This is a genomic window from Nitrospira sp., from assembly GCA_005116745.1.
Lineage (GTDB): Bacteria > Nitrospirota > Nitrospiria > Nitrospirales > Nitrospiraceae > Nitrospira_D.
In genome coordinates, this window is record SWDS01000009.1 from 1509 (window position 1) to 330898 (window position 329390).

303 protein-coding genes, 6 tRNA genes, 1 other RNA gene, 6 pseudogenes and 1 CRISPR repeat array are annotated in these 329390 nt (G+C 54.9%); of the genes and pseudogenes, 213 read left to right on the plus strand and 103 right to left on the minus strand.

The features are described 5' to 3' along the window. Window positions 1–109 precede the first annotated feature (109 nt). Window positions 110–334 (plus strand): hypothetical protein, encoded by a 225-nt coding sequence (locus E8D52_13225; GenBank protein TKB66654.1) that lies wholly within the window; start codon window positions 110–112, stop codon window positions 332–334. A 3-nt stretch (window positions 335–337) separates the two neighbouring features. Here E8D52_13225 and E8D52_13230 read toward each other — a convergent pair whose 3' ends face one another. The 3 genes from E8D52_13230 to E8D52_13240 all read right to left on the minus strand — a co-directional run bounded on the left by E8D52_13230 (window position 338) and on the right by E8D52_13240 (window position 1755). Further along, the gene (locus tag E8D52_13230) at window positions 338–754 is read right to left on the minus strand and encodes a type II toxin-antitoxin system VapC family toxin (protein ID TKB66655.1); all 417 of its coding nucleotides are present in this window, start codon (window positions 752–754) and stop codon (window positions 338–340) included. Further along, on the minus strand, window positions 754–1020 hold the full coding sequence (locus E8D52_13235) for a hypothetical protein (protein ID TKB66656.1): 267 nt from the start codon (window positions 1018–1020) through the stop codon (window positions 754–756). Before E8D52_13235 ends, E8D52_13230 begins: the two co-directional genes overlap by 1 nt. A 153-nt stretch (window positions 1021–1173) precedes the next feature. Beyond that, window positions 1174–1755 carry a hypothetical protein gene (locus tag E8D52_13240; GenBank protein ID TKB66657.1) on the minus strand — a complete coding sequence of 194 codons (582 nt, stop codon included), beginning with the start codon at window positions 1753–1755 and terminating at the stop codon, window positions 1174–1176. A gap of 80 nt (window positions 1756–1835) precedes the next feature. Here E8D52_13240 and E8D52_13245 point away from each other — a divergent pair, with 80 nt between their 5' ends. The 13 genes from E8D52_13245 (at window position 1836) to E8D52_13305 (ending at window position 21391) form a co-directional block, all read left to right on the plus strand. Beyond that, entirely contained in the window at window positions 1836–2153 is a 318-nt protein-coding gene (locus E8D52_13245) for a hypothetical protein (GenBank protein ID TKB66658.1), read from the plus strand. 192 nt (window positions 2154–2345) lie between these two features. After that, window positions 2346–3500, plus strand: coding sequence for a DUF1016 domain-containing protein (locus E8D52_13250; protein TKB66659.1), 1155 nt, complete (start codon window positions 2346–2348; stop codon window positions 3498–3500). Further along, window positions 3409–3807 (plus strand): HD domain-containing protein, encoded by a 399-nt coding sequence (locus tag E8D52_13255; GenBank protein TKB66660.1) that lies wholly within the window; start codon window positions 3409–3411, stop codon window positions 3805–3807. Before E8D52_13250 ends, E8D52_13255 begins: the two co-directional genes overlap by 92 nt. After that, window positions 3804–6302 carry a CRISPR-associated helicase Cas3' gene (gene cas3 / locus E8D52_13260; GenBank protein ID TKB66661.1) on the plus strand — a complete coding sequence of 833 codons (2499 nt, stop codon included), beginning with the start codon at window positions 3804–3806 and terminating at the stop codon, window positions 6300–6302. Before E8D52_13255 ends, cas3 begins: the two co-directional genes overlap by 4 nt. Next, window positions 6295–7017: a type I-C CRISPR-associated protein Cas5 gene (gene cas5c, locus E8D52_13265; protein ID TKB66662.1), complete on the plus strand. Its 723-nt coding sequence runs from the start codon at window positions 6295–6297 to the stop codon at window positions 7015–7017. Before cas3 ends, cas5c begins: the two co-directional genes overlap by 8 nt. A gap of 1 nt (window position 7018) precedes the next feature. Next, complete coding sequence (cas8c, locus tag E8D52_13270; protein ID TKB66663.1) at window positions 7019–8995, plus strand: type I-C CRISPR-associated protein Cas8c/Csd1; 1977 nt, start codon at window positions 7019–7021, stop codon at window positions 8993–8995. Between the two features lie 2 nt (window positions 8996–8997). Next, window positions 8998–9882 carry a type I-C CRISPR-associated protein Cas7/Csd2 gene (gene cas7c, locus E8D52_13275; GenBank protein TKB66664.1) on the plus strand — a complete coding sequence of 295 codons (885 nt, stop codon included), beginning with the start codon at window positions 8998–9000 and terminating at the stop codon, window positions 9880–9882. A gap of 31 nt (window positions 9883–9913) precedes the next feature. Further along, on the plus strand, window positions 9914–10528 hold the full coding sequence (gene cas4 / locus E8D52_13280) for a CRISPR-associated protein Cas4 (protein TKB66945.1): 615 nt from the start codon (window positions 9914–9916) through the stop codon (window positions 10526–10528). Between the two features lie 7 nt (window positions 10529–10535). Next, window positions 10536–11567 carry a type I-C CRISPR-associated endonuclease Cas1 gene (cas1c, locus tag E8D52_13285; GenBank protein TKB66665.1) on the plus strand — a complete coding sequence of 344 codons (1032 nt, stop codon included), beginning with the start codon at window positions 10536–10538 and terminating at the stop codon, window positions 11565–11567. Between the two features lie 7 nt (window positions 11568–11574). Continuing rightward, window positions 11575–11865, plus strand: coding sequence for a CRISPR-associated endonuclease Cas2 (gene cas2, locus E8D52_13290; GenBank protein TKB66666.1), 291 nt, complete (start codon window positions 11575–11577; stop codon window positions 11863–11865). Window positions 11866–12044: 179 nt separating this feature from the next. After that, window positions 12045–12369: a CRISPR direct-repeat array (repeat unit 38 nt; unit sequence CGTAGCGCCCGTCCTTCGGGGCGGGCGAGGATTGAAAC). Between the two features lie 254 nt (window positions 12370–12623). Then, window positions 12624–12899: a hypothetical protein gene (locus tag E8D52_13295; GenBank protein TKB66667.1), complete on the plus strand. Its 276-nt coding sequence runs from the start codon at window positions 12624–12626 to the stop codon at window positions 12897–12899. 84 nt (window positions 12900–12983) lie between these two features. Then, on the plus strand, window positions 12984–13955 hold the full coding sequence (locus E8D52_13300; GenBank protein TKB66668.1) for a hypothetical protein: 972 nt from the start codon (window positions 12984–12986) through the stop codon (window positions 13953–13955). Next, window positions 13952–21391, plus strand: coding sequence for a hypothetical protein (locus E8D52_13305; GenBank protein ID TKB66669.1), 7440 nt, complete (start codon window positions 13952–13954; stop codon window positions 21389–21391). Before E8D52_13300 ends, E8D52_13305 begins: the two co-directional genes overlap by 4 nt. A 37-nt stretch (window positions 21392–21428) precedes the next feature. Here E8D52_13305 and E8D52_13310 read toward each other — a convergent pair whose 3' ends face one another. Next, window positions 21429–21890, minus strand: a complete 462-nt coding sequence (locus E8D52_13310) for a helix-turn-helix transcriptional regulator (GenBank protein ID TKB66670.1) — start codon at window positions 21888–21890, stop codon at window positions 21429–21431. A 160-nt stretch (window positions 21891–22050) separates the two neighbouring features. Here E8D52_13310 and E8D52_13315 point away from each other — a divergent pair, with 160 nt between their 5' ends. From E8D52_13315 to E8D52_13340, 6 genes are all read left to right on the plus strand, one after another. After that, window positions 22051–22392, plus strand: coding sequence for a hypothetical protein (locus E8D52_13315; GenBank protein TKB66671.1), 342 nt, complete (start codon window positions 22051–22053; stop codon window positions 22390–22392). A gap of 65 nt (window positions 22393–22457) precedes the next feature. Continuing rightward, window positions 22458–23294: an RNA methyltransferase gene (locus tag E8D52_13320; protein TKB66672.1), complete on the plus strand. Its 837-nt coding sequence runs from the start codon at window positions 22458–22460 to the stop codon at window positions 23292–23294. Window positions 23295–23339: 45 nt separating this feature from the next. Further along, the gene (locus tag E8D52_13325) at window positions 23340–24629 is read left to right on the plus strand and encodes a TolC family protein (protein TKB66673.1); all 1290 of its coding nucleotides are present in this window, start codon (window positions 23340–23342) and stop codon (window positions 24627–24629) included. 50 nt (window positions 24630–24679) lie between these two features. Further along, on the plus strand, window positions 24680–25840 hold the full coding sequence (locus E8D52_13330; protein TKB66674.1) for an efflux RND transporter periplasmic adaptor subunit: 1161 nt from the start codon (window positions 24680–24682) through the stop codon (window positions 25838–25840). After that, window positions 25840–29067: an efflux RND transporter permease subunit gene (locus E8D52_13335; protein ID TKB66675.1), complete on the plus strand. Its 3228-nt coding sequence runs from the start codon at window positions 25840–25842 to the stop codon at window positions 29065–29067. The genes E8D52_13330 and E8D52_13335 overlap by 1 nt, the downstream gene beginning before the upstream one ends. 36 nt (window positions 29068–29103) lie before the next feature. Beyond that, window positions 29104–29460, plus strand: coding sequence for a cytochrome c (locus tag E8D52_13340; protein ID TKB66676.1), 357 nt, complete (start codon window positions 29104–29106; stop codon window positions 29458–29460). A 151-nt stretch (window positions 29461–29611) separates the two neighbouring features. Here E8D52_13340 and E8D52_13345 read toward each other — a convergent pair. Continuing rightward, window positions 29612–29687: transfer RNA gene (locus E8D52_13345), tRNA-Phe, on the minus strand. Window positions 29688–30162: 475 nt separating this feature from the next. Next, entirely contained in the window at window positions 30163–30846 is a 684-nt protein-coding gene (locus E8D52_13350; protein TKB66677.1) for a response regulator transcription factor, read from the minus strand. A gap of 891 nt (window positions 30847–31737) precedes the next feature. On the opposite strand from E8D52_13350, the gene E8D52_13355 reads away from it, so the two are divergent. The 33 genes from E8D52_13355 (at window position 31738) to E8D52_13515 (ending at window position 72146) form a co-directional block, all read left to right on the plus strand. After that, the gene (locus E8D52_13355) at window positions 31738–32376 is read left to right on the plus strand and encodes a hypothetical protein (GenBank protein TKB66678.1); all 639 of its coding nucleotides are present in this window, start codon (window positions 31738–31740) and stop codon (window positions 32374–32376) included. A gap of 27 nt (window positions 32377–32403) precedes the next feature. Beyond that, the gene (locus E8D52_13360) at window positions 32404–33732 is read left to right on the plus strand and encodes a hypothetical protein (GenBank protein TKB66679.1); all 1329 of its coding nucleotides are present in this window, start codon (window positions 32404–32406) and stop codon (window positions 33730–33732) included. 20 nt (window positions 33733–33752) lie between these two features. After that, the gene (locus tag E8D52_13365; GenBank protein ID TKB66680.1) at window positions 33753–36101 is read left to right on the plus strand and encodes a hypothetical protein; all 2349 of its coding nucleotides are present in this window, start codon (window positions 33753–33755) and stop codon (window positions 36099–36101) included. Next, window positions 36070–37152, plus strand: coding sequence for a TIGR03013 family PEP-CTERM/XrtA system glycosyltransferase (locus E8D52_13370; protein TKB66681.1), 1083 nt, complete (start codon window positions 36070–36072; stop codon window positions 37150–37152). The genes E8D52_13365 and E8D52_13370 overlap by 32 nt, the downstream gene beginning before the upstream one ends. Further along, window positions 37152–38066, plus strand: coding sequence for a DUF3473 domain-containing protein (locus tag E8D52_13375; protein TKB66682.1), 915 nt, complete (start codon window positions 37152–37154; stop codon window positions 38064–38066). The genes E8D52_13370 and E8D52_13375 overlap by 1 nt, the downstream gene beginning before the upstream one ends. 13 nt (window positions 38067–38079) lie before the next feature. After that, window positions 38080–38577, plus strand: a complete 498-nt coding sequence (locus E8D52_13380) for a hypothetical protein (protein ID TKB66683.1) — start codon at window positions 38080–38082, stop codon at window positions 38575–38577. Between the two features lie 306 nt (window positions 38578–38883). Continuing rightward, window positions 38884–40728 (plus strand): hypothetical protein, encoded by a 1845-nt coding sequence (locus tag E8D52_13385; GenBank protein TKB66684.1) that lies wholly within the window; start codon window positions 38884–38886, stop codon window positions 40726–40728. 25 nt (window positions 40729–40753) lie between these two features. Continuing rightward, window positions 40754–41140: a hypothetical protein gene (locus E8D52_13390; protein ID TKB66685.1), complete on the plus strand. Its 387-nt coding sequence runs from the start codon at window positions 40754–40756 to the stop codon at window positions 41138–41140. A 682-nt stretch (window positions 41141–41822) separates the two neighbouring features. Next, window positions 41823–43058 (plus strand): class I SAM-dependent methyltransferase, encoded by a 1236-nt coding sequence (locus E8D52_13395; GenBank protein TKB66946.1) that lies wholly within the window; start codon window positions 41823–41825, stop codon window positions 43056–43058. Between the two features lie 19 nt (window positions 43059–43077). Continuing rightward, window positions 43078–44406 (plus strand): DUF4910 domain-containing protein, encoded by a 1329-nt coding sequence (locus E8D52_13400; protein ID TKB66686.1) that lies wholly within the window; start codon window positions 43078–43080, stop codon window positions 44404–44406. 19 nt (window positions 44407–44425) lie between these two features. After that, window positions 44426–44689, plus strand: a complete 264-nt coding sequence (locus E8D52_13405) for a hypothetical protein (protein TKB66687.1) — start codon at window positions 44426–44428, stop codon at window positions 44687–44689. 45 nt (window positions 44690–44734) lie between these two features. Continuing rightward, window positions 44735–45703 carry a hypothetical protein gene (locus tag E8D52_13410; protein TKB66688.1) on the plus strand — a complete coding sequence of 323 codons (969 nt, stop codon included), beginning with the start codon at window positions 44735–44737 and terminating at the stop codon, window positions 45701–45703. A 28-nt stretch (window positions 45704–45731) separates the two neighbouring features. Next, a complete protein-coding gene (locus tag E8D52_13415; protein TKB66689.1) occupies window positions 45732–46523 on the plus strand; it encodes a glucose-1-phosphate cytidylyltransferase in 792 nt (263 codons plus the stop codon). 16 nt (window positions 46524–46539) lie between these two features. Then, window positions 46540–47196 carry a PIG-L family deacetylase gene (locus E8D52_13420; protein ID TKB66690.1) on the plus strand — a complete coding sequence of 219 codons (657 nt, stop codon included), beginning with the start codon at window positions 46540–46542 and terminating at the stop codon, window positions 47194–47196. A 27-nt stretch (window positions 47197–47223) separates the two neighbouring features. Beyond that, the gene (locus E8D52_13425) at window positions 47224–48138 is read left to right on the plus strand and encodes a glycosyltransferase family 2 protein (protein ID TKB66691.1); all 915 of its coding nucleotides are present in this window, start codon (window positions 47224–47226) and stop codon (window positions 48136–48138) included. A gap of 52 nt (window positions 48139–48190) precedes the next feature. Then, the gene (locus E8D52_13430) at window positions 48191–48379 is read left to right on the plus strand and encodes a hypothetical protein (protein ID TKB66692.1); all 189 of its coding nucleotides are present in this window, start codon (window positions 48191–48193) and stop codon (window positions 48377–48379) included. A gap of 22 nt (window positions 48380–48401) precedes the next feature. Further along, complete coding sequence (locus tag E8D52_13435; GenBank protein TKB66693.1) at window positions 48402–48650, plus strand: hypothetical protein; 249 nt, start codon at window positions 48402–48404, stop codon at window positions 48648–48650. A gap of 252 nt (window positions 48651–48902) precedes the next feature. Next, a complete protein-coding gene (locus E8D52_13440; protein ID TKB66694.1) occupies window positions 48903–50411 on the plus strand; it encodes a lipopolysaccharide biosynthesis protein in 1509 nt (502 codons plus the stop codon). Between the two features lie 889 nt (window positions 50412–51300). Then, window positions 51301–53151: a hypothetical protein gene (locus E8D52_13445; GenBank protein TKB66695.1), complete on the plus strand. Its 1851-nt coding sequence runs from the start codon at window positions 51301–51303 to the stop codon at window positions 53149–53151. A 64-nt stretch (window positions 53152–53215) separates the two neighbouring features. Further along, the gene (locus E8D52_13450; GenBank protein ID TKB66696.1) at window positions 53216–54283 is read left to right on the plus strand and encodes a sterol desaturase family protein; all 1068 of its coding nucleotides are present in this window, start codon (window positions 53216–53218) and stop codon (window positions 54281–54283) included. A gap of 577 nt (window positions 54284–54860) precedes the next feature. Continuing rightward, entirely contained in the window at window positions 54861–56234 is a 1374-nt protein-coding gene (locus E8D52_13455) for a glycosyltransferase family 4 protein (GenBank protein TKB66697.1), read from the plus strand. A gap of 35 nt (window positions 56235–56269) precedes the next feature. Then, window positions 56270–57310 (plus strand): FemAB family PEP-CTERM system-associated protein, encoded by a 1041-nt coding sequence (locus tag E8D52_13460; protein TKB66698.1) that lies wholly within the window; start codon window positions 56270–56272, stop codon window positions 57308–57310. Continuing rightward, complete coding sequence (locus E8D52_13465; protein ID TKB66699.1) at window positions 57307–58575, plus strand: aminotransferase DegT; 1269 nt, start codon at window positions 57307–57309, stop codon at window positions 58573–58575. Before E8D52_13460 ends, E8D52_13465 begins: the two co-directional genes overlap by 4 nt. Beyond that, on the plus strand, window positions 58575–59717 hold the full coding sequence (locus E8D52_13470; GenBank protein ID TKB66947.1) for a glycosyltransferase family 2 protein: 1143 nt from the start codon (window positions 58575–58577) through the stop codon (window positions 59715–59717). The genes E8D52_13465 and E8D52_13470 overlap by 1 nt, the downstream gene beginning before the upstream one ends. Beyond that, window positions 59570–60748 carry a hypothetical protein gene (locus tag E8D52_13475; GenBank protein TKB66700.1) on the plus strand — a complete coding sequence of 393 codons (1179 nt, stop codon included), beginning with the start codon at window positions 59570–59572 and terminating at the stop codon, window positions 60746–60748. Before E8D52_13470 ends, E8D52_13475 begins: the two co-directional genes overlap by 148 nt. Next, the gene (locus E8D52_13480) at window positions 60735–61937 is read left to right on the plus strand and encodes a glycosyltransferase family 4 protein (protein ID TKB66701.1); all 1203 of its coding nucleotides are present in this window, start codon (window positions 60735–60737) and stop codon (window positions 61935–61937) included. The genes E8D52_13475 and E8D52_13480 overlap by 14 nt, the downstream gene beginning before the upstream one ends. A gap of 49 nt (window positions 61938–61986) precedes the next feature. Continuing rightward, window positions 61987–63762, plus strand: a complete 1776-nt coding sequence (locus tag E8D52_13485; GenBank protein ID TKB66702.1) for a hypothetical protein — start codon at window positions 61987–61989, stop codon at window positions 63760–63762. Between the two features lie 40 nt (window positions 63763–63802). Further along, entirely contained in the window at window positions 63803–65215 is a 1413-nt protein-coding gene (locus tag E8D52_13490; protein TKB66703.1) for a hypothetical protein, read from the plus strand. 113 nt (window positions 65216–65328) lie between these two features. Then, a complete protein-coding gene (locus E8D52_13495; protein ID TKB66704.1) occupies window positions 65329–66468 on the plus strand; it encodes a glycosyltransferase in 1140 nt (379 codons plus the stop codon). Continuing rightward, window positions 66465–67670: a glycosyltransferase family 4 protein gene (locus E8D52_13500; GenBank protein TKB66705.1), complete on the plus strand. Its 1206-nt coding sequence runs from the start codon at window positions 66465–66467 to the stop codon at window positions 67668–67670. Before E8D52_13495 ends, E8D52_13500 begins: the two co-directional genes overlap by 4 nt. Then, window positions 67667–68896 carry a glycosyltransferase family 4 protein gene (locus E8D52_13505; protein TKB66706.1) on the plus strand — a complete coding sequence of 410 codons (1230 nt, stop codon included), beginning with the start codon at window positions 67667–67669 and terminating at the stop codon, window positions 68894–68896. The genes E8D52_13500 and E8D52_13505 overlap by 4 nt, the downstream gene beginning before the upstream one ends. 221 nt (window positions 68897–69117) lie before the next feature. Continuing rightward, entirely contained in the window at window positions 69118–71004 is a 1887-nt protein-coding gene (asnB, locus tag E8D52_13510) for an asparagine synthase (glutamine-hydrolyzing) (GenBank protein ID TKB66707.1), read from the plus strand. A gap of 29 nt (window positions 71005–71033) precedes the next feature. After that, window positions 71034–72146 (plus strand): SGNH/GDSL hydrolase family protein, encoded by a 1113-nt coding sequence (locus tag E8D52_13515; protein ID TKB66708.1) that lies wholly within the window; start codon window positions 71034–71036, stop codon window positions 72144–72146. Between the two features lie 91 nt (window positions 72147–72237). On the opposite strand, the gene E8D52_13520 is transcribed toward E8D52_13515, so the two are convergent. Both E8D52_13520 and E8D52_13525 read right to left on the minus strand, forming a co-directional pair. After that, entirely contained in the window at window positions 72238–72654 is a 417-nt protein-coding gene (locus tag E8D52_13520) for an IS1595 family transposase (GenBank protein ID TKB66709.1), read from the minus strand. Beyond that, complete coding sequence (locus E8D52_13525; GenBank protein ID TKB66710.1) at window positions 72615–73031, minus strand: transposase; 417 nt, start codon at window positions 73029–73031, stop codon at window positions 72615–72617. The genes E8D52_13520 and E8D52_13525 overlap by 40 nt, the downstream gene beginning before the upstream one ends. Before the next feature lie 179 nt (window positions 73032–73210). Between E8D52_13525 and E8D52_13530 the strand changes: the two genes are divergently transcribed. Next, window positions 73211–74593 (plus strand): IS4 family transposase, encoded by a 1383-nt coding sequence (locus E8D52_13530; GenBank protein TKB66711.1) that lies wholly within the window; start codon window positions 73211–73213, stop codon window positions 74591–74593. A 291-nt stretch (window positions 74594–74884) separates the two neighbouring features. Beyond that, window positions 74885–75979 (plus strand): hypothetical protein, encoded by a 1095-nt coding sequence (locus E8D52_13535; GenBank protein ID TKB66712.1) that lies wholly within the window; start codon window positions 74885–74887, stop codon window positions 75977–75979. Between the two features lie 254 nt (window positions 75980–76233). Here the strand turns inward: E8D52_13535 and E8D52_13540 are convergent. Then, window positions 76234–77246 (minus strand): annotated as a pseudogene (locus E8D52_13540) (IS30 family transposase). A gap of 337 nt (window positions 77247–77583) precedes the next feature. Here E8D52_13540 and E8D52_13545 point away from each other — a divergent pair. The 3 genes from E8D52_13545 (at window position 77584) to E8D52_13555 (ending at window position 80910) form a co-directional block, all read left to right on the plus strand. Then, window positions 77584–77913, plus strand: a complete 330-nt coding sequence (locus tag E8D52_13545; GenBank protein TKB66713.1) for a divalent-cation tolerance protein CutA — start codon at window positions 77584–77586, stop codon at window positions 77911–77913. Window positions 77914–78041: 128 nt separating this feature from the next. Continuing rightward, window positions 78042–79061: a M23 family metallopeptidase gene (locus E8D52_13550; protein TKB66714.1), complete on the plus strand. Its 1020-nt coding sequence runs from the start codon at window positions 78042–78044 to the stop codon at window positions 79059–79061. Between the two features lie 166 nt (window positions 79062–79227). Then, window positions 79228–80910 carry a formate--tetrahydrofolate ligase gene (locus E8D52_13555; protein TKB66715.1) on the plus strand — a complete coding sequence of 561 codons (1683 nt, stop codon included), beginning with the start codon at window positions 79228–79230 and terminating at the stop codon, window positions 80908–80910. Window positions 80911–80914: 4 nt separating this feature from the next. Here E8D52_13555 and E8D52_13560 read toward each other — a convergent pair whose 3' ends face one another. From E8D52_13560 to E8D52_13585, 6 genes are all read right to left on the minus strand, one after another. Further along, complete coding sequence (locus E8D52_13560; GenBank protein ID TKB66716.1) at window positions 80915–81775, minus strand: protease modulator HflC; 861 nt, start codon at window positions 81773–81775, stop codon at window positions 80915–80917. Continuing rightward, window positions 81772–82899 (minus strand): FtsH protease activity modulator HflK, encoded by a 1128-nt coding sequence (gene hflK / locus E8D52_13565; protein ID TKB66717.1) that lies wholly within the window; start codon window positions 82897–82899, stop codon window positions 81772–81774. The genes E8D52_13560 and hflK overlap by 4 nt, the downstream gene beginning before the upstream one ends. Before the next feature lie 77 nt (window positions 82900–82976). After that, entirely contained in the window at window positions 82977–84110 is a 1134-nt protein-coding gene (locus E8D52_13570) for an inorganic phosphate transporter (protein TKB66718.1), read from the minus strand. 9 nt (window positions 84111–84119) lie between these two features. Further along, on the minus strand, window positions 84120–85157 hold the full coding sequence (locus tag E8D52_13575; GenBank protein ID TKB66719.1) for a radical SAM/Cys-rich domain protein: 1038 nt from the start codon (window positions 85155–85157) through the stop codon (window positions 84120–84122). Beyond that, window positions 85158–86345 carry a methyltransferase domain-containing protein gene (locus E8D52_13580; protein TKB66720.1) on the minus strand — a complete coding sequence of 396 codons (1188 nt, stop codon included), beginning with the start codon at window positions 86343–86345 and terminating at the stop codon, window positions 85158–85160. It lies immediately after the preceding gene. Window positions 86346–86793: 448 nt separating this feature from the next. After that, window positions 86794–87108 carry a hypothetical protein gene (locus E8D52_13585; protein TKB66721.1) on the minus strand — a complete coding sequence of 105 codons (315 nt, stop codon included), beginning with the start codon at window positions 87106–87108 and terminating at the stop codon, window positions 86794–86796. Window positions 87109–87510: 402 nt separating this feature from the next. Here E8D52_13585 and E8D52_13590 point away from each other — a divergent pair, with 402 nt between their 5' ends. After that, the gene (locus E8D52_13590; protein ID TKB66722.1) at window positions 87511–88032 is read left to right on the plus strand and encodes a hypothetical protein; all 522 of its coding nucleotides are present in this window, start codon (window positions 87511–87513) and stop codon (window positions 88030–88032) included. Window positions 88033–88202: 170 nt separating this feature from the next. Here E8D52_13590 and E8D52_13595 read toward each other — a convergent pair whose 3' ends face one another. Both E8D52_13595 and E8D52_13600 read right to left on the minus strand, forming a co-directional pair. Beyond that, window positions 88203–88682: a 4-oxalocrotonate tautomerase gene (locus E8D52_13595; protein TKB66723.1), complete on the minus strand. Its 480-nt coding sequence runs from the start codon at window positions 88680–88682 to the stop codon at window positions 88203–88205. Window positions 88683–88766: 84 nt separating this feature from the next. After that, complete coding sequence (locus E8D52_13600; protein TKB66724.1) at window positions 88767–89156, minus strand: helix-turn-helix transcriptional regulator; 390 nt, start codon at window positions 89154–89156, stop codon at window positions 88767–88769. A gap of 261 nt (window positions 89157–89417) precedes the next feature. Here E8D52_13600 and E8D52_13605 point away from each other — a divergent pair, with 261 nt between their 5' ends. The 5 genes from E8D52_13605 (at window position 89418) to ssrA (ending at window position 96961) form a co-directional block, all read left to right on the plus strand. Further along, complete coding sequence (locus tag E8D52_13605; GenBank protein TKB66725.1) at window positions 89418–91280, plus strand: ATP-dependent DNA helicase RecQ; 1863 nt, start codon at window positions 89418–89420, stop codon at window positions 91278–91280. Window positions 91281–92114: 834 nt separating this feature from the next. Continuing rightward, window positions 92115–93611 carry a DUF2868 domain-containing protein gene (locus E8D52_13610; GenBank protein ID TKB66726.1) on the plus strand — a complete coding sequence of 499 codons (1497 nt, stop codon included), beginning with the start codon at window positions 92115–92117 and terminating at the stop codon, window positions 93609–93611. After that, the gene (locus E8D52_13615) at window positions 93608–95080 is read left to right on the plus strand and encodes a DUF3482 domain-containing protein (protein ID TKB66727.1); all 1473 of its coding nucleotides are present in this window, start codon (window positions 93608–93610) and stop codon (window positions 95078–95080) included. The genes E8D52_13610 and E8D52_13615 overlap by 4 nt, the downstream gene beginning before the upstream one ends. A 72-nt stretch (window positions 95081–95152) precedes the next feature. Further along, complete coding sequence (locus tag E8D52_13620; GenBank protein TKB66728.1) at window positions 95153–96409, plus strand: NnrS family protein; 1257 nt, start codon at window positions 95153–95155, stop codon at window positions 96407–96409. A gap of 204 nt (window positions 96410–96613) precedes the next feature. Then, window positions 96614–96961, plus strand: a transfer-messenger RNA (tmRNA) gene (gene ssrA / locus E8D52_13625). A gap of 170 nt (window positions 96962–97131) precedes the next feature. Here the strand turns inward: ssrA and E8D52_13630 are convergent. The 3 genes from E8D52_13630 to E8D52_13640 form a co-directional block, all read right to left on the minus strand. After that, window positions 97132–97452: an XRE family transcriptional regulator gene (locus tag E8D52_13630; protein ID TKB66729.1), complete on the minus strand. Its 321-nt coding sequence runs from the start codon at window positions 97450–97452 to the stop codon at window positions 97132–97134. Beyond that, window positions 97445–97774: a type II toxin-antitoxin system RelE/ParE family toxin gene (locus E8D52_13635; protein ID TKB66730.1), complete on the minus strand. Its 330-nt coding sequence runs from the start codon at window positions 97772–97774 to the stop codon at window positions 97445–97447. The genes E8D52_13630 and E8D52_13635 overlap by 8 nt, the downstream gene beginning before the upstream one ends. Window positions 97775–98244: 470 nt before the next feature. After that, window positions 98245–100029, minus strand: coding sequence for a glycoside hydrolase family 15 protein (locus tag E8D52_13640; protein TKB66731.1), 1785 nt, complete (start codon window positions 100027–100029; stop codon window positions 98245–98247). Between the two features lie 48 nt (window positions 100030–100077). On the opposite strand from E8D52_13640, the gene E8D52_13645 reads away from it, so the two are divergent. Together E8D52_13645 and otsB are read left to right on the plus strand one after the other, a co-directional pair. Then, a complete protein-coding gene (locus E8D52_13645) occupies window positions 100078–102318 on the plus strand; it encodes a trehalose-6-phosphate synthase (protein TKB66732.1) in 2241 nt (746 codons plus the stop codon). Between the two features lie 10 nt (window positions 102319–102328). Continuing rightward, complete coding sequence (otsB, locus tag E8D52_13650) at window positions 102329–103156, plus strand: trehalose-phosphatase (protein ID TKB66733.1); 828 nt, start codon at window positions 102329–102331, stop codon at window positions 103154–103156. Window positions 103157–103174: 18 nt separating this feature from the next. Here otsB and E8D52_13655 read toward each other — a convergent pair whose 3' ends face one another. Beyond that, window positions 103175–104722, minus strand: coding sequence for a hypothetical protein (locus E8D52_13655; GenBank protein ID TKB66734.1), 1548 nt, complete (start codon window positions 104720–104722; stop codon window positions 103175–103177). A 195-nt stretch (window positions 104723–104917) separates the two neighbouring features. Between E8D52_13655 and E8D52_13660 the strand changes: the two genes are divergently transcribed. Beyond that, window positions 104918–106243 carry a UDP-glucose/GDP-mannose dehydrogenase family protein gene (locus E8D52_13660; GenBank protein TKB66735.1) on the plus strand — a complete coding sequence of 442 codons (1326 nt, stop codon included), beginning with the start codon at window positions 104918–104920 and terminating at the stop codon, window positions 106241–106243. 161 nt (window positions 106244–106404) lie between these two features. Here the strand turns inward: E8D52_13660 and E8D52_13665 are convergent, their stop codons facing one another. The 4 genes from E8D52_13665 to E8D52_13680 form a co-directional block, all read right to left on the minus strand. Continuing rightward, complete coding sequence (locus tag E8D52_13665; GenBank protein ID TKB66736.1) at window positions 106405–107115, minus strand: HEAT repeat domain-containing protein; 711 nt, start codon at window positions 107113–107115, stop codon at window positions 106405–106407. A gap of 24 nt (window positions 107116–107139) precedes the next feature. Then, complete coding sequence (locus E8D52_13670; GenBank protein TKB66737.1) at window positions 107140–107982, minus strand: HEAT repeat domain-containing protein; 843 nt, start codon at window positions 107980–107982, stop codon at window positions 107140–107142. Continuing rightward, window positions 107900–109000: a HEAT repeat domain-containing protein gene (locus tag E8D52_13675; GenBank protein TKB66738.1), complete on the minus strand. Its 1101-nt coding sequence runs from the start codon at window positions 108998–109000 to the stop codon at window positions 107900–107902. The genes E8D52_13670 and E8D52_13675 overlap by 83 nt, the downstream gene beginning before the upstream one ends. Window positions 109001–109210: 210 nt before the next feature. Further along, window positions 109211–110305 carry a HEAT repeat domain-containing protein gene (locus E8D52_13680; GenBank protein ID TKB66739.1) on the minus strand — a complete coding sequence of 365 codons (1095 nt, stop codon included), beginning with the start codon at window positions 110303–110305 and terminating at the stop codon, window positions 109211–109213. Window positions 110306–110447: 142 nt separating this feature from the next. On the opposite strand from E8D52_13680, the gene E8D52_13685 reads away from it, so the two are divergent. Further along, entirely contained in the window at window positions 110448–111683 is a 1236-nt protein-coding gene (locus E8D52_13685) for a hypothetical protein (GenBank protein TKB66740.1), read from the plus strand. Between the two features lie 33 nt (window positions 111684–111716). Here E8D52_13685 and E8D52_13690 read toward each other — a convergent pair whose 3' ends face one another. The 3 genes from E8D52_13690 to E8D52_13700 all read right to left on the minus strand — a co-directional run bounded on the left by E8D52_13690 (window position 111717) and on the right by E8D52_13700 (window position 114561). After that, entirely contained in the window at window positions 111717–113072 is a 1356-nt protein-coding gene (locus E8D52_13690) for a HEAT repeat domain-containing protein (GenBank protein ID TKB66741.1), read from the minus strand. Then, window positions 113065–113463: a hypothetical protein gene (locus E8D52_13695; GenBank protein TKB66742.1), complete on the minus strand. Its 399-nt coding sequence runs from the start codon at window positions 113461–113463 to the stop codon at window positions 113065–113067. The genes E8D52_13690 and E8D52_13695 overlap by 8 nt, the downstream gene beginning before the upstream one ends. A 78-nt stretch (window positions 113464–113541) precedes the next feature. Continuing rightward, on the minus strand, window positions 113542–114561 hold the full coding sequence (locus tag E8D52_13700) for a hypothetical protein (protein TKB66743.1): 1020 nt from the start codon (window positions 114559–114561) through the stop codon (window positions 113542–113544). Between the two features lie 375 nt (window positions 114562–114936). Between E8D52_13700 and E8D52_13705 the strand changes: the two genes are divergently transcribed. From E8D52_13705 to E8D52_13715, 3 genes are all read left to right on the plus strand, one after another. Next, entirely contained in the window at window positions 114937–115968 is a 1032-nt protein-coding gene (locus E8D52_13705; GenBank protein TKB66744.1) for a hypothetical protein, read from the plus strand. Between the two features lie 11 nt (window positions 115969–115979). Next, window positions 115980–116429 carry a hypothetical protein gene (locus tag E8D52_13710; GenBank protein ID TKB66745.1) on the plus strand — a complete coding sequence of 150 codons (450 nt, stop codon included), beginning with the start codon at window positions 115980–115982 and terminating at the stop codon, window positions 116427–116429. Between the two features lie 63 nt (window positions 116430–116492). Further along, entirely contained in the window at window positions 116493–117761 is a 1269-nt protein-coding gene (locus E8D52_13715) for a hypothetical protein (protein ID TKB66746.1), read from the plus strand. Here the strand turns inward: E8D52_13715 and lon are convergent. Continuing rightward, a complete protein-coding gene (gene lon, locus E8D52_13720; protein TKB66747.1) occupies window positions 117758–120160 on the minus strand; it encodes an endopeptidase La in 2403 nt (800 codons plus the stop codon). The genes E8D52_13715 and lon overlap by 4 nt on opposite strands. Window positions 120161–120287: 127 nt before the next feature. Further along, the gene (locus E8D52_13725; protein TKB66748.1) at window positions 120288–121463 is read right to left on the minus strand and encodes a class I SAM-dependent RNA methyltransferase; all 1176 of its coding nucleotides are present in this window, start codon (window positions 121461–121463) and stop codon (window positions 120288–120290) included. Window positions 121464–121500: 37 nt separating this feature from the next. Here E8D52_13725 and E8D52_13730 point away from each other — a divergent pair, with 37 nt between their 5' ends. After that, window positions 121501–122040, plus strand: coding sequence for an NUDIX hydrolase (locus tag E8D52_13730; protein ID TKB66749.1), 540 nt, complete (start codon window positions 121501–121503; stop codon window positions 122038–122040). Window positions 122041–122050: 10 nt separating this feature from the next. On the opposite strand, the gene E8D52_13735 is transcribed toward E8D52_13730, so the two are convergent. From E8D52_13735 to E8D52_13750, 4 genes are all read right to left on the minus strand, one after another. Further along, window positions 122051–122314, minus strand: coding sequence for a type II toxin-antitoxin system mRNA interferase toxin, RelE/StbE family (locus tag E8D52_13735; GenBank protein ID TKB66750.1), 264 nt, complete (start codon window positions 122312–122314; stop codon window positions 122051–122053). 6 nt (window positions 122315–122320) lie between these two features. Then, on the minus strand, window positions 122321–122503 hold the full coding sequence (locus E8D52_13740; protein TKB66751.1) for a hypothetical protein: 183 nt from the start codon (window positions 122501–122503) through the stop codon (window positions 122321–122323). A 255-nt stretch (window positions 122504–122758) separates the two neighbouring features. Next, on the minus strand, window positions 122759–123118 hold the full coding sequence (locus E8D52_13745) for a PilZ domain-containing protein (protein TKB66752.1): 360 nt from the start codon (window positions 123116–123118) through the stop codon (window positions 122759–122761). Between the two features lie 226 nt (window positions 123119–123344). Beyond that, on the minus strand, window positions 123345–123815 hold the full coding sequence (locus E8D52_13750; GenBank protein ID TKB66753.1) for a hypothetical protein: 471 nt from the start codon (window positions 123813–123815) through the stop codon (window positions 123345–123347). Between the two features lie 261 nt (window positions 123816–124076). Between E8D52_13750 and E8D52_13755 the strand changes: the two genes are divergently transcribed. From E8D52_13755 to E8D52_13765, 3 genes are read left to right on the plus strand one after another with little or no spacing between them, the layout of a single operon-like run. Next, window positions 124077–124709, plus strand: a complete 633-nt coding sequence (locus E8D52_13755) for an A/G-specific adenine glycosylase (protein TKB66948.1) — start codon at window positions 124077–124079, stop codon at window positions 124707–124709. 7 nt (window positions 124710–124716) lie between these two features. Next, complete coding sequence (locus E8D52_13760) at window positions 124717–125124, plus strand: (deoxy)nucleoside triphosphate pyrophosphohydrolase (protein TKB66949.1); 408 nt, start codon at window positions 124717–124719, stop codon at window positions 125122–125124. Continuing rightward, a complete protein-coding gene (locus E8D52_13765; GenBank protein TKB66754.1) occupies window positions 125121–125837 on the plus strand; it encodes a hypothetical protein in 717 nt (238 codons plus the stop codon). The genes E8D52_13760 and E8D52_13765 overlap by 4 nt, the downstream gene beginning before the upstream one ends. A 13-nt stretch (window positions 125838–125850) precedes the next feature. Here the strand turns inward: E8D52_13765 and E8D52_13770 are convergent, their stop codons facing one another. The 3 genes from E8D52_13770 to mtaB all read right to left on the minus strand — a co-directional run bounded on the left by E8D52_13770 (window position 125851) and on the right by mtaB (window position 130187). Next, window positions 125851–126864, minus strand: a complete 1014-nt coding sequence (locus tag E8D52_13770; GenBank protein TKB66755.1) for a hypothetical protein — start codon at window positions 126862–126864, stop codon at window positions 125851–125853. Window positions 126865–127518: 654 nt separating this feature from the next. Beyond that, window positions 127519–128850 (minus strand): tRNA (N6-isopentenyl adenosine(37)-C2)-methylthiotransferase MiaB, encoded by a 1332-nt coding sequence (gene miaB / locus E8D52_13775; GenBank protein ID TKB66756.1) that lies wholly within the window; start codon window positions 128848–128850, stop codon window positions 127519–127521. Further along, the gene (mtaB, locus tag E8D52_13780; GenBank protein TKB66757.1) at window positions 128847–130187 is read right to left on the minus strand and encodes a tRNA (N(6)-L-threonylcarbamoyladenosine(37)-C(2))-methylthiotransferase MtaB; all 1341 of its coding nucleotides are present in this window, start codon (window positions 130185–130187) and stop codon (window positions 128847–128849) included. The genes miaB and mtaB overlap by 4 nt, the downstream gene beginning before the upstream one ends. A gap of 198 nt (window positions 130188–130385) precedes the next feature. Between mtaB and E8D52_13785 the strand changes: the two are divergent. Both E8D52_13785 and E8D52_13790 read left to right on the plus strand, forming a co-directional pair. Further along, window positions 130386–130730, plus strand: a pseudogene (locus E8D52_13785) (hypothetical protein). A gap of 155 nt (window positions 130731–130885) precedes the next feature. Beyond that, window positions 130886–132145: an MFS transporter gene (locus E8D52_13790; protein ID TKB66758.1), complete on the plus strand. Its 1260-nt coding sequence runs from the start codon at window positions 130886–130888 to the stop codon at window positions 132143–132145. Between the two features lie 27 nt (window positions 132146–132172). Here E8D52_13790 and E8D52_13795 read toward each other — a convergent pair whose 3' ends face one another. Then, entirely contained in the window at window positions 132173–132466 is a 294-nt protein-coding gene (locus E8D52_13795; GenBank protein ID TKB66759.1) for a hypothetical protein, read from the minus strand. A gap of 132 nt (window positions 132467–132598) precedes the next feature. On the opposite strand from E8D52_13795, the gene E8D52_13800 reads away from it, so the two are divergent. The 5 genes from E8D52_13800 (at window position 132599) to E8D52_13820 (ending at window position 139649) form a co-directional block, all read left to right on the plus strand. Then, on the plus strand, window positions 132599–132970 hold the full coding sequence (locus E8D52_13800) for a DUF4359 domain-containing protein (GenBank protein ID TKB66760.1): 372 nt from the start codon (window positions 132599–132601) through the stop codon (window positions 132968–132970). Between the two features lie 281 nt (window positions 132971–133251). Then, window positions 133252–136788: a vitamin B12-dependent ribonucleotide reductase gene (locus E8D52_13805; protein TKB66761.1), complete on the plus strand. Its 3537-nt coding sequence runs from the start codon at window positions 133252–133254 to the stop codon at window positions 136786–136788. A gap of 248 nt (window positions 136789–137036) precedes the next feature. Beyond that, the gene (locus E8D52_13810) at window positions 137037–137447 is read left to right on the plus strand and encodes a hypothetical protein (GenBank protein ID TKB66762.1); all 411 of its coding nucleotides are present in this window, start codon (window positions 137037–137039) and stop codon (window positions 137445–137447) included. A gap of 3 nt (window positions 137448–137450) precedes the next feature. Further along, window positions 137451–138128: a septal ring lytic transglycosylase RlpA family protein gene (locus E8D52_13815; GenBank protein TKB66763.1), complete on the plus strand. Its 678-nt coding sequence runs from the start codon at window positions 137451–137453 to the stop codon at window positions 138126–138128. 255 nt (window positions 138129–138383) lie between these two features. Then, window positions 138384–139649 carry an HlyC/CorC family transporter gene (locus E8D52_13820; GenBank protein TKB66764.1) on the plus strand — a complete coding sequence of 422 codons (1266 nt, stop codon included), beginning with the start codon at window positions 138384–138386 and terminating at the stop codon, window positions 139647–139649. Here the strand turns inward: E8D52_13820 and ligA are convergent, their stop codons facing one another. Further along, the gene (gene ligA, locus E8D52_13825) at window positions 139650–141710 is read right to left on the minus strand and encodes an NAD-dependent DNA ligase LigA (GenBank protein ID TKB66765.1); all 2061 of its coding nucleotides are present in this window, start codon (window positions 141708–141710) and stop codon (window positions 139650–139652) included. Window positions 141711–141942: 232 nt separating this feature from the next. On the opposite strand from ligA, the gene E8D52_13830 reads away from it, so the two are divergent. The 14 genes from E8D52_13830 (at window position 141943) to trpA (ending at window position 151689) form a co-directional block, all read left to right on the plus strand. Then, window positions 141943–142587: a LysM peptidoglycan-binding domain-containing protein gene (locus E8D52_13830; protein ID TKB66766.1), complete on the plus strand. Its 645-nt coding sequence runs from the start codon at window positions 141943–141945 to the stop codon at window positions 142585–142587. A 9-nt stretch (window positions 142588–142596) separates the two neighbouring features. Further along, a complete protein-coding gene (gene trpE / locus E8D52_13835) occupies window positions 142597–144093 on the plus strand; it encodes an anthranilate synthase component I (protein ID TKB66767.1) in 1497 nt (498 codons plus the stop codon). Window positions 144094–144175: 82 nt separating this feature from the next. Next, on the plus strand, window positions 144176–144739 hold the full coding sequence (locus tag E8D52_13840; protein TKB66768.1) for an aminodeoxychorismate/anthranilate synthase component II: 564 nt from the start codon (window positions 144176–144178) through the stop codon (window positions 144737–144739). Between the two features lie 21 nt (window positions 144740–144760). Further along, entirely contained in the window at window positions 144761–145774 is a 1014-nt protein-coding gene (gene trpD / locus E8D52_13845) for an anthranilate phosphoribosyltransferase (GenBank protein ID TKB66769.1), read from the plus strand. Between the two features lie 7 nt (window positions 145775–145781). Continuing rightward, entirely contained in the window at window positions 145782–146609 is an 828-nt protein-coding gene (gene trpC / locus E8D52_13850) for an indole-3-glycerol phosphate synthase TrpC (GenBank protein ID TKB66770.1), read from the plus strand. 10 nt (window positions 146610–146619) lie between these two features. Beyond that, window positions 146620–147249, plus strand: a complete 630-nt coding sequence (locus E8D52_13855) for a phosphoribosylanthranilate isomerase (protein TKB66771.1) — start codon at window positions 146620–146622, stop codon at window positions 147247–147249. A 44-nt stretch (window positions 147250–147293) separates the two neighbouring features. Next, window positions 147294–148487, plus strand: a complete 1194-nt coding sequence (trpB, locus tag E8D52_13860) for a tryptophan synthase subunit beta (GenBank protein TKB66772.1) — start codon at window positions 147294–147296, stop codon at window positions 148485–148487. Continuing rightward, a complete protein-coding gene (locus E8D52_13865) occupies window positions 148484–149287 on the plus strand; it encodes a tryptophan synthase subunit alpha (protein ID TKB66773.1) in 804 nt (267 codons plus the stop codon). The genes trpB and E8D52_13865 overlap by 4 nt, the downstream gene beginning before the upstream one ends. Window positions 149288–149496: 209 nt before the next feature. Then, window positions 149497–149898, plus strand: coding sequence for a type II toxin-antitoxin system RelE/ParE family toxin (locus E8D52_13870; protein ID TKB66774.1), 402 nt, complete (start codon window positions 149497–149499; stop codon window positions 149896–149898). After that, on the plus strand, window positions 149888–150205 hold the full coding sequence (locus E8D52_13875) for a helix-turn-helix transcriptional regulator (GenBank protein ID TKB66775.1): 318 nt from the start codon (window positions 149888–149890) through the stop codon (window positions 150203–150205). Before E8D52_13870 ends, E8D52_13875 begins: the two co-directional genes overlap by 11 nt. Window positions 150206–150269: 64 nt before the next feature. Then, entirely contained in the window at window positions 150270–150506 is a 237-nt protein-coding gene (locus E8D52_13880) for a CopG family transcriptional regulator (protein TKB66776.1), read from the plus strand. Window positions 150507–150669: 163 nt separating this feature from the next. Further along, a complete protein-coding gene (locus E8D52_13885; protein TKB66777.1) occupies window positions 150670–150900 on the plus strand; it encodes a type II toxin-antitoxin system Phd/YefM family antitoxin in 231 nt (76 codons plus the stop codon). Then, entirely contained in the window at window positions 150897–151298 is a 402-nt protein-coding gene (locus tag E8D52_13890) for a type II toxin-antitoxin system VapC family toxin (protein TKB66778.1), read from the plus strand. The genes E8D52_13885 and E8D52_13890 overlap by 4 nt, the downstream gene beginning before the upstream one ends. 28 nt (window positions 151299–151326) lie before the next feature. Then, on the plus strand, window positions 151327–151689 hold the full coding sequence (gene trpA / locus E8D52_13895; GenBank protein ID TKB66779.1) for a tryptophan synthase subunit alpha: 363 nt from the start codon (window positions 151327–151329) through the stop codon (window positions 151687–151689). A gap of 281 nt (window positions 151690–151970) precedes the next feature. On the opposite strand, the gene E8D52_13900 is transcribed toward trpA, so the two are convergent. Next, complete coding sequence (locus tag E8D52_13900; protein ID TKB66780.1) at window positions 151971–152501, minus strand: hypothetical protein; 531 nt, start codon at window positions 152499–152501, stop codon at window positions 151971–151973. Window positions 152502–152817: 316 nt separating this feature from the next. Here E8D52_13900 and E8D52_13905 point away from each other — a divergent pair, with 316 nt between their 5' ends. From E8D52_13905 to cydB, 3 genes are all read left to right on the plus strand, one after another. Beyond that, window positions 152818–153675 (plus strand): addiction module toxin RelE, encoded by an 858-nt coding sequence (locus tag E8D52_13905; GenBank protein ID TKB66781.1) that lies wholly within the window; start codon window positions 152818–152820, stop codon window positions 153673–153675. A gap of 293 nt (window positions 153676–153968) precedes the next feature. After that, window positions 153969–155327 (plus strand): cytochrome ubiquinol oxidase subunit I, encoded by a 1359-nt coding sequence (locus E8D52_13910; protein ID TKB66782.1) that lies wholly within the window; start codon window positions 153969–153971, stop codon window positions 155325–155327. Further along, window positions 155327–156364 (plus strand): cytochrome d ubiquinol oxidase subunit II, encoded by a 1038-nt coding sequence (cydB, locus tag E8D52_13915; protein ID TKB66783.1) that lies wholly within the window; start codon window positions 155327–155329, stop codon window positions 156362–156364. The genes E8D52_13910 and cydB overlap by 1 nt, the downstream gene beginning before the upstream one ends. A 287-nt stretch (window positions 156365–156651) precedes the next feature. Here cydB and E8D52_13920 read toward each other — a convergent pair whose 3' ends face one another. From E8D52_13920 to lnt, 8 genes are all read right to left on the minus strand, one after another. Continuing rightward, entirely contained in the window at window positions 156652–157185 is a 534-nt protein-coding gene (locus E8D52_13920) for a hypothetical protein (GenBank protein TKB66784.1), read from the minus strand. A 182-nt stretch (window positions 157186–157367) separates the two neighbouring features. Next, window positions 157368–157940 carry a hypothetical protein gene (locus tag E8D52_13925; protein ID TKB66785.1) on the minus strand — a complete coding sequence of 191 codons (573 nt, stop codon included), beginning with the start codon at window positions 157938–157940 and terminating at the stop codon, window positions 157368–157370. A 48-nt stretch (window positions 157941–157988) separates the two neighbouring features. Continuing rightward, a complete protein-coding gene (locus E8D52_13930) occupies window positions 157989–159134 on the minus strand; it encodes a hypothetical protein (GenBank protein ID TKB66786.1) in 1146 nt (381 codons plus the stop codon). A gap of 117 nt (window positions 159135–159251) precedes the next feature. Further along, on the minus strand, window positions 159252–159917 hold the full coding sequence (locus tag E8D52_13935; protein ID TKB66787.1) for an ABC transporter ATP-binding protein: 666 nt from the start codon (window positions 159915–159917) through the stop codon (window positions 159252–159254). Between the two features lie 99 nt (window positions 159918–160016). Next, on the minus strand, window positions 160017–161294 hold the full coding sequence (locus E8D52_13940; GenBank protein TKB66788.1) for a lipoprotein-releasing ABC transporter permease subunit: 1278 nt from the start codon (window positions 161292–161294) through the stop codon (window positions 160017–160019). Beyond that, window positions 161291–162778, minus strand: coding sequence for a lysine--tRNA ligase (lysS, locus tag E8D52_13945; protein ID TKB66789.1), 1488 nt, complete (start codon window positions 162776–162778; stop codon window positions 161291–161293). Before lysS ends, E8D52_13940 begins: the two co-directional genes overlap by 4 nt. A 21-nt stretch (window positions 162779–162799) precedes the next feature. Then, window positions 162800–163864: a peptide chain release factor 2 gene (locus tag E8D52_13950; GenBank protein ID TKB66950.1), complete on the minus strand. Its 1065-nt coding sequence runs from the start codon at window positions 163862–163864 to the stop codon at window positions 162800–162802. A 103-nt stretch (window positions 163865–163967) separates the two neighbouring features. After that, window positions 163968–165584 (minus strand): apolipoprotein N-acyltransferase, encoded by a 1617-nt coding sequence (gene lnt / locus E8D52_13955; GenBank protein TKB66790.1) that lies wholly within the window; start codon window positions 165582–165584, stop codon window positions 163968–163970. Between the two features lie 115 nt (window positions 165585–165699). Here lnt and E8D52_13960 point away from each other — a divergent pair, with 115 nt between their 5' ends. From E8D52_13960 to E8D52_13970, 3 genes are all read left to right on the plus strand, one after another. Further along, window positions 165700–166029 carry a PilZ domain-containing protein gene (locus E8D52_13960; protein TKB66791.1) on the plus strand — a complete coding sequence of 110 codons (330 nt, stop codon included), beginning with the start codon at window positions 165700–165702 and terminating at the stop codon, window positions 166027–166029. Continuing rightward, window positions 166026–166241, plus strand: coding sequence for a hypothetical protein (locus E8D52_13965; GenBank protein TKB66792.1), 216 nt, complete (start codon window positions 166026–166028; stop codon window positions 166239–166241). The genes E8D52_13960 and E8D52_13965 overlap by 4 nt, the downstream gene beginning before the upstream one ends. Before the next feature lie 311 nt (window positions 166242–166552). Next, window positions 166553–166909: a hypothetical protein gene (locus tag E8D52_13970; protein TKB66793.1), complete on the plus strand. Its 357-nt coding sequence runs from the start codon at window positions 166553–166555 to the stop codon at window positions 166907–166909. A gap of 421 nt (window positions 166910–167330) precedes the next feature. On the opposite strand, the gene E8D52_13975 is transcribed toward E8D52_13970, so the two are convergent. Further along, on the minus strand, window positions 167331–167849 hold the full coding sequence (locus E8D52_13975; protein ID TKB66794.1) for a hypothetical protein: 519 nt from the start codon (window positions 167847–167849) through the stop codon (window positions 167331–167333). Between the two features lie 468 nt (window positions 167850–168317). Here E8D52_13975 and E8D52_13980 point away from each other — a divergent pair, with 468 nt between their 5' ends. The 5 genes from E8D52_13980 to E8D52_14000 all read left to right on the plus strand — a co-directional run bounded on the left by E8D52_13980 (window position 168318) and on the right by E8D52_14000 (window position 176058). Then, on the plus strand, window positions 168318–168872 hold the full coding sequence (locus E8D52_13980) for a DUF4124 domain-containing protein (GenBank protein ID TKB66795.1): 555 nt from the start codon (window positions 168318–168320) through the stop codon (window positions 168870–168872). Beyond that, on the plus strand, window positions 168739–171114 hold the full coding sequence (locus tag E8D52_13985; protein ID TKB66796.1) for a WD40 repeat domain-containing protein: 2376 nt from the start codon (window positions 168739–168741) through the stop codon (window positions 171112–171114). The genes E8D52_13980 and E8D52_13985 overlap by 134 nt, the downstream gene beginning before the upstream one ends. 242 nt (window positions 171115–171356) lie before the next feature. After that, window positions 171357–173327, plus strand: a complete 1971-nt coding sequence (locus E8D52_13990) for a DNA topoisomerase VI subunit B (GenBank protein ID TKB66951.1) — start codon at window positions 171357–171359, stop codon at window positions 173325–173327. 6 nt (window positions 173328–173333) lie between these two features. Next, complete coding sequence (locus tag E8D52_13995; GenBank protein TKB66797.1) at window positions 173334–174440, plus strand: DNA topoisomerase IV subunit A; 1107 nt, start codon at window positions 173334–173336, stop codon at window positions 174438–174440. Window positions 174441–174498: 58 nt separating this feature from the next. Further along, window positions 174499–176058, plus strand: a complete 1560-nt coding sequence (locus E8D52_14000; GenBank protein ID TKB66798.1) for a DEAD/DEAH box helicase — start codon at window positions 174499–174501, stop codon at window positions 176056–176058. On the opposite strand, the gene E8D52_14005 is transcribed toward E8D52_14000, so the two are convergent. From E8D52_14005 to E8D52_14035, 7 genes are all read right to left on the minus strand, one after another. Continuing rightward, entirely contained in the window at window positions 176040–176357 is a 318-nt protein-coding gene (locus tag E8D52_14005; protein ID TKB66799.1) for a DUF3817 domain-containing protein, read from the minus strand. The two genes, E8D52_14000 and E8D52_14005, sit on opposite strands and share 19 nt — an antisense overlap. A gap of 199 nt (window positions 176358–176556) precedes the next feature. Next, window positions 176557–176781 carry a hypothetical protein gene (locus E8D52_14010; GenBank protein TKB66800.1) on the minus strand — a complete coding sequence of 75 codons (225 nt, stop codon included), beginning with the start codon at window positions 176779–176781 and terminating at the stop codon, window positions 176557–176559. A 564-nt stretch (window positions 176782–177345) separates the two neighbouring features. After that, window positions 177346–179085: a hypothetical protein gene (locus E8D52_14015; protein ID TKB66801.1), complete on the minus strand. Its 1740-nt coding sequence runs from the start codon at window positions 179083–179085 to the stop codon at window positions 177346–177348. 636 nt (window positions 179086–179721) lie between these two features. Next, window positions 179722–179874: a hypothetical protein gene (locus tag E8D52_14020; GenBank protein TKB66802.1), complete on the minus strand. Its 153-nt coding sequence runs from the start codon at window positions 179872–179874 to the stop codon at window positions 179722–179724. After that, window positions 179874–180947 carry a hypothetical protein gene (locus tag E8D52_14025; GenBank protein TKB66803.1) on the minus strand — a complete coding sequence of 358 codons (1074 nt, stop codon included), beginning with the start codon at window positions 180945–180947 and terminating at the stop codon, window positions 179874–179876. The genes E8D52_14020 and E8D52_14025 overlap by 1 nt, the downstream gene beginning before the upstream one ends. 196 nt (window positions 180948–181143) lie before the next feature. Continuing rightward, complete coding sequence (locus E8D52_14030; GenBank protein ID TKB66804.1) at window positions 181144–181908, minus strand: restriction endonuclease; 765 nt, start codon at window positions 181906–181908, stop codon at window positions 181144–181146. Further along, entirely contained in the window at window positions 181898–183607 is a 1710-nt protein-coding gene (locus E8D52_14035) for an SAM-dependent methyltransferase (protein ID TKB66805.1), read from the minus strand. The genes E8D52_14030 and E8D52_14035 overlap by 11 nt, the downstream gene beginning before the upstream one ends. A gap of 228 nt (window positions 183608–183835) precedes the next feature. Here E8D52_14035 and E8D52_14040 point away from each other — a divergent pair, with 228 nt between their 5' ends. The 4 genes from E8D52_14040 to E8D52_14055 all read left to right on the plus strand — a co-directional run bounded on the left by E8D52_14040 (window position 183836) and on the right by E8D52_14055 (window position 191190). Further along, complete coding sequence (locus E8D52_14040; protein ID TKB66806.1) at window positions 183836–184102, plus strand: thioredoxin family protein; 267 nt, start codon at window positions 183836–183838, stop codon at window positions 184100–184102. A 179-nt stretch (window positions 184103–184281) separates the two neighbouring features. Then, entirely contained in the window at window positions 184282–187452 is a 3171-nt protein-coding gene (locus tag E8D52_14045) for a hypothetical protein (protein TKB66807.1), read from the plus strand. Further along, a complete protein-coding gene (locus E8D52_14050) occupies window positions 187445–190795 on the plus strand; it encodes a hypothetical protein (protein TKB66808.1) in 3351 nt (1116 codons plus the stop codon). The genes E8D52_14045 and E8D52_14050 overlap by 8 nt, the downstream gene beginning before the upstream one ends. Window positions 190796–190812: 17 nt before the next feature. Further along, window positions 190813–191190: a metallopeptidase family protein gene (locus E8D52_14055; protein ID TKB66809.1), complete on the plus strand. Its 378-nt coding sequence runs from the start codon at window positions 190813–190815 to the stop codon at window positions 191188–191190. A 159-nt stretch (window positions 191191–191349) separates the two neighbouring features. Here the strand turns inward: E8D52_14055 and E8D52_14060 are convergent, their stop codons facing one another. Continuing rightward, window positions 191350–192144: a prolipoprotein diacylglyceryl transferase gene (locus E8D52_14060; GenBank protein TKB66952.1), complete on the minus strand. Its 795-nt coding sequence runs from the start codon at window positions 192142–192144 to the stop codon at window positions 191350–191352. 467 nt (window positions 192145–192611) lie between these two features. Here E8D52_14060 and E8D52_14065 point away from each other — a divergent pair, with 467 nt between their 5' ends. Further along, window positions 192612–192881 carry a YtxH domain-containing protein gene (locus tag E8D52_14065; GenBank protein TKB66810.1) on the plus strand — a complete coding sequence of 90 codons (270 nt, stop codon included), beginning with the start codon at window positions 192612–192614 and terminating at the stop codon, window positions 192879–192881. A gap of 64 nt (window positions 192882–192945) precedes the next feature. Here the strand turns inward: E8D52_14065 and E8D52_14070 are convergent, their stop codons facing one another. From E8D52_14070 to E8D52_14080, 3 genes are read right to left on the minus strand one after another with little or no spacing between them, the layout of a single operon-like run. Continuing rightward, window positions 192946–193689 (minus strand): DUF3365 domain-containing protein, encoded by a 744-nt coding sequence (locus tag E8D52_14070; GenBank protein ID TKB66811.1) that lies wholly within the window; start codon window positions 193687–193689, stop codon window positions 192946–192948. Between the two features lie 21 nt (window positions 193690–193710). Beyond that, window positions 193711–194742 carry a transporter substrate-binding domain-containing protein gene (locus E8D52_14075; protein ID TKB66812.1) on the minus strand — a complete coding sequence of 344 codons (1032 nt, stop codon included), beginning with the start codon at window positions 194740–194742 and terminating at the stop codon, window positions 193711–193713. A gap of 41 nt (window positions 194743–194783) precedes the next feature. Beyond that, a complete protein-coding gene (locus E8D52_14080; GenBank protein TKB66813.1) occupies window positions 194784–195428 on the minus strand; it encodes a hypothetical protein in 645 nt (214 codons plus the stop codon). 194 nt (window positions 195429–195622) lie between these two features. Between E8D52_14080 and E8D52_14085 the strand changes: the two genes are divergently transcribed. The 3 genes from E8D52_14085 (at window position 195623) to E8D52_14095 (ending at window position 196678) form a co-directional block, all read left to right on the plus strand. Further along, window positions 195623–195712, plus strand: a tRNA-Leu gene (locus tag E8D52_14085). Window positions 195713–195786: 74 nt separating this feature from the next. Then, window positions 195787–196035, plus strand: coding sequence for a hypothetical protein (locus E8D52_14090; protein TKB66814.1), 249 nt, complete (start codon window positions 195787–195789; stop codon window positions 196033–196035). Between the two features lie 220 nt (window positions 196036–196255). After that, window positions 196256–196678, plus strand: coding sequence for a hypothetical protein (locus E8D52_14095; protein ID TKB66815.1), 423 nt, complete (start codon window positions 196256–196258; stop codon window positions 196676–196678). Between the two features lie 24 nt (window positions 196679–196702). Here the strand turns inward: E8D52_14095 and E8D52_14100 are convergent, their stop codons facing one another. Beyond that, window positions 196703–197020, minus strand: coding sequence for a DUF2007 domain-containing protein (locus E8D52_14100; GenBank protein TKB66816.1), 318 nt, complete (start codon window positions 197018–197020; stop codon window positions 196703–196705). Between the two features lie 100 nt (window positions 197021–197120). Between E8D52_14100 and E8D52_14105 the strand changes: the two genes are divergently transcribed. Further along, a complete protein-coding gene (locus tag E8D52_14105) occupies window positions 197121–197477 on the plus strand; it encodes a hypothetical protein (protein ID TKB66817.1) in 357 nt (118 codons plus the stop codon). Window positions 197478–197569: 92 nt separating this feature from the next. Here the strand turns inward: E8D52_14105 and E8D52_14110 are convergent, their stop codons facing one another. The 8 genes from E8D52_14110 to E8D52_14145 form a co-directional block, all read right to left on the minus strand. Next, window positions 197570–197896, minus strand: a complete 327-nt coding sequence (locus tag E8D52_14110) for a type II toxin-antitoxin system RelE/ParE family toxin (protein TKB66818.1) — start codon at window positions 197894–197896, stop codon at window positions 197570–197572. After that, the gene (locus E8D52_14115) at window positions 197893–198072 is read right to left on the minus strand and encodes a hypothetical protein (GenBank protein ID TKB66819.1); all 180 of its coding nucleotides are present in this window, start codon (window positions 198070–198072) and stop codon (window positions 197893–197895) included. Before E8D52_14115 ends, E8D52_14110 begins: the two co-directional genes overlap by 4 nt. A 389-nt stretch (window positions 198073–198461) precedes the next feature. Continuing rightward, the gene (locus E8D52_14120) at window positions 198462–198866 is read right to left on the minus strand and encodes a hypothetical protein (protein TKB66820.1); all 405 of its coding nucleotides are present in this window, start codon (window positions 198864–198866) and stop codon (window positions 198462–198464) included. Between the two features lie 292 nt (window positions 198867–199158). Further along, window positions 199159–199416, minus strand: a complete 258-nt coding sequence (locus E8D52_14125) for a hypothetical protein (protein TKB66821.1) — start codon at window positions 199414–199416, stop codon at window positions 199159–199161. Window positions 199417–199792: 376 nt separating this feature from the next. Continuing rightward, on the minus strand, window positions 199793–200002 hold the full coding sequence (locus E8D52_14130) for a type II toxin-antitoxin system HicB family antitoxin (GenBank protein ID TKB66822.1): 210 nt from the start codon (window positions 200000–200002) through the stop codon (window positions 199793–199795). Then, complete coding sequence (locus tag E8D52_14135) at window positions 199995–200255, minus strand: type II toxin-antitoxin system HicA family toxin (GenBank protein ID TKB66823.1); 261 nt, start codon at window positions 200253–200255, stop codon at window positions 199995–199997. Before E8D52_14135 ends, E8D52_14130 begins: the two co-directional genes overlap by 8 nt. A 94-nt stretch (window positions 200256–200349) precedes the next feature. Continuing rightward, complete coding sequence (polA, locus tag E8D52_14140; protein ID TKB66824.1) at window positions 200350–203010, minus strand: DNA polymerase I; 2661 nt, start codon at window positions 203008–203010, stop codon at window positions 200350–200352. A gap of 118 nt (window positions 203011–203128) precedes the next feature. Next, on the minus strand, window positions 203129–203560 hold the full coding sequence (locus E8D52_14145) for a hypothetical protein (GenBank protein ID TKB66825.1): 432 nt from the start codon (window positions 203558–203560) through the stop codon (window positions 203129–203131). A 214-nt stretch (window positions 203561–203774) separates the two neighbouring features. Between E8D52_14145 and E8D52_14150 the strand changes: the two genes are divergently transcribed. Next, entirely contained in the window at window positions 203775–204194 is a 420-nt protein-coding gene (locus E8D52_14150; protein TKB66826.1) for a hypothetical protein, read from the plus strand. Between the two features lie 28 nt (window positions 204195–204222). On the opposite strand, the gene E8D52_14155 is transcribed toward E8D52_14150, so the two are convergent. From E8D52_14155 to E8D52_14175, 5 genes are all read right to left on the minus strand, one after another. Further along, entirely contained in the window at window positions 204223–204882 is a 660-nt protein-coding gene (locus E8D52_14155; GenBank protein ID TKB66827.1) for an endonuclease III, read from the minus strand. Window positions 204883–204933: 51 nt separating this feature from the next. After that, entirely contained in the window at window positions 204934–205128 is a 195-nt protein-coding gene (rpsU, locus tag E8D52_14160) for a 30S ribosomal protein S21 (protein ID TKB66828.1), read from the minus strand. A gap of 72 nt (window positions 205129–205200) precedes the next feature. Continuing rightward, window positions 205201–206667 carry a glutamate formimidoyltransferase gene (gene ftcD / locus E8D52_14165; protein TKB66829.1) on the minus strand — a complete coding sequence of 489 codons (1467 nt, stop codon included), beginning with the start codon at window positions 206665–206667 and terminating at the stop codon, window positions 205201–205203. Window positions 206668–206757: 90 nt separating this feature from the next. Continuing rightward, entirely contained in the window at window positions 206758–207003 is a 246-nt protein-coding gene (locus E8D52_14170) for a sulfurtransferase TusA family protein (GenBank protein ID TKB66830.1), read from the minus strand. Between the two features lie 27 nt (window positions 207004–207030). Continuing rightward, window positions 207031–207561 carry a hypothetical protein gene (locus E8D52_14175; protein ID TKB66831.1) on the minus strand — a complete coding sequence of 177 codons (531 nt, stop codon included), beginning with the start codon at window positions 207559–207561 and terminating at the stop codon, window positions 207031–207033. Between the two features lie 191 nt (window positions 207562–207752). Here E8D52_14175 and E8D52_14180 point away from each other — a divergent pair, with 191 nt between their 5' ends. Together E8D52_14180 and E8D52_14185 are read left to right on the plus strand one after the other, a co-directional pair. Further along, on the plus strand, window positions 207753–208835 hold the full coding sequence (locus tag E8D52_14180; GenBank protein ID TKB66832.1) for an aromatic ring-hydroxylating dioxygenase subunit alpha: 1083 nt from the start codon (window positions 207753–207755) through the stop codon (window positions 208833–208835). Continuing rightward, on the plus strand, window positions 208823–209482 hold the full coding sequence (locus tag E8D52_14185; protein ID TKB66833.1) for a hypothetical protein: 660 nt from the start codon (window positions 208823–208825) through the stop codon (window positions 209480–209482). Before E8D52_14180 ends, E8D52_14185 begins: the two co-directional genes overlap by 13 nt. Here E8D52_14185 and E8D52_14190 read toward each other — a convergent pair. Then, window positions 209479–211488: a sodium:proton exchanger gene (locus E8D52_14190; GenBank protein TKB66834.1), complete on the minus strand. Its 2010-nt coding sequence runs from the start codon at window positions 211486–211488 to the stop codon at window positions 209479–209481. The two genes, E8D52_14185 and E8D52_14190, sit on opposite strands and share 4 nt — an antisense overlap. Before the next feature lie 458 nt (window positions 211489–211946). Between E8D52_14190 and E8D52_14195 the strand changes: the two genes are divergently transcribed. Then, window positions 211947–212510, plus strand: a complete 564-nt coding sequence (locus E8D52_14195; protein TKB66835.1) for a hypothetical protein — start codon at window positions 211947–211949, stop codon at window positions 212508–212510. A 19-nt stretch (window positions 212511–212529) separates the two neighbouring features. Here E8D52_14195 and E8D52_14200 read toward each other — a convergent pair whose 3' ends face one another. The 3 genes from E8D52_14200 to E8D52_14210 are packed head-to-tail and all read right to left on the minus strand — an operon-like array spanning window position 212530 to window position 215684. Beyond that, a complete protein-coding gene (locus E8D52_14200; protein ID TKB66836.1) occupies window positions 212530–213552 on the minus strand; it encodes an NAD-dependent epimerase in 1023 nt (340 codons plus the stop codon). A gap of 27 nt (window positions 213553–213579) precedes the next feature. Beyond that, entirely contained in the window at window positions 213580–215202 is a 1623-nt protein-coding gene (locus E8D52_14205) for an MBL fold metallo-hydrolase (GenBank protein ID TKB66837.1), read from the minus strand. 5 nt (window positions 215203–215207) lie between these two features. Beyond that, a complete protein-coding gene (locus tag E8D52_14210) occupies window positions 215208–215684 on the minus strand; it encodes a VOC family protein (GenBank protein ID TKB66838.1) in 477 nt (158 codons plus the stop codon). A gap of 82 nt (window positions 215685–215766) precedes the next feature. Between E8D52_14210 and E8D52_14215 the strand changes: the two genes are divergently transcribed. After that, window positions 215767–216594, plus strand: a complete 828-nt coding sequence (locus E8D52_14215; GenBank protein TKB66839.1) for a uroporphyrinogen-III synthase — start codon at window positions 215767–215769, stop codon at window positions 216592–216594. A gap of 43 nt (window positions 216595–216637) precedes the next feature. Here the strand turns inward: E8D52_14215 and E8D52_14220 are convergent, their stop codons facing one another. Further along, window positions 216638–216838 carry a hypothetical protein gene (locus tag E8D52_14220; GenBank protein TKB66840.1) on the minus strand — a complete coding sequence of 67 codons (201 nt, stop codon included), beginning with the start codon at window positions 216836–216838 and terminating at the stop codon, window positions 216638–216640. Between the two features lie 60 nt (window positions 216839–216898). Here E8D52_14220 and E8D52_14225 point away from each other — a divergent pair. The 3 genes and pseudogenes from E8D52_14225 to E8D52_14235 all read left to right on the plus strand — a co-directional run bounded on the left by E8D52_14225 (window position 216899) and on the right by E8D52_14235 (window position 219128). Next, window positions 216899–217912, plus strand: a pseudogene (locus E8D52_14225) (IS30 family transposase). A gap of 490 nt (window positions 217913–218402) precedes the next feature. Then, on the plus strand, window positions 218403–218741 hold the full coding sequence (locus E8D52_14230; protein TKB66841.1) for a nucleotidyltransferase domain-containing protein: 339 nt from the start codon (window positions 218403–218405) through the stop codon (window positions 218739–218741). Beyond that, a pseudogene (locus tag E8D52_14235) lies at window positions 218731–219128 on the plus strand (HEPN domain-containing protein). The gene E8D52_14230 and the pseudogene E8D52_14235 overlap by 11 nt, the downstream one beginning before the upstream one ends. Before the next feature lie 148 nt (window positions 219129–219276). On the opposite strand, the gene E8D52_14240 reads toward E8D52_14235, so the two are convergent. Both E8D52_14240 and E8D52_14245 read right to left on the minus strand, forming a co-directional pair. Next, window positions 219277–220266, minus strand: a complete 990-nt coding sequence (locus tag E8D52_14240) for a zinc-binding alcohol dehydrogenase family protein (protein ID TKB66842.1) — start codon at window positions 220264–220266, stop codon at window positions 219277–219279. A 22-nt stretch (window positions 220267–220288) separates the two neighbouring features. Continuing rightward, window positions 220289–220903: a polyisoprenoid-binding protein gene (locus tag E8D52_14245; protein ID TKB66843.1), complete on the minus strand. Its 615-nt coding sequence runs from the start codon at window positions 220901–220903 to the stop codon at window positions 220289–220291. 168 nt (window positions 220904–221071) lie between these two features. Between E8D52_14245 and E8D52_14250 the strand changes: the two genes are divergently transcribed. The 7 genes from E8D52_14250 (at window position 221072) to E8D52_14280 (ending at window position 227608) form a co-directional block, all read left to right on the plus strand. After that, window positions 221072–222106: an L-threonine 3-dehydrogenase gene (locus E8D52_14250; GenBank protein TKB66844.1), complete on the plus strand. Its 1035-nt coding sequence runs from the start codon at window positions 221072–221074 to the stop codon at window positions 222104–222106. 98 nt (window positions 222107–222204) lie between these two features. Then, window positions 222205–223395, plus strand: coding sequence for a glycine C-acetyltransferase (locus E8D52_14255; GenBank protein TKB66845.1), 1191 nt, complete (start codon window positions 222205–222207; stop codon window positions 223393–223395). A gap of 85 nt (window positions 223396–223480) precedes the next feature. After that, complete coding sequence (locus tag E8D52_14260; protein ID TKB66846.1) at window positions 223481–223951, plus strand: 50S ribosomal protein L9; 471 nt, start codon at window positions 223481–223483, stop codon at window positions 223949–223951. Window positions 223952–223972: 21 nt separating this feature from the next. Beyond that, window positions 223973–225235: a serine hydroxymethyltransferase gene (locus tag E8D52_14265; GenBank protein TKB66953.1), complete on the plus strand. Its 1263-nt coding sequence runs from the start codon at window positions 223973–223975 to the stop codon at window positions 225233–225235. A gap of 33 nt (window positions 225236–225268) precedes the next feature. Beyond that, window positions 225269–225733, plus strand: a complete 465-nt coding sequence (gene nrdR / locus E8D52_14270; protein TKB66847.1) for a transcriptional repressor NrdR — start codon at window positions 225269–225271, stop codon at window positions 225731–225733. 109 nt (window positions 225734–225842) lie between these two features. Continuing rightward, entirely contained in the window at window positions 225843–226937 is a 1095-nt protein-coding gene (locus E8D52_14275) for a hypothetical protein (protein ID TKB66848.1), read from the plus strand. Further along, window positions 226937–227608 (plus strand): response regulator transcription factor, encoded by a 672-nt coding sequence (locus E8D52_14280; protein ID TKB66849.1) that lies wholly within the window; start codon window positions 226937–226939, stop codon window positions 227606–227608. The genes E8D52_14275 and E8D52_14280 overlap by 1 nt, the downstream gene beginning before the upstream one ends. A gap of 93 nt (window positions 227609–227701) precedes the next feature. On the opposite strand, the gene E8D52_14285 is transcribed toward E8D52_14280, so the two are convergent. The 9 genes from E8D52_14285 to E8D52_14325 all read right to left on the minus strand — a co-directional run bounded on the left by E8D52_14285 (window position 227702) and on the right by E8D52_14325 (window position 241670). After that, window positions 227702–228703, minus strand: a complete 1002-nt coding sequence (locus tag E8D52_14285; protein ID TKB66850.1) for a cadherin-like beta sandwich domain-containing protein — start codon at window positions 228701–228703, stop codon at window positions 227702–227704. A gap of 325 nt (window positions 228704–229028) precedes the next feature. Next, complete coding sequence (locus tag E8D52_14290) at window positions 229029–230039, minus strand: cadherin-like beta sandwich domain-containing protein (GenBank protein TKB66851.1); 1011 nt, start codon at window positions 230037–230039, stop codon at window positions 229029–229031. 333 nt (window positions 230040–230372) lie between these two features. Then, entirely contained in the window at window positions 230373–231998 is a 1626-nt protein-coding gene (locus E8D52_14295; GenBank protein TKB66852.1) for a cadherin-like beta sandwich domain-containing protein, read from the minus strand. Window positions 231999–232240: 242 nt separating this feature from the next. Next, window positions 232241–234835: a cadherin-like beta sandwich domain-containing protein gene (locus E8D52_14300; protein ID TKB66853.1), complete on the minus strand. Its 2595-nt coding sequence runs from the start codon at window positions 234833–234835 to the stop codon at window positions 232241–232243. A gap of 146 nt (window positions 234836–234981) precedes the next feature. Continuing rightward, window positions 234982–236667, minus strand: coding sequence for a cadherin-like beta sandwich domain-containing protein (locus tag E8D52_14305; GenBank protein TKB66854.1), 1686 nt, complete (start codon window positions 236665–236667; stop codon window positions 234982–234984). A 186-nt stretch (window positions 236668–236853) separates the two neighbouring features. Beyond that, on the minus strand, window positions 236854–238233 hold the full coding sequence (locus E8D52_14310) for a DUF4340 domain-containing protein (GenBank protein TKB66855.1): 1380 nt from the start codon (window positions 238231–238233) through the stop codon (window positions 236854–236856). 150 nt (window positions 238234–238383) lie between these two features. Further along, window positions 238384–239907, minus strand: coding sequence for a hypothetical protein (locus E8D52_14315; protein ID TKB66856.1), 1524 nt, complete (start codon window positions 239905–239907; stop codon window positions 238384–238386). After that, complete coding sequence (locus tag E8D52_14320; GenBank protein TKB66857.1) at window positions 239904–240677, minus strand: hypothetical protein; 774 nt, start codon at window positions 240675–240677, stop codon at window positions 239904–239906. The genes E8D52_14315 and E8D52_14320 overlap by 4 nt, the downstream gene beginning before the upstream one ends. A gap of 6 nt (window positions 240678–240683) precedes the next feature. Beyond that, window positions 240684–241670, minus strand: a complete 987-nt coding sequence (locus E8D52_14325; GenBank protein ID TKB66858.1) for an ATP-binding cassette domain-containing protein — start codon at window positions 241668–241670, stop codon at window positions 240684–240686. Between the two features lie 180 nt (window positions 241671–241850). Between E8D52_14325 and E8D52_14330 the strand changes: the two genes are divergently transcribed. The 3 genes from E8D52_14330 to E8D52_14340 all read left to right on the plus strand — a co-directional run bounded on the left by E8D52_14330 (window position 241851) and on the right by E8D52_14340 (window position 244005). Further along, window positions 241851–242735 (plus strand): septal ring lytic transglycosylase RlpA family protein, encoded by an 885-nt coding sequence (locus E8D52_14330; protein ID TKB66859.1) that lies wholly within the window; start codon window positions 241851–241853, stop codon window positions 242733–242735. 198 nt (window positions 242736–242933) lie between these two features. Next, window positions 242934–243143 carry a hypothetical protein gene (locus tag E8D52_14335; GenBank protein TKB66860.1) on the plus strand — a complete coding sequence of 70 codons (210 nt, stop codon included), beginning with the start codon at window positions 242934–242936 and terminating at the stop codon, window positions 243141–243143. A 25-nt stretch (window positions 243144–243168) separates the two neighbouring features. After that, window positions 243169–244005, plus strand: a complete 837-nt coding sequence (locus tag E8D52_14340; GenBank protein TKB66861.1) for a HEAT repeat domain-containing protein — start codon at window positions 243169–243171, stop codon at window positions 244003–244005. Between the two features lies 1 nt (window position 244006). Here E8D52_14340 and E8D52_14345 read toward each other — a convergent pair whose 3' ends face one another. The 4 genes from E8D52_14345 to E8D52_14360 are packed head-to-tail and all read right to left on the minus strand — an operon-like array spanning window position 244007 to window position 248930. Continuing rightward, the gene (locus tag E8D52_14345; protein TKB66862.1) at window positions 244007–244462 is read right to left on the minus strand and encodes a hypothetical protein; all 456 of its coding nucleotides are present in this window, start codon (window positions 244460–244462) and stop codon (window positions 244007–244009) included. A gap of 12 nt (window positions 244463–244474) precedes the next feature. Further along, complete coding sequence (locus tag E8D52_14350; GenBank protein ID TKB66863.1) at window positions 244475–245983, minus strand: HEAT repeat domain-containing protein; 1509 nt, start codon at window positions 245981–245983, stop codon at window positions 244475–244477. Continuing rightward, on the minus strand, window positions 245878–248034 hold the full coding sequence (locus tag E8D52_14355; protein TKB66954.1) for a glycosyltransferase family 1 protein: 2157 nt from the start codon (window positions 248032–248034) through the stop codon (window positions 245878–245880). Before E8D52_14355 ends, E8D52_14350 begins: the two co-directional genes overlap by 106 nt. Before the next feature lie 59 nt (window positions 248035–248093). Further along, a complete protein-coding gene (locus tag E8D52_14360) occupies window positions 248094–248930 on the minus strand; it encodes a hypothetical protein (protein ID TKB66864.1) in 837 nt (278 codons plus the stop codon). Window positions 248931–249143: 213 nt separating this feature from the next. Here E8D52_14360 and E8D52_14365 point away from each other — a divergent pair, with 213 nt between their 5' ends. The 65 genes and pseudogenes from E8D52_14365 (at window position 249144) to E8D52_14685 (ending at window position 300404) form a co-directional block, all read left to right on the plus strand. After that, window positions 249144–249671 carry a DUF4112 domain-containing protein gene (locus E8D52_14365; protein TKB66865.1) on the plus strand — a complete coding sequence of 176 codons (528 nt, stop codon included), beginning with the start codon at window positions 249144–249146 and terminating at the stop codon, window positions 249669–249671. Window positions 249672–249749: 78 nt separating this feature from the next. Further along, entirely contained in the window at window positions 249750–251777 is a 2028-nt protein-coding gene (locus E8D52_14370) for an ATP-dependent helicase (GenBank protein ID TKB66866.1), read from the plus strand. A 167-nt stretch (window positions 251778–251944) separates the two neighbouring features. Then, window positions 251945–252712 carry a hypothetical protein gene (locus E8D52_14375; GenBank protein ID TKB66867.1) on the plus strand — a complete coding sequence of 256 codons (768 nt, stop codon included), beginning with the start codon at window positions 251945–251947 and terminating at the stop codon, window positions 252710–252712. Between the two features lie 247 nt (window positions 252713–252959). Continuing rightward, window positions 252960–253045: transfer RNA gene (locus tag E8D52_14380), tRNA-Tyr, on the plus strand. A 107-nt stretch (window positions 253046–253152) separates the two neighbouring features. After that, window positions 253153–253227 (plus strand) — tRNA-Gly (locus E8D52_14385). A gap of 106 nt (window positions 253228–253333) precedes the next feature. Further along, window positions 253334–253409: transfer RNA gene (locus E8D52_14390), tRNA-Thr, on the plus strand. Between the two features lie 83 nt (window positions 253410–253492). Further along, the gene (gene tuf / locus E8D52_14395; protein ID TKB66868.1) at window positions 253493–254698 is read left to right on the plus strand and encodes an elongation factor Tu; all 1206 of its coding nucleotides are present in this window, start codon (window positions 253493–253495) and stop codon (window positions 254696–254698) included. 81 nt (window positions 254699–254779) lie between these two features. Then, window positions 254780–254929: a 50S ribosomal protein L33 gene (gene rpmG, locus E8D52_14400; protein ID TKB66869.1), complete on the plus strand. Its 150-nt coding sequence runs from the start codon at window positions 254780–254782 to the stop codon at window positions 254927–254929. Window positions 254930–255012: 83 nt separating this feature from the next. Beyond that, window positions 255013–255087 (plus strand) — tRNA-Trp (locus E8D52_14405). Between the two features lie 205 nt (window positions 255088–255292). Further along, window positions 255293–255487: a preprotein translocase subunit SecE gene (gene secE / locus E8D52_14410; GenBank protein TKB66870.1), complete on the plus strand. Its 195-nt coding sequence runs from the start codon at window positions 255293–255295 to the stop codon at window positions 255485–255487. Between the two features lie 62 nt (window positions 255488–255549). Then, window positions 255550–256086, plus strand: coding sequence for a transcription termination/antitermination protein NusG (gene nusG, locus E8D52_14415; protein ID TKB66871.1), 537 nt, complete (start codon window positions 255550–255552; stop codon window positions 256084–256086). Window positions 256087–256165: 79 nt separating this feature from the next. Beyond that, window positions 256166–256591 (plus strand): 50S ribosomal protein L11, encoded by a 426-nt coding sequence (gene rplK, locus E8D52_14420; protein TKB66872.1) that lies wholly within the window; start codon window positions 256166–256168, stop codon window positions 256589–256591. Window positions 256592–256617: 26 nt separating this feature from the next. Then, window positions 256618–257310 (plus strand): 50S ribosomal protein L1, encoded by a 693-nt coding sequence (locus E8D52_14425; protein ID TKB66873.1) that lies wholly within the window; start codon window positions 256618–256620, stop codon window positions 257308–257310. A gap of 86 nt (window positions 257311–257396) precedes the next feature. Then, the gene (locus E8D52_14430; GenBank protein ID TKB66874.1) at window positions 257397–258332 is read left to right on the plus strand and encodes a 50S ribosomal protein L7/L12; all 936 of its coding nucleotides are present in this window, start codon (window positions 257397–257399) and stop codon (window positions 258330–258332) included. A gap of 125 nt (window positions 258333–258457) precedes the next feature. Continuing rightward, a complete protein-coding gene (rpoB, locus tag E8D52_14435; protein TKB66875.1) occupies window positions 258458–262414 on the plus strand; it encodes a DNA-directed RNA polymerase subunit beta in 3957 nt (1318 codons plus the stop codon). A 46-nt stretch (window positions 262415–262460) separates the two neighbouring features. After that, window positions 262461–266540: pseudogene (gene rpoC, locus E8D52_14440) on the plus strand (DNA-directed RNA polymerase subunit beta'). A gap of 206 nt (window positions 266541–266746) precedes the next feature. Further along, window positions 266747–267118, plus strand: coding sequence for a 30S ribosomal protein S12 (locus tag E8D52_14445; protein TKB66876.1), 372 nt, complete (start codon window positions 266747–266749; stop codon window positions 267116–267118). 45 nt (window positions 267119–267163) lie between these two features. After that, window positions 267164–267634, plus strand: coding sequence for a 30S ribosomal protein S7 (gene rpsG, locus E8D52_14450; protein ID TKB66877.1), 471 nt, complete (start codon window positions 267164–267166; stop codon window positions 267632–267634). Between the two features lie 125 nt (window positions 267635–267759). Beyond that, a complete protein-coding gene (fusA, locus tag E8D52_14455; protein TKB66878.1) occupies window positions 267760–269829 on the plus strand; it encodes an elongation factor G in 2070 nt (689 codons plus the stop codon). A 27-nt stretch (window positions 269830–269856) separates the two neighbouring features. Continuing rightward, window positions 269857–271062: an elongation factor Tu gene (gene tuf, locus E8D52_14460; GenBank protein TKB66879.1), complete on the plus strand. Its 1206-nt coding sequence runs from the start codon at window positions 269857–269859 to the stop codon at window positions 271060–271062. A gap of 38 nt (window positions 271063–271100) precedes the next feature. Continuing rightward, window positions 271101–271412, plus strand: a complete 312-nt coding sequence (gene rpsJ / locus E8D52_14465; GenBank protein ID TKB66880.1) for a 30S ribosomal protein S10 — start codon at window positions 271101–271103, stop codon at window positions 271410–271412. A gap of 61 nt (window positions 271413–271473) precedes the next feature. Beyond that, window positions 271474–272094, plus strand: a complete 621-nt coding sequence (locus E8D52_14470; GenBank protein TKB66881.1) for a 50S ribosomal protein L3 — start codon at window positions 271474–271476, stop codon at window positions 272092–272094. Between the two features lies 1 nt (window position 272095). After that, a complete protein-coding gene (rplD, locus tag E8D52_14475; protein ID TKB66882.1) occupies window positions 272096–272719 on the plus strand; it encodes a 50S ribosomal protein L4 in 624 nt (207 codons plus the stop codon). Continuing rightward, window positions 272716–273009 (plus strand): 50S ribosomal protein L23, encoded by a 294-nt coding sequence (locus E8D52_14480; protein TKB66883.1) that lies wholly within the window; start codon window positions 272716–272718, stop codon window positions 273007–273009. Before rplD ends, E8D52_14480 begins: the two co-directional genes overlap by 4 nt. A gap of 52 nt (window positions 273010–273061) precedes the next feature. After that, on the plus strand, window positions 273062–273904 hold the full coding sequence (gene rplB / locus E8D52_14485) for a 50S ribosomal protein L2 (GenBank protein ID TKB66884.1): 843 nt from the start codon (window positions 273062–273064) through the stop codon (window positions 273902–273904). Next, window positions 273897–274184, plus strand: a complete 288-nt coding sequence (gene rpsS, locus E8D52_14490) for a 30S ribosomal protein S19 (GenBank protein TKB66885.1) — start codon at window positions 273897–273899, stop codon at window positions 274182–274184. The genes rplB and rpsS overlap by 8 nt, the downstream gene beginning before the upstream one ends. A 90-nt stretch (window positions 274185–274274) precedes the next feature. Then, window positions 274275–274631 carry a 50S ribosomal protein L22 gene (locus E8D52_14495; protein ID TKB66886.1) on the plus strand — a complete coding sequence of 119 codons (357 nt, stop codon included), beginning with the start codon at window positions 274275–274277 and terminating at the stop codon, window positions 274629–274631. A 30-nt stretch (window positions 274632–274661) separates the two neighbouring features. Then, complete coding sequence (gene rpsC / locus E8D52_14500; protein TKB66887.1) at window positions 274662–275333, plus strand: 30S ribosomal protein S3; 672 nt, start codon at window positions 274662–274664, stop codon at window positions 275331–275333. Window positions 275334–275345: 12 nt separating this feature from the next. Next, window positions 275346–275771, plus strand: coding sequence for a 50S ribosomal protein L16 (gene rplP / locus E8D52_14505; protein ID TKB66888.1), 426 nt, complete (start codon window positions 275346–275348; stop codon window positions 275769–275771). A gap of 28 nt (window positions 275772–275799) precedes the next feature. Then, complete coding sequence (locus tag E8D52_14510; GenBank protein ID TKB66955.1) at window positions 275800–276009, plus strand: 50S ribosomal protein L29; 210 nt, start codon at window positions 275800–275802, stop codon at window positions 276007–276009. Window positions 276010–276017: 8 nt separating this feature from the next. Beyond that, the gene (rpsQ, locus tag E8D52_14515) at window positions 276018–276284 is read left to right on the plus strand and encodes a 30S ribosomal protein S17 (GenBank protein TKB66889.1); all 267 of its coding nucleotides are present in this window, start codon (window positions 276018–276020) and stop codon (window positions 276282–276284) included. Between the two features lie 53 nt (window positions 276285–276337). Then, window positions 276338–276706, plus strand: coding sequence for a 50S ribosomal protein L14 (rplN, locus tag E8D52_14520; GenBank protein TKB66890.1), 369 nt, complete (start codon window positions 276338–276340; stop codon window positions 276704–276706). A 22-nt stretch (window positions 276707–276728) separates the two neighbouring features. Then, window positions 276729–277058 carry a 50S ribosomal protein L24 gene (locus E8D52_14525; GenBank protein TKB66891.1) on the plus strand — a complete coding sequence of 110 codons (330 nt, stop codon included), beginning with the start codon at window positions 276729–276731 and terminating at the stop codon, window positions 277056–277058. A gap of 8 nt (window positions 277059–277066) precedes the next feature. After that, complete coding sequence (gene rplE / locus E8D52_14530; protein TKB66892.1) at window positions 277067–277717, plus strand: 50S ribosomal protein L5; 651 nt, start codon at window positions 277067–277069, stop codon at window positions 277715–277717. 45 nt (window positions 277718–277762) lie between these two features. Then, on the plus strand, window positions 277763–277948 hold the full coding sequence (locus tag E8D52_14535) for a type Z 30S ribosomal protein S14 (GenBank protein TKB66893.1): 186 nt from the start codon (window positions 277763–277765) through the stop codon (window positions 277946–277948). Window positions 277949–277997: 49 nt separating this feature from the next. Further along, window positions 277998–278393, plus strand: a complete 396-nt coding sequence (gene rpsH / locus E8D52_14540) for a 30S ribosomal protein S8 (GenBank protein TKB66894.1) — start codon at window positions 277998–278000, stop codon at window positions 278391–278393. A gap of 44 nt (window positions 278394–278437) precedes the next feature. Next, entirely contained in the window at window positions 278438–278974 is a 537-nt protein-coding gene (locus E8D52_14545) for a 50S ribosomal protein L6 (protein TKB66895.1), read from the plus strand. A 9-nt stretch (window positions 278975–278983) separates the two neighbouring features. Beyond that, on the plus strand, window positions 278984–279349 hold the full coding sequence (locus tag E8D52_14550) for a 50S ribosomal protein L18 (GenBank protein TKB66896.1): 366 nt from the start codon (window positions 278984–278986) through the stop codon (window positions 279347–279349). An 84-nt stretch (window positions 279350–279433) separates the two neighbouring features. Continuing rightward, entirely contained in the window at window positions 279434–279943 is a 510-nt protein-coding gene (locus E8D52_14555) for a 30S ribosomal protein S5 (protein ID TKB66897.1), read from the plus strand. Continuing rightward, window positions 279943–280161: a 50S ribosomal protein L30 gene (gene rpmD, locus E8D52_14560; GenBank protein ID TKB66898.1), complete on the plus strand. Its 219-nt coding sequence runs from the start codon at window positions 279943–279945 to the stop codon at window positions 280159–280161. The genes E8D52_14555 and rpmD overlap by 1 nt, the downstream gene beginning before the upstream one ends. Continuing rightward, window positions 280158–280607 (plus strand): 50S ribosomal protein L15, encoded by a 450-nt coding sequence (locus tag E8D52_14565; GenBank protein TKB66899.1) that lies wholly within the window; start codon window positions 280158–280160, stop codon window positions 280605–280607. Before rpmD ends, E8D52_14565 begins: the two co-directional genes overlap by 4 nt. After that, complete coding sequence (secY, locus tag E8D52_14570; protein ID TKB66900.1) at window positions 280600–281919, plus strand: preprotein translocase subunit SecY; 1320 nt, start codon at window positions 280600–280602, stop codon at window positions 281917–281919. The genes E8D52_14565 and secY overlap by 8 nt, the downstream gene beginning before the upstream one ends. 4 nt (window positions 281920–281923) lie before the next feature. Next, window positions 281924–282580, plus strand: a complete 657-nt coding sequence (locus E8D52_14575; protein TKB66901.1) for an adenylate kinase — start codon at window positions 281924–281926, stop codon at window positions 282578–282580. Then, window positions 282577–283335 carry a type I methionyl aminopeptidase gene (gene map, locus E8D52_14580; protein ID TKB66902.1) on the plus strand — a complete coding sequence of 253 codons (759 nt, stop codon included), beginning with the start codon at window positions 282577–282579 and terminating at the stop codon, window positions 283333–283335. The genes E8D52_14575 and map overlap by 4 nt, the downstream gene beginning before the upstream one ends. Window positions 283336–283367: 32 nt before the next feature. Next, a complete protein-coding gene (gene infA / locus E8D52_14585) occupies window positions 283368–283586 on the plus strand; it encodes a translation initiation factor IF-1 (protein TKB66903.1) in 219 nt (72 codons plus the stop codon). Between the two features lie 18 nt (window positions 283587–283604). Further along, the gene (gene rpmJ / locus E8D52_14590; protein ID TKB66904.1) at window positions 283605–283718 is read left to right on the plus strand and encodes a 50S ribosomal protein L36; all 114 of its coding nucleotides are present in this window, start codon (window positions 283605–283607) and stop codon (window positions 283716–283718) included. A 115-nt stretch (window positions 283719–283833) separates the two neighbouring features. After that, window positions 283834–284232 (plus strand): 30S ribosomal protein S13, encoded by a 399-nt coding sequence (rpsM, locus tag E8D52_14595; GenBank protein ID TKB66905.1) that lies wholly within the window; start codon window positions 283834–283836, stop codon window positions 284230–284232. A 27-nt stretch (window positions 284233–284259) separates the two neighbouring features. Continuing rightward, window positions 284260–284643 (plus strand): 30S ribosomal protein S11, encoded by a 384-nt coding sequence (gene rpsK / locus E8D52_14600; protein ID TKB66906.1) that lies wholly within the window; start codon window positions 284260–284262, stop codon window positions 284641–284643. Window positions 284644–284730: 87 nt separating this feature from the next. Further along, window positions 284731–285357: a 30S ribosomal protein S4 gene (gene rpsD, locus E8D52_14605; GenBank protein TKB66907.1), complete on the plus strand. Its 627-nt coding sequence runs from the start codon at window positions 284731–284733 to the stop codon at window positions 285355–285357. 81 nt (window positions 285358–285438) lie between these two features. Further along, a complete protein-coding gene (locus E8D52_14610; protein ID TKB66908.1) occupies window positions 285439–286437 on the plus strand; it encodes a DNA-directed RNA polymerase subunit alpha in 999 nt (332 codons plus the stop codon). A 24-nt stretch (window positions 286438–286461) separates the two neighbouring features. Further along, on the plus strand, window positions 286462–286893 hold the full coding sequence (locus tag E8D52_14615; GenBank protein ID TKB66909.1) for a 50S ribosomal protein L17: 432 nt from the start codon (window positions 286462–286464) through the stop codon (window positions 286891–286893). Between the two features lie 163 nt (window positions 286894–287056). Continuing rightward, on the plus strand, window positions 287057–287629 hold the full coding sequence (gene lptC, locus E8D52_14620) for an LPS export ABC transporter periplasmic protein LptC (protein TKB66910.1): 573 nt from the start codon (window positions 287057–287059) through the stop codon (window positions 287627–287629). Beyond that, window positions 287598–288209: a hypothetical protein gene (locus tag E8D52_14625; GenBank protein ID TKB66911.1), complete on the plus strand. Its 612-nt coding sequence runs from the start codon at window positions 287598–287600 to the stop codon at window positions 288207–288209. The genes lptC and E8D52_14625 overlap by 32 nt, the downstream gene beginning before the upstream one ends. Beyond that, a complete protein-coding gene (lptB, locus tag E8D52_14630; GenBank protein TKB66912.1) occupies window positions 288206–288988 on the plus strand; it encodes an LPS export ABC transporter ATP-binding protein in 783 nt (260 codons plus the stop codon). The genes E8D52_14625 and lptB overlap by 4 nt, the downstream gene beginning before the upstream one ends. Before the next feature lie 19 nt (window positions 288989–289007). Next, a complete protein-coding gene (gene rpoN / locus E8D52_14635; protein ID TKB66913.1) occupies window positions 289008–290516 on the plus strand; it encodes an RNA polymerase factor sigma-54 in 1509 nt (502 codons plus the stop codon). A gap of 44 nt (window positions 290517–290560) precedes the next feature. Continuing rightward, on the plus strand, window positions 290561–290872 hold the full coding sequence (gene raiA, locus E8D52_14640; GenBank protein ID TKB66914.1) for a ribosome-associated translation inhibitor RaiA: 312 nt from the start codon (window positions 290561–290563) through the stop codon (window positions 290870–290872). Window positions 290873–291041: 169 nt separating this feature from the next. Beyond that, window positions 291042–291908 carry an RNase adapter RapZ gene (gene rapZ / locus E8D52_14645; protein TKB66915.1) on the plus strand — a complete coding sequence of 289 codons (867 nt, stop codon included), beginning with the start codon at window positions 291042–291044 and terminating at the stop codon, window positions 291906–291908. A gap of 103 nt (window positions 291909–292011) precedes the next feature. Beyond that, the gene (locus tag E8D52_14650; protein TKB66916.1) at window positions 292012–292257 is read left to right on the plus strand and encodes a MerR family transcriptional regulator; all 246 of its coding nucleotides are present in this window, start codon (window positions 292012–292014) and stop codon (window positions 292255–292257) included. 15 nt (window positions 292258–292272) lie between these two features. Then, window positions 292273–293379: a type IV pilus assembly protein PilM gene (pilM, locus tag E8D52_14655; protein TKB66917.1), complete on the plus strand. Its 1107-nt coding sequence runs from the start codon at window positions 292273–292275 to the stop codon at window positions 293377–293379. After that, window positions 293376–293933, plus strand: coding sequence for a hypothetical protein (locus tag E8D52_14660; protein TKB66918.1), 558 nt, complete (start codon window positions 293376–293378; stop codon window positions 293931–293933). Before pilM ends, E8D52_14660 begins: the two co-directional genes overlap by 4 nt. Next, on the plus strand, window positions 293930–294577 hold the full coding sequence (locus E8D52_14665) for a hypothetical protein (GenBank protein ID TKB66919.1): 648 nt from the start codon (window positions 293930–293932) through the stop codon (window positions 294575–294577). The genes E8D52_14660 and E8D52_14665 overlap by 4 nt, the downstream gene beginning before the upstream one ends. Window positions 294578–294580: 3 nt before the next feature. After that, the gene (locus E8D52_14670; GenBank protein TKB66920.1) at window positions 294581–295189 is read left to right on the plus strand and encodes a hypothetical protein; all 609 of its coding nucleotides are present in this window, start codon (window positions 294581–294583) and stop codon (window positions 295187–295189) included. Further along, complete coding sequence (gene pilQ / locus E8D52_14675) at window positions 295186–297162, plus strand: type IV pilus secretin PilQ (GenBank protein ID TKB66921.1); 1977 nt, start codon at window positions 295186–295188, stop codon at window positions 297160–297162. Before E8D52_14670 ends, pilQ begins: the two co-directional genes overlap by 4 nt. 255 nt (window positions 297163–297417) lie before the next feature. Further along, window positions 297418–298518 carry a 3-dehydroquinate synthase gene (locus E8D52_14680; protein ID TKB66956.1) on the plus strand — a complete coding sequence of 367 codons (1101 nt, stop codon included), beginning with the start codon at window positions 297418–297420 and terminating at the stop codon, window positions 298516–298518. Window positions 298519–298616: 98 nt separating this feature from the next. Continuing rightward, window positions 298617–300404: an NAD+ synthase gene (locus tag E8D52_14685; GenBank protein ID TKB66922.1), complete on the plus strand. Its 1788-nt coding sequence runs from the start codon at window positions 298617–298619 to the stop codon at window positions 300402–300404. A gap of 362 nt (window positions 300405–300766) precedes the next feature. Here the strand turns inward: E8D52_14685 and E8D52_14690 are convergent. Further along, window positions 300767–301879: pseudogene (locus tag E8D52_14690) on the minus strand (ISNCY family transposase). Window positions 301880–302134: 255 nt separating this feature from the next. On the opposite strand from E8D52_14690, the gene E8D52_14695 reads away from it, so the two are divergent. The 5 genes from E8D52_14695 to E8D52_14715 all read left to right on the plus strand — a co-directional run bounded on the left by E8D52_14695 (window position 302135) and on the right by E8D52_14715 (window position 308093). Beyond that, on the plus strand, window positions 302135–302473 hold the full coding sequence (locus E8D52_14695) for a P-II family nitrogen regulator (GenBank protein TKB66923.1): 339 nt from the start codon (window positions 302135–302137) through the stop codon (window positions 302471–302473). 57 nt (window positions 302474–302530) lie between these two features. Next, window positions 302531–303940 carry a type I glutamate--ammonia ligase gene (glnA, locus tag E8D52_14700; protein ID TKB66924.1) on the plus strand — a complete coding sequence of 470 codons (1410 nt, stop codon included), beginning with the start codon at window positions 302531–302533 and terminating at the stop codon, window positions 303938–303940. Window positions 303941–304366: 426 nt separating this feature from the next. Next, window positions 304367–305128, plus strand: coding sequence for a CBS domain-containing protein (locus E8D52_14705; protein ID TKB66925.1), 762 nt, complete (start codon window positions 304367–304369; stop codon window positions 305126–305128). A 305-nt stretch (window positions 305129–305433) separates the two neighbouring features. Then, window positions 305434–306054, plus strand: coding sequence for a tetratricopeptide repeat protein (locus E8D52_14710; protein ID TKB66926.1), 621 nt, complete (start codon window positions 305434–305436; stop codon window positions 306052–306054). A gap of 203 nt (window positions 306055–306257) precedes the next feature. Then, window positions 306258–308093: an ABC-F family ATP-binding cassette domain-containing protein gene (locus E8D52_14715; GenBank protein TKB66927.1), complete on the plus strand. Its 1836-nt coding sequence runs from the start codon at window positions 306258–306260 to the stop codon at window positions 308091–308093. A gap of 157 nt (window positions 308094–308250) precedes the next feature. On the opposite strand, the gene E8D52_14720 is transcribed toward E8D52_14715, so the two are convergent. Further along, window positions 308251–308658 carry a hypothetical protein gene (locus E8D52_14720; GenBank protein TKB66928.1) on the minus strand — a complete coding sequence of 136 codons (408 nt, stop codon included), beginning with the start codon at window positions 308656–308658 and terminating at the stop codon, window positions 308251–308253. 104 nt (window positions 308659–308762) lie between these two features. On the opposite strand from E8D52_14720, the gene E8D52_14725 reads away from it, so the two are divergent. After that, a protein-coding gene (locus E8D52_14725) for an IS3 family transposase (GenBank protein ID TKB66929.1) occupies window positions 308763–309969 on the plus strand; the annotation gives its coding sequence in 2 pieces (ribosomal slippage) (window positions 308763–309031 and window positions 309030–309969; 1209 coding nt in all). 59 nt (window positions 309970–310028) lie between these two features. Here the strand turns inward: E8D52_14725 and E8D52_14730 are convergent. The 4 genes from E8D52_14730 to E8D52_14745 are packed head-to-tail and all read right to left on the minus strand — an operon-like array spanning window position 310029 to window position 316029. Continuing rightward, on the minus strand, window positions 310029–311483 hold the full coding sequence (locus tag E8D52_14730; GenBank protein TKB66930.1) for a hypothetical protein: 1455 nt from the start codon (window positions 311481–311483) through the stop codon (window positions 310029–310031). A gap of 3 nt (window positions 311484–311486) precedes the next feature. Next, window positions 311487–312587 carry a HEAT repeat domain-containing protein gene (locus E8D52_14735; protein ID TKB66931.1) on the minus strand — a complete coding sequence of 367 codons (1101 nt, stop codon included), beginning with the start codon at window positions 312585–312587 and terminating at the stop codon, window positions 311487–311489. Window positions 312588–312644: 57 nt separating this feature from the next. Next, window positions 312645–314474, minus strand: coding sequence for a tetratricopeptide repeat protein (locus E8D52_14740; GenBank protein TKB66932.1), 1830 nt, complete (start codon window positions 314472–314474; stop codon window positions 312645–312647). 1 nt (window position 314475) lies between these two features. After that, window positions 314476–316029, minus strand: a complete 1554-nt coding sequence (locus tag E8D52_14745) for a hypothetical protein (GenBank protein ID TKB66933.1) — start codon at window positions 316027–316029, stop codon at window positions 314476–314478. An 82-nt stretch (window positions 316030–316111) separates the two neighbouring features. Here E8D52_14745 and E8D52_14750 point away from each other — a divergent pair, with 82 nt between their 5' ends. Further along, the gene (locus tag E8D52_14750; GenBank protein ID TKB66957.1) at window positions 316112–317539 is read left to right on the plus strand and encodes a glycosyltransferase family 2 protein; all 1428 of its coding nucleotides are present in this window, start codon (window positions 316112–316114) and stop codon (window positions 317537–317539) included. An 87-nt stretch (window positions 317540–317626) separates the two neighbouring features. Next, window positions 317627–318484 (plus strand): HDOD domain-containing protein, encoded by an 858-nt coding sequence (locus E8D52_14755; GenBank protein TKB66934.1) that lies wholly within the window; start codon window positions 317627–317629, stop codon window positions 318482–318484. A 171-nt stretch (window positions 318485–318655) separates the two neighbouring features. On the opposite strand, the gene E8D52_14760 is transcribed toward E8D52_14755, so the two are convergent. Then, window positions 318656–320200: an HDOD domain-containing protein gene (locus E8D52_14760; protein TKB66935.1), complete on the minus strand. Its 1545-nt coding sequence runs from the start codon at window positions 320198–320200 to the stop codon at window positions 318656–318658. A gap of 536 nt (window positions 320201–320736) precedes the next feature. Between E8D52_14760 and E8D52_14765 the strand changes: the two genes are divergently transcribed. Beyond that, complete coding sequence (locus E8D52_14765) at window positions 320737–321261, plus strand: hypothetical protein (GenBank protein ID TKB66936.1); 525 nt, start codon at window positions 320737–320739, stop codon at window positions 321259–321261. An 87-nt stretch (window positions 321262–321348) separates the two neighbouring features. Next, entirely contained in the window at window positions 321349–322518 is a 1170-nt protein-coding gene (locus E8D52_14770) for a trypsin-like serine protease (protein ID TKB66937.1), read from the plus strand. A gap of 130 nt (window positions 322519–322648) precedes the next feature. Here the strand turns inward: E8D52_14770 and E8D52_14775 are convergent, their stop codons facing one another. Together E8D52_14775 and E8D52_14780 are read right to left on the minus strand one after the other, a co-directional pair. Further along, complete coding sequence (locus E8D52_14775; protein TKB66938.1) at window positions 322649–323230, minus strand: hypothetical protein; 582 nt, start codon at window positions 323228–323230, stop codon at window positions 322649–322651. Window positions 323231–323526: 296 nt separating this feature from the next. Continuing rightward, window positions 323527–325806, minus strand: coding sequence for a hypothetical protein (locus E8D52_14780; GenBank protein TKB66939.1), 2280 nt, complete (start codon window positions 325804–325806; stop codon window positions 323527–323529). A gap of 64 nt (window positions 325807–325870) precedes the next feature. Between E8D52_14780 and E8D52_14785 the strand changes: the two genes are divergently transcribed. From E8D52_14785 to E8D52_14800, 4 genes are all read left to right on the plus strand, one after another. Beyond that, on the plus strand, window positions 325871–327595 hold the full coding sequence (locus E8D52_14785; protein ID TKB66940.1) for a hypothetical protein: 1725 nt from the start codon (window positions 325871–325873) through the stop codon (window positions 327593–327595). Window positions 327596–327848: 253 nt separating this feature from the next. Beyond that, a complete protein-coding gene (locus tag E8D52_14790; protein TKB66941.1) occupies window positions 327849–328118 on the plus strand; it encodes a putative addiction module antidote protein in 270 nt (89 codons plus the stop codon). Window positions 328119–328670: 552 nt separating this feature from the next. Continuing rightward, the gene (locus tag E8D52_14795) at window positions 328671–328928 is read left to right on the plus strand and encodes a type II toxin-antitoxin system Phd/YefM family antitoxin (GenBank protein TKB66942.1); all 258 of its coding nucleotides are present in this window, start codon (window positions 328671–328673) and stop codon (window positions 328926–328928) included. Continuing rightward, entirely contained in the window at window positions 328916–329236 is a 321-nt protein-coding gene (locus E8D52_14800; protein TKB66943.1) for a type II toxin-antitoxin system RelE/ParE family toxin, read from the plus strand. Before E8D52_14795 ends, E8D52_14800 begins: the two co-directional genes overlap by 13 nt. Window positions 329237–329390: the final 154 nt, after the last annotated feature.

Genomic DNA, 329390 nt, shown 5'->3' on the forward strand with positions numbered 1-329390 from the left:
TATGGCCGTTCTCGCTTTCCTCGTCCTACTCCTCAAAAGATTTTGAACAGGCTCTGAGCGGGACTACAACATCTTTACTCCCACCAACCGATCCGCGTCGGACAATCCGTTGAATCCGGTCAACGCCTATGATCCAACGAACCCGTTTAACCCCATCAATCGGTACGATTCCGGCAATCCGGCTAACCCCATCAACCACTACAGTCCGAGCAACCCGTTCAATCCGGTGAATCAGTATCATCTGGACAATCCATTGAACCTGATTAATAAGTATAACTCCGACGTGCCGTTTGCACCGTTGGATGGGCCGTCAGGAAGCCGTACGAGACCATGATTGTCAGGGCAACACGGTTAGGCCGAGGGCGCGGAAATCTTCATCGAAGGTGAAACAGGGAAGATGATCGAGGAGCGAGGTGACCACCACGAACGAGATCGCATCGCAGAACGACAAGCGATGATCCCGAGCGTATGTACGAAATATCTGTTCGGCTTCGTCTCTCACGCGGTCGCCATAGGTGACGATGCGAAGCCCGGGCTTCACATCGGTGAGAAAGGCGAGAGCAGCCCGATAATTGCGCCGGTACCGCAGCAACGTCACCGTTTCGCTGATGATGTCCCACGTCGTGCAGAACGTCGCGCCGATGGAGGCCGATTCTGTCACAAGCGCTTGGGCGCGTGCATGGTTGGTATCTCTCGGATCAAGACAGGCATAGAAGAATGACGTGTCACAAAACACTAGGTTGGGGAGGGCCATCAGCGGATCGCGCCACCTTTCCCATAGAGGTGGGTCTTCACATGGGAGGAGATCGGGCGCTTCCGACTGCGCGGCTTCGGCAGCCCTGTCATCAGTCGCAGGAGCGTCTTTGCGGCCGCTCCCGGCTCAGGTTGAGGTTGCACGGCGCGAAGCTCGGCCACGACCTCGTCGTGGACGGTGATTTCCACACGGGCGCCCGCATCTCGCTGGACCCGGCGTACCAGAGCCGGCAACTGTTTCCGCGCTTCGCTGATCGAGAGTTTCATGGGGTCTCCATATGAATATGCTCAAAATGTACAGCCACGTACAATTCGTGTCAACATCAAGGCAATCCCAACGCGCCGTTTGGATCGTTGGATAACAGGGGGAGCCGGGGGACAACAACATGGTACTGGCCGAAACGAGGCAGTCGAGCGTCTCTACCTTCCGGTGTCGGCTGCGTGGAGCACGTAGGACAGTTCGCCTTGAAGGCCAAGCTGGTCCGCCCAGTCCCAGAGGTAGGGAAGATCAAGCTGCAGCCGCGGGTTCTTGACGATGCTGATCACATCGTCAAAGTCTCGTGGCCGGCTCGCCCGCAATTTCATGAGAACGAGGTCTTCCGGTGAAGTCATCCAAATCGTCAAACCATGAAAATCGACGGCCCGGCGCCGAGCGAGCACAGCGCGATCGAAAGGGCTCAGTGAAAAGACGAGGTCCACAGGAAAATATGGGGCAGTGGGATGCGCGATCCGCAGAACCACTTCACGAGCCATCGGATTGGCATCGTGCCATGTCTCGTTGATCGCGAATCCAGCTGCGCGCAAGAGACCAAGGAACGGCTGGGGATCGGTGCATTGGGCGAGAACAAGAACGTCCACATCGTAGGTGGCACGTGGAGTTCCCCAGACACCGAGTGCCAACGCTCCGATGACACAGTAGGGGGCTTGCGTCGAAGACAGGGCGCGATGGGCTAACTCCACCACCGCCAGGTAGTCGTTCTGAAACACATCCGGTTGGGTCATGATACGAACTAGGCGTGCGGGACGGTCGAACGAGTGCTATCGGATTCCTCTACGGCGCCACGTAGAGCTAATATCCATCGGTGTTGGGCCGTCGACAGACGACAGACGGCGAGGATGCCCTCGACAGCGGAAGCCGGGTAATCCGTCGGATTGATCTGCGCCGCGCTCACATGCAGCTTGCGCAGCCAAATCGGCGGATGATCGGGATCGAACGCCATGAGGCGATTGTACAGGATGCGCATGGAAAGGCAAAGCCGACAGGGGGGCTGCCATCCGGACAATCCACTGAACCCTGCCAATCAGTACAACTTCACTGTACCGTTCGAGCCGTTGGATGGGAGGACCAGGAGAATGGGCAAGTGAAAGGTAGCTTTGGCCTGGAGCAAAACGGCAAATGACGAACTCGAAGAGATACCTTGCCCATGTGCTGCGGAACGACGACGGGTTACGATTCATGATCTGGAGGAGCATGTGCGCACGGGGGCCAGTGTGTGATGGCAAGACCAGACCTCATTGATGTGGGCGAATTGACGGGAGGGCAATCGGTATGTGGTCTGAACTGTGCTCCTCGAACTGGAAGGAACTGAGAGATGGCGGGTAAGAAAAAGGTGACACGGCAATCGCATGGCGGAGCCGTCCAGATCCAAAGACTGCTGGCCGATATCCGCGACCTCATCCTCTCGGCGCGACAGACGGTCGTTCGCAGCGTGGATACCCTCCAAGTCTTGACCAGCTTCGAGATCGGTCGCCGTATCGTGGAACATGAACAGCATGGGATGAGCAGGGCAGCATACGGAAAATTAGTCGTAGAGGAACTGGCCACACGCCTCACGACCGAATTCGGCAAGGGGTTTTCAAAGAGTAATATCGAGTATATGCGTCGGTTCTATACATTGTATCGTGATCGGTACCCCTCAATTGCCCAGACACCGTCTGGGCAATTGGCGTTACGCGGGAAAGCCCAGACGACGTCTGGGAAATCTCCTGCTGTGCAGCTGCCGGCTCCTCGCTCCGCTTCGCTGAAACCGCCATTCGCGCTAGGGTGGTCGCACTATGTGCTGCTCATGGGAATCGGCGATTCGGATGAACGCGCCTTCTACGAAATTGAGGCGGTGGAAAACGGCTGGTCCATTCGCGAGCTGAAGCGGCAAGTGAACTCCGGCCTCTATGAGCGTCTGGCGCTGAGCCGGGACAAGCGCGGAATCCGAAAGCTGGCGCAGCACGGCCAGATCGTCGGAAGACCGCAAGACCTGCTGAAAGAACCGTACGTCCTGGAGTTTCTTGGACTCGATGAAAAGGCCGCCTATTCCGAAACCGATCTGGAATCGGCCATCATCGACAAGCTCGAGCACTTCTTACTGGAACTCGGCAAGGGGTTTCTCTTCGAAGCCCGCCAGAAGCGTTTCACCTTCGAGGCGGATCACTTCTTCGTCGATCTGGTCTTCTACAATAGACTGCTTCGGTGTTACGTCCTGATCGATCTGAAGATCGGCAAAGTGACCCACCAAGACCTCGGGCAGATGCAGATGTACGTCAATTACTTCGATCGATACGTGAAGAGGGAAGACGAACAGCCGACCATCGGCATCATCCTCTGTAAGAAAAAGCACGACGCGTTGGTCACCATCACCCTGCCCAAGGGCGCCAACATTCATGCCAGGGAATATCGGTTGTATCTGCCGTCGAAGGAAGAATTACGGCGCAAGCTCGTCGAGTGGGCCGAGGACCAGGAGGGGAAGCCGTGAAATCGGATGGACACCGCGTAGGTCGCGGGAGCCTGAAATGATGAGCCGTGTTCTGGAAGAATGTCGCAAGCCCGCTCTGGCCCATGTGCGGCGGAACGACGACGGGTCGTTTGTCATTCATGAGCTTGAAGAACATTTGCGTGCGGTAGCCGATCTTGCCGGCGAGTTTGCTACGGAGTTCGGGCATGCTGAATGGGGGCAACTCGCAGGGCTCTGGCATGACATCGGGAAGTATGTCGCTGTCTTCAATAATCTTCCCGTTTGTGGGGACGGGATCGCTATCTGGATGCAGAGGGTCGAAGTATGAGTAAGGAGTTGCCTCCATATATTGCTCATGTCCGGAAAGCGGGGGGCAATCCACAGAGCCTTGAAGAGCATCTATTGGGAGTTGCTGAGATAGCCAAGGGGCTTGCTTCAAAGGTAGCACTAGGACCTCAAGGCGAATTGATTGGGCTAGTCCATGATTTGGGAAAGTACAGCAATGAGTTTCAGGCCTATCTCAAGTCGGCTGTCGGTTTGATCAATCAAGATGAAGATGAGTTTGTCGATGCGCAGGGACTCAAGGGCAAGGTGGACCATTCCACCGCTGGGGCACAGCTTGTTTGGGAGAAACTGTCTAAGCATGGGCAATTAGGTCAAGTAGTTGGCCAGATGCTGTCGCTGTGCATCGCCTCACATCATTCGGGCTTGATTGACTGCCTGTCTTCAAACGCCAATAAACCTGTTGAAGATATTTTCACGAGGCGGGCTGGCAAGCAGGATGATCGATCCCATCTTCGTGAAGCTATGAGCAAGATGGACATGCTGATCGACAAGCGGTTTCGGGAGTTGTCTTCCATGCCAAGCTTGATTAGTGGTATTGAGGAAGCTATCCGAAAGGTCGCACGCGGCGAAAAGGTTGAGGCTATTATTCGGTTCAAGGTTGGCCTGCTCGTCCGTCTTCTGTTCAGCTGCCTGATAGACGCAGACCGTATCGATACGGCTGATTTTGAAAGGCCAAGGGCCGCAAAACATCGCCTCAAGGGGCAATACACCGAATGGCCCCTGCTGATCGAGCGCCTGGAGAAGCACTTGGAAGGATTCACCATCCGGAATCCAATTGATGAAATCAGGCGGAGTATTTCCGATCACTGCTTCAATAGCGCCATTCGTGATAAAGGCATTTATACTCTGACCGTACCCACGGGAGGCGGGAAGACTCTTGCCAGCCTGCGCTTTGCTCTACATCACGCGGAACGTCATAAGATGGATCGAGTGATTTACGTTATTCCCTTCACGTCCATTATTGACCAGAACGCCAAGGTGGTTCGCGACATCCTAGAGCCGACGAAGGACGACCGTGGTCGCGTGGTGCTCGAACATCACTCCAACCTCACCCCAGAACAGCAGGGATGGCGGGAAAAGATGCTGACAGAGAACTGGGACGCCCCGGTTGTCTTCACCACTAGTGTACAGCTGCTAGAGGCCATCTTTGGCGGAGGTACGCGCGGTGCTCGGCGGATGCACCAGTTGGCCAATGCGGTGCTGATCTTTGACGAAATCCAGACCTTGCCCGTCAACTGTGTGCATCTCTTCTGCAATGCCATGAATTTCCTAGTAGAGCACTGCGGCAGTACGGTGGTGCTATGCACGGCCACACAACCCTTGCTGAACCGTGTAGACCAAAGCAAAGGTGCGCTGAAGTTCACAAAGAACGATGACCTTATGCCCGACGTAAAGGGACTGTTCGACGACCTGAAGCGTGTGGAGGTGCTCAATCAGCGCAAACCTGGTGGATGGACCGACGAGGAAATCGCTCGACTTGCTCTGGATGAGGTCGTGCAAAGTGGAAGCTGCCTCGTGATCGTCAACACGAAGAAATCCGCGCAGACACTTTTTCGTCTATGCCGGGAAGCTGCGGGGATACAGACCTTTCACCTGAGCACCAGCATGTGCCCTGCGCACCGTAAGGAAATACTCGAAAAAATAAGGGAGCTGCTAGAGGACGAGTCTCCCGTGCTCTGTATCAGCACCCAGTTGATTGAAGCTGGTGTGGATGTGGATTTTTGCGCGGTCATTCGCTACACGGCTGGTCTGGATTCCATTGCCCAGGCTGCTGGCCGATGTAATCGCAATGGAAAGCAAAAAGATGCTGATGGAAATCCTAAGGTAGGGCGGGTTCACGTGGTCAATCCAGCGGTGGAAAATATAGACAGGCTCAAGGATATTCTGTGCGGCAAAGGCATCACCGAGCGATTGCTTGACGATGTTGAGGCAGGTAGCGAGGACTTCGGCGGCAACTTGATTGGGCCGAAAGCCATTGAGCGGTATTTCGAATACTTCTTCTTTGCCCGCCACCAGGAAATGGATTACCCCGTATCCGCCCAGACTGTCGGTCGTGACGACACACTATTGAATCTTCTCTCCGTCAACTCGCTGGCTGTGGACGAATATGGACGCAATTATGGCACCGCGCTCAACATCTACCTTCGGCAATCCTTCATGTCCGCTGCCCGTGCCTTCAAAGTCATTGACGCACCGGCGCGAGGCATCATCGTGCCCTACGGAGAAGCTGGGCGTGATTTGATTAACGATCTTTGCTCGGCCTTCGAGGTGGAAAAGCAGTTCGAGCTGCTGCGCCGGGCACAGCAATACACAGTCAATGTTTTCCCCCAAGACTTGGAGAGGTTTCAGAAGGCTGGGGCGGTGCATGAAATCCAGAAGGGTGTGGACATCCTCTATCTGTCCGATACCCGGTATTACAATCAGTCGTTCGGCCTGAGTCAGACGCCAGAAGGAACAATGGAGGTGCTAAATGCCTGATTCGCACAACAGTAGTATCGAATTCAAGGTGTGGGGCCGATACGCTCTGTTCACGGACCCCCTGACCCGCATCGGCGGCGAAAAGTGTTCCTATCACCTACCGACCTACGAGGCGCTGAAGGGTATCGCCAAGTCTATCTACTGGAAGCCCACCTTCATTTGGGTCATCGATGAGGTGCGTGTGATGAAGCGCATCCGCACCCAGACCAAGGGCACTAAACCCCTGGAGTTTGGCGGCGGCAACACCTTGGCCATCTATACCTTCCTGGCGGATGTGGAATATCAGGTTAGGGCGCACTTCGTATGGAACCAACATCGGCCGGAATTAGTGGATGACCGGAGCGAGCCAAAACATCACTTGATTGCCAAGCGCATGCTTGAACGGGGTGGCCGTCAAGATATCTTTTTGGGCACACGGGATTGCCAAGGCTACGTCGAACCTTGTGAATTCGGCGCCGAGCCTGGGCATTACGACAGCGCTGGAGAGCTGGGATTCGGCTTGACCTTCCATGGGTTCGACTACCCGGACGAAACCGGCGAAGGCAAACTTCAAGCTCGATTTTGGCAGCCAACGATGGTTGACGGAGTTATCCGTTTTGACCCACCTGAGCAGTGCACCACTCGGAAATTTATCCGAGAGATGCAGCCCAAGCAGTTTACGCCTGTGCGGAATCTCCTCGGCGTGGAAGCGGAAGTCGCCGGACTGGAGTGTTGACATGAGCTGGATTCAAAAACTCCACGAGACCTACGAGCAATGCTACGACGCACCTCAGTTTTCCAATCATCCACTGCTGCCGATTAGTCATGCACTCCAGCAGGCCCACATTGAAGTCACCCTGGATCACCAAGGTAATTTTCGGCGCGCCAAAATTGTCCAGAAAGTGGAAACGATATTGCCTGCTACGGAGAAATCCGCAGCACGGACAAGCGGTGAGGCGCCGCATCCTTTGTGTGACAAGGTTCAATACTGTGCCTCTGATTATCCAAAGCATGGGGGCATGAAAAAATCCTACTATCCAGGATATGCCAAGCAACTCACGACTTGGTGCGAATCCCGTTTCTCTCACCCCAAAGCCAGAGCCGTTCTTGAATATGTCCGAAAGGGAACCGTTATCGCCGACCTCGTTCGCGAGAAAGTTCTGCATGTAGGCAATGACAAAGCTCTCCTGACCGTATGGAAATCCGATTTGCCGACGCCGGATATATTCAAGTACCTGACGGCAAAAGAAGGGGCACGCGATCAAGGGGACGCACTGATTCGCTGGCGCGTGGAAATGCCAGAAGACCCTATTCCTGAAACTTGGGAAGACAAAAGCCTGAGGGAAGCTTGGGTCGTATTCGACGCGTACCAGAGCCAGCACCATGACGATGACACAGTTTTAAGGAATACAGTATCTCGGCTTAAGAAAGGCAAAGACCATAAATCGCAGCAAGGTCTTTGCATGGTCATCGGGAAAACTATGCTGCTGGCGACCAATCACCCGAAGAGATTGCGGCACGGTGGCGACGGAGCCAAGTTGATCTCTTCAAATGACACCGATGGATATACGTTCCGTGGCCGTTTCCTTGGTGCCGAAGAAGCTTGCAGCGTTGGTTTCGAGGTGACGCAAAAAGCCCACAGCGCCTTGCGCTGGCTGATCGCTAGGCAAGCCTTTCGCTCTGGCGATCAGGTTGTCGTGGCCTGGTCGGTATCCGGCAAGTCCTTGCCTGACCCGTTTGCCAACTCCGCCCAGATGTTTGGCTTGGAATCCAGAGAGGAGGATGCCAAGCCCGTGTATCAAGGGGATGCAGGTCAGGCCTTTGCCGTCAGGCTGAAAAAATATATCGCCGGCTATCGAACACGCCTCGGCTCGACGGATGCAATTGTGGTCATGGCGCTGGACTCAGCGACGCCCGGACGCATGGCTATCACCTATTACCGGGAACTAACCGGCTCGGAATTCCTTGAACGTATTCAGCTATGGCACGAGTCCTGTGCCTGGCATCAGAGCTTTGGCAAGAACTTGAGGTTTGTAGGCGTTCCCTCGCCGAGAGATATCACTGAGGCCGCCTACGGTCGTCAAGTGGAAGGCAAGTCAGGCGAGAAGCTTCGCAAGGCTACGGTGGAACGGCTCCTTCCCTGCATCATCGATGGGCGACCTATACCGCGAGACCTTGTGGAATCCACGGTACGCAGAGCAGTCAATCGGCCGGGGCTTGAGAAATGGGAGTGGGAGAAAAACTTGGGTATCGCCTGCGCTCTGTTTAGAGGACATCACAAGCAAAGGAGTTACGAAATGGCATTGGAGTTAGACAGAACATCCCGGGATTATCTCTTCGGGCGCCTCCTGGCCGTAGCGGAACGCATCGAAGATATGGCGCTGTATTTAGCCAAGGAAAATCGAGGCACCAGCGCAGCTAAGCTCATGCAGCGCTTCGCCGACCATCCTTATTCTACATGGCGGACCATCGAGCTCTCTCTGGCACCTTACAAGGCTCGACTCCGCACAAGGTTACCAGGCTTTCTTGTCAATATGGAAAAACTCCTCGACGGAATCATCTGCACATTCAGGGGACAGGATTTCATGAGTGAAGCAAGGCTTTCAGGCGAATTCCTCCTGGGATACCACTGTCAGAGACAGGCCCTATGGCCAAAGTCTGAATCGACCAACGCTGAAGAACCCACCGAGACCCAAACCGATCAAGGAGAGTAAAGATGACGATACTTCAAAACAAGATCGACTTTGCAGTAGTGCTTCGTGTTAAACGGGCCAATCCAAATGGCGACCCGCTTAATGGAAATCGTCCCCGCACCGACTATGACAACTACGGAGAAATGACCGATGTTTGCAACAAGCGGAAGATCAGGGATCGGTTGTTGGAAAGATGGGTTGCTGCTGGCAAAAAAGAAGATGACGGGAACGAGATCTTTGTACAGTCGGATGACCGCAAAGAAGATGAATGCAAAAGTCTTCGGGCACGTGCCGAAGCTGGCTTGGGCAACAAGCTTGGCTCGCCCCAGACTGTCGAATTGGCATGCAAGAAGTGGTTGGATGTACGAGCGTTCGGTCAACTGTTCGCACTGAAAGGTGGCAAGAAGACCAAGAAAGGCGAGGAAAATGAAGGCGACGGCGATACCGGTATCTCCATCGGAATTCGTGGCCCGGTCACTGTGCAATCCGGATTCAGTGTAGCGCCTGTCGACATTGCGAGCACCCAGATAACCAAGAGTGCGAGCGGCGAAGACACCAAAGACGGCAAAAGAAGTTCCGACACAATGGGTACAAAGCACCGTGTGGAAAACGGAGTATATGTTTTCTTTGGAAGCATGAATCCGCAACTGGCCGAAAGGACAAAGTTCAGTGATGCTGATGCCGAGGCAATCAAACAAGTGTTGCCCAGACTATTTGAAAACGACGAATCATCAGCGCGTCCAGCAGGCAGCATGGAGATTCTCAAAGTTATCTGGTGGAAGCACAGCTGCAAAACTGGGCAGTACTCCTCCGCCAAAGTTCATCGCACTCTGACCGTGAAACCTGATGGGAATATTGAGCTGGCTTTGCTCAATGAACTCACTCCTGAGGTCATTGATGGGTTTTAATTTTGGTGCGTACTAGAAAATGCTGGATGACATGGAAGACGACCCCATCATGATCTCCGCTCTGGAGCATTGGAGCTATTGTCCTCGCCAGTGTGCCTTGATTCATGTTGAACAGACGTTCGACGAGAATCTCTACACGCTGCGTGGGCGAGCAGTGCATAAGCGGGTGGATGAGCCGGTAGTGGAGGAGCAGGCTGGGGTACGCATTGAGCGGGCGCTGCCATTGTGGTCCAAGAGTTTGGGCTTGGTCGGAAAAGGCGACGTGGTGGAGTTTCATGGAGAGATGCCTTATCCCGTCGAGTATAAGCACGGGCCGCATCGCGAGCAGGAGCATGATGATCTACAGCTGTGTGCCCAGGCCCTGTGCCTGGAAGAGATGACGGGCCGTCCTGTGCCGCGCGGCGCGATCTATCACCACAGTTCACGCAAGCGCCGTGAGGTGGAATGCACACCAGAGTTGAGGGCGCAGGTTGTTCAATCAATCCAGGCGATTCGTCGCATGCTGGCGGATAAGAAGCTCCCTCCGCCGGTGAATGATCGGCGTTGTACCAAGTGCTCCCTTCAGGAGTCGTGCATGCCGTCCGTCATTGACGAAGGCCGGCGAGCATCCGCCGTTGTGCGCGATCTTTTTACGATTCACCCGTGAGGTTGGTATGCATCAATTGCTGAACACGCTCTATGTCACAACGGAAGGCGCCTACTTGCGGGCCGATCACGAGACGCTGCGAGTGGAGGTGGACAAGGAGACGAAATTACAGGTGCCGTTTCATCACCTCGGCGGGGTCGTGTGTTTCGGCGACATCATGCTGAGCCCGGCTGCGATGCAACGCTGCGCGGAAGATGGAAGGTTCGTTGTGTTACTCGATCGCAATGGTCGCTTCAAAGCCCGAGTGGAAGGACCTGTGAGCGGGAATGTGTTACTCCGGTGCGCACAGCATGAGGCCATGCGCGACCCCGTCCGGACGTTAGCCATTGCCCGCAATATCGTCGGTGGAAAAATTCAGAACTCCCGCCAGATCGTCCTGCGCGGAGCGCGGGAGGCCGACGATCCAGCGGATGCCGATGCCCTGAGGAAAACGGCGGACGCGCTCGGCAACGCCGTGACCAGACTTCCCCAATGCGAAGACGTAGATACGGTGCGCGGCATTGAAGGCGAGTCGGCTCGAAACTATTTCTCTACCTTCGATCGCATGGTCAAAGAAGATCGTGAGACTTTCAAGCTGGATGGCCGCAACCGGCGTCCGCCGACTGATCCGGTCAACGCTCTCATGTCGTTCCTGTATGCGCTGGTGATGAACGATTGTGTCGCGGCGGCAGAAGGAGTCGGACTCGATCCGCAGATGGGGTTTCTCCATGCGCTGAGACCGGGCCGGGCGGCGTTGGCGCTGGATCTCATGGAAGAGTTGCGCAGTGTGCTGGCCGACCGGCTCGTGCTCACGCTGATCAACCGTCGTCAGGTCAGCGCGAAGGATTTCACGAAGCGTTCGGGCGGCGCGGTTCAGATGGACGATGCCGCCCGCAAAGAAGTGATTGTGGCCTATCAAAAACGCAAGCAGGAAGAGATCACGCACCCGGTGCTGGATCAGAAGATGCCGTTGGGTCTGGTGCCGCATGTGCAGGCGAGACTGCTCGCGCGGGTGCTGCGCGGCGATCTGGAGAGTTATCCGCCCTTTCTCTACCGGTAGGTGTTGCATGAATGTGTTGATTAGCTACGATGTCTCGACTGAAACTGCCGCTGGGCGGAGACGGCTGAGGAAAGTCGCCCAAGCGTGTCAGGACTTTGGACAACGGGTGCAGAAATCGGTGTTTGAATGTTCGATCAACGAGTCTCAATTCGAGGAGGTGATCAGAAGGCTGCTGGACATTATCGAGAAGACCGAAGACAGTCTCCGGGTGTATCGATTGACTGAGCCGAGGGACAAGCATGTGCAGGTGTATGGATTAGATGGAAAGGTGGATTTCGAGGAGCCCCTGGTGTTGTGATGCGCGAACCTCAGGCGATGTTCTATTCCTGAGAGGATCGCGTTGGCCATACCTGGTTTATTTTTCAATGACTTGGATGAATCGAATTATGTCGTTGCGGATCAGTTGGAATGAATTGCCAATAGGTTCGCGAAAACTGAGGCTGAAACAGTTGTTTTCAGGCCTTGGTGAGGTAGTGGAGTAGCGCCCGTCCTTCGGGGCGGGCGAGGATTGAAACCCGTACTCTTGCGCGGCTGCGAAGCTCAGGACGCGTAGCGCCCGTCCTTCGGGGCGGGCGAGGATTGAAACTGTCCGTCCCGCGTGAGGCCCCCTTCCGGACTCGCGTAGCGCCCGTCCTTCGGGGCGGGCGAGGATTGAAACCCGAGTGCAGAGGATACGCTCATGCCCGATCGTCGTAGCGCCCGTCCTTCGGGGCGGGCGAGGATTGAAACGGCCAGTGGGCCTGCGCCTCCGTCAAGCCCTGCCGCGTAGCGCCCGTCCTTCGGGGCGGGCGAGGATTGAAACATCGAGCTGGCCTGGCAGAATATCGGTTTTCTTCTATCCCCCTCTTTCGGCTAGTGACAATCCCTAGGCACGTTCTGGCAGATTCCCTCAGGTCGGTTTTGGAAGTCGGCACCGGGGCGAACGGGTTCTTGACAGCCACCCGACGGATTCTTAGACTCACGTTCCAACTCATTAGGAACCCACATGCATAGGGGCTTATCCCATGCAGTTGTCATCCTCGCGGTCCTCAATCCACGACACAGGAGCGTGAGTTTATGAGTGAATTGAACGCCACCACCTGTGCACTAAACGTCAGGTTGAAGCCATTCGATTCCTCAGCGCACCCGCGTGCGGTGAACTACACGAATGTTGGTGTGGCGCAGGGCATGGCCTATCTGGACTTCAGGTTCATCGAGCCGGCCACGCTGGCTGCCATTGCGAAGACGACGAAGGACGGGCAGGTGGCCCCGAAAGGATTGGATGGCCATTTTGTTTCCCGCGTGGCGATGGATGTCAGCGCCCTGGTTCGGCTGCATCAGCAGATTCAGTAAGTGTTGGTGGGATTGCGTGAGGCACGGCAGCTGAAACCGAAAGGATAAGGTTTGGGGAGGCGAAGTCGAACACCTGATGGAGGCATGGTGAAGATGATTTCAAGGCGGATTGGGAAGATTAGTCCTACGCTAATGATGCTGATTATTGCAGGCTGCGCCTCGGGTGTATTGTCGAGTGAAGAGACGCCAGGTCGGTATTTTGACCGAGCAATGAAGACGTTTACAGAGAACTGCGCGAAGACGAAGCTCAAGCCGAATGATACGGCCTGTAACATTTTGAAACTGAAGCCAGCCGATCCGATGGCCACGGAAGAAGGACGGTTTGCACATAGCATCAAGATTCCAAATCCGGTGCCGGAGGATAGCGGGTATAGACCCGGAATGACGCCGGAACAGTACTTTGATCATCTCTGCAAGACGGAAGCGGGGGAGTTTGTCTACAAGACGGTGGAGAGCGTAGAAGGACTCTACCAAATGCGCCCCCGGGAATCGGCCAAGAATGACTATCTGTTGGAGCATCTCTATGCAATGGAGGATCCGTACGGGTTGGCAGTAGGGGTAAGAGACTCTCCTCAGGACTATTTTGTCCAGCCAGCAATAGGGAAATACCAACATCTTGAAATTTCAATACCACAGGCCACCAAAACAGAGAAGAGCGAAAAATATCGGCGCTATTACCGCAACGAAAAAGCTTATCCAGAGAGCCAGTTTCCGACTGCAATCAATGGTCAGTTTGTTCAGGTTCCCTATGTAGTAGCCATGGCCGATGTTCCTACGCTCCAAAGCCGGTACGGGTATACATGGCGAGGCATCACACGCCCGCATGATCGTGAACTAGGAATTGCGGGTGGGGAACTCATTATCCTGGATTTACAAACCAATGAAGTGCTCGCGGTCAGGCGCAGTTTTGTTCGAAGCGGTTCTGTTCGGAATAACTTAACTGGAATTTGGTGGCTCACAGCCGGGAAATGCTCGAAGGAGTCTTTGAAGATGGACGCACAGTTTATTAATGAAGTGCTGAAACCATCATCTCGAAAGCCAGGAGAAACAAAATGAGTCAAGGTGCTATTTCGACATGGTTACAGTTCGCTCTTCAGCAGATGGTTGCGGAATCCTATCTTGATCAGCTTGTCTCTGGCAGACAGTTGAAGGATATATTGACGGATGGCAACAATGACACCCGCGTCATTCTTCCTGAGCAGTTTTCTGGGAAAACGCGATTCACAGACCAGTTGGCTGCGTATTTTGTTCCGGCACCTGGCTCGATTACCAGATATCAAATCCGTGACCATCACGCCAATGATGCAACGGGTTTCTCGGCAACACTGATGTTCGATACTCAGACCAACAGTTACACCCTATCTTTCCGGAGTACGGAATCGGCCCCGGCAATGGAGGGTGGCGATCGAGAGCGGGATTTGTTCGGTGCGGATGCCGAGGTTGGGGCGTCTGGATTTGCTTTTGGGCAATTGGCTGCGATGGAAGAGTATTACCAGTCTCTTAAGGCAGGGGGGAAACTGCCAACTGGGGCCGTGCTCAATGTGACCGGCTTCTCGCTAGGCGGACACCTGGCCACGATATTTACCGAGCTCCATGCCAGCGAAGTGAATCATACCTACATCTTCAATGGTGCGGGCCGAGGACACGTGCCAGGAACTCTACCTGGACTCTCTGCGGAGGAAAATCGCATTCAGGATATGCTGACATATTTCAGGTCAGTTTTGGACAATCCGGATAGCGCCATAGCGTCCTTCCCACGCACGAGTGTCTACGACCAAGCCAAGGCTCTCCATGATGCGCAAGGCACAAGCTGGCATCCGTTCGACCAAGGGACGACTAGTCTCTACACTGATGTGCGCTATCAGTGGGCGAAGGCTGCTACCCAGTCGCTTTTTGGTCCAACGGGTCTCACATTTCTTCAATCACCCGGTGAAGTGCAGGATCAAGGGCCGTTTGCGAAGATTACCCAGCTCTATGGGCAGGCGACGACCGATGATCTGCAGTTTGTTGCCAACTCAGGTGTGCATGCACCGGCCATTCCAGTCTTTATCGAGGGACAACCCTTAATCGCCGGTCTGCCGTTCCCGAGCGTTACCGAAAGCGCTAACACGCATTCAATTACGCTCATCGTGGATTCGCTCGCGGTTCAGGAGCTAATCCAGACGATCGATTTCCGATACGGGCCAGCAGGTGCTGAACTGATCATCAAAGCCTCGTCCAACTCAAAGGCGGATACCGTCGCGCTACTGAACACGCCGGGCGTTGTGGAAGGAGATTCACTCGAAAGAACGATTGATGCCTTCCGCAAACTCTTTCGCGACCCTGCCGTGGCTCCTGCGGACCCACTACCCATCAATTCCCATGTGGGTGGCTTTGGGGATCTGGCCAGTCGGAACATGATGTACGCCGCCATTCAAGAGATCACGGATCGCGTAGTAGCCATGCAGGCCCAAGGTCTTGTATCGACAATCACCGATCTCACCGACCCAGCGCTTGATCGTGCCACAGTTCTTGCTCGTGCAGATGCTGATACTTCTGAAGGTCTGGCCTATCGGTATGCCTTAAAAGAACTTAATCCTTTTGTTCTGACGACCAATTCCGAGTCCGGAACGAACGCGCTCTACTCCCAGTTCAATACCAATGGCGATCTAGATCTCTATGATCCATTCACAGGTGAGGGAACACTCACCGCCTCTTATCTCGATGATCGTGCCGCCTTTCTGAAGGAGAAAATCGCGCTGAACCAGGCGGACTTGACCACGTCACCAGGATCGATCTATTTTTTTGATGCCACACAGACCTATGAAATCGCCACAGCGGACGATTCTGCGAACACGCGGCAATTCCTGTTTGGCTCGGCTTTCGAAGATCGTTTCGAATCAGGAGACAAGGACGACCATCTCTACGGGGGCGATGGCGTTGATTTGCTCATTGGCAATGGGGGGAATGATTATTTGCAAGGGGATGGCGGTGGGGATCAGCTCGACGGAGGAGCAGGATTCGATAGGCTGCTCGGAGGAGTGGGAAACGACATTCTGGAAGGCGGGGCCGATAACGATGTGTTGGATGGTGGCCTGGATAACGACATCCTTAGAGGCGGTGCCGGTCTTGATACCTACATCATCCGCGCGATTGACGGCGCCGACACGATTGAAGATTCGGATGGGCGAGGGGCCGTGGAGTTCGATGGAAACGTGCTGGTCGGCGGGCTTCGACTTGCCGATGGTCCTCAGAACACCTTTCAGAGTGCCGATGGAACCATCACGCTCACGAAACAGGGCACTGATCTAGTCGTGACCGGATCGGGGCCGCTGACGATTAAGGGGTATGACAGCGGGCGATTCGGCATTCGCCTGTTTGAAGTTGCCCCCATTACGTATGACAATGGGCTTCCCACCCGGACGCAGTTTTTCCGAATCAATCCAGATCAGAGCACCAGCCCCATCTTTACTGCCCTGAGGGATGTGTATCGCAGTGACGGGTTGACGAACGATGTGATCCATGCGCTGGCGGGCGACGACGTGGTGATCGGCCATCAGGGCAACGACGAAATTTACGGAGAGGAAGGCTATGACGACCTGAGTGGAGGGGATGGAAACGATCGACTATTTGGCGGGATCGAAGGGGATCGGCTGTACGGGTCCGGTGAGTTTGCCGATGCGCAAGGTGGTGATGATGTATTGGATGGCGGAGAGGGCAACGATTTTCTGTTCGGCCAAGGAGGGGCCGACCACTTGTTCGGTGAGGGTGGTCACGACTATCTCGAGGGAGATGATGTGCAATTGCAGGTCGGACAGGTATGGACCGGGTTGTACGATGATTTCTTGGATGGTGGCGAGGGAGATGACACCTTGATCGGCAACCTCGGCGAGGATGTGCTTCTTGGCGGCGCGGGGCGCGATTATCTTCAGGGCGACAATGGCGACGATGAGGGGCACGGATTTAGTGCCAATGACTATTTGGATGGTGGGGATGATGCGGACGAGCTTCGCGGCGGGGCTGGCAGCGACGTGCTCATCGGAGGGAAGGGCAGCGACACGCTGATTGGAGACACGCCCGCTGCAGTCGGTGGAGATCCAGCGGACGGCGGGGCCGACTCGCTTGATGGCGGTGAGGGCGACGATCTGCTCTATGGAGGCGTTGGCGACGATGTGCTGGCGGGCGGAACCAACAATGACCAACTCTATGGTCAGGACGGCCATGACGCACTCTATGGGGGAGAAGGAAACGACACGCTCTCGGGGGATTTGCGGATCAGCGCACAGACTGGCACCTACGATACCACCGAATATCGTGGGGCTGGCGGGAATGATGTGTTGTATGCGGGAGCTGGGAGCGATACGCTTTTCGGTGGAGAAGGGGAAGATATTCTGATCGGGGGATCCGGGGATGATCAGTTATATGGCAGCTACAGTCCTGGTTTATTCCTGGGGGGGGATCTGGCGTTCCTGGGGGTGATGGCCGCAGATGGGAGCGACTGGATTGAAGGGGGCGTGGGGAATGATTGGCTTTATGGCGGAGCGGGCGATGATGAATTGATAGGCGGGGACGGGGCCGATGTTCTGTATGGGGACAATGGAGCCGACCATCTTGAGGGTGGGATTGGGAACGATCGGTTAGAGGGCGGCGCCGGCGATGACCTCCTTGAGGCGGGAGAGGGAGCCGACCAACTTGTTGGTGGTGAGGGGAATGATGTCCTCCTGAGTGGGGTGGGGGACGACATGCTCGATGGTGGTGCCGGGCTGGATACTCTCATGGGGGGAGCGGGCAACGATACCTATGTGGTGGATGCCATTGGCGATCGATTAGTCGAACAGGCGGATACCGGGGTCGATCTGGTGGAAAGTTTTGTCAGCTATACGCTCCCCGACTATTTCGAAAACCTGACGATGTTAGGGGGAAGCATAGGAGTCGGGAATGTGCTGAGTAATACGATGTCCGGGACCTTCAACGTCGAGCTCCATGGAATGGGAGGCGATGATGTCTTGACGGGTTGGGCAAGGATGGAAGGCGGTACGGGGAATGATGTGCTGTATGGGCGAGAGTCCAGCAATACGTATGTCTTCACGGTGGGGGACGGGCGTGACACGATCAGCGAAGCGAGCGTGGACCCGTTTATTTCCCAGGACCAGGCGGATGTCATTGAGATGGGAGCCGGTGTGAGACCGGAAGACGTCTCCTGGTTTCGAAGCGGGGACGATTTGGTGTTGCAACGACAGGGGGCGAACGACCAACTGACGATTCAGGGGTACTACAGGTTGGCCTTCAGTACCGGGAGTTGGCGGTTTTTTAGCGGGCTGTTGGCTCCATCCGGCGGTATCACCACCCAAGGCTCTTCGAATCCCTATTACTATGCGCCCGGTGCTGTTGAAGTGGTGCGATTTGCTGATGGGACGACCTGGGGGCCTGGTCAATTCGGTGGAGTCGTCACAGGATCAGCGGATACCGATACGTATCAATTTTGGCTGGGCAGCGGACAATTGACCATTGTGGAATTCGATCACTTGAATGGGGCGCTCGACACGGTGCAACTGGGAGCGGGAATCACGGCGAATGACGTGGTGCTTGAAAAGAATGGACTCGACTTGAAGGTGCTGCTGGGGCACGCGACTGACGTGCTGACCATGGCATCCTATTTCAGCGTCGTGAGCGGGAATTACCGGTTTTCCTCATCCCTTCGAGTTCATCCGACTCCCTATAAGATCGATCAGGTGACCTTTGCCGATGGAACTGTCTGGGATACCGCGACCCTGGAAAGCCGGATCAATAATTTTACTGGGACGGACTTCTATGATCCCATCCTCGCCAATGATCTAGACAATGTCATTCGCGGTCTGGACGGTGGCGATTGGCTGGTTGGCCGAGGAGGCAATGACACCGTGTATGGTGGAGCCGATGACGACGAAGTTTATGGAGATCAGGGTGACGATGTCCTGATCGGTGAAACGGGAGACGATCTTCTTTTTGGCGGGATCGGCCATGATACCTATCTCTTTAATCTCGGCGACGGCATCGACACGATTGAGGATGCTGCAGTAGTCGGTGAAGGAAACCGGATTCAGTTCGGAGTGGGCATCAGCCGGAACGATCTCACGGTCACACATGATGCAGTCGCACGGACGCTCATCATTCAAGTGGGCAGCAGCGGGACGGATAAACTGGTGTTGCCCAGCTTCGATCCTACCGGGGCAAACGGCTCATTAGTGGTGGAGACGCTTAGTTTCGTCGACGGCAGTACGGTGAACCTCTTGGATCTGTTCGCTCCTTCCAACCAGGCACCGACGATGGTTACGCCGCTCGCAGACCAGACGGTAGCTGAGGGTGTGCCGTTCACCATTCAGGTGCCGGCCACGGTCTTTACCGACCAGGACCCTGGCGATGTGCTGACGTACAGCGCCAGCTTGGCTGACGGTACTGCCTTACCATCGTGGCTCAGCTTCGATGCCACAGCCGGGACTTTTACAGGCATGCCCGATGATCCGCAGGTGGGGAGTCTTGATGTACGGGTGACGGTTACGGATACGGGCAATCTCAGTGCTTCTGATGTCTTCACCCTGACCGTGCAGAACATGAACGACGCCCCGACAGTGGCAGCGCCACTGGCCGGTCACACGGTGCTGGAAGATGTGCCGTTCAGCTTTGTGGTGCCTGTCGGGACCTTCGCGGACGTCGATGAGGCGCATGGCGATATGCTGACGTACAGTGCCACGCGCGCCGATGGAACGGCGCTTCCTGCGTGGCTCAATTTTGATGCGACCACTCGGACGTTGAGCGGTGTGCCGCTGAATGATGATGTTGGAACTCTTGAGATTGCCATGAAGGTAACAGACCAGGGCGGTTTGGCTGCAACTGAGACGTTTGCCCTCACAGTGCAGAACGTCAACGACGCGCCGATCGTGGTCAACGCGTTGGTGGATCAGAGTGCGGCGGAAGATTCCCCGTTCACCTTCATGATGCCTAGCGGCACCTTTGCTGATGTCGACGCGGTGCACGGCGATCACCTGACGTACCGCGCGATATTGGCTGATGGCAGTCTCTTGCCGAGCTGGCTGAGCTTCAATCCGACGACCCAGACGTTTGCGGGAACTCCTAGCCCTGGCGCAGCTGGTGTGCTGCACGTCACGGTGACCGCGACGGATGCAGAGGCCGCGAGTACGACGGATCAGTTTGCGCTGACGGTATCGGGACCGCTTCCTCAAATCCTGACCGGTACAGCGGAGAACGACATCCTGACCGGTGGCCGAGGCGACGATACGTTGAACGGGCTGGCCGGAAACGATCTCTTACATGGTGGGCAAGGGAACGACGTGCTCGATGGAGGGATGGGAGTTGATACGATGCAGGGCGGAACGGGCAATGACACCTATATGGTTGATAGGCCTGGCGACGTCGTCATCGAACTCGTCAATGAAGGGATCGACACCGTGCACAGCAGCATGACCTATACCCTTGGCGCCAATATCGAGCATCTCACCTTGACCGGCACGGCAGCGATCAACGGGACCGGAAACGCCTTGAACAACGTGCTTCTGGGCAACAGTGCCAACAATGCATTGAATGGCGGAGCCGGCCATGATCGGCTCGATGGTGGTCTCGGGAGCGATGTGATGATCGGTGGGGGAGGCGATGATACCTATGTCGTGGATCGAGCGGGCGATGTGGTGACTGAGCTAGCTGCACAAGGGAGCGATACGGTGGAAAGCAGCAGCACCTACATTCTCGGACCGAACCTGGAACATCTGATCCTCACCGGCTTGGCTAGTAGCAACGGTACGGGGAACTCAGCCCATAACGTGTTGGTGGGCAACAGTGGCAACAATATTTTAGACGCCGGTTCCGGTGATGACACGTTGGACGGTGGGATGGGGAGTGACGCACTCTTTGGAGGGAGCGGTCACGATAGGCTTTTGGGTGGACTGGGGGACGACAGCCTCCATGCAGGGAGTGGACACGATTTCCTGAACGGTGGAACCGGTCATGATTGGCTCGACGGTGGGTCGGGTGACGATCGATTGTTGGGCGGTGCCCACAACGATCAGCTCATAGGCGGCAGCGGGGCCGATCAACTCATTGGTGGGCTCGGCAATGACACGTTGGTCGGCAATTCAGGGAACGACACCTACCAGTTCGCACGAGGGGATGGTCAGGACACCATTCAGGATGTCGATGTGTTCGCAGGTAACCAAGACCGTGCTCTATTTGAGACGACTATCAATCCTCTTGATCTTGTCCTTAGCCGCCAGGCGAATGACCTCCGGCTTGCTATTCACGGCTCGGCAGATCAGGTCACGGTAAAAGATTGGTATCTCGGAAGGACGAATCACATTGAGACGATTCAAGCAGGCAATGGAGAGATCCTGCTCAGCACACAAGTCAACCAACTGATTCAGGCCATGGCAGCGTTCTCCCAGCAATCCGGTCTTACGTGGGATCAAGCCATCGATCAGCGGCCGCAGGATGTGCAGACGGTACTCGCAGCGAGTTGGCAGTAAATGATGAGGAGGCCTGGCTCAGAGCTCAGCGGCTGTGCTAATCGCTTGGCGGCTCGAAATGTCCGGAGGGGCGCTGTTGCCACGGCACAGTCGCTTGGCGAGACTGTTTGACTAAGCTCCGCAGGCTCATCTCAGCGGCCCGCAAGAGTTTGGGTTCACCGGCTTGCATGAGCGTGGTCAAGAGGACATAGAGTGATCGATCGGCGTGAGATCCGGTCAAGATTCGATCGGTGACCGGATCAATCTGAGCGGTGTCCGGCTCCTCATCCTCTGCTGAATCTGTGAAGAGCCATTTGAAGGATTGGGGGTTGTCGAATAGCCAAGAAGGCGGAATGCAAAACGCGGAGGCAAGAGCTTCAAGTGTACTGGTCGTGGGATCGGCCTGATTCGCTTCGATGTGTTCAAGGAGCGTCGTCGAAATTCCTGTCGCGTCTGATAACGACTCGATTGATTGGTTTCTGGAAAGTCTCCAGCCCTGGATAAATAGCCCTATCGACATAAGGCTATGATACACAATGAAAGGTTGAGCTTCAATTAAATCATCCTATAAATTGACATTTATTTATTAAAATCAATGTGTTATGATCTATTCACAGTGCGGGTGTGAAATCGGTATAATACCGACACAAGTTTCATCGTGTTGAAGGAGGTGGGGGCGTATGTTAGGAACCGATATTCGTGGCATCATGGCTGAGGAAGAAGAGGTCCAGCGCCGACAAGAGGCGCTCAAGTCGCTCATGACGATGCGGTCCAAGCAGCTTCGAGAGTCCTTGGATGATCGAATCAAGCGCGCCAGGAGCAGCGGGGATTGGACACAGTTGTCCAAGGCAGAATGCGCGACTTTGCATAAGCAGGAAAGGGCTCACCTGCAGTCTCAGCTTGAACAGTTACAGTTTGAGCAGACTCGGACTCGGGGAAAGCTGACAGCCTTGAAACGTGCCAAGGCGAGGGCGCAACGTATCCGCGCTGCTGAAGCGGCCTCTGAACGAAGGCGTCGTTGATTACCCACTCCAGCTGTCTTGCCCGTATGTGTTTCAGTGCGATGACGGGTCTCTAGGTGGCTGTCGTGCTGCAGCCACCGGTTCTCACTCGTGCAGAGGCCTCGCGGATCCGGCAACTGCTTCGCGATACGAAGGCCAGATCCAGAGAAGCTGCCTTCGTCTTTGAAGGAGCCAAATCCTGTCGTGATCTGATTCACCATTCTCCTCAGGCCATTCTCAGTCTGATCGTCTCGCCGCGCTTTCTCTCTGTGGAGACCGAGGTAGATCGAAGGGCGCGCACGAAACTGCCTGCGTCCCAGTTCCTGTGTCCAGACGCCGACTTTGACAAGCTGACTGATGTTGAGATGCCGCAAGGGATATTAGCCGTCGTCCGACAACCTCGGTGGGATGAAGCCCATGTGCTCAAACAGTCGCACGTACTTGGCCTGTATGGGGATCGACTGCAAGATCCAGCGAACGTGGGTGCGATCATTCGGACAGCTGCGGCGCTGAATTTGTCCGGAGTGTGGTTGAGCGCCGATTCTGCCGATCATTTTGGTCCCAAGGTGGTTCGTGCCACGGCTGGCACCATCCTGAGCCTTCCGGTCTTTCCTGTGCGGGACTTCCAGTCATTCTTCTCCTATGGTTGTGACATCTATGCGGCGATCCTGACTTCGGCTGATCGAGTCCCCATCAGGAAGATTCGAACAAGACCCAGCCGTCTCATGATTGCGGTCGGCAACGAGGGAGCAGGGTTGGCCCCAGACATCGTGAAGGCGTCTCGCGTGAGGTTTTCCATTCCACTGGCCGAGGGAGTGGAGTCGTTGAATGTCGCGGCGACCGCGGCGATTTCGGCATTCTACTTCAGCGGATTGAGGCTCGACTCCGATGACAAATCTAGGGGATTGGGCCATTCAGCGTAGACGTTTGAAATTAAACTACGTTCGGCCTACTATGAGGTGCAGTTCATGCGATTCAGGCTGGAGATGAGAATGGGGGTCAGGTTCGTGTTGGTGTGTGCAATCAGTCTCGGATGTGGCGTGGTCACGGCCTCTGCTCAATCTGATGGGCAGCCGTATAGCCTCGACATGATTGTGGATCTGGCCTTGGCAAGAAATCCCCTGGTCTCGCTCGCCGAAGGAACTATCGAACAGCAGAAGGGACAGCAGACGGCGGCCGGCGCTTACCCGAATCCCACTATTGCCGGTTTCGGGGGGCATGGAAATTTACGGGATATTGGTCGAGTGACCATTGGACCGGTTCTTGATCGACAGGGGGTCACGGAATACAACGTGACGGTCGGACAACCGGTCGAATGGCCGTCGTTACGAGCCGCGCGGCAACGAGTGGCGGATCTTGGATTGGCGACGGCCAACGTGGGCATGTTGGAGACGCGATTGAACTTGGCGTCACAGGTCAAGGTGGCATTCTACGATCTGCTGTTGGCTCAACATGATGCCGATTTGGCGCGCCAGAATCTTGATACCGTCGAAGGTGTGGCCAGGATCGTGAGGGCAAGGGTCAAGTCGGGCGAAGCGCCTCAATTTGAGTCCATCAAGGCAGAGGTGGAAGTTCTGAAGGCTCGGCAGCAACTTGCGCGGGCGGATAATCTGATTCGGATCAACCGCGTTGTCGTGGATACCTTGACCGGTGGTGCGCTGGGGCCGTCCTATCTGGTCTATGGCGAATTCAGGACCTTGCCGCGTGACCTGCAGATCGAAGGACTCATGACTCGCATGATGGAGCAGCATCCAACCATCCAGCGCTTGCTCAAGTCTGTCGAACAATCGGATTGGAAGATTGAATTTGAACGGCAGGCGAGAGTGCCGACGCTCACCGTCAACGGTGGATACTGGCGTGATCTTGGGCGAGAGGCATTTCAAGGAGGTCTCTCTGTCCCTGTACCGCTCTGGTACCGGCGTCAGGGAGAAATTGCCTCCTCGTTAGGGGTGAAACGCCGAGAAGAAGCGGAGTTGCTTCGGACACGTAATGAACTCGGACGAGCCGTGTACCAACATTTTCAGGATGTGCGCACTACCGCGGAGCTGCTCGAGGTGTTTGAGAAGGGATTGCTGAAGCAGGCTCAGGAGGCACTGAGGCTGGCGCAGTTCAGTTTTCAACAGGGGGCGTCAAGTCTGCTGGAAGTGCTCGATGCGCAGCGAGTGCAGCGACAGATTTTACTAGACTATGCGCAGGCGCGTCGTGACCTCTCCGCCTCGCTGGCCCGACTGGAGCAAGCCGTAGGGGTGGCGCTGTGAAGGCCCTGTTTGGTTCACGACGAGCTGCATCGAAGTGTCTCAGCCGAGGCATGTCCGGTCTTCTGTTCGGTTTGATGGTGCTGGAATCAGGCTGCGATGGAACGCCGAGCGATGTGGTGGCAAGTAAGTCGCCTGTTGCCGTGTCAGCTCCTGGCCGCATCACGCTATCGGCGGAGGAGTCGTCGCGGGTGGGCGTGGTTGTCCAGCCGGTCGCACGCAGCGATTTTCGAACGCACCGGGACTTCCCCGCCATCGTGCAACCGAATCAACGGAACATGGCGGAGATCACTGCGTTGGTGCGAGGGCGAGTGGTTGAGGTGTACGGTGAGCTAGGCCAGGAGGTCAAAGGCAATGCCCCGCTGGCGATTCTGTATAGCAGCGATCTGGGGCTTGCTCAATCGGCTTATCTCAAAGCCAAGGCCAAGCTTCACGTGGCCGAGCAGGCCTTCGAGCGTGCGCAGTTCCTCCTCCAAGAGCAGGTGATTGGCGAGGCAGAATTGCAGCGCCGCCAGGCAGAGTTGCTAAGCAATCAGGCCGAAGCCAATGAATCGCACGACCGGCTCAAGCTGCTTGGCATGAATGATGAAGAATTCAGGCGTCTCGAGAGCAGCCGGAAGATCCGTTCGGTCGTGCCGATTGTGGCTCCCTTTGCCGGCCGGATCATCGTGCGTAAGTTGACACGAGGCGAGGTCGTCGAGACGACTGATAATCTATTCGTGATCGCTGATCTTTCGGAAGTCTGGGTGCAAGCGAATATTCCCGAGAAGGACATTCCCTTCGCGCATGCCATCCATGCATCCGGAGACAGGCAAGTTGAGGTGCGGATCAACGCCTATCCCAAGGAGGTCTTTCGAGGGACGATCACCTATGTCGGTGATGTGCTCGATCCCGTGACACGCACCATGCAACTCAGGATTGAGTTGCCGAATCGAGATGGGCGGCTCAAACCGGAAATGTTCGCGACGATTCGACTCTTTTCCGAAGCCCAGCCTGAGCAACTGGCTGTGCCGGAGGCCGCGTTGCAACGCGATCAAGGACGCACCTTCGTCTTCGTGCAACGCAGCCCGAACGAGTATGAGTTGCGGGAAGTGCACGTCGGCGAATCCAATGGGACCGTGACGGCTATCCTCGGCGGCCTGAACGAAGGCGAACCGGTCGTGACCCATGGTGCCTTTGTCTTGAAGTCCGAGTTATTGAAGAAACCCGTCTGATGGTTTCCCGTCTTCTGGACATCTCCCTCCGCCAGCGGCTCCTTATCATTATCTGTTCGATCATGATCGGCGCCGGCGGGATCTATGCCTTTCGGACCATTCCGATCGACGCCTTTCCAGACGTGACCAGCGTGCTGGTCCAGGTTGTTACGAAGGCGCCGGGGCTCTCTCCCGCTGAAGTTGAGCGCTTGGTGACCTATCCGGTCGAGCTACAGCTCACGGGTGTGCCGTCCCTCACGGAAATGCGTTCCCTCACGAAAGTCGGTCTCTCGCTGATCACCATCGTGTTTGATGACTCCATGGATGTGAACCTGGCCCGCCAACTGGTGCTTGAGCGATTGCTTGAAGTGGAGGAACAGCTTCCTCCAGGGGCCAAGCCGATGCTGGTGCCGAACAGTACAGGATTGGGAGAGGTCTTTCAGTATTACTTGGAGGCTCCTCACGGAGCTGCCGCTGATAGCGAAGCCGAACACCAAAGCCTGATTGTACAGCGGACGATTCAAGATTGGATCATTCGCCCCCTTCTGAAGAGCACGCCAGAGGTCATCGATATCAATTCAATGGGCGGGTACGTCAAACAGTATCAGGTGTTAGTCGAACCAGGTCTGCTGCGGAAATACGGTCTGACGCTTCGTGAGGTGTTCGATGCGGTGGCGAGAAACAACGCCAACGCCGGCGGGAATATCCTCGAAAAACATGATGAGAAATACATCGTGCGAGGAATTGGACTGATCCGCTCGCTTCAGGATATCGAGCGGATCGTGGTGAAGGAAACCGGTGGCACGCCGGTCTATATCTCCGACGTGGCTCAAGTGGTGATCGACCATGCGGTGCGGCATGGCGCCACGGTGTTGAACGGGGATCGCGAGGTGGTCAGTGGCATCGTGCTGATGTTGCGTGGAGGCAACGCTCGGGATGTCGTCGAGGGGATCAAGACTCGTATTGAGGACATCCATGCGAAACATCTGTTGCCGGATGGATTGCGCATTGTGCCGTTTTACGACCGTATCGAACTGATCACCGAAGCATTGAATACGGTCTACAAATCGTTGGCTGAAGGTGTGGTGCTCGTGGTCGTGGTGCTGTTCCTGTTTCTTGGGAATATTCGCAGTGCGCTGATCGTCGTCGGCACGCTGGTATTGGCGCCGCTGGCCACATTCATCGTGATGGGACAAATCGGGCTGACCGCAAATCTGATGTCGCTGGGAGGGCTGGCGATCGCGGTCGGGATGATCGTGGACGGGTCGGTCGTCGTCGTCGAAAACGTGTATCGCCATCTGTCGCATCATTCTGCTGCCGCAATACCGAGGCTTCAGCTGGTGACGCAAGCGGTGAAGGAAGTCGGACAGCCGGTCGTCTTTGGGATTCTGATTATTATCTTGGTGTTTTTCCCTCTCTTGTCCCTTCAAGGGATGGAAGGGAAGATGTTCAAACCGCTTGCCTATACCATCATGATCGCGCTGATGGTGTCTCTGGTCCTGTCGCTCACCTTGTCGCCGGTCCTCTGTTCGTTAGCTCTGAAGCAGGGGAGCGAGGAGGATCCGTGGATTGTGCGGCAAGCCAAGCGTCTCTATGCGCCAACTCTCCACTGGGCCCTCGGGCATCGGACTACCGTGGTGGTGATGGCCGTCGGCGCGCTCATCGGGGCGCTGGCGTTGGTGCCAACATTAGGCTCAGAATTTATCCCTATTCTGAACGAGGGATCAGTTGCCCCTCAGACTATTCGGCTTCCCAGCGTGTCGCTTCCTGCCTCAATCGAAATCGAAAAGCGGATGCAGCAGGCGATCATGGAGTTTCCGGAAGTGGAGATGGTCGTCTCGAAAATCGGTCGTACGGAATTGGGGAACGATCCACAGGAGCCGAATGAAAGTGATCCGGTGGTTCGCTTGAAGCCGCTGGATCAGTGGACCACGGCCAAGACGATGCCGGAGTTGATGCAGAAGTTTCGCGAGCGGTTGACGACTGTCTCGGGCGCGACATTCCTCATCAGCCAGCCGATTCAGCAGCGCGTCGATGAATTGATTTCCGGCGTGCGCACGGAAGCCACGGTCAAGCTGTTCGGTGATGATCTGGAAGTGCTCCGGAATAAAGCCCAAGAAATCGCCGAAGTCCTCGAAGCGGTCCGAGGGGTCCGAGATATCAAAGTCGAGCAAGTATTCGGCCAGCCCTATCTCACAATTGATATCGATCGCGGCAAGATTGCGCGGCATGGGATCAATGTCGCTGATGTACGGGAGATTATCACCACCGCCATTGGTGGGGAGGTAGCCACTCGGATCTTCGAAAGCCAGCAACGCTTCGAGCTGGTGGTGCGGTTTCCGGAACAGTACAGGAATAGTGTCGAAACCATCAGTAATATTCGGGTCAGTGATCATGCGGGTGCACTGATTCCATTGGCGGATCTCGCCACCGTGCAGTTGGAAGAGGGACCTGGCCGGATCAGCCGCGATCAGCTGCAACGGTACGTATCGATCGGGTTCAATACGCTGGGGCGAGACATCGGCGGGTTGGTTGCGGAGGCGCAGCAGAAAATTACTGACCGCGTCATGCTTCCGCCCGGTTACCGGGTCACTTGGGGCGGGTCATTTGAAAACATGCAACGTGCCATGGCCAAGCTACAGGTCATCGTTCCGATCACAATCGGCCTGATCTTTTTCTTGCTGTATTCAACCTTCAATTCACTCCGTCAGGCAACCCTCATTATCTTGAATCTGCCCTTTGCGTTGATCGGAGGGGTCGTGGCGCTGTGGCTCACCAAGGAATATCTCAGCGTGCCCGCGTCAGTGGGATTCATCAATCTCTTTGGCGTGGCGGTGTTGAACGGGATTGTGCTCGTCTCCTATATGAATAAATTGCGAGAGGACGGCCATAGTTTGGAGGAAGCGGTGACCTCAGGCGCTCTCCTTCGGTTACGCCCCGTCTTGATGACGGCGTTGGTCGCACTCTTGGGGTTGGTTCCCCTGGCGTTTGCCAACGGGATTGGCTCGGAGGTGCAGCGTCCGTTGGCGATCGTCGTCATCGGTGGCCTCGTGAGTTCGACGCTGCTGACCTTGATCATGCTGCCGGTCCTCTATCAGTGGTTGGAAGGCCGCTCGACAGAGGGGGGTGCTCATGGCGAATTGCGAGGAGGATCAGTTCCTGCCATCCATTCGGCAGCCGGTGACACTCCTCATGGCAATGTTGAGCTGATGCCGGCTCGCCGGCCTGACGGGATGCCATCGACGTGATGAGGATGGTGAGGCCAGAGAAAGGATGAGGTGAGGATGCCTACGCTCGCTGGTACCGTATGCATGGGGCTGGTTGCCATGATTGTGGGGGTACAGGTATCGATCGCCGCGCCGAACGAGTTGGCATCAAAGCGCGCCGATGTTGCAAAAGGGGAAAAGGTATTTGTTCGGTATTGTGCCGGCTGTCATGGCTCGGAGGGGAAGGGGGATGGCTATTTGCTTCTAGGGCCAGAGCCTGCCAACCTCACGAGACCGACCACGAAGAAAAGGTCTGATGCGATGCTGCTTCAGACCATTCACGAGGGAAAGCCGAATATGCCGTCATGGAACACTCGTTTGTCCAAAGAGGATAGTCGAGCCGTACTGGCGTATATTCGGACGCTGAAGAAGTAGAAGGATTCAGCCAAATCCGCTACGCGATCCACGTGTCAGTCTCTCAGGCATACCTCACCCGCCGTTCATAACAATGTTTTTTCGAAGTGAATAGGTGAATACCACCGATATTGCTGACATCATCGGTGTAGCTGTGGAGGCTGTATTGTGATGGTGCCGAGGGACAGAATCGAACTGTCGACACCAGCCTTTTCAGGGCTGTGCTCTACCAACTGAGCTACCTCGGCACGGAAGGGTTTCGATCGTTCAGCGCTGGATTGTTCTCATGCTCGCGAAACCAATCAACACCGTGCGCATCTTACCAAGGTCTCATATCTGACTTCCACATCTTTCGCGTGTACGCGGCATTTCTTCTAGGCCCGCGACTCGGTATGAGTTTCCACCGCATGCCGCACCCACCGTAATCAGTACGCCGGAGAGAAGGTTCACGGACTGGAGTGATGAATCGGCAGTCGAGACATAGAGGCGTGTGCCAACAGTGATGAATAGTCTGTTGGTGAGCGAGATGGCAACATCCGCAATGACGCTGAGTTTGAGATGACTGGCGGATGCTGAAGTGGCCGATAGGCTATTCAGAAAGACCCTCGTTTTCACTGCACACCCCAGCGCGACAAGACGCGCATTCCACTGAGTGCGGTCGCAGTGATCGAAGTGGTGAGAAATGCGCTGGGCTCTATACCAAGTCTCTGAATGCAGGTGTCTTCACCGGCTGGAGCGGAACTGGTAGGTGTGGATCAAGAGGCTCTGCCGATTGGGTACGCCGACCTTGTCGAAAATGTTTGTCATGTGATGCCGGACCGTACTGTCGCTAATCGACAACTTGTAGGCAATGTCTTTGTTTGAGAGGCCCTGCCCTACCAACCGGATAATCTCCTGTTGTCGCTCCGTCAATGTCTTGGGCCACGTCAGCGGTGATGCGTCGGCGTCACTCTTTGTCTTGACGGCTTGGGGGGCGAGGTCCAGCCCTACGGTACCATCTCGTTCTCCATAGGCCTTGGGCTGGGCGGAGGTATATAGCGCCTCAATCACTGCCAGTATAACGGTGGGTGGTTGAACCGTAAGGATGATGCCGTCGACTCCGGCGGCAAACGCCTCACGCGTACGGGACTGATCCTCAAGCCCGCATAACAATACGATCTTACTGGTCGGGGCGGATGCCCGAATCTGGGTGATGGTGCCGATGGCGTCGTGTTCGGTCTCCAGATCTAGGATGACCACGTCTGGCCTGGTTCCGGTGGGGCATCCGTCTGGGATCTTCCACTGGTGCGGAGACACGACTATCTGGACCGTCGCGCGGCCCTCAAGCACTTTCTGCAAGCCCAACCACAGGATCCATTGACGGCTCAGGACGGCGATCATGAGGGATGGATTCGTTGCACTAAGCATAGTGGCCTCTGGTTCAAGACGCAGGATGACCTAGCGTATTTCTAGGGGATTCCAGTCGCGTGTGTTCAGGTGGAAAGGATTTCGATTTCTTGACCGTCTGTTCCTTGATCTTCTTTGATCTAGTTTGCTAGCTGGGTGAGTGTGTTGTGTCGCTTACAGCTAGGCGCGAATGATACTAGTCATTAGTAGGGTATGCACAGATCAATCGAACGCATGTATCTAATTTGTTGAATTGATTGCCTTATTTTCATTCCTCTCTCCGGTCATGTAACTCTCACTCGACGCGTCAGTAAGGCACACGTATTGATAGGCTCAAGTACGTCCAGGAAATAGCCGAACTTGTAGTGGTAGGGAGAGAGGAGCAGTCGACTAGAAACAATCGTGTTCTATGGCTTGAAGGGGCGTAACGATTCCGGCAGCCAATTGCCCGGACAAATGTGCCTGATCTGCTACACTAAAACTAGACATTCATCTTATGGTTTAAGGACGAGAGTGCCGTATATTGGTTAGGGCAAATAGTATCTTTAGATAGGGTCAATTATATCTATCGTGAAAGCCGAACAGCCCTATTTTCATGATGAATGGATTGGGTTCATGAGCTGAAGATTACCTGTCATGAAGAGTTTGTTGCACCGTAGGGCTAAGTAAGGATACTGGAGTTGGGACAGTGTAATGATATCGAACACTGATTGCAGAAGATATGTCCTTGTAGCCTCATTTTCGTAGCGCCATTTTTCCCACGAGAGATAGGCTTGGGACCGACTGCTGGCAATATGGGGAGGAAATCCTTGCTTCTCGTTGGGATGACAAGGCCGCCAATGCCACGATTACAGAGTATGGGTGGTGCTTTCGCTTGTTAAACGGACAAATATTGAATACCAGAGAAAATCAATGATGGCTATTGCCGGGAGTAGACATAGGATGCGTACCTCGCTCAGCCGGATTCTCATCGTCACCATAGTGCTTGGGGTGGTGGGGTGTGCGGAAAAGAGAGTGAATTACGAAGTCGACCTGACGGCGCCATCTGATTTTTTCCTCGGGCCGGAGGATGTGCTGAAGGTGATGGTCTGGAAAAGTCCAGACCTGTCTGGTGAGGTGACGATTCGTCCGGATGGCACAATCACTATGCCTCTGATCGGGGACGTGCCAGCTGCCGGGCTTACTGCGAATGTTTTGGCGAAGCGTATCGGCGATCGGCTCACTGAATACGTCTCAGCACCAGTTGTCACAATTCAAGTGAAGGAGGTCAACAGCTATTTCATCTATGTCTTGGGAGAAGTCGTGAAGCCGGGGAAGTATCCGCTCAAGTCCTATGCCAATGTGGTGCAAGGTATTTCGCTGGCCGGCGGGTTTGGACCCTTCGCGAACAAGAACAAGATTAAGGTATTGCGTAATGTAAGTACTGGCCCAGAAGGGCATGAAAAGAAACGCCAGATCGAGATTCCGGTGCACTATAACAATATTCTAACGGGTACTGCCGTGCCGGGAAATTTCATTCTGCGGAGCGGTGATGTCATCGTGGTGCCATAGGTGAGTAGAAGATGGCTAGTTACGCACATGGCAAGCATTATTCTTGGGATGGGCGCTGGATTGTGTTCGTTGAGTCAGGCACAGATGGGTGGAGTAGGCGGCGGTGGGATGGGCGGAGAAATGCCGAATGCTCCAGGAACAGCATTCGGCGGGGTGACTGATCCCAGTTCGATTCAAATTGTAGAAGGGATACGCATTATTCCCTCAGTCCGGATTGCAGAGCAATATGACAGCAATGTGTTTTTTGCACCGAAGAGCCAGCTTCAAGGACTGTCCCCGGGTGACATTGTCACGACCATCGCACCCCAAGTCAGAGGGTTGTTTGCAGATCATAAACAACTGGTGAAGATGAATGCGGTCGTAGGGGCGGTCGGCAATTATTATGTGAATAATACTGGTCTAAGTTATGTGGGTGCAAATGTGGGTGTGGGTCTAGACCTGAGCAATCTGGTGAGTCAATGGAGGCCGGGGGCGAGGTGGATGGTATCCGATACATATTTGTACAGCCCTCAGCCCCCTGCGTTTCTGATAGGAGACCAATCTGGGGAACAGACAAATCCGTTGGTAGCAGGTTTTCAAGCCGTTCGTACGAAGACGAGCTCTAACAGTGTCAATACCCTCTTCGAGTTTCCACTCTACAACACTGTTCGCTTGACCGGGAGCTATACGAACAGTTTTATCCGCTATGGGGGAGCACAGGTTCCGCAAGTCACGACTCTGATTAGTCAAGATATTCAAGCATACACCGCTGGTTTCTCAATGCAAACCTCCTTTCAGGACACTGTGAGGATAGACTTTATAGGTAACGACTTTGATCAAGGTGGAGTAGGGGAGTTTAAGACAAGAGGCGGTGCACTAGGTTGGGCGCACAAGTTCTCGACCGTAGTCAGTTTTAACGCTAACGGTGGTGTGCAGGAGCTGTCGGGGCAATTAAATGGGGTGCGGTTATCTTCGGTGATTGCACCATTCGGCAGTCTTGCCATCCTCTGGAAGGATCCGGCAACTTCGATTGCTCTCGCCTACCGGTCCGGTATTGTTCCGTCATTTCAGTTCCAAAGCGCATCGTTGCTCAGTCACTCGGTGTCGTTCAACCTAACTCAGAATACTCCGGTCCGTGACCTCGCCGGTTTACTGGGAGCGAACTATACCACTGCTAACGAGTATGGGTCGAACTCAGGAGGTGCCCTCTCCTGGGCCACGGTGGGAGGAACAGTGGGGTTACTGTATCGGCCCACCCAGAAGGTGTTTCTCACGCTGATCTATACCTATCTAAATGTGGATAATGTATTTGGTGGAAATCATTTCGCTTACGACAAGCACCTGATTCAACTAAGTCTTACTCAGGCCGTCTACTGAAAAATGGCGAGTTTGCTCATATGAAATCACTGACCCAAGAAGATCTGATTAGGGTGCTGTTGAAGAAATGGTGGTGGACTGCTGTCAGTATCGTCGCCTGTCTGTCTCTAGCCTACGGAGGTTGGAAGATCTTTCCTAAGACCTATAAGTCCACGGTCATTGTGACAATCGATAGTCCGAAAGTGTCGAAGGATTATGTGAAAGGTCTAGGGGGGGCTGAGGGAAGAGGGGGTGAAGACCCTGCGACTGTTGCCATGCAGCAGGTATTGCTCGCACTTACGAATAAATCCGTGTTGGTGCCTATTATCGAGAATATGAAGCCGTATCGAGATAAGGAAGAGGCAACAGAAGAATCCTTGATGAAACGCCTTCGACAGGCCGTTGCCGTGGAAAAACCAAAAGACGGCGTCGGCATTGCGATTTCTTATAAACACTTTGATCCCTATGTGGCTCAAGCCGTCACGGCCCTTCTTGCCGTCAAGCTGCAGGAAGACAATGCGAAGAGACGAGAAGGACTTATAGAGACTACAACCGAGTTTCTGTCTGTTGAGCTGAATCGAATGAAGGCGGAACTTGAAGCCAAGGAACAGGCGATATCTGATTTCAAAAAGGATCATATCGGAGAATTGCCGGGCCAGATGGAGGCCAACCTGCGCACGCTCGATCGATTGCAGGCTGATCTTACGACTTCCAGTGAATCTTTGAACAAGGGAGGGGAACGGCTTACGGCCTTGGAAAAAGCGATCAGGGAATTCTCTGAGCTCGGGTCAACCGACGTGGTTCCAGTGGTTCCAGTTGAGAGGGGCGGGCGAATGATTGAATCTCGGTCTCCCGACCCTCGTGGTGCCAAGTTAGAGGAATTAAAGCAAAAGCTAAATGAACTCTTGGGGGTCTATAAGGAGAACTATCCGGATGTGGTGCATCTTCGACAGGAAATCCGCCGGTTAGAGTTGGAGCCACGAGTGGCTGGTAGCGATCAACTGGGTGTGGGTGAGACGACAGGTGGACGGGTTGAAAACAGTGCCAAGGTTGCCCGTAAGCCCATTGACCCATTCTTGAGAGAACTGATGAAGGAGCGCAATGAACTAAAAAGTGAGATGGCCTTCCTTAAGGAAAAACAGGCCAAGACAGTTCGTCAGATCAAGGAGCTTGAAGCGCATGTACAACGTATACCCGCGGCAGAACAGCGCCTCACAATCCTAGTCCGAGACTATGAGAATCTCCAGAAGGGGTATCAATCTCTTCTTGATAAGCGGACCAATGCCAGGATTTTGGGGAATTATGAGAGTCGTCAGTTTGGAGAGCAGTATCGCATTATTGAGCCGGCAAGTTTTCCCTATGACGAAGAACCACCGACACTTCTCCATTTTCTACTCGGCGGGTTTGTGCTGGGCTGCGCCATCGGGTTGGGAGGAGCCATTGGCGTAGAGTTTATGAAGCCCGGCTGTCGCCGCCCCGAAGAAGTCGAAAGCTATCTTGGTCTTTCGGTCATCGCCTCGATCCCTCCTTTTGACAACATGACAGTCGGAATGGGTTCGATGGGGTCGCGGGCGCTTCTTACTGGGCCTACAACCAGTGTCGGTATTTTTGGACGTGCTCCATCACATTATGGATATGGACGCAACCGGACGGGTGCCGGATCCAGTACCAAGCGTGCATCGTTTACGAGTCTGCCCCAAGCGTTTCATTTGATTGCAAAGTGGGGGGAGCATTCCATTGTCGCTGAGCAATACCGAGTGGCGTCGACGCGTTTGCTGTTGATGACGGCTGGAAAGAAACATGTAGTCACTCTGGTGGCGAGCAGTATTATGGGGGAAGGTAAAACAACCACGGCTGTCAATCTTGCTTATGTTCTAGCTCATGATCTGAAGAAATCTACGCTCCTGATTGATTGCGATTTCAAGCGCCCGATGGTGCATGAATACATGGACATTTCGGTCGAGCCCGGCCTCAGCGAAGCGATGCTGGGGCAAGACATCCTTGACAATTGCATTCATCACTATGAGGGGATTCCACTCTCGATTCTGCCGTGCGGGGATCCGACGGTCAGGCCTGCCAGTATTTCCGGGATTCAGTATGTGAAACAGATTTTGCCAGAGCTAAGGACTCGCTATGACCATGTGATTTTAGATGGGCCGCCTATATTGACACTTGCTGATGTCAATGTCCTTGGTAGTCTGGCGGATCAAGTGATTCTTGTGGTGCGAGCCGGCTTGACCAGCCTCGATATGGTACGCAAAGCGGTCAAGCAGCTCAACGTCAATAGCGACGAGATTGGAGTTGTCTTGACGAAGGTTGAAATGGAGTTCGCGCCTTATTTCATGTACGAGACGCCCTATGTTGGTAAAAGCGGACGAAGTGGTGAATAAAGAGGCTGCAGTGGAGCCGGAGCTGCAGTTGTGCCGCTTCACGGAGGGCGTGTATTCGAGGTGGGACGGACTGAGTCCTAAAAAGCGGATACTCATCTTGGGAAGCGGAAAGTTTGCCGGGGAACTCTGTCGAGTCGTACGTTCGCAACGCTTTGGTATGGTGGAAATCATTGGGGCTCTTGTAGGGGGAAATGAGCGACTAGAGAAGAATCAAGATGTGCCCGGAATCCTTGGCACTTATGGACAGGTGGCACGAGTAGTAGAAGAACAGAAGGTGACTACTGTCGTTGTTTGTCTTGAAGATCGTCGCTCGGCACTGCCGGTTGAACAGCTGCTCGATTTGAAGGCGATGGGAATAGATGTTCGTGATGGGCATCAATTGTTCGAAGAAGTCTCGGGCCGCCTCTCAATTGATTCGCTTCGCCCAAGCGCCCTCGTTTTTTCAAATGGTTTCAAGCAACGCATGGTCACCCGTATCATGAAGCGGTTCGGTGACATGATGGTTGCAATCGGGGGATTACTAGTGCTGTTTCCACTATTCTTACTCGTCGCGTTTTTGATTAAGGTTGATTCATCAGGGCCCGTGTTTTATCGCCAGGTCCGTGTCGGATTGCGCGGGCGGCCCTTTTCGATCTGGAAGTTTCGATCAATGGTGCAAGATGCTGAAAATGCAGGGGCTCAATGGGCGCAAGCGGATGATCCGCGCATCTCCCGCGTCGGGTGGTGGCTGCGAAAGACTCGTGTCGATGAGTTTCCGCAGCTGATTAATGTGTTAGGAGGGGAGATGAGTCTTGTTGGGCCTCGCCCGGAGCGGTCGGTGTTCGTGCAGGACTTGCGAAAAACCATTCCCTATTATGATTTGCGCCACACGGTCAGGCCCGGCATCACCGGATGGGCACAGGTGAAGTTTCGCTATGGCGCCTCTGCAGAAGATGCCCATATGAAGTTGCAATATGACCTCTACTACGTCAAGCGGTTGTCCTTCGGGATCGATATGAGCATTCTGGTGCAGACGGTGCGAGTGATGTTGCTCGGGGAAGGGGCGCAGTAATGGCTTCCAACCAGCAGAGCCAAGAGGCGCGGGTACGCCATGTCCTCTCATTTGATGTGGAAGAGCATTTTCAGGTATCGGCCTTTTGGTCCGATGCCAGAAGACAACAGTGGGATCGGCTGGAAAGTCGCGTTGAGCAGAATACGCTTCGGCTCGCGGAGCTCTTGGCGTCTGCTGAGACAAAGGCCACATTTTTCGTTTTAGGATGGGTGGCGGAGCGACATCCGGGGTTGGTCAAAGCGTTGGCGAAACAGGGGCATGAAATTGCATCGCATGGTTACGGACATGAGTTAGTTACCAATCAGACTGAAAGCGAGTTTCGGGACGACGTCAGGCGGTCCAAATGCATTTTGGAAGAGTTGACGGGAAAGATGGTATTCGGCTATCGGGCGCCCAGCTTCTCGATCACTGATCGAACCCCGTGGGCGTTACCGATTTTGGTTGAAGAAGGCTATCTCTATGACTCCAGTATCTATAGTCGATTCCAACCTTCGGAGAAAGTTGAGATGCAGAGCTGTGTGCAGGAGATCGTGACGACCGCCGGCCCCATTTTTGAATTGGCTCTACCTACAGCGGACCTATGCGGTATTCAGCTCCCTACTCCCGGGGGGGGGTACTTTCGCCTCTTGCCCTATTCAGCTTCTAGAATGATTTTAAGGAAGTTTGAAAAAACTGGAACTCAGTTCGTCATGTATCTGCACCCTTGGGAGATTGATCCAGATCAACCTCGAATGGAGGGGCCCGTGATTTCAAAATTTCGCCATTATCTAAATCTCGAGAGAACCGAGCAACGGTTGAAAAATCTGTTGCGTGATTTCGCGTTTGCTCCTGTAATCGATGCAATTCAGCCAATCCGTGACATATGCCAAGGCCGGGTACAGGGTGGTGCGGCTGCATGTGCTGTGTTTGGATAAACAGTTACGGTGAATGATGAAGTATTGGTATGCAGTAAGGACGAAGCCTCGTTGTGAAGCGTTTGCAGAGACTAATCTTCAGCGGCTTGGGGTGGAGGTGTTTCTTCCAATGCTGATGGAAGGCACGCCCATGTCCGTGGTGAATCGAAAATTAGCCACGCCTTTGTTTCCAGGGTATCTCTTTGTACGGTGTGCGATGCCGGCTCAGTATCGCGCAGTTAGTTATGCCACAGGGGTCAAGGATGTTGTCTCATTCGGTGCCGGCCCCTCGATTGTGGACGATTCAATCATCGATTCGATTAAGGGGCAAGCTGTGAACAGTATCATCGAAATTGCTGATTGCGCACTTGTGCCAGGCAAAGCTGTGCGAATTCACGAAGGACCGTTGTGCGGATTGGATACGGTCTTTGAGAAAAAGCTGAACGGGACGTCTCGCGTGGTGTTGTTGCTGAAGGCTCTTTCCTATCAGGCGCGAGTTGTTATTGACATTCGAGGAGTGGTCAATGCCTGAAGAATCAAAGCTTGAATGTTCTGCTCTGCATAGGGGTGGAAGCTTCCAGAGTTTCTTGATGGGACTTTGATCTGGCCCCTTTTCCGATCAAGGATCCGCAGCGAGAGCTAGAAGCTTGGGCGATCGTCCTCTATTTTCAAGACCCGGTGGCTGACATCGGATGGGCGGTAGCACGAGTTGAGCCTATCCAAACCCATTTCAAAAATGCAATAGTATTTTTGGCCGTGGGACTGCAGCAGAGAGTACAAAGCTAAAATATCCCATTGAAGGGACCCTTGTTAGCTAGATTTTGGAGCAAAAAAGGCAATGTATATACTAGGTATTTCGGCGTTCTATCATGATAGTGCAGCTTGTCTAGTACATGAGGGAGAGATTATTGCAGCCGCGCAGGAAGAACGGTTCACACGCAAGAAGCATGATTCAAGTTTTCCACATCATGCAGTGCGATTCTGCCTCGCCCAAGCTGGCATTAAGATCTCGGATGTCAAATACTTAGTCTTCTATGACAAACCCCTTGTTAAGTTTGAGCGGCTTCTTGAAACATACGTAGGATTCTCACCCAAAGGCATTCAGTCATTTCTCGCCGCCATGCCCGTGTGGCTTAAAGAGAAGCTGTTTCTGAGGAAGTTGCTTCAGAAGGAGGTTCTGACGTGCGTGGAGGGTGTGGATCAGGCGCAGTTGCCTGAATTGTTGTTCGGCGAGCACCATGAGTCTCACGCCGCCTCCGCATTCTTCGCTTCCCCCTATCAGAAAGCTGGCGTGCTCTGCATGGACGGGGTTGGAGAATGGGCGACAACCTCTGCCTGGCTTGGTGAAGGGAACACGCTGACGCCGTTGTGGGAAATTCCCTTTCCCCACTCGTTGGGGCTTTTGTACTCGGCGTTCACCTACTACACTGGCTTTAAGGTCAACTCGGGTGAATATAAGGTGATGGGTCTGGCTCCCTATGGAGAGCCGAAGTATGTGAAAGCTATCTATGAACACCTTCTGGATCTGAAGCCAGATGGGACGTTTCGTATGAACATGGAGTACTTCAACTACTGCACCGGACTCACAATGACTAGCCGGAAGTTTGACGAAGTATTTGGCGGCCCGCCTCGCCAACCAGAATCGAAATTGTCCCAACGGGAAATGGACTTGGCTCGCTCAATTCAAGAAGTCACAGAAGAGGTGATGTTACGACTTTCTCGGACCATGCACCGCGAGACGGGCGTCGACTATCTCTGCATGGCTGGAGGGGTAGCACTGAACTGTGTGGGCAATGGAAGGGTTTTACGCGAGGGGCCATTCAAGGGCATATGGATTCAGCCAGCAGCGGGTGACGCTGGTGGTGCCTTGGGCGCAGCGCTGAGCGCGTGGCATCTGTACGAGAATAAGCCAAGAACTGCGAATAACATCAGTGACCAGATGAAAGGCAGTTATCTGGGGCCAGCCTTTAGCAACGACGAGGTTGAACTGAGACTCAAACAACTCGACGCTGCCTATGTACGACTGGGTGAGAAGGATCTATTTACTCGAGTAGCGGAGGAGCTTGCTGCGGGCAAAGTTGTGGGCTGGTTCCAAGGTCGCATGGAGTTTGGGCCGAGGTCATTAGGTGGGCGGAGTATTCTGGGAGATGCACGCAATACGAAGATGCAGTCCGTCATGAACCTCAAGATCAAGTACCGGGAATCGTTCAGGCCCTTCGCGCCGTCAGTCCTACGTGAACGGGTGAATAGTTATTTCCAAATGGATTGCGATAGTCCCTATATGCTTTTGGTGGCACCTGTGCAAGAGAAGCGCAGGCTGCCATTTAAGTCGAGTGAAAAGGGACTGTGGGGAATCGAACTCCTCAACGTTCTCCGGTCGGATATCCCAGCTGTCACACATATTGACTACTCGGCAAGAATTCAGACGGTCCACGAAGATACGAATCCTAGCTATTATTACTTGCTGAAGGCCTTCGAGGAGCGGACCGGATATGCCACATTGGTTAACACCTCTTTCAATGTGCGCGGAGAGCCGATTGTTTGTACGCCGGAAGATGCCTTCCGCTGTTTCATGCGAACCGAAATGGATATCTTGGTGTTAGAAAATTGTGTACTGAAGAAGGAAGACCAGAAGCCTTTGGAAAGAGATACGGATTGGAAGCAGGAGTTTGCTCTCGACTAATCTGAGTGAGGATCACGTGAATCAGATGGCAACAACAAAAGACCTTCGGAGTTTTGGATTATTGGTTGGGGCGGTGTTCTGCATTATTGGCCTATGGCCCTTGGTGTTTCGGGGCGAGCCCATGCGGGACTGGGTTATTGGTGGGGGCGGGCTCCTGGTTCTACTGGGAGCGATTGTTCCTCAGCTGCTCCGCCCTCTTCATACGGGCTGGATGTGGATCGGCCATGTGTTGGGGTGGGTCAATACCAGAATTTTGCTGAGCATCGTGTTTTATGGATTGATTACCCCTATTGGCTTGATCTTCCGGCTAATGGGGAAGAATACAGTGCGACAAGCATTTTCTGAATCAAGCGCCACGTATCGCGTAATTCGGACACCACGAGCAAGAAATCATATGAAAGCTCAGTTCTAATTCATCGATTGTGTGCCAAGGAGGTGGGGTATGGGTGAGTTCGTAGGAGAGCTGTGGGCCTTCATGAAAGAACGCAAGAAGTTTTGGCTGTTGCCCATTGTATTGGTGTTGGTGCTGCTGGGAAGTCTCATTGTATTAACGCAGGGGTCGGCAGTTGCACCGTTCATCTACACGTTGTTTTGAGCTGCCTACAGCGTTGGCTCCTGTGAATGTCCTCTGTATTAATTATGTCGATGCCAGTCAGGGTCAATTAAGCTGGCGTTTTGTCACGGTGAGAGCCGAATGAAGGTGCTGATTGTAGGGAATATGGGCTACATCGGTCCGATGGTGCTGCGTCATCTCTGCAAGAGTTATCTGCCTGCAATATTGATTGTTTTTGACACCGAGTTCTTCACCCAATATCCATAGCGCGCGTACCGTTTCCCGAGCATCTCCTCGACTGGCGATGTTTTGTGATGTGCGCTCGCACCACGATCTTGGAATTCAAGGATGGATTGGAGCAGGCTGGATTTGCCGATCAGGCGTATCGCGAATCGAGTTTTATGCGCTTGAATGTCTTTAGAAAGTTCTAGGAGGATGGGTGGTTGACCGATAAACTTGCATGGTTGCCGGTCACGAAGCACAGCACGCCAGCATAGTTGTCCGGTTGAGTGGATCCATAACGATGAAAGGGAAGGTAGTCATGGAAAGCAATGCTTGTTTATTTTGCCAGACGCCGCTACACCGGACCTTCATCGATCTCGGAATGCATCCACTCTGTGAAAGCTATGTGAGCCAAGATCGATTGGACCACATGGAACCATTCTACCCTTTGCACGTATACGTCTGTGAGCATTGCTGGCTTGTGCAGCTCCACGAGTATGTTAGTCCGTCGGATATCTTTACCGAGTATGCCTACTTTTCCTCTTACGCAGATAGCTGGGTGCAGCATGCAAAGCGCTATACCGATATGATCGCGCAACGACTTGCGCTCACTACAAAGAGTTTCGTGGTGGAACTTGCGAGTAATGACGGCTATTTGCTGCAGCATTTTGTCGCCAAGGGGATTCCGGTCCTTGGGGTCGAACCAGCAGCCAATGTGGCTGAAGTGGCACGAAAAAGGAATGTGCCAACACTGGTAAAGTTTTTCGGGAAACAGACTGCGGTCGAATTAGTTGAGCAGGGTACAAAAGCCGATCTTATCGCCGGAAACAATGTTTTGGCTCAGGTGCCGGATTTGAACGACTTCGTCGGCGGCATCAAACTATTGTTGACGCCGCAGGGTGTCGTCACCATCGAGTTTCCACATTTGATGAAGCTGATGGAGGAGAATCAGTTTGATACCATTTACCACGAGCATTTCTTCTACTTTTCGCTCCTGTCCGCGGAGCGCGTCTTTGCGGCACATGGCCTGGAAGTGTTTGATGTGGAAGAATTATCTACGCATGGAGGATCACTCCGGATCTATGCCCATCACGTCGATGATACGACTCATCGCATGACGGAGCGATATAGTGAGTTAAAGCAGCGGGAGCAAACGGCTGGTTTTGAACAAGTCGAAACGTATGCGTTGTTTGGGGAGCGAGTCAAGGAGACCAAGCGAAAGTTGCTGGAGTTCTTGATTGAGGCGAAGCGAAAAGGAAAAGTTATCGTCGGATATGGGGCACCTGGCAAAGGCAATACGCTCCTTAATTATTGCGGAATACGCTCGGATTTCATCGAATACACCGTGGACCGCAATCCGTATAAGCAAGGGAAGTTTTTGCCTGGTACGCATATACCGATTTATGCTCCGGAAAAGATTTCTGAAACCAAGCCGGACTATGTATTCATCCTGCCATGGAACTTTCGAGACGAGATCATGCAGCAAATGGGCTTCATACGCGAATGGGGTGGGAAATTTGTTGTGCCGATTCCTGAAGCGCGAGTGTGTACCTAGTGATCATGCGGGGTAGACGATGATCGAACGAGATGCTTTTCAGGTGGCTGAACAAGACCAAATGGGCGCAAAGATGCATCGGCTCATGGCTGATCTCTATCCGATATGCCGTAGCCTGACAGGTAACGGAGTTCGTCAGACCTTGCACATGCTCAATGACGTGATTCCGCTTGTCATTCATGAAGTGCCCACAGGGACGACCGTCTTTGACTGGACTGTTCCGCAAGAGTGGAATATCAGAGATGCCTATATCAAAAACTCAAAAGGCGACCGCGTCGTTGATTTTCAGAAATCTAATTTACATGTCATGGGCTACAGCGTGCCCGTGTCAGAGACCATGAGTCTGGCTGAATTGCTGCCGCGACTCTATTCACTCCCGGAACATCCTGAGTGGATCCCGCAACGAGCCTCGTATTACAAACCGAATTGGGGATTTTCGATCGCCCATAACGACCTGGTCAGGCTAGCCGAAGATCAGTATGAGGTCCGCATTGATTCTACATTGTCTAATGGTGCGATGACGTATGGAGAATGTGTGATTCCCGGAGAGCAGGCCGACGAGATTTTGTTTTCCACGCATATATGCCATCCGTCCTTATGCAACGACAATTTGTCGGGGATTGTTATCGCTGCCTATCTGGCCAAAGCCATCGCTGCTATGCCGAAGCGGCGCTATACCTATCGGTTTCTCTTTGTCCCGACTCAGTTAGGGTCTCTGGCCTGGCTGGCTCGAAACCAGCAAGCTTGCCGAAGAATCCGGCACGGCGTTGTGTTGGTTGCGCTTGGGGATGTCGGGTGCTCTACGTACAAGTGCAGCCGCCAGGAAGCAGCGGAGATCGATCGCGCCGTTACACATGTCCTGAGGTACAGCGGTCAGCCCTATGAAATCTTCAAGTTTGTTCCTTACGGATATGACGAACGTCAATATTGTTCTCCCGGCTTTAACCTACCGGTCGGATGTTTCATGCGTTCAACTGGGGCACGTTTCCCGGAATATCATACGTCCGCAGACAACCTTGAGTGTGTCAAGCCCAGCTCCTTGGCGGATTCTTATCGCAAATGCATAGAGATTTGTTACGTGCTGGAAGGCAACAGAACCTTTCGGAATCTATTGCCGAATGGCGAGCCACAACTAGGCAAACGAGGATTGTATGGCGCTATGGGAGGATTAGCTGGGGGAGGGCGAGAGAAGGAGCTTCTACTTCTCTGGGCGCTTAATCTTTCCGATGGCTCACACACACTCTTAGATATCGCAGAGAGGTCTGGCCTGCCATTTCGGCAGGTGCGGCATGCCGCTGATCTGTTGCTTGAACATGGATTGCTCGAAGAGGTAGAGGGGGCTACGTAGAAGCAGAGGGAAACCATTTATGAAGCAGTATCGACACAGTTATGCAAAGACGGCTGTAATGGCCGCAGTGGCTGGAACAGGAGTGTTGCTTGTTGGCGTCATCCTACTGTGCGCTCCTGCAGTGGATTTACCCGTGATGCAAGCGGTGCTGATCCTGCCGATCCCGATTCGTGCCATGGGGGGTATCCTGTGTTTGGCTGGTGCGCTAGTAGGATACAGCATCGCAGCCGGCGGGGTGTTGGCCCTGCATTATGATGCAAAGGGACGCGCGGTTTTCGAGTGAGTTTCGTGACTGCAATGCAGAAGGTGTTGTGGAGGAGGCGCTCAGATGGCAGGTAGTCTGATCGTTGGAGATTGGGTTGAAATTCGGAGCGCCGAAGAAATTCTTGGGACGCTGGACGAGCGAGGAACCCTTGAGTCGCTACCCTTCATGCCAGAAATGTTGCCGTTTATTGGGCGGCGGTTTCAAGTGTTCAAGCGAGCCACGAAGACCTGCGACACGATCAGCAAACAGGGCTTTCGGCGTGTGAGAGACACGGTGATGCTTGAGGGGCTTCGCTGTGACGGGTCCTCACATGGTGGGTGTCAGGCCGGTTGCCTGTTGTTTTGGAAGGAATCCTGGCTAAGAAGAGTTCCCGCAGGAACCAATGTTGAATTCGCATCGGCTCACGCCAAGGGAGCAGGCAATCAGCTTGACTTGGTGTACCACGAGTTGGCGGCACGTGTTAAGCGTGTCGTTCAGGCTGAGTCAGGTGATGAGCCGACCTATATGTGCTTGATCACAGAGATGAAGAAAGCCAGTCTTCCCATGGCCTGGTGGGATATCCGCCACTATGCGGCGGACGTGACTTGCGGAAATCGAACCCTCAAAGAAGTTGTGCGCACACTTCTTCTTGATATCTTTAATTGGGCGCAGAAGAAACGAGGCGGTGTAGGATTTCCCTATATGGAGCCAGGCCTGCTTAAGAAAACACCAGTCGCCAATCTTAATCTGCAGCCAGGTGATCTCGTTCGCATAAAGAAGCCAGACGATATCATGAAGACGCTAGATGGCGATGGGAAAACCAGAGGATTGCGTTTCGATGTTGGAATGTTTCGATATTGTGAGGGAGAGTATCGCGTCGTGACGCGTGCCTACCGTCTCATTGACCAGAAAACCGGCAAGATGATTCATATGACGGAACAGGCGCCTTGCATCATGCTCGACGGAGTGCTGTGCCACGCGGATTATCAAAAGCTTTGCCCCAGAACAGAGTACCTATTCTGGCGCGAAGCCTGGCTCGAGAAGGTCTCTTGAGTAATCCATCTGAACGAGAGGTCGGTTCATGAAAGTCGTATTGTTTTGCGGAGGGTTCGGAATGCGGATTCGGGAGTATTCCGAAAACATTCCCAAGCCGATGGTACCCGTCGGGTATCGTCCCGTCTTATGGCATGTCATGAAGTATTATGCCTATTACGGGCATACAGAGTTCATCCTTTGTCTCGGCCACGGCACGGACGTCGTGAAGGATTACTTTCTTAACTACAGTGAATGTGCATCGAATGACTTTGTTATGTCGCAAGGCGGCAAGAAACTCGATTTAATTAATATGGATATTCAGGATTGGCGCATCACGTTCGCTGATACAGGGACCAATGCGAATATCGCTCAGCGTCTGATTGCAGTGAGAAAGTATCTAGGAAACGATCAAGAGTTCATCGCCAATTATAGCGATGGCCTGACTGATCTTCCGTTACCGGATCAGCTAGCACACTTCCGTCAGATGAAGGCTGTGGGAAGTTTTGTGAGCGTCGCTCCGCGGTTGAGTTATCACATGGTGACAGCCGGCGAAAATGGGCTGGTATCAGGCTTGGAAGAGATGAGTCGATCCAGTCTGCGCATCAACGGGGGCTATATGCTGTTCTCCACAGCCATTTTCGATTATATACAGCCTGGTGAGGAGCTCGTGCAAGAACCGTTTCAGCGGCTCATCAAGGAGCAGAAGTTAGTGGCCTATCGGTACGACGGGTTCTGGGCCAGTATGGATACGTTCAAGGACAAGCAGGTGCTCGACGAAATGTACGCTAAAGGACGGGCTCCCTGGCTCATTTGGAAACAATCCGGCGGGTCCCGATAGCGAAACGAAGAAAACTATGATTCCGCTATTGCAGAAAAGTACACCAGGATCTAAGTGCACCGTGCTATGTCTAGGAGCTCACTCTGATGATATAGAGATCGGTTGCGGCGGAACTCTCTTGCATCTGCTGAACACGTATCCTGATGCGGAGGTTGTCTGGGTGGTCTTTAGTGCCAACCGAGTCAGGAAGAAAGAGGCACTCATGAGTGCCTCTCGATTTCTGGCGGGCGCCGCAAAGAAGACGATCATCGTCAAGACATTCCGCGAGAGCGTTTTTCCCTACTGCGGCCAGTCGATAAAACGATATTTTGAGCAACTGAAACAGAAGGTTTCACCGGATTTGGTTTTTACTCATTACCGAGATGACCTGCATCAGGATCACCGTGTTATTAATGAACTCACGTGGAATACCTTCCGCCGGCAATGCATTCTCGAGTACGAAATTCCAAAATATGACGGCGATATGGGCATTCCGAATTTTTTCGTGTCGCTCCCTGACCTTCTGGCGAAACGGAAGGCGGCGTACATCATTCAAGGGTTTCCCAGTCAGCACGGCAAGCAATGGTTCAGCAGCGATACATTTTTGGCTCTGCTCCGGTTGCGAGGGATTGAGGCAAACGGCAGTGGGCGGTATGCGGAAGCGTTCTACAGCCGGAAGTGGGTGGTCGGGTGATGGAGTGAAGCGGAGGAACCTTGCAGCATGACCAAACCTATGCCTCTTGTCAGTATTGGATTGCCGGTTTACAACGGAGAAGGCTTTCTTTCTCAGACGGTGGATTCCATTCTGAGCCAGACGTTTACCGATTTTGAATTGATTATTTCTGATAATGCGTCTGTCGATGGATCGAACGCAATCGCTGAATTGTACGCCCGGCGAGACGATCGCATTCGAGTCGTTCGGAGCGAATGTAACCAGGGTGCGGCGTGGAATTACAAGCACGTTCTTGATCTCGCACGGGGGCGGTATTTTCGGTGGGCTCCCGCTGACGACCTATTCGCTCCTGAATCCCTTGCATGCTGCGTCCACGTGCTCGATCAACATCCTGAAGCCGTCCTGTGCTATCCGAAGACGACGCTCATCGATGGGCAAGGGCAAGCCCTTCAGCCGTATGAAGACAACCTCGACCTCAGGCAAGCCAGTCCGGTGGAACGATATAAGGCCGCGGTCAAACAGATAGGCTTGACCAATGTCATCTATGGCTTAATGAGGACCAGCGTGCTCCGGCAGACGCGCCTGATTGGGAGCTTCCCCGGAGCCGATGTCCTATTTGTGACTGAACTGGCGCTATTCGGGCAGTTTCACGAAATCGACCAGCGATTGTTTTTCAGGCGGATGCACCCAGGGGCTTCTAGCAGCATCCAATCGCTGGATGGTATCCAGGCCTTCATGGATCCGAAGATCGTACGCAAGAAAGCCTTTGCGCGGATGTGGCGGCATCTGTTTGAAAGTATGCGCTCACTAGTGCATGCCCCGCTTGCTGTGCGAGAACGCGTCAGGCTGTTTGGGTTCCTGATGCGAGAGATGATTGCGTCGCGTGACCAATACGTGCAGGAAGTGGTTCTTTTGATGAATCCCCGAGGACGCGGTGCCGCTAGTGTAGTGGATCATAAGTAGCTTGATCGATTACCTGGCATGAGTGTTCTCTGTGCCCCAGAAGGATCACCCTATGCGCATCGCCCCCGCCGTTGAGCTGATGGCCCCTGAACGCCAGCAACTCACGCAGTGGGCGCGTGGTCGCCGGGCGCTTGCACGATTGGTGCTTCGAGCCAAGATTGTGTTGTTGGCGGCTGCAGGCCACGACAACCACCAGATTGCTGCCGCCGTGGCTACAAGTCGGCAAACCGTGGGCCTCTGACGGCACGCTGACACACGACTCTATGCGCCATGGCACCACCACGCTCTTTGCCGCTCTGCATGTGGCCAAAGGCGCGATTATCTCCACCTGTCAGCCCCGCCATTGGCACCAGGAATGGCTGCGGTTTTTACGGCTGATTGATCGGCAGATTCCTCAGGCCAACGCCCTGCATCTGATCGTCGACAACTATGCCACCCACAAACACCCCACGGTCCAATGGTGGCTGATACGGCACCCACGCGTCCATAGGACACGTCACCCCGACCAGTAGCTCGTGGCTCAATCTGGTAGAGCGGGTCTTTGGCGACCTGACGGCCAAACTGCTTCGGCGCGGCGTGTTCCGTAGTGGCTCGGAACTGATTGTGGCGATTGATGCGTACATCCCTCAGCGTAATGCCCATCAGAAACAGATTCCCAAGTGCAAACGTGAATTCATCAGACCTTCTCTAGATAGTAAGTTCGATCTTACGCGTAAGCCTATCTCGCTCAGTCCTGAGCACTTCATTCACCATTCTCCCAAAAGATGATGCAACCGATCGTATCCGACTCCACCTCCACCTCCGAATCGTCCTCCACTACTGTCGTGGGGTCGTCACTTGATCGCGTATTAGTTCGCGGACTGGCCTGGACCGGCGCCGTTAAGTGGTTGAGCCAGCTTCTTTCCTGGGTGTCCACCATCGTTGTGGCACGACTTCTCAATCCTGAAGATTATGGAATTGTTGCCATGGCGGGCGTCTTTATTGGGCTCATTGGGCTCTTGAATGAATTCGGATTGGGTGCGGCGGTGGTGGCGTTGCGGCATCTCACTAAGACCCAGATTGCACAGATCCATAGTCTAGCAAGCCTCTTCGGTATCAGCGGATTCCTGTTGACCTGCGCGGTGGCTATACCAACCGGGAAATTCTTCGGAGCCCAGGAAGTACCGCTTATCATGATCACGATGGGAGCCGGGTTCGTCATTCTCTCCATGCGATCTGTACCCAGCGCCTTGTTAGAGAAGGATCTGCGTTTCAAGTTTCTGGCCTTCTTGGAAGGAGGACAATCCCTCGTTGCGACCTTTACAACACTGATAGTGGCTTGGTTGGGGGGAGGATATTGGGCGCTTGTATTGGGCGGGTTGGCGGGGCAGTTGGCGGCAACAACAGTGATCTGGTTGTCCAGGCCACTTTCTTATGCCTGGCCGACGGTTGACTCCATGAAGGAAACTATCCGGCTCAGCTCCCACGTATTGACCAGTCGCGTGTCCTGGTATGTGGCTGCGAGCTCCGACGTATTTATCGGTGGGCGGGTGCTGGGGCAGGTGGCCGTGGGTGTGTATTCGATGGTTGGCACTCTTGCGTATATGCCGATTGAAAAAATCACGGCGCTGTTGAGTCGTGTGATGCCGGCCATCTATTCGACGGTGCAAAATGATCCTCAGGCCATGCGGCGCTATCTGTTGTTGCTTACGGAAGCACTCTCATTAATCGTGTGGCCCATAGCCATGGGAATGTCGCTTGTCGCCCATGAGTTTGTGCTAGTCGTGCTGGGGGATAAATGGAATGGCGTGATTGCCCCATTAGAGATTCTCGCTTGCTGGGCGGGTGTAAGATCAGTTTTCAGCTTGGTACCGCCGCTTCTCTATGTGACGAGCAATTCAAGAGTTGCGATGCTGAATGGTCTTTTGTGTGTTGCAACGTATCCGATCGCATTCTGGGTGGGCAGTAGTTGGGGCGTTGTGGGGTTGGCTTGGGCATGGGTCGTTGTTCAGCCATTTGGCTTTATTCAACCGTATGTGCATGTGTTGAGGGCTATAGAACTCTCATTCTGGCGCTATATTCATGCGCTCTGGCCAGCATGCACAGGTGTTGTCTTCATGGTGGCCGCCATCAAGGGGATTCAACAGATAGTCCAGTCGGATTGGCCGTTGACGGTCAGGCTTGGAGTAGAGATATGTGTCGGTGCAGTGGCCTATATCTGTGCAGTACTCATGTTTCATCATCGGCGGCTTTGGCAACTACTCGCTGTCGTTCGCTCAAAAGGTAGTAAGTGACTAATTCAGTCAAAGTGAATGGCAGGAGCTTCCGCAAGGACGGACTTGAAGTGCTCTGTTCGGCCGTATGGGAATGGAGTTCGTACCTATGACTCTTCAGCCTTTCGTGGGGAGTAGTTAGAGAGCCAGTCTTCCGCAAGGGAATTGATGGCGGCTTTGAATTGCTTGACGCTTTGGTAGCCAGGGGCAGTCTTCTTCGCCTGCTGGATCGTCACGTTCGAGGCCTCCACGCCGCATTGGTGATGTCACGCCAAAGATAGCCGAGCATGCTGGGGAGGTGGTGCCGAATGAGCGTTGCATCCTCTGCCACCAGAGCCAGTCAACTATAGGGGTGGCTCGCTAGGACCAGTGGGCGAAGAACTGGAAGAAATCGAAGCTGCGTGCACAGTCGAGCATGTGTTCATGGTGATCAAGCGGAGATCTTTAGGTGGGCCAAAGTCTGCTACAGCAGGTCGGTGAAGAACATCCATTGGCGGTGAGGCAGCTGTAGCCTGGCGAATCTGTACGTAGCTCGACGTCATCTGTTGGTGGGAGCCAAGAGGGCATGAGGAGGGCGAGTGGGTGGTCTGATGGCGAGCGACCTTGATCAGATGCTCTCAAGCGATCCCATTCTGGTAGGGGTTGCTTTCATGGACTAACCCATGGATCGATTCCGTAGTGCAATCACAAATTAATTAGACGTTCCTTAATGGAGATCGCGCTGGGAGTCGATGTGGAATATAGAAAGCCTCCGCACATTTTCTTGCGGCGCGTCAAGCATTGGCCTCAGACTATGAGGATGTGAAGAGCAGGTACGTCAGAATGCTTTCTGGCTGATGCACGATGTTTTCAATATGAATGATTGGCCGGCTTGTCCAATCATAGCGCATGGAACTAAGGGGATGATCAGATGGGGTTCGTTAAAACAGGGTTGATGGTTGGACTATGTATTGCAGTTGGACTGCTGGCGTTCAAACTTTATCCGGTGGTGAAAAACAAGATAGACAGTTCCAAGAAAGTCGATCTGATTAACTATCGGTACCCCGTTAGCCAGCACATCATTGACCAGCAAAGTCCGGCTAATCCCTGGGCGAAGGCCATTGGCGACTTTGATGGAGATGGTGTCGGTGATCTCATTGTGGCTGGAAGCCATGGCCCATTAGTCATGTACAGGAGCGGAGGGAAGGTCAAGACGGTCATTGGTTCACGCAATGCATACTATACGCAGAGTGGAATCGCTCTCGGTGACATCGACAATGATGGAGATGTCGATATTGTCTTTGGTGATGTATGGCTGGAAAATCCTCGTCCAAAGGGAAATGTCTCGGCACTATGGTCTCTTCATTCGATTGGCGCCGCAGCGACGAATCATAATGTCGAGCTGGCTGATCTCAATATGGACGGCAATCTCGACATCATCATGCGCGGCGAGACGAGTTCTCTGGTGACGATCCTGGTCCATGACCCATCCGGATTTTGGTCTATGAAGACGCTGGAGCCAGGAGTCGGGCGCAATGGACTTGCGGTGAAAGATCTCAACGGGGATACCTTTCCGGACATCATTGTGCCGGGTGTCTGGTTGGAAAATCCCCATGGAAACGTGTTGACGAAGGAATGGAAAACACACTCGTTCGGAAGTTGGAACGAATATGCCGCGATCGACACCGGAGATATAGACGGCGACGGGAGACCAGATATTGTGATGTCCGTTTCAGAACAAGCCGGAAAGATCTCGTGGTTTAAGAATTCCGGAGATAGAACCAGTCATTGGGAAGAACATGTCGTGGATGAGGGGCCCGTCGACTCAGCTCATGCTCTTCACTTGGTGGATATGGATGGCGACGGTCTGCTTGATGTAGTGACTTCGGAGTTTAGGGTGGGGGGCAGATTGCTGGTGTACCATCAAAGAGACCAGAGGAGGTCATGGGTCAGGCACGTGGTAGGCATTCCCTTTCTTCACAATGTCGTTGTCGGTGATCTTGATGGCGATGGGGATCAAGATATCGCTGGGACCATTACCTTCGACCAGGGCAATGTCGAAGTATGGGAAAATCGGTTAACCACATTGGACCAGCCTCGCTCAGCGGCTCCCAGGCTGCTCGTGTTTTGGAAAACGGATATTGCGTTTCATGAAAGTATTCCAGATGCGATTAGGGTCATCAGGGAGATGGCGCGGAAGAAGGGGATTGAGGTCGATGATACCAGCGATGCTCATATGCTTGAGGATGCCGTATTGGCTCGATATCAGGCCGTGATCTTTTTGTCGACCCAGGGAGAAATCCTAAACTCCGATCAGCGAGCTGCGTTTGAAAGGTACATCAAAGCCGGTGGTGGATTCGTAGGCATCCACTCAGCCGCAGATACGGAATCAAATTGGTCGTGGTATGGGAAACTGGTTGGTTCCCGGTATGGCGGAAGTCATTCGGCCACTGTGAGAGGGATGATACAAGTTGAAGAGAGTACCCATGTTTCAACGAAGGAGCTGCCGAAGGCTTGGGGCCGTCTTGATGAGTGGTACAATTTCTCTCCAAATCCTCGCGAAAATGGAGTGACCGTTCTGCTCACTCTCGATGAGAATACGTATGAAGGTGGAAACATGAGAGCAGATCACCCGGTCGCATGGTATCACGAGTATGACGGCGGGCGATCCTGGTATACAGCCGGAGGGGCTAGTCCTGAGAGCTGGGCCGATCATCACTTCAAGAGTCATGTGTGGGGTGGAATACAGTATGCTGCCCGGTTCCCAAAGAAGCATTCGTAGTTCGCTGAGGTTGGGTGATCCAGGATTCCTGATTACGTACTAGTTATAAAAGGCATAGGTCAACATGATCGCTGACGGCATTACATGGTTTGTTGGGAAGGTCGTAGAGTACATGAGTGAGCCGTACCAATCATGGGATGCGTTCGTGAATGCCGCCACGCTTGGGATTCGGATGTTCTTCCAATTGGAAAGCAGGTTCAGTTGGATATATTTCGTAGCAAGCTTCCTCATCGGCATAGGAGTCTATGCCTTCGAAAGGCGTAAGAGAAACCTCGGTGACGGTGTTTCGTTAGCGAGGTTCATATTTCCTCGTGAAGTGTGGGGGCATCCGTCTGCAATCGTCGACTACAAGTTTGTAGCCATTGATATGACCATCAAATCCCTGACCTATGGACCCATGTTTTCAGGGATGACGCTTTTGTTTTATAAGGCGGCTTTTTATGTCAGCCAATCGACATGGTTGGGATTTGTATCGCCGATCCATCCTGACCCGATCATGGTTGCATTTGTGGCCCTGCTTGTGGGCGACTTTGGAGTGTTCTTCGGACACTACCTCGCTCATAAAGTTCCGCTGTTTTGGATATTTCACCAGATCCACCACTCGGCCGAAGTCTTGACACCGGTGACGGTTTATCGAGCGCATCCAATCGATGGGCTGTTGTCAAGCGTTGTCATATCCATAGTGACGGCACTGGCTGCCGTAAGCTATACGACAATGAGCGGTTTTCCGGTGGGGGATTTAACGATACTTGGAGTGAATGCGTTTACGTTCTTATTTTACATGGCAGGGGCTCATTTACGGCACTCTCATATCTGGCTTTCTTATGGCCCCATAGCCAGCTGGATATTCCAGAGCCCGGCTCAGCATCAGATTCATCACAGCAAGGACCCGAAACATTGGGACAAGAACTTCGGCTTTATGTTCTCCATATGGGACGCCTTATTCGGGTCGCTCTATATTCCTCGGGAAAAGGAATCACTTCAGCTCGGAATCGCTCATGCCAACTCCGAAGACTTTTCCACGGTGCCGAAACTCTATGCTCTTCCCGTTGTGAAGGCGGCGAGATATATCTTAGGGAAACAGGAAGTCACGACGGTAACGATCGGTGAGGTGTCAGCCAAGCGTGATTGAGCAGCCGGCCAATGGGTTGCCCCCCTTCCCGCCGAAGGCCATCGCCTTTACCATGATGGTCATCTCTACCTCCTGCGTGACTATCCGGTAATGGTTCACAAGAAAGGGTAATCATCTTCGGCGCGCAGGGCATACCTTGGCAGCTTGTATGCGGGAGATTTCAGCAGACTGCTAAGGAGTCAATAAGACTGGAGCCTATGGCATCTATCCGCTAGGCTTACTCAATTTCATGGTGGCAGTTGCCTGGGCACGTCTGATCCTAACCGACTTCGGATGGATTCAGGAGAAAGGCACGATTCTAAAAATGCTCCACATGAACTTATCATCATTGGACATGGAACGAACTGTTTGGTGGAGTGCTCGATTCTGCGTGAAGCCTGATCAGCCATGAGTGCGGTGCCCCCAGAGGGAAGGTGCCGCCATTGTGGGGCAAGAAAGCGTCTGAACGGATCGTGTGAAACACTGAGAGGAAGAAACGGCGTCGCTCCTAAAGGGATTTCCTCTGATTACATGCCGAAGCGAACTTGTCCAAGGCATCCGTTGTCATCCAAGGAGAAGGTGTGAAAAGGCTGTAAGAATGAGAAAGGTTTTCATGATTGCGTATTATTTCCCTCCCATCGCGGCAACCGGAGCGATGAGGCCGCTCAATTTCTGCCGACACCTTCCGGCTTATGGGTGGATGCCGAGTGTGCTGGCTACGGACCAGCCATCGGCTTTGCCGCCTCAAGCATCCGACGCGGACCTACTTCAGCGCGTTCCTGCTGAGATTGAAGTCATTCGAGTGCAACATGGTAATCCTCTTGGGCGGTTGCTGGGCTATCGTGATTGGCTCAAACGGATGCTCAACCGAAAGGCCAGTGCAATTTCGTCCCAAGCTGCCAGAGCGAGTAATGCTGGTTCGAGTTACGGTGCAGACCGGTGGGAGTCGGTGTTCGTCACGGCGCGGAGGTTCGTATTTGATGCCTGGTTGAGTTTCCCCGACCCTCAGAGTCGGTGGTATCAACCAGCTGTGCGGGCAATGGTGGGGAGGAGTGCGGCCAAACGTCCGGACGTGATCTTGGCAACCGGAGGTCCCTGGACAAGCCTGCTGGTGGGAAAGCGGCTTGCGCAGCAATGGGAGGTGCCTTTCGTGGCCGATTTTCGAGATCCTTGGGTTGGCAGCCATGAGTTGTTTTCATCCACGCTCTTGCATCGGCGAGCCGCGCGGCTCGAATGGTCAGTGTGTGAGGCAGCGAGCCGTGTGATCCTGAACACTGAGGAACTCAGAGTTCGTTTTTGTGAGCAATACCCTCAATGGCAGACTAAATTCGTGGTCATCACGAATGGATATCCTCAGGAGATGGCACTTCATCCTGCAATTGACGATGCCAGCGCGAATCCACCGAGCGTACTGGAGTTCTCCCATTTTGGTACGGTGTATGGCCATCGGAGTCCTCTTGCGTTGTTTCAAGCAGTGCACGCGTTGATGAGCGAGGGCGCACTGGATCATACCCGCCTGACCCTTCGGTTCGTTGGCGTGTGGGATGTGGACGATCTGACTTGCAATCAGCTCGCCAAGTCGTTGGAAGAGCGTGGAGTGCTGCAGCGAGTTCCCCCCATCCCGCATCAGGCTTGTCTGAAGGAAATGGCGAAGTCCGATGTGTTGTTGATCCTGCAGCCTGACTATCCGCTTCAGGTACCTGCAAAGATCTATGAATATATGACTGCAGGCCGCCCATTGTTTGTGCTCGGCGGGGAAGGCGCCACCGCTAATCTTGTCCATCGGCATCGCCTTGGTCGATGCTGTCCAAACCGCATGTCTGAGGCCAAGCGAACTTTGATGGAATTAATGAATGACCGGACAAGCCTGACGCCTCCGAGTCCTGCCGATACGGAACAGTTCAATTACGCCGTTCTTTCAAAACGTTTGGCTGATCTATTGGACAATACTGTTCAGGGGAAAATCAGGTGAATCATGCTGGATTCGGACAAGATGGAGCGGAGAATATGGAGTTGACGATATCTCGCATTCAGCAAACTGAGACGCATGGGGCATGGGATCGGTATGTGTGCGATCATTCGGAGGGGGCTGGTTATCATTTAATGGCGTGGCGCCAGGTCATTGAACGTACGTTTGGGCATTGCACCGTGTATCTCATGGCGCAGGACGATCGGGGGGAGATCAGAGGGGTTCTGCCGCTGGTATTTTTAAAAAGTCCCCTGTTTGGCCAATTTCTGGTATCGGTGCCGTATTTTAACTATGGTGGCGTATTGGCGGACGGAGAGCAATCCAGAAGCGCATTAGTGGAGGCGGCAGTTGTCGCGGCCAAGGAATTGGGAGCGACACATATTGAACTACGACATGCGGATGGAGTGAAATTGCCGTGGCTCTGCAAAGATCACAAAGTCTCCATGCGACTCGACTTACCCTCGCACTTTGATGAGCTGATGAAGGCGTTTCCTCCAAAATTGCGGAGCCAGGTTCGGCGTGGAGAAAAAGAGGGCATGACGGTGCAGATGGGTGGGTTGGATCTGCTGGATGATTTCTATGCGGTGTTTGCCAGAAATATGCGAGATCTCGGGACACCGGTGTACGGGAAATATTTCTTTGCAGATATTCTCCGGACTTTTCCCAAGGACGCGAAGATTTGTGCGGTTCGACTGGGAGCCGATACGGTGGCTGCCGGGCTGGTTTATGGGTTTCGGCAGACGTTGGAGATCCCGTGGGCCTCATCCGACCGTCGGTATGCACGCATAGCACCGAATATGATGCTGTACGGATCGGTGCTCCGATACGCCTGCGAACAGGGTTATCGAGTCTTTGACTTCGGTCGTTCCACCAAGGACAGCGGGACGTATCGTTTTAAAGAACAGTGGGGAGCCAAGCCGGTTCAGCTGCATTGGTATTATTGGCTGCGCGATGGCGGCCCGCTGCCTGAACTGAATCCGCAGAATCCCAAGTACGCGTTGGCTATTCGAGTCTGGCAACAACTTCCTGTGCCTGTGACAACCACCATCGGACCCTGGATTACCCCGTATCTTCCATGAAGATCCAGCGATATCTGACTCCCACTGCCGCGCCAGTCTCATGGATCGATTTGATGCGAGGAGGGTGGGGGCTATTTCAGGGAAGGGGTGCGCGGGCGCGCCGGGAAAGGGAGTTTGCTCGCTACTTCGGGGTGAAGTATGTGTTTGCGCTGTCGTCAGGGAAAGCTGCGCTGACAACGATCCTCCAGGTGTTGGCTGCAGCTTCGCCTCGACGAAAGGTGATCGTGCCCGCCTATACCTGTTTCTCTGTACCGTCGGCAATTCTTCGGGCTGGATGTGATGTGGTGCCTTGTGATGTTGATCCTGAGACACTGGACTACCGGTTTTCTGATCTTGAGGCGCTGGTGAGCGGTGACATCCTCTGCATCGTGAGTCCGCATTTGCTCGGTCATGCGGCAGACATTCTTCGAACTAAGGGGATTGCCTGCCGCTTCGAGATCCCGGTGGTGGAAGATGCGGCTCAAGCCATGGGTGGGGCACAGGAAAACCGTTGGCTGGGCACCCAGGCCGATGTCGGGTTTTTCAGCTTAGGGCGTGGGAAAAATGTGACAGCAGGATCGGGCGGGGTGATTCTCACTAATTCGGACTCGTTAGGCTCAGCGCTGGCGCAGCAATGCAAACAGATTCCAGAGACATCCTGGATCAGTCAGGTACAGGCGTTTATTGAAACGGTGGCAACGGCTATTCTCATTCGACCTTCTCTCTATTGGCTGCCAGCTGGGCTGCCATTTCTTGGACTGGGTGAAACGAAGTTTGAGCCGGATTTTTCGTTGTGCCGTCTGGATGGCATGCGAGCGAGTCTTCTCGCGTCGTGGCAGTCGCGGTTAGAACAGTCCAATGTCGAGCGGGTGCGCCATAGCCAAGACATGTGTGCTGCCCTGCAGACTTCGCTCGGAAGGCTTGGACCAACGTGTCGTGAGGCAACTCCCTATCTTCGCGTCCCCGTGATCTTTCCTTCAGCCAAAATGAAAGTGAAGGTATGCCAGGTGAGTGCTGCCTTGGGCCTGGGAGTGAGCGGTCTCTATCCGTCGCCGATATCTGAAATCCCGGCTTTGCGATCGACCTGTGGGACCAGCCGATTTCCAGGGGCGCAGGTCCTGGCTGATCGAATGGTGACGTGTCCGGTGCATCACTACGTGACGCATCAAGATATCTTGAATATTACGGGTGCTCTTCAAGGGGTAGTTGATGCTAAGGACCGATTCGCTGGAAATCCATCGGCCTTGCCCGCTGATTCGGCGCCGGCTTCGAAAATGAAAGTATGATGCGGACCATGGAAATTGTGTTCTGGTTGTCCATTGGATTGATGGGTTATGCCTATGTGGGTTATCCGCTGATATTGCGTGTATTGTCGATGATCCGGAGTCGGCCGGTCAAGAAAGGTGAAGATCCCTTCTCCGTCTCGTTCGTTATTACGGCCTACAACGAGGATAATCGGATCACGGAGAAACTGGATAACACGCTCAAGTTGGCCTATCCAAAAGAAAAGCTTGAAATCCTGGTCGCATCGGACTGTTCATCTGATAGGACGGATGCGATTGTCCAGTCGTACGGACCTCGGGGGGTTCGATTGGTGCGCGCTCCACAGCGAAAAGGCAAAGAAGCAGCACAGAAATTGGCTGTCTATGAAGCGGCAGGAGAGATTCTGGTGTTCTCGGACGTCGCTACGATCCTGCCCGAAGAAGCGGTCAGAAATATCGTCAGAAACTTTCACGATGCGTCGGTGGGCTGCGTTAGCAGTGTGGACCGCTTTATTGATCAGAATGGCTCTCCCAGCGGGGAAGGCGCGTATGTGAAGTATGAAATGTTTCTTCGCTCGCTTGAGTCTCGCGTCAATTCGCTTGTTGGTCTCAGCGGATCATTCTTTGCCGCAAGAAGCGCGGTATGTAAACAGGCTTGGTCAGAAGATCTACAAAGTGATTTCAATACCGTGTTGAACAGCATGCGCATGGGCCTGCGCGGTGTGGCCGACCCTGATAGCATCGGATACTACAGGAATATTGCGGATGAACGAAAAGAGTTTGATCGGAAGGTGCGGACGGTTTTGCGCGGCATTTCTGTGTTTATGAAAAGCTTGAGTTTGGTAAACCCCTTTGCGCATGCGACGTTTGCTTGGCAGCTCGTCAGCCATAAGCTATGCCGATGGTTGGTGCCGTTCGGGATGCTGACGGCCTTCGTTGCCAATGTGATCTTAGCTTCCACTAACGCGTTCTATGAGGGGATGTTTTACGTGCATGTGCTTTTCTATGGAGCGGCGTTGTGCGGGCTCCTCATTCGTCCGCTTCAACAATGGTCCGTTATCCGTTTGCCGGCATTCTTCCTGCTCGTAAATGCATCAATTCTCAAGGCGTGGCTGCGGTATTGGTCCGGGGAGCGGCTGGTGGTATGGGAACCGTCCAAGCGATAAATCAGATCAAAGCCTCAACCCGACGCATGGTGGCTTCACTGTATGCCCATACGCCTGGATTTCTGAGTCACCTGAAGGGCAAGGTCGTTATTTTGACGTATCACCGAGTGGTCACGGATCGTGAAATCGCCACGCAGTCGATTCAGCCAGGTATGTATGTCACGCGAGAGGTGTTTGCCGCTCATATGAATTATCTTGCCAAACATTTCACCGTGCTGTCCCTTGCCGAATTACTGACGTTATGGGATGAGGGACCATGGGATGCCGGCACGCGTTATTGTGTCGTGACGTTCGATGACGGATGGTTAGATAACTACATCTACGCATTTCCCATTCTGTCAACTGTTCGTATCCCTGCCACAGTGTTCTTGCCCACGGGGTTTATCGGTACGTCAGACTGGTTTTGGCCGGAAAAGATTTCTTGGCTAGCCCGGCAGACTTTGCGACGCCCGTATGTCGAGCGTGCTCGCCTGCAGAGCGAGCTGAAACAGCGAATGGGAGGGATTGGGGTCGAAGGTGTTCCGGAGGGCCAAGATGATATCGATGCGCTGATTGAATTCGGAAAAGTGCAATCGCAGGAGTGGGTCACAGCATTCACGGAGAGTTGGGTTGGTCTGTTGGGGGAGGGGTGGCCGACTGATCGCCAGGTCGTGACGTGGAATGAAGTGCGAGATATGTCAGCAGCAGGCATCTCATTTGGCTCACACTCCGTCTCGCATCGTCTTCTGCCCGCGCTGTCCAACGAAGAGATCAGGCAGGAAGCCGTCGAGTCCTGGGAAGCGTTGTCCCGGCAATCCGTTCGAGCGGTTCCGGTCTTCTGTTATCCGAACGGTGACTGGTCCGACAGAGTGGAACGTTGTGTGCAAGCGGCGGGATATCGCGCCGCGACGACGACCCAGTTCGGCTATGAATCAGCCAAGCCCGTGAATCGATTTGGACTGAAACGTATCAATATTCATCACGATGTGACTTGTACCGATAGTCTCTTTGCTTTTCATCTTGCGGGATTCAACCACCGTGGCCGGGGCTAATCATACAGCGCAACGGATAGGCTTGGACTCTGGGCGGTTGCGAGTTTTGCATGTGTTTTCAGGTGATCTCTGGGCCGGTGCAGAGCGGATGATATGGACATTGTTGCGGCAATTGTCCAAGCAGTCGGATCTCGAAGTGCTTGCGCTGTCGCTGAATGAGGGGGAACTTACAGCCGCTCTTCGCGCATCAGGCATTGAAACCCTCGTAGTGTCGGAATCCGATCAGACGTTTTTCAACTTAGTCAGGCAGGCGGGAACGGCCTTCCAGGGGCGAGGGATCGACATCATCCATGCGCATCGGAATAAGGAAAATCTCCTCACCTGCTGCATTCGCAGGCGGCTTGGTGCCAAGTCTCTCGTGACCACACTGCACGGGCTTTCCGAAGCCGGCGACGGATGGAGTCTGGCACGGTTGCGCCGCTATGTTGTTGAACAGGTCGACGATAGGTTGTTACGCCAGGCGTTCCATTCGGTTGTGGCGGTGTCGGAGAATATTCGCCGGATGCTGGTGGGGGCAAAAAGGTTGTGCGCCGCGCAGGTCTCCGTGATTCATAACGGGATCGATCTGCCTCCCTTGGATCCAGCGGCGAGGCGGCCTGGTGCACCGTTTCGAATCGGAAGTGTTGGACGGTTTGTGCCGGTGAAAGACTTCCCGCTGTTTATTGCCACAGGAAAGGTGTTAGTCCAGGCAGGAGAAGATGTCCAGCTGGTGCTGCTGGGGGAGGGACCGCAGAAAGACGAGTTACAGGCTCTTGTCAGACGGGAAGGGCTTGATGCGGTTGTCTCGTTTGCCGATCCGTGCCCTGACCCGACTGAATTTTACCGCTCACTCGATTTGTATCTGAACACATCGAGGCATGAAGGCATCCCGCTGAGTCTTCTAGAGGCAATGGCTTGCGGAACGCCGGTTGTCGCTCCTACCGTCGGGGGGATTCCTGAAATTGTTCGGGATCAGGAAGAGGGAGTCTTGGTGACGGCGAGAACTGCCGCCGCATTTGCCGAGGCCTGCCAGAGGGTGATGCATGATCGTGATGCCTACCATTCTATGGGGAGGTGTGCGCGGAAACGAGTCGAGTCGGAGTTTTGCAGTGAGAAGATGGCAGCATCCTACCTGGCACTGTATAGACAGTTGCGCGATAGACACGCTGCTGAACTCATCGAAACTATCGGGGCCTGTGCGGCGAGCTGAAGATCTCGAGTCTGGGATGGCCGTGCGGAAGGTGTGAGCGGATGCAACGATGAAGGTGTTGGTCACAGACGGAGATGAGCGGGCCGCCCTGGCCGTGACGCGCTCACTCGGCCAGCAGGGAATCGAGGTGGTGGTGGGAGCGATGCAGATCCCCTCGCTGGCCGGAGTCTCTTGCTATTGTACTGAGTCATTTGTCTCGCCATCGCCCGTGACGAATCCAGACGGCTATGTCGCTAGTCTTCTGAATGTTGTGCGCGGTAAGAATATCGGCATGATATTTCCAATCACTGATCTAGCGACGACGCTGGTTGGGGCAGCTCGGGCCCAGTTTGAGCCGGCGGTGAAGTTGCCGATCCCGTCTATGACATCCTACAAGCGGTTGTCGGATAAATATACGCTGATGCAGTTGGCGACCCAGCTGCAGGTGCCGATTCCCGACACGGTATTCGTTCCTGCCGGCGGATTGACGGATGCGTTGCTGGGGCAAGTGTCTGCCTATCCTGTGGTAGTCAAGCCGGCATGTTCAATGATCCATGTCGGGGGCGTTTGGATCAAGACTGCTGTCCATCACGCCAGGACACGGGAAGAGTTGCAGCGGTTGTATCGGGACATCACCTATCTGGCTGAACCATCTATGATCCAGCGTCGGGTGCACGGTGAAGGGCAGGGCGTATTTGCATTGATGGATCGGGGCGCCCCTATTGCGATCTTTGCACATCGGAGACTTCGTGAAAAGCCGCCCTCCGGGGGAGTCAGCGTATTGAGAGAAAGTATGGCAGTCCCCAAGCCTCTGGCTGATGACGCATTGCGTCTGTTGGAAGCTGTGGACTGGCATGGGGTGGCGATGGTGGAATTCAAGATGGATGGAGAGAGGGATCGGCCCGTACTTATGGAGGTGAACGGGCGCTGGTGGGGGTCATTGCAATTAGCCGTTGACGCGGGGATCAATTTTCCATTTTTGCTGTATCAACTCGCGATGGACCATCCGAGGCAGAGTTTACCAACCGGCTATCGTGTGGGGACTCGTTCACGGTGGTTCCTGGGTGATCTGGACCATCTCTTGCTTCGTCTTACCCGTTCCGATGCTCAATTGAATATGCCGGTCAATAGCCCAAGCCGGTGGCGCTGTGTGATCGACTTTCTGTCCCCGGGTGGACGAGATCAGTATTGGGAAGTCGAGCGCTGGGTGGATCTGAATCCTGCGAGATACGAGTGGGGGCGCTATATCCGTGCGTTGCTGCCGTTTAGCGATCGACTGTGGAGGACCATGGCACTGCCGTTTCACGCTGGCTCGATGGCGCTTGAATGGCTGGAGAGGCTACCGGATCGACTGGCAGCAGGGAGGGAATTTGTCGCACGTCCCAGACCGGAGGCAGTGCGATCCATTCTTGTGGCCTGTACTGGCAATGTGTGTCGCAGTCCGCTTGTCGAGGCCTATTTAAAAGTGCAATGTCTCCAGCGTGGACTTTCCCTCGACATTCGATCGGTCGGGCTGGATACAAGTCCTGGACATCCTGCGAATCCATCTGCGCAGAAGGTGGGAAGCCGGCATGGGTTGTCATTGGATAGTCACCGAACCACGATGTTTACGCCGGCTTTGGGAGCCGCATCCGATCTCATTCTCGTGATGGATCTTGGACATCGGGATATGCTGTTGAAACAGTATGCAGTAGGGGCCTCGAAGGTAGTAATGCTAGGATACTTTGATCGGGTATTCTACGAAATCAGCGATCCATTCGGGAAGTCCGATGAGCGATTCGAGCACTGCTTTGAACAGATCAAGCGATCATGCGACCAGTTGTTGGATTCGCTGTCAGGTCGATAGCGGAGCGGAGCCTGTGTGGAAAGAGTAGCCTAGGTTACGAGTGGAACAACAACGCGATATGAGCGAAACAGCGGGAGTTTCAAAAAAAGTAGTACAGAAGTGGATGGCCCCTCAGGCATCGGATGCCGTGACCTTCAGTTTTCCCATGGTGATGTATCTCGTCTACCTGGGGATGGAGTATATGCGGCCGCCTAACCCCATGGGCATTCCGCTCGTGATTTCCATTGCGTTGGTGTTTGTCTGGCTTTCGCAACCAAAGAAAATATGGGCACCTCAATTCTATTGCTTCTTCGCGTTGGAAGCAGTGATTGCAGTGATGGGGCCGTTTGCTGAGAATAATTACAATGTCTTCATGTGGTTCAGAAACCTGGGGGTGCTCCTCATTTGTATTGTGATCCCCTTGGTCCATGTCGTGAATACTGAGCGGCGCTTCTCTGTTTTCATAGGGGGGATTACTGTAGTGATGGTGTATTTGGGGCTATATGCCATCACGCATGGTGGTCGTGGACCAGGCGGCCACGTAGGGGATGAAAATGATACGTCGCTCGCGCTGAATAGTTTCATTCCCCTGGTATTCCTCTCCATGTTTCTCGCGAAGACTGTACTGCAACGGATCTTATACGGCCTCGCGGTTGGTATCATGGTTCTTGGGGTTGCCGCGACCATGTCGCGGGGGGGATTTCTTGGTTTGGTTGCGGCGCTGGGCTACTGTTTTTTCCTGACCCCGAATAAGTCCAAGACTTTGGCCCTGGGGTTTGTCATGGTGCTGATTCTGATTCCGCTCGCTCCGGAGAAATACTGGGATGAGATTGCTTCGATTGGAACGGAGGCAGGCAATGAAGATCCTCGGAAAGGAACAGGGGCTCTCAGGAGGGAATATTGGCAAACAGCGCGTGAGATGTTTAAGGCTAATCCCATTTTTGGAGTGGGAGCAGGTAATTTCCAATGGGAAGTCGGTAACTATCAGACGCCGGATCAATTTGAACGATTGGGCAGGTCGCTCGATGGTCAGGAATGCCATTCTGTATATTTTGCTACGCTTGCGGAGATTGGAGGAGCAGGGTTTGGCCTTTTTCTCGCCATTCTCTGGTACAACGTTCGCGATCTCGGCGGAATGATTACAGCGAAGCAGCCGCTCACTTCAGATCATAAATGGATAGGATCTTTCGATCGATTGGCCCCTGTGAAGGCTCTCTCCGTCGATTCAGCTGTTAGGTTGCACCAGTCTCAATCTGTACCGGTAGAGGAACCTGCCAGGATTGGGTCCATTGAGCAAAGCCGTCTGACGCTGTATGCCCATGGGTTGCGTGGCGGGATCTTGGGGTTTCTCGTGTCGGGAATCTTTCTTTCCGCATTCGGCTATCCGCCATTCTGGTTGCTGACTGGGCTCGTCGTTGCGCTGAAGGTGATCAGCGCGCCCCAGCCAGCGACTCGTCCAGTCGAGTCGACCTAAGTAGATTTCATCATTCTGATGTACAGCAGTCGATCCTTCTCATAAGCTACCTGTGACTGTGTGTATGGAGTGTGGGAGATAAGGCAAGGATCTCGGTATCTTTGGATTTCAACATGATGCGAAGCGCAAGCGAGGTCATGCAGGTGCTGCATCTGATCGAGACCGGCGGGCCGGGCGGGGCTGAACGCATGTTGTTGGGGATGACACGCCACCTCGACGCGTCATTCCATTCAACGGTCGGCCTCCTGAAGCCGGGCTGGTTGGAGACCCAGGTACAAGAGAGAGGGCTTGCACATGTGCGGATTCAGGGGGGAGCGTGGGGAGACTTCGGACGTATCCGCCATCTGGTAAAGGTTGTTCGCATCTCGTCGATTCAGGTGATCCATGCCCACGAGTTTTACATGAATGTGCTCGGTGCGGTGGTCTCGCGGCTGACCGGAGTGCCGCTCATCGCGACCGTTCACGGTAAGAACTATTATCCTGAAAAGCGCCGCCGCCGACTGTTGTATCGGTGGGTGGCAGCGACGGCGGCATCGGTCGTTACGGTATCTGAGGATTTGAAGTCGTTTTTTTGCCGGGCCACCGGAGTAGCCGCTTCTCGTGTGACCATGGTACCCAACGGGATAGATACAGGCGCATGGTCGCCGGTCGTGCCTGACGCGGTGCTGCGGGCGGATTGCGGCATCCCGGTCGATGCAATGGTCGCTGGAGCGATTGGGAATTTGTATCCGGTCAAGCGGCATATCGATCTGGTCCGCGCACTTCCGCTTATGAAGGCTGCCTGCCCGAATATCCATGTGGTGATTCTTGGTCGTGGCGATCAAAAGGCCATTCTGGAGCGAGAAGCTGATTCGCTGGGCGTGGCCGACCGTTTGCACTTGCCTGGCTTTCAGGAGGATGCCCGCCGGTGGCTGAATATCATGGACTGCTTTGTGATGCCGTCGGAAAGCGAAGGGATGCCGCTGTCACTATTGGAAGCGATGTCGGCGCAGTTACCGGTGGTAGTGACGGCCGTCGGCGGGATTCCCGAGGTTGTGATGCATGAGGAATCCGGTTGGCTAGTTCCTGCCCATCATCCCGATATTCTGGCGAAGACGTTGATCCATGTGTTGACCAATCCGTCGCAGGCGAGGGTGGTGGCAAAACGCGCGCGCGCCCGCATTGAAAGCAGGTTTTCGGCTGATGCAATGGGTCATGCCTACGGTGTGCTGTATCGGCAGGGACTCGAACAGGCACGAAGGGTTGCGCGATGAGGATTTGCAAGATCTGGGATGCAGACTATCCCTGGGACATCCGGGTCGAGAAAGTGGCGGATTCGCTGGCCGATGCCGGGCACGAAGTGCATCTCGTCTGCCGGAATGGAGGTCGCCTTCAGCGGACGGAATCGACAGGGAAGTTTCAGATCCATCGCTTGCCGGCATTTCCAATGTTCCTGGGTCCGCTCCACGAGATCTGCAACTTCCCTCATCCGGGCAATCCGTTCTGGTGGGGAGAAATCGCCAGGGTCATGCGCCGATATCGCATCGAGTTAATTCTCGTGAGGGATCTGCCACTGGCCATTCCCGCCGGCCTGCTTGGAAAGCTGTTCGGGATTCCGGTGGTCTTGGATATGGCGGAGAACTACCCGGCAATGCTGGAGGATCGGCGATTGTACACGCCGACCAGCGCATTGGGGCGGATGCTTCGGCATCCGAGTCTGGCTAGGCTGATCGAATGCCTGTCCTTTCCGCTCATGGAGCATATCGTCGTGGTCGTCGGTCAATCTCGCGACCGGCTGAAGGCCGCTGGAGTATCAGCCCAGCGGCTCACCGTTGTGACGAATACTCCACGGGTTGATCAGTGGGATGCCGCGCAAGCCACCCGGACGAATCCAGCGCCTCAACGGGGCTTGCACGTCGTCTATTTGGGCAATCTGGATGGCAGTCGGGGCGTCGATATTGCTATCAGGGGGATGGTGCAGCTCAAGCGACATGGTATGCCCGCCCGCTTGACGATCATTGGGCAAGGTCCATCACGATCAGTGCTAGAGGAGTTGCTCACGACCGAAGGAGTGGCCGACCGTGTCACAATCTGCGGCCGATTACCGTTCCGCGAGGTACAGGCAGTGATGGCCGAATCGGATGTGGGGATTATTCCTCATTACGGGACGGAAGCGTGGAATACCACGATGCCTAACAAGCTCTTTGATTATATGTTGTGGGGAATTCCGGTCTTGGTATCCGACATCAAAGCTGTGGCGGATATTGTACGGGATGTTGGTTGCGGGGCCGTATTCCGCGATCGCGATCCAGAGGACTTTGCGCGCTGCTTAATAGAGATGCAGCCCGTCGAGGTTCGTGAGCGCATGGGGTGTAACGGGCGGCAGGCGATTCAGCAACGGTACAACTGGAAGGTCGAAGGGGCTGATCTGGTGCGGTGCATCGAACAGGTCAAAGCGAGGCATCAGAGCGCATGAATATGCCAGGAACAGGGGAACGACCTGAGCGAGATGCGCAGGAGAAATTGTCGGTGGCGGTGCGGGAGTGTCCGTTGCGTATTCTTTTCATCTTTCCTCAGGTCTGGGATCCCTGCAAGACTAACTTTTCCGGTCAGTTTACGATGCTTCCAGAGTCTGTCTCAGGGCATATTTTCACGTTGAGTAGTCGGCAGCAGCCCGTGGTGAAGTTAGGGCGGTTTCTCTTGCGGTGGAAAGAGATCGGCGCGTCGACTTGGCAGGGACTTTGGAACGGGTTGGTGGCTCGTTGGTGGTTGCCGATTTGGTATCTCAAGCGCGGAGAAGTCGATGTCGTAATTGCATACGATCCATATGCATGCGGATTGGCGGGGGTGTTTTTGAAGTGGGTCCTGGGTGCCAGACTCATTGTCCAAATGAATGGGGACTTCCATGAATATCCCCCGTCGTCCAGCGTTATCAAGAATGCCATCATGAAGATGGTGTTCTCCTTATCGATGCGGTGGGCCGATGCGGCAAAGGTGCTCAATTCCAGCCAGGCGGCCTATGTGCGCCGGCTCTATCCTGCCTTGCCTGTCTACCAGTTTCACGACTACGTGGCCTGCGAGTTTTTTGAAGCGACGCCGACGACCCAGGGAACGCATGTGTTGTTTATCGGACATCCCTTTCACTTGAAGGGAGTTGATATTTTGGTCAAGGCGTTCCTGTTGATCGCCGACCGACATCCGTTGGTATCGTTGCGCATTATGGGGTATTCCCCTGAGCCTGAGTTGTCGGTGTATCAGGCCTTAGCCGGGCACCATCCACGGATCGAGTTTCTCAAGCCTGGCTGGATGGAAGCAGTGAGAGACCAATTGAAGGATTGTTATGCGCTGGTGAATGTCACAAGAACGGAAGCTTTAGGCCGGGTGTTTATCGAGGCGATGTCTTGTGGAAAACCGATAGTGGCATCCGATACCAATGGTGCCAGGATCTGTGTGGAGGACGGCCGAACCGGATTTATTGTCCGGCAGGAGGATCCCGACGATTGTGCGCGACAACTGGATCGTCTCTTGTCCGATCCAGCGTTGGCTGCACGTATGGGACAGGCGGCGCGGGCGCGGGCGCGGGCTTTATTTTCTGAAGCCTCCTACGAGCGGTGTTTCATGCAGATGACACGAGAGGTCATGGCCGGGCGTACAGGTCGTGCGGCTGCCTCCCCAAGTGCACCGACGTTACCGACAGCCTAGCAGGTTGCGGGAAAACTCATGGTGACCGGTGCCGTCATCACAGAGATTGCGGTGTGAGACGACGCTGAATAGCCATGCAGGGTGCGCAACAAGGCCGTCCAACAAGGCCGCAGCGAGCAAAGAGTCGAATCGTGCTCTGGGCTGTACGGTGATCGTCTGAACGAGGCGAGAACGCCGCTGGCGGTCTTTTCCCGTATTCTGCTAGAGAGGAACGTGATGCAATGTGTGGAATAGCCGGTATGGTTCATAGCGATCCCGCGCATCCGGTTTCCTACGAGACCGTTCAGCGTATGTGTGACCGAATTGTGCATCGTGGTCCAGACGATTACGGGAGCTATGTCGAAGGTCCTGTCGGTATCGGCATGCGACGGCTGAGCATCATTGATCTGGATGGTGGCAAACAGCCGATTCCCAATGAAGATCGCACGGTGTGGGTCATCCTCAACGGAGAAATCTACAACTACAAAGAATTGAAGCGGCAATTGGAGGCTCTAGGCCATCGACTTGCCACGGCAAGCGACACCGAGGTGATCGTTCATCTGTACGAGGAATATGGCCCTGATTGTGTCCTGAAGCTCCGCGGCATGTTTGGATTTGCTGTGTGGGATCTCCGTCGGCAGACCTTGATGCTGGCTCGAGATCGGGTGGGAATCAAGCCGCTCTATTATGCCGAACTTCCCACGGGATTAGCCTTTGCCTCGGAGCTCAAGTCACTGCTGACTCTTCCGGACTTGCCTCGCGCGGTTTCTTCGCAAGCTGTGGCAGAGTATGTGGCGCATCTCTGTGTGCCTGGGCGGTTGTCGATTTTTGATGCGGTACAGAAGCTTCTTCCGGCCCATCGGCTACTCTATCGGCATGGCCGGGCCTCCGTGGATTGCTATTGGCAGGTCGAGCCGCAGCCCGACTTTGCGAAGTCAGAAAACGAGTGGATTGAGGAGGTCCGTGAGCAGCTGCGTGATGCCGTCGAGAGCCATATGGTGGCCGATGTCCCGGTAGGTGCCTTTCTTAGCGGAGGGCTCGATTCCGGGTCTTTGGTGGCGTTGATGGCTAAGGCTTCGGCGGAGCCGGTGCGGACATTTACGGTAGGGTTGACCACGGAGGTCGGTGATTTTGATGAGCGAGACGCAGCGCGAGTCATTGCCACTCAGTATCGAACTAAGCATGAAGAGTGTCTCTTGGCTGCCGAGGTTGGATCTCTGTTGCCGTCGATCGTGGCGTCATTCGACGAGCCGTTTGCCGATTCGTCTGCTATTCCGAATTGGCTGGTCTGCCGTGAGACAGTGCGCCATGTGAAAGTGGCGTTATCCGGGCTCGGAGGCGATGAGTTGTTTGGGGGCTACGAACGATATGTCGGCCTCCAAATGGGGGAATGGTTCCGGTGGATTCCCGGCCCGATTCGATCTTCGTTGGCGGCGCTGGCTGGATCACTGGCGTCGGGAGACGGCTCTTCACCCATGATTGACCGGGTCAAGCGCTTCATGGCGGCAGGAGAATTACCGCTTGCACAGCGCTACTTTTCCTTCATCGCAGCCTTCGCGAATGCGTCTGACATTTTGCACTCCGATGTGATCAAGCAGGTCGGCAGCGGAGCCCCCCGGTATGAGGAGATTATTCGTGGCTTGACGGTGAGGGAACCGTTGGACGTCGCCCTCACTTCGGATCTTCATTTGTATCTGCCGGATGACCTGTTGACGCTAAGTGATCGAATCAGCATGGCCCATTCACTAGAGGTCCGCGTACCGTTTGTCGACCACCAGTTGATTGAATGCCTCTCCAAAATGCCCGCCCGGTATAAAGTACGGGGGTTCCAGAAAAAGGTCCTCTTTAGGAAAGTCATTAGAGATCTGCTGCCGTCTGAACACTTCGCCAGGCCGAAGCAAGGCTTCTCTATTCCGCTGGCCTATTGGTTGCGTGGCAGTTTGAAGACGATGTTGTTGGATGTGACCGGTAGTCGAGCGGCCAAGGAATCTCCCTGGTTTGACTGGCCTAAAGTCAAGAAGTTGGTAGACGAACATCTATCGGGCCAGCATAATCATGAAATACGACTTTGGGGAATTCTTTGCTTTCAAGAGTGGAGTCGGCAATATCTAGGGAAGGGCTCTCACTGAGTGTGCAGGAGTAAGGAGCGTGTAGCCATATGAGTGTCCTGGGTAATGCGAGTAACAGGGCAGCTGTTGATGAAAAACAGCGAATAGGCGGTCAAGGTGGTGCTGGGTCGATCACCTGGCCCAAGGCGGTTGCTTTTTCCTTGCTTCCTGTATTGATTCTGCTTCTTCTTGCCGAAGGGGGATTGCGTGTCTACTCCTGGTATTTTCGTACGGCGTATGAGCACTACAACGCGTCAACAGGACGTCTTGAGTTAGTGCCGGGCCTGCAGACCACCTTGTCCGACGGGCGGAAGATCCGTATTAACTCCAAAGGTTTCATTGGCCCAGAATTTGAGGACAAGAAGGCGGAGGGGGTCTACCGGATTTTCACGCTAGGTGACTCTTGTACATTCGGCGGCGACTGGGATGTGAGTTATGCTGCATTTCTCGGAAAACGGTTGAACGCCGTGGCTCAGAAGTTTGAAGTCATCAATGCCGGCATAGAGGGCTATAACTCTGAGTATGCGTTGGGACGTCTTAAGGATGATATCCTCAAATATTCGCCCGATCTCGTGACTATCTATATCGGCTGGAATGATCTGATGAAGCAAAGCCCGAAGAATATGTCCGGCACCGGCCAGGTCACGTGGCTCGGGCGAGTTCTGAACAATAGCTATATCTACAAAGGGCTGAGCAAGGTAATGTTTTTCTACGTGAGGCCTGCGCTATCGAAGCCACAAGTGACGGGGGAGGAAGCTGAGTATCATGTGTTCGATGCCTTTGTGCCTGCGACGTATGAGGAGAATGTGTCGGCAATGGTTGAGGTACTACGTGAGCGGAACATTCGTGTACTATTGATGACGCGGCCGACGGCGCTTATCCGGTCCATGACGCTGGATGATTTACGCGCGCAGAATATTTTCTTCCCGTTTTTTCCCGAGGCATATAGCGTCCCTCGATTGCTCAGTTTACATGGGGCCTATAATAATTCGATTCGTCGATTAGCAGAACGTTTGCAGGTGCCCTTGGTGGATCTGGATGAAGAATTTAATCGACAGGATAAGAAAACTTTGTTTTGGGATACGATGCACCCAAGCAAGTTGGGTCATGAATTAATTGGAAGAATATTAGATGAGACCATTCGCCAGATTGTATCGCTGTAATGGAGGACACGGTCACGGGCATCTCTTAGCCAGCCTAGTGCCGAGCTCGTGAAACCTTCATGCAGTAAAACTGACTAATTGAATTCGGTAATTAGGGCGAAACGTAACCAAAGAAGGTCTGCAGGAACAGTTTAAAGAGATTGTCCCTGCGATAATTAAAACGGAACTCGATTTCCTGCAGATACATCGGGAAGTGATATTGGGACACACCTCGGTAATTATAGAGGATATGCTTGCCGAATGACCAGAAGCCTTCGATCCCGTTGAGATGGTTCTTCGTGCGACGATCAACGAGGTGCTTGCTATGGTTGACGGTGTGATGCTTGCCGTACCGTTTGAGCGACTGATAGCCCTTGAAGGCGTCAGTATAATAGACGGATCCCTTGCGGGTCTTGGCGCGGATGTGGGTCATAAGGGTGTCGGCAGACACGTTCTCCACGACCTCGGTATACACGCGCCCCTCACGCTCTAAGAGGCCGAACACCACGCTTTTCCCGGCTGCGCCCAGACCGCGCGCGGGCCTTTGCGCCGTCCGCCGAAATAGGCCTCATCCACCTCAATCTCGCCGGAGAGTTTGCTGGCCATCGCCTCCAGTTCGGCGACATGGAAGCTGGCAGCGCGCAGTTTCTGGTACACCCGGCTGATGACTTTTGCATCGACAGCCAGGTCATGTGCCAACCGGTAGGCCGGTACTTGCTGATAGAACCCTTGGAGGATCGTGATTTCACGCCGCAGTTTGGCACAGCTCTTTTGCTTGCCACATCTCCGACACTTCACATAGCCGCGTCTCGTCCGGTTGACCTTAAATGAACCGCAAAACACGCACTTCTTGCCTCGCAATAAGTTGGCCGCGCACCCAAATACTCGGTTTTGCCCTGCAACCATCAGGCCTCCAGCTTACCTCATGGTTACGAAACGCCCTAATTACCATAAAATAATGGCTCAATAGACGAATGGCACTTACTTAACAGCTACAGCATCGCTGTGACGCACAACAGGCTGATTCCGGTGATACGGTAGGGGCCTCAACGCCTACCGATCTTTCATCCGAGGAGTGAGCCGGCATGTATCCGAAACGGAACCCCTGTGCACAGCAACAACAGCAGATTCGTTGTCACGCCCACAACAGTGATGCGTCCACGTTCTTCAATCTATTGACCCGCCCTGAGTTGGTGAGCGAGATCGAGTCACTGATCCCGCCGCATCGGAGCCGGGTATTCCCCCCAACTCAGACCCTGTCGATGTTTCTCGCCCAGGCGCTCAGTGCAGATGGCTCGTGCCAGAACGTCGTCAACGACACGGCCGTCAATCGCATAACCCGAGGCCTTCCGCGTTGCAGTATGCATACCGGAGCCTATTGTCGGGCGCGACAACGGTTACCGCTGGAGCTCCTGTCGACACTGGTGAGACAGACCGGGCGACGGATCAGCACACAGGCTCTCGAGCGTTGGCGAGGGCGTCCAGTCCGGCTGGTCGATGGCACGACCGTGGTGCTGCCGGACACACCAGCCAATCAGGCGGCCTATCCCCAACCGCGAAGTCAGAAGCCTGGGCTGGGGTTCCCCTTGTGCCGGGTCGTGGGCCTGCTGTGTCTTGAAAGTGGCGCCGTGCTCAATGCGGCGATTGGACGCTATCAGGGAAAGGGCGGTGATGAACAGACTCTCCTCCGGTCGATACTCCATACATTGGAGCAGGGAGACCTGCTGGTCGGCGACGCCTTTTACGCCTCGTATTTCCTGCTGTGCACCTTGCGCACGCTGGGCATTGATGCGGTCTTTGAGCAATACGGGGCCCGCCAGCGCCGGACCGACTTTCGGTGTGGACAGCGGGTAGGTCCACGCGATCACCTGATCGTGCTCCAGAAACCCATTCATAAACCAGACTGGATGACTCAGACGGACTACGATCAGGCGCCCAGCACGCTGATGGTACGGGAGTTGCGCACCGGTGGGAAAATCCTGGTGACGACGCTGCTATGTCCCAAGACCACGCACAAGTCAGCCTTGAAGGCCCTGTTTCGAAGCCGATGGCATGTCGAACTGGATTTGCGTCACATCAAGAGTACCTTGGGTATGGAGCAATTGAGCTGTCAGACGACGACCATGGCTCGCAAGGAGATGTGGGTCTATCTGCTGGCTTACAATCTCATTCGGCTGCTCATGGCTCAGGCGGCGCTCCACTCTGGCTCATGGCCACGCCAGCTGAGTTTCAAACACACCCTGCAGCTCTGGATCGCCTGGGAGCAGCATGGCCAGGGTCTTACCTGCGACACGACGCGGGATGGCCTGTGGGGCCTGATCGCTCAACAACGGGTCGGTAACCGGCCCGGACGTCTTGAACCCAGAGCCATCAAGCGACGGCCCAAACCCTACCCATTACTCATCAAACCCCGTGCGATCGCCAGAGAGGACATCCGGAACTATGGCCATCCCAAGAAGCTTAAGTAAGTGCCATTCGCTCAATAGACCGAATTGCACAGTGAAGCGACATGTAGGGACGTGCCTACAGCTAGCACACTAGACACTAGTCAAGAGCGTTTGTAAACACTAAGATTTTCTGTTGGTCTAGCGTGGTCCGACAATTGCTTGGTACATCATGGCCTACGCAGAACGGCCACAGCAACTGATGCATGATTTACACCGAATATATAGAGGTAATGGTGAAGGATGGAACGGATAGAGCGATGAACGATCGTGGCGATATATAAAGACCTAAATATTGACGACGAGGAGGACACAATGTTTCGATTAAGAATGATTCCTCGACTAGCATTCCATTGTCTCGCGATGGGAGTTCTGGGGCTGGTCTGGGTAGCTAGTACCGAGGCTGCTGAGCAGCGCTGTGATGAGCTGGGTTCCAATTGCGTGTGTTCAGAACCATTCCTCATGACCAGCTTCACGAAGAACATTGATCAGGCTTTTTGGAATCCCACTGATACGACGATAAAAGAGTGCGGTTATGAAGTGGCTGGGCATCCTATCTCACGGCCCGCGCAAGACATCCAGGCACGAACTGATGCTACGGCGCTGGCGAGACTGGGTAATAAGATTCCACGGTTTGTGTCCTCTGGAGCTGGCGCAGATGGAATATTCTTTATTGGCGGTGATATTAACTCGTCGGCACTAGGGAGTACCTACAATGCGCGTATGGCAGTAAGGTTTTACACGTACTATAGCCCTGATTATAATTTTCGAGACGATACCCCTGCATGCCATTCCAAATTCCTACAAGGATCTGTCGGAAGTTGGCACTTCGAGAACTTCGTGGGGAATATCCATATGTACAATTTTACTGGAGCTAACTGGCGAACCACAAGCGGTAGCTACTTCCCTCGTGACTGTTGCTGGGCTACCCCAGGTGCCGCACTCGCGTTGAATAACAATGATTGGAAGGGACACTGGTTCCGGGTGGAGGTCGTAACCACGAATCGATCCGGGCCAGGCTGGCGAACCATTCTCTACATGAAAGATGTGACGACGACGGGCGTGACCAAAGTCAATGGCGGAAACGAGTTTGTCGCAGCAGACACCTACGGGACAGACTCAGGCCCAGATGACTGGACAACTGCATTTAACCAACAAATCATGTCAAGTCCTCGGCAACTACCGATGGTCGCCAATATGTACCGAGAAAGGGGAGCAGGGTCTTGCAGTGGATGGCGTGGCGTCTCGCACTTTGTGATTGCCGGATGGGACACGAATGCTGGTCAGCGGATAGGAGCAGCCCCTGAAATCGAAGGAGCGTCGGGTGGTGGAGGAGGCTCGAGCCCGCCTCCAGCCCCAACGAATTTGAGGTTCAGCGCCCTGCAAAACGATTCAATGGCAGGCAATTAAGCGAGTATTCTTGGAACCTCGCGTCCTCCCGGACTAATTGGGAGGACGCGGAACCAAGTATCTCGTTTTCTACTTCAATACCCCCTCCCACGCATTCCTCACCTCCTGGTTGTTTTCTACCCCCACAAAAGAAACAATAGAAACACAGCGAGCATCTGGATTTTGCATAGGTAGTCTGACGGGGTAGGATCTGCGCCTCATCAGGAGCGCACTTTGCTGGACACCCCCGTTCCATCACTATTTACTGGGTGGGTTCAAGTTCCAAGTGCAACGAGTGAATGGGAGCGGAGTTCCGCATAAACTTCCAGGGGCGTCGCAAAGTTAAGACATTTTCGCGGGCGCGTGTTCAGCCGATGGGCGATGGCGTTCAGGTCACGCTGTGTGTAGCCCGATAAGTCCGTGCCCTTGGGCAAGTACTGGCGCAACAGTCCGTTCGTGTTCTCGTTGGTGCCTCGCTGCCACGGACTGTACGGATCGGCAAAGAAGATCTGGATCGCGAGTCGCTGGGCCAGCTGCGCGTGCTCCGCCATCTCTTTCCCACGGTCGTACGTCAGCGTGTTGCGCAGTGCGGCGGGCACGTGCCGAGTTTCTTGGTGAAGCCCTGTCGGGCACTCGTGGCATCCGTCCCCTCCATCCGAGCCAGGATGACCAGGCGCGTCGTCCGCTCCACCAGCGTGCCGACAGCCGAGCCCTGACGGGCCCCCTTGATGAGGTCACCTTCCCAGTGGCCGGGCACCGTGCGGGTCGCCACCTCGGCTGGACGTGCGTCAATCGGCGTCATGTTGGGGATCTGGCCGCGTCGATCCGTCCCTCGCGCTCGAGGGCGGCGCGCCTTGCGCGCCTGACGCAGGGCACTCAACAGCTCGCTGCGCAGCGCTCCGCGCGGCAACACATAGAGCCCCGCATAAATCGTCTCGGTCGAAAGATGCTTGCGCATGTCGCCAGGATACGCGCGGCGGAGCCGCCCGGCAATCTGCTCGGGCGAGCAGCCCTGCAGCAGCTGGGTCTGGACATACTGCCACAGCCACGGGTCCAGGAGTTTGCGCGACCGCCGCGGCTGACGGGCTCGGGTAGCCGCCTGTGTCTGTGCGGTGCAGGCTCGATAGGGTCGGCCGCGCGTGGAGTTGCGAGCCGACTCGCGGCTGATGGTGCTGGGCGCGCGTCCCAACACCCTCGCCATCGTCCGCACCGAATGGCCGTGGGCCAATCCCAGACTCAACGTTTCACGTTCGTCGGCACTCAGGTGGCGATAGGATCTCGTGTGCATGGCAACACCTTAGCCCAGTTGGGCCGGTCGTGTTGCACTTGGAGTTAGAACCTAAGCCACCTTAAAGACAGCCTGTGGAAAACTCGGGGAAAGTCGGTTTTTGAACGTCGGTGTCCCAAAAAATGCCTGAATACCACGTTTGCCATGCAGTCCCTCATCCAAGAGCAATATCTTCAGTCGCTGTGGAGTCATAAGTCATTGTAAATAAATGTAATGTATATTGTGAGTCTTTGCTGGAAAGGCACAGATGTTGCTCAGGGTTAAACCGGGGAGCGGGTCGCGCCGTTGAAATGATCAGGTTGCTTGTCGAGAGGCGCTTGGGTATCCTAGCTATCCTATGGGGACTGAATCCATCCAGGTAGTGGTTGTCATGGTCACAACAGCAAGCCAAGATGAAGCGATGAAGATTGCCGACCTGGTGGTACAGTCTCGCCTGGCTGCTTGCGCTTCTACGATTCCCACCGTGCGGTCAACGTACTGGTGGGAAGGAAAGTTGATGAACGACCAGGAAACACTAGTGTTGATCAAGACAACCTCTGATAAATTCAACTCCCTTGAGGAAACAATACAGAAGATCCATTCGTATAAAGTGCCGGAAATTATAGCAATTCCTGTGTGCCAAGGATTTTCACCATATCTAGAGTGGGTTCGCCGAGAAACCTCCTAGATAATGCGGTTGAAACCAGACCGTCGAAGCACTATTTTTGGGTTGACCAATGGGGGGCTAGATCGGTAGCTTGTAGGGTAATTTTTGACATGCCTTCCAGGTACAAGTAGGCACGGGAGACGAAGGTTATGAACCAGACAAATATTCAAGACGGCGATGCCTATACCGTTGTAGTTTTCAGGGGATCCACGGCAAAGCCTATTCGCTTCAGCTTTTCGAAGAAACTACTCCGCAGATTGTTGGTCTGTGTGGGGTTGGTCGTTCTTGCTGATCTTCTCGTGGTTTCTCACTATGCCATCAGAACGGGAGAGGTATGGGAGTTAGCAGCTTTTCGCACGGAAGCCATGAGCGCACGAGAGCAGACGGCAGCCTTCTCCACGGCTATTGATGACTTGAAGAAGCGCCTTGGGGCAATGAATGAGGTGAATCAAAGGCTTCGGGTCATGCTCGGCATAGAAGTACCCAAGACGGGAGATATGGCCAACGGTAGGGGTGGAGAAGAGGTGCCAATTTCTGAAGAAGGAGGCTCGATACCCAGTAGAACCGAACTGGATGTTTCCTCAGGTATCTCTAAGCAAACATCTGAGGGTAATCAAGAACACTCGTCTGCTGTTAGTCTAGAGCCTTCTCGAGATGCCCTCCTGGCAGTTACATCAGTGAAAGAGGGGTTGGAATGGCTTTCAAAACAAGCCACGGTGCAGGAACGTATGCTTGACGAGTTATCACAAGCAGCTGAGCAGCGCTCGTCTCGCTGGGCCTCGACGCCTTCGATTTGGCCAGTCAAGGGGTGGGTCACCTCTGGGTTTGGCCCGCGAATTTCTCCTTTCACGGAGAAGCCAGCCTGGCATGATGGATTAGATATCGGTGCTGCGCCAAACACCCCGGTCCGTGCTCCGGCCCAAGGTCGGATTACATCCGTAGGATACGATCCTAAGCTCGGGAACATGGTCCGCGTCGATCATGGATTCGGAGTAGAAACCCTCTACGGACACCTGGCGAAGGCCTTGGTGAAGGAAGGCCAAAGGGTCGAGCGTGGCGATGTCATTGCGCTCGTCGGGAGCTCTGGCCTTTCCACCGGTCCTCACCTGCATTACATGGTGAAATTGAACGGCCAAGCGCTTGACCCAACCAAGTACATTCTGGAATAGCAGACCGTTTCAATATAATCGAAGTCAGTCCAACCTGTTTCTGCCGCTTCTCGAAAGTCCAGCAGTTAGCTGCCAGGTCCCATTGGCTTCTGCCCGTCTGCCCCCTTGATTAGAACCTATGCTATACTGCGGCTCCGTATGATCTAGATAACGAGACGAGAGCCTCTTGACCGATCTCGACATTGCTCAATCCGTTACCCCTCGCCCTATCCTAGAAATTGGTTCCCAGCTTGGGATTCGCGCCGAAGAGCTAACTCTCTATGGACGGGATAAGGCCAAAATATCTCCACAAATCTTGGATCGCCTCGATGCTGCACCGCGAGGACGGTATGTACTTGTCACAGCGATAAACCCAACCCCCTTGGGAGAGGGAAAGACGACGACATCGATTGGTCTTGCCATGGGGCTTACCCGGCTCGGGCGTCGAACCGCGCTTACTCTTAGACAGCCATCGCTCGGTCCTGTGTTTGGAGTGAAAGGCGGCGGTACCGGTGGGGGGCATGCTCAGGTCGTGCCCATGGAGGATATAAACCTTCACCTGACGGGAGATGCCCATGCGGTAGCCGCCAGCCACAATCTGCTTTCAGCATTCCTCGACAATCATCTGTTTCATGGAAACTCTCTCTCAATCGATCCGACCAGAACTCCATGGCCTCGGACGCTGAGCGTCAATGATCGTGCTCTCCGAGACGTATTATTGGGGGAAGAAACCGGTCGACGTCGTGGCCAATTCGTCATCACCGAGGCTTCAGAGGTTATGGCGGTGTTGGCACTTGCGAAGGATTACAACGATCTCCATGAGCGGCTTGGCCGAATAGTGGTCGGGTTCACAATGTCAGGAACACCGGTCAGGGCCGAGGCGCTTGGATGCGTAGGGTCGATGGCGGTGCTTCTGAAGGACGCCCTCAAGCCGAATCTGGTTCAAACGCTAGAAGGGACTCCCGCATTTGTGCACACGGGACCGTTCGGCAACATCGCCCATGGGAACTGCTCGGTCATTTCCGATGCCATTGCACTTCGATGCGCTGACTTTGTCGTGACCGAGGCGGGCTTCGGCAGTGATCTTGGAGCGGAGAAGTTTTTCAATATCAAGTGCCGTGCGTCAGGGTTCACTCCGACCGTGGCGGTTGTTGTGGCAACCTTACGGGCGCTGAAACTCCATGGTGGGGGTGGCGTCGCCAAGGCTGGCGCTGCGTTGCCTTCGAGTCTCACGGGGCCGAACCAGCAGGCCTTATCGAAGGGGATCGCTAATCTGGAACAGCATGTCGCCAATGTCCTGGCGCATGGGGTCCCGGTTGTGGTTGCCGTCAATGCCTTCAAGAATGATCCTCAGGATGAGCTGGACTGGGTTCGGGAACAGTCACTGAGGATGGGCGCAGTCGATGCGGCGGTCTCTACGCACTGGGCCAACGGTGGGAAAGGGGCCGAACAGCTCGCGGCGGCTGTCCTCAAGGCATCCGAAAGACCTGCCCAATTCAGGTATCTCTATGATGTGTCATGGCCAATCAGAAAAAAGATAGAAACCATTGCCACAAATATGTATGGAGCTGCTGGGGTCTCGTTCGAGCCGGAGGTGGAACGTCAAATAGATACTGCCGAAGCGTTGGGGTATGGGGGCTTACCCGTTTGCATGGCGAAAACACCGCTGTCGCTTTCACACGATCCCACGGCGAAGGGGAGGCCAACTGGATTTACGGTTCCAATCAAAGAATTGCGGATCCTAGCTGGTGCCGGGTTTGTGACGGCGGTCTGTTCAGGGATTCAGTTGATGCCGGGGTTGCCAAAGAGGCCGATCGGTGAGCGGATTAGGCTTGATCCGGCCAGCGGGAAAATAGTGGGGCTGTCGTAGACGCTCAGCGCTGCTTCAAGTATCGGAAGAATTCCGAATCTGGGCTCATCACCAGGGTCGTGCCATCTTTGAAGGCGCTCTTGTAGGCTTCCATGGAGCGGGTGAACTCGAAAAACTTCAGGTCCTGTCGGTAGGCGTCAGCATAGATCCGAAACGCTTTGGCATCGCCGCCGCCTCGAAGTTCTTCCGACTCCTTATAGGCTTGGGCCAGAAGAATTTCACGGTCTTTTTCGGCTTCCGATCTGATTTTTTGCGCTTCTTCCGCGCCCTCAGCTCGATATTGCTTCGCCTGTCGTTCCCGTTCCGCCTGCATCCGAGCAAAGACCGCTTTCTCATTTTGCTCAGGCAAATCAGCGCGCTTAATCCGAACGTCCTGAATCTCGATGCCGTAGACTGATGCCTTCTCGTGTGCCCGTTCGGTCACCACCTTCATGATGTCCGCTCTCGTGCTCGACACGATTTCAAGCAACTCATGGCGACCCAACTCGACGCGGAGCTCGGAATAGATAATGTCATGCAGCCGCTGGAGCGCGCCCCGCTGGCTTTGGAAGTTCTGATAGACCTTTAACGGGTCGACGATGCGCCATTTCGCAAAGTTATCCAGCAAGAGGGTCTTCTTGTCGGAGGTAATGACATCCTGCGCGTTTGAATCGTAATCCAGCAATCGTTTCTCGAAGTACGTTACCTCCTGGACGAACGGCATTTTGACATACAACCCTGGTTCGGTGATATTTCGAACGGGTTTGCCGAGTTGCACGACGATGGCCGTCTGGATCACGTCTACGACGAAAAGGGGAGACGCTCCCAGCACGAACAATCCAACGGTCACGGCGAGGAGCGCGATAACGATCCCTTGTTTCGTCATGGACGGCCACCTCTCGGCTTTTGAATGGAGGTAGGCTCCGGTCTGGATTCATCAGCCTCCAGTTGCTGGGTCGGTTTGGCGAGGGATGAGGATCTAGACTTGGAGAGGCGGTCCAGCGGGAGATACGGCAACACCCGTTCGCCGCCTTTCCCGTCGATGATGACTTTCTCCATGTTCGGAAGGATTTCTTCCATGGTTTCGATATAAATCCGTTTGCTGATCACGTCTTTCGCTTGGTTGTACTCTTTGAGGGTAGCCAGGAAGCGGTTCGCCTCGCCCTGGGCACGATTGAGCCGAGCCTGCGCGAAGCCTCTGGCCCGGTTCACCAGCTCGGCGGCTTCACCCTTGGCTCTCGGAATGATGTCGTTCCGGTAGCTTTGGGATTGGTTGATGAGCTTCTCTCTATCTTCCTTGGCATTGGTGACGTCTTTGAACGCGGCGGCGACCGCTTCCGGAGGATCAACGTCTTGAAGTTGCACGGCGGCAATTTGTACGCCAGCATGGTACTGATCGAGAATCGTTTGCAGCAACATCAAGGTGTCCTGCTGAATCACGGCTTTTCCAGTGGTCAGAGCTTCGTCGATCTTACTTTTTCCGACGACTTCACGCATGGAGGCTTCGGCTGCTTTACCAATGGTTTCATGGATGTCCGCCACGTTGAACAAGAAGTCGCGGGCCTCTTTAATCTTATATTGGACGATGAATTCGATGGCGAGGATGTTCATATCACCGGTCAGCATCAAGGCTTCCTGAGGCACCATCTGCTGGCGGCCTTGTTGATTGGTGCGGAACCCGACCTCTACGCGAAAGAGTTTGGCGACTTTCGGTTGGAGGACGGATTCAATCAGAGGAATCTTGAAGTGCGGACCTGGCTCTACGGCCCGAACCGGAACGCCGAATCGTTTCACGACACCTTCTTCATCCGGGGCGACGATAAACACACTCTGCCAGACGAGAAAGATCACCAAAGCGGCGATGATGATATTCCAGGCTCCGCCAGAGGGGATGAGGCTTTTCAGGCCACCAGGAGGAAGGATGTCCTTGAATTGCGACTGGGCCTGCTTGAGAACTTCCTCAAGCGGGTCAGGCTTTTTGCCCCACGGATCTTTTGGGTCCCAGACCATATCAGTAATGTAGGAATTCCAATGACAATGAATGACAGATCGGCACCATAGCAGACTGTTGCCGTGATAGACAAGGCCTATAGGACCCTGGTCAGGACAATATAGGCCAGACAAGCTAGGAGCGCAGCGGCAGGGAGCGTCACTATCCATGCAAGGATCATTTCCCGCACAGTAGTCCAGCGGACGGCGGACGATCCTTTCAACAGACCAATACCGATGATCGCGGAGCTGCTGAGGTGGGTGGTTGAGACCGGCAGGCCAAGCGATCCGGAGAGAAGCACGAGCGAAGAGGTTGTGAGATTGGCGGACAATCCTTCCACATGATTCATCGTCGTCACATCTTCCGCAAGCACTTCCGTGACGCGGCGCCCACCCCAATAGCTGCCGATTCCCATGGCGATCGCCACACCGGCAAACACGAGCAGTTGCAGAGCCACACTGGGCCAGCCAGCCTGGAGACTTCCGAGTAACAGCATCGCGGCAATCTTTGGCGCATCGTTCATACCTCGGGCCAGGGACGTCAGCCCGCTTGAGAGCCAGTGGATGGAGTCGAGGCCAAGCGTTGGGCCGGACAGGCCTGCGCGGTCGCATTGCGAGGGCACCGACGCGATCGGTACGCCGAGACCTCCGGCCTGAAATAGGGTCCGGGTGCACCCCTGTGCGTCGATCGTGACGAGAGCGCGATGGCTTGGCAGGACACAGACACAGAGGCCTTCCCATCGGTTCGCAACCAGGCGCAGAAGAGGGTGAGCCAGGCACGAGACCGCGAACGAAAGGAAGGGGCTCAGCAATAAAGGAAGCGCGATCTTTTTTGAAACCGTGTCCCAGATCAAGCCCTCGGTTCCAAACGCCATGAGGCCGGCTCCCACGAGCGAGCCGGTCAAGGCATGGGTGGTAGAGACCGGAAGTCCGGTCTTTGAGGCAAAGAGCACCCAGAGCACAGCACCACTTAGGATTGCCGGAGCTAGGGAAGAGGGGATGGCGAGGCCTGGTTCGATGAGCCCGCTGCTGAACGTCTTGACCATCGCGCTGGCCACGAACGCCGCAGTGGCAGCTCCGATCATCGTCCACCATGTGCCCCAGATGATGGCAGTTCGATAGTTTGTGACGCCGCTGCCGACCAATGTGGCGATGGCCTTTGACACGTCATTCGTGCCGTTCGCAAAGGAGAGCAGGAGGATCAAGAGAAATGTGAGGACTGACAGGTCCATGAAGACCCTCTAAGCAGTAGTCCCGCTACAGGATGAACCGGAGCCGGCCGTGCAACCGAAGCAATGGTTGCGCGTGACGATCTGGCGATGGTGGAGTTGATCAGGATCAAAGTCGCGGATATACGACGGCGCTCCGTGATCAACCGGGAGTTCGAGCATCTGGTTGAAGTCACAGTCGTAGAGTCTGCCGTCCCATCCGACGGACAACGTGTACCGGCACATGACGCCGGCGGCTGCAGTCGGGCTGAACGCATTGGCCAGGCGCGTCATATATTGATCATAGTTGCCGCTTTCGAGGAGGAACTCCAGGAACCGGCTGATTGGCATGTTGGTGATCGTGTAGAGCCGGTTGAACTCGATCCCATGCCGGGTCCGCAATTCTTTCTTAAACTGTGCTTCGATCGATTCCTGCTTTGGAGGCAGGAACGCGCCGACGGGATTGTAGACCAAGTTCAGGGCGAGCCCGCTATCCGAACGGCCATAGCCGAACCGGTTCAGCAGACGAAGTGCCTCCATCGATTTCTCAAAAATGCCGTCGCCTCGTTGTGCATCAGTTTGGCTGGCACGGTACGACGGAAGCGAGGCGATGATTTCCACCTGGTGGTGAGCCAGGAATTCCGCGAGATCCGCCTGGGAAGGAAGCAGCAACACGGACAGATTGCAGCGATCCATCACATGCCGACCAAGCCTGCGGGATTGTTCGACGAGCCAGCGAAAAAGGGGATTCAGCTCCGGCGCGCCACCTGTGATATCCACTGTGGGAATGTCCGTCTTCGCCAGAGCCCGCATACAGTGCTCTGCCGTTTCTAAGGACATCGTTTCAGGACGATCCGGCCCGGCATCCACGTGGCAGTGGCGGCAGGTCTGGTTACAGAGCTTACCGACATTGATTTGGAAGACCGTGATGCCGCTCGCACGCAGAGGGAACATTCCAGCTTGGGTGAGTCGCAGGTCGAACGGTGGAGAACCGCTCGGTTGATCGAGGATACGGAGTTGTTCAGCCGCTGAGGCGAGGGGGTTGCTTCGGCCAAGCAACGTGAGTGGCATCTAGCAGCAGCCTCCATTTGGAGAACAGGTGACGGCTTCACCGCTGACGCGATTCCCGGCTCGATTCAAAATGACAAAGTGAGGCTGATACCCCTCGCTCTCCAGAACAGTCACTGTTTTGGAACAGATTTCTAGCGGCTCGCCGCGGCGATAGACATGGTGATCGTCATCGGCTGCTTCAACGAAGGGACCGGCCAGCAACGCATAATGGCCTTGCCAGGTGCATGGGGCATCAGCCGGGAAGATAGCCGTCCAACGTGGGTCATGGTTGTCGAACGTCACAGGCTCTGCGGCCAAGAGAAAGTGTTCAGCGAAGGGAGGGGTGCTCAACAACAGTGCCTCATCCGACGTGATCGGCTGTGATATGCCACGCCGATACGCTGCGCCTCCTTCAACCACGACCCGGCTGAAGGGGCCACGAAGGGTCGCATATTGGAATGAGGAAGTCGCTGGTGCCGGAGGTAGCTTGTACCCGGTCAGCGTCACGGAAAAGAAATGGATGCCATCGATGATGCGCCAGGGCGAAAATTTCACCAGATGAATACCAAGAAAGCCGGCTGCCGTCATGTCGTTCATGTAGTCGGTGAGCGTCAAGGCGCCGGATAAACAGTCTCCCCATTTTGGGGTGTCATGGACAAGGTACTGCGGCACGATGTGATCGGACACGATGTCTGAGATGGTGAACCGTCCGCCGGGCTTGGCAACTCGATACATTTCCTGAAACACCTTCCGCTTATCCGGTGCCAGGTTGATGACGCAATTCGAGATGATCAGGTCGATCGTCCCTTCGTCTACGGGCATTGCATCCGCCAGGCCTTTGCGAAACTCCACGTTCGAGGTGGGATAGCCCAGATTCGTGGCCACGCCCGCTGCATGTGTTCGGGCAATCTCCAGCATCGTATCGGTCATGTCGATTCCGATCACGCGGCCTGTGGGACCCACCAAGCGGGAGGCCTCAAAGCAATCAATCCCGCCGCCCGACCCAATGTCCAAGACTGTCTCACCGGCCTGCACCGTCTTGAGACCTGCCGGTGTGCCGCATCCATAGGAGATCTTGAGTACTGCTTCAGGAATGAAGGTTTTGAGATGTCCCATGTCGTAGCTGGTGGGGCAGCACATCTCTTCGCCGGTACTGGCGGCTTTGGCATAGCGCTCACTGACCTTGTGTGTGATGTCATCAATCGGCATGGCCGGCCTCGCAGAGTTGATCAGAATACCTACGAAATATGTGTATCAACACTTCGCCTATCGGGTCAATCGGAGCTTCCCCAGGTACGGAGAGAAGGTGGTGAATAGAAACATTCGGTTATCTCCTTTACAAAGTCGGTTTCCGGACGCGAATCTTACAGGTGTGTCGAAATAATTGGTTGGGAGACGGCAACGTTGGCAGGTTGCCTATGGCTTGGCGCAGGCGGAGAAAGATGTGGGAAAGATCGAGGCATGCCGTGTGAAAGAGGCGTTGATTCCAGGGTGAGATCGGCTGATAGGTCAGGCGAATACCGCAGCAACCGTTGGTCTCGTGCTGCTGGGTGAGCTGAATAGTTTATGAGAGGCTGAGCTCAGAAGCGTTTCGCAGTATTCTGTGTTCGGCGGTCATGCGGTTGGTGACAGGAGAGTGGCTGAACGCCGGTCGGGCTCAGCGATTGCTAATCATTGCAAACATGAGCTGCTCCACCCGCGCTTTTCGCTTGATCTGGGCGCGCGACATAGGGCGGGACGAGGTGGGGGTGTGACGGGGGAGCGTAGATGTATGACCATGATGCCGGTCCTGTTCCCCGCTCCCGTATTGGCCCTGTTCTGATTCTTGGGCGATGAGCTCTTGGTGTAGTTGCCACAGCTTGATCTGCAGCTCTTCGAACGATTCCCCATAGGCTTCTTGCTCTTGGTAGCCTTCCAGGTAGCCGCGCCACCCGTCTCCGTCTTGCACGATGATGTATTTTGTTGAGCGCATTGGGGAAGTATAGCTGGACATTTCAGATGCGCAAGCGAAGCGGAAAAATGAAATTCTTCAGGATTCAAATCTGAAAAAGTAGCAAGAAAGCCAATGGCTTAAGTCTATATATTCCTTCCGTGGAAAGTCTGTTGGGCCTCTGCGCGTAACAAAAAAATGATTCTTGAATGGCCGTGAGTCAGGCTCGCAGATACATTCCAATTCTGTATCGTTCTCAAGCAAAGACCTCGCGAATAGAAGCAAGGATTGATCGTTAGAGGTGTCACGCCGATTGGACGGAGGATGGGTCTGTCAATTTGGCGGGAAAAGATCGACAAGAACGGCATTCACCGCTAGATTTCGAAATAGGCGTTTTGAATTTCCAATTTCGTCGTCCGACCAAGTGCAGAGAGGAGCCAAGACATGATGACAACCCAAACAATGACGGATGCACAGTTGAAGGACCAGGCGATCAGACAAGCGCTCGCGGGCGATATCACTGAGGCGCGGCAAACTGCAAATGAGATCGTTGATAAGCGGTACTTGCGAGAGGCCTGGCAAATGATGCTATTCGTCGAATCAGAGCGGGGGAATGTCCAGGCCGTGAAAGATACCATCGTTTCGTGCCCTGATCCGTCGCTCTTGGCCAGTCACTTCTACCTTGAGTTGCCGCAAGTCTTCGTCAAGGCCGGAGATCGGTCTGGGGGCATCGAGATTGCCAAGGCCATGGGCGATGCCGGAGTCTTGCCGCTTATCGGCATTGTCGCCCATCTGGCGGAGGACGGTGATATCGCTGGAGTGCGAGAAGCGCTTGCTCATGTTGATGAAGATTTGAGAGTCATGATTATGCGTAAGGTGAGTGCCTATCAGCCGAAAATCCAGCGACTTGATGGACTGAATCTGGTGGGAGACCAGGCTGCTGAAGTCAAATCATTGGCCGCCTGACCATTTCCACTGATGTCTTCCCGCTCAGTTCTTTCCTGATTATTTTCTCCGGACTACCCAGGCTCGGGCCGATTTTTGGCAGACCGGGTGAGTACCCCACTTCGCACCGCAAGAAAGACGACGCTGTCATGTCGACCGTCATCTCTCTTGGGTACGACGGGTGGTGAAGCCTATCGGTCCGCGACTCCGGGAGTGAGAACAAGATTGACGGGGAGCTTTTCCGCCAAGGTATAGGCACTCGCTTTATTTTCCTTGACCCACCGCTTTTCTGCTACCGATTCGAACGGCGGGGCCAGTTCTCCTTGAAGAGACCAGAGGTCGCAGGGTGTTTCGTCGATGGACACCTCCCAGTCATACCCCCTGTCCTTGACGAACGGGGCAATGACGGTATCAAGTGTCCTGACCCACCACTCTCGGAGCACCGGCCCTGGTACCGTTCTGGCGATCTGGTCGATCTTGAACCGAATAAACTTGTTGTGTAGTTCCCCACCCACATAGCATGAGTTTTCCGCCATCTCCTCATAGACGAACACCACGTAGAACTTCGGGATCGGGATACTGGCATACACTGCCGTTACCCGTTGGGCCAGTGCCTTCTTATCCTCCGCTGTGAACGCTCCGACAGGATGATAGACTTTCCATAATGGCATTGCTCTTCCCTCCTCTTTCAATGGATTGCGAGTGATCGCATTTCTGCGTTTCAGGTTGCGGTGCTTGCTGCTACTGGTCGTGCATCATGCCTTCTGCGGTTTGAGGTTGCGTGCATGCGGTGTCCGCGTTTCCGATGCCCGGACTCGGGGGAATTTTTTGGTACCCGGGTACTGTTTCTTTCCCCAGACAATGATCGCCTCTAGGATTGGTTCCAAACCCTCTCCTCTCTTGGTCAAGCGATATTCGTAGCGAACGGGATTTCGTTGATAGGCATGCCGACGGATCAGGCCGGCAGCCAGTAATCTGTTTAATCGCTCCGCCAAGATGTTTGATGCCATGGCTTCCGGTGAGGCTAAGAACTCCTGATAGCGTCGTTTGCCCAAGACCACATCGCGAATCACCAGCAACGTCCACTTATCCCCGAGGAGATCCAGAACATTGGTGATCGGGCAGGATGAGCGTTTGAATGTCATAGCGCTGCAGATAGCCTGTGTGTCAGTGATACTCAGCGGTGAGGGTAGCACTGTAACTTGCAAAATGCAAGTCAGTATACATGCCGCGATATGAGAGGCGAAGATTGTGACGCGCTTGCACATCGTGCATCTCACCTGGCAAGCTGGGGGGGGGAGCTCCTATCGTGCGATCTCGCCCGCTCGACTTGCTTGCCGCTAGTTGTCTATACTCCATTCACTTTGATTCGTAGTACCACTCTATCGTGCTGATTGATCTTCCCTGTGAATGATCTGACTCGACAGCTCAATGAACGGTTTGGGTTTATGACGTTTCGGCCTGGCCAGGAAGACGTCATTCGCGCCGTGTCGGCGGGGCGCGATGCGATGGCGGTTATGCCAACGGGGCAGGGGAAGTCGCTCTGTTACCAATTGCCGGCGACCCTGCTCCCTGGGTTGACGCTGGTAATTTCTCCGCTTATCGCGTTGATGCAAGATCAAGTGACGGCCATGAAGCAGCGGAAGATTTCTGCGGCGGCGTTTCACTCCAGCCTCACTGGGTTAGAAAAGAATCGCGTAACGCAGGATCTCCAGGAGCGGCGGCTGCAGTTGCTCTACGTGGCGCCGGAACGGATGCAACACGAGGGATTTCTCCGGTTGTTGCGTTCCCTCTGGGTGTCGTTGTTGGTGGTCGACGAAGCACACTGCATTTCCCAGTGGGGCCATGATTTTCGGCCCGATTATCTCAAGATTGGCCGCCTGCGGCAGGAGCTCACAAATCCTCCCTGTTTGGCGTTGACTGCCACGGCTACCGCTCGTGTGCAGGTGGATCTGTGCCAACGGTTGTCGCTTCGTGATCCCTTCCGACTCGTCGCAGGGTTTCGTCGAGCGAATCTGGCCCTGTCCGTTCATCTTTGCCAGTCCCGCCAGGAGAAATTAGCGACGCTGGAACGCGTGGTTGGCAAAACGGAGAAGGGGACGATCCTGGTCTATTGCGCGACCCGCCGGGGCGTGGAGGAGGTGGCTGCATGGCTGGGACACTCGTATCCGGCAGTCAGCTATTACCACGCTGGTCTTTCGGATGAGGAACGACGGATGGTCCATGAGGAGTTTCGTCGAGGAACGGTCCGAATCCTGGCCGCGACGAATGCCTTCGGCATGGGCATCGATAAGCCGGACGTTCGTTTGGTCGTCCATTTCGACATTCCTGGAAGTCTCGAGGCCTATTACCAGGAGGTGGGGCGTGCCGGTCGCGATGGACGGCCCGCGGCGTGTGCGTTGTTGTTCCATGAGCGTGATCTGGCCACGCAAGAATACTTTATCGAGCAGGCATCAAAAGATCCTGAGGGCACGGATCGCGCTGGGCGAATGAAGACGCTTCTTCAAGAAATGTTGGGGTATGTTTCGACGTCGACCTGTCGGCAGCTCGCGATTCTTGAGTATTTCAGCGACGACGCCGAGCGGGCGTTAGGCCCATGCGGCCTGTGCGATCGTTGTGTCACGCCAGCGCAACAACCTGGCCGCTTGATCTCCCACAAAACCGAAGTTTCCGCGAAGGCCATCTTGGAAACCGTGTCCTGGTGTATGGAGCGGTTCGGCATGGGCCGCATCGTCGACATGCTTCGTGGAAGTCGTTCGAAGGCGCTGTTGGCCTATGGTGCAGAAAACTGTCCGACCTACGGTATCTGTCGGGCTCAGACCAAGCCCGTTGTGACTGGTCTGGTGAAGAATCTCATTCAGTCAGGGTATCTTCGCATCGAGGGTACCGAGTATCCCACGCTCGAATTGACGTCCAAGGGGCGAGAGGTACTGCAAGGGGTTTGTGCGGTAGCATTGCCACAGCGAGAGGACCCTCAGGCCGATGTATCGGTGGACAAGCCACGTCGCTCGTCTGCTGTCTTTGTAGGCATCGCTCAGGCGTCAGTGCCGGATCGACAACTGGTTGAACGGCTTAGGCAACTCCGTTCTGAACTGGCCGAGGAAGAGGGCGTGGCGCCGTTCCTGATTTTTCACGATAAAACGTTGAAGGCCATTGCAGGCTACAAGCCGGGGACGCCGGCAGCCTTGTTAGAGATTCCGGGTATCGGTGAGATGAAAGCAGAACGCTATGGCCGGCGGGTGTTGGCTGTGGTCAATGGAGATCAATAACGATCAGCGCGATTGGTTGTCGGCGGTCGACGCTCAGCTCTCAATTCATACTGAAAGCCGTGGAAAGCCCTTGGGAGTCCACGAGAAAGAACACGTGAGGCGAGCGTCGCTGTCTGCCAGGCTCGAGCAGGGCTCGCTACGCAGACGATGGCCCGTTGCCGGTCTGTTACTGCCGGGCGAACGGGAAGCGAGCCGTGACGAGCCCACGAGGAAGTGGTCGGAACCCAGCTATGCTGCCTGAGTTTGTGCAGCGAGTGGGTGCACCACACGCGACATGCGCCTTCTGATTCTTCGAGCCTCGTGCATCATCCGATTATAATGGATGAGGGGATCCTCGATATTGCCGCAGGCTACGCAGCGCAGCCCCCGCATCCACATCGGCACATAACTTTCCTGTATATCCAGTAAGTGATCCACAACCATTAAGCCACTGCATCTCGCGCATTTCATGGGAGTCCCTCCTTGAGAGTAGGTCGAGCACAGATGATCTGTACTCGTAATGACTCATTTACATACGCAATGATGATGCCACGGGGAAACTTGCACCGCTGCGTGGCCGTATGTGCTTGTCAAGGTTGAGACTGGAGCATGCTTCCCAGGTGTGATCCGACGCTCACGCTGGAATGGTTTCTACTGCAGACCGTATCTCAAGTGATACGTCCAAGGAGACGAAATGATACAGATCTTCGTACAGAGACCCACAGCCGCATGATACGGGATGAAGAACCCCCAACATGTCATTGACGGAATCATTCCGGAACTCGATAATGCGCCGAGTCGCGATATGGGGGGGGGACCATCCATTCTGAACAGCAAGTACGTAGCTGACCATCGATGACGCCTGCCCAACTTGCTAAGGTGCTACTGGTTCAGGCTTGCGAAGAACATGACCCGGACCACAAGTTTATCTTGCGGTACGAACGGGAGCCGCCTCGCCATGGAAACGATCCAAGAGACCGCACGGTCGCAGAGGATCCAATGCGGGCTGGTGACGCTCGGGTTATTGAACGGGCCGAGCACATTGTCAATCGACTGACGCACAAGCATCCTGTGTTCAACTCAGCTTTCGCCGTCTTACGGATCAAGACTCCGGTCACGCTGCTGATCGGCTGTGCCCTGGTGGGAGGCTTCCTCGCCGACCCTATCGGACCAGCTGGCCACATTAACCTTCTGAATTTCCCCCTTCTCACTCTCCTGCTCTGGCATGCGGTGGCCTATATCGGGTTGCTCTACAGCATGGTTGTACCCCGACCGTCACGAGATCGGTCGCAGCCAGGTCTGCCGGGGTTGGTGGAATGGCTCTTGGGACTGGTCGTGAAGGGACGGCTCAGCCGACTTCGGTCTGATCGCGCACAAAGTTCCGACGAACAGCAATGGATTGCAGCATCCCTCGCGACCTACGCGGCACGCCTGCTTCACAGTAGCCGTGAATTGCTGCTCACCCATGCCCGCAGCCTGCTTCATGTGGCTGCGGCAGCACTGGCGATAGGTGTGATTGTGGGGCTCTACCTGCGTGGTTTCAGTTTTCTGTACAAGGCGGGATGGGACAGCACGTTCATAGAGGCTGAGGGAGTCCACACCTTTCTCTCTATCCTTTTCGCACCGGCTGGTTGGTTCTTGGGGATCCCGATGCCTGGCGTGGAAGCCATCGCCGACCTACGCGGTACGGCCAGGGGTAATGCGGCGATCTGGATTCATTTCTGGGCGATGACCACGGTGCTGTTCATCGTTCTCCCGCGAACCCTGCTCGCCGTGACTGCATGGATGGGCAAGACCCGACAGGCCGCCGATGTCCAGCTGCCGAGCGATGAACCGTATTTTCGGCGTCTCCTGAATCCCTATCGAGGAAAGGGGTCGCTTGTGGAGGTATTGGCCTATAGCCATCGTGTGAAGGAGGCCGATGATCGGCTTCTGGCATTCCTCAGCGACGCTTTCGGCGTTCTGGCGGACATTCACATGGGGCACTCAGTCCAGTACGGCGAGCCTCCTCCACAATTTCCAACCGATCCCGATCGCGGTCTTTGTGCCGTGGTCCTGTTCAATGTGGCCCAGGCTCCCGAGGAAACACACAGCGAATTTTTGGAGGAGCTAAAAACCATGGTTCGAGGTAAAGGCCGACCCAACATGCTGCTGGTTCTATTGGATTGCGAAGCCTATACGCAGATCGACCATGAAAAGCGGTTGAGGGAACGATGCCAGGCTTGGGTGACGCTGGCGAAAGAGTGCGGACTCCAGGCCCTGAAATACCGAGACCCTTCCGGACCGCCGGAGGGGGAACTGGGAGCCTTGTCCGATAGTTTGTGGCCTGGTGATTTTCGAGGAACACAATGAGTGTCGAGAAATCGCAGATCGCCCTTTCTTTGATTTCCCATACGAATATCGGAAAGACCACGCTGGCTAGAACCCTGCTCCGGAAGGATATCGGCCTCGTCGCCGATCGGGCTCATGTCACGCTTGAGAATCAAAAGTACACGGTGTTGGAAACGGACGTAGGGGAGTCTCTCCAGCTCTGGGACACGCCCGGCTTTCCCAACTGCCAAAAGATCCTCTCGCGGTTACAGGGGGCCAAGAATCCGATCGTACGGATTGTGACGGAAGTGTGGGATCGATTTCGTGACCGGCCTTCATGGTGTGCTCAACAGGCGGTGTTGAATGTCCAGCAAGAGGCGGACGTCGTTCTCTACCTGGTGAATGCGACCGAAGAACCGAGCATGGCCGGATACATCGCGCCGGAACTGCAACTACTGGAATGGATCGGGAAGCCCGTCATCGTTCTGCTGAACCAAACCGGCCCCCCCAGGGACCGTGCAGAACAGCAGTGTCTCGAACAACCTTGGAAGGATTACTTCGCTCGGTATGGCTTCGTCAGGGGTGTGCATAGCCTTGATGCATTCAGCCGCTGTTGGGTCCAGGAAGGTATTCTATTCGAGACCATTCAATCGCTGCTCCCTTCTCACGATCGCCAGCTCATGAATCGATTGTTCACCGTCTGGCAAACCGCGAATCTGACCGTCTTCCATGCGGCGATGGAGCAGTGGGCTATGCTGGTGTCACGCGCCGCGAAGTCTCGGGTGATGACCAGGGGTGACGGCTCACCGATGGAAATGCAGAAACAACAGGCCGTCGATGGCCTCTTAAAGGACTTGGTGAACGAGGTTGGAACGACGACGAAAGGGGTCATTGCCTTGCATGGCCTGGAAGGGAATGCGATCGGCGTGATCCAGGCTAGGATGGAACATGTCGAAGTACAACGAGGCTCGCAGAGCCGTGGTGATGCGACCCTCAGTGGGACCGCCATCGGCGGGATCGGTGGAGCCCTGACCAGCGGAGCCTATGCCGGGCTCCATCTTGATGCGGCGACGGGTGGGGTCAGCATGGGCCTGTTCACGGTCGCCGGGGCAGTGGTGGGAGGTGTGCTTGGATTTCTCGGAGGGGAAGCCTGGGCAGAACGGCGGGCGGGGAGTATCCCGACTCCGGTGACGTGGTCGGATGAGTATCTGGATTTGCTGGTTCAAGACGTCATCATCCGGTATCTGGCCATTGCTCATTTCGGCCGAGGCCAAGGACAGTATGTTGCCGATCCCGAAGATCCCAGGTTCTGGATCGAGAACGTGAAAACCTTGGTTTCGAAGCACCACACCACCTTGCACGACGTGTGGGCACGCTTACGGGGGCAAGATCTCGTAGCCAAAACGGAAGAGCAATCCACACAACTCACGGCGTTGTTGACATCCATCACCCTCAAACTGCTTTGGAGCACCTATCCTGCCTCCAAACGGTTTCTGAACCGCCTGGGATAAGACCGACGGGCCGCCCATAGAACTCTTGCCCTCGGTTGACAGGCTCTGACCTACACCACACAATCAAGTACTATGACACCAAACGAGATTCAGATGGCTGGCCAGTCAGCTGCAACCGTGCCGCAAGAGGATGACGAACCGACGTTTCCTCCCTACGAAGGCCCGGCGTTCTTATCATATGGGTTTCGCCCGTTCTTCCTGGGTGCTGCGCTGTTTGCTGCGCTATCCGTCCTTGTCTGGGTTGCCTTGTTTGCAGGGAAGACTCAAGCGGTCTTTTTGTATTCCCCGCGTGAGTGGCACGTTCATGAGATGCTTTTCGGGTATCTGCCGGCCTTGATTGCCGGATTCTTATTGACGGCCATGCCTAATTGGACGGACCGAATGCCGTTGAGAGGGGCACCGTTACTGACCCTGTTTCTGCCGTGGCTGGCAGGACGGTTGCTCGTGGCAGTGCCTCTACCGGGAGCCTCCGCTGCCGCAGTTGTCGATGGAGCTTTTCTAGTTATCTTGGCTACCTATGTCTGGAGGGAAATCGTTGCAGCTCGCAGCTGGGATCGCGCACCGATTGGTGTGCTGGTCAGTTTTATTGCCGGCGCCAATATTCTCTTTCATGTGGCTGCGTTGCGTGGCATGCCGACAGACCTTCCCGAACGGCTGGCGCTCTCCGTCATGACGATGTTATTGACGATCATCGGAGGACGTCTCGCTTCCACCTTTACGCGTGAGTACCTGGCTGACCGGAACGTATTCAGACTGCCGGAGGTATTTTCTCAGACTGATGGAGGCGCAATCATTCTTGTGTTAGTGAGCGTCATCAGCTGGATCATTGGTCCGGAAAGTATGTGGACAGGAACCGCGCTTTTCGTAGCTGGGGTGGCGAGCGTGGTACGTCTTTTCCGCTGGGGAGGGTGGAGGACCTGGAAAGAACCACTCGTGCTGATTCTGCATATCGGGTATGGATGGGTGGCGCTGTTTCTCATCGCCCTTGGGGCATCGATTCTAGGGGTTGGCTTCTCTCCTGAAAACGCGGTTCATCTCCTCACCACTGGAGCGATGGGCGCGATGACGCTCGCGGTGATGACTCGCGCGAGTCTTGGCCACACGGGACGACCGCGGCATGCTGACGGGTTTACCGTGTCGATGTATGTGCTGATCAATGTTGGGGCGCTCCTGCGAATCTTGGTTCCCAATATCGATATTCCTACGGCTCTCACCTATACGCTACTTGGCCTCTCTGCGCTCTGTTGGAGTGGGGCCTACCTGCTCTTTGCGTGGGTCTATGGCCCGTACCTCATCCGGCCAAGCCTGGATGAAGTAGCGAAAGCATAGAAGGGTGCGGTGGCGCCCTTGATACAATACCCATGGGCGGGAAACTGTTGGCAGGTGGCTTCCCATTGACTGGTGCGGTATCATGAGTATCTATGATAAGTATCGGTGAGTCAGGAATCTTTTGAAGATATTCAAAAAGGTCTTCTGACAAGGCCGCAGTGAGCGAGATCGCAGCTGGCGGTCATTTTCTACAACCTGAACAAAGGGGGCGACCGGTTTCGACGGGGATACTGAGGTCACTGTTGCATGTCGAGCTCTCGGGAACTCGTAAAAGTCCGAGAAAACGCAACTGCCAATCAAGAACTGGCACTCGCAGCTTAATTAACTGCGACGTTCTTCCATCTGATGCCCGCGGGGGTGGAAGAGCGCGATGCAGCGGGCTGGTCCAAGGCCGGTGCTCAGCGGCTGCGGACGAGAACTTTCTGGGCTAGCGGCTGTTCTAAGCCTGCCGACTGGCGTGGACGGCGGCGAAATTTAAATTGTCGGCTACACATGTAGATACAGTGCACTAACGATCTTCGGACAGGGGTTCAACTCCCCTCGCCTCCACCACCAGCGTTGATCACGCTGGTTCCGGTCAACAGTCGACCAAATGTCCCGGTTGCCGTGAAGCGGTAACCGGGCCTGTGGTCCTCCCCAATGGGTTCACACAGGATGTGTCCCTCCAGCAACGTTCTCAGCATCGCTGATCCGGTAGGGTAGACCCCTGTCCGAAGTTGGGATTAAGCAGAACGACGCACCCGGGTTAGCCGCCTGTGCTTGGGATGTTCTAATTCGACTCGGACGGGCCTCCCAAGCGCCGCGGCCATGTTCACCAGCGCATCTAATGAAAAGCGCGAGATCCGTCCGCGGAGAAGATCATTAATCCGCGGCTGCGTGACCCCACATTGAGCGCCCGCTTCCATCTGAGTCCACCCGTTCTCCTCAATGACCTCGGTGATTTGCCGCATGAGTCCAGATCGCGCACGCAAATTCGCCGCCTGTTCGGGTGTATCGGCCAAGGCATCCCACACACTGTTGAAACTGTGGATCCTCTTAGTCATATCTCCCTCCCCTAAGTTCAGCATACCGCGTTCTTGCCAGCTCGATGTCGCGCTCGCTCGTGGCCCGTGTTTTCTTCTGAAACGCATGCAGTACGTAGACGGCTTCAGCGAAGCGGGCTATATAGAGCACGCGATATGTGCCAGATTCACCCCACACGCGTAGCTCTTCGACTCCCTTTCCGACCGACGGTATCGGTTTGAAGTCCCTCGCGGCCTTGCCATGCTGGACTCGTTCCAGTTGGTATCCCGCATCATGTCGCACCGGTTCCGGAAACCGTCGGATACACTCCAGCGAGTCTCCGAGAAAACGAAGCGGTTTCATGGGGCGATTATACCTGTTTGGATATACCACGACAAGCCCAAGAAGATTCGATCAAGTGGGGGCTCAAGGGCACCGAGTTAGGTGTCATGTGGCAAGCACTGTCCCTTGGATTGTGAAGGTGAGAGAGGGGCCAATAGAGGCTATCAACGATGGGTTGAGCGCCTCGCCTCCACCAAACCAACCTTCGGTTGACCCGCGGGCTCTTTTTCGTTTTATCGAACTGGCGCCCGCGGATAAACACCTCCAGTGACTTTGCTTTAATCTCGGCGGCTCATCCCTTCATGGACGCCGCCGGAAAGAGTCTTCAACCCACCAATATGCTTTCCTTGGGGTGATCCGACACCTCTTCTATGGTTTATGGGATTGAAAGAAGACTGATAAGCCTCTCACGGCAGCACTGATTGCAGAGACTCCACTGTCTGTTTCCGGAATGCTCCTAATGGAAGAGGGTGGATACGTTCACTGTGCTGCTACAGCACGTCACTCCATGGCGGGCTGACGGCGAACGCGGCGTTGATCAAGCCGACGTGGGAATAGGCCTGCGGGAAGTTCCCGAGTTGGACGCGAGTTTCCGGCACGAAGTGCTCCGCAAAGAGCCCGACGCCATTGGCCCCGGTGAGAATCTGCTTCATGATCTGCTTTGCCTCAGCGAGACGACCCAGTTTGGCGAGCGCTTGAACGACCCAGAATGAGCAAATGACAAAGCTCGACTGAGGCTTGCCGAAATCGTCTTGCCGTAGGTAGCGGAAGAAAAATCCCGTTTCCTTTCCGTCTTGGCGCACGGCGAGGGCGTGTTTGATCTGCGTGATCGTCGTATCGCACACCTCTCGATCTGGAAATCCGAGAATGGCCAATTGAGCTAAGGAGGCGTCGTAACTCTCGTCAGTCGGTCCATTCCGGAGGGCCTTGTTCTTGGTGGCTTGCAACAAAGCATTTGCCGCTCGCGCGCGGGCGCTGTCCAGGTTGGTCGGTAGATCGCGGAGGAACCCGGCTTGCTGCATACGGTAGGCTCGGTCTAGTCCGGCCCAACACATGAGATTCGTGAACGAATGCTCCTTCCAGCCATTACGAATCTCCCATGGTCCGGCATCCGGCTGAGAGATGCTTCGCTCACAGAGGCGGACCAAATTGGCGACCAGCGCTTCATGTTCTTTGGTCCGCAGGTCAATGAATCGATTGTCAAAGAAGATGGGAGCCAGCGTGAGAATCATCTCGCCGTACACGTCGCTCTGTATATGTTCGGCTGCCTGGTTGTGGCTTCGCACGGGCCGGCTTCCGAGAAATCCCTGCCAGTTGGCATACTCAGTTTCCGGAAGGGGCAGGTCCTGACTGAGTTTATACACCGGCGCCAAGCGATCGTGGGATTGCTCACTGGCATAGCCGACATTCAGAAGAAACTTTAGGAAGCCTTCCATTTCTTCAAACTGGCCGAGATTGTGAAACGCCGAAAGCGAGAAATGGGCATCGCGTAGCCAGCAGTAGCGATAGTCCCAGTTTCGTGGCCCCCCTGGCTCCTCGGGCAAGCTGGTGGTGGGCGCAGCGAGAATCGCGCCGGTGTCCTCGTAACAGTTGAGTTTCAGTGCGAGGGCCGAGCGGATGACCTCCTCCTGATAGATGACCGGGATCGAGCACTGTTTGACCCAGGTCCGCCAGTACTTGGTCGTCTGATCGAGAAATTCGTGACTGACTTTCACGAGATCATCTTCAATCCCGAGTCCCCACGTCAGTGCGAAGTACATCTTCGACGTCAGGATGACCGGCGTTTCCTCGCAGAGGTACGTCAGCGGCATATTCGTCAGCAACCGCAAGTAGTCTCCCCGAATATCGTATCGAACGTGGCTGCTGCCGCGGACAGGTCGAACCGGCGCTTTCTCCCAACCGGAGACTGGCTTGCAACAGACACGAATCGACGGTGATCCGCTCAGCGGCTCGACGATCCGAAAGAGGGCGGCTGGACGATAGATACGGCCATATTGCAGGAAGCGAGGGCAAAAGTCGGTAATCCGGAAGGCGTCCCCATTGGGTAACGAGACGGTGGTAATTAGGATATTGGTGTTTGGGAGGTATTGTTGTGTCGTGGTCGTTTCCGAGGACGGGATGGATGCGGAGATGGAAAACTGGCCACCCTCCTGGTCCAGGATTTTCCCGAAGATCGGTGGGCTGTCTGGTCTCGGGAGGCACAGCCAGTCGAGAGACCCTTGTGCACTGATCAGCGCGGAAATTTGGCAGTTTCCGATGAGTCCGTACTGATACACAGGCTGACCATATTTGATTTCTCTACGAAAGTAAACTACCTTGTTTCCATGAGGTTACTCGCGCTCTCTCTGCGGTTTGTGCTTCCCTTGGTGATCGTCTTGGCCGTGATCGCCTATGGGGTCGTTCCGCTCGTCGACTCACTCCAATTGAAATGGTTTGTCCGCGATCTCGATATGCGGTCTAAACTCATGGTCAATACGATGGAGGGACCGCTGGCGGAGCTTCTGGTCAAGAACTCTCAAGACAAGATCTCTGCCTACTTTACGCGCATTATTCAGGATGAGCGGTTGCACGCCCTGGGCTTTTGCGACATCGAGAACAGTCTGCTCTATGAGACCCAGGCTTATCCGCAAGACGTCACCTGCAAGGATACGCTCGATCTCGCCCCCAACTCGTCTACCGTTCGGTCGTTCAGTAGCGGACCACTCCATATCATGTCGGCGTCCATCGAATCCAGCGGGCACCGGCTTGGACGTCTGTTACTCCTCCAGGACATGAGGTTTATCCAACAACGGAGCAGCGATACCAAACGCTACGTCTTTTATTTATTTGCGGGGCTGACGGCAGTTATTTCGCTCGTCACGGTGCTGGTCGCACATTTCAGCTGGAAAGAATGGGTGGCCGGGGTACGAGCGATGGTTAAGGGAGAAAGACTACTGACCCCTCTCACGCAGGGGCAACATGCTCCGGAACTCCAGCCGCTGGCGAAGGACTTGCGCTCGTTGGTCCAGGCTCTTGAGACCGATCGCCGCATGCGCGATGAGACGCAGATTTCCTGGTCTCCGACCAGTCTGAAATCCATTCTTCATGAACAGTTCTCGGGCGATCAGGTGCTGATTGTGTCCAACCGGCAGCCCTATGCCCACTTTTGGCAAGATCAGAAAATCGTTGTGCAGGTGCCGGCGAGCGGGCTTGTCTCGGCGCTTGAGCCGGTGATGCGCGCTTGCTCTGGGACATGGGTCGCGCACGGGAACGGATCCGCGGATCGAGAGGTGGTAGACGGCCGGAACCATGTCAGTGTTCCGCCGGCGCATCCCACCTATGAGATTCGGCGTGTGTGGCTGACCGCCGAAGAAGAGGCCGGATACTATTATGGGTTTGCCAACGAGGGGTTGTGGCCGCTCTGCCATATCGCTCACGTCCGGCCCACGTTCCGTTCATCCGATTGGAAACACTATGTTGCCATCAATGAGCGTTTTGCGCAGGCCGTCTACGAGGAGGCCACGACCGACAATCCGGTTGTGCTTGTTCAGGATTACCATCTCGCCCTGGTTCCAAAGCTCATCCGAGATCGATTGCCGACGGCGACGATCATCACGTTCTGGCATATTCCCTGGGCTAATGCGGAAAGTTTTGGGATCTGTCCTTGGAGGCAGGAGATTCTGGAAGGGCTGCTCGGAAGCAGCATTCTGGGATTCCATACCAGAGTCCACTGCAACAACTTCATCGACTGTGTCGATCGGATACTCGAGGCGCGCATCGATCGAAACAGTTCAACGGTTTCTTATGGGGGGAAGATGACAGCGGTCAACCCCTATCCGATCTCCATCGAGTGGCCGCTGCAATGGTTGCGCGACCAGCCGCCGGTCCCTGAATGCCGAACCAGGTTGCGGGAGATGTGTGGGATGCCTCCGGATCGCTTCGTGGGCCTGGGAGTGGAGCGTCTAGATTATACGAAGGGGATCCTGGAGCGGTTCATGGCTGTGGAACGATTGCTGGAACTCCAGCCCGAATGGATCGGGAAGTTTACCTTTATTCAGATTGCCGCCCCCAGCCGTGCCATGATCGAGCAGTACCAGTATTTCACCAGCCAGGTCTTAGCGTTGGCGGAGCAGATCAACAAACGGTTTGGGCATGAAGGCTATGAACCGATCTGCTTGCGGATTCAGCATCACGAGGCCTCTCAGGTCTATGAGTGTTATCGTGGAGCAGACCTCTGTGTGGTCAGCAGTCTCCATGACGGCATGAATTTGGTTGCGAAAGAGTTCGTCGGTGCCCGGGACGATGAGCAGGGAGTGCTGATTCTGAGTCAATTCACCGGAGCCGCTCGGGAACTGACGGAGGCGCTCGTCATCAATCCCTACGACATCGATCAATTTGCGGCTGCGTTTCACCTTGGCCTGACGATGCCGAAGGTGGAGCAGCGGGCCAGGATGCAGAGCATGCGTGGACTGATTCAGGAGTTCAATGTGTATCGCTGGGCCGGTCGTATGCTTATCGATGCCGCACGCATGAGACAAAAGGAGCGAGTCATGCAACAGGTGCGGCGGCCGAGTCTGCTGAGTTGATGGAAGGACCATGGATTATCTTTTGACGGAAAAAGGGAAGCTTGATCTGGAGGCCATCCTGAAGGGCCGGTCTCTGTATGCCTTTGATTTCGACGGGACTCTGGCGAAGATTGTCCGAGAGCATCATGCGGCGCGGCTCTCGCGCCCCATCCGTTTCTGGCTTGAGAAACTCGCGACGCGCGCTCCCACCGCCATTATCTCGGGACGCTCCGTGGAGGATCTGCGCTCACGTGTCGGGGTCGCCGTCCCTCACTTGATCGGGAACCATGGCTCAGAAGGCCCTCACACGCGCCAGGAGGACATTCAGCAAGTCCGAGAGACCAGTTCTGGATGGCTGGAATTGATCACCGAACGATTTCAGAATGAGCTGACTCGAAGCGGTGTGGTCGTCGAGGATAAATCCTATTCGCTCTCATTTCATTATCGAACGGTCGATCAGCGAGACGAGGCTCGGGCGCTTATCACTCGCATCATTGCTGAATTGTCTCCTCCTCCTCGCATTGTCCTTGGGAAGTCCGTCGTCAATGTGATGCCGCCTGCGGCGTCACACAAGGGGACGGCCTTGCTGGAGTACATGCGCAGACTTGACTGTAGCACGGCTCTCTACGTGGGAGACGACGAGACCGATGAGGATGTCTTTGCGCTTCGGGATCACCGCATTCTTACCGTGCGAGTCGGCAAGAAGAAGGGGTCCGCCGCTCGGTATTTCCTCAAAAGACAGACGGAAATCACCGAGATGCTTCGACTTCTCGTCGAGGTCGGTGACCAAAACATTCACGCCTGGAGCGGCTGCCATGAACAGGGAGCCACTCGGCCTGTTCCGCACCCCAACGAATAGATCCGGAGAAGCCTGTCCTCATTCCACCAATTGTGATCGTTCTCGCCCAAGGAGAAGATCGTAGGGGGCAAAATCGTCGCTTAGGACGACGCCAGGTGGCCAGGGTTCGGTTCGGCGAGTACTCAAGAGCGCGATTGTTTCCATCGGCAGGCGCTGATGCATCGCCAAGTCCGTGACCTTTGCCACAAGACTGCTTTCTGATTCATGCTCAATCGGGCGGCCCCCAAAGAAGATCAGATTCTTAGCCGGGGTCATTCCTGTTTTCCACGGCCCCTCGACGCCGAATGTGGTGAGGACTGGAAAGGCCTGGCGCATGGTTTGAACTACTGCAGCGGCTCGAGCGAGGTCGCCTTCTTTGCCGGATGAAGCCAGATTGACTGCGACGATTCCCTCCGGGTTCAGGTGCCTTCGCACCAAGGAATAAAACTCCGTCGTGGTGAGATGAAAAGGGATCATATCTCGCGCGAAGGCGTCGATCCACATGACATCGTACGTGTGATCCGTCGCGTTGAGAAAGGCTCGACCGTCCTTTACGAAGACGTGATGATTCGCCGGCGGGCGATACTCAAAATACTCTTCGGCCATTCGGACAACGACCGGGTCGAACTCCACGATATCCATCTCCAAATCCGGCCAGTGCCGTGCCAACCACTTTGCGATCGAACCGCCGCCATGCCCGAGAATGAGGCCGCGCTTCGGTTCGGACACCAATGCCAGCGAAGACACCATCATTTGGCTGTAGGGGAGGAAGAGGGTTGTCGGGTCGACTTTCCACATCGTGGCGTGGAACGTACGATCCAATACAAGATACCGAAAGAGATTGTCTTCTCGAATTCGGACCTGCTGGTATGGACTTTCCTCTTGATAGATAGGGGTCTTCAATCGTTGGATTGGGTTGAGAGCCATGGTTCCCAATAGGGCGAAGCAACCAAAGGCCATCAGTGATACCAATGGGCGGGCTGATGTTCCTTTCATAAACCACAGGACCCCAAGTCCGACTTGAATACCGCCCAGCCAGGCCATCAGGGACTGACTTCCGAGCCACGATAAGAGAAAGAAGGCGGTGCCCCAGGTTCCGGCCAGACTGCCGACCGTCGACAAGGCAATCATGCGCCCTGTCTGCCGACCGAGGTGCTCCATGTCGGCGACCGCCAACCGTAACATGGCCGGTAAGACGCCGCTGAGCCCGAACGCGGGGGGGGCGAGGAGAGCAGTCGCGGCGAGGCAAGGGCCCCAGCGAGGGTCTTGCACCATCTTCTCGATCTCAAACAGAATAGGTTGGTTCGCCCACGTGACGAGAAATGTCCAGCTTCCTGAAAAAAGCAACAGGGCGGCCAGCACCCCACTGCCGGTATAGCGATCCGAGATCCACCCGCCGAACGCGTATCCGCTGCTCATCGCGGCCAGGATCACTCCTATCAGTGCGCCCCAGACAAACAACGAGCTGCCGAAGACGGGAGCCAAGAGCCGGCTGCCAAGGATTTCCAAGGCCATGACCACTGCCCCGGTCACGAGAGCGGTCAAGAGCAGAAACCAGCGGGGAATATGTGCAGGATGTCCAGTCATCGATTTGGCAAAGGTGTTGAGCCTCTCTCCTCATAGAGTGGGAAACGGCGTCGGATTGTACTCAACGCATTTTCCGAGAGTCAACGAAATGTAGAGGACCGTTCATAGTACTGTTCGCTCTTGGAATTCGTTGCTCCATAAGGCTCAGGTTGTTATACTTTCACACGATTTACGTAATACAACGAGGAGGAGCCCATGCACATCAGTGTGATCGGAAGCGGTTACGTCGGACTCGTGACAGGAGCATGTTTCGCCGAGTTTGGCGTTCACGTCACCTGCATGGACAGTGACAGCCGAAGAATCGAGAAGCTTGAAAAAGGCGACGTCCCGTTTTATGAACCAGGTCTCAAGGAATTGGTGGCGAAGGGAATCAAAGAAGGCCGACTCAGTTTCACCACGGACATTGCAAAGGCCGTCGAGAAGGCGTTGGTCATCTTTATCGCTGTTGGGACTCCCCCTAGGGGTGATGGGTCTGCCGATCTCTCGTATGTGGAAGAAGTCGGCAAAGGGATTGCGCGGCACATGACGGGCTACAAGGTCATCGTGACCAAGTCCACAGTACCCGTCGGCACCGGTGCAAAACTACGTGAGGTGATTGCCAAGGCTCAGACGAATGCCTTGGGATTCGACATGGTCTCAAATCCAGAGTTCCTCCGCGAAGGGTCGGCCATCGAAGATTTCATGCGACCGAATCGCGTGGTGATCGGGGCAGACAGCGATCAGGCAGTGGCGATCATGAAGGATCTGTATCGCCCGCTCTATCTAATTGAAACCCCCATCGTTGTGACCGACGTGCCGACCGCTGAGCTCATCAAATATGCCTCCAATGCTTTCCTGGCCACGAAGATTTCGTTCATCAACGAGATTGCGAACCTATGCGAAAAAGTTGGAGCCAATGTTCAAATGGTGGCGAAGGGCATGGGGCTTGACCATCGCATTGGCGGGAAGTTTCTTCATGCAGGCCCGGGCTTCGGAGGCTCATGCTTCCCGAAAGATCTCGCCGCACTTATTCAGACCGGTGAGCGAAATGGCTATCCTATGCAGATTGCTTCCGCGGCTTCACGGGTGAATGATATTCAGCGAGAACGGATGATCGAGAAGATCCGGGAGGCGGTTGGGGGACTGAAAGGGAAGACGTTGGCGATGCTGGGCCTTTCATTCAAACCCAATACCAATGACATTCGTGAAGCCCCGGCTTTGGCGATTGGTCGAGCCCTCCTGGCCGAGGGTGCGAGCATTCGCGCGTATGATCCGGAGGCCCTAACGGAAGCGTGCCAGATCATGCCTGAACTCCAGCCCTGCCGAGACACCTACCACGCGGCTGAAGGAGCGGACGCGGTGGTGATTATGACCGAGTGGAATGTGTTTCGAACCTTGGACTTTGAAAAGCTGAAGTCGATCATGCGCGTTCCTGTCTTGCTTGATCTCCGAAACGTCTATGACCCTGAACGCGTGGGGGCTGCTGGCTTCAAATATGTATCGGTAGGGCGTATGGCACGGAGGCCTAAGAGCACGCGCTGAGCGGAGCTCGCAGGGTGTCCCCAAAATCCGTTCAGCAAGGCCGCAGCGAGTGAAGAGGCGAATCGTACGCTGAACCGTACGGTGAGCTTCTGAGCCCGCATCGCCGACTTTGCGAGGCGTGCGATGCGAGAATGCCGCTGGCCGATGTTTTCAACACCCTGCTAGGTCAACCTCGGCAACTCAGCTTTCGGTGTGTCCTTCGTTTTCGGTTTGTATCCCATTCGATCGAGCACCTTCATGATTCGGGTTGTCAGCCGATCATCGGCGTCGGTCAACGCAGTGGCCAGCGGATCGACGGCTGGTTTGCCGATCTTCCGAAGAATCTCAGTTGCGGATTGACGAATTTCGTCCTCTTCGGATACCAGGAGTGGAATAAGCGATGGCACGGAAGGGCCACCGAGTTTGATCAACGAATCATAGGCGCGTTGCCGCACGTCACCAACTTCGTCGCTCAACGCCGTCACCAAGGGATCGATGGCGCGCGGATCTTTCAACTCCCCCAAGACCTCTGCCGCGTACTTCCGATTCAACCAGTGTGAATCTCTGAGATCGAGCAACATGGCGTCGGCTTTGGCGGCGTTCGGATCTTTCGCGCGAATCTTAAAACTCTTCGCGACCCGCTTCCCGCCTTCTTCGACCACACGAATCGTGGCACCGTCTCCGACCTTGATCCTTTTGAGGTCCTCGAGCGCTTCCTCAGCCACATCCAGCACGACGGTCTTGCCGTCGTAAGCCAGGAGCTCAACCTCGAGCTGTTTGCTCTCAGGGTTGACCGCCACAACTCGCTCGGTGACCAGGTTGAACCCGTCCTTCTTCTCTCCACCTTTCAGCGCGATCTGAATCAACTTCGGAGCTTCATCCGCCATGGGCATGTATCCTCTATATTATGATGTGAGTTATTGCGGTTCAGGTGTCCAGCCGAGACTGGCCAGCACTGCCTCGACAGTTTCCTGGACCATCGTGTTCTCGTCTTGAAGCAGCGCCAGCAGGGGCTGAACGGATTCTGTTGCGCCAAGCCGCGCGAGTGATTCGGCGGCGTTGCGTCTGACCAACCAGTCTTCATCTTTCAGTGACTCGATCAACGGGGTGACGGCTCGGCGATCACCGATCTTGCCCAATGCCTCGGCCGCATGACGCCGAACCATCCAGTTGGAACCTAAGAGTCCATCGATCAAGGCCTCCACCGCCCGCACGTCGCCGATCTTCTTCAACACCCGAGCTGCATCTTCGCGTAGGGTGTTGTCCATGAGTGCATCGATCAACCCAGGCACCGCTTGTGAATCGCCGATCCGCTCCAGCGCCCACACCGCTGCCGTTCTGACGGCGCCGTCACGGTCATGAATCGCCTTGACCAGAGGCTCAGTGGCACGTCGGTCCCGCAATTTCCCTAGCACCGAGGCCGCCTGTTCTCTGATCGCCCAAGAATCATCTTGCAGGGCTTCGATCATGGGTTCGACCACGGAGGGCCCCATCCGAACGACCGCGCTGGCCGCAGCCTCTCGAATCACCACATCTTCATCGGCCATGAGGCCAATCAACCGAGGAAGCGCCTCGGGACCAGTCTGGCCGAGGCTCGCGATCGCATGGTCGCGTAAGGCCTCGTTCTCGTCGTGCAATGCGTGAATGAGTTGATCGATTTGATCAGATGCACCGTGTTCAGTCATGCTCAGTATCCTCTTCGGGGGGCTGGCTTTCTGTGGCCATGATGGCGTCAAGTTTATCGGCGATGAGACCTGCATTATAGGCTACGAGGCCGTCACGATCTGTGCGGAGCCGGTCAAAGAGGTCCTTGTATGGATGCAAGACTCCGACATCCTTGATCTTGGCCAAAGCCTCCATGGCAAACACCCGTAGCGGACGGATAGGGATAGCGTCAAGATAGAGTCGAGTCGGCCGAGCATCGCCGATCAGCCCAAGGGATTTGATCGCCAACTCTTTGACCCCGGTATCCTTGTCCTGTTCCAGCCGCTTCATCAACGGTTCGACGGCTCGCACATCTCCGATTTTTCCCAATAAGTCGGCTGCGGCTTCGCGCACGAGCCAATCGTCGTCTTCGAGATATTCAATCAGGATTTCTACGCTCGGTCGTCCAATTCTGAGTAGGTCGATGACCGCCGTCATACGAGCTTCTTCGCGCTCGCTGGCTCCTTCGACTTCACGCAAGGCCTCGAATGTGTCGTCGATTCGTTCCCGGATCGCGCCCAGTTTCTTCAACGTGCCAACGGCGATATCTCGAACCGCCGGCTGGCCCATGGCATCGATGAATGCATCAAGGGAACGGGGATCCAATAATTGATCGAGCATCAGTGCTGCTGCAATTTGTGCATCCTGATCAGGATGTTTCAGCATGTCGCAGAGGGGCAAGACGGATGTGGGAATCGCCCCGATCAGGTGGCTCAGGACCTGTCTGGTCACGGGTTCCTGAGTCGTGGGAAGCAAGGCAACTAGCACCCGAGCTGTGTCCGTATCGAGCACCCCTGCCATCTGTTCAAGGGCTGCCGCACCGGCTTTCCGAACGACCTCCTCATCATGTTCGAGTAGTCCAACGAGGGCCACTCCGGCTTGCGGGTCTTTGATACGGGCCAGCATCGCGGCGGCTTCTTTTTTCAATTCGGTGGGCCCTGACCCTAGGGCGTCGATGAGTGCCTGTACTGAACGAGGACCGCCCGCCACACAGGCGGCCGTCGCTCGCATACGGCGCCAATCCTCTTCATGGATCAGTTCAGATACCAGTGTTTCAATCGTTTCTTTAGGCATGGGTACTTTGTCGGCTGTTGAAAAAGTCCGTCAGTATCATTCTCGCATCTCTCAGAGGCTCAACATACGAACAGCGTATGCTTTGCCGCTTCGCTTGCTGGGGCTTTGCTGAACGGGCCTTTTTGAACATCCTACGGGATATTCGGCTCCTAATCCGAGATTATTCGGCAGCGCCTAGGCAGCGGTACCAAAATGGTTTTCAACATCCTACTAAATTCTGCCCGGTCTCCAGCCGATTAAGGCCAAGGTTTCCTTCACGTGATAGCGCATGTTGTCATCCGTCGGTTCGACCAGCAACGGGAGGAGCAAGGGGATCGCCTTCGACCGGTATTGAGCCAAGGCTGCTGCGGCTTCCGCTCTCGTGAAGGTCGAGTGAAGCGCCGCCACCAACGTCGGCAGTGCCGATTCATCGCCGACCATCCCCAAGGCACGGACGGCTGCGGCTTGTGCCATACGATCTTCTGTCCATTGATCGCCGCAGCCCGAGACCGCCCGCATGTGGTCTGGTGGGGTCACGCCTTGTGCTGCTGCAAGCAACATCGGTACGGCTCGACGATCTCCGATGCGGCCCAGTGCGTCAATGGCCAAGATGCGCAGCCCTGGCTCTTTCATGACGGTCAGCAAGTACTCGACAGCTTGAGGATCTCCGATGTCTCCTAACGCTCGAATGGCATCTTCACGGACCGCGGAATCATGATCATTGAACAATAGGGACAGCAACGGTTCAACTGCGAGTGACGATTTTGTTTTTCCCAGTGCCTCCACGGCATGTAGCCGGACGAGCCAATCTGCGTGTGTCGTCGCGTCCCGCAAGGCGGGGAGTGCCGGCTCACCGATTGCCGCCAATGCCGTCGAAGTTTCTTCTCGCACCGCTTTGACCTTATCTTGGAGCAGAGGAATCAAATGCGGCACCGAGGCCTGATCGTTGATCCGTCCCAACGCTCGAGCGGCCTGCATCCGAACGATCCAATCGGAGTTCTTAAGCGACGCAATGAGTGGAGCCAGCACCCGACTATCGGCAATGGAGGCCAACACTGTCGAAGCCGCTTCCTGTACTGCCGGCTGAGGGTCGGAGAGACAGAGTCCCAGTACGGGAACCGATGGTTCTCCGATTGCTGTCAGGGCTCCGATCGCCGCCTCGCGGACCGCACGGTCGGAATCTCGAAGCAAAGAGACCAACGGACCCACAGCCCGTGGGTCACGCATCGTGCCGAGCAACATCGCGGCTTCTTCACGGATGGCCCAATCATCATCAGTGAGCGCGGCGATCTGTTCAGCGACTGTGTCACCCATCTGGAGCCTCATGTAGCCAAGCTGTTGACCCTAACATACTGATTTTCAGGGGGTCAATGAAGGTATCCCACGTCGGTTTCCCCTAGAAACCTGGTGTGAAAAAGCACAGTATAGTGCTTCGACAGTTTTGTATTCTAACAGCTGGAGGCTATGTATGGCGCGTCGTGTACGTTCGTTGTGGAGTTGGAGTGTCCTACTTGTGACGCTTGCCTGGACGGTGTCTCCCGCACAGGGGTATGAGGTGTGGGTGACGGATCAATCCGATACAGGGAAAGAGAGCGGAGGGTTGCTCCATATCTACGACGGAGCCCAACTGGCTGTTGCGCCTGCTTCTGCCAAACCAATGCAGACGATCGACTTCGCCGGAGAGCTCGGGAAGTTTTGCGAAGACGCCACGAAGAAGGCCGTTCGCCGACCCCATATGTTATTTTTCAACGCCGCACAGGACCATGTCATCATTTCGTTTTTGAGCGGGCAGGTTCTCTTTCTGGATGCAGCGACAAAGAAGCCGGAGGCGTGCCTCTCCATGGGGAAGAACGCGCACGCGGCCTGGCCGACGCCCAATCAAAAAATGGCGATCACCGCCAACATCGCTGAAAAGAAATTCATCCGTATCTGGACGGATTATGCCAAACATACCTACACCTTCGACCCTGACAAGGATATCCTGAATCTGGCTGCGTTCGAAGGCGGAGAACGTCCAGATACGTCGCCGATTTGTCCGATCACGGAATCGTCAAGCCACTATGCCTTCGTGACGCTCCGGGGCGGCGGGCTTTTAGTCGTTGATGTCACAGCCATGCCGCTGAAAGTCGTGGCGACGTTGGATAACAACCAGATTCACCCAGCGGGCTGCGGCGGAATCGAGGTGGGAGGCACGATGTACATCAACTCCGGTGGTGGGTGGCCGATTGCCCCCCTGTCGTACGATGTCTATGCACTCGATATCACGAAACTGCCTCAGGCCATTTCAGCCAAACTCGTGTCTCAGCGCGATGACAAATATGCCGACTCACACGGTATGGCGGGCCTTGGACGCTATGTGTGGAATGCGGATCGAGCAGGGAACAATATCGAAATTCTCGATACCCTGAGCAATCTCAGCGTGGGGTCGGTCGATCTGCCCACAAGTGCCAATGCCGATCCAGCTCCGGACTTGATGGACGTGGCGCCGGATGGCCAACACGTCTTCGTCAGTCTCCGTGGGCCGAGCCCTCTGACCGGCAACGACAAGGATGCCCATAATGCCATGGGGACGATTCCGGGCGTCGGCGTGATTCATGTCGATCAAGATGGAAAGGTCGGTCATTACAAAGGGCAGGCGACGCTCACGAATATGAAGGATGGGAAGGAGGCCGGGGATATTCACGGCATCGCAGTGAGAAAGTAGATGCGGCGTGGATTTTCTGGAGACAGATGAGAACTAGGCCATGTCGCCCGACGGGCCGAAGCGACCTGTTTGCCCTAGCGGCCGATCGACACGCAGATTGTCGGCCTGACTTGAGCTGATCTCCACCACTTCATCAGAAGGTGTCCATCCAAGCTGGTCCAACGTATCGAGCGCAATCTGTTTCAAGGCGTCTTTTGCTGTTAGCCGAACGGACGCGTACGAAAGCACGCGCTCTTTTTCAGCTTCGACTTCAGACGCTTTGGGATCATAGAGGAAGGCAATCAACGGTTCGATGGCCGCATCCCCGATCACCGCCAGAGCCGCCGCAGCTTTTTCACGCAAGACCCCGTCTTTCAGTAACATGATCAAATCTGGAATCACACGAGGATTGCGAAACTGCCCAAGGGCCGTGGCGGCGGCTTCCTTGATGAACGCATCTTCGCTGACGATGCACCCGGGTGTCGGCGTGCCCTCTTGTTTGATGCCTTTGCCCTTCAAGGCGTCCAATACGGCTGGGAGGGCGCGCGCATCGCCGATCATGCCGAGTGAAGCAATAGCATGGCGCTTCACCGCTCCATCCTTCATGGCTTCAACCAGTGCATCGATCGCCTTGGGATCACCGATCATGCCGAGCGCGATGGTCGCGTCTTCGCGAACGGCTCGGTCAGGGTCCTTCAAGGCGGCGATCAAGGCGTCCACGACCTTTGCGTCCTGTACCCAGGACCTGCCGATTTGATAGTCGGTGGTCATCCCGCCCAACGCCCGAGCTGCGTGACATCGAACGACAAAGTCTTTGTCCGTGAGACTGTCGAGCAACGGATCGACTGAGGGATACCCGATGTAGACCAACGCCGTTCCGGCCGTCTCACGCACGATCTTCGAAGAATCCCGAAACAGCTTGATCAGAGCTGGAATGGCTTTCGCGTCGGCGATTTTGCCCAAGGCTTCCGCCGCTGCGCTCTTGACGGCCCCGTCTCGGTCGCGACAGGCACCGATCAACGCGTCGACTATTCCTGAGTCCTTGATCTTGCCCGCCGCCTTGGCGGCATGTTCTCGTACGCGCCATCGTTCGTCTTTCATGGCCGTCACCAGGCGATCGAGTACGATCGGGCCTATCTTTGCCGTGGCCTCGACGGCCTGATCGCGCACTTCCATGATGGGATCGTTGAACAGGCCGACCAGCGCTTCGACAGCCTTCGGCCCGCCGATTTTCGCGATGCCGCAGCCTGCATGAGCCCGCACGGACCAGAAGTCATCGTTGCAGGCGTTGATCAGCGCATCCAGGGTCGTTGGATCACCCAGGCCAGCCAGCGTCTGTGCCGCCTCCTCTCGGGTGGCGTCATCCACATCTTCAAGCGCTTCTAACAGATCGTCGAGTACGTTAGCCATCGTTCGGTTTCTGCTCGTAATAGGCGTCGCGTTGTCCGCTATACGGGTACATGCGCTTGCACACCACCATCAACGCCTGTGTCCCGCGGCCTTCGACACATTGATCCAAGGACTTTGAAAAATCGAGAGTGCCGTTAAGATTCACCGTAAAGGGAAAATCGAACGTGAAGCTGATGAACTTGTATGTGCCAGGCTTCAGCCGCAGTTCCCGACGCTCCGATGTCTTGGGCGCATCGAGTGACTCGGGGTCTGAATTCCAGATCGAGGGCGTAACGCCTGGTATTTGCCACCAGGAAGCGGGGACCAGCTTCGTCGCATCGATGGTAATCCCATGTTCCTTGAGATGCGCGGCCTGTGGGTCTCTCGCGAATCCCTCCTGAGGGCTAGCCATAGTCGGCAGGCTGGCCAGCAGGCAACCCACTATCAGGAGAGACCAGCGTCGCATGAGGGTAGCGTAGCACATGGTGGACTAGTGTTTCTTGCGGGGCCGTGCGGTTGGGGTGGCCGCGGCAGTTTCGAAGATGTCTTTCACGGCCTGGCTCTCCCATTCCGTGTGAGTCTCCAGCTTCAGGATTTTCATCACGGTGGCTCCGGTATCCATGATTGACACAGGCTGACGAATAAGTTGGCTCTGTTTGATTCCGGTTCCCGAGACGATCCACGGAACGACTGGCGACTCAGTCGTTGGGGCCTCGGCGCCGGGGTCGATCCCCTTTCCACTGAGAGCGGTGACGATGACGGCGGTGCGGCCTGAGAGCGAGTACTCCTGGAAAAGGTTCAGGACAGACTTCATTGCGCCATCGACCGTTCGTAACGCCTCCCGATATTCCGTAGAGTCCCATCCATGGGTCACTCCGGCCCTCCCTGCTTCCGGAAGGTGAACCACCAGCAAATGAGGCAAGGAGGGAATCGCATGCCCATAGCCGTGCCCGCTGGTCGCCTTTTGAAGATACTGCTGGATGTAGGTGACGAGTTTCTTGGAGCCGCACTCAGGGCGCAATGCTCCGCAGAGTTGATAGTCGGTGTAGGGCTCCGGCTTGGCGAGTTGATACAGGGACTCATCCATATAAAAGATGGCACTGTCGCGGCCTCCGCTTAAATCCAGGTAGTCAAATAGGCTGGGGTGGCGCGGGTAGCCTCGGCTGAATTCGAAGAAATTCCAGGTAATCCCATGTTTTTCCACCGGCATGCCGGTTACCAGCGATGCCATGGTGGGTAATCGTAGCGCCGGCTTCACCCCGCTCGCGGACCAGGTCACCGACCCTTCCTTGACGAGCTTGCTCACGACTGGCATCGCGCCGCCCTTGAGCGACTCTTGTCCGAATCCCTCCAGGACAAACAGGATGACATGTTCAGTCCCAGAAACGGAGGAAGCGGTGTCCTTCCCAAGCGGGGCAGCTGCCTCCACAGGCGCTTGGACCGTGGTTTCAAGTAAGATAATCAGGAGGCCGACAAGGATCAAGCGAAGGTATCGTGAGGGAGGTCTCATATCTCAGTATCACCCGCATGTATCCTAACAGGATGCTGAAAAAGTCCGCCAGCGGCGTTCTCGCCTCGCTCAGAGGCTCAGCGTACCGAAGCGTACGCTGAGCCTCTTCGCTCGCTGCGGCCTTGCTGGACAGCCTTTTTGAGCATCCTGAAGTAATTCTGGTGTCAGCACCAAACGGAAAATTCTGGCCGTATTTGGCACCGACCAAATTTTTCCGCAGCCTGCTACAAGTAAGAGCGGTACCCTAACATGCAAATTTTCCGGAAGGCAAGGTGAGGGAGGCACCTGGCGATTGCTGGCGAAACCACCTTTCGGCTGCTATGCTGAAACCGCTCACCGTTTCCATCTGTGCGCAGGGGCAAGAAAGGGGAGGCGATGTCCGGTCAGGTTTTCCATCAACAGCCTCTTCCCATCTACCTGCTGTCGTATCAATCGTATCGACCCATTGTTTTGTTTCTCGCGCTCGCGGTGTTCATCACTGCTGCCCCCGCGCTCGCTGACATCAGGGTCGTCAATGCGCAGGGTGAGCACCGAATGGGAGATCGCGATACCCGTGAGGACGCCATTCGGATCGCCACTGAGGCGGCCAAGCGAAACGCGCTCGAACAAGTCGCGACCTATCTTGAAAGCGTCACAGTCGTGAGCGATATGGATGTGACGAAAGATGAGATCCGCACCTACACGGCTGGATTGGTGATTGTGCTCAACCAACAGATCTCCACGACATTAGACGGAGATGTCGTGGTCATACAAGCTGATCTTTTGGCGCAGATGGATACAGATGAGGTGGCACGAGCGATCGTCGCCCTTCGGGAGAACGAAGACGCTCGTGCGCAGCTGGTTGCGCTGAAACAAGAGAACGAACAGCTGCAAGAAGAACTCAGATCGGTCAATCAGTCCATCGGGAATGCAGCCACGCCGGATCAAGTCCAACAGGCCGCACAAAGGCGGAAGGACATAATCAATCGTGTGCAGTCAAACGCGATGGTGTCGCAGGCCTGGACGAAGTGGGTCCTTGTTTCGCCGGTCGGCATTCCTCACGATCTGCTGAATAGTGCCAGCGGTTTCTCTCCGGCCAATCCACACGTCGCCATTGCGCAGCAGATCATCACCAGCCGGCAACCACTGGGCGTGAGACAGCCGCCTATACCTAGAGCTATGCAGCCTCGCATGCCGAGCCATGAGCTCGTGCCACCTCCTGGTGGATCACCGGGGGTTCGACCATTCAATGAGATCATTCATCGGACACCGTCTGGATTGACTCCAGGGGATCGTCAATCAATGGGCTCACCGGGCCAAGGGGTTGGCGGAGCGAGGCGAGTGCCTCAGGCTCTACCGGGATTGCAGCAACCAGGTCCGCCTCCTCGGGGAGCTTCGTCCTTCGGGACACCAGGCGGAAACCGCTAGAGAGGGAAGAGTTGAAGAAGAACGTAGGAATCGTGGCTGTTGCAGTGGGTCTCTGGCTTGGCTTGGGAGGCGTGTTCATCGCGACCTCAGGAGCCGAAGTGAGCTACTCGTCAGATCAGTACTGGATTGGCAAGGGCCAGGGCGATCTCACCAAAGGCAAGCTTGTCTGTCAGCGCGTATCGGAGCTCTCAGCGCGTACGGATTTGGCCAAGCAGATCCGGGTGTTGGTGAAGGAACACATGATCGATCGTGTCCGTGAACGATCAGGGCGCGAGAGCGAGCAGGATATCGAGCTGACTCGTGAGGAAATCGTGCAGGAATATTTGCAAGATGTGAAAATCGTCGACCGTCGGATCGATGAAGAGAATAAGGTTTGTACAGCGACCGCCGTGATGCTGAAAAGCAAAAACCAGTCGAAGCCTTCAACGGATCAAGAGCAAAATCCCACCAACCTGCATTAACTATCTCAGAGCCCTTGTGGGCTGGTTGCAGTCCGTCACCTCCATCGGGTATGTAACGCTCCTATGCCGATCGAGAATAACTTTCAGCATGACGAGCTGTCGCGGAAGAGTCCCGGTGAGCGATTGACTGTCGCTGACCTGGCTGATGTCGTTCCTCCGGACTCGCCAGGCTGGACTGAGGCTATGGCCACCTGTGGGGCACGCCTGTCTCAGGCCGGTGTCGCAGCCATTGTCTTTCTCCATGGCTCGATCCACGGTACCGATGTGTTTGGTATGCAGCGGTTGGATGAGGTCGGTGGGCTGAAACGAGGCTATTCACGAGGGGTGTCGGGGGTCGATGCCTTGCTGGCTGCCATGCGAGAGGAAAGCAACGGGATTCCGTTGCTGCCGGGTGGGCTCAGGGCGCCGCTCCTAGACAATGACGCGACGAAGACGCTTCTTGATGAACAGATCGGTGACGCGGGTAATTTCACCGAGGCCTATGTTCAATCATTCAGGAAGGCCATCAACACTAATCTGGCTCAACCCATCTCCTGTATCAGGCTGCTGTGGTCATCAGAACACCACCATCTAGGCCGGGCACTTGCCGCAGTATCTCTGCTCGACGAACTGCACAAGCTTTGTAGAAGTCAGAACTTGGGAATGGGACACCGCATTTTGGTGCAAGCACATGGGCAAGCTGGGTTAGCCCTGGCGCTGGTGTCGAATTTGCTTTGTCCGAGCCCCATCACCGGGCGACCCAAGCTGCTTAGCATTCTGGGCGACTATGCAGAGCAGACAAACCAGCTAGAGGTCGCCGCGACTGTGAGGCAACTGGAATCTCTGCTCGCGACAGCGTCACTCCTGAACGGAGTTGTGCTCGACATTGTGACATTTGGCATGCCGGTTCGGTATGGATGGGACCCTTCCGGTATCGGGAAGCTGTTGCACATTGTGAATCACCGGAACTTGCGGACGGATGGAAAGAGCTGGTTAGCCAAGATGGAGCTCCCTCAAATTACGATGGAGATGCCAGTGGCCTGGGGTGGAGACTACATTCAGGAATTAGCGGTTGCAGGCAGCGATACCGTGCCTGCAACGGAATTAGGGAAAGCGGCAAACAAACGAGTCTGGGAGATGGTCGAGCCGTACGATGGATTCGAGCGATGGCTAGAATGTGCCAGACGAGCTGTGCGGTTCCCGAGCGAAGGACGCTGTCTCCTTGTCGATTACAAGGACAGTACGGGCTCCACGAACCCACGCGACCACTACTATGGCCACGCGGTGTACACCCGCCGTCACGCCCTGCTCTTCAATACGGCGCAGATCGTTCGGGCCTTCTGCGAAGGCTAGGCGTCCCCTGCGGGGCTGGAAGCCACCACAGGCTCGCTGCCGTTACCGGCAGAGATATCGTGTGGGTCCAGATTAAAAGCGGCCGGTAGCACCTCTTCAATCCGTTCCGCCAAGATGAAGGTCAGTTCGTCGCGCACTTCCTGCGGAATCTCTTTGAGGTCTTTCTCATTGGCCTTCGGCAGAATGATGCGCTTGATCCCCGCACGGTGTGCCGCCAGCACTTTGTCTTTGATGCCGCCCACCGGCAAGACAAGCCCACTCAAGCTGATTTCCCCTGTCATGGCTGTGTCGATTCGTACGGCTTTCCCCTCGTAGGCGGAAGCCAGGGCAGTCGCCATCGTGATGCCTGCCGATGGACCGTCCTTTGGAATGGCGCCGGAAGGCACATGGATGTGGAGCCCGTTTCGTTTGAAACGGGAGATGTCCAACCCCATGCTCTCCGCATGTGACCATAGATAGCTTCTGGCGGCACGCGCAGACTCCTGCATGACGTCGCCTAACTGGCCAGTCAGGATCAACTCGTGGCTGCCAGGGAGTAAGGTGGTTTCAATGTAGAGCACATCGCCACCGGCCGGGGTCCAGGCGAGGCCAGTGGCGACACCTGGAGGCAGACTCTTCCGAGCCTCTTCCGGCATAAACCGTTCGGAGCCCAGCCACTCACCGAGGATATCCGGCTGAATATCGACGGGCCGCCGCTCCTGCCCTTCCGGAAGATCAGCGAATGCGAGGGCCACTTTTCTCGTCAACCGTCCCAGCATCTGTTCGAGTTGGCGCACGCCGGCTTCCCGCGTGTACCGAGCAATGACAAGATTCAGCACCTCATCCGTCAACAGGGCTTTGGTGTTCTCAATCCCTGCTTCCTTGAGTCGTCGTGGCCAGAGATAGCGCCGAGCGATTTCAGCTTTCTCTCGCTCGCTATAGCCTTGCAGTCGAATCACTTCCATCCGATCCAACAGGGGCTGGCTGATGGTATCGAGGGTATTGGCCGTGGTGACAAAGAAGACCTTGGACAAATCGAACGGGAGGTCCAAATAATGATCACGGAAGGTGTGATTCTGTGCTGGATCCAGAATTTCTAACAGGGCCGAAGCCGGATCGCCTCGAAAATCACGCCCCATCTTGTCCACTTCATCGAGCATCAAGACCGGATTGTTGACTCCCGCCCGGCGGATGGCCTGGATGATGCGGCCTGGGAGCGAGCCGACGTAGGTGCGGCGATGGCCGCGCAGTTCAGCTTCGTCATGGACGCCGCCTAAGCTGAATCGCTCGAAGGTCCGGCCCATCGCCCGTGCGATCGACTGGCCCAAGCTTGTTTTGCCAACGCCGGGAGGGCCAACGAGGCAGAGAATCGGGGCTTTGGCAGTTGGATTGAGCTTCAAGACCGCCAAGTGTTCGACGATCCGTTCTTTCACTTCCTTGATCCCATAATGATCTTCTTCCAATACCTGACGAACCGTTGACAGATCGAGATGTTCTTCGGAGGCCTTCTTCCAGGGAAGTTCGAGGACCAACTCAAGGTAGGTCCGAAGCACCTGATGGTCGGGTGACGTCGGCGGGACCTTGCCCAATTTGGTGGCCTCGCGCTCGACTTCCTTGCGAATATCCTCGGGTAAGTCAGCTTCGGCAATTTGCTTCTTCAACCGGGCGATCTCGTTCTCTTCGTTCTCGCCTTCGCCCAGCTCTTGCTGGATGGCTTTCAGTTGTTCGCGCAAGATGTACTCGCGTTGACTCTTGCCGATTTTTGTCTGTGCATCCTGGGTGATCTTTTCTCGCAACTGGAGTATTTGAATCTCCTTAGACAGCGCGCTGTAGAGGCTGCGCAGAAGGTCCAACGTCGAAGAACTTTCGAGCAAGCGCTGTTCTTCCACCGAACTGAGATTGACGAGTGAGGCAATGCGATAGGCTAGTGCGACAGAATCGTCTTCATTGCTTAGTATCGCACCGACTTCTTGAATGCCTGGAGCTTGAATCAACCGAGGCAGGTCGGACACCAGTTCTTGAATGGCCCGGTGAAGGGCTTTGACTTCCGCCCCATCGTCCGTAGGACGTCCAAGAGAACGGACGCGCACTGTGGAGTAGGGGGTGGACTGTTCTTCCTTGATGAGGACGACACGATCCAATCCCTGCACCAGCGCGTGGATCGCTCCCTCGGATGACTGGCCGATTTGCTTGACGATCGCTTTCGTGCCGATAGAATACAGATCGGCCAAGACGGGCGCTTCAGTCTGAGGATCTCGTTGCGCGACCACGACGATCATTTTCTCTTCGGTCTTCATGGCGGCGTTGACCGCCGCGACAGACCGCTCCCGCCCGACCGTCAGCGGTAGCATCACGCCTGGGAATAACACTGTTCGTTTAACGGGAAGTATCGGCAATGTCGATAAGACAATATTTTCCATGACGGCCATCCTTAGCTCAGGGTTCAAGACAGTATAACAGCCTGATAGGTTCCCGCGCCCGGAAGTCAAGGGGAAAGGATTGAGAGTGAGTGGCAACTCATGAACGTGAAGGAGGATGGCACATGAATCAAGCCTGGTTTAGCTTCGTAAGGCGTCGCCTCGCTCCGCCTTGAACGATCACAAACTCATACAGCCGACACTCCAATGCCCCGTTGAAGATGGGAATGCGTTTGGATGGTGTCAGCCCAATCAGCTTCGACAGTTGGGCATCGCCAGTCAACACATAGGCACGCCATCCGGCGAAGCGTTGCTTCAGCCAATCGCCCAGCTTGGGGTAAAATGATTCCAGTTCGTCTGCCCGGCTGAGGCGGACTCCATAAGGTGGATTGATGATCATCACGCCTGTGTCTGTCGGCGCTTCCAGATCTAGAATATCGCTTTGCTTCAACCGGACGTCACCCGTTACCCCAGCGCCTTGAAACATCCGCTGCGCAACCTTCACCATCGCCGGATCCCGGTCGGACGCATAAATGGTGGACGGCACCTGAGCCACGTGTTTGGCTTGCGCCGATTCTCGAAGGTGGTTCCACAATGGTGCGTCGTGAAGGAGTAATCGTTCAAAACCAAAGTTGCGTGAGATGCCCGGCGCGATCTGGCGAGCCATGAGGGCAGCTTCGAGAGGGATTGTTCCGCTCCCACACATGGGATCGAGCAGCACATCGTTCGCAGTCCAGCCGGCGAGCTGGAGAATTCCCGCCGCCAGGTTTTCTCTGAGGGGTGCTTCGATCGAGCCCACCCGATAGCCACGTTTGAACAGCGGCTCTCCGGAGGTATCCACATAAAACGTGACGGTGTTCTGGTCCAGAAAGGCGTCGAGCTTGATGTCCGGCCGTTCCGTATCGACGTTGGGGCGCCCCTGTTTGGCCTTGGCAAACTTATCGCAGACGGCATCTTTGATACGGAGAGTCAGGAAGTCCAGGCTGGGGAGAGGACATCGATGGGCGCTCACCTTCACCTTGATCGTCTGAGCTGGCGTGAACCAGTCAGGCCAGGCGAGCGTATAGGCGGCGTGGTAGACATCGCGTTCTGTTTTGTAGGGACTCTGGCCCACTTCCCACAGGACACGGCTGGCGATGTGCGTGTTGAGGTTGACCCTATACATGGTCGACCAGGACGCGTTGAAACCAACGCCCCCTTCTGTCTTGGTCGTTGTGGGCACGCTAAGGCGATGGAGCTCTCCCTCGAGCACGCCTTCAAGCCCGCGAGGACAAGGTGCAAAGAAGCGATGGTTTGTGCTATCCATTTTGCTTGCCGGGGATTGCTGATTCAGAGGCCACCTGATGAATTATTGCAGCGCCTGCGGAAAGCCGGTCATTCAAAAAGTTCCGCCAGGCGATAACCTGCCTCGGTTCGTGTGCGACACCTGCCAGGCTATTTATTACCATAATCCGAAGATCGTCGCGGGCTGTATTCCTGAATGGGAAGATCAGATCCTCCTCTGCCGTCGGGCCATTGAACCTCGACTTGGACTCTGGACCTATCCGGCCGGTTTTATGGAGCTCGGTGAGGGCACCGAACAGGCGGCGATGCGGGAGACGCTTGAGGAGGCGCAGGCGAAAGTGACCATTACGCGGCTCCATTCGGTATTGAGCCTGCCTCGTATTGGACAGGTCTACATGACCTTCATCGGTCGTCTTCAGACCAAGCAGTTCAGCGCAGGGTTTGAAAGTCTGGATGTGCAGCTCTTTCCCCGCCATGCAATCCCGTGGGAGGAAATCGCCTTCCCAGTGGTGGAAGCGGCCTTGCGTCATTATGTTGAGGACGTGGCACGGGGAACGTTTCAGCTGCATGTCGCAGACGTCCTGGGGACTATCAACTGACCGAGGTTTTTCAGGAGCGAAGCGCACTCTGGGGCACGATCGCGTGGATATCGACGAGCTGTTCCGTGCGGTCGATCGCATAGAAAATCCGCCATTCCCCTACGGCATACTTGCAGAGTCCAGGAAGGTCATCCGCGATCGATTCATGGCGCAGGTTGTCGACATTGGAAGCTAGCCACTTGGATTTGTCGAAGAGTCGTTGAGCCATGGCCTTGTCAATTGCAGCGAGGTCTTGTGCGGTGCTGGGGCAAAAGGTGAGGCGGTACCAGGGCATGGGGTTTTACCAGCGAAGGCCGATCCGTTCGGCGATGTCTTCTCCGGAGAGCCGGTCACTGCTCACTAATGACTGCTTGAGTCGGGCTCTGAGTGAATCGCCGAGTTGGAGGCCAAGGTCGGGATCTCCGATCAACTCGCGAATCCGATCGTCCACGAGGCCCTGGACCAATTCTTTCAATTGTTCCATCGACAACGACGAGAGCTCCATGGAACGAGAATACGGGCCAGGATGGACGGAATGCAACCGACGGCAGTCGTGGATTTGATCGAAGCCCGTGTGCGCTGAGCGTGGATGACGCGAAGCGCGGTGAATTCTATTTCCGCTGGTCAGTGGGTCGGATATGTCGGCGTTCTAGCTTGAGGGGGCGTCCGTCTATAGAAAACGATGATCGAGCTCGTCAAACGTGGGGAATGGTCTGTGCTGACCGCTGAGCGATCTGCTTCACGTCTTTGGCAGCTCGCCTTTTGGAACGATAAGGGCCTGTCCTACCGTTACGGAGAGCTGTTCGAGCACCCGCTTAAGCCGTTCTTGTTCAGCAGGTGTTACGGCTAAGAATTCGACACCGATGCCCTGTGATCCGGACCAGCGGACGGTCCCCTTACTAATGTGGATGGGGGTGGGTTCGCCCGGCAGTTCAATGAGCAATTCCACCTGCATGCCGGTAAAGGACTGGACGACGCTTTCTAACCGGCAGCCCTTTAGCGAGAGATCCTTCACGGACGCGTTGTATCGAAGTTTATCTCTCTGCACTAACGTGCTGGGGATTGCTACCGGAAACCGTGGGAATTTACGGGTGACCATCGTGCGTCCTTATGTTGCGTGGCAGATTCCTTGGCCTATCTGCGAAGCATGAGACGTTGCTCTTTGCCTGTCGAGTCGATCGGTATTATAGCCAATTGTAACTAATGGGGTACTAGGTAGCAGGCTATGTGTCCGCGGGCAACTTGTCAATGAATAGACTGATTTGGGCAGCAGTGAGTGCGTTCACTGCGGAAGGGGTGTTGCAGTTTTCCCTGCTCGGGGACCGTTACCAGCGAGAGCCCCAATATCCGTAATGTCGAGGACCCCAAAAGGGGCGGTCAAAGGGTGACGCATAGATCCCGGAATTTCCAAAATGAAGTCCAAGCCCCAGCCCGAGGGGATAGCCATAGGAGTAAGGATAGGAATACGGGATTGGGACAATGCTCGTGGTGGGCCGTTCTACAAGCTGTCGTTGTAAATCCGCCGTCGCGGTTGATTGTCGATCGAGCTGGCTCTTGAGTTGACTGACTGCCCCCTCTTGGGCCTGGAGTTTCCCTTCAAGCGCAGCGATTTTTTTCTGTTGTGCTTCCATGAAGGCGTTCACGCAACGGGTCTGCGCGTCGCCTGTGTAATTCGAACACTCCCATGGTATTTGGAGAGTTTCAGCGATGGTCGGGAAGGGGAAGAGGACGCAGGCGACAGTCCCAGCTAATACCAAGGCTCGGGACCACCGATCTCGGAAGGTTTTCCGTTTCATGCATTCCCTCCAATGCGGCTATTTATAGAGTACCATGCGAATTGTTCCTTGACCAGATGGTCCGAGGACATTTGAGTACACGTTTCCTCGATCGAGCGGTGTACATAGGCGCATTTGATTTTAAAGGAAAGGGACTCCTACAATGGCAGATTGGGAGACCGTGGCTATAGGACTTGATGCATGCCTGCGAGACGCCCCTCCAACAAGAAAAAACCCGGCAAGTCCGTTCTACCCGAGCGTTCTGCTAAGCGTCGATTCCAACTGAGGCTTCTGAAGTGGTATGGGGAACATGGCCGGGATTTACCCTGGCGGAAGACCTCAGACCCGTATCACATCCTCGTCTCAGAGGTGATGCTTCAGCAGACCCAAGTTGATCGGGTGATTCCCAAGTACCACGAGTTTTTGAAACGTTATCCGAGTTTCGAAGACTTGGCAGAGGCCCCGGTCGCCGATGTCAAGAAGACCTGGTATCCCCTTGGGTACAACATTCGCCCGGAACGGCTGCACGGGATCGCGTGCGAAACGGTGGAACGGTACGGGGGGAAACTTCCCAACGATGCTGACGAGTTGCTCTCGTTCAAAGGGATCGGGCGCTATACTGCCGGGGCCATTCGCTCCTTTGCCTTCAATGAAGATGCGCCCATTCTGGACACGAACGTGATCCGTGTCTTGCACAGGGTGTTTGTCGCTGAAGGTGATCCTAAGGCACAGAAGGCGATGCTATGGGAATTGTCGGAAACCTTGATCCCGCGTGGGAAAGGGTATGACTTTAATCAGGCGATTATGGACTTTGGAGCGACGGTATGCACGGCTCGTGATCCCTATTGTCTCCTGTGTCCGATGAAGTCGTTCTGTAAGACATATCCGTTCAGTCCGGCGACTCGTGAGCGGTAGCAGGCTGATCATGCAAGTCATTGAAGTGGCGGCAGGGCTCATCCACCGTGACGGTCGCTATTTAATCGCCCGTCGAAAACCTGGTGTCCACTTGGCAGGTTTCTGGGAGTTCCCTGGGGGAAAACGGGAAATGGGCGAATCGCTCACGGAGTGTTTGCAACGAGAGCTGTTTGAAGAGCTGAGTGTTCGCATCGACCAACCTATCCCGTATCGGGTCATTCGGCACGACTATCTGGATCAAATCATCGAGTTACATTTTTTTCTATGTGCCATTGAACAGGGGGAGCCTGTGCCTATCGGTTGTGAAGAAATCCGCTGGGTCTCTCCTGAAGATCTCACGCAGTTTACCTTCCCGCCGGCAGACTACGCGGTGATCGACGCCTTGCGGCGCGATGCGTTCGGAGTGTCACGATGAAGGTGGTGCTCGATATCGAAACCGTCCAAGCTCCTCGTGAAGAATGGGCACGTTTGGCGGGGAAGACGCCGATGAGCAGTGAATCCCCCCAAGCGGATGAGGGGTATGACCTCTTTGCCGCAGGTGCGGCAGAAGAACGCCGGCACGCAGAGGATGAGCTGTACGCCAAGTCGGCGTTTGATGGGACGTTCAGCCGCATCGTCTGTATCGGCTTGCTGGAATTTTCTGATCAGATGGAAGCTCGCAGCGCCGTCGCTTGGTTCGGTGCGAACGAACGTGAGCTGCTCCGCCAATTCTGGGCGAGGCTAGCCCAGGACCGTCCTGCCTTATTCATCACACACAACGGACTTGGCTTTGATCTACCCTTCATCAAGAAGCGGTCGATCATTAATCAAGTGAAACCCAGCCTCGATATCAACCTTGCGAAGTTCCGTACCGAACCGGTCTATGACACCATGGCCATCTGGAGTAATTGGGACACGAGGGGCTGGGTTAAGCTCGACGTCCTGGCTAGAGCATTACAGGTCGACACGAAGTCGGGTAGTGGGGAACAAGTTGCCGAAATGTGGGAGAAAAGGCAGGGTCGTGAGCTTGCGCAGTACTGTCTGCAAGATACCTATGTGACGTATGCCTGCTACTGCCGCATGAACTTTCGTCAGCCCCTGTCCAGGGAGGTTGTTCTGCTGCAGCCTGAGCTCTGCGACGTCGATTAGATCGATCAGTTGATCACCGAGTCTGATACGCTTCCGCCGATTTCTTTTTTGGGGCTGAGCGGGCGGCTGTCTTGCTGGTCTTCATGGCTTTCACTTCTTCCGTCTGTTGACGGAGCGCTTGCTTCATCCACATTACTTCCTTCTTCAGCATTGTGATCTCGGAATCTTTTCGTTTATTAGCTTCTCGCGCTTCACGGACCTCATCCAGCTTCTTGTTGAGTAGTTCATCGGTACTTAATTGAGGAGTTCCTGCATCGGTCCGGCGCCGAGCCGGAAACTCTTGGGGGTCTAGTAAGGCGGAAGCTTCCTGCGGGGCTACTGCTTCCATGACCGATGGGTCTAGTGTCGGCGCAGCGGCTGGTACCAGCGGAGCAGCCTGTGCTGCAGAAGCTGGGAGAGACTTTGGTGACCCTGCTGCGTGAATCGAACCAGGCATCGCTGCTTTGGCGAGAGGCTGGTAGTCGATGACCATCGTCATCGCCTCACTTCCCAGAGCGACAAAGGAAGGAGCTTTTTCAAGATGCGCAGCAGAACGAGGAGAGAACCCCGAGGCCTTCCTGTTTAGAGATGGAGCGATTGTCAAATGGATCGATCCCTTATGCACATAGAGGGTGCCCGCTGTGGGTTCAGCGCCTGACCCTGCCGATGGAGACACCTTGAAACCGACAATCTGCTCCGGTTTCGCTTGCGATAAACCTTGGGCTAGCAGGGGAGCAAGAAACTCGGCGTCTTCATCGCTGAACACTCTCATCGGCTTGCTGCCACTGGCGGGCATGTTTGCTGACATTTTCTGAACATCGTCGGTCACAACGCCTTTGACTATTTTTAGCATGGTCATCTGGTCGATGGTGGCAGGATGGTTAGCTGAAAATGACCAATCGGCGATCTCCTTGAGATAGACGGATCCTTTAGCATTTTTGTGAAGCTTTGCCTCTCCGGAAAGCATGGAGCATCCGGGCACGATCAGGCTGAGGGACATCAAGACGCCGATATAGTGGGAACTGCGGACATTGAAAGGGATATGCATAGGGGGTCTCCTCATCTGTGGTCTTGTGGCCGAGGAGGCCGGTTGGCCTCTATAGCAAAAGCTTCGAGTGTGATCATGGTTCTTATACCGAACTACCATACACCTAGACCCATGAGTACTATGCCGATTACCAGCCATCCGATTACCCCAACCGAAATGATTGTTTCGAGTGTGACACGGGAATCAGATGGGTTGGGATTCGGTGTTGAATCGGAGTCGGCGGACTTCATAGCGAGAGGCAAAGGCTCTGGTTGCTGAACAGGTGGACGCCGAGATTTGAGCAAGGTCCATGCCTTCTCATTTTTGAAGTGACAGGTTGTATCGTTGGTCAAGGGAAGAGGGAGAGATCCTTACTAGAGCTCAGCATCTGAAGGTCAAGAATGGTGACTGCACTCTAGAAGAGAGACTTAAAGCGTGCCTTTATAATCATCAGGTTAGCGGCGAAGGATTGGTCAAGTGGAGGAAGAATCTTTGACGATTGGGGGTGGGCTTGGTCATCAACGAGGTTACATGGGAGTGAATACAGGGAATGAATGATCGACGAAATAGTCTGAATGTGGCCGAGCGAGCCGGTCAAATAATGTTCCTTTCTACCGTGAGGTGTGCAGAATTGTTCCAAAGGGTGAGACTGTTAACGCCTCCAAGACTGGAATCTCACTCCCCATAGAGAGTCGCAGCCGAGGCATCAAAGATCTGTTTCGTAATCAGAGTGCCTGGCCGAAAATCACCGATGCTTTTCTCCCATACAACAGTGATATTCCCATCGGTTTTCCCCATGCCTTGCGTTGGTGAGCGGGTTGCATCACCCTCGACTAAGATCTCTACATTCTTGCCGATGTAGTGGCGGTTGCGCTCAGCCGTGATTGCCCGCTGAATCTCGACTAGTTTCAACACCCGCTGGCCCTTCACCTGGTCCGGCACATCGTCGGCGTATTTCCGAGCCGCGATCGTATGTTTCCGCTCCGAATATTTAAAGGTATAGGCCGAGTCGAGCTGAGCTTCTTCCACGATGCGGCAGGTGTCGCGAAACTCCGCATCGGTTTCTGAGCAGAACCCACAGATGATGTCCGTGGTCAGGACGACGTCTGGGATGACGGCTCGAATGCGACCAACCAACGCCAGATACTCGGCCCCCGTATAGTTTCGCCCCATCAGTTCGAGAATTCGATCGTTTCCGGCCTGCAGCGGGAGATGGACGTGTTTGCAAATTTTTGGATGAGCCGCAATCGCGTCGATCAGTGCCGGAGGAAAGTCTTTAGGATGCGGCGAGGTAAATCGCACGCGCTCGATAGCATCGGTGTCTGCAACCGCTTTGATCAGTCGGGCAAAGTCCCATTCGTCGTGGTGATAGGAATTTACGTTCTGGCCAAGTAACGTGATTTGCTTGAAGCCACGGGCTGCGGCATCACGCGCTTCGAGCAGAATGGATTCTGGATCACGCGATCGTTCACGTCCTCTGGTGTAGGGAACAACACAGAAAGAACAAAAATTATCGCAACCTCGCATGACGGTGATCCAGGCATTCATCCCATTCTCGCGATCCGGCATGACCCCTTCGTACGTCTCATACTCCGAGAGATCCAGCGCAAATCCCTTCTGGGCAAGTCCCTGTCCTTGAGCTTCCAGCGCGTGTGTGAGCAACGAGGGAAGTTGTCGATACGAATCCGGGCCGGCTAAGACGTCAATCAGAGGCTCTTTTTCAGCGAGTTCACTTTTGAGGTTCTGGGCCATACAGCCGAGCACACCGACCACGAGTGGGCGTTGCCGTTTGATCGCCTTCAGCTCAGCGAGGTGGCCATAGATCTTATTATGCGCATTCTCCCGGATGGCGCAGGTGTTGACTAACACCACATCGGCCCGTTCGCGGTCCTCCGTAAAGACAAATCCTTCCCGCTTCAGCATCGAGCGGACCAGCTCACTATCCGATTCGTTCATCTGGCAGCCGAAGGTTTCGATGTGAACCTGGGGAAGGGACTTGACCATCATAGGAGCACCAGGGAAGCGTTCGTCGCCGCTGGAGGTGCTACGAGATCGCCGAATACGCAACGACCGGCTGCGGCAGAAATCATGACTGGCTTGATCTGGTTCTCGAGGTTATCGGAATCCGTGACGGCGACTTTTGTGAAGTTCGGTGTCGTGCCGAAGCGATAGGAGCCTTGTGTGCCGGATTCAAACAGAACCGGGACCGTTTTGCCGATCTGTGCGTTGTGAAAGACCAGTCGTTTGGCGCGATCGAGATCCAGCAGAAAATTGGTGCGTTTCTTAATCGATACGGACGAGACCCGCTGCTTGATGCGCAGTGCCGCGGTCCCCGGTCGCGCGGAATAGGGAAAGACGTGCAGATAGGAGAAGGGGAGGTCTGAGGCAACAGCCACCGTATTTTGGAATGCGGCGTCAGTCTCACCAGGGAATCCGACCATGAGATCAGTTCCGATCCCGAGGTCGGGAATCTTCCTGAGCGCGGTGTCGATCAGCTTGCGGTACGCGTTGACCGTATGGCGCCGGTTCATGGCCTGTAGGATCTGATCGTCCCCGCTCTGCAGAGGAATGTGGAGATAGGGACAGAGCTTCTTGGATGAGGCCATGAGATCAAGTAGTTCCTCGCTGACCGTGGTTGGCTCAATCGATGAGATCCGGATGCGCTCGAGGCCATCAACCCGATCGAGCCGACCAAGGAGTGCAACAAAGTCGGTCCTGCCGTGAGCGTATTGCCCGATGTTCACGCCGGTCAGGACGATCTCCCTATAGCCCCGTGCCACTAAACTCTCGGCTTCGCGCAGAATGTCGTCGAACGCTCGGCTGCGTTCGTGTCCTCTGGCGAACGGGATGATGCAAAAGCTACACATGGCGCTGCAGCCGTCCTGAATCTTAAGCAGAGCTCTGGTGGAGTCCGGTTCCGCAAAGTAGGGCAGATCAAAGTCCCCACGCGTCATCGTCTTTGTATGGTGAATATCTGGGGTCGATCGTTTGCGCAGCTCGTGAACAGCTGGGAGATAGGCCGGCAGGTCGAGCTTGAACTGATGTCCGACGATGAGATCGATGCCGGCCTGACGCTTGAGCTGTGCCATACCCGTTTGGGCGTAACAGCCGGTCACAGCGATGAAGGCATGGGGAGAGTGTTTCAGCGTTTTCCGGATCAGGTATCGCGATGTCCGTTCGGCATCTTCCGTCACAGAACAGGTATTGAGCACGAGAACATCGGTTGGTTGGCCGAACTCCACGAGCTCAAATCCCTTTCGTCTGAGCCCTTCCCCGAGGATTGAGGTTTCGGCTTGATTCAGTCGGCAGCCGAGCGTATGAAGAGATGCACGGGTTGTCACCATAGGCTAGCATTATAGGAAGATCAGGCCTGTTTCAGCAAGGTTGCTTCTTACGACCGGGGATCTCAAGGATTGTGAGCCAATTGTCGGAACGACCCATGATCGGGTTGTATCCGAGTTACCGGGGAGAGCGTGAGGATCGTTCATCTGCGTCTGCTCATCGTTTGTGTGTTGGCAGCATTGTTCTGGAGCCATCCTGTGGCGGGATGGAGCTTGGATTCACTTCCCACCGAGCCTGATCTTGCTACCCGTGTCGATGAGCTGTATGACCATGAGGCCCGTCTCTTCATCATGCTGTATTCGCTTCGTGAAAATGGCCAAATCGACTATGTCACGGCCCGGCTGGTGCAGGAGTATTCGCGCAGTACCTACGGGAATCCTATCTATCAGACCGAGGCCCAGCCACTCTTCTATTGGTGGAACCACACGATGTGGAATGACCCTGAACAGGATGGGGTCAACGGCAACGAAAAGGTCTACCAGGAAAATACCGACTTCGATATCTCACGATACAAACCGTGTGTGTTCAACGGACAGCCCTGTTAGCCTCAGTGCCAGCCGGTGAGATAGTCCTCGCCTGTTTTGTGATTCTGCTGAGTGGCGGCACGAGGCGGTGGTATTCTGCATGGCAACTCGAAACGAGTTGCCCTGCTGATGGTATCTCCATCCGTTTCAGCTCACGTGTGTCCGAGTCAGTGTCCATGAAGCAAGGATCCTTCGACATATCAAGCCTTATGAATCGCCGCATCCTCGTGATGCTGCCATTGGGCTTTGCCTCCGGTCTCCCACTCGCCCTCACCTCGGGGACCTTACAGGCCTGGCTTACGGTGGAAGGAGTCGACCTCAAGACCATCGGTATTTTCACGATGGTCGGTCTGCCCTATACGCTCAAGTTTCTGTGGGCTCCTATCATGGATCGTGTGGTGCCGCCATGGTTGGGGCGGCGTCGCGGCTGGATGGTCCTCACGCAACTCTGTGTGGCTGTTGCTCTCGGGTTCATGGCCATGACCAATCCAACGCTTCACCCAGGATGGCTTGCGGCCTATGCCGTACTCGTCGCATTCCTTGCGGCGTCCTTGGACATCGTTTTTGACGCCTATCGAACGGATACGCTCCAGCCTCACGAGCGTGGTTTGGGCGCGGCTGTGTGGGTGAATGGCTATCGAATCGCCCTCTTGGCCTCTGGAGCTGGGGCGCTGGCGCTAGCGGATTATGTCGGGTGGCAAATGACGTATCTGGCCATGGCAGCCATCATGGTCGTTGGGGTGATTATTGTTTTGATCAGTCCTGATCCTACATTGGTGGCCCATGCTCCTCAGAGTTTGAAGGAGGCTGTTGGTGCCCCGCTGGTGGAGTTTTTCTCTAGACCCACGGCACTGGGGTTCTTGGCTGTGATCGTTCTCTACAAACTTGGAGATGCCGTTGCATCCACACTTCAGACTGCCTTTCTGATTGGAGGATTGGGGTTTTCCTCGACTGAGGTCGGCGCCGCAAAGGGGCTTGGGATTTTTGCCACGTTGATAGGAGCATTTATCGGTGGGCTGTTGATGACGAGGTCAGGGCTTGTCCGGTCCTTGCTGATCTTCGGCGTCTTGCAAGCTGTCTCGAACCTAGGCTTTGTGGTATTGGCTGTGATGGGGAAGCATGCCGGTGTGTTGACGGCGGCAGTCGTGATCGAAAATGTGACGGGCGGAATGGGCACGGCTGCATTTGTCGCGTTGGTGATGTCGCTCTGCGATCCCCGGTATACCGCGACTCAATTCGCGCTGCTGTCTTCGTTAGAGGCGTTGGGGAGGGTATTTGCCGGCCGCCCATCGGCGGATCTTGTCAGCCTGGTTGGATGGACTCAGTTTTTTGTCTTGACCGTGGTTGTTGCTCTCCCGGGTCTGTGGGCCGTTTGGCGGATCCGACGTTCCATCGAGCCGGAGCAGAAAGCCGCCGAGCATATTTCTGTTACATAACCTGTAGCTTCGTCGATCTCCAAGTGACTATGAGGACAATCGGCGTTGAAGGAAGAGGACGAAGAGCATGAGGGTGGGCAGCGGAGCGAGGATGAACGGCACTAGCCAGATCCAGACGTTCTTCCCGCGGACACGCGCTTGGTCGATCATCCAGACGAAGAGCCAGACGAGCAGGCATGCATAGTTCAAGATAATCCACTGGGTGGTGTGTGTTTTGAGCACACTACTGCTTTCCGACGGGCCTTGGAGGAGGAAGATTCCTAACAGCAGAACGAATGTGCCTAACAGGCCACCGATAAGTTTTTTGCTCCAGACGAACATGGTCTCCTCCAGACTTGATAGACCTTGTGAAGAAAATTCTGGCTAAGCTAATTGGCGGACGGTTGTTTGTCAAATGAGGCGATTCGATAGTCATCGAACAATTTCGAGGGTAGACGATCCTATCAAAACATCATGAGTCTCCTTCGTTTGAGCATAATAGTCGTTGTACTGGCCGGAGCGATCGGTCTGGCTCTATCAAACCCGAACATGGACGACTATTTACGCTTCGTTGAACTGGAATTGAGCAAAGCGATAGGCCGAATGGACCAAGGGACACCGACTCGAGAGCAACAATTTATTCGGCAGGTGTTTCAGTCACAAAGTAGGAAGCTTCTCGAATCACTCGTGAGGCCGAATACAGTGCGACAGAACTGGGGGATTATGAGCCGGTATGAAACACAGGTGGCGGATACAAAAGTCATTGTCTTCGGTCTCGGCGGTTGGTTCATTCCTATTCAGGGTGTCGAAGAAGCAACACTGAAGATCGGGCGAATGGCCTTCTAACAAGAAAAAATGGCCAGGGTAATCTGACGGGGCCGTATTCTACCGGTTATTTCTGTGGATAACCCCGCTGATAAGCGACTAGAATTGGCCAGGATATTCGCATTTCGACTATTCACAGCTTTCCCTCTCATTTCCAAAAGATCCACAATACTTGGTGTTGACAAAAAAACATGATAGCTATATGTAGCTGTCCAGCAAAACCACATGAGCTTCACACACCTTAAATATGGTCTAATCAGAGGCATGAGTTATATCCTTTTCCCCTCGGCAGGAGGTCTCCCGTGAAAATTGATCGAAGATTTACCAGTCGTAGGCAGAATCCCTACGAGGGGATCACATTTGTGAAGCGTTCGTCGGAGATTCGCAATCCTGACGGATCCACTGTCTTCAAGCTCGAAAATATCGACGTTCCTGAGGCATGGTCGCAGCTGGCCATCGATATATTGGCCCAGAAGTACTTTCGGAAGGCTGGAGTTCCGCAGCGCGATCAGAATGGGCAGCCTGCCATCGGTCCAGATGGCAAGTCGGTGTTGGGTGGTGAGCAAGATGCCCGTCAAGTCTTCGAACGCATGGCTGGATGCTGGACCCATTGGGGCAAGTCCTATGGGTATTTCAAGACGCCGGACGATGCTGAGTCGTTTCATGATGAAATGTGCTACATGCTGGCGCATCAAATGGCAGCGCCCAATTCTCCCCAGTGGTTCAATACCGGCCTTCATTATGCCTATGGGTTATCGGGACCAGCACAAGGGCATTATTACGTTGATCCCAAGACCCACGAAGTGGTGAAAGCCACCAACGCGTTCGAACATCCTCAACCGCATGCCTGTTTCATTCAATCAATCGAGGACGATCTCGTGAATGAAAATGGCATCATGGATCTCTGGGTTCGGGAAGCGCGGTTGTTTAAGTATGGGTCCGGGACCGGGACCAATTTCTCCAAACTGCGTGGGGATGGCGAAGGGCTTTCCGGCGGCGGGAAGTCTTCAGGCCTTATGTCATTTCTGAAGATCGGGGATCGAGCTGCCGGGGCGATTAAGTCTGGAGGGACGACACGCCGTGCCGCCAAGATGGTTTGTTTGGACCTCGACCATCCGGATATCGAAGAATTTATCGATTGGAAAGTCATCGAAGAGCAAAAAGTCGCGGCGATGGTGACGGGGTCAAGGATTTGTGCGCAGCGCCTCAATGCGGTGCTAAAAGCTTGTCATACGGTCGATGGTGAAGGCGCTTTCAGATTGGATCTCGACCTGAAGACCAATCCGGTCTTGCGTGAGGCTCTGGCATCGGCCCGTCGGGATCTGGTATCCGAGGCGTATATCCAACGAATGTTTTCGTATGCGCAGCAAGGCTTCACGCATTTTGTCTTCCATGAATATGACACGAATTGGGATGGGAAGGCCTACCAGACCGTCTCCGGGCAAAACTCCAACAATAGCGTCAGGATTCCCAATGAGTTTTTTGCCGCGCTCGAAACCGACGGTGACTGGCAACTCAAGCGTCGAACGAGCGGCAAGGTCTGGAAGACCGTCAAGGCACGGGAGCTGTGGGACCGGATTGCGTGGGCGGCCTGGATTTGTGCTGATCCAGGGACGCAGTACGATACCACGATCAACGAATGGCATACTTGTCCGGAGGACGGTCGCATCAACGCCTCGAATCCCTGTTCTGAGTATATGTTTTTGGATGATACGGCCTGTAATCTCGCTTCCCTGAACCTCACGAAGTTCTATGCCGCTGATGGACAATTCGAGCTGGAACATTTTCGCCATGCCGTTCGGCTGTGGACGATCGCGTTAGAGATCAGCGTGTTGATGGCTTCCTTCCCGAGCCGCTCCATTGCTGAAAGGAGCTATCAGTTCCGTACGCTTGGGTTGGGGTATGCGAATCTGGGGACTGTACTCATGCGCCAAGGCATTCCCTATGATTCGCCCAAGGCCTTGGCAATTTGTGGAGCCATCACGTCCATTATGACGGGTGAAGCGTATAGTGCATCGGCTGAAATGGCTGCTGAATTGTCGCCCTTCCCGGGGTACACAAATAATCGAGAGCATATGCTGCGGGTCATCCGCAATCACCGTCGAGCTGCGTACCAGGCGCCACAGGCAGAATACGAACATCTCACGATTGCGCCGATGGGAATCCGTCCCGAGCATTGTCCGCCTGACATGCTTCTCGCCGCCAGACGCGCCTGGGACCATGCGCTTGAACTAGGGACGGCCTATGGATATCGCAATGCTCAAGTGACCGTCATTGCTCCAACCGGCACGATTGGGTTGGTCATGGACTGTGATACCACGGGGATTGAACCAGACTTTGCTCTGGTGAAATTTAAGAAACTGGCCGGTGGCGGGTACTTCAAGATCATCAATCAAAGCTTGCCGATGGCGCTGGCCAACCTTGGCTATACGGATCAGCAAGCGCAGGATGTCGTTCGGTACTGTGTCGGGGCTCAGACGCTCAAGGGCGCACCGTTCATCAATCATGACACGCTGCGTCAAAAGGGATTTGACGATGCGGCGCTCGATCGTTTGGAGAACAGTTTGGGGCAAGCATTTGAAATTCAGTTCGCCTTCAATAAGTTTACGCTCGGAGAGGCGTTCTGCGTTGAAAAGCTTGGCCTGACCGAAGCCCAGCTGAATGAAATAAGCGTCAACATGCTGAAGACACTTGGCTTTACACAAGAAGAGATCGCCGCAGCGAATGATTTCTGTTGCGGGACGATGACGGTGGAAGGCGCCCCGTATTTGAAGGTCGAACACCTTGCAGTGTTCGACTGTGCGAATCGATGCGGTCGAATCGGGCAACGCTCCATTGCCGTCGATGCGCATATCCGCATGATGGCCACGGCACAGCCGTTCATCAGCGGCGCGATTAGCAAGACCATCAACATGCCGGCCGATGCCACGCTTGAAGACGTCAAGGCGGCCTATTTACTTGCTTGGAAGAGCATGGTCAAAGCAGTCGCGCTCTATCGTGACGGGTCCAAACTGAGTCAGCCGTTGAGCGCTTCGACTGACAGTGGGAAGGCCGTGGAGGCGACCACTAGCGTGATGGGGATGGCGGAGAAAATCACCGAACGGGTACTCGTTCGGTATCTTGCCAAGCGCCGCTCGCTCCCGAGTCGGCGAAGTGGATACACGCAAAAGGCGATTGTCGGGGGACATAAGCTGTACCTGCGCACGGGCGAATATGAGGATGGGACGGTCGGAGAAATCTTTTTGGATATGCACAAGGAAGGGGCGGCGTTCAGAAGCCTCATGAATTGTTTTGCGATCGCCATCTCCCTTGGACTTCAGCACGGCGTGCCGTTGGAAGAATTCGTTGAGGCGTTTGTCTTTACCCGGTTTGAGCCGAACGGTCCCGTGAAATTGAACGATCGAATCAAAATGTCAACCTCGATCATCGATTATATCTTCCGTGAATTAGCCGTGACGTATCTCGACCGGTATGACCTAGCGCAGGTGAAAGAGGAGGATCTGCGCATGGATTCGATGAAGAAAGACGACATGGATCCCGAATGTTCAGAAGAAGAGGCGGACCTCGCTGCACTGGCCAAGTCTTCTGTTCTTACGGAGCATCTTCCGATCCGTCGGAACAGTGGAAAAGGAAATGGTCATGGAAATGGCCATAGTGTTGCTCGACAAGTAGAGATCACGAGGGAAACGCTTACTCTGACAGAGATAAAAAATGCTAAGGATGCTAAGGTCAAGGGCTACGAAGGCGATCCCTGTCCCGAGTGCAAACAGTTCACTATGGTCCGAAACGGCACCTGTCTGAAGTGTGTGACGTGCGGCGCAACGAGTGGATGTTCATAACGAGGAGTGTAAGAATGCGGAGCAGGCGACCGTCATTGTGTCTCTGGTGTAGAAAGCGGCGGGTCCTCCGAATTCGCTCGAGTGCTGACGTCTTCTTTGTGGCACGGTTACGGGCTCGAAGACTGTGCGCGAGACCGGTGTCCTCTCGTATCCTCTCGTATCACTATGGGTCGTGGTCTCCATTGCGAGCCGCTCGCTTGGCGAGGCGGAAAAAGTCCTGATGCCGGAGGTCAACTAGGAGTCTCACTATGCCGACAACAACACAACTTGTTATCAGTGGTCAGAGTAAACCGGGTGCTCTTGCCAGAGTGACGGCGGTCCTCGGTGAAGCTGGTGTCAACATTAAGGCGTTCTCCGCTCCAGAGGTGATGGGAACAGGCAAGCTGCGGCTGCTTGTCGCTGACCTGGACAGTGCGCGCGAGGCCCTTAAGGCGGCAAAGATTAAGTTCCGCGAAGAAATTGCGCTCCTCCTAAGTCTTGAAAACAAGCCCGGTGCGTTAAGGAAAGTGGCAGATACTTTGATGAAGAGCCGGATCAACATCAAGTGTGGCTATTGTACGCCTTCACGGGAAGGGAAACGGGCGATCGTCGTTCTGACCGTTTCCAATACCGACAAGGCCTTGGCTATTCTACGCAATAAGTCACTCGACGAGTTTTGATTGATGCGGCCGGTGCCGCTCACGAAACTTATTTCTCTGCCCATGGTCGTGATCGGACTGGGTGCCGTCCTCTCTCAAGGCTGCACCACCCCTCCTCGTTCTGTTGATCGTTTCCCTGGGTATCCCATTGGGTTCGTAGAACGAGGGATGGCCTCGTGGTATGGCCCTGGCTTTCATGGGAACAAGACGGCGAATGGGGAACGGTACGACATGTACAAACTGACGGCTGCTCATCGGACACTGCCACTCGGGTCCGTGGCACTTGTGCATTCGTTGACGTCAGGTCGCCAGGTTACAGTCAGGATTAATGATCGAGGGCCGTTCGCGAGGGGACGGGTGTTGGACCTTTCGTTGGCTGGTGCCCAAGCGCTTGGGATGGTCGACAACGGAACTGACCAGGTCGAACTTCGGGTTGTGGACTATAACTCTCGGCCCGAAGGGATGGGGGTATTACGGGTTCAAGTCGGTGCGTTCGCGGATCTTCAGAATGCTCGGGCGCTGTTAGCACAAGTTCAACGAGATTTTGCTGATGGACGTATCATTCAGATCGATCTCCAGGAAGGGCGTCGTTACCGAGTTCAGATTGGTCGATTCATAACTGAGCCGGAGGCTCAGATGGCCGCGAGTCGCCTCGATCGTACATTGAACCTGCAATCGCTTGTTGTGCGAGATGATAGTTAAACACGAGAAACATGGTGGCCTCATTCTGAGGGTTCTGTTTGGAACTAATTGATTTTCAAGCGACATTTCTTGGATTGCTTGCCTGCATGTGATCCCTGTGATAGATGTAGTGCTGTGAACTCTATTCTAAGTGGTCCGGTTATCTTAATCGTACGATCTTCTGAAGGGTGGACCAAGAGGTATCCTCTGGGAGACGACGCCCGGCTTCTCATCAGGCCAGCCATACTGGTCCAACGTCCCTACTAGACGACTGCGATGGACATCCTCATCCTACTAGGATTGATAGGGTTATCCGCTGTTATTTCTACAGCCGAGATCGGCTTCTTTTCGGTCAACGAAACACGACTGAAAGCCTTAGCGCAGAACGGAAGTAAACGGGCAGCCAAAGCCCTTCAGTTAAGGAGCGATCCCCAAAAGCTCCTCTCGACCATTCTCGTCGGTGACCGTCTCGTCAGTACTGCGACCCCCATGTTTGCCGCCTTCATCACATTGAATGCCTATGAGGGCAAGAGTGTGCTTGAAGAAGCGATTGCAGTCATGATTGGAATCCTGACCTTTGTGCTTCTCGTGTCAGTGGATGTCATCCCAAAGACTCTGGCGGCAAAGTTCTCCGTACCCGTGACGCTGAATATGGCCTACCCCATCTATGGGGTTCAGGTCATGTTGCGGCCGCTTCTTTTTCTGATCGTTCCTCTGATCTACAGTTTGACGGGAGGAAAGGGGTTGACACTGCCCTTGGTAACAGAGGAAGAGCTGAAAATTATGCTCGACCAGGGAGGAAAGGCCGGTGAGTTAGAATCAGAAGAAGTCAAAATGATCAAAAACGTGTTTCAACTGAAAGATATTACCGCGGAAGATGCGATGACACCACGCATCTACGTGTTTTCGCTCGACGGGAACCTTCGACTCAAGGAAGCACAAGAGCTGCTCTATAATTCCAAGTACTCCAGAATTCCGCTCTATGACGGCATGCTCGATAACATTACCGGGATTCTTTACAAGACGAAGGCGTTGACCGAGTTGGCTAAAGGGAGAACCGATTTGCGCCTCCGGGATATCGCCCATCCTCCGCTCTTCGTCCCGGCCGGCAAGACGGCGGACGACTTGATGAAACAGTTCCAGCAGGAGAAGCGGCATATGGGAGTCGTCGTCAACGAATTCGGCGGTGTCATGGGACTGGTGACGCTTGAAGATCTTCTTGAGGAAGTCGTGGGTGAGATCGTCGATGAAACGGATATCACTGAAGAACTCATCAAACGTATTGGAAAGAACCAAATTCTAGTCCACGGACGGACAGAAGTTCGAAAGGTAAACGATTTCCTCAAAGTTGAGCTTGGAGATGAAGCCCTGACCATCGGAGGGCTGATCCAGGAAAATCTCGGTCGTATTCCTCAGGCAGGAGAAGATCTCCGTATCGAGAACTGCCGCCTGATTGTTCACGAGGCGGATCCTCGCTCGATACGAAGCGTGCAAATTTTCAAGGATGAGAAAGTGCCTGTTCCAGTCGAAGCTTCAGTGTGACTAGCTCTCCTGCTGGTGCGCTATTAACTCTAGGAATGCCTCCTCGCTAAGGACAACGACCTCTAGTTTCTTCGCCTGATCGAGTTTTGAGCCAGGGTCTGTGCCGACTACGACATAGCTCGTACTCTTACTGACACTGGATGACACCGTGGCGCCCAACCGTTCGACCAGCGCCTTGGCCTCATCTCTCGTCAGCCTCACCAATCCACCGGTGAACACGAAGCTCTTCCCTGCGAAAGGCAGAGCAGCCGAGCTCTGAGCTGGGGGTGTGTCGATGATCGAAACGCCGAGTATGCGCAATTCATCGATGACCCGTCGGTTCGAACGCTCTTGGAAGTAGGAGACCAAACTCTCAGAGATTTCAGGACCAATTTCACGGACTTCCTGAAAACGGACGCAGTTAGCCGACATGATAGCATCAAGCGAGCCGAACTCTTTTGCAAGCACTTTGGCGATGTGCTGCCCTACTTGACGGATTCCCAGGCCCATCAAAAATCGGTCGAGCGAGACGTGTTTGCTTTGAGCGAGGGCGTTAAGGAGAAGGGTTGAGGATCGCTCCGCGAATCCCTCTAACTCAAGAAGTTGTTCAGCTCTGAGTCGATAGAGGTCAGAAAGATCCCTCACAAGGCCGAGGTCGACCAATTGTGCCACTGTTTTCTTACCCAGTCCGTCGATATTGAGAGCGGTCTTCGATACGAAGTGTTCAATGGCACCTTTCAGTTGGGCTGGACAGGCGGCTTGGCCTGTGCAGTAGAAGTAGGCACCTTCTCTTGCCACGGTGGAATTGCATATTGGACAGTGAAGTGGCATGTGGAAAGGGTCCGACCTGACTTCATTCAAGATAGGGATACGCTCGGTGATTGCCGGAATCACATCGCCGGCGCGCTCGACTCGAACCGTGTCGCCTACTCGGATATCCTTTCTTGCCACCTCGTCCGCATTGTGGAGGGTAGCTCGGCTGATGGTGACCCCACCCACGTCTACCGGCTTTAGGAGGGCGAGAGGGGTTAAGGCTCCCGTTCGGCCAACGGAAATGACAATGTCCTGTACTTCTGTGATCTCCTTCCGAGGAGGAAATTTGAACGCGATGGCCCAACGAGGACTTCTAGATTTCATTCCGAGTTGCGCTTGCCAATCCGCGCGATCGACTTTCACCACGACTCCATCAATTTCATAGGGGAGATTGTCGCGTTGATCCTCCGTTTCCCGGTGAAATACCAAGACCTGGTCGATGGATTCGCATCGTTGGCGAAGGTGAGGGATCGGAAGCCCACACATGGCCAACATTTCCAGCTCCGCCCAGTGCGACGGGGGATGGGGGCCGGTCATTGCCGTCACTTCATAGCAGGTGAGGACGAGTGGCCGTGAGGCGGTAATGTGCGAATCGAGTTGCCGAAGAGAACCGGCGGCGGCGTTACGTGGGTTGGCAAAGGCATCGTCCCCCCGCTCGGTCATTCGTCGATTGAGCGCATGAAAGTCGGAAAGGCGCATGTACACTTCGCCGCGCACCACCAAATGATCCGGGTACGATCCAGTCTCCAACTGCAGGGGGAGCGAGCGAATCGTGCGGAGATTAATGGTGATATCCTCGCCTACCTGTCCGTCACCACGGGTCGAGCCGCGAACAAACGTCCCGTGGTCGTAGACAATTTCAACCGACAGGCCATCGAATTTAGGCTCGACCGTGTAGCCGATGTGGTTCGTACCTAGCTCCCGTTTCATTCGTTGATCGAAGGCCAGGACCTCCTCAGAATTCATCAAGGAATCAAGGCTCAGCATGGGCCGTTCATGCTGCACCTTGCCGAGTGTGTCCAAGGGGGAGGCACCGACACGCTGAGTCGGGGAATCGGGGGTTACCAGTTCCGGGTACGTCCGTTCCAAGTTGGTCAATTCTCGGAACAACCGATCATACTCTCCATCGGAAATCTCAGGCTGATCCTTGATGTAATAGAGGTAGTCATGATGCCGGATTTGGCCCTTGAGGTGGGCGAGTCGCTCTTGCTCGGCTGGAGTGGCTTTGGACGAGGGCAGAGAGTCGTTATGGAGTGAACCCTGTCGCATGGTTGCGCTCAACGAGGTGACGTCCCAGCGATCGTGTCTAAGGTGTCATGAAAGACGACGTTTGGCATGAGAGGAGAGAGAGGCCTGAACCGTACTGACCGTAGCATAAGGGTGCGGAAACGGTCAAACCCGATGGGCCTGGCCCGCTTTGACTTTCGCATCAGTGGCCACTATTCTAAGTGTCGCTTCAGCAGGTCTGAAGTTGGCAGAGAGCCTGGGTAAAGGAGGATATATGCAGAAGGGAGAGCAGCAGGTCTGTGAGCGAATCCAGAAGATTATTTCATTAGGAATACTGCTCTGTGGTGGGTGGTTGGTCAGTGGGTGTGTGGTATTAGAGGAAAAACACAACGCGGAAAAAGCGCGAAGCCTGAATTTTCAGCGCCTCCTGGCACAGGAAGAGAAACGGACAGCAGAGCTGGACAGTGAAGTCAGGCACGTCAAGGCCGAACTGTCTGAATTTGAAGCGAGGAATCGCGAGCTATCTGCACAAGTGCAGGTGGCACGTGAGCAGATGGGGCGTCTTCAAGAGGAGGCAGAAGCAATCAGGGAAGCGACGGTGCTGGAACGAAAAGCCTTGGAGGATATGCAGAGAAAGGGCCAGGCCCCTCTAGCCAAACCGAAAAAAGCCGAATTGCCGAAAGCTGTTTCCGGCGGTCACAGCGGTGGTCATCTTTCAGACAAAGGCATGGCGGCTCTGACTGAGCCGGCTTCTCCGATGAAGGTCACACCGGGGATGGTGCATGTGGTCAAAGCGGGGGAAACGCTCTATAGCATTAGCAGGCGGTATGGCGTTGAGGTCGATAAGTTGAAGAAGTCGAATAAATTGCCGGATGACATCGTTGAGATCGGACAGAAGATCCTGGTGGGGGCAGAGTAAGCGAACGACATGCGGGCAGCGACCTATTCACTCACTCTGGATGAGTTTCGCTCATACGCAAAGCAGGGCAATCTCATTCCGTTATTCCGTGAAATCTTGGCGGACCACGATACGCCGGTCTCGGCCTTTGCCAAGATCGATCATGGGCCCTCAGCCTATTTATTGGAGAGTATTCAAGGGGGAGAAAAGTGGGCCAGATATTCCTTTCTTGGAAGCGGGTCTCCGCTCGTCATCTACGAGGATCGTGGCGATCTGTGTGTGAAGAAGGGTTCGGATTGCCGGCGAATCCCTAGCCGAGGCGCGCCACTGGACCGTCTGCGTGAAATCATGGAGACCTACCGCCCCGTCACGGTTCCGGATCTGCCTCCTTTTGTCGGTGGAGCGGTCGGGTACCTCGGCTACGACATCGTGCAGACGTTCGAGGATCTTCCCTCTCGCAAGAAGGAACACCTCGATGTTCCGGACTTTGCATTTGTATTGACTGAGACGCTGCTCATTTTCGACAACGTCTCGCAGAAGATCAAGGTTGTGGCCAATGCACAGGTAAAGTCCCAGTCGGAACGAGACATTCGTTCGGCCTATCGTGAGGCAACAGGCAGGATCGAAGCGATGATTGCCAGAATCCGTCGACCGCTTCGACCTGTCAAGCCGAGGCGTCGGCGAACGCCGATTCGTTTCACAGTCAACATGAGCAAGGCGAAATTTGAGAAGATCGTGTCTCGTGCGCAGGACTACATCAGGGCTGGCGATATCTTTCAGTGTGTCTTGTCGCAACGATGGGAAACAAATCTCCAGGCTCCCCCGTTTCAGCTCTATCGGGCCCTGCGCCTCGTGAATCCATCGCCCTACATGTATTACATCAGAATTGCGGGGGTTGAACTGGTCGGCTCGTCTCCTGAAATTCTTGTACGATGTGAGGATGGGGTGGTCTCGGTACGCCCGATTGCCGGCACCAGACGGCGTGGCGCAACGATGGATGAGGACGTGGAATTGGAACGCCGTCTTCTTGCTGATGCGAAGGAACGGGCCGAGCACATTATGCTGGTGGATCTTGGACGCAATGATGTCGGTCGTGTGGCTGAACAGGGGTCCGTCCACGTCGAGTCGTTGATGAATGTTGAACGGTACTCGCACGTCATGCATATGGTCTCCAATGTCACCGGTACGCTGTGCCCGGACAAGACGGTGTATGATGTGCTGAAGGCCTGCTTTCCCGCTGGTACCGTGTCCGGCGCACCAAAAATCAGGGCGATGGAAATCATCGAGGAACTTGAGCCGACCAGACGCGGCCCCTATGCCGGTGCCGTCGGCTACATCAGCTTTTCAGGGAATATGGATATGTGCATCAATATCCGCACGGTTGTGGTCTCGCGCCGTCGAGCCTTCATTCAGGCCGGGGCGGGCATCGTCGCTGACTCGAACCCGGAACATGAGTATGAGGAAACCTGCAACAAATCCCGCGCCATGATGAAGGCGATTGAACTGGCGGAACAGGGGCTGGAATAGGGAATGGTCACTGGTCGGTAGTTCATCGAACGGGTGCGGATGCGTATCGACTCAAGACTCATGACGATTGATAGGTCTCAGTATGCTACTCGTCATCGATAACTACGACTCCTTCACGTACAACCTCGTTCAGTATCTCGGGGAATTGGGTGAGGATGTGCAGGTCTATCGAAACGACCAGATCACGCTCGACCAGATTGAGGACTTACATCCAAGCCGTCTTGTGATTTCACCGGGACCGTGCACACCACGGGAAGCCGGTATTTCAGTCGACGCGATCCGTCGGTTTGGGGGGAAGTTGCCCATTCTTGGTGTCTGTTTGGGGCATCAGTCGATGGCTGTTGCCTATGGAGGAGAAGTCATCCGCGCTCCCCGCTTGATGCATGGGAAGACGTCACAGATCAAACACGACGGCAAGACCATCTTTCAGTCGTTACCCAACCCCTTTGTAGCGACGCGCTATCATTCTCTGATCGTCAATCGAGGCAATCTTCCGGAATGTTGTGAAATTTCTGCTGAAACGGTCGAGGGCGAGATTATGGGAATCCGCCACAAAACACTGGGTGTCGAAGGGGTCCAATTCCATCCAGAATCGATTCTGACGACCGTTGGGAAAGATCTACTACGCAACTTCTTAACGCTCTAGTCTTCCCTGATCTGTGTGGCCATGATCAAAGACGCGCTCGCCAAATTAGCCGACCGAACTGATCTATCCGCGCAAGAGGCCGAAATGGTCATGCTGGAGATCATGGATGGGGCTGCGACCTCGGCTCAGATGGCTGCCTATCTCATGGGACTCAGGCAAAAAGGTGAAACGGTCGAGGAAGTTGTTGGTTCGGTACGCGCCATGCGGGAACGAGCAACCCGAATCAGAGTCGGGTCGTCGATTGTTGTTGATACCTGCGGAACGGGTGGGGATGGGGCTGATACATTTAATATTTCCACGACCGCAGCATTCGTGGTCGCTGGGGCCGGCATTACCGTGGCCAAGCATGGGAATCGCTCAGTATCATCCAGATCCGGTAGTGCGGATGTGCTGAGCATGCTCGGTGTAAAAATTGACCTCGAGCCGAGCCGTGTGGCCGACTGTATCGACGAAGTGGGCATCGGGTTCTTGTTTGCGCCGCTCTACCACGGCGCGATGAAGCAGTGTGCCGGGGTTCGACAGGAAATGGGAATCCGGACCATTCTGAACGTGCTTGGCCCATTAGCCAATCCAGCCGGTGCCACGCATCAAGTGCTGGGGGTCTATGATGCCAAGTGGACAGATATCCTCGGGCGTGTCCTCCTGGAGCTAGGATCGCAACATTGTTTCGTGATTCATGGTCTGGATGGCTTGGACGAGATCACCTTGTCGGACCGAACGAGAGTCGCCGAGGGAAAGAGTGGTGTCGTGTCGAGTTACTTTATCGCGCCGGAGGAGTTCGAGGTTCGGCGTGTAGCGCGAAAAGAATTCGTCGGTGGCTCACCGGAGGAAAATGCACGGGTCACGAAAGAGATTCTGCAGGGCCGGAAGGGGGCGAGGCGGGACATCGTGTGCCTGAATGCCGCTCCCGCGATGGTTGTCGGTCAAAAAGCGAAAACGCTCACAGACGGATTCCGTCTTGCACAACAGACGATCGACTCCGGCGCCGCCTCCGAGAAGCTGGATCGGCTCATTGCGTTCACCAAGACAGCGTGAGTGATTCATGATTCTCGATCGTATTCTTGAGCACAAGCGAGCGGAACTCAGGCACAAACAGAGCCGTTCCTATCTGGCCGACCTCAAGGCGGCGATTCGAGATGCCCCGCCGGTTCTTGGGTTTGCCGTCACTCTGGATGCCACACGGTCTCCCACCGCCCCAGCCTTGATCGCGGAAATCAAGAAAGCGTCGCCGAGCCTTGGGCTTTTGCGAGAAGATTTTTCAGACAAGTTTGATTATCTCGGGCTTGCGCGCATTTACCAGGAGCATGGAGCAGCGGCCCTGTCCGTCTTGACCGACAAGGAGTTTTTTCAAGGCGACCTTCGGTATCTTGCAGAGATCAAGCGCGCACTTCCGATCCCGGCGCTCAATAAGGAATTCATGGTCGGGGACATTCAGTTTTATGAGGCGCGGGCCCACGGCGCCGATGCCGTCTTGCTGATTGTGGCGGCGTTGGAGCGACGGCAACTGATGGACTTCCACGCCTTGGCTACTGAACTTGGGATGGATAGCCTGTTTGAAACACACCATGAGCGAGAACTGGATACGGTATTGGAATGGATTCCTACGGCACGGATGATCGGGATCAACAATCGAGACCTAAAAACGTTCACAACTGATCTCAATGTCACGTTTCGTCTGGCAAAACGGATTCCGTCCGATAAGTTGATCATCAGCGAAAGCGGGATTCATAAGCGAGAGGACGTGACAAAGCTAAACGACGCTGGTGTACACGCCATGTTGATCGGAGAGTCGCTCATTCGTGCCGAGCACACAGGGGACAAAGTCCGAGAGTTACTCGGCCTGGCTGCTCGCGGTGAAGGGGCCGCCTAAATCATTCAGTATGAAGATTAAAATCTGCGGGATTACCAATGTCGAAGACGCGACCGTTGCAGTCGAGGCCGGTGCGGATGCGTTGGGGTTTGTCATGTACCGCAAAAGCCCACGTTGGGTAGAGCCGACAGTCGTGAGATCCATCATAGCCGGTCTTCCGCCGTTTGTGTTCCCGGTGGGGGTGTTTGTCAACGAAGAGGCCGACAGGGTTCGCGCACTTATGGATGAATGTGGCTTTGCCTTGGCTCAACTTCATGGAGATGAATCATCCCTCTATTGCCACAATCTTGGCCGTCCAGCGCTGAAGGCCCTTCGATTCAAGGATCGTGGTACCTTTCTCGCCCTGGCAGAATTCCAAGGGCGTGCCAATGTGCGAGGGTTTCTCATCGATGCATTTTCGGACCAGGCCTATGGTGGGACCGGGAAGACGGTTGACTGGACCTTAGCGCAGGATGCCGCTCGCTCGACACCCATCATCTTGGCAGGAGGACTCACGCCGATGAATGTGGCTGAGGCAATTGCTCAGGTTCGTCCCTACGGAGTGGATGTGAGCAGTGGGGTGGAGCAGAGTCCCGGCAAGAAAGATCCGGACAAAGTGAAGGCGTTTATTCAAGCAGCCAGGCTTGTTCCAGTCGAATAAGCACGATTATACTGCTATCGATTTATTCAGGAGGATACGTTCACATGTCGATGCTCCCAGATAGCCATGGCCGATTCGGACCCTATGGGGGTCGCTATGTGCCGGAAACCCTCATGCCGGCGCTCCTCGAATTGGAAGCGGAGTATGTCAAGGCGAAGAAGGACCGTCGATTTCAAGCAGACCTTGCCTACTACCTCAAGCAGTATGTCGGGCGTCCAACGAGTCTCTATCGTGCGGATCGGCTGACCAAGAAGTTGGGCGGCGCAAAGATTTATCTGAAACGGGAAGACCTGTGCCACACCGGCGCACATAAGATCAACAATGCCATCGGCCAAGTGTTGCTGGCCATGCGCATGAAAAAGCGGCGAATCATTGCTGAGACTGGAGCTGGTCAGCATGGTGTCGCCACCGCAACGGCAGCTGCGATGTTTGGCCTGGAATGTGAAGTCTACATGGGCACAGAGGATATGCAACGCCAGGCATTGAATGTCTTTCGCATGCGATTACTCGGTGCGAAAGTAACTGGTGTTGATGCCGGCAGCCGGACTTTGAAAGATGCCATTAGTGAAGCGATGCGCGACTGGACCACGAACGTTCGCACGACCCATTACATTCTTGGGTCAGTTCTCGGAGCGCATCCCTATCCGATGATGATCCGCGATTTTCAGGCGATCATTGGAAAAGAGGCGCGGAAACAAATCCTGGCTGCGGAGGGGAAGTTACCAGATTATCTCGTGGCCTGTGTCGGGGGCGGGAGCAATTCCATCGGGCTGTTTCATGCATTCCTCCGCGACTCCAAGGTTAAGATGGTCGGCGTGGAAGCCGGAGGGAGTGGGATTGTGAGTGGCAAACATGCGGCGCGGTTTTCCGGCGGGAAACCGGGCGTCTTGCAAGGGACCATGACCTACCTGCTTCAAGATGAAAATGGGCAGATCAATCTGACTCATTCCGTATCAGCCGGGTTGGACTATGCGGCAGTTGGGCCGGAGCACAGTCTCTATCATGACCAGGGCCGGATCGACTACACCTACGCGACGGATACTGAGGCAATGACCGCCTTTGATCTACTGGCTCGCGAAGAAGGGATCGTGCCTGCGTTGGAAAGCGCCCATGCCATTGCGCATGTCATTAAACTGGCCCCGAAGCTGAAAAAGTCACAGCTCATCATCGCCAACCTTTCTGGTCGTGGCGACAAAGACGTGCAGCAGGTCGCGAAGATGCGAGGGGTGGAGCTATGAGCGGACGACTGGAAACCACATTTCAGCGATTGCGTGACAAGAGAGAGAAAGCCCTCATTGCCTATCTGATGGCAGGGGATCCTGGATTGGCTGAAACAGAACAGTTGGTCGTGGCGTTAGAACAGGCCGGCGCTGACATCATTGAATTAGGGGTGCCCTTTTCCGATCCGATTGCCGACGGGCCGGTCATTCAGCAGGCCGCTGAGCGGGCTTTGAAGAACGGGACTTCGCTTCGGAAAATCTTGGATTCGGTGAAGTCACTGAGGCAGCGCACAGAGATCCCGATCGTCTTGATGCTGTACTACAACTCCATCCACGCCATGGGCTGTGAGGAGTTTTGCAAGGCTGCAGGCGCTGTCGGAGTGGATGGACTGATTGTGCCGGATATGCCCCCGGATGAAGCGGGACCGCTCAAAGGCCCGGCGGATGCAGCCGGACTGCCGCTCATTTTCCTGCTCGCGCCAACCAGCACACCCAACCGGCGAAAACTTGTGGCGAGAGAGTCGCATGGATTCGTCTACTATGTCTCGCTGACGGGCATTACCGGGTCGAAGTTGAGCAACGTGAGCGACGTCCAAGACAATGTCAAAAAAATCAGGAAGGTTTCCACTGCACCAGTGGCCGTCGGGTTCGGAGTGGCGACGCCGGAGGATGCGGCGCGGGTGTCGAAGGTGGCGGATGGGGTGATTGTCGGCAGCGCCATCGTGCAATGTATCGCGTCCCATCAACAAGATCCCAAGATGGTCAGCCATGTTGCCGAGTTTGTTCGGTCGTTGAAAATGGCCATGGCCACAGGCTAGTCGTACGGCCACATATTATTCGATGACTGAACCGTCGCACATCATTTCTTTCGCAAGTCGTTCACTCTTGTAGCAGTTTCCACATGTAAACATCTCTTCAGGACTCAGCCAGATCAGAAAACACTGACCATCTGTGTTGCAGTATTCGTCCCATCGACTTCTGCTTGTTACCATAATAGCATATATGCTATTATTTAACGAGAGAGAAAATGACGCCACCGTTACGCAAGTCACCATTAACCCGGTTGGTCTATGATGGCACGGTCTTCCGAATAGAGTTTTACGTTGCTCCCAATGGCATCATTCCGGCAGAAGACTGGCTCGAACAGCTTCCTCTTGCGGCCCAGCAGAAGTTCGCGGCTCTGTTTGCGCGTATGGGGGACACCGGGAAGATCTGGAACGAGCGCAAGTTTAAGCATCTCACCGAGACGGATCAGCTCTTCGAATTCAAAGTCGAAGCTGATCGTGTCCTCTGCTTCTTTTTCGTGGGCCGGCGGCTGATTTTGACGCATGGATTCAAAAAGACCGGCGACAGAACACCGAAACAAGAAATCGACCGAGCCGATACGTATAAGAAAGACTTTGAAAGGAGAGGGCGACATGAAAGCTAAGGTTGTGGGAAGGGACAAAGGATGGCTGAACAGGAAGCTGGCGAATTCCAATTTTCGCAAAGGATTTGAGGAAGAGTTGCGGAAGCTGGCTATTGGCGAGCAACTCGCTCGACTGCGTCAAGAGGCAGGATTGACCCAATCGCAAGTGGCAAAGCGGACCGGCACCACCGCGTCGGCGATCAGCCGATACGAGAGTGCGGATTACGACCGCTATGAACTCCGCACACTGCAAAAAATTGCCGCGGCCTGTGGCGGCCGGCTTGAGATTTCCTTGGAGCGTGGGCCAAGCACTCATCGAGCTGCATAGTGGAGAATGTTGATCCTTAAACATCCAATTGGAAACAACTGCAACCTATTCGTTCGTGACGTCCATGCATGCCAAGCACCTCGAGAAGATGTTTGATGAGGGGAAAGATATGACGCCTCATCTTGCTCTCTCCAAGGCGCGCCGCCCTGGGCATGAACAGAGACGCGTGAACATCGATTTTCCAAGTTGGATCATCGAATCATTGGATGCACAAGCAAGCCGTCTTGGCGTCACGAGGCAATCCGTGATCAACCTGTGGATCGCCGAGCGATTGAAGGAAGAGCAGAGGAAGGCGAGTTGACCATCTGTTTCCGTCTCTTCGCAAGCCAATACATATGACAGACCCAACTCCTCTGCCTCCCTAAGGGGTTGTCCGTATTCAAACATGATCGGCGTGGCACAGGATTCGACATTATGCTAGGATGACCATGTCAGTGGTCAGATTTAAATTAGAGAGGTCTCGCATGCAAACTGTCAATGCGTCAACATTCAAGGCCAAATGTCTTGCCCTAATGGATGAAGTGGCACGTACCGGCAAGCCGCTGTTGGTCACGAAGAATGGGAAGCCGATTGCCGAACTTCGGCCCCATCTCGGGAAGCGACCACAGTCGCCTTTCGGCGTGCACAAGGGGTTGGTTGAGATTAAGGGTGACATCGTCTCGCCGATCGATGTGGAATGGGAAGCGCTCAAATGATTCTGCTGGATACCCATGCTCTGGTGTGGATGGATACCGATGCCTCTGATTTGGGCCGCACCGCTCGCCACCTTATCAAGCAGGCGTGGAGAGTTCAGCAACTTGCTGTCAGCGCCGTCAGCTTCTGGGAGTGCGCCATGCTGCACGCGCGAGGACGCATCACACTTCCTGAATCGCCCGCAGCCTGGCGCGCAGATTGGCTGCAAGCTGGCCTGATAGAGTGGCCGATCGACGGCGCCATCGCCATCCTCGCTGCAGATCTGGCGTCGCTTCACAAGGATCCCGCGGATCGCTTCATTGCCGCGACTGCTATCGTGCATCGCGCAGCACTGATCACTGCGGACGAACGCCTCCTTGAATGGCAACACCCTGTGAAGCGGCACCACGCAGGTCGATAAGCCCGGAGGCCCGGCGGATGCAGCCGGACTGCCGCTCATTTTCCTGCTGGCGCCGACCAGCACACCCAGCCGGCGAAAACTTGTGGCGCGAGAGTCGCAAGGATTCGTCTACTATGTCTCGCTGACGGGCATTACCGGCTCCAAGTTGAGCAACGTCGGCGACGTTCAAGACAATGTCAAAAAACTCCGGAAGGTCTCCACCTCCCCAGTGGCCGTCGGGTTTGGCGTAGCGACGCCGGAGGATGCAGCGCGGGTGTCGAAGATGGCGGACGGGGTCATCGTCGGCAGCGCCATTGTGAAACGCATTGCGTCCCACCAACAAGATCCCAAGATGGTCGGCCACGTTGCCGAGTTCGTCCGATCGTTGAAAGCTGCGATGGCGCCAGCCTAGCCAACTACCAGGGGTAGGCCTCAAGCCGGCACGGGATGTTGATACAAGAAACAAGATCTGACCCCAGGACGTGTCGAGTCTGTTGGGGCTGGGCAAGTTCTGTATGGAAACATGGCGTTGTGGTTGAAGGTGCCCACGAGTTCTAAGATGGTGGTTGACGCACAGAATAAGATCTGACCATAGTCTTTCATAACTTACCACTTGTGAAACGGGGGGGAATGGGTTAGCCGAAAGCAGCACCGTAAAGTGATGCTTTCGGCCATGTATGAGTTGGAGAGAGGTTATGAACGCTTCCTGTTTGCCAGCACCCCAATACCAACGAGACCTGGCACGAATAGCAATATGGCAGCAGGCAAAGGAACTGGGGCCAGGGTGGCTGACCAATTATTGCTCGCAGTAATTGCTGTGCCACTCCACGAACCGTTAACAATTTCCGTTCCTGACCCCGCCAAGGTCGCGAAGTAATTGGCGAGACCTAAGCCGATTGAGGGATGCACGATTTCAAAGCCGGATAATTTAAGATCTTGATTGGAAAATAAGGTGCCCGTGAAATTCTCACGCCCGAATTGTCCTCCGCTCCCGACCCAGTTGAAATACCCGCTCAGGGAAAAATCTTGTCCTTGGACTGTCTGTTGTTCAAATACCAGGGTAGACCCATCCCAGCGGTTTCCACCATTATCAATGCCTTTAACCAACCAGGTACCGGCTGTTAGATCGGCGTTAATGAGCGCAGCATGTGTCCCTTGAGGAGTTATGCTCAAAAAAACAATTGAGAGCAAGAAAAGTGCGACAACAATATGTTTCTTCGTCATGCGATTCGCAGCTCCTTATATGTAATTTGATATACAAAGGCGGATAGGATTAAATTATACGTAGATGTATTGATATCCGTCAAGATGCCCTCGCCTGTACGAGGACAGACTGAACTATGCCTGCGACGGTAACCTCAATCCGGCTGGTTTTCCCTAAGAAATGTATTTTCAAGGGCGGTTTCAAGTTCCAAGTGCAACGGGTGAAGGGGAGGGGAGTTCCGCATAAACTTCCAGGGGCGTCGCAAAGTTAAGACATTTTCGTGAATATGGGGTCAGATCTTGTTTCTTGTATGGCTGGTAGGCTAGACTTCCCAGCATGGCTCGACCACTCCGTATCGAATTCCCCGGAGCTCTCTATCATGTCACTGTCAGGGGCAATGCTCGGCAGGACATTTTCCTGGATGACGAGGATCGGCAGCAGTTTCTCGGCGTGCTCGCGCGCGTTGTTTCCCGCTTTCATCTTCTGCTCCATGCCTACTGTCTGATGGATAATCACTTCCATCTGGTGGTGGAAACGCCGGAGGGCAATCTCTCCAAAGCCATGCGCCAGCTCAATGGGGTCTACACGCAAGCCTTCAATCGTCGCCATCAGCGGGTTGGCCATGTTCTGCAAGGCCGCTTTAAAGCTATTGTCGTAGATCGAGACAGCTATCTGCTGGAGCTTTGCCGCTACGTTGTGCTGAATCCAGTGCGGGCCAAGACCACCCGCAAAGCCGACACCTATCCGTGGTCCAGCTATCGTGCAACCGTCGGGCTCACCCCCAGGCCTCCATATCTGACAATCGACTGGCTGCTGTCTCAATTTAGTCTGCAGCGTACAGCTGCTCAACGGAAGTACCAGGCGTTTGTGGCTGAGGGAATTGGCCAGGGCTCACCGTGGGAGAAGCTGCGAGGTCAAGTGCTGCTTGGGAGTGAGCGGTTTGTTGAATGGCTGGCACCCGGACTACGAGACAAGCGCCTCTTGAGGGAGATTCCCCGGCGACAACGGTTTGCAGCGAGGCCGACGCTGGGCCAGCTGTTTGGAGCCAGGACTCGGGCCGACCGAGTACGGCGGAATGAATCCATTCGACGGGCACATCTGGACCACGGCTATAGTCTCACGGAGATCGGTCGTGCCGTGGGCTTGCACTATGCGACGATCAGCCGCATTGCGAATCCTCCAGATGCTGGTTGATGCACACGATCAGAGCTGTGTCCAACGTGCTCCATGAGACTCCCCCTCGATTTTCATAAGAGACGTCCTCATTGTAGTCTTGTGAGGCTCTCGCCCCGTCCTTCGTAATGGTAGTCTGAAACGCCATGCGCTGATGGTCGAGAAATACCATCTTCTGATTCCGTGCACTGAAACTGCCACTCGAATATCTCTCGCTAACTTTTCTCGCAATGCTTTGGTCATTTTGGTTTTGTTGTTACAGTAACGAAATTGCGAGATCCGGTGTGCGCTCTTTCTAGGATTAATCTACAGTCATGAACAGTGCGCTCCTCTACGATCGGCTTCAATTCGCCTTTACTGCCACCTTCCACTACCTCTTTCCGCAGTTGACGATGGGGCTGGCCTTGCTGTTGCTCTACTTGCGCAGCCGGGTATTGCTCACTGGCGATGAACATTATGAGGAAGTGGCTGACTTTTGGACGAAGATCTTTGCCCTCAATTTTGGCTTCGGTGTCGTCACTGGGATTCCGCTGGAATTTCAGTTCGGGACGAACTGGGCTCGGTTTTCCAACTATGCGGGAGGCGTAATCGGGCAAACGCTGGCCATGGAGGGGATCTTCGCTTTTTTCCTGGAATCTTCGTTTCTCGGTATCCTGCTGTTTCGAAAGCGATTCAGTCGACGGGTGCAATGGTTTGCCACGCTCATGCTCTTTCTCGGTACCTGGTTGTCGGGCTATTTCATCTTGGCCACGAATGCCTGGATGCAGCACCCCGTTGCCTATCAGGTAGCAGCTGACGGTCGGGTGTTCGTCACCAGCCTGAGCGGGCTGCTGACGAACCCGTGGCTCTTTTGGCAATTCGCGCACACCATGACGGCGACGGTTGTCACGGCGTCCTGTGTAGTTGCTGCGATCGGCGCGTATTACTTGTTATGCGGTCAGTATCTGCCCCATGCAAAAACGTTTCTCCGCACCGGCGTCGTCGCCGGCGCGATCGCGTCCGGACTGATGATTTTCCCGACCGGGCACGGCAACGCCGACCAGGTGTTCAAATATCAACCAGTCAAGGGGGCGGCATTTGAGGGGCTCTTCACGACGGAGCGAGAGGCCGGTCTCTATCTGATTGGGCAACCCAATCTTGAAACGATGACCATCGACAACCCGATTGAGATTCCCGGAGCACTCAGTATTCTTGTGTACAGAGACCTCTATGCCAAAGTAAAAGGGCTCGATGCGTTTCCTCGCGACGAGTGGCCGGATAATATTCCGCTTCTCTATTATGCCTATCATGTTATGGCTGGATTGGGGACGATTATCGTCACTCTCTTTGGCGTGGCCCTCCTCGCTTTGTGGCGGGGCTGGCTGTTTAATATGAAGTGGCTGCTGTGGTGGCTGATGTTGTGTGCCCCGTTCCCATACATTGCCACGTCTGCTGGGTGGATGACCGCCGAGCTGGGGCGGCAACCCTGGCTGGTGTATGGCCTCTTGCGTACATCGCAGGGCACTTCGCCGCTCGTGCATTCGGGGAATGCCCTCTTCACCTTGATTGGGTTTTTGGGGTTGTATCTGCTCCTTGGCTTGCTGTTTGTCTTACTCATCAGCAAACTCATTCGACAGGGGCCTGCCTCGACCGACGTGCCGGCAATGTCCGCTCATCATGGAGCAGGCGCGTAATGGAAATGGCGTGGTTCGTCATTGTTACCGTGATGCTGGCCATGTATGTGGTTTTGGATGGCTTTGATTTCGGCGTCGGCATGGTCTATCCGTTCGTTGCTCATACTGAAGCGGATCGGCAAACGGTGCGTGCCTCAATCGGTCCGGTGTGGAACGCGAATGAGGTGTGGTTGATCGCGGCCGGCGGCGTGCTGTTTTTCGCCTATCCTAAGGCCTACGCGGCTGGATTCAGCGGCTTCTATCTCGCGCTCATCCTTGTCTTGTGGCTGCTCATCTTTCGCGGCCTGGCGTTGGAACTGCGCGCACAGGTCGACCATGTGCTGTGGCGGCAGGCATGGGATACAGCCTTTACGACCTCCAGTGTGCTCCTGGCAATGGTCTTCGGCACGGCGCTGGGCAATTTAATTCGTGGGGTGCCTCTCAATCGAGAGGGGTATTTCTTCGTTCCGCTCTGGACTGACTTTCAGCCTGGAGCGGCGCCAGGGATTCTTGATTGGTTCACCATCCTGCTGGGACTGAGCTGTGCGGTGATTCTGGCGTTCCATGGAGCCAACTACCTTGTCATGAAAACCGAAGGCCTCCTGTATCAACGGGCCATCTCGGCCGCCCGGATCCTCGGGTGGATGTCGGCAGGGTATACCGTATTGACCGTGATGGCTGTGCCTCTGGTTCAGCCTAGCTTGGCTCTCAACTTTTCCAGGAATCCCGTGGTGTACCTTGCACCCTTGATTGGCGTCATCGCGTTGGGATACAGCTTGTATTTCAGAATCCGTGGGCGTGACACGTCTGCGTTTCTTGCTTCCAGTCTGTTTATCTTTCTGATGCTTGTCAGTGTGATGTTTGGCATGTATCCGAACATCTTGGTCTCAACGACTGACCAAGCGCTCAGTCTTACTGTGCATAATGCGGCTACCGATTCCTATGGGTTAACCGCTGGGATTAGCTGGTTTATAGGTGGGTTCCTGCTTATGTTGATCTACCAGATCTATCTCTATTCCCAGTTTTATGGAAAGACTCGGTCAGATGACGGGCATTGATTGCGCGGCACGTTCCGTCCCGCGCACGTGTTATAGGAATAGGGGCAGATCTTGCTCTCAGGAGTAAGCGGTTTGTCGAAGGGCTGGCCACGGCTATAGTCTCTCAGCGATCAGCCGTTCCGTGGGATTGCATTCTGCGACCATCAGCCGTCTTGCGTCTCCCCCAGACAGTGGTTGACATGCACAACCAGGTTTGACTCTCGATCTTTTTCTTCTTGTGTGTTCTCAGGAATGAGTTCGAACCACGAGAAAGGATCTGAGCCAAGGCTTGAGACCGGTCCACATGGTTATTCGCGATCCGGTCCTGTTGAGCGAGGGGGCCCGTCTCGATGCGCCTGACGGTCGATTTGTAGGTCTCCCCGATCATGGTGCATCTTGCGTTGATTTGTTTTGTCCTTATGGCGGCTTCCCCGACGATGCTGACGATCGGCCTGCAGCTCTCGTCGATCAGGTGAGAGATTCAGGCGGTCGTGACGCAGGTGTTGGCGATCTTGATGAGGTTGTCCGGCATTAGCCGGGGCTCGTTCCTCCTGTCGAAGTTGTGGCCCGTCTCGACGAAGCACGTCTTTGTCCTGCCGGAGATCCTGACGGTCCCTCCGGGTATCCTGTGTATTGCGAGGGAGGTCGCGGTGCTCATCACTCAACTCGCGATGATCTCTAGGAAGATTCGGCTTACTTTGCGGTATCTCGCGCCATGGGTGTCGGGGTTCCGGGGCGCCCTTACTAAATTCCGTCTCGGGGAAGACGGCCTGGGCTGAGATCGATCCGCTAGTGAGCAGTGCCATCGCCATACTCACCTGCATGACTTTTCGGTACCTCATGGTCGCTCCCTCTCATTCGATCGTGACCTGCTTCTTGATGTGCTCCCGATCCTGGTAACTATAACGATTGCCTTCTGGCTTGTCGTGGTCGGTGACAGAGTCAGATGGATTGGCCAGTAAGGCCAATCCAAAGTGCGGGAATTCTCATCTCAGGTGTTTGGTTGCTGGTAGAGTAGTGGGGATCAGCGCTTAGTCTGGGGAGGCATGTACTTGATCATCTCGTCGGCGAGTTCTTTTGCGATTTCTTTCAGACTTGGCTTAATGAACATATAGCTGTTTGAACGTTCATGGCGCGCTTTCCAGACCGTGGTACCGGTTGTGGCGTCGATCAGACGGAGGCTGAGCCCCACTCGCCCGACATTATCTCCTTCCTTTCGTACATATTCCCAGGAGTTGACGCGTACCACCAAGAAGGAGTCCACGCTGAGCGCTTTCCCGAGCTTGATGGCCGAATCCTTATCGGATTGGCCGGTCATCTCCAAGCGGGAGAAGTAAAACACAAGCGAGTCGAACGCTTCTTTCGAGGCCTGGAAGATATCGGTCACATTTTCGGGCGAGACGACCCGTTCAATATTTCCCTGTCGATTCAGGGCGATGGCCAAGACTTCTTGAATGTCTTCCCGAGCGCTGTCGTATTGGCTGGCCATCGGCGGCAATACCGCGATGGTCTGGGGTCGAAAGACCTTTGCGCCTGGGCCTTCCCACACTTCCTGTAAGCCACCGCAGCCTCCGAGCAGCGCGACGAGTGCCATCATGGATACGATGTGGACAGATGATCGAGACAGCATAGGTCTAGTATACCATTAGAATGTGAATGAAATAGAAGCGGAAACCAGGGCACCCTTTTCACGGAAGTCATACCCTCCTCCGGCATCGGCGCGAAAATTAAACCATCGGATGCCCAGCCCTGCCGTGGGGACAAAGGGAGTGGAGGCATCCTGCATGTTCTTAAAGGTACCGACTCTAAACGACAGAAATTCAGACAAGATTGTTTGTTCGAGTCCTAAGCTCAGGAGCTGGTTCTTCACTCCCGGGACGAAGGTCTTGTTCGAGGTCGCATCGACATCAGCCGACAACGTGAGAGAAGAGTACGGATTGATGGCGAGGCCGAATCGGACTTGTGGCTCCAGCGTTAACTTGCCTCCACCGGCGGCATCGAAGGTCGGCTTGTTAATGTCCTTGGCGACGACGGCAAATCTCGCCCACGAAGATGGACGATAGATCGCTCCCAGGTCAATGCCATAGGTCGTGGAGATGTTCGGCTTGCCGAAATGATCAGTCGTGCTGACACCGCTTCCACCAGTAAGGTCCGTAGAACCGTTGTATGCGGCGCCCTGGATGACTTTCGCGGTGATCCCGATTGCAAAGGTCTTGTCGGAAAAGGCGTAGGCATAGGAAAAGGCCAGCTGTCTGGCTTCAAGACCGCGCAGCGCCATCTGGCCTGCCACGGTGATGGGAGTCCCCGGCCCGCCCGGCTGGGAAGCTTGTACTGGGGTTGAAACGAACCCACCGCCGGTTGCCACGTCAGACACGTTGAATCCGAACGCATGTTCGCCAAGGTGCCCTTTCACATAGAGACCGGCCGATCCGTTGACTGAGACAGTGGCACCTGGTCGATTGATTCGGTCAGCGATACTCTGACCTCTCGCCAAATTGTCGGGCGAGGTATCGCTGGTCGTGAAGTTCTCCAGATCATGAAGCGCATCGCCCAGGCCGCGGCGATCGATCGCCAATCCTCCCCCCTGGACGCGGATATCAACCGTCTGGGTCATGGCTAAGCCGGCGGGGTTCCAGTAGGTAGCGAGGGCATTGGTCGTCACGGCGACTCCAGCGCCTCCCATCCCCATTGCGCGAGGGCCCACAATCACAAATTCGGCTGTCGAGCCGTAAGAAGGCCAGGCTGAGGCCAGCAGCAGAATGGCCATTCGGAGCCATGGCGAGCAGCGCATGTCAGGTCCTCGAATCAATCAGCGGTCTTGCGAGTCTAGAGAAGGAATGATTGTTCGTCAAGAAATCACGGTCTGTTCACCCGTTAGGAAAACGCGCGGGTGAGGCGGTGCGAGGGATCACGAAACGATTTGGCCATCCCGCATATGAATAATGCGGTCAGATTGAGCGGAGAGTTTGTCGTTATGGGTCACGATCACGAACGTGGTTCCACGCGTTGTGTTCAAGCTGCGCATCAATCCAAATAATCCGTCCCCGCTGCGCGTGTCAAGGTTGCCGGTTGGCTCATCGGCCAAGACCAAGTCAGGTTTTTGTATTAATGCACGCGCCATGGCGACACGTTGTTGCTCGCCGCCCGAGAGTTCTCCTGGCTTGTGATGCAGGCGATCCCCTAATCCGACTTCCGTGAGGAGGGCTGTTGCCTCAGCCTTGACGGAAGCGAGTTCGCGACGTTGCACGAGGGCCGGCATGCAGGCATTTTCCAACGCGGTGAACTCGGCAAGGAGATGATGAAATTGAAACACGAACCCGATCCGCCGATTTCGGAACTCCGCTTGTTGAGGATCCGTCATGTGAAAGAGGTCCTGCCCATCAAACGTGACCGTCCCGCTGGTCGGTTTATCAAGGGTCCCAATAATATGGAGCAACGTGCTTTTGCCGGCTCCTGAGGCTCCTATGATTGCCACCAGCTCGCCGCGCTGAATTTCAAGGTTCACTTCCTTGAGGACTGGCAGTTCATAGGACCCCATCGAGAAAGATTTATGGAGATTGGTGACTTTAATCATGTTCAATGATGAGCAGTAAGGACTGAAGGACTGAGGCTAGGCATATTGGGATGAGACGTACGACTCATCCCTTGGCCATCGATTCTCAGTCCTAAGAATCTATTCATACCGCAACGCGGCAACCGGTTCCAGCTTCGCGGCCTGATTGGCAGGATAGACCGTCGCCAAAAAGCTGATCAGGATGGCGGAGCCGGCCACAAGAAGCACGTCCTCGGCCAGCACATGAACCGGAATGCTCGAGATGTAGTACACACTTGGGTCGAATGTCCAAAACGTTTGAATCAGCCAGAGAAAGGCGTAGCCCAAGGGAATGCCGATGGCTGTCCCAGCAAATCCGATGATCAATCCATTCAGCATGAAAATGCGTCGGATACTGCGTTTTGTCGCACCCATGGCTTTGAGGATGGCGATTTCTTTCTGCTTCTCCGTCACGATCATCGTCAAGGTGCTGACGATGTTGAATGAGGCCACGATCGTGATCAAGACAAGCAAGAGAAACATCATCGTCTTCTCCAGCTTCAGGGCCGAGAAGAGGTTGCGATTCATCTGCATCCAATCTCTGGCTCCATGGCTGAATCCCAGCTCCTGTTCGATCGTGTGAGCGATCTCTCCGGCGCGGAACACATCCGTAACCTTGACTTCGATTCCCGTCACGCTCGTGCCCAGGTTGAAAAATTTCTGAGCCTCGCCGAGTTCAATATAGGCAAACGACGAATCGTATTCAAACATTCCTGAATGGAACAGGGCGACTACGGCGAAGGTTCGGATCTTGGGAACCATCCCCATCGCGCTAATCGGGCCGACGGGAGAGACCACGTTGACCGTATCGCCGACAAACACCCCTAGTCTCAGCGCCAGCTCTTTGCCGAGAATGATGCCCGGTTTTTCAACGGCGCGGAGGTCGCCTTGAGGGTCATCGGCTGGGGCCTGCATCACTTTGATTGGGGTGACCAGGTCGAGCAGCTGTCCTGCCGTGATGTTCTTGGCGAGTTCGGTGACATTGGCTTCTCGTTTCGGGTCGATTCCCCGTAGGATGATTCCCTGTACCCCGCTCTGCGCGGTGAGGAGCACTTGGCGGAACACAAATGGCGTGGCTGCAATGACGTCGGGGACCGTCTGGATCTTATCGGTCAGACGGTCATAGTCGGTCATGTGCTCTTTCATTCGTTCTTGGACGATGATATGAGCGGTGGTGCCAAGAATCTTGCTCTGAATGTCTTCCCGGAAGCCGGTCATGATGCCGACTGTCCCAATCAGCGCTGCCACCCCCAGCGTAATCCCAGCAACTGACACGAACGTATTCAGCGAGATGGTCCGGTTGCGACGCTTGGCGCGCAGGTAGCGGAGTCCAACAAAGATTTCGTAGGGGAGCGTCACGAGGATTTCTCTGGTCTGAGCTGGGGGAAGAGAACCACATCGCGGATAGAGGCTTGATCAGTAAACAGCATGATCAGTCGGTCGATCCCGATCCCTTCTCCGGCAGTTGGGGGCATCCCGAATTCAAGGGCGCGGAGAAAGTCTTCGTCGACGAGATGGGCTTCTTCATCACCCGCTGCATGCTGAGCTGCCTGGCTTTCAAATCGCTCACGCTGGTCCAGCGGATCGTTCAACTCGGAAAAGGCATTCGCAATTTCTCGCCCGGCAATGTAGAGCTCGAATCGGTCTGTCAGGGACGGATCCGCATCCTTCCGTCTGGCGAGCGGAGAAATCTCGATTGGGTAATCGGTAATAAAGGTGGGTTGTTGTAAATGAGGCTCGACGGTTTCCTCAAAAATCCCGTTGACGATCGTGAACAACGAGGCCTTCGGATCCACCGGCACATTCAGGCGCTGAGCGGCCGCCAATGCTTTCTCTCGATCGTGGAGGACAGAGGGATCGAGATTGTTCACCTCTCGGATGGCTTGATGGTACGACCAGCGACGCCACGGGGGTGTGAGGACAATTTCTTTCCCCTGGTACTGGATAGTGGTCGTACCCAGTATTTGTTGGGCTAGGCTCGAAACCAGTTCTTCAGTGAGCGCGATCAGGTCGTGATAATCCGCGTACGAGACGTAGAACTCCAGCATCGTGAATTCAGGGTTGTGGATCGTCGAGATGCCTTCATTCCGAAAGTTGCGATTGATCTCAAACACGCGCGGGAATCCGCCGACGATGAGGCGCTTCAAATACAACTCCGGCGCGATACGCAAGTAGAGCTCAATGCCGAGGGCGTTGTGGTGTGTGACAAAGGGCTTGGCCGCCGCTCCTCCGGGAATGGGGTGCATCATGGGTGTTTCGACCTCAAGAAACCCTCGCTCAATGAGAAAGGTTCTGATGCCGGCGATGATGCGGCTTCTGGTCGAAAAGATCTGATGGACCTGAGGATTGGCGATCAGATCGACATAGCGCTGCCGATATCGGGTTTCGACATCCGTTAAGCCGTGCCACTTTTCCGGGAGCGGGCGAAGCGCTTTACTGAGAAAGGTCAGGTGATGGACCTCGACCGTGAACTCATTCGTCTTTGTGCGGAACAACGTTCCCGTGACGCCGATCCAGTCGCCGAGATCGAGCTGCTCGACGATGGTGTAGGCTTGTTCGGAGAGAAGATCTTTTTTGAGGTACACCTGGAGGCGGTCGGACCCGTCTTGCAGGACGGCAAATCCGGCCTTTCCGAAACGGCGTAGGGCGACGACTCGTCCCGCAAGTGTGCACGAGACCTTCTCCTGCTCTAACGTCTCCTTGGTCTTCTCACCATGCAGCGTGAGTAATTGTCCGGCCCGATCCTTGACCTCGAAGCGACTGCCGTATGGAGCGACGCCGGCCTCTCGAAGGAGCTGGAGTTTCTTGATCCGTTGTTGCCGCTGTTCGTTCAGTTCGTCCATACTTACCCTTGAGCCATCCTACTACAGGTCGTCGTCCGGTCCGCCGACCAGTGAGAGTTGATCACTTCCCTTCCCCAGTTTCTTCTTCAAAAAGGCCTCGATAAACCCATCGAGGTCTCCGTCCATGACGGCTGAGACGTTACTGAGTTGATGACCTGTCCGGTGGTCTTTGACCATTTGATAGGGCTGGAACACGTACGATCGAATTTGGCTGCCCCATGCAATGTCCTTCTTCTCGCCGACGATGGCGTTGAACTCCGCTTCCTTTTTTTTCTGTTCCAATTCGAAGAGGCGCGCCTTTAAGATTTTCATCGCACCATTTCGATTCTGCAGCTGGGAACGTTCGTTCTGGCATTGCACGACGATACCGGACGGCAAGTGCGTAATCCTGATGGCGGTTTCCACTTTATTGACATTCTGTCCTCCGGCGCCGCCTGCCCGAAAGGTATCGATTCGAAGATCCTTGTCTTCAATCTCGACGTCGATGTCCTCGCTCAGTTCAGGATAGACGAAGACGGACGCGAACGACGTATGCCGCCGCTTGTTGGAGTCAAACGGGGAAATGCGCACTAAGCGATGGACCCCAGCTTCTGCCTTCAGATATCCATAGGTATAGGGGCCCGTGATCGAGATCGTCACACTCTTGATGCCCGCCTCGTCGCCGGGCAACAGGTCCAGTGTGTCCACCTTGAACTTCTTGTGTTCCGCCCACCGCACGTACATGCGAAGGAGCATCTGTGCCCAATCCTGCGATTCCGTGCCGCCGGCACCGGGATGAATCGCTACGATGGCATTATTGGAGTCCAGCTCTCCTGACAGGAGCAGCTCGACACGCAGTGTGGCGAGGCGCGGTTCCAACTGATTCAGTTCACTCGCCAGCTCGGTTTCCAGAGCCGAGTCGCCGCTTTCGTGGGCCAGCTCAAGCAGCGCGTCCACATCACCCATTTTGGTCTCGATGTCGCGCCATTGCTGCAGCTCACGCTCGATCGTTGCCTTTTTCCGGCTCACCGCGGCGGCGGCACGGGCATCGTTCCAGAAGTGAGGCTGGCCCATCTGCGCTTCCAGCTCTTGCAAGTCGGCCGTCATATGAGCGAAGTCAAAGATGCCCCCGTAGTTCAGAGACTTGTTCAGCAAGAGAGCGAACACGAACTGCCACGTCTTCTATCATGCCACGATCCTCCTTCTTCGGTCATGCCGGCGTGATAGCCGTCATGACTGGTTCCTTCGTGCGGAAATAGCTGAACAGGCACAAAAGCGCGCAGATTATAACACAGGCATGGGCAAACACATCGCCGTAATAGCTGTAAAACGTGCGGGCTTGTCTGGTCGGGATCATCGCGTACGATGCCTGCTCGCTGAACAGTGGTGTTGTGTCGATGATCTGTCCGAACGGATCGATGAACCCGGAAATCCCGGTGTTCGCCGCTCGCGCGAAGGCCAAATGATTTTCAACTGAGCGAAAGACAACCATGGCAAAGTGCTGGGCGGGGGCCGAGGACGGTCCAAACCAACCGTCATTCGTGATCGTCACCAGAAACTCCGCGCCGTTCGCTGCGAACTGACGGACCAAATCCGGGAAGATGACCTCATAGCAGATCGCCACCCCAAACTTGACGGGTCGGGAACCGGACGAACGTTCCATGCTCCATGATTTCGGGCTGAACGAAAGAGTCGTCGGTCCCGGCCCTGATTCAAAATCGCCGATACCTTCGACGAGTTTGTCGAGGAAGAACAGGAGTGATGATTTGAGGGGGATGTATTCTCCAAACGGGACGAGATGGTGTTTGTCATAACGGCCAAGGACCATGCCGTCTGTCCCCAGCAGATACGCGCTGTTCAACAGGTAGGGGCGGCGATCAGGATAAAATCTCAAGGCCGGGCTGCCGAGGAGGATCGGTGCCTGCGCACGTTCCGCCCACGCGATCAGTTGCAACTGATACTCTTTCTCCCGCTCTAAAATAAACGGTGTAGCTGCCTCGGGCCACACGACCAAGTCGGCACTGGTTCCCAGTTGGGCCGTGAGGCGGTCAAACGTCCGCATTGTTTCGTCGCGGAAGGACGCATCCCACTTTACCGCTTGATCGATGTTCGGTTGAACGACACCGACGGTAATGAAGGTTTTCGGGTTTTGCCGATCTCTATCGCTCAGGACCGCCGAACTATAGAACCAGGATAGTAGCATGCAGGCTGCCGCAGTCGTGAGGAGTTCCCACGGGAGCTTGACCGGGTGACATCCACGGAAAAACGGCATGATCCACATGAACAGCTCAGCGAAGGCCACATTCACCAGGACAATGAGAAAGGAGATGCCGTACACACCCGTGTGGTCTGCCACCTGAATCAGATCTAGTTCGCGATATTGCGAATAGCCGAGGAGACACCATGGAAGGCCGGAGAGCAGGTAGGTACGGAACAACTCCAGTGCAACCCAGAAGCAGGGTGCAAAGAAAATCCCATAGCGTGGGATGAGCTCGCGCAACCAGACGACGGCGAGGCTATAGAGTCCGACGTAGAGTCCGAGATAGCTGGTCAGTAGCAGCAAAATTGCGTAACTCACGGGTTCGGGAACCTTGCCATAGGTCGTCATGGCGGTGACGACCCAGGCCATGATGCCGGTGAATCCGACGAGACCGCTTAGCCAGCCGATCCAAAAGGCTCGCCGTTTGGAACATTGATCGAGTGCAAGATGCAGGGGAATCAGGACGATCCAGGCCAGTAATCCCAGATCAAACTTTGGAAAACAGAAAGGCAAGAGTAGTCCGCTCGCGCAGGCAAAGAGGATCTGACGCGAACGAACGTGCTCCATCGTGCTGTACCTTATCCAAAAGATTCGATGACTTGCAAGAGAATGCTCGAACTATCAGCGACTTGGGAAGGGCGCCACGTGCTTTTCCCCGATAGAATGAGGTATTGTAACTGATATGGAGCGCCGTCGGCATCGTCGAGTCCCTGTTCACGTGAAGAGCCTGCTTCAGGAGAACTCGCACGAGGTGGAGGGGGAGGCCGTCGATCTGTCACTCGGCGGCGCGCGGATTGAAAGCGCCCTTGTGGTTCAACCAGGAAGACAGATCGCTGTTAAGCTGATTGTTCCAGGAGATGACACATCGATCCTGATCCAGCACGCTCAGGTGCAATGGGCGGTCGATCGAACGTTTGGGGTTCGGTTTGTGGATTTACCGAAGCAGGAGTTGGATGAATTGGAACAGTTGATCGATGAAAGTATTGCGCTTGACGAAGGGGAAAAGATATGAAATCCGTGAGGCTTGAGCCAGAGACGCAGCCCGATGACTCTCGATTCTGGATCGGTGGCGAAGCGACCGTCGGGTCCCAAGCCCGCCGCCATATCCGTCGCCAAGCCGGGTCACCAACCTCTCTGCTCGGCGTCATCATCGGCCTCACCTTCCTCGGCGGCCTCGCCCTGGGCAGCTCATTCGGCCTCCTCTGTCGAAACAAAGACACGTAGCCCATCCGCAGCTTAAGGGTTCTTGAAACTAATAAGCTCTCTCAGAGCTTGGTATTCATCAAGAAAATAGCACTGGTGAGATGCTGAACTGCATTTGCCAAGAGCCAGCACCTTCGACTATGGGGTCCTCCTTGCTCAACACGTTCGCGGCAGTGAGAGAAAGGTGTCCAGCTATCAATCAGCTCTTAGTGCCTGATGAGATTTGGCCGAAGTTCCATAATTGGCACCTATGGTCGGACGGCGAGGCCCACCATGAATCAACGCTTCTCCTTGCATTGGATCGGGGCTACTTGAGCAGCATCACGTCTCCTATGCATCGCTTTCTGCTCGAATCAGGCCGCATCAATTCTCGCGTCACGAAGCAATACATCAACGATCTGCAAGAAGACTGGATTGACGACAGTGATTCTCTGAAGAGACACAAAAGATTCAGGATATTTCAAGGTCGAGTTGTAGAACTGCAGTGTGCGGAGTGGTTGGAGAGACACGGATGGGAAATCTCTGACTTGGAGGCTTTTGGAGAAGAGAGCCCGGATATCGAAGCGAAGAGTGCGAATGGAGACCTTACGGCATTTGAAGTCAAGTTTATCGGTCAAGATGATGATGGATTCGGCACTGTTTTGAAAGGCTTCAGTGGAGAGGATGCATATGAGAGGCGTTCACCTTAATGCGCAGCTAAGTATCTACTGTACCAGGTTTATCAATCTGCGAAGCAGCTGCAGGGCGCGCACGCTACCACTCGAATTGCCCTGATCGTTATCGACGGACCGACATGGCATACTTTTAAAATTCAGCTGAAGGACGGTTGGATAGACTGGAAGAATCCGACCTTCATTGAGGGCTATGATCCATTCATCGAGGCTCAAGACAAAACCCTGACGGATGAACAAAAGAGGACACTCACTAAGGATCAAAAAAGAAAGATCCTCAATGCTGATCTGAAATCGGCTCTTGAGAGTATTGCCGATGTGTGGATTCTCGAACGATCTAACGGAAATCAAATGGTGAAGATATTTCAACGAGGCGAGTAGGAGCCAACAGCTTTTCCTGCCTGAAACGATTTGGTCGGAACAATTCAGCCTAATCGGATTAGTCCTTTTTGGAAGCCATCCGATCCACTTTCTGATGCACCCATCTGGCTGGATTAGCAGCTGCTGATACAAAGGCTTGGCCGAAACCGAGCACAAAGTGCGCCTCGTCGAGTCGCAATTCCCAGAGGGCAAAATCTCCAAAGCCAAACATCATCTCAGCTTGGGGAAATCGTTCCAAGTAACGCTCCCGGATCTCACCATATGATGGCGCATCAGGCGAAAGCACTGCCGCCTCACCCTGAAGGTTCATGCGCCTCAAGGCCAGCGGGTTTTTGTCCGAGCCGTCCGGCTCAGCGATGAACAGCGCCACGTGGGGATCAGTGAGCAGATATTGCGTATGCAGTGCCAGTCGGCTGAGGTGTAGATAGGCCCGCGTCCAGTCCGACCCGAAGACATAGGGCACGTGCGATCCAAACGGTCGTCCGTTCCTCAACGTCAGCAATACGGCGGTACGAACATCGTCCACGAGGTCCGACCATGCGTCTTGAACGTTCTCACTGGTGAATGCAGTTGCCATAGGCGATCCTTTTCCGAGTAAATGAAATGGATTGGGATTTCCCCAAAACTCGTGAACAACTTATCATCCGTTTCAGGCAATCACCAGATGGTGAGGTTTGACAAGCTGAATTTTCCATCCCCCTTGACTGACTTCACGATGAAGCCTATCGTACCGTTGTGGGGGGAGTTAACGCCCCGAGGGAATATGGTTCATCAGGGGGTCGAGCGAGAGGACGGTGTGCAGGACCAGCTTGTACTGGGAAGCCTAAACTCCTCCCAAGATCTCCGCCGTACCTAATCGTCCTCGGTTAGGTGCGTGCTCCTCCCACCCTAAATATTAGCTCCATCACTCTCCTCGATTCTCCTAATCTCTTCTTTGATTTTGACTGAGCAGTACTCGTTTCCGGTGTATCCAGGCACAAATAGGACCCCCTGCTATACTTTGGTCAATTGACGCATCGTTTGGGTACTGCAACGGTTCCACAACATGAAAGTCTTCCTCCTCAGCTGCATGAGCTGTTCCCTCCTATGGCCGATTGTCGGATGGACGGAACTCTATAAATGGACCGACGACCAAGGAAATTTTCATATTACTGATACGCCAGCTCCCCTGACCCAAAAGAAGTCCGCGACGTTTGCGGCGCCAACTCCTCGATCCACCGTACTGAAGAAGACGACAGTTCGCCCGACCCTGCCTGGGCACCCTCAAGCAGAGGTTGAGCCCGTACCCGGTCCAATAGTCCCTTCTCCTGCACGCGAAGAAGTGACTATCCAACGGCTCATGGAGGGGTTGAGTTCGAGCCAGGCTGTGCTGACGAGTTCGTGGCACATCTTCGACAGTACCCTGATGAAGGCTAAGGCTCCCGTTCAGCAATGGAAGGATAAACAGGGCCTTGATCATTTTGTCGATGTCTTGCCGGCGACTCGGGGTAGCTCAGAAGCTGCTTCAAGGTTGGAAGATGGTTTTGTCTCACAGGCGACACGCAGGGCTAAGGAGCGGGCGACTAGTGTGTCTCGCTCGGGCCATCAATCGGGTGAATGAAACGAAGACCATGAATCGTTGGAAACCGTCTTGGAAGAGTGTGAAGACCCTACTGCTGGCTGTCTCCTTCCTTGCCACCGCATCAATCCAGGATGTGGCGGGTTCCCTTGCCAAAACTAGGACTGCATTCTCTGAGGATGGACGGCTGCTGCTGGTTCAGACGGATGAGTTGGTGGTCTGGGATCTTGAGACGAAGACACTCGTCGCGAAGATTCCGAGTCTCCCCTGCCAGCAGATTGCGTTGCTGAAGCAGGACGGGTGGCTGCTCTGTGTTGAGCACAGTGTCACGATCTACGATTGGAAGAACCGAGCCTCAGTGGCCACCATTCCACAGGAATCGCCGCAACCCTATAGCCTGCTGGCCTATTCGAGTGAGACGGATCGGATGATTCTCCGTCACGGGAACGAGGCCGTGTCCGTCTGGCAGCTCGGGAAAAAGCTGGTGCCGCTCAAGCATATCGCGCTGGAGGTGAAGAGAGACCCCCCCTCGGTGGCCGCCTCGCCCGATACAAAGCTGTTGGCGATTGCGCAAGGCCACACCATTCATCTGCATCACCTCACCAGCACAACCATCCGCGATCTTGTCATTGAGGGAGGAAAACCACGTGATCTGCTCTTTGCACCCGACAGCTCTCGTTTGGCCGCGAGTGTGGGCAAGACGATTCTCCTGATCGACCCAGTAGAGGCGTCCATAGTTACCCGCGCCACATTGGCGAGTGCTGAAGGGGCACAGGGCCCTCTCACTCCCGAGGTCTTCTCGCGGGACGGTCATCGTTTGGTAGCAGCCAACGGGGAAGGGAGCTACGCGCTGTTCAATGCTGATACGGGCGACTTGGTCATCTTGACTGAGTTCACCTATGCAGCTTCAGGGCTCGAGATGCGTTCACCGACACAGCTTCGTGCCGTCGACATTGCTGCCGATGCCGATCTCGTAGTTGGGCAATCGGAGCATCTTCACACCTTGCAGATCTGGGATCTACACACTGGGACGATGTTGCCGGATTTGTGTGGAGAGGATTGCCGCAACATGGGCCCTCACGTGTCGTTACTCAAATGGTCACCGACTGGTTCGAAGATCGTAGTCGGAATGCAGGGAGGCCTCAATCCTGATGTGGATGGGAAGATCTCGGTCTGGGATGTTCCCTCACGTTCCCCGGAATTGGTGCTAGATCCAGGCCAATCGAAGGCCAAGGTATTAGCGAAACGATCGACCCCACCGACATTTATTACGACGACACCTGCGGTCCCGGCATTCGTCCATGCGCTGGCCTTGCGCGCAGTGGTGACTTCGCCCAGTGCCAATCTGCTTGTCTCGAGTGGCGACGATGGACTGTTGAAAATCTGGGACCCGGGGCAGGGAACACTCTTGCGTCAACTGGTCCTGTCTGCTCCGGCCCATGCGCTGGCGTTCAGCGCCGATGGCGCAATTCTGGCGGTGGGCAGTGTGGAAGGGGACGTACGCTTGTGGGAAACCCAGACGTGGCGTGAATTCTCACCCTATTCAAGCAGGCAAGGTCGGATCAAGGCCCTGCAATTCCTTCCTGGCAATCGATTGCTCGTTATTGCAGGGGAGCGTTTGAAAGTTCCGGTCGTGGACCTCGTTACCCGAACGGTTGCGAAAGAGCTCGTACATACCAGTCTTTCTCCGGTGTGTGATGGGAACGGCTGTGCAAGAAAACGAACCATGCAGGGAGAAGTTGTCGACAGTCTGAGCTTCTTGGACGGAAGCTCGTTCCTCGTGACGACTTCGAAAACTGGTCGTGTCGTCTGGGACATGACGACCTGGCGAGAAGTTGAGAAGCCGGTCGGGATTCCGGCGGTCTGGTCCGGTCTGGGATGGAAACAGTCCTTGGTCTGGACGACTACTCGATCCAGTGACCCAAACGCTTCGACCCTGGCCCTGTGGGATATCAAGCGCAATGGTGTTGTCGCAAGCTTGGATACTTTCACCAACCGAGATACAGAAATTGATCATGGGCCGCCCGTGATGTTGGGAACATCAATGGCCGTCGATCCATCGCATCGGTGGGCTGCCACCAGAGTTGGTGAATATGTGTCAGTGTGGGACCTCTCGGCGCAAACAAAGCGAAAGACGTTCCATGTTAAAACCCCATATGATCTGCAGTGGACGAGTGACGGGAAACATTTGATCATGGTCACCCTGGACCGAAAAATCCTGGTCTGGTCTGTGGAGACCATGGAACCGGCGCACTATCTGCGAGATCCTTCCGTCACCCGCTAGGGAGTTTTGTTCTGCACACAGGTCTCTTTTCGTTCTTGCTACTTACCATCTGATCCATTGTATCCGCGAATGTTTTGTGGTACCAAACAATGAATGGTTGTTTCATGAGAGGTTGAATGGCACCAAAGAAAGAGTCCGCGTCAGATCCTGAATCGAAATCTTCCGCTCCTCGATCAAACCACGAACCAGCCGCAAAGACGAAAGCTGCCGCCAAGCCGGTGGAACGAGTCACTGCGGTTGAGATGGGGGCGCGTCAACGGGAAATCTCTGTCTCGGAATTTTTCACGAAGAACCGGCACTTGCTCGGCTTCGACAATCCACGCAAGGCGCTACTGACTTGCGTCAAGGAGGCGGTCGATAACGCACTCGATGCCTGTGAAGAGGCGGGAATTCTTCCGGATGTCACGGTCAAGCTGGAGGTGGTGTCGAACGGGGAGCCGGTGGCACCCAGCCAGGCGAGTCGATTTCGTATCACGGTGACGGACAATGGCCCCGGCATCGTGCGCCAGCAGATTCCCCGGATTTTCGCGAAGCTGCTCTATGGGTCCAAGTTCCACCGGTTGCGGATGAGCCGTGGACAACAAGGGATCGGTATTTCCGCCGCAGGAATGTATGGACAACTGACGACCGGCAAGCCGGTCAAAATTATTTCCCGAATTGGTCCGAAGGCTGCCGCGCATTTCTTCGAAGTCCAGATTGATACGAAGAAGAACGAGCCGTTGGTTCACGAGAATAAACAGATCGACTGGGAGCAGCCACAAGGCACGCAGGTTACGCTGGAAGTCGAAGGTAAGTATCAGAAGGGCCGCGCATCGGTCGATGAATGGCTGGAGCAGACCTCGATCGCCAATCCGCACGTCAGGCTGATCTATCACACGCCCGAAAAGGAAACGAAGGAATATCCGCGCACCTACCACGAGCTGCCACCACAACCCCGTGAGATCAAGCCCCATCCATACGGTATTGAGTTCGGTATGTTGCTCAAGATGTTGCAGGACACGAAGAGCCACGCGCTCTCCGGGTTTCTCGCTGCCGATTTTTGCCGCGTGTCTCCGGAACTCGCTGATGAGATCTGCAAAGCCGCCAAGGTGTCTCCGAACGTCAAGCCTCGTGAGCTGAAGGGGCCAGTAGCGGAGACGCTGTATAAGACACTACAAGAAACAAAGATCATGGCGCCGCCGACCAACTGTATTTCGCCGATCGGCGAGAAGGCGATCCTCTCAGGACTCTATAAGCAGATTAAGGGTGAGTTTTACACGGCTGTCAGTCGCCCACCGGGGGTGTATCGCGGCAATCCGTTCATCATCGAAGCAGGACTGGCCTACGGCAATAGGCCTCAAGATGAAAACAAGCGGCAGCAGCCAGCCATGCCCAAGGCCGAAGGGGAGCATGAAGAGGAAGACTCGGAGCTCGCCCGCGTGATCCGCTACGCGAATCGGGTGCCGCTGCTGTATCAGCAATCAGCCTGTTCGATGTTCAAAGCCGTCCTGAGCACGACCTGGAAAAACTATGGCTTGACGCAGTCGCGTGGAGCCCTGCCGGGTGGCCCGATGGTGATCTTTGTGCACATGGCGTCGGTCTGGGTGCCGTTTACCAGTGAGTCCAAGGAAGCGATTGCGGATTACGACGAAATCCAAAAAGAAATCACGCTGGCGCTTCGCGAGTGCGGCAGGCGGTTGGGACTCTTCATTCGAAGACGCGAACGGGCGGCCAGCGAATTTCGGCGACGGAATATTTTTGAGCTGTATATCGAGGAAGTCGTCGACGCGTGTAATCGGCTCAAGGGAGGCACGCTGCCGAAGGAAAAGTTGAAGGCACAGCTCCAGAAGATTGCGACGTCTCGGACGGGCGGCCAGAAAACCGACGAAGCCTTGGGGAAGACCAGTGCGGGACCAGAAGGGTTGCCGCATTCGATTATCGTGACGGCGGATGGCATAGAAGGCGAGGCGGAATTGGCCACTCAGGTCGAGGCTCATCAGTCATCAGCGAGGCCGACAACAGAGACTGATCTTCTCGGCGACGCGATGCCGATCGGCACGCGTGCAAAGAACGGGAAGACCTTGCCGCCGGTTGACCCTGAACAGGTTCCCAAGAGAGCAAAAAAGAAGTCAGATCAGACAGCGCTCTTTGCCAATACACCTAACACGGGCAAGACGCCTGGCAAGAAGTCGGTCAAGTCGGCAGAGACAGCCGTTCCTCGCAGGAAAAAGTAGGACCCTATGACGACGACGAAAGTGAAGAAGACAACCGTAGTCGAAAAAAAACTGATCAGCCTGGCGGATATCGTGATCCAAGCGGCCGAGCGGTCAAAAGATCCGACGTTTCAGATTCCCATCCGTGCCCTCTCGAATGTGTTCTTCAATGAAAAGAAGGGCCTCATCGAGATGGGAGGTAAAAAGCAGGAGCGGTCGTTTTTCAATGTTGGCATGGCGAAGAGATTTATGCAGACGGTGCTGGTCGCCGATGCCCTCTCCGAGTTACAGCGGGCTGATCTCACCACCTCGCTTCGAGAAATTTACTACCGCACGAAACACACGATCAAAGATTCTCACGAGAATACCTTCGATGCACAGGACGAATCCGATCCGGTCATTGAAGATTTAGAGGTGTCCCTTGCGACGCTTCGAGAAGAGCTCCATGTCAGTGCGGAAAACAGAGGCAGTATCGTGGGGCCGGTGGTCTTCGGTGATGATGGCGATCGTGTCGATTGCTCGAAGTTGGGGAAGGGCGGGTACTCGGTCCCATCGATTGTTGAACCGGAGTATTTGGAGATCCGGCGATGTACGGCAGATTTCCTGCTGCTTGTCGAAAAGGGAACTCAGTGGAACCGGCTCTCGGAGGACAAGTTCTGGCGGCGCTATAACTGTATTCTCCTGACTGGAAACGGTCAGCCCCCTCGGGGTGTGCGGCGGTTAGCCTGTCGGCTGCACGAAGAACATCGGCTGCCGGTCTATGTGCTGGTCGATAACGATCCCTGGGGGTACTACATCTATTCCGTCGTCAAACAGGGCTCGATCAATTTGGCCTTTGAGAGCGAACGGATGGCTATTCCAAAAGCCAAGTTCGTGGGCCTGTCGAGTGCTGATCCAGAGCGCTACGAACTGCCGCGCAATGTCGGAATCAAGCTGAATGAGAAGGATATCGCACGTGCCAAGGAATTGTTAAACTACCAGTGGTTCCAAAAGCCAGCGTGGCAGGTGGAGATCAAGCGCATGCTCGCGAGTGGGCTGAAGTACGAACTCGACGCGCTGGCCAATAAGGATTTTCAATACCTGACGAAGAAGTATCTGCCGAGGAAGCTCAAGGAAAAAGACTGGCTGGACTAACTGGCCTCCTCTCTGTGCCATCACTCAGCCACCAACAGTCCGCGTGCATGAATTGGCTATGAAGACCTTGCCTGCTTGGACGGCGCCGCTTCGCGATTGGCAGGGCCGTGCGCTCTCGGCGGTCCGTACCCATCAGACCAAAGATTTTCTGGCGATGGCGACTCCTGCTGCGGGCAAGACACGTTTTGCCTTGCGTGTAGTGCATGAATATCTGGCGAAACAGGCCGCGGTCCGGGTGCTGGTCGTCTGCCCGACGAATCATCTCCGCACACAATGGTCGGATGCGGCGGGGAAGATTGGGTTGCAGCTTGATCCGGCGCTGACCAACGAACAAGCTGCTGAGGCGCCGGACTATCACGGCGCGGTGGTGACCTATCAGCAAGTCTGTCTGGCCCCGGAGATCTTCCTGCAGGTCTGCAAGAACAAGAAGACGTTGCTCATCTTTGACGAGTTACATCACGCCGGCGATGGGAAGAACTGGGGGAAGGCGCTGCGCTCGGCGTTCGAGCCGGCGGTGTTCCGACTGATTCTGTCTGGTACGCCCTTTCGCTCGGACAACAATCCAATCCCGTTTATTCACTATGAACAAGGAGAAAGCCGGGCGAATTTCTCGTATGGGTACACCGATGCGATTCGGGATAGCGTCTGCCGACCCATTGTCTTTCCGAGCTACGAAGGCGAGCTGAGTTGGCTGTCGGAAGGCCGTGAGCATCATGCCACGTTTGAAGACGGGCTGAAGTTCAATCGCCAGCGGGAACGGTTGAAGACGGCGCTTCTGCAAGACACGTGGCTTGGGCCAGTGATCACCGACGCCCATGCGCAACTGACACGTCTTCGGAAGGAAGAGCAACCGGATGCCGGCGGACTAATCGTCTGCATGGATCAGGACCATGCGCGCTGGGTGGCCGACCTGGTTGCCCGTATCACTGGGACAAAGGCGGAAGTAGCCGTCTCGGACGATCCTGCGGCCTCGCGCACCATTGAGGAATTCGCTAGTCACAAAAAGCAGCAGTGGCTGGTGGCCGTCAACATGGTGAGCGAAGGCGTCGATATCCCTCGACTCCGTGTCGGCGTCTATGGGACGAACGTGATCACGGAAATGTATTTCCGTCAGGTAGTCGGCCGGTTCGTGCGGATGCAGGAGGGCCTGCCTAAACCGCAGCGGGCCTGGCTGTATCTGCCCAAAGATCCGGTCCTGGTGCACTATGCGAGGCAGATTAAGGCGGAGCGCGATCACGTCTTAGAAGACATCATGCCGGCCGGGCAACGAGACCTCTTCGACCGTGTGACGATTTCAACGAACGAATACATGCCGCTGATGGCCGTCGCCAGGATGGATAGTCTGATCGGCGAAGACGAGGCGAAAGGGGAGGCCGATGCGACGACCGTTGCTGAACCAGCTGTATCCCTCCACCAACAGAAGGAAGATCTGCGAGATCTCCACCGGTTGTTGGTCACCAGTCTTGCGCGAACAAGTGGAATTGATCATCGAAGACTCAACGCAGAATTGATTGCCCGCACTGGGAGCCGCGTCGATCAAGCAACAATCGAGCAGCTCAAGAAACGGATTCAACTATTAGAGCGGTGGAAAGAGCGGGGCTACGATGGCAAACGATAAGGCTTTTCCGTGGCAGCTTCTTTCTCGCGCAGATGTTTATCGAACAGGAATGGCCCAAATGGGAGAAGAGAGGCCAGAAAAGCATAGAAGGAAAATTTGTTGTCCCATTGGTGCGTAGTCCGGAGCATGGCCAACTGGGCGACATAAGCCAAGAACAAGATTCCGTGAATCGCTCCCACGACGGTTACTACCCTCGGCATCCCCATCAGATACTTCATCGGCATTGCTACGAATAGCAGCAGAAAAAAAGAACTCCCCTCGGCCAAGGCGGTCATTCTAAATCTTCGAATTTGACTCATCTGGGTTGAATTTCCAGCCTAAGGAATCTGTTGCGATGTGGCTAGCCTGTGGCATTGTCATCAACTCTTGAACCAGTGTCAATGTAGCTTGTCACAATGAGATCTGTAGGGGTGGGAGTGGAGCGGAGAGTAATGAGTACGAAACAACAGACACCACGGTCGTTAGACCGTGGTGCTTCAGTCTATCTTGTTCCTCGGCTCAGTTCGGCGGCAGCATCCAATAACACCATCCGAGAATAAATGGGGTTGCCACATACATGGCCTTTTTCCCGAAGGCATCATTTACCCCATAAATGAGGATGCCACCGATGAAGACGAAGTAGATCAACCCAATCCCTCGATAGCTAGCACTGTGTTCTGCCGCTAATGCGAGGGCTGGTGATCCAAAAATCAGTCCGGCTATGAGTGTGGCTAAGCGTGTCATCGCGGTCTCCTTCCAAGACAGATAAAATGATTGGGCTTGTTGTCGACGCAGGGTAGAGATGTAGACACAAGAACGCCCTCGCGGTGATGGGAACCAGGAGGGCGTGGGGTTGTTCTGGAGCGGGGTCTTATAATGGCGTTAACGAGATCTAGCAGGGAGTCACAGAACACCTCTTTGTCTACATGGGATGAGGCATGCTGATCCTTCCTAGCCAGGAAGTCAAACCAGCGATTTTCCGTTGAATATGTGAGACGTACGAGGGAGAGATCCGAAGGTGAATCGCGACGGCCTAGGACAGTGTCTAACGGAGCCGCTTTTGATTCGCGGCTGATTGCTGCGGGACGAGGGAATCATCACCACTTCAATGCGGTCTCCGGCTTCAAATAAGTCAATACGCATGCCGGACCATAGGTTAGAATTCGTGGAACACCAGCCACTATCATGAGGCGAGTGTCAGCGCATTGATGAAAAAGCACGCGAGATGTATTAATACAAGACGTAACCCCAATCTTCATGTCCAGGAAAGAAGTGGGGCATCCGCCGCCATCAGCAGACCGTCAATCTTCAGTCGGCTAGCCCAAATCTTTTTAAGGGGTTTTCAACCAACACTTCGATCTCAGATCGTTCTAAAATGCCCTCTGCTATTCCGAGCAAGCAAGATACTTGGAGAAAGGCTGTGTTCTGACGCAAGCACCAATCCCGCATGTCCTTGACCCCATCAGCCTTAGCTTGGTGTTTGACCAACTTCTTTAAAAGATCTGGCTTAGAGTAGTAATCGTTAGGTAACCTATCGGCTATTTGCCTGGCACCGGCCCAATTATTTGCTTCAATGAGTATTCTCAAAATAAAGTCATAGGCACCTGGCCACGACTTGGGTTCCTGGATCTTTTCAACGGTGGTTACTGCTAGTGGCAGTTCGCCTATGCCCGCCTGAACGACGGCGACATTAATTAAGCCTTTAGTGTCCTGAATCCCTGGATCGTCGGCTACTCTCTTTATGGCACGTGACAGTCTTAGAAGAATTTTGGAGGGACTTTGCATTCGCTTGACCTTATGGACAGCGTTGACGATATGGCTCAAGGTCTTCAGCTTGGTGCTTACAAGATCAACACTTTCGGCAATGTCTAGAGCCATCTCTCCCTGCCCTGCTACTGCCGCAATAAGAGCAATCGCTTCTAGCACTCCTGCTCTCATCTTCTTTAACTTCTCAAGATCATTCTTCGTGACGTCGAGGCTCTTTGTGCTGACTTTCACGCTCTGAATCGCTTGTTGGAGCGTTTCAGAAACTGCAGTGAAGTGCTCAGCATAAATCTGATCCTGGGCAATTCGCATTAATGGGTACCACCGTCCATCCTCTGGTAGGGTATCGGCCAACTCGAGGCTTTTGCGGAATGTGTCTGCGCTGCCACGGCTGTTGCCGGCATTGGCCTGTACCTGTGCAATCAAGTCTAGTGCGCCAATGGCCGTTTCTCCTTTGTAAAGGCTACGTGTATCTTCCAAAGCCAGCTCGAGTGTTTGCTCGCTTGCTGATTTATCACCAAAATACGCCTGTGCCGTGGCGATGATGACCAAACCCTCAACCGTCGATTTGTCGTGCGGTGTTCTGATTTTAGGCTTGCTGGACAGAATCTTTTCCGTGGCACTCTGAAAGGTCTTGGCCATTGCTGCCTGATCGCCTGCCTCGTGCTGAGCCTTCGCAATCCTCGCAAAATCGATGGTGGAAGTGGCGAGCTGAAGAGCTTGCTGGAATGTCTGTAGTGCCGCCGCATCCCCGGCTTTGGTTTGCGCTCGGCCGATCCGTGCCAGGAAAATGATTTTCCCCTCATTCGAGGGGAGATCATTTAAGGCTGCGAATACTGATGGGGTATAGCCACCTTTCAGCAACGCTTCCATAATGGGATCGATGCCAGAGGTCGCAAGATCACTCACACTGGAAATGCCTAGTGCTTCAGACACTCGCCCTGTCTTTGCCAGGGCGAGTGCAATCGCTTTCTGTTCTAAAGGCTTGCCGCTTCTTTCAGAGAATACTGATACTGTCTTTAGTGCTCCGTCAATATCACCGGCCATAGCCTGAGCGTGTACGATTTGACGGACCAACTGCGTAGTCCTCATATCAGATCCTGAGTTCGACCCGGCGAGATTGATCTGGGAAGCGAGCGTGCTTGCTTGACGAAGGAGATCTTTTGCTTCAGCAGTGTCTGCATCTTGTTGTGGCGACCGAACGGAGGTTTGGGCAGTCTGCCCATCAACGGCGAAACCATTTGCACAGACGATCATTAGAAGAAGGGCACCACATTTTTTCATGGTCTATCTAGCTCGCGTCGGCACCGGTGGCTACAATCGATCACACAATAGGCCAATTCCTCAGGTCTAGATCAGTCTAGATTCTCGATGCAAGTCACCGGCTGACTGCTCGATCCATACTGGGTCAATTTGGTCTTGCATGGCAGCTAACTGCCTTATATCGTTAGCCTAAATTCAAAGAATGCGCTGCCTCACTTAATTTCCGAACATGAATCGCCGTGCTTCACAATCTCACCAGCTTGGCTTAACCGCCGAAGTGATGCTTCTTTAGTTTTCACTTGATTGTCTAAGTGACCAGGCAAGGTTGCGCCTGTAGGATCTTGGGGTCAGCAACTTGCTTCATGAATTATCTTCATGCAGGTGACTCACGCTGCCACAGTCTATTGCCTTCAAAAAGAGAGTGCGGTGAAGGAGATCTTGACTGCGGGACTATATCCTGGGGCTGAGCCCACATCGCTGGATACGTGATTCTATCGCCTTCCGTCATGAACGCAACGAGAATATCATTCCAACGCAGACAGACGGTTGAGCGGAGTAAACCTGAATTGTGGTTAGGCTTGAGTATGGACGGAGATGGTGGGGGTCTGGATTGAGTTTTGACTTATTGTGTTCTGAAACAGCTGCAGTCCGTTTGAATCAGCGTTTGTATATTTCTTGTCGGTGATCAACTCGCAAGACGACGATCTCTTGGCCTTGCAGATCAAAGACCACACGGCAATCTCCAATCCGGAGCCGATAGGATCCCAACTCCGATTGTTTCAGGGGCTCGGGGTGGGCGAGAGGACACATCACTTCTTATACTTAACCCTTGATAAGGGATCAACGGGATTAGGCCCGCGTCGAATCGATTGACGGACGCGGTTCACGGGAGATATGGGCGGCTTTTCGATGGCCACTTCGGTTGGTCCGTTTCCAGAAGGAGCGGTTCCGATTTCGGCCAATACACCGCGATGGTCTGAGGGCCAAAGTGCGTCGCCGTTCGGGAGTCGACCGGGCTGGTCAAATGCCAGACGGCTTGAACGCACGACCGAGCTTCCATTGGTACTTCCATCAAATAGGAAAATAAAATCGACACGGCGATCGGCAGTGGGCCATTCGACTTGGATGTTTTGCCAGACCGTTCCTCCGGGTACTCCCGGATTCGCGATCCGGAAGGCGTCGATGAATCCTGGCTCTTTCTGCCATTCGGTGAGGACTGGAGATTGCTCTCCGGTATTCAAGTCGCCCATCAAAAAGGCTCGCCCGGTTCCTCGATGTTCACGGAACAGTTCGCCAACTCGTTGGAGTTGGCATTCGTCGCCTTTCGACGTGTGGGCGGAAAAGACCTGGGTCGGCCCATCGGGAGCCTTAATCTCGGCTCGCAAGAGAATGCGAGGGTCCATGCGACGTGGGCATCGAGGCAGGTCGTAGACTTCTGAAGCGACGATTGGATAACGGCTCAGGATGGCCGGTCCTTCTTTGAAGCCGATGGCTGAGGTGATTAGCCGATCCACAAAGCCAATGCCGAAGATATGTTCGGTCGCAGGAGCGAACACCATTTGGTATCCGAGTGCCTCAGCGATTCGTTGCGGCACGTTGCCATGCTTTCGGCTGTCTGACGCTTCTTGAAGTGCAATGATGTCAGGTTGCAAACGCTTCAGTTCTTGAATGGACAGGTCGAGCCGCTCTTCGAGATGGGTGCCGCTCTCGAAGAATCCTGACCAGGCTCCATCATGCAGCAGGTTGTAGGTCAAGACTCGCAGTGGAGGCGAATCTCCTCGGCCTTCTTCAGCGTGCGTTAAGGGACTGCAGAGTAGTAGGATGGCGGCCAGCCACGGGAGGGTATACGAGATGCGGGTGACCATGGGTGATACACGTAACATACGCCTGTCTCCTAAATCTTTCCACAGTGAAAAGCAGAGTTGGGGTCGGATCTTGAATCATGCATAAGCAAAAGGATGTGAGTTTAGCACCGATCTCAAAATCGTTAATAGGGTGGAGACGCGTCCGCATGCAATCGGGGCCAGAAAACGGGGACATCCTATATTTCTGATTGCCTTGTTAGCGCGTGAGGTCTAGCTATTTACTGAGGCTTCCCAGAAATGTGACGACGTGGCCTCGTAGGGCGGCCACGAAGCGCTGGAAATTCAGGTCTTCAGCTGGCTGCGTGATTTTTGTTTTTGTGGAGTTCGTGGCCATCATGAAACAGGCTGAGGTATAAAGGCGCTCTAACACCAGGCGGCGACACAGAAGTTCGTAGCGCTTGCTGTAGGAGACGCCTTTGTACCGCCGGAGGGCTGCTGTATCCTGGAAATGTGCTTCGCCCCGGAACTCAGGGTCTACTTGGAAGTATGGTTCCTTGTTGGCGACAGGGATTTTGACATTGTCACGATCTTCTAAGAGGAACAGATAGCCAAGAAAAGGAGGAGGCGCTTGACCGAAGCGGCCTTCTCGGAAGGCTGTCCAAATATCTTTGGCGCTGCCCACTGCTTCTTCCGAACGATTGTTCACATTGTTGCCGATCGACTTGCCGGCTTGGGACTTAAACTCCATGGCCAAGACCAGAGCGCCGTTGGAGACGACGATGAGATCCCATTTTTTCGTGGCTCTGAAGTACCCCGGTAGCTCAAGCGCGGTTCTTGTGCGGATATCGACCTTCTCCAATCCGGCTTCGCACAGAATGTCCGAAACCAAGACTTCCAGGGCACCCATCTGGGTCCCTCCAGTCACCTCACCTCTGGTTCCGGCATCGATTTTCCCTGACTGAACCTGCTTCTCTTTATTTTTCCTGCGGGCGTTCCAGTAGCTTTGGACGGCGGTTTGCAATCTCTTATCAATGTTCAAGCGCAACCTCCAGCGTGCGAGCGTTGATTCCATAGAGATCCAACGCTGCTTGGGTTGCTCGGGTCCTGTCACGAAGACGGAAGGCGTCTCTCAATTCATGGGACTGGATCTTCGACAAGGACTGTGGCGCAGGGACGCGGATACGGCGCAGGTACTGCGCTTGGAAGCGTAGGTAGCCGCCTCGCATGCGGACTCCATAGGATTCGACAAAAAACTGTCCCACCTTCGACAGCAGGATGCCACCGAGTACCTCCAGGTCCCATTCATCCGACTGAATGAAATACAGATTATGGTGAGGATATGTTTCGCCTCGATCTAAGACCGGCTCGAGGGTGTTCTTGATATCTGGAACATACAGTTTGTGTGTATGGGTGAGCGTGTGGGTGACGCGGTCAATCGTCTTGTACCATTTGTCGGCGCTTTTTTCCGCAGTGTGGCGTTTCTTCAGGGCTTCGGCATGTCGCTCGTAGTAGGCCTGCAACTTGGGATAGGGCTTCAGATTGACCAGCCCATCGTGGTTCCATGGATTCACGAGATAGTGTCCGGACCACCGCACCGTTCCGTCCGTCAGATCTTTCGCAAGGGCAAGCTTCAGCAGGCGGGAAGGCTCTACCAGGTCTGCATCTGTTGTGATGTAGACTCGATCGTTCCCCGTAGCCACGCCGATCCCGACCTTGGCATTCATTTCAAGGGGAGGAAACTGATCTTCTAGCCGTCGAAGGAGTGCCAGTTGTTCCGGCGAATGGCAGGGCCAGGGGTCTGACCCTTTGAACCATGTATGTACGACGGCTCGATGAATGCCCTGAGGCAGGATGGTTTGGCTGGTTGTCTGGAGCGTTGTTGCCAATTGTCCTGGTTGAATGTTTTCCGCATCCTGATCAGCGCTTGCCACAATGGTGGATTGCTGTATTGCGTGCCGAATCACCGTGATAGCGGGATAGGCGTCTACGTCATCATCAAAGGGATTGGCGTGGTGCATACTGAGGAGTATCTCGACGCTGTACGCCGAACTAATCAGTTGGCGTAGTTCAGTCCCATATTGGTTACGCATCCATCGATCTGCGCAGATGAAGGCGCAAACACCGCCCGTTTGCAACTGCCGGAGTGCGGCTTCGAAGAACGCCACATAGAGGTCGGCACGACCTCGCATCGTTGGATACGCACTCCGGTAGACCGAGGCCGTTTCTTCTGGAATATCCTCCAGGCGTACGTACGGAGGATTTCCAATAATAAAATTGGCCTGTCTGTGGTTGGCGTCGAGAAGGTAGTCTCTGTTTCGCACCCATGTATCGGCCAATCGCCTTGCCAGAGGGTTGGGTGCGCCGTGATGAATCAGAATCTCTTGGGCAGTCGCGCGCGCGCGCGCCGCGCTATCCTCATCTAGCTCATAGGCCAGCAGGGAATTGTGGCATTCTGACAGCGACCGACCAAGCTTTCCGCACGACTGTACGAGGCGCTCAATCATGGGACCGAGAAACGCGCCATCGCCAGCTGCTGGTTCGATGGCCAGGCTGTCCACTAAGTTGGTATTCGAGCAATAGCCGCTCAAGTCCAGAAGTAGTTCAACGACCCAACGCTTTGTGTAGACGACCCCTTTTGGCTCAGCTGCTGATGCAGAAGGTGGATGTCGGAGAGGCGCGATCAACGGAAGCTGAATGCCTCTTGTTGCGACTGATGGACTAAAATGGTTGTCTGACACGAGGGCCTCGATCTCTCCGAGGAGATCTGGTGGAAAAAGAGTGGTTGATAGTAGCTTGTCTGTGCTTTTCCTTCAAGGTTCGGTCAGGAGATGTACTCCGCCAGTGCTACAAAGATCTGACAGGTGGTGGGCTAGTTACAGGCTGGGACATGCCGTCCTTGCGCCGTCTTTTCAGCGGGTGCTAAGATCTTAGCAACAGAATCATTTCGTACTTGTTTCAGAAACATCATGCCAAACATTACATTACTCGTGTCGCCAAGTTGTGGAGCCTGTCCATCGGCCAAAAGTCTGTGGAAACAGTTACGCGTGAAGTACAGCTTCTCCTATCGTGAAGTGGATATCACCACGAAGGACGGCCAGGAGCTGGCCGACCGTCATTCTGTCCGTGCGGTGCCGGCGACGATCATCGATGGGCGCCTGACGTTCGTCGGTGTCCCAAGTCGAGAAAGCGCGGAGAAGGCCATTCAGTTGAAGATCAAACAGCGAGAAGGGTAGGGGAGCCATGGACGAATATGACAACGAGCTCCCGGATCTTCCACTCATCGCCAAGGGGCCTCCGCCGGATTGCCCAATCTGCGCCGACCCCATGTCGTTTATCGACGGCGATTGGGCCTGCGTTGACTGCAACGGTGAGCTCTTGGGGCCGGAGACCGGGTAGCGTACAATGACTCGCCATGTTGCAGGTCGTCACGGGTCGCTTTCATCCTACTCTTGAATCTGCTCTCGTCCATCGACTCACACGCGTCAAGGCGACTGATCCGCTTGCGCCGATCGCAATCTTCGTTCCGTCCAAGCCACTCGCCGATCGCCTTCGCACCGTTCTCGCTGTCGAACACCGGCTGTCGCTCTTCAACGTACACGTCTTGACCTTCCATCAACTGGCCCTGCGGCTGGCTGGAGACGTACGGGTCGACTACCCACTGCCGCGCATCGTTGACGAGCTCTTCTTTGAACAACTCGTCCGTCACATTGTTCACAGCAAGCTCACCAGCCAGGCTCCGTTGCAACGAATCGGACAATCCTCTGGGACGTGGGGCGCGCTCTGGGCGACGATCCGTGATTTAAAGGATGCCGGCGTCGATGCTGCGCAAGCGTTGCAAGGTCTCCGTGAAGGCTATTTCGAGGATGATGATCGGGAGTGGCTCGGCGCGCTCCTGTCGCTCTATGCGGCCGTGAAGGAAGTGGGCAAGACCCTCGGGGTTGGGACGCAAGACGATCTGGCCGAAGCCCTCATTCCGTTCATTCCGACTGCTACGTTTCTCCAGCCGTTGAAGGCCGTGTTCTATTATGGGTTCTATGACCTGACGCAGGTGCAGCTGTCCCTCTTTGAAGCGATCAGCCGTGCGAAGGACACGACCTTGTTTTTTCCGTTGGAGGATGACCCGGCGTTTGGGTTTGCTCGGCGCTTTTTCGATCGCCATATCCAGTCGCTGGTGATGTCGGACGATGTGACGATCCGGTTGGAACAGGAATCGTCAACGGTGGCGCACGATCACGCCCAACTCACCATACGGAGCGTAATTGGCGCGGAAGAAGAATTGGCAGCAACCTGCCGAACCATTCTCGATCTGATCGAAACCAACGGGTATCGATTCGATGAAATCGGTGTCATCGCCCGGACGCTCGATCCCTATAGCCTCTATCTTCAGTCGAGTTTCGATCGCCATCGTATTCCCTTTCGTACGACGGCATTGAGGCCGTTGATTCAGGAACCGATCTGCAAGCTCGTGTTGCAGGTAGCCTCCCTGCCGTTGAACGATTTCTATCGCACGTCAGTTCTCGATGTCGTGACGTCTCCACTCTACGTCACCGATTTATATGATGAGCTGGCGGCGTCGTATCGGCCAGAACAGTGGAAGATGCTTGTCCAAGCGCTGCACATTACGCACGGGGTTGAGGCGTGGACACGGTTGGAACAGGTGAGCCAAGCTGCAGTGGTGATTGATGGTGAGGAGAGCCTTGTTGATTCACTGGCCATTGCGCCGGAGGTGATCGGCCTGTTTTGGCAGGTGGTCTCACAGCTCACGCAAGACTGTTCGTCCCTGCCATCGCGAGGCACGATCGGTCAGATGGTCACAGCTTGTCGAGCACTCATTGAGCGGCACCTGCGCCGGCCGGATGCAGCCGTATCGACTACCGACGAGGGTCCGCTTGCTCGCCACACGATGACATGGTCCGCCATCGACCGTATCTGGGCCACGCTCATGGAGTTGGAGCCGCTCAACGAGGAGATGACCTGGGCCGAATTTGTTGAACTGTTGACCCATACCTTCGAGCGCACGACGATCCCTCTCCACGATGGTTCATCTCAGGGCGTGATGGTCTGCGACGTGATGGCGGCCCGCGGAGTGCCGTTCAAAGTCCTGTTCGTCCTCGGGCTGAACGAAAAAGTGTTTCCGCGCTATATTCGTGAAGATGCGTTTCTGCGCGATCGTCATCGGCGCGTGCTCGACGCCACACTTGGATTTAAGATCGATGAGAAACTGACGGCCTACGGAGAAGAGACCTTGCTCTTCCGCCTCTGTTGTCAGGCTCCCACTCAGCGACTCTACTTGTCCTATCAACGGGCCGATGAATCTGGCCGCATGCTGGCCGCCTCTCCGTCTCTCGGCGACGCGCGCCGTCGGTTCGGCCAGGATGAGCAGCCGATCGATGTGGTGCCTCGTCGTCTGACGGATCGAGTCTCACAACAGCCAACGATGACACGATTCCTGCCGCCGGCTGAACTGACTCAGTGGTTGGCTATGAATGGGCAAGACCCGACCGATCTGGTACGGGCGCTCGGACGTGATGCGGAGACGTTCCACCATGCAGCGATGGCGCTCGATCGAATCGAAGACGACGGCGCGGCGCTCAATCTCTTCGATGGGATGACGGGGGCGGTCGAATCTCATTGGGTGCGGCTCATCGAACGGGGTCTCGCTCCGACGCCGCTCGAACGGTATGCGCGCTGTCCGTTCCAATATTTTTCCACAGATGTGCTGCGACTTGAGCCGAGCCGGGTTGCGATGTCGCAGGAGCCAGATGCGGCGCTGGTTGGGACGCTCTGCCACGCCGCATTGCGTGGTTGCTATGAACAGCTCGTGCAGGTTGGGTGGCCAACTCGACAAGTAGCGGACGACATGATGGACCAGACGATCCGTCGGTCGGTGGAACAGGCGGCGGCAGACCTGGAGTCACAACATCGAACAGGCCACCATCTACTGTGGGAGTTGGCGAAAGAACAGATCGTGGCGCTGGTGATCGCGGCGGTGAAGGCGGACGAGGAGGAACAGGCCGAGCATCCGTACCAGCCTCTTGCATTTGAAGTGGATGGTGAAGGGACGATTCCTGGAGTCCTCGACGAGGGATTGTTAAAGATCCGTGGTCGCATTGATCGTCTCGATCAGAACCGGTCCTCCGGCACGATGCGCGTAGTCGATTACAAGTTCAAAGTCGGCGCAGCGATGAAACCGGAAGACCGGAACTTGGCCCAGTCGGCGGTCCGTGGGTATCGGCTGCAGCCACCGCTCTATAGCGGTCTCACGGTTCCTGGCCAGCCTACTCCGAGCCAGGTGCAGTTCCTGTTTCTCGCTCCTCAGTGGTCACCGACGATCAGCCGTTCAAGCTTTGAGACGATGTCGTGGTCCTCCGATACCGGGGTACTGATCCAGAACACACTGAGAACGCTCGTGGACGGCATCCGTACCGGACGCTTTTTCATTCTTCCAGACGGCTATTGCGATAGCTGTGACTTTCGTGTGGCGTGTCGGCGAGAGCATGCGCCGACGTGGTGGAGGGCTCATCGTGCGGCTGAGCCGAAAACGTTGAAGATGCTTCGTACACAGAAAATTGCCGATGAGTAACGATCTCCTGATACCGGATCGTATGGCGCGCGAGTTGGCCGAGACGACATTCGATCGCAATGTCGTTGTTGTGGCCGGGGCCGGGACAGGCAAGACGACGTTGCTCGTGAATCGCCTCGTGTATCTGCTGATGAAGGAACCCGCTCCGGTCTTGATCACGCAGGTCATCGCCTTAACCTTCACCAACAAGGCGGCGACCGAAATGAAAGTCCGACTGCGCGAGCGACTCGTTGTGCTGGCTCGCCCAGAGACTGACCCGGTGCGAGCAGGTGACGGAGGGGCTGTCTCGCGGGAAGATCTGCGAGATCGCTATGGACTCAGCGCTGATGCAATTGCCGCGCGTGCGCAGGTCGCACTCAACGATCTCGAAAAGGCCCAGATCGGCACCCTTCATAGTTTCGCCGGACACCTATTGCGACTCCACCCGCTAGAGAGCGGAGTTGATCCTGATTTCAAGGAAGACGACGGCTTACGGTTTGAAGAGCAATTCACTGCAGCGTGGGATTGCTGGCTCGACCAGGAATTGAGCCGAGCTGGACAACAACATCGCCTCTGGCGATCGGTCTTGTCATCGACCACTCTTGACACGGTCAGAACGTTGGCCCGGTCCTTGTGCAGCGAATTGATCGACCTCGGCACGCTGCAACAACAACTCGCATCGACAGCAGTGCCACCCGTTGTCTTGAGTTGGATACAACAGATGGGAGACCAGGCGGAGCAACTTTTGAAGACATACGATCGACCAAAGCGCCGGAAGGTTGAGCAGATGCTCGCCGCGACGGCGGCGTTGATGCGCCTCATGGCAGACAATGGGTTACCAGGCCGGCAAGGCCTGGCGATGGAAGAGCGAGAATGGTTCGGCAAGGATCTCGGGAGCGCCGTGGGTGGATGGGAGAAAGGTGATTTCAAAGAGGCGGCCGCGCTCATCCAGGCGGGGCAACAGCTCCTGGCGGTCGACCATGCGTTCTTAAACGATCTCGTGACGCTACTCATACCGCTTGTGCGGAACATTCGTGAAACCTTTGCTCGGCAGGGCTGGATTTCGTTTGATGGGTTGCTGGCACGGGCACGGACACTGCTCCTCGAACATCCGTCGGTCCGTGAACGGATTAAGCGGGACTATCGAGCCGTGTTAGTCGATGAATTTCAGGACACAGACCCGGTGCAGTACGAGATCATCCTTGCGGTCTCGGAGCGGCAGGGGAGCCAGGCGGCTCACTGGCATGAGATGACGCTCGAACCGGGGAAACTCTTCATTGTGGGAGACCCCAAACAGTCGATCTATGCTTTTCGGCGAGCCGATATCGAAGCGTTCGACCGCGTTGTGGAAAAGGTCACGATGGACGGTGGAGTGGCTCAGACGTTGACCACAAACTTCCGGAGCGATGTGGCTGTGTTAGAGCCGGTGAATGAGGTCTTCGATCGGTTGTTCGAACGACAGCCGCTGGTTCAGCCAGCGAATGTTCGATTGGAGGTGCGACCCCAACGGCGTCAGGTGTCAATCGAACCGGGCGTTCGTCTCAGCGTGACCAGACCGGATGGTGAAGCAGAGACATTCGATGCAGCGGGGGCGACGAGAGCCGAGAGTGAAGTGCTGGCTCGCTGGCTGAACGACGAGGTCCTGAGTCGCCCTTCCGTGAAGCCGGGACACATCGCGTTGCTCTTCAGGAAGCTGACGCAGGCTGATGCCTACCTCGATGCCTTGCGCCGGCACGATATTCCCTACGTCATCGAGGGAGAAAAGCATTTCTATCGTCGTCAGGAGGTGATTGACCTCGTGAATCTGTTGCGGGTTTTAGATCACCCTCATGACGAAATCGCGTTAGCCGGTCTCCTTCGCTCACCACTTGGAGGGTTAACGGATCGGGAGCTCTATGAGCTCAAGCAAGCAGGGCATTTCAATTACCTCCAGGCCGTGAGTCTCGGGTCGTGGTCCCATGACAGCGCGGCGGCTGTTCAGCGGCTGTACGAACATCTGGCATGGCTCCACCGGGTGATTGCCATGCTGCCATTGGCTGAGGCCATCGCGCTGATGTTTGACCGATTGCCGATCCTGGATCTGGCGGCTGCATCACTCCATGGCGAACAGGCCGTGGCCAACCTCCTGAAAGTCAAACAGACGGCTGCGTCATTGGCCGATCGACCTCACATGACCTTGAGCGGATTTGTGGAGCTTATGATTGCCCGCCTTGATGAACAACCGGACGAATCGGAGAGTCCTCTCGCCGAGGAGTCGCTCGAAGCCGTGCACGTGTTAACGATTCATAAGGCCAAGGGGTTGGAATTCCCCATTGTTGTACTGCCGGGTCTTCACCAAGGGAGCGGGCGGGAGCGAAGCGTACCACAGGTTTCCTATGATTGGTCGAGTGGCATCTATGGCCTCTCCCTCGACCGTCATCGGTCTCTCGGTTCGTTGCTGGTCCAGCACAAACTGCGGCTGCGAGAAGAAGCGGAACGGCGACGCGTGCTCTATGTGGGGATGACGAGGGCCAAAGAGTTGTTGCTGTTGTCAGGAGGGATCACCGGCCGCTCAATCGGCGAAACGGTCTTTGACCTGCTGCAGAATATTGGGACGGGGGAGATCGGAACCGCCTCGACGGAGGCTCTGAAGATCGGCGCCAGCGCGATTCCTCATCGAGTGATCAAGGCACCGGAACGAAAGCGGCCACGCCGACGGTCGGATAGAGCAGCGAGTGCAGTAGTGCTTGATCCATATGAGGTTGCTGAACGGTGGAAGATCAGGACGGCTCGATGGACAGAGGTTTGTGAGACCCCCCATCATCTGACGCCGACAACGCTGGGTAAACGATTGGCGCGGGTTGTGCGTGAGACGACTCCGGCTCGACAGGATGTGGCGGTTGGACGGTTAGCTGGTGTGGTGGCGCATCGCCTACTTGAGCGATGGGACTTTTCACAGGACCCCTCTGGGTTATGCGCGCAGGTAGGATTAGCCCTACAGGCAACCATTGGGCCGGACGACCAGCCTCATGCTGAAGCGATCACTGAATCCGTGAACGATCTTCTTGCGACGTTCGGTCGATCGGAAGTCTATGAACGTCTCCGGTCGTCCCAAATCCTTGGCCGAGAAGTCCCTTTCGTCATACCGTGGGGTGACAGGCAGGTCATGGAAGGGGTGATCGACCTCCTCTACCGGCTTGATGGAGAGCTGTGGGTCGCCGACTATAAGACGGATGCGATATCAGCCGATCAGGCAGCCGTGCGGGCTGAGCAGTACAGAACACAGAGTGAAGTCTATAAGTCTGCGATCAGGCAGAGCCTCGGGTGCGACTCAGTTCGGTTTCACTGTCTGTTTCTGCGATGTGCAACGGCAGTAGAATTGTAAGGGTAGGGACAATGGAAATGGCCAGGTGTGACCATGTCTCATTTGAGGATTTTGAAAAGCTGGTTCAGCAGGCGATCGCGGACCTACCTCTTCCCTACGCTACGCTCATGGAATCTATTGCCGTGGTTGTAGAAGAAGAGCCGCCGCAAGACGTGCGTGAAGATCTTGAGCTGGATAGTGAAGACGATTTGCTTGGACTGTACCAAGGTCAGTCACTCGCGGCTGATTCGTTCTTTGGGCCAGGAGGGGAGCAGCCGCCACGAATTTCCATTTACAGGGGGCCAATCCTCCGCATGTGTGAGAGCCCTGAAGAAGTGGTGCAGGAAGTGCGTGATACCGTTGTCCATGAACTGGGCCACCATGTCGGTCTCGACGATGACGACATGCCGTATTGAGGATGCTGCAAAAACTCTCCAGCGTCATTCTCGCTTCGCTCAAGGCCTCAACGTACCAACCGCGTACGATTCGGCCTTTCGCTCACTGCGGCCTAGCTGGAAGAGATTTTCAAGCATCCTCAATGCATTACGTGCATCCTTGCCCAGCACTCAGGACTTTCAAGCGTGCGCAGCCTTCTGCCTCGCGCGCTGGTAGCCTAGGACGAGCATAATGAGTCCGATCGCCACCATCGGAATGGAAAGAATCTGGCCCATGGTAATCGGTCCGAAGATAAAGCCCAAGTGCTGATCCGGTTCACGGAAGAGTTCAACGATGAGTCGGCTCATGCCGTATCCGGTGATGAAGGTCCAGAAGATCGTACCAGGCGGGGTCGAACGTCGATCGATCCACCAGAGCACCGCAAACAGCGTCAGCCCTTCCAGTGCGGCTTCGTACAATTGCGAGGGATGGCGGCAGGCGAAGCCCCCTGCCGGGAAGACCATGCACCAGTCCACATCCGTCGATCGGCCATAGAGTTCCCCGTTGATAAAGTTGCCTATCCGGCCAAACCCCAATCCAATCGGCGTGACGGCTGTCGCTAAGTCCGCAATGGTATAGGTCGGAATGCCCTGCCGTTTACTGAACCAGATGAGTGCGATAGCGGTCCCGATAAGTCCACCGTGGAAGGACATGCCCCCTTCCCAGACCGCCAGAAGTTTCAGCGGGTTCTGGATGTAATAGGAAAAATTGTAGAACAGCGTATAGCCAATTCTGCCACCTAGAAATACACCGAAGGCCGCATAGACGACCATGTCATAGACCTGGTCTTTCCTGATCGCTAACCCTTTGTGGGCAACTTTTCGTTGAATAAGGAAGTACGCCGCAGTCAGGCCGATCAAGTACATCAACCCATACCAACGGAGCTGGATGGGGCCGAGTGCCACAAAAACTGGATCGATATTTGGGTAGGGGATGGCGGCTGGGGGGGGCATTACTGTGCTTCCAGAATAGTCCTTTGTAAGAGGGTACTTATATCACGAGAGGAACACGAATCTTGGATCATCCGTGGTACCCATTGCGCCGTACGGTAAAACTTGCCGATGGATCATACGGGGGCTCACGTGTCAATGCAAGGCAAGCGAGACAAGGATTAGAAATGGCTAAGGTTTGTCAGTGGTAAGTCAGCTTCCATGGCTGATTTTCAAGCACGCAGGAAGCTCAAGTGTTGGTTTTCTGAAACGACTGTGTCTCGGCCTGTTGAGAAAAAGAGACCAAAAATTAGTCACTTCTCATTGCCAAAAAACGCCTCCTGTGATTTTTCACGAGAATCGCCTCTCTTGCTCAGACTCAGATTCTGGCACAGAGCATGCTGAATGATCATGGCATAGGAAGCGTGCAGAAACGATCTTCCGGCTCATTTACCATCATGAGGAGGTTCACCATGTCGGAGCAGGGGAATCAGGTCGCCAAGGCAGCAGCATTCATTGCCGGTGGGGCGGTCATTGGAGCAGGACTCGGGCTCCTCTTCGCTCCACAGACCGGTGTGGAAACTCGTCGAAGCATTGGCCGGTATGCCCGCAAGGCGCAGGTGCAGACCAGCCGATGGGGTCGGGCCGTCAAGTCTGGGGTGGAAGAAGTGCTGGACCGTAAATCGGCCAAAGCGAAGAGTACTGAAGAGTCGCGGCCGCAATTGACTGCGGTCTTGAACTAAGCTTCTCGACGATCATCGGTAGCGGATCACCCCGTCGCTCTCCTCTGTCCGCACGGGCTGACTGCTACCGATGGTCCGAGGGGATCTGAATACTAATGGCCCCGGCCAGTCCTCCTGCCTGAGCACCTTCTCGCGGATAGCCGGACATATCAAGGATTCCCTTGGGGTTTCCATGGCAGACAAGACAATCCTCTGAATAATAGATCGGCACCACAGCTCTGAGTAACTGTCCACCGCCAAGCCACTCTACAATCGGGGTGGTCGAGGACGGTTGGCTCGCAAGTCGTTTCAAGACCATCTCCTCATACTCATCCGGAGCGTTCTGCAAATTCCTTGGTTCGAGGGCGGCCTGTTTAATCGTGACCTTCGACCGCTTCGAGAATTTCCGCGCGGCTTGGCTTCCGAATGTGGCCGGGATAAAGTTCTTATAGCCGATCCCGCGCTGATTAATCACGAACTGGGCGTCCGCCACCACTTCTTTGCTTGTGATGAGCAGCAGACTCAACAAGTCTTTCGCCTGCGAGGGCATAGCGGAGGACGCATGTGTCAGGTCGATCTGTGTTTGCTGGAGAAATTCATCGAGGATGAGCCGTTCAAACACCTCAGGTGTGAATCCCTTCTCGCCTCTCCCTGAATCGTTGATCAGCGGTTGGTTCCGCTCAATGACGACACGCCCTGCATTGAGGAGGGTCGCTAAGAGCGCTGCCGTTTGTTCGGCCTCCTTCTGGGAAGTTTGTGACCAGCCACTTTGGGGACAGAGAAGAACCAAGACCAAGCCAAGAGGTAGAAAGATTTTTAGGAGACGCATCAGTATTCCTCCGCTTCTTCATCATTTTCCAGCAAGACGACACTGTCCTTGGTCATAATGGTCAGGAACTTGCGTCACCTCAAGCGGCAGCCCTTCTGCCGTCGCTCGCCGAGTAGGGGCATACTCCGCTTCGATCCAGCGCGTTCTCATCTGTTTCAATCGTCCTGATTCCTCCAAGCGAAAGAGCAGATTGTTTAAGAACCATTGTAACTGTCGATGCTCTTCGCTGGTCACGATGGAGAGATCCTCACGTGTGAGGAGGAGAGGCGACCCGTCCGGTTGTGTGAGTGGGTGCCACTCTTGCCAGACCCGTTTCGTCACATACTCGAGGATGGAATGGTTGGTCAGGATGACATCGATATTCAGATCCTTCGATTCAATGGAGGCGGGAAGCGAATCGCAGATGACCATGCGAACCCGTTTGAGATTGGCTTTGGCATACTGGTGAGAGGATCGTCCCTTCTGAACGGCGACGGTTAAGCCGGCAAAGCCTTCTTGGACGGCTGTGAGCGTATCCCAATTCCCGTTCTGCTTTCCCAATTGCGTCCGCACACGCTCTGCCACCTCTGGCTTTCGGATGATGGCGGCGATTCCGTCGTCGCGCAGGTACGGAGCCGAAAACCAGAGGCCGGCCGGTCTTGTACCGGGAACAGTCCCACTCACGGACGAGACAAAGAGATCGAGCTGCCCTTCATTCATCTTGATGAAGAGATCAGGGAACCGAGTGACGTGCAGGGTTGGAACAACGGGGGTCGATCGGCCGCAATGAGCGGTAAGTGCATCGGCAATCTCTCGGATCAGTTCGATGTCCAGACCTGTGACGCGAATACCTTCATTCGTGTAGACCGCGGGAAACACAAACGGACGAAACGGTTCTACCGAAATGCCGACGCGTAGCCGTCCGTGCGCACAAATCTCGGACAGTTCATCATGACTCAGCGGGTGTATGAGCTCGACGGCGTCATAGACAAGACCGCATCCTTGCAGAAGAATGCAGAGCCCCGCCAGGAGAAGCGAGCCATGGAATCTTTTAACGGCACACACGCGCACGATTCATATCCCCCATGTCTCGATAGCTCATAAGTGCCATCGGCTTAAAACCGAAGGCCGATGGTGAAGAGCCATTGTTTTGCCAAGTCGGACTTGTTCTGGGCATTGATCTCGAATCGCATGTACTGAAGTCCCATATCGACGGAAAATCCCTGAGCGACAGGAAATCGTACACCGATCTGTCCTCCATACAGGTAGCCCGGTGAAAGTTCGCCTCGCCCCGGCAAGGTACCTCCCAGCATTGCGCCGACATAAGGTACCGCCCGATGCTCCAGCGGACCGAAGAGCACATGTCGCAGGATGCGACTGATGGGTTTGCTGCTTGGAAAGTCCAACACGTCGATGAAATTATTCCAACGTGGGTTCGCATAAAGAAGATGTTGGTCAGTAGTTATAATAGGATTATGCAGACTGAAATACTGGTAGATCCCTCTCACTTCAAGGGGGCCATAGCGAAGCGCGGTGAATCCGCCTTTAACGGAGATAAGTCTGCTTTTAGGTCCAAAGTTTTGTTGGTTGAAGGCTGCGTCGAAACTGAACGGACGGAGCGGAAGAATGTCGAGCACCGCCTCTTGGCTCACCGCTTCACCCGGCATCGCCGTTATGAGCAGGAACACAGCGACCAGAAATCGTGAAGCCTTGGTTTGCAGTGCGCCACCCCGCGACCGTATCGTTGCAAATTGCCGCACGCTACATGATAGCGCAAGGCGAGGGTGGATTCTCTAGAGTTTTTCTGGAGTCTTGCTTAGGCGATCGCCAGGCATGCGATCCTGTGACAGATTCAGTCTGTCGCACACGATGTCTGGGTATAGTACATGGGTAGGTACGGGGCCACGAGAAAAGTGGCGGTAGACCATCGTCGCTATGTTAAAATCCGCCTCGCGCCGGAGTGGCGGAATAGGCAGACGCAAGGGACTTAAAATCCCTCGGGCTCAAAAGGCTCGTACCGGTTCGATCCCGGTCTCCGGCACCATATTCAACGGGTAAGGATCAGGCAGAAGCGACTCAGCGGGTTCTTTGACCTTCAATATAGCGAAAGAAGGATTTATGGACGTCAAGAAAGGACTTGTGCTCGTCGGGAGCGTGGTTCTGGGTATTTTGTTCCTGGTCGGAGGAGCATGGGTGATTACTGCGCCTCCGGACAAGATAGAACCCTCGAAGGAGAAGCAATGTAACGAATACGTGGAGCAGTTGGAAATGCTCAATCGGTACAAACTCTTCTGGTCGTTTGTCCAACGGCGAGGGGCGTTTAACGATTGCTTAAAAAGGGTGGAGGAAAACGGCCAGAAACCCTAAATCAATCGACCGCCTATGGTCCTCGTGCTCTGCGCAGCATGACGTCCCGTCACGGCTCTCATGCCGACAAGGAATTGTGACTATCCTCCAACCAGGTGGCCAAAGTCTCGGCGATGGAAGGCAGTCGTGTATGAGGTTCGGCCGAAGGTGCAAAGGGACCAGAGGAGCTAAGCCATGGTCTCCTACTCTCGACAAGCTCCTTTTTCGTGACGGATTGCTATTGTCCGCTGGTTGTCTCTTCCGCGCTGTTCCTCTGATTTTCTCGCTCCTGGTTGCGTTCCAATCGCTGAGTGAGGCTCCTGCGCTTGCGGAATGGCTTTTGGTCGATGGTAACAACAAGGCAAGGATCTATGTTGATTCCGAGACCATCATCCGGAATGGTGAGCGGGTGAGTGTGTCGGTCTTGGATGATCTGAGGACCGCTCAGACACGATGGTTCAAGACATACTTGTCTTCGCGCGCCCAGGAAGAGCACGACTGTGCGAACGGGCGCTTTCGGCTGCTGGCCGTGGAACATTTCGCTGGGAACATGGGAACTGGTGACGTGGTGTATCAGAAGTCAGGCGAGTCGGCCTGGGCACCTATTCCCAAAGAGACCCTCGCTCAATCAGTCTGGAAATTTGTCTGCAAGAAGAAGCGATGAATGGGGAAGAAGATTGCAGGGACATCACAACGAGGGTTTGTCCTGTCCACACTTCCAGCAGACGCCAAACTGACCTTCGTGACGCTCGCCGCACCCTGAGCATGTCCAGAAGTCTTGGTTCATCGGCGGCAACTCAGTTTCTTCTTCAAGTAGCTGACGGGCCTGATCGTAATCCTGATCTTGGAGTACCCACAGCTCCGGAAAAATCTCCACAAAGGGAATCTCTCCGGCAAGTCCTGAGGAACGCTGGTTCTTGATCATGCACCGGATACCGGCCTGCTCAAGCTGCTCCTTGCGCATCTCCACCTCGATCAAGTTCTGAGAGACGAAGACTTGTTTCACCCAAGTACCCTAGATCCCATCTGATCGTGAGTCAAGAATCCAGCTTCTGCCGCTAAGTTTGCCTTGACCTTCGGCCAATACTCGTGTAACCATCGGCTACATGATGGATCGTGAAGAGATTACCCTCGGGGTCTACCTCCGGCAAACAGCCGGTGACCGGCCTGGGATTATCGCAGTTGTCCACCGGGTCGGGACAAGCTTGTCAGGGGAGTGGTTCTTTCAGTTGCGGTACCTTGGTTGTCCAGCGGGAACGAGGAAGAGGTCTGGTTCGGAATGGAGCGTGAATCTTCGAGAAATAGATCTAGCCTACTTCGACCTGATCGGACCATGGATCTCTGCACAGGCATTATTGGCATCGCGCCCGCCTTCCTCCAAACGAAAGAAGGAGCCCGCGCTTCTGGCCTGGAGACGAGGGACCCCACATCCGGACCAGCTTCGGATGTTTGAAGATTGCTGAGCACAGCGCCACAAGGTTCCATCGGCTTCATAGGGCTTGTCTGACGTTGGCTCTTTGGCCATTGTTTTGAAATGGTTATCGGTAACCATTTCCTACAAGGATGTTGATTGCCTGTTTACCCAAGGTTTGGGCTTCATACCGGTGAGATTTCTCGCGCCATGGACGATCGCCAGAATCTGAGCAGACCCTTTCTTTAGCCGATAGATCACTCGATAGCTTTGGACGAGGAGTTCACGAATCTTTGGATCGGAGGCTTCAGGAACAAGTCGGCCACTTTCAGGGAATGAGGCCAGCCGATCAACCGAGAGGATGAGACGCTCAACGATGGCATCAGCATACTCAGCGGAGTCTCTGGCAATGTAGTCTTGGATATTCTCGAGGTCCGAAACAGCGGGCTCAGTCCACTCGATGCGGGTCATTTCTTGAGAAAGCGTTTTCTTACAGCGCCATGCGGTACCACTTTCCCTTCATCTGCCGCCTGAATACCGGCTTCAATCTTCTTCCGGACGTAAATCTCGTACATGATATCGTCCCACGTGGATTTCTCCGGCAACTTCTTCATCATCTCCAGCGCTTGTTTCTTCACTGTCGGCATATGTGCCCTCTCAATACTTGGCCCAAAGTGTAGGCCCCACCTGGCAGAGAGTCAAGAATACCACTCAGCTACGTTGCCGATACCCATCAAGGATTGAGGTTGGAAACAGGTCGGAGCGGCGGCTCAGTTGGGGAGTAACTAAGCTTGAGGGGGTAAAAACTTCTGGTCGGTCAGATGGCGGGCTTTTCCATCGAACGCCTGGTGCATTTTCTTTCATTCCGGGCGGCCCATCGGGCATGAGGAGGAAAAGAGTACCGGCTCCTTTGCATGTCCATATCATGGTGTGTCACGGCGTTTGGGCATCACATTGTAGTAGGTCTCACATGCCGCAATAGGAAATAGCCGGGGAGTTATGCATCCAGAATCCTGCTGGCCAGGAATTAGTCGCTTCACGGTTTAATCTTCTCAATCACTGATAGCTTTCCATCAGAACCGTATGTGAGATGGTAGATTACCAATCTGTCTTTGGCCGCGATCTCAAGAGGGGTAAAGAGAAGTTCGGTGAGGCAAAGCGTAAAAAAATCACCTGCCGCGTAGAACACTCCTGTGAGGAGTTTGAGGGTCCAATGATGCGCATTAGGATCTAATTTGTACCGGTCATCGTATCCTCCACCTTCAGGAGTAGAGTAGTTGTCAGGTTCGCCGAGCGTGGCGATCACCACGGATCGTTGAACGCCAACTTGAATGACGTTGATATCACCTCGCTTAGACTCGCGACTGGATACCATTAACACGGAACATCCCGACAGGCTTAAAATAAGCAGGCACGTGACAAACAGGTTTGGTCTGCGCATTTCCCCCTCCTCCCTTTCTATGAGTAAGATCGCAATGCGAGCAACTCTGCCTGCTACGTTAAGAATGGCAGAGGCTTATGAGACGAAGCATCGCATAAGGCTATAGAATCTCTTACAAAGTACAACGTAGTAAAAGAATGTCAAATAATATTAGGAAATGAGTGTAATGTGCGGGGCTGTAGGTGGAAGATTGCCTATTGTGTCTCTACAGAAACTGCATAGGACGGCACAAAATGGTAGTTTCCGGCTGATGAAGTATCAGCGGCGATCGGTTCTCAACCACCCAGGCTCACTACTTCTTAAAAATCAGCCTCGGCTCGGTCATGCTGCCCATCGGGACCGCCACCAGTTCCCACCCGTTAGCGCCAAATTCGTTCAACTTGGTTTGCATATTCTGGGTGTCAGGGAGCACTTCAACGATCTTGTACTGAAACCGCTTCGGCTCCTGTGCTTTCGCGTTGAACTGTTGCCCCGTGAGCAGCAGAAGCCCCAATGCGCTAAGACTGATACCTGCGATCACCCACGCAACTGAAAGACGTACCTTCTGCATATCGGCCTCCTTTTTCTTCCCCAGTGAAGCCAGGAAGGTTCAGGTTAGGGATGCATCATGCGTCATTTTACACTGACGAGAGAAACAGTTCTTGAGGGCAGAGAAAGCCCGAGGGAGAACAAGTCGGCTGATCGAATGTTTTCTTCGCGATGAGGCGCGAGCTTTTATAAGGGCCGGCGAATGGGCTTCAATTTTCCGCATGGCCTCACGATCATAGACCTTTTCGCCACAAGCTGGACAGTCGTGAAACTCTAGTCTTGGTACCGAGTACATCTGTCCATGAAACTTGCCGGTCTATTTCTTTTTGACCTTCTTTATCTTGTTGCTTCCACAGGTAGGGCATGCTGATAGTGTGTATCACGATAGCCTCTCACCACTAGGCAAATGCCAGTCTCCCTTTTGGTTCTGGGATTGGCCGCCCCAATTCCCTTGCCGTTTCAATCCACTCCCGGATGACGGTTTCAACATTTGCCAGCGCTTCTTGGTAGGTAGTGCCATCTGCCGCACAGCCTGCTAACTCCGGCACTTCGGCAATGAAGGCTTGATCGTCCTTGCTCCAATAGATGATGACCTCGTATTTACTCATTGATGTTGCCTCCCAACTTGTACCGCAGGATCACCTGGCGTACCTGTTTCACCTGATACGGTTTGGCATGGGAGCCTCTTGGCTGTAGATTCAAAATCTCTTCGACTCCCGTTCTTGTAAAAATATGGTGGCTTCCTCGGATTCTCTCTTCAAAACCCAACTCGCCCAGCAAGTGCAGTAGTCCGTCGAACGGAATGTTCGCGTCCGATGTTCCTCGAAGCACACGCTCAAGCAGTCTATCTGATCGTGTCACTCAATTTTCTACTAAGTAAGTGAAGAAGCGGCAGCCAACCAGGCAAATTCTATAGTCGCCCAGCTATCCTGTCAAAACATCTGCTCTTGCTCGTCTACGGATGTGCCACTCGCCAATTCTTGCCGACGCCCAGATCTACTTTGAGCGGCACCGATAGGCCCAACTGTTTGCCCACGCCTTCCATTTCCTGTTTCACCAGCCGCTTCGCGTCCTCCAGATCGTGATCCGGCACTTCGAAGATCAGTTCGTCGTGGACTTGGAGGATCATTTTCACGTGCGGCAGCTCCTCATGGAGTTTCTTGTGCACGTTGATCATGGCCACTTTGATCAAGTCCGCCGCAGAACCTTGGATGGGGCTGTTCACCGCCATACGCTCGCCAACGCCGCGCTGGGCAGGATCGCCGCTCTGTAGCTCAGGAATGGGCCGGCGGCGGCCGAGGATAGTGGTGGTGTAGCCCTCCTCTCGTCCTTCCGCGATGTTTCGACCCATCAATGCTCGCACGGCTGCGAAGCGCTCAAAGAAAGTGTCGATGTATTTCTTTGACTCGGCCTGGGGTACGCCGAGGTTCTGAGAAAGACCGAACGGGCTGATGCCGTAGACGATGCCGAAGACGACGGTCTTGGCCGCACGGCGCATGTCCCTCGTGATCTGACTGGAGGGCAAGCCGAAGATTTCCATGGCCGTGGCCATGTGGATGTCTTCGCCTTTGGCAAAGACAGAGAGCAAGCGTGGATCTTGTGACAGATGGGCGAGGATGCGCGGCTCGATCTGGCTGTAGTCGGCGCAGAGGAGTTCATGGCCTTTGGGCACGACAAAGGCCTCGCGGATACGCAATCCGTAGTCACCCTTCACGGGGATATTTTGGAGATTCGGATCGGTGGACGAGAGCCGTCCGGTTGCGGCGACGGTCTGGTTCAAGGAAGTGTGGAGCCGTTTTGTCTCCGGATGCACCAGTTCTGGCAGCGCATCCACGTAGGTCGACTTGAGCTTGCTCAGGCTTCGATAGGTAAGAATCTGGTTTGGTAATTCGTGCTGCGTGGCGAGCTGGGTGAGGGTGTCTTCATCGGTCGAATAGCCGGTCTTCGTTTTTCGCATGGGTTTCAGGCCGAGCTTCTCAAAGAGGACCGTCGCCAGCTGTTTCGGTGAATTGATGTTGAACTCGCCACCGGCGAGTGCTGCAATGCTTATCATCATCTGGTCGAGGTCTCGCTCTAGCTCTTTGCTCAATTCATGCAGCCCGTCGACATCCAGCAAGAACCCATTTCGCTCAATGTCGGCCAGGATCGGCACAAGCGGCATCTCCACTTCGGTGAAGAGTTTGACGCTCCCCTGATCCGTCAACCGTTCAATGAGGATTGGTTCGAGCTTGGCCAGGGCCGCGGCGGCTTCCGCGGTTTCCTCGCGAGATCCGGTATCGACTTCGAACAGCGACTGAGGTTGGGCTTTCTCCTGCTTACCGGACCCAAGTCGTTCACCGAGCCGTTCCAACATGATCGTGTCGAGGCTATGGTCGCGGCGGTTTGGGTTGAGCAAATAGTCCGCGATCATGGTGTCCACGTATGGGGGTGCCAAGGTGATCCCGATGCGATGGAACGCCAGCAACGTCGATTTCAGATCGTGCACGGTCTTGGTGTGAGTGCGATCGTGCAGGAGTTCGATGATCGTTCGCATGTAGGCATGGACGTCGATGGGGATGAACGCCGTCTGGTTGCCGGTCGAGAGGGCCAGGCCAAGGACGTCGGCATGGATGCCTGGTTGGCCGGCCAGCAAACAGTGCACACCGAGCGGTGCATTTGGGGGCACACCATCAATAAAGCGCTTTGCGGCTGTTTCATCCTCGATGATGAGGGTCTCATGGGTCGTCGCCTCCAGGGGTTTCGGCGATGGCTGGAGACTTTTGAGGAGAGAGGTGAATTCCAGCTCGCGCAGCAGCTCGGCGAGTGGCTCCTCATGCGGCGGCTTGATCCGGTAGGATTCGGGATGAAACTCCACCGGGCTTTGTATATCGATGGTTGCCAGTTTCCGGCTGAGCCGAGCCTGGTCCGCCTGTTCAGAAAGGAGAGTCTTGATGCGGGTGGGCGTGACTTCATCCAGGCGGCGTAGCAGCTCATCGATTGTCCCGAACTGTGCGATGAGTTTCATCGCGGTCTTTTCACCGATGCCCTTCACGCCGGGAATATTGTCGCTCGCGTCGCCCATCAGGCCCATCACTTCGATGACACGGCTAGGCTCGACGCCGAACTTGGCGACGCATTCCGCGTTGCTGGACCACTTATCCTTGACTGGGTCGTAGATGCGGACATGTGACGTCACGAGCTGAAGCATATCTTTATCGCCGGTGACGATCACGACGTCGTAGCCAGCCTGCTCCGCCTGCCGGGCCAACGTGCCGATCAAATCATCGGCTTCATAGCCGGCCTGTCTGGCCGCTGGAATATTCAGCGCCTCCACCACACGATGAATATAGGGAATCTGGGCCTTCATCCCGTCGGGCATCGGCGGACGCTGCGCCTTGTAGTCTTTGAATTCCTGGTGCCGGAGCGTGGGGCCTTTCTCGTCGAAGGCCACCGCAAGCCCATCCGGCTTGTGTTCGCGGATAATTTTGAGCAGCGTGGTCGTGAATCCATAGACCGCGTTGGTCTGGAGCCCCTTCGAATTGTTCAGCGCCGGTAAGGCAAAGAACGCCCGATAGATGTAGGCGCTACCGTCGATAAGGTAGAGGGTGGGGCGTCTGTTGGTTTGCAACGATGTCATGGGTGTTGTCGGCTATTGAAATTGTCTTGTAGAAAACTGAGAGCTGGGGACTCAGGGCTAGTTAGGGGCGTCAGTCCATGAGAGATCGTAGTCCCCAGTCCATTCATCTCAGTTCTGGCTAAGGATCCGGTGCGATCGAGAGCGGCGGTTTTCCGAACTTCTGACGCATGTTGTTGATGGTGTTCAGGACAGCAGGCTGTCCGATCATTTTTGCCTCCAACCGGCGCTTGCCAGGAAAGTCCAGCATCGTCACCCCGATCAACATCGTGAGAATGCCCTGGCCTGGCAGGAACAGCATCAAGAAGCCTGCAAACAGAAAGATGACGCCCACCACGTTCTTGGCCAGGTGGCCCAGCCCCCGTAGTACGGGGTGATGATCCTCCATCCAGGGGCGTGGCACACGGATATCAAAAAAGTCTGTCGGGAGTCGGACAAGGATGAATGGGATGGCGATCAATGACCCAACAAAGAAGACAATCGACAGGGCCGTTAGGGTCACGAGGGTTTCCGTCGAGATATATTGCTGTACTGTTGAAAGGAGTTCATCCATTGGTCGGCATCCTAGCACTGAGTCCATGACCCCCTCAAGGCGAACAGAGGAGCAGTCTTGGGTTTACGCGATCGTACTCGAACGTTATAATCATCTCGCATGGAGTCCCGATATGAATCGGCATGCTTCCTCGCCCCATGCCGTCGGATGAAGTCGATATTGCAATGACCAACTACGTGAATAGCGTGACAGCCAGAGCGCAAAAGAAATGACTATGTCGACGAAGCCGAAATTCGTCATCTTCGCCCACAACGCCACGTACGATAAGCTGCACCAGGTCGCGACGCTGGGGATGACGGCTGCGGCGATGGGCAAAGACGTGATCATTGTCTTGCTATTTTGGACGATCAAAAAACTCGCCGAAGGGAAGATCGATCAGATTGATTTCCCACCGGAGTATGCCGAGTCGGCTGAGGAAGTTGCTCGGTTGCTGAAAGAGAAAAAGGTGCCGAAGATCTCGGAGATGTTCCAAGATGCCAAGCATGTTGGAACACTTCGGCTGATTGCCTGCAGCGCCGGCTTAGAATACATGGGCGTGGATGCCAGCGCGGTCGAAAAGAATGTTGACGAGGTGATGGGTCTGCCAGCTATCCTTTCCCTGACCGCTGAGGCTGAAACGAAGCTTTTCATATAGCCCCTAAGCTCCCTCTCACTGCTTACCCCTAACGTGATTTCGTGACCCCTACGCGATCGCACATGTCCGCCAACTTGCACGTGCTGCACCGCGGTGAAACCGGTAGGCATAGGTTCTGCCCATAGGGGACGAGGAGATCGTTGTACATGATCCAGTATTGTTTCGGGAGCTTGCGCCGGAGGGCATCTTCTGATGCTTCCGGTGTCTTCGTGTCGATATAACCCCATCGATTGCTAATTCGGTGGACGTGAATATCTACACAGATTCCCGGCTTGCCAAATCCAAGCGTCACCACCAGATTCGCCGTTTTCCGACCGACTCCTGGTAAGGTGAGCAGTTCATCAATGGAGTCCGGGACCTTCCCGCCATACTCATCGATCAGGCGGCGGCAGATGTGGTGAATCGATTTGGCTTTTGTCCGATAGAACCCGACCGGGTAAATGGCCTGTTCGACCTTCTTCAGCGGCAGCTCTAACATGGTTGCCGGTGTGCGAGCCAGGGCGAAGAGTCGGTCGCCGGCTTCCCTTGTCGTTTTATCTTTGGTTCGCAAACTGAGGAGGGTGGACATGAGGATGGGAAAGGGATCGCGGTTTGATTCCTTGGCTACGACCCCGACGACCGGTTCTGGCCAGCGACAAATCTCTCGCTTGACTATGCGGATAGCGGCATGGATTTGCTGCTGACGCATGTAAATGGTCGTAAACGAAGGGAGGCTGCTGGGAGGAGCAGAAGACCGTGTCTACTCAGGCTTCCGCTTTGACAACCACTTCTGACGGCGCCGTTGAGCTTCGCGTTGCTTTGCTTTCTTTCGCACGCTGGGCTTCTCGTAGAAACGGCGACGCTTCAGCTCACGGAACAGACCTTCTCCCGCGAGCTTCTTCTTGGCAACTTTCAGTGCTTTTTCAACGTTGTTGTTGAAGACCTTGATTTCCATCCCCGTGATTTTCGACTTTCTCAGGCCAAGTCAGCCTGCTGCATACGGTTTTCAATCATTCGGCGCCGGAGTCTAGCACAACACCCTGAGTTCCTCAAGGCTTTCTGTGGCCTTTACAATTCTGAGCCGTATGGAATGTATAAGTTTATGATTTTCTTGCATATTTGTATTTGTGTGAACCGTAATAAGACCTGCTTTGGCCGCTGCAATGACAAGAGTCAGTCCTACAGTAAGATCTGAGTGAATGGTCGGCTTTGCTCCCTCGCGTAACGCATAGAGCAACCGCGCAACCTCGCAGGACAGCTCCGTGATTTCTAGCGGTACTTCCGTAGCCCGTTGGAGCGCAATTAAAATCACCTGATGGCGATCAGGATGGTGTTTTGGGATCTTGTACGCATCCATCAGCCCATTGTAGGCCTCTGCATCTGTTTGAACGAGTTGATGGAGCTGCCGGCTCAATTCGAGTAAGCGCTGTTCTCTGTCCGATTGTCCAGCGAGGCGTGCTCCCATCACCCCCAAGGAAGCCGCCAGGGCACCCACGAACGCCGTGACGCTGCCACCGGCTGGCGCTGGTTTGGCGTCAGCAACGGCGGCCAGGAAATGTGAGAGGGGGTGCGCCGGTTCGTGCTTGCTGCGCATCGCCTCGGCGATTCTAGTTTCGAGGACCTGGCTGGAATCTAATCGATCGAGCTGCAACGAGACAGCGGCTGCCTGGTCCAATGCCGCTTGAGGAGCAAGGCCGATCAATTCACTCCCCGCCACATCTATATTGCGTGTCGCGGCTTCGGTCTTGACGCGCTGAAACACAGTCAGAATGGGTGTCACGAGGTAATCGGTCACATTGATGGCGACCTGCACCATACCGCGACTGGATAGCGCTACTCCGATCGCTTTGATAGAGGGCAACCCGCCGCTTGAGTGGCGGACGGCTCTGGCGATGGACCGGGCTTGCTCAACGTCCCTCGAGCAGAGGTTCACGTTGTAGGCGATCAGCGGAGGCCGGGCGCCGATGGCGATTGCTCCCGCGCGTTCATGCAGTCGAGGGGGACCGAAGTCTGGAATCCAATCGGGGTCTGACTCCATCCGGAACGCCAGGCCTTCGAGCCCTCCACGCCTGACTGACTCCAATGGAGCGTGGTCGGCATGGCCCGCGGCACGTTCGTACAAGAAAACGGGGATTTCCAGCTCACGCCCCACTCGTTCTCCTAGTCGCTTTGCAAGCTGGACGCAGTCCTCCATTGTCGTACCCCTGATTGGGATAAACGGCACCACATCCGTCGCTCCTATCCGGGGGTGTACGCCGACATGTGTCCGTAGGTCAATGAGTTCAGTCGCGAGCCGAACGGCACGAAATGCAGCTTCAACGATTGCGTCCGGGGGGCCACAGAAGGTCAATACTGACCGGTGGTGGTCCGTATCCATCGAGTGGTCGAGCAGTGTCACATCGGCGGTCGACGTCACGGCGTCGATCAAGGCGTGAACCGTTCCTTGATCCCGACCTTCACTGAAGTTGGGGACACACTCGACGAGTTGGTCCATAGGTTCCAGCACGTGCCAACGAAAAAGCCGGAGGATCGATGACCGATCATCCGGCTTTTGGCGTAACCATCGTTCTCTGACGGGAGCTGGCTATTTCGTCTTCTTCACGAACGCTTTATAGATACGGCCAGATTTGGCTTGTTCCTCTTCCATGCCTATCATTTGATGCCCGGTGTTTTCACACCAAGCCGGCATGTCTTTTTTGATGCCCTCATCATCGGAGACGACTTCCAGCACCTGTCCCAAGACCATTTCTTTGATTTTCTTGGAGGTGAGAATAATCGGCATGGGACAAAAGTACCCCAAGGTGTCGAGTTTGACATCGGCCTGCATCATGAAAACACCCTCGCTTCAGTGGACGATTCAAATGAACAGATTGACACTGCCCTGTTTGGCTTCCGCCAGATATGTGGTCACGCCGGCGAACTGATCAATGCCGTCGATTAAGGTGTCCTTGGTAATACCCATGAGGCCCATTGTCGTCGTGCAGGCGATGAACCGCACGTCCAGTTCGAGGGCCGTTTGCATCAGCTCAGGCACACCGGGCATCCGGTTTTGCCTCATCACCGTCTGCATCATCTTCGTCCCCAACCCACCGAAATGGAATCGGGATAACGGAAGCGCATCGGCCCCACCTCTGTTGAGCAGTCCGAACATCCGTCGAAGCCAATCTTTGGCCGAACTCGTAGCGCCCCTTCGTCGAATCGTATTCAGTCCCCAAAACGTAAAAAACATGGTCACATGCATGCCCATCGCAGCGGCACCCGTGGCGATAATAAACGCCGCCATGGCCTTATCGAGATCACCACTCAACAACACGATCGTCACTCGATCAGGCTTGGATTCCTGCAGTTGTGCTAACGTCGCCGTCGGCTCTATCTGTGTGGCAATCATGATTTCACCTCGTGACTCTTTCACATTTTACGCATGAACAGAATAGTATGTGATCCTTCGGGGTGTCAAGGAACTGAGTTATTGCGCGACGGTGTACGCATCGCTTGACCTATCTCCATCCTCTCGTTATAGTCGGAATCCATTGTACTAGACCCGTCTTGCGAGTGTCCTCCCGATCTCGAATGACCCTCATGATCGAACAGCCATCACCCGAAGTTGTGTCTTCCAGGAGCGCTCCACTCTTTGGTTTTTGGTACCCAGCTATCCCGAGCCATACTCTGCGCCAAGGTACGATGAAAGGGCTGCAGATGTTGGGGTTGCCGATCGTCCTCTGTCGTGATCGAACCGGTGGTCTTTCGGCGATGCGCGATATTTGCCCGCACCGTGGCATGCCTCTGTCATTCGGCCGGTTCGACGGTGAACGAGTGGAATGCTCGTATCACGGATGGCAGTTCGATATGAAGGGGCGTTGCCGGTGCATCCCTGCCCTTCCCGAACAGGGGAGTCTACAAACCGACAAGATCGGCGTCACGACCTATCCGGCTGAAGAAACGGACGGCATGATTTGGCTGTACCTGGCTGATGAACGCGGGAACATCGATCCGCTGCCGCCTGCTCCTCGCATGCCGCTTCCATCGGAACCTCGGCAGTCATTCCATATTTCGCTGACGTATACGTGTACCGCGGACGACGGCATTATCGGTCTCATCGATCCGGTGCATGGACCCTATGTCCATTCATGGTGGCGCAGTGATGCGCGTATGCATGAGAAGACGAAAATCTTTGAACCGATCCCGAACGGCTTCCGGATGATTCCACATCGTCCCGCCAAGAATAGTGGGCCGTTCCATTGGGTGGAGCGAATCTATGGAGGGCCGCTATCGACCACCATCGATTTTGTGTTGCCGAATCAGCGGGTGGAGCTGATGCAATGTGGACGGATGTGGATGGCCAATCGATTGATGGCCACGCCAGTGTCCGATATGGAATGTCGCATCGATTTTTCAGCCTATTGGCAGGGGCTCCATTGGCTGCCGTTCGGCAAGGTGATTTTTCGCACGCTGACAAAGATGTTTCTTGGCCAGGATGAGCGGGCGATGAAGCACCTGGCGGTGGGGCTTCGTCACAAACCCTCGTCGATGTTTCTCGGCGATGCCGATATGCCGGCGAAATGGTACTACAAACTGAAGGCTGCCCATCAGGCATCGGTCCAAACAGGCCGACCGTTTGATCATCCTCTCAAAGAGCGAGTGACGCTGAGGTGGCGAAGCTGACTGTGTCGTTTCAACTGGTGTGCCTGCTGATGCTGGCGACCATGCCTGCGATGCCCGCGTATGCCGGGAGCTCCAACATCGTCTCCGTTCCGACTCTGGGCGTACAGGGTGAGGGACTTCCCGGTGTTGTGAACTACATCTTAGTCCAGCTCGATCACGTTGCCTCGCAAGATGGCCCTACCATTCAGTTCAATGAAGTCAACTTGGGGGGAGGGTCCCGCGTCGGTGAAGAATGGAAAGAGGGAGCCCGTCGAGCCGTGCGAGCCGTGCTCCATGCCGTGGGTGACAGCGGGCATGATTGGATGATCACGATCAAAAATCGCTCCGCGACGTCCTTGACCGACGGGATGAGCGCCAGCGCCGCCGTTGCCGTGGCAATCATGGCAGCCCATCGAGGAGGCGTGCTCAGATCGGATATGGTGTTATCCGGCCAGATCAGACCAGATGGTCGCTTAGACGTGGTCGGAGGGTTACCCGTAAAAATCGAGGCCGCCGCGAACGCGCATTACCGAGCCATCATCGTTCCGCTGGATCAGGGACTCACGGCGGACTGGATGAGCTCGACGGATGTGGCCTCTCGCAGGAGGGTTCAGCTCATTCAAGCGGGCACACTCGATGAGGCTTACCAAGCCATGACGGTACGCTAGCCGTCGCCCTTATTCGCGACAATAAATCCCATCGCTCGCCTGATCTCATCGCGCGCTCCGAGCAGGACCACAATATCACCGGCGAGGAGCGTGGTTTTCTCCGACGGATTGGATTCTGTCACGCCGCTTCTGGTCAAGGCAATGATGGACGCACCCGTCCGTGGCCGTAGTGCCAATTGGACGATCGTCTTTCCTGCGGCCGGTGAGTCCTCCTCGATTCGACAGGTTTCCACTTCGACGTCAGCGAGGGTTCCGCCTCGAAGGTGGTGGGCCAGTTCGGGAAGCTCACTCCGGCGGAGGAGCGCGTATCCCTCACGACGCACTTGTTCCGCTTTTCGCATGACGAAATCTTGCGGCATGTTGTAGGTGCGGAGGACGAGGGCAAAGATTTCAATCGACGTTTCAAATTCTTCTGGCACGACATCGTCGGCACCTAGCTGATGGAGCTCCTCTAGCTCACGCAAATAACGGGTTCTCACAACGATATGAATCTTTGGGTTCAAGGCTCGGGCCACCTGGACGGTTCGGCGGGCCATGAATGGATCGGAGATTGCGATGACCAGGACCCGCGCATCGTCGATTTTTACATGCCGCAGCACATTTGGATTCGTCGCATCGCCATAATAGAGCGGCAAGCCATGGGCAGCCTCGCGCTGCACTATGTCACCATCCAGATCTAAGGCGATATGTGGCACTTCCGTCTCGCTCAAGACTCGAGCGAGGTTGCGCCCATTCAACCCATACCCCACGATAATCACATGGTCCTTGATGCGGAGATGCCGTCCTTCCGCCTCAAGCACATGGGCGGTGGTCTGTCCGGGAAACCAGTGGCGAAGGCGTTGCACGGCTTCAACGCGTCGCGCGAGATGTGGGGACCACTGCATGAGAAGTGGTGTGATGATCATAGAGCAAATCGAGACCGCCAGAAAGATTTGGTAGGGGGGGCCAGACAAGAGCTTATTCTCCAGACCAACTTGTGCCAGGATAAAGCTGAACTCACCCACCTGCGCGAGGGCAATGCCGGTCATGACGGCGGATCGGGGTGGGATGGAGACTGCTAAGACGGCTCCCGTTCCAGCGATAAATTTGACAAGCAGGACGAGGAGCAACACACCGGTTACGACGAGCGGATACTCCAGCAGAATCCGCCAATCCATCAGGATGCCGATCGAGACAAAGAACAGACTGTTGAAACTGTCGCGAAAGGGTAGCACTTCGGCAATGGCTTGGTGGCTGTATTCCGATTCGGAAATCACGAGTCCGGCGATGAACGCTCCGAGAGCAAGTGAGAGTCCGCTGAGAGAGGTCAACCAAGCAATGCCGAGGCACATAACAATGATGGTCAACAAAAAGAGTTCCCGGCTTCGGCTGCGAACGATGTGTTCAAGGAGTCTCGGGACCGCATACCATGCAGCCGCGACGATGCACGCGACCACCACCAGAGACTTGCCCAACGAGAACAGCACGGGCGTCAGCGTGCCCCCATCGGGACTGGCGAGAATGGGTGTCAGTAAGATCATAGGGACGACGGCCAGATCTTGGAAGACCAGAATGCCGATGGTAGCTCGTCCGTGAGGAGAATCGCTGTCTCCGTTGGCGGCCAACGCCTTCAACACAATGGCCGTGCTGCTCAGTGAGAGCAGAAAGCCCCAGAAGATCGCCTGCGAGGCTGGTAACCCGACCAACATCCCGCCGAGCCACGTGATCACGATGACTCCCCCGACTTGGATCGGAGCGGCAATCAGGAGCAGCCGACGAAGTGAGGTCAGTTGCCTCAGCGAGAATTCAATGCCGATGGTAAACAGCAGCAACACGATGCCGATTTCCGCCAGCACTTGTACCGTCGCGATGTCAGAAATCAGATTGAGCCCATGGGGGCCGATCAACGCTCCGGCGACGAGAAACCCGGCGATGGACGGCAGTCGGAATTGATGAAACAGAAACACCACGGCGATGGAGACGGTGTAGATCAGCAGTAAATTGCCGAGTACGCTGTAATCAGTCATAACGAGTTGTATCTCGTTGTGTGTTGTGCCTGACACCGATTCGGAACCTGGCGATCCAACGATCTGTCGAGGCTGGAGTCGGTCATCGCCATAAGAAGTCCTTTACGCCGATCGGTAGATACGCAGGATACCTGAGGTTTGTACACCGGACAAGGCAAAGCCGCATGTTCCTATGCTCTTTTCTTTAAAAAGGCACTCGTTCGGCGTTTGGAGTGAGGGCGATTCCGCCGGCCTCCGGTGCGTGGCGATGAATGCCTGAATCATGAATCCACGATGCCTATCGTTGGCCCTGATCAGTTGATCAATCGTGGCTAAGCCGCTCCAGTCTTGGAGTTCTCCCCCTAAAGAGGCATAGACCGACGAATAAAGTATTGGGTAGGGTGCAGGCACAGCTTCATAGGAATGACCACGAGTGACGAGGCACTGAGTGCCGTCGCCACCGGATTTGGAGGTGCCCCATGCGGTCGACGCGGATGTTTACTTTCCTCGCTGCGATGCTGGCGGTGTTTTCCGCCGCTCCGGCATTCTCAGAGACTGAGTCCGAATCGGGGACGACTTGGGACTGTACCCAAACAGATGGCAGTTCAATCTACACGAACAAGGAGCGGGCTGGTTGTCGTGCCATGATGTTAAAGTCGCTTTCCGTCGTGCCTGATTTGGAGAAGATGCCGACAATTCCCAGAACCACGATCACCAGCGAACCCCAGTATCAGGTCCCTTCTTCCCAGGAACGTGCTTCTGGAGCAGGAGGACGTCAAGTGCCCGATTGGGCGCGTGACTGGCATGCGAGCAACACGTCTTCCGGCTCGGCACAGGCTGAAGTGTGCATGTTATACATGGAATGGATACAACTTGTGCAGAAGACCCGTGGAGGGATGTTCTTCGGATCAGATCCATCCTATGGCGGGGATATTACGGGACAGAATCAGAGAGGGCCAAGCTACGCTTTTTACGACAATACTCGCTATATGGCGCTCTCGAAGCTCTTCGGCAGGGGGTTTGTCCCGGTGGGGTGTTTCTAATACAACGTGGTCGAGTCCCTCACGCTCTGTAAAACTCGCGATACCACTTCACAAACTGGGGAATACCCACCTCGATCGGCGTGGTCGGCTTGAAGCCGACATCGTTGGTCAAATCATTGATGTCGGCATACGTTGCAGGGACGTCTCCAGGCTGTAACGGCATCAGTTTCTTCTCCGCCTTCTTCCCCAGCGATTGCTCCAATACCTCGATGAAGTGCAGCAGCTCGACCGGCTGATGGTTGCCGATGTTATAGATGCGCGCAGGAGCTGAGCTGGTTCCGGGATCTGGCTTCTCTCCTGACCATGCTGGATTAGCCGTCGCAGGATGATCCAGCGTCCGAATGACTCCCTCGACAATGTCGTCCACATAGGTAAAGTCGCGTTTCATCTTGCCGTGATTGAAGATTTCAATCGGTTGGTCCTCCAAAATGGCCTTCGTAAAGATGAAGAGGGCCATATCGGGGCGTCCCCAAGGTCCATAGACGGTAAAAAAGCGAAGGCCTGTGCAAGGCAGGTGATACAGATGCGCATAACAGTGGGCCATCAGCTCATTGGCTTTCTTACTGGCGGCATACAGTGAGACCGGATGGTCCACATTGTCATGCACGGAAAACGGCATAGACGTATTGCCGCCGTAAACAGAACTCGATGACGCATAGACGAGATGCTCGACCTGACTGTGCCGGCAGCCTTCCAGAATATTCATGAAGCCTTCGATGTTGCTCTCTGTATAAGCATGAGGGTTGACGAGGGAATAGCGCACGCCTGCTTGGGCTGCGAGATGAACGACCCGCCGGATGGGTGTGTCGGCAAAGAGGTCCCGCATCCCTTGCCGGTTGGTGAGATCGAGTTTGACGAAGCTAAATCGTTCGTGCGGCGTCAATTGGGCGAGCCGAGCCTGTTTCAATCGCACATCGTAGTAGTCGTTGATATTGTCGAGGCCGATCACGTGATCGCCACGGTCCAAGAGGCGTTTGGCCACGTGAAACCCGATGAACCCCGCGGCGCCCGTGACAAGAATCGGCGGCTGCGTTCCAGTCATATCTACTCCTTTAAGAAAGAAAAGATGCTACCGTTTTTTGCCAGACTTCATAAACGGCGGATCGCCGTGATCCAACCGATATAGAGTCAGTGGAGCGAGGGCATTCCCCGCGGCAATCACTTCAAGCTCACGGTTATCCGCTATTCGGTACAGATCCAGCGCGTGAGCATAATGATATCGACATTCCTGCGAAGCAAGAAGGTCTTTCAATTTCTCCGGTGGTTCCCAGTGTGCCGTCAAGAGCGCCGTTCTGGCGGGATTGCGGCGGCTGAACATGAAGGATAAGTGATCGGGGTACCAGTCAGCTCCACCGGTGGCGTAGGACACAAACAACCGTGCGTGGGCGGCCGCGCAGACGTCGGCTAAATACGCGTTCGTAAGATAACCGTTTTCGCCGACATCCAACCATGTGCCTGGGTGGGAGAGGGAGGCATGGGCGGCATGGCTCCGGATCTCACGTAGCTGCTGTTGTGAGGCGAACACCAGCGGAATCGGTCCGTATCGCCCGACCAATTGTTGAATGACATTGTCCTTGAGGGCGGATCGGCCATCGTTCGTCGGGCCGCTGTCCGCATGAACAAGCACATTGTATCCCCGATCCGAGATCAGGTAGCAATTCCGTGGCATGTTCAAGTCGCAAGGGTCCTCGCCATAGAAAGGTACGGACACGACCGCGCCACCTTCAAAGGCCCAGCTTTCGCCGTGCGCGAGCTCGATGACGTGCTCAAACCCTAATTCTGCTAGCAGCCCGTGATAATCGAAGAACAACTGCGTTCGATTACGCCGACTGGGCACAATGATTGGTGTGTCTTTCGGTAAATGGAGCAAAGTACGGGGATCGACGTGGTCATCGTGATCGTGGGTCAAGAACACCGCGGCAGGTCTTGGTAAGAGCCCTCCCCAAAGCGATGGTATCGATGACTCGGCGAACCACGGCAAAAGCCATGGGTCGAAGAGGAATATGGTCTCACGTTGTCGGTAGAGCAGGGCCGCGTGCCCCAGGTGGACCGTGTCCTGATCCTGAACGACATCGAACCAGTGTCGGCTTATCGAAGCGGTGGCCGACGTGATCAAGCATCCCTGCAGCTGCAGGAGATCGAGGAGTCTCGTCAGTAGGCCCTGTGAGTCACGCGGTAGTGCTGACACCACGGCGCGAATCTCGTCGGCCGTATGCGTCCCCTCGAGCTGGCCGAGTAATCTCCCAACGGCGGGGCCTAGGGGAAGTTGATTGAACCCGAACGGGATCGCTTGGTGATTGATCGCATGAAAGATGCGGAGCCCACCGTTGGTCACAGTTGCGGACTTGGTTGGATCAGTCGGGAAGTCCCACTGAAAGGTTCCGTCCGGTTGCCGGCCACAGTGAATGTGTTGTCTCAGGTAAGGCCGCGCGTTGACTAGCTCGGCATACGCATCTTCCAGACGGTGCCGACGATCGGGATCATCAAACGGCGCACGTTTGGAGAAGACATCGCTGATCGCCGTGTCAATTGCGCTGGAGAGGAGACTATGGGCCTCCTGGAGACTGGCAACGACCTCCGGCGCCACACCACCGATGAAGGGGAAGGGACCCGGCGGCTCGGCACTCTCCAGTTGCACCCAACACCAGGGGGCGAGACTCACGTAGTGATTATTGGGAATGCCGGTCCACATGGGGTTTAAAGGTTGGTACTGAAGCGCAGCCTACTGATCGCCGGTTCATAGAGCGCTTGGATCGCGTTGCCGTCAGGATCGGAAAAATAGAATGAATAACTACCGTCCCGGTGCTGCTTCGGTTCTTTCATGATATGCCCGCCCATTGATGCGATCTTGGGGGCGATGTGTTGGTACAGCTGATCGACTGCTCCTGGGCTGTCGCAAATCACGCCCATGTGATCGAGTAGTTGGGTTTTCGTACGATCGTAAGAATCCATTTCACTCTTTGAGATCTGATGAAGGGCCAGGTTGTCGACCCCAGAGCTGAAGTAGACGTTCTCTGAGTCCGGTTCCCACACCGCCTGAAAGCCGAGTAGCTCTTCATAGAAACGACGAGATCGAGAAAGATCGAGCACGCGCAGTGCGAGATGGCGAAGGCCGCGATGGAGTGGAGTTGTCATAGCAAGCAACTTGTTCGTCAATGGATCCGAAGTTTCCATAGTAGGGAGATGACTGCCAGGCCGTCAATGGGAAATCAGCTCCAGCTTAAGGAGTGATGGCTATGGTACGATCAGTACATCTATGGCATTCAATGGAATGACAGTTGCGGCGTTCGAACGTCGGATGGCCACCGAGATCACCCGGCTGATCGAGCGGTACGGCGGACGACCGCTGGTTGTTCCTGTGCTGCGAGAGATCCCGCTGGAAGACAATCAGGCAGCGCTGGAGTTCGGGGCGCAGCTCATGGCTGGGCGCATTGATCTGCTTATTCTACTGACGGGGGTGGGTACCACCTCGCTGGTTGATCTGTTAAAAACTCGCTATCCCTGGGCGTCGCTTCTGATGGCCCTCCAACAGACGACGATTATTACACGGGGACCGAAGCCAGTTGCAGCCATCAAGGCGGTTGGTCTTCAGCCAACCATCACGGTGCCGGAACCGAACACCTGGGTCGATCTGGTTTCGGCTTTGGATCAGCATTGTCCCGTGAAAGGATTGCGAGTGGCTGTACAAGAGTATGGGGTCTCAAACCCTGATCTGTTGAGCGCACTGGAGCAGCGAGGAGCAGAGGTCTTCCCAGTTCCGATCTACAAATGGACTTTACCGGAAGATCTTGGCCCAGTTCGTCATGCACTCGATGAGATCATCGCTGGGCGTGTGCATGCGCTGCTGATCATGAACGCTGCGCAGGTGGATCATGTCATGCTGGTGTTGGAACAGGATGGAAAGATCGAGTCGTTTCGAGCAGCATTGCAGAAGATGCTCGTCGCATCGATCGGTCCCATTGCCAGTGAACGGCTGCGTCATCATGGCTGGCCGGTCGTCTTCGAGCCGTCACATCCAAAGATGGGGACCTTGATCAAAGAAGTGTCGGAGCGAGCCAATCCATGCAATGAATCAACACGTTGATCACAGTGGTATCGTGAGAAGCATCCCACCTGGTCCTGGTATCTTACCCCAGAATGTCTACTTTGACGTGGCGATGCCCACGTCGGATGCAGTATCGGCGAAAGTCGGCAAGATCGAGCGTAAATACTTTTGTGATGCGCAGCGATTCCGCTGCAACCATGACCGACGCATCGGTGAGATCCATCGGGTGATCTCCATATTGTTCCATCAGCTCGAAGGCTCGTGCTGCTGCTGTGTGGTCCATACACCTTGAGTTCTAACTCCAAGTGCAACACTTCAAGCCCGGATGGGCTACGGTGTTGCCATGCCCACGAGATCCTATCGACACCTGAGTGCCGAAGAACGTGAGACCGTCAGTCTGGGGCTGGCCCAAGGCCATTCGCTGTGGGCGCTGGCGCGGTGCTTGGGTCGGTCGCCCAGCACGGTGAGTCGCGAAGTGGCGCGTCATGTGACACGGGGCCGACCGTATCGAGCATGCAGGGCACACACGATCGCCTCCGGTCGAGCCTGTCAGCCGCGGCGCCGGCGGAAACTCGTGGATCCTTGGCTGTGGCAGTAGGTGCAGAACCATCTGGCTGAGGGCTGCTCGCCAGAGCAGATTGCCGGCCGCCTCCGACGCGCGTATCCTGGCGACATGAAGAAGCACTTCTCGGCAGAAACCCTCTATGCGGCGCTGTATGTGTTGCCACGTGGCACGTTGCGGAGCGCACTGCTGGCGTCGCTGCGTCAGGCGCGCAAGGCGCGTCGGCCTCGAGTGCGCGGCACGGATCGACGTGGCCAGATCCCTAATATGACGCCGATTGCTGAACGTCCGGCCGACGTGGCGACTCGCATCGTGCCGGGCCACTGGGAAGGCGACCTGATCAAGGGGGCACGCAATGGCTCGGCCGTCGGGATTCTGGTGGAGCGAACGACCCGCTTGGTCATTCTGGCCAGAATGGAGGGGACCGATGCGAGGAGTGCCCGCGAGGGGTTCACGAAGAAACTTCGGCACGTGCCTGCGCTGCTGCGCAACACGCTGACCGATGATCGCGGGAAAGAGATGGCCGAGCATGAACGCCTGACCGAACGCCTTGCGATCCAGGTCTTCTTCGCCGATCCCTACAGCCCGTGGCAACGCGGGACCAATGAGAACACCAACGGGTTGCGGCGCCAGTACTTACCCAAGGGCACGGACCTGTCGGGGTATACCCAGCGTGAGTTGAATGCCATTGCTCATCGGTTGAATACGCGTCCCCGCAAATGTTTGGACTTCGCCACGCCCCTGGAGGTCTATGCGCACCTGCGCCATGATTCACCCGTTGCACTTGGAACTTGAAACCGCCGGTTCATTACGGTTGGTCAGTATGGTCGGGTCTTGTATTGTGCATTGTGAGAGCCGAGTCGATTCTCGATGTTACGTCCCCAAATCCAGACTGGCCAATAGGCCTGCCGCTCAGAGCAGCTGACGCATTTATGCCAGATGCAGGCTATCAGGCTTTGATAGGGGAGGCCTTCCTCGGCGGCGCGCTGTTTGAACAGCTCAAGGTCGGCGGTCGATAATAGAAGAAGAAATTAAGGACGGGCAACTTCACCGCAGCCCTCAAAAGACTCAACACCAAGGTTCGGGCTGGATATGAAGAGATTGTGCTCTTCGTGTCGAATCCGACCGACGGGCTCACTGCTCCAACCACGCCGGAGGGCGTGTCGTTCAGGGCTGTTTCCACCCTCAGCGCACACAGCGCTGGGTGACTAATCCCTCTATGTGTGGAAAAGCTTGGGAGCATTCGTTATCATGGCGATGGTTGGCTCTCTGGAGATCTCGACCGATGGCTGGTATCCTCACATTTCCACCGGTCACTGACCAACTTCTTATCGAAGTAGTCCGCCGCATTCTCACCATTGGTTCTCCTCGCAAGATCCTGTTGTTCGGCTCCCATGCCAAGGGGACCGCCCGTTCGGACAGCGATTTGGACCTGCTGATCATCGAAGAGTCCGACCTGCCGCGCTATCAGCGTTCAGGACGATATCGGCGCGTGCTCTGCGGGGTGTTTCCAGCCAAGGATATTGTGGTCTGGACTCCTCAAGAGGTGGACGAATGGCAGACCGTGCCCAATGCCTTCATCTCCACCGTGTTGGCCGAAGGCAAGCTGCTCTATGAAAGGTAGGTCGGCTCTGGCACGAGGGTGGTTCGGAAGGCCGACAGCGACCTGGCAGATGCCCGGCGGACTACTGCCAGTGAAGGTCCCTACGACACCGCCTGTTTCCACGCCCAGCAGGCTGTTGAGAAGTATTTGAAAGGTGTTCTCGCCTGGAGAGGCCTTGACATTCCCCGCACGCACGACTTGGAGGAACTTCAGCGTTTGTGCATTCAGCTTGAGCCATGGCCTGAGCTTGGGACGTGTGACCTCACGGATCTGACGGCGTACGCGGTCGAACTTCGGTATGATGCGGAATTCTGGCCGCCCCAACCAACGGCTGTCGATGCTGTCAAGTTGGCCGAGCAAGTGCGCGCCTGCGTGCTCGCTCGTATGCCGCCAGACACCCGACCGTAACTCTGACAATCAGCATTTCGCAGTCAGTTTTTACCCTGAGAGCACGCAGTGTTGCCCGAGCAGCGGGAGTGAATACTGGGACTATGCTGATCGCTTTTGGTAGGTCGACTTGTGTCTGTCGCGGAGACCTAGCTGAGGTTAGGCACGATCACATCGTCAGCACCGCGGCACCTTGAAAACTCCCCGCTTTCAATTCTTGTAGTGCGCGGTTTGCCTCTTCTAGCGGAAAACGAACTGTATGCGGTTTGATGGGAATGGCTGCGGCTTCGCGTAAGAGATCGATGCCATCCTGTCTGGTGTTGGCTGTCACGCTACGGATGACCCGCTCGCCGAAGACGTCTCGATCGTAGTCTAGCGAAGGAATTGGCGACATGTGGATGCCAGCCAGGGCGAGTGTCCCGCCTCGGTCGAGCGCTCTCAAGGCTGGAGGCACGAGTTCACCAGCTGGTGCAAAGATGATTGATCCGTGCAGCTTCTCCGGCGGCGTATCGGTTGCCCCGCCAACCCAGGCTGCTCCCAGCTGTCTTGCTAACTTCTGATGTTCTGGTTTGAGCGAACTGACATAGACCTGGCAACCCCAATGGCGTGCAATCTGGATTGCGATGTGTGCTGACGCGCCGAATCCATAGAGACCGAGGCGTTGGCCTGGCTTGATGCCGCTGAGCCGCAACGCCCGATAGCCGATAATGCCGGCACACAACAAAGGGGCGGCTTCCTCGTCAGAAAAGATTGATGGGATTGGGTAGGCAAACCTCGCTGGAACGACCGCGTACTCAGCATAGCCTCCATCGACCTGATAGCCGGTGAACGTCGCTTCTAAACAGAGGTTCTCTCGGCCGCTTGTGCAGAAGTCACACTGTCCGCAAGTTCCTTGAAGCCAGGCGATCCCAACCCGGTCTCCTTCATGGAGATCCGTGACTCCGCCGCCGGCTTGCGTCACCGTGCCGACTGCCTGATGTCCTGGAATCAATGGGAGGCTTGTGTTGGGAAGTTCTCCCTCCACCACATGGAGATCGGTGCGACAGACCCCGCAGACGTGAATGTTGACGAGAACCTGGCCTGCCTGTGGAACAGGAATCAACAGATCTTGGAGATGTAAGGGACTGTGGGAGACATCGCCCGTATGATCGAGCACCATGACTCTCATCGGACCGTACCGCTTATGAGGTTTTCTGAGCTTTGATACACTCGATATCGAGATGGATCTGTACCTCGTCTCCGACGACGAGTCCTCCGGTGTCGAGGGTCTTGTTCCACACCATCCCAAAATCCTTGCGGTTCAGTGTCCCATCGGCGCTGAAGCCGGCCCTGGTGTTTCCCCAGGGATCTTTCGCCACGCCGTTGAAGGTGACGTTCAGCGTCACGGATTTGGTGAGACCATGCAGGGTGAGATCTCCGACCACGGTATAGCTGTCTCCCTGTTTCTGATAGTTTTTCATTTTGTAGGTGATCGTCGGGAACTGGTTGACATCCAAGAAGTCGGTATTGCGCAGATGCGCGTCGCGCTTGTCTTGATTCGTGTTGATCGATTCAGCCTTGATTGTGGCCTCAATGGTCTTGAAGGTCTTCGCGTCCGCGTCCATCTCGACAAAACCCTGATAGTCCAGAAAGCGTCCCGATGTTTTGGACACCACCATATGGGCGACGCGGAACTCGATTACCGAGTGATCTGGATCGATGGTCCAGCGAGCTGTTTCGGCCTCGGCAGAGAGGGGGAGCAATCCCAACAGACCCACCATGACGATTTTCCGTATCCAATTTGTCCTGGTTTTCATATCTTCACCTTTTGGTTGCTCCCTGTTGGCCGGTGTCAACCGATTCGTTGCCTCTTGGTCGATTTCACGAGTTGAGTTGGCATCCTACCTATCGCTGGGATGTCCGTGCAACCTGTTCTTTCATTGAAACACGGGTGTCAACCGATTGAATTGGTATAGAATACGTTCATGCAGGCACTCGTCAAAGCGACTGCCGGACCGGGCCTTACCCTTACCGAGTGGGCGGACCCAACTCCGGGACCACATGACGCGGTGGTGAAGGTGGCCGCGACCTCGTTATGTGGAACCGACGCCCATATCTACCGTTGGGACGAATGGGCACAACAGCGGATTCATCCGCCACGGATCATCGGACATGAATTATGTGGCCATGTCGTGGAGGTTGGTCGCGAGGTGTCTTTGGTCAAGGTTGGTGATTACGTCGCAGCCGAATCACACCTCACGTGTGGTCGTTGCTTTCAGTGTCGCACCGGACAGGCGCATGTGTGCAAGAATTACAAGATTCTCGGGATCGATCGGGATGGGTCGTACGCCCAGTATGTTGCATTGCCTGAAGGGGTCTTGTGGCACACGGCTTCGGACATTCCTCCGGAGTTAGCCTGTGTGCAGGAGCCGCTTGGGAATGCAGTCGATGCTGCGCTTGCTGAAGATCTCACCGGCCATACGGTGTTGATCACGGGGTGTGGCCCGACCGGTTTATTTGCCGCAGCCGTCGCGCGAACAGCTGGTGCTGCCACCATTATCGCGTCCGATGTCAGCGACTATCGGCTTGGTTTGGCGAAGCAGGTGGGGGTGGATCATGTCCTCAACGCGAGGACCGAGTCATCGGAGCAGGTGGCAGCGGCCATCCTTGAGATGACGGATGGGGAGGGAGTCGATGCCTCGTTGGAGATGTCGGGAGATCCTACGGCGTTACATCAAGCCTTTCGTGCGGTGAAGAACGGCGGTCGAGTCACCTTGTTCGGCATCCCGACCGGTCCCGTGTGCTTCGATCTGCCGAACGAAATGATTTTTAAGGGGATCCGCGTCTATGGGATCACCGGCCGTCGCCTGTTCAGCACATGGTACCGGCTGGCAGGACTCTTTAAGGCGGGTCTCGATATTCGGCCAGTTGTGACCCATTCGTTTCCTTTGAAAGAGTTTGCGACCGGGTTTGAGTTGATTCAGTCGGGTCAGTGCGGAAAAGTAGTCTTGATTCCATGAGCGAAGCATGCGCTGATTTGTTGATCTAATGATCTGTTGAGTTTTCGGAAATTTATCAGACCGACAGATCAACAGATTCCAAACCACATCCTTTCAAGATGGCTTACGACTCACTCAAGCAGGTTCTCAGTGCCCAACTCGCCGACATCCGCGCCAAAGGCCTCTACAAGTCCGAGCGTCGCATTCTTGGTCCGCAAGGCTCGGACCTCCTGGTGTCGCAAGGTACCGTTCTGAACCTCTGTGCAAATAATTATCTCGGGCTTGCGAATCATCCGGCCATTGTGCAGGCGGCTCAAAATGGGCTGAAAACCCATGGCTATGGTATGGCTTCCGTGCGGTTTATTTGTGGTACGCAGGATTTGCACAAGCAGCTGGAACAGGCCGTCAGCGACTTTCTCGGTACCGAGGACACCATCCTCTACAGCTCCTGCTTCGATGCGAACGGGGGACTATTTGAAGTGTTGGTGGGTGAGAACGATGCTGTCATCAGCGACGCCTTGAACCATGCCAGCCTGATCGACGGCATCAGACTCTGCAAGGCCAAACGATTTCGCTACGCCCATTCCGACATGGCAGACCTCGAAGCGCGACTTCAGGAAGCGGGTGGATGCCGCGTGCGGCTGATCGTCACCGATGGGGTGTTCTCGATGGATGGCGATCTGGCCAAGCTGGACCAGATCGTGGAGCTGGCGGAACGGTATGATGCGGCAGTGGTGGTTGATGATAGCCATGCCACAGGGGTTCTTGGTCCGAAGGGCAGGGGGACACCGGCTCATTTTGGTGTAGCAGGGAAAGTCGACATTGTCACCAGCACATTGGGAAAAACGCTCGGTGGCGCGACCGGCGGGTTTACATCCGGCAAGGCCGAGGTGATCGAGTTGCTGCGTCAGCGATCACGACCCTACCTATTCTCGAACTCGCTTCCTCCGCCCATCGTAGCCGGTGCATTGTGCGCGCTCGATCTCGTAAAACAGGGTGACCATCTCAGAGAGGCGCTTCAGGCTCACGCCGTCTACTTCAGAAGCGAGCTGACCACGCTCGGCTTTCGGCTTATCCCGGGTGAACATCCCATCATTCCGGTGATGTTGGGCGACGCCTCGCTTGCGACCTCCATGGCGGAGGCCCTACTGAAAGAAGGGGTTTATGCCGTTGGATTCAGTTATCCCGTGGTGCCACTAGGGCAGGCGAGGATTCGGACTCAAATGTCGGCAGCCCATACAAGGACTCAGTTGCAACAAGCCGTAGCGGCGTTTGCGAAGGTGGGTCGTGCGCTCGGCGTGATCCAGTAACCTGCCTTGATTCAACTTCTCAGAATTGACATTTCACAATCAGGTCAGTATCCTCGGCTACTTTATCTAGTGAAGGAGTACGGGTATGAAAGTCATTCTTCAAGAGACCCTGGAAGGGGTAGGGCATCTCGGCGATCTCATTAACGTCGCCGATGGGTTTGCGAGAAACTATCTGTTACCGCGCCGGAAGGCCGTTGAGGCGGATGGTCGGAGCATCAAGGCTTTCGAGCATGCCAAGCGAGTGGCAGCCGAGAAGGCCAAGAAGGAAACGCTGGAAATTGAATCCTACGCCAAGAAGGTGTCGGCTGTTGAGCTGACGATCGAAGCGCAGGTCGGCAAAGACGACAAGATGTTCGGCTCTGTCACGACCAAAGACATCGCAGAAGGATTGGCGGCGCAAGGTGTCACGGTGGATCGGCGAAAGATTCAATTGGCGCAACCGATCAAGGAACTTGGGACGGTGGCCGTGCCCATCAAGATGCCTAGAGATGTGGTGGCGACGGTGAAGGTCCACGTGGTGAAGAAGCAAGAGGCAGAAGAACCTTCCGCTTCATGATGAAGGGGTGATGACAGCATGATGCAGGACGCGATCGGCTCACTGGATGCACTGAAAGCGGTAGATCCCGATGTCTATGCCGCGATTGAGTCGGAAGCGGTCCGGCAACGTGAAAAGTTGCTCTTGATTGCCTCGGAGAATTTTGCCAGCCCGGCGGTGCTTGCCGCCCAGGGGTCGTTGCTCACCAATAAATATGCCGAAGGCTATTCGGGTAAGCGGTATTACGGCGGCTGTCAGCATGCTGATGCGGTCGAAGACTTGGCCATTCAGCGGTGCAAGCAGATTTTTGGTGCCGAACACGTCAATGTCCAGCCGCATTCTGGGTCACAGGCCAACATGGCGGCCTATCTGTCGGTCTTAAAACCGGGCGATACGATTCTCGGGATGGATCTGGCTCAGGGCGGCCATTTGACGCATGGCAGCAAGGTCAATTTCTCCGGCATCCTCTTCCGCGTGTTTTCCTATGGCGTTGATCGCCAGACGGAACGGATTGACTACGATGCCGTGCAGAAGGTGGCAGAGGAATGCCGTCCGCGGATGATCGTAGTCGGGGCCAGCGCGTATGCCCGCATACTTGATTTTCCTCGATTCCAGCAGATCGCCAAGTCAGTCGGCGCGTATCTCTTGGTCGATATCGCGCATATTGCTGGGCTTATCGCAGCGGGTCTTCACCCGAACCCTGTTCTCTATGCGGACTTCGTGACCACGACGACCCATAAAACTCTGCGTGGCCCGCGTGGGGGTGTGACGATGTGCAAAGCCGAGTACGCCAAGGGAGTCGACAAGCTGGTGTTTCCTGGATTACAAGGCGGACCGCTCATGCACGTGATCGCGGCAAAAGCTGTGGCGTTTCAAGAGGCCCTCTCTCCAGGGTTCAAGCGCTATCAGCAACAAGTGTTGGCCAATGCGAAAGCCTTGGCGCAGGGATTGGTCGAGCGCGGATATAAGATCGTCTCCGGTGGGACCGATACCCATCTGATGCTCCTCAACTTATCGAATAAAGGTATTACGGGGAAAGATGCCGATGCGGCGCTCGATGCTGCGGGGATTATCGTCAACAAGAACGCTGTGCCGTACGATGAAAAACCACCGGCCGTGGCCAGTGGAATTCGCCTTGGAGCGCCAATCGTGTCCACGCGCGGCATGCGCGAGCCCGAGATGAAGCAGATCGTGGGGTTAGTCGACCGCGTGCTGCAACATCGGCAAGAGCCAGTCGTGCTGGAGGAAGTACGGGCTGAGGCGAAGGCGTTGAACAGTCGGTTTCCCTTCATCTATCAATACTAACCAGCCACGAGCAAGAGGGCAGGGTCGCCACCGGTGAAATGTCCGTTCTGCGATGAACTCGAAGACAAGGTGGTCGATTCTCGTATGGCCAAGGAAGGCGAGGTCATCCGCCGCCGCCGCGAGTGCCTTGGGTGTAAACGCCGCTATACCACCTACGAGCGAGTTGAAGAAATACTCCCGGTCGTGGTGAAGAAGGACGGTCGCCGCGAGTCGTTTGACCGCAACAAGATTCTCGTCGGACTGAAAAAGGCCTGTGAAAAGCGGCCGATCAGTATCGGCACCATTGAGGCCGTCACCGACCGGATAGAAAAACGGATTCAGGAGATGGGCGAGACGGAGATTCAAAGTCGGGTTGTCGGTGAGGAAGTCATGAAGGAGTTACATCAGCTGGATCAGGTCGCCTATGTCCGGTTTGCGTCCGTGTATCGAGAGTTCAAGGGCATCGACCAATTTATGGACGAGTTACAAACGCTTGCTCAGCACCGGCATGAGAGTTAAGACGTAACGTCTGGATCCCTCAGCCTCTCTCCCAGCCTCGTTCAGGTTCTCCGATTCGATCGGTGTTCGTCGTGCATTCGGACAAGCCCAGTGCAGGAAGTGCCTCTTGATGAAGAAGCCCCTCTCTCAGCGTGCTCGGCGAAACCCGCCAACCTCCGGGGCGACGAACGTCGCCATTATCGGCGCCGGTCGTGGAGGGGCCGCGCTGATGGAGATCTTTGCAAACGATCCCCTCGTGCGGATTGTCGGTGTGGCGGAGCTTGATCCAAAAGCCCCAGGGCTAGAACTGGCGCAACAGTTCGGAATCCCGATCACGCACGACTATCGGCAGCTCCTCGCGATGGAGCGTGTCGATCTGATCATCGATGTGTCGGGTGATGCAGAGGTCAGGAGGTTTCTTGAGGATTTCCATCGAATGGGTGTCACTATCATCGGCGGCGCCAGTGCAAAATTCATGTGGGAGCTGATCGGCGCTCGTATTCGCGCGACGGCGGAGATCGAGAAGACGCTGAACAAATATCAATCCTTGTATCGGTTGTATGTGAAAGAGACTGGGGCGGCAGTGACGGAGGAGCGGACCAGAATCGCTTGCGAGATCCACGACGGCTTCGTGCAGAGTTTGGCGGGGGTGAATTTCAAGCTGGATCTGTGCCAGGAACTCATCCGGAAGAAATCACGGGCTAGTTTGGCCACCATCAAGGAGAGCAAGGCTCAGCTGAAGTTGGCCATCCAGGAAGCCCGCCAAGTGATTTTCAACCTGCGTCCCCTGCACTACGACAAGATGGAATTGATTCCGGCCCTGACGAATTATTTCAAGTCGTATCAGCTTCAGACCCACATCACCACGAATTTTTCCGTGAGCGGAGATGAGCAGATTCTCTTCCCACGGACGAAGATCTTTCTCTTTCGCATTATTCAGGAGGCTTTAAGCAACGTACAAAAACATGCACGGGCTGATCGAGTCTCGATCAAGCTGGACATCGAGATGGAGCTGTTGCACGTCACCATTGCCGACAATGGAATCGGATTCGATCTGGAGGCCGTGCTGCGCGACCCTGAAAAGTGGGATCATTTCGGAATCAAGGGCATCTTAGAACGAGCTCGACTGGTGGGAGGAGAGGGGCTCGTCCAATCGAAGCCGGGGAAGGGCACGAAAATCATCGTCAAGGTGCCGCTGGGGCATCGAGAGGAGAGGGAGGAGTAATGGAGAAAATCAAGGTGCTGATTGCCGACGATCACCGAGTGGTTCGGGAAGGCTTGGCAGCCATTCTGAAGACCAAAGAGGACATTCACGTCATCGGCGAAGCACAAGACGGTGCAGAGGCCGTCGAAAAAGCCCGCGCCTTGCTTCCGGATGTGATCCTGATGGATGTCAGCATGCCACGGATGGGAGGCGTCGAGGCCACCAGACAAGTCAAACGTGAGTTCCCGCACATCGGCATCGTGGCGTTGACCATGTACGAAGAACAACAGTACATCTTCGATCTTGTCCGTGCGGGCGCGACAGGCTATCTCTTGAAAGACTCTGAATCGTCACAAATCGTGGCGGCCATTCGAGCGATCTCTCGAGGCGAATCGCTGATCCATCCGTCTGTTGCTAGTAAAATCTTGGCGGAGTTTTCATTAATGGCCCAAAAGAAGGGGAAAAAGCCATCCTGGGCTGAGCATGATCTGACGGAGCGGGAGATTACGGTGTTACGATTGGTGGCCGACGGGAAAACCAACAAGGAGATCGCCAATACCCTTGATCTGAGCGAAAAGACGGTCAAGAATCACGTCCGGAACATCTTCCATAAACTACAAGTCTATGACCGCACGCAAGCGGCCATCACCGCCATCCGCAAGGGCCTGATCGAGCTGGATCCGAAGCGGTAGGATTGAGGTCCTGGTAGGAAGGTTTCTAAACCGCACATCCTCCTTTAAGAGGCCCTCACTCGGATTTAAATAGAATTGCTTGCAGTGGCATGCTCAGCGCGCATCTCTAAAGACGTTGATCGTGTATGGTCTTGTACCCACTCCATCCTGTGCAATCACGGTAATCGTGAACAAGGTCGTGGTTCCCAAGCCGAGTGCACTGCTCACGCTTCCGGTTAAGACTCCTGCCGACGCGATCACGGACCCAGCTGCGGACATCACCGCATTCAGATCAGACTTGGTCGCCGTCACCGTCAGGCTGTCGACGCTGGCGGGGACAGTGACCGTATAGTTCAGTGTGCCGGCAGCAAATCCTGGATTCAGGGTGCCTGCAGTCACCGTCAAGGCCGACAGTGCGGCATTGCTCGAAGGCAGCGGTCGTTTCACGGTGACTGTGTAGGTCTTTTCAGCGCCACTGGGTGTTTGCACGAGGATGGTAATGAGCGTGTTCGACCCTGGGGGCGCCAGCGGTGAAATCTCGCGTGGTTGACCGGAGCTGATTCCTTGTCCATTGATCATCAAGCTGGCATTTGAATCCTGAACCGTCGCAGTGACGGTGAGACTGGAGGCATCGGTTGCCACGTCCACGGTGTAGTTCAGCGTGCCCGGTGAAACCCCTGGGGTTAAACTACCTGAGGACACAGTCAGGTTCGACAAGATATTGTTGTCCCGGTGCACCGTGATGACGTAGGGGCTTTGACTTCCGCTCTGCTCAGTGAGGGTGATGATGATGAGTGTGTCCAATCCTGGATTATTGAGGGGCTTTGAAAGACTTCGGGTCGGGGTCCCATCGATCGTGATGTTGGTGCTGCTATTTTCTGGTGTGGCTGTTACCGTCACGCTTGCGACGGTTGGCGGTACATGGAGCGTATAGGTGGTGATCGCGCTTGAAAAAGCCGGTTGGAGTCCTGGTTCAGAGACTGACAAGCTAGAGAGCCTGACCTGTGGTCCTTCCGAGATCGACCCCGCATCTTTGCAGCCGGAGGCACTGAGGACGGCGGTCAGGGAAAGAATACTGGCCAAACATTGTCCCATGACGGTGACTGTACGGTGCATATGATATCGGTCACTTTCTTAAGTAAGAGGAACAAGCCTATGGATTGGGTGAACCCAAACGGTAGATGTCGCGACTACGAGAGGGTTCAAAATCGGCCTGTCAGGATTTTCATGAGGCCGAGCAGCTGTTCATTCTATAGCCGATCCAATCAGTCGGGTCAACAGATCAGATCAGAGATATGAAGATTGTGAATGGTGCGAGAGAGGCGGTTGACGAACAGCCTTGTCTCGCGGGTCTCTCACTCACTGCGGAGACAAATTGCTTTGATGTGTGCGTGAGAGAAAAAGTCTTGTGCTCGCTCAGGTTTGAAGCGCGGGCTACGGTCTACCGGCGAGCGCGGATGATAGTGATGGTGTAGGGCGTTGAACTCACACCGTCTTGTGCCGTAACGGTAATGTCCGCGTCGGTGCGTTTCCCACTCAGTGGGACGGATACTTGTCCTGTCTGTGTCCCTGCCGCGGCGATCACTGATCCAAACGCGAACATCATCGCATTTGGATCAGACTTCGTTGCGGAGATGATCACACTGTCCACATTATTAGCCACATCAACTTGGTAGTCCAAGATTCCCGATGCAAAATCTGGATCGAGGGAACCTGAGCTCACAGTCAAGCCAGATAGAGCATCGTCGCTCGAAGGGGCCGCTCGTACGACGGTGACGGTATAGGTCCTTGAGGTTCCATTCGGCGCAGTGACGACGATCGACACAACCTTCGTTGTTCCTGGGCCGTTGAGTATGATTGTCGCTCGTCCTTCGTTTGGCACATCACCCGATATCACGGCATTTGCATCAGACTTGGTTGCGGAGACGGTCACTTCGGTAACAACGGTGGCGACGTTCACACGGTAGTTCTGAGTTCCTGCAGAAAAAGGAGGAGATAAGGTACCTGGCGACAGGGTCAAACTCCTAAGAGTGTTATCCCCGCCAAGGGTGATCGCTCTCAGGGTCATCGTGTATATCTTGGCTCTTCCATCTGGGGACGTGACGGTCAGTGAGATATCTTTGGTCGATCCAGGGCCAGGGGGTGAAATCGTTGTTTGTCCGGTGGCTTGCCCTGCTGGGGCAGTGATCGCACCAGACAACACGTCATTCGCATCAGACTTCGTTGCCGAGAGGGTGAGGTCAGGAGTGGCACTGGGTAGGTCAACAATGTACCCGGTCGTTTCACTAGCGAACGGAGGTTGGAGCGATGCGCTGGAGACTGAGAGGCCGGCGAGTTGAGGGCCTGGATCAATCGATCCTGTATCTTGACAGCCATACAGACCCAAGCCCATGGCTCCGGCGAAAAGAGTGATGGCCACATGTCGTATTGGGATGAGGTAGAAGCGTTGCATGATGGACCCAATCACTTTCTTGTGCTGCGTAGACTGTTGGGTCCAGCCGCCTGTGTGAACCAGAAGGGTAGAGGCAGATATTACGAAAGGGTTCCTGAATAGATCTATCCCTACTTGCGTATGGAGAAGTAGGGCGCGTGCAGGGTGGCCTCTAACTGGCGGAGGTCAACGGATGGATCGAAAGATTAGGAAGGGTAGCAATGGTGCGAGAGGGAATACCCGTCGGTGATGGAGAGCTATTCCTATGCCGGTTCTCCTTGCCGTCGTCGGCCTGTTCGTTCACCGGATTTCACAACCCCCTGGGAAAAACCATGAGGGTAACTCGCATGATGTCTAGCGAGAATCTCTGAAGACGTTGATCGTGTACGGTCTTGTAGTCACTCCATCCTGTGCGGTCACGGTAATCGTGAACAGGGTCGTGGTTCCTAAGCCGAGTGCACTGCTCACGCTTCCGGTTGCAACGCCTGGTGGGGCGATCACGGACCCTGATGCGGATGCCACTGCATTCGGATCAGACTTGGTCGCCGTTACCGTTAGGCTGTCGACGCTGGCCTGGACGTTGACCGTATAATTCAGTGTCCCGGCGGCAAAGCTGGGATTCAAGGTGCCTGCGCTCACCGTCAAAGCCGAGAGCGCGGCATCGCTTGATGGCAGCGGTCGTTTTACGGTGACCGTGTAGGTCTTTTCAGTTCCACTGGGTGCTCGCACGAGGATGGTGATGAGCGTGTCCGATCCTGGGGGCGCCAGCGGAGAAATCTTGCGTGGTTGACCGGAGCTGATTCCTTGTCCATCAATCATCAAGCTGGCATTTGAATCCTGAACCGTTGCGGTGATGGTGAGACTGGAGACACCGGTGGCTACGTCTACGGTGTAGGGCAGCTGGTCCTGAGCAAAGGCAGGAGCCAGGGTGCCTGGTGTCACGCTGAGAGTTTTCAAGTTGTTATCAGCCGAAAGCGCTGCTCGGTTCATAGTGATGACGTACGGCTGCCGACTGCCATTCTGTGCTATCACGAGAACTTCTATGTCTGTGGGCAAGCCAGGATCTTGAAGGTCGATGGTACGTGCCTGACCTGAATTGGCAACTTGTCCATTCACCTGTAGAGTTGAGCTTGATTCCTGTGGAGTTGCGGTCACCACCACGCGGTCAGTGCCGCTGCCGACATTGACCGTATATCTCGTGGTGTTCGCCGTAAAGGAAGGGTCCAGCGTACCCGGCGACACGGTCAGCTTCCCAAGATTGAAATTTCCTCCGAGGGCGGCTCGCACCACAGTCACAAGGTACGACTTTAGACTCCCATTCGGGGCTGTCACGACAATGGTAATGTCCTTACTCGATCCAGGATCTCCAAGGTCGATGGCACGGGCTTGCCCAGAAATAGTGCCCTGGCCATCCACGTCGAGCGCCGCTGTTGGGTCCTGAAGAGTTGCGGTGACGCTGACTCGAGCCGTGCCGCTGCCGACCTGTGCCGTATACTTTGTTGTGCCAGCCCTAAACGCAGGGTTGAGGGGGCCCGGCGACAGGGATAAACTTCGGAGATCGGTATTGCTTGAGGCCGGTCTGGTTACAATGACCACATACGTGGTCTGCGCTCCGCTTTGGTCCGTGATGCGGATAAAGATGCTCTTCGTCGAGGGGGCCGAATCTAACGTGACTGAGATCCCCTGGGCAGTGCCGGCCGGCTGCCCATCGATCGTCATCGAGGCAGTGCTACTTTCAGGGGTGGCTCTTACTATGACACTGCTATCGGTCGTCGATATCGTGGCTCGGTAATCCGTGACGTTGGAGGAAAAAGCCGGTTGAAGGGCTCCAGGAGGGGTGACCGCTAAGCTAGAGAGTCTTACGGGTGGCCCTTCCGAGACTGTGGCGGAATCGCCACACCCATACGTGCCCAAACCAAGTGCGATAAAAACAATGGCGGCTAGGTATTGCACGGCAATGGTGAACGGACGTCCCATCATGCGGCGGTCACTTTCCCTTAATACGTGAAGTGATGAGCCTGTGTACTCTGGCGAACCCAAACGCTAAGGCGGAAACGACGGGAGGGTTCGAGTGTCTACTGAGGCGAAGCAGGAGTGACAGATATAGCCAATCCGACCGGTGAGGTCAAGACGTCAAATTGGGCGAGTAAAACTGGTGCGTCGGAGTTAGTTGCTGCCGAAACAGTCGCGCTGTCGGTGTGGCCAACACCGTGCCCCAGGGGCTATGGCCCAGGGGCTACGGTGTCGATGGTCACAGTCAAGGACGCACTCTGGGGAGATTCAAGGCCCCCTGCATTAGTCACGGTACTGGTAATTGTGTGTACCCCGTCACTCAATGCTGCTGTCGGTGTGAGGGTATTGGCGCCCGAGTCAAATCCTTGCTTGGCTATGCTCCCATCAACATAGAGGGTTGGGGTTTCTCCTGCTGCTGGCTGGGCCACGGTGAAGCTCGGCGCTGTGACGTTAGTGACGTTGTCATCCTTACTAGTGCCCGGGGCACACACAGCAGGATCAGGAATACCAGGTTCACAGGAGTCATCCTCTGGTATCAGGTCCGGTGCACTTGTCGGTGCTGGTGGTGAAGCGGGCGCTGGTTGGTTGACGGTAATGGAGTACGTCTTATCATTGCTGTTTGGCGCAATCACACGAACGTCTATTTCGGTTTGGGATGGGCCAGTTGGGAGAGAGATGGAACGGGAGCTCCCCCCTTGTCCATTGATCGTCACGCTTGCGCTTGAATCCTGGGGAGTGGCGGTCACAGTGATATTGGTATCGCTGCTGCCGACGTTGTTTACGGCATAGTCAGTCCTAGTCCTGGTTGCGCTAAACGGGGGACTCAGGGTGCCCGGTGATACGGTCAATGCCGACAGATTGTTGTTTCCACCAAGGGCGGCACGCTCGACAGTGACGGCATAGGGTTTCTGGCTGCTATTGGGTGCGGTCACTACGATATTGATCAAGGTATTCAATCCTGCTCCATTCAACGTAATGGAACGGCCCTGACCAGACGTAGCGGGTGTCCCATTCACGGTGATCGTTGCATTAGGATCCTGCCGCGTAGGCGTGACCGTTATGCTGGATACACTGCTCCCCACCTCCACCGTATAGCTCAGATCGTTTGCATTGAAGGTAGCGTCCAAGGAACCTGGTGATACGGTTAGCGCCGACAGATTGTTATTCCCACCAAGGGCGGCACGATTGATACCCACTGTGTAAGTTCTCTGAGTGCCGTTCTGTGCCGTCACAATAATAATGACGGAGGTGTTCGAACCCGCTGGACCCAATTGAATGGTTTGAGCTTGTCCGGAGGTGGAGGGTTGTCCATTGACGGTCATGCTGGCAGTGCCATCCTGCACCCTGGGCGTGACTGTCACGCTGGTCACGGTGCTCGCCACATTCACCGTATAGCTCGTTCTGTTCGCGCTAAAAGTCGGGTTCAAGGTCCCCGGTGAAACGGTCAAGCTCTGCAGAGTATTGTTACTGGAGACTCCACGACTCACAGTAATCAAATAGCTTTTCGCATTTCCGTTCTGTGCCGTTACGACGATGGGGACGTTAGTGTCTTGACCTGCAGGGTTGAGGGATACTGTGCGGGACTGCCCTGAGCCGATGGCTTGCCCATTCACCGTCATTGTGGCAGTGGAATCGTCGGGAGTAGGAGTTACATTGATGGTTCCGACGTTGTTGGCCACATCGACTGTATAGGTTAGTAGGCCCTCATCGAATGAGGGGGTCAGGGTCCCGGGCGACACAGTTAAGATCCTGAGGTTGTTGTTTCCATTACGGGCGGCACGGTTGATACCCACTGTGTAGGTTTTCTGGGTGCCGTTCTGTGCTGTCACAGTAATAATGATAGGTGTGTTCGAACCCTCTGCACCCAACTGAATAGTTCGAGCTTGGCCGGAGTTGGTGCCTTGCCCATTCACGGTCATTGTTGCAGCAGGATCTTGCACCCTGGGCGTGACGGTGATGTTGACCACGGTGCTCGCCACATTCACTGTATAGCCCGTCCGGCTCGCAAGAAAGGCGCGGTCCAGGGTGCCTGGTGATACAGTCAAACCCTGCAAGTTATTATTACCGGATACTCCACGACTCACCGTTACCTGGTATGTTTTCGGGGTTCCGTTCTGCGCGGTCACAACAATCGGGATGTTAGTGGGTTGGCCTGCAGGATTGAGAGTTACCGTACGGGCCTGCCCGGAGTTGGTGGCTTGTCCATTCACCGTCATCGTCGCGGCTGGATCGGAAAGCGTGGGGGTCACTCTGATACTTCCGACAGTATTGGCAACGTCGACTGAATAGTTGAGATCGTTCGCAGTGAATTCGGAATCCAGGGTCCCGGGCGACACGCTCAGGTCTTGTAACGAGTTGTTCCCAGTTAAGCCAGCTCTCACGAAAAGGACAGTGTAGGTTCTCGAATTCGTGCCTGTCTCTGACACGACGATGTTCACGGGAGTTGTTATCCCCGCCGCGCCCAGCGGAATCACGCTGCTGGTCGTGGCCTGTCCGTTGATCGTCACGCTGTCGCCAGCCACAGCAGGCTGAGCGGTTATGGTCGCGCTCGTGATGTTGTTGGAAATATCAACAGTGTATTGGGTGGTTCCCCCGCTGAAAGCTGGTTGGAGCGTGCCGGGGTCGACCGTCAGGCTCGCAAGTTCCACCACGGGGTTTACCGTCGCTGAGTCGCCACAGCCATAGGCGATCACACCGATCACAAGGAGAAACGCGGCAGCGAGATACTGTCTCACGACGGTCAAGGTACGCATGGCGATGTAGTCTCTTTCTCCAGAGGCGTGATGTGGCAGGTCCATTAGCATGAACCTCAATATAAATGGGTTGGATAATACGAAACTGCTAAAGGTTGGTCTACCCCTACTTTGGTATAGGGGAAATAGGACACGTCCTTATGGACCATCCTCGGATCATGATGGAGCGAAGCGGTCTAGGCGGATTTGAAGCGTCGCTAGAAGAATGCGCGAGTGATCGTCACAGAGTATATCTTTGAGTCTCCATTCGGAGCCGTGACAGTGATCGATACTGTTCTGGGAAACAGTGGTATGAGTAGAAAGGTCTCTTGACCTATTGGAACCCCGGTCCCGGCTGTTAGGTCACCTGACATCACGGCATTCGAGTCGGATTTTGTGGCCGAGACGGTCACGCTGTCGACACTGAATGGAACATCCAGTGTGTAGATCGTGGTATTGGCAGCAAAGTCAGGAACCAAGGGGGCTCCTGTCACAGTCAATGCCGCCAGGTTGGCGTCGCTCGATGGCGCCGCTCGGTTTACTGTGACGGTATATGTTTGAAAGGTTCCACTTGGTGCAGTGACGGTGATCGATATCGAGGTGGGTGTTCCTGCTCCGTTCAGAGAAATGGTTGCTTGACCGGTCCCTTGCCCTGCTCCAGGATCTGCGATCGACCCGGACAGAACAGCATTTGGATCCGATTTGGTTGCCGTGACAGTCACTTCCGTGACGTCGGTGGCTACGTTTACCGTGTAGGGTAAGTTGTTCGCATTAAAATCTGGAGCCAACGGTTGCACCACGGCATTCGCTGTTACCGTCAAGGCCGACAGATTATTGTTGCTCGATGCGGCGCGATTTACGGTGATGGTGTAGGGTTTAGAGGCTCCACTGGGTGCAGTGACGGTGATCGATACCACCTTGCTTGTCCCTGGCCCATCGAGCGGGATGGTCGCTTGGCCTGTGGCAATTCCAGTTCCGGCTGTGACGTCACCGGACATCACGGCATTTGCATCGGCCTTGGTTGCCGAAACATCAACGCTGGTGACAGTGGTTTCCACATTTACCGTGTAGCTCAGTGTATTCGCAGCAAAGGTGGGGTCTAGGGTACCCGGCGTTACGCTCAAGGCCGACAGATTATTGTTGCTCGAAGGCGCCGCTCGGTTCACCGTGATACGGTAGGTGTTTGCGCTGCCATTCGGAGCGGTTACGGTGATTGTCACAGGGGTGGAGGTCCCTGGCACGCCAAGTGCATTGGTGGCTTGTCCTGTCGCGACTCCTGCCCCTGCAGTTAGCGAGCCAGTCATCATGGCATTCGAGTCTGATTTAGTTGCGGAGACGGTCATGCTGGTGACGGTGGTTGCCACGTTCACCGTGTAATCCAAGGTGCTCGATGTAAAGGTGGGAGTCAAGGAGCCTGGTGTCACCGTTAAGGCGGACAGATTGTTGTCGCTCGATAGGAGTCTCGTAACCGTGACGGTATAGGTGGTCTCAAGTCCAGTCTGTGTTTCCACCACAATGAGGATGGTCGTGGTCGATCCCGGAGAGCCGAGCGCGACAGATCGTCCCTGCCCCGCAGCGGTTACAATCCCATTGATCGTGACCGTGGCCGTATTGTCTTTGGGGACGGCGGTCACGGTGACGCTGGTCGCGGATGTCGGCGCATTGACCGCGTAGTTCGTGGTATTGGCCAAAAACCCAGGTTGGAGGGTTCCAGGGGTGACCGTCAGGTTGGACAAGGGTGCTGCGACGTCTTCCGATACCGACGCCGTGTCTGCGCAGCCGTAGGCACTTAAGCCGATGACAAGGAACAGGGCAGTGACGAGCCATTGTCCTGGGGATATGAAGTTCTGTTTCATAGAACGCCGATCACTTTCTTGTGATGGAGGAGTGACGGACTGGTTCATGCTTATACAGCCTGACTGTAGGTGCTGATACTACGAGAGAGGTCGTATTCGGTCGAGCCCTACATAGGTAAGGGTTTGCCGTCATTGTGAGGCGAAGAGGCTAGCTGCTGAACCTATGATTGCATGGCGGTGGCATTGCCATTGTCGGTCGGCGCGCGTGTGTAGGATATGCTTCGCGTTGAGCGGTCAGTGCCCGGATTGTGAAGCGCCCTGCGATTTGGCGAGGAGCTCGGCCTTGGAGGGGATCTGTGTGAGGAGATCCGGGCGTACCTGAAAGACTCCTTGCAGACGTTGGCCGGTGGCATAGAGGAGATTGCCTGCCTTGTTGCCGAGAGTCAGTTTCCCTGTGGTCTGGCCGTCCTTGCCCGTCACCACAAATTCTGCGGCGGGCGCAAGTAGCCCGTAAGGGGCCAGTGGTGCGGATTGTTTCATGACGCGTTCTTCTGCGGGAAGATTCGCGACCCGGCTGACAAAGAGATCTGCCGCTTCTTGGCTAATCTTCTCGGTGGGCTGATCTTCGAGCAGCCATTCGCCAGTTTGGTTGATCAAGACATACTGATGTTCTCTCGTCTTCACCGACAACACGGCGATGTCGGTGGAGTCGAGGCCGAGCAGCCGTTTGTCCTGGAGCGTGAAGAGTTCTTTCGTGAGATCTCTGATCAGTATAGGGTTGATGCGATAGAGCGGGCCGTCGGCGGTGGTCTCCGCGATGGCTTCTCCGCTCTGGGGGTCCGGTTGATACAGCCGGACGGACTGATCACCGGCTGCCGTATGCAGCGTGATTTTTAGCTTGGGGGTCGTCAGAGTCTTGGCCACGCTGTCTCGTTCAGGACCTGGATCGATGATGCCGAGTGCTTTCAGATCTTCCAACCGAAACATCAAGGAGCGGACTTCGTTCTGGTCGGCTTCGGCTTCGATGGGATAGCGGATCTTCCACGACGGCTTCGGCTTATCCTTGGCCATGTTGTAGAGCACGACTTCGGTGGTGGCATAGGTCAAGCGGACCCGTTCGATATCATTCTGGACAAACCGCAAGAGCTCTTTTCGACGGAATGCCATCAACGACTTATTGATGAAGTCCTTCGGCGCCAGGTTGGTCAGTAACACGCTCCGGTCCGATGCCCGAAGCACATAGAGGGTATTGGACAGCGGACCACTGTCGCCGATTGAAATTGTCTCGTGTTGTGTCCCGGCCATGACGGTGAGGGTGGTCACCGGCTGTTCAAGCCCGAAGGCCGCCAACTGTGTCGCCTGCTCCTCGACCATTCTGGTGACGGTTCCTGTCACGAGCGCTCGAATCAGCGCCTGCACTTCGCGATGATCGGCATCTGCTTGAAGCGGAGCCACAATCGACCATTTACCAGGTTCTGCCAGCTTTAATTCGATAGGCCCCTGCGCGGTGGTGATCCTGAGTCCGGTGATGGCGGTTTCGGGGAAGGGCAGGACTTGTTTCTGTGCACGGTCCTGTTTTTCTTCTCGCTGCTGGGCGGGAAACTCCACGAGATAGAGATAGCCTCCGAGGCCAGCCAGCGCGAGGAACATGAGTAGAGTCGGCCAGTAGCGCATATCAGGATGGTGAAAATTGCCGCCAGCTGCGTTCTCGCATCGTTCAGACCCTCAACGTACTCCAGAGAGTACGCCTCGGCCCTTCACTCGCTGCGGCCTTGCTGGACAGCCATTTTGACCATCCTGCAGAAGATATGTGACGAAGGCCTATCATAATCGTCGGCGTTTTCTCCACACGATGATGCCGGTAAGCAGCGTCACGAATGGAAGGAACACAACTTGGATGTAAATCAGCGCCCGTTCTTGGGTGGGGTTGGGCGTGAACGGGTGCAACGCCGGTTCCTTTGGCGCGATGGACATCAAGTCCCGTTCCTCAGCCAGCCATCCGATCGTGTGGAGAAAAAAGTCGCTGTTACCGGGGAAATTGAAAAAGGCGTTGGAGACGAAGGTGGAGTTCCCGATAACCACGATAGCAGGTCGAGGTGTGCCCTCCTCCGGGGCTTTCTTCGGTGCCAGCGCGGCCGCCATAGGTAGCGGTCCTTTCACGTCTTCCTTTTCGTTCAGGCTCACGACCCGGCCTTGCATGTTCATTTCAGCCCAGCTATTCGGCGAAGTACGGGCCAGTGGTACAAAGTCCCAGTCTTTTCCGACCTGCTCGTCGAACGTCACGTGCCGGGATAACGGTAACAGCACAGCGGAGTTGAGGTCTTGCGTGATCTCATGCTCGGTAAACGTTCTGACCAACAGCGCGGTGAGATCTCCCTGGGCCAACCGATCTTGCAGATCGACCAACACCCCCGACCCCAGACCTAGTCCCCAATGGGCGAGCAATGATTCCAGTCCAGTCTGTGTATCGGGATCGGCCAACACCAAGAGGTGGCCGCCCTTCTCGACGTAGGCCTGAATACGGTCCTGCTCGTCTTTCATCACGGCGCGGCGGGGGCCTGCCACTATCAGTACAGCGGTATGATCCGGCACGGCTGATTCCTTAAGAAGCGAGAGTGTGCCGACCTCATAGCCCTGTCGGATGAGCGCTTCTTTGGCAGCGGAGAGCCCATTGCGGTCCTTGTCCTCGACATTCAATTCGCTGTGGCCCTCGACGAAGACGATGCGTTTCTTGGCATCTTTGGAGATACGGATCAGCGCACCGGTCAGCTCAACCTCTGAGGGAGAGGTGACGCGGATCGTCTGGCCATTGCTCTCGAAAATGGCGGTGTCTGTCCGGAAGATTCCATAACTTTGAGCGATCTTCGGCTGTTTCTCCGGGTCGATGAATTCTACGCTGAGCTTGGGAGACGCTTGCCGATAACTCTCCAGTCGTTCTTTGAATGCTTGATAGCCGGGATCTTTTTCTCTCGTGAAGACGGTAATTTTAATGTCGTGGGGCAGGCCGCGAAGTACGCGGTAGGTTTGTGGGGCGAGCGTAAAATTCTGATTTTCTGAGAGGTCCCAACGTATCGAGTGTCGAGAGGCCAGAAAGTTCACAATGATCAAGATGCCGGTGAACAATACGATCATCAGAAAGCTGTTCAGCCCCATCCTTGTCGAGCGTCGACCGGAGAACGCCTTGACTGCCTCAAAATGAAAAACGAAGAACAGGACGAGGCAGACCAGCGCCAGCCCTTCCACGATCGTGACGGCCCACAGCCAGTCAGGGCGAAGGCTGTACGTGATCATGCCGCCGAGGCCAAGCACGACTCCGAGAATGCCGAGAGGAAAGGACTTGAGGCTCATTTCCAGCGTGTCGACTCCACGACCCGATGTGTGAGAAACAGCATGAGTACCAATCCGCTTCCGAAGTACAGGAGATCGCTTGTGTCGATCAATCCCCGCACCAGACGCTCATAATGTTCCATGTAGGAGACATACGAGATGACGCGGCCTGCCGTGGTATCACCGAAGAGACTCCCCAATCCAGCGATTAACCAGATGGTCAGGAGTAGGCCGAAGCTCACAAAGGCGGCGACGATTTGATTTTCCGTCAGCGCCGAGGCAAACAGGCCCACGGAAAGAAACAGGGCTCCCAGCAGCACCATGCCCACATAGCCGGTCCAGATGGGATTCCAGTCGAAGTCGCTGAACAGCATCAGTACTGTGGGAACCAATACCGTGAGCCCGACGAGGCCGAGATAGATTAGGAACACGCTGACGAATTTGCCGACGACGATTTCATGAATCCTGATCGGTGAGGTCATCAAAAACTCAAAAGTCCGCAGCTTGCGCTCTTCCGCGAACAATCGCATGGTCAGGATGGGCAGAATAATCACGAGGACGATCCGCATGCTCGCGAACAGATTTCGGAAGACCAGATCGTTCAAGTTGATTTGGGCCATTCCCCCCTGCTGCATCTGCATCAATTGGATGGCTTGCGCTCCAGCGAAACCAACGTAGAGGTAGGAGAGCAGCCCGAAGATGAACAGAAAGACCGCGCCGACCACATAGACAATGGGGGAGACGAAGTAACCGCGCAGTTCTTTGGCGATGATGGCCTGCACCGGTGTCATAATAGGCTACGCCTCTGTCTTTTCGGCTGAGACCATGCTGACGGCGGCCTCAGGCGGTTCGGAGAGGTGGTCTTCGTGGCGCGTGAGCTGGAGGAAGACGTCTTCCAACGTCATCGACACGGTGCGGAGCTCAAGCAATCCCCACTGGCTCAACACGGCTACACGTGCGATCTCGTCCCGCAGATCACGGCCCAGCTCGCATTCGAGAAGAAAGCTCCCTCCTGCCTGTCCGGGAAAAACATTGAGCACGCCGGGAATCGCGCGAAGTTTCATCTCGCAGTCCGCTGGGCATGCCTTGAGGGTAATCGAAACTTTCTCCGATTGACGCAATCGGGCCGATAACTGTTCAGGGGTATCTTCCGCAACGATACGGCCTTGATTGATGATGACAACCCGTTGGCAGACTGCGGTCGCTTCCGGAAGGATATGGGTGCTGAGAATTACGGAATGCGAGCCGGCCAGGCTCTTGATGAGCTCTCGGATTTCAATGATCTGCTTGGGGTCAAGGCCGACCGTTGGTTCGTCAAGGATCAACACCGGGGGATCGTGTAAGAGCGCTTGCGCCAGCCCTACGCGCTGACGATAACCGCGAGACAGGTTGCCGATCAACCGATGGCGGACGGAGCCCAGCTCAAGTCGTCCAATTGATTGGTCGAGCGCAGACGAGAGTTTCGGTCCCGTGATTCCACGGAGTCGGCCGACAAAAGTCAGATATTCCGCCACTGTGAGTTCTTGATAGACCGGCGGTGTTTCCGGCAGGTAGCCGATTTGCCGTTTCACTTCCAATGGCTGGTCGGCGCAATCAAACCCCGCTACGCGTGCCGTGCCTTCGGTCGCCGGCATGAAGCACGTTAAGATCCGCATGGTGGTTGTTTTGCCCGCCCCGTTGGGACCAAGGAACGCCAGCACCTCGCCCTTGGCCACCGAGAAGGTGACGCGATCAATGGCGGTGTGATGCCCGTAGCGCTTGGTGATGTTGTGAACGTCGATCACGAATGTGGTATCGGTGTGAACAATTGCGGAGAATGGAGTGGTACCGCTCTCGAAACTACACCATATTCCTTGACGGAGGATCTTACTCACTCCGTTCAAAGCAGTCAATATAGGGGTAGTAGGATGAGTATCACGCCTGATGGGTCATCTACGCAATGTCGGGAGCCTGATCGCTGAACGATGTCTCCCTGTCGTTTCCGGATCCGTATGATCTACACAGGTGTTGAATTTAAATCCTGGCTCGTTTATATAGAAGCCTATCCGTTGAATTTTCCCCACAGTCATCCTCTCGCTTACAGAGAGGAGCTCCATACGGAAGTGGGGGAGCCGAGTACTCCAGTCGGTATTGTCGAAGTCCCATACCTTTTATACCCTGACTCGACCAGTGGTCTCGTTGTTACCGTCAAGAGGGAGGGGATACCCAGCATGCAGACTGAGCTTCATCACAGTCGGCTTTCGTCGTCGTCCACATCCTTTGCGATCATCCTATGCTTATCATTGGGGGCCTGCTCGTGGGTTCCCAAAGGGGATATGCAATTGGATATTGGGATCAAAGATCGAGGAGTCGCTTCGTGGTACGGTGAACAGTTTCATGGCAGACAAGCGGCGAACGGCGAGTTGTTCGATATGGAAGCGCTGACGGCTGCTCATCGGACCATGCCTCTCGGCAGCGTGGTGCGTGTGGTGAATTTGACGAATGGTAAGCATCTCTATGTCCGGATCACGGACCGTGGTCCTTATGAGAAAGGGCGGATTCTCGATCTTTCCCATGGTGCGGCTGTCCAGTTGGGTGTGGAGCATAAAGGGGTGGCCTATGTGCAGGTTGAGATTGTCGGCGAACGCCGCCCGGAGCTGATGCTGCTATCAGAACAATTCTCAGATCGAACTGCCTCGCTTCTTGTTGGTGCGCAGCCGTGGACCCATCGGGCGTCGCCTGGGATGGCTTCTCCGGCTAGAAATTTCCTTGGCGATCTCTGGATTGCAAGGCGGAATCGCTGGGCTGTTGCCATGCTCGCGGTCACTCATCCTGTCGGCACTCCGGTCGCCTCGTTGCTCCTCAACTAAGGTCTATCTGGATGATTACCATCAGCGGACCTCCCGGCCCGCTGGTTTGTCGGCCACGCACTCCTGTAATTGTATACGCGCGATGATGACCATACTGGTCTCATCCAGGTTGACAGTGTGCAAAGCTCTCCACTAGACTGCATCGTTCCCATCAGTAGCTGACAATACGTGAGTTTATCGAAGGGGAGGCATGGAGCGATGGCCAAGAAGCGCGCAGAGGAACCAGATGAAGTGAAGTTGAAGAAGAAGATCGGCGTAAAGCTGACCGATCAAGGCAACCAGGAGGGAGGCGCCGATCTCCGCTCACTGAAGAAACGATTGAAGAGGGAACAGCGTAAACGGCGGGCACTGGTGCAGCGGAAGAAACGAGCGGCCGGAAGCAAAGGCGCAGCAGCTACCTCTGCATAGGCCTAGTCTTTTCGTGGTGACAGTCATGCCAGGCTCTGATTCCATGGAAGAAGAACCGAAACATCCTCCCCAGGGCATCAACCCTCTCACCCAGCAAGCTGGTGACGAGCCGCTGGCCGGTGGTGTAGCCGATCAGATGCTGGCTGTGTCTTCCGCTATCGATGAGAGAGCGGGTAGTCAAGATACGGTCGCGCTTGATGAAGAGCAGGTCAAGGATGAGATCGACATTCAGGTCGATCTGCTGAGTGATCCTGACTGGGTGGTCCGCCGCGAAGCGGTCATTACTCTGGGCGAGATGGGTGATGAACGGTGTGTCGAACCGCTGGCCCGCGCGCTACGCGACGGTGACTGGCAGGTTCGAGAGGTCGCTATCGAGGCGATGGGGCAGGTAGGCTCTCCCGCCGTCGAGACTCTTCTCAAATTGCTCCGCGACTGGGAAGTACGAAAATACGCGATTGCTGCGCTCGGGAAAATCCGTGACGAACGGGTCCTTGATCCCTTGATGCTTCAGCTTCGGAACGATGAGTTTAAAGACGATGCCATTGATGCTTTGGTCGTACTGGGTGAGCCGTCCGTCGAGAGGCTGATCGGTGCCCTTCGTGATAAGGACGAAAATGTCCGTAAGTGTGCCGTCCTCGCGTTGGGGCGGATCAAGAGCGGTGAGGCCATTGATCCCCTGATCGGGATGCTCGGTCATAAAGACTGGTTTACGCGGTTGACGGCTGCCGCCGCGTTGGAGTCGATCGGTGACGAGCGGGGCCGCGAGGCGATGAAGCCCTTGCTCAAGGATTCCGATATGGTGGTTAAGATGCGGGTGGAGCGAATTCTAGCGAAGTGGAAGACTCAACCGGCCAACGCCTGAGTTATTTATTCAAGAGTTGATTCATATTCTGCTGGAGATCGTCCAGCTTTTTCATTGACACCTGTTTTCCCGTCACAATTTCCAACTTCACCTCCCGCAGCGATCCGGCCATGTCTCGTAGCGCATTGGTTGCATCGTCGGACTTGGTTCCTTTTGTGGCGGCTTCCACGGCTGTGATAGCTTCGGCTATTTCTTTCGCTGCGTCACCGAAATTACGATCGACGAGGTGCGCCTTCGCTTGGACCAATCGAGACTTCGCATCCACGAGTCCCTGACGCCTGCGGAGATCGCGCTCGATTCCAAGGGTCGTATCCAACACGTTTCTGGACATATCCTTCAATGACTGTTGCAGTTCTGCGACGGTTCGCTGAAGCGTTCCGACGGGCCGTTGTCCGAGATAGTAGCCCGCTCCGAATGCCCCAATGAGCAGCAAGACAACAGCAAAAAATTTAACCATCGCGGTCCTCGGTTAGTGGCGACGTTTGGATGAGCTTAACCGGGTCAACTGTTGGAGCAGGCTGTTCGCACTCGCAATACGCACGGCCTCATCCGAATCTTGTAAGCCCTTTACTAGGAGCGGGATGGCACTCTCGCTGCTTTTCCGCAATCCCTTGGCGGCCATCAGGCGAGGAAGTGGCTGCTGGTCCTGTAAGAGCGTGTGGAGAACCGCCAGGGCGTCTTTCTCGGAGGAAGCACTCAAGGCCTGTGCCGCTGCGCCACGGATAGAAGGGTCGGAATGCCCAGCCAACTCTGTGGCTAGCGTGAGGGCGGAGGGATCGCCCAGGCGAATCAATCCCTCTGTGGCGCTGGCACGGACATGACTATTCGGGTCTCTCGTGAGTGCCTGCAGCAAGGGCCGATTGTCCTTGATGCCGAGCCTTCCAAGACTTGCCGCAGCGACACCGCGAACCATCGCTATCTCGTCCCCGATTGCGTGGGTGAGCGGAGCCACGCCGCTAGCGGAGCCAAATTCTCCCAGTGCTCCGGCAGCGAACGCGCGTACCGATGGATCAGGATCATACACAGCTTGGGAGAGGATCGCCAGGCTGGCCGGACGTTTGAGGCGTCCCAATACCCCCAGTGCGGCCATCCTCGTCTCTGGGTCCGGCAGGGTCGCGGCGCTGGTGATATCGTCCAGCTTTTCCGTATGCCCCAGTTTGAACAGGGCGGCGTAGGCGAAGATGGCCTCAGGCCCATCTTCAGTTCGAGCGATATCCAGAAACGGCTGCTGAACGTCAGTGGCTTGTGCTTCCCCGAGCGCCGTCATCGCAGCGATACGGACGGTCGGCATGTCATCCCGCAACGCGCGACGCACGGCGCCGGATTTCGCTGCGAGTCCGGCTTTTCCGATCGCCTCGACCGCGCGCGCGCGTACGACTACCGACGCGTCCAGTAAGCCATCCTCTAAAATTGCCGAGGTCTCAGGCAAGCCCAATTCCGCAAGAGCCGAGTAGGCCGCAATACGAACATGCTCTTTTCGGTCTCGAACGTGGCCGGTGATCACTCCGAGTGCCAATGGGCGAAGCAGCGAAGCATCGGAGGGTTGCCCCGTCTGGTTCAATTTCGCATGGATGGCCAGGGCTTCGTCTGTTCGTCCAAGTCGGACATAGCTCAGCAAGGAGAGCCGGAGGAATGCGGTCGAGGGTGTCACGTCCGGTGGAAGACCTCGGTAGAGAGCGGTCACTTCGGGGTAGTCGCCGGCCTTGAAGAGGGCCGCGGCTTTCGATTCGACCGTGGCAGGGGCTCCTGCCGATGCAGGAAGGAGAGGCGCTGTGCTGAGAATCAGCATGAGCGCGCCAATGATACGCGTCATGGCAGTCGGGGTGACGCCCTGGTCGCGTATCAGCGAGCGATCCGCTGCGTCGAACCGAGTCACCATGTCGTCGGTGGCCGCGCCGTGGCGGCGCGGTACATCAGACCAACATAGTCCTTCAGCATGCGCGTGGTACAGAACTGGGGCGCGATGGTACGGATACATTCCTTGACCATCTGGAGCCAGCCTCGAGGGATCCCGTCACGATCACGCTGATAGAACAGCGGCACAGCCTCTTGTTCCAATACGCGATAGAGCTGTTCGGCATCATGATCATCCTGCGCCTTCGTGTCGGCCTGTTCGCTGAGTGGCTGGATGCCCCACCCGTTGGCTCCATTATATCCTTCCACCCACCAGCCATCGACGACGCTGAGATTCAACACGCCGTTCAGGGCGGCTTTCATGCCGCTGGTGCCGCTGGCTTCCATCGGAAAGCGTGGGGTGTTCAACCAAATGTCGACGCCCTGGACAAGATATTTCGCCATATGCATCTCGTAGTTTTCCAAGAACGCAACGCGACCGCCTAGCTTGTGGTCATGGCAGAAGTTCAGTACTTCGTGAATGAAGTATCGCCCCGGTTCATCGGCCGGGTGGGCCTTTCCGGCGAAGATGAGTTGGACCGGCCGCCAGCGGTCTTGGAGGAGTGCTTTCAGTCGTTCCAGGTCTCGAAAGAGCAAGGTGGCCCGTTTGTACGTCGCAAACCGCCTGGCAAAGCCAATGGTCAAAGCCTCGGGATCCAGGAGTGTGCCGCGTGTGAGTACTTGAGACGGCTGAAGATGTCCATGCATCCAGCCACCTCGAGCTCGTTCACGGATAAACCCCATCAGTTTCCGCTTCATCGCTTGTCGGGCCGCCCACAGCTCGTGGTCGGGAACGTCCATCACCCGCTGCCACATGGCTGGATCATCGCAGGTATCGGTCCAGGTTGGGCTGAGCGACTTGCTGTAGAGATGGTGTAGCTCCGGCGAGACCCACGTTGGCGCATGAATGCCGTTGGTCACGCTGCGGATGGGGACTTGGTCGGCCGGCAACCCCGGCCAGAAGTGTTGCCACATCTCTCGTGAGACGCGGCCATGTTCGCGGCTGACGCCGTTGACGTGGGCCGACAGGCGCATGACTAGCGCCGTCATATTAAAGCCGTGTCCGTGCGACTCGGGAGTTTCTCCAAGGCGGAGGAACTCGTCACGCGAGAGGCTCAGTTGTTCCCAATAACCGGCAAAGTATCGATCCATCAGATGGTGCGGGAAGACATCGTGCCCGGCCGGTACAGGGGTGTGCGTGGTGAAGACGGTGCTCTGACGGACCAGCTCGCAGGCTTCGGCATGGGACGACCCCTTTTGAACAAACTCACGTACCCGCTCCAAGGTGAGGAAGGCCGAGTGCCCTTCGTTGGCATGCCAGATCGATGGCGAGATATTGAGCGCGCGTAACATGCGCACGCCGCCGATCCCCAATAAGATCTCCTGACAGAGGCGCATTTCTTGGTCCCCACCGTAGAGACGGGCGGAGAGGGCCCGATCCTCCGGGCTGTTTTCCGGCACGTCCGTATCGATGAGAAAGAGCGAGATTCTCCCCACCAGCACTTTCCAGACAGTCGCGGTCACCCGGCGGCCGCCCATCTCGACGGCAAACCGGCACGGCTCTCCCGACGGAGTCAGGGCCAGATGAACCGGAGATTCGTCGCGGTTGAACGGGGCATAGGCCGCCTCTTGCCACCCTTCTGGCGTGATTCGCTGGCGGAAATATCCCTGCGGGTACATGAATCCGATTCCGACGAATGACAAGCCAATGTCGCTCGCCTCCTTACAATGGTCTCCGGCCAAGATTCCGAGACCACCGCTATAAATGGGTACGGAGGCATGCAATCCAAATTCGGCCGAGAAGTACGCAATCGTCGACTTCGTCAGATTAGTATGGTGTGTCCCGACCCAACTTTTCTTGTTGGCCAGATATTCGTCAAACAGGCGGAACACTGCCGAGTATTGGCGGAGAAACGACGGGTCTTCGGCCAAGTGCGTGAACCGGTCTGGACTGACATCGGACAGAAGCTTGACCGGATTATGGTGCGTGAGAAACCACAGAGTCGGATCGATCACCTCGAACAGTTGGCGAGCTTCCAACGTCCAGCTCCACCAGAGATTTTGTGCTAGCTCGGGTAGACGATTGAGGGTTTGCGGGAGAGAGCTGTTTACCGCGTTAGAAGAATCCACAAGCACTCCTTTGGTCAAGATCAGGTAATCAGGATCGGCTCATGACGGGCGATCACCGGTTGCGATCAGGCGTGCCCAGCCTTATGCCACGAGGCCCAGTCTTTGGAGAATGCCACGGCGGCATAACGTTCGCCAAGGATTTTTGCAACCCGGTTCAGGAGTTTAGAGAGTTGCTGCAGCTCGGATGTGGTGAGGTCCTCACGGAACCGGGGGTGGAGTCCCCACCGGGTCTCCACTTCTTCGCCCGACACGCTCGACATCAAACTGACCAGCTTGATCTCCTGGCCGGTCGACTTATTCTGTTCCGTCGATATCTCGACAGCTGGAAGCACAATCTGCGACGGTTCCTGAGAGGGAGGAGCTTGTCCTTGCAGGACTGCGCTGAGCGCCGGCACGACCGCGCTGGCGCAGAGCGTCGCCGCGGAACTGAGCCGCGCGTTGCCGGCTGCGCCGAGGCCCTCGGCGACTTTGTCGCCGAAGTCGCGGAACATCTCGTTCTTCGTCTTGGAGTCTTCGGTGATCAGGAACTTGTAGTGCTCGTACGCCTGCCGACTCTCCGATACGGTCGTGCCGATGGTCATGACGATTTCCATCTGATCCGCATTGTTCCCGAACGCTGGTTCCAGCGCACGTTTTAGCTGTTGGGTGACGGCATCTTCCAGCCCGTTCATGAACTCCAACTGGTCTTTCAACGGGATGTGCAGGGCCACCAGCCGGTCCGTGAGATTGAACATAATCTTGAGGAATTCGAGGTAGATGCCCCACTCCTCTTGCCGCTTGAGCTTGAGCGCCTGCTCAGGCGCCGTGCGCTTCATCATCGTGACCGACTCGCCTGATACGGCGAGCATCAGTTCAGCCAGCTGGCGAAGTTGGTCTTGGTATGCAGTATTAGCGGTGGCCATAGGTTTGCTCAAGAGCAGGGGGGATTATAGCGGAGACGAGAGTGGTATTTAAAGCGAGGAAGGAATGGATGAGCTACCAGGGTGTGAACGGTACAGGCTGTGAAGCTCCTGTAAGATCGCTTTTTGCCTTTTTAACTGGCACACATCCATCTGTGTTGCCCTTGCTCACCCCATCCGATAGAGTGAGCCCTGCGGAATCAGAGGGCTCTCCAAATGGAATTCAGCTCAGTGCGAAATGCGGAGTCGGAGCCTCGGGTTCAGGTCTTGCCGCGTGATGAGGCGCGCGAGCATCTGATCACCATTGCGGACATGCTCGCCAAGGTGATGGATACCACGATCAGGATTCCCGGTACGTCGTGGCATATCGGGTTGGATCCGTTGCTCGGACTGATTCCCGGCATCGGTGATGTTCTGGCCAATCTCATCGGCACGGTGATTCTCGGGCTGGCGACGCGCTTGCAACTTCCTCGGATTGTCCTGGCCCGCATGAGTCTCAATCTGCTCATCAACGGGACGATTGGGGCAGTGCCAATTGCCGGAGATCTGTTCTCAATCTGGTTTAAGAGTCACACGAGAAATGCTGCACTGCTTCGTGAAGCCGCCATGAAGCTGGATCGCGAAACCCATGCTGATTGGTTTTATGTGGCCGGTATCATCGGGGGCACGGTGGTGCTCTTGCTAGCAACTATTGCCTTTGTCGTGTGGTTGACCTTTAACATTTGGGCAATGGTCGCTGGATAGGAAAGGGAAGTCGAGTGTGGTATACAACGACCTTTTCTGAATAACGAAAATTAGCGGCTACTCTCTTCGAATACCTTCATGGAACGAGACGTCAAAACCTATGTACTGAAGCGACCTACTGAGGACGCCGTGCCGCGCAAGTTGTCGATCGACTACGCAGCGGCGCTGAATTCTCAGCAGCTGGCTGCGGTGACGGCGGGTGATGGGCCGTCGTTAGTCATTGCGGGAGCTGGGAGTGGCAAGACGCGCACGCTGGTCTATCGCGTCGCGTATCTGATCGACTCCGGCGTGGATCCGTCGAACATTCTCTTGCTGACGTTCACGCGCAAGTCTTCACAGGAAATGTTGGAACGTGCTGGCGATCTGATCGGGACGAGCAGCCAGCGGGTCTGTGGCGGGACGTTTCACTCCGTTGCGAACATGCTATTGCGCCGCAATGGCCGGTCGATCGGCATTGAGCCTGGGTTCACAATCCTGGATCGTGGCGATGCGGAAGACTTGATCGCTCTTGTGCGAGCGCAGCAGGGGCTCAACGAAAAAGATAAGCGGTTTCCCCGCAAGGGGACGATCATGGAAATGATTAGCAAGAGTGAAAACACCTTGCGCAGCCTCGACGAGATTATCCTAGAAGAGTTCAGCCACTTCTCGGATCATTCGGAAGATCTCGGTCGGTTGCAGAAGGCGTATCAAGCTGCGAAGCGACAGAAACAGCTGTTGGATTACGATGATCTCCTGGTCATGCTGCGGCAGTTGTTGTTGCTGGACGAGACGGCACGCACACATATTTCCCGCCAGTATCGCTATATCCTCGTCGATGAGTATCAAGATACGAACCGGTTGCAGGCCGAAGTTATCCGTCAGCTGGCGACGACGCATCAGAATGTGATGGTGGTTGGGGATGATTCGCAGTCGATCTATGCGTTCCGGGGTGCGACCTTTAAAAATATCATGGATTTTCCAGTGCTGTTCCCGGGCACGACGATTTATAAACTTGAAGAAAATTATCGCAGCACCCAGCCGATCTTGAACCTCGCAAACTGCATTATCGATGAAGCGGCTGAGAAGTATACGAAGCGCCTGTTTACTAGAAAGATCGATGGCCCATTGCCGGCGTTGGTCGAAGCGGCTGCGGAACATGCGCAATCGCGATTCATTGCGCAGAAGATTCTTGAGCTTCGTGAAGAAGGGGTGCCGCTGAGTGAGGTGGCGGTCCTCTTTCGTTCAAGCTTCCATTCTTTTGATTTGGAAATCGAGCTGTCTCGCAAGGGGCTTCCTTTCATTAAGCGCGGTGGGGTGAAGTTTATCGAAACAGCTCATGTCAAGGATCTGCTGGCCCATGTGCGAGTCGTCGCAAATCCCCTTGATACGGTGAGCTGGCATCGCGTGTTGCTATTGGTGGAAGGGGTGGGGCCGAAGAAGGCCCAGGATTTGCTCGCTGCGATTGTGAAAGCTGAGCAACCCTATGACGTGTTGCGCGGAGTGAGTGGCCGTTCCAGCCAGGGTCTCAAGAACCTGGCCAACACGCTGGAGAGTCTCGCTGGATCAGACGATCGGAAACCGGCTGAACAGGTCAATCATATCTACGAGTACTATCTCCCGATCCTCAAGGACCAGTACGACGATTACCCTAAGCGCACAAGGGATCTCGACCACCTCTATACGATCGCCGATGGGTACCATGGCATCGACGAATTTCTTGCCGATCTGGCGCTGGAACCGCCTGATGGAAGTGCCGTGAATGTAGAAGCGCCTGATCGCGATGATGAACGGATGGTACTCTCGACGATTCATTCTGCGAAGGGGTTGGAGTGGCAGTGTGTCTTTGTGATCTGGGTGGTCGACGGCCGGTTTCCTTCCGCCTATTCCTTTCTTGCCGACGATGAACTGGAGGAAGAGCGGCGGCTTTTTTATGTGGCCGTGACGCGAGCCAAGCGGCATTTATTTATGACATACCCCATCAATGTGTACGACAAGACCAGCGGGATGTTGCTATCGAAGCCCTCACGCTTTCTGGATCATGTGTCCTCGGACCTGCTTGATACCCTCGCATTGGTAGAGGAAGGCGGACGGGAGGATTGGGGAATGACGCGAGACCCCTATTATTGATGTGAGTGTGTTATCGTGACGTATCACGCCTGTTTTCTATCCGCATGAGCGACCGCCCAATTCGATTGCTCCTCGTATTATTGTGGTGTTGCTGGTCTGGGTCAGCTTTTCTCGCTGAGGCATCCGTCACATCTCTGAACCAGCAAGGTAGTGCCGGCCAAACGTGGGTGCGTGTTCTCGCTGACGCGGAACGGCTCCGGTTGCCTGCGAAGTTTCTGAAGGCGCTCCCACCGGACTTTATTCAGTTTGAGTTCGATGATCTTCGGACCTACGCCGCCGAGTACCATCCCGGAGGGCATCGGATGGTCCTGAACCGGTCGTTGTCCTTTAACGCTGCGGGGAGGGTTCTCAAGCCGCTTGCCCAGATGACGCACAAGGAACTGGAGGTGCTCTATCATGAACTGTTTCATGCGTATATGGACTATCTCAGTCTCATAGAGGCGCAATCTCGTGAGGCCGGTAGCCGTTCAAACGATCTGCTGGGCTTCGCCCGAGAGCAGCAAGTCTGTCGCTATAGTGAAGTGAAAATAGCGCCGATTGTTCAGCGACAGAATGAAATGGAGTCGCGCTACTTGACGCAGGCCGAGTCATGGGAAGCGCTGAATGAAACATGGGCGGTCTTTATTGGCTGGACCGTATGGAATCAGCTTGAGGTGCAGCACAAGACCGGGAAATCCATGTTTCAGGAGCGGGGACACGCTCATCGATGGATACGGCGACTCAAAACGGCATTTGAGAAAGTGGAACTCCGAGGGTACTATGTCCCGGAAGATCCCGAAGAACGACGTCTTGCCCAGAAGCGATATTTGGCGAAACCGTCACAGCTCACACCACGGGAAGCCGTGGTTTTGATGAGGCAAGTCCTTGGTTTTCAGTATGATTTTGTTGAGGAGTTGGAAGCATCATTTGGGTCATCTCAGCCATCTTCCTGTTAGGCTGCCGAGGGAACGATAAATTAAAAAAAGTACCGGAGCCGAATTCCCCTCTTGACATGACGAAAGTTCATCAATAGAATCCAGCGTTTCCTAACCTAGCCTGTCCGAGCACTTCAGTGAATCAATCTTCGAGGATTGAGGAAGAGAGCTGTGCACGGGTAGGCCTGCTTGTCTTTGTTGAGCGGTTGGTCGGTGAGCGCGTTTTCTGTGTGCTGAATTTGATTGATCGAGAACGATGAAGTATCGCGGGCAGGTACCCAAGTGGCCAAAGGGGGCAGACTGTAAATCTGCTGGCTTATGTCTTCCAAGGTTCGAATCCTTGCCTGCCCACCAAACCGCGCTTGTGTGGGTCGGCGAGCTTCTTTATGTGGAGTGCGCCGGATAAAAGCTTCAGGTGTTTGGCATTGATGAATGCATGAATCGAGAAAATTACGGAAAAGGCGGGCGTAGCTCAGTGGTAGAGTTCCAGCCTTCCAAGCTGGCTGTCGTGGGTTCAAATCCCATCGCCCGCTCCAAGAAAAATGTGCTAGGGCGGTAAGAGTCAATTGGCGAGCATTTGGTAGTGGCAATCAATTAGTGGAGAGAGGGCTAGGTTCACGAATGACCTCTGGCGTGTCGAGTGCCCACGTAGCTCAGTTGGTAGAGCACGTCCTTGGTAAGGACGAGGTCACGCGTTCGATCCGCGTCGTGGGCTCCATGCAGGGCTTACTTGATCCGGGGTGCGAGTAGTAGGACGCGACGGGTTGAGATCTTCGGTGTTCTAGACAAAGGGGTGGCATTATGGCGAAGGCGAAATACGAGCGGAAGAAGCCGCACGTGAATATTGGGACGATTGGGCACGTGGACCATGGGAAGACGACGTTGACGGCAGCGTTGACGAAGGTATGTGCGGATCGGGGGATGGCGAAGTATGTCCCGTATGACGAAGTGGCAAAAGCCAGTGAGAGTCAGGGGCGACGAGATGCGACCAAGATCATGACGATTGCCATTAGCCACGTCGAGTATGAGACGGATAACCGCCATTATGCCCACGTGGATTGTCCGGGGCACGCGGATTACGTGAAGAACATGATCACCGGCGCGGCGCAGATGGATGGGGCGATTCTGGTGGTGAGTGCGGCGGACGGGCCGATGCCGCAGACGCGGGAGCACATTCTGTTGGCGCGGCAGGTGGGGGTGCCCTACATCGTGGTGTTTTTGAACAAGGCCGACAAAGTCGATGACAAGGAGTTGTTGGAGTTGGTGGAGCTGGAAGTGCGGGAGTTGCTCACGAAGTATGGGTTTCCGGGGGACGAGACCCCGATCATTCATGGGAGTGCGTTGAAGGCGGTGGAGGCGGATCCTGGGGAATTGGGGGTGCCGTCCATCATGAAGCTGTTGGCGGCGGTGGATACGTACATTCCAACACCGCAGCGGCCGATTGACAAGCCGTTTCTCATGCCGATTGAAGATGTGTTTACCATCAGTGGCCGCGGGACGGTCGTCACGGGGCGGTGCGAGCGGGGCATTGTGAAGGTGGGCGATGAAATCGAGATAGTGGGGCTTCGGCCGACGCAGACCACGATCGTGACGGGTGTGGAGATGTTCCGCAAGGTGCTGGATGAGGGGCAGGCGGGAGACAACGTCGGGGTGCTGTTGCGGGGTACGAAGAAAGAAGATGTGGAGCGAGGGATGGTGTTGTGCAAAGCGAAGACCATCACGCCGCATACGAAGTTCAAGGCAGAGATTTATGTGTTGACGAAAGAAGAAGGCGGGCGGCACACGCCGTTCTTCAATGGGTATCGGCCGCAGTTCTACTTCCGGACGACGGATGTGACGGGGATCGTGCAGTTGAATCCGGGTGTAGAGATGGTGATGCCGGGCGACAATGTCAGTGTGACGGGAGAGTTGATCAGTCCGATCGCAATGGATCAGGGGTTGCGGTTTGCCGTGCGTGAGGGTGGCAAGACTGTGGGCTCGGGGGTCGTGACGGAAATTCTGGCGTAGCGAAGCAAGTGGGCAGAAAGTAAGTCAACGCGAGAGTGCGTGTTGGCTGCGATCCTGTCGGTTTGTATCGAGGAGAAAGAGATGCGTGAAATCATTAGCATGGCTTGTACGCTCTGCAAGCAGCGGAATTACTCAACCATGAAAAACAAGAAGAACGATCCGGATCGGTTGGAACGAAGCAAGTTTTGTAAGTTTTGCCGCAAGCACGTGCCTCATAAAGAGGTGAAATAGGCCCGGGCGAGAGGGGATGGATGGAATCGTTCGGGGTGGAGAGCCTCACCGATTGGCTGATGCCTCACACCTTGCGTTCGAGTAGGGGCATGGTGTCAATGGTAGCACATCGGTCTCCAAAACCGAGAGTCTAGGTTCAAATCCTAGTGCCCCTGCCAAGTCTCGTATGCGCGATCCGGAGGTCTGTCGGAATTGAGCTTGATGTGGGGTAGGCCCTGTAAGTTTTTTGCGGGTATATAGATAAGAGTGGATTGCAGTATCAATTGGCCTTGCAATCGGAGTTGGCAGATTGAGTATGATGCGGGGCGGTGATGGGTGTGAGTCAGTTATTCGGAATCGCGTGATTAGGCAACGGAGTCACAGATGTTTAAGCGTATGACAGAGACGATTCGGCTGTTCGTGACGGACGTGAGGGCAGAGCTGAAAAAAGTTTCCTTTCCGAGTCGCGCGGAAACCATCGGGTCAACGACGGTGGTGATCGTGTTCTGTATTGTAATGTCGCTGTACTTATCAGTCATTGACTCATTCCTTTCATGGTTGGTTGCGAAATTCATCTAAATCTGGCGAGAAGAGGAATTGGGGAAGTTGGCGGTAATTCATCGAAGACATGAGGGTGGTGCATGACAAAGAACTGGTACGTCATTCATACGTACGCGGGTTTTGAGGGGCGAGTGAAGACCAGCCTCATGGAGCGTGCCAATCAAATGGGGCTTGTTGAAAAGCTCGGGCAGGTGCTCGTTCCGACAGAGGACGTCATTGAAATTAAGGACGGGAAGCGACGGACCTCTCGACGAAAGTTCTATCCGGGCTACGTCCTTGTGGAGTTGGAGTCTCCGTTGGGGGACGACACCGTCCAGATGATCAAGGAGACGCCAAAAGTGACTGGATTCGTCGGGGGCGGCGCGGTGCCGACACCTCTGACCAGTGATGAGGTGGAGGCCTTGCTCAAGCAGGTCGATGCGGGTCAAGCCGAGCCTCGGGAGCAGGTCAAGTTCATTAAGAGCGATAACGTTCGCATTATCGATGGGCCTTTCCTTGGGTTTAATGGGGTGGTTGAGGAGGTCGATCAGGATCATAGTCGGGTGAAGGTGATGGTGAGTATTTTTGGTCGGTCGACTCCTGTGGAATTGGGCTTTTTGCAGGTTGAACGGATTTAAGCCGATCGGTCGATGTCGGTCTTCAGTCGTGTGAGGGCTGAAGGGTTGAGTGTCGATCGCGAAGGAGAAAGAGAGCGACATGGCGAAAGAAGTTTCGGCACAGATCAAGTTGCAAATTCCGGCTGGCAAGGCCAATCCGGCTCCTCCTGTCGGTCCCTCGTTGGGACAACATGGGGTCAACATTATGGAGTTTTGTAAGCAGTTCAATGCCAAGACTCAGAAGGACGGGGATAGTATTATCCCTGTCATCATTACGGTCTACAAGGACCGTACCTTCAGCTTTATCATGAAGACTCCCCCGGCATCTGACCTCCTCAAGAAGGCCGCTGGAATCATCAAGGGGTCTGGCGTGCCGCAGAAAGATAAGGTGGGAAAAATCACCAGGCAACAGCTGGACGAAATTGCTCGGAAGAAGATGGCCGATCTGAATGCAGCTGATGTGGAAGGGGCGACGAAAATCATCGAAGGTACTGCCCGTAGTATGGGTGTCGTTATTCAAGGCTAATGCCAAGATCGAAGGAGCGTCTGGTCATGGGAAAGAAAATGAATGCGGCGATCAAAAATCTTGAGCCGCGTGTCTACGGGTTGCGCGAAGCCGTTGAAACCGTGAAACGATCAGCCTATGCGAAGTTTGACGAATCGGTTGATCTTGCGCTGAGGCTGGGAATCGATCCGAAGCGCTCTGATCAGCTGGTTCGAGGGACGGCGTCGCTTCCTCACGGCACGGGGAAAAAGGTTCGCGTCTTGGTATTTGCCAAGGGTGAAAAGGAGCAGGAGGCGCGACAAGCCGGGGCTGACTATGTTGGGGCTGACGACTTGATGGAGAAAATCAAGGGCGGATGGATGGAGTTCGATTGCGCGATTTCCACACCCGATCTTATGGCCTCGGTCGGGAAGCTCGGTAAAGTACTCGGACCTCGCGGATTGATGCCGAACCCTAAGACCGGCACCGTGACCTTCGAAGTTGGGAAAGCGGTCGCTGATATTCGAAAAGGACGTGTAGAGTTCAAGGTTGAGAAGGCCGGTATCGTGCATGTGCCGGTCGGAAAAGTGTCCTTCGATCCTGCGAAGCTATACGACAATGCCTCGGCCATCATTGAATCCGTCATCAAGGCAAAGCCTGCCTCCTGTAAGGGGCGTTATCTCAAGAGTGCCACGATTGCGAGCACGATGGGGCCTGGTGTGATATTGGATACCGTTGCGCTAACCAAACAGTGGAGTTGAGACACGCGTTCAACGTGAATCGTTCCTCGCGATTCGCTGGACGGATGATATTGAGCGGATAACGAATAGCGACCAGAGAGGGAGCGATGAAGAAGGAAGAGAAAGTTACGGCAGTGGCGGAGTTGACCGAAAAATTCGGTCGCGCCCGGCTGGCTATCCTGACGGAATGCGTCGGACTTCCGGTCAACCAGGTCACCGAGTTGCGCAAGCAGCTCCGCGGGACAAAGGCAGAATATCGAATCGTGAAGAATACGCTCGCGGCGCGTGCCGCCGAGGGGACGGTCTTGGCCGGACTCACGGTTCATCTCAAGGGACCGACCGGAGTCGTCATCGGGTACGACGATCCGGTGTTGCCAACCAAGGTGTTGAGGGACTTCATCAGTGCTGAAAAGCGGGACCAGAAGATTCGCATCACGGCCGGGGTGCTGGAAGGCAAGATTCTCCAGCCAGCTGAACTGGCAGCCGTTGCGAAACTGCCGAAGAAGGAAGTGCTGATTGCGATGTTGCTGTCGGCCATGCAGGGACCGATTCGTGGGGTCGTCTATACGTTGAGTGCAGTCTTGTCAAAGTTTGTACGAGTCATTGCAGCCATTCAGGATAAACGGAAAGGAGAAGGGGACATGCCAGCTACAGAGGGAAAGTTATCACAAGAGGAATTGATTAAGGCAATCGAAGGAATGAGCGTGCTCGACCTGGCCGAGTTGGTGAAAGGGTTGGAGACGCGGTTTGGTGTGACAGCGGCGGCTCCGGTTGCCATGGCAGCGGCGCCAGCTGCAGGTGGTGGGGCGGCGGCTCCTGCTGAAGAGCAGACGGCCTTCGATGTCATTCTCGCGTCGGTGCCGGCAGACAAGAAGATCCAAATCATCAAGGTGGTTCGCGAGTTGACGAGTCTTGGCTTGAAGGAAGCCAAGGATCTTGTGGAGGGCGCACCGAAGCCAGTTAAGACTGGGGTGGCTAAGGAAGAAGCTGACACGATGAAGAAGAAGCTCGAAGAAAGCGGTGCGAAGGTCGAAGTCAAGTAAGGAACCGAGTTCGTCATAGTTGCGGCTGTTCTGGTGTTCGCCGAAGGCGGAGGGCTCTCGATGTTACGGGAATCTGTCGTCAGTGGTGACTGCTGTTCACCGCCAACCAGCGTGGAGGAGTAGGCATGTCCGAAACGACTCTGCAGGAGTTCGTCGAGCGGAAAGATTTTTCTCGCATTCGAACCAATATCGATATTCCGGATCTGATCGAAATACAGAAGCGCTCCTACGAAGAGTTTTTGCAGTTTGAGGTCGAATCGGAGCGCCGGAAGGATCATGGATTGCAGGCGGCGTTGGCCAGCGTGTTTCCGATTCCAGATTATAACAACACGGCCGTGCTCGAATTTTCGAGTTATACCTTAGGGACGCCAAAGTACGACGAGCGAGAATGTCTTGAGCAGGGTATGACCTACGCGGTTCCGTTGAAGCTGCGTGTCCGCCTGGTGGTGTTAGATAAAGAAGATAAGGGTCCGCGCAAGAAAGTGCTCGATGTGCGCGAGCAAGAAGTCTATGTCGGGGAATTGCCGCTCATGACCGAGCGCGGGACATTTATCGTCAACGGGACCGAGCGCGTCGTCGTCAGTCAGCTGCATCGGTCGCCGGGCGCGTCGTTTACGCATGATAAGGGCAGGACTCATGCGAGCGGCAAGGTGTTGTATTCGGCCCGCATTATTCCGTATCGGGGCTCATGGCTCGATTTTGAGTTCGATGCCAGGGATATTCTGTATGTACGAATCGATCGTCGTCGGAAAATGCCGACTACTATTCTGTTGAAGGCCTTCGGTTTTTCGAGCGACGACTTGCTGAAGATGTACTACCCTGTCGAAGACATTCGCGTGTCCCAGGGGAAGATGTTCCGCAAGCTGGATCCGGAAATCCACCATGGACTTCGCTGCTCCGCTGAAGTGACGGATAAGAGTGGTAAGGAGATCTTGGTGCGAGAGGGGGCCAGGCTGACGAAGGGGATGATTGCCAAGCTGAAGACTTCTGGAGTCAAGGAGATTCCCTTGTTGCCTGCGGAGTTGGTGGGGCGTGCCACCCTTACGGAATTAGTCGACTCGAAGAAGAACGTGTTGGCGGAGAAAAATCAGCGATTGACTGCCGAGATCGTGGAGCAGATCACTGAAAGCGATGTTGAGGAATTTAAGGTCATTTATCTGGATATGGCAACCGCTACGCCGGTCATTCTTGATACCTTGTTGATGGAGAAGATCGGGTCAAAAGAAGAAGCGATGGTCGAAATATACCGTCGCCTCCGTCCCGGTGAGACACCATCGGTGGATACAGCCAGAGCCTTATTCGACAATCTCTTTCTGAATTCCAAGCGCTATGATTTGTCTCCGGTCGGTCGGCTCAAGCTCAATAAGAAACTCGGTTTGGACTTACCGCTCGAGCAGCGTACCTTGACCGCACAGGACATGGTGGAAGTCGTCCGCTATATCGTCAATCTAAAGATTGGCAAAGGGGAAATCGACGATATTGATCACTTAGGGAATCGCCGGGTGCGATCCGTCGGTGAACTCTTGGAAAATCAATTCCGACTGGGCTTGGTGCGGATGGAGCGGAGCATCAAGGAGCGCATGAATCTTCTCGATATGGAAACGGTGCTACCGCACGACTTGATTAATGCTAAGCCGGTTGTCGCGGCCGTCAAGGAGTTCTTCAGCAGCAGCCAGCTGTCTCAATTCATGGATCAAACGAACCCCCTGGCTGAAATCACACATAAACGGCGTCTGTCCGCTCTTGGCCCAGGAGGGCTCACGAGGGAACGGGCTGGGTTCGAAGTTCGAGACGTGCATCCGTCCCACTACAGCCGCATTTGCCCGATTGAGACACCGGAAGGTCCTAACATCGGCTTGATTACATCGCTGGCCACTTATGCACGGATCAACCAGTTCGGATTCATTGAGGCGCCATATCGGAAGGTCGTCAAGGGACGTGTAACTGATGAAATTGAGTTTCTTTCGGCGATCGAGGGCGATAAATACATCATCGCCCAAGCCAACTCGAAATTGGATGGGTCGTCCAAGCTGGTATCAGAAACTGTCTCGTGTCGTCACGGTGGAGACTTTGTTCTGGCCGGCCCGGATAAGATTGAGTACATGGACGTGTCGCCAAAGCAAGTGGTGAGCGTGGCGACCGCGCTTGTGCCGTTCTTGGAGCATGACGACGCCAATCGCGCACTGATGGGTTCCAATATGCAGCGCCAGGCGGTTCCGTTGGTCACATCGGAGGCTCCTCTGGTGGGGACCGGGATGGAAGCGGTGGTCGCGCGAGATTCTGGGTATGTAATTCAGGCTCGTCGGGCCGGGGTCGTGGAGAGCGTCGATGCTACCCGCATCGTCGTGCGGGCCGATTCGAAGGATGGGAAGAAGGGGAAGGATTCCGGGCTGGACGTCTATGACTTGATCAAGTTTCAGCGATCGAACCAAAACACCTGTATTACTCAGACGCCAGTGGTTCGGCTTGGCCAGCCGGTTATGAAGGGGCAAGTGCTTGGAGATGGACCAGCCATTGATCATGGCGAACTCGCGTTGGGTAAGAATGTCCTTGTGGCGTTTATGCCTTGGGGTGGGTACAACTTCGAGGACGCCATATTGCTCAGTGAAAAACTGGTCCGCGAAGACGCCTTCACGTCGATCCATATCGAAGAGTTCGAGGTGGAAGCTCGGGATACCAAGCTGGGGAAGGAAGATGTCACGCGAGACATTCCCAATATCGGAGAAGAGGCGCTGAGAAATTTGGACGAGAGCGGGATTATCCGGATCGGTGCCGAAGTCAAGCCTGGCGATATTTTGGTCGGAAAGGTGACGCCGAAAGGGGAAACCCAGCTGACCCCGGAAGAAAAACTGCTCCGTGCGATCTTCGGTGAGAAGGCCGGCGATGTGAAGGATACATCGTTGACCGTGCCTCCTGGAGTGGAAGGTATCGTAGTCGACGTCAAGATTTTTTCTCGCAAAGGACTCGATAAAGATGAGCGTTCAAAGAGCATTGAGACTGACGATCAGATAAAGCTACAGCGTGATCACCATGAAGAGCTACGGATCATTGATGAGGAAAAAACGAAAAAGATTCGCAAGCTCTTGCTGGGGAAGGTTGTTGGACGTGATCTGATGGACCCTGAGAGTGGCGACGTTATCTTGAAGAAGAAGGGTAAGATGACGGCGGAGATTCTTAAGCGATTGCCAGACGACACGGTGCGTCACATCCTCCTGAGCGATCCTGATGAGCAAAAAGAGCTGGAAGATGTTGAGCGACGGGCGAAAGAGCAGATTGAAATTCTCCAGACGTTGTACGATGAAAAGGTGGGGCGCTTAAAACGAGGTGATGAACTGCCTCCTGGTGTCATCAAGCTTGTTAAGGTCTACGTCGCCATGAAGCGCAAGATCCAGGTCGGAGACAAAATGGCCGGCCGACACGGTAATAAGGGTGTCGTATCTCGAGTGCTACCAGAAGAAGATATGCCCTATCTACCGGATGGGACCCCGGTGGAAATCGTATTGAATCCTCTGGGGGTGCCGTCCCGTATGAACGTCGGGCAAATTCTTGAGACTCACCTTGGATGGGCAGCTAAGGCCTTGGGCATCAAGGTGGCCAGTCCGGTCTTCGATGGCGCGTCCGAGAAGGAAATTAAGGACCTGCTAAAAAAAGCCAAACTGCCGGTGAGCGGCCAGTCGCCGCTCACCGACGGCAAGACGGGCGAGCCGTTCAGTAGCCCGGTGACGATCGGCTATATGTACGTGCTGAAGCTCCACCATCTGGTGGACGACAAGATTCACGCACGGTCGATCGGCCCCTATTCTCTCGTGACTCAACAGCCTCTTGGCGGCAAGGCTCAATTTGGGGGGCAGCGGCTGGGAGAAATGGAAGTCTGGGCGCTGCAGGCGTATGGGGCGGCATCGACGCTTCAAGAATTCCTGACCGTCAAGTCAGACGATGTGCCGGGTCGGTCTCGCATGTATGAAGCGATTGTCAAAGGTGAACCGTTCCTCGAGCCCGGGTTGCCTGAGTCGTTCAATGTGTTGGTGAAGGAACTGCAGAGCTTGGGACTCGATATTGAGCTGGTTAAGACGCAAGACTAACCGCTTGTGTGCCGGCTGAAGACCGGTATCAGAGGAGGTCACTACCTTGGAAGGCGTATATACACTGTTTGAAAAGCAACGGGATTCTGTGTCGTTTGATGCGATGCGGATTCGCATCGCATCGCCCGAGAAGATCCGATCTTGGTCGTATGGTGAAGTCAAGAAACCGGAAACGATCAACTATCGGTCATTCAAGCCGGAAAAAGACGGGCTGTTTTGTGCCAAGATCTTCGGTCCTACCAAGGATTGGGAGTGCAATTGCGGGAAATATAAACGCATGAAGCACCGCGGCATCGTGTGCGACAAATGCGGCGTTGAGGTGATCCAGTCGAAGGTTCGACGTGAGCGGATGGGCCATATCGAATTGGCTGCGCCTGTCGCCCATATTTGGTTTCTGAAGGGTGTTCCGAGTCGGATTGGAACCCTGCTTGATATGAGCCTCAAGCAGCTCGAGAAAATTCTCTATTTTGAGAGTTATGTCTGTGTGGACCCAGGCTCAACCGACTTAGGGGAAAAAGAGTTGGTGCCGGAAGATAAGCTGCGGACCCTTGTATCTGAGTTCGGGTCGAGCGGGTTTAAAGTTGGAATCGGTGCAGAGGCTATCCGTGACTTATTGAGGAAGATCGATATTAATGCGCTGTGGGATGAATTGCAGGTGAAGTCAAAAGCGTCGACATCGGCAGCCATGAAGAAGAAGTATGCCAAGCGCTTAAAGGTGCTGGAGGCGTTTCGTAAGTCTGGGAATAAGCCGGAATGGATGATCATGGATGTCATTCCAGTCCTGCCGCCGGAGTTGCGTCCCTTGGTTCCGCTTGATGGAGGCCGATTTGCCACATCTGATCTGAATGACCTCTACCGTCGTGTGATCAATCGAAATAATCGGTTGAAACGATTGATGGAGTTGAAGGCGCCAGGCGTCATCATCAGGAACGAGATGCGGATGCTGCAGGAAGCTGTGGATGCGCTCTTCGATAATGGTCGCCGAGGGCGCGCGATTCGTGGTCCAAACAAGCGTCCGCTGAAATCGTTGAGCGACATGCTGAAGGGAAAGCAAGGACGGTTCCGACAGAATCTACTCGGGAAGCGTGTGGATTACTCTGGTCGTACCGTCATCGTTGTCGGTCCTGAACTGCGTCTGCACCAATGTGGTTTACCGAAGAAGATGGCGCTTGAGTTGTTCAAGCCGTTCATTTTCCACAAGTTGGAAGCACGAGGTGCGGCTACTACTATCAAGAGTGCCAAGCGGTTAGTTGAAAAAGAACGGCCAGAGGTTTGGGACGTATTGGACGAAGTGATTCGCGAGCACCCTGTACTGCTGAATCGTGCCCCGACGCTCCATCGGTTGGGCATCCAGGCCTTCGATCCTGTGTTAGTTGAGGGTAAGGCGATCCGGTTGCATCCGCTCGTCTGTGCCGCGTTCAATGCGGACTTCGATGGAGATCAGATGGCGGTGCACGTCCCGCTATCCGTTGAAGCGCAGGTTGAAGCACGGGTTCTCATGATGTCCATCAACAACATTCTTTCTCCGGCCAATGGTAAGCCGATTGCGGTGCCGTCGCAGGATATGGTGTTGGGCTGCTATTGGTTGACGAAAGAGCGGGTGGGCGCAAAGGGCGAGGGGAAGGTGTTTGGGTCCCCTGAAGAAGTTCGGATTGCCTTTGACGCGAGAGAAATGGAAGAGCATGCGCGGATTAAGGTGCGTCTTGAGGGTTCGCTGGTGCAGACAACTGTTGGTCGTGTCTTGCTGTCAGAAATCCTTCCGCAAGGTTTACCGTTCGCCAATGCGAACAAGCTCATGACCAAAAAGGAGATGACGAAACTCATTGATTCGGTCTATCGACAGACTGGTCATCGAGACACCGTCGAGTTTCTGGATAAGATCAAAGATCTTGGCTTTACCTATGCGACGAGAGCCGGTTTGTCGATCTGTGTCGACAATATGCACATTCCGAGTAAGAAGGAAGAACTTATTGGGAAGGCGCAGCGCGAAGTGATCGAGATCGAGAAGCAGTATTCAGAGGGGTTGATCACGAACGGCGAACGGTACAACAAGGTAATCGACATTTGGGCACACGTCACTGAGCAGGTTGCCAACGAGATGATGAAGGAACTCGGCGCCGGGGGTGATCCGGCCAAAGCCGAATCGTTCAACCCAATCTTTATGATGGCGGATTCTGGTGCTCGTGGTAGTTCGCAACAGATTCGGCAGTTGGGTGGTATGCGTGGATTGATGGCCAAGCCATCCGGTGAGATCATTGAAACGCCGATCACCGCTAACTTCCGTGAAGGCTTGACGGTGTTGCAGTACTTCATCTCCACTCACGGTGCTCGTAAGGGGCTTGCCGATACGGCATTGAAGACCGCCAATTCAGGGTACCTCACTCGGAGATTGGTCGATATTGCTCAAGACGTCATTATTAATGAGCTTGATTGTGGCACGCGAGACGGCATTACTGTCAGTCCGTTGGTCGAAGGTGGTGAAATTATCCAGCCGTTGGAGGAACGCGTTCTTGGTCGTTTGGCGGCAGAGGATATTCGTGACCCCGTCACCGGGGAAATTATTGTGTCTTGGAATGAAGAAATCAATGAAGAGCTCACGAAGTTGATCGTTGAGGCGGGCGTTGACCGTGTGAAGATTCGGTCCGTGCTGACCTGTCAATCTCCCCGTGGTGTCTGTCGTGCCTGTTACGGTCGAGATCTGGCTCGAGGGCGTCTGGTGGAAAAGGGAGAGCCGGTCGGTGTCATCGCAGCGCAATCAATCGGCGAACCGGGCACGCAGTTGACGATGCGGACCTTTCACATCGGCGGCACGGCCAGTAAGGTCGTCGAGCAGACCGTGCTTGAGGCGAAACATGCCGGGCGCATTAAGTTCATGAGCTTCGATGCCAAAAAGAACGCCGACATTCACAATGGTGGTATTGCGGTGCGAAATAAAGATGGTGAATGGGTCGTGATGAATCGTAATACGAAGATTGCGATTGTTGATGATAGTGGACGAGAGCGTGAAAAGTACCCCGTGGTGTATGGGGCTAAGATCAAGATTAAAGATGGTGACCCAGTTGTCGCTGGCCAGAAATTGGTCGAGTGGGATCCGTACTCTCTGACTATTCTGACGGAAGTGGGTGGGAGAGTGGCGTACGGTGATATTGTCGAAGGTGTCACGATGAAGGACGAGTTCGATGAAGTAACCGGCTTGTCGCGTAAGGTTATCATTGAACATGCCGGCCAGACACTTCGTCCTCGCGTGTCGATTAAAGACGATAGTGGGAAAACGGCCAAAGCAACCGGTGGATCTAGCGCGGTAGCCAGGTACTTATTACCGGTCGGAGCCCATATCTTTGTCGAAAAAGGGGCCACTGTGCATCCCGGTGATGTCTTGGCAAAGATTCCTCGTGAGACGACGAAGACTAAGGACATTACGGGCGGCCTTCCGCGCGTGGTGGAGCTTTTCGAGGCGAGGAAGCCAAAAGAACAGGCGGTCATCACTGAGATCGATGGAGAGGTCTCCTACGGTGGGTTCGTCAAAGGCCAGCGCAAGGTTCTCGTCGACAATAAGATGGGTGATGTGAAGGAATATTTTATTCCTAAGGGCAAGCACGTGAACGTTCATGAAGGTGACTGGGTTCGGGCTGGAGAGCCGTTGATGGACGGCTCGGCGAATCCTCATGATATTCTTGATGTGTTGGGTCCAAATGAATTGCAGAAGTACCTCGTGGATGAGGTACAGGACGTATATCGATTACAAGGCGTTTCGATTAACGACAAACATATCGAGATCATCGTGCGGCAAATGCTGCGTAAGGTACGGATTGAAGATCCGGGAGATACTCAGTTTTTGCCAGCCAGTCAAGTCAGCAAGAGTCTCTTCGAAAAAGAAAATGAGCGAGTGCTCGCTAATGGCGGCACGCCTGCTCTGGGCAAGCCTGTCTTGCTTGGGATTACCAAGGCGGCCCTCACGACCGATAGCTTTATTTCTGCGGCATCGTTCCAGGAAACTACACGCGTACTCACTGAAGCCGCCATCAATGGACGCGAGGATAAGTTATTGGGCTTGAAGGAAAATGTCATTGTAGGTCGGTTGATTCCTGCAGGGTCAGGGTTTGAAGAGTACCGCGATACGTTTGTCATCAGTGAAAAGCCTGAGGTAATACCTGTAGGTGTTACAACTGCAGTATCATCTGGTGCAGCAGTTCCGGCGGTTTCTGGGGAAGGTGCTCGGTCTTAGTGCGTGATGGATACTGCCTACTTGACAGTAGGACTTTACGTCACTATAATCCGGCGGCTCTGCACTTGACGGTTGGTGCTTGTTTCATTTGAAAGGGTTTGAACGCGATGCCGACGATCAATCAGCTGGTTCGGAAAGGGAGGATCTTCGTGAAGGCAAAGACTAAAAGTCCTGCCCTGAAGTCCTGTCCGCAGAAAAGAGGCGTGTGCCTTCGTGTATACACAACAACGCCGAAGAAGCCGAACTCAGCATTGCGAAAAGTTGCGCGTGTGCGCCTTACGAACGGTATGGAGGTCACGACGTATATACCTGGCGTAGGGCACAATCTTCAGGAGCATTCTATTGTGCTTGTGCGTGGAGGTCGAGTTAAGGATTTGCCCGGCGTTCGATACCATTTGGTTCGTGGCGCCTTGGACGCAGTGGGTGTGACTGGAAGAAAGCAGAGCCGCTCGAAGTATGGAGCAAAGCGGCCTAAGTAGATTTTGTGAGTTTTGAAAATCATCACACGGATTGGATAGGTTGATATGCCACGCAGTAGGTTTTTGGGTCAACGAGAAGTGCTTCCCGATGTGCGGTACCGAGATAAGCTGGTCGGGAAGTTTATTAACGCACTAATGAGTAGCGGAAAGAAGAGTACGACGGAACGAATATGCTATGGCGCGTTTGATGTTATTCAAGAGAAAACAGGCGGCGACCCGCTGAAAGTATTTAAAGCAGCTGTGGATAATGTGAAGCCGATTGTTGAGGTCAAGTCTCGTCGAGTAGGGGGTGCCTCCTATCAGGTTCCAGTCGAAATTAGGCCTGCACGTCGAGTGTCGTTGGCGCTTCGTTGGTTATCGCAGTATGCCCGTACGCGCGGTGGCAAGAGTATGCGTGAAAAGCTTGCCGCTGAGCTGATGGATGCATCGAATAATACAGGGGCTGCGGTCAAGAAGCGGGAAGATGTGCATCGGATGGCAGAGGCCAATAAAGCATTCGCCCATTATCGCTGGTAGTGTCATTTCTGTGCTGCAGTTGAGCCGTGCTGCGATCTGCAGACTCTGGCTAGCTTGTATCGCAGTGGTATTTCTTGGCTTGACTTGCGGCACTCGTTTTTTTTCGAGAGAGTTAGGGAGTTAAATTGGCTCGTCAGACATCGTTAGGGCAAACGCGGAATATCGGTATCATGGCCCATATTGATGCCGGTAAGACTACGACCACGGAGCGCATTCTCTATTATACCGGCATGACTCATAAGCTGGGTGAGGTCCATGAGGGTGCGGCCACGATGGATTGGATGGAGCAAGAGCGTGAGCGAGGCATTACCATTACGGCCGCCGCAACAACCTGTTTCTGGCGTGATCATCGGATCAATATTATTGATACCCCTGGGCACGTTGATTTTACAATTGAGGTGGAGCGCTCCTTGCGTGTGCTTGATGGGGCGGTAGCAGCGTTTGATTCTGTTCAGGGTGTTGAGCCTCAGTCTGAAACGGTTTGGCGTCAAGCTGATAAGTATCATGTCCCTCGTATCGCCTTCATGAATAAGATGGATCGTATCGGTGCGGATTTCTACGGAAGTGTCCAGTCCATCATTGATCGACTGGGGGCTATGCCGGTTCCGATCCAGATTCCAATCGGGCGTGAAGCAGAATTTCGAGGATCGATAGATCTGGTAAGGATGAAGGGGTTCTTCTACGACGACGAAACATTGGGTGCGAAGTATAAGGTCGATGAAATTCCTGATGATCTTCTCGCTCAGGCGAAAGAGTACCGAGAGAAAATGCTCGATGCGGTGGCAGAGTTTGATGATCAGGTGATGGAGAAATATTTAAGCGGCCATCCATTGACAGAAGAAGAGGTCATGCGCGCGATCCGAGCTGGCGTTATCTCGATGAAGATTACTCCAGTATTGTGCGGGTCGGCGTTTAAGAACAAGGGTGTTCAGCAATTGTTGGATGCCGTAGTTGACTACTTGCCGTCTCCGCTAGATGTCCCTCCGGTCATGGGGGTGGATCCGAATAGCAGTAAGGAAGTCGAGCGAAAGTCTGATGACAGTGCTCCATTTGCAGCGTTGGCGTTCAAAATCATGTCGGACCCATTCGCCGGACAGTTGACATTTTTTCGTGTCTATTCTGGAACGCTGAAAACTGGTACACCAGTCTTGAATGTGACTAAGGGCACAAAGGACAGAATTGGGCGTCTTCTAAAGATGCATGCCAATAAGCGAGAAGAAATCGATGAGGTGTACGCAGGAGACATTGCTGCGGCGGTAGGGCTTAAGGGGGCGACAACAGGAGATACGCTGGCGGATGAAAAACAGCCAGTGCTCCTGGAAGTGATGAAGTTTCCTGAGCCGGTGATCGCGATGGCGATTGAGCCTAAGACAAAGCCGGATCAGGAGAAGATGGGTTTTGCCCTTCAGAAATTGGCCCAAGAGGATCCCTCTTTCCGTGTGCGGACGGATGAAGAGACCCAGCAGACAATCATTGCTGGAATGGGTGAATTGCATCTTGAAATCATCGTCGATCGAATGTTGCGTGAATTTAAAGTTGAAGCAAATGTGGGAAAGCCCGAGGTGGCATTCCGGGAGACGATAAGGCGGAAGGCTGAGGCTGAATCGAAATATGTTAAACAGACTGGCGGGCGTGGACAGTACGGTCATGTTGTTTTAACAGTTGAGCCTTCAGAGTCAGGTAAGGGGCTTGAGTTTGTGAATAAGGTTGTGGGCGGAGCAATTCCGAAGGAGTTTGTCCCTGCTATTGAGAAAGGTGTTCGCGAGCGGATGGAAAGCGGTGTCGTTGCAGGGTATCCGCTTCGGGATGTGAAGGTGACGGTGATTGATGGTTCCTACCACGATGTCGATTCGAATGAAATGGCATTTAAGATTGCGGGGTCAATGGGATTTGCTGATGCGTGTAAGAGGGCCGATCCTGTCCTGCTTGAGCCAATCATGAAGGTTGAAGTTTTAGTTCCGCAGGAATTCATGGGTGATGTGATTGGTAACTTGAACAGCCGGAGAGGCAAAGTGCAAGGAATGAAAGTCCGGGCTGGTGCTCAAGCTATTGATGCTGCCGTGCCCTTAATGGAGATGTTTGGCTATGCAACTGATCTCCGGTCTCGTACGCAGGGTCGTGCGACCTATAGCATGGAGTTTGATCGGTATGATCAGGTTCCTAGAAATATTGCGGAAGCCATCATCAAGAAATAGCGTGGTGAATTAGGAGGGGGTGGCATTATGGCGAAGGCGAAATACGAGCGGAAGAAGCCGCACGTGAATATTGGGACGATTGGGCACGTGGACCATGGGAAGACGACGTTGACGGCAGCGTTGACGAAGGTATGTGCGGATCGGGGGATGGCGAAGTATGTCCCGTATGACGAAGTGGCAAAAGCCAGTGAGAGTCAGGGGCGACGAGATGCGACCAAGATCATGACGATTGCCATTAGCCACGTCGAGTATGAGACGGATAACCGCCATTATGCCCACGTGGATTGTCCGGGGCACGCGGATTACGTGAAGAACATGATCACCGGCGCGGCGCAGATGGATGGGGCGATTCTGGTGGTGAGTGCGGCGGACGGGCCGATGCCGCAGACGCGGGAGCACATTCTGTTGGCGCGGCAGGTGGGGGTGCCCTACATCGTGGTGTTTTTGAACAAGGCCGACAAAGTCGATGACAAGGAGTTGTTGGAGTTGGTGGAGCTGGAAGTGCGGGAGTTGCTCACGAAGTATGGGTTTCCGGGGGACGAGACCCCGATCATTCATGGGAGTGCGTTGAAGGCGGTGGAGGCGGATCCTGGGGAATTGGGGGTGCCGTCCATCATGAAGCTGTTGGCGGCGGTGGATACGTACATTCCAACACCGCAGCGGCCGATTGACAAGCCGTTTCTCATGCCGATTGAAGATGTGTTTACCATCAGTGGCCGCGGGACGGTCGTCACGGGGCGGTGCGAGCGGGGCATTGTGAAGGTGGGCGATGAAATCGAGATAGTGGGGCTTCGGCCGACGCAGACCACGATCGTGACGGGTGTGGAGATGTTCCGCAAGGTGCTGGATGAGGGGCAGGCGGGAGACAACGTCGGGGTGCTGTTGCGGGGTACGAAGAAAGAAGATGTGGAGCGAGGGATGGTGTTGTGCAAAGCGAAGACCATCACGCCGCATACGAAGTTCAAGGCAGAGATTTATGTGTTGACGAAAGAAGAAGGCGGGCGGCACACGCCGTTCTTCAATGGGTATCGGCCGCAGTTCTACTTCCGGACGACGGATGTGACGGGGATCGTGCAGTTGAATCCGGGTGTAGAGATGGTGATGCCGGGCGACAATGTCAGTGTGACGGGAGAGTTGATCAGTCCGATCGCAATGGATCAGGGGTTGCGGTTTGCCGTGCGTGAGGGTGGCAAGACTGTGGGCTCGGGGGTCGTGACGGAAATTCTGGCGTAAGACGGAACTGTTGGCTTGACAGGTTAGGAGTGAATGACGTGAAAGTCGATCAGCGGATCAGGATAAGATTAAGGGGTTTTGACTACCGAGTGCTGGATCAGTCGGTTACGGAAATTGTTGAGACTGTTCGGCGCAGTGGAGCTAGGGTAGTGGGGCCAATTCCGCTTCCTACGAGGATTGAAAAGATTACCGTCCAACGGTCGACGCACGCCGATAAGAAATCCCGTGAGCAATTTGAGATGCGCACACACAAGCGATTGCTCGATATTATGGAGCCAACGCCTGAGACGATGGATTCCTTGATGAAGCTGAATTTGGCGGCGGGAGTAGATGTAGAGATAAAGCTATGATGGCGCGTGAGTTTAAGGCTGGATATGATCTTGCTTTTCCTCTCAATTATGCGGTGACTCAATGACGAATGGACTAATTGGAAAAAAGTTGGGAATGACCCAAGTCTTCGATGAGAGTCGTTTAACTCCAGTGACGATAATCGAGGCTGGTCCGTGTCGAGTGGTAGCGATAAAGACGAAAGAACGCGATCAATATGAAGCTGTCCAGCTTTCTTTCGGTGAAGTCAAAGAGCGCAAGCTATCGAAGTCAGAGCTAGGGCACCTGAAGAAAAACCAAGCGGCACCGAGTCGGATCCTGCGTGAGTTTAAGAAAGACGGAAATCCGGCTGTGGGACAAGTGGTAACGGTCGGCATGTTTCAGAAGGGTGATTGGGTTGACGTCATCGGAATATCGAAAGGTAAGGGATTTCAGGGTGTCGTGAAGCGTCATCACTACGCGGGTGGTCCTGAGTCTCATGGGTCCATGTTTCATCGGGCGCCAGGTTCTATAGGGGCGAGTTCGTTTCCTTCTCGTGTGTGGAAAGGGAAGACCTTGCCTGGTCACATGGGAGCGGAGCGTGTTACGGTTCAGAGGTTGAAGGTCGTTGAGTCGCGGTCTGATGAAAATCTCCTCTTTGTCCGAGGGGCCATTCCTGGGGCCATTAGCGGCCTCGTTGTCGTCCGAAAGTCAAAAAAGAGCTAGTATGCCTACTATTGATCTCGTTGATTTGCAAAAAAAGAAAGTGGGAACGGTCGATTTATCTCCGCAGGTATTCGGCTGTGAGCCTCGTGCTGCTTTGGTTCATGAAGCGGTCATCATGCAGCGTGCCTGTGAGCGTAGGGGGACGGCCTCTACGTTGCGGCGCGGTGAAGTGAGCGGTTCTGGTAAAAAGCCATGGAAGCAAAAGCATACAGGGCGTGCCAGGGCTGGGTCTCTTCGCTCGCCTGTCTGGCGCCATGGGGGAAGTGTTTTTGGGCCAAAGCCTAGAAGTTATGCCTATTCTATGCCTAAGAAAAAGTATCGTATTGCACTGCAGAGCGCATTGTCGGCTAAGGTAGTAGAGAGTAAGTTGTTTGTTGTGTCCGATCTTTCTCTCCAGCAGCCCAGAACGAAGTTGCTAGCGCAAGCGTTAAAGCAATTCACTGGGGGTGATCACGCGCTAGTGATCGTTGGTAAGGATCAATCTGACATTTTGAAGGCTGCCGGGAATCTCGCTGCGGTGAAGGTGCTTAGCGCTGATCAGCTGAACGTGTACGATGTGGTTCGCGCTCAAGTGATCATGATTGCCGAACGTGAGCTTGGTCCTGTCAATGAGGTGTGGTCATGAAAGTTGATAGCCACAGGATCTTGATTCGGCCATTATTAACAGAAAAGCTTACCGCGCTTCGTGAGGCAACGAATACGGTTGGTTTTGTGGTTCATCCTGATGCAAACCGCATTCAGATCAGGCTGGCCGTCGAGGCGTTGTTAAAAGTCAAGGTTGACAAGGTCAACGTCCTGAATGTTCGTGGGAAAGTAAAGAAGCTCGGTCGATTCTCTGGTAGGCGTTCAGATTGGAAGAAGGCGCTGGTGACTCTTAAACAGGGCGAAAAGTTAGAGATGTACGAAAGCGCCTAGTAGGGTCTCATCGTCGGTTTGTTCGTGAAGGGTGAAAAGTGGGAGCATTATTATGGGACTGAAGTCGTATCGTCCTACGTCTCCTGGTCGTCGAGGTATGACGGCTGTGGTGACCGAGGAGTTAACCAAAAAGAAGCCAGAGAAATCGTTAACTGCTTTCCATCTCCGAAGCGGAGGGCGCAACAACGATGGTCGCACGACTGTCAGGTTTCGTGGGGGGGGGCACAAGAGGCTCTATCGAACAATTGATTTCTTGCGCGATAAAGTTGGAGTTTCAGCTCGGGTTGAGGCTATTGAGTACGATCCGAATCGATCAGCGAGAATTGCACTCCTGAAATATATGGACGGAGAGAAGCGGTATATCTTAGCTCCTGTCGGATTAAGCATAAATGATGAAATACAATCTGGTCCTCAGGCTGAGATCAGACCTGGGAATGCGCTTCCTTTAATGAATATGCCACTTGGTACGACCATCCACAATCTTGAGTTGAAGGTTGGAAAGGGAGGTCAGTTGATTCGAAGTGCTGGTGGGTTTGCGCAGGTCATGGGCCGTGATGGTGCGTATGTGCAGGTGCGTCTAAAGTCTGGTGAAATGCGTCGAGTTCTAGGGGCCTGTATGGCGACTGTTGGGCAAGTCGGTAACGTCGACCATGAAAATGTCAGTGTTGGAAAGGCCGGGCGGAATCGTTGGAAAGGGAAGAAGCCTCACGTGCGAGGGGTTGTGATGAACCCTGTTGACCATCCGCACGGAGGTGGTGAAGGAAAGTCTGGACAGGGGAATCCTCACCCGGTTTCTCCATGGGGTCTCCCAACCAAGGGGTACAAGACTAGACAGAATAAGAAAACAGATAAATTCATTATTGCTCGACGTAAGCCAGGAGTTCGCAATGCCTAGATCGGTAAGTAAGGGCGCGTTTATTGACGGTCACCTTCTCGAAAAAGTCGAGCGCATGAATGAGACGAAGGACCGCAAGTTAATCAAGACGTGGTCGCGACGGTCAACGGTGATTCCGGACATGATCGGCCATACGTTTGCGGTTCATAACGGGAAGAAGTTTATTCCGGTGTTCGTGACTGAAAACATGGTTGGTCATAAGCTTGGCGAGTTTGCTCCAACAAGGTTTTTTAAGGGGCATGGTCATGCTAGGTCTGAAAAGGCTGTCGCACTTAAGTAGAAAGGTTGATCGGTTGGCTTATCATCAATGTCTGACGTATCGCGTGATTCATTGATTGTTTGAATTCAATTGGCTAACAGGGTTTAGAAAATGACTGAAGCACGTGCGGTTCTAAAATTTGCTCGCGTTGCGCCTCGGAAGGCTAGACCGGTAATTGATTTGATTCGTGGAAAGCAAGTGCCAATGGTGTTGGCCATCTTGAAGCACACGCCACGCCATGCTGCGCGGCTTGTTGAAAAGATCGTCCGTTCCGCCGTGGCCAATGCAGAGCTAAAGGAGATGGGAGATAGCGAATCAATGGTCATCTCCAGGGCTTTTGTTGACGGTGGTCCAACATATAAGCGTGTACGTGCGAGGTCGATGGGGCGGGCCAATGCAATTCAAAAGCGTACGAGTCATATTACCGTCGTTGTGACGGCTCCTGAAATTCAGGGTAAGAGAAAATAGCTCATTTCTCTCTATTGAGGCATATAACGCATGGGTCAGAAAACACATCCAATTGGTTATCGGCTAGGCTACAACTATACGTGGAGCTCGCGCTGGTATGCAGGTAAAGATTACGCCAAACTGCTCCATCAGGATGTCAAAATCCGAAAGATGGTTAAGGCAAGGCTGTATCATGCTGGCGTATCCAAAGTTGAAATTGAGCGTTCTGGTGATCAGACTAGAGTGATTATTCATACTGCTCGCCCTGGCATTATTATCGGACGCAAGGGGGCTGAGGTTGATAAGCTGAAGGCTGACCTTGAAAAGCAGTATGGGGGGCAGGTTTATATTACGGTCAAGGAAATCAAGAAGCCAGAACTTGACGCTCAGCTGGTTAGTGAAAATGTTGCTACTCAGCTTGAGAAGCGGGTCGCGTTTCGGAGAGCGATGAAGCGCAGTGTTCAGTCAGCCTTGAGGCTTGGTGCTCAAGGTATCAAGATCATGGTGGCTGGTCGTCTGGGTGGTGCTGAAATTGCTCGAACGGAATGGTATCGAGAGGGGCGTGTTCCTCTACATACGCTCCGTGCTGAAATAGATTATGGATTCGCCGAAGCGCACACGACGATGGGGCAGATCGGGGTAAAGACCTGGATCTATAAGGGAGAGCTTCTTCCTGTGCAGCCCTTCAAGGCGGAATCATCTTTAGAACGACGGTTTGGGTGAGGAGATCGACCTGTGTTAGCGCCTAAGAAAGTTAAATTTAGAAAGATGCAAAAGGGCCGGATGACCGGCAAAGCCTATCGTGGTGGCCAAATTACTCTTGGAGAGTTTGGTCTCAAGGCATTAGAACCAGGATGGGTGACGAGCCGACAAATTGAAGCCGCGCGTATTGCGATTACTCGATACGTGAAGCGTGGAGGGCAAGTGTGGACACGCATTTTTCCTGATAAACCAATCACGAAAAAGCCGGCTGAGACTCGAATGGGTAAGGGGAAGGGGAATCCTGAGTACTGGGTTGCTGTTGTCAAGCCTGGCAGGATCCTTTATGAGATGGACGGCGTCACCCAAGAGGTTGCTAAAGAGGCGTTTCGCCTTGCGTCGCACAAGTTGCCGATTGCCACGAAATTAGTTGTTCGTGGCGAGTTTGGACAAGGTTCTTGAGAGGATAAAGAGGAGCAGGGATATGGCATTGGACGTCAAGGAGCTCCAGCAGCTAGGGGTGAGTGAGCTCGTCGATAAAGAAAAGCAACTTGTACAAGAGCTGTTTAGTCTACGTTTTCAGTTTGGCTCTGGACGTCTCGAGAATCCTATGCAAATCCGAAAAACAAAACGGGATATTGCGCGAGTGAAAACTATTCTCGAACAAGTAAAGGCCCGCACTGAGGGCTCTAAAAAGTAAAGGATGCTATGGCTGAGGTAGTAAAGCGCCGTCATTGGTATGGCGACGTCGTCAGTAACAAAATGCAAAAGACGGTTGTTGTCGTGGTTTCACGAACGGTCACTCACCCAGTCTATAAGAAGGTTCTTAGGCGGGTGACGAAACTAAAAGCCCACGATGAAGGTGGTGTGTGTAAAGTGGGAGATCGGGTCAAGCTCGTGCAGACGAGGCCGTTAAGCAAGGAAAAGAACTGGCGTGTTGTTCAAGTCATGGAAAAAGGTCAACCTGAAAAGTAAGAAGCGGTATTTCAGATGGTTTTTGGTTTACTACCGCGCGTAGGAATATAGCGATGATTCAGAACTATACTTATATGGATGTGGCCGATAATTCCGGAGCCAAGCAGGCCATGTGTTTTCATGTTTTCGGGGGGACGAGACGTCGTTATGCGTCGCTGGGTGACATCGTGGTGGTGGCTGTCAAGGAGGCAATCCCACAGGCGGGCGTGAAGAAGGGGGATGTGAGCCGGGCGGTTATCGTCCGAACCACAAAGGAAGTTCGCCGAGAAGATGGGTCGTATATTAAGTTTGATCGGAACGCATGCGTGTTGATCAACAAAGATGGCGAGCCAATTGGAACGCGCATATTCGGTCCTGTTGCCCGCGAGCTCCGCTGGAAGAAATTTATGAAGATCATTTCTTTAGCGCCTGAAGTTTTGTAGGGCAGAACGAACGAGGAGCATCGTGGAAGTAGTCCGAAAAAGTAGAATTCGAAAAGGGGATACGGTTGTCGTGGTCACTGGTCGTGAGCGAGGCAAGACGGGGAAAGTTTTGTCTGTTGATCTGCAAGCCGGGAAGGTGATTGTCGAGAAGTTAAATATCGTCAAGCGACACACTAAACCCAATCAGAAGGCTAAGCAGGGAGGTATTCTCGAGCGAGAAGCGCCACTACAGATTTCCAATGTCATGTTTTTCTGCCCGGTCACACAGAAGCCTACGCGGATCGGGATTCGTGTTTTAGAAGATGGGCGACGAGTGCGCTTCAGTAAGAAATCAAACGAGACTGTGGAATAGGCTACGTGATGACTAAGGAACCTAAAAACAAATCTAGTAAACCGTCCGAGCGTAAATCATCAAAGAAGGAATCGATCGCGCCCGCGCCATTGGACCAAGGTGGCGAGGAGTCCAAGTTTCGACCACGTCTTCGTGATATATATGACCAGAAGGTGGTCCCCGCACTCATGAAGGAGTTTGGATATAAAAACGTGATGCAGGTTCCACGGCTTGAGCGTGTGGTGTTGAACGTGGGAATGGGTGAGGCGATTCAGAATGTGAAACTCTTGGAAGGTGCGGTAGCTGAGCTGGGGATGATCACCGGTCAAAAGCCGGTTGTCACTCGAGCTAAGAAAGCCATCGCCGGGTTCAAGCTTCGGCAGGGGTTGCCCATCGGAACTAAAGTGACTCTTCGTAGCCGGCGGATGTATGAGTTTTTTGATCGTCTGGTAACGTTGGCGCTTCCTCGTATCCGGGACTTCCGTGGCGTTTCTCCAAAGGCTTTTGATGGTCGAGGGAATTACACGCTTGGTGTAAAAGAACAACTCATTTTCCCTGAAATTAAGTACGATGAAGTTGCCTCGATTCATGGGATGGATATTACGGTTGTCACTACGGCCAGGACGAACGACGAGGGGAAGGCGCTTCTGAAGCACCTGGGTATGCCGTTCCGTACGTGAGCACGACGTGGGTCAATGGTGTTTGTTTGAACGGAAGGAGTGCGTGTGTCGAGATTAGCGCTGAGAAATAAGGCAGCAACGCAGCAGAAGTTCTCCACGCGTAACTACCATCGGTGTGGAGTGTGTGGTCGAGTTCACGGATATCTCCGTCGGTTTCAAATGTGCCGTATTTGCTTTCGACTAATGTCTCTGCGCGGAGAGATTCCTGGCGTGCGAAAATCTAGCTGGTAACGGGTGTTCTCACACCGGTGACCGCCAATGGAGGATAGAAAGATATAGCATGGTTACCGATCCAATCGGCGATCTTCTGGTTCGCTTAAAGAATGGCGCTCAGCGTCGTCATGAGACTGTCACAGTTCCAACTTCAAAGTTGAAGCGTGCTATTTTGACGATTTTGATGAGAGAAGGTTATGTTGACGGCATCGAGGATGGAGCTCATGAGGGGCATCCCATTCTTACCGTACATCTTCGATATGTCGGTGAGGGGCAGCCTATGATCACTGGGCTGGAGCGCGTCAGTAAGCCAGGACGACGGGTGTATATTGGTAGTCAGGAAATTAAGAAAGTTCGCAATGGGATTGGTGTGTCCATTATTTCTACGTCTAAAGGAATCATGACAGACCAGGAATCCCGTAAGAATCGTCTTGGCGGTGAGCTTCTCTGTTCTGTATGGTAGGGCGGATGAGTTATTTCGATCTCGAGCGAGGGGTGTAACAGATCATGTCCCGCATTGGAAAAAAACCGATTGCAATTCCGGGTGGAGTAGAAGTTAAAGTTGCTGGATCAACTGTGTCAGTTAAAGGCCCACTGGGCAAACTGGATTGGTCTCTCGAGCAGGGAGTTGACGTTGCAGTTAGTAATGGCCAAGTCGTTGTCGGCCGTGCGAGTGACGATCGTAAGCTGAGAGCCTTGCATGGGCTGACTCGTGCAGAATTGAGCAATATGGTTCAGGGTGTAACAAAAGGATACGAACGCTCGCTTGAGATTACTGGAGTAGGCTATAAGACTCAAGTTCAGGGGCGGACACTTAGCTTCAACGTGGGGTATATCAATCCAGTGATCTATGAGGTGCCAGCGGGCATCGATGTCAAAGTGGACAAGCAGACGCTCATTAACGTCAAAGGAGTTGATAAGCGGTTAGTAGGACAGGTGGCAGCTGATCTTCGAGCTATTAAGCCACCGGATGTCTATAAGCAAAAGGGTATTCGCTACGCGGGCGAGACATTGCGTAAAAAAGAAGGCAAGACGGGGAAATAGGAATTAGCCATGAATGCTGCAGACAAAGTTCGACAACTTAATCAACGACGCCGTCGAGTGAGACGTGTGATTATGGGAACGACCAGCCGGCCGCGTCTGAATGTATTTCGAAGCGCGGCCCACATTTATGCCCAGATCATTGATGATATTCAAGGTGCTACTCTGGCGGCTGCCTCATCGCTCGATAAATCGCTACGCAAGTCCATGAAATCGACTGGTGGCATTGAGGCGGCTAAGGCAGTGGGGAAACTGATCGCTGATCGGGCCAAGGCTGCAAAGGTAACTACCGTAGTTTTTGATCGAGGGGGGCGGATGTATCACGGTAGAATTAAGGCACTTGCAGATGCATCGCGTGAAGGGGGCTTGCAATTTTAGGCTGAGGCGGGATACGAGGCGAGCAAGAAATGCGTTTGATTTTCTAGCGAACTGTTACTGAACTTAGGACTGAGGGGTAAGAGCGTGCGAGTCAATCCCGATGAATTGAGCCTGAAAGATAAAGTTGTATTTATCAATCGTGTGGCAAAAGTCGTGAAAGGTGGAAAGCGTTTCAACTTTTGTGCACTCGTTGTTGTCGGCGACGGTCATGGGTGGATAGGGATCGGTAAGGGAAAAGCTGCTGAAGTCCCGGTTGCAATTTCAAAAGCTGTCGAACAAGCCAAGAAACACCTTGTTCATGTTTCACTGAAGGGCGCAACTATTCCCCATGAGGTGCATGGTTTGTTTGGCGGAGAGCATGTGCTGCTGAAGCCCGCCGTCGACGGTACTGGAATCATCGCCGGGGGGGCGGTTCGTGCTGTCGTGGAGCTGGTCGGTGCGCATAATGTCATCGCGAAAACATTGGGCCGTGGAAACCCATTCAATACCGTTCGTGCTACCCTCGACGGGCTCACTCAATTGCGGAATTTGGACGATGTTCTTCGCTTCCGTCGACAAGTACTTCCGGATGGTCGAGAAAGGGCTGCGGTGTAATGAGCTCATCTAAGACGCCTAAAACTTCAGAGCATGCTGCTCAAAGCGTGCGCGTGACGTTACGACGGAGTCCCATTGGGACGCCTGAGCGGCATCGCCTTGTATTGCGTGGCCTCGGTCTTCGACATATTCGACAGACAGTTGTCCATCCAGACACGCCTCAGGTGCGAGGACTAATTCAAAAAGTAGGCTACCTGCTTGAGGTTGGAAAGCCATGAAACTTCATGATTTAGCTCCAGCAAAAGGGGCAAAGAAGCGAAGGAAGCGTATCGGACGCGGACCTGGGTCTGGTCACGGGAAGACGGCTACCAAGGGGCATAAGGGACTTCTGGCTCGATCTGGTGGTGGTAAACGCCCAGGGTTTGAGGGTGGACAGATGCCGTTGGTACGACGGCTACCAAAGTTCGGATTTACCAACCCATCCAGGACAGAATATTCCATCGTCAACGTTAAGAGTTTTGAACAATGGGTTGGAAATGAGACCGTCACTCCGCAAGCCATGGTTGATGCTGGATTGGTGAAGCGAAAGAAACTTCCAATTAAAATTCTTGGCAACGGTGAATTAAAGAGAGCACTCGTTGTTCAGGCACATAAGTTCAGTAAATCGGCTGAATCAAAAATCCAAGCAGCCGGAGGGCGAGTCGAGGTCATCGGCGGTGCTTGAACGGCTCCTGACAAGCTTTCAGAATATCTTTAAGATCCCCGAGCTGCGTACTCGTGTTCTTTTTACGCTTGGAATGCTCGTGGTGTACCGAGTTGGGTCTCACATCCCGACTCCTGGCATCAATGGAGAAGCCCTTTCCGAGTTTTTGCAGAAACAAGGGGGGGCCTTGCTTGGGTTCCTCGATATTTTTTCAGGCGGATCTCTGTCCCGGCTGACGATCTTTGCGCTTGGCATTATGCCATACATCAGCGCATCGATCATCCTTCAGTTACTGACGGTCGTCGTCCCTCATTTGACCAAATTAGCCAAGGAGGGGGAGCGTGGCCGCAAGAAAATTATTCAGTATACCCGGTTCGGGACGATCGGTATCGCTCTGATTCAGGGGTTTGGGATTGCGGTTGGATTAGAACAAATGAATCAGGGCGCCTTCGTGTTGCACGCCGGATGGGGATTCCGTCTGATGACGGTCATTACACTGACGGCTGGCACGGGTTTCTTGATGTGGCTCGGTGAACAGATCACCGAGCGAGGAATTGGCAATGGCATCTCGTTAATTATTTTTGCTGGTATTGTAGCCAGGCTTCCTTCGGCCGTGGCGCAGACCTATAATTTATATGAAATCGGGCAGCTCAATGCGTTCTTATTGATTGCCTTGGCGCTCTTAATGATTGGCGTTGTGGCCGCGATTGTTTTCCTAGAAAGTGGGCGGCGGAAAATTTCCGTGCAGTATGCAAAGAGGGTGATTGGGAGACGAGTCTATGGAGGACAGAGTACGCACATTCCTTTGAAGATTAATACGGCTGGCGTTATCCCTCCGATATTTGCCTCCTCGATCATCGCGTTTCCTGCAACCATTGCCGGATTTTTCGAAACCCCTTGGGTGAAATCAATCGGTGATCAGCTGGCTCCTGGCTCGCTGCTGTACACATTGATGTATGTGGGCTTAATTCTCTTTTTCTGTTTCTTCTACACGGCGGTCGTTCTGAACCCCGTTGATATGGCCGACAACATGAAAAAGTACGGAGGGTTTATTCCTGGCATTCGACCTGGGCAACGAACCTCAGATTACATCTACAATGTCTTAACTAAGATTACATTTGCTGGTGCCATCTATTTGGCCATTGTCTGCGTGATTCCTGAATTGTTGATTTACAAGCTGAATGTTCCATTTTACTTTGGTGGCACCTCCCTGTTGATTGTTATTGGCGTGGGACTGGATACGGCCCAGCAAATTGAATCCCATATGTTGATGCGGAATTATGACGGGTTCTTGGGTAAGGGGATGGCACCGTTGCGCGGGAGAAACGGCTAAAATCATGCGGCTTGTATTTCTCGGTGCTCCGGGTGTTGGGAAAGGCACACAAGCGGATAAGGTCTCGGTTCACTATCGTATACAAAAGATTTCGACTGGGGAATTGCTTCGAGAGGCGGTTCGGGTTCAGTCAACTCTTGGTTGTGAAGCGAAAGAACATATGGATCAGGGAAGATTGGTCCCTGATTCGGTTGTCATAGGGCTGGTGCTGGAGAGGTTGGCAGATCCTGCATGCGCAAATGGTTTCATTCTCGATGGGTTTCCACGGACGGTTCCTCAGGCAGACGCGCTTGGGAAGGTGCTCGTTGACCGGAGTCTTCCGCTGGATCGAGTGATTAACTTTAGGGTTTCCCGAGAAGAAGTTGTGAAGCGCCTGAGTGGGCGTCGGAGCTGTCCAAAGTGCCAGGCGACATATCACCTTGAGTTTGCCCCATCAAAGAACGGCGACCTCTGTGAGCGATGCGAAGAAGCGTTGATTCAGCGAAGTGATGATCAGCGGGAAGCGATTGAGATGCGCCTCCGTGTGTACGAAGAGCAGACAGCGCCATTAATAGACTTTTATGAGAAGCGGCAGGTATTGTCGCATCTTAATGGTGCTGAGGCGGTTGGCACGGTATACCACAACCTCGTCAAAGTACTCGCGACACCTCAGACCGCATGATCATTCTGAAAACGCCAGCCGAGATCACGGTGATGGCAGAGGCGTCAAGGGTGGTAGCCGAGGCGCTAGCGATTGTGAGGAAAGCGGTCTGTTCCGGTATCAGCACGGAAGAGCTGGACCGCATTGCCGAAGAGGCAATACGGGTGAGGGGGGCGATTCCGGCGTTTAAAGGCTACCGGAACTTTCCAAAAACCCTCTGTGCATCTGTGAACGAGCAGGTCGTTCACGGTATCCCTTCGAAGAGAAAGCTCAAGGAGGGGGATATCATCGGGCTTGATCTTGGTGCTATTGTGGGTGGATTCTATGGGGATTCCGCGGTCACAGTAGCGGTTGGCAGGATTCCGGAGGCGACGGCAAAGTTGATTCAGGTGACGGAAGAGGCGCTCTATCTCGGGATCAAGCAGGCGGTGGTCGGCAACCGTCTGACGGATATCTCGAATGCTGTGCAGCAACATGTTGAGTCTGCCGGTTTCTCAGTGGTGACGGAGTTTGTGGGGCATGGGATTGGTCGGCAGCTGCATGAAGAGCCTCAAGTTCCCAACTATGGGAAGTCTGGTCAGGGGCCTCGATTGCAACCTGGTATGGTCCTGGCGATCGAACCAATGGTGAATATGGGTCGGAGTGCCGTTCGTGTTCTTGATGATAGATGGACCGCGGTCACGGTAGATGGGAGTCTGTCTGCCCACTTTGAACATACGATCGCTATCCAGCCAAACGGGGCGCCTCGCGTTTTAAGTCAATCGGAGAAGACCTAGGTTAGGTTACACAGGAAAGAATATAGAAGGACGTGGCAAAAGAAGATATTATTGAAGTCCAGGGCTCGGTAGCAGAAACGCTTCCTAACGCCATGTTTCGGGTCAGGCTGGATAATGGCCATGTCATACTGGCTCACATCTCAGGGAAAATGCGGATGCATTTTATCCGCATCCTCCCCGGCGATAAGGTCACGGTGGAAATGTCACCATATGATTTGACCCGGGGCCGAATTACCTATCGCTTTAAGTAACGGGAGTGGCGAATTGTTATGAAGGTCAAATCATCAGTGAAGCCCATATGTGCCAAATGCAAGGTTGTGCGTCGTTGTGGGGTGGTGCGGATTTTATGTATAAATCCACGTCATAAGCAGCGGCAGGGATAGCCGCAGAAATAATAGGGAGTCTCGAACAGTCACTGTTATCGTAGCGCTGCTACGGCAGGCTCAAGCGGTGAAGTGGTTGATGCTCTAGTACTCAGTACTTATATCGGGAGGCAGAATGGCACGTATTGCTGGCATCGATTTGCCACGAAATAAACGAACGGATATCGGGCTGAGCTACATCTATGGAATTGGACGTATATCGGCTCGGAAGATTCTCAATGAAGCGGGGATTGATGGCGCGGTCAGGATTAATGACCTGAGCGAAGATAAGATCGTCAAGTTACGTGAAATCATTGAGCGCGATTACCGGGTTGAAGGAGACCTCCGCAAAGAAGTGTCGCTGAATATCAAGCGGCTGATTGACGCGGGGACCTATCGAGGGTTGCGTCATCGTAAAGGCCTGCCTGTCCGCGGACAGCGAACTAAGACCAATGCTCGGACACGTAAGGGACGGCGCGCAGGCGTCACTAGCAAGCCGAGATCGACGATGACTAAAGGGGCCTCAAGCACTTAGTCTGCTGAAACAGCCAGAGGAGTTCGCATGAGCATCAAAAAAGGGAAAAAGAAAGAGCGTCGGATTGTTCAGAGTGGCGTGGCCCATGTCCAGGCGTCATTCAATAATACGATTGTGACGATCACCGACATGAGTGGAAACACGCTGGTCTGGGCAAGTGCCGGCAATCAAGGATTCAAAGGATCACGGAAGAGCACCCCCTTTGCTGCTCAGCGTGCTGGAGAGGCTGCAGCGAGAAAAGCTATGGAAAGTGGGATGCGGCAAATCGATGTCTATGTGAATGGGCCAGGTTCTGGTCGAGAATCAGCGATCCGTTCCCTTCAAGGAGCGGGTTTGCGAATTAATCTAATTCGCGATGTCACGCCAATTCCGCATAATGGGTGTCGACCTCCCAAACGGCGGCGAGTGTGATTTTCTCTATGTATGCTCAGAGTTCATGGGCGAGACCGCAAGGCCTGTTGCTAGTGAGTCAGTAAGTTCTATTGCGAGGAGGAAGCAGTGGCAAAGTATCGTGGTCCAGTCTGTCGGTTGTGTCGGCGAGAAGGGGAGAAGCTTTTTCTCAAGGGCACGCGCTGTATGACGGAAAAGTGCGCGATCGAACGTAGGAGTTATCCGCCTGGTCAACATGGGCAGGGGCGACAGCGAACCTCTGACTATAGTCTCCAGTTGCGGGAAAAACAGAAACTTCGTCGTATCTATGGACTTCAGGAATGTCAATTCCGTGGCGTCTTTGAACGCGCTGAACGACAGACCGGCGTCACGGGCGATGCCCTATTGCGGTTGTTGGAGTGCCGCCTGGACAATGTTGCGTATCGCTTAGGGTTCGGTGCTTCGCGCAAGCAAGCTCGCCAGATGGTGAGTCATGGTCATTTCACGATCAACGGGAAGAAGATCACGGTGGCTGGGGCGCTGGTGAAGCCTGGAGATGTGATCCAGATTCGTGAACGGAGTCGAGACATGGCCGCGTTCCAAGCGGCCTTAGAATCGGTTGATAGTCGAGGTATTCCTGATTGGCTAGAGCTTGACAAAGGCGCATTTAAAGGAACGGTGCGCGCCTTGCCAGCCAAGGAACAGATCGCATTGCCAGTCAATGAACAGATGGTCGTGGAATTGTATTCACGATAATCCGCCGGTCTGCGGTGCGGTCTTTGGGCATCGGCGCTATCCGCCAATGTCTTAGTCACTCGATGGTATGGAGGGTGGGTCATGATTAAAGCGATGAAAGACTTTCAGATCCCAATGCGGGTGGAAGTCGATAAGGATGCACATTCTCCCACATTTGGACGGTTCACAACGGAAGCATTTGAGCGGGGATTTGGCACCACGATCGGGAATGCCCTCCGTCGCATTTTGCTGTCCTCGCTCACGGGAGCTGCGGTGACCACCGTGAAGATTGAAGGGGTCGTGCACGAGTTTTCGACGATTGCAGGTGTGACGGAAGATGTTACGGCAATTATTCTGAATATTAAAAGCTTGCGGCTGGCGCTCCACACGGATAAACCAAAGACGATACGATTGAAAAAGAAGGGGCCTGGAGAAGCAAAGGGGGCAGATATTCTTCACGATGGCGACGTGACAATTCTGACGCCAGATTTGCATATTGCCACTCTGGACAAGGATGCGACCCTAGATATTGAGATGACTGTGAAACATGGCCGTGGGTATATGCCGGCTGAACGTAACAAGGAAGAGGGATTGCCGATCGGAGTGATTGCCATCGATTCCATCTTCTCTCCTATCAGACGAGTCAATTTCCATGTTGAGAATGCACGGGTCGGTCGTATGACTGACTATGACAAACTAACAGTGGAGATTTGGACCGACGGTACCATCAGCCCGCGTGATGCCCTATCTACAGGGGCTGGGATTTTGCGAGAACATCTGGATATTTTCATCAATCCGGAAGAGCGAAGCGAAGGCAAGAGTGAAGCGGGATACGAGGAATCTCATCGGGAAGTAAACAAGAATCTCTCTCGTGGCGTGAATGAGCTGGAGTTGTCCGTCCGCGCGGCCAATTGCCTGAAGAACGCGAATATCAAAACGATCGCTGATCTCGTCCAAAAGTCTGAAGGGGAGATGCTCAGGACAAAGAACTTTGGGAAAAAGTCCCTCAACGAGATTAAAGAAATTCTTTCTGAGATGGGGCTTTCGTTAGGAACAAAAGTTGAGGCTTCCCCATACAATGGAAGTCCGAAACCTGAATGATGCTTTCCAATCAAGAGGACTATCGTGCGACATAGAAAAAAGGGACGACAACTTGGACGGCAGACGAAACATCGATGGGCGTTGTTTCGGAACTTAGTGACCTCGCTGTTAGACCACGAGCGTATCGAGACCACGGGAGCTAAGGCTAAGGAGATACGAGGGTTTACCGACCGCATGATCACTCTTGGCAAGGAAGGTACGCTCCCCGCGCGGCGCCGAGCATTAGCCTTTATCCGTAGCAAGGACGTTGTGTCTAAGCTGTTTAGCGATGTGGCGACACGATTCAAAGATCGTCCAGGAGGGTACACCAGGATCATTAAAACTCGTCGCCGCATTGGCGACGCTGCTGAAATGGTGGCCATCGAATTGGTTTCTCGTCAGGAATTAGCTACCAAGAAAGAATCCAAACCTGGCACTGCCTCGCCTGCATCTACTGATGCTGCACCTTCAGCATAGTTTTTAACTCGAGCATTTAGCTGTCCGTCTGGAGACTCCCATGTGACAACACATGGGAGTCTTTTTGTTTCCACTTCCCCAGAGGACGTTTACTTGACAGATTATGCATGCTACGATCATGCCAGCTATCGGTATGAATCTATATCGGGGAAATTCTTAGAGCATGTGGGAACTTATAGCAAGGCGGGCCCTTCTCACCTTGAGTGTGTTGTTAGCAACCTTTCTCGGTTATCTTCTCTTCAGAAATGCCGACTCAGCACAGAATAGCCGTCCCCTCACCCCAGAGTCGATTGAACAAGCAGATGCCAAGATCTTGGAGTTTATCTTTACCCAATCGAAAGGGAATGTAGTCCAGTGGCAGGTGCAGGCGAAACAGGCTCGATTATTTGAGCAAGATAAGCGTGCCGTGCTGCGTGACGTTGCCCTCACCTTCTACGGCGCTGGAGGAGATGAGGTGACCGTGCACGGGGAAGAGGGAACGTTAGATACGGGGACCAAGAATTTCAAGTTGGCAAATCGCCAAACGCCCATTGTTGTGGAAACGAGGAGTGGGTATACGATTTATACCAACCATTTGGTCTGGACGGACGAGGCACGAGAAATTCGGACCGAGGATCCTGTCCGCATGGTGGGGCATGGATTGGAGGTGAGGGGGCAAGGGCTAATTGGGCGAATGGAATCAGAAGAATTTGAGGTTTTACAGGATGTGCATGTGGATCTGGCTCCTTCTTCTTAGTGCCTTCGGCGTCGGATCAACCTGGGCAGCTCCTTCAGCGGAATCTGTGAATCTGAAGAGGAGCGTGGAGGCGCCCGGTGTCCCAACCACAATTACCTCAAAGAAAATGACAGTCCGAAATCAAGACAGCCAGGCTATTTTTGAAGAGACGGTTGTGCTGACCCGCGGATCACTTATCGTTCATTCTGACAAAATGGTTGTGTTGTTTACTCCACGAAATCACGATTCCTCGCTGCCCTTGGGAGGTGGCACGGACCGTCATGAATCCGGTCAGAATTCATCGGCTCAAAAGGAGCACAGCGCCGTGTCGCCGATGTCGAATCGTTCCGTCCAACGTATCGAAGCGACCGGCGATGCTCATCGTGTCAAGATTAAGTACGAGAACGGTAACGCGACCTGTCAAAAAGCCGTGTATTTCGTTGACAGGGAGAAGATCGTGTTGACGGGCGATCCCATAGCTTGGGAACGGGGCACCCGTGTCAGCGGCAAGCAAATTACGATTTTCATGGCGGAAGAGCGGAGCGTGGTGGAAGGTGGTTCACATGTTCGCATTGAAGATGAGGGGCCGAGTCAACCATGACCCAGAGTGTTCATGCAGAGTCTGAGGCTCTCGTCGACTCGATTGCGGTGCAGCGGGGGCATTGTCTACGCGCCACGGGATTGGTGAAAAGTTTCCGTGGACGCAAAGTCGTCAAGGGCGTCGCAGTCGAAGTCTATGCCGGTGAGGTGGTCGGGCTTCTGGGTCCGAATGGAGCAGGTAAGACCACAATCTTCGACATGATGGTCGGACTGTGTCAGCCGGATGAAGGGGAGATCACCTTCATCGGAGAATCCGTAACCAACTTGCCTATGTATAAACGCGCACGGCGGGGAATCGGTTACCTTCCTCAGGAATCGTCTGTGTTTCGACGACTCTCGGTTGAACATAATGTCTTGGCGATTCTTGAAATGCTAGGGTATGCTCGTAAAGAGCGAAGTCAGCGGGTGGATGCCTTGCTCAAGGAGCTAGATCTTATCCATATACGAAAGAGTATGGCCTATGCCCTCTCAGGAGGAGAGCGTCGGCGCTTGGAAATCACACGTGCGCTGGCAGCTACACCGTCCTTCATGCTGTTAGATGAACCGTTTGCTGGGATCGATCCAATCGCTGTTGCGGATATTCAGCAGATCATTACGCGCTTGAAAGAGAAAGGGATCGGTATATTGATTACCGATCACAATGTACAGGAAACGCTTTCAATCGTCGATCGTGCCTACATTATCAATGAAGGATTGATCTTAGAGGCGGGGTCTCCTGAAGCTATTGTGCAGAGTCCAACGGCTCGGGCCGTTTATCTTGGGGAACAGTTCAAGTTGTAGAAGAGTAGTAGGGGTATTGATGAAACTCCGTCTGGTTCCACAGCTCTCGCAAAGACTCATCATGACGCCGCAGCTGCAGCAAGCGATTAAGCTGCTGCAGCTGTCTCGACTGGAACTGCAGCAGAGCCTCACGCAACATCTCCTGGAAAACCCTTTACTCGATGAGATGCAGTCCGATACCGAGGAAGGCGAGTCCTTGGTCAATGAGGAAAAGGTCGAAAATCCCGCTGCATTGGAAGGGCAGGATCGGTCTGACCCAGCAGTTGAGACACGCGCAGAACAAGGGTCACCGGAGGAGTTTTCCGCTTCCGGGTGGGAAGAGTATTTCGGCAGAGATCAGCGGAGCGGCGCGTCCGAATATTCCTCGGCACAAGATGAGTTTCCTTCGTATGAGCAAACGGTGGCAAAAGCGACGTCTCTCGAGGAGCATCTCCTCTGGCAATTGTCCTTGTCCGGGCTCAGTGATCGAGAAAAAGAACTTGGTCGATTGATCATCGGCAATTTGGATGACGATGGCTATCTTCGCATTTCTTTGGCTGAGGTTGTGGCCGGGACTGATTTTGCCGAGTCCGAAGTCGAATCTGTGCTCAAAGACATTCAAACGTTCGATCCGACCGGAGTTGGTGCGAGGGATCTTCCCGAATGCCTGCTGCTACAACTCGGGCATCTAGGTCGGAAGCTGTTTGGATCACTTGGGTCGCCACCTGGTGCATTGAAAGGGTCAGTTATCGAGAATATCGTGTTGCACCATTTAAAAGACTTAGAAAAAAAACAGTATGGCAAGGTCGCGAAGGCTTTGAGCGTTACGGTCGAAGAGGTCTTTCAAGCGACGAAAGTCATTGGAGAACTTGAGCCAAAACCAGGGAGGCCGTTTTCCAATACCCAGAACTACGTTATTGTGCCTGATGTGTTTGTGGTGAAGAATGAGGGGGAGTGGGTTGTTCTGTTGAACGACGATGGGCTTCCACGCATGAGAATCAGTCCGTATTACAAACAGCTTATTTCTTCTGGACAGAGCGGAACATCTGAAACCAAAGCATATATGGATGAAAAGTTGAGGGCCGCTCAGTGGATTATTCGAAGCATTGAGCAGCGCAATCGGACCATCGTGAAAGTGGTTTCTAGTATCGTCAAGTTCCAGGAGCAATTTTTCGACCATGGCGTCCAATATCTCAAGCCCTTGGTTCTCAAACAGGTGGCCGAGGATATTGGGATGCATGAATCTACGATTAGCCGTGTGACGGCGAATAAATATATGTATTGCCCGCAGGGCATGTTGGAACTCAAGTTTTTCTTCAACGCCGGGCTGCAACATGTTGATGCGCCATCAGGGATGCATTCCTCCGTTTCCGTCAGGGATATGATCAAGACCATGGTGGCTGAAGAGGATGCAAAATGTCCTTTGAAAGATGAGGAAATTGCAGCCCGGCTTCGCAAACAGGGAGTGATTATTGCGCGGAGGACTGTGGCAAAATATCGAGCCGAGTTGAATATTTCGTCCGCCAGTCAACGTAAGCGATTTTTTTGATATCCGTTGCTTCGCATCCAGCTTGATCACAATTGGAGGTGGGCATGAAGCTGAGAATTACGGGGCGTCACATGGACATTACGCCAGCGCTTAGAAGCTATGTGGAAACCCGATTCGGTCGCCTTGATCGATACGGGCTGAAGGTCGGATCGCTGCAAGTAGTATTGGGAGTCGAGAAGCTTCAGCATAAGGCCGAAGTGATTGGTGCGGTCAGTGGCAAACGAGTGCAAGCCAAGACAGCAACGCCTGAGATGTATGCCACCATCGATGCCCTAGTTGACCGTGTAGATGCGCAGTTTCGAAAATGGAAAGACCGCCTTGTTAATCATAAGCCGGCTCAACCGAAGAGGGTGTGATCGCATTTTCTACGCGAGTCTCTTGTGAAATTATGTGGTCGTTCTTTGGCGCACGCCATGCGTCTGACCGGCTCAGAGCGTTCCACGTTATTGAGTCACGCGTGAGGCTGGCAGCCGAATCCCAAATGGGAATATCTCAGCTATATCAACCGAGACAATATGCGATCCCATGGCCCGACTGAATCTAGTCATTATTAGTGGGTTGTCGGGCTCTGGTAAAACCTATGCCCTCAAAGCATTTGAGGATGCTGGATATTTCTGCATCGATAACCTTCCTCCAGCGTTGCTCCCAACTTTTGTCGATCTCTGCAACCAGCAGCAAAGTGAAATTGCTAACGTTGCCCTTGGGATTGATATTCGAGAGCGTGCGTTCTTTTCGGATTTCGTTGATATCCTGGAGAGAGTGAAAGCGCTTGGCCATGCTATTCAGGTGCTTTTTCTTGAGGCTCGGGAAGAAGTATTGACCAGGCGCTTTTCAGAGTCCAGGCGCCCACACCCACTTTTGCCACATCTTCCCGTCTTGGATGGAATCCGATTCGAAAAGGAGCGTGTAGCTGAACTCCGATGCCAGGCTGATCGAATTATCGATACGTCCGATCTGACGGTCCATGAGCTTGGTGAGTTGCTTGCAAAGCAATTTCAACGGGAGTCATCGGATCGACGACTGACAATCTCACTCATCACCTTTGGATATAAATTTGGGGTGCCGTACGATATCGATTTGTTGTTTGATGTGCGATTTCTCAGGAACCCATTTTTCGTGCCTGAACTCAAGCCTCTTTCTGGAGACAATCCGCTGGTCCGGACCTTCGTGCTCACAGACTCTGATGCCATATCACTTTTGCAGCATCTCGAAGGTTTTCTAAAGTTTCTCTTGCCGTTATTCCAACGAGAGCGGCGTAGTTATCTGACTATCGGTATTGGATGTACCGGCGGGCGTCATCGCTCGGTCGCGGTTGCCGGGCGTCTTCGAGAAAGCCTTGCCGCCCTAGGGTACGAGGTTGGCCTCAAGCACCGAGATATCGACAAATCGTAGCCGATTGATGGAATAGTAGCCACCGTTTTCCTGCCATTACTCTCGCTTTCTTAACGCTTCCTTGACAGGTAGAGCATATTGACTATACTTAGCCTTGTGAATAATGCAAGGTATCCGAACAGGTATAAATACTGAAGTGACGAAGCCTAAATATACATCAAGTGCAGTGGGGTTTAAGGCCTATCAAGTGTGTGGCTTATTTGATATTTCCAAGGCGACCCTCTTTCGCTGGGAGCGAGAGGGTGTCATTACCGAACCCGCTCGAGATTGGAGAAACTGGCGACTGTATACGAGAAAGAATGTGGATGAAATCGAGAAAGTTATTCGCGCCAGAAAGGCTGTGGTGTAAGGTGGCAGGTATTGCATGTTGACTTCATTCAAAAAGCTCTTCGAAACCGACATTGTTGGGATGCTGACCCCTCGACGGCAGTTAGTGGGCCTAGATATCGGATCTAGTGTGATTAAAATTGCTCAGCTCAAGGAAAGTAAGGGGCGGTACATTCTCCAAAAGTTCGGCGTGAAACCTCTTGAACCGGAAGTGATTGTCGATGGAACGGTCATGGATGAAGGACGTGTCATCTCGGCGATTCAAGAATTGTTTGCGGAAGCCAACATCAAGAACAAGCATGTCGCCATCTCGATCTCTGGGCACGCCGTGATTGTGAAGAAGATCAGCCTGCCTCCGATGCCGGATGAAGAGTTGGAGGGGCAGGTGAAATTGGCAGCGGAGCAGTACATTCCCTTCGATATCAACGAAGTGAATATCGACTTTCATGTTTTGTCTATGGATGCATCAGAGGATCAGCAAGGGGATATGTCGGTGATTCTTGTTGCCGCGAAGAAAGACAAGATTAATGAGCTGACCGAGTTGGTCAAGGCTGCCGGACTTGTCCCAATGGTCATGGATGTCGATGCGTTTGCGGTTGAAAATATGCATGCGATTAATTATCCGATGGCACAGGAAGAAACAACGGCGTTGGTGAATCTCGGCGCGAGCGTGATGAACGTGAACATCATCCGTGCGGGGTCGTCGTTATTTACGCGTGATATACCATTAGGTGGAAATAGGTATACTGAGGCGATTCAGCGTGAGATAGGGCTCTCATTTGAAGAGGCTGAAGAGGGTAAGAAAGCTGATCATGTGGGTGACTCTAGCGGAGGGTCGTTCACCAGTGTCATGGACAGCGTGAATGCGGAAGTAGCGTCCGAGATCGCTCGGACGGTGGACTACTTCAAGACATCGACCACCAACGCTGAGATCAGTCGTGTTCTCGTCTGTGGAGGTGTGGCTAGGGCAAAAGGGCTGATTCAGCAGCTCGGGGATAGGATGCAATTGCCTGTCGAAATGGCTGATCCATTCGCTGAAATCGATGTGACTGGCTGTGATATGGACCCTAACCTACTCGCAGATTTGGCTCCATCGGCCGCCGTCAGTGTCGGACTGGCCTTAAGAGCGGTGGGGGATCGATGATTCGGATTAACCTCCTTCCGGGTGGGCCCAAAGGAAGGCCGACCAAACCTCAGTATGACGTGCGCGCACAGGCTCTGCTCGGGGTTGGACTAATCCTGGTCACGCTGGCTGGGTGTTGGTGGTATTCGACCTCGTTGGACACCGAGCTTGAAGCTCGGCAGGAGGAAAAGCAAGCGAAAGAGAAGCAAGTTGCTCAGCTGAAGGAGCAGGTTAAGCAGGTGCAGGACTTTGAGCAACGGAAAAAGCTTCTTGAGGACAAGAACCGGATTATCGATCAGCTTGAGCAATCCAGAATGGGTCCGGTCAAGGTTCTCGACCACGTGAGTCAGAGTTTAGAGCCCCTCAAGGTATGGCTCACAAGGCTGGGTGTGGCATCCGATACCGTGGAGTTAGAAGGGAAGGCCTTAACAAACGACGACGTGGTGGAATTCGTGAATAACTTGCGACGGACGGATTATTTCACTGGCATCAATCTGCAGGAGAGCAAGGCTGCGGTTGAAAACAAGATTAATGTGTACCAATTTCGTTTGGCCTTTCGTCTGAAGGGATCATGATGGCTTTGCCACAGCTCAATCTTGATGCGCTTCGCAATGTGCCAGCCTCGCAAAAGGCTGCGCTCTTATTCCTGCTCATAGGTGGCATGATTGCAGGTTTCTATTTCTACATTGCAGAACCGAAGTCTGCAACGATCACGGCGCTCGACGCTGAAAACAGCAAGCTGGAGAGTGAAATTCAAACACTTACGATTAAAGTGAAACATCTCGATGAATTGGTTGCCGCCAATAAGCAGCTAGAGATTGAATTAGCAAAGAAAAAGGAGCGTCTCCCTCCGGAAGAAGAAGCGATCATGCTGCTGAAGCAGGTGTCTGACCTCGGCGTACGATTGGGACTTGATATCAGACTATGGAAGCCAGGCGCCCAGACTGAAGATGCGTCGAAGCTTTTCATTAAGATGCCGGTCAGTGTGGAAGTAGCTGGGGCGTATCACACGGCTGCCCTGTTTTTCGATCGGATCAATCGACTTCCGCGGATTGTTACCGTATCGGGTCTTAAGATGGGATCGCCGAAGATTGAACAAGGACGAATTGTCTCGCAAACGGCATTTGACCTGGTGGCATACGCTGCGCCTCAAGAAAAGCCAGTTTCTGGAGGATCTTCTTCGGTGAATGCTCCCAAAGTGGCTCAAGTTGGTAAATAGATTATGAGGAAGAAGCCTAGACAATATACTCTATCCATTGGAGCCAACGTGGTGTGCGTGTGTGTCATCCTTTTAGGACGCACTGGTGCACAGGCCGAGTCTCCCCCCGTTCCTGGGATGATCGCTCCGATGAGGCAAGATGCGCTCAGGGTGCCTGCTGTGCCTGAAATTCCAAGAACCGCCCCGCAAACTATAGAAGCGCCATCCTCTGGGGGGGACACCCCGGTGCCTTCTCAGTTGTCCGTACCAGACGGTGTGGTTGGGAGTGGGTATGACCCTTCCGGTCGTCGAGACCCATTTGCACCGATTATCCAGGAGCTTCAGCCGGGGAAGACGGATTCAACTCTTCCACCTTTGCAACGCGTGACCCTGACGGAGCTCAATCTTATTGCCATTGTATGGGGGGCATACGGCTATACCGGGATGGTCCAGACCCCGGATGGCTATGGGTACACCGTTCGACGGGGCACAAGGGTCGGGCAAAATAATGGAGTGGTCAGCGCCGTGACCGAGCGCGGCATCATTGTCCAGGAACGGTTCACTGATGTGTATGGCAAGAAGCAGGAGCGAGAACATGTCAAGCTTCTACATCCCAAAGAGGGCTCAGAATGAAACCACTATTTCGTGCAGATAATGTCCTGACTGCTGGATGTTTCATCGGAGCCTTGGGGGTGTCGCTCACTGCTCTGACCATATGTACCCAGAGGTCCGCAGTGGCCGAAGAGATCGGCAGGATACATCAGGGTGATGTCACGCGGGTCAAAATGGCCACGACACGATTGCTGGCACAGGCCGTGACTGCCATCGAGGTGCGTCCCGAAATGGATGTGGTGACCGTTGTGGTTGCCGGAGATGGCCAACTATTTCCAGAGGCCAACTTTCTGGATGAGTCACGGCTCATCGTCGATATTCCTGCCGTATCGTCCACCCTGAGGCGATCGGTGGTACGGGCCGACCACTACTTGCTCAAGAAAATCAGAGTGGGCCACCATGCTGATAAGGTCAGGCTAGTGTTCGATGTGTCCGAACGCCCGGTGTTTTCTCTGACTCGAGAGGATAATAAGGTATTGATCACTCTGAAGCCGAGCGAACGGAAAACGCCGACTGTTGTCGCTGCGCACAGTGATGGTGGAGAGATGAGCTCATCTCATCCCCAGGCTCGTAGGGCGCTGTTCGAGCCAGGGAGTCGTGTAGTCAAACGGGCGACGAGAATGATCGGCCCCGCGCAGGCTCAGTTCAAGGTGCAGCGCGTCCAGATGGCTGCAGAAAGTGCTCCCGCTGAAAAGGACGACCGATCCGATGATATCGTGGCAGGGCAAACGCGATTTGTCGGTCGGCGGATCTCGCTCGACTTTCAGCAGGCCGACATCACCAACATCCTTCGACTGATTGCCGAGGTCTCGGGCTTCAACATGGTTGTTGGGGAAGGGGTCAAGTCGAAAGTGACCATGAAGCTGGTCAGTGTGCCGTGGGACCAGGCCCTGGATATGCTATTGAAGATGAATGGGCTCGGTATGATTCGTCAAGGGAGTATTGTGTGGATCGATTCGCTGGCAAATATTGCCAAGCAGCAGGATGAGGAAGCCCGGGCTAAAGACTCGAAGACGAAGGCTGAAGAACTCGTCGACCGCGTTTTTTATATCAGGCACATCGTGGCTCAGGAGCTCATGATGACACTGCGGCCGACCTTGGGCCCACGGGGCGTCATGCAATTTAATGCAGGGAGTAATGCGTTGGTTGTGCGAGATACCGAATCCAAATTGGCTGTCATGAAGCAGCTGGTTGAGGGACTTGATCTCGAGGTTCCTCAGGTTCAGATTGAGGCGCGCATCGTCCAAGCCGATACCGTGTATGCGAGAGGCCTGGGGATTCAATGGGGCTTCCAGGCGGGCAATCGCACACCCACGGATTTCTTTGCCCTCTCGAATATTACTGGCCCATTTGGGCAGATAGCCGGGACGGGGGGGAGTACGATCGATCGAAGCTTTCTGGTGAATTTGCCGGCTCAGGTCGGTGGCTTGCCGGCTGTCCCGTCGATCGGCTGGACATTTGGAAAACTCGGCGGCGACTTCGCTTTGGATATGCGGCTCTCAGCCGGAGAGTTGCTCGGGTTAAGTAAGGTGATCGCAGCGCCGAAGATCACCACATTGGATAAGCGCGAAGCGAAGATCTCTCAGGGCGAATCGATTCCCTTTCAGACAACATCTTTACAGGGAACGCAAACGACATTTGTCGATGCAAACTTGGAGTTGAATGTCACACCTCAGATCACCTCTCGTGATCCAAAGGAGGATGGAAAGAGAATTATGCTGCGTGTGCGAGCAACACGAAATGCTGTCGGGGCACGAAGCAATCCGGCCGGTCCGAGTATCGATCGACGGGAGGCAAACACCCAGGTGGTCGTTCGAGATGGCGAAACCATGGTGATTGGTGGAGTCTTTGTCGATAGCCAAAACAACAATGTTCAAGGCGTTCCCTATCTATCTCGTATGCCGGTTCTTGGGTGGTTGTTCAAGAACAAGTCCGAATCAGTCTCGAAACAAGAATTACTCATTTTCCTTACACCAAGCATTATCAAGACTTAAGGACTGTTTTATTTCCATGCTCACCAAGAGCCTGATGATGCTGAAAGGTATCATCAGGCTCTTCTGTTTATCCCGAAGAGATTGCGGTAATCCCACCCACAGTGTGAGCACTCAGCGCGGAACGTAACCGTCTTTTTAGTCATGCCGAGGCTGTGATACGATGGCCTTCCGGTGGATGGTTCACGTACGATCGCAATACAAATCTGACATGCCGTTCTACTCCGCCAGATTCTTCAGGACGACGAAATGACTGCAATCTTCACGGTTCCCGTTTCCCTATCTGAAAGAAGTTACGAGATTGTGATTCAGGCCGGACTGTTGGCGAGGCTTGGTAAGAGATTGAAGGAGCACGGTGTAGGAGGGAAAGTTGCCATTGTGACGGATCGGCACGTCGCTCGGCACTACCTCAAGAGTAGTCTGGAGGCGATCAAGCGGTACGGGATTGAACCCATTCCGATCATTCTGACTCCCGGAGAGCGGTCAAAAACGCTGAAGACGGTGGAGCAGATCCTCGACGTGTTGGCGCGTCATCGGTTTGAGCGGTCGTCGATGGTCGTGGCACTCGGCGGAGGTGTCGTGGGTGATATGGCCGGGTTTGCCGCTTCGATCTACCAACGTGGTATTCCCTATATTCAGGTACCGACGACGCTTGTGGCACAGGTCGATTCCAGTGTCGGAGGAAAGACGGGTGTCGACCATCGGCTCGGGAAGAACCTGATCGGATCGTTTTATCAACCGCGCGCCGTCTGGATCGATCCATTGACGCTGCATACGTTGCCCGCTCGGGAAGTCGTCGCCGGACTGGCCGAGGTCATTAAATACGGAATCATTGCGGACGAGTCCTTCTTCGCCTATCTACAGCGGTACATGCCTGCGTTACGGAGGCAAGCGCCCGGTATCGTCGCGACCGTGGTGAGGCGATCCTGTGAGATCAAGGCCGAGGTGGTGGCCGCAGATGAGCGAGAATCAGATCGCAGGAGAATCCTCAACTATGGGCATACCCTCGGACATGCGCTTGAATCGTTGGGGGGGTATCAGTCGCTTGTCCATGGAGAAGCGGTGGGGATTGGATTGGTACAGGAAGCCGAACTCGCCTGTTTTCAGGAGATCTGTTCTCGTGCAGTGGTGGACTCGATTCGTCGCCTTGTAACGGAGGCAGGGTTGAGTGACCGTATGCCGCCGTGGACCTCGACGAGCATATGGAAGGCCATGCTGCATGATAAGAAGGTGTCAGGAGGGCGGGTCATCGGGGTGTGGCCCGAACGTATTGGGCAGGTGCGGATCGGGCCGATTGACAAACAGATGTTTAAGCAGTGGCATGCTGTTTCACGAGCTTCTCCGCGGAGTCATGCCTAAGCACGGATTACTTGCCAACCGAGCGGAGTCGAGATGAATCTTTCTCCTGTGTCGCGCGCGATCGGACAGCGGGGATAGGCTAGTTTCACCGGAGTTCTATGCGGACGTTGCGTATCGCGATGGCACAGATGAACCCGACCGTCGGGGATCTGACCGGGAACCTCCACCGTATTACGACCTGGATCCGAGACGCGAAGAAGGTCAACGCCGATCTCGTCGTATTCCCTGAACTGGCCATTACTGGCTCTCCTCCCGAAGACCTCCTGCTCAAGGCGCAGTTTGTCGAAGAGAACGTACGGGTTCTGAACGAGATCGCCCAGGCTTGTCGCGGGGTCGTTGCGGTGGTCGGGTACGTGAGACAAGGAGACCAACGCGATCCACATTCCTTCCGGCCGTCGATGCGCTCAGCCGGTCGGCCTGCGCTCTACAATGCGGCCGCAGTGATTGCCGATGGCAAGATAGTCGGGAGTTGCAGTAAATGGCAGTTGTCCAACTATGGAGTATGCGATGAAAGCCGGTATTTTCTCCCTGGAGGGAGACTCCCGATGCTTCTCGTCAACGGAACGACCATCGGGGTGACCATCTGCGAAGATATGTGGTCGCGGGAAGGGCCCATCTCTGTCTACACAGCGGTCGGCGCCGAGGTGATCGTCACGATTGATGCCTCTCCCTTTCATATCGGTAACAGTGGTTCGAGGGAGCAGATGCTGGCGACGAGCGCGCGGGACAACGGAGTCATTGTCGCCTATACGAATATGGTCGGTGGCCAAGATGAGCTGGTTTTCGACGGAAACAGTGTGATCCTGGATCAATCCGGCACGGTGGTCGCCCGTGGCCATGTGTTTCGGGAAGAGCTGCTGGTGGCTGATGTGAACGTGGAAGCCGTGTCACGCGGGCGTATGACGTATGGACAAAAAACGGCATGGACTCGAAAAGCTGTTTTGGCCGTCGATCGTCTCGTGATGAAGGGCGCGGCGATCCAAAAGAAGAAGCGGACTCGAATCGCGCCAGCGATAGCAGCGCCATTAGAGGAGATCGAAGCGGTGTACCAGGCCCTGGTACTGGCCGTGAAAGACTATGTCCGCAAGAATGGATTTACCCGAGTGGTGATTGGAGTGAGCGGCGGTGTAGATTCGGCAGTGACCGCGGCCATTGCGGTGAATGCGCTTGGCGCCGAACACGTGCTCGGCGTCTTCATGCCGTCTCCGTACACCTCACGGGAAAGCGAAGAGGATGTCGTGGAACTGGCGCGGTGTCTCCGCATCGACGTACAGACCATCCCGATTGCGCTGACATGTGAGGCCTATCGACAAGCATTGGCACCCGCATTTGCCGACCGCCCTGCAGATACGACCGAAGAAAACCTCCAGGCTCGCATTCGCGGCAATCTGCTCATGGCGGTATCCAATAAGTTCGGACATTTGGTATTAACCACGGGGAACAAGAGCGAGATGAGCGTGGGGTACTCGACGTTGTACGGCGATATGGCCGGCGGGTTCGCTGTCATTAAGGATGTGCCAAAGACGATGGTCTATGGCCTGGCGAGGCTCTGCAATGCACGTGGTCCGTCGCCGGTGATTCCTGCGCGCATCCTGGACCGACCGCCGACCGCCGAGTTGAGGCCGAATCAAAAGGATGAAGATTCCCTTCCCCCGTACACGGTGCTCGATCCCATTCTGCGGGCGTATGTCGAAGAGGACCGCTCGTTCGCCGACATCGTCGAGGCAGGGTTCGATCGCGCAACGGTCTCGCGCGTGGTTAGGATGGTGGATGCTAGCGAGTTCAAGCGGCGTCAGGCACCTCTAGGTGTCAAGATCACGCACCGCGCCTTGGGCAAGGACCGACGGATGCCGATTACGAACGGCTATCGGATCACGCCGGATTAGACCCAACTGGTTTTTTCCCTAATCATTAGATGTCACGCAAGCCCGTATCCAATGATTCTGGATAGGCGCGAAGCGCCTGGATGCTTTCCCCTGGCGTGTTCTGCTGTCCCCATCTGATGCGCAGAGTGCAGGCCCACAAGAGTTCGAGCCATTTCCTGGAAATTGGACGATTTCCACGTGTAGATAGCAAGTTAAGTTGTCCGGTTTTTGTAGCACATGATCTGTCCGGTATTCGTTCTCCCAGAATTTCAGGGGGACACCGAAATTCTTTCGCGCGCAGTTGCCCGAGGAGCGACGATCGGGCGGTTGCGTGACCGCAGGGTCGAGTCCTTCTGGTGTCTGCCCCCAGCCGTGGAATCACTCAGTTGGCCCTCCGCATTGTAGTGCGCCAAGCACCGCGGGCCATGAAACACCGCCAAGCTTCCATCCGGATACGCATGGACCCGGACCGTGGCCTTCACATAATGGAACCGGTGCGCATCCGGTGGAATCTGCAAACTCCGGCCTTGATACCGCACCGTATTGTCGTTGGCGACCACCCGCTCCTCCTGCACACAGAGTATCTCCGCAAGGTTCGTCCCGATCCATGGGACGAAGGCCGTGCCCGGTTCGGCCGCCGCCATCGCAAACCGCTGATTGTAGACAGGGAGAAACGTGGTGAGCAGATACCGGTTCGCCGCTGCCATGTCCGTAATCCCGGCGAGCGCCAATTCTTTGGGCAACCGATCTTGGAGCGTGCGGAAGGTGCGCTCCGACCGCCCCCGCGCCTCTGGCGAATAGGCGGGGATCAACGTGATGCCTAACTGCTGCAAGGCCCGATGCACCTGCGTCGGCCGGCTCTTATTCACCTTCCCTCCGGCCGCGTCGGTGTACCAGTAGTGCGATCCACGATCCGTATAGAGAGAGCTAAACAGGCCTGTGGTCTCAATGACGTCCCGCAGCCCTCGGAAGCTGCTCATGGTGCCTTCTTCGTCGACGAAGAAGGCCGAATACAGCTCGCTGGTTGCATCGTCCATGGTCACAATGAGATCCCACTGACAGCCGGGCACCCACTCATGAGTCGAGCCATCTTGATGCAGCATCATCCCGGGTAACGGTTTGCGCGGTCGCTTTTTGCGATGCGCGCCGCGACGAGGGGCACGGGGAACACGGCCCGCCGCTTGGAGCCGACTCTTGGTCCAGGTATAGGACCGCCTCCCGCCATGCTCCGTCTGCCAACGCTCATAGAAGTGTTTCACCGTCCAGCCGGTATAGCGACTCTCATACAGCGTCACCATCTGCAAGACTTCGTCGACCGGGGCCGCGCGGGCCGACGCGCGGCCCAGCCGCCGATCCTGCAAGCCCGCCGTCCCCTCAGCTTCATAGCGATCACCCCAGCGGCGAAACGTCCGCTCCGTGACGCCCAGCATCTCCGCGGCCTCCGCCATCGTCAGTTCCCGCCGTTGTCGCCGCTCGTACAGCTCCTCAAATCGCATCTGTCGTACCTCCTGTAGGACGGTTGCCCGCGTCATCGTGGCCCTCCTTCGGAGGACCACCCTAAACCGGACACTTCTCGTGCTACAAAAACCGGACAGATGATGTGCTAGCTACATTGGACGATTTCCACGTTGAGTGATAGGAAAGGATGGGCTATGATGGCTCCCCGGTTGGCTGGGCTCCGCTTCTCAACGGAGCCTCATCGGAGAGCCGTCAGAGGTTGCTGAGCTGGTTGGGCAAGGGGAGGCATCGACATGAAGCTGGTTGAGGCCATCGTCAAACCGTTCAAACTCGAAGAGATCAAGAATGCCCTCTTGGAAATCGGTGTCCAGGGGATGACGGTATCGGAGGTCAAAGGATTTGGGCGTCAGAAAGGCCACAAGGAAACGTATCGAGGCCAAGAGTATACGATCGAATTTGTCCCCAAGGTGAAAATCGAGGTCGCGGTGACGGATGCCCAGGTGTCTCGGGTGATCGAGGCCATCACCGGCGCGGCCAAAACTGGTAGTATCGGAGATGGGAAAATTTTCGTGCGAGAATTGACTGATGTTGTGCGCATTCGGACGGGTGAAACCGGCGAAACCGCGCTGTGACGGTAAGGTCCAAGCGGTAGAACATCATCGCGGAGGATCTCTCAAAGGAGGAACAGTATGAATGTGCGCGAGGTGTTGGAGTTTGCGAAAAAAAACAAGGTCCGGATGGTGGATCTGAAATTCGTGGATTTGCCCGGCGTGTGGCAGCATATGACCATTCCCATAAGCGAGCTGACGGAAGACCTGTTCAAAGACGGGTCCGGTCTCGATGGATCGTCGATCCGCGGCTGGAAGGCCATTAACAACAGCGACTTGTTACTTGTGCCGGATCCTGCCACGGCGTGCCTGGATCCGTTTACCGCGGTGCCGACGCTCAGCTTGACCGGCAATGTTGTGGAGCCAATTTCTCGCGAAAACTATGAACGCGATCCCCGATATATTGCCCAAAAGGCGGAGAAGTATCTGCAGAGTACGAAGATCGGCGACAATTCATTCTGGGGGCCAGAAGCCGAATTTTTCATTTTTGACCATGCCCGATACGATCAAACCAGTCACAGCGGCTTCTATTATCTCGATTCGGAAGAAGGCGCCTGGAACATGGGGCAAGAGGGAGTCAACCTGGGGGGAAAGATCCGCCATAAGCAAGGGTACTTCCCGGTGGCGCCGACTGACACCCAGCAAGATATCCGGAGTGAAATGGTGTTGGAGATGGAAAAGGTCGGCATTGAGGTGGAAAAGCACCATCACGAGACGGCCACGGCCGGCCAGGCTGAGATTGATATTCGATTCGACACGCTCGTGCGGACCGCGGATAAAATGATGCTGTACAAGTATATCGTCAAAAACGTGGCGCGTCGCCATGGGAAGACGGTGACCTTTATGCCCAAGCCGGTGTTCAGCGATGCGGGGTCCGGCATGCATACGCACCAGAGTATCTGGAAGGATGGAAAACCCCTGTTTGCCGGGAAAGACTATGCCGGGATTTCGCAGCTTTGTTTGTATTATATCGGCGGCATCCTGAAGCATGCGCCGGCACTGGCGGCGTTTACGAATCCGACGACGAATTCGTACAAGCGCATCACGCCGGGATTCGAAGCGCCGGTGCTGCTGGCCTATTCCAGCCGGAACCGGTCGGCCGGTGTCCGGATTCCCATGTATTCCCCTAGCCCAAAAGCCAAGCGGATTGAAGTGAGATTTCCCGATCCTTCCTGTAATCCGTATTTGGCCTTTTCTGCAATGCTCATGGCAGGGCTCGATGGTATTCAGAATAAGATCAACCCCGGTGAGCCGGCAGAAAAAGACCTCTACGACCTTGACCCCAAGGAGGCGGCGAGCATTCCGACCATGCCCGGGAGTCTCGATGAGGCGATCAACAACCTCGAGAAGGATTATCAGTTTCTGCTCAAGGGTGAGGTGTTTACCGAGGATCTGATCGAGGCCTGGATCGGCTATAAGCGGAGCAAGGAGATCGATCCGATGCGTCTGCGTCCGCATCCGTACGAATTTTTTCTCTATTACGACGTCTAGTGGGGGAGGGCGTGGAATGGGGCCGCAAGAGGCCTGGTGGTTGAGTAGGGCTTTCGGTAAGCTGCTTTCCAGAAGGTGTGGTTGACAGTGCGTTCTTCGACAGGCTGCCAGCTCTCTGTTTCAATGTAGCCGGGCTTCGACCGGCCGGTACCTATCTGACGAGAGAATTCCATCACTTGTAGCACGCACACGCCTGGGTGCTCACAGTCAAATTCCTTGTGGGTTTTGGTGGACAAGAACCGTGTCATCATGTGAAGTCGAAGGTATACCGATTAGCCGCTTGAGTTCTAACTCCAAGCGCGACATTGGTATGGAATGATCTCGGTATGATCAACTGCGGGTGATAGGGGCCGTATCTTGCTTGCCCTTTTTTGAGCATCTTTTTCGTATAGGGTATTCTCTTGTTCACAACCGAGGAGGGATTCAATGCCGAAACGAGTTCGTACAGGGTTGACACGGAGTGATATTCTCGATCGGTATGTCGAGCGGTTTAAACAGCAGCTCGTCAAATTTCAACCCTTTCTCTCACGTAAGCGAGGGTCGGCGTCGCTTGAAGATTTCGACGAAGCGGCGGAAGAATTGATCGGCCAGGTATTCGGCGCAGCCTCGGATGAATCCGAGTCGTATTTCTATGCGAAAACAGGGGAATCGGCCATCCTGCCAGAAGAAGCCCAAGAAAGCGGAACCCATAATATCGAGCGGGAGAGTCTCCATCAGCGACGACACGTACTGGAAAGCTGCTTGGCCGATCTTGAATTGCGTCGTCGATTGCACGCCACGAGGACGGGGAAGGGAATCGAGACTGCATTTGTCAAAGACTATATGTCCCATGATGTGCGGAGCATCCATAAAGACGCGACGATCAAACAGGGCGGACAATTGTTACAGAAGCACAAGGTCGGTTCGCTAATTGTGGACGACGGGTCCCGCTATATCGGCATCATCACCGATTCCGATCTCATCCGCAGAGCGGTGGCCAAAGGGCTCGATCCCAATACGGCGACCGTCGCCAGCTGTATGAGTCGGTCGCTCATCACGATCGAGGAAGACGAGTCCTTAGCCGATGCCATGTCGCTGATGAAGAAACAGGGAATTCGCCACTTGCCCGTCACCGCCGACGCGACCATTATCGGGGTTCTTTCCGTGTCCGATCTCCTCCGTGCTTTCGAAGATCAGAGATCTACCTAGAACTTGTTCCGTACTGTGCATGAGGAATGGGCAGCGACAGACTGCCGCGTGCAGCTGCGATTCTGCCACATTCTCATTCTTCTGACGGAATCAGTCTCTGTTGAGACCTCGTTCGTTTTACGAATCGATGGGAAGCCAGTGTGTGCGGATCACTTCACTTCGTTGCAAATTCCCTACACCTTCTTCGTGTTGTTGACGGTAAGTTATTGAAATCATGAGCCTGCGATTGGATTTCTCAGGGCACCGTTCTTGCCAGAATATCTACGTAGCCCCTGTGGTATATTGCCATGCACGGAGGAGCCCGCATGCTTCAACAGATGTCTTCATCCGAGTTCTATGAACGAGGGTTGGTGCTCATGGAGTTGCGCATGTTCCATCCAGCGATCGATGATTTTCAAACAGTTGCCAAAGACGCTCGATATGCGGGGAAAGCGTATGTGCCTATGGCCCTGTGTTTAAAAGCCATTGGCCAGCAGGAAGAAGCGGTCGCGGCATTTCGACAAGCGATCATGTCGCCTATGGTCTCACCCGTCGAACAACACCATATCCTCTACCAACTGGGGCAGACGTTGGAATCGTTAGGCCGTTGGGCAGAAAGCCTTGAGGTGTACGGTTGGATCCGCAAAGGAGATCCAGGGTTTCGTGATGTGGCCCAACGGATGAAGTATATGAGTTCCGGTAAAGGCAGGCTCTATTCACGGATTCGCAATTGGTGGGGGGGGTTGGTGAACGGGGTCCGCACTCGTCGCGGAGCACTGTCTCCGCATATGCAGCCTGTCCTGGACCAGACAGGGCAATGGTCAGATTGGCCTGTGGAAATGCGCACACACCCTGACAGATCTGGAATCAGCCGTTCTTTGTCATCTGATGAGGTAGTCGGAATCTACGTTCAATCGGGCAGTCCAAGCGGAAGAATGAGCCTATAGGATAGGTTTGCACCCTGAACGTTCGTCGGCGCCTCCGGTGGCGGTGCCGCTTGGTGAGAAGACTGATCTGCGATAGTTGGGCCTCCCTCTGAACATTCCAACCACACCGGTCGATAGGCCTTATCACGAGCTGACGTGCCTCATCGGGTCGTAAACAAAAATCCCCGTTTGCCCCCCATGATCGGCTACACTGCTTACCAATTATGCCACCGGCCATGCTGCTCAGTTGTGAATCCCTAGGAAAGAGCTACGGGGTGAAGCCCTTGTTCACCGACCTGTCGCTTGGGCTCTGCGACGGCGATCATGTCGGACTGATCGGGCCCAACGGGTCCGGGAAATCTACCTTGCTCAAGATTCTGGCCGGGATTGAGGATCCGGATCGTGGTACCAGATCTGTTCGACGGCAGCTCCGGATCGGCTATGTGCCGCAAGAGCCCTCGTTTGTGGAGGGTCATTCGGTTGAAGATGCCCTGGCCCAAGTGCTGCTCGATGACGGGCTGGATCCCCATGAGCAGGGTGGGCGCATTGCCAGGGCCCTCAGTCTTGGCGGGTTTGTCCGCGCTGATCAGGCGGTGTCCACGCTGTCGGGTGGATGGAAGAAACGGCTGGCGATCGCACGGTCGCTGATGCTGGAACCAGACGTGCTGCTTCTGGACGAGCCGACCAACCATCTGGATGTTGAGGGGATTCTCTGGCTTGAAGGTCTGCTGAAGGCTGAGCCCCATGCCTTCATCGTTATCAGTCACGACCGCCGCTTCTTAGAAGCGGTCACCACGCGAGTCTGGGAATTGAACCGCCAATACCCCAATGGTCTCTTTGAGGCCAAGGGGCGGTACAGCGAGTTTTTGGAGCAGCGCGACGCCGCGTTGCAGGCGCAGGCCGACTATCAATCATCGTTAGCCAATCGAGTTCGTCGGGAAGTGGAATGGCTTCGGCGAGGGCCGAAAGCTCGTACGACCAAGGCCAAATCCAGGATTGATTCGGCTGGCCGGCTTATTGACGAACTGAATGATATGGAGTCTCGGCAATCGAAGGGGCCGGCCGGGATCGACTTCACCGCTTCTGGACGACGGTCCAAGAAATTGATCGAGGTGATCGGTCTGGGGAAGTCGTTGGGTGCGCAACTGATCATACGCAATCTGGATCTGCAACTGGGGCCGGGCGAGCGGGTTGGACTGCTGGGTCCGAATGGGAGCGGCAAGTCGACATTGCTCAAACTCCTGGCTGGCACGTTGACGCCTGATGCCGGAACCATCACCCGCGCCGACCGGCTGCGCGTGGTGACCTTCGAGCAACATCGAGAATCCTTGGACCAGCAAGCCACGTTACGGCGGGCTCTCGCTCCAGCTGGTGGCGATGCGGTCGTCTATCAAGAGCGGTCTGTGCATCTCGTGTCATGGGCCAAGCGCTTCCTCTTCAAGCCGGAGCAACTGGATTTGCCGGTCTCTCGTTTGTCTGGTGGAGAGCAGGCGCGGTTGCTCATTGCCCGGTTAATGCTTCAGCCTGCGGATGTCTTGATCCTCGACGAGCCCACGAATGATTTGGATATTCCCACGCTCGATGTGTTGGAAGACAGCCTATTGGAATTCACCGGGGCGCTCGTACTCGTGACGCACGATCGATGGCTGCTGGATCGTGTGTCTACCAGACTGCTTGCGCTAGATGGGACGGGCCGCGCCGAATGGTTCGCTGACTATGCCCAATGGGAAGCCGTACAGGGGAGAACCACCCCAGAAGACAGAAAATCTCAGAGCTCAAAAGGGAACTCCACGCAAGGGGGACGGTCCAAACGGAAAGGTTTGTCATACAAAGAACAAGGGGAATGGGACCAGATTGAGGCGAGAATCCAAGAAGCAGAGGCGACCGTCGCCGCGTGCCAGGTTAGGGCGAATGATCCGTCCATTGCCTCCTCTCCCGCCGATCTACAGGAGCGGTATACGGTACTCCATGCTGCCCAGGCCGACGTTGAACGCCTCTATGCCCGCTGGGCCGAACTGGACGCAAAACGTGCCCACGCGGTCGGCAACACGCAACCGTAATGTGAGAGAGAAACCTGCCGCGCACTAGCCAAATAGGACACGAAGCACTTCGTCACGCCGATTGATCTGGCCAAGGCTTGCCAGCTGTTTGCCCGCCTACACGTAAGGCAATGCGCATGTCGGACACCGCTTCTGTCTGCCCTGCGGCTGCTCTTCCCTAAGGCAGAACGTCAAACACTAAGCGAACGGTTCCTTGCACCGCACCAAGTACCACAAACTTCTCGCCTATCGCCTCGATTGGCGCAGGGGTCTGCTGCATTGCGAGACGCCACGTCTTCGGGATCTGCACGGTCAAGTCAACCAGCTGTTCGGATGCCATCACCGACAAGATTTTCTGTGTTCCCCGAGTCTGAACATCTACCTCGACACGATTGCGTGCAGCCCACCAGGTGCCATATTGTCCGATGGACCCGAACCAGGCAGCGTCCCGCACCGCTGCGACAAACTCCCTTTCAAAAGTCATCTTGTGACCCAGGATGTTGGGATAGATCAAGACGACGACACTTCCACCGTACCGTGCGACTTTGGCCGCGACAGCAAGGGCCTCTGGTACACGTGAGCCCATCTCGGGTAACGCTTCATCCTCGATGGTTATGGGAAACTCAAAAACTAAAGTGGACCCCAAATTCGAGACACCGGTTTAAGCTGTTGTCCTAGGAGGATAATGGCATGAGTGACGGCAAGAAGCGCACAGTGCACAGCGCGGAGTTCAAGGCGAAGGTTGGGATGGAAGCGGTGCGAGGAGTGAAGACGCTTAACGAGATTGGACAGCAGTACGGAGTCCATCCAGTGGTCGTCGGGCAGTGGAAGAAGGAGCTTATTGAGAGGGCGGCCACGTTGTTCGACCGTAAGCGCGGGCCAAAGCCAGCGGCGTATGCCGACGAAGAGCGCCTGTATGGGGAGATCGGGCGGCTGAAGATGGAGCTGGACTGGCTCAAAAAAAGTCCGGACTATGAGCGGCGACACGCGAATGGGCTGGATAGACCGAGGCGAGGTCCTGGCGATCGCGCAGCAATGCGAACTGGCCGGGGTGGCGCGAGCCACCTTCTACGGACGGCAGACGCCACGCGAGGAATCCGAGGAGGATCTGTTGCTGTGGGGCCTGATTGATGAGGAGTTCACGCGGCGACCGTTTTACGGCAGCCGGCGGATGGTCGTGTATCTGGCGCGCCAGGGGTACGCCGTCAACCGCAAGCGGGTGCAGCGGCTGATGCGCCTGATGGGCTTGGCAGGGATGGCCCCGGGACCTTCAACGAGCGTGACGCATCCTGGCCATCAAGTCTATCCCTACCTGCTACGCGGCATCGAGGTCAGCCGGCCGAATCAGGTCTGGAGCACGGACATCACCTACATCCGGCTGGCGCGCGGCTTCGTGTATCTGGTGGCGATCATCGACTGGTACTCGCGGCGGGTCCTGGCCTGGCGGATCAGCAACAGCATGGACACGTCGTTCTGCATCGACTGCCTAGAGGACGCGCTGAGCCTCGTGGGCAAGCCGGAAATCTTCAACAGTGACCAAGGCTCGCAGTTCACAAGCGCGGTGTTCACGGACGTCCTCAAGCGAGAAGGCCTCGCCATCAGCATGGATGGGCGCGGCCGCGCCCTGGATAACATCTTCGTCGAACGGCTGTGGCGCAGCGTCAAGTACGAGGAGGTGTATCTGAAGGGATACGGCACGGTCACCGAGCTGACCCTTGGCCTGGCGGAATATTTCGCGTTCTACAACGGAGAGCGCCCGCACCAGTCGCTGGACAACCGGACGCCGAACACGGTGTATGCCGATGGCCAGGGCGGTGGGGCGAGTATCCCCAATTATGTCGGCGGAAGGACAGGGCAGCGCTGCTCCGCTGCGATTGAAATGATGGGCGTAGCTTAAACTCGGATGACATCTGTCTTGACAGAGGGGGCCACTTTAGGGTCAGTGAATTTTAGCAGTCAGGAGGAGCTGTAGCGGTAGCCCGTCGCGGCGAGCGCTTGCGGCAGAGCCTTGGGATTCGACAACCCTCCGAGTCGAAATGACATGACGTTCGCCCCGCCGGACAGCTTCTCAATCAAGTACTTGCCGACGCGCAGCTCGCCGAACACCGATCCGTTTGCCGTTGTGGTTCGGGTCTTCACATAGGGCTGATATTCCGGATAGCGCTCCGTCCCTGTTCCCAGTGGAAAATAGCTGAACACCTCGGAATGTGCCACCGTATGACTGGCGAGCTCCATGCCCAACCGGTGCAGTGCTGCCATATCGTTGCTGCCTTGATCGTTTAGGAACACCTCGTCGTTAAAATCTTTGATGTATTTGGTTTGTACGAAGTAGGTTCCGACGATGCCCTGACTCTTTTCAAACTGTGCATACTGAATGGCATTGGCCATGGACGTCTGTGCATTGATGTCGTGCGTCATGATCACGGCTAGATCCCGATGGCGCGGAACCGGATGGAGCCGCACGGCATCGGGCTCACCTTCCCGATAGAGGACCGCCAGCAGCCGCAGGAACACGTCGAGCATCGGCTCGTAGCGGTTGTCATAGCTGCGAGCAAGACCTTCGTCGCGGAGATTGTGCCCTTTCAGCAGAAGATGGCCGAGATCCAGGCCGATGGCATAGGCATGACCGACTTCGTAGGATCGTCGAGTAATGGCCGCGCTGCCGTCCTCATACCGAGCCAACGGCGGCTCTTTTGTTTCGCTATATGACCAGGTGGCAATTGGAAGCACGTGTTTCGCGTGGTTGCCGAGTGGAAGAACCTGCTCGGCGGGATCAGTAAATTCTTCGAGCAGTGGTGCAGCAACGGCCAGCCGCAATTCGTAGTGGTCGCGGCCATAGCGAATCTCCTGGAATCCGAATACCTTCTCCACGCCCTCACCATAAATGTTGCTGGCGATGAGCGTGCCGCCTTTTCGTGGGTGAGCGACCACCGCTTTCAATGCGGTGGGTGGTAAGACGCGCCCTGACAATACCGGGTAGACCATGATCACGCGATGGCGCAGGGCTTCATAGGGATCGGTTGTGACTGTAAACGGCACCCCGAACGACTTGAGTCCGTGGGCCAGTCCTAGCCAGTTGGATTGTACATCGGTCACTAAGATCGCGAGACGACTCGAACCACCACCGGCATAATGGGACGGGAGCGTTGGTTCAGGTTGCGATACAAGGCTGGGTGTGGCGGGTCCTATCACGCCTGGAATGCGATAGACAGATCCAGGGGGAACGGCATAGACATCGGTCTGAATAGGAATCGGTTGGTACGCTGAGGCAGCCGTTCTCGGCGACATCGGCGTCTCGGACGGAGTTGCTACCGGCCTGCTCGGATGTCCGATCACCAACCACCAGAGGAGCATGCTGACGCCAAGTGCAACCGCCGTCATCACGCTCAATCTTCCAATGCCGCTCCACATTGCTCACTTCTCCGTGGAAACAAGGTGAATAGGACCGGTCGCGTCGGAGGTCGAGTGCTGCGCATGGCGTGCGCGGAATTTCGCTAAGACGGGAGCCAGAACTTCTTGCGCCTCAGGAGTGAGTAAGGTTTCTTGCAATCGTTCCAGGGTATTTTCCGTCATGGATTTCAAGCTTGCCAGGGCTTCCCCTGCTCGATAACGCACCCACCAGTGTTCATCATCGAATAACGCAATGAGCCGTGCTTCATCTTCCTGTGTTCCCAGTTTGCCCAATGCGGTGGCCGCTTGAACCCGAACATACCAGGCTGGGCTTGAAAGATGTGTGCGGATCACGTGCAGATCGGTCGGGTCTCGAAACTCGCCGAATACGAACAAACATGCTGCCAGCACGTCATCTGACGGAGGGTGCTCATGAAGGAACTGGCGTAATGCGGAGAGTCCACGCGGACTTTTCGTAGTTGGGAGATGGCGAATCAACCGTGGGGCGACGATGGAATCCCCCTGTCGTGCCGCCAGGACCATCGTCTCCGAGGCAAAATCAGGTCCCACCGTGCCCAGCATCGAAGCGATTTTGAGAGGGGACCAATCTTGTCGATGGCCGATGAGGGGGACTAAGAGCGGGATTGCGGCCTGCGCGTCGATACAGAGTAAGGCCTGGGCTGCCTGGAACGCCAAGAAAGAATTCGAGTGTGTCAGCAGTGCACAGACTTCGTTCCAGACGGACCGGTCTTGCAGCCGACCTAACGTCACGACTGCGAGAATCTTGCGGTGTAACAGCCGTGAGTGCAAGAGGCCTCGTGCAAATCGATCGGCGCCAACGTGCTGGGCCATACGGATCAAGTGCGTGGTGATCGCCTCGGACTTGGACTCGCTATGTTCATTCCAGAGATAGAGAAAGACGATGTGCTGGGGAGGGGTGAGTGATGGTAATCCTTCGAGGGGGGTATCGAGGCACCGTTCTAACAGCGGTTGCCAGAGCTCCGTGACGCGTTGCCGTCGGCGCTCCTTCGCATGGCGACTCATTCGGAAGAAAAGGATACCTGCCAAAAGGAGCAGGATCATGCAACTGATGGACAAGGAGATAAGGTACCAGAGTTCGAGCATGGGAACCGTTTAGCTGAGAGGACGCGAAAGACATTGCCAGCAAGATATCACGCTCGTTTACCAGTGATAGATGATGCTGAAACTCCCTCCTTGCCGTAGGGACAGAATACCGCGGTCTTCGTAATATCCAGTGGCTTCCAAGGATAATCGGTCGGCGATCGGGAGCGTGATGCCTCCTTGGATGGCGTGGCTACTCACCCGTGTCAAATCTTGAGTGGCCACGATGCGTTCTCCTGATGTTCCGAATGAGCCGGATGCAAAGAGCTGCAGGCGATTCGTGGGGCGCCAGGTCAGACGAGAGGCGAGGGTGAGCGCGCCAGTTTCTGGAACATAATAGAGCTTCTCCGTCAGCCATACATTGAACGGAAGAAAGATGGTTAGGCCTGGTATCAGAAGCTCGCTGTCACCTGTTTTGTAGGAGAGGTGTCGATAGCCTAACGAGATTTCCAGCGGTGAAAGAATAGGGTGAGCGATCCCCAGCCCTTGCGTGATCTCTCCCGCGACCGAATAATTGGGTGAAAAGTGAGGGTTGATCGTTCCCTGTGCGGCCAGATATCCCCACGCCCGCCGCCACAAGGGGCTGTACAACTCGCCCGACAGCGGCGTGTCGTGGAAGCCGAACCTGGTGATTGGCTCAACCCTGGCGATTACAGTATAGGCACCAAGAGACTTGGCCGCTTCAAAGAGGATATTCCGCTCATCCGGAATGTCTCGCGAATAGGAAAACCGACCGTAGCCCAACTTGACATAGTCTCGGTAGGGCAGGCGTAGGATGGAATCCCGTAAGCCGAGCGGTGCCTGTGGAGAAGCCTCCATTGAGGCAGTAATGGCCTTGACGCGCGCCGCACTCTCTGGATCCCCTGTCAACTGGGCCAATCGTGAATAGTGAACCAGCGCGTCCTGCGTGGCTCCGCTCCAGAACAGGGTATCGGCTAATCCACGCAATGCATCTCTATGCTCCCCATCTTGCTGGAGGACTGCCTCATACAGGCGGATCGCGGTAGGAAACTGTTTCTGCCATGAGCGTACACGGGCTAGTCCTAGTTGTACGTCGACATCGGTGGGATGACGCGTCAGGATATCTCGGTAGAGTGAACTCGCTTGCTCCAATTGCCCATCTCTGGCCAGTAGGCGCGCGAGCGCACCGTTGACTTCATCGTCTTCCGGGTGCTCTGCGAGGATCTGTCGATAGGCGGCGATGGCTGGTCCATACTCGGCATTCCGCTCCCATGCCTGTGCTCGCGCGACCGTTTCGGCTTTTCTGTCAGAGACGGGTGGTGGGACGGTTGCCGGCGACATCGGTCCTTGTTCCGCAAGTGCGCTCCGAATCGACGCTATGCGCTCCGCAACGGCCACATCGCCTGAAACGGCGTACGCTTGTTCGTAGTAGTGAAGTGCTTCCTCCGAGCGTCCCTCCCACAACAATACGTCCGCCATTCCTTGGAGCGCCTCAGGGTGGCGGGAGTTTTCTCGCAACACACCCTCGTAGAGGGGGCGCGATTCGTCCAGGTGTTTCTGCCACGATAACACCCGCGCGAGCGCGGTCCGTGTATCGAGATCAACCGGATGCCGCCGAAGAATCTCTCGATATAAGTCTGCGGCTTCGGTATAAGCGCCTTGCCATGAGAGCAGTCGAGCTAGGGCTGCTCGTGCGTCATCTTTCCCCGGCTCGCGCCGGAGCACCTCTCGGTAGAGGGGGATCGCATCGGGATACTGCTGGGCGGATTCGAGATGTTTCGCCTGTTCGAGCAGACCTTGTGTGGAAAGCGCGTCACGGGTTTGCGTCTGTGCGTTGCCAACTCCGCCAAGGGCAGACAGCGTGCAGCAGAACAGCAGCGGAATACTTGCGGTCAGGAATGGTCGTTCTACGATGGATAACGTGCGCACGTTATTCTTGCAATCCCAGGTAGCCCGGAAGATCGTGGATCAATAGTCCAGAAAAACTTGGCGAATGGATTTTGGCAAACACACGGTTGATCGCGTGGCGGACTTCGCGTTGAGTACGACCCGCAAAGGACAGGTGCTCAGGTTGGATGGTCGTGTCGTGGTGGATTCGAAACCCTATCCCGCCCTGCCCGTGCGCCTCGACGGCGGGTATGTCCCCCAACGTCAACATCCTCCGTACGGGATCAAGTATCCCATTTGCGAGGGCTGGATCATCCTCGCGTTGCAAGATGACATGCCGTTCCGGAAGGAGGCGCGTCGTTTCCATGGCCAGCCAGATCGGGATATCTTGTAGTCGACCGTAGCGCAGGGTGTCTTCGCTGATCGTCGCCAATTCTTCAACGTCTGTTCGATAGCTCATCACGGCGACCTCATCAACCCGATCTATCAGGGTAAATGCGAGCGGTCGGTTCCGATGAATTGTCGAGGTGAACCAGAATGGGATAACGACCGATAGTCGCCCACGACCGCCGAGGGTTGTTTTCACGCGCTCGATGGTGTCGAGATACCGGTCGAAGATCGTGACATCATCGGGAAAGCCCTCAAGGAGGTAGGGCTCAATGTCCAGCTGCATCCCAGGGAGGCTGCTGTTGCCGATGAGTGTGAGGAGCCGGGTGACCTTATCTGTCAGAATCGTTGGAGTGTCGATCATGTCCGGGGCTCCATCGAGCGCAAGCAACTCGATACCCGCTGCTTGTGTGGCGGGGAACAGCGCGGCATAGGCGGTCCAGACCTCATCGGGGTCTCGCATATCCGGCATTTGGAGCAACAGCCGTCGGCAGTGATGCTGCCGGCACGCGGAGAGCATGCCGGCAGGGTTGCGTATCGCGGTTCGATAATCCCAATACCAAAAGCCAACGGAGGGGCTCGGCGAAATGGACGGCGCTGGATTCATCCATGCGCATTCTTCCAGCACGACGTCCGCGTCATCCTCGACGAGCAGCTTCACCTGCGTGAGGCGTCGAAGATCGAGTTGCCGGGCAATCGGTGCGAGGGGGAACTCGACATCAAAGCGGCCGGCGACACGCCCGACCTCAGCGATGCTCTGCCGTTGATCAGCAGATTCGGCGACCAGCGTGATCAGCAAGGGGCTGGAGGTCCTTCCACGCACTCGGAGAGCGTGAAAGGACAAAGCATCCAACCTGGTATTCGAGGTCCGGAGCGACCACGTAAACTCGCAGGGAGATGTCCCCTTGCGAGTGAGGCGGACTCGGAGAGGAGGGACCATGCTGGTTTGTTGTGCCTGGCAGAGATCGATGGGGTTACCGGCGCTGGGCATCGTTGCAAGTGGTAGGTGTGGGTCGGAAGGCCGATAGGAAGAAAGCACAAAAGGATTTGCTGGTTGTCGACGGCGCACTATAATTTTGGGAACAGACTGGTCGCCGACATAGGTCAATTCGATTTCATGAATTTCAGGTGGAGGTGTCTGTCCAGGAACAACGAGTTCCTGAGACAGAGCCGAAGACGGCCAGAGGCAGAGCCCGATCAGTATTGGCATTGCCGCCGTCCACGTGATGAAGCTCATGCAGGGAAGCGCCGTACTATCAGGAACGGGCCACGATGCACCCAACGCAGAACCCATGATGCCGGAAGTCATCTTTAACATTGTTCAGTCTGGATTCTTGTTGTACTTAGCCACCCTGACCGGGGGCTACTTGGCGCTCAATACCGTGTCAATCTTCTCGCTCCGGCAGTATTTTGAGGAGCGAATGGGCGAACGATTTCCAGGTACATTTACTGGATATGAGCCGCAGATCAGCATCATTGTGCCAGCATACAATGAAGCGGCGACGATCGTGAATTCTATTCGTTCTTTGTTACAGCTGAATTATCCTGAATATGAAATTATCGTGGTCAGTGATGGCTCGACCGACAACACCATTGAAGTTCTGCGGCAAGAGTTCGGATTGAAGCCGTTTCCTGAAGCCTACGGCCACGATCTGCTGACTCAGCCGGTGCGTGCCACGTATCATTCGTCGACCTACGCGAATGTCCGTGTGATCGATAAAGAGAATGGAGGGAAGGCGGATTCCCTCAATGCCGGAATCAATCTGTCCGTGTATTCATTATTTTGTTGTATCGATGCCGACTCCATCTTGGCACAGGACAGTTTGTATCGCGTGGTCCAGCCGTTCTTGCTCGAACCCCGTACCATTGCTGCGGGCGGCACCGTTCGCGTGGCCAATGGCTGTTTCGTGGAACATGGACTCTTGAAAACAGTAGGCTTGCCATCTAGTTTTCTGGCACTGTTGCAAACGGTCGAATATTTGCGCGCATTTCTATCCGGGCGGCAGGGTTGGTCTCCGATGAATGCGATGCTGATTATTTCCGGCGCCTTTGGATTATTTCGAAAAGAAGCGGTGCTGAAAGTCGGTGGGTATCGAACCAACACGATCGGTGAAGATATGGAATTGGTGGTGCGCTTGCACCATCAGTATCGCCTGAATGGTCAGCCGTATCGCATTACGTATGTGCCGGATCCGGTCTGCTGGACTGAGGTCCCTGAGGATTTGCGAACCCTCCGGAATCAGCGCATCCGCTGGCAGCGCGGCTTATGCGATAGCCTGGCGGGTCACTTCGAGCTGTGCTGTCATCGAAAGGGCGGGACGGTCGGCTGGCTCGCCTTTCCGTTCATGGTCATTTTTGAATGGTTTGGGGTGACGTTTGAAATGCTCGGCTATTTCCTCTTGCTGGTAGGGCTTGGGTTAGGGCTGGTCTCATTGCATGTGTGGGCGGTCTGTATGTTTGTTGCTGTTGGGTTCGGCATCACGCTTTCGTTGAGTGCCCTCCTCATGGAAGAAATGACATTTCATCTGTATCAGCGCCCCTCGGATTTCTGGAAATTGCTCTGCGTCTCGGTGATTGAAAACTTCGGGTATCGGCAGTTGAACTCTTACTGGAAACTGATAGGCCTCTGGCAATGGCTCCGCGGGACCAAAGCCGAGTGGGGCAAGATGGTTCGATCGGCCTCGTGGCAATCCCAGCAGCGTCCTCCAGAAAATAGCTGATCCGTGTCTCTACAGTTCCGCGCGGTTCTCGCCGATAGGGAGTGAAGAAGCCGGGTTCTATCGACATCACGGGGAGGGTTCTCGGCCATGCCATTGGCGAGCGAACTGGTCCAGTCCTGCACCACCGTCTTCACCTTGCCGGAGATTTACTTCCGTGTACGGGATGTTGTGGACGACCCCAATTCAACCATGGACGACCTTGCCGATGTGCTCAAGATGGATCCGGCTATCTCCGCCAGGCTGCTTCGCATCGTCAATAGCCCCCGCTATGGGTTTTCGAGGCAGATCGACACGATCACCCGTGCCGCCAATCTCCTTGGCATACAGGCCATCAATGACTTGGTGACCGCGACGACCATCGGCCGGACCTTTTCCGGGATGCCTATTCAACTGATGGATGTTCCTAAGTTTTGGCGCAAGAGCGTCCTCTGTGCGTTGCTGGCTGGAAAGATTGCAAAGTCTTGCAGTATCAACGACAGCGAGCGATTTTTCGTCGAAGGCTTGCTACGCGACATCGGCCACTTCGTCCTCTACCAGACCATCCCGCAGCGGGCACAATCGGCGCTGATTGAAGCGGCCTACCTGGAGAGTTCGCTTGCCGAGGTTGAGGGGGCTAACTTCGGGTGCGATTTTGCAGAGGTCGGGGCCGAACTGGTCCGGTTCTGGGGCATGCCCGCACAGATTGAGCAGGCCATTCGCCACCAGGTGAATCCGATGGAAGCCGGCGAGTTCATTCTCCATGCCTCCATCGTTCATCTCGCCGGTGCTGTGGTGGATTATGAAGAATGTGAGCCGAACCGGCGTCGAGAGGTGGTCCTATTCGATCCGGCCGCTCTCGAGAGCACACAGTTTTTGCCGGACAACCTCCCCGCGCTGCTCAAGGAGGCCTACGAGCAACTCCAGGAGACGTTGGCGGTGATCAATCCCCACGCCATGGCTGCCTAGCTGTTCAGCACTTGCTCGGTGGTTAGAAATGGAGCTTGGCTCACCTGCTGTTTAGCCTTCACCAGCGTTAATAGAAGTACAGCATCTTCCGATTGAGTGGGTGTGCTCATCGATCCGATTCGGAAGGAAGACGGTTTCCTGTGGGGCACTCACCATCTCGTAGTCGGCACACTAGAGTATCCCGGCCAGTCTATTCAGACCGAGCGTTGCCTGGGCAAAAAACAGCTGAAATACTTGGTAGTCTTGGGGGAGCACCGGCTGGGTGCTGGTGGCTCGATCGCAGTAGATGAGCCCGATCGGTCTCGCTCCCACCCGCAACGGCGCCACGATTGCCGATGTCGGTTTCCAGCTATCGAGAAAGTCCTGCTTCAGAGTCCCGGCCATCTGATCTGAAAAGTTGGGAACGAGGAGTGGATCGACACGCTTGAGGATCGTGAGGAAAAATCGGTGCTCCCGGCTGAGCGAGCCTGAGAGGGACTGGAGGTGGGGCGCGGGAGGAGTCACGCCACATACCAGTCTTCCGACAAGGAGATCACTATCATTCTGGTTCAGAAGTGCCAGGCCTACACGATCAAATCCGGCATCCCGATGGAGGGATTGTACAAATGTTTCCAGTAAGCCGTTGAGGTCTTTCGCTGCTTGCAGCGAGTCCTGAAAGGCTTGAAGTGTTTCCAGTGGTTTGGTTCGAATGGGTGCAGCCTGGTTTGTGCTGGACGGCGGTGTAATGGCGGGCGAGTGTGGGATCAATTCGCTGAGGTCCTGCTCCTTTGATGGTGACGTGGCTTCATCGGGCGAGGCGATTGCCAGTCCCATTGAACGGATGAGTTGGTGCCCTCGATCCATAGCCCGAATCATCAAATCCGTGAACGGGCCAGAAGAGAGTCCGCTTCCGAGCTGGAGCGTCTTCTTGGCTTTCTCAATGGAGGTCTGCGGGGCGGGGCTGGTCAGCACCTCAACCAGGCGAATGGAGCCGACGACGATACCTCGGTAGGTGTGGAGTTCGCTTTGCCAATGCTCCATCGGCTGTTCTTCCGGATGACGAAAGAGCTCGATCAGATCCTCCGGTAGCTTCCACATGTGGGCCAATGCTTGGGCCAAGGTCAATCGTGGCACACCGATGAGGCGTGTCTCTTGAAGCACGCATTCCGACGGGCGCTTGGTTGTCTTGGAAATAGCCTGGAGAGCAAGAAAGAGGTCAGGGTCTTGGTAGGCAATGGCCAAGTCTCCGATCGAATAGAGGAGGGCACCGGTAAACAACTGCCCAGGCTGTGGGTAGCCAATAGCCATGCCTAGTTCGTTGGCATAGGTCGCGGAGATCAGGGACTTGGCGATCAAGGTTCGAAACTCCTGTTGGCGAACCGGCCAGTGTTGCAGTTGTTCGACAAGATGTGCCGCAGCCACGAGAGACCGAACCGTGTCGAGCCCGAGCCAACTGACGGCGTGTGGGACCGACACAATCGTCTGCTGCGGGCTGTAGGCGATGCTATTTGCCACTTGCAGAACTTTGCATGTCAACCCATGGTCTCGGCTGATCACCTGGGCGAGATTCACGGCGTTGGACTGAGGACCCATATGGGTCAAGATTTGCTGACAGGTCAATTGCAAGATAGGAAGACAGTGGCTGGATTCGTCCAAGAGCGGTCTGAGTTTTTGATGGAGACGAGGGCGGATTGAATCGATGAAGGCCGATTCCATGGCCGTGCTTGATGAAGTCATAAGGGAGTTCCTGGTTGTGGGGCAGAAGCTCTATCGGTCAGAATCCTACCAAGCTTAAGAATCCAAAATTATAGAGTAAAGGAGTGAGCGGTCGTGTATGCAGTGAAAAAGTAGAGTGGGGACTAACCAGCGACCGGGAAGTCACAGCCGCTGGTTAGATCGTCCAGAATAGTCTTCTGACTTCGTTGCGCACCTCTGCCGGATTTTCACAAGTTATTCCAGTGAGCGGTCTTCCAGGAAGATCACCTGCTCCCGAGCGCGGAAGAACTGTTGGTAGGGCATGGGGGCCGCGACGGTCCGAAGGTAACACTGAGCGCTGGCTTGCACGACGTAACATCCGGTGGCTGATCGACGCAAGAATAGCATCATGAGATGCGCATATAAGTTTGATACATGAGTATTGGACATTGACGAGCCAGTGATGCAGATACTATAAGTCAGTTAGCTTCATGACTGACTGCGCGCACGGGATGATGTTCTTGGGCCTCTGAGTCTGTCTCGCCCCCATCACCTGAAAAGCTCTTAAGGGTAGGCGTATGTGGATATATGTCCAGCCGGTGCTGTCACCATGCTTGGGTTGGTTGCTGAGTCTGGCGCTTCCCATAGGACTGTCCGCCTGTGGACCAGCACTATCCGACCCCGCGCCGGGTGTGGAATCTCACGCAAGTCTGAACGGGGCGTCCACGGCGAATCCCGCGCAGCAAGATAGTCCGTCATCCCGCAACGACCTTACGAAGCCGGTGACGCCTCTCGCGTCAGTTCAGGAGTCGGTCGCGGACCAGAGAAAAGATCCGGCGCTTCGGCCAGATCGGTCACTCCTGTCTGACCGTACCAGCCAGTCGGTGGATGCTTCAGAGCAACCTGGCATCCTTCCCATGATGAATGTGTGGACGCCGGATGGAATGCCCCTGTCCGTCGTGGTCCCCGAAGACCCAATCGACGACGCGAGCCTCGACGACGATGCGAATACCGAACGTCGGAACTGGGATATCGCGCATGAGACGGAACAGTTGGAAGACGAAAAAGAGCAAGAAGAGAGATTCGATGAGCGGAAAGAATGAGGAGTGGGAACCGCATACTCGTCAATTCACAACGATTCACGGTATCGGTGGGCAAGTCACTAGCTAAACAATCGAGGAGGACTGTTCATGAGAATACGAAGCGCACTCGTCAGGGTCATGCCGGCTCTGTTGGTCATTGTGTGTATGCAGAGTGGCAGCACGGAGGCACAGGAAAATACGGAGACACGGCTCAGCGCGGCAGTCAACGTGGCCGCGCCCCTGACATTCCAGCTCGGCAAAGAGACCACCGAGGCGCAGGCGGCAGAGACCCTTTCTTATTGGACCCCAGAACGTTTAGCCAACGCTCAACCGATGCTTCCACTGGCGAATCCGAACGCGGTCGCTCCTGAGGCGGCTGCACAGGCGAGCGGGACGCCTGTTTCCCTTCCTGGGAAGCGACCCACCGCACCGGCCAGCGCTGATTCTGCCACGCGTCTCTACGACCCGGCACAGGTCAAGATTCAGGTCGAAGCCGGCGATATCGAGTCACAGGCCGCTGGGTCGTACAAGGCCCACTTCACCAGTGCGCGGGTCAATCCACCTGCCTTGGAGACCATCTTTCCAAACCGCACGGTCGGCAAACTGTTTTTCACCGATAATACGGGGGAAAGGTTTGTCTGCTCGGCCTCAGTGATTCGGCAGAGGATTGTGCTCACAGCGGGCCACTGTGTTCATAAGGGGAGCGGCGGATCCGCTGGGTTTCACCGCAACTTCCTGTTCGTTCCAGCGTTCAGAGACGGGGCTGCGCCTCTTGGAACCTTCACGCCTCGCCGTGTGGGCACCACATCCCAGTGGCTCGCTTCCAATGGTCTGGTCCCCAATGCGGCGGATTTCGGGATGTTCGAAATTAACGACAGGGCTGGAAAGAGAATCGGTGCGATCACCGGGACCTTGGGCTTCCGGACCCTCAGTCTCCTCCCAAACCACACGACGAAGCTTGGGTATCCGTGTAACATCGATGCATGCCAGAAAATGCAGCAGGTGACGTCGCAAAGCTTTCGGGCCACCAGCCCCAATAATGTTGAATACGGATCGAATGCCCGAGGTGGCTCGAGCGGCGGCCCTTGGGTGATGAACTATGGCATTCAGGGCAAAGGTGGGCTGACGAGTAATCTGAATGCGGTTGTCGGAGTGAGCTCATATGGGTACATCGAGACGGCTCCGAAGGTCCAGGGCAGCTCGATCCCTGACAGCCGAGCCGGTGGGTTCATTCCTCTTCTTAATACGATGTGCGCCGCGAGAGCTGGCAACTGCTGAAATCCTGAAGATGGCAGTGGCGGGTGCGATAGCCGCACCCGCCATCCGTGCAGGCAAGTTCCCGCCGCATGTACAGATTATGAAGATCGTTGACTGGTGCCCCGTTGACTCGCGAGGCATTCCGTCCCATTTAGGGCGTCATGATCAGGCGAAACGACGCGAGCATTTTCTCGTTCTCTGGACCAAGGGGGATGAGACCGTACACGTACTGGTCGGTTGCGAAATAGAGGAACTCGTTGGGCGCAAGCTGCTGCCGGAGTGCGACTCTCACCCCTTCGCGTGCCCCTGGCAGTTGAACGGCAGTAATCTCGCTGCCGGGAGGCAGCAGGCCGAAGGAGTTGAGCCAATCACGCAGCGAGCGTCCCGACGGTATCGGGAATACCTGGATAGTCAACATGGGCGGTTCAAGATCCGCAAACTGGCCGGCTGCGATGTGCTTTTGTTGAAAGCGTACGCGCTGGACCGCCGCCGGCTGGTTGGGTGTTGGGAGGGTGATTTCCTTGAGAATCACGTACCCTTTGGGATATTCGATTGCAAAGCCATAGACGGGGTCGGTGTGCATCTGCCAGCCCTTCGTCTGGATGACAGGCGACGTTCCCGTCGGCCTGTCGAGTTGCCGCGCGGCACTCTCACAATTGGCCAAGACCACACTCGCGACAATCACATGGGAAAGCCATCTGACTCGAAACAGGATTGGTGCATTGTTCACCATCTAGGTCCCTGTCCGTCCTCCGCCTCTGTATGCATTCGATGAATCACGATAGCAAGTCGTCCATCGAATACCAGAACGTGGAGCAACACTGGCTCCACGTTAGCTTGCGCTGAGCTGGCCGAGGCTGTCAATGTTTCCCTCTTCCTCTTTCCAGGGTTGTCGCGCGGGAAGGGTTGAGTAAAGGGCGTCAGGTCGTTCGATGACGTGGTGCTGGTTGACGGCGTGGCAAGCGTTACCGCATCGCTGCGTCTGTCCACAATCCGGCCTAAAACTCCCCATTCACCCCGTTGATTGGGTTACAGACGTCCGAATGTTCGTTCGAAGAACTCTTTGGTGAGTGTCATATGTTGCCCGATATCCGTGTGTAGATGGCGTGCGCCGGCTTGCCAGTCATCGGTGGTATAGCCCACGCGGCGGGCGAGGAAGATGAACTCGTCGGAGTCGGTTGGGGGAAGGACTCGATCTTTGGCGTTGCCACGGACCATACGAAGGCCGTCAATGAGCATGCGGATAAAGAAGTAGGCCTTGCGGAGCGTCTCGCCGTCTTGCCTCGTGACGAGGCCACACTCGACGAGGGTCTCCAGCGCCTGCATGGTGTTGGGGGTGCGCAGGACAGGGAGTCGATGGCCGTGCAGGATTTGGAGGTACTGCATGGCATACTCGATATCGACGATACCGCCCGGGCTATGCTTCAAGTTGACGGTGCCGAGCTCCACTAGCTGCTTGAGTTGCTGTCGGCGCAACGCGAGGGCTTCGGGGATATTCCAGGGTTTTCCGCTATAGACGTAGTGATCGCGATGGGCTTCGACGCGCTTGCCAAGGGCCGCATCGCCCGCCACATGCCGCAGTTTGATCAATGACTGGCGCTCGAATGGCGCGGCCAGGCCATGGTCACTGTAATAGTTGGTGATCTCGTCAAAGGGATTGGTCAGAGAGCCTTTTCCGCCGTGAGGACGGAGACGCACGTCGAGATGAAAGATGCCTTCCTGTTTGGCCTCGATCCATTGTAAGAGTTCCGCCCCCAGCCGCTCAAAGTATTCGCTGTTGTCGATCGGCTGCTTGCCACCGGTGCGGCCGGCGTCCCCATACACGAACATCACTTCAATATCAGAGGCGTAGCCGAGTTCCTTGCCACCGAACTTGCCCAAGCCCAGCACAGTGAAGGGACAGGGTTTTTTATTGCCCAAGCGTGGTGGGCCATGCACCGTACTCAGTTTGGCGTGGCAATCTTTCAGACTCCGATCGAGGATAACTTCGGCCAGTTGGGTCAATGCAGCTGAAAAATCAGGCAGCGCTGTGTCTGGCTCAACGATGTGCTTCATATCGATGCGGAACAGTTCACGGTCCTTGAAGCTGTTTAGCGCGGCCTTCCGGGCCTCGTCGGTTTTGGCTTTACTCACAAGGCGATCGAGTTCCTTGCGAAGCGTGGCTTTGGGGGTCATGAGGGGCGCATCGCGATAATCTTGCAGGAGCGGCAGCAGGTTGCTGTGTTGGCGGCGCAGAAAGTCTTCCCAGAGAAAATCGCTGGCCCCGAGCAGACGGGCGAGCAGGGGGAAGGTTTTCTTGTCGCTGAGAAACGCCAAGGCTTCTTGCTGGGCTTTCCCTTTCGTTTGCTGCATGGTCAGGTCAAGAAACTGGTCAAAGGCCTCCAAGGCTTTGGTTGGGTCAGGAGCCCAGGTCAGGGCATGGGTGAATTGCTTGATGAGCACGGCCGTCAGGCGCAGCTGCTGCTGATCGGTTGCATCGGTCAGCTTCTGGCCATGGCGGTTGCGGACAGAGAAGCGATCGTGAATCTTCCCTTCCTCAACGTCGAACTGCGCTTTGGAAATGTACACGTTGCGCATGGCCAGGGCGTTGGCGAAGGCGTACAAAAAAGCCGGGGTATCGTCCGACCGGATATCCATGACCGTGTCGGTCGGAGATTGGTTGTTGTCGAATGTGATCTGGACTGGATGGAGGAGACCGCTGAAAGAACCGCGGCGCTTGCCGAGCTGTTCGACCAGCCGTCGATTCACGGCACAGCGGGCCTCTGTAAATTGCCCTTTATCGAGCAATGTGATGACTGAGTGGAGCGCATCCGTCAGGTGTTTCTGTTGAATGTCACCCAATTCCACTCCTGGTACCGGCAGCACGCGGAACACATCGACAATTTTTTTCCTGGTCAGCCCTGGACTGCCCGTGGCGCGGACGCGCGGTCCGTATCCTGCCCAACTTGTGCGAGCGGGTGGCGCAGCCGCGGTTTCCCCAAACGTATAGATATCTCCTTCTTCGATGTTCAGGCCGAACGCAGAGAGCAGGCCGCAAATCGTGGCGAATTCAGAGAAGTAATCATAGGCCACGATCGTGACCTCAAACCGTGTGTCTTGCTGCTCGGCAAAGGCCATTGCGCAGGGGCGTTCCGGGGTGAGCTGAGCCGTCGAACGGATATGAGCGGCAATCGCCAGAGGTTTGAATCTCCTAAAATATTCTGGGTCCATGCGGCTGAAAAAATCATCAAGGATTTCAGGCGCAACATCAGGACACAGGGGACGAACTGTGCTGAGCAGCGCGGTACGATTGGGAGCACTAGTGGACATGGACTTCAGTATACCCGAATGGTTTCATTGTGCGTAGAGGAACCCGTGCGTATAATGCCGCTCCATGCCTCGAAGAACTCCCACACCCCACTCGTCGCCTTTCCCCTCGTTGACTGAAGGTCGTCCCGATAAGCCGGATCCCAAGCCTATCCTGCTGGGGGAGAAGCGAAATGCTGAGGGCACCCGGGTGATTTTGTCCGCCTATGGCCTGCGTGATCTCGATCGAGCAGACCGTAATCTCGATGCCATGGCCGGTGACCCGATCCAACGCCGGCAGCTCGCCGACATCCTGCCGCTGTTGATGGAATCGATTGCCCGAACGGCCGATCCCGACCAGGCGTTGAACCACTGGGAGCGCATGTTGACGGGCGTATCCCGAACCGCATTTCTCGACTACTTGCGCACGTGGCCGCGCATGCTCGATCTTCTCTGTGTGATCTTTGGCAACAGCAATGCCTTGACCTTTACGCTCATTCGAGACCCAACCGTGGTGTACTGGCTGGCTGAGGAGGATGTCCTCGCGCGACCTCCGACGCGGAAGGGGATGGAGCGCGCGCTGTACGCAAGCATCGGGCATCTCACCTCGAAAGAATCGAAGCTGGATGCGCTGCGCCGATTCCAACGGCGAGAGATGTTGCGGATTGGTGTGCGGGATCTCCTCCGCCTCTCGACGGTGCCGGAGACAACCGGCTCGTTGTCGGATTTGGCCTGCCTCCTGATTCATGCGGCCTACGAGGTTGTCGACGCCGATCTCCATCAGCAATATGGCATTCCCATGCATCAGAATCGGCAACGACGGTGGGTGGAGACCAAGTTCGTCGTGATGGGGATGGGCAAGCTCGGTGGACATGAACTGAATTACAGTTCCGATGTGGACCTGATCTACCTCTATGAGTCCCACGATGGAGAGACCAGAGCGCCGAGAGGGAGGCGTGCCGTGATCCCAGCCGGCGTCGGCATTTCCAATGAAGAATATTTTGAGATTCTCGCCCGTGAGCTCACCAGAGTGTTGGTCGAACCCACCAGAGAAGGCTACGTCTTTCGAGTCGATCTGCGGTTGCGGGCCGAGGGTTCTGTTGGCCAGTTGGCTCGCTCGCTGGTCGAGTATCGGAAATATTATGCGACACGCGGACAGGTCTGGGAGCGGTTAGCGTTGCTCAAAGCGTGGCCAGTCGCCGGTTCCCATGATGTCGGGCAGGCGTTTCTGAAGCTGGTGAAGTCGTTTGTCTTGGGGACCGGGGATAAAATGGATCGCAACAAGGCGCTGACGATTGTGCAAGACGTCCGCGCCGTCAAGGACATGATCGATGCAAAAATGACGGACCGTGGTCACGCACAACGCAACGTCAAGCTGGGGACCGGCGGGATTCGAGAGATTGAGTTTTTCGTGCAGACTGTTCAAGTCTTGGCCGGACGAACGGTGCCGGCGCTATTGGACCGGAGCACCCTCGCTTCGCTGAACCGGCTGGCCAAGAAAAAACTGCTCTCGACCGAAGACCGCGATGCGCTGGCCGCCGCGTATCTCTTCCTGCGCGATGTCGAACATAAATTGCAGATGGTCGATGATCTCCAGACCCATTCGCTTCCCGAACGCTCGGAAGAGTTGGAGCGCTGTGCGGTCCGGATGGGGTACGGTGCACAGGATCGGATGAAGGCAGCCACATTGTTTCATGTCGATCATCAGCGCCATACCGAGATGGTCCACCGCACCTTCCGGTCGTTTTTTGTCGAGCCAATGACCTCGCCTGTTTTTAAAGCCACGCTTCGTTCGATCAGTAGTTCGAAGTAGACGAGCTTGTTCTGAGAGGGGAGATGACTGGGAGAGTCGGGGGGCGTTACTCTGACATCTTGTGTGTGTGCTAGCCTGCCGGGTGGGATTGGCCCACCCTCGGTGATGATCACAAGGCCCGCGCCAAAATTCGGGTGAGATTGGATCGAGGGATCAAGACACACAGCCGGACGATATTGAAATAGCCCAGCGGTATTGGACTGACTACAGGAGGCGTCTATGAGAAAGAGGCACGGCCTACCAAACAGATCTTATTGAAAGCCTGCGAGATGCGCGGGAAGCTGAAGAGTATTTGAATGCCGCGCTCAAAGAGGATGATCCAGAATTGTTTTTGCGGGCATTGCGAAATGTTGCGGAGGCCCAGGGAGGAGTTGCGTCGCTCGCCGAGAAAACAAAGCTGAATCAAGAAAGTCTGTATCGCATGCTCTCGGAACGCGGCAATCCTGAATTCCGAATCCTTGAGGCCCTCCTCCATGCGTTGGGCTTTCGGCACGCGGTTGCCGTCAATCGCGAGCCGGCATGAGCAGATCGACTCGTGGGCGGATTGTATTCCGCCACCATGACCTATGGCGCAGGCTCCCATGCTCTCTAGGTCGGATGTGATGTAAAGAAAGTTTGAGCGCCAAGGGGCTGGGAATCTGTGCGCTACGAAGGCACCCATCGGTGTAAGAATGGACGCGATGCTTCACCTCATGATGAGGGGAGGCGATCGAGGTCGGTGCGCCGGGGCAGACATCACACTGCGGCACGCGGCGTCGATCAAGAGTCGTCGTCGTGAGCGTGATTCAGACATGGCGAAGGAACGGAGGAACCTGTCGCTCTGATGCAACGGGAGACGCGCAAGCGGGAAACCCCCGCAAGCGCCTGAGCACCGAGGCGGGGCGCAAGGACGCGCGAAACAAAGGGGTCCCGTTTCTTTTCAACAACGGGCTGATTTGGATGTCATCACGAGGTTGCGGCTAAACAAGACGCTCCAGCCGGCACGAAGCGTCGTCTCAACGGCCCTGCGACCGCCGCTGAGCCGGTGGGTCTCAAAACGCTTGCATTGCATACAGTGATACTTTAGTATCACTGTATGCGAACGGAACTTGTCACCACCCTGAAGCGCCAAGCTACGGAACTCTTGTCCGATCTGGAACGGAGCAAGGAGCCCATTCTCATTACCCAGCATGGGGTACCTAGCGCCTATCTCGTGGATGTTGAAACCTATGAGACCTTGCAACGCCGGATGAGCCTGCTGGAAGGCATCGCCCGCGGGGAACGCGCTCTTGAGGAAGGGCGCACCGTGAGCCACGCCCAGGCGAAGCAGCGCATGGCCCGATGGCTGAAGTAATCTGGACGGAACCGGCGCTGAACGATCTGGATGCCATCGCCGACTACATCGCGTTGGACAATCCCGAAGCAGCAAGGCGCCTTGTACGGAAGATATTTCGCCATGTGGGGCAATTGGCCGATTACCCCAGGAGCGGTTCAAAGCCACCGGAGCTGAAGGGATGGCGCTACAGACAGATTGTCGAAGCTCCCTGCCGCGTCTTCTATCGACAAGAAGGCCCCCGCGTGTTCATTTTGTACGTCATGCGCAGCCAGCGCCTGCTTCGGCCAGACAGGCTTTCCACCCGGAGCAAGAAACTGCCGGAGTGAGGTCCTGCAGATCGTCATCCGCTGGTTGACCCGCGTAGCGCGGCCCAACCAGCGGCTGCAGCGGACCTCCACCAGTGAGGAATCCCGTATCATCTTCTAAGAGCCTGTTCAAAATCTTTTGAGGAGTAGGACGAGGAAAGCGAGAACGGCCATA

Excerpts from the sequence above, each read along its gene's own strand:
- E8D52_14205 (TKB66837.1), bottom strand. The coding sequence starts at position 215,202 with ATGTGGACCGGCATTCCCAATAATCACTACGTGAGTCTCGCCCCCTGG.
- rpsU (TKB66828.1), bottom strand. The coding sequence starts at position 205,128 with ATGGAAATCAAGGTCTTCAACAACAACGTTGAAAAAGCACTGAAAGTT.
- E8D52_14715 (TKB66927.1), top strand. The coding sequence starts at position 306,258 with ATGCCACCGGCCATGCTGCTCAGTTGTGAATCCCTAGGAAAGAGCTAC.
- E8D52_13735 (TKB66750.1), bottom strand. The coding sequence starts at position 122,314 with ATGCCCTGGTACCGCCTCACCTTTTGCCCCAGCACCGCACAAGACCTC.
- rpsM (TKB66905.1), top strand. The coding sequence starts at position 283,834 with ATGGCACGTATTGCTGGCATCGATTTGCCACGAAATAAACGAACGGAT.
- E8D52_14660 (TKB66918.1), top strand. The coding sequence starts at position 293,376 with ATGATTCGGATTAACCTCCTTCCGGGTGGGCCCAAAGGAAGGCCGACC.
- pilQ (TKB66921.1), top strand. The coding sequence starts at position 295,186 with ATGAAACCACTATTTCGTGCAGATAATGTCCTGACTGCTGGATGTTTC.
- E8D52_13485 (TKB66702.1), top strand. The coding sequence starts at position 61,987 with ATGAAGGTGTTGGTCACAGACGGAGATGAGCGGGCCGCCCTGGCCGTG.
- E8D52_13390 (TKB66685.1), top strand. The coding sequence starts at position 40,754 with ATGGCAACAACAAAAGACCTTCGGAGTTTTGGATTATTGGTTGGGGCG.
- E8D52_14055 (TKB66809.1), top strand. The coding sequence starts at position 190,813 with ATGGCCAGGTGTGACCATGTCTCATTTGAGGATTTTGAAAAGCTGGTT.
- E8D52_13970 (TKB66793.1), top strand. The coding sequence starts at position 166,553 with ATGCATCGCTTTCTGCTCGAATCAGGCCGCATCAATTCTCGCGTCACG.
- trpD (TKB66769.1), top strand. The coding sequence starts at position 144,761 with ATGATCAAAGACGCGCTCGCCAAATTAGCCGACCGAACTGATCTATCC.
- rapZ (TKB66915.1), top strand. The coding sequence starts at position 291,042 with ATGGCCCGACTGAATCTAGTCATTATTAGTGGGTTGTCGGGCTCTGGT.
- E8D52_14195 (TKB66835.1), top strand. The coding sequence starts at position 211,947 with ATGCGGTCGACGCGGATGTTTACTTTCCTCGCTGCGATGCTGGCGGTG.
- E8D52_14150 (TKB66826.1), top strand. The coding sequence starts at position 203,775 with ATGTCGACGAAGCCGAAATTCGTCATCTTCGCCCACAACGCCACGTAC.
- E8D52_13405 (TKB66687.1), top strand. The coding sequence starts at position 44,426 with ATGAAGCAGTATCGACACAGTTATGCAAAGACGGCTGTAATGGCCGCA.
- E8D52_13300 (TKB66668.1), top strand. The coding sequence starts at position 12,984 with ATGGTGAAGATGATTTCAAGGCGGATTGGGAAGATTAGTCCTACGCTA.
- E8D52_14665 (TKB66919.1), top strand. The coding sequence starts at position 293,930 with ATGATGGCTTTGCCACAGCTCAATCTTGATGCGCTTCGCAATGTGCCA.
- E8D52_14050 (TKB66808.1), top strand. The coding sequence starts at position 187,445 with ATGAGTAACGATCTCCTGATACCGGATCGTATGGCGCGCGAGTTGGCC.
- rpmD (TKB66898.1), top strand. The coding sequence starts at position 279,943 with ATGAGCTCATCTAAGACGCCTAAAACTTCAGAGCATGCTGCTCAAAGC.
- E8D52_14735 (TKB66931.1), bottom strand. The coding sequence starts at position 312,587 with ATGCTCGAACTCTGGTACCTTATCTCCTTGTCCATCAGTTGCATGATC.
- E8D52_14045 (TKB66807.1), top strand. The coding sequence starts at position 184,282 with ATGTTGCAGGTCGTCACGGGTCGCTTTCATCCTACTCTTGAATCTGCT.
- rplK (TKB66872.1), top strand. The coding sequence starts at position 256,166 with ATGGCGAAAGAAGTTTCGGCACAGATCAAGTTGCAAATTCCGGCTGGC.
- E8D52_13445 (TKB66695.1), top strand. The coding sequence starts at position 51,301 with ATGGGGTTCGTTAAAACAGGGTTGATGGTTGGACTATGTATTGCAGTT.
- E8D52_13990 (TKB66951.1), top strand. The coding sequence starts at position 171,357 with ATGGGGGCGCGTCAACGGGAAATCTCTGTCTCGGAATTTTTCACGAAG.
- cas1c (TKB66665.1), top strand. The coding sequence starts at position 10,536 with ATGCATCAATTGCTGAACACGCTCTATGTCACAACGGAAGGCGCCTAC.
- E8D52_14765 (TKB66936.1), top strand. The coding sequence starts at position 320,737 with ATGTGGATATATGTCCAGCCGGTGCTGTCACCATGCTTGGGTTGGTTG.
- E8D52_14170 (TKB66830.1), bottom strand. The coding sequence starts at position 207,003 with ATGATGCAGGCCGATGTCAAACTCGACACCTTGGGGTACTTTTGTCCC.
- E8D52_13935 (TKB66787.1), bottom strand. The coding sequence starts at position 159,917 with ATGATTAAAGTCACCAATCTCCATAAATCTTTCTCGATGGGGTCCTAT.
- E8D52_13515 (TKB66708.1), top strand. The coding sequence starts at position 71,034 with ATGAGTGTCCTGGGTAATGCGAGTAACAGGGCAGCTGTTGATGAAAAA.
- E8D52_13810 (TKB66762.1), top strand. The coding sequence starts at position 137,037 with ATGCCGACAACAACACAACTTGTTATCAGTGGTCAGAGTAAACCGGGT.
- E8D52_14695 (TKB66923.1), top strand. The coding sequence starts at position 302,135 with ATGAAGCTGGTTGAGGCCATCGTCAAACCGTTCAAACTCGAAGAGATC.
- E8D52_14120 (TKB66820.1), bottom strand. The coding sequence starts at position 198,866 with ATGCGCAGACCAAACCTGTTTGTCACGTGCCTGCTTATTTTAAGCCTG.
- E8D52_14260 (TKB66846.1), top strand. The coding sequence starts at position 223,481 with ATGAAAGTCATTCTTCAAGAGACCCTGGAAGGGGTAGGGCATCTCGGC.
- E8D52_13420 (TKB66690.1), top strand. The coding sequence starts at position 46,540 with ATGATTCCGCTATTGCAGAAAAGTACACCAGGATCTAAGTGCACCGTG.
- E8D52_14220 (TKB66840.1), bottom strand. The coding sequence starts at position 216,838 with ATGGACCACACAGCAGCAGCACGAGCCTTCGAGCTGATGGAACAATAT.
- E8D52_13885 (TKB66777.1), top strand. The coding sequence starts at position 150,670 with ATGCAAACTGTCAATGCGTCAACATTCAAGGCCAAATGTCTTGCCCTA.
- E8D52_14495 (TKB66886.1), top strand. The coding sequence starts at position 274,275 with ATGACTGAAGCACGTGCGGTTCTAAAATTTGCTCGCGTTGCGCCTCGG.
- E8D52_13570 (TKB66718.1), bottom strand. The coding sequence starts at position 84,110 with ATGGACCTGTCAGTCCTCACATTTCTCTTGATCCTCCTGCTCTCCTTT.
- E8D52_13665 (TKB66736.1), bottom strand. The coding sequence starts at position 107,115 with ATGCCCATGGCGGATGAAGCTCCGAAGTTGATTCAGATCGCGCTGAAA.
- E8D52_14795 (TKB66942.1), top strand. The coding sequence starts at position 328,671 with ATGCGAACGGAACTTGTCACCACCCTGAAGCGCCAAGCTACGGAACTC.
- E8D52_14550 (TKB66896.1), top strand. The coding sequence starts at position 278,984 with ATGAATGCTGCAGACAAAGTTCGACAACTTAATCAACGACGCCGTCGA.
- E8D52_13580 (TKB66720.1), bottom strand. The coding sequence starts at position 86,345 with ATGCCGATTGATGACATCACACACAAGGTCAGTGAGCGCTATGCCAAA.
- E8D52_13470 (TKB66947.1), top strand. The coding sequence starts at position 58,575 with ATGCGGACCATGGAAATTGTGTTCTGGTTGTCCATTGGATTGATGGGT.
- E8D52_13325 (TKB66673.1), top strand. The coding sequence starts at position 23,340 with ATGCGATTCAGGCTGGAGATGAGAATGGGGGTCAGGTTCGTGTTGGTG.
- E8D52_14310 (TKB66855.1), bottom strand. The coding sequence starts at position 238,233 with ATGCGCTACTGGCCGACTCTACTCATGTTCCTCGCGCTGGCTGGCCTC.
- tuf (TKB66868.1), top strand. The coding sequence starts at position 253,493 with ATGGCGAAGGCGAAATACGAGCGGAAGAAGCCGCACGTGAATATTGGG.
- E8D52_14275 (TKB66848.1), top strand. The coding sequence starts at position 225,843 with ATGAAGAAGCCCCTCTCTCAGCGTGCTCGGCGAAACCCGCCAACCTCC.
- E8D52_13465 (TKB66699.1), top strand. The coding sequence starts at position 57,307 with ATGAAGATCCAGCGATATCTGACTCCCACTGCCGCGCCAGTCTCATGG.
- E8D52_13660 (TKB66735.1), top strand. The coding sequence starts at position 104,918 with ATGCACATCAGTGTGATCGGAAGCGGTTACGTCGGACTCGTGACAGGA.
- rpoB (TKB66875.1), top strand. The coding sequence starts at position 258,458 with ATGTCCGAAACGACTCTGCAGGAGTTCGTCGAGCGGAAAGATTTTTCT.
- cydB (TKB66783.1), top strand. The coding sequence starts at position 155,327 with ATGGAAATGGCGTGGTTCGTCATTGTTACCGTGATGCTGGCCATGTAT.
- E8D52_14105 (TKB66817.1), top strand. The coding sequence starts at position 197,121 with ATGATGGATCGTGAAGAGATTACCCTCGGGGTCTACCTCCGGCAAACA.
- E8D52_13840 (TKB66768.1), top strand. The coding sequence starts at position 144,176 with ATGCTACTCGTCATCGATAACTACGACTCCTTCACGTACAACCTCGTT.
- E8D52_14305 (TKB66854.1), bottom strand. The coding sequence starts at position 236,667 with ATGAACCAGTCCGTCACTCCTCCATCACAAGAAAGTGATCGGCGTTCT.
- E8D52_13550 (TKB66714.1), top strand. The coding sequence starts at position 78,042 with ATGAACCAGACAAATATTCAAGACGGCGATGCCTATACCGTTGTAGTT.
- E8D52_13560 (TKB66716.1), bottom strand. The coding sequence starts at position 81,775 with ATGACGAAACAAGGGATCGTTATCGCGCTCCTCGCCGTGACCGTTGGA.
- trpC (TKB66770.1), top strand. The coding sequence starts at position 145,782 with ATGATTCTCGATCGTATTCTTGAGCACAAGCGAGCGGAACTCAGGCAC.
- E8D52_13900 (TKB66780.1), bottom strand. The coding sequence starts at position 152,501 with ATGACGAAGAAACATATTGTTGTCGCACTTTTCTTGCTCTCAATTGTT.
- E8D52_13600 (TKB66724.1), bottom strand. The coding sequence starts at position 89,156 with ATGACATTCAAACGCTCATCCTGCCCGATCACCAATGTTCTGGATCTC.
- E8D52_13530 (TKB66711.1), top strand. The coding sequence starts at position 73,211 with ATGTATCCGAAACGGAACCCCTGTGCACAGCAACAACAGCAGATTCGT.
- lptB (TKB66912.1), top strand. The coding sequence starts at position 288,206 with ATGACCCAGAGTGTTCATGCAGAGTCTGAGGCTCTCGTCGACTCGATT.
- E8D52_14775 (TKB66938.1), bottom strand. The coding sequence starts at position 323,230 with ATGGTGAACAATGCACCAATCCTGTTTCGAGTCAGATGGCTTTCCCAT.
- E8D52_13930 (TKB66786.1), bottom strand. The coding sequence starts at position 159,134 with ATGCGCTGCTCGCCATGGCTCCGAATGGCCATTCTGCTGCTGGCCTCA.
- E8D52_14360 (TKB66864.1), bottom strand. The coding sequence starts at position 248,930 with ATGGCCACCGCTAATACTGCATACCAAGACCAACTTCGCCAGCTGGCT.
- E8D52_13725 (TKB66748.1), bottom strand. The coding sequence starts at position 121,463 with ATGGATAGCACAAACCATCGCTTCTTTGCACCTTGTCCTCGCGGGCTT.
- E8D52_13820 (TKB66764.1), top strand. The coding sequence starts at position 138,384 with ATGGACATCCTCATCCTACTAGGATTGATAGGGTTATCCGCTGTTATT.
- map (TKB66902.1), top strand. The coding sequence starts at position 282,577 with ATGATCATTCTGAAAACGCCAGCCGAGATCACGGTGATGGCAGAGGCG.
- rplE (TKB66892.1), top strand. The coding sequence starts at position 277,067 with ATGACTAAGGAACCTAAAAACAAATCTAGTAAACCGTCCGAGCGTAAA.
- E8D52_13500 (TKB66705.1), top strand. The coding sequence starts at position 66,465 with ATGAGGATTTGCAAGATCTGGGATGCAGACTATCCCTGGGACATCCGG.
- E8D52_13425 (TKB66691.1), top strand. The coding sequence starts at position 47,224 with ATGACCAAACCTATGCCTCTTGTCAGTATTGGATTGCCGGTTTACAAC.
- E8D52_13365 (TKB66680.1), top strand. The coding sequence starts at position 33,753 with ATGAAATCACTGACCCAAGAAGATCTGATTAGGGTGCTGTTGAAGAAA.
- E8D52_14340 (TKB66861.1), top strand. The coding sequence starts at position 243,169 with ATGCCAGGCTCTGATTCCATGGAAGAAGAACCGAAACATCCTCCCCAG.
- E8D52_14720 (TKB66928.1), bottom strand. The coding sequence starts at position 308,658 with ATGGGCTCACGTGTACCAGAGGCCCTTGCTGTCGCGGCCAAAGTCGCA.
- E8D52_13440 (TKB66694.1), top strand. The coding sequence starts at position 48,903 with ATGATGCAACCGATCGTATCCGACTCCACCTCCACCTCCGAATCGTCC.
- E8D52_13750 (TKB66753.1), bottom strand. The coding sequence starts at position 123,815 with ATGAAACGGAAAACCTTCCGAGATCGGTGGTCCCGAGCCTTGGTATTA.
- rplN (TKB66890.1), top strand. The coding sequence starts at position 276,338 with ATGATTCAGAACTATACTTATATGGATGTGGCCGATAATTCCGGAGCC.
- E8D52_13255 (TKB66660.1), top strand. The coding sequence starts at position 3,409 with ATGCCAGGGAATATCGGTTGTATCTGCCGTCGAAGGAAGAATTACGGC.
- E8D52_13960 (TKB66791.1), top strand. The coding sequence starts at position 165,700 with ATGGAGCGCCGTCGGCATCGTCGAGTCCCTGTTCACGTGAAGAGCCTG.
- E8D52_13350 (TKB66677.1), bottom strand. The coding sequence starts at position 30,846 with ATGCTTAGTGCAACGAATCCATCCCTCATGATCGCCGTCCTGAGCCGT.
- E8D52_14145 (TKB66825.1), bottom strand. The coding sequence starts at position 203,560 with ATGGATGAACTCCTTTCAACAGTACAGCAATATATCTCGACGGAAACC.
- E8D52_13950 (TKB66950.1), bottom strand. The coding sequence starts at position 163,864 with ATGACGGCCGACTTGCAAGAGCTGGAAGCGCAGATGGGCCAGCCTCAC.
- glnA (TKB66924.1), top strand. The coding sequence starts at position 302,531 with ATGAATGTGCGCGAGGTGTTGGAGTTTGCGAAAAAAAACAAGGTCCGG.
- E8D52_13690 (TKB66741.1), bottom strand. The coding sequence starts at position 113,072 with ATGGCTAACGTACTCGACGATCTGTTAGAAGCGCTTGAAGATGTGGAT.
- E8D52_14155 (TKB66827.1), bottom strand. The coding sequence starts at position 204,882 with ATGCGTCAGCAGCAAATCCATGCCGCTATCCGCATAGTCAAGCGAGAG.
- E8D52_13865 (TKB66773.1), top strand. The coding sequence starts at position 148,484 with ATGAGCGGACGACTGGAAACCACATTTCAGCGATTGCGTGACAAGAGA.
- raiA (TKB66914.1), top strand. The coding sequence starts at position 290,561 with ATGAAGCTGAGAATTACGGGGCGTCACATGGACATTACGCCAGCGCTT.
- E8D52_13335 (TKB66675.1), top strand. The coding sequence starts at position 25,840 with ATGGTTTCCCGTCTTCTGGACATCTCCCTCCGCCAGCGGCTCCTTATC.
- lysS (TKB66789.1), bottom strand. The coding sequence starts at position 162,778 with ATGGACGAACTGAACGAACAGCGGCAACAACGGATCAAGAAACTCCAG.
- E8D52_14090 (TKB66814.1), top strand. The coding sequence starts at position 195,787 with ATGGACGTCAAGAAAGGACTTGTGCTCGTCGGGAGCGTGGTTCTGGGT.
- E8D52_13595 (TKB66723.1), bottom strand. The coding sequence starts at position 88,682 with ATGCCATTATGGAAAGTCTATCATCCTGTCGGAGCGTTCACAGCGGAG.
- E8D52_13995 (TKB66797.1), top strand. The coding sequence starts at position 173,334 with ATGACGACGACGAAAGTGAAGAAGACAACCGTAGTCGAAAAAAAACTG.
- E8D52_13855 (TKB66771.1), top strand. The coding sequence starts at position 146,620 with ATGAAGATTAAAATCTGCGGGATTACCAATGTCGAAGACGCGACCGTT.
- asnB (TKB66707.1), top strand. The coding sequence starts at position 69,118 with ATGTGTGGAATAGCCGGTATGGTTCATAGCGATCCCGCGCATCCGGTT.
- lon (TKB66747.1), bottom strand. The coding sequence starts at position 120,160 with ATGGAAAATATTGTCTTATCGACATTGCCGATACTTCCCGTTAAACGA.
- E8D52_13535 (TKB66712.1), top strand. The coding sequence starts at position 74,885 with ATGTTTCGATTAAGAATGATTCCTCGACTAGCATTCCATTGTCTCGCG.
- E8D52_13695 (TKB66742.1), bottom strand. The coding sequence starts at position 113,463 with ATGGCTAGCCCTCAGGAGGGATTCGCGAGAGACCCACAGGCCGCGCAT.
- E8D52_14110 (TKB66818.1), bottom strand. The coding sequence starts at position 197,896 with ATGACCCGCATCGAGTGGACTGAGCCCGCTGTTTCGGACCTCGAGAAT.
- E8D52_13620 (TKB66728.1), top strand. The coding sequence starts at position 95,153 with ATGACACCAAACGAGATTCAGATGGCTGGCCAGTCAGCTGCAACCGTG.
- ligA (TKB66765.1), bottom strand. The coding sequence starts at position 141,710 with ATGCGACAGGGTTCACTCCATAACGACTCTCTGCCCTCGTCCAAAGCC.
- lptC (TKB66910.1), top strand. The coding sequence starts at position 287,057 with ATGTGGGAACTTATAGCAAGGCGGGCCCTTCTCACCTTGAGTGTGTTG.
- E8D52_14800 (TKB66943.1), top strand. The coding sequence starts at position 328,916 with ATGGCTGAAGTAATCTGGACGGAACCGGCGCTGAACGATCTGGATGCC.
- E8D52_14020 (TKB66802.1), bottom strand. The coding sequence starts at position 179,874 with ATGTGTCCTCTCGCCCACCCCGAGCCCCTGAAACAATCGGAGTTGGGA.
- E8D52_13815 (TKB66763.1), top strand. The coding sequence starts at position 137,451 with ATGCGGCCGGTGCCGCTCACGAAACTTATTTCTCTGCCCATGGTCGTG.
- lnt (TKB66790.1), bottom strand. The coding sequence starts at position 165,584 with ATGGAGCACGTTCGTTCGCGTCAGATCCTCTTTGCCTGCGCGAGCGGA.
- E8D52_13385 (TKB66684.1), top strand. The coding sequence starts at position 38,884 with ATGTATATACTAGGTATTTCGGCGTTCTATCATGATAGTGCAGCTTGT.
- E8D52_13395 (TKB66946.1), top strand. The coding sequence starts at position 41,823 with ATGGAAAGCAATGCTTGTTTATTTTGCCAGACGCCGCTACACCGGACC.
- cas5c (TKB66662.1), top strand. The coding sequence starts at position 6,295 with ATGCCTGATTCGCACAACAGTAGTATCGAATTCAAGGTGTGGGGCCGA.
- E8D52_14070 (TKB66811.1), bottom strand. The coding sequence starts at position 193,689 with ATGCGTCTCCTAAAAATCTTTCTACCTCTTGGCTTGGTCTTGGTTCTT.
- rpsS (TKB66885.1), top strand. The coding sequence starts at position 273,897 with ATGCCTAGATCGGTAAGTAAGGGCGCGTTTATTGACGGTCACCTTCTC.
- E8D52_14295 (TKB66852.1), bottom strand. The coding sequence starts at position 231,998 with ATGATGGGACGTCCGTTCACCATTGCCGTGCAATACCTAGCCGCCATT.
- E8D52_13870 (TKB66774.1), top strand. The coding sequence starts at position 149,497 with ATGACGCCACCGTTACGCAAGTCACCATTAACCCGGTTGGTCTATGAT.
- E8D52_14425 (TKB66873.1), top strand. The coding sequence starts at position 256,618 with ATGGGAAAGAAAATGAATGCGGCGATCAAAAATCTTGAGCCGCGTGTC.
- E8D52_14470 (TKB66881.1), top strand. The coding sequence starts at position 271,474 with ATGACGAATGGACTAATTGGAAAAAAGTTGGGAATGACCCAAGTCTTC.
- E8D52_14240 (TKB66842.1), bottom strand. The coding sequence starts at position 220,266 with ATGGTGCTCGATCATACGGGCGATGTCTCCCACAGTCCCTTACATCTC.
- E8D52_14565 (TKB66899.1), top strand. The coding sequence starts at position 280,158 with ATGAAACTTCATGATTTAGCTCCAGCAAAAGGGGCAAAGAAGCGAAGG.
- E8D52_14025 (TKB66803.1), bottom strand. The coding sequence starts at position 180,947 with ATGTTACGTGTATCACCCATGGTCACCCGCATCTCGTATACCCTCCCG.
- E8D52_13610 (TKB66726.1), top strand. The coding sequence starts at position 92,115 with ATGACGCCTGCCCAACTTGCTAAGGTGCTACTGGTTCAGGCTTGCGAA.
- E8D52_14315 (TKB66856.1), bottom strand. The coding sequence starts at position 239,907 with ATGAGCCTCAAGTCCTTTCCTCTCGGCATTCTCGGAGTCGTGCTTGGC.
- E8D52_14760 (TKB66935.1), bottom strand. The coding sequence starts at position 320,200 with ATGACTTCATCAAGCACGGCCATGGAATCGGCCTTCATCGATTCAATC.
- E8D52_13680 (TKB66739.1), bottom strand. The coding sequence starts at position 110,305 with ATGAGGCTCCAGATGGGTGACACAGTCGCTGAACAGATCGCCGCGCTC.
- E8D52_14250 (TKB66844.1), top strand. The coding sequence starts at position 221,072 with ATGCAGGCACTCGTCAAAGCGACTGCCGGACCGGGCCTTACCCTTACC.
- E8D52_13370 (TKB66681.1), top strand. The coding sequence starts at position 36,070 with ATGTTGGTAAAAGCGGACGAAGTGGTGAATAAAGAGGCTGCAGTGGAG.
- E8D52_13340 (TKB66676.1), top strand. The coding sequence starts at position 29,104 with ATGCCTACGCTCGCTGGTACCGTATGCATGGGGCTGGTTGCCATGATT.
- E8D52_14335 (TKB66860.1), top strand. The coding sequence starts at position 242,934 with ATGGCCAAGAAGCGCGCAGAGGAACCAGATGAAGTGAAGTTGAAGAAG.
- E8D52_14125 (TKB66821.1), bottom strand. The coding sequence starts at position 199,416 with ATGCAGAAGGTACGTCTTTCAGTTGCGTGGGTGATCGCAGGTATCAGT.
- E8D52_13460 (TKB66698.1), top strand. The coding sequence starts at position 56,270 with ATGGAGTTGACGATATCTCGCATTCAGCAAACTGAGACGCATGGGGCA.
- E8D52_14320 (TKB66857.1), bottom strand. The coding sequence starts at position 240,677 with ATGACACCGGTGCAGGCCATCATCGCCAAAGAACTGCGCGGTTACTTC.
- E8D52_13250 (TKB66659.1), top strand. The coding sequence starts at position 2,346 with ATGGCGGGTAAGAAAAAGGTGACACGGCAATCGCATGGCGGAGCCGTC.
- otsB (TKB66733.1), top strand. The coding sequence starts at position 102,329 with ATGGATTATCTTTTGACGGAAAAAGGGAAGCTTGATCTGGAGGCCATC.
- E8D52_14770 (TKB66937.1), top strand. The coding sequence starts at position 321,349 with ATGAGAATACGAAGCGCACTCGTCAGGGTCATGCCGGCTCTGTTGGTC.
- E8D52_14370 (TKB66866.1), top strand. The coding sequence starts at position 249,750 with ATGGAACGAGACGTCAAAACCTATGTACTGAAGCGACCTACTGAGGAC.
- E8D52_13880 (TKB66776.1), top strand. The coding sequence starts at position 150,270 with ATGCATGCCAAGCACCTCGAGAAGATGTTTGATGAGGGGAAAGATATG.
- E8D52_13875 (TKB66775.1), top strand. The coding sequence starts at position 149,888 with ATGAAAGCTAAGGTTGTGGGAAGGGACAAAGGATGGCTGAACAGGAAG.
- E8D52_14575 (TKB66901.1), top strand. The coding sequence starts at position 281,924 with ATGCGGCTTGTATTTCTCGGTGCTCCGGGTGTTGGGAAAGGCACACAA.
- E8D52_14445 (TKB66876.1), top strand. The coding sequence starts at position 266,747 with ATGCCGACGATCAATCAGCTGGTTCGGAAAGGGAGGATCTTCGTGAAG.
- E8D52_13980 (TKB66795.1), top strand. The coding sequence starts at position 168,318 with ATGAAAGTCTTCCTCCTCAGCTGCATGAGCTGTTCCCTCCTATGGCCG.
- E8D52_14285 (TKB66850.1), bottom strand. The coding sequence starts at position 228,703 with ATGCACCGTACAGTCACCGTCATGGGACAATGTTTGGCCAGTATTCTT.
- E8D52_13745 (TKB66752.1), bottom strand. The coding sequence starts at position 123,118 with ATGGTCACCCGTAAATTCCCACGGTTTCCGGTAGCAATCCCCAGCACG.
- E8D52_14710 (TKB66926.1), top strand. The coding sequence starts at position 305,434 with ATGCTTCAACAGATGTCTTCATCCGAGTTCTATGAACGAGGGTTGGTG.
- E8D52_14705 (TKB66925.1), top strand. The coding sequence starts at position 304,367 with ATGCCGAAACGAGTTCGTACAGGGTTGACACGGAGTGATATTCTCGAT.
- mtaB (TKB66757.1), bottom strand. The coding sequence starts at position 130,187 with ATGGTGACAACCCGTGCATCTCTTCATACGCTCGGCTGCCGACTGAAT.
- E8D52_13910 (TKB66782.1), top strand. The coding sequence starts at position 153,969 with ATGAACAGTGCGCTCCTCTACGATCGGCTTCAATTCGCCTTTACTGCC.
- E8D52_13355 (TKB66678.1), top strand. The coding sequence starts at position 31,738 with ATGATGGCTATTGCCGGGAGTAGACATAGGATGCGTACCTCGCTCAGC.
- E8D52_13630 (TKB66729.1), bottom strand. The coding sequence starts at position 97,452 with ATGACTAAGAGGATCCACAGTTTCAACAGTGTGTGGGATGCCTTGGCC.
- E8D52_13985 (TKB66796.1), top strand. The coding sequence starts at position 168,739 with ATGTCTTGCCGGCGACTCGGGGTAGCTCAGAAGCTGCTTCAAGGTTGG.
- E8D52_13410 (TKB66688.1), top strand. The coding sequence starts at position 44,735 with ATGGCAGGTAGTCTGATCGTTGGAGATTGGGTTGAAATTCGGAGCGCC.
- E8D52_13525 (TKB66710.1), bottom strand. The coding sequence starts at position 73,031 with ATGGTTGCAGGGCAAAACCGAGTATTTGGGTGCGCGGCCAACTTATTG.
- E8D52_14785 (TKB66940.1), top strand. The coding sequence starts at position 325,871 with ATGCCTCGAAGAACTCCCACACCCCACTCGTCGCCTTTCCCCTCGTTG.
- rplD (TKB66882.1), top strand. The coding sequence starts at position 272,096 with ATGCCTACTATTGATCTCGTTGATTTGCAAAAAAAGAAAGTGGGAACG.
- cas8c (TKB66663.1), top strand. The coding sequence starts at position 7,019 with ATGAGCTGGATTCAAAAACTCCACGAGACCTACGAGCAATGCTACGAC.
- E8D52_13965 (TKB66792.1), top strand. The coding sequence starts at position 166,026 with ATGAAATCCGTGAGGCTTGAGCCAGAGACGCAGCCCGATGACTCTCGA.
- E8D52_13415 (TKB66689.1), top strand. The coding sequence starts at position 45,732 with ATGAAAGTCGTATTGTTTTGCGGAGGGTTCGGAATGCGGATTCGGGAG.
- E8D52_13455 (TKB66697.1), top strand. The coding sequence starts at position 54,861 with ATGAGAAAGGTTTTCATGATTGCGTATTATTTCCCTCCCATCGCGGCA.
- E8D52_14730 (TKB66930.1), bottom strand. The coding sequence starts at position 311,483 with ATGTGGAGCGGCATTGGAAGATTGAGCGTGATGACGGCGGTTGCACTT.
- E8D52_13975 (TKB66794.1), bottom strand. The coding sequence starts at position 167,849 with ATGGCAACTGCATTCACCAGTGAGAACGTTCAAGACGCATGGTCGGAC.
- E8D52_13240 (TKB66657.1), bottom strand. The coding sequence starts at position 1,755 with ATGACCCAACCGGATGTGTTTCAGAACGACTACCTGGCGGTGGTGGAG.
- E8D52_14290 (TKB66851.1), bottom strand. The coding sequence starts at position 230,039 with ATGCAACGCTTCTACCTCATCCCAATACGACATGTGGCCATCACTCTT.
- E8D52_14245 (TKB66843.1), bottom strand. The coding sequence starts at position 220,903 with ATGAAAACCAGGACAAATTGGATACGGAAAATCGTCATGGTGGGTCTG.
- E8D52_14015 (TKB66801.1), bottom strand. The coding sequence starts at position 179,085 with ATGAAAAAATGTGGTGCCCTTCTTCTAATGATCGTCTGTGCAAATGGT.
- E8D52_14685 (TKB66922.1), top strand. The coding sequence starts at position 298,617 with ATGCGGACGTTGCGTATCGCGATGGCACAGATGAACCCGACCGTCGGG.
- E8D52_13615 (TKB66727.1), top strand. The coding sequence starts at position 93,608 with ATGAGTGTCGAGAAATCGCAGATCGCCCTTTCTTTGATTTCCCATACG.
- E8D52_13905 (TKB66781.1), top strand. The coding sequence starts at position 152,818 with ATGGCTCGACCACTCCGTATCGAATTCCCCGGAGCTCTCTATCATGTC.
- E8D52_14430 (TKB66874.1), top strand. The coding sequence starts at position 257,397 with ATGAAGAAGGAAGAGAAAGTTACGGCAGTGGCGGAGTTGACCGAAAAA.
- E8D52_13670 (TKB66737.1), bottom strand. The coding sequence starts at position 107,982 with ATGCAGGTCTCATCGCCGATAAACTTGACGCCATCATGGCCACAGAAA.
- E8D52_14365 (TKB66865.1), top strand. The coding sequence starts at position 249,144 with ATGGAATTCAGCTCAGTGCGAAATGCGGAGTCGGAGCCTCGGGTTCAG.
- E8D52_13310 (TKB66670.1), bottom strand. The coding sequence starts at position 21,890 with ATGTCGATAGGGCTATTTATCCAGGGCTGGAGACTTTCCAGAAACCAA.
- E8D52_14180 (TKB66832.1), top strand. The coding sequence starts at position 207,753 with ATGATCGAACAGCCATCACCCGAAGTTGTGTCTTCCAGGAGCGCTCCA.
- E8D52_14750 (TKB66957.1), top strand. The coding sequence starts at position 316,112 with ATGATGCCGGAAGTCATCTTTAACATTGTTCAGTCTGGATTCTTGTTG.
- E8D52_13360 (TKB66679.1), top strand. The coding sequence starts at position 32,404 with ATGGCAAGCATTATTCTTGGGATGGGCGCTGGATTGTGTTCGTTGAGT.
- pilM (TKB66917.1), top strand. The coding sequence starts at position 292,273 with ATGTTGACTTCATTCAAAAAGCTCTTCGAAACCGACATTGTTGGGATG.
- E8D52_13295 (TKB66667.1), top strand. The coding sequence starts at position 12,624 with ATGAGTGAATTGAACGCCACCACCTGTGCACTAAACGTCAGGTTGAAG.
- E8D52_13800 (TKB66760.1), top strand. The coding sequence starts at position 132,599 with ATGAGTCTCCTTCGTTTGAGCATAATAGTCGTTGTACTGGCCGGAGCG.
- E8D52_13685 (TKB66740.1), top strand. The coding sequence starts at position 110,448 with ATGGCGCGTCGTGTACGTTCGTTGTGGAGTTGGAGTGTCCTACTTGTG.
- E8D52_14115 (TKB66819.1), bottom strand. The coding sequence starts at position 198,072 with ATGCCGACAGTGAAGAAACAAGCGCTGGAGATGATGAAGAAGTTGCCG.
- E8D52_14755 (TKB66934.1), top strand. The coding sequence starts at position 317,627 with ATGCCATTGGCGAGCGAACTGGTCCAGTCCTGCACCACCGTCTTCACC.
- E8D52_14230 (TKB66841.1), top strand. The coding sequence starts at position 218,403 with ATGGCTGGTATCCTCACATTTCCACCGGTCACTGACCAACTTCTTATC.
- E8D52_13925 (TKB66785.1), bottom strand. The coding sequence starts at position 157,940 with ATGATGGCACTCGTCGCGCTGCTCGGAGGCTGCGGTGGCTTACAGGAA.
- E8D52_14065 (TKB66810.1), top strand. The coding sequence starts at position 192,612 with ATGTCGGAGCAGGGGAATCAGGTCGCCAAGGCAGCAGCATTCATTGCC.
- E8D52_13330 (TKB66674.1), top strand. The coding sequence starts at position 24,680 with ATGTCCGGTCTTCTGTTCGGTTTGATGGTGCTGGAATCAGGCTGCGAT.
- E8D52_14745 (TKB66933.1), bottom strand. The coding sequence starts at position 316,029 with ATGCCAATACTGATCGGGCTCTGCCTCTGGCCGTCTTCGGCTCTGTCT.
- E8D52_13890 (TKB66778.1), top strand. The coding sequence starts at position 150,897 with ATGATTCTGCTGGATACCCATGCTCTGGTGTGGATGGATACCGATGCC.
- E8D52_14200 (TKB66836.1), bottom strand. The coding sequence starts at position 213,552 with ATGACTGGAACGCAGCCGCCGATTCTTGTCACGGGCGCCGCGGGGTTC.
- E8D52_14010 (TKB66800.1), bottom strand. The coding sequence starts at position 176,781 with ATGACACGCTTAGCCACACTCATAGCCGGACTGATTTTTGGATCACCA.
- E8D52_13575 (TKB66719.1), bottom strand. The coding sequence starts at position 85,157 with ATGCCACTCACGTTGCTTGGCCGAAGCAACCCCCTCGCCTCAGCGGCT.
- E8D52_13675 (TKB66738.1), bottom strand. The coding sequence starts at position 109,000 with ATGCCTAAAGAAACGATTGAAACACTGGTATCTGAACTGATCCATGAA.
- secE (TKB66870.1), top strand. The coding sequence starts at position 255,293 with ATGTTTAAGCGTATGACAGAGACGATTCGGCTGTTCGTGACGGACGTG.
- E8D52_13435 (TKB66693.1), top strand. The coding sequence starts at position 48,402 with ATGCGCCATGGCACCACCACGCTCTTTGCCGCTCTGCATGTGGCCAAA.
- E8D52_14280 (TKB66849.1), top strand. The coding sequence starts at position 226,937 with ATGGAGAAAATCAAGGTGCTGATTGCCGACGATCACCGAGTGGTTCGG.
- E8D52_14480 (TKB66883.1), top strand. The coding sequence starts at position 272,716 with ATGAAAGTTGATAGCCACAGGATCTTGATTCGGCCATTATTAACAGAA.
- E8D52_14005 (TKB66799.1), bottom strand. The coding sequence starts at position 176,357 with ATGAGTCAAATTCGAAGATTTAGAATGACCGCCTTGGCCGAGGGGAGT.
- rpsQ (TKB66889.1), top strand. The coding sequence starts at position 276,018 with ATGGCTGAGGTAGTAAAGCGCCGTCATTGGTATGGCGACGTCGTCAGT.
- E8D52_13545 (TKB66713.1), top strand. The coding sequence starts at position 77,584 with ATGGGGACTGAATCCATCCAGGTAGTGGTTGTCATGGTCACAACAGCA.
- E8D52_13305 (TKB66669.1), top strand. The coding sequence starts at position 13,952 with ATGAGTCAAGGTGCTATTTCGACATGGTTACAGTTCGCTCTTCAGCAG.
- hflK (TKB66717.1), bottom strand. The coding sequence starts at position 82,899 with ATGGTCTGGGACCCAAAAGATCCGTGGGGCAAAAAGCCTGACCCGCTT.
- cas2 (TKB66666.1), top strand. The coding sequence starts at position 11,575 with ATGAATGTGTTGATTAGCTACGATGTCTCGACTGAAACTGCCGCTGGG.
- E8D52_13715 (TKB66746.1), top strand. The coding sequence starts at position 116,493 with ATGCCGATCGAGAATAACTTTCAGCATGACGAGCTGTCGCGGAAGAGT.
- E8D52_13830 (TKB66766.1), top strand. The coding sequence starts at position 141,943 with ATGCAGAAGGGAGAGCAGCAGGTCTGTGAGCGAATCCAGAAGATTATT.
- E8D52_13700 (TKB66743.1), bottom strand. The coding sequence starts at position 114,561 with ATGAGACCTCCCTCACGATACCTTCGCTTGATCCTTGTCGGCCTCCTG.
- E8D52_13505 (TKB66706.1), top strand. The coding sequence starts at position 67,667 with ATGAATATGCCAGGAACAGGGGAACGACCTGAGCGAGATGCGCAGGAG.
- nusG (TKB66871.1), top strand. The coding sequence starts at position 255,550 with ATGACAAAGAACTGGTACGTCATTCATACGTACGCGGGTTTTGAGGGG.
- rpmJ (TKB66904.1), top strand. The coding sequence starts at position 283,605 with ATGAAGGTCAAATCATCAGTGAAGCCCATATGTGCCAAATGCAAGGTT.
- rpsC (TKB66887.1), top strand. The coding sequence starts at position 274,662 with ATGGGTCAGAAAACACATCCAATTGGTTATCGGCTAGGCTACAACTAT.
- polA (TKB66824.1), bottom strand. The coding sequence starts at position 203,010 with ATGACATCGTTGCAAACCAACAGACGCCCCACCCTCTACCTTATCGAC.
- E8D52_14040 (TKB66806.1), top strand. The coding sequence starts at position 183,836 with ATGCCAAACATTACATTACTCGTGTCGCCAAGTTGTGGAGCCTGTCCA.
- E8D52_14780 (TKB66939.1), bottom strand. The coding sequence starts at position 325,806 with ATGTCCACTAGTGCTCCCAATCGTACCGCGCTGCTCAGCACAGTTCGT.
- rplB (TKB66884.1), top strand. The coding sequence starts at position 273,062 with ATGGGACTGAAGTCGTATCGTCCTACGTCTCCTGGTCGTCGAGGTATG.
- E8D52_13375 (TKB66682.1), top strand. The coding sequence starts at position 37,152 with ATGGCTTCCAACCAGCAGAGCCAAGAGGCGCGGGTACGCCATGTCCTC.
- rpoN (TKB66913.1), top strand. The coding sequence starts at position 289,008 with ATGAAACTCCGTCTGGTTCCACAGCTCTCGCAAAGACTCATCATGACG.
- miaB (TKB66756.1), bottom strand. The coding sequence starts at position 128,850 with ATGATGGTCAAGTCCCTTCCCCAGGTTCACATCGAAACCTTCGGCTGC.
- E8D52_13495 (TKB66704.1), top strand. The coding sequence starts at position 65,329 with ATGATGCGAAGCGCAAGCGAGGTCATGCAGGTGCTGCATCTGATCGAG.
- E8D52_13380 (TKB66683.1), top strand. The coding sequence starts at position 38,080 with ATGATGAAGTATTGGTATGCAGTAAGGACGAAGCCTCGTTGTGAAGCG.
- E8D52_14330 (TKB66859.1), top strand. The coding sequence starts at position 241,851 with ATGTCTCCCTGTCGTTTCCGGATCCGTATGATCTACACAGGTGTTGAA.
- E8D52_14610 (TKB66908.1), top strand. The coding sequence starts at position 285,439 with ATGATTAAAGCGATGAAAGACTTTCAGATCCCAATGCGGGTGGAAGTC.
- E8D52_14345 (TKB66862.1), bottom strand. The coding sequence starts at position 244,462 with ATGGTTAAATTTTTTGCTGTTGTCTTGCTGCTCATTGGGGCATTCGGA.
- E8D52_14300 (TKB66853.1), bottom strand. The coding sequence starts at position 234,835 with ATGCTAATGGACCTGCCACATCACGCCTCTGGAGAAAGAGACTACATC.
- E8D52_13765 (TKB66754.1), top strand. The coding sequence starts at position 125,121 with ATGAAGGTGGTGCTCGATATCGAAACCGTCCAAGCTCCTCGTGAAGAA.
- E8D52_13590 (TKB66722.1), top strand. The coding sequence starts at position 87,511 with ATGATGACAACCCAAACAATGACGGATGCACAGTTGAAGGACCAGGCG.
- E8D52_14215 (TKB66839.1), top strand. The coding sequence starts at position 215,767 with ATGGCATTCAATGGAATGACAGTTGCGGCGTTCGAACGTCGGATGGCC.
- E8D52_14670 (TKB66920.1), top strand. The coding sequence starts at position 294,581 with ATGAGGAAGAAGCCTAGACAATATACTCTATCCATTGGAGCCAACGTG.
- E8D52_14265 (TKB66953.1), top strand. The coding sequence starts at position 223,973 with ATGCAGGACGCGATCGGCTCACTGGATGCACTGAAAGCGGTAGATCCC.
- tuf (TKB66879.1), top strand. The coding sequence starts at position 269,857 with ATGGCGAAGGCGAAATACGAGCGGAAGAAGCCGCACGTGAATATTGGG.
- E8D52_14210 (TKB66838.1), bottom strand. The coding sequence starts at position 215,684 with ATGGAAACTTCGGATCCATTGACGAACAAGTTGCTTGCTATGACAACT.
- E8D52_14190 (TKB66834.1), bottom strand. The coding sequence starts at position 211,488 with ATGACTGATTACAGCGTACTCGGCAATTTACTGCTGATCTACACCGTC.
- trpB (TKB66772.1), top strand. The coding sequence starts at position 147,294 with ATGTCGATGCTCCCAGATAGCCATGGCCGATTCGGACCCTATGGGGGT.
- E8D52_14650 (TKB66916.1), top strand. The coding sequence starts at position 292,012 with ATGCAAGGTATCCGAACAGGTATAAATACTGAAGTGACGAAGCCTAAA.
- E8D52_14350 (TKB66863.1), bottom strand. The coding sequence starts at position 245,983 with ATGTATCCGTACCATCGCGCCCCAGTTCTGTACCACGCGCATGCTGAA.
- E8D52_14000 (TKB66798.1), top strand. The coding sequence starts at position 174,499 with ATGAAGACCTTGCCTGCTTGGACGGCGCCGCTTCGCGATTGGCAGGGC.
- rpsG (TKB66877.1), top strand. The coding sequence starts at position 267,164 with ATGCCACGCAGTAGGTTTTTGGGTCAACGAGAAGTGCTTCCCGATGTG.
- E8D52_14175 (TKB66831.1), bottom strand. The coding sequence starts at position 207,561 with ATGATTGCCACACAGATAGAGCCGACGGCGACGTTAGCACAACTGCAG.
- E8D52_13795 (TKB66759.1), bottom strand. The coding sequence starts at position 132,466 with ATGTTCGTCTGGAGCAAAAAACTTATCGGTGGCCTGTTAGGCACATTC.
- E8D52_14255 (TKB66845.1), top strand. The coding sequence starts at position 222,205 with ATGGCTTACGACTCACTCAAGCAGGTTCTCAGTGCCCAACTCGCCGAC.
- E8D52_13740 (TKB66751.1), bottom strand. The coding sequence starts at position 122,503 with ATGGAACAATTGAAAGAATTGGTCCAGGGCCTCGTGGACGATCGGATT.
- E8D52_13400 (TKB66686.1), top strand. The coding sequence starts at position 43,078 with ATGATCGAACGAGATGCTTTTCAGGTGGCTGAACAAGACCAAATGGGC.
- cas4 (TKB66945.1), top strand. The coding sequence starts at position 9,914 with ATGGAAGACGACCCCATCATGATCTCCGCTCTGGAGCATTGGAGCTAT.
- rpsH (TKB66894.1), top strand. The coding sequence starts at position 277,998 with ATGGTTACCGATCCAATCGGCGATCTTCTGGTTCGCTTAAAGAATGGC.
- E8D52_13730 (TKB66749.1), top strand. The coding sequence starts at position 121,501 with ATGAATTATTGCAGCGCCTGCGGAAAGCCGGTCATTCAAAAAGTTCCG.
- cas3 (TKB66661.1), top strand. The coding sequence starts at position 3,804 with ATGAGTAAGGAGTTGCCTCCATATATTGCTCATGTCCGGAAAGCGGGG.
- E8D52_13645 (TKB66732.1), top strand. The coding sequence starts at position 100,078 with ATGAGGTTACTCGCGCTCTCTCTGCGGTTTGTGCTTCCCTTGGTGATC.
- rpmG (TKB66869.1), top strand. The coding sequence starts at position 254,780 with ATGCGTGAAATCATTAGCATGGCTTGTACGCTCTGCAAGCAGCGGAAT.
- E8D52_13585 (TKB66721.1), bottom strand. The coding sequence starts at position 87,108 with ATGCGCTCAACAAAATACATCATCGTGCAAGACGGAGACGGGTGGCGC.
- cas7c (TKB66664.1), top strand. The coding sequence starts at position 8,998 with ATGACGATACTTCAAAACAAGATCGACTTTGCAGTAGTGCTTCGTGTT.
- E8D52_13450 (TKB66696.1), top strand. The coding sequence starts at position 53,216 with ATGATCGCTGACGGCATTACATGGTTTGTTGGGAAGGTCGTAGAGTAC.
- rpsK (TKB66906.1), top strand. The coding sequence starts at position 284,260 with ATGAGCATCAAAAAAGGGAAAAAGAAAGAGCGTCGGATTGTTCAGAGT.
- E8D52_13655 (TKB66734.1), bottom strand. The coding sequence starts at position 104,722 with ATGACTGGACATCCTGCACATATTCCCCGCTGGTTTCTGCTCTTGACC.
- E8D52_13235 (TKB66656.1), bottom strand. The coding sequence starts at position 1,020 with ATGAAACTCTCGATCAGCGAAGCGCGGAAACAGTTGCCGGCTCTGGTA.
- E8D52_14130 (TKB66822.1), bottom strand. The coding sequence starts at position 200,002 with ATGAGTAAATACGAGGTCATCATCTATTGGAGCAAGGACGATCAAGCC.
- E8D52_13315 (TKB66671.1), top strand. The coding sequence starts at position 22,051 with ATGTTAGGAACCGATATTCGTGGCATCATGGCTGAGGAAGAAGAGGTC.
- E8D52_13920 (TKB66784.1), bottom strand. The coding sequence starts at position 157,185 with ATGAGGTACCGAAAAGTCATGCAGGTGAGTATGGCGATGGCACTGCTC.
- ftcD (TKB66829.1), bottom strand. The coding sequence starts at position 206,667 with ATGGACCAACTCGTCGAGTGTGTCCCCAACTTCAGTGAAGGTCGGGAT.
- E8D52_14545 (TKB66895.1), top strand. The coding sequence starts at position 278,438 with ATGTCCCGCATTGGAAAAAAACCGATTGCAATTCCGGGTGGAGTAGAA.
- E8D52_13230 (TKB66655.1), bottom strand. The coding sequence starts at position 754 with ATGGCCCTCCCCAACCTAGTGTTTTGTGACACGTCATTCTTCTATGCC.
- E8D52_13790 (TKB66758.1), top strand. The coding sequence starts at position 130,886 with ATGAAGCAAGGATCCTTCGACATATCAAGCCTTATGAATCGCCGCATC.
- E8D52_13770 (TKB66755.1), bottom strand. The coding sequence starts at position 126,864 with ATGCATATCCCTTTCAATGTCCGCAGTTCCCACTATATCGGCGTCTTG.
- E8D52_13705 (TKB66744.1), top strand. The coding sequence starts at position 114,937 with ATGTCCGGTCAGGTTTTCCATCAACAGCCTCTTCCCATCTACCTGCTG.
- E8D52_14625 (TKB66911.1), top strand. The coding sequence starts at position 287,598 with ATGTGCATGTGGATCTGGCTCCTTCTTCTTAGTGCCTTCGGCGTCGGA.
- E8D52_13430 (TKB66692.1), top strand. The coding sequence starts at position 48,191 with ATGCGCATCGCCCCCGCCGTTGAGCTGATGGCCCCTGAACGCCAGCAA.
- trpE (TKB66767.1), top strand. The coding sequence starts at position 142,597 with ATGCGGGCAGCGACCTATTCACTCACTCTGGATGAGTTTCGCTCATAC.
- E8D52_13635 (TKB66730.1), bottom strand. The coding sequence starts at position 97,774 with ATGAAACCGCTTCGTTTTCTCGGAGACTCGCTGGAGTGTATCCGACGG.